Source organism: Streptomyces sp. NBC_00252, assembly GCF_036187565.1.
In the GTDB taxonomy this organism is placed as follows: domain Bacteria; phylum Actinomycetota; class Actinomycetes; order Streptomycetales; family Streptomycetaceae; genus Streptomyces.
In genome coordinates this window covers 6750340-7208201 of the sequence record NZ_CP108087.1, presented here as the reverse complement: position 1 = coordinate 7208201, position 457862 = coordinate 6750340, and the positions used below count along the sequence as shown (strand labels likewise).

Annotated in this window: 410 protein-coding genes, 4 tRNA genes, 1 other RNA gene, 1 pseudogene and 1 riboswitch (2 of these 417 only partly in view); of the genes and pseudogenes, 230 read left to right on the top strand and 186 right to left on the bottom strand. The window is 70.8% G+C overall.

Annotated elements, in window-relative coordinates; genetic code table 11:
• Both OHT77_RS31950 and OHT77_RS31945 read right to left on the bottom strand, forming a co-directional pair.
• A protein-coding gene (locus OHT77_RS31950; protein ID WP_328831881.1) for an acyl-CoA dehydrogenase family protein crosses the window boundary here: on the bottom strand, positions 1-969 show its 5' portion. The gene continues 201 nt to the left of window position 1, outside the view; the window shows 969 of its 1170 coding nt (coding positions 1-969); it begins with the start codon at positions 967-969; its stop codon lies off the left edge, out of view.
• 244 nt (positions 970-1213) lie between these two features.
• Entirely contained in the window at positions 1214-1684 is a 471-nt protein-coding gene (locus tag OHT77_RS31945) for an RDD family protein (protein ID WP_328831880.1), read from the bottom strand.
• A 197-nt stretch (positions 1685-1881) separates the two neighbouring features.
• On the opposite strand from OHT77_RS31945, the gene glnA (OHT77_RS31940) reads away from it, so the two are divergent.
• From glnA (OHT77_RS31940) to pspAB, 5 genes are all read left to right on the top strand, one after another.
• The gene (gene glnA / locus OHT77_RS31940; protein WP_266767917.1) at positions 1882-3291 is read left to right on the top strand and encodes a type I glutamate--ammonia ligase; all 1410 of its coding nucleotides are present in this window, start codon (positions 1882-1884) and stop codon (positions 3289-3291) included.
• 110 nt (positions 3292-3401) lie between these two features.
• Positions 3402-3662 (top strand): SCO2583/SCO2584 N-terminal domain-containing protein, encoded by a 261-nt coding sequence (locus OHT77_RS31935; protein ID WP_328831878.1) that lies wholly within the window; start codon positions 3402-3404, stop codon positions 3660-3662.
• A 2-nt stretch (positions 3663-3664) separates the two neighbouring features.
• Complete coding sequence (locus OHT77_RS31930) at positions 3665-5017, top strand: hypothetical protein (RefSeq protein WP_328831877.1); 1353 nt, start codon at positions 3665-3667, stop codon at positions 5015-5017.
• Between the two features lie 101 nt (positions 5018-5118).
• Positions 5119-6042 carry a zinc metalloprotease HtpX gene (htpX, locus tag OHT77_RS31925; protein ID WP_328831876.1) on the top strand — a complete coding sequence of 308 codons (924 nt, stop codon included), beginning with the start codon at positions 5119-5121 and terminating at the stop codon, positions 6040-6042.
• 2 nt (positions 6043-6044) lie between these two features.
• Entirely contained in the window at positions 6045-6629 is a 585-nt protein-coding gene (gene pspAB / locus OHT77_RS31920) for a PspA-associated protein PspAB (RefSeq protein WP_328831874.1), read from the top strand.
• A 34-nt stretch (positions 6630-6663) separates the two neighbouring features.
• Here the strand turns inward: pspAB and OHT77_RS31915 are convergent, their stop codons facing one another.
• Complete coding sequence (locus OHT77_RS31915; protein ID WP_328831873.1) at positions 6664-6960, bottom strand: hypothetical protein; 297 nt, start codon at positions 6958-6960, stop codon at positions 6664-6666.
• A 229-nt stretch (positions 6961-7189) separates the two neighbouring features.
• Positions 7190-8530: a DUF2252 domain-containing protein gene (locus OHT77_RS31910; protein ID WP_328831872.1), complete on the bottom strand. Its 1341-nt coding sequence runs from the start codon at positions 8528-8530 to the stop codon at positions 7190-7192.
• 153 nt (positions 8531-8683) lie between these two features.
• Between OHT77_RS31910 and OHT77_RS31905 the strand changes: the two genes are divergently transcribed.
• Complete coding sequence (locus OHT77_RS31905) at positions 8684-9868, top strand: winged helix DNA-binding domain-containing protein (protein WP_328831871.1); 1185 nt, start codon at positions 8684-8686, stop codon at positions 9866-9868.
• 107 nt (positions 9869-9975) lie between these two features.
• Here OHT77_RS31905 and OHT77_RS31900 read toward each other — a convergent pair whose 3' ends face one another.
• Positions 9976-10290, bottom strand: a complete 315-nt coding sequence (locus OHT77_RS31900; RefSeq protein ID WP_266767926.1) for a hypothetical protein — start codon at positions 10288-10290, stop codon at positions 9976-9978.
• Positions 10291-10643: 353 nt separating this feature from the next.
• Here OHT77_RS31900 and OHT77_RS31895 point away from each other — a divergent pair, with 353 nt between their 5' ends.
• The gene (locus OHT77_RS31895) at positions 10644-11360 is read left to right on the top strand and encodes a hypothetical protein (protein WP_328831870.1); all 717 of its coding nucleotides are present in this window, start codon (positions 10644-10646) and stop codon (positions 11358-11360) included.
• A 4-nt stretch (positions 11361-11364) separates the two neighbouring features.
• On the opposite strand, the gene OHT77_RS31890 is transcribed toward OHT77_RS31895, so the two are convergent.
• Entirely contained in the window at positions 11365-12228 is an 864-nt protein-coding gene (locus OHT77_RS31890; protein ID WP_328831869.1) for an alpha/beta fold hydrolase, read from the bottom strand.
• Positions 12229-12331: 103 nt separating this feature from the next.
• Here OHT77_RS31890 and OHT77_RS31885 point away from each other — a divergent pair, with 103 nt between their 5' ends.
• The 8 genes from OHT77_RS31885 to OHT77_RS31850 all read left to right on the top strand — a co-directional run bounded on the left by OHT77_RS31885 (position 12332) and on the right by OHT77_RS31850 (position 20783).
• Positions 12332-12757, top strand: coding sequence for a MarR family winged helix-turn-helix transcriptional regulator (locus tag OHT77_RS31885; RefSeq protein WP_328834407.1), 426 nt, complete (start codon positions 12332-12334; stop codon positions 12755-12757).
• A gap of 257 nt (positions 12758-13014) precedes the next feature.
• Positions 13015-14043 carry a glutamine synthetase gene (gene glnII, locus OHT77_RS31880; protein ID WP_328831868.1) on the top strand — a complete coding sequence of 343 codons (1029 nt, stop codon included), beginning with the start codon at positions 13015-13017 and terminating at the stop codon, positions 14041-14043.
• A 108-nt stretch (positions 14044-14151) separates the two neighbouring features.
• Entirely contained in the window at positions 14152-15072 is a 921-nt protein-coding gene (locus tag OHT77_RS31875; protein WP_328831867.1) for a DUF6891 domain-containing protein, read from the top strand.
• Positions 15073-15365: 293 nt separating this feature from the next.
• Positions 15366-15938, top strand: coding sequence for a winged helix-turn-helix domain-containing protein (locus tag OHT77_RS31870; protein ID WP_328831865.1), 573 nt, complete (start codon positions 15366-15368; stop codon positions 15936-15938).
• Between the two features lie 60 nt (positions 15939-15998).
• Complete coding sequence (locus OHT77_RS31865) at positions 15999-17006, top strand: NAD-dependent epimerase/dehydratase family protein (RefSeq protein ID WP_328831864.1); 1008 nt, start codon at positions 15999-16001, stop codon at positions 17004-17006.
• 133 nt (positions 17007-17139) lie between these two features.
• The gene (locus tag OHT77_RS31860; RefSeq protein WP_328831863.1) at positions 17140-18402 is read left to right on the top strand and encodes a sensor histidine kinase; all 1263 of its coding nucleotides are present in this window, start codon (positions 17140-17142) and stop codon (positions 18400-18402) included.
• Entirely contained in the window at positions 18387-19040 is a 654-nt protein-coding gene (locus OHT77_RS31855; protein ID WP_328831862.1) for a response regulator transcription factor, read from the top strand. The genes OHT77_RS31860 and OHT77_RS31855 overlap by 16 nt, the downstream gene beginning before the upstream one ends.
• 183 nt (positions 19041-19223) lie before the next feature.
• Positions 19224-20783, top strand: a complete 1560-nt coding sequence (locus OHT77_RS31850) for a DUF1996 domain-containing protein (RefSeq protein ID WP_328831861.1) — start codon at positions 19224-19226, stop codon at positions 20781-20783.
• A 74-nt stretch (positions 20784-20857) separates the two neighbouring features.
• Here the strand turns inward: OHT77_RS31850 and OHT77_RS31845 are convergent, their stop codons facing one another.
• Entirely contained in the window at positions 20858-21259 is a 402-nt protein-coding gene (locus OHT77_RS31845; protein ID WP_328831860.1) for a hypothetical protein, read from the bottom strand.
• A 142-nt stretch (positions 21260-21401) separates the two neighbouring features.
• Here OHT77_RS31845 and OHT77_RS31840 point away from each other — a divergent pair, with 142 nt between their 5' ends.
• The 5 genes from OHT77_RS31840 to OHT77_RS31820 all read left to right on the top strand — a co-directional run bounded on the left by OHT77_RS31840 (position 21402) and on the right by OHT77_RS31820 (position 26764).
• On the top strand, positions 21402-21923 hold the full coding sequence (locus tag OHT77_RS31840) for a tetratricopeptide repeat protein (protein WP_328831856.1): 522 nt from the start codon (positions 21402-21404) through the stop codon (positions 21921-21923).
• A 49-nt stretch (positions 21924-21972) separates the two neighbouring features.
• A complete protein-coding gene (locus tag OHT77_RS31835; RefSeq protein WP_328831854.1) occupies positions 21973-23928 on the top strand; it encodes a hypothetical protein in 1956 nt (651 codons plus the stop codon).
• 180 nt (positions 23929-24108) lie between these two features.
• Positions 24109-24975 (top strand): metal-dependent hydrolase, encoded by an 867-nt coding sequence (locus OHT77_RS31830; RefSeq protein WP_266767945.1) that lies wholly within the window; start codon positions 24109-24111, stop codon positions 24973-24975.
• The gene (locus OHT77_RS31825) at positions 24975-26018 is read left to right on the top strand and encodes a PDR/VanB family oxidoreductase (RefSeq protein WP_328831853.1); all 1044 of its coding nucleotides are present in this window, start codon (positions 24975-24977) and stop codon (positions 26016-26018) included. Before OHT77_RS31830 ends, OHT77_RS31825 begins: the two co-directional genes overlap by 1 nt.
• Positions 26019-26074: 56 nt before the next feature.
• Complete coding sequence (locus OHT77_RS31820; protein ID WP_328831852.1) at positions 26075-26764, top strand: TetR/AcrR family transcriptional regulator; 690 nt, start codon at positions 26075-26077, stop codon at positions 26762-26764.
• A gap of 17 nt (positions 26765-26781) precedes the next feature.
• On the opposite strand, the gene OHT77_RS31815 is transcribed toward OHT77_RS31820, so the two are convergent.
• From OHT77_RS31815 to pulA, 3 genes are all read right to left on the bottom strand, one after another.
• Positions 26782-27138, bottom strand: coding sequence for a 5-carboxymethyl-2-hydroxymuconate Delta-isomerase (locus tag OHT77_RS31815; protein WP_328831851.1), 357 nt, complete (start codon positions 27136-27138; stop codon positions 26782-26784).
• 53 nt (positions 27139-27191) lie between these two features.
• Entirely contained in the window at positions 27192-28811 is a 1620-nt protein-coding gene (locus OHT77_RS31810; RefSeq protein WP_328831850.1) for a fused response regulator/phosphatase, read from the bottom strand.
• A 76-nt stretch (positions 28812-28887) separates the two neighbouring features.
• The gene (gene pulA / locus OHT77_RS31805; protein ID WP_328831849.1) at positions 28888-34293 is read right to left on the bottom strand and encodes a pullulanase-type alpha-1,6-glucosidase; all 5406 of its coding nucleotides are present in this window, start codon (positions 34291-34293) and stop codon (positions 28888-28890) included.
• A gap of 243 nt (positions 34294-34536) precedes the next feature.
• On the opposite strand from pulA, the gene OHT77_RS31800 reads away from it, so the two are divergent.
• The gene (locus OHT77_RS31800) at positions 34537-35151 is read left to right on the top strand and encodes a DUF4232 domain-containing protein (protein WP_328831848.1); all 615 of its coding nucleotides are present in this window, start codon (positions 34537-34539) and stop codon (positions 35149-35151) included.
• Positions 35152-35212: 61 nt separating this feature from the next.
• Here OHT77_RS31800 and OHT77_RS31795 read toward each other — a convergent pair whose 3' ends face one another.
• From OHT77_RS31795 to OHT77_RS31775, 5 genes are all read right to left on the bottom strand, one after another.
• A complete protein-coding gene (locus OHT77_RS31795; protein ID WP_328831847.1) occupies positions 35213-36589 on the bottom strand; it encodes an alpha-amylase in 1377 nt (458 codons plus the stop codon).
• Between the two features lie 151 nt (positions 36590-36740).
• The gene (locus OHT77_RS31790; protein ID WP_328831846.1) at positions 36741-38432 is read right to left on the bottom strand and encodes a glycoside hydrolase family 13 protein; all 1692 of its coding nucleotides are present in this window, start codon (positions 38430-38432) and stop codon (positions 36741-36743) included.
• A 174-nt stretch (positions 38433-38606) separates the two neighbouring features.
• Positions 38607-39473, bottom strand: coding sequence for a sugar ABC transporter permease (locus tag OHT77_RS31785; protein ID WP_328831845.1), 867 nt, complete (start codon positions 39471-39473; stop codon positions 38607-38609).
• A 13-nt stretch (positions 39474-39486) separates the two neighbouring features.
• Entirely contained in the window at positions 39487-40491 is a 1005-nt protein-coding gene (locus OHT77_RS31780; RefSeq protein ID WP_266767958.1) for a carbohydrate ABC transporter permease, read from the bottom strand.
• A 125-nt stretch (positions 40492-40616) separates the two neighbouring features.
• The gene (locus tag OHT77_RS31775) at positions 40617-41891 is read right to left on the bottom strand and encodes an extracellular solute-binding protein (RefSeq protein ID WP_328831844.1); all 1275 of its coding nucleotides are present in this window, start codon (positions 41889-41891) and stop codon (positions 40617-40619) included.
• Between the two features lie 350 nt (positions 41892-42241).
• Between OHT77_RS31775 and OHT77_RS31770 the strand changes: the two genes are divergently transcribed.
• Together OHT77_RS31770 and OHT77_RS31765 are read left to right on the top strand one after the other, a co-directional pair.
• On the top strand, positions 42242-43276 hold the full coding sequence (locus OHT77_RS31770; protein WP_328831843.1) for a LacI family DNA-binding transcriptional regulator: 1035 nt from the start codon (positions 42242-42244) through the stop codon (positions 43274-43276).
• 132 nt (positions 43277-43408) lie between these two features.
• On the top strand, positions 43409-44269 hold the full coding sequence (locus OHT77_RS31765; RefSeq protein ID WP_328831842.1) for a phosphatase PAP2 family protein: 861 nt from the start codon (positions 43409-43411) through the stop codon (positions 44267-44269).
• 306 nt (positions 44270-44575) lie between these two features.
• On the opposite strand, the gene OHT77_RS31760 is transcribed toward OHT77_RS31765, so the two are convergent.
• The gene (locus OHT77_RS31760; RefSeq protein WP_328831841.1) at positions 44576-47575 is read right to left on the bottom strand and encodes a bifunctional [glutamine synthetase] adenylyltransferase/[glutamine synthetase]-adenylyl-L-tyrosine phosphorylase; all 3000 of its coding nucleotides are present in this window, start codon (positions 47573-47575) and stop codon (positions 44576-44578) included.
• A gap of 224 nt (positions 47576-47799) precedes the next feature.
• On the opposite strand from OHT77_RS31760, the gene OHT77_RS31755 reads away from it, so the two are divergent.
• The 5 genes from OHT77_RS31755 (at position 47800) to OHT77_RS31735 (ending at position 52304) form a co-directional block, all read left to right on the top strand.
• Entirely contained in the window at positions 47800-48312 is a 513-nt protein-coding gene (locus OHT77_RS31755) for a pyridoxamine 5'-phosphate oxidase family protein (RefSeq protein WP_328831840.1), read from the top strand.
• Positions 48313-48336: 24 nt separating this feature from the next.
• Complete coding sequence (locus OHT77_RS31750; protein WP_266767967.1) at positions 48337-48777, top strand: VOC family protein; 441 nt, start codon at positions 48337-48339, stop codon at positions 48775-48777.
• A 218-nt stretch (positions 48778-48995) separates the two neighbouring features.
• On the top strand, positions 48996-49913 hold the full coding sequence (locus OHT77_RS31745; RefSeq protein ID WP_407078118.1) for an alkaline phosphatase family protein: 918 nt from the start codon (positions 48996-48998) through the stop codon (positions 49911-49913).
• A 1-nt stretch (position 49914) separates the two neighbouring features.
• Positions 49915-51288 (top strand): MFS transporter, encoded by a 1374-nt coding sequence (locus OHT77_RS31740; protein WP_328831839.1) that lies wholly within the window; start codon positions 49915-49917, stop codon positions 51286-51288.
• Positions 51285-52304, top strand: coding sequence for a TolB family protein (locus OHT77_RS31735; protein ID WP_328831838.1), 1020 nt, complete (start codon positions 51285-51287; stop codon positions 52302-52304). The genes OHT77_RS31740 and OHT77_RS31735 overlap by 4 nt, the downstream gene beginning before the upstream one ends.
• Positions 52305-52385: 81 nt before the next feature.
• Here the strand turns inward: OHT77_RS31735 and glnA (OHT77_RS31730) are convergent, their stop codons facing one another.
• Positions 52386-53747, bottom strand: a complete 1362-nt coding sequence (gene glnA, locus OHT77_RS31730) for a type I glutamate--ammonia ligase (protein ID WP_266767987.1) — start codon at positions 53745-53747, stop codon at positions 52386-52388.
• A 342-nt stretch (positions 53748-54089) separates the two neighbouring features.
• On the opposite strand from glnA (OHT77_RS31730), the gene OHT77_RS31725 reads away from it, so the two are divergent.
• From OHT77_RS31725 to OHT77_RS31705, 5 genes are all read left to right on the top strand, one after another.
• Entirely contained in the window at positions 54090-54761 is a 672-nt protein-coding gene (locus OHT77_RS31725; RefSeq protein WP_328831837.1) for a DUF3105 domain-containing protein, read from the top strand.
• Between the two features lies 1 nt (position 54762).
• Positions 54763-55401 carry a DUF305 domain-containing protein gene (locus OHT77_RS31720; protein WP_328831836.1) on the top strand — a complete coding sequence of 213 codons (639 nt, stop codon included), beginning with the start codon at positions 54763-54765 and terminating at the stop codon, positions 55399-55401.
• Between the two features lie 229 nt (positions 55402-55630).
• A complete protein-coding gene (locus OHT77_RS31715) occupies positions 55631-57583 on the top strand; it encodes a S53 family peptidase (protein ID WP_328831835.1) in 1953 nt (650 codons plus the stop codon).
• Positions 57584-57683: 100 nt separating this feature from the next.
• On the top strand, positions 57684-59720 hold the full coding sequence (locus OHT77_RS31710; RefSeq protein ID WP_328831834.1) for an NAD(+) synthase: 2037 nt from the start codon (positions 57684-57686) through the stop codon (positions 59718-59720).
• Positions 59721-60016: 296 nt separating this feature from the next.
• Complete coding sequence (locus tag OHT77_RS31705; protein ID WP_328831833.1) at positions 60017-60178, top strand: hypothetical protein; 162 nt, start codon at positions 60017-60019, stop codon at positions 60176-60178.
• A 112-nt stretch (positions 60179-60290) separates the two neighbouring features.
• Here OHT77_RS31705 and OHT77_RS31700 read toward each other — a convergent pair whose 3' ends face one another.
• From OHT77_RS31700 to OHT77_RS31685, 4 genes are all read right to left on the bottom strand, one after another.
• Positions 60291-61505 (bottom strand): MFS transporter, encoded by a 1215-nt coding sequence (locus tag OHT77_RS31700; protein WP_328831832.1) that lies wholly within the window; start codon positions 61503-61505, stop codon positions 60291-60293.
• A gap of 95 nt (positions 61506-61600) precedes the next feature.
• Entirely contained in the window at positions 61601-62653 is a 1053-nt protein-coding gene (locus OHT77_RS31695; protein ID WP_328831831.1) for an endonuclease/exonuclease/phosphatase family protein, read from the bottom strand.
• A gap of 196 nt (positions 62654-62849) precedes the next feature.
• Entirely contained in the window at positions 62850-63506 is a 657-nt protein-coding gene (locus OHT77_RS31690) for a TetR/AcrR family transcriptional regulator (protein ID WP_328831830.1), read from the bottom strand.
• 54 nt (positions 63507-63560) lie between these two features.
• Complete coding sequence (locus tag OHT77_RS31685; protein WP_328831829.1) at positions 63561-65150, bottom strand: MFS transporter; 1590 nt, start codon at positions 65148-65150, stop codon at positions 63561-63563.
• Between the two features lie 203 nt (positions 65151-65353).
• Between OHT77_RS31685 and panB the strand changes: the two genes are divergently transcribed.
• The 3 genes from panB to OHT77_RS31670 all read left to right on the top strand — a co-directional run bounded on the left by panB (position 65354) and on the right by OHT77_RS31670 (position 68353).
• Positions 65354-66229: a 3-methyl-2-oxobutanoate hydroxymethyltransferase gene (panB, locus tag OHT77_RS31680; RefSeq protein WP_328831828.1), complete on the top strand. Its 876-nt coding sequence runs from the start codon at positions 65354-65356 to the stop codon at positions 66227-66229.
• 286 nt (positions 66230-66515) lie between these two features.
• Positions 66516-67535 (top strand): ATP-binding cassette domain-containing protein, encoded by a 1020-nt coding sequence (locus tag OHT77_RS31675; RefSeq protein ID WP_328831827.1) that lies wholly within the window; start codon positions 66516-66518, stop codon positions 67533-67535.
• Positions 67532-68353, top strand: a complete 822-nt coding sequence (locus OHT77_RS31670; protein ID WP_266768009.1) for an ABC transporter permease — start codon at positions 67532-67534, stop codon at positions 68351-68353. Before OHT77_RS31675 ends, OHT77_RS31670 begins: the two co-directional genes overlap by 4 nt.
• 46 nt (positions 68354-68399) lie before the next feature.
• Here the strand turns inward: OHT77_RS31670 and OHT77_RS31665 are convergent, their stop codons facing one another.
• The gene (locus tag OHT77_RS31665) at positions 68400-71738 is read right to left on the bottom strand and encodes an AfsR/SARP family transcriptional regulator (RefSeq protein WP_328831826.1); all 3339 of its coding nucleotides are present in this window, start codon (positions 71736-71738) and stop codon (positions 68400-68402) included.
• Positions 71739-72632: 894 nt separating this feature from the next.
• Between OHT77_RS31665 and OHT77_RS31660 the strand changes: the two genes are divergently transcribed.
• Positions 72633-73433, top strand: coding sequence for a site-2 protease family protein (locus OHT77_RS31660; protein WP_328831825.1), 801 nt, complete (start codon positions 72633-72635; stop codon positions 73431-73433).
• Here the strand turns inward: OHT77_RS31660 and OHT77_RS31655 are convergent.
• From OHT77_RS31655 to OHT77_RS31645, 3 genes are all read right to left on the bottom strand, one after another.
• Positions 73423-73593: a hypothetical protein gene (locus OHT77_RS31655; protein ID WP_266768013.1), complete on the bottom strand. Its 171-nt coding sequence runs from the start codon at positions 73591-73593 to the stop codon at positions 73423-73425. The genes OHT77_RS31660 and OHT77_RS31655 overlap by 11 nt on opposite strands.
• A 69-nt stretch (positions 73594-73662) precedes the next feature.
• Positions 73663-74403 (bottom strand): NADPH-dependent F420 reductase, encoded by a 741-nt coding sequence (gene npdG / locus OHT77_RS31650; protein WP_328831824.1) that lies wholly within the window; start codon positions 74401-74403, stop codon positions 73663-73665.
• Positions 74404-74440: 37 nt separating this feature from the next.
• Positions 74441-75514 (bottom strand): sialidase family protein, encoded by a 1074-nt coding sequence (locus tag OHT77_RS31645; RefSeq protein WP_328831823.1) that lies wholly within the window; start codon positions 75512-75514, stop codon positions 74441-74443.
• 124 nt (positions 75515-75638) lie between these two features.
• On the opposite strand from OHT77_RS31645, the gene OHT77_RS31640 reads away from it, so the two are divergent.
• Complete coding sequence (locus tag OHT77_RS31640; RefSeq protein ID WP_328831821.1) at positions 75639-76241, top strand: hypothetical protein; 603 nt, start codon at positions 75639-75641, stop codon at positions 76239-76241.
• A 94-nt stretch (positions 76242-76335) separates the two neighbouring features.
• On the top strand, positions 76336-77694 hold the full coding sequence (locus OHT77_RS31635; RefSeq protein ID WP_328831820.1) for an MFS transporter: 1359 nt from the start codon (positions 76336-76338) through the stop codon (positions 77692-77694).
• A 90-nt stretch (positions 77695-77784) separates the two neighbouring features.
• Here the strand turns inward: OHT77_RS31635 and OHT77_RS31630 are convergent, their stop codons facing one another.
• Positions 77785-78012 carry a hypothetical protein gene (locus OHT77_RS31630; protein ID WP_328831819.1) on the bottom strand — a complete coding sequence of 76 codons (228 nt, stop codon included), beginning with the start codon at positions 78010-78012 and terminating at the stop codon, positions 77785-77787.
• Positions 78013-78070: 58 nt separating this feature from the next.
• Between OHT77_RS31630 and map the strand changes: the two genes are divergently transcribed.
• Both map and OHT77_RS31620 read left to right on the top strand, forming a co-directional pair.
• Positions 78071-78928, top strand: a complete 858-nt coding sequence (gene map, locus OHT77_RS31625; RefSeq protein WP_328831818.1) for a type I methionyl aminopeptidase — start codon at positions 78071-78073, stop codon at positions 78926-78928.
• 132 nt (positions 78929-79060) lie between these two features.
• Complete coding sequence (locus OHT77_RS31620; protein WP_328831817.1) at positions 79061-79708, top strand: biliverdin-producing heme oxygenase; 648 nt, start codon at positions 79061-79063, stop codon at positions 79706-79708.
• Positions 79709-79804: 96 nt separating this feature from the next.
• Here the strand turns inward: OHT77_RS31620 and OHT77_RS31615 are convergent, their stop codons facing one another.
• The 3 genes from OHT77_RS31615 to OHT77_RS31605 all read right to left on the bottom strand — a co-directional run bounded on the left by OHT77_RS31615 (position 79805) and on the right by OHT77_RS31605 (position 83692).
• Entirely contained in the window at positions 79805-80449 is a 645-nt protein-coding gene (locus tag OHT77_RS31615; protein ID WP_328831816.1) for a PhzF family phenazine biosynthesis protein, read from the bottom strand.
• Between the two features lie 238 nt (positions 80450-80687).
• Positions 80688-82184: an HtaA domain-containing protein gene (locus OHT77_RS31610; RefSeq protein WP_328831815.1), complete on the bottom strand. Its 1497-nt coding sequence runs from the start codon at positions 82182-82184 to the stop codon at positions 80688-80690.
• 62 nt (positions 82185-82246) lie between these two features.
• On the bottom strand, positions 82247-83692 hold the full coding sequence (locus OHT77_RS31605) for an HtaA domain-containing protein (protein WP_328831814.1): 1446 nt from the start codon (positions 83690-83692) through the stop codon (positions 82247-82249).
• Positions 83693-83789: 97 nt separating this feature from the next.
• Between OHT77_RS31605 and OHT77_RS31600 the strand changes: the two genes are divergently transcribed.
• The 7 genes from OHT77_RS31600 to OHT77_RS31570 all read left to right on the top strand — a co-directional run bounded on the left by OHT77_RS31600 (position 83790) and on the right by OHT77_RS31570 (position 91391).
• Positions 83790-84818, top strand: a complete 1029-nt coding sequence (locus tag OHT77_RS31600; RefSeq protein WP_328831813.1) for a heme/hemin ABC transporter substrate-binding protein — start codon at positions 83790-83792, stop codon at positions 84816-84818.
• Entirely contained in the window at positions 84815-85900 is a 1086-nt protein-coding gene (locus tag OHT77_RS31595; RefSeq protein ID WP_328831812.1) for a FecCD family ABC transporter permease, read from the top strand. Before OHT77_RS31600 ends, OHT77_RS31595 begins: the two co-directional genes overlap by 4 nt.
• 258 nt (positions 85901-86158) lie before the next feature.
• The gene (locus tag OHT77_RS31590; RefSeq protein WP_328831810.1) at positions 86159-86977 is read left to right on the top strand and encodes a heme ABC transporter ATP-binding protein; all 819 of its coding nucleotides are present in this window, start codon (positions 86159-86161) and stop codon (positions 86975-86977) included.
• A 171-nt stretch (positions 86978-87148) separates the two neighbouring features.
• Positions 87149-88285 carry an iron uptake system protein EfeO gene (gene efeO / locus OHT77_RS31585; RefSeq protein WP_266768029.1) on the top strand — a complete coding sequence of 379 codons (1137 nt, stop codon included), beginning with the start codon at positions 87149-87151 and terminating at the stop codon, positions 88283-88285.
• 9 nt (positions 88286-88294) lie between these two features.
• Entirely contained in the window at positions 88295-89566 is a 1272-nt protein-coding gene (gene efeB, locus OHT77_RS31580) for an iron uptake transporter deferrochelatase/peroxidase subunit (RefSeq protein WP_328831809.1), read from the top strand.
• Positions 89567-89569: 3 nt separating this feature from the next.
• Positions 89570-90442 carry an iron uptake transporter permease EfeU gene (gene efeU, locus OHT77_RS31575; RefSeq protein ID WP_328831808.1) on the top strand — a complete coding sequence of 291 codons (873 nt, stop codon included), beginning with the start codon at positions 89570-89572 and terminating at the stop codon, positions 90440-90442.
• Positions 90402-91391: a hypothetical protein gene (locus OHT77_RS31570; protein ID WP_328831807.1), complete on the top strand. Its 990-nt coding sequence runs from the start codon at positions 90402-90404 to the stop codon at positions 91389-91391. The genes efeU and OHT77_RS31570 overlap by 41 nt, the downstream gene beginning before the upstream one ends.
• Positions 91392-91401: 10 nt before the next feature.
• Here the strand turns inward: OHT77_RS31570 and OHT77_RS31565 are convergent, their stop codons facing one another.
• The 4 genes from OHT77_RS31565 to OHT77_RS31550 all read right to left on the bottom strand — a co-directional run bounded on the left by OHT77_RS31565 (position 91402) and on the right by OHT77_RS31550 (position 95873).
• Positions 91402-92136, bottom strand: a complete 735-nt coding sequence (locus OHT77_RS31565; RefSeq protein ID WP_266768036.1) for a bifunctional DNA primase/polymerase — start codon at positions 92134-92136, stop codon at positions 91402-91404.
• 175 nt (positions 92137-92311) lie between these two features.
• A complete protein-coding gene (locus OHT77_RS31560; RefSeq protein WP_328831806.1) occupies positions 92312-93298 on the bottom strand; it encodes a small ribosomal subunit Rsm22 family protein in 987 nt (328 codons plus the stop codon).
• Between the two features lie 155 nt (positions 93299-93453).
• Positions 93454-94626, bottom strand: a complete 1173-nt coding sequence (locus tag OHT77_RS31555) for a serine hydrolase domain-containing protein (protein ID WP_328831804.1) — start codon at positions 94624-94626, stop codon at positions 93454-93456.
• Positions 94578-95873: a multidrug effflux MFS transporter gene (locus OHT77_RS31550; protein WP_328831802.1), complete on the bottom strand. Its 1296-nt coding sequence runs from the start codon at positions 95871-95873 to the stop codon at positions 94578-94580. Before OHT77_RS31550 ends, OHT77_RS31555 begins: the two co-directional genes overlap by 49 nt.
• 87 nt (positions 95874-95960) lie before the next feature.
• On the opposite strand from OHT77_RS31550, the gene OHT77_RS31545 reads away from it, so the two are divergent.
• The gene (locus OHT77_RS31545; protein WP_328831801.1) at positions 95961-96959 is read left to right on the top strand and encodes a Gfo/Idh/MocA family protein; all 999 of its coding nucleotides are present in this window, start codon (positions 95961-95963) and stop codon (positions 96957-96959) included.
• Between the two features lie 17 nt (positions 96960-96976).
• A complete protein-coding gene (locus OHT77_RS31540; RefSeq protein ID WP_328831800.1) occupies positions 96977-97738 on the top strand; it encodes an SDR family oxidoreductase in 762 nt (253 codons plus the stop codon).
• A 242-nt stretch (positions 97739-97980) separates the two neighbouring features.
• Here the strand turns inward: OHT77_RS31540 and OHT77_RS31535 are convergent, their stop codons facing one another.
• Positions 97981-99156 (bottom strand): D-alanyl-D-alanine carboxypeptidase family protein, encoded by a 1176-nt coding sequence (locus OHT77_RS31535; protein WP_328831799.1) that lies wholly within the window; start codon positions 99154-99156, stop codon positions 97981-97983.
• A 274-nt stretch (positions 99157-99430) separates the two neighbouring features.
• On the opposite strand from OHT77_RS31535, the gene OHT77_RS31530 reads away from it, so the two are divergent.
• Entirely contained in the window at positions 99431-100906 is a 1476-nt protein-coding gene (locus tag OHT77_RS31530) for an ABC transporter permease (protein WP_328831797.1), read from the top strand.
• 96 nt (positions 100907-101002) lie between these two features.
• On the top strand, positions 101003-101737 hold the full coding sequence (locus OHT77_RS31525; RefSeq protein ID WP_266768049.1) for an ABC transporter ATP-binding protein: 735 nt from the start codon (positions 101003-101005) through the stop codon (positions 101735-101737).
• Positions 101738-101999: 262 nt separating this feature from the next.
• On the opposite strand, the gene OHT77_RS31520 is transcribed toward OHT77_RS31525, so the two are convergent.
• Positions 102000-102326: a nuclear transport factor 2 family protein gene (locus OHT77_RS31520; protein ID WP_328831796.1), complete on the bottom strand. Its 327-nt coding sequence runs from the start codon at positions 102324-102326 to the stop codon at positions 102000-102002.
• Positions 102327-102448: 122 nt separating this feature from the next.
• On the opposite strand from OHT77_RS31520, the gene OHT77_RS31515 reads away from it, so the two are divergent.
• The 5 genes from OHT77_RS31515 to OHT77_RS31495 all read left to right on the top strand — a co-directional run bounded on the left by OHT77_RS31515 (position 102449) and on the right by OHT77_RS31495 (position 106662).
• A complete protein-coding gene (locus OHT77_RS31515) occupies positions 102449-102994 on the top strand; it encodes a DoxX family protein (protein WP_328831795.1) in 546 nt (181 codons plus the stop codon).
• Positions 102995-103030: 36 nt separating this feature from the next.
• Complete coding sequence (locus OHT77_RS31510) at positions 103031-103423, top strand: MazG-like family protein (RefSeq protein ID WP_328831794.1); 393 nt, start codon at positions 103031-103033, stop codon at positions 103421-103423.
• Between the two features lie 142 nt (positions 103424-103565).
• Positions 103566-104921 carry a hypothetical protein gene (locus OHT77_RS31505; RefSeq protein WP_328834405.1) on the top strand — a complete coding sequence of 452 codons (1356 nt, stop codon included), beginning with the start codon at positions 103566-103568 and terminating at the stop codon, positions 104919-104921.
• 50 nt (positions 104922-104971) lie between these two features.
• Complete coding sequence (locus tag OHT77_RS31500) at positions 104972-105889, top strand: NAD(P)-dependent oxidoreductase (protein WP_420313482.1); 918 nt, start codon at positions 104972-104974, stop codon at positions 105887-105889.
• Between the two features lie 116 nt (positions 105890-106005).
• Positions 106006-106662 carry a DUF4232 domain-containing protein gene (locus OHT77_RS31495; protein ID WP_328831791.1) on the top strand — a complete coding sequence of 219 codons (657 nt, stop codon included), beginning with the start codon at positions 106006-106008 and terminating at the stop codon, positions 106660-106662.
• Between the two features lie 8 nt (positions 106663-106670).
• On the opposite strand, the gene OHT77_RS31490 is transcribed toward OHT77_RS31495, so the two are convergent.
• The 6 genes and pseudogenes from OHT77_RS31490 to OHT77_RS31465 form a co-directional block, all read right to left on the bottom strand.
• Positions 106671-107303: a GTP-binding protein gene (locus tag OHT77_RS31490; RefSeq protein ID WP_328831789.1), complete on the bottom strand. Its 633-nt coding sequence runs from the start codon at positions 107301-107303 to the stop codon at positions 106671-106673.
• Positions 107284-107658, bottom strand: a complete 375-nt coding sequence (locus OHT77_RS31485) for a DUF742 domain-containing protein (RefSeq protein WP_328831788.1) — start codon at positions 107656-107658, stop codon at positions 107284-107286. The genes OHT77_RS31490 and OHT77_RS31485 overlap by 20 nt, the downstream gene beginning before the upstream one ends.
• Positions 107655-108092, bottom strand: a complete 438-nt coding sequence (locus tag OHT77_RS31480) for a roadblock/LC7 domain-containing protein (protein ID WP_266768058.1) — start codon at positions 108090-108092, stop codon at positions 107655-107657. The genes OHT77_RS31485 and OHT77_RS31480 overlap by 4 nt, the downstream gene beginning before the upstream one ends.
• Positions 108089-110926, bottom strand: a complete 2838-nt coding sequence (locus tag OHT77_RS31475) for a sensor histidine kinase (RefSeq protein WP_328831787.1) — start codon at positions 110924-110926, stop codon at positions 108089-108091. Before OHT77_RS31475 ends, OHT77_RS31480 begins: the two co-directional genes overlap by 4 nt.
• A 728-nt stretch (positions 110927-111654) precedes the next feature.
• Positions 111655-113418: a helix-turn-helix transcriptional regulator gene (locus OHT77_RS31470; protein ID WP_328831786.1), complete on the bottom strand. Its 1764-nt coding sequence runs from the start codon at positions 113416-113418 to the stop codon at positions 111655-111657.
• Between the two features lie 432 nt (positions 113419-113850).
• A pseudogene (locus OHT77_RS31465) lies at positions 113851-113988 on the bottom strand (aminoglycoside phosphotransferase family protein); the annotation flags it as partial.
• A gap of 214 nt (positions 113989-114202) precedes the next feature.
• On the opposite strand from OHT77_RS31465, the gene OHT77_RS31460 reads away from it, so the two are divergent.
• Positions 114203-114844, top strand: coding sequence for a hypothetical protein (locus OHT77_RS31460; protein ID WP_328831785.1), 642 nt, complete (start codon positions 114203-114205; stop codon positions 114842-114844).
• 119 nt (positions 114845-114963) lie between these two features.
• Here the strand turns inward: OHT77_RS31460 and OHT77_RS31455 are convergent, their stop codons facing one another.
• From OHT77_RS31455 to OHT77_RS31445, 3 genes are all read right to left on the bottom strand, one after another.
• Complete coding sequence (locus OHT77_RS31455; protein ID WP_328831784.1) at positions 114964-115218, bottom strand: hypothetical protein; 255 nt, start codon at positions 115216-115218, stop codon at positions 114964-114966.
• A gap of 399 nt (positions 115219-115617) precedes the next feature.
• On the bottom strand, positions 115618-116442 hold the full coding sequence (locus OHT77_RS31450; RefSeq protein ID WP_328834404.1) for a helix-turn-helix domain-containing protein: 825 nt from the start codon (positions 116440-116442) through the stop codon (positions 115618-115620).
• Between the two features lie 121 nt (positions 116443-116563).
• Positions 116564-117409 carry a hypothetical protein gene (locus tag OHT77_RS31445; protein ID WP_328831783.1) on the bottom strand — a complete coding sequence of 282 codons (846 nt, stop codon included), beginning with the start codon at positions 117407-117409 and terminating at the stop codon, positions 116564-116566.
• Positions 117410-117551: 142 nt separating this feature from the next.
• Here OHT77_RS31445 and OHT77_RS31440 point away from each other — a divergent pair, with 142 nt between their 5' ends.
• Complete coding sequence (locus OHT77_RS31440) at positions 117552-117830, top strand: hypothetical protein (RefSeq protein WP_328831782.1); 279 nt, start codon at positions 117552-117554, stop codon at positions 117828-117830.
• A gap of 23 nt (positions 117831-117853) precedes the next feature.
• On the opposite strand, the gene OHT77_RS31435 is transcribed toward OHT77_RS31440, so the two are convergent.
• The 6 genes from OHT77_RS31435 to OHT77_RS31410 all read right to left on the bottom strand — a co-directional run bounded on the left by OHT77_RS31435 (position 117854) and on the right by OHT77_RS31410 (position 122071).
• A complete protein-coding gene (locus tag OHT77_RS31435; RefSeq protein WP_328831781.1) occupies positions 117854-118222 on the bottom strand; it encodes a hypothetical protein in 369 nt (122 codons plus the stop codon).
• Positions 118223-118295: 73 nt separating this feature from the next.
• Positions 118296-118427, bottom strand: a complete 132-nt coding sequence (locus tag OHT77_RS31430; protein ID WP_328831780.1) for a hypothetical protein — start codon at positions 118425-118427, stop codon at positions 118296-118298.
• Positions 118428-119037: 610 nt separating this feature from the next.
• An RNA gene (rnpB, locus tag OHT77_RS31425) (RNase P RNA component class A) lies at positions 119038-119442 on the bottom strand.
• Positions 119443-119528: 86 nt separating this feature from the next.
• Positions 119529-120524, bottom strand: coding sequence for a DMT family transporter (locus OHT77_RS31420; RefSeq protein ID WP_328831779.1), 996 nt, complete (start codon positions 120522-120524; stop codon positions 119529-119531).
• A 22-nt stretch (positions 120525-120546) separates the two neighbouring features.
• Positions 120547-121374 (bottom strand): helix-turn-helix domain-containing protein, encoded by an 828-nt coding sequence (locus tag OHT77_RS31415; protein WP_328831778.1) that lies wholly within the window; start codon positions 121372-121374, stop codon positions 120547-120549.
• Between the two features lie 49 nt (positions 121375-121423).
• Complete coding sequence (locus OHT77_RS31410) at positions 121424-122071, bottom strand: TetR/AcrR family transcriptional regulator (protein WP_328831777.1); 648 nt, start codon at positions 122069-122071, stop codon at positions 121424-121426.
• Between the two features lie 46 nt (positions 122072-122117).
• Between OHT77_RS31410 and OHT77_RS31405 the strand changes: the two genes are divergently transcribed.
• Genes OHT77_RS31405 through OHT77_RS31395 form a run of 3 tightly spaced genes read left to right on the top strand, consistent with a single transcriptional unit; the run spans position 122118 to position 125104 of the window.
• The gene (locus OHT77_RS31405) at positions 122118-123677 is read left to right on the top strand and encodes an FAD-dependent monooxygenase (RefSeq protein ID WP_328831776.1); all 1560 of its coding nucleotides are present in this window, start codon (positions 122118-122120) and stop codon (positions 123675-123677) included.
• Between the two features lie 33 nt (positions 123678-123710).
• A complete protein-coding gene (locus tag OHT77_RS31400; protein ID WP_328831775.1) occupies positions 123711-124487 on the top strand; it encodes a MerR family transcriptional regulator in 777 nt (258 codons plus the stop codon).
• Entirely contained in the window at positions 124484-125104 is a 621-nt protein-coding gene (locus OHT77_RS31395; protein WP_328831774.1) for a hypothetical protein, read from the top strand. Before OHT77_RS31400 ends, OHT77_RS31395 begins: the two co-directional genes overlap by 4 nt.
• Here OHT77_RS31395 and OHT77_RS31390 read toward each other — a convergent pair.
• On the bottom strand, positions 125055-126485 hold the full coding sequence (locus OHT77_RS31390; RefSeq protein ID WP_328831773.1) for an RNB domain-containing ribonuclease: 1431 nt from the start codon (positions 126483-126485) through the stop codon (positions 125055-125057). The genes OHT77_RS31395 and OHT77_RS31390 overlap by 50 nt on opposite strands.
• A 93-nt stretch (positions 126486-126578) precedes the next feature.
• Between OHT77_RS31390 and yaaA the strand changes: the two genes are divergently transcribed.
• Together yaaA and OHT77_RS31380 are read left to right on the top strand one after the other, a co-directional pair.
• Positions 126579-127361, top strand: coding sequence for a peroxide stress protein YaaA (gene yaaA, locus OHT77_RS31385; protein ID WP_328831772.1), 783 nt, complete (start codon positions 126579-126581; stop codon positions 127359-127361).
• 88 nt (positions 127362-127449) lie between these two features.
• On the top strand, positions 127450-128100 hold the full coding sequence (locus tag OHT77_RS31380) for a bifunctional 4-hydroxy-2-oxoglutarate aldolase/2-dehydro-3-deoxy-phosphogluconate aldolase (protein WP_328831771.1): 651 nt from the start codon (positions 127450-127452) through the stop codon (positions 128098-128100).
• On the opposite strand, the gene OHT77_RS31375 is transcribed toward OHT77_RS31380, so the two are convergent.
• The 3 genes from OHT77_RS31375 to OHT77_RS31365 are packed head-to-tail and all read right to left on the bottom strand — an operon-like array spanning position 128092 to position 130946.
• Positions 128092-129321, bottom strand: a complete 1230-nt coding sequence (locus OHT77_RS31375; protein ID WP_328831770.1) for a bifunctional RNase H/acid phosphatase — start codon at positions 129319-129321, stop codon at positions 128092-128094. The two genes, OHT77_RS31380 and OHT77_RS31375, sit on opposite strands and share 9 nt — an antisense overlap.
• A 12-nt stretch (positions 129322-129333) precedes the next feature.
• The gene (locus OHT77_RS31370) at positions 129334-130077 is read right to left on the bottom strand and encodes a zinc ribbon domain-containing protein (protein ID WP_328834403.1); all 744 of its coding nucleotides are present in this window, start codon (positions 130075-130077) and stop codon (positions 129334-129336) included.
• A complete protein-coding gene (locus tag OHT77_RS31365) occupies positions 130074-130946 on the bottom strand; it encodes a Nif3-like dinuclear metal center hexameric protein (protein WP_328831769.1) in 873 nt (290 codons plus the stop codon). The genes OHT77_RS31370 and OHT77_RS31365 overlap by 4 nt, the downstream gene beginning before the upstream one ends.
• Before the next feature lie 198 nt (positions 130947-131144).
• On the opposite strand from OHT77_RS31365, the gene OHT77_RS31360 reads away from it, so the two are divergent.
• Positions 131145-132416 (top strand): hypothetical protein, encoded by a 1272-nt coding sequence (locus tag OHT77_RS31360; RefSeq protein ID WP_328831768.1) that lies wholly within the window; start codon positions 131145-131147, stop codon positions 132414-132416.
• 125 nt (positions 132417-132541) lie between these two features.
• Positions 132542-132709, top strand: coding sequence for a hypothetical protein (locus tag OHT77_RS31355; protein ID WP_266768132.1), 168 nt, complete (start codon positions 132542-132544; stop codon positions 132707-132709).
• Positions 132710-132792: 83 nt separating this feature from the next.
• Here the strand turns inward: OHT77_RS31355 and OHT77_RS31350 are convergent, their stop codons facing one another.
• From OHT77_RS31350 to OHT77_RS31340, 3 genes are read right to left on the bottom strand one after another with little or no spacing between them, the layout of a single operon-like run.
• Complete coding sequence (locus OHT77_RS31350; protein ID WP_328831767.1) at positions 132793-133740, bottom strand: 3-oxoacyl-ACP reductase; 948 nt, start codon at positions 133738-133740, stop codon at positions 132793-132795.
• Between the two features lie 54 nt (positions 133741-133794).
• Positions 133795-134871, bottom strand: a complete 1077-nt coding sequence (locus tag OHT77_RS31345) for a Zn-dependent alcohol dehydrogenase (RefSeq protein WP_328831766.1) — start codon at positions 134869-134871, stop codon at positions 133795-133797.
• A gap of 29 nt (positions 134872-134900) precedes the next feature.
• On the bottom strand, positions 134901-135761 hold the full coding sequence (locus OHT77_RS31340; RefSeq protein WP_328831764.1) for a MaoC/PaaZ C-terminal domain-containing protein: 861 nt from the start codon (positions 135759-135761) through the stop codon (positions 134901-134903).
• A 321-nt stretch (positions 135762-136082) separates the two neighbouring features.
• Here OHT77_RS31340 and OHT77_RS31335 point away from each other — a divergent pair, with 321 nt between their 5' ends.
• The 3 genes from OHT77_RS31335 to OHT77_RS31325 all read left to right on the top strand — a co-directional run bounded on the left by OHT77_RS31335 (position 136083) and on the right by OHT77_RS31325 (position 139175).
• Positions 136083-136988: an ABC transporter ATP-binding protein gene (locus OHT77_RS31335; protein WP_328834402.1), complete on the top strand. Its 906-nt coding sequence runs from the start codon at positions 136083-136085 to the stop codon at positions 136986-136988.
• A 136-nt stretch (positions 136989-137124) separates the two neighbouring features.
• Entirely contained in the window at positions 137125-137841 is a 717-nt protein-coding gene (locus OHT77_RS31330; protein ID WP_328831763.1) for an ABC transporter permease, read from the top strand.
• 17 nt (positions 137842-137858) lie between these two features.
• On the top strand, positions 137859-139175 hold the full coding sequence (locus OHT77_RS31325; protein ID WP_328831761.1) for a sensor histidine kinase: 1317 nt from the start codon (positions 137859-137861) through the stop codon (positions 139173-139175).
• Here the strand turns inward: OHT77_RS31325 and OHT77_RS31320 are convergent.
• Entirely contained in the window at positions 139153-140727 is a 1575-nt protein-coding gene (locus OHT77_RS31320) for an alpha-L-arabinofuranosidase B (protein ID WP_443048165.1), read from the bottom strand. The genes OHT77_RS31325 and OHT77_RS31320 overlap by 23 nt on opposite strands.
• Positions 140728-141048: 321 nt before the next feature.
• Here OHT77_RS31320 and OHT77_RS31315 point away from each other — a divergent pair, with 321 nt between their 5' ends.
• A complete protein-coding gene (locus OHT77_RS31315) occupies positions 141049-141681 on the top strand; it encodes a response regulator transcription factor (protein WP_266776328.1) in 633 nt (210 codons plus the stop codon).
• A 120-nt stretch (positions 141682-141801) separates the two neighbouring features.
• Here the strand turns inward: OHT77_RS31315 and OHT77_RS31310 are convergent, their stop codons facing one another.
• Together OHT77_RS31310 and OHT77_RS31305 are read right to left on the bottom strand one after the other, a co-directional pair.
• Positions 141802-142752: a GNAT family N-acetyltransferase gene (locus OHT77_RS31310; RefSeq protein ID WP_328831759.1), complete on the bottom strand. Its 951-nt coding sequence runs from the start codon at positions 142750-142752 to the stop codon at positions 141802-141804.
• 295 nt (positions 142753-143047) lie between these two features.
• Positions 143048-144253, bottom strand: coding sequence for a lipid-transfer protein (locus OHT77_RS31305; RefSeq protein WP_328831758.1), 1206 nt, complete (start codon positions 144251-144253; stop codon positions 143048-143050).
• A 215-nt stretch (positions 144254-144468) separates the two neighbouring features.
• On the opposite strand from OHT77_RS31305, the gene OHT77_RS31300 reads away from it, so the two are divergent.
• Positions 144469-146202, top strand: a complete 1734-nt coding sequence (locus OHT77_RS31300) for an MFS transporter (RefSeq protein ID WP_328831757.1) — start codon at positions 144469-144471, stop codon at positions 146200-146202.
• 117 nt (positions 146203-146319) lie between these two features.
• Positions 146320-146970: a class I SAM-dependent methyltransferase gene (locus OHT77_RS31295; protein ID WP_328831756.1), complete on the top strand. Its 651-nt coding sequence runs from the start codon at positions 146320-146322 to the stop codon at positions 146968-146970.
• A gap of 2 nt (positions 146971-146972) precedes the next feature.
• Here the strand turns inward: OHT77_RS31295 and OHT77_RS31290 are convergent, their stop codons facing one another.
• The gene (locus OHT77_RS31290) at positions 146973-147947 is read right to left on the bottom strand and encodes an alpha/beta fold hydrolase (RefSeq protein WP_328831755.1); all 975 of its coding nucleotides are present in this window, start codon (positions 147945-147947) and stop codon (positions 146973-146975) included.
• A gap of 118 nt (positions 147948-148065) precedes the next feature.
• On the opposite strand from OHT77_RS31290, the gene OHT77_RS31285 reads away from it, so the two are divergent.
• The 3 genes from OHT77_RS31285 to OHT77_RS31275 all read left to right on the top strand — a co-directional run bounded on the left by OHT77_RS31285 (position 148066) and on the right by OHT77_RS31275 (position 150988).
• Complete coding sequence (locus OHT77_RS31285; protein ID WP_328831754.1) at positions 148066-148983, top strand: N-acetylmuramoyl-L-alanine amidase; 918 nt, start codon at positions 148066-148068, stop codon at positions 148981-148983.
• 119 nt (positions 148984-149102) lie between these two features.
• Complete coding sequence (locus OHT77_RS31280) at positions 149103-149867, top strand: hypothetical protein (RefSeq protein ID WP_328831753.1); 765 nt, start codon at positions 149103-149105, stop codon at positions 149865-149867.
• Positions 149868-149983: 116 nt separating this feature from the next.
• On the top strand, positions 149984-150988 hold the full coding sequence (locus OHT77_RS31275; protein WP_328831752.1) for an LLM class F420-dependent oxidoreductase: 1005 nt from the start codon (positions 149984-149986) through the stop codon (positions 150986-150988).
• A gap of 18 nt (positions 150989-151006) precedes the next feature.
• Here the strand turns inward: OHT77_RS31275 and OHT77_RS31270 are convergent, their stop codons facing one another.
• On the bottom strand, positions 151007-151573 hold the full coding sequence (locus tag OHT77_RS31270; RefSeq protein ID WP_328831750.1) for a hypothetical protein: 567 nt from the start codon (positions 151571-151573) through the stop codon (positions 151007-151009).
• A 128-nt stretch (positions 151574-151701) separates the two neighbouring features.
• Between OHT77_RS31270 and OHT77_RS31265 the strand changes: the two genes are divergently transcribed.
• Positions 151702-151992: a hypothetical protein gene (locus tag OHT77_RS31265; protein WP_266768160.1), complete on the top strand. Its 291-nt coding sequence runs from the start codon at positions 151702-151704 to the stop codon at positions 151990-151992.
• Positions 151993-152092: 100 nt separating this feature from the next.
• Here OHT77_RS31265 and OHT77_RS31260 read toward each other — a convergent pair whose 3' ends face one another.
• Genes OHT77_RS31260 through OHT77_RS31250 form a run of 3 tightly spaced genes read right to left on the bottom strand, consistent with a single transcriptional unit; the run spans position 152093 to position 155252 of the window.
• Positions 152093-153160 (bottom strand): prenyltransferase/squalene oxidase repeat-containing protein, encoded by a 1068-nt coding sequence (locus OHT77_RS31260; RefSeq protein WP_328831749.1) that lies wholly within the window; start codon positions 153158-153160, stop codon positions 152093-152095.
• Complete coding sequence (locus tag OHT77_RS31255) at positions 153157-153891, bottom strand: class I SAM-dependent methyltransferase (protein WP_328831748.1); 735 nt, start codon at positions 153889-153891, stop codon at positions 153157-153159. The genes OHT77_RS31260 and OHT77_RS31255 overlap by 4 nt, the downstream gene beginning before the upstream one ends.
• Positions 153885-155252, bottom strand: coding sequence for a glycosyltransferase family 4 protein (locus OHT77_RS31250; protein WP_328831746.1), 1368 nt, complete (start codon positions 155250-155252; stop codon positions 153885-153887). The genes OHT77_RS31255 and OHT77_RS31250 overlap by 7 nt, the downstream gene beginning before the upstream one ends.
• A gap of 210 nt (positions 155253-155462) precedes the next feature.
• Between OHT77_RS31250 and OHT77_RS31245 the strand changes: the two genes are divergently transcribed.
• Positions 155463-156110 (top strand): TetR family transcriptional regulator, encoded by a 648-nt coding sequence (locus OHT77_RS31245; protein ID WP_328831745.1) that lies wholly within the window; start codon positions 155463-155465, stop codon positions 156108-156110.
• 28 nt (positions 156111-156138) lie between these two features.
• On the opposite strand, the gene OHT77_RS31240 is transcribed toward OHT77_RS31245, so the two are convergent.
• Positions 156139-156348, bottom strand: coding sequence for a hypothetical protein (locus OHT77_RS31240; RefSeq protein ID WP_328831744.1), 210 nt, complete (start codon positions 156346-156348; stop codon positions 156139-156141).
• A gap of 192 nt (positions 156349-156540) precedes the next feature.
• On the opposite strand from OHT77_RS31240, the gene OHT77_RS31235 reads away from it, so the two are divergent.
• Positions 156541-159711 (top strand): AfsR/SARP family transcriptional regulator, encoded by a 3171-nt coding sequence (locus OHT77_RS31235; protein ID WP_328831743.1) that lies wholly within the window; start codon positions 156541-156543, stop codon positions 159709-159711.
• A 4-nt stretch (positions 159712-159715) separates the two neighbouring features.
• On the opposite strand, the gene OHT77_RS31230 is transcribed toward OHT77_RS31235, so the two are convergent.
• The gene (locus tag OHT77_RS31230; protein WP_328831742.1) at positions 159716-159988 is read right to left on the bottom strand and encodes a ferredoxin; all 273 of its coding nucleotides are present in this window, start codon (positions 159986-159988) and stop codon (positions 159716-159718) included.
• A gap of 5 nt (positions 159989-159993) precedes the next feature.
• The gene (locus tag OHT77_RS31225) at positions 159994-161451 is read right to left on the bottom strand and encodes an aldehyde dehydrogenase (RefSeq protein ID WP_328831741.1); all 1458 of its coding nucleotides are present in this window, start codon (positions 161449-161451) and stop codon (positions 159994-159996) included.
• Positions 161452-161576: 125 nt separating this feature from the next.
• Between OHT77_RS31225 and OHT77_RS31220 the strand changes: the two genes are divergently transcribed.
• Positions 161577-162602, top strand: a complete 1026-nt coding sequence (locus OHT77_RS31220; protein WP_328834401.1) for an MBL fold metallo-hydrolase — start codon at positions 161577-161579, stop codon at positions 162600-162602.
• Positions 162603-162674: 72 nt separating this feature from the next.
• Entirely contained in the window at positions 162675-163160 is a 486-nt protein-coding gene (locus OHT77_RS31215; RefSeq protein ID WP_328831740.1) for a nuclear transport factor 2 family protein, read from the top strand.
• Here OHT77_RS31215 and OHT77_RS31210 read toward each other — a convergent pair.
• Positions 163154-165397, bottom strand: a complete 2244-nt coding sequence (locus tag OHT77_RS31210; protein WP_328831739.1) for an ATP-binding protein — start codon at positions 165395-165397, stop codon at positions 163154-163156. The genes OHT77_RS31215 and OHT77_RS31210 overlap by 7 nt on opposite strands.
• A 211-nt stretch (positions 165398-165608) precedes the next feature.
• On the opposite strand from OHT77_RS31210, the gene OHT77_RS31205 reads away from it, so the two are divergent.
• Complete coding sequence (locus OHT77_RS31205; protein ID WP_328834400.1) at positions 165609-166781, top strand: PP2C family protein-serine/threonine phosphatase; 1173 nt, start codon at positions 165609-165611, stop codon at positions 166779-166781.
• 52 nt (positions 166782-166833) lie between these two features.
• On the opposite strand, the gene OHT77_RS31200 is transcribed toward OHT77_RS31205, so the two are convergent.
• Positions 166834-167559, bottom strand: coding sequence for an alpha/beta hydrolase (locus tag OHT77_RS31200; RefSeq protein WP_328831738.1), 726 nt, complete (start codon positions 167557-167559; stop codon positions 166834-166836).
• Between the two features lie 147 nt (positions 167560-167706).
• On the opposite strand from OHT77_RS31200, the gene OHT77_RS31195 reads away from it, so the two are divergent.
• On the top strand, positions 167707-168576 hold the full coding sequence (locus OHT77_RS31195; RefSeq protein ID WP_328831737.1) for a helix-turn-helix domain-containing protein: 870 nt from the start codon (positions 167707-167709) through the stop codon (positions 168574-168576).
• Here OHT77_RS31195 and OHT77_RS31190 read toward each other — a convergent pair.
• Entirely contained in the window at positions 168556-169230 is a 675-nt protein-coding gene (locus OHT77_RS31190) for a phosphotransferase (RefSeq protein WP_328831736.1), read from the bottom strand. The two genes, OHT77_RS31195 and OHT77_RS31190, sit on opposite strands and share 21 nt — an antisense overlap.
• A 99-nt stretch (positions 169231-169329) precedes the next feature.
• Positions 169330-169406: riboswitch (cobalamin riboswitch) on the top strand.
• Positions 169407-169512: 106 nt separating this feature from the next.
• Between OHT77_RS31190 and OHT77_RS31185 the strand changes: the two genes are divergently transcribed.
• The 8 genes from OHT77_RS31185 to OHT77_RS31150 all read left to right on the top strand — a co-directional run bounded on the left by OHT77_RS31185 (position 169513) and on the right by OHT77_RS31150 (position 177211).
• Positions 169513-170754 carry a prenyltransferase/squalene oxidase repeat-containing protein gene (locus OHT77_RS31185; protein ID WP_328831735.1) on the top strand — a complete coding sequence of 414 codons (1242 nt, stop codon included), beginning with the start codon at positions 169513-169515 and terminating at the stop codon, positions 170752-170754.
• Positions 170751-171353, top strand: coding sequence for an SCO2322 family protein (locus OHT77_RS31180; protein WP_328831734.1), 603 nt, complete (start codon positions 170751-170753; stop codon positions 171351-171353). Before OHT77_RS31185 ends, OHT77_RS31180 begins: the two co-directional genes overlap by 4 nt.
• Positions 171346-172536 carry a CbiQ family ECF transporter T component gene (locus OHT77_RS31175; RefSeq protein ID WP_328831733.1) on the top strand — a complete coding sequence of 397 codons (1191 nt, stop codon included), beginning with the start codon at positions 171346-171348 and terminating at the stop codon, positions 172534-172536. The genes OHT77_RS31180 and OHT77_RS31175 overlap by 8 nt, the downstream gene beginning before the upstream one ends.
• Positions 172533-174206, top strand: coding sequence for an ABC transporter ATP-binding protein (locus OHT77_RS31170; protein ID WP_328831732.1), 1674 nt, complete (start codon positions 172533-172535; stop codon positions 174204-174206). Before OHT77_RS31175 ends, OHT77_RS31170 begins: the two co-directional genes overlap by 4 nt.
• Positions 174203-175039 carry an ECF transporter S component gene (locus tag OHT77_RS31165; protein WP_328831731.1) on the top strand — a complete coding sequence of 279 codons (837 nt, stop codon included), beginning with the start codon at positions 174203-174205 and terminating at the stop codon, positions 175037-175039. The genes OHT77_RS31170 and OHT77_RS31165 overlap by 4 nt, the downstream gene beginning before the upstream one ends.
• Before the next feature lie 339 nt (positions 175040-175378).
• The gene (locus tag OHT77_RS31160) at positions 175379-175795 is read left to right on the top strand and encodes a transglycosylase SLT domain-containing protein (protein WP_328831730.1); all 417 of its coding nucleotides are present in this window, start codon (positions 175379-175381) and stop codon (positions 175793-175795) included.
• Between the two features lie 71 nt (positions 175796-175866).
• On the top strand, positions 175867-176559 hold the full coding sequence (locus OHT77_RS31155) for a YoaK family protein (RefSeq protein ID WP_328831729.1): 693 nt from the start codon (positions 175867-175869) through the stop codon (positions 176557-176559).
• Positions 176560-176626: 67 nt separating this feature from the next.
• Positions 176627-177211 carry a TerD family protein gene (locus tag OHT77_RS31150; RefSeq protein ID WP_328831728.1) on the top strand — a complete coding sequence of 195 codons (585 nt, stop codon included), beginning with the start codon at positions 176627-176629 and terminating at the stop codon, positions 177209-177211.
• 67 nt (positions 177212-177278) lie between these two features.
• Here OHT77_RS31150 and OHT77_RS31145 read toward each other — a convergent pair whose 3' ends face one another.
• Complete coding sequence (locus OHT77_RS31145; RefSeq protein ID WP_328831727.1) at positions 177279-178514, bottom strand: cytochrome P450; 1236 nt, start codon at positions 178512-178514, stop codon at positions 177279-177281.
• A 225-nt stretch (positions 178515-178739) separates the two neighbouring features.
• Here OHT77_RS31145 and OHT77_RS31140 point away from each other — a divergent pair, with 225 nt between their 5' ends.
• On the top strand, positions 178740-179909 hold the full coding sequence (locus OHT77_RS31140) for a steroid 3-ketoacyl-CoA thiolase (protein ID WP_266768196.1): 1170 nt from the start codon (positions 178740-178742) through the stop codon (positions 179907-179909).
• On the opposite strand, the gene OHT77_RS31135 is transcribed toward OHT77_RS31140, so the two are convergent.
• Positions 179893-180792, bottom strand: coding sequence for a LysR family transcriptional regulator (locus OHT77_RS31135; protein ID WP_328831726.1), 900 nt, complete (start codon positions 180790-180792; stop codon positions 179893-179895). The two genes, OHT77_RS31140 and OHT77_RS31135, sit on opposite strands and share 17 nt — an antisense overlap.
• A 139-nt stretch (positions 180793-180931) precedes the next feature.
• Between OHT77_RS31135 and OHT77_RS31130 the strand changes: the two genes are divergently transcribed.
• Complete coding sequence (locus OHT77_RS31130; protein WP_328831725.1) at positions 180932-181825, top strand: SDR family oxidoreductase; 894 nt, start codon at positions 180932-180934, stop codon at positions 181823-181825.
• Here the strand turns inward: OHT77_RS31130 and OHT77_RS31125 are convergent.
• The gene (locus tag OHT77_RS31125) at positions 181809-182018 is read right to left on the bottom strand and encodes a DUF397 domain-containing protein (RefSeq protein ID WP_328831724.1); all 210 of its coding nucleotides are present in this window, start codon (positions 182016-182018) and stop codon (positions 181809-181811) included. The genes OHT77_RS31130 and OHT77_RS31125 overlap by 17 nt on opposite strands.
• Positions 181975-182838: a helix-turn-helix domain-containing protein gene (locus OHT77_RS31120; RefSeq protein WP_328831723.1), complete on the bottom strand. Its 864-nt coding sequence runs from the start codon at positions 182836-182838 to the stop codon at positions 181975-181977. The genes OHT77_RS31125 and OHT77_RS31120 overlap by 44 nt, the downstream gene beginning before the upstream one ends.
• Positions 182839-182930: 92 nt before the next feature.
• On the opposite strand from OHT77_RS31120, the gene OHT77_RS31115 reads away from it, so the two are divergent.
• On the top strand, positions 182931-183365 hold the full coding sequence (locus OHT77_RS31115; protein ID WP_401319793.1) for an ATP-binding protein: 435 nt from the start codon (positions 182931-182933) through the stop codon (positions 183363-183365).
• A 101-nt stretch (positions 183366-183466) separates the two neighbouring features.
• Positions 183467-184318: an alpha/beta fold hydrolase gene (locus tag OHT77_RS31110; protein WP_328831722.1), complete on the top strand. Its 852-nt coding sequence runs from the start codon at positions 183467-183469 to the stop codon at positions 184316-184318.
• 73 nt (positions 184319-184391) lie between these two features.
• On the opposite strand, the gene OHT77_RS31105 is transcribed toward OHT77_RS31110, so the two are convergent.
• The gene (locus tag OHT77_RS31105) at positions 184392-186461 is read right to left on the bottom strand and encodes a bifunctional glycosyltransferase 87/phosphatase PAP2 family protein (RefSeq protein ID WP_328831721.1); all 2070 of its coding nucleotides are present in this window, start codon (positions 186459-186461) and stop codon (positions 184392-184394) included.
• A 218-nt stretch (positions 186462-186679) separates the two neighbouring features.
• On the opposite strand from OHT77_RS31105, the gene OHT77_RS31100 reads away from it, so the two are divergent.
• Positions 186680-187819, top strand: coding sequence for a DUF2330 domain-containing protein (locus OHT77_RS31100; protein WP_328831720.1), 1140 nt, complete (start codon positions 186680-186682; stop codon positions 187817-187819).
• Positions 187820-187905: 86 nt separating this feature from the next.
• Positions 187906-188577 carry an O-methyltransferase gene (locus OHT77_RS31095; protein WP_328831719.1) on the top strand — a complete coding sequence of 224 codons (672 nt, stop codon included), beginning with the start codon at positions 187906-187908 and terminating at the stop codon, positions 188575-188577.
• Between the two features lies 1 nt (position 188578).
• Here the strand turns inward: OHT77_RS31095 and OHT77_RS31090 are convergent, their stop codons facing one another.
• The gene (locus OHT77_RS31090) at positions 188579-188971 is read right to left on the bottom strand and encodes a hypothetical protein (RefSeq protein ID WP_328831718.1); all 393 of its coding nucleotides are present in this window, start codon (positions 188969-188971) and stop codon (positions 188579-188581) included.
• A gap of 172 nt (positions 188972-189143) precedes the next feature.
• On the opposite strand from OHT77_RS31090, the gene OHT77_RS31085 reads away from it, so the two are divergent.
• Entirely contained in the window at positions 189144-189506 is a 363-nt protein-coding gene (locus OHT77_RS31085) for a J-domain-containing protein (protein WP_328834398.1), read from the top strand.
• 18 nt (positions 189507-189524) lie between these two features.
• Here OHT77_RS31085 and OHT77_RS45070 read toward each other — a convergent pair whose 3' ends face one another.
• Positions 189525-190403, bottom strand: coding sequence for a hypothetical protein (locus OHT77_RS45070; protein WP_443048164.1), 879 nt, complete (start codon positions 190401-190403; stop codon positions 189525-189527).
• A 5-nt stretch (positions 190404-190408) separates the two neighbouring features.
• Positions 190409-191047, bottom strand: a complete 639-nt coding sequence (locus OHT77_RS31075; RefSeq protein ID WP_328831717.1) for a hypothetical protein — start codon at positions 191045-191047, stop codon at positions 190409-190411.
• A gap of 177 nt (positions 191048-191224) precedes the next feature.
• On the opposite strand from OHT77_RS31075, the gene OHT77_RS31070 reads away from it, so the two are divergent.
• Both OHT77_RS31070 and OHT77_RS31065 read left to right on the top strand, forming a co-directional pair.
• Positions 191225-191851 carry a dihydrofolate reductase family protein gene (locus tag OHT77_RS31070; RefSeq protein ID WP_328831715.1) on the top strand — a complete coding sequence of 209 codons (627 nt, stop codon included), beginning with the start codon at positions 191225-191227 and terminating at the stop codon, positions 191849-191851.
• Positions 191852-191861: 10 nt separating this feature from the next.
• Complete coding sequence (locus tag OHT77_RS31065) at positions 191862-192353, top strand: GNAT family N-acetyltransferase (RefSeq protein ID WP_328831713.1); 492 nt, start codon at positions 191862-191864, stop codon at positions 192351-192353.
• Here the strand turns inward: OHT77_RS31065 and OHT77_RS31060 are convergent.
• Positions 192346-194427, bottom strand: coding sequence for an MDR family MFS transporter (locus tag OHT77_RS31060; RefSeq protein WP_328831711.1), 2082 nt, complete (start codon positions 194425-194427; stop codon positions 192346-192348). The two genes, OHT77_RS31065 and OHT77_RS31060, sit on opposite strands and share 8 nt — an antisense overlap.
• Before the next feature lie 157 nt (positions 194428-194584).
• Between OHT77_RS31060 and OHT77_RS31055 the strand changes: the two genes are divergently transcribed.
• Positions 194585-195664 (top strand): peptidoglycan-binding domain-containing protein, encoded by a 1080-nt coding sequence (locus OHT77_RS31055; RefSeq protein ID WP_328831710.1) that lies wholly within the window; start codon positions 194585-194587, stop codon positions 195662-195664.
• Positions 195665-195829: 165 nt separating this feature from the next.
• On the opposite strand, the gene OHT77_RS31050 is transcribed toward OHT77_RS31055, so the two are convergent.
• Both OHT77_RS31050 and OHT77_RS31045 read right to left on the bottom strand, forming a co-directional pair.
• The gene (locus OHT77_RS31050; RefSeq protein WP_328831709.1) at positions 195830-196489 is read right to left on the bottom strand and encodes an HAD family hydrolase; all 660 of its coding nucleotides are present in this window, start codon (positions 196487-196489) and stop codon (positions 195830-195832) included.
• A gap of 220 nt (positions 196490-196709) precedes the next feature.
• Entirely contained in the window at positions 196710-197291 is a 582-nt protein-coding gene (locus tag OHT77_RS31045) for a TMEM165/GDT1 family protein (RefSeq protein ID WP_328831707.1), read from the bottom strand.
• 400 nt (positions 197292-197691) lie between these two features.
• Between OHT77_RS31045 and OHT77_RS31040 the strand changes: the two genes are divergently transcribed.
• From OHT77_RS31040 to OHT77_RS31030, 3 genes are all read left to right on the top strand, one after another.
• On the top strand, positions 197692-198336 hold the full coding sequence (locus OHT77_RS31040) for an HNH endonuclease family protein (RefSeq protein WP_328831706.1): 645 nt from the start codon (positions 197692-197694) through the stop codon (positions 198334-198336).
• An 86-nt stretch (positions 198337-198422) separates the two neighbouring features.
• Complete coding sequence (locus OHT77_RS31035) at positions 198423-200075, top strand: alkaline phosphatase D family protein (RefSeq protein ID WP_328831705.1); 1653 nt, start codon at positions 198423-198425, stop codon at positions 200073-200075.
• 88 nt (positions 200076-200163) lie between these two features.
• Positions 200164-202125 (top strand): FAD/NAD(P)-binding protein, encoded by a 1962-nt coding sequence (locus tag OHT77_RS31030; protein WP_328831704.1) that lies wholly within the window; start codon positions 200164-200166, stop codon positions 202123-202125.
• On the opposite strand, the gene OHT77_RS31025 is transcribed toward OHT77_RS31030, so the two are convergent.
• Complete coding sequence (locus tag OHT77_RS31025; RefSeq protein WP_328831703.1) at positions 202097-202639, bottom strand: superoxide dismutase family protein; 543 nt, start codon at positions 202637-202639, stop codon at positions 202097-202099. The two genes, OHT77_RS31030 and OHT77_RS31025, sit on opposite strands and share 29 nt — an antisense overlap.
• A gap of 296 nt (positions 202640-202935) precedes the next feature.
• Here OHT77_RS31025 and OHT77_RS31020 point away from each other — a divergent pair, with 296 nt between their 5' ends.
• Positions 202936-203529: a DedA family protein gene (locus OHT77_RS31020; RefSeq protein ID WP_328834397.1), complete on the top strand. Its 594-nt coding sequence runs from the start codon at positions 202936-202938 to the stop codon at positions 203527-203529.
• Between the two features lie 245 nt (positions 203530-203774).
• Here OHT77_RS31020 and OHT77_RS31015 read toward each other — a convergent pair whose 3' ends face one another.
• Positions 203775-204002, bottom strand: coding sequence for a DUF2277 domain-containing protein (locus OHT77_RS31015; protein ID WP_328831702.1), 228 nt, complete (start codon positions 204000-204002; stop codon positions 203775-203777).
• Positions 204003-204117: 115 nt separating this feature from the next.
• Between OHT77_RS31015 and OHT77_RS31010 the strand changes: the two genes are divergently transcribed.
• Positions 204118-205023 (top strand): ketopantoate reductase family protein, encoded by a 906-nt coding sequence (locus OHT77_RS31010; RefSeq protein WP_328831701.1) that lies wholly within the window; start codon positions 204118-204120, stop codon positions 205021-205023.
• 8 nt (positions 205024-205031) lie between these two features.
• On the opposite strand, the gene OHT77_RS31005 is transcribed toward OHT77_RS31010, so the two are convergent.
• The gene (locus OHT77_RS31005; protein WP_328831700.1) at positions 205032-205532 is read right to left on the bottom strand and encodes a GNAT family N-acetyltransferase; all 501 of its coding nucleotides are present in this window, start codon (positions 205530-205532) and stop codon (positions 205032-205034) included.
• Positions 205533-205793: 261 nt separating this feature from the next.
• On the opposite strand from OHT77_RS31005, the gene OHT77_RS31000 reads away from it, so the two are divergent.
• Positions 205794-206138 carry a hypothetical protein gene (locus OHT77_RS31000; protein ID WP_266768233.1) on the top strand — a complete coding sequence of 115 codons (345 nt, stop codon included), beginning with the start codon at positions 205794-205796 and terminating at the stop codon, positions 206136-206138.
• 42 nt (positions 206139-206180) lie between these two features.
• Here the strand turns inward: OHT77_RS31000 and OHT77_RS30995 are convergent, their stop codons facing one another.
• The 3 genes from OHT77_RS30995 to OHT77_RS30985 form a co-directional block, all read right to left on the bottom strand.
• Positions 206181-206576: a hypothetical protein gene (locus OHT77_RS30995; RefSeq protein ID WP_266768234.1), complete on the bottom strand. Its 396-nt coding sequence runs from the start codon at positions 206574-206576 to the stop codon at positions 206181-206183.
• 363 nt (positions 206577-206939) lie between these two features.
• Entirely contained in the window at positions 206940-207176 is a 237-nt protein-coding gene (locus OHT77_RS30990) for a hypothetical protein (RefSeq protein WP_266768235.1), read from the bottom strand.
• A 159-nt stretch (positions 207177-207335) separates the two neighbouring features.
• A complete protein-coding gene (locus OHT77_RS30985) occupies positions 207336-207758 on the bottom strand; it encodes a helix-turn-helix domain-containing protein (protein ID WP_266768237.1) in 423 nt (140 codons plus the stop codon).
• Between the two features lie 468 nt (positions 207759-208226).
• Between OHT77_RS30985 and OHT77_RS30980 the strand changes: the two genes are divergently transcribed.
• The 4 genes from OHT77_RS30980 to OHT77_RS30965 all read left to right on the top strand — a co-directional run bounded on the left by OHT77_RS30980 (position 208227) and on the right by OHT77_RS30965 (position 211064).
• Positions 208227-208844, top strand: coding sequence for an RNA polymerase sigma factor (locus tag OHT77_RS30980; protein ID WP_266768239.1), 618 nt, complete (start codon positions 208227-208229; stop codon positions 208842-208844).
• Positions 208841-209869, top strand: a complete 1029-nt coding sequence (locus tag OHT77_RS30975; RefSeq protein ID WP_328831699.1) for a BN159_2729 family protein — start codon at positions 208841-208843, stop codon at positions 209867-209869. Before OHT77_RS30980 ends, OHT77_RS30975 begins: the two co-directional genes overlap by 4 nt.
• A 37-nt stretch (positions 209870-209906) precedes the next feature.
• The gene (locus OHT77_RS30970; RefSeq protein ID WP_266768241.1) at positions 209907-210401 is read left to right on the top strand and encodes a WhiB family transcriptional regulator; all 495 of its coding nucleotides are present in this window, start codon (positions 209907-209909) and stop codon (positions 210399-210401) included.
• An 81-nt stretch (positions 210402-210482) separates the two neighbouring features.
• Entirely contained in the window at positions 210483-211064 is a 582-nt protein-coding gene (locus OHT77_RS30965; RefSeq protein ID WP_328831698.1) for a hypothetical protein, read from the top strand.
• 220 nt (positions 211065-211284) lie between these two features.
• On the opposite strand, the gene OHT77_RS30960 is transcribed toward OHT77_RS30965, so the two are convergent.
• Positions 211285-211359: transfer RNA gene (locus tag OHT77_RS30960), tRNA-Val, on the bottom strand.
• Positions 211360-211656: 297 nt separating this feature from the next.
• Between OHT77_RS30960 and OHT77_RS30955 the strand changes: the two genes are divergently transcribed.
• Together OHT77_RS30955 and OHT77_RS30950 are read left to right on the top strand one after the other, a co-directional pair.
• Positions 211657-212385, top strand: coding sequence for a DUF4097 family beta strand repeat-containing protein (locus tag OHT77_RS30955; protein ID WP_328834396.1), 729 nt, complete (start codon positions 211657-211659; stop codon positions 212383-212385).
• 71 nt (positions 212386-212456) lie between these two features.
• Positions 212457-213968: a hypothetical protein gene (locus tag OHT77_RS30950; RefSeq protein WP_401319743.1), complete on the top strand. Its 1512-nt coding sequence runs from the start codon at positions 212457-212459 to the stop codon at positions 213966-213968.
• Positions 213969-214087: 119 nt separating this feature from the next.
• Here the strand turns inward: OHT77_RS30950 and OHT77_RS30945 are convergent, their stop codons facing one another.
• Positions 214088-214945, bottom strand: coding sequence for an SDR family oxidoreductase (locus OHT77_RS30945; protein ID WP_328834394.1), 858 nt, complete (start codon positions 214943-214945; stop codon positions 214088-214090).
• Between the two features lie 104 nt (positions 214946-215049).
• On the opposite strand from OHT77_RS30945, the gene OHT77_RS30940 reads away from it, so the two are divergent.
• Entirely contained in the window at positions 215050-215754 is a 705-nt protein-coding gene (locus tag OHT77_RS30940) for a TetR/AcrR family transcriptional regulator (RefSeq protein WP_328831697.1), read from the top strand.
• Positions 215755-215825: 71 nt separating this feature from the next.
• Here the strand turns inward: OHT77_RS30940 and OHT77_RS30935 are convergent, their stop codons facing one another.
• The 3 genes from OHT77_RS30935 to OHT77_RS30925 all read right to left on the bottom strand — a co-directional run bounded on the left by OHT77_RS30935 (position 215826) and on the right by OHT77_RS30925 (position 220608).
• Positions 215826-216995: an amidase domain-containing protein gene (locus OHT77_RS30935; RefSeq protein WP_328831695.1), complete on the bottom strand. Its 1170-nt coding sequence runs from the start codon at positions 216993-216995 to the stop codon at positions 215826-215828.
• Between the two features lie 109 nt (positions 216996-217104).
• The gene (locus OHT77_RS30930; protein WP_328831694.1) at positions 217105-218385 is read right to left on the bottom strand and encodes a hypothetical protein; all 1281 of its coding nucleotides are present in this window, start codon (positions 218383-218385) and stop codon (positions 217105-217107) included.
• A gap of 42 nt (positions 218386-218427) precedes the next feature.
• Complete coding sequence (locus OHT77_RS30925) at positions 218428-220608, bottom strand: transglycosylase domain-containing protein (RefSeq protein WP_328834393.1); 2181 nt, start codon at positions 220606-220608, stop codon at positions 218428-218430.
• Between the two features lie 301 nt (positions 220609-220909).
• Here OHT77_RS30925 and OHT77_RS30920 point away from each other — a divergent pair, with 301 nt between their 5' ends.
• Positions 220910-221125: an FmdB family zinc ribbon protein gene (locus OHT77_RS30920; protein WP_266768249.1), complete on the top strand. Its 216-nt coding sequence runs from the start codon at positions 220910-220912 to the stop codon at positions 221123-221125.
• Positions 221126-221138: 13 nt separating this feature from the next.
• Here OHT77_RS30920 and OHT77_RS30915 read toward each other — a convergent pair whose 3' ends face one another.
• Genes OHT77_RS30915 through OHT77_RS30905 form a run of 3 tightly spaced genes read right to left on the bottom strand, consistent with a single transcriptional unit; the run spans position 221139 to position 225810 of the window.
• Positions 221139-221954 carry an HAD family hydrolase gene (locus OHT77_RS30915; protein WP_328831693.1) on the bottom strand — a complete coding sequence of 272 codons (816 nt, stop codon included), beginning with the start codon at positions 221952-221954 and terminating at the stop codon, positions 221139-221141.
• Positions 221954-224629, bottom strand: coding sequence for a phosphoribosyltransferase (locus OHT77_RS30910; protein ID WP_328831692.1), 2676 nt, complete (start codon positions 224627-224629; stop codon positions 221954-221956). The genes OHT77_RS30915 and OHT77_RS30910 overlap by 1 nt, the downstream gene beginning before the upstream one ends.
• 14 nt (positions 224630-224643) lie before the next feature.
• Positions 224644-225810: an HpcH/HpaI aldolase/citrate lyase family protein gene (locus tag OHT77_RS30905; protein ID WP_328831691.1), complete on the bottom strand. Its 1167-nt coding sequence runs from the start codon at positions 225808-225810 to the stop codon at positions 224644-224646.
• A 176-nt stretch (positions 225811-225986) separates the two neighbouring features.
• Here OHT77_RS30905 and OHT77_RS30900 point away from each other — a divergent pair, with 176 nt between their 5' ends.
• Positions 225987-226754, top strand: a complete 768-nt coding sequence (locus tag OHT77_RS30900) for a TerD family protein (RefSeq protein ID WP_328831690.1) — start codon at positions 225987-225989, stop codon at positions 226752-226754.
• A 99-nt stretch (positions 226755-226853) separates the two neighbouring features.
• Here OHT77_RS30900 and OHT77_RS30895 read toward each other — a convergent pair whose 3' ends face one another.
• The 6 genes from OHT77_RS30895 to OHT77_RS30870 all read right to left on the bottom strand — a co-directional run bounded on the left by OHT77_RS30895 (position 226854) and on the right by OHT77_RS30870 (position 231404).
• On the bottom strand, positions 226854-227588 hold the full coding sequence (locus tag OHT77_RS30895) for a TerD family protein (RefSeq protein WP_033286889.1): 735 nt from the start codon (positions 227586-227588) through the stop codon (positions 226854-226856).
• Positions 227589-227703: 115 nt separating this feature from the next.
• Positions 227704-228849: a DUF475 domain-containing protein gene (locus OHT77_RS30890; protein ID WP_328831689.1), complete on the bottom strand. Its 1146-nt coding sequence runs from the start codon at positions 228847-228849 to the stop codon at positions 227704-227706.
• Between the two features lie 154 nt (positions 228850-229003).
• Positions 229004-229579, bottom strand: coding sequence for a TerD family protein (locus OHT77_RS30885; protein ID WP_266768259.1), 576 nt, complete (start codon positions 229577-229579; stop codon positions 229004-229006).
• A 112-nt stretch (positions 229580-229691) separates the two neighbouring features.
• Positions 229692-230267: a TerD family protein gene (locus OHT77_RS30880; protein WP_019060360.1), complete on the bottom strand. Its 576-nt coding sequence runs from the start codon at positions 230265-230267 to the stop codon at positions 229692-229694.
• Positions 230268-230380: 113 nt separating this feature from the next.
• Complete coding sequence (locus tag OHT77_RS30875; RefSeq protein ID WP_328831687.1) at positions 230381-230839, bottom strand: peroxiredoxin; 459 nt, start codon at positions 230837-230839, stop codon at positions 230381-230383.
• A 127-nt stretch (positions 230840-230966) separates the two neighbouring features.
• Complete coding sequence (locus tag OHT77_RS30870) at positions 230967-231404, bottom strand: DUF3052 domain-containing protein (protein ID WP_019060358.1); 438 nt, start codon at positions 231402-231404, stop codon at positions 230967-230969.
• 369 nt (positions 231405-231773) lie between these two features.
• Here OHT77_RS30870 and aceE point away from each other — a divergent pair, with 369 nt between their 5' ends.
• Entirely contained in the window at positions 231774-234521 is a 2748-nt protein-coding gene (gene aceE, locus OHT77_RS30865; RefSeq protein WP_328831686.1) for a pyruvate dehydrogenase (acetyl-transferring), homodimeric type, read from the top strand.
• Between the two features lie 135 nt (positions 234522-234656).
• Positions 234657-235418, top strand: a complete 762-nt coding sequence (locus tag OHT77_RS30860) for a potassium channel family protein (RefSeq protein ID WP_328831685.1) — start codon at positions 234657-234659, stop codon at positions 235416-235418.
• A 955-nt stretch (positions 235419-236373) separates the two neighbouring features.
• Here the strand turns inward: OHT77_RS30860 and OHT77_RS30855 are convergent.
• Positions 236374-236652, bottom strand: a complete 279-nt coding sequence (locus OHT77_RS30855) for a small hydrophobic protein (RefSeq protein WP_328831684.1) — start codon at positions 236650-236652, stop codon at positions 236374-236376.
• Between the two features lie 234 nt (positions 236653-236886).
• Positions 236887-238506, bottom strand: coding sequence for an MFS transporter (locus tag OHT77_RS30850; protein WP_266768268.1), 1620 nt, complete (start codon positions 238504-238506; stop codon positions 236887-236889).
• A gap of 83 nt (positions 238507-238589) precedes the next feature.
• Between OHT77_RS30850 and OHT77_RS30845 the strand changes: the two genes are divergently transcribed.
• The 3 genes from OHT77_RS30845 to OHT77_RS30835 all read left to right on the top strand — a co-directional run bounded on the left by OHT77_RS30845 (position 238590) and on the right by OHT77_RS30835 (position 241458).
• Positions 238590-239225 (top strand): TetR family transcriptional regulator, encoded by a 636-nt coding sequence (locus OHT77_RS30845; RefSeq protein WP_328831683.1) that lies wholly within the window; start codon positions 238590-238592, stop codon positions 239223-239225.
• 93 nt (positions 239226-239318) lie between these two features.
• Positions 239319-240551 (top strand): alpha/beta hydrolase, encoded by a 1233-nt coding sequence (locus OHT77_RS30840; protein WP_328831682.1) that lies wholly within the window; start codon positions 239319-239321, stop codon positions 240549-240551.
• A 58-nt stretch (positions 240552-240609) separates the two neighbouring features.
• Complete coding sequence (locus tag OHT77_RS30835; RefSeq protein ID WP_328831681.1) at positions 240610-241458, top strand: DUF4429 domain-containing protein; 849 nt, start codon at positions 240610-240612, stop codon at positions 241456-241458.
• A gap of 30 nt (positions 241459-241488) precedes the next feature.
• Here the strand turns inward: OHT77_RS30835 and OHT77_RS30830 are convergent, their stop codons facing one another.
• Both OHT77_RS30830 and OHT77_RS30825 read right to left on the bottom strand, forming a co-directional pair.
• A complete protein-coding gene (locus tag OHT77_RS30830; protein ID WP_328831680.1) occupies positions 241489-242505 on the bottom strand; it encodes an aldo/keto reductase in 1017 nt (338 codons plus the stop codon).
• Positions 242502-242966 (bottom strand): MerR family transcriptional regulator, encoded by a 465-nt coding sequence (locus OHT77_RS30825; RefSeq protein WP_266768276.1) that lies wholly within the window; start codon positions 242964-242966, stop codon positions 242502-242504. Before OHT77_RS30825 ends, OHT77_RS30830 begins: the two co-directional genes overlap by 4 nt.
• Positions 242967-243063: 97 nt before the next feature.
• On the opposite strand from OHT77_RS30825, the gene OHT77_RS30820 reads away from it, so the two are divergent.
• From OHT77_RS30820 to OHT77_RS30800, 5 genes are all read left to right on the top strand, one after another.
• Complete coding sequence (locus OHT77_RS30820; RefSeq protein WP_328831679.1) at positions 243064-243531, top strand: GNAT family N-acetyltransferase; 468 nt, start codon at positions 243064-243066, stop codon at positions 243529-243531.
• Between the two features lie 19 nt (positions 243532-243550).
• Positions 243551-244366, top strand: a complete 816-nt coding sequence (locus tag OHT77_RS30815; RefSeq protein WP_328831678.1) for a serine hydrolase domain-containing protein — start codon at positions 243551-243553, stop codon at positions 244364-244366.
• 91 nt (positions 244367-244457) lie between these two features.
• Entirely contained in the window at positions 244458-246149 is a 1692-nt protein-coding gene (locus OHT77_RS30810) for a phosphorylase family protein (protein ID WP_328831677.1), read from the top strand.
• Positions 246146-249145, top strand: coding sequence for a DEAD/DEAH box helicase (locus OHT77_RS30805; protein WP_328831676.1), 3000 nt, complete (start codon positions 246146-246148; stop codon positions 249143-249145). Before OHT77_RS30810 ends, OHT77_RS30805 begins: the two co-directional genes overlap by 4 nt.
• Positions 249142-250383, top strand: coding sequence for a hypothetical protein (locus OHT77_RS30800; RefSeq protein WP_328831675.1), 1242 nt, complete (start codon positions 249142-249144; stop codon positions 250381-250383). The genes OHT77_RS30805 and OHT77_RS30800 overlap by 4 nt, the downstream gene beginning before the upstream one ends.
• A 12-nt stretch (positions 250384-250395) precedes the next feature.
• On the opposite strand, the gene OHT77_RS30795 is transcribed toward OHT77_RS30800, so the two are convergent.
• Complete coding sequence (locus tag OHT77_RS30795; protein ID WP_328834392.1) at positions 250396-251049, bottom strand: pirin family protein; 654 nt, start codon at positions 251047-251049, stop codon at positions 250396-250398.
• 74 nt (positions 251050-251123) lie between these two features.
• On the opposite strand from OHT77_RS30795, the gene fasR reads away from it, so the two are divergent.
• The 5 genes from fasR to fabF all read left to right on the top strand — a co-directional run bounded on the left by fasR (position 251124) and on the right by fabF (position 256096).
• Entirely contained in the window at positions 251124-252329 is a 1206-nt protein-coding gene (gene fasR / locus OHT77_RS30790; RefSeq protein ID WP_266768281.1) for a fatty acid biosynthesis transcriptional regulator FasR, read from the top strand.
• Positions 252330-252418: 89 nt separating this feature from the next.
• Entirely contained in the window at positions 252419-253336 is a 918-nt protein-coding gene (locus tag OHT77_RS30785; protein ID WP_328834391.1) for an ACP S-malonyltransferase, read from the top strand.
• A gap of 18 nt (positions 253337-253354) precedes the next feature.
• Positions 253355-254353 (top strand): ketoacyl-ACP synthase III, encoded by a 999-nt coding sequence (locus OHT77_RS30780; RefSeq protein ID WP_328831674.1) that lies wholly within the window; start codon positions 253355-253357, stop codon positions 254351-254353.
• 107 nt (positions 254354-254460) lie between these two features.
• Positions 254461-254709, top strand: a complete 249-nt coding sequence (locus tag OHT77_RS30775) for an acyl carrier protein (protein WP_033286874.1) — start codon at positions 254461-254463, stop codon at positions 254707-254709.
• Positions 254710-254824: 115 nt separating this feature from the next.
• A complete protein-coding gene (gene fabF, locus OHT77_RS30770) occupies positions 254825-256096 on the top strand; it encodes a beta-ketoacyl-ACP synthase II (RefSeq protein WP_328831673.1) in 1272 nt (423 codons plus the stop codon).
• 117 nt (positions 256097-256213) lie between these two features.
• Here the strand turns inward: fabF and OHT77_RS30765 are convergent, their stop codons facing one another.
• Positions 256214-256708 carry a DUF3145 domain-containing protein gene (locus tag OHT77_RS30765; protein ID WP_266768288.1) on the bottom strand — a complete coding sequence of 165 codons (495 nt, stop codon included), beginning with the start codon at positions 256706-256708 and terminating at the stop codon, positions 256214-256216.
• Positions 256709-256961: 253 nt separating this feature from the next.
• On the opposite strand from OHT77_RS30765, the gene OHT77_RS30760 reads away from it, so the two are divergent.
• Positions 256962-257864 (top strand): SGNH/GDSL hydrolase family protein, encoded by a 903-nt coding sequence (locus tag OHT77_RS30760; protein WP_328831672.1) that lies wholly within the window; start codon positions 256962-256964, stop codon positions 257862-257864.
• A 10-nt stretch (positions 257865-257874) separates the two neighbouring features.
• Positions 257875-258852 carry an aldose epimerase family protein gene (locus OHT77_RS30755; RefSeq protein WP_328831670.1) on the top strand — a complete coding sequence of 326 codons (978 nt, stop codon included), beginning with the start codon at positions 257875-257877 and terminating at the stop codon, positions 258850-258852.
• Positions 258853-258959: 107 nt separating this feature from the next.
• Here OHT77_RS30755 and OHT77_RS30750 read toward each other — a convergent pair whose 3' ends face one another.
• Complete coding sequence (locus OHT77_RS30750; RefSeq protein ID WP_328831669.1) at positions 258960-261401, bottom strand: glycoside hydrolase family 3 protein; 2442 nt, start codon at positions 261399-261401, stop codon at positions 258960-258962.
• A 124-nt stretch (positions 261402-261525) separates the two neighbouring features.
• Here OHT77_RS30750 and OHT77_RS30745 point away from each other — a divergent pair, with 124 nt between their 5' ends.
• Positions 261526-262110 (top strand): TetR/AcrR family transcriptional regulator, encoded by a 585-nt coding sequence (locus OHT77_RS30745; protein ID WP_328831668.1) that lies wholly within the window; start codon positions 261526-261528, stop codon positions 262108-262110.
• 29 nt (positions 262111-262139) lie between these two features.
• On the opposite strand, the gene OHT77_RS30740 is transcribed toward OHT77_RS30745, so the two are convergent.
• Together OHT77_RS30740 and OHT77_RS30735 are read right to left on the bottom strand one after the other, a co-directional pair.
• Positions 262140-262478 carry a YrdB family protein gene (locus tag OHT77_RS30740; RefSeq protein ID WP_328831667.1) on the bottom strand — a complete coding sequence of 113 codons (339 nt, stop codon included), beginning with the start codon at positions 262476-262478 and terminating at the stop codon, positions 262140-262142.
• Between the two features lie 25 nt (positions 262479-262503).
• Positions 262504-262893 carry a RidA family protein gene (locus OHT77_RS30735; protein WP_328831666.1) on the bottom strand — a complete coding sequence of 130 codons (390 nt, stop codon included), beginning with the start codon at positions 262891-262893 and terminating at the stop codon, positions 262504-262506.
• A gap of 49 nt (positions 262894-262942) precedes the next feature.
• On the opposite strand from OHT77_RS30735, the gene OHT77_RS30730 reads away from it, so the two are divergent.
• Both OHT77_RS30730 and OHT77_RS30725 read left to right on the top strand, forming a co-directional pair.
• On the top strand, positions 262943-263911 hold the full coding sequence (locus OHT77_RS30730; protein ID WP_328831665.1) for a LysR family transcriptional regulator: 969 nt from the start codon (positions 262943-262945) through the stop codon (positions 263909-263911).
• Between the two features lie 70 nt (positions 263912-263981).
• The gene (locus OHT77_RS30725) at positions 263982-265238 is read left to right on the top strand and encodes a pyroglutamyl peptidase (RefSeq protein ID WP_328831664.1); all 1257 of its coding nucleotides are present in this window, start codon (positions 263982-263984) and stop codon (positions 265236-265238) included.
• On the opposite strand, the gene OHT77_RS30720 is transcribed toward OHT77_RS30725, so the two are convergent.
• Together OHT77_RS30720 and OHT77_RS30715 are read right to left on the bottom strand one after the other, a co-directional pair.
• Complete coding sequence (locus OHT77_RS30720; RefSeq protein ID WP_328831663.1) at positions 265224-266030, bottom strand: EI24 domain-containing protein; 807 nt, start codon at positions 266028-266030, stop codon at positions 265224-265226. The genes OHT77_RS30725 and OHT77_RS30720 overlap by 15 nt on opposite strands.
• A gap of 102 nt (positions 266031-266132) precedes the next feature.
• Positions 266133-266996: a hypothetical protein gene (locus OHT77_RS30715; RefSeq protein WP_328831662.1), complete on the bottom strand. Its 864-nt coding sequence runs from the start codon at positions 266994-266996 to the stop codon at positions 266133-266135.
• Between the two features lie 261 nt (positions 266997-267257).
• Here OHT77_RS30715 and OHT77_RS30710 point away from each other — a divergent pair, with 261 nt between their 5' ends.
• Both OHT77_RS30710 and OHT77_RS30705 read left to right on the top strand, forming a co-directional pair.
• Positions 267258-269957, top strand: coding sequence for a M14 family zinc carboxypeptidase (locus tag OHT77_RS30710; RefSeq protein WP_328831661.1), 2700 nt, complete (start codon positions 267258-267260; stop codon positions 269955-269957).
• A complete protein-coding gene (locus OHT77_RS30705; protein ID WP_328831660.1) occupies positions 269954-271108 on the top strand; it encodes a serine hydrolase domain-containing protein in 1155 nt (384 codons plus the stop codon). Before OHT77_RS30710 ends, OHT77_RS30705 begins: the two co-directional genes overlap by 4 nt.
• Before the next feature lie 60 nt (positions 271109-271168).
• Here the strand turns inward: OHT77_RS30705 and OHT77_RS30700 are convergent, their stop codons facing one another.
• On the bottom strand, positions 271169-272167 hold the full coding sequence (locus OHT77_RS30700) for an NADP-dependent oxidoreductase (RefSeq protein ID WP_328831659.1): 999 nt from the start codon (positions 272165-272167) through the stop codon (positions 271169-271171).
• Between the two features lie 127 nt (positions 272168-272294).
• Between OHT77_RS30700 and OHT77_RS30695 the strand changes: the two genes are divergently transcribed.
• Positions 272295-272732, top strand: coding sequence for a MarR family winged helix-turn-helix transcriptional regulator (locus OHT77_RS30695; RefSeq protein ID WP_328831658.1), 438 nt, complete (start codon positions 272295-272297; stop codon positions 272730-272732).
• 43 nt (positions 272733-272775) lie between these two features.
• On the opposite strand, the gene OHT77_RS30690 is transcribed toward OHT77_RS30695, so the two are convergent.
• Positions 272776-273573, bottom strand: coding sequence for an SCO2400 family protein (locus OHT77_RS30690; protein ID WP_328831656.1), 798 nt, complete (start codon positions 273571-273573; stop codon positions 272776-272778).
• A 255-nt stretch (positions 273574-273828) separates the two neighbouring features.
• On the opposite strand from OHT77_RS30690, the gene OHT77_RS30685 reads away from it, so the two are divergent.
• From OHT77_RS30685 to OHT77_RS30650, 8 genes are all read left to right on the top strand, one after another.
• A complete protein-coding gene (locus OHT77_RS30685) occupies positions 273829-274986 on the top strand; it encodes a mandelate racemase/muconate lactonizing enzyme family protein (protein ID WP_328831655.1) in 1158 nt (385 codons plus the stop codon).
• Positions 274983-275987, top strand: coding sequence for a zinc-dependent alcohol dehydrogenase (locus OHT77_RS30680; protein ID WP_328831654.1), 1005 nt, complete (start codon positions 274983-274985; stop codon positions 275985-275987). The genes OHT77_RS30685 and OHT77_RS30680 overlap by 4 nt, the downstream gene beginning before the upstream one ends.
• A 121-nt stretch (positions 275988-276108) precedes the next feature.
• Positions 276109-277083, top strand: a complete 975-nt coding sequence (locus OHT77_RS30675) for a hypothetical protein (RefSeq protein ID WP_328831653.1) — start codon at positions 276109-276111, stop codon at positions 277081-277083.
• A gap of 227 nt (positions 277084-277310) precedes the next feature.
• Positions 277311-278423, top strand: coding sequence for a multiple monosaccharide ABC transporter substrate-binding protein (gene chvE, locus OHT77_RS30670; RefSeq protein WP_328831652.1), 1113 nt, complete (start codon positions 277311-277313; stop codon positions 278421-278423).
• A gap of 49 nt (positions 278424-278472) precedes the next feature.
• Positions 278473-280023, top strand: coding sequence for a multiple monosaccharide ABC transporter ATP-binding protein (gene mmsA, locus OHT77_RS30665; protein ID WP_328831651.1), 1551 nt, complete (start codon positions 278473-278475; stop codon positions 280021-280023).
• Positions 280020-281264 (top strand): multiple monosaccharide ABC transporter permease, encoded by a 1245-nt coding sequence (gene mmsB / locus OHT77_RS30660; protein ID WP_328831650.1) that lies wholly within the window; start codon positions 280020-280022, stop codon positions 281262-281264. Before mmsA ends, mmsB begins: the two co-directional genes overlap by 4 nt.
• 126 nt (positions 281265-281390) lie before the next feature.
• Complete coding sequence (locus tag OHT77_RS30655) at positions 281391-282545, top strand: aldose epimerase family protein (protein ID WP_328831648.1); 1155 nt, start codon at positions 281391-281393, stop codon at positions 282543-282545.
• A gap of 160 nt (positions 282546-282705) precedes the next feature.
• Positions 282706-284412 carry a pyridoxal phosphate-dependent aminotransferase gene (locus OHT77_RS30650; protein ID WP_328831646.1) on the top strand — a complete coding sequence of 569 codons (1707 nt, stop codon included), beginning with the start codon at positions 282706-282708 and terminating at the stop codon, positions 284410-284412.
• A gap of 73 nt (positions 284413-284485) precedes the next feature.
• Here the strand turns inward: OHT77_RS30650 and OHT77_RS30645 are convergent, their stop codons facing one another.
• The 3 genes from OHT77_RS30645 to OHT77_RS30635 form a co-directional block, all read right to left on the bottom strand.
• On the bottom strand, positions 284486-286090 hold the full coding sequence (locus OHT77_RS30645; RefSeq protein ID WP_328831645.1) for a methyltransferase: 1605 nt from the start codon (positions 286088-286090) through the stop codon (positions 284486-284488).
• A 52-nt stretch (positions 286091-286142) separates the two neighbouring features.
• A complete protein-coding gene (locus tag OHT77_RS30640; RefSeq protein ID WP_328831644.1) occupies positions 286143-287336 on the bottom strand; it encodes a 4-hydroxybenzoate 3-monooxygenase in 1194 nt (397 codons plus the stop codon).
• 131 nt (positions 287337-287467) lie between these two features.
• Positions 287468-287758, bottom strand: a complete 291-nt coding sequence (locus tag OHT77_RS30635) for a hypothetical protein (RefSeq protein WP_328831642.1) — start codon at positions 287756-287758, stop codon at positions 287468-287470.
• A gap of 120 nt (positions 287759-287878) precedes the next feature.
• Here OHT77_RS30635 and OHT77_RS30630 point away from each other — a divergent pair, with 120 nt between their 5' ends.
• Positions 287879-288883: a catalase gene (locus OHT77_RS30630; RefSeq protein ID WP_328831641.1), complete on the top strand. Its 1005-nt coding sequence runs from the start codon at positions 287879-287881 to the stop codon at positions 288881-288883.
• 23 nt (positions 288884-288906) lie between these two features.
• On the opposite strand, the gene OHT77_RS30625 is transcribed toward OHT77_RS30630, so the two are convergent.
• Entirely contained in the window at positions 288907-290034 is a 1128-nt protein-coding gene (locus OHT77_RS30625) for an alpha/beta fold hydrolase (protein ID WP_328831640.1), read from the bottom strand.
• A gap of 61 nt (positions 290035-290095) precedes the next feature.
• Between OHT77_RS30625 and OHT77_RS30620 the strand changes: the two genes are divergently transcribed.
• The gene (locus OHT77_RS30620) at positions 290096-290713 is read left to right on the top strand and encodes a TetR/AcrR family transcriptional regulator (protein WP_328831639.1); all 618 of its coding nucleotides are present in this window, start codon (positions 290096-290098) and stop codon (positions 290711-290713) included.
• Positions 290714-290720: 7 nt separating this feature from the next.
• Here OHT77_RS30620 and OHT77_RS30615 read toward each other — a convergent pair whose 3' ends face one another.
• The 3 genes from OHT77_RS30615 to OHT77_RS30605 all read right to left on the bottom strand — a co-directional run bounded on the left by OHT77_RS30615 (position 290721) and on the right by OHT77_RS30605 (position 292896).
• On the bottom strand, positions 290721-291182 hold the full coding sequence (locus OHT77_RS30615) for a hypothetical protein (RefSeq protein ID WP_328831638.1): 462 nt from the start codon (positions 291180-291182) through the stop codon (positions 290721-290723).
• A gap of 261 nt (positions 291183-291443) precedes the next feature.
• Positions 291444-292097 carry a DUF4360 domain-containing protein gene (locus tag OHT77_RS30610; protein WP_328831637.1) on the bottom strand — a complete coding sequence of 218 codons (654 nt, stop codon included), beginning with the start codon at positions 292095-292097 and terminating at the stop codon, positions 291444-291446.
• 340 nt (positions 292098-292437) lie between these two features.
• Positions 292438-292896, bottom strand: a complete 459-nt coding sequence (locus OHT77_RS30605) for an RrF2 family transcriptional regulator (protein WP_328831636.1) — start codon at positions 292894-292896, stop codon at positions 292438-292440.
• Positions 292897-293014: 118 nt separating this feature from the next.
• On the opposite strand from OHT77_RS30605, the gene OHT77_RS30600 reads away from it, so the two are divergent.
• Positions 293015-295990, top strand: coding sequence for a glycoside hydrolase family 35 protein (locus tag OHT77_RS30600; RefSeq protein WP_328831635.1), 2976 nt, complete (start codon positions 293015-293017; stop codon positions 295988-295990).
• Between the two features lie 12 nt (positions 295991-296002).
• Here OHT77_RS30600 and arfA read toward each other — a convergent pair whose 3' ends face one another.
• On the bottom strand, positions 296003-297517 hold the full coding sequence (gene arfA / locus OHT77_RS30595) for an arabinosylfuranosidase ArfA (protein WP_328831634.1): 1515 nt from the start codon (positions 297515-297517) through the stop codon (positions 296003-296005).
• 466 nt (positions 297518-297983) lie between these two features.
• On the opposite strand from arfA, the gene OHT77_RS30590 reads away from it, so the two are divergent.
• Genes OHT77_RS30590 through OHT77_RS30570 form a run of 5 tightly spaced genes read left to right on the top strand, consistent with a single transcriptional unit; the run spans position 297984 to position 303622 of the window.
• A complete protein-coding gene (locus OHT77_RS30590; protein WP_328831633.1) occupies positions 297984-299261 on the top strand; it encodes a DUF6545 domain-containing protein in 1278 nt (425 codons plus the stop codon).
• A gap of 38 nt (positions 299262-299299) precedes the next feature.
• Positions 299300-299830: a toxin gene (locus OHT77_RS30585; protein WP_328831632.1), complete on the top strand. Its 531-nt coding sequence runs from the start codon at positions 299300-299302 to the stop codon at positions 299828-299830.
• Positions 299827-301011 (top strand): MAB_1171c family putative transporter, encoded by a 1185-nt coding sequence (locus tag OHT77_RS30580; protein ID WP_328831631.1) that lies wholly within the window; start codon positions 299827-299829, stop codon positions 301009-301011. Before OHT77_RS30585 ends, OHT77_RS30580 begins: the two co-directional genes overlap by 4 nt.
• On the top strand, positions 301008-302183 hold the full coding sequence (locus tag OHT77_RS30575) for an MAB_1171c family putative transporter (protein ID WP_328831630.1): 1176 nt from the start codon (positions 301008-301010) through the stop codon (positions 302181-302183). The genes OHT77_RS30580 and OHT77_RS30575 overlap by 4 nt, the downstream gene beginning before the upstream one ends.
• Positions 302184-302230: 47 nt before the next feature.
• Positions 302231-303622, top strand: a complete 1392-nt coding sequence (locus OHT77_RS30570; RefSeq protein WP_328831629.1) for an NAD(P)/FAD-dependent oxidoreductase — start codon at positions 302231-302233, stop codon at positions 303620-303622.
• A 23-nt stretch (positions 303623-303645) separates the two neighbouring features.
• On the opposite strand, the gene OHT77_RS30565 is transcribed toward OHT77_RS30570, so the two are convergent.
• From OHT77_RS30565 to OHT77_RS30550, 4 genes are all read right to left on the bottom strand, one after another.
• Positions 303646-304488 carry an SMP-30/gluconolactonase/LRE family protein gene (locus tag OHT77_RS30565; protein WP_328831627.1) on the bottom strand — a complete coding sequence of 281 codons (843 nt, stop codon included), beginning with the start codon at positions 304486-304488 and terminating at the stop codon, positions 303646-303648.
• Positions 304485-305258: an IclR family transcriptional regulator gene (locus tag OHT77_RS30560; protein ID WP_266768358.1), complete on the bottom strand. Its 774-nt coding sequence runs from the start codon at positions 305256-305258 to the stop codon at positions 304485-304487. The genes OHT77_RS30565 and OHT77_RS30560 overlap by 4 nt, the downstream gene beginning before the upstream one ends.
• Positions 305259-305411: 153 nt before the next feature.
• The gene (locus tag OHT77_RS30555) at positions 305412-306632 is read right to left on the bottom strand and encodes a helix-turn-helix domain-containing protein (RefSeq protein WP_328831625.1); all 1221 of its coding nucleotides are present in this window, start codon (positions 306630-306632) and stop codon (positions 305412-305414) included.
• 115 nt (positions 306633-306747) lie between these two features.
• Positions 306748-306900, bottom strand: a complete 153-nt coding sequence (locus OHT77_RS30550) for a hypothetical protein (RefSeq protein ID WP_266768360.1) — start codon at positions 306898-306900, stop codon at positions 306748-306750.
• A gap of 154 nt (positions 306901-307054) precedes the next feature.
• Between OHT77_RS30550 and OHT77_RS30545 the strand changes: the two genes are divergently transcribed.
• From OHT77_RS30545 to OHT77_RS30500, 10 genes are all read left to right on the top strand, one after another.
• On the top strand, positions 307055-308032 hold the full coding sequence (locus OHT77_RS30545) for a DUF3068 domain-containing protein (RefSeq protein ID WP_328831624.1): 978 nt from the start codon (positions 307055-307057) through the stop codon (positions 308030-308032).
• A gap of 203 nt (positions 308033-308235) precedes the next feature.
• Positions 308236-309423, top strand: a complete 1188-nt coding sequence (locus tag OHT77_RS30540) for a glycosyltransferase family 4 protein (protein ID WP_328831623.1) — start codon at positions 308236-308238, stop codon at positions 309421-309423.
• An 11-nt stretch (positions 309424-309434) separates the two neighbouring features.
• Positions 309435-310214, top strand: a complete 780-nt coding sequence (locus tag OHT77_RS30535; RefSeq protein WP_328834390.1) for a class I SAM-dependent methyltransferase — start codon at positions 309435-309437, stop codon at positions 310212-310214.
• Positions 310211-314530, top strand: a complete 4320-nt coding sequence (locus tag OHT77_RS30530; protein ID WP_328834389.1) for an alpha-(1->3)-arabinofuranosyltransferase — start codon at positions 310211-310213, stop codon at positions 314528-314530. The genes OHT77_RS30535 and OHT77_RS30530 overlap by 4 nt, the downstream gene beginning before the upstream one ends.
• Complete coding sequence (locus tag OHT77_RS30525; RefSeq protein ID WP_328831622.1) at positions 314527-315834, top strand: condensation protein; 1308 nt, start codon at positions 314527-314529, stop codon at positions 315832-315834. The genes OHT77_RS30530 and OHT77_RS30525 overlap by 4 nt, the downstream gene beginning before the upstream one ends.
• Positions 315831-316568 (top strand): class I SAM-dependent methyltransferase, encoded by a 738-nt coding sequence (locus tag OHT77_RS30520; protein WP_328831621.1) that lies wholly within the window; start codon positions 315831-315833, stop codon positions 316566-316568. The genes OHT77_RS30525 and OHT77_RS30520 overlap by 4 nt, the downstream gene beginning before the upstream one ends.
• 23 nt (positions 316569-316591) lie before the next feature.
• Positions 316592-317491 (top strand): hypothetical protein, encoded by a 900-nt coding sequence (locus OHT77_RS30515; RefSeq protein ID WP_328831620.1) that lies wholly within the window; start codon positions 316592-316594, stop codon positions 317489-317491.
• Complete coding sequence (locus tag OHT77_RS30510; protein ID WP_266768370.1) at positions 317488-317697, top strand: Trm112 family protein; 210 nt, start codon at positions 317488-317490, stop codon at positions 317695-317697. The genes OHT77_RS30515 and OHT77_RS30510 overlap by 4 nt, the downstream gene beginning before the upstream one ends.
• Entirely contained in the window at positions 317694-318638 is a 945-nt protein-coding gene (locus OHT77_RS30505) for an FkbM family methyltransferase (protein ID WP_328831619.1), read from the top strand. The genes OHT77_RS30510 and OHT77_RS30505 overlap by 4 nt, the downstream gene beginning before the upstream one ends.
• The gene (locus OHT77_RS30500) at positions 318526-319116 is read left to right on the top strand and encodes a hypothetical protein (RefSeq protein ID WP_328831618.1); all 591 of its coding nucleotides are present in this window, start codon (positions 318526-318528) and stop codon (positions 319114-319116) included. The genes OHT77_RS30505 and OHT77_RS30500 overlap by 113 nt, the downstream gene beginning before the upstream one ends.
• Here the strand turns inward: OHT77_RS30500 and OHT77_RS30495 are convergent.
• On the bottom strand, positions 319106-319984 hold the full coding sequence (locus OHT77_RS30495; RefSeq protein ID WP_328831617.1) for an ATP-grasp domain-containing protein: 879 nt from the start codon (positions 319982-319984) through the stop codon (positions 319106-319108). The genes OHT77_RS30500 and OHT77_RS30495 overlap by 11 nt on opposite strands.
• 160 nt (positions 319985-320144) lie before the next feature.
• Here OHT77_RS30495 and OHT77_RS30490 point away from each other — a divergent pair, with 160 nt between their 5' ends.
• From OHT77_RS30490 to OHT77_RS30480, 3 genes are read left to right on the top strand one after another with little or no spacing between them, the layout of a single operon-like run.
• Positions 320145-321200 (top strand): MerR family transcriptional regulator, encoded by a 1056-nt coding sequence (locus OHT77_RS30490; protein WP_328834388.1) that lies wholly within the window; start codon positions 320145-320147, stop codon positions 321198-321200.
• A 60-nt stretch (positions 321201-321260) separates the two neighbouring features.
• Positions 321261-322706 (top strand): acyl-CoA synthetase, encoded by a 1446-nt coding sequence (locus OHT77_RS30485; RefSeq protein ID WP_328831616.1) that lies wholly within the window; start codon positions 321261-321263, stop codon positions 322704-322706.
• The gene (locus tag OHT77_RS30480; protein ID WP_328831615.1) at positions 322699-324069 is read left to right on the top strand and encodes a carboxyl transferase domain-containing protein; all 1371 of its coding nucleotides are present in this window, start codon (positions 322699-322701) and stop codon (positions 324067-324069) included. Before OHT77_RS30485 ends, OHT77_RS30480 begins: the two co-directional genes overlap by 8 nt.
• A gap of 48 nt (positions 324070-324117) precedes the next feature.
• Here the strand turns inward: OHT77_RS30480 and OHT77_RS30475 are convergent, their stop codons facing one another.
• Positions 324118-327762 (bottom strand): S8 family serine peptidase, encoded by a 3645-nt coding sequence (locus OHT77_RS30475; RefSeq protein ID WP_328831614.1) that lies wholly within the window; start codon positions 327760-327762, stop codon positions 324118-324120.
• 309 nt (positions 327763-328071) lie between these two features.
• Between OHT77_RS30475 and OHT77_RS30470 the strand changes: the two genes are divergently transcribed.
• The 3 genes from OHT77_RS30470 (at position 328072) to OHT77_RS30460 (ending at position 331587) form a co-directional block, all read left to right on the top strand.
• Positions 328072-329112, top strand: a complete 1041-nt coding sequence (locus OHT77_RS30470) for a rod shape-determining protein (RefSeq protein WP_033281820.1) — start codon at positions 328072-328074, stop codon at positions 329110-329112.
• Positions 329109-330533 (top strand): GAF domain-containing protein, encoded by a 1425-nt coding sequence (locus OHT77_RS30465; RefSeq protein ID WP_443048221.1) that lies wholly within the window; start codon positions 329109-329111, stop codon positions 330531-330533. Before OHT77_RS30470 ends, OHT77_RS30465 begins: the two co-directional genes overlap by 4 nt.
• A gap of 211 nt (positions 330534-330744) precedes the next feature.
• The gene (locus OHT77_RS30460) at positions 330745-331587 is read left to right on the top strand and encodes an NAD(P)-dependent oxidoreductase (RefSeq protein WP_328831612.1); all 843 of its coding nucleotides are present in this window, start codon (positions 330745-330747) and stop codon (positions 331585-331587) included.
• Here OHT77_RS30460 and OHT77_RS30455 read toward each other — a convergent pair whose 3' ends face one another.
• Positions 331588-332073 (bottom strand): hypothetical protein, encoded by a 486-nt coding sequence (locus OHT77_RS30455; protein ID WP_328831610.1) that lies wholly within the window; start codon positions 332071-332073, stop codon positions 331588-331590.
• A 234-nt stretch (positions 332074-332307) separates the two neighbouring features.
• Between OHT77_RS30455 and OHT77_RS30450 the strand changes: the two genes are divergently transcribed.
• Positions 332308-333246 carry a hypothetical protein gene (locus tag OHT77_RS30450; RefSeq protein ID WP_328831609.1) on the top strand — a complete coding sequence of 313 codons (939 nt, stop codon included), beginning with the start codon at positions 332308-332310 and terminating at the stop codon, positions 333244-333246.
• 50 nt (positions 333247-333296) lie between these two features.
• Here OHT77_RS30450 and OHT77_RS30445 read toward each other — a convergent pair whose 3' ends face one another.
• Positions 333297-334076: a hypothetical protein gene (locus tag OHT77_RS30445; RefSeq protein WP_328831608.1), complete on the bottom strand. Its 780-nt coding sequence runs from the start codon at positions 334074-334076 to the stop codon at positions 333297-333299.
• 834 nt (positions 334077-334910) lie between these two features.
• On the opposite strand from OHT77_RS30445, the gene OHT77_RS30440 reads away from it, so the two are divergent.
• From OHT77_RS30440 to OHT77_RS30405, 8 genes are all read left to right on the top strand, one after another.
• Positions 334911-336017 carry an ATP-binding protein gene (locus OHT77_RS30440; protein ID WP_266768385.1) on the top strand — a complete coding sequence of 369 codons (1107 nt, stop codon included), beginning with the start codon at positions 334911-334913 and terminating at the stop codon, positions 336015-336017.
• A 20-nt stretch (positions 336018-336037) separates the two neighbouring features.
• Positions 336038-336865 carry a roadblock/LC7 domain-containing protein gene (locus OHT77_RS30435; RefSeq protein WP_328834387.1) on the top strand — a complete coding sequence of 276 codons (828 nt, stop codon included), beginning with the start codon at positions 336038-336040 and terminating at the stop codon, positions 336863-336865.
• A complete protein-coding gene (locus OHT77_RS30430; RefSeq protein WP_266768386.1) occupies positions 336858-337244 on the top strand; it encodes a DUF742 domain-containing protein in 387 nt (128 codons plus the stop codon). The genes OHT77_RS30435 and OHT77_RS30430 overlap by 8 nt, the downstream gene beginning before the upstream one ends.
• A gap of 4 nt (positions 337245-337248) precedes the next feature.
• Positions 337249-337809 carry a GTP-binding protein gene (locus OHT77_RS30425; protein WP_266768387.1) on the top strand — a complete coding sequence of 187 codons (561 nt, stop codon included), beginning with the start codon at positions 337249-337251 and terminating at the stop codon, positions 337807-337809.
• Positions 337810-337817: 8 nt separating this feature from the next.
• A complete protein-coding gene (locus tag OHT77_RS30420; protein ID WP_328831607.1) occupies positions 337818-339197 on the top strand; it encodes a cytochrome P450 in 1380 nt (459 codons plus the stop codon).
• Positions 339198-339302: 105 nt separating this feature from the next.
• The gene (locus OHT77_RS30415; RefSeq protein ID WP_328831606.1) at positions 339303-340550 is read left to right on the top strand and encodes a cytochrome P450; all 1248 of its coding nucleotides are present in this window, start codon (positions 339303-339305) and stop codon (positions 340548-340550) included.
• A 26-nt stretch (positions 340551-340576) separates the two neighbouring features.
• The gene (locus OHT77_RS30410) at positions 340577-341368 is read left to right on the top strand and encodes an enoyl-CoA hydratase/isomerase family protein (RefSeq protein WP_328831605.1); all 792 of its coding nucleotides are present in this window, start codon (positions 340577-340579) and stop codon (positions 341366-341368) included.
• A 229-nt stretch (positions 341369-341597) separates the two neighbouring features.
• Complete coding sequence (locus OHT77_RS30405) at positions 341598-342365, top strand: LamG-like jellyroll fold domain-containing protein (RefSeq protein ID WP_328831604.1); 768 nt, start codon at positions 341598-341600, stop codon at positions 342363-342365.
• A 153-nt stretch (positions 342366-342518) separates the two neighbouring features.
• On the opposite strand, the gene OHT77_RS30400 is transcribed toward OHT77_RS30405, so the two are convergent.
• The 3 genes from OHT77_RS30400 to OHT77_RS30390 all read right to left on the bottom strand — a co-directional run bounded on the left by OHT77_RS30400 (position 342519) and on the right by OHT77_RS30390 (position 342922).
• A tRNA-Ile gene (locus OHT77_RS30400) sits at positions 342519-342592 on the bottom strand.
• 178 nt (positions 342593-342770) lie between these two features.
• Positions 342771-342843 (bottom strand) — tRNA-Asn (locus OHT77_RS30395).
• Positions 342844-342849: 6 nt separating this feature from the next.
• Positions 342850-342922: transfer RNA gene (locus OHT77_RS30390), tRNA-Asn, on the bottom strand.
• A gap of 156 nt (positions 342923-343078) precedes the next feature.
• On the opposite strand from OHT77_RS30390, the gene OHT77_RS30385 reads away from it, so the two are divergent.
• The 4 genes from OHT77_RS30385 to OHT77_RS30370 all read left to right on the top strand — a co-directional run bounded on the left by OHT77_RS30385 (position 343079) and on the right by OHT77_RS30370 (position 348718).
• Positions 343079-343384: a YtxH domain-containing protein gene (locus tag OHT77_RS30385; protein ID WP_266768396.1), complete on the top strand. Its 306-nt coding sequence runs from the start codon at positions 343079-343081 to the stop codon at positions 343382-343384.
• A gap of 51 nt (positions 343385-343435) precedes the next feature.
• On the top strand, positions 343436-344893 hold the full coding sequence (locus OHT77_RS30380) for a xylulokinase (protein ID WP_328831603.1): 1458 nt from the start codon (positions 343436-343438) through the stop codon (positions 344891-344893).
• A 163-nt stretch (positions 344894-345056) separates the two neighbouring features.
• A complete protein-coding gene (locus OHT77_RS30375) occupies positions 345057-346790 on the top strand; it encodes an ABC transporter ATP-binding protein (RefSeq protein ID WP_266768398.1) in 1734 nt (577 codons plus the stop codon).
• Complete coding sequence (locus OHT77_RS30370; protein WP_328831601.1) at positions 346790-348718, top strand: ABC transporter ATP-binding protein; 1929 nt, start codon at positions 346790-346792, stop codon at positions 348716-348718. Before OHT77_RS30375 ends, OHT77_RS30370 begins: the two co-directional genes overlap by 1 nt.
• Before the next feature lie 137 nt (positions 348719-348855).
• Here the strand turns inward: OHT77_RS30370 and OHT77_RS30365 are convergent, their stop codons facing one another.
• The 5 genes from OHT77_RS30365 to OHT77_RS30345 form a co-directional block, all read right to left on the bottom strand.
• The gene (locus tag OHT77_RS30365; RefSeq protein WP_328831600.1) at positions 348856-350166 is read right to left on the bottom strand and encodes an RNA polymerase sigma factor; all 1311 of its coding nucleotides are present in this window, start codon (positions 350164-350166) and stop codon (positions 348856-348858) included.
• 81 nt (positions 350167-350247) lie between these two features.
• The gene (gene dnaG / locus OHT77_RS30360) at positions 350248-352152 is read right to left on the bottom strand and encodes a DNA primase (RefSeq protein ID WP_328831599.1); all 1905 of its coding nucleotides are present in this window, start codon (positions 352150-352152) and stop codon (positions 350248-350250) included.
• Positions 352153-352187: 35 nt separating this feature from the next.
• A complete protein-coding gene (locus tag OHT77_RS30355) occupies positions 352188-353465 on the bottom strand; it encodes an NAD(P)/FAD-dependent oxidoreductase (RefSeq protein ID WP_328831598.1) in 1278 nt (425 codons plus the stop codon).
• 93 nt (positions 353466-353558) lie between these two features.
• Positions 353559-354893 (bottom strand): deoxyguanosinetriphosphate triphosphohydrolase, encoded by a 1335-nt coding sequence (locus OHT77_RS30350; RefSeq protein ID WP_328831597.1) that lies wholly within the window; start codon positions 354891-354893, stop codon positions 353559-353561.
• Between the two features lie 48 nt (positions 354894-354941).
• On the bottom strand, positions 354942-355769 hold the full coding sequence (locus OHT77_RS30345) for a sirohydrochlorin chelatase (protein ID WP_328831596.1): 828 nt from the start codon (positions 355767-355769) through the stop codon (positions 354942-354944).
• A 154-nt stretch (positions 355770-355923) separates the two neighbouring features.
• On the opposite strand from OHT77_RS30345, the gene OHT77_RS30340 reads away from it, so the two are divergent.
• Positions 355924-356610 carry a SanA/YdcF family protein gene (locus tag OHT77_RS30340; RefSeq protein ID WP_328831595.1) on the top strand — a complete coding sequence of 229 codons (687 nt, stop codon included), beginning with the start codon at positions 355924-355926 and terminating at the stop codon, positions 356608-356610.
• Positions 356611-356617: 7 nt separating this feature from the next.
• Here OHT77_RS30340 and OHT77_RS30335 read toward each other — a convergent pair whose 3' ends face one another.
• Positions 356618-357040, bottom strand: a complete 423-nt coding sequence (locus tag OHT77_RS30335; protein ID WP_328831594.1) for a gamma-glutamylcyclotransferase family protein — start codon at positions 357038-357040, stop codon at positions 356618-356620.
• A 158-nt stretch (positions 357041-357198) separates the two neighbouring features.
• On the opposite strand from OHT77_RS30335, the gene OHT77_RS30330 reads away from it, so the two are divergent.
• The 3 genes from OHT77_RS30330 to OHT77_RS30320 all read left to right on the top strand — a co-directional run bounded on the left by OHT77_RS30330 (position 357199) and on the right by OHT77_RS30320 (position 360363).
• A complete protein-coding gene (locus OHT77_RS30330; RefSeq protein WP_328831593.1) occupies positions 357199-358842 on the top strand; it encodes a M4 family metallopeptidase in 1644 nt (547 codons plus the stop codon).
• A 94-nt stretch (positions 358843-358936) separates the two neighbouring features.
• Complete coding sequence (locus OHT77_RS30325) at positions 358937-359851, top strand: aminoglycoside phosphotransferase family protein (protein WP_328831592.1); 915 nt, start codon at positions 358937-358939, stop codon at positions 359849-359851.
• An 11-nt stretch (positions 359852-359862) separates the two neighbouring features.
• Positions 359863-360363, top strand: coding sequence for a GNAT family N-acetyltransferase (locus OHT77_RS30320; RefSeq protein WP_328831591.1), 501 nt, complete (start codon positions 359863-359865; stop codon positions 360361-360363).
• Between the two features lie 35 nt (positions 360364-360398).
• Here the strand turns inward: OHT77_RS30320 and OHT77_RS30315 are convergent, their stop codons facing one another.
• On the bottom strand, positions 360399-361178 hold the full coding sequence (locus OHT77_RS30315; protein ID WP_328831590.1) for an SDR family NAD(P)-dependent oxidoreductase: 780 nt from the start codon (positions 361176-361178) through the stop codon (positions 360399-360401).
• 153 nt (positions 361179-361331) lie between these two features.
• Positions 361332-362840 carry an MFS transporter gene (locus OHT77_RS30310; protein ID WP_328831589.1) on the bottom strand — a complete coding sequence of 503 codons (1509 nt, stop codon included), beginning with the start codon at positions 362838-362840 and terminating at the stop codon, positions 361332-361334.
• Between the two features lie 201 nt (positions 362841-363041).
• Between OHT77_RS30310 and OHT77_RS30305 the strand changes: the two genes are divergently transcribed.
• Complete coding sequence (locus tag OHT77_RS30305; protein WP_328831588.1) at positions 363042-363767, top strand: TetR/AcrR family transcriptional regulator; 726 nt, start codon at positions 363042-363044, stop codon at positions 363765-363767.
• Positions 363768-363952: 185 nt separating this feature from the next.
• Entirely contained in the window at positions 363953-364198 is a 246-nt protein-coding gene (locus OHT77_RS30300) for a hypothetical protein (RefSeq protein ID WP_328831587.1), read from the top strand.
• A 127-nt stretch (positions 364199-364325) separates the two neighbouring features.
• Here OHT77_RS30300 and OHT77_RS30295 read toward each other — a convergent pair whose 3' ends face one another.
• Complete coding sequence (locus tag OHT77_RS30295; protein WP_328831586.1) at positions 364326-364922, bottom strand: NADPH-dependent FMN reductase; 597 nt, start codon at positions 364920-364922, stop codon at positions 364326-364328.
• Between the two features lie 325 nt (positions 364923-365247).
• Here OHT77_RS30295 and OHT77_RS30290 point away from each other — a divergent pair, with 325 nt between their 5' ends.
• Positions 365248-365766 carry a hypothetical protein gene (locus tag OHT77_RS30290; protein ID WP_328831585.1) on the top strand — a complete coding sequence of 173 codons (519 nt, stop codon included), beginning with the start codon at positions 365248-365250 and terminating at the stop codon, positions 365764-365766.
• Positions 365767-365878: 112 nt separating this feature from the next.
• Positions 365879-366496 carry a class F sortase gene (locus OHT77_RS30285; RefSeq protein WP_328831584.1) on the top strand — a complete coding sequence of 206 codons (618 nt, stop codon included), beginning with the start codon at positions 365879-365881 and terminating at the stop codon, positions 366494-366496.
• Between the two features lie 117 nt (positions 366497-366613).
• Here the strand turns inward: OHT77_RS30285 and OHT77_RS30280 are convergent, their stop codons facing one another.
• The 3 genes from OHT77_RS30280 to OHT77_RS30270 are packed head-to-tail and all read right to left on the bottom strand — an operon-like array spanning position 366614 to position 369179.
• Complete coding sequence (locus OHT77_RS30280; RefSeq protein ID WP_328831583.1) at positions 366614-367261, bottom strand: response regulator transcription factor; 648 nt, start codon at positions 367259-367261, stop codon at positions 366614-366616.
• Between the two features lie 30 nt (positions 367262-367291).
• The gene (locus OHT77_RS30275) at positions 367292-368662 is read right to left on the bottom strand and encodes a sensor histidine kinase (RefSeq protein ID WP_328831582.1); all 1371 of its coding nucleotides are present in this window, start codon (positions 368660-368662) and stop codon (positions 367292-367294) included.
• A 10-nt stretch (positions 368663-368672) separates the two neighbouring features.
• Positions 368673-369179: a hypothetical protein gene (locus OHT77_RS30270; protein ID WP_328831580.1), complete on the bottom strand. Its 507-nt coding sequence runs from the start codon at positions 369177-369179 to the stop codon at positions 368673-368675.
• Between the two features lie 308 nt (positions 369180-369487).
• On the opposite strand from OHT77_RS30270, the gene nirB reads away from it, so the two are divergent.
• The 5 genes from nirB to OHT77_RS30245 all read left to right on the top strand — a co-directional run bounded on the left by nirB (position 369488) and on the right by OHT77_RS30245 (position 374092).
• The gene (nirB, locus tag OHT77_RS30265; protein ID WP_328831579.1) at positions 369488-372100 is read left to right on the top strand and encodes a nitrite reductase large subunit NirB; all 2613 of its coding nucleotides are present in this window, start codon (positions 369488-369490) and stop codon (positions 372098-372100) included.
• A complete protein-coding gene (gene nirD / locus OHT77_RS30260; RefSeq protein ID WP_328831577.1) occupies positions 372097-372465 on the top strand; it encodes a nitrite reductase small subunit NirD in 369 nt (122 codons plus the stop codon). Before nirB ends, nirD begins: the two co-directional genes overlap by 4 nt.
• Complete coding sequence (locus OHT77_RS30255; protein ID WP_328831576.1) at positions 372462-372620, top strand: hypothetical protein; 159 nt, start codon at positions 372462-372464, stop codon at positions 372618-372620. Before nirD ends, OHT77_RS30255 begins: the two co-directional genes overlap by 4 nt.
• Before the next feature lie 29 nt (positions 372621-372649).
• Complete coding sequence (locus OHT77_RS30250; protein ID WP_328831575.1) at positions 372650-373234, top strand: TetR/AcrR family transcriptional regulator; 585 nt, start codon at positions 372650-372652, stop codon at positions 373232-373234.
• A gap of 90 nt (positions 373235-373324) precedes the next feature.
• Entirely contained in the window at positions 373325-374092 is a 768-nt protein-coding gene (locus OHT77_RS30245) for an SDR family NAD(P)-dependent oxidoreductase (protein WP_328831574.1), read from the top strand.
• 19 nt (positions 374093-374111) lie between these two features.
• Here the strand turns inward: OHT77_RS30245 and OHT77_RS30240 are convergent, their stop codons facing one another.
• Complete coding sequence (locus OHT77_RS30240) at positions 374112-375038, bottom strand: oxidoreductase (protein ID WP_328831573.1); 927 nt, start codon at positions 375036-375038, stop codon at positions 374112-374114.
• A 174-nt stretch (positions 375039-375212) separates the two neighbouring features.
• Between OHT77_RS30240 and OHT77_RS30235 the strand changes: the two genes are divergently transcribed.
• Positions 375213-375710: an excalibur calcium-binding domain-containing protein gene (locus OHT77_RS30235; RefSeq protein ID WP_328831572.1), complete on the top strand. Its 498-nt coding sequence runs from the start codon at positions 375213-375215 to the stop codon at positions 375708-375710.
• Between the two features lie 128 nt (positions 375711-375838).
• On the opposite strand, the gene ppdK is transcribed toward OHT77_RS30235, so the two are convergent.
• Together ppdK and OHT77_RS30225 are read right to left on the bottom strand one after the other, a co-directional pair.
• Positions 375839-378559 (bottom strand): pyruvate, phosphate dikinase, encoded by a 2721-nt coding sequence (gene ppdK / locus OHT77_RS30230; protein ID WP_443048158.1) that lies wholly within the window; start codon positions 378557-378559, stop codon positions 375839-375841.
• Positions 378560-378964: 405 nt separating this feature from the next.
• Positions 378965-380167: an ROK family protein gene (locus OHT77_RS30225; protein WP_328831570.1), complete on the bottom strand. Its 1203-nt coding sequence runs from the start codon at positions 380165-380167 to the stop codon at positions 378965-378967.
• A gap of 120 nt (positions 380168-380287) precedes the next feature.
• Between OHT77_RS30225 and OHT77_RS30220 the strand changes: the two genes are divergently transcribed.
• The 3 genes from OHT77_RS30220 (at position 380288) to OHT77_RS30210 (ending at position 386073) form a co-directional block, all read left to right on the top strand.
• Positions 380288-381709 carry an MGH1-like glycoside hydrolase domain-containing protein gene (locus OHT77_RS30220; RefSeq protein WP_328831569.1) on the top strand — a complete coding sequence of 474 codons (1422 nt, stop codon included), beginning with the start codon at positions 380288-380290 and terminating at the stop codon, positions 381707-381709.
• Between the two features lie 60 nt (positions 381710-381769).
• Positions 381770-383707: an amylo-alpha-1,6-glucosidase gene (locus OHT77_RS30215; protein ID WP_328831568.1), complete on the top strand. Its 1938-nt coding sequence runs from the start codon at positions 381770-381772 to the stop codon at positions 383705-383707.
• A gap of 797 nt (positions 383708-384504) precedes the next feature.
• A complete protein-coding gene (locus OHT77_RS30210; protein ID WP_328834386.1) occupies positions 384505-386073 on the top strand; it encodes a sulfatase-like hydrolase/transferase in 1569 nt (522 codons plus the stop codon).
• Positions 386074-386091: 18 nt separating this feature from the next.
• Here the strand turns inward: OHT77_RS30210 and dusB are convergent, their stop codons facing one another.
• A complete protein-coding gene (gene dusB / locus OHT77_RS30205) occupies positions 386092-387282 on the bottom strand; it encodes a tRNA dihydrouridine synthase DusB (RefSeq protein WP_328831566.1) in 1191 nt (396 codons plus the stop codon).
• A gap of 97 nt (positions 387283-387379) precedes the next feature.
• Here dusB and OHT77_RS30200 point away from each other — a divergent pair, with 97 nt between their 5' ends.
• Entirely contained in the window at positions 387380-388825 is a 1446-nt protein-coding gene (locus tag OHT77_RS30200) for an MFS transporter (protein ID WP_328831565.1), read from the top strand.
• A 58-nt stretch (positions 388826-388883) separates the two neighbouring features.
• On the opposite strand, the gene OHT77_RS30195 is transcribed toward OHT77_RS30200, so the two are convergent.
• Positions 388884-389804, bottom strand: coding sequence for a helix-turn-helix transcriptional regulator (locus OHT77_RS30195; protein ID WP_328831564.1), 921 nt, complete (start codon positions 389802-389804; stop codon positions 388884-388886).
• A 101-nt stretch (positions 389805-389905) separates the two neighbouring features.
• Between OHT77_RS30195 and OHT77_RS30190 the strand changes: the two genes are divergently transcribed.
• From OHT77_RS30190 to OHT77_RS30180, 3 genes are all read left to right on the top strand, one after another.
• Positions 389906-391333 (top strand): MFS transporter, encoded by a 1428-nt coding sequence (locus OHT77_RS30190; protein ID WP_328831563.1) that lies wholly within the window; start codon positions 389906-389908, stop codon positions 391331-391333.
• A gap of 135 nt (positions 391334-391468) precedes the next feature.
• Positions 391469-391675 (top strand): hypothetical protein, encoded by a 207-nt coding sequence (locus tag OHT77_RS30185; RefSeq protein ID WP_328831562.1) that lies wholly within the window; start codon positions 391469-391471, stop codon positions 391673-391675.
• Between the two features lie 72 nt (positions 391676-391747).
• Positions 391748-392896, top strand: coding sequence for a serine hydrolase domain-containing protein (locus OHT77_RS30180; protein ID WP_328831561.1), 1149 nt, complete (start codon positions 391748-391750; stop codon positions 392894-392896).
• Positions 392897-393314: 418 nt separating this feature from the next.
• Here the strand turns inward: OHT77_RS30180 and OHT77_RS30175 are convergent, their stop codons facing one another.
• Both OHT77_RS30175 and OHT77_RS30170 read right to left on the bottom strand, forming a co-directional pair.
• Positions 393315-393902: a TetR/AcrR family transcriptional regulator gene (locus tag OHT77_RS30175; protein ID WP_328831560.1), complete on the bottom strand. Its 588-nt coding sequence runs from the start codon at positions 393900-393902 to the stop codon at positions 393315-393317.
• Between the two features lie 26 nt (positions 393903-393928).
• Complete coding sequence (locus OHT77_RS30170) at positions 393929-394939, bottom strand: aldo/keto reductase (RefSeq protein WP_328831559.1); 1011 nt, start codon at positions 394937-394939, stop codon at positions 393929-393931.
• A 169-nt stretch (positions 394940-395108) separates the two neighbouring features.
• Between OHT77_RS30170 and OHT77_RS30165 the strand changes: the two genes are divergently transcribed.
• Complete coding sequence (locus OHT77_RS30165; protein WP_328831558.1) at positions 395109-396155, top strand: chitinase; 1047 nt, start codon at positions 395109-395111, stop codon at positions 396153-396155.
• Between the two features lie 65 nt (positions 396156-396220).
• Here the strand turns inward: OHT77_RS30165 and OHT77_RS30160 are convergent, their stop codons facing one another.
• Positions 396221-397603, bottom strand: a complete 1383-nt coding sequence (locus tag OHT77_RS30160; protein ID WP_328831557.1) for a glycine--tRNA ligase — start codon at positions 397601-397603, stop codon at positions 396221-396223.
• Positions 397604-397735: 132 nt separating this feature from the next.
• Between OHT77_RS30160 and OHT77_RS30155 the strand changes: the two genes are divergently transcribed.
• Genes OHT77_RS30155 through OHT77_RS30140 form a run of 4 tightly spaced genes read left to right on the top strand, consistent with a single transcriptional unit; the run spans position 397736 to position 400861 of the window.
• On the top strand, positions 397736-398692 hold the full coding sequence (locus tag OHT77_RS30155) for a metal ABC transporter substrate-binding protein (protein ID WP_328831555.1): 957 nt from the start codon (positions 397736-397738) through the stop codon (positions 398690-398692).
• The gene (locus tag OHT77_RS30150) at positions 398689-399489 is read left to right on the top strand and encodes a metal ABC transporter ATP-binding protein (RefSeq protein WP_402417358.1); all 801 of its coding nucleotides are present in this window, start codon (positions 398689-398691) and stop codon (positions 399487-399489) included. Before OHT77_RS30155 ends, OHT77_RS30150 begins: the two co-directional genes overlap by 4 nt.
• Positions 399489-400391, top strand: a complete 903-nt coding sequence (locus OHT77_RS30145; protein ID WP_328831554.1) for a metal ABC transporter permease — start codon at positions 399489-399491, stop codon at positions 400389-400391. The genes OHT77_RS30150 and OHT77_RS30145 overlap by 1 nt, the downstream gene beginning before the upstream one ends.
• A gap of 59 nt (positions 400392-400450) precedes the next feature.
• Positions 400451-400861, top strand: coding sequence for a Fur family transcriptional regulator (locus OHT77_RS30140; protein ID WP_200686659.1), 411 nt, complete (start codon positions 400451-400453; stop codon positions 400859-400861).
• A 103-nt stretch (positions 400862-400964) separates the two neighbouring features.
• Here OHT77_RS30140 and OHT77_RS30135 read toward each other — a convergent pair whose 3' ends face one another.
• The 9 genes from OHT77_RS30135 to OHT77_RS30090 form a co-directional block, all read right to left on the bottom strand.
• Positions 400965-401810, bottom strand: coding sequence for an isoprenyl transferase (locus tag OHT77_RS30135; RefSeq protein WP_328831553.1), 846 nt, complete (start codon positions 401808-401810; stop codon positions 400965-400967).
• Between the two features lie 43 nt (positions 401811-401853).
• Positions 401854-402603, bottom strand: coding sequence for a DNA repair protein RecO (gene recO, locus OHT77_RS30130; RefSeq protein WP_328831552.1), 750 nt, complete (start codon positions 402601-402603; stop codon positions 401854-401856).
• Between the two features lie 71 nt (positions 402604-402674).
• A complete protein-coding gene (locus tag OHT77_RS30125; protein ID WP_266768467.1) occupies positions 402675-402890 on the bottom strand; it encodes a hypothetical protein in 216 nt (71 codons plus the stop codon).
• 475 nt (positions 402891-403365) lie between these two features.
• Positions 403366-404310 (bottom strand): hypothetical protein, encoded by a 945-nt coding sequence (locus tag OHT77_RS30115; protein ID WP_328831551.1) that lies wholly within the window; start codon positions 404308-404310, stop codon positions 403366-403368.
• Between the two features lie 171 nt (positions 404311-404481).
• Positions 404482-405450: an SCO2521 family protein gene (locus tag OHT77_RS30110; RefSeq protein WP_328831550.1), complete on the bottom strand. Its 969-nt coding sequence runs from the start codon at positions 405448-405450 to the stop codon at positions 404482-404484.
• A gap of 1 nt (position 405451) precedes the next feature.
• Positions 405452-406435 (bottom strand): SCO2522 family protein, encoded by a 984-nt coding sequence (locus OHT77_RS30105; protein ID WP_328831549.1) that lies wholly within the window; start codon positions 406433-406435, stop codon positions 405452-405454.
• Positions 406432-407349 carry an SCO2523 family variant P-loop protein gene (locus OHT77_RS30100; RefSeq protein ID WP_266768473.1) on the bottom strand — a complete coding sequence of 306 codons (918 nt, stop codon included), beginning with the start codon at positions 407347-407349 and terminating at the stop codon, positions 406432-406434. The genes OHT77_RS30105 and OHT77_RS30100 overlap by 4 nt, the downstream gene beginning before the upstream one ends.
• 3 nt (positions 407350-407352) lie before the next feature.
• Positions 407353-409194: an SCO2524 family protein gene (locus tag OHT77_RS30095; RefSeq protein WP_328831548.1), complete on the bottom strand. Its 1842-nt coding sequence runs from the start codon at positions 409192-409194 to the stop codon at positions 407353-407355.
• An 84-nt stretch (positions 409195-409278) separates the two neighbouring features.
• Complete coding sequence (locus tag OHT77_RS30090; protein WP_328831547.1) at positions 409279-410043, bottom strand: SCO2525 family SAM-dependent methyltransferase; 765 nt, start codon at positions 410041-410043, stop codon at positions 409279-409281.
• 275 nt (positions 410044-410318) lie between these two features.
• Here OHT77_RS30090 and OHT77_RS30085 point away from each other — a divergent pair, with 275 nt between their 5' ends.
• Positions 410319-410846: a GNAT family N-acetyltransferase gene (locus OHT77_RS30085; RefSeq protein WP_328831546.1), complete on the top strand. Its 528-nt coding sequence runs from the start codon at positions 410319-410321 to the stop codon at positions 410844-410846.
• 21 nt (positions 410847-410867) lie between these two features.
• Here the strand turns inward: OHT77_RS30085 and OHT77_RS30080 are convergent, their stop codons facing one another.
• The gene (locus tag OHT77_RS30080) at positions 410868-412010 is read right to left on the bottom strand and encodes an abortive phage infection protein (RefSeq protein WP_328831545.1); all 1143 of its coding nucleotides are present in this window, start codon (positions 412008-412010) and stop codon (positions 410868-410870) included.
• 195 nt (positions 412011-412205) lie between these two features.
• Between OHT77_RS30080 and bla the strand changes: the two genes are divergently transcribed.
• Together bla and OHT77_RS30070 are read left to right on the top strand one after the other, a co-directional pair.
• Positions 412206-413135 (top strand): class A beta-lactamase, encoded by a 930-nt coding sequence (bla, locus tag OHT77_RS30075; protein ID WP_328834384.1) that lies wholly within the window; start codon positions 412206-412208, stop codon positions 413133-413135.
• A 180-nt stretch (positions 413136-413315) separates the two neighbouring features.
• Entirely contained in the window at positions 413316-413888 is a 573-nt protein-coding gene (locus tag OHT77_RS30070) for a class I SAM-dependent methyltransferase (protein WP_328831544.1), read from the top strand.
• A 39-nt stretch (positions 413889-413927) separates the two neighbouring features.
• On the opposite strand, the gene OHT77_RS30065 is transcribed toward OHT77_RS30070, so the two are convergent.
• Both OHT77_RS30065 and OHT77_RS30060 read right to left on the bottom strand, forming a co-directional pair.
• Positions 413928-414368, bottom strand: a complete 441-nt coding sequence (locus OHT77_RS30065) for a protein-tyrosine phosphatase family protein (RefSeq protein WP_328831543.1) — start codon at positions 414366-414368, stop codon at positions 413928-413930.
• Between the two features lie 55 nt (positions 414369-414423).
• Positions 414424-415137 (bottom strand): FadR/GntR family transcriptional regulator, encoded by a 714-nt coding sequence (locus OHT77_RS30060; protein WP_328831542.1) that lies wholly within the window; start codon positions 415135-415137, stop codon positions 414424-414426.
• Between the two features lie 201 nt (positions 415138-415338).
• Here OHT77_RS30060 and OHT77_RS30055 point away from each other — a divergent pair, with 201 nt between their 5' ends.
• The 5 genes from OHT77_RS30055 to OHT77_RS30035 all read left to right on the top strand — a co-directional run bounded on the left by OHT77_RS30055 (position 415339) and on the right by OHT77_RS30035 (position 422057).
• Entirely contained in the window at positions 415339-416973 is a 1635-nt protein-coding gene (locus OHT77_RS30055; protein WP_328831541.1) for an ABC transporter substrate-binding protein, read from the top strand.
• 18 nt (positions 416974-416991) lie between these two features.
• Positions 416992-417951 carry an ABC transporter permease gene (locus OHT77_RS30050; protein WP_328831540.1) on the top strand — a complete coding sequence of 320 codons (960 nt, stop codon included), beginning with the start codon at positions 416992-416994 and terminating at the stop codon, positions 417949-417951.
• The gene (locus tag OHT77_RS30045) at positions 417951-419945 is read left to right on the top strand and encodes a dipeptide/oligopeptide/nickel ABC transporter permease/ATP-binding protein (protein ID WP_328831539.1); all 1995 of its coding nucleotides are present in this window, start codon (positions 417951-417953) and stop codon (positions 419943-419945) included. The genes OHT77_RS30050 and OHT77_RS30045 overlap by 1 nt, the downstream gene beginning before the upstream one ends.
• 157 nt (positions 419946-420102) lie before the next feature.
• Complete coding sequence (locus tag OHT77_RS30040; RefSeq protein WP_328831538.1) at positions 420103-421125, top strand: ABC transporter ATP-binding protein; 1023 nt, start codon at positions 420103-420105, stop codon at positions 421123-421125.
• Positions 421122-422057 carry a dihydrodipicolinate synthase family protein gene (locus OHT77_RS30035; RefSeq protein ID WP_328831537.1) on the top strand — a complete coding sequence of 312 codons (936 nt, stop codon included), beginning with the start codon at positions 421122-421124 and terminating at the stop codon, positions 422055-422057. Before OHT77_RS30040 ends, OHT77_RS30035 begins: the two co-directional genes overlap by 4 nt.
• A 91-nt stretch (positions 422058-422148) precedes the next feature.
• Here the strand turns inward: OHT77_RS30035 and OHT77_RS30030 are convergent, their stop codons facing one another.
• From OHT77_RS30030 to leuA, 6 genes are all read right to left on the bottom strand, one after another.
• A complete protein-coding gene (locus OHT77_RS30030; RefSeq protein ID WP_328831536.1) occupies positions 422149-423342 on the bottom strand; it encodes a sialidase family protein in 1194 nt (397 codons plus the stop codon).
• 75 nt (positions 423343-423417) lie between these two features.
• Positions 423418-424083 (bottom strand): response regulator transcription factor, encoded by a 666-nt coding sequence (locus tag OHT77_RS30025; RefSeq protein ID WP_328831535.1) that lies wholly within the window; start codon positions 424081-424083, stop codon positions 423418-423420.
• Positions 424080-425267 carry a sensor histidine kinase gene (locus OHT77_RS30020; RefSeq protein WP_328831534.1) on the bottom strand — a complete coding sequence of 396 codons (1188 nt, stop codon included), beginning with the start codon at positions 425265-425267 and terminating at the stop codon, positions 424080-424082. Before OHT77_RS30020 ends, OHT77_RS30025 begins: the two co-directional genes overlap by 4 nt.
• 33 nt (positions 425268-425300) lie before the next feature.
• Positions 425301-427373 carry an MMPL family transporter gene (locus tag OHT77_RS30015; protein WP_328831533.1) on the bottom strand — a complete coding sequence of 691 codons (2073 nt, stop codon included), beginning with the start codon at positions 427371-427373 and terminating at the stop codon, positions 425301-425303.
• A gap of 151 nt (positions 427374-427524) precedes the next feature.
• Positions 427525-428229, bottom strand: a complete 705-nt coding sequence (locus OHT77_RS30010; RefSeq protein WP_266768498.1) for a TerB family tellurite resistance protein — start codon at positions 428227-428229, stop codon at positions 427525-427527.
• Between the two features lie 196 nt (positions 428230-428425).
• Positions 428426-430156, bottom strand: coding sequence for a 2-isopropylmalate synthase (leuA, locus tag OHT77_RS30005; protein ID WP_328831532.1), 1731 nt, complete (start codon positions 430154-430156; stop codon positions 428426-428428).
• 301 nt (positions 430157-430457) lie between these two features.
• Here leuA and OHT77_RS30000 point away from each other — a divergent pair, with 301 nt between their 5' ends.
• The 4 genes from OHT77_RS30000 (at position 430458) to OHT77_RS29985 (ending at position 434525) form a co-directional block, all read left to right on the top strand.
• A complete protein-coding gene (locus OHT77_RS30000; RefSeq protein ID WP_328831531.1) occupies positions 430458-431525 on the top strand; it encodes a M4 family metallopeptidase in 1068 nt (355 codons plus the stop codon).
• 45 nt (positions 431526-431570) lie between these two features.
• Positions 431571-431837 carry a protealysin inhibitor emfourin gene (locus OHT77_RS29995; RefSeq protein ID WP_266768502.1) on the top strand — a complete coding sequence of 89 codons (267 nt, stop codon included), beginning with the start codon at positions 431571-431573 and terminating at the stop codon, positions 431835-431837.
• Positions 431838-431907: 70 nt separating this feature from the next.
• The gene (locus tag OHT77_RS29990; protein ID WP_328831530.1) at positions 431908-433233 is read left to right on the top strand and encodes a GH1 family beta-glucosidase; all 1326 of its coding nucleotides are present in this window, start codon (positions 431908-431910) and stop codon (positions 433231-433233) included.
• Entirely contained in the window at positions 433230-434525 is a 1296-nt protein-coding gene (locus tag OHT77_RS29985) for an MFS transporter (protein ID WP_328831529.1), read from the top strand. The genes OHT77_RS29990 and OHT77_RS29985 overlap by 4 nt, the downstream gene beginning before the upstream one ends.
• Before the next feature lie 15 nt (positions 434526-434540).
• Here OHT77_RS29985 and OHT77_RS29980 read toward each other — a convergent pair whose 3' ends face one another.
• A complete protein-coding gene (locus OHT77_RS29980) occupies positions 434541-435395 on the bottom strand; it encodes an NAD-dependent epimerase/dehydratase family protein (RefSeq protein ID WP_328831527.1) in 855 nt (284 codons plus the stop codon).
• A gap of 119 nt (positions 435396-435514) precedes the next feature.
• On the opposite strand from OHT77_RS29980, the gene OHT77_RS29975 reads away from it, so the two are divergent.
• The 4 genes from OHT77_RS29975 (at position 435515) to OHT77_RS29960 (ending at position 439651) form a co-directional block, all read left to right on the top strand.
• Complete coding sequence (locus OHT77_RS29975; protein WP_328831525.1) at positions 435515-436366, top strand: helix-turn-helix transcriptional regulator; 852 nt, start codon at positions 435515-435517, stop codon at positions 436364-436366.
• Positions 436367-436584: 218 nt separating this feature from the next.
• Positions 436585-437070 carry a hypothetical protein gene (locus tag OHT77_RS29970; protein ID WP_328831524.1) on the top strand — a complete coding sequence of 162 codons (486 nt, stop codon included), beginning with the start codon at positions 436585-436587 and terminating at the stop codon, positions 437068-437070.
• A 174-nt stretch (positions 437071-437244) separates the two neighbouring features.
• Positions 437245-438561, top strand: coding sequence for a beta-xylosidase (locus OHT77_RS29965; RefSeq protein WP_328831523.1), 1317 nt, complete (start codon positions 437245-437247; stop codon positions 438559-438561).
• 76 nt (positions 438562-438637) lie between these two features.
• On the top strand, positions 438638-439651 hold the full coding sequence (locus OHT77_RS29960) for a WxL protein peptidoglycan domain-containing protein (protein WP_328831522.1): 1014 nt from the start codon (positions 438638-438640) through the stop codon (positions 439649-439651).
• Here the strand turns inward: OHT77_RS29960 and OHT77_RS29955 are convergent.
• A complete protein-coding gene (locus tag OHT77_RS29955) occupies positions 439545-439883 on the bottom strand; it encodes a P-II family nitrogen regulator (RefSeq protein ID WP_328831521.1) in 339 nt (112 codons plus the stop codon). The genes OHT77_RS29960 and OHT77_RS29955 overlap by 107 nt on opposite strands.
• The gene (locus tag OHT77_RS29950) at positions 439880-441199 is read right to left on the bottom strand and encodes an ammonium transporter (protein WP_328831520.1); all 1320 of its coding nucleotides are present in this window, start codon (positions 441197-441199) and stop codon (positions 439880-439882) included. Before OHT77_RS29950 ends, OHT77_RS29955 begins: the two co-directional genes overlap by 4 nt.
• Positions 441200-441364: 165 nt before the next feature.
• Here OHT77_RS29950 and era point away from each other — a divergent pair, with 165 nt between their 5' ends.
• Positions 441365-442333, top strand: coding sequence for a GTPase Era (gene era, locus OHT77_RS29945; protein ID WP_266768517.1), 969 nt, complete (start codon positions 441365-441367; stop codon positions 442331-442333).
• 383 nt (positions 442334-442716) lie between these two features.
• Here the strand turns inward: era and OHT77_RS29940 are convergent, their stop codons facing one another.
• A complete protein-coding gene (locus OHT77_RS29940) occupies positions 442717-443070 on the bottom strand; it encodes a cytidine deaminase (protein ID WP_328831519.1) in 354 nt (117 codons plus the stop codon).
• A gap of 28 nt (positions 443071-443098) precedes the next feature.
• On the bottom strand, positions 443099-443914 hold the full coding sequence (locus OHT77_RS29935) for a helix-turn-helix transcriptional regulator (protein ID WP_328834382.1): 816 nt from the start codon (positions 443912-443914) through the stop codon (positions 443099-443101).
• Positions 443915-444058: 144 nt separating this feature from the next.
• Between OHT77_RS29935 and OHT77_RS29930 the strand changes: the two genes are divergently transcribed.
• Positions 444059-445501 carry an MFS transporter gene (locus OHT77_RS29930; RefSeq protein WP_328831518.1) on the top strand — a complete coding sequence of 481 codons (1443 nt, stop codon included), beginning with the start codon at positions 444059-444061 and terminating at the stop codon, positions 445499-445501.
• Here OHT77_RS29930 and OHT77_RS29925 read toward each other — a convergent pair.
• From OHT77_RS29925 to OHT77_RS29910, 4 genes are read right to left on the bottom strand one after another with little or no spacing between them, the layout of a single operon-like run.
• Positions 445463-445822, bottom strand: coding sequence for an MmcQ/YjbR family DNA-binding protein (locus tag OHT77_RS29925; protein WP_328831516.1), 360 nt, complete (start codon positions 445820-445822; stop codon positions 445463-445465). The two genes, OHT77_RS29930 and OHT77_RS29925, sit on opposite strands and share 39 nt — an antisense overlap.
• The gene (locus tag OHT77_RS29920; protein WP_328831515.1) at positions 445819-447126 is read right to left on the bottom strand and encodes a hemolysin family protein; all 1308 of its coding nucleotides are present in this window, start codon (positions 447124-447126) and stop codon (positions 445819-445821) included. Before OHT77_RS29920 ends, OHT77_RS29925 begins: the two co-directional genes overlap by 4 nt.
• Before the next feature lie 21 nt (positions 447127-447147).
• Positions 447148-447645: an rRNA maturation RNase YbeY gene (gene ybeY / locus OHT77_RS29915; protein WP_266768526.1), complete on the bottom strand. Its 498-nt coding sequence runs from the start codon at positions 447643-447645 to the stop codon at positions 447148-447150.
• 12 nt (positions 447646-447657) lie between these two features.
• Positions 447658-448713 (bottom strand): PhoH family protein, encoded by a 1056-nt coding sequence (locus tag OHT77_RS29910; protein ID WP_328831513.1) that lies wholly within the window; start codon positions 448711-448713, stop codon positions 447658-447660.
• Between the two features lie 303 nt (positions 448714-449016).
• On the opposite strand from OHT77_RS29910, the gene OHT77_RS29905 reads away from it, so the two are divergent.
• On the top strand, positions 449017-449742 hold the full coding sequence (locus OHT77_RS29905) for an FAD binding domain-containing protein (protein WP_328831512.1): 726 nt from the start codon (positions 449017-449019) through the stop codon (positions 449740-449742).
• A gap of 72 nt (positions 449743-449814) precedes the next feature.
• Here the strand turns inward: OHT77_RS29905 and OHT77_RS29900 are convergent, their stop codons facing one another.
• The 3 genes from OHT77_RS29900 to OHT77_RS29890 all read right to left on the bottom strand — a co-directional run bounded on the left by OHT77_RS29900 (position 449815) and on the right by OHT77_RS29890 (position 453362).
• On the bottom strand, positions 449815-450969 hold the full coding sequence (locus OHT77_RS29900; RefSeq protein ID WP_328831511.1) for a carbohydrate kinase family protein: 1155 nt from the start codon (positions 450967-450969) through the stop codon (positions 449815-449817).
• A gap of 210 nt (positions 450970-451179) precedes the next feature.
• A complete protein-coding gene (locus OHT77_RS29895) occupies positions 451180-452469 on the bottom strand; it encodes a glucarate dehydratase family protein (protein WP_328831510.1) in 1290 nt (429 codons plus the stop codon).
• Positions 452466-453362: a 5-dehydro-4-deoxyglucarate dehydratase gene (locus OHT77_RS29890; protein ID WP_328834381.1), complete on the bottom strand. Its 897-nt coding sequence runs from the start codon at positions 453360-453362 to the stop codon at positions 452466-452468. Before OHT77_RS29890 ends, OHT77_RS29895 begins: the two co-directional genes overlap by 4 nt.
• A 181-nt stretch (positions 453363-453543) precedes the next feature.
• Between OHT77_RS29890 and OHT77_RS29885 the strand changes: the two genes are divergently transcribed.
• Positions 453544-454326: an IclR family transcriptional regulator gene (locus OHT77_RS29885; protein WP_328831509.1), complete on the top strand. Its 783-nt coding sequence runs from the start codon at positions 453544-453546 to the stop codon at positions 454324-454326.
• Between the two features lie 401 nt (positions 454327-454727).
• Positions 454728-456059, top strand: a complete 1332-nt coding sequence (locus OHT77_RS29880) for an MFS transporter (RefSeq protein ID WP_328831508.1) — start codon at positions 454728-454730, stop codon at positions 456057-456059.
• An 89-nt stretch (positions 456060-456148) separates the two neighbouring features.
• On the opposite strand, the gene OHT77_RS29875 is transcribed toward OHT77_RS29880, so the two are convergent.
• Both OHT77_RS29875 and OHT77_RS29870 read right to left on the bottom strand, forming a co-directional pair.
• On the bottom strand, positions 456149-457141 hold the full coding sequence (locus tag OHT77_RS29875) for an adenosine deaminase (protein ID WP_328831507.1): 993 nt from the start codon (positions 457139-457141) through the stop codon (positions 456149-456151).
• Positions 457142-457161: 20 nt separating this feature from the next.
• A protein-coding gene (locus OHT77_RS29870) for a ribonuclease Z (protein WP_328831506.1) crosses the window boundary here: on the bottom strand, positions 457162-457862 show its 3' portion. It continues 205 nt past the right edge of the window; only the last 701 of its 906 coding nucleotides appear in the window; its start codon lies beyond the right edge, outside the window; its stop codon occupies positions 457162-457164.

Genomic DNA, 457862 nt, shown 5'->3' with positions numbered 1-457862 from the left:
GGCGAGGGCGAGGTCCCGGGCGCCGCGGACCGCCTCCTCGCCCCCGGGTGGGCGTTCCGTGCCGTCGGCGACCGCTGCCGTACGGAGGATCAGGAGTTCGGCGGCGTCGACCTCCGCCGCCGAGCGGGCGAGGGCGACCTGGGTCGAGGGCTGTTCGCCGACGGCACGGCCCCGGCGGTCGACGCGGGCGCCGGTGCGCGCGATCCAGGCCCGCAGCGCACCCCGGGCCGCGCCGACGAGCGGGGCGGCGAACGGCAGCGCGTTCACGGCGTGCATCGGCACGATGTGGCAGCGGGCGTCCGAGGCGGGTGCGCGGCCCGCGTGCACCACCGAGCGGGCCAGGGTGCGGTGTTCGGGCACGAAGGCGTCGGCGAGGACCAGCGTGTCGCTGCCGGTCCCCCGCATCCCCACGGTGAACCAGCTGTCCTCGATGGTGAAGTCGGCCCGCGGCACGGCGAAGAACCGCACCTCGGGGCGTACGTCGGGATCCTGCGGGCCCTCCGCCGGCACCGCCGCGCAGGCCAGCGCCCAGTCGGCGAAGTGCACCCCGCTGATGTACTTCCACTCCCCGCTCAGCAGCCAGCCCCCGGCCACCGGCTCCGCCTTGCCGGACGGCATGAGCGCACCGGCCAGCAGCGCGTCCGGCCCGTCCGCCCAGATCTCCGCCTGCCCCTCCTCGGGGAGGAACGCCGCGTACCGCCCGGCGTACGCGGCCAGCGAGGCCGCCCACCCCGCCGACGTGCAGCCCTCGCCCACCAGGCCGACCGCGGCGGTCAGTTCGGCGAACCCACCGGCCTCGCCGCCATGGGCCACCGGTACGAAGTGCCGCGCGAACCCGGCGTCCAGCACCGCCCGCACCACCTCGGGCGAGAGCCGCCGCGCGGTCTCCGCCTCCTCCGTGTGCCGGGCCGCTACCTCCGCGACCACCGGCGCCCGGGACACGATCGTCGACTTCTCGCCCTGCGGCATCCTGCCCACCACCTCCGTCGGGAACGGCGAGAGTGTCCCCGTCCGCACCCGCCCCCGACCGCACCCCGGTCCGAGACCACCCGACCGGCACGGAAATGGGCCACCCCGAGCGGAAAACGGGCACCCGGCACGTCGAAGGGGGCGTCCGGATCACTCCGGGCGCCCCCTCGGTCGTACGACTGAAGGCACCGACAACTGCGCCGACTTCTTCTACGGCCCTCAGATCCGACTTCTTCTACGGCTCTCAGATCCGGACTTCGACCGTGCGCGCCAGCCGGTCGTGCAGCCCCCGCCCGTCCCGGTCCCAGACGAGCGCCGGGATCGCGATGCAGAGGAGGGCGGTGCGGAGCAGGGTGCGCAGGAAGGCGGGGCGGCCGGTGTCGAGGGCGAGGACGCGGAGGCCGAAGAGGCGCTTGCCCGGGGTGAAGCCGATCGTGCCGACGGTGAGGACGCTCAGCACGAAGAAGACGAGGAGGGCCCAGTTGCCGGTCGCGCCCGGCTTGTAGCCGTGGGTGAGCAGGCCGTATGCGATCAGCAGGCACAGCGCCCAGTCGACGACGAGGGCTCCGAGGCGGCGGCCGGGGCGGGCGATCGAACCGGGGCCCTGCTCGGGCAGACCGAGCTGCTCGCCGCGGTAACCGAAGTCGACACCTGCTCGCTCCGCGGCCTCGCGGGGCCCGGAGAGCCATGAGCCGATTGCATCCCTGTTGTCCACCCGTCCACGGTACTGCCCCCGTTCTGCCATGCGGACAGGAGGGGCCAGGGGGCGCGGGACCGGTTAACTTGGGCGAAACAAATGGGTCACGCCAGAGAAATCCCCCGTCCCTAAGGTCGGGTCCAGCGTGTGCCACCGCACTGGCCGCACGAACGAACTACCACCCCGGCACGGACGGTCGGGAGTAGGAGGAGTGGATGTTCCAGAACGCCGACGAGGCCAAGAAGTTCATCGCGGACGAGGACGTCAAGTTCGTCGACGTCCGATTCTGCGATCTGCCGGGTGTGATGCAGCACTTCACGCTGCCGGCGAAGGCCTTCGACCCGGACGAGGAACTCGCCTTCGACGGCTCCTCGATCCGTGGCTTCCAGGCCATCCACGAGTCCGACATGGCGCTCCGCGCCGACCTGTCGACCGCGCGCGTGGACCCCTTCCGCCGCGACAAGACGGTCAACATCAACTTCTTCATCCACGACCCGATCACGGGCGAGCAGTACTCCCGTGACCCGCGCAACGTGGCGAAGAAGGCCGAGGCGTACCTCGCCTCCACCGGCATCGCCGACACCGCGTACTTCGGTCCCGAGGCCGAGTTCTACGTCTTCGACAGCGTGCGCTTCGAGACCAAGGCGAACGAGAGCTTTTACCACATCGACTCCGAGGCCGGCGCCTGGAACACCGGTGCGGTCGAGGACAACCGCGGTTACAAGGTCCGCTACAAGGGCGGCTACTTCCCGACCCCGCCGGTCGACCACTTCGCCGACCTGCGTGCGGAGATCTCCCTGGAGCTGGAGGCGTCCGGTCTCCAGGTCGAGCGCCAGCACCACGAGGTGGGCACCGCCGGCCAGGCCGAGATCAACTACAAGTTCAACACGCTGCTCGCCGCGGCCGACGACCTCCAGCTCTTCAAGTACATCGTGAAGAACGTGGCCTGGCGCAACGGCAAGACCGCGACCTTCATGCCGAAGCCGATCTTCGGTGACAACGGCTCGGGCATGCACGTCCACTCGTCGCTGTGGGCGGGCGGCTCCCCGCTCTTCTACGACGAGGCCGGCTACGCGGGTCTCTCGGACCTCGCCCGCTACTACATCGGCGGCATCCTCAAGCACGCCCCGTCGCTGCTCGCGTTCACCAACCCGACGGTGAACTCGTACCACCGCCTGGTGCCGGGCTTCGAGGCGCCGGTCAACCTGGTGTACTCGCAGCGCAACCGCTCCGCCGCGATGCGTATCCCGATCACGGGCTCCAACCCGAAGGCCAAGCGCGTCGAGTTCCGCGCGCCCGACTCCTCCGGCAACCCGTACCTCGCCTTCTCCGCCCTGCTCCTCGCGGGCCTGGACGGCATCAAGAACAAGATCGAGCCGGCCGAGCCGATCGACAAGGACCTCTACGAGCTGGCCCCCGAGGAGCACGCGGGCGTCGCCCAGGTCCCGACCTCCCTCCCGGCCGTCCTCGACCGCCTCGAGGCCGACCACGAGTTCCTCCTCGCGGGCGACGTCTTCACGTCCGACCTGATCGAGACGTGGATCGACTTCAAGCGCACGAACGAGATCGCCCCGCTGCAGCTGCGTCCGCACCCGCACGAGTTCGAGCTCTACTTCGACGTGTGATCGAACCGGTCGAACCGATCGTCGGATGCCCCCGTCTCTCTTCGGAGAGGCGGGGGCACCGTCGTGCACGGACTGTTTGCGGAATGCGGGATTCAGGAGGGGTAACGGGGATGGGGCAGCAACAAGACGACGAGGAGCGCGAGTTCGACCTCAAGTGGGCGGACGGAGCGGAATTCAAGGAGCCTTCCGCGCGGGCCCGGATGCTGGCGGCCCGCTGGAAGGAGAACCCCCCGGAGCCGACACCGTTCCGGGGCGAGCCCGAGGGGGTGGGACCTCGGCGGTCGTCCTGGATATCCACGGCGGTCGTGCTGGGGAGCGTCGTCGCGGTCATCGTGTTGTTGGGGTACGTCAACTTCCGGGCGCCGTACTAGAGATGGACCAGGAGATCGGTTTCGGAGATCCTCGCGCGTGGATCCGGCTGGACGAGGCCTTGCGGCGCGAGCCGTATGCGCCTGCCGGGCTCGCTGAGCCTCAGCTCGCTGTCGCGCTGTGTCATCGTGACGGGCGCATCCGGGAGGCCGCGCTTCAACAGGCCGTCGGATACCGGGCGTTGCTGCCGTTGGTCGTCGTGCGGTGTGCCGACTGGGTCGGGCAAGTGCGCGAGCGGGCGCGGGAGTTGCTCCGTGAGGCAGTCGACACGGACACCGCTGTCGCACTCGCGCCGCTGGTCCTGCTCTTCGGGCGGCGGGGGCGAGGCGCCTTCGCCATCGAGTTGGTCGGCGGGGTTCTGCGGTCGGCGTCCCCCGAGCAGTTTGACCCTCTTTTCGTCCACCCCGACCGTGCCGTACGCCGCTTTGCCCATCGTCTTGCCGTCGAGGAGGGCCTCCTCTCCCCCGCCCAACTCGCCCGCGCCGCCGCCCGGGACGCCGACACCGTCGTACAGAACCTGTGTGCGGAGGCCGCGCTGGCCGCCGTGGCGAAGACGGGTGGCTACGACGAGGTGCTCGAACCGCTGCTCGGGGCGCGGAATCCGCGGGCCCGGGCGAGTGGGGTCACCGCGTTGCGGGCGGCGGGGCAGGTGGAGCGGGCCGAGAAGTTCCTCGGGGACCGGTCAGGGGTCGTGCGGGCCTGTGCTCGGTATGTCGTGCGGCAGGGTGGGGGTGATCCGCTGGCGTTGTACCGGGCCTGGTGCCTTGCGGTGGATCCCGTGCCGGGGGCCGTGAGCGGGCTTGCCGAGTGCGGGGAGCGGGGGGACGCCGCTTTGTTGTGGCCGCTCGTCTCGCATGCGAGTGCCTCCGTGCGGGCGCGGGCCCTGGGTGGGTTGCGGGTGCTCGACGTCGTGGACGTACGGCGGATGCTGCCGTTGCTCGATGATCCGGCGCCCGGGGTCGTGCGGGAGGCGACGCTCGCGCTGTTGCCCTCGGCCGGGCTGGTGCCGGACGGGCCGCTCATGGAACGGCTCGTGGGCGGGTGGCCCAAGGGGTGGCCCCGCCATGTACGCGTCGGCGCGTTCCGGCTGTTGGACGCGCGGGGCGGGATCGTACGGCTGCGGGCCGCCGTGACCGTGCTCGACGATCCCGATGAGCGGTTGCGGGTCTGGGGTGCGCAGGTGGTGCAGCGGTGGCACCCGGAGGAGGGGATGACGCCCGGGGATGCCGAGGTGGGTGAGCTGCTCGGGCGGGCTCGGCATCTGTTCAGTGACTACGTGCTGACGCGGCGACTGTGGGAAGCCGGGCTTCCCGGCTGGCCTGCGGGACCGTCCTCATCCGATTCTCACCCGTCCTGAGGAGCCTTTGCCCCGCCTAGGGCCGATCGGGACCGCTTCATGGGAAAGGGCGGGTGCACACTGGGCGGTGGGACGAGTGCCTGACTGCGGGGTGATGGCAGATGCAGAGCCGCTTCCGGAGCGACCGGCGGTTGACCATGCGTATGGGTCTGACGCTGTTCCTGCTCGGGCTGTTGTACGTGGCGTTCGTGGCCGCGCTGATCGTGTTGCTGAAGTCCTGGGTGCTGGTCGTGGTGCTGGCGGGCGGGCTGCTCGTCGCGCAGTACTGGTTCTCCGACCGGATCGCGCTGTACGCGATGCACGGGCGGATCGTGGAGCGGGAGGAGTATCCCGAGCTGCACGGTGTGATCGACCGGCTGTGTGCCGTGGCCGACATGCCGAAGCCTGTCGTCGCCGTGTCGGACATCGACATGCCGAACGCCTTCGCCACCGGGCGGAACCCCGATCACGCCGTCGTCTGCGTGACCACCGGGCTGCTGCGGCGGCTGGAGCCGGCCGAGCTGGAGGGCGTGCTCGCGCACGAGCTGTCGCACGTGGCGCACAAGGACGTCGCGGTGATCACGGTGGCGTCGTTCCTCGGGGTGCTCGCCGGGCTGATGGTCCGGTTCGCGTTCTACTCGCAGATCTTCCGGGGGCGGAAGGACCAGAACACCCTCGCCGTGTTCGCGGGGATCATGGGGATCTCGGCGGCCGTCTACGCGATCAGCTTCCTGCTGATCAGGGCGCTGTCCCGGTACCGGGAGCTGGCGGCGGACCGGGCGGCGGCCCTGCTCACCGGCAAGCCCTCGGCGCTGGCCTCCGCGCTCACCAAGGTCGACGGGGACATCGCCCGCATCCCGACGAAGGACCTGCGGACCGCGCAGGCCTTCAACGCCTTCTACTTCAGCCCGGCGACCGGCGCCGAGCCCGGTATCTCGCGGTTCTTCTCGACCCACCCGAGCCTGGAGCAGCGGCTCGACCAACTGGGGCGGATCTCCGCCGAGTTGGGTGAGGCGGCGGTGCCCGGCATCGGGAAGGCGGACTGAGGATGGGGTTGCTGGACATCCTGCTCGGCCGTACGAAACCGGTCGCTCCCGATCTCGACCAGCTGTTCGCGCTGCCCTCGGCGGCGGTGACGCTGGAGGCGGCGGCCGGGTTCCGGGCGACCGGGCGCGGTGCGGTGTGCTTCGCGACGGTGGAGGGCGGGGCGTTCGAGCAGACGCACCGCGAGGTGCAGGCGCTGCTGGACGCGGACGCCGAACGCACCGGCCCGCCCGTGGAGTTGACCCAGGACTCCTACGGCTACTCGTGGCTCGTGTCGCGACGCTCGCCCGACCAGCTGTCGGCCCTGGTCAACGACCTGCACGCAGTGAACAGCGCGATGGAGGCCAACGGCTTCGGGCCCCAACTGCTGTGCTCGCTGGCCGGGTTCGAGGACGACACCGGGCGACGGCTGGCGCTGGTCTATCTGTACAAACGCGGGACCTTCTTCCCGTTCGCGCCGCTGGCCGGTGACGGTCAGCGGCGCGACAGCGCACTGGAACTCCAGGTCAAGTCGATGCTCGGCAATGACCTGCGGATCGAGCAGGACCTGAGCCGGTGGTTCCCGGTGTGGGGCGCCCCCGGGCTGTGACGGGCGCCCCGGTCCCTTGCCCGCGCTTCTTCTCCTACTTGCTCTTCTCACGCGCCTGACGGCGCGACTCCAGGGGGCGCTCGCGCTGGTAACGGCGCTCCCACTTGGCCTGCTTGTCACGACGGTCGCGGTACGCGCGGTAGCTCGACGGGGTGCTCCCCGAGGAGGAACCGCCGCCCGAGGTGGACGAGGTCGACGAGGTGGACGACGTCGAGTCCCTGACGTACCGGACGTAGAGGAAGAGCACGGCGACGGCGGCGAGCCACCAGACGTGGTTTCCGAATCCCAGGACGACCAGGACGACGGTCCCGGAAATGACGATGGTGCCCATGACGGGCCTCCGTGGGCGTGGGTGTGGTGTCCGAGCGGTGTGAACTGCGTCCCGACAGGGCGCTGGGGTGGGCGGCCGACCGTCGGTGGGTTGGGTGCGTCCGAGACTAGCGCCGACTCCGCAGGGTGACGCCGGTCCTGCGTGAAGCAGTGGTGACCTGCTCCGCAATGCGTCTCCAGCGTAGGGAGTCGGTCACTCGGTGTGCATCTTCTTTTTCGCGCGGGGTCCGTCAGATGCCCGGCGAGGCCGTGACCACGCCCGCGGCGACCGCCGCGCCGAGGGCCGCGTGGTCGGCGGTGGTCTGAGAGGCGTAGGCGAGGGCGAAGTCCGCGACGGCGCGTTCGAAGGTGTCCGTGCCGCCCAGGTACGCGGCGATCGCGACGCGGTCGCCGGAGCGGGCGTGGGCGCGGGCCAGGGCGGTGCCGCAGAGGCGGGCGTACGCCGTGAGCGCCGCCGGGCCCATGCCGACGACGTCCGCGGAGCCCTTCATGTCGCGCAGCTGGCGCCAGTAGAAGGCCCGGCCCTGCGGGCCTGTCATCCAGCCGAGGAAGATGTCACTGGCCGCCTGGAGGAGGCGCTGGCCCGCCACGACCCGGTGGCCGGGGTGGACGTACGGGCCGTTCGGCAGGTGCTCTTCCAGTACGGACTTCCGCGCCTCCTTGATCTGCAGGAACAGCGGGTCGTCCTGGTCGCGGCCGGCGAGCAGCACGATGAAGCAGCGGGTGCCCACACTGCCGACGCCGACGACCTTGCGGGCCGCGTCGACGAAGCGGTAGCGGTCCAGGAGGAGGCGGCGTTCCTCGGAGAGCGTGGATCGGTAGTCGCTGAAGATCTTGCGCAGGGAGGCCGTGTCGGCGGCGCCGGCCGGTTCGAGGAGAGGCGGGTCGTGGACGATACGGCGGCGGCCGTCGACGATCTCGGTCAGCTTGCCCACGGCGTGCAGGCTGGTGCGGCGGCGGGCCCGGGTGAGACTGGACTCCACCCGGCGCCGGTGGCGGGCCGAACGCACCAGCGGCAGCAGGCTGTCGGCGTCGATCCGCTCGTACCAGACGGCGAGTTCGCCCTTGCGGGCCAGCTCGCGAAGCGCCGTACGGTACGCGGCTGTCGCCTCCAGCGCGGCGCGGTGGGCCTTCGTGTCGCTGTGGCCGTTCTCGCGGGCGGCGACCGCGACGCTCGCGGCGAGGCGCTTGACGTCCCACTCGAACGGGCCGGGGAACGTCTCGTCGAAGTCGTTCAGGTCGAAGAGCTGGGTGCGTTCCGGGGAGGCGTACAGGCCGAAGTTGAGGAGGTGGGCGTCGCCGCAGAGCTGGACCGTGAGGCCGGTGTGCGGCTGGGACGCCAGGTCGCCGGCCATCACGGCGGCCGAGCCGCGCAGGAACGCGAAGGGGGAGGCGGCCATGCGGCCGTACCGGATCGGGAGGAGTTCCGGGAGTCGGTCCCGGCCCTGCCGTTCGAGTACGGCGACGGGGTCCGGGCGGTCCACGGCGGGGTTCCAGCCGGCGTGGGCCGAGCGGGCCACGCGTTTGCGCGCGGCGCGGCCTCGATCGGCCCGGTCCGCCGGGGTGGTCATGTGCCGTGTCTTTGCATGCCGCCGCCTTCTGGGATGGCACCGCCTGTTGCTTCGCAGTGAAGCCGGGTCGGCGTGGGGGTGCATTTCGGGGACGTCGATCGGGTGAACGTTTACTGTCGGTCGACAAGTGGACGTCATCGAGGCGAGGTCGGCATGGCTCACACCCCCCGTCACATCACCACCCCCGAACGCCGGGCCCGCCTCGCCCTCCGCCACCGCCTCACCCCCCGCACCCGGGCCACCACCCCCGAGGAGGTCGCCGCCTCCCTCGTCGCCCTGCACGGCAGCGACCCCGCGACGGTCTACCTCGCCGTGGGCGCCCGCCTCGCCGACGCGTCCGTCACCGTCACGGAGACCGCCCGCGCCCTGTACGAGGACCGCACCCTGATCCGCGCGCACGGCATGCGCCACACGGTGTTCGTGTACCCGGCCGACCTGACCGCCGTGGTGCACGCGTCCACCGGACTGGCCGTCGCCGCCCGTGAACGGGCCAACCTGGTCAAGGACATGGCGAAGGCGGGGGCACCGGACGCGACCTGGCTGAAGGCCGTCGAGGAGGCCACCCTGTCCGCGCTGACCCGGCGCGGCCAGGCGACGGCATCCGAACTCGCCCTGGACGAACCGAGGTTGAAGGAACAGTTCGCATACGCGGCCGGAAAGTCCTACGAGGGCGTGCACACCGTCTCGACGCGTCTGCTCAGGGTGCTGGGCGTCGAGGGCAAGGTCGTACGGGGGCGCCCGCTCGGCGGCTGGACGTCGAGCCAGTTCCGCTGGGCCGTGGCCCCCGCGCACCCCGAACTGGACACCGCCGAGGCCCAGGCCGCCCTCCTCGGCCACTGGCTCACGACATGCGGCCCCGCCACGGAGGCCGACCTGAAGTGGTGGACGGGCTGGCGGGTCACGGACGTCCGCCGAGCCCTGGCGACGATCGGCGCGGAACCGGTGACCCTGGACGAGGGCACGGGCTACGTCACCGCCGGCGACCTCGCCCCCGTGGCCGGCCCCACCGCCCCCTGGGCCGCCCTCCTCCCGGCCCTCGACCCGACGGCGATGGGCTGGCAAGAACGCGACTGGTACCTCGCCCCGGAACTACGCCCCGCCCTCTTCGACCGAAGCGGCAACATCGGCCCGACCGTGTGGTGGAACGGCCGCGTGGTGGGGGGCTGGGCCCAACGCCCCGACGGCGAGATCTCCTGGCGCGTCCTTGCCCGTGACGGCATCGGCCGAGAGGCGGAGGCCGCGATCGGCGCGGAGGCGGAACGGCTGCGGGGCTGGGTGGGCGACACCCGGGTGACACCGCGGTTCCGGACGCCGGTGGAGCGGGAGTTGTCGGCGTAGGGGGAGCAGGGGTGGGGGCGCACCATTCGAGCACGGACCGCGCAGCCCCTGGAGACGCGAGCACCAACGCCGGGCACCCGAAAACACAGGGCGCCCGGCGTCACGGTTCAGCGCGAGTACCGCATCAGCGCCCGCACCATGTGACACGTCGTGTCCGACGGCGCATGAACACCGATCAACTCCGCGGTACTACGGATCGTCTCGTTCCGCGCCTGGTTCGGAACGAACACCCCCGAATCAAGCAGGGCGATGGCCAGCCGCATCGCCTTGAGACGCCGGTTGTGCGTGACGTACCACTCCCGCGGACGTCCGGGCGGCAACGGACGCTTCTCCACGGGCACATACGGCAGATCGAGCTGGACGGAACGCTTCGCGGTGGACTGGGTGGGCAACGGCTTCTGCTTCAGTGCGGCAGCGGGCACGGGCATCCTCCTGTCGCGATCAGGGCACCGCCGGACCCCCCGGCGACACCCTCGAACACTTCTTCCATTCTACTGCCCGCCACTGACAATCGCCCCTGGCCACAAGGCCTTTAGGGGGTGCTGTGACGCAGGTGGAAGACGGGTTCCCGCGCACCGTGAGTGGCATGGGATCCGGCTCGGCCCGCTCTCCCGAAGCCGACCCGGAACCCGCACCCCCGGGCACCGACCCACCACCCACACCCCCAACCCCCTTGTGACGCACGTCACTTATGTGACTCCTGTGTCCAATGAGTTACATCGTTCGGCCCGCCGTACATAGCGGCGTACGCTCCCCTACCCCACAGGAGACGCGCATGTCGCGCAGGAGAACCGCCAGCACCAAGAAGAAGCTCGCGCTGCTGGTCACCGCCGCCGCGGTCGCCGGCGGCGGGGCCTTCGCCCTGGCCACCACGTCGAACGCGTCGCAGTCGACCACGCAGAACGCCAAGACGCTGTCGGCCGCCGACTCGACGGTCTGCCAGGGGCTCGCGACCGCGCTGGGCAACAACCAGAAGTTCATCGACGGCCAGCGCGCGGCCCCCGACGCCCAGTCGAGCGCGCGGATCGCCAACCGCGAGGCGGTCATCGCGCAGATCAAGGTGCAGCAGAAGGCGTCGGGTTGTGCGGTTGGGGAGTCGGCTCAGGACTCCCAGGCCACGCAGCCGGCGCAGTCGGCTCCCGCGGGCTCCCCCGCCACCTCGGTCGCGACCCCTCCGGCCGCGACCCCGCCGGCCGCGACCCCTCCGGCGGCGGGCAACAACGGGGCCGGCAACGCCGCCGCGGGCAGCCAGGTCTGCAACGGCTCGACCGTCACGCTCTCCGGCGAGGCCGGTGCGCCCGCCGCGTCCAGCAACCAGTTCCCGGCCGGCACCACGCTGAAGGTCACCAACCTGGACAACAACAAGTCCACGACGGTGAAGGTCACTTCGGTCTCCGGAAGCTGCGTCCTGCTGAACAACGCGGCTTTCGAACAGGTCCGTGAGCCCGGCAAGTTCCTCATCCGCCGTGCGCTGATCCAGAAGGTGGGGTGACGCTTCACGATCCGAGAAAACCGGTGAGGTGTCGGCCCAGTCGCTCCGGCGCGGCATGCGGCAGCGCGTGATGCGAGACGTCCGGGAGGATGTCCGTCTCGACGCGCGGCAGCAGTCCGCCCGCCCGGGCCGCCACCAGGTGCGTGTCATGGGTCCTGCTGCTTCCGGCCAGAAGCAGCAGGACCGACGCGTTCAGCCCGCGCAGTGCCTCGGGCGCCGGGCGCGGTCCGGTCACCGGCCGCGCGGACGGGAACCCCGCGCCCGCCTCCTGGAGGCGCAGCCAGTCGGGGTCGAGCGCCGCTCCCCCGGTCTCCCACTCCAGGAACGTACGGACGCGGCGCGGAGTGGGCCGCAGCAGCATCGGCAGTGCGTGCAGCAGGTACGCCGTCTCGAACCCGGCGAAGCACTGGGTCGGGTCGAGGAGGAACAGACGGCGTACCCGGCCGGGCGCGCGCAGTGCGTAGTGCAGCGCGATCCAGCCGCCGTACGAGTGCCCGCCGAGGTCCACGACCGGTGCCCGGAGTCCGTCGAGCACCGCGTCCAGCCAGGTCACCAGGTCGGCCACCGTGCGCGGGCGGCGGCCGGCCGCGGGGACGCTGCGGCCCGGGGCGCCGATCAGGTCGGGGGCGTAGAGGCGGTGGGTGCGGGCGAGTTGAGCGGTCTGGGCGTACCAGGACGCGGAGGTCGCTCCCCCGCCGCCGGGCAGCAGCACGAGCGGGCGGCCGTCGACGGGCCCGCAGACGTTCACGTAGGTCTCCCCGAACGGGGTCGGGACGAGCACCGCTTCCCGCCCGGCCGGCCACTTCGTCATGACCTTGTCGTACGCGGACTCGAAGCGGTCCCTGTCGTACGGGCTGCGGATTCCCATGGTCACCCACTCCCCTTATTATCTCGCTGAACGAGATACTCGGTGAGCGAGATGATAGTCGGAGGCGGCCGTGCCGAACCAGAAGGCGGACCCCGGGCCGGAGATGGAGATCGTCCATCTGCTGCGTGCCGTGGCGGTCGAACTCGGCCTGCACAGCGCCCGGTTCGCGAACCAGAACGGTATGCACCCCACCGACGTACGCGCCCTGATCGCCCTCATGGACGCGGCCCGGGCCGGTACGGAGATGACAGCCGGGCGGCTCGGCGGCGCCCTCGGGCTCAACTCGGCGGGGACCACCGCCCTGGTCGACCGGCTGGAGCGGGCCGGGCAGGTGCGCCGGGTGCGGAGCGAGGGGGACCGGCGCAAGGTCGTCGTCGAGGTGGACCAACGGGCGGTCGCCCTCGGGCAGGCCTTCTTCGGTCCGCTCATCGAGAGTGCCGTAGGACTGCTCCAGGGCTACGACGAACGGGAGTTGGCCGCGATCCGGGGTTTCCTTGGCGGGGTGCGCGAGGCCGCCGCCGAGGGCTAACCCCATCGCATACGAGCCGGTCGGCCGCGTCCGTCTGCGAGTGCGAACAGCGGGTTCACGGCGGTCTCCCGGGGGTGCCGTGCGCGGGTCGCGTGAATCGCGCCACAGCACCACCAGGTAACACGGGGTTCACACTCGGGCAATGATCGGGAAATCGCCTGTTGACAGGCTGCCCGGCATGAATCGTGGCGCCCCAGTGCCGCTGCGCCGCAGCACCGCGAGTGCGACCGAAAGACCCACCCCGAAGGATGTGGCCCGTGACCTTCAAGGCTGAGTACATCTGGATCGACGGCACCCAGCCGACGGCCAAGCTGCGTTCGAAGACGAAGATTCTCGCGGACGACGCGAAGGGCGCCGAGCTGCCGATCTGGGGCTTCGACGGGTCGTCCACGAACCAGGCCGAGGGGCACTCCTCGGACCGCGTGCTCAAGCCGGTCGCCAGCTTCCCGGACCCGATCCGCGGCGGCGACGACATCCTCGTCATGTGCGAGGTCCTCGAGATCGACATGACGCCGCACGAGTCCAACACGCGTGCCGCGCTCGCCGAGGTCTCCGAGAAGTTCGCCGCGCAGGAGCCGATCTTCGGCATCGAGCAGGAGTACACCTTCTTCGACGGCGCCCGTCCGCTGGGCTTCCCCGAGGGCGGCTTCCCCGCGCCCCAGGGCGGCTACTACTGCGGTGTCGGCGCCGACGAGATCTTCGGCCGCGAGATCGTCGAGGCCCACCTGGACAACTGCCTCAAGGCCGGTCTCGCGATCTCCGGCATCAACGCCGAGGTCATGCCCGGCCAGTGGGAGTTCCAGGTCGGCCCGGTCTCCCCGCTGGAGGTCTCCGACCACCTGTGGATCGCCCGCTGGCTGCTCTACCGCACCGCCGAGGACTTCGGCATCTCCGCGACCCTCGACCCCAAGCCGGTCAAGGGCGACTGGAACGGCGCGGGCGCGCACACCAACTTCTCCACCAAGGCCATGCGCGAGGGCTACGACGCGATCATCACCGCGTGCGAGTCCCTCGGCGAGGGCTCCAAGCCCCTCGACCACGTCAAGCACTACGGCGCCGGCATCGACGACCGCCTGACGGGCCTGCACGAGACCGCCCCGTGGAACGAGTACTCCTACGGCGTCTCCAACCGCGGCGCCTCGGTCCGTATCCCGTGGCAGGTCGAGAAGGACGGCAAGGGCTACATCGAGGACCGCCGTCCGAACGCCAACGTGGACCCGTACCTCGTGACGCGCCTCATCGTCGACACCTGCTGCTCCGCCCTGGAGAAGGCCGGCCAGGTCTGATCCACCCCGCACTCGCGAGCAGGGCGCCCACCGTGACGGTGGGCGCCCTTCGGCGTTGCCGCAGGCGGTGTCGGTGGCGTTGTCAGTGGCGCGTGCCATCGTGGGGGCATGAAGATCGACGGGGGTCTCGGCATCAAGGTCGAGACGGAGAACAGGCAGACGCACAGCCGCATTTCGGCGGCCGGGCTGCGGGAGCTGGTGGCACGGATCGGCGGCGCGGGCGACCGTTTCCTGGTCGTGCAGCGGATACCGGACCTCCCGGACGTGTTCGCGCAGGTGTGGCACGAGGAGGGCGGGGACTTCCGGCTCGAACACCGGCTGAGCGAGGCCGAGTTCTACGGTACGAACGTCGACGGCGCGGACAGGGCGGCCGAGTTGCTGACCGGCTGGGCGCGGGAGACGGCCGGGTGGGACGCGGGGGTCGCGTGGGAGCCGGTGGACCTGGGCCCCCGGGAGGAGGTTCCCGAGCTGCCGGACGAGGTGCGCGAGAGGGTCGAGGAGCGGATCCGGGTCCGGCTGCGCTGCGGCTACGACGACCGGCGGACGCTGACCGAGATCGCCGAGGACTATCTGGTGAAGGGCGACGAGCGGCCGGTGTCGCGTGCGCAGGCCGCACGGCTGGTGGACCGGCTGTGGGTGGAGCGGGTGGCCGAGCAGGCGGAGTGGGAGGGCGTCACCGAGCCCGAGCTGCTCAGCGAAGCCTTCGAGGCGCTGGACGCGAGCGGCATCACCGCCCGGGAGAACTTCGGCTGCTGCCGGGGCTGCGGCCTCGCGGAGATAGGCGCCGAGCGGGAAGGCGCCCGCGGGTTCGTCTTCTTCCACGACCAGGTCACCGAGCAGGCCGCCGAGGGACACGGCCTGGCGCTGCACTACGGCGGGTTCGACGGCTCGGCCGAGACCACCGCCGCCGTCGGGCACGAGGTGCTGGCCGCGCTCCGGAGTGCCGGGCTGTCCGCGGACTGGGACGGCGATCCGGACAGGGCGATCGACGTCGGACCGCTGACCTGGCGCCGACGGCTGGTGGGCTGAGGGTCCGGGCGTCCACTTCACGCCAAGGAAGCGTCCAAGCTGTGAGAGGAGGGTCCTGTCCCGGGGCTGTGTCTGCTTCAATGGGCTCATGGCCGGCTACCAGAAATGCAGCGCGACGGGTCGCCATGACCTCGAGCCGTTCTGGCCTTCCCGTCAGCACCATGACTTCGACCGGGTGTGTTGTCGCGCGATGAACGCGCCGGCCCTCTAAAGCCGAACCACCCTCGGCCTCCGGCCTGCGCGACTCGACGTACGTCCCCTTGACGAACCTCTCGCGCGAAAGCTGACCTCTCATGGCGATCATCCGTTCTCTGTCCTCCGCCACGCTCGACACCCACACCCCGACCGCTCCGAACGCGCCACGGCATCATCTGCGCGCCGTGGACCGGGACGAGGTGATCGACGTCGCGGAGTTCCTGCCCCCGGGGGCCACCTGGCTGCCCGCGCCGCCGCACACGCTGCCCACGCTTCCGGGGCAGCCGCCGATGGTCGGGTACCTCGTCCTCATCCCGGCCGACAGCCCGCACCTCGTGCGGAGCGCCCCGGTCGCCCCGGTCCTCCCCGCCGAGGCCGAGCCCCTCGTCCGGATCGACACCGTGCAGCGCACCGCGCAGCTGAACGGCGAGGAACTCGACCTGACCTACCTGGAGTTCGAGCTCCTCGCGCATCTCGTCGCGCATCCCAACCGGGTGCACACCCGCGACCAGCTGGTCACCACGGTGTGGGGCTACGGGCATGTGGGCGACGGCCGTACCGTCGACGTCCACATCGCGCGGCTGCGCCGCAAGCTGGGCGTCGAGCACCGCAAGGCGATCCAGACCGTGCGCCGGGTGGGGTACAAGTACACGCCGCCGACCGCGCGCTGACCGTCTGCTGACGGCAGATCGGCGTTCCCTTCCGGAGGCCCCGCGGGCAGAGTCGTCGGTATGAGACTTCTGGTGCTGGGCGGGACGGAGTTCGTGGGGCGGGCCGTCGTGGAGGCGGCCCTCGGGCGGGGCTGGGAGGTGACCGTCCTCAACCGGGGGCGGCACGAACCCCCGGCCGGGGTAAGGGCGTTGCGGGGTGACCGCACCGCGCCCGGCGGGCTCGCCGCGTTGGCCTCCGGGGAGTGGGATGCGGTCGTCGACACCTGGTCGGCGGCGCCGCGGGCCGTCGACGACGCGGCGCGGCTGCTCGCCGACCGGGTGGGGCGGTACGTGTACGTGTCGAGCTGCTCCGTGTACGCGTGGGCTCCGCCCCCGGGGTACGGCGAGGACGCGCCCGTCGTCGAGGGTGCCTCCCCCGACGCCGACAGGACCGACTACGCGCGGGACAAGCGGGGCGGGGAGCTGGCCGCGCTCGGGGCGTTCGGGGCGGAGCGGTCCGTGTTCGCTCGGGCCGGGCTCATCCTCGGGCCGTACGAGAACATCGGGCGGCTGCCGTGGTGGCTGGGGCGGGTTGCCCGGGGTGGGCCCGTGTTGGCGCCGGGGCCGCGGGAGTTGGCGCTGCAGTACGTGGATGTGCGGGATCTCGCGGAGTGGTTGCTCGGTGCTGTGGAGCGGGAGTTGAGCGGGGCGTACAACGTCATCTCGCCTCAGGGGCACGCGACGATGGGGTCTTTGCTGGACGCGTGTGTGCGGGTTGCGGGTGGGGCGGGGGTTTCGCTGCGGTGGACCTCGGCGGAGGTTGTGCTCGGGGCCGGGATCGAGCCGTGGACCCAGTTGCCGGTGTGGGTGCCGGCGGGGAGTGACGAGTATGACGCGTTGCACTCGGCGGATGTTTCTTCGGCGGTGGGGGCGGGGTTGAGGTGTCGGGCTGTCGAGGACACCGTCCGTGATACGTGGGAGTGGCTGCAGGGGGTGGGTGGGGTGGCGCCGCAGCGGGCCGATCGGCCGGTGGTGGGGCTTGACCCTGCTGTGGAGGCGAAGGTGCTCGGGGTTTCCGTGGAGTCGTAGTTCGTCGTCCGCGGGTGCGTGGGGGCTGGTCGCGCAGTTCCCCGCGCCCCCAAAAACAGGTGGGGACAGCAACACCCCCTTCATGGGGGCCCGGCCCCGTGCCCCAGGTACTTCGCTCGGTGAGACTGGGGTCATGGAGATGAACCGTGAGCGGGTCCGGAGTGTGGTGGTCGACGGGGCGCGGGGGCTTGGGCTCGCGGTTGTCTCGCTCGGGGGGTCGCTCGCGCTCTTCGTGCTCGTGGTGGTGTCTCTCGCGTTGATTCCGGCGGGGGTCGGGCTGATCACCACGCCCTGGGTGCTGGCCGGTGTGCGGGTGCAAGCGGACCGGCGGCGGGTGTTCGCGGCGGAGTGGTGCGGGGTGCGGATTCCGGCCGCCTATCGGGCGGTGCCGGACGGGGCGATGCCCTGGACGCGGACTCTCCGGATGCTCGGCGACCCCGCCACCTGGCGGGATCTGCGGTGGCTGCCGGTCGACATGATCGCCGGGTTCGTGACCGCGTTGCTGCCCGCCGTCCTGGTCTTCTACCCGCTGGAGGGCTTCGCGTTGGCGTTCGGGCTGTGGCGGGTGTTCACGGACGGGACGTATGTCGGGTGGTGGTACGGGTTCGTGCCGGTGAGCGGGCAGGGCAGTGCGCTGCTCGCGGGGCTCCTGGGAGTCGGGATTCTTGTCGCCTCCTACTTCCTCACGCCTGCGCTGCTGCGCTTCCACTTTCTGCTGACGCGTGCCGTGCTCGCTCCGGGATCGGGTGAACTCGCCGAGCGGGTAAGGGTCTTGACCGAGACGCGGCGGGACGCGGTGGACTCCTCGGCTGCCGAGCTGCGGCGCATCGAGCGGGATCTGCATGACGGGGCACAGGCCCGGCTGGTCGCCATGGGGATGGATCTCGGGACGATCGAGGCGCTGATGGAGAAGAACCCCGCGAAGGCGAGGGAGCTGCTGGCCCGGGCCCGGCAGTCGTCCGCCGAGGCGTTGGGCGAGTTGCGGGATCTGGTGCGCGGGATTCATCCGCCGGTGCTGGCGGAGCGCGGACTCGCCGATGCCGTACGGGCGTTGGCGCTGCGGATGCCGGTGCCGACGGAGGTGGGTGCGGAGCTGGGAGGTGGGCGGGCGGACGCGCCGGTCGAGTCGGCCGCCTATTTCGCCGTCAGTGAGGTGCTCACCAATGCCGTCAAGCACTCCGGTGCCGATCGGATCTGGGTCGATCTGCGGTACGCGGAGGGGGCGTTGCGGATCTCCGTGACCGACAACGGCACAGGTGGTGCCGTGATCGGGGCGGGGTCGGGGCTCTCCGGGGTCGAGCGGCGACTGGGTACATTCGACGGCGTCCTGGCCGTCAGCAGCCCCGCGGGCGGTCCCACCATGGTGACCATGGAGATTCCGTGCGTGTTGTCCTAGCCGAAGACCTGTTCCTGCTGCGCGACGGACTGGTGCGGCTGTTGGAGGCCTACGACTTCGAGATCGCCGCCGCGGTGGAGACCGGGCCCGAACTCACCAGGGCGCTGGCCGAGTTGGCGCCCGACGTGGCCGTCGTCGACGTACGGCTGCCGCCCACGCACACCGACGAGGGGCTGCAGTGCGCGTTGCGGGCGCGGCGGGAGCGGCCGGGGCTGCCGGTGCTGGTGCTGTCGCAGCACGTGGAGCAGTTGTACGCACGGGAGTTGCTCGCCGACGGGACCGGCGGGGTGGGCTATCTGCTGAAGGACCGGGTGTTCGACGCCGAGCAGTTCGTGGATGCCGTGAAGAGGGTGGCAGGGGGTGGGACGGTGATGGATCCGCAGGTCATCCAGCAGTTGCTGGCGCGGCGGGCGGCCGACGACCGGCCGCTGGGGCGGTTGACGCCACGGGAGGTCGAAGTGCTGGAACTGATGGCGCAGGGACGGTCGAACGCGGCGATCGCCGGACAACTCGTCGTCACGGAGCGGGCGATCGGGAAGCACACGTCCAATATTTTCGCCAAACTGGGACTAGAAGTCTCGGACGACGACAATCGCCGCGTGCTGGCGGTATTGGCCTATTTGGATCAGGGCCGCTGAGCACTACCTGTGAGTCGATCACAACTGCTGGTGTTTAAAGGGCAGTTGGGAGGGGACGTACCCAAGAATCTCTCATCAGTTTCTGAGCTTGCTGAACACTCCTGGGACCTCCTGCGTATCAATGGGCGCCGCTTCACTCCTGTCGGGCGCCTCGCTGCCCCGCAAGGAAGTCAGAGGAGTTCCATGGGACGCAATGATCGTAAACGCCGTACGCCGCTGGCCACCAAGGCCATTGCCGCATCGGCTGCCCTAGTGCTCGGTGGGGGCGGGCTGCTCTGGGCGCAGATGAACGCTTCGGCGCACGAGTCCAACTCGTCGGGCCAGAACGAGACCAAGGCCGCGGCCGCCTCGGCTCAGGTCGCGACGATCGCCTGCCCGGACGTCGGCCAGCAGCTGACGAACGTGCCGCAGAAGGCTCGTCGGGGTGTCGCCCTCGAACTGGCGAACCTCGACAAGCAGATCACCGAGGCCTACGCCCGGCTCGCGTCGACGCGTCAGGCCCAGGCGAATGACGCGAGCTTCGTGCAGAACGCGATCGTCGGCCCCCTCAAGGAGAAGCGGGCCGCGACGATCGACCGCATTCGCATCGACATCCAGCGAGTGGGCGGCTCCGTCAACGCGACCGCGCTGAAGCAGCTCGCCGCCTGCACCACGCAGAACGCCTCCAACACCACCACGGCTGGTCGCGGCGGCGGTCGGGGCAACGGGGGCGGCAAGAACAACGGCGGCGGTCAGAACAACGGCGGCGGCCAGAACACCGCCGCTCCGAGCGCCAGTGCCAGTGCTTCCGCGCCGCCCGCCAACAACGGCGGCCAGGGCGGCAACGGCCCGACGGCGGCAGACTTCGTGGACATCACGAAGGTGGCGAACAACGTGCTGGCGAAGCCGCAGAACAGCGGCCAGGCTTCGACCGGTTCGTTCACCACCAGGTGCGGTGTCAACGCGAACAAGAACCACAACACCGACAACGTGATCGTGGCGCCCGGCGTGAACAACGGCGCGCACCACACCCACGACTACGTCGGCAACCAGAAGGTCAACGCGTTCTCCACGAACGACTCGCTGCTGGCCGCCCCCTCCAGCTGCCAGAACCAGAGTGACCTCTCGTCGTACTACTGGCCGGTCGTGCGTGTGCAGGACGGCACGAAGGAGTTCGACCAGAACGCGCTCGGCGGTGGCCAGGAAGGCAACGTCGGCAAGATCCTGACCGCGCAGTCCGCGCAGATCAAGTACGTCGGTTCGCCGGCCAGCAAGGTCGTCGCGATGCCGCAGTTCCTGCGCATCATCACCGGTGACGCCAAGACGCTCACCAACGGTCTGGCGAACGCCAACGCGCACTGGAGCTGCACCGGCTTCGAGAACAAGGTCCAGCTGACGGAGCAGTACCCGATCTGCCCGAAGGGCAGCAACGTGGTCCGCACCTTCGCGTTCCAGAGCTGCTGGGACGGCGTCAACATCGACAGCGCCAACCACCGTACGCACGTGGCCTTCGCGGACCCGGCGAGCGGTGTCTGCGGGAACGGCTTCAAGGCCATCCCGCAGCTGACGATGCGCCTGGTCTACAAGATCACGCCTCCCACCATCCAGGCGGACGGCACCGTGAAGAACGCCTACGCGGTGGACGGATTCCCGGAGCAGCTGCACAAGCCGTCGACCGACCACGACGACTTCATCAGCGTCACCAAGAACAACCTGGCGGCGAAGATCGCCAACTGCGTCAACTCCGGCAAGAACTGCCAGTAGGACCCAGTAATACGAAGCGGGCGGTGGGTTTCTCCCACCGCCCGCTTTCGTGTCCTTCCTGGTCCGCGGCCGCTTCAGCTGGTGTGCTTGGAGTGGTCGGTGCCGATCTCCTCGTTGCCCCCGAGCGTCTTCTGCAGCTTCTTGACGATCGCGTCGGTGCCCACGACGACCCACTTGCGGCCCACGAGGTAGAAACCGCCGTAGTCCTTCGCGTCGTTGATCCACTCGCGCTGACCGCGGTCGGTGGCGAAGGTCGCGAGGACGAACTTGCCGTAGCTCATCTTGCAGATGGCCTGGCGGAGTTCGTCGGCGTCGGTCTGGATGTCGGGTGTGCACTTCACCTTGGCGGCCAGGCTCTCCAGGCTGCCGGAGGCCTCCGGCGGCACGGTCGCGGCCTTGGTGTCGGCACCGCACCCCACCAGCGCCAGCGCCGCCGCGGCGCCGGCCACCGCGAGCATCGGTCGGGTCAACCTCATCTGTCGTTCCTCCGGTCGTCCGGTCAACAAAAGCATGCCGCGACGCGCCCCGGCGAGGGGCCGTCTCATCCGATACGGGCCGGAGGCTCCCCGCGCTCAAATCCATGGTCATCGTCCGGACCCGTGTGCGAAGGTGACGCCCATGGATCACGACGTGGATCAGGACTGGGAAGACCGGGTGACCGCCGCCTGGGCGACCTTCGACGACTATCCGGAGGAGCGGGCCGCGGAGTTCCGGGCCGTGATCGACGCCCTCGTCGCCGAACTCCCGGACGGCAGCCCGCTACGACCGTTCGAGCAGGCCTGCGCCTGGGACTCGACCGGGCATTCCGACCAGGCCGCCCCGTTGTACCGGGAGGCCCTCGGCGGCGGGCTCAGCGACGTCAGCGGCTACAAGGGACGCCGGGCGAAGATCCAACTCTCCAGCTCCCTGCGGAACATCGGGCGGGCGGAGGAGGGCGTCAAGCTGCTCACGCCCGAACTCGACGGCCCCTCGGACGAGTTGGACGACGCGGTCCGCGCGTGCCTCGCCCTGTGTCTGTCCAGCCTCGGCCGCGACCGCGAGGGCCTCTCCCTCGTGCTGGGCGCCCTCGCGCCCCATCTGCCGCGCTACCAGCGGTCGATGGCGAACTACGCACGCGCGCTGGTCGACCCCGAGGCCTGAGTCGTCCGGGCGGCGGTGACCAACTCACCATTCGCTCGTTTTGCTGAACGTGCAGTCACAGGATGTCGCCAAGCGCCCCGCAGCTTCACCCACCGACCCGGTCGTCGATGTCGAACAGGCCGAGGCCGCGCTCGTCGAGCACTATCCACGGCTCGTCCGGCTCGCCTATCTGGTGCTCCCCCCGAGCCTCGGCCGCAACCGGCGCGTCCTGACCGCGCACGCCCTCACCCAGCGCGCCCTGCCCCGGGGCCGCGCGTCCGCGTCCGTGATCCCGGCCCAGAATGGGGGTCCCCCCGCCCGAGCGAATTCGAGGGTGGGGGAGGGCCGCGACGGCGACCCGGGCTACGCCTTCGTCCGCCTCCAGGTGGTGCGTACGGCCCTGGAGGCGGGCCTGCCGCTGTCGTTCCGCGCACTGCCCAAGCGCTCCCAACTCCCGCCGCTGCTCCCCCAGGTGCGGGGTCTGCGGCTCTTCCCGCGCTCGGGCGGCGCCGACGAACTCGCCCTGGACCAGCGGCTGTCGGCGCTCTCCGGCCCGGCCCGCGCGGCGTACGTGCTGCGCGGTCTCGAGCAGCTGCCCGACGGTGACGTCCGCAGGGTGCTCGCGGCGGCCGGGGTCGACAGGGTGGACGCGGCGCTGCGCGAGGCCGACGAGGCGCCCGCGCGGTACGACCTCCTCGACTCCCCCGAGTTCGACCCCTGTTCGCTGCACGCCCGGCCCACCGACCTGATGCGCCGCCGCCAGCACGGCAAGGCCGCCCTCGCCGCCGCCGCGGCCGTCGCCGTGTGCGGCGCGCTGCTCGCGCTGCCCGGCGGCGGCTGGGGCCCGGACGGCGCCGCCGCACCCGCGTACGCGGAGAACCCGGCGGCCGAAGCGGCCCTGAACCCAGGCAAGTTGACGAGAATCGCGCCCACCGCGTGGGAGTCCTCCGCGCGCGAGGACTTCTCCGTCTGGCCCGCCCGCGGCGACCTCACCGGCAACACCGCGCTGCTGCGCCGCGCCCTCGCCGTCTGGGCCCGCCCCGGCGAGTCCGTCCAGGTCTCGGCCACCCCCGGCACCCCCTCCGGCGGCCCGGCCGGACCACCCCAGCTCCTGTACGCGGGGACGGTGGACAACGCGCGCGTGGTGATCCTCTACGACGGTCTGCGCATCGCCCGCTACGCCGAGCCGAAGGACGGCACCAAGGGCGCCGCGCTGGACTTCGCGCGGGTCGACGGCGCGACCGGGGCCGAGGCGGACGCGGTGGTCCTGGACCGCGCCGACGGCAACGTCCGCTATCTGACGGCCCCTTGGGTGAAGAAGGCGGCCGAGCGGGACCTGCAGAAGCCGAACGCCGGCGCGCTGCCGATGACGATCACCGACGGGATCACCTCGCCGCTGGCCAGCCCCGCGACGGCGACCGGCGCGTGCACGTCGTGGAACGTGCTCCAGCTGACCGACGACACCGGCACCCGGCTGGTGAGCGACCTCGGCGAACTCGTCCCGGCGCACCTCACCTCGGGCCGCCCCGGCTCGGTCCACGAGGTGTCGGGCTCGGCGGCGCAGCACGCCTGGGCGCCGTACGCCTGCTCCCTCGGCGCGATGCGCTCGCTGGGCGTGCGGTCGGTGAACTCCTGGCAGTACGCCCAGCAGCCGCTGCCCGACGCGAGCGGCGCGGCGGAGTGGGTGTGCACGCGGGCGGAGACCTGGCGGGGTGACGGCGAGCGGGTGCTGGCGCAGTTCCGCACGCCGGGCGGGACGTACGGCGCGGTCGCGGCGAAGGCGCAGGACGTCTCGGCGTGCGGCGCGCGTGACCCGCATGTGCTGGCCGGGGTCCTGTGGAAGTCGGCGGCGGGCAACTGGTTCCTGCTGGCGGCGGGCAGCAAGGGCACGGAGGCGGTCAGCGCGACGGGCGGGGTCAACGGCTCGGCGCGGGGTGGTCTGCTGGCGGTGAGGACCGAGCAAGGTGTCCAGGCCGAGCTGAAGGGCACCCTGGACGACGGCAGCACCATCACCGGCCTGCGCTGAGCGGTTCTCGGGAGGGCGGATTGAGTGCCGGGCGAGGTCCCGCGCCCAAAGGGGCGCGGGGAACTGCGCGACCAGCCACGACGGACCCGCACCCAAAGAAACCGGCCCTAGCTGACATTCACGTCAACAAGTCCCCGCACAAGGCTTCCCCAGGGACTTACCCGTCAGTACATTGACGCCATGTCTAACACGCCGCTCAAGGCCCGAAAGGTGTCCTTCTCCTGGGAGGGCACCCCACTGCACTGGGTGCCCGGCGACCCCTTCACCACGCACACGATCAACGTGCTGCACCTGCTGCTGCCCGCCGGTGAGCGGTGGTTCGTGCACGTCTACAAGCAGGTGCTGCCCCTCATCCGGGACGACCGGCTGCGCGAGGACGTGATCGGGTTCATCGGCCAGGAGGCGATGCACTCCCAGGCCCACGACGAGGTCCTCCCCCACCTCAGGGAGCTGGGCCTCGACCCGACGCCGTACACCGCGCAGGTCGACTGGTTCTTCGAGAAGCTGCTCGGCGACCGCACCCTGCCGCCGGGCAGGGCCCGCAGGTGGTGGCTGCTGGAGCGGGTCGCGATCATCGCGGCGATCGAGCACTACACCGCGTTCCTCGGCAACTGGGTGCTGAACGCCGAGGAGCTGGACCGGCGCGGCGCCGATCCGACCATGCTGGACCTGCTGCGCTGGCACGGCGCCGAGGAGGTCGAGCACCGCTCCGTCGCCTTCGACCTCTTCATGCACGTCGACGGCGGCTACCGGCGGCGCGCCCGCACCTGGGCGACCGCGTTCGCCGCCCTGATGTTCCTGTGGCAGCGCGGCTCCCGCTTCTTCATGGCGAACGACCCGACCCTCGTCGACGCCCATGTGAGCTTCAAGGACTTCTACGTCGCCGGGAAGCGCGGCACCCTGCCCGCCACCGGCGACATGCTCAGGTCCATACCCCGCTACCTGAGCCGCGCCTACCACCCCTCCCAGGAGGGCAGCACCGAGCAGGCCGTCGCCTACCTCGCGTCCTCGCCCGCGGCGGTGGCCGCCGAGAAGAGGGCGGAGTAGTGCCGAAGCCGCTCACCGTCGCCGTCCTGGCCGGTGCCGCCCTGCTGACCCGCCGCGCGCTGCGGCGCCGGGTGCGGGCCTCGCCGCTGTGGCCGCTGCCCGCGCTCGACCCGCCGATCTCCGGCCGGCCGCGCACCCGGGCACTGCGGCTCCGGGTCGCCGCGCGGGAGACGGTCGCCGAGGGCGTCGTACAACTGCGCCTGGAAGGTGCGGACTTGCCGCGCTGGGAGCCCGGGGCGCACATTGATCTGGTGCTGCCCTCGGGGCTGGTGCGGCAGTACTCGCTGTGCGGGGACCCGGCGGACACCTCGTCGTACACGGTCGCCACGCGGCTGGTGGAGGACGGCCGGGGCGGGTCGCGCGAGGTGCATGAACAGGTCTGGGAGGGCGCGGAGTTGGAGGTCCGGGGGCCGCGCAATCGGTTCCCGCTGATCGAGGCGCCGTCGTACGTCTTCGTCGTCGGCGGGATCGGGATCACCCCGGTGCTGCCGATGCTGCGGGCGCTGCCCGAGGGCGCCGACTGGCGGCTGGTGTACGCGGGCCGTACGTCCGACTCCATGCCGTTCCTCGACGAGTTGGCGGAGTTCGGCGCGGACCGGGTCACCGTCGTGAGCGGACGGCGGCCCGAACTGGACGCGTTGCTGGCGGAGTTGCCCGAGGGTGCCGTCGTCTACTGCTGCGGGCCCGAGGGATTGATGGCGGCCGTGGCGGAGCGGTTCCCGGACGTGCGGCTCGAACGGTTCGCGCCCCGGACCCAGTTGGGCGGCGGAACGCGCGGGGACACGGCCTTCGAGGTCGAACTCCGGCGCAGCGGGCGGACGTTGACCGTGCCCGCCGACTCCACGGTGCTGGCCGCCGTCCGGGCGGAGCTGCCCGACACGCTCTACTCCTGCGAACAGGGGTTCTGCGGAACCTGCCAACAGCGCGTCGTGGAAGGGGAGGTGGAGCACCGGGACGAGCTGCTGACGGACGCGGAGCGTGATGACTCGATGCTGATCTGTGTATCCAGGGCCCGCGGTGAGCGCATCGTGCTGGACATGTGAACGACCTTGGGCGGACCGGGCCGTTGAGGTCCGGTTCCGATCGGTAAGGTGTTCGCATGAGTACCGGGGTTCGCCGCAGGATGGGAGTCGAGGAACGGCGGCAGCAGTTGATCGGCGTCGCTCTCGACCTCTTCAGCCATCGCTCGCCCGACGAGGTCTCCATCGACGAGATAGCCGCGGCCGCGGGCATTTCCCGGCCGCTGGTCTACCACTACTTTCCCGGCAAACTCAGCTTGTACGAGGCCGCGTTGCAGCGCGCCTCGGACGATCTGGCCGGGCGGTTCGTGGTCGCCGAGGAGGGCTCGCTGGGATCACGGCTGCTGCGGGTGATGGCCCGGTTCTTCGACTTCGTGGACGACCACGGGCCGGGTTTCGCGGCACTGATGCGCGGCGGTCCCGCGGTGGGTTCGTCCACCACCAACGCGTTGGTCGACGGGGTGCGGCAGGCCGCGTATCTCCAGATCCTGTCCCATATGAAGGTCCAGGACCCGCCCGCGCGGCTGGAGCTGATGATCCGGTCGTGGATCTCGCTCGTCGAGTCGACGGCCCTGATCTGGCTGGACGGCCGGCGCATCCCGCGTGCCGAGCTGGAACGCCAACTCGTGCACGACTTCGGGGCGTTGGCGGCGGTCAGCGCGGCCTACGACGAGGAACTCAGCGGGCTGCTGCGTGAGTCGCTCCGGCACGAGCCGGGCGACGGGCCGTTCAGCGACCTCGTCGTCCGGCTGATCGCGCTCGCGTCCTAGCAGCCGCAGGACAGGGTCTAGCGCTCGAACTTCCGGTAGGACGCGTCCAGTTCGCGTACCTCGGCCGAGGCGTGCAGCACGGAGCCGTCCTCGTCGATGTACTCGCGGAGCAGTTCAAGGACCTTCTCGGTCAGCTTGGCCTTGGTCTCCTCGCTGCGCCCGGCGAGCAGTCCGAGGGTGACGTGGACGACGGTGTGGCCCAGCTCGTCGAGACCCTCGTACCCGAAGGCGGTGTACTCGCTCGGGCGGAACTGCGTCTTGCACGCCTCCGGCTTCGCCGCGGCGATCTCGACCACCGCCTGGTGCAGCGCACGGGCGAAACCGTCCTGGTCGAAGGAGATCGTGTGGGAGTGGTCGACGGTGATCTGCGGCATCAGGCGCTCCTGTTTCTCAGCCAACAACGGGCTCACCCTAGCCGCCCGCGGGCTCACCCCAGCCGTAGCGCCAGCATCGCGATGTCGTCGTCCCGGTCGACGCCGAAGCAGTCGAGCAGGGTGTCGCACAGCGCGTCCAGGCCGGGCAGGGCGCCGGAGGCCGCCGCGCGGAGCTGGTCCATCGAGGCGGACAGGTCGGTGCCGCGGGTCTCGATGAGGCCGTCGGTGATCATCAGCAGCCGGTCGGAGGGTTCGAGGAACAGCTCGGTGGGCGGCGGATGGGGCAGGCCCACGCCGAGCAGCGGGCCCGACGCCTTGGCGTAGTCCGCGCTGCCGCTGTCCCGGATGATCAGCGGCGGGATGTGCCCCGCGTTGGAGATGAGGGTGCGCCCGGTGTCCGGGTCGACGAGGACCAGGCAGACGGTGGCCGTGGTCTCCAGGTGGTAGTGCTGGAGCATCCGGTCCAGCCGCTCGGCGAGGACGCTCGGGTCGCTCTCGTCGACACAGTAGGCGCGCAGGGCGTGCCGTATCTCGACCATCACGGTGGCCGCCTCCAGCGAGTGCCCGACGACGTCACCGACGGCGAAGAGCACACGCGAGCCGACCTTCAGGACGGCGTAGAAGTCGCCGCCGATCTCGGTGTCCAGGGACGCGGGCACGTACCGCACCACGACGCTCACGCCCGGGAGTTCGGGCAGCCGGTCCGGCTTGGGCAGGAAGCTGCGCTGGAGGGTGAGGGCGACGTGCCGCTCGACCTGGTACATGAGGAGCGGCTCGGCGGCGAGCGCGGTGGCCTGGGCGAGCTGGGCGAGCAGCGCGCCGGCCTCGGGGCCGACCCGGCGCAGTCCGCGGGTGGGGGCGGCGAGGCAGACGGGGGCCCGGCCCTCCTGGGTGAGGACGAGCGCGAGCCGGGCGTCGTGCTCCACACCGGGCCGGAAGAACCCGGTGGGCCACAGCGGCGCGGGCACGGTGGTGATCTGCACCCCGGACTGGCCCTGGGAGAGCCTGCGCAGCAGCCGGGCGACGGCCCGGTCGGCGTCCTCGCCCGGCAGTGCCACGGCGGTGCGGTCGCGGGGCAGGCCGCGGTAGAGCTGGTCGTCCCGGTCGAGGACGAACACGGCGGCCGGGGTGCCGGTGAGCCGTGCGGTGCCGTCGGCGGCGACGTCGACGAGTTCCTGGAGGGAGCGCGCCGCCTGGATGGTGACGATCATCTCGGACAGCAGGGTCAGCCGTTTGACGAGCGCCTGGTCGTCGGCCCGCAGCTGGGCGGCGCGCACCGCGGACCGGACGGCCGCCTCGATCTCCTCGGGCTCCGCGGGCACGGTCAGGAAGGCCTCGTCGCCCGCGTCGAGCGCCTGGCAGCGGTTGCTCGGCGGTGCGGCGAGCGCGGAGACGTGCACGACCGGCAGGCCCGCCATCCGCGGCCGCTCCTTGAGCAGCCCGCACAGTTCGAAGCCGCTCATGTCCGGCAGGTGCACGTCGATCAGCGCCACGTCCGGGAGGTTTCCCTTACGCAGCCGCACATCGACTTCGGCGAGCGCCTCGGCGCCGCTGCCGACCGCCAGGACCCGATGCCCGGCACGGCTCAGCACGCTCTCGACCGCGAACCGGCTCGCCGGCTCGTCGTCGACGACCAGCACGGTCGCGTGCGTCAGTTTGCCGTTGACGTCCATTATTCAGACCTGGCCCTTTGACACACCGGTGGGGCAGGCCGGTGACCACAGCCTGCCCCACTACGGTAATGCGCTTTCAGGGTGTCCGGGTGAATACCGCCACAGTGCGACCCGGAACGGCGAAGGTACCCGTCCCCTTCGTGTACGAGGCCGCCTTCACGGTGGCGTCGGCACCTCCCGCCTGCACCGGGTGCAGACGGTAGCCGGTTCCGGCCAGCGCTCCGACGCGCTGGTCCTGTTCGGTCGGCGTCGCGTTGAACACGACCACGAGATTCCCGAGTTCCATGGTGATCACCCCGGGCGTCTCGTCCTTACCGGACAGCGGGAAGGACATCTCCGACTGCACCTGCGCGGCCGTACCGAGCGAGAAGACGGGCTCGGTCGTACGGATCCTCAGCAGCTCCTGGTACGCGGCCGAGGCCCCGTCGATCTGCCCGCAGCCGACCTTCACGGACGTCAACAGACCCTTCGCGTACGGCCACTTGGACGCGTTGTCGGCGGCCGTCGGCAGGCCACGGCCGAAGCCGTTGCCGTCGGCGCAGTTCCAGTGGATCGCGTTGAACCAGTCCCCGCTGTCGAAGGAGTTGCGGTCCAGGGACTTGGAGCGCAGCAGGTCGGTCCCGGCCTGCGAGAGCGACGGCCCCTGCGACAGGGTGGCCGTGGCCATCGCGAGGACCTGCATCCGGGCCCGGTCGGCGGCACTCGTCGTCGCGGGCAGCTTGTAGGTGAGGGCGTCGAACAGCGACTCGTTGTCGTGCGCGTCGGCGTAGGCGAGGGCGTCGCCCGGCGCGTCCGCGTAGCCGGCGGGGGCGCCGTTGTAGTCGATCTCGGCGCCGGTGACGTCCTTCCCGTCGGTGTCGGTGAAGCGGTACTTCGCGAGGTTGCCGCTCAGGCCGACCTTGATGAGGTCCTGGTAGTGCAGGAGGCGGGCCTTCTGCTCGGCCGAAGTGCCGTTCGCGGTGGACGAGTTGGGGTCGGTGTAGAGCCCGGAGGCGAAGCCCTGGATGCCCGGGTCGTCGTCGAAGGGGCTGCCGCCGCGTACGGCGTCACGGGCCCGGTCGGAGAAGGTCGCGATGCCCGTGCCGGCCATGTTCTTCTGGGTGGCCTGCACGAAGCGGGCGTCGTCGGCGACCTCGCCGAAGTTCCAGCCCTCGCCGTACATGATGATCTTCTTGCCGTCGACGCCGTCCTTCGCGAGGGTCAGCGCGTCGAGCGCCTTGCGCACGGCGAGGATGTTGGCCTTCGGCTGGTGCCCCATGAGGTCGAAGCGGAAGCCGTCGACCTTGTACTCCTTGGCCCAGGTGACCACGGAGTCGACGACGAGCTTGCCCATCATGGCGTTCTCGGTGGCCGTGTTGGCACAGCAGGTGGAGTTCGCGACGCTGCCGTCGGCCAACAGCCGCTGGTAGTAGCCCGGCACGATCCGGTCGAGCACCGAGGTGTCCGCTTGACCGCTGGCCGCCGTGTGGTTGTAGACCACGTCCATGACGACCCGCAGGCCGTCCTCGTTCAGCGACTTGACCATCTTGCGGAACTCGACGGTACGACCGGTGCCGTCCGGGTCGGTCGCGTACGAACCCTCCGGAACCGTGAAGTGGTAGGGGTCATAACCCCAGTTGTAGGCGTCCTTCGCGGCTGTGGCCGCCACGCACGCCTGCTGCTGCTCCGAGTCGGCGGCGTAGGAGGCGAGGTCGCAGTCGGTGGTGGACTGATCGGACTTCTTCTCGGGGATGGTCGCGATGTCGAAGGCGGGCAGCAGATGCACGTACGACGTCCCGGACCCGGCCAACTGCCGCAGGTGCTTGGAGCCGTCGCTGTTCCTGTCCGTGAAGGCGAGGTAGGTCCCCCGGTCCTTCACGGGGACCGTGGTGTCCGCGACGGAGAAGTCGCGGATGTGCAGCTCCTGGATCTCCGCGTCCTTCAGCGGCACCGCCTTCGGCTTCTTCAGGCCCGACCAGCCGCTCGGGGCAAGGGACTTGTCCGCGAGGTCGACGACGAGGCTCTGCTTCGAGTCGGTGGTGAGGGCGACCGAGTAGGGGTCGGTGACCTCGTTGGTGACGACCTTCCGCACGGTCGGCGCCCACACCTTCACGACGTACCGGTACGGCTTGTTCTTCCAGGAGGCGGGACCGGTGACGGACCAGACGCCGGTGCTGGCGTTCCGGGTCATCTTCTTGAGCGAGCCGTCGAGGTCGAGGGACACGCTCTGCGCGGTCGGCGCCCAGACGGCCAGCGTGGGACGGCCGTTGTGGAAGGTCGGGCCGAGGTCGGCCTTGGTCGCGGAGCCGTAGACGTCGTCGAGTACGCCGGCGATCTGCACGCCAGTCGCGGCCAACACAGCCCCGTTCACGGCCCGTTGGGAGGCGACGAGCTGACCCTCCAGGGCCTCCTTCACCCGGCCCCGGTCACGCGGGTCGACGGACCAGGCCGCGTAGTCCTTCAGGTAAGGGAACTTGGCCTTCTGGGCGTCGGTGAGCGTGGTCCTGGACAGCCGCAGCCAGCGCTCGTCGTCGCTCGTCAGCGTGCCGTCCTTCGCGGCGATCGAGCCGTCGTGGGAGTACACGAGCTGGGTGGAGGCGGCGGCGTCGGAGCCGTTCCAGGCGACCGTGTTCCGGTCGATCCAGACCGCCTTGGAGGTGGTCAGGTCGAGGGCGGCCGCACTCCCGGCGGGCTGCGGCAGGAGGTACTTCTCCTGGCCGCTCAACAGCCACACCTCGTTGCCGTTGGTCTTGAGGTCGAGCGACTGGTCGGTGGGGAGGTCCTTCTCGTCGCCCTTGTGCAGGATGTAACTGAGGCTGGTGGCATCGGAGCTGAGCGGTACCTCGAAGACGGCGCCGTACGCGTCGGTCTTCACCGGCTGGAGCGGGCTCGACCAGTCCGTGGGGTTCGCGGCACCCGTCCAGACGTGCAGCCCCCAGCCGGAGTAGTCGCCGTCGGTGCGGTGGTAGTGGATGACGGCCTTGGTGGTGTCCTGCGCCGGGTAGTCGGGCCGCTGCGTCTGTACGGCCTCCTTGCCCTGCTCGATCCAGACCTCGCCGGTCTGCGTGACGTCGATCGAACGGTCGGCGGAGACGTCCTTGTCTCCGTCCTTGTCGATCACCAGGAAGCTGACGTTCGTCGCCCCGGGCTTCAACTTGACGTAGGCGAAGGCGCCGTAGGCGTCCCGGCCGACGAAGGGATGGCTCGCGGGCCAGGTCGTCGCCTCGCCGTCGGCGAGGTCGCCCCAGGCGTACAGGCCCCAGTCGGCGTAGTCGCCGTCGGCGCGCTTGTAGTGGACGATCGCGTAGTCGCGCGAGGAGGCGGTGGGGACCGCTTCGGCGGGCGGGGTGCCGGTGGTGGAGGCGGCCGTTGCGCTCGCGGTGCGGCCGGTCGAGTCGACCACAACCGCCTTGTAGCGCAGGGCTGTTCCGGCCGGTACGTCCTTGCCGATCGCCTGCGTGACCTTGTACGGGGCGTGGTCGGCCGACCCCAGGGTCTGCCATCTGCCGTTGCCGGTCTGGGCGGCGAAGACGACCCGGTCGAGCTGACCGCCGGTGACGTCGGCGCTCAGTTCGACGGTGCCGGTGGCGCCCGTGTCCGGGGCCTTGAGGGTGATCGTGGGCTTGGTGACGGGCTTGGCGAGGGCACCGGCCGCCTTGAGGACCATCGCGGCACCGGCGGGCACGGTGACGGTCACCTTGTTGTCGGCGCCGCTCGTCGCGGTGGCCGAAGTGCCGTAGATCCCCCGGTACTTCATGTCCGGCGAACCGGTCGCGAAGGTCACCGTCCTCGCCGTGTCGGCGTTGTTGAGGGCCACGACGTACTCGTCGTTCCTGGCGGTGCGGGTGAAGGCGTAGACACCGGCGCCGTCGGCCGCGTAGCGCTCGGTCTGCACGCCGTCGGTGAGGGCCGGGTTGTCCTTGCGAAGCTTCGAGAGAGCGGCAATCTGCTTGTAGAGCGGGGCTGTCGAGTCGTAGGAGTCGCTCGCGGCCGTGCGGTCGGTGCCGATCTCGTCGTCGTCGAGATAGTCGGCGATCTTCGACGCGAACATCGGCTGGCGGGCGTCCTTGTCGCCGCCGGAGCCGGTGAAGCCCTGTTCGTCGCCGTAGTAGACGACGGGGTTGCCGCGGCTGAGGAACATCAGCTCGTTGGCGAGCCGGTCCTTGGCGAGGAGTTGGGCGTCGGTGGCCTTCGGGTTGTCCTGATCGAGGAAGTAGCCGATGCGGCCCATGTCGTGGTTGCCGAGGAAGGTGACCTGCTCGTAGGCGTTCGCCTTGTCGGTCGTGTACTTGTAGTCGTCGCCGAAGACGCTCGCGAGCTTCTGCGCGCTGCCGCCCTGGGAGGCGTAGGCGCGGGCCGCGTCCTGGAAGGGGAAGTCGAGGGTGGCGTGCAGGCGGCCCTGGGTGACGTACGGCGAGGTGACGGACGTGTCGGCGGAGTAGACCTCGCCGAACATGAAGAAGTTCTTCCGGCCGTGCTGCGCCGCGTAGGTGTCGAGGGCGGTGGCCCACTGGGTCCAGAAGTCCATGTCGACGTGTTTCACGGTGTCGATGCGGAAGCCGTCGACGTCGAAGTCGCGGACCCACTTCTCGTAGATCTTCTCCATGCCGCTGACGACCTCGGGACGTTCGGTCCACAGGTCGTCCAGGCCGGAGAAGTCGCCGTAGGTGGCGTTCTCGCCGACGTAGGTCGAGTCGCCCCGATTGTGGTACATCGTCGGGTCGTTGAGCCAGGCCGGGACCTTCGCGTTCGCCTTGCCGGCGGGGACGGTCGGGGTCTTCGGGAACGAGGACGTGGTGACCTTGGGGGACGTCTTCCTGCCGTCCGCGTAGTCGGCGTCGTCGAAGGGCTGCCCGTCCTTGGTGAGGTACGGGAAGGCGCCCTTGGAGAGGTAGTCGTAGGACTTGCCCTCGTAGTCGACGACGTCGGCGGTGTGGTTGGTGATGACGTCGAAGAAGACCTTCATGCCCTTGGCGTGGGCCTTGGAGATGAGGGTCGCGAGGTCCTTGTTGGTGCCGAAGTGCGGGTCGACCTGGGTGAAGTCCGTGATCCAGTAACCGTGGTAGCCGGCGGACGCTTCGGCACCGGTCCCCTGCACGGGCTGGTTCTTGAAGATCGGGGCCATCCAGATGGCGGTGGTGCCGAGGCCCTTGATGTAGTCGAGCTTCTTCGTCAGGCCCTTGAGGTCGCCGCCCTGGTAGAAGCCCTTGTCGGTGGGGTCGTAGCCGGTGCTGAGGCGTGAACCGGTCAGCCCTCCCTGGTCGTTGGAGGTGTCGCCGTTCGCGAACCGGTCCGGCATCACGAAGTAGAACTGCTCGCGGGTGTCGTCGTGCCGGGCGGGCGTCGCGGCCAGCTTGGCATCCGACGGGGGTGCGGGCGGGGCGGCCGCGTGGGCGGCGAGGGGTTGGACGAAGGCCGCGAGGAGCGCTGCGACGATGACGCCCGTGGCCCTTCTCCGTCGCTCGGTGCGGCGCGTGCGGGGCGCCGGCCATCTCGGTATCACAGGCGTGAACTCCTTGCGATTACGGCTCAGTTCGGGTCCGACCCCGGCGAGACCGTATCGCCGACGCAAGGGTTGCAGCAAGAGTCGTGAAAGGCGCGGAAAGAACTTTCAGCAGACGATGGCGGGAAAATTCTTCCGCCTCTTCCGCGAACAAAACCGCTGTGGCATGCATCGAACCTTGTGTACGGCACAGAAGGACGGTGCGGGCCGCAGACCACGGCCCGCGGAGCAGGAGTGGGGATCATGACCGTGAACGAAGTCCAGAACACCACCGACCAGGCCGCCACCACCAAGCAGGGGCGCCGCGCGGACCGCAGGGTGGGGCGCACGATCATCGGCCTGGGGGCCGTCGTCGGCCTCGGGCTCGCGGGCCTGGCGGGGACCGCGAACGCCGCGACCTCCAGCGGTACGGCCACCGCGAAGGCGACGCCGACCTGCTCGGCCGCCGCACTGAAGGCCACCTACGGTCAGCAGCTCGCCGGGGGGATGAACCACGAGGGTGTCGTCATCCGGCTGCGCAACCTCAGCGGCAAGACCTGCGCGCTGCGCGGCTACCCGGGCCTGGGCCTGGAGAACTCCGCGCACAAGAAGCTGACGACCCACACCACGTGGGGCAACACCTGGTACGCGCACGACCCGGGCAAGAAGACCCTCACCCTCAAGGACGGCGAGAGCGCCGAGGCCGTCGTCGCCTGGACCCACGCCAACACCGGCACCTCGGGCGCGGTCCACGCCGGCTACCTGGAGATCACCCCGCCCGCCTCCACCCAGCACAAGACGCTGGCCCTCCCCCAGTGGGTCGACCACGGCGACCTCTCCGTGACGGCCATGGCGAAGCACATCACCGTCACCCCCTGACCTCTTGGGGGCCGGGCGGCGGCGGTGCGTCCCCTCGCACCGCCGCCGCCCAACTCGCCGATCAGCAGCTCGACTTGCCCGCGTAGATCGCCAGCGCCGTGTTCGAGCCCAGGGTCGCCGTGAACTGGCCGCTGGAGTTCACGGTCACCGAGGTGTTGTTCTGGACGTTGCAGTACGTGCCCGCCGACATCGAGGTCTGGTACGTCTGCGTCAGCGACGACGTCTCGTGGTTGATGGCGACGTAGCCCTTGCTGCCGCGGCCGAAGGCGATCGCGTCGTTGCCGTCGTCCCACCAGTTGGTGAGGGACTGGCCGCGGGTCGCGTTGCGGAAGGCGACCATGGACTTGATCTCGGGCCAGGCGTGCTGGCACTTCCAGCCGTCCTGCCAACAGGCCGTCACCGCACCGTTGTTGGGCGGTCCCGCGTCCGCGTCCGACCACTCGTAGCCGGAGTTGATGTCCGGGGCGCCGTACGGGTAGGCGAGCATGAAGACGTTGGCCAGCGTGTAGTTCGCGCCGTCCTTGTAGTTGAGGGTCGAGCCGTTGCGCTCGGTGTCGTGGTTGTCCACGAAGACCGCCGCGACCGAGCTGCTCATGTACCCCCAGCCCTCGCCGTAGTTCTTCAGGTAGGCGAGGTTCTCGTTGTTGAAGACCCGCTTGAGGTCGTAGGCGTAGCGGAACTCCTGGACGTCGCCGTTGCCGGTGTACTCGGTGGGCTGGACGGCCTCGCCCGCGCCGTAGATGACCTCCTGCTTCCAGTACGCGGAGGGGTTCGTCAGGCGGGACTTGATGTTCGCGAGGTCGGTCGCCGGGATGTGCTTGGCCGCGTCGATGCGGAAGCCGTCGGCGCCGTAGCCGAGGAGGCTGTTCATGTAGCCGGCGATCGTGGCGCGGACGTACTCCTCGCCGGTGTCCAGGTCGGCGAGCCCGACCAGTTCGCAGTTCTGGACGTTGGCGCGGTTGGTGTAGTCGCTGACCGTCGCCGTGCAGTCGTCCATGTCGTACGAGGAGTACAGGCCGGGGTAGTTGTACTTCGTGTACGACGAGCCGCCGGTGCCGGTGCCGCTGCCCGCCGACATGTGGTTGATGACCGTGTCGACGACGACCTTCACACCGGCCGCGTGACACGTACTGATCATGTTCTTGAACGCGGTCGCGTCGCCGAGCCGCCCGGCGATCTTGTAGCTCACCGGCTGGTACGACGTCCACCACTGCGAGCCCTGTATGTGCTCGGCGGGCGGGGAGACCTGGACGTAGCCGTAGCCTGCCGGGCCGAGGGTGTTGGTGCACTCCTTCGCGACCGAGGCGAAGTTCCACTCGAAGAGGACGGCGGTGACGTCCTTGGAGCCGGGCGGGGAGGCGTGCGCGGTGCCGGGCACCAGGAGGGCCGTCGCGGCGGCGAGGGCGAAGGCACCTGCAAGTGATCTGCTGTTGGCCATGTGGGGGTTCCTTCTCCGTTGAAGGTCCTTGAAGGTTCTTGCTGAAAGACCGTGGAAACCTTGCGGTCGCCCAGATGTTAAGGGCCCGCCGCCCAAAAGGGCAGCGGGCCGTGTGAAGTTGCTGCAAGAACTTCCCGTGGCGGAGCGGCAGTTACGGGGTGGTGGTCCACCACACCGTCGTGTCGGCGGGCAGCTTCGCCTCGCCGTCCGCCTCGGTCACCTCACCGCTGGCGAGCAGGAGACGGCCGTACGCCGAGGTCGTCACCGACTCCCCGCTCGTGTTCGCGACACACACGAACTCCCCGCGCCGGAAGGCGAGTACGCCCTCGGGCGCCCGCAGCCACTCCACGGAGTCGCCCGCGCCGAGGTCCGGCTGCGTGCGGCGGGCGGCGAGCGCGGACCGGTACAGCTCCAGCGTCGAACCGGGCGTCCCGGTCTGCGCCTCGATGCTCAGCTCACCCCAGCCGTCCGGCTGCGGCAGCCAACTGCCCGCGCTGCCGAAGCCGTATGACGATCCGTCACGCGTCCACGGGATCGGCACCCGGCACCCGTCCCGGAAGCCGTCCTGGCCGGCGCCCCTGAAGTAGGCGGGGTCCTGGCGGACTTCGTCCGGGAGGTCGACGACGTCGGGCAGGCCGAGCTCCTCGCCCTGGTAGACGTACGCCGAGCCGGGCAGCGCCAGCATCAGCAGGGTCGCGGCGCGGGCCCGGCGCAGGCCCAGCTCGCGGTCTCCGGCGGTGCGGATCTGGGTGCCGAGGCCGGGCGGGTTGGCGAAGCGGGTGGCGTGCCGGGTGACGTCGTGGTTGGAGAGGACCCAGGTGGCGGGGGCGCCGACCGGGCGCATGGCCTCCAGGGTGCGGTCGACGACCGTACGCAGCTCCTCGGCGTCCCAATCCGTCGACAAGTACTGGAAGTTGAAGGCCTGGTGGAGTTCGTCCGGGCGGACGTAGTTGGCCGTCCGCTCCACCGTCGGCGTCCATGCCTCCGCCACGAAGATGCGCTCGCCCGCGTACTCGTCGAGGACCGTGCGCCACTGGCGGTAGACGTCGTGGACGCCGTCCTGGTCGAAGAACGGCATGACATCGTTGCCCAGCAGTTTGAGCTGGTCGTGCGAGCCGAGGTCGGGCAGGCCCTCCGCCTTCACCAGGCCGTGGGCCACGTCGATGCGGAAGCCGTCGACGCCGATGTCCAGCCAGAAGCGGAGGATCGAGCGGAACTCGTCGCCGACCGCGGGGTGTTCCCAGTTGAAGTCGGGCTGCTCGGGGGCGAAGAGGTGCAGATACCACTCCCCCGCCGAGCCGTCCGGTTCGGTGACCCGGGTCCAGGCCGGGCCGCCGAAGATGGACTCCCAGTCGTTGGGCGGGAGTTCGCCGTGCTCGCCCTTGCCGGGGCGGAAGTGGTAGCGCTCCCGCAGCGGTGAGCCGGGGCCCTCCCTCAACGCCCGCTTGAACCACTCGTGCTGGTCCGAGGAGTGGTTGGGGACCAGGTCCACGATGATGCGCAGGCCGAGGCCGTGGGCGTCGCGGATCAGCGCGTCGGCGTCGAGCAGGTTGCCGAACATCGGGTCCACGGCGCGGTAGTCGGCGACGTCGTAGCCGGCGTCCGCCTGCGGGGAGGCGTAGAACGGGCTGAGCCAGACGGCGTCGATGCCGAGGTCGCGCAGGTACGGGAGTCGGGCGCGTACGCCTTCCAGGTCGCCCATGCCGTCGCCGTTGCTGTCGGCGAAGCTGCGGGGGTAGACCTGGTAGATCACGGCGTCTCTCCACCAGTCGCCGCGCCGGTCGCTGCGCTGGGCCTTGGCGGGGGTCTGTGCCGGGGCGATGACGGAGTGCTGCTGGGTCATGGCGTCCTTGGTGCGTGACGGGGTTCTGGGCGGGGGTGGTTGGAGACGAGGCGGCCATGGCGTCAGCGGGGTCGGATGGACGTCATGGCCGCCTCGAGATTGTGGTGCGGCTGAGTGGGGGCTGGGCGCGCAGTTCCCCGCGCCCCTTTGGGGGCGCCACAGTCATGGGCGCTTCTAGCCCTTGGTGCCGCCTGCTGTCAGGCCGGTGACCAGGTTTTTCTGTACCAGGTAGAAGAACGCGGCCACGGGTATCGCGATCAGTACCGCTGTCGCCGCCATCAGGTTGCGTTGCGCGTCGTGTTCGCTGACGAAGGTCTGCAGTCCGACCGCGAAGGTGTACTTGGTGTCGGACAGCATGAACGTCGAGGCGAAGGCGACCTCGCCGAAGGCCGTGAGGAAGCTGTAGAACGCGGCGACCGCGAGGCCCGGCTTGGCGAGCGGCAGGATCAGGCGCGCGAACGTGCCGAACGGGTTGAGCCCGTCGACGCGTCCCGCCTCGTCGATCTCGAACGGGATCGTGTCGAAGTAGCCCTTGAGCAGCCAGGCGCAATACGGCACCGCCGTTGAGCAGTAGACGAGGATGAGACCAAGGTAGCTGTCGATGAGCTGCAGATCGGCCAGAATCTGGTACATCGGCACGATGAGTACCGCTATCGGGAACATCTGGGTGACCAGCAGCACCCACATGAACTTCCGGTACCCGGGGAACCGCATGCGCGAGACGGCGTATCCGGTGGTCGCGGCGATCGTGACACCGATGACCGTGGTGCCCAGCGAGACGATCAGCGAACTCTTCAACCAGTCGAAGAACTCGGTGTGCTGGAGCACGAACGAGTAGTTGCCGAACGTCATCTTCTTCCAGATGCCGGCCGGGTGGAGATAGTCGTCCGAGTCCGGGCCGAGCGAGAGGAAGACCAGCCAGGCGATCGGGAAGAGCGCGATCAGGCTCGCGACGATCAGGACGCCGTGCGAGGCGAGGGTGCCGGAGCGGCTCAACTCGCCCCGTCGGCGGGTCCGTTGCGGTGGTGTCGTGGTGCTCATGGGGACTCCTGCCTCAGATCGCGAGCTGTTGGTCATTGCGGTTCAGCCAGCGGCGGTAGAAGGAGGTGAAGACGATCAGGATGGCCAGCAGCAGGATGCCGTAGGCGGCCGACTGGGCGAATTCGCGCGGCTGTTGGCCGAAGCCGAGGAAGTACGACCAGGTGACGAGGATCTGCGCGTCGGGTGCGGTGTTGCCGAACAGCAGGAAGATCACGGCGAACTGGTTGAAGGTCCAGATCACGCCGAGAAGGACGACGGTGGAGCTGACCGACCTCAGGCCCGGCAGGGTGACGTAGCGGAAGCGCTGCCAGGGGGTCGCGCCGTCCATCTCGGCGGCCTCGTAGAGCGAGGTGTCGATGGACTGCAGGCCGCCGAGCAGGGAGACCATCATGAACGGCACACCGCACCAGGTGTTGACCATGATGGCGGCGAACCGCTGCCAGAACGTGCTCTCCAGCCAGTCGGGCTGGGGCAGATGCAGGCTGTGCAGCGCGGAGTTGATGATGCCGCCGTCGGCGAGCATGAAGCGCCAGCCGAAGACCGTCACGAAGGTGGGGACGGCCCACGGCAGGATCAGGATCAGCCGGTAGAAGGTGCGGGCGCGCAGCTTCTGGTTGAGCAGGAGGGCGAGCGCGAGGCCCACCGTGTAGTGGAGGGCGACGCAGAGCGCGGTCCAGACGATCGTCCAGATGAAGTGCGACCAGAAGCGGTCGTACGACGTCGGGCCGAACAGGATGTCCTTGTAGTTGTCGAGCCCGATGAACTTGTAGGTGGCGTCGATGTGGTTGACGCCGATCGTGCGCGCGGTGTTGAGGCTGTTGGCGTCGGTGAGCGTCAGGTAGAGGCCGTACACCAGGGGGTAGAGCACGAGGACGCCGAGCACGACGACCACGGGGATGATCATCGCGTACGCGTACCAGTGCTTCTGGTAGCCGTACTTGAGTCGTTGGCCCGGTCCGGGCCGGGGTGCGCGGTCACCGTGGCGCTTGCCGGTCGCGCGGTCGATGGCGACTGTCATGGTTCGTTCGACACCTTCTGGAAGTTCAAGCGGGCACGGCGGGTTCGAGGACTACGGCAGCGCGGGCCGATGGCCGTCGGATCCGTCCCCCAGGCTGTTACTGCGGATCCGACGGCCGTGCGGGGCTACTTGCTGAAGTCCGGGACCAGCTTGGCGATCGCCAGCTCGGCGTTGCTCAGACCCTTGTCGAGGGACTCCTTGCCCCCGGCGACCTTGGGCAGCTCGGTGTCCAACGGGCCCCACAGGGAGCTGTATTCGGCGAGCGCCGGGCGCGGCTGGGCAGCGCCGAGGACGCCCTGGAAGCCGGCGATGCCCGGGTCGGACTTCACGGCGGCGGTGTAGGCGTCGTCGCGGGTCGGCAGGGTCGAGTTCTTCAGCGCGATCGTCGACTGGGAGGCCGCGGAGGTCATGAAGTTGACGAACTTCAGGGCCGCCTTCTGGTGCGCGGAGTCCGAGCCGGCGTAGACCGAGAGGTTGTGACCGCCGGTCGGGGCACCGGACTTGCCGGTGGAGCCGGCCGGGATCGTGGCGATGCCGAGGTTCGACTTGTCCGTGAACGCCGAGCCCTTGTAGAAGTTCGTGATCTCCCACGGGCCCTGGATGATCGCGGCGACCTTGCCGTTGACGAACGCGTCCTGGATGTGGGCGTAGGCGTCCGCGGTGGTGTCGGCCTTGTGCAGGCCGGTGCCGGAGAAGAGGCTCAGCCAGGTGCCGTAGGCCTTCTTCGCGGCGGCGGAGTCCACGGTGATCTTCTTCGCGGAGGCGTCGACGGTGTCGGTGCCCTCGCCGTAGAGGAAGGTCTGCGCGTAGTAGGCCTGGGTGGAGCCCCAGTAGCCGTCGACCTTCGCCTTGGCCTTGACCTTCGCCGCGTCGGCCTTCAACTCGTCCCAGGTGGCGGGCGGTTGGGTGATGCCGGCCTGCTTGAAGAGGGCCTTGTTGTAGACGAGCGCGAGGGTGTCGGTGACCAGCGGCACGCCGTAGGTCTTGCCCTCGTACTGGGCCTGCGTGATCAGGTTCGACTTGAACTTCGCCTGGTCCGCGAGGGCTTCGGTGCCGTCGAGCGGCAGGAAGTAGCCCTTCTTCGCGAAGGCGGGGGTCCAGCCGACCTCCGAACGCAGCACGTCCGGGGCGCCCTTGGAGCCGGCGGCGGTGTCGAACTTGTTCTGCGCCTGGTCGAAGGGCACGTTGACGTACTTGACCTTGATGTTCTTGTTGGCCGCCTGGAACTTGGCGACCAGGGCCTTGTACGTGGGCGCCTCATTGGTGGCGTTGGAGGTGTCCCACCAGGTGATGGTGACCGGCCCGTCCGACTTGCCGCTGTCACTGTCACTGCCGCCGCAGGCCGTCGCCGCGAGGGCGAGGGACGCCACCAGCGCGGTGGCCGCTATGCCACGCCGCATGAGTTCTCCTTGAGGGTGAAAGCCCGTGTGATGCAGGGGGCGGGCCCGTCCGCCGCCCCTGCGACTCACCGGCTGCGCCTTCGCGGCCGCCGGGCGTCGCCGAACGTAACAGCGATGTAAGCGTTGCGAAAGTCCTTGCTGCAAAAAACTGCAAGACGGACCGAGAGTTACTGTCCCGTGACCTCTCCTCGATCCCCCTGAAACCCATGGCTGGTGCGGCTGAGCGGGCAAGGGGACACTTGTGCAAGACTCTGCAAGCTCTTGCCGCATGCCGTACGCCGACCAGAACACGAGGGATCGCGATGACGCAGCAACCCGCAGCGCGCCGACGGCCGGTACAGTCCACTCCCGTGACCACACGGCTTGCCGACATCGCCGCCCAGGCGGGGGTGAGCGAAGCGACCGTCAGCCGCGTCCTCAACGGCAAGCCTGGCGTCGCCGCCACCACCCGTCAGTCCGTCCTCGCCGCCCTCGACGTACTCGGCTACGAACGTCCGGTACGGCTGCGGCAGCGCAGCGAGGGCCTGGTGGGCCTGATAACACCGGAGTTGGAGAACCCGATATTCCCCGCCCTGGCGCAGGTCATCGGGCAGGCGCTGACCCGGCAGGGCTACACCCCGGTGCTCGCCACCCAGACCCCGGGCGGTTCCACCGAGGACGAGTTGACCGAGATGCTCGTCGACCGCGGGGTGGCCGGCATCATCTTCGTCTCCGGTCTGCACGCGGACACCTCCGCGGACATGCAGCGCTACGAGCAACTCCGGGCGCAGGGCGTGCCGTTCGTGCTCGTGGACGGCTTCTCGCCGAAGGTGCAGGCGCCGTTCATCTCCCCCGACGACCGCGCCGCGATGACCCTCGCGGTCACCCACCTCGTCTCGCTCGGGCACACGAACATCGGACTGGCCCTGGGGCCGAAGCGGTTCGTACCCGTACAACGCAAGATCGAGGGCTTCGTCCGCGCGATGCAGGACCAACTGGCCCTGACCGCCGAGGACGTGGAGACCCGGCTCGTGCAGCACTCGCTGTACACGCTGGAGGGCGGACAGGCCGCGGCGGCCGCGCTGATCGACCGCGACTGCACGGCCGTGGTGTGCGCGAGCGACATGATGGCGCTCGGTGCGATACGCGCGGCCCGGCAGCGGGGGCTCGACGTGCCCAAGGACGTGTCGGTGGTCGGCTTCGACGACTCGCCGCTGATCGCGTTCACCGACCCGCCGCTGACGACGATCCGCAAGCCGGTGCCCGCGATGGGTCAGGCCGCGGTGCGTACGTTGCTGGAGGAGATCGGCGGGACGCCTGCCCCGCACAGCGAGTTCGTGTTCATGCCGGAACTGGTGGTGCGCGGGTCGACGGCTTCGGCCCCTGGGGACCGGAATCGTCCCTGAGGGGGAGAAAAACATGGCGGTGTCCCGTGCGCTGGTAGGAGTCCGGGGACTCTTCCCGTCGTAGAACATGCGAGCCGGACCCGACCAAGGGATGATCGGTCGCGGAAGCCTTTTCTGGCAGACTTTGTGTCTATGGGTGAGACCACCGTGACGACATTGGAAGGCCGTGAAGACGCCGTTCCGAGCCCCGTCGCGGACGCCGCGGGGCAGGGTTTTCTGCGCCGGTTGCGGACTCCGCGCCGGCCCCGGCTGTGGTTCGAGATCCTGCTGATCGCGGTGAGTTACTGGACGTACTCACAGATCCGCAACGCGGTGCCGGAGCAGCGCTCCGAGGCGCTGCGCAACGCCGACTGGATCTGGCGCGTCGAGAACGATCTCGGCATCGCCGTCGAGCAGTCGGTCAACCACGCCGTGAACTCGGTGACTTGGCTGATCGTCGGGATGAACTACTACTACGCCACACTGCACTTCGTGGTGACGCTCGGTGTCCTGGTGTGGCTGTACCGCAGCCATCCGGGGCGGTACGCGGCGACCCGGCTCGTCCTCTTCGCCACGACGGCCGTGGCCCTGGTCGGGTACTACTTCTTCCCGCTGGCGCCGCCGCGGCTCATGAACGGCAGCCACTTCGTCGACACGGTCATGGTCCACCAGACCTGGGGGTCGATGGCGTCCGGCGATCTGAAGCACATGTCGAACCAGTACGCCGCGATGCCGTCCATGCACATCGGGTGGTCCCTGTGGTGCGGGCTGACGATCTTCGCGCTGGCGAAACTTCCCTGGGTGCGGATCCTGGGGCTGCTGTACCCGACCCTGACCCTGATGGTGATCGTCTCCACGGCCAACCACTTCTGGCTCGACGCGGTGGGGGGCATGCTGTGCCTGACGTTCGGCTTCCTGGTCTCACGGCTCTGGTACGGCGCGTTTCCGTATGCCTTGCCGCGGACGGTGGCGGTACGGGGTGCGGACGGCTCCTGGTTGCCCACGAAGGCCTGACTGCTCGGTCGGGTCGTTTTTCGGGTGCTGCGCCGTTGTGGCTGGTCGCGCAGTTCCCCGCGCCCCTAGGGGGTGCTGCCGGTCCCCGCGTTCCTCAGGGCCCTCAGGAACGCCTCCAGGGGCGGTTGTGGTGGGGCGGCCTTGCGGACGGCCCGCGGATCGTTCGCAGCGGCTTCGGGGGGCGTACGGGGCGTACGAGCGCATCGGGGGTCACGGCCTCCGCGGTCGGCACAGGGTCCGGGACCCACGGACGTGACCTCTTACTCCAGGTCGTCGAGATGGGCTGCGCCGCCCACTTCCCGCCCGTCAAGCCCCGTAGAACAGAACATCCACGACACCCCGAGCCAGCCGAGTAGTCCGCCGATAGTCGTCCAGCATGTCTCCCACGTGCCCAGGTCCATACCCCAAGTACCGCCCCACGGCGGCCAGTTCGCGTGGGTCGGAAGGGAACGTGTCTCCCGCTCGCCCCCGGACCAGCATCACCGCGTTACGGACTCGCGTGGCCAGCACCCACGCCTCGTCCAAGGTCTCCGCGTCCTCGGCGGAGATGAGCTCGGCCGCGCAAGCCGCCGCGAGGGCCGCTCGCGTACGGGTGGTACGCAACCCCGGCTCGGCCCACCCGTGTTGAAGCTGCATCAGCTGCACGGTCCACTCGACGTCGGAGAGCCCTCCACGCCCCAGCTTGGTGTGCAGGGTCGGGTCGGCCCCGCGGGGCAGCCGCTCGGACTCCATACGGGCCTTGAGCCGCCGGATCTCCCGTACGGCGTCGTCGCCGAGGCCCTCCGCCGGGTACCGGAGTGGGTCGATCAGCTCGATGAACCGCCGGCCCAGATCGCCGTCCCCGGCGACGGGTTCGGCCCGCAGCAGCGCCTGGGACTCCCACACCAAGGACCACCGGCGGTAGTACGCCTCGTAGGACTTCAACGACCGTACGAGCGGCCCCGATTTGCCCTCCGGCCGGAGATCCGCGTCGATGAGCAGCGGCGGATCCGAGCTGGCGACCTGGAGCAGCCGCCGCATCTCGGAGACGACCTTGTTGGCGGCCTCGGAGGCCTCCCGCTCGGCGACGCCCTCGCGGGGTTCGTGCACGAACAGGACGTCCGCGTCGGAGCCGTAGCCCAGTTCGTGGCCGCCGAAGCGGCCCATGCCGATGACGGCGAAGCGGGTGGGCAGGGTGTCGCCCCAGCCTTCGCGGACGACGGCGCGCAGCGTGCCGGCGAGGGTCGCGGCGGTGAGGTCGGAGATGGCGCCGCCGACCCGGTCGACGAGAGCGCCCTGGTCCGCCTCGACGGGCTGGGTCTCGGTGCCGTAGGAGCCGACGATGTCGAAGGCGGCCGTACGGAAGAGTTCGCGGCGGCGGACGCCGCGGGCGAAGGTGACCGCCTGGACGGCGCCGTCGGCGCGGCCGACCGCGGCGAGTATCTCCTGGTCCAGGTGCGCGCGATTGCGGGGTTCGAGGCCACTGCCGCCGTCGCCGTCACCGAGCAGGGCGACCGCTTCGGGGGCGCGCATGAGCAGGTCGGGGGCGAGCCGGCCGGCCGACAGGACGCGGGCGAGGTTCTCGGCGGCGGCGCCCTCGTCCCTCAACAGCCGTAGATACCAAGGGGTCTTGCCGAGCGCGTCGGACACCTTGCGGAAGTTGAGGAGGCCCGCGTCCGGGTCGGCGGAGTCCGCGAACCAGCCCAACAGGACGGGCAGCAGGGTGCGTTGGATGGCGGCCTTGCGGGTGACGCCGGAGGCGAGGGCCTCCAGGTGGCGCAGGGCGGCGGCCGGGTCGACGTAGCCGAGGGCGACCAGCCGTTCGCGGGCCGCCTCGGGGCTCAACCTGGTCTCGCCGGGGGCGAGTTGGGCGACCGCATCGAGCAGCGGGCGGTAGAAGAGCTTCTCGTGCAGGCGTCGTACGACGGTGGCGTGCCGCTTCCACTCGCGGTTCAGCTCGGTCACCGGGTCGGTGCGCAGGCCCATCGAGCGGCCGAGGCGGCGCTGGTCGGCCTGTTCGACGGGGACGAGGTGGGTGCGGCGCAACCGGTAGAGCTGGATGCGGTGTTCCATCGTGCGCAGGAAGCGGTAGGCGTCGTCGAGGCGGCCGGCGTCCTCGCGGCCGACGTAGCCGCCGGCGGCGAGGGCCTCCAGGGCGACGAGGGTGGTGCCGCTGCGCAGCGAGGTGTCGGCGCGGCCGTGCACCAACTGCAGGAGCTGGACGGCGAATTCGACGTCCCGCAGGCCTCCGGGGGCGAGCTTGAGTTCGCGGTCGATCTCGGCGGCGGGGATGTTCTCGATGACGCGGCGGCGCATCTTCTGCACGTCGGTGACGAAGTTCTCGCGCTCGGCGGCCTTCCACACGAGGGGTTCGAGCGCGTCGACGTACTCGCGGCCGAGCGCGAGGTCGCCGGCCACCGGCCGGGCCTTCAGCAGGGCCTGGAACTCCCAGGTCTTCGCCCAGCGTTGGTAGTACGCGAGGTGGCTGGCGAGGGTGCGGACCAGCGGGCCGTTGCGGCCCTCGGGGCGCAGGTTGGCGTCGACGGGCCAGATCGAGCCCTCGACGGTGGTCTCGGAGCAGATCCGCATCATGTGCGCGGCGAGCTTGGTGGCCGCGCGGAGCGCCTTGCCCTCGTCGGCGCCGTCGACGGCCTCGCCGACGAAGATGACGTCGACGTCGGAGATGTAGTTCAGCTCGTGGCCACCGCACTTGCCCATCGCGATCACCGCGAGCCGGCACAGCGCGGCGTCGTCGGGTGCGTCGGCGCTCGCGATGGCGAGGGCGGCGCGCAGGGTGGCGGTGGCGAGGTCCGCGAGTTCGGCGGCGGTCTGCGCGAGGTCGGTGGTGCCGCACACGTCACGGGCGGCGATGGAGAGCAGGCAGCGGCGGTAGGCGACGCGCAGGGCGACCGGGTCGGTGGCGTCGTCGAGCCCGCGCTCGAACTCCTCCACCCCGGGGTGGAGGTCGCGCGGCTCGTACATCACGAGGGCGTGCCAGTCGAGCGGGTGCCGGGCGAGATGGTCGCCCAGGGCGGCGGAGGCGCCGAGCACCCCGAGCAGCCGGTCGCGCAGCGGCTTCGCGGCGATCAGGGTGTCCAGCAGCTCGCGGCGGGGGGTGTCCTCGGACTGCGCCTCCAGCAGCCGTACCAGACCTTGAAGGGCCAGGTCGGGGTCGGCGGTGGCGCCGAGGGCCTCCAGCAGGACCGGGTCGTTCCTTATCGGCGCGAGCTCCGCGCTCTCCAGAAGCCGCTCGGCCGCCGAGGGATCGGTGAAGCCGTGCCGCAGCAGTCGCGTGAAGGTGCTGCTTCTGCGCCCCGGCGCCGTCATCCTCGGCCTCCCTCGGATCTGGGTCGTGTGGATCATGGTCGTACGGATCAGGGTCGTACGGATCTGGCTCTCATGGAGGTCGTACGGAAGTCGTACGGGATCTAGGTCGTCACGTCCCGAGCCTAACCGCAGGTGCGGGCGGTGGCGCCGGGGTGTACGGCGATGAGTTCTCGAGGAGTACGGGGTCTACCCAGGGGGAGCACCTAGGACTCAGGGAGCAGCCGATGACCGACAAGGAACCTCGGACCCGTCTCGACCCCCGCTACAGCGACCCGGCGGCCACCGCGACCGACTGGGCCACGGCCGAGGCGCGGCTCGCGGCGGCGGAGCAGTTCTGGATCTCGACGGTACGGCCGGACGGGCGCCCGCATGTGACGCCGCTGCCCGCGGTCTGGTCGGCCGGGGCGCTGCACTTCTGCACCGGGCCCGAGGAGCGCAAGGCCCGCAACCTCGACGGCAACCCGCAGGTCGTGCTGACGACCGGCACGAGCACCTGGGACCAGGGGTACGACCTGGTCGTCGAGGGCGCGGCGGCGCGGGTCACGGACGAGGACCGGCTGCGGGAGCTGGCCGCCGCGTGGGAGGCGAAGTACGGCAGTTTCTGGCGATTCGACGTGCGGGACGGGGCGTTTCACCACGGTTCCGGGTACGCGTACGTCTTCGCTGTGGCGCCCCGGACCGTTTTCGGCTTCGGTAAGGGGGAGCCGTTCAGCCAGACGCGGTGGCGGTTCGGGTGACGCGCCTGACAAAGGAGTCAAGCCATGGACATGACCCTCGAAGTGATCGTCCTGCCGGTCTCGGACGTGGACCGGGCCAAGGAGTTCTACCGGGACAAGGTCGGCTTCCACGTGGATCTGGACGGCGAGGTGATGGAGGGCGTGCGGATCGTGCAGCTGACGCCGCCGGGCTCGGGCTGTTCGATCGCGCTGGTCGACGGGCTCCGGATCCCGACCGGGACACCCCAGCCGGGGACGTACCACGGCATGCAGCTGTGCGTGCAGGACGCGAAGGCGGCCTACGACGAACTGACCGCGCGCGGCCTGGAGGTCAGCGAGCCGGTGCAGTTCGCGCCGCAGGACGGGGCGACGTTCATGTACTTCAAGGACCCTGACGGGAACGGCTGGGCGATCCAGGAGTACCGGAAGCGGGCCGCGGAGCCGCTGCACCAGGTGCTGGCCCAAGTGGCGGCGCTGCAGGAGTAGTTCACGACCGTAGTTCGCGACCGCGGGAGCGGTTCGCCGTGAGCGGTTCGCCGCGAGGGGTTCGCCGTGAGGGGTTCGCCGTGAGGGGTTCGCCGTGAGCGGGATGAGTTCACCACTTCTTCATCCGCCGGGTTGGGAGCGGTGGGACGCGGGCATCTTGGCGTGTGCATGCTCGGTTCGCACCGCCACCCCCGTCGTCCCCCACCCCGGAGGCAGAAGTGTCCGGCAGTGAAGAAGTGTCCGGCGGCTCAGGCCGTACCGCGTACCGCCGCAGCCGCGCCGTCGTCGCGTCCGCGCTCGCCTTCTCGGCCGCCGCCGTCGGGGTCTGGACCGGCTTCGGCGACGCCTCGACCGCGCATGCCGCGACCGGGGTGCCGACCCCGGACCACGTCGTCGTGGTCGTGATGGAGAACCACGCCTACAGCCAGGTCATCGGCTCCTCCAGTGCCCCCTACGTCAACTCGCTGGCGACCGGGGGTGCCGCCCTCACCCAGTCCTACGGGATCACCCACCCGAGCCAGCCGAACTACTTCGCGCTGTTCTCCGGCTCCACCCAGGGGATCACCAGCGACAGTTGCTACACGGCCGGCTTCTCCTCGGCCGCGAACCTCGCCTCCGAGGTGACGGCGGCGGGCGGCACGTGGGCGAGCTACAACGAGACGCTGCCGAGCCAGGGTTCGACGACGTGCAGCAGCGGCAACTACGCGCGCAAGCACAACCCGTGGTTCGGCTTCAGCAACGTCGCCACCTCCACGGCGAAGACGTTCGCGCAGTTCCCGACGGACTACACGACGCTCCCCGACATCTCCTTCGTCACCCCCAACCTGTGCAGCGACATGCACGACTGCTCGGTGGCGACGGGTGACACCTGGCTGAAGAACAACCTCGGCGCGTACGCCACTTGGGCCAAGACCCACAACAGCCTGCTCGTCGTCACCTTCGACGAGGACAACCTGCTCAGCGGCAACCGCATCCCGACGGTCCTCTACGGCCAGCCGGTGAAGGCGGGTTCGACGTCCGCGACCAAGTACAACCACTACAACCTGCTGCGGACCCTCGAGGACTCCCAGGGCCTCTCCGCCCACGCGGGCAACGCCGCCTCGGCCGCCGACATCACCGGCGTCTGGGCGTCCTGAGATGTACGTGGCGGACAGCCGCGCCAACGCCGATCCGAGTGCCGTAAGCACTAGGGATGGTGCGGGTACTACGGGTACTACGGCCCGGGTGTCCGCCACCATCGCTCCCACGGTCTTCGCTCTCGGCGCGGTCAGCCTGATCACCGACGTGTCGTCCGAGGTGGTGACCGCGGTCCTCCCGCTGTACCTGGTGACGGGCCTCGGCCTGTCACCGCTCGGCTTCGGCCTCCTGGACGGCATCTACAACGGCTTCTCCGCGCTCGTCCGGCTGGCCGGCGGCCACCTCGCCGACCGGGGCGGCGGCCGGCACAAGTGGATCGCGGGCCTCGGCTACGGCGTCTCGGCCCTCTGCAAACCGCTCCTCCTGCTCGCCCACACCCTCACCCCCATCGGCCTGATCCTCGCCGCCGACCGCACGGGCAAGGGCCTGCGCACCGCCCCGCGCGACGCGCTGATCTCCCTGTCCTCCACCCCGGAGAACCGGGGTCGTGCCTTCGGCGTACACCGCGCGATGGACACGGCGGGCGCGCTGCTCGGCCCGCTGGTCGCGTTCCTGATCCTCCGGGCGACGGTGGACGGGTACGACGCGGTGTTCACGGTGAGCTTCTGCGTGGCGGTGGTCGGGGTCCTGGTGCTGGTGCTGTTCGTGCCGGGATCGTCGTCAACTGCCGCGCCCCGCACGGAGAAAGCCGTACGGGGGAAGGCCGTGGAGGACGGGAGGGCCGTAGACGAGAGGGCCGCGGACGGGAGGGCCGTAGGCGAGAAGGCCGTGCGCCCGACCCTCCGTGCCGCGTTCGCCCTCCTCGGCCGGCGCGACCTGCGCCGTGTCACCGTCTGCGCGCTCCTCCTCGGCCTGGCGACGGTCAGCGACTCCTTCGTGTACCTGCTGCTGCAACGGCGGCTCGGTGTCCCCGACCGGTGGTTCGCGCTGCTGCCGCTGGGCACGGCGGCGGCGTTCCTGCTGCTGGCGGTGCCGCTGGGCCGGCTCGCTGACCGGGTCGGCCGCTGGCGGGTGTTCCTCGGCGGCCACGGCGCCCTCCTCACGGCGTACGCCTTGTTGCTGACGTCGTGGCACGGCACGGCCCTCCCCTACGCCGTCCTCCTCCTGCACGGCGCCTTCTACGCGGCGACCGACGGCGTGCTGATGGCGGTGGCCTCGGACAGCGTGCCGGAGCAACTGCGGTCGTCGGGGCTCGCGTTGGTGCAGACGGGACAGGCGGCGGCGCGGTTCGTGTGCTCGCTGGGGTTCGGTGCGGCGTGGACGCTGTGGGGCGACCGTACGGCGCTGACGGCGTCGGCGGTGGCGCTCGCGGTCTGCGCGGTGTTCGCCTTCACACTCCGCCCGGGCCGACCGCTTCTGGAGCCTGCCTCATGACCGTCCGCAACCGTCTCCTGGTCCTCCTCGCCGCCGTGGCCGCACTCGCCGTGGTGGCCACGGCGTCGGTCCTGCACGCGTCGGCCCGGGCCGAGCGCCGGAACGAGACGCAGCCCGGCGGCCCGCGCATCACTGCCGGCCGGGTCACCCTGACGACCCCCGGCACGATGGTGTTCCGCAACATGGCCTGGGGCCCGCACCGCGACGAACTCACCACCGTCCCGGCCGCGACCCCGGCCGGCCCCCGCACCGCCTCCGGCCTCAAGTGCCTTCGTTTCTACGCCGCTTCGGGCACCGGGGTCTGCCTCCAGGCGGTCCACGGCACGGTCACGGACACGTACCGCGCGCTGATCCTGGACGCCCACCTCAAGGAGACGGCCCGTTACGACGTCCCCGGCATCCCCTCCCGTGCCCGGGTGTCCCCTACGGGTCACCTCGCCGCGTGGACGGCGTTCGTGGGCGGTGACTCGTACGCCGGGACGAACTTCTCGACGCGGGCGGCGATCGTGGACACGCGGACGGGGACGCTGATCCCGACGCTGGAGTCGTTCCGGATCGTCAAGGACGGCCACGTCTACCACGCGGCGGACGTCAACTTCTGGGGCGTGACCTTCGCCGCGGACGACCGCACGTTCTACGCGACGCTGGCGACGAAGGGCAGCACCTACCTGGTGAAGGGCGACCTGCGCACCCGTACGGTCACCACGCTGCACACCAACGTCGAGTGCCCGTCCCTCTCCCCCGACGGCACCCGCATCGCGTACAAGAAGCGCGTCAAGGGCCTCCCGAAGGACGCGCCCTGGCATCTGTACGTCCTCGACCTGCGCACGATGCGCGAGACACCGCTGGCGGAGTCGAGAAGCGTGGACGACCAGGCCGTATGGCGCGACGACCGGACGATCGTCTACGCCCTGCCCGGGGACTACGGCGCGGACCTCTACAGCGTCCCGGCGGACGGCACGGGCAGGGCCCGGCTGCTCAGCGACGCGGCGGTGTCCCCGGCGTACGTGGGGTAGGCGAACCGATACCGGGGCCGACGGTCCGCGACCGTCGGCCCCCACATGTCTAATCTGCGGAAAACCCGCTCTGACCTGCCCCTACAGCACCGGCAAGTTCTTCCGCAGCTCGAACGCCGTCACCTCGCTGCGGTACTCCTCCCACTCGCTCTTCTTGTTGCGCAGGAAGAAGTCGAAGACGTGCTCGCCCAGGGTCTCGGCGACGAGGTCGCTGCGTTCCATGAGGGTGAGGGCCTCGCCCAGGTTCTGGGGCAGGGGCTCGATGCCCATCGCGCGGCGCTCGGCGTCGGAGAGGGCCCAGACGTCGTCCTCGGCGCCCGGGGGGAGTTCGTAGCCCTCCTCGATGCCCTTGAGGCCGGAGGCGAGGAGGAGGGCGTAGGCCAGGTACGGGTTCGCGCCCGAGTCCAGGGAGCGGACCTCGACGCGTGCGGAGCCGGTCTTGCCGGGCTTGTACATCGGGACGCGGACCAGGGCGCTGCGGTTGTTGTGGCCCCAGCAGATGTACGAGGGGGCCTCGCCGCCGGCGCCCGCGGTGCGCTCGGAGCCGCCCCAGATGCGCTTGTAGGAGTTGACCCACTGGTTGGTGACCGCGGAGATCTCCGCCGCGTGCTTGAGCAGGCCCGCGATGAAGGAGCGGCCGACCTTGGAGAGCTGGTACTCGGAGCCGGACTCGTAGAACGCGTTCCGGTCGCCCTCGAAGAGGGAGAGGTGGGTGTGCATGCCGGAGCCGGGGTGTTCCGAGAACGGCTTCGGCATGAACGTCGCCTGGACGCCCTGCTCCAGCGCCACCTGCTTCATGACCAGGCGGAACGTCATGATGTTGTCCGCCGTGGAGAGCGCGTCGGCGTAGCGGAGGTCGATCTCCTGCTGGCCGGGGGCGCCCTCGTGGTGGGAGAACTCGACCGAGATGCCCATCGACTCCAGCATGGTGATCGCCTGGCGGCGGAAGTCCATGCCCACGTTCTGCGGGGTGTGGTCGAAGTAGCCGGAGTTGTCGGCGGGCGTCGGGCGGGAGCCGTCCAGGGGGCGGTCCTTCAGGAGGAAGAACTCGATCTCCGGGTGGGTGTAGAAGGTGAAGCCCAGGTCGGAGGTCTTGGCGAGGGCGCGCTTGAGGACGTAGCGCGGGTCCGCGAAGGACGGGGAGCCGTCCGGCATGAGGATGTCGCAGAACATGCGGGCCGTGCCGGGGGCCTCGGCGCGCCAGGGCAGGACCTGGAAGGTGGAGGGGTCCGGCTTGGCGATCATGTCGGACTCGTAGACCCGGGCGAAGCCCTCGATCGCGGAGCCGTCGAAGCCGATGCCCTCGTCGAAGGCCTGTTCCAGCTCGGCGGGGGCCACGGCGACGGACTTGAGGAAGCCCAGCACGTCCGTGAACCACAGCCGTACGAACCGGATGTCGCGCTCCTCCAACGTCCGGAGCACGAACTCCTGCTGCTTGTCCATCTTCCGCTTCCCCATCCTTGCTGGTCAGGCCGCCTGTCCTCGTACCGCAGGAGGCGGTCGGGCACCTGAGCATCCCACCACAACACCATTTCGTGCGCGTTGCCGACCATGATCGACCGGCTGTCCTCGGGCTGAACGGCTCGCGTACGGCAGGTGTCCCGCGCTGTTGCCCATCTTCTGACCATCTTGCCTGCTCGGACTGACATTCGTAATGCCTGGTCCGGGGGTGACCCGGGTCTTCCCCGGACTTTGCTGTGGACCCCCTACGGGATCCCTTTGCTCACCACTACGATCAGCAGGGCCCGACCTTCCTGTCCCTTCCCCCAAAAGGACACATACCTCATGGGTTCCGCCAAGAACACCGGCAACGCGGCGCGCAAGGCCCGCATCGAGGAGATGCGGCGTGCCGAGCAGGCCCGCGAGCGGCGCGGCCGGATCGTGAAGATCGCGGCGAGCACGGTGGTCGCCGCCGGTCTCGTCGTCGGCGGTGTCGCCGTCGTGCACGCGCAGTCCGGCAAGGACAAGGACAGTTCCGCGAGCGACTCCAAGAGCGGCGGTTCGGGCCACTTCGTCGCCGGCGCGGACGGTGTGAGCACGTGGAAGGGGACGCTGGGCCGCACCCACGTCACCGGCACGGTGAACTACCCGATGCACCCGCCGGTGGGCGGCAACCACAACCCGGTCTGGCTGAACTGCAACGGGAACGTCTACACGAAGGCCGTCAAGGACGAGAACGCGGTGCACGCGCTGGAGCACGGCGCGGTGTGGGTGACGTACACCTCGAAGGCCCCGGCGGCCGACGTGAAGGCGCTGGCGGCGAAGGTGAAGCAGACGCCGTACTCGCTGATGAGTCCGTACGAGAACCAGAAGGCGCCGATCATGCTGTCGGCGTGGGGGCACCAGCGGACGGTGAAGAGCGCGAGCGACCCGGACGTGGCGAAGTTCTTCTCGCAGTTCGTGCAGGGCAGCCAGACGCCCGAGCCGGGTGCCTCGTGCACCGGCGGGACGATGTGACGTGAGGGCGTACATCGGGTGGGTCGCGGGTGCCGCGGCCGCCGTGCTGGTCGCGGCCGGCGCGATCACGTACGCCGTCGCCGAGGACGGCAGCGGCGGCGGGTCGGGCAACTCCGCCGTCCCGGCGGTGAATTCGGCGGACGCCGGGTTCGCGCGGGACATGGCGGTCCACCACCAGCAGGCCGTCGAGATGTCGTACATCGTGCGGGACCGTACGAAGAACGTGGAGGTACGGCGCCTCGCGTACGACATCGCGCAGACGCAGGCCAACCAACGGGGCATGCTGCTGGGCTGGTTGGACCTGTGGGGGCTGCCGAAGGTGTCGGCCGATCCGCCGATGACCTGGATGGGCATGGGTGACATGGCCTCCGGGAAGGACGGCGCGCTGATGCCCGGGATGGCGACCAACTCCGAGCTGAAGAAGCTGGGTTCGCTGAGCGGCAAACCCGCCGAGGTGCTCTTCCTCCAGCTCATGACGGACCATCACAAGGGCGGCATCCACATGGCGCAGGGCTGTGTGGACAAGTGCCAGGTGGGTGTGGAGAAGCGGCTCGCGCAGGGGATGGTCGACGCGCAGCAGTCGGAGATCCAGTTGATGGCCGACATGCTCAAGGAGCGTGGCGCAAAAGCGCGTTCGTAAAGCATCCCCGGGTGTTCGTTACCTGCCCGTAAGGAAAAAAGCCCCCAATTCGCCCCGGATGAAGGTTCCTTGGGTTTCTCTTGACTTTTGCGTTCCCCTGGCATGAACGGTTCATCGAAAGAGTGGCCCCCATCGCGTGATCCCTTCACGGAACCTCCCCGCCGCAGGTTGCGTACGGATCGCCGACGACCGACCACTCCATGCGTCGAACCGCATAGCAGGGGGTTTTATGAGATCCAATCGCGCCACCATGCGCGCCGGCGTGAGCATGGCAGCGACACTGCCCATGATCGCCGGTGCCCTGGCGCTCGGCATACCCGCGGCGCACGCCGCGGGCAACCCGGGCCGGGACACACTCGCGGGCACCAAGCCCGCGTGGGCCACGGCCAAGGCGGACAAGGGAGCGACCTCCGACAGCTCCCAGGTCTCCGCGCGGGTCTATCTCGCCGGCCGGGACGCATCCGGCCTCGCGGCGTACGCCAAGTCCGTCTCGGACCCGAGCTCCGCCCTGTACGGCAAGTACCTGAGCGCCGCTCAGGTGCAGCAGCGCTTCGGCGCCACGCCGGCCCAGGTGACCGCCGTGAAGTCCTGGCTGAAGTCCGCCGGGCTGAAGGTCACCGGCACCACCCAGCACTACGTCACGGTCTCCGGTGACGTGGCCGCGGTCGAGAAGGCGTTCAGCACCTCGCTGCACAACTACTCGAAGGGCTCGAAGACCTACCGCGCCCCGTCGAAGACGGCCTCCGCGCCGAACAGCCTCAACGGTGCCGTCCTGACCGTCACCGGTCTCGACAACGCGCCGCACACGGCGAGCCACGACGACACGCTGCCGCCGCCGGACGCCGTGTTCAAGAACGCGGGCCCCTTCTCGTCGTACTACGGCTCGAAGACGGCGACCACCCTGCCGTCCGCCTACGGCAAGAAGATCCCGTACGCGGTCGAGGGCTACACCGGCAAGCAGCTGCGTGCGGCCTACGGCGCGGGCAAGTACACGGGCAAGGGGGTGCGGGTCGCGATCACCGACGCGTACGCCTCCCCGACGATCGCCTTCGACGGGGCCACGTACGCCAAGGCCCACGGCGACGCGAAGTACACCACCAGCACGCTGAAGCAGGTGCTGCCGGCGGAGTACACCAAGACCGAAGAGTGCGGTGCTGCGGGCTGGTACGGCGAGGAGACCCTCGACGTCGAGGCCGTGCACGCGGTGGCGCCGGACGCGAACATCACGTACGTGGGTGCCGCGTCCTGCTACGACGACGATCTGCTCGACTCGCTCAGCAAGGTCGTCGACAACCACCTGGCCGACATCGTCTCCAACTCGTGGGGCGACATCGAGGCCAACCAGACCCCGGACCTCGCGGCCGCCTACGACCAGGTGTTCCAGCTGGGCGCGGTCGAGGGCATCGGCTTCTACTTCTCCTCCGGTGACAACGGCGACGAGGTCGCCAACACCGGTACGAAGCAGGTCGACACCCCGGCCAACTCGGCGTGGGTGACGGCGGTCGGCGGTACCTCCCTCGCGGTCGGCAAGGGCGACAAGTACCTGTGGGAGACCGGCTGGGGCACCGAGAAGGCCTCGCTGTCGGCCGACGGCAAGAGCTGGACCGGCTTCCCCGGCGCCTTCACCTCGGGCGCGGGCGGCGGCACCAGCAAGACCGTGAACGAGCCCTTCTACCAGAAGGGTGTCGTCCCGGACTCGCTCGCCAAGGCCAACAGCGCCACCGGCAACCGCGTCGTCCCGGACATCTCGGCGATCGCCGACCCGAACACCGGATTCAAGGTCGGCCAGACGCAGACCTTCCCCGACGGTTCGGAGAAGTACAGCGAGTACCGGATCGGCGGCACCTCGCTCGCCTCCCCGGTGATCGCGGCGGTCCAGGCCCTGGCCCAGGAAGCCAACGGCGGCAAGGCGATCGGCTTCGCCAACCCGTCGATCTACGCCAAGTTCGGCACGAAGGTCTACCACGACGTGACGGACAACCCGACGGGCTCCGGCCTGGCAGTGGCGCGCATCGACTTCGCCAACAGCGTCGACGCCACCGACGGCCTGCTGACCTCGGTCCGCAGCCTCGGCAAGGACAGCTCGCTGTCCGCGGTGAAGGGCTACGACGACGTCACCGGCGTGGGCACGCCCGCCAACGGCTACGTCCAGTCGTACAGCCGCCCGCAGGGTCACCACTGATCCGGCAGCGGTAGCACGTAGTCACCTGTGATGGGGTGGCGTGGGGTCTACGACACCCCGCGCCACCCCATCGTGTCGCTCTGACGATTACACTGGCCGCGTGCCTCCACTGAACTTCTGGTCGATCTATCAGCACGGCTTTGCCCGCGTCGCCGCCTGCACGGGCCACACCGTGATCGCGGACCCGCACGCCAACGCCGAGGCCGTCCTGCGCCACGCCCGCCGCTGCGACGAGGAGGGGGTCGCGGTCGCCGTCTTCGCGGAGATGGGCCTGTGCGGCTACTCCATCGAGGACCTGCTCCTCCAGGACGTCCTCCTGGACCAGGTCGAGGAAGCGCTCCGGGACGTGGTCACCGGCTCGGCCGACCTCCTCCCCGTCCTGGTCGTCGGCGCCCCGCTGCGCCACCGCAACCGGATCTACAACTGCGCGGTCCTCGTCCACCGGGGCCGCGTCCTGGGCGTCGTACCGAAGTCGTATCCCCCGAACTACCGCGAGTTCTACGAGCGCCGCCAGATCGCCGACGGCGCGGACGAGCGCGGCGGTTCGATCCGGGTCGGCGGGGAGACGGTGCCCTTCGGCGTGGACCTGCTGTTCGCGGCGCAGGACGTCCCCTCGCTCGTGCTGCACGCGGAGATCTGCGAGGACATGTGGGTGCCGGTGCCGCCCAGCGCGGAGGCGGCCCTCGCGGGCGCGACGGTCCTCGTCAACCTCTCCGGCAGCCCGATCACCGTCGGCCGCGCCGAGGACCGCAAACTGCTGTGCCGCTCGGCGTCCGCCCGCTGCCTCGCCGCGTACGTCTACGCGGCGGCCGGCCTCGGCGAGTCGACCACCGACCTGTCGTGGGACGGCCAGGCGATGATCTACGAGAACGGCGCGCTGCTGGCCGAGACGGACCGCTTCCCGCTGAGCGACGAGTACGCGGTGGCCGACGTCGACCTCGACCTGCTGCGGCAGGAGCGGCAGCGGATGGGCACGTTCGACGACAACCGCCGTACGCACCGGGCGCGGACGGCCGACTTCCGCACGGTGTCCTTCGAACTCACCCCGCCGCTCACCGACTTGGGTCTGCGCCGGCGCCTGGAGCGCTTCCCGTTCGTGCCGGCCGACGCGGAGCGCCTCGCGCAGGACTGCTACGAGGCGTACAACATCCAGGTCGAGGGCCTCCAGCAGCGGCTCGCCGCCATCGGCGGCCCGAAGGTGGTCATCGGGGTCTCCGGCGGCCTCGACTCCACGCACGCGCTGATCGTCGCGGCCCGCGCGATGGACCGCGCGGGGCGGCCGCGCAGCGACATCCTCGCGTGGACGCTGCCCGGTTTCGCGACCAGCGACCACACCAAGGACAACGCGCACGCGCTCATGCGGGCGATCGGGGTCACGGCGGCGGAGCTGGACATCACGCCGACCGCACGTCTGATGCTCAAGGAGATGAACCACCCCTTCGCCTCCGGCGAGCCGGTCTACGACGTCACCTTCGAGAACGTCCAAGCAGGCCTGCGCACCGACTACTTGTTCCGCCTCGCCAACCAGCACAACGGCATCGTCCTCGGCACCGGCGACCTCTCCGAGCTGGCGCTCGGCTGGTCCACGTACGGCGTCGGCGACCAGATGAGCCACTACAACGTCAACTCCGGCGTCCCCAAGACCCTCATCCAGCACCTCATCCGCTGGGTCGTCAGCAGCGACCAGTTCGACGAGGAGACCGGCAAGATCCTCACCGCGATCCTCGACACGGAGATCAGCCCCGAGCTGGTACCGGGCGAGGAGATGCAGTCGACCGAGTCGAAGATCGGCCCCTACGCCCTCCACGACTTCACCCTGTTCCACGTCCTCCGCTACGGCTTCCGCCCGTCGAAGATCGCGTTCCTGGCGTGGCACGCGTGGCACGAGGCGGAGGCGGGCGCCTGGCCACCGGGCTTCCCGGAAGCCAAGCGGGTGGCGTACGACCTCCCCGAGATCCGCCGCTGGCTGGAGGTCTTCTGCCGCCGCTTCTTCGGCTTCGCCCAGTTCAAGCGCTCAGCCATGCCCAACGGGCCGAAGGTCTCGGCGGGAGGTTCGTTGTCACCTCGGGGGGATTGGCGAGCACCGTCCGACGGCTCGGCTACGGCTTGGCTGGCTGAACTGGGGCGGTTCGACTAGGACTTGGTCGCCGACGGGGGCGGTGGCTCGGTGCGGCGGGACCGGCCCTGCCTCGGCTGAGCCGGATCGGGTGAGCCCTTCGGGTCGGGGGGCCGGGACCGAAGAACGCCGCTGCATGCCAGGAGTTCGGTCCCGGTCGCGTCGAAGTACAGGGTGAAGAACCAGGACCGGTCCGGTGTGTCGATGATCCGGTACGCAGTTGCTCGTCGCGGTGTCCGGCGAGGATCGCGACGCTCTCGTCGAGGCCCAGGGTCGTCAGGCCGCGCTTCAACGACCGTCTCAGCCGCGTCGAAGCGATGCCGGCGACCATCGACTGGGGCACCGCCCTGTCCCCGACCACCACCTCGCCGCCCCCGGCGATCGCCTCGCGTGCCGCCGCGCAGGCGTTCGTCCGGTCGGTGAGCATCGCCGCGATGTCGGCGGGGCTCGGCTGCTTGTCCTCGGTCGCCATGCGGTGACTGTAGGGACTGGGTGCGGGTGGTGCCACGGGGTTCGGGTCGGTCGAGAGGCGCATCTCTCAACCGACCCTGGCGGGTGGGCAGATGGGCCCGTGGGCCGTTGGGTGAAACGTCAGTGCTGCAGTGCCTCCGCCTCGTGCGGAACGTGCGTTGCCACCACCCGCTCGCGGCCCGGTACCGACCTGCGGCGGTCCACCGTCGCCGCCGTGGCCGCGACGCCCAGGCCCAGTACCGCCAGTGCCGCGCCGGCCAGCGCAGGGGACGTGGCGCCGAAGCCGGCTGCCAGGGCGAGGCCGCCGATCCAGGCGCCGCCCGCGTTGGCCAGGTTGAAGGCCGCCTGGTTGGCCGAGGAGGCCAACGACGGGCCTGCCGACGCCTTTTCCATGACCATCAGCTGGAGCGGGGAGCCCGTCACGAACGCCGCCACGCCCAGGAGGACCACCGCGAGGGCCGCCGTCCACTCCGTCGACATCAGGAGCGGGAACAGGGCCAGGACCGCCGCCAGGGACGTCAGGCCGCCGAACAGGGTGCCCCGGAGGGAGTGGTCCGCGAGGCGGCCGCCCACCAGGTTGCCCACCGTCGCGCCGACGCCGAACAGCGCCAGCAGCAGCGTCACGCTGCCGTCGGCGAAGCCCGCCGCGTCCGTGAGCATCGGGGTGATGTAGCTGTAGGCCGAGAAGAGCGCGCCGAAGCCCGCCACCGTCGTGCCCAGGGCCAGCCATACCGGGAGGGAGCGAAGTGCCGCCAGTTCGCGGCGCAGGCCCACCACCGGGGCGTGCGCGTGGTCGTGCGGGATCAGCAGGGCCAGCGACGCTATCGCCACCAGGCCGATCGCGCTCACGCCGAGGAACGTGGCCCGCCAGCCCAGGTGTTGGCCCATCAGCGTGGCCGCCGGTACGCCGACGACGTTGGCGACCGTGAGGCCCAGGAACATCAGGGAGACGGAGCGGGCCTTGCGTTCCGGCGCGACCATCGTCGTGGCGACGACCGCCCCCATGCCGAAGAACGCTCCGTGCGGCAGGCCGCTGAGGAAGCGGGCCGCCATGAGGGAGTCGTAGCCCGGCGCGAACGCCGACAGCGCGTTGCCCGCAACGAACAGGGCCATCAGGCCGATCAGGACCGTGCGGCGGGACATCCGGGAGGTCAGCGCCGCGAGCAGCGGGGCGCCGATGACCACGCCCAGCGCGTACGCCGAGACCAGGTGTCCCGCCGTGGGGATCGAGACGTGCAGGTCGTCCGCGACCTCGGGCAGGAGGCCCATGATCACGAACTCGGTGGTGCCGATACCGAAAGCGCCGACGGCCAGGGCGAGCAGGGCCAGGGGCATGGAGGTGCCTGTGCCTTTCAAGGGAGAGCGGAGTTCCGTGACGAGGTTAAGTTCAGTTACGGAACAAAGACTCCCAGGCGCCCTATTCCACGAGGTTAAGAGCTCGTGTCGAGGTTCACACGGGCCGCGATCGGGAGGTGGTCGCTGCCGGTCCTGGGAAGCGTCCACGAGGTGACCGGCTCGACGCCCTGGACCATGATCTGGTCGATCCGCGCCATCGGGAACGACGCCGGCCAGCTGAACCCGAAGCCGCTGCCCGCCGCGCCCTGCGTGGAGCGCATCTGGGCGGTGACGGCGTTCAGGGAGCGGTCGTTCATCGTGCCGTTCAGGTCACCGAGGAGGATCTTCCGCTTGAGCGGCTCGGCGGCGATGGCCTCACCCAGCGCGTCGGCGCTCGTGTCCCGCTGCCGGGCCGTGAAGCCCGCCTCGAGCTTCACCCGCACCGACGGGAGGTGGGCGACGTAGACCGCGATCTGGCCCTCGGGGGTCGCGACCGTGGCGCGCATGGCGCGCGTCCAGCCCAGCTTTATGTCGACGGCCTTGATGCCGCTCATCGGGTACTTGCTCCACAGCCCGACCGTGCCCTCGACCGAGTGGTACTTGTACGTCGACGCGAGTGCCTTCGCGTACGTCGGGACCGCCGAGGCCGTCAGCTCCTCCAGGGCGACGACGTCCGCGCCCGACGCGGCCACGTCACGGGCCGTGCCGGCCGGGTCGGGGTTCTCCGCGTTGACATTGTGCGTGGCCACCGTGAGGTCGCCGCCGGTACCGGTCTTGTCGCTGAGCAGCAGGCCGCCGAAGAGGTTCAGCCAGACGGCCGTCGGCAGGATGATCGCGATGAGCGCGGTCGCCGACCTGCGGACCAGGGCGAGGACCAGCAGGACCGGGATCAGCAGCCCGAACCAGGGCAGGAACGTCTCTGTGAGGCTGCCGAGGTTGCCGATCCGGTTCGGGATGCGGGAGTGCAGGAACATGACGAGGGCGAGGACGATCGCCAGCGCGGCGAGGATCAGGCCCCGGCGCCAGATCCTCGGGTCGCCGCGCCAGCCGCCGGCCAGTCTGTTCCACAGGCGCCGAAGCCGGGATCCGCGCGGCTCGTCCCCCGAGCCGCCGTCGTCCGTCTCCGTCACATACGCCTGCTGTGCCATACCGTCGCCTCACTACCTGCCGTGCACACCATCGTCCCCCGCGCCTACGACCCTAGGGGATGATCGGTTCCGATCCGCCGTCCCATGACGGCCGTACGGGCACGAGGACGAACAAGTCGGCGTCCGGAGTTCCGAACATGCGCGACTCCAGCGGCTTCTGTGACGGAACGCGCACATTCGCGCGATCCGAAAACGGCTAGGAATCGACGGGCCGCAGCGCCACCAGCACGGTGTCCACGAGGAGTTCGGACAGTCCCTCGGGGAGATCGGCGTCGAAACGCATGACGGTCCGCAGGAGCATCGGGCCGACGATCATGTCGTTCATGAGCTCGGCGTCGATGTCGGTGCGGAGTTCACCGGTCTCCTGGCCCCGGCGCAGGAGCTCCACCTGCCTGCGGCGGCGCGGCTCGACGACGGTCGCGTGGTAGGCGTCCCACAGCTTCGGGGTGCTCTTCATCTGCGCGTACACGTTGTGCAGGAGCGCCGAGGACCGGGTCATCAGGCCGCGCTGGCGCAGCTGTTCGGTCATGGCCACGAGGTCGTCGCGCAGGGAGATGCCGGGCAGTTCCGGGTCCTGCGGCTCGGCCTCGCGGACGACGTCGACGAACAGTTCCTCCTTGCCCGGCCAGCGGCGGTAGATGGTGGCCTTGCCGACCCCGGCGGTACGGGCGATGCGCTCGATGGAGAGTTCGGCCAGTGGCACGCCGTCCTCCAGGAGCTTCATCACGCCCTCCGTGATGGCACGTTCGACGGCCTCGCTGCGCGGGCGTCCCCTGGTCGGGGCGCACGCGCGAGTCCGGCTCTCGGTGCCGGTGTCCGTGCCGGTGTCGGTGCCGTGGTCGGCAAGGCTCACTTCACTCCGTCCCTTCGGTGTACCCCCCGTTCGCGTCCGCGGTGATTGTCGTCGCTACTCCCCGACGACGACCAACTCCTGCTCCTCCTTGCCCTCCTGAGGGACCGGAGGCTTGCCGGGCAGGAACACGAACGCCACTACGGCACCGATGACCGCGACGCCCGCACCGCACAGGGCGGTGACGTGCATGGCGTGCAGGAAGGCGTCGTTGGCCGGGGTGACCAGGGCCCTGCCCTGCGGGCCGAGCTTCGCGGCGACACCGAGGGTGGCCTCGATGGACTCGCCGGCGGTGTCCCGCAGCGCGGCCGGGACGGAGCCGAGCTTGCCCTCGATGCCGTTGCGGTAGGCCGTGGACAGCACCGAGCCGAGGACGGCGATGCCGAGGGCGCCGCCGACCTGCCGGAAGGTGTTGCTCAGCGCGGACGCGGAGCCCGCCTTCTCGCGCGGCAGGGCCTGCATGATGACGACGCTGGTCGGGGTCATGACGTGGGCCATGCCCGCGCCCATGAGGAAGAAGATGACCTCCAGGATCCAGATCGGCGTGTCCGCCTTCAGGGTCGCGAAGGCGGCCAGCATGCCGGCGAGCACCACCAGGCCGACACCGGTCGTGACCTTGTTGCCGAACCGGTTGACGACCAGCCGGGCACGCGGCGCGAAGATCATCTGTGCGGCGGCCAGCGGCAGCATCAACAGACCGGTCTGCAGCGGCGAGTAGCCGCGCACGCTCTGGGTGTAGAAGACCGAGAAGAAGGTCACGCCCATCAGCGCGAAGAAGACCAGCGCGATGGCGGCGATCGCGGCCGAGAACACCTTGTTCTTGAAGTACGTGACGTCGATCGACGGGTGGTCGCTGCGCTTCTCGAACCACACGAACCCGGCGAGCACGACGACACCGGCGATGATCGTCGACAGCACCTTGGGCGCCGTGAAGTCGGCCAGTTCGCCGCCCTCGATGATGCCGTAGACCAGCAGGACGAGGCCTACGACGGAGAGGATGACGCCGACCGGGTCGAGGCGGCCGGGCTTCGGGTCGCGGGAGTCGGGGACCAGCCAGATCATCAGGGCCAGGGCGACCAGCACGATGGGCACGTTGATCAGGAAGACCGAGCCCCACCAGAAGTGGTCGAGGAGCACGCCGCCGGTGATCGGGCCGATCGCGATGGCGAGGCCGACGCCGCCGGCCCAGATGCCGATGGCCTTGGGCTGCTCGTCGCGCTCGAAGACGTTCATGAGGACGGCGAGGGTGGCGGGCATCACGAAGGCGGCGCCGAGCGCCATCAGGGCGCGGTAGCCGATGAGCTGGTCGGGCGAGCCGGACTCGGCGGCGAGGGCGGAGCCGATGCCGAACACGAGGAGACCGCCGAGCAGGACCTTCTTGCGGCCGATCCGGTCGCCGAGGAGGCCGGCGGTGAACAGCAGGCCCGCGAAGACGAGGGTGTAGGCGTTGATCGCCCACTCCAGCTCGCTCTGTGTCGCGCCCAGGCCGGTCGGGGCCGGGGTGGAGATGGTCTTGATGGCGACGTTGAGGATCGAGTTGTCGAGCACCACGATGAGCAGGCTCAGCATCAGCACGCCGAGGATCGCCCAGCGGCGGCGGTGCACCGCTTCGGGTATCCGGGTGCCAGGGACGGGTGGAGTGGTCATGTGGTCCAGCCTAGGGAGCTGCTGGAGATTTACGATACGGGACCGTGCCGTATCGTAATTTTTTTACTCAGGCCTTACGTACCGGCCGGGACGTGACCGGGGCTATAGGGGTCCCTCTGGCCCTCCGTGGCACGAGGTGCCACCATGGAGGGGATCCGGGGACGCCGTGAGGGCGCCTCGAGATGACTGAAGGAGCCGTTGCAATGACGCAGCTTTCGGCTGCCCAGGCTGGCAGGAACAGCTCCTCCGACGGCAGCAAGGCGCTGTACGGAGGCAAGGGCACACGACGCATCACCGTCCGCGACATCGGCCTCGCCAAGGAGCGCGGCGAGAAGTGGCCCATGCTCACCGCCTACGACGCGATGACCGCGTCCGTCTTCGACGAGGCCGGCATCCCGGTCATGCTCGTCGGGGACTCGGCGGGCAACTGCCACCTCGGGTACGAGTCGACCGTGCCCGTCACCCTCGACGAGATGGCCATGCTGTCCGCCGCCGTCGTCCGGGGCACGAGCCGCGCCCTCATCGTCGCCGACCTGCCGTTCGGGTCCTACCAGGAGGGTCCGGTGCAGGCGCTGCGCTCGGCGACCCGGCTGGTGAAGGAGGCGGGCGTGGGTGCCGTGAAGCTGGAGGGCGGTGAGCGGTCCCATGAGCAGATCCGGCTGCTCGTCGAGTCCGGGATTCCGGTGATGGCGCACATCGGGCTCACTCCGCAGTCCGTGAACTCGATGGGGTACCGGGTGCAGGGGCGGGGCGAGGAGGCGGCCCAGCAGTTGCTGCGGGACGCGAAGTCCGTGCAGGACGCGGGGGCGTTCGCGGTCGTACTCGAGCTGGTTCCGGCGGAGTTGGCGGCCGAGGTGACTCGGGTGCTGCACATTCCTACCGTCGGGATCGGGGCCGGGGTCGAGACCGATGCCCAAGTCCTGGTGTGGACGGACATGTTGGGGCTGACCGGTGGGAAGATGCCGAAGTTCGTGAAGCAGTACGCGGATCTCCGTGGGGTCATGGGGGACGCGGCGAGGGCGTTCGCCGAGGATGTCGTGGGCGGGACGTTCCCTGGTGAGGAGCACTCGGTCCACTGACCGGTCTGGCCCATCTGAGCCATTGCGGCACCATGCAGCCCCGCCGATCTTCCCCCGTCGGCGGGGCTGCCCCGTTGTCGCCTGCCGCCCGCCCCTGGGGGCTCCGCCCCCAGACCCCCGTCGGCCCTGAACGGGCCTCGTCCTCAAACGCCGGACGGGCTGGATAGTGGCGGCCTGCGTTTCAAGGTGCCGGACGGGCTGGGTAGTAGCGGCCTGCATGTCAGCTGTCGGTGGCTGTCGGTGGGATGTCGGTGGTTTGTCGGCGGGGCCTGGCAGTGTCATCTGCATGACGCGAATCGACAAGAACTCCGGCGGCACGGCAGTGTCCGTGCGGGGGCTGGTCAAGCACTACGGCGAGACCAAGGCGCTGGACGGCGTCGACCTGGACGTCCGGGAGGGCACCGTGATGGGTGTGCTCGGGCCGAACGGTGCCGGTAAGACCACCCTCGTACGCATCCTGTCCACGCTGCTCGCCCCGACCTCCGGCGAGGCAACCGTCGCCGGCTACGACGTCCTGCGCCAGCCCCGCCAGCTGCGCCGGGTGATAGGCCTCACCGGCCAGTACGCCTCGGTGGACGAAAAGCTCCCCGGCTGGGAGAACCTGTACATGATCGGGCGGCTGCTCGACCTGTCCCGCAAGGACTCCCGGGCCCGCGCCGACGAACTGCTGGAGCGGTTCTCGCTGACGGACGCGGCCAGGCGTCCGGCGAGCACCTACTCCGGCGGCATGCGGCGCCGGCTCGACCTGGCCGCCTCGATGATCGGGCACCCGCAGGTGCTGTTCCTCGACGAGCCGACCACCGGCCTCGACCCCCGCACCCGCAACGAGGTGTGGACCGAGGTGAAGTCCATGGTCGGCGGCGGCGTGACCGTGCTGCTCACCACCCAGTACATGGAAGAGGCCGAGGCGCTCGCCTCCGAGTTGACCGTCGTCGACCACGGCAAGGTCGTGGCGCAGGGCGCCATCAATGAGTTGAAGGCCAAGGTCGGTGGGCGTGCGCTGCGCATCCGGCCCACCGATCCCCTGCAACTGCGGCCGCTCGCGCGGGCGTTGGACGAGCTGGGGATCACCGGCCTGGCCACCGTCACCGTCGACGTGGAGAGCGGGACCGTGCTGGTGCCGATCCTCAGCGACGAGCAACTGACCGCCGTGGTGGGCGCGGTGAGCGCCCGTGGCCTCACCATCGCCTCCATCACCACCGAACTGCCCAGCCTGGACGAGGTGTTCCTGTCCCTTACCGGCCACCGCGCCAGTGCCCCGCAGGACTCCGTGCCCACCCAAGACCGCGAGGAGGTCGCCGTATGAGCGCCGTCGCCGTGAATTCCGCCGGTGCCGCGGCGGATCCCCGTATCCCGCTGCGCAACCATCTGCGCCACACCGGCGCGCTGATCCGCCGCAACCTGCTGTGGATCCGGCAGGACCCGGAGTCGATGTTCGACGCCATCCTGTTCCCGGTCATCTTCACGCTGCTGTTCGTGTACGTCTTCGGCGGCTCGATCGGGCAGTCGCTGGGCGGCGGGCAGGAGGCGTACGTGCAGTACGTCGTGCCCGGACTGCTCGCCATGATGGGCATGAACATGGCCCAAGGGGTGGGAACCGGCTTCAACACCGACTTCCACACCGGGGTCATGGACCGGTTCCGGTCGCTGCCCATCGGGCGCGCCTCGGTGCTGATCGCGAAGATCGCGGTCGAGATGATGCGCATGCTCGTGGCGTCCGCGGTGCTGATGGTCGTGGGTGTCCTGGTCGGCTTCCACATCCACCACTGGGTCGGCATGTTCGCCGCGATCGGGCTGTCCGCGGTGTTCGGCTCGGCCCTGATGTGGGTGTTCCTCACCCTCGGCGTGACCATGAAGAGCGCGCAGTCCGTGCAGGCCATGGGCTTCCTGGTGCTGATGCCGCTGCAGTTCGGCTCGTCGATCTTCGCGCCGACCCAGTCGATGCCGGGCTGGCTGCAGAACTTCACCGAGTACAACCCGCTCTCCGCCCTGGCGGACGCGGCCCGCGGGCTGATGGTGGGCGGCCCGGTCGCCCATGGCGCGCTGCTGACCCTCGCCTGGTCGGTGGGGCTTACCGCGGTGATGGCGCCGATCTCGATCTACAAGTTCCGCACCAAGACCTGACCGGGCCGGACCGGCACGTTCCCCAGTGGCGTCCCGCCGGTACGCGTCAGCGTCGCACCAGGGCGGCGGCCTCCTCCACGGAGAGGCCGCCGCCTTCGGCGTACTCGGCCTCGCGGGTCTCGTAGGCCTCGTCGCCGAGCGCGGCCCGCGCGCACCGCTCGGCCCGGAGGTAGACCTCGCGCTCCATCGACGTCGCGACGTGCCCGGACGGCAGCAGCGCCCTGGCCGTGACGAGGCAGCGGACACCGTCACGGGCCCGGCTGCCGCCGTCGATCTCGGCGAGGGCGATCGCGGCCACTCCCAGGTACAGCGGGGTCATGTGCGGGGCGATGGCCTCGGACAACGGGTCGCCCGCCCGGCTCAGCGCCCCCCTGATCTTGTCCAGGGCCTCGTCGTGGTGGCCGTCGACCGTCGCCACCCAGGCCTCAAGGCCGAGGATGTACGCGTCGAAGACGACGAAGTGCGAGATGGAGAACTGCTCGCGCAGCAGGCGTAGTTGCTCTCGTGCCTCCGCGGGCCGTCCGGTCATGGCGAGGTAGCCGGCGAGGAACATCCGGGCGGCGGGCATCGCCTCGTTGCCCGTGCGGTACGCCTGCTGCTCGATCACGTCGCGCAGGATGCGCTCGCCCCGCTCCGTCTCGCCGCCCTCGACGAGCGCGCTGCCGAGCCGGGCGCCGAGGACGGCGGTCTGGCCGTGGGCGCCGAGCCGTTCGGCGTGTTCGATCGCCGCCTCGTAGTCGGCGGCGGCGAGCTGGTACTCGCCGACGCGTTCGCGGGCCTCGGCGCGGGCGGAGAGCGCTTCGGCGGTGCCCCAGACGTCGCCGAGGCGGCGGAAGATCTCCAGCGACTCGTCGGCGTCGCGGGCCGCGTCGCCCGCCCAGTCGCTGCGGTTGGCGAGCATGTTGGCGCGCATCTGGAGGGTGGTGGCCAGCTCCCACTCCATGCCGGGGGTGGCACGGCAGGTGCGGACCCCGGCCTCGAGGATGCCGGGCAGCCGCTCGACGCTGCCGGTCATGAGCACGGCGTAGAACCAGAGCATGCCGGGGGTACGGCAGGTCTGGGGCTGGCCGGGTTCGTAGACCTCGGTGATCAGCCGCAGTTTCTCCTTGGCCGCCGGGGCCTCCCAGGCCTCCAACTCGGTGTCCATCCAGCTGAGATGGGCGAGATGGACCCCGCGGCGGGCCTCGTCGAGGAGTTCGCCGGTGAGCGGGGGCGGGACGTCGGTGCAGCGCTGCCAGACCGGGGTGGCGCGCTGGACGGGGGCGGCGAAGGGGTCGGGGCCCAGTGCCATCACCTCGACGCACCAGTTGCGGGCCTCGATGCGGACGTCGCGCATCTGCCAGTACCAGACCAGCGAGAGGACGAGGCAGATCGCCTCCTGCTCGTCGCGTTCGGCGACGGCGTGCCGCAGGGCGGTGCGGAGGTTCTCGTACTCGCGCTCCAGCCGTTCCACGGCGGCGAGTTGGCCGGGGCCGCGCAGCAACGGGTCGGTGGTGCGGGCGAGTTCGCGGTAGTACGTCAGGTGGGCGCGCTCGGCGCGGGGGCGCAGCCCGGCCTCGTCGAGGCGTTCGCCCGCGTACTCGGCGACGGTCTCCAGGAGCCGGTAGCGCATCTCGCCGTCGCCCGAAGGGGCCGCCACCACAAGGGACTTGTCGACGAGGGAGCCGAGCGTCTCGAGGGCGACGGGGCCGCAGACGGCCTCGGCGGCGGCGAGTTCGCAGCCGCCGGCGAAGACGGACAGGGTGCTCAGGACGGCCCGTTCGTCGGCGTCGAGCAGGTCCCAGGACCAGTCGACGACGGCGCGCAGGGTCTGCTGACGGGGCAGGAGCGTACGGCTGCCGGAGGTGAGGAGGCGGAAGCGGTCGTCGAGGCGGTCCGCGATCTGACGTGGTGTCAACATCCTCAGCCGGGCTGCCGCGAGCTCGATGGCGAGGGGCAGTCCGTCGAGCCTGCGGCAGATCTCCGCGCAGGCCTCGGGGTCGTCCTCGACCCTGAACCCCGGCCGGGCGGCGGCGCCCCGGTCGGCGAGCAGCCGGAGCGCGACGGGGGCCGGCAGCGGCTCCACCGGGCGCAGCAACTCGCCCGGTACGCCGAGGGGTTCGCGGCTGGTGGCGAGGACGGTGAGGCCGGGGCAGTGTTCCAGCAGGGTCTCCACGAGGCGGGCGGCGGCGTCCACGACGTGTTCGCAGTTGTCGAGGATCAGCAGCATCCGGCGTCTGCCGCAGTGCTCGGCGAGCCGCTCGACGGGGTCGTCGTGCCGCTCGCCCCCGGCGGCCCTGATCGCCTCGGCACCGGCGCCGTACATCACGGTCTCGCGCGCGCCGACGGCGGTGAGCACGGCTTCCGGTACGGCCTCGGGGTCGTCCACGGGGGCGAGTTCGGCCAGCCACACCCCGTCCCGTGCCGCGTCCCGCATCCCCTCGGCGGCCTCCTGCGACAGCCGGGTCTTTCCGGCGCCGCCGGGTCCGAGCAGGGTCACCAGGCGGGCGGCGGCGAGGTCGTTCCGGATGACACCGATGTCGGCTTCGCGGCCGACGAAGGAGGTGAGGCGGGCGCGGAGGTTGCCGGGGAGGGGGGTGGCGGGGGCGCGGTCGACGGGGGCGCGGGTGTCGGGCCAGGGTCCGCCGCCGTCGGCGTCGCCGACGGGCTCGGGGTCCTCCGGGTTGAGCAACTCCCCGTGCAGCGAACGCAGTTCGGGACCCGGGTCGGAGCCGAGGCGGTCCGCGAGCAAATGGCGTACGTCCTCGTAGGAGGCCAGGGCCTCCGCCGTACGGCCGGTCGCGCGGAGGGCGCGCAGGCGCAGGGCCTGGAGGGGTTCGTCGAGGGGGTGGGTGTCGCAGAGGGCGGTCAGTTCGGGCAGGGCGGTGTCCGCCTCGCCGAGGGCCAGCGCGGCGGTGAAGCGGGCGCGGCGGGCGTCCAGGTGGCGGGTCTCCCGGCGGGCCGCCTCCGCGGTGCGGTCGGGGAGGTCGGCCAGGGCCGGGCCGTGCCACAGGGCCAGCGCGTCGTCCAGGACCTCCGCCGCCTTCGCGGGGTTGCCGTCGGCCAGCGCCCGCAGCCCCTCCCCCGTCAGCCGCTCGAAACGGTGCAGGTCGATGTCGTCGGGGGCGGCGGCGAGCCGGTACCCGCTCTCCACCGAGGTGATCGCGTCGGCGCCGAGCGTCCGGCGCAGCCTGCCCACCAGCGCCTGGAGCGCGCCGGTCGCGTCGGCGGGCGGGTCACCGGCCCACACCTCGTCCACCAGCAGGCTCGCGGGGACGGCCTTGCCGGGCCGCAGGGCGAGCACGGTGAGCAGGGCACGCAACCGCGCCCCGCCGACCGGGACGGCCGAACCGTCGGGGCGGAGTGCCTGGGTGGTGCCGAGAATGCGATAGCGCACGGGGTCCATTGTCTCTGCTGGCGACGGAGGCGGTCACGGGGTTGGGTCGGCACGGCGCGGGCTGTGTCCGAAGGCGGCGGAAGCGGTCACCGGGACGGGACGGTGCCGTACGGCGCGGAACAGTCTGCCGACGACGGAGGCGGCACCGGGCTCGGGCCGGGCCCCCGAGGCTTCTCGGGGTCTGCGCCGCACCGGGCTCGGACGGGCCCCCGAAGGCTGCCGAGATCGGGGCGGCACCGCAACCGGCCCTCCCTGCCGGCGGCGGCGCGGCACCGACTCGGGTTGGGCCCCCGAGGGTTGTCGAGGTCTGCGCGGTAGCGGGCTCGGGACGGTCCCCCGAGAGTTGTCGGGGTCTGCGCCGCACCGGGCTCGGGTGGGCCCCCGAAGGCTGCCGGGATCGGGGCGACACCGCAACCGGCCCTCCCCGCCGACGGCGACGCGGCACCGGGGCTCGGGACGGGCCCCCGAGAGCTGTCGAGGTCTGCGCCGCACCGGGCTCGGGTGGGCCCCCGAAGGCTGCCGGGATCGGGGCGGCACCGCAACCGGCCCTCCCCGCCGACGGCGGCGCGGCACCGGGGCTCGGGATGGGCCCCCGAGGGTTGTCGAGGTCTGCGCGGTAACGGGCTCGGGACGGGCCCCCGAAGGCTGCCGGGATCGGGGCGGCACCGCGACCGGCCCTCCCTGCCGGCGGCGGTGCGGCAGCGGGCGCGGGTTCCCGGGGCAGGGTCGGCGTGGTTCCGGGTGTTGTCGGGGCGTCGACGCCTGACGGGGTCGTAGAACGCGTGCCGGAGTCCCATGTCCCCACCTTCCCCGGAACCGACTGCCGCTCGCGAGACGTTTTCCCCCTGGGCCCGGTACCGTCGGGCTTCGCGTCCACCGACCCAGCAGGGAGCCCACCCACCCATGACCGCCACCACCACCCGCCCCAGCGACCGGCGGATCAGTCCCGTCTTCGTCGGGATCCTGGCCGTCACGGCGGTGACCGGCTGGGCCACCTGGACCGGGTTCGCCGAGCAGCCGGGCGTCGCCGTGTTCCTGTTCGTGACGGCGGCCTGGATCGTCTCCCTGTGCCTGCACGAGTACGCGCACGCCCGCACCGCCCTGCACAGCGGTGACATCTCGGTCGGCGAGAAGGGCTACCTCACCCTCAACCCGCTGAAGTACACGCACGCGCTGCTCAGCATCGTGCTCCCGGTGATCTTCGTCATCATGGGCGGCATCGGCCTCCCCGGCGGCGCGGTGTTCATCGAGCGCAACCGCATCCGGGGCCGGTGGAAGCACAGCCTGATCTCGGCGGCCGGTCCGCTGACGAACGTGCTGTTCGCCGCCGTCTGCACCGCGCCGTTCTGGCTGCACGCGCTGGACGGGGTGCCGCGGGACTTCCGGTTCGCGCTGGCGTTCCTCGCGCTGCTCCAGGTCACGGCCGCGCTGCTGAACTTCCTGCCGGTGCCGGGCCTCGACGGCTACGGCGTGATCGAGCCGTGGCTGTCGTACAACATCAAGCGGCAGGTGGAGCCGTTCGCGCCGTTCGGCCTGCTGTTCGTGTTCGCGCTGCTGTGGGTGCCGTCGATCAACACGTACTTCTTCGACGTGATCGACGCGATCCTGCGCGGGCTCGGCATCAGCGACTTCGAGACCTACTGCGGTCAGAACCTCTACCGCTTCTGGCAGGGCAGCAACGAGTTCTGCTCGATCAGCCAGTGACGGACCTGCCGCGCTTCAGGTAGTACCAGCACATGTTGGACGAGAGGCCCGCGAGCAGGACCCACACGATCCCGATCCAGCTGCCCTGTACGAACGAGACGACCGCGGCGGCCACGGCGAGCAGGCAGACGACGAGGGCGTAGAGGGCGAGGCGGGGCATGGGATCGGCTCCTGTCGGCAGAACAAAGGGGACACCGGTGGTCGGTTGCCACCAGTGTCCCCCACCCGCTCAGACGTCCGTGACGCGCAGTCCCGCGTGGGCCTTGTAGCGGCGGTTCACGGAGATCAGGTTCGCGACCAGGGACTCCACCTGGTGGGCGTTGCGCAGCCGGCCGGCGAAGACGCCGCGCATGCCGGGGATACGGCCGGCCAGCGCCTGCACGATCTCGACGTCGGCGCGCTCCTCGCCCAGGACCATCACGTCCGTGTCGATCTCGGCGATCCCGGTGTCCATCAGCAGCACCGCCGACAGGTGGTGGAAGGCGGCGGCGACCCGCGAGTCGGGCAGCAGGGCGGCGGCCTGCTCGGCGGCGCTGCCCTCCTCCGGCTTCAGCGCGTACGCGCCCTTCTTGTCGAAGCCGAGCGGGTTGACGCAGTCGACGACGAGCTTGCCGGCCAGTTCCTCGCGCAGCGACTCCAGGGTCTTGCCGTGGCCTTCCCAGGGCACGGCGACGATCACGATGTCGCTGCGGCGCGCGGTCTCGGCGTTGTCGGCGCCCTCGACCCCGTGACCGAGCTCCCCGGCGGCCGCCTGCGCGCGGTCGGCGGCGCGGGAACCGATGATCACCTTCTGGCCGGCCTTGGCGAGCCGGTACGCGAGGCCCTTGCCCTGCGGCCCGGTCCCGCCGAGCACGCCGACGACCAGTCCGGAGACGTCGGGGAGGTCCCACGGGTCCTTGGCGGGGGCCTTCGCGGGAGCGGTCCCCGAGGGCGTCGCGGGGGTCTGTGCAGCACTGTCGGTAGAGGTCATGGGCCGACTTTACGTCCGCCCCGACACCCGTACCGGCTCAGGTGAGGTCCGTCACGGGCACCCGCCGGAAGGTGATCGTCTCGTACGCCCCGAAGTCGCCCGTCTCGTAGAGGAGTCCGACCGTGTCGTCGTCGATCCGGACCAGGTCGGAGTAGGCGGCGGGCAGTCCGTCGACCGTGTGCACGGGGCGCCAGGTGGTGCCGTCGTCGGTGGAGGCGCGCAAGGTCATCAGGGCGCGGGCGGCCGGGTCGCCGGGGCCGGAGTACAACAGCACGTCGGGGTCGCGGAGTTGGAGGACGCTGGCCTCGCAGACGGGGGCGGTGAGGCCGGCCTGCGGGCGGAAGGGCTTCACCAGGGTGGTGCCGCCGTCGGCCGAGTACGCGTCGGCTCGGTGGCCGGGGGCGGTCGCGTCGTTGCGGGTGTTGAAGTAGACGCGCCCGTCGGGGAGTTCGGCCGCGGTGGTCTCGTTGCAGTTGACGTAGCCGTTCGGGTTCTCGTCGAGGTAGCCGATCGACCAGGTCTCGCCCTTGTCGTCGCTGAGCAGGCAGTGCCCGCTGTTGTACTTCCCCTCGTTGCCCACGTCCGTGCCGGTGGGCGGGATCGTGTGGTTGCCCGGGACGACCACCCGGCCGGTGCTCAACTGGATCGCGTGTCCGGGCGTGGTGGCGTACCAGCGCCACTCGGGCTTCTTCACCTGCGCGGTGATCTCCTTCGGGGCCGACCAGGTGACTCCGTCGTCGTCGCTGTACCGCACCCACACCCTGCGCCCGTCGGCCGCCGTGACCTTGCCGCGCAGGATGGCGTCCTCGGTGGCGGTCGCGGCGGCGCGGACGTGGACGAGCAGGATGCGGCCGGTGTCGAGGACGACGGGGGCCGGGTTGCCCGCGAGGTTGGCGCCGTTGTCGGCGGCGACGGTCTGCGGGCCCCAGGTGAGGCCGCCGTCCGTGGAGCGGCGCAGGACGATCTCGATGTGGCCGTGGTCGCTCGCGGAGTCGACCCGGCCCTCGCAGAACGCGAGGAGGGTGCCGGCGGCGGTCACCACGACCGCCGGGATGCGGTAACTCGCGTGGCCTCCCTGACCGGCGGTGAAGGGCACGGATACTTCTGTCATGGCTTGACTCCTTGTGTGACCGTTGATTCCTTGTGGGGCCTATGCGCCCGCCCCCTCCCCAAGTTGGGCGAATTCGTGGTGAACTCCACGTCACGAACGGCCGGTTGGGGCAGGATGCGCGGACATGGATGCCGTACGGGTCGCGCTGTTGCGTGAAGTGCTCGCCGGGACCGAGTGGTTGGGGGCCACGCGGCGGTTCGCGGGGGTGTTGCGCGGGTCGGTGGTGTCGCACGGGGGCGGGCTGCTGCTGGTGGGTACGCCCGGGTACGAGCCGTGGCATCTCGCGGCGCACCTCGTGGACGAGGCCGCGTGGTCGGGTACGCCCGAGCTGGCACCGACTCTCGTACGACATGACGCGCGTCCTTCCGACCCCGCGCACCTGGCCGTCGGGCTCGGGCGGATCGAGGCGGCCCGGCGGGGTGAGACGCTGCTGATCGTGTCGCCGGAGGGGCCGGGTGACCCGCTCCTGGAACGGGTCCACGACGCCCGCCGGGCCGGGGCGACCGTCCTCTCCCTGGGCTCCGGGAACCGCGAACTCGCCTCCCTGGCCCACGAGTCGCTCCCCGTACCCCCGGGCACCGACCTGGACCTCGACACCGTGCAGCACCTGGTGAGCGCGGCGGCCGGGGAGAACGTACTGCCGGCGACGCGGGGGCGCCGCCGGTTCCGCGACCGGGTGTCCCGCCTGACGGACCACTTGACGGCCCCGCCGCCCGCGCCCTGGTAGGACGTTTCCCATCCACCCACCTGTTTCGGGGAGTTGAGAGGTGGACGAGAAAAGCGGTTGCCACACCCCCGCCACCACGTGATCGTGGCCCGTTGTGACCGCCGACTCCCCCACCCCCGCCTCCCCACCCTCAACCCCCCTCCGCGCCCTCCTCCCCGACCTCTCCCCCTGGCACGCGTCCGCCGACTTCCGCAGGCTCTGGCTCGCCGGGCTGATCTCCAACTTCGGGAGCTTCCTGACGTTCGTCGCCGTCCCGGTGCAGATCAAGGAGCTCACGAACTCCGCGGCGGCGGTGGGGGCGGTCGGAGCCGTGGAGCTGGTGCCGCTCATCGTGTTCGGGCTCTACGGCGGGGCGCTCGCCGACGCGTGGGACAAGCGGAAGTTGATCGTGTGGACCGAGGTGGGGCTCGGGGTGCTGTGCGGGGCGCTGCTGGTCAACTCGCTGTTGCCGCACCCCGCCGTGTGGCCGCTCTATGTGATCGCCGCCCTGACCTCCGTCCTCGGCGCGATCCAGCGGCCCGCGCTGGACTCCCTGTGGCCGCGGATCGTGGCGCACGAGCACATGACGGCCGCCTCCGCGCTCAACTCCCTGCGCTGGACGGTCGGCGGGGTCACGGGACCGGCGGTGGCGGGGGTGGTCGTGGCGTACGCGGGGCTGCCGTACGCGTACGCCGCGGACACGGTGACGTACGTGGTCTCCGTGGTCCTGATCGTCCGTATCGCAGCGTCCCCCGGCGCCCACGAGGCGCAGAAGCCGTCGCTCCGGTCGATCGCCGAAGGCGCCCGGTACGCGTGGAGCCGCAAGGAACTCCTCGGGACGTACGCGATCGACCTCGCGGCGATGTTCTTCGCGATGCCGCTCGCGGTGCTGCCGTTCCTCGCGGACGATCTGCACGCGCCGTGGGCGCTGGGGCTGATGTACTCGACGATCCCGGCCGGCGCCCTGGTGGTGAGCGTGACCAGCGGCTGGACCTCGCGGATCCACCGGCACGGGCGGATGGTGGTGCTGGCGGCGGCACTGTGGGGCGCGGCGATCGCCTGCGCGGGCGCGGTCGGCAACGTGTGGCTGGTGCTGCTGTTCCTCACCGTCGCGGGCGGCTGCGACATGGTCAGCGGCATCTTCCGCGGGGCGATGTGGAACCAGACGATCCCGGACGAGCTGCGCGGCCGGCTCGCCGGGATCGAGCTGCTGTCCTACTCGGTGGGCCCCCAGCTGGGCCAGGTCAGATCCGGTGGCATGGCCGCCCTGTCCGGGGTACGGACCTCGGTGTGGGCGGGCGGCCTGCTGTGCGTCGGCGCGGTCGGCCTGCTGGCCGCGGGCCTCCCGAAGCTGATGTCGTACGACGCGAGGACGGACGAGCACGCGCTACGGCTGAAGGCGCAGCGGGCGACGACGAAGCCGACGGAGGCGGAGACGGCTCCTACGACCCCCGCGGCCCCGGCCGACGCCTGAGCGGCCCGGCGCCGGAGCCCGTCGTGGCGCGGCGTGATCAGGTGACCGCCCGATCAGGCCACCGCCGACCCCCACCCCGGCGCGAGCCGGTCAGTCGTCGTCGGCTCCCTTGGCCGCGTCGTGCCACTTGGGGTCGTTCTCCCACTCGAGGTTCCGCTCGCGGGCCGTCTCCATCGCGTGTTCGGCCTCGGCGCGGGTGGTGTACGGCCCGAACCGGTCCTTGGCGGGGCAGTCCGGCCCCTCCTCGACCTTCTTGTGCTCGAGGCAGTAGTACCACTCGCCGGGCTTCCCGACCGTGCGCTTCTTGAACAGGGCCATCAACGGCTCCTTTCCCTACGGCCATGTTCCCCCATGTCCGCTGGTTAGACTCGCTGGCATGTCTGGCCAGTCGCTGCTCGTACCAGGGGAGCTCTCCCCCACCCGTCCCGTGCCCGGAAACATCCGTCGCCCCGAGTACGTCGGCAAGCCCGCGCCGACCCCGTACACCGGGCCGGAGGTGCAGACCCCCGAGACGATCGAGGCGATGCGCGTCGCCGGGCGGATCGCCGCGCGGGCGATGGCGGAGGCCGCGAAGATCATCTCGCCGGGGGTGACCACGGACGAGATCGACAAGGTCGCGCACGAGTACATGTGCGACCACGGCGCCTACCCGTCCACACTCGGCTACCGCGGCTTCCCCAAGTCCCTGTGCACGTCCCTCAACGAGGTGATCTGCCACGGCATTCCGGACTCCACGGTGCTGCGCGACGGCGACATCATCAACCTCGACGTGACGGCGTACATCGGCGGCGTGCACGGCGACAACAACGCGACCTACCTGGTCGGTGACGTCGACGAGGAGTCCCGGCTGCTGGTCGAGCGCACCCGTGAGTCCCTGGACCGGGCGATCAAGGCGGTCAAGCCCGGCCGCCAGATCAACATCATCGGCCGGGTCATCGAGTCGTACGCCAAGCGCTTCGGCTACGGCGTGGTCCGGGACTTCACCGGCCACGGCATCAACTCGTCGTTCCACTCCGGCCTGATCGTCCCGCACTACGACAGCCCGCACGCGACGACGGTCATCCAGCCCGGGATGACGTTCACGATCGAGCCGATGCTGACGCTGGGGACGTACGAGTACGACATGTGGGACGACGGGTGGACGGTCGTCACCAAGGACCGGAAGCGGACGGCCCAGTTCGAGCACACGCTGGTGGTGACGGAGACGGGGGCGGAGGTCCTCACCCTGCCGTAGCGCCCTGCGCAGCGCCCCGGGACCCGTTCTCAGCCGACTCTGCCGAGGGCGGGTCTCTTCTTGTACGCTTTTGCCGACAGGGTGTCGGTAACCTGTTGACTTAGGTAAGGCTTGCCTTAGAGGATAGGGCTCATGGACTCCTTCTCAACAGTCATCCGCACCGCCTCCCACGAACAGCACGTGGAGGCCGAGACCTCCACCTTCATGAGCGATCTGCTCGGCGGCCGGCTGGGCGTGGACGCGTACGCCCGTTACACCGAGCAACTGTGGTTCGTCTACGAGGCGTTGGAGGCCGGGGCCGAGCGGCTGGCGGCGGATCCGGTGGCCGGGGCGTTCATACAGGCCGAGTTGTTCCGGCTGCCCGCGCTGGAGCGGGACCTCGCGCATCTGCGGGGTGCGGACTGGCGGTCCGGGCTGACCGCGCTGCCCGCGACGCAGGCCTACGCGGACCGGGTGCGGGAGTGCGCGGAGGAGTGGCCTGCCGGGTACATCGCCCACCACTACACGCGCTACCTCGGGGATCTCTCCGGCGGGCAGATCATCCGGGACAAGGCGGAGCGGACCTGGGGGTTTTCCCGCAAGGGGGACGGGGTGCGGTTCTATGTGTTCGAGGGGATCGGGAACCCGGCGGCCTTCAAGCGGGGGTATCGGGAGCTGCTGGACGGGGTTCAGGTCGACGACCTGGAGAAGCAGCGGGTCGTGGCCGAGTGCAAGCGGGCGTTCGCGCTGAACACCGGGGTGTTCCGTGCCCTGGGCGAGGAGTTCCCGCTCTCGGCCTGAGTGTTGTCCGCGGGTGCGTTGCTGGGGGCTCCGCCCCCAGACCCCCGATCGGCCCTGAAGATGCCCGCCCGCCTGAAAGCCAGCGCTACCGAACCCTCAGCGTTCCAGGAACACCCGGCCGCCGACCTCCACCCAACCGCCCGGCTGCGGCGCCGTGAGGATCTGCGACCCCGCGCCCTGCGTGATGTTGAGAGCCCTGCCCAGCTGGTCCGTCAGCAGGAGGGCCGCCGCGCCCGTCGCCTCGTCCTCGTGGATGCCGTCGTCGCGGCCGGGGAAGGCGCGGGCGCGGACCCGGCCCGCCGACTCGTCCTCCCAGGCCCAGGCGTAGATCCACTCGCCGGGCGGGGGGACGGGGAGGGCGTCGACCTCGCGGGCGGTGGCGTACTGGCGGAGGGTGCGGGGTGGCGCCCACTCCGGAAGGGCCTCGATCCAGCTGAACTCGCCGTCGAGGCGGGCGCCCACGATGCCTGCGGGGGTGACCAGTTCGGGGATGTCCAGGAGCCAGGCCGTGCCCACACAGGGGTGGCCGGCGAAGGGCAGGCGGGTGGTCGGGGTGTAGATGTCGATGACTCCGCGCTCGGGGTCGTCGACGAACACGGTCTCGCTGAAGCCGAGTTTCCCGGCGAACACCTGCCGCTCGTCCGGGTCCGGCATGACGGAACCCTCGCGGACGACGCAGAGTTCGTTGCCGTATCCGCCGCTGGGTCCGCAGAAGACACGCAGTACGTCGTAGTCAGTCACGGGGGCATTCAAACACCGCATGGGTAGCCAGTTCATCCCAGGCCGGCGCTCCGCCGGTGACGGGCCAGGTCAGAGTGGGCGCGGGGGCGTAGGGCAGCGAGGCCATGGTGTCGCCGAATGCCCGCTCCAGGGTGGCCGGTTGGCGGCCGGGGCGGACCGGGCCGGCCTGTCAGGGTCAGCGCCAGTCCGCTCTCCGGCGGTGGTTCTCTGTGTCCCCTGGTCTTCATGGGGCACAGTCTTACGCCTGCGTACGCCGCCTGCGTATCGCGAGGACCACGCCCGCGCCCGCCGCCGCGGTCACTGCGGCCGCCGTGCCCAGGGCCGCGACCGGGACGTCGGAGCCGGTCGAGGCCAGGGCGCCGGTCACGTCGCCCGTCGTGGAGCCGGTGATGCCGCCCGAAGTCGAGCCCGTCGTACCGGAGTTGTCGGTGCCGCCCGAGGTTCCGGACGAGCCGCTGCCGGTCGTCGACGAGGCGCCGTCCGTGGGGAGGGTCGCGTCCGCCGTGAGGGCCACCGACAGGTTCAGCGGGTCGAGTTCGGCGCCCGTCTGGTAGAAGCCGCCGAAGGCCTTCGCGCCGGCCGCGGTGAGGGTGGTGGTGACGTCGTCGAGGGTGATGACGTCGTCCTTCGCGGTGACGTCGGTGGAGGCCGCCTTGAGGTCGGCGAGGACGACGTCCTCGGACTTCTCGCCCAGGCTCGTGACGTCCGCCGTCAGGGTGCCGGTACCGCCGTCGAGCGTGGCCTTGAGGTTGGTGAAGGTGAGGTCGAGGCCGTACGTCCCGTTGTCCTCATGGCCCTTGAAGGTCACCGCGCCGTCGAAGGCGGCGGTGAGGGTGTCGGCGTCCGTGTCGTAGCCGCCGGTCGCGCCGGTGAAGGTGAAGACGCCGTTGCCCGCCGCCTGGGTCGCGCCGCCCGACGTGGTTATTTTGCCCTTGGCGACGCTGCCGACGACGTAGGAGCGGAACGACTCCTTCACGCCCCAGGTGAGCCTCCCGTCGGCGATGTCGCCCTTGGTGGCCGGTTCGGAGGCCGTGTCCGAGGGGCTTGCGGAGGGCGAGGAGGAGGACGTGGCGCTCGGCGTGGCCGACTGCGTGGGCGTGGCCGACGGGGTCGAGGACTGCGTCGGGGTGGTGGACGGGGTCGGCGTCGGGGACGGGGACGTCGTCGAGGCCGGCTTGAGCGCCGAGAGCGGGTCGCCCGCCGCGTTCGCGTACGAGTCGCTGCCGAGGAAGGTGCCCGCCGCCGCGGTGAGCGTGGTGCCGAGGTCCTTCAGGTCCTGGCTGGTGGGCGCGGCGACCTTGGCGAGCGTCACGTCCTGCTGCTTGGTGCCGCCGTCCGAGACGAGGTCGGCGGTGAGGGTGCCGGCCGCGCTGTCGTACTGGAAGTCGGACATCTCCCGCACGAAGCCGTGCAGCGTCGACTTGGCGGTGAGAGTGCCCTTGAAGGTGAGGTGCAGGGCGTGGCTGGTGGTGTCGTAGGTGCCCGTGCCGTCGGTGAAGGTGAACACGCCGTTGTTCGCGGCCTGCGAGGCGCCGTCGGTGGCGGTGAAGGTGCCCTGCGCGTAGGTGCTCACATAGGTGCGGTACGACTGCTTGATGCCCCAGGTCAACTCGTAGCCGCTGAGCGGGACTTCGGCCGCCGACGCGGTGGTCGTGGCGAGCGCGGTGGCGCCGAGCGCGGCGGCGGTCGCGACGGCCGCGGCGAGGGCGAAGGAACGTCGAGGTCTGACGGGCATGGCCGTGGTACTCCTTGCGTTTCGGGGGTGTGGTCCGCCAACCGGCGGGCCTGGTACGGGGGTTAGTGGTCTTCCGAGTCGCCGGACCCTGAGGCCTCGGCGGGTGTGCGGCGCCTGCGGACCAGCAGCACGGACACCGCCGCCACCAGCGCCAGCGCGCCGGCCGCGAGGCCGATCGGCAGGGCGGCCGAACTGCCGCTGCCGCCGGTGGAGTCGTCGGCGACCGGCTCGGCGGAGACCGAGGGGTGGGCCGTCTGCTCCTCCGGGGTCCCGCTCGCCGTGGGGGTGGTGCCGAGGTCGGGCAGCGCGGGGAGTTTCGCGTCGTCGGTGAGGGCGACGGCCAGGGACACCGGGTCCATGGCGGTGCCCGCCGGGTACATTCCGCCGAAGGCCTTCACGCCCTGCGCGGTGAGTTGCGCGGGCGCCTCGGTGACCTTCACCAGGCCCTTGGCGGCCTTCAACCCCTTGGCGGTGAAGGTGACCAGCGGGACCTTCTTGCCGGTGAAGTCGGCGCCCGTGCCGTCGGTTCCGGTGACGTCGGCGTAGAGCGTGCCCTTGCCGTCGTCGACCGTCGCCCGGACCCCGCTCAGCTTCAGATCGAGGCCCTCGGCACCGGTGAAGCGCACCGCGCCCTTGAACGAGGCCGTCAACTCCCCGCTCCTGTACGTCCCTTCGCCGCCCGGGAAGCGGAAGAGGGCGCCGCCGTCCTGCGCTCCGGACGAGAGGGTCCACCTGCCCTTGGCGATGTCGCCGGTGACGTACTCACGGAAGGTGCGGCGCACTCCCCAGTCGACGGCGCCGTCCGCGATCGCCCCGGCTGAAGTCCTCTTCTTCGCAGCGGACTTGGTGGGGGTGGGCGTGGGCGTGGAGGTCTTCCTGGCCGTGGCCGCGGGCTTCACGTCCGCCGAGAGACTCACCGGATCCAGCGCCGTGCCCGCCGTGTAGTACCCGGCGAACGACTTGGCGCCCTGTGCGGTGAGCGTCGCGGGCAGGTTGTCGAGGACGACCGCGTTGCCGCCGCCCCGCATGTCGATGCCGCCCAACGAGAGGGAGGCGAAGGGCACTTGCGAGGACGTCGTTACCGTCCCGGTGCCCTTCGCCTTGCTGGTGACGTCCAGGTAGAGGGTGCCGGTCGAGCCCGAGATCCAGACCATGGGGCGGCTCAAGGTGAGGTCGAGTTCGTAGCTGCCGTCGGTCTTCTTGTGGCCGACGAAGTGCACCCCGCCCGCGAACGACGAGCGGAACGCGCCGGTCGAGCCGTCGTAGGAACCCGTCGCCGAGGGGAAGCGGAACTGGCTGCTGCCCACGGTCGCCGCGCCGCCCGTGAGGGAGTAACTCCCGTTCGCGATGGGCCCGGTGACATAGCTCTGGAACGAGGACTTGATGCCCCAGTCGAGCCGGCCGCCCTGCACGGTACGGCTCTCGGCATGGGCGAGGGCCGCCGGGAGGAGGGCGCCCAGGATCGCCGTGAGCAACACGGTGACCAGGGCTCTTAGGCGCGCGGGCATGGGTGGGTCCTCCGGGTGACGACTGCCGGTAGCGAACAAAGGTAAGGCTAACCTAAGCTCTCCTCACCGGAAACGACAGTGCCCGAGAGATACCGAGATGCCGAGAGAGACGGACGGGACCGTGCCACGCTTGCGCACACGACTGGCGGGAGCACTGTTGACCGTGCTCGCGCTCACGCTCACCGGATGCGGGGGCGCGGCCACGTCCGCGGACACCGCGTCGGCGAAGGCCGGCGCCCCGGCCAACCGCGTGGAGCCGCTGACCGACACCCCCGACCCGCAGCTGCCGGTCACCGTCAGCTCCGCCGACGGCAAGAAGGTCACCGTCGAGGACGCGCGGCGCATCGTGCCGCTCTCCGGCAGCCTCAGCGAGATCGTGTTCACGCTCGGGCTCGGCGACCGGGTGGTGGCGCGGGACATCACCGCCACGTTCCAACAGGCCGCGGAACTCCCGCTGGTGACCCGGAACCACGATGTCTCCGCCGAGAGCGTGCTGTCCCTCAAGCCCGATCTCGTCCTCGCGGAGAAGACCACCGGACCGTCCGAGGCGATGGGGCAGATCCGCGCCGCCGGTGTCCCCGTGCTGGTCGTCGACCCGGCGCAGGGTCTCGCCGACGTCGGTCCGCGTATCCAGGCGGTGGCCGACGCGCTCGGGGTACCGGGCGCGGGCGAGGAGCTGACCAAGCGCTCGGAGGACCGGATCGCCGCCGTACGCAAGGCGATTCCGGAGCACAAGGACAAGCCGCGGGTCGCGTTCCTGTATCTGCGGGGGTCCGCCTCCGTGTATCTCATCGGCGGCAAGGGGTCGGGCGCGACCTCGCTCCTGGAGGCGGCCGGGGCGGTCGACGCGGGGGCCGAGTCGGGGCTGACGAAGGACTTCACCGCCATCACCACCGAGGCGCTCGCGCAGGCCGCGCCGGACGCGATTCTCGTCATGACCAAGGGACTTGAGTCCGTCGGCGGGATCGACGGGCTGGTGAAGATTCCCGGTGTCGCGCAGACCCCGGCCGGCATGAACCGGCGGGTCGTCTCGATCGAGGACGGGGTGCTCCTCAACTACGGGCCGCGTACCGACCAGGTGCTCACGTCGATGGTGGAGCAGTTGTACGGGGGTGAGGGTGAATGACCGTGCTGGATAAGGGGGTTGAGGCGAGCACTGTCTCGACTCTCCCGCGTCGGAAGCGCGGTACGGGCTGGATGCTCACCGTCGGGTTGGCGGTCGCTCTGGTCGTGCTGGTGCCGGTGGCCGCCGGGTTGGGTGCGTATCCGATCCCCACGGGGGATGTCCTGGCGTCCGTGCAGCATCAACTCGGTCTCGGGGGGCGGACGTTGGGCCGCGTACCGGAATCCGTGCTGTGGAACGTACGGTTTCCGCGGATCGTGCTCGCGCTGCTCGTCGGGGCGTCGTTGGGGTGTGCGGGGGCGTTGATGCAGGGCGTGTTCGGGAATCCGCTCGCCGAGCCCGGGGTCATCGGGGTGTCCTCGGGGGCTGCGGTGGGGGCGGTCGCGGTCATCGCGTTCGGGCTGGACTTCCTCGGGACGTGGACGGTGTCGGCGGTGGCGTTCGTGTCCGGGCTGGCCACCGTGCTGCTCGTCTACGCGATGTCGCGTTCGGGCGGTCGTACGGAGGTGGTGACGCTGATCCTCACCGGGATCGCGGTGAACGCGTTCGCGGGGGCGTTGATCGGGCTGTTCCTGTTCTTCGCGGACACGGCCGCCGTCAACCAGATCACCTTCTGGCAGCTCGGCTCGCTGTCGCAGGCGACCTGGCCGAAGGTCCTCGCGATCCTGCCGTGCGCCGCGCTGGGCCTTGCCCTCGCGCCGCTGTACGCCGCGCGGCTGGACCTGCTCGCCCTCGGTGAACGGCCCGCCCGTCACCTGGGAGTTGACGTCGAACGGCTCCGGATCGTCCTGGTGCTGGTCATCGCGCTGCTCACGGCGGCGGCGGTCAGCGTGTCGGGGATCATCAGCTTCGTGGGGCTGGTCGTCCCGCACCTGCTGCGTATGGCGGCGGGGCCCGGTCATCGGTTCCTGATCCCGGCCAGTGCGTTGCTGGGGGCGTTGGTGTTGTTGGCCGCGGATCTCACCGCCCGTACGGTGGCCGCGCCGGCGGAGCTTCCGTTGGGCGTGCTGACCGCGTTGCTCGGCAGCCCGTTCTTCTTCTGGCTGCTGCGGAGGACGCGGCGCAGGCAGGGGGGTTGGGCGTGAGCCCGGGTTCCGCTGCCTCCCGGTCGAGAGTGCCACTGCATGTACGTCGGGGAGTGCGGGCCGCCTGTGGCTGGTCGCGCAGTTCCCCGCGCCCCTTTGACGCCGGGCCAGTCTCCTCCGGCGGCCTGTTCCGCCTCCGTCACCTCTCCAGCCCCCGCCCCCCTGCCAACCCTTCTCCGCCGCAACGGCGTTCAGCCCCCACCCACCATCCCGGCGGTGCCGAACAACCCCCGCCCCTCCCGTTCAAGGAAGCCGCGCATGAGACTTCTTCGTAGCCGCCCGGTGCTCCCCTCTCCCGCTGAACCGGGGGACGTCCTTGCCGAGGCCGAGGGGGTGCATGTCCAGCTCGGCGGGCGCAAAGTGCTGCACGGTGTTTCCGTGTCCGTTCGTGCTGGGGAGGTGCTCGCGCTTGTTGGGCCCAATGGGGCGGGGAAATCGACGCTGTTGGGGGCCCTCGCCGCTGACGTTCAGCCCGTCGCCGGGGTCGTGCGGATCAACGGGCGGGCCGTCGGCGGGTGGTCCGCGCGTGAGCTTGCGTTGCGGCGGGCCGTGCTTCCGCAGGCGGCCGGCTTGTCCTTTCCGTTCACGGTTGAGGATGTCGTGCGGATGGGGCGGGCGCCGCATGGCGGCGATGCCGGTGAGGACGAGGTCGCCGTGGCGGAGGCGATGGCCCGGGCCGAGGTGACGGGGTTCGCGTCGCGGCCGTTCTCGGCGCTCAGTGGTGGGGAGCGGGCCCGGGTCGCGCTCGCGCGGGTGCTGGCCCAGCGGGCGCCGTTGCTGTTGCTGGACGAGCCGACCGCCGCACTTGATCTACGGCATCAGGAACTCGTGCTGCGGCTGTGCCGGGAAAGGGCGCGCGCGGGGGACGCGGTGGTCGTGGTGCTGCACGATCTCGCGCTGGCCGCCGCCTACGCGCACCGGGTCGCGATCCTGCGCGCCGGTCGCGTCGCCGCCGACGGTCCGCCCGAAGTCGTCTTCACCGAGGAGTTGTTGTCGGACGTCTACGACCAGGCGGTCGAGGTGTTCCCGCATCCGCGCACGGGGGCGGTCGTCGTGACCCCGCACCGGCCCGCTTGACCATTTCTTGACCGTCCCTTGCCATCCGTTTTTCGCCACCGAGATCAAGCCGTGTCTGTGATTTTTCTGTGGGCGGTGAATGCCGGACCGGACGGGTATCACTGAGGTAAGCCTCAGGTAAGTTAGGGCAGCCTCACCACACCGCGTCCCACCTTCTCGCTTGGAGCCTGCATGCGTGCCGTCCGACTTCCCGTCGCCACCGCCGTCGCCGCCGCGGCCGCACTGACCGCCGTCACGGCGTGCACCGCGAAGAGCGACGCCAAGGACGGGGACGCGATCCAGGTGACCGCGGCCGACTCCAAGTGCACGACGTCCACCACGTCGATCCCGGCCGGCCAGGTCACGCTGAAGATAGAGAACACCGGCTCCAAGGCCACCGAGGTCGAGATCCTCTTCCCGGACGACCGGATCGTCTCCGAGAAGGAGAACATCGGTCCCGGCACCAAGTACACGCTGACCGCCGAGGTGAAGGCGGGGTCGTACGAGATCGCCTGCCGCCCGGGCATGAAGGGGCACGGTGTGCGGCAGAAGCTCACCGTCACCGGTGGCTCGGCCGCCAAGCGGGACCCGAAGCTGGACGCCGCCGTCGCCGCCTACCGCGAGTACGCGCAGGAGCAGGCCGACGCGACGATCCCGAAGGTGGAGACCTTCGCCAACGCCATCAAGGCCGGGAACCTCGAGGCCGCCAAGAACGCCTACGCGCCCTCCCGTTACGGCTGGGAGGCCACCGAGCCGATCGCCGAGTCGTTCGGGGACATCGACCCCAAGACCGACACCCGCGTCAACGACCTGGAGAAGGGCCAGAAGTGGACCGGGTGGCACGCGCTGGAGAAGGCGCTGTGGGTCGACAAGAAGACCGGTGCCGAACAGAAGGCGCTCGCCGACGAGTTGGTCACCGACCTCAAGGACTGGCAGAAGCGCGTCGGCAAGGCCGAGATCACCCCGACCTCCATGGCCAACGGCGCCAAGGAACTCCTCGACGAGGTCGCCACCGGCAAGGTCACCGGTGAGGAGGACCGCTACTCGCACACCGACCTGAGCGACTTCAAGGGCAACGTCGAGGGCGCGCAGAAGGCGTACGAGCTGCTGAAGCCGGTCGCGCAGAAGAACGATGCGGCCCTCACCACCGAGCTGGACAAGCAGTTCGCGGCGCTCGACACCCTGCTCGACAAGTACCGCTCGACCTCGACCTCGGACGGCTTCGTGTCGTACGACAAGGTCACCAAGGACCAGCGCAAGGAACTGTCGGACGCGGTCAACGCCCTCGCGGAGCCGCTGTCGAAGCTCGCCGCCGCCGTCGTGAAGTAGGGCGAGGTCATGACCGAGACCCCGAAATCGGACTCCCCCTCCCGCCGTTCGCTCATCGGCTGGGGCGGTGCCGGGCTCGCGCTCGGTGCCGTCGCGGCCGGTGGCGCGGTGGCGATGACCCGCACCGGTGACGACGTCGATCCGGCCGGTGCCGACACCGGTGCCGCGGTCGCCTTCCACGGCGCCAACCAGGCCGGCATCGCCACGCCCGTGCAGGACCGGCTGCACTTCGCCGCGTTCGACGTGAAGACCGACGACCGCGCCGAGTTCGTCCAGCTGCTGAAGGACTGGACGGCCGCCGCCCGCCGGATGACCGGTGGGCACGCGGTCGGTGACGGGGCCTACGGCGGTCTCGCCGAGGCGCCGCCGGACGACACCGGTGAGGCGCTGGGGCTGAAGCCCTCGCGGCTGACCCTCACCATCGGCTTCGGGCCGTCGTTCTTCGACCGCTTCGGGCTGAGCGGCAGTCGTCCCGACGCCCTCGTCGATCTGCCGCAGTTTCCCGGCGACAACTTCGACAAGTCCCGTACGGGCGGCGACCTCTGCGTCCAGGCCTGCGCCGACGATCCGCAGGTCGCCGTGCACGCGATCCGCAACCTGGCGCGCATCGGGTTCGGCAAGGTGGCCATCCGCTGGTCCCAACTGGGCTTCGGGAAGACGTCGTCGACGACTCCGGGGGCCCAGACCCCGCGCAATCTCATGGGGTTCAAGGACGGCACCCGCAACATCGCGGGGACCGAGACGGACCGGCTGAAGAAGTTCGTGTGGGTCGGTGACGGCGACGGCGGGGCCGACTCGGCCTGGATGACCGGGGGTTCGTATCTCGTCGCCCGGCGCATCCGCATGAACATCGAGACCTGGGACCGGACCTCGCTCCAGGAGCAGGAGGACGTCTTCGGGCGGGACAAGGGCGAGGGCGCGCCGGTCGGCAAGGCGAAGGAGCACGACCCGCCGTTCCTGAAGGCGATGAAGCCCGACGCGCATGTCCGGCTCGCGCACCCCGACTCCAACAGCGGGATCACGATCCTGCGCCGGGGCTACTCCTTCACCGACGGCACCGACGGCCTCGGCCGTCTCGAAGCGGGCCTGTTCTTCCTGGCCTACCAGCGTGACGTACGCAAGGGATTCATCCCGCTGCAGCGCAAGCTGTCGGCGTCCGACGCGCTCAACGAGTACATCCAGCACGTGGGTTCGGCGGTCTTCGCCGTCCCGCCGGGCGTCCGTGACAAGGACGACTGGTGGGGCAGCACGCTGTTCTCCAAGGACGCGAAGGAGTCGTAGACCGTGTTCTCGAACTATCTGATCGGTCTGCGCGAGGGCCTGGAAGCCAGTCTCGTCGTCTGCATCCTGATCGCCTACCTCGTCAAGACGGACCGGCGCGACGCGCTGAAGCCGATCTGGATCGGCATCGTCGTCGCCGTCCTCATCGCGATGGGCTTCGGCTGCGCGCTCGAGTTCGGCTCGCAGGAGATGACGTTCGAGGCGCAGGAGGCGCTCGGCGGCTCGCTGTCGATCCTCGCGGTCGGTCTCGTGACGTGGATGGTGTTCTGGATGCGGCGCACCGCCCGGCATCTGAAGGCCGAACTGCACGGCAAGCTGGACGCGGCGCTCGCGATGGGCACGGGCGCGCTGGTCGCCACCGCGTTCCTCGCCGTCGGCCGCGAGGGCCTGGAGACCGCCCTGTTCGTGTGGGCGTCGGTGCACGCGGCGAGCGACGGCACCCCGCGTCCGCTGGTCGGCGTAGGACTGGGTCTGGCCACGGCGGTGTTCCTCGGCTGGCTGTTCTACCGGGGCGCGCTGAAGATCAACCTCGCGAAGTTCTTCACGTGGACCGGCGCGATGCTGGTCGTCGTGGCGGCGGGTGTGCTGGCGTACGGCTTCCATGACCTGCAGGAGGCCGACTGGCTGCCGGGGCTGACGAAGCTGGCGTTCGACATCAGTGACACGATCCCGCCGGACAGCTGGTACGGCACCCTCCTCAAGGGCGTCTTCAACTTCCAGCCGGACCCGACCGTCCTGCAGATCACGGTGTGGCTGCTGTACCTGGTCCCCACGCTCGCCCTGTTCTTCGCCCCGGTAGGGTTCGCCTCCGGGAAGGGGAAGGTGAAGACACCTGATGAGCAGGGATCGCGGCCCTCGAAGGCTCCGCAGGCTTGACCGGCGCGTACTGATAGCGGCCTCGGTGACCGCTTTGTCGCTGACGGCGAGCGGTTGTGTGGTGGTGCACGGCGAGCGCGAGGTGCTTCCCGCGACCACCCGCGCCGAGGCCGCCACGGCGCTCCAGCAGTTCACGACCGCGTACAACGCGGCGGACAAGGCGTACGACAGCTCCCTGGACGCCGCTCATGTCACCGGCGCGCTCGGTGACATCGACGCGGCGCGGCTGAAGGCGGGGCACGCCAACTCGCCGTCAGGGAACGCGAGTCACACGCCGCTGGAGCTGACGGACGCGAAGTTCACCATCCCGAAGAAGGCCGGCTGGCCGCGCTGGTTCGTGGCGGACGCCGCCGCCAACAAGGGTGGCAGCGCTCGGTGGTTGCTGGTCTTCACCCGCAACGACCTGGGCGAGCCGTGGCAGGTGGCGTATCTGACGCTGCTCGCGCCCACCGCCGTACCGAAGTTCAAGACCGACAAGGACGGCTGGGCCGAGGCCGTGCCCGCGAACTCGGCCGAACTGGCCGTCGCGCCGGGCGAGTTGAGCGAGCGCTACGCGACGTATCTGAAGAGCGGCGGGTCGGAGTTCGCGGACGGCGCGCACACCAGCGGGTGGCGGGCGGACCGGGAGAAGGCCACCAAGCCGGGGCTCGCCGTCCAGTTCCTCGACCAGCCGCTGACGAGCGGCGACTACGCGCCGCTGGCACTGCGCACGGCGGACGGCGGGGCGCTGGTGTTCTTCACCACGCGGTACTACCAGAAGGAGACCGCGGCGGCGGGCACCTCGGTGCCGACCCAGAACAAGGACGTCCAGGCGCTGACGACGGGTGAGGTGCAGCAAACCCTCACCCTTCAACTCGTCTCCAACGAGGTCGCGTTGGACCCGAAGCGGGGCGGGAAGGTGTCGGTGCTCGGGCGGATCGAGGGGCTGACCTCGGCGCAGGGCGGCTGACCTCAGGAGGTCAACGACCCAGCGGCCAGGCCGAGTTCGCGTGGTCCGGCTCGGCACCCGCGTGCCGGGCGCAGGCGTCCGTGAGGGTTTCGAGGAGGGTCAGCGGGTCCGGCAGGGGGTGCTCGGGGCCGCGTACCCAGTGAACGGACTGGTTCTCACCGGGGAGTTGGGCCGGGGGGACCAGGACGTAGGAGCCGCGGCAGTGCCAGCGCAGGCCGGGGTGTTCGTCCATCGTCTCGGGGTGGCAGTCCAGTTCGCACGGCCACCACTCGTCCTCGTCCTCGGGGGTGCCGCGGGTGAGGGTGAAGAAGAGCAGCCGTCCGTCGTCGCTCGCGGCGACCGGGCCGACCTCGACACCGGCGGCCAGCAGGCGCTCCAGCGCCTCGTGCCCGGCTTCCAGGGGGACGTCCAGGACGTCGTTGACCATGCCGGTCGCGGTGATGAAGTTGGCCTGCGGCTGGTGGCGGGCCCAGCGCTCGATCTGGGCGCGGTCGGTCGTGGACTGCGTCTGCCAGGCGAACGACACGGGGTGCCGGGCCGGTGTGGGGCACCCCACACGGTCGCACGAACATCGGTAGCCCGGGGCCGGGTGCGCGGCGGGCGCCAGCGGCAGCCCCGCCTCGGCGGCGGCCAGCAGCAGCGCCTCACGCCCGCTGCCGTCGGGGGCCTCCTGCGGGCGGCGTCCACGCAGCCACGAGGAGAGTTTGCCCTGCCGACCGCTCCGGCCACCGAACGTCGCGCTCATCTATCTCCTCGCCCTGCTGTTGTCGCCGTGCTGTGCTTGCCCTGCCGTTGTGCGGAGCCCTGCCGTTGTGCGGAGAACTTCCCCTATGGTCCCACCATCCTGCGCTCCGAGAGGCGGGACCTCGTATCCGGGGTGGGTGGGACGAGACACACGTGTGACGGTTTCGGCGGACGTGTCATGGTTTTTCCGGCCAGGGGTCTCCCCAGCTCACGTTCCGTGCCGCTTTGTACAGGTCGCCGTGGCGTTTGGTGACGGTCGTGCGGCGCAGCTGTTCGTCGGTCTCGCAGAGGTCGAGGAGGACCTGGCCCTTGCGGATCTGGGGGCGGCGTACGACGCGGGCGGGGGCGGGGTCCACGGGGAAGCGGGCGGCGGCGACGTAGCTGAACTTCTCGTCCTCGTACGGCAGGGAGCCGCCCTTGACCTGGCGGTGCAGGGAGGAACGGCTGACCCGTGCCGAGAAGTGGCACCAGTCCTCGCCGGGGGTGATCGGGCAGGCGGCGCTGTGCGGGCAGGGGGCGGCGATGTGGAAACCGGCGGCGACGAGCCTGTCCCTGGCCTCGATCACCCGGGCGTAACCGGCGGGGGTGCCGGCCTCGACGATCACGACGGCCTGGGCGGCGGAGGCGGCGGTGTCCACGAGGGCGGCTCTGTCGGGGGCGGTGAGTTCGTTGAGGACGTAGGAGACGGTGACGAGGTCGGTCGGGGTGAGGGTGAGCGCGGGGCCGATCCGTTCGCGTCGCCAACTGGCCTTGCGCAGGCTCGGGTTGGCGGTGGCGATCTCCTTGCCGAGGGCGAGGGCGGGTTCGGCCCAGTCGAGGACGGTCACCGGGCGGTCGCCGGCCCAGGTCGCGGCGACGGCCCAGGTCGCGGAACCGGTCCCGCCGCCGACGTCCACGTGGCTCTCCGGGGTCCACCCGGGTACGGCGTCCGCGAACGCGTCCAGTGCGGACCGTACGGCTTCGAAGGTCGCCGGCATCCGATACGCCGCGTAGGCCGCGACATCCGCACGGTCCCGGAGGATCGGGGCGTCGGTGGGAGTGGCCCCCCTGTAATTGGCGATCAGCCGCTCCACGGCACCGGAAGCCTGCCGGGGCGGGAGGCCTTCGAGGAGGCGGGCCAGAGCGGTACGGAGGGTTTCGGCCGGGGCCACGGGGTCGTTCACCCGCCGATTCTAAGTGGCCCGGGGTCCCTGCCGAGGTCCCTGGGGCTCCGCCCCCGGACCCCCGGGCCCTGTGCCCACCCACCGCCCGTGCGGGGCAACGGAAGGGCTCGGCTCAAAAACCCCGGCCCGCCCCCGTCACACCCTCACCGCCCCCGTCACCCCCGCACCGCCCGAGCCACCCTCGTCCCCGCCGCCGCCCGGGGCCCGCTGTCCGCCGGGCGCCTCCGCGGATGCACCGTGTTCGCCAGCAACACCAAGAACGTGTCCGTAGCCGGATCGAGCACCACCGAAGTCCCCGTGAACCCGGTGTGCCCCACCGCTCCCCGACCCGCCAACTCCCCCATGAACCACGCCTGATCGACCCCGAAGCCGAGTCCTGGCGGGGTCAGCAGCAGCTCCACGTAGTCGGAGCCCAGGATGCGCGCGGGGCCGTAGGAGCCGCCCGCCAGCAGGGTGCGGCAGAAGATCGCCAGGTCCCGGGCCGTCGAGAAGAGGCCCGCGTGACCGGCCACCCCGCCCAGCGCCCAGGCGTTCTCGTCGTGGACGACTCCCCGGAGCATGCCGCGGTCGGCCTTGGCCCAGGGGCGGCGTTCGTCCTCTGTCGCCGCCGCGCCGGGGCTGGGGCCGAAGTCCGTCGAGGTCATCCCCAGCGGGCGGGTGATGCCGTCGTGGACGAGGACGTCGAGCGTGCGGCCGGTGATGCGTTCCAGGACGAACTGGAGCAGGAGGAGGTTCAGGTCCGAGTAGACGTACTCGCCCTGCTCACCGACCGGCGCCTCCGTTCGGAGCATCGACAGGCGTTCGGTGTCGTCGGCGCAGTCGTAGAGCGGGAGTTCGGGGCGCAACCCCGAGGTGTGGGTGAGGAGTTGGCGGACGGTGATGCCGTGGCGGGCGGCGGCTCGGAAGTCGGGAAGGTACGCGCCCACCTTCGCGTCTATGCCCAGCGTGCCGCGTTCGATCTGCTGCATCGCCGCGACCGATGTGAAGAGTTTCGTCACGGAGGCCAGGTCGAAGGGGGTGTCCACCCGCGTCGGGACGCGGGACGCCGGGGGCAGTTCGACGCCCCGGTCGGTCTCGGGGTCGTAGGCGGAATACCGTACGGCCCAGCCCGCGGCCTCCTCCACCGCGATCACCGGGCCGCGGCCGGCGACCACGACGGCGCCCGCGGCCCAGGGGCGGTCGCCGGTGGTGAGGTCGTGGACCTCCCGGACCAGGTGGCGGAGTTCCTCGGGGTCGAGGCCCGCCCGTTCCGGGGTGTCGTGGCGCAGTCTCGGGGCGCTCAGCTCCCCACTCCCTCCGCGGTCGTACGTGTGTTCCAGGGACGGCACATTCCCACGAAGCAGGCCACCGCCACCAGTCCGGCCACCAGTTGGACGACCGCCATGGGTACGGCGGTGTGCTCGCCCGCGATGCCGACCAGGGGGGAAGCCACCGCGCCTATCAGGAAGGACGAGGTGCCGAGGAGGGCCGAGGCCGAGCCCGCCGAGTGGCGGGTGCGCATCAGGGCGAGGGTCTGGGCGTTGGGCATCGTCACGCCCATCGCGGACATCAGGACGAAGAGCGCCGTGGCGACCGGGACCAGACCCACTTCGCCGAACGCTCCCGTCGCCATCAGCAGCAGTGCCGTCGAGGCCAGCACGACCACCGCGAGGCCCGCGGCCAGGACCTTGTCCATGGAGACCCGGCCCACCAGCAGCTTGCCGTTGATCTGGCCCACCACGACCAGCCCGACCGAGTTGACGCCGAACAGCAGGCTGAAGGTCTGCGGGGAGGCGCCGTAGATCTCCTGGATGACGAACGGGGACGCCGAGATGTAGGCGAAGAGCGCGGCGAAGGCGAAGCCGCCGGTGAGCATGTAGCCGGTGAAGGGGAGGTCCGTGAGGAGGGCGCGCATCGAGCGCAGGGCCTCCGCCGTGCCGCCCGCGTGGCGGTCGGCCGGGGCGAGGGTCTCGGGGAGGCGGCGCCAGACCAGTGCGGTGAGCAGGATGCCCACGGCCGTGAGGACGACGAACACGCCCCGCCAGTCCGTCACGCGGAGGATCTGGCCGCCGACCAGGGGCGCGACGATCGGGGCCACCCCTGAGACGAGCATCAGGGTCGAGAAGAAGCGGGCCATCGCCACGCCGTCGTAGAGGTCGCGGACGACCGCCCTCGCGATCACTATGCCGGCCGCGCCCGCGAGGCCCTGCGCCAGTCGGAAGGCGATCAGGGACTCGACGTTCGGGGCGATCGCGCAGAGGGCGGTCGCCACGATGTAGATCGCGAGGCCGGTCAGCAGCGGGCGCCTGCGGCCCCACTTGTCGCTCATCGGGCCGACCGCGAGCTGACCGAGGGCCATGCCCGCGAGGCAGGCGGTGAGGGTGAGCTGGACGGTCGCGGCGGGCGCGTGCAGGGAGCGGGTGACCTCCGGGAGCGAGGGGAGGTACATGTCCATCGCGAGCGGCGGGGTCGCGGTGAGGCCGCCGAGCACGAGCACGACGAGGAGTCCCGCGCGCCGGGTCGCCCCGGGCGACGGCACGGCGGACGGTACGACGGACTGCGGCACGCTCGGTGCCTGCGCCCCCTGCTCGGACATGTGCCCCTCCCTCTCCGGGTGATCCGCCACCTATGCTCTCAGCTCGTACAGGGTGCCGAGGGTCTGGTGAGCGAGGGTGGGTCAGCGATGACGGAGCAGAAGGTGCGCTGGGGGGTCCTGGCGACCGGTGGGATCGCCGCCGCGTTCACGGCGGAGCTCGTCGATCTGCCGGACGCCGAGGTGGTCGCGGTGGCCTCCCGCACGGAGGCCTCGGCGAAGGCCTTCGCCGAGCGCTTCGGCATCGAGCGGGCCTACGGCGACTGGGACGCGCTGGCGAACGACGCGGACATCGATGTCGTCTACGTCGCCACCCCGCACGCGGCCCACCGCACGGCGGCCGGTCTCTGCCTGGAGGCGGGGCGCAACGTCCTCGTCGAGAAGGCTTTCACCCTGAACTCCCGCGAGGCCACCGAACTGGTCGCGCTGGCGGCCGACCGCGGCAGCTTCCTGATGGAGGCCATGTGGATGTACTGCAATCCGCTGGTACGGCGGGTCAAGGCCCTCGTCGACGACGGGGCCGTCGGTGAAGTCCGCACCGTCCAGGCCGACTTCGGGCTCGCGGGCCCCTTCCCGCCCTCGCACCGGCTGCGCGACCCGGCACAGGGCGGCGGCGCGCTCCTCGACCTCGGGGTGTACCCGGTGTCGTTCGCGCACCTGCTGCTCGGTGAGCCCGACGACATCAAGGCGTCGGCCGTGCTCTCCCCCGAGGGCGCGGACCTCCAGACGGCGGCCCTGTTCTCCTGGGACAGCGGCGCGCTGGCCGCGCTGCACTGCTCGATCGTCGGCGGTACGGGGACCTCGGCGTCGGTGACCGGTTCGCTGGGCCGGATCGACATCCCGGACGGCTTCTTCCACCCCGAGCGGTTCGTGCTGCACCGGGACGGCCGTGACCCCGAGGAGTTCGTCCTCGACCCGGCGGACGGGCCCCGGAACACCCTGCGGCACGAGGCGTCCGAGGTGATGCGGGCGGTGCGGGCCGGGGAGACGGAGTCGCCGTGGGTGCCGCTGGAGGGCACGCTCGCGGTGATGCGGACGCTGGACGCGGTGCGGGAGCGGATCGGGGTGCGGTACCCGCAGGAGGGGTGACTCGTAGGCTGCGGCCCATGAACGCACAGAACTCGTCGAAGATCGCCGTGGTGACCGGCGCCGGTTCCGGGATCGGCCGCTCGGTGGCCGTGGAACTCCTGCGCGCGGGCTGGTCGGTGGCGCTGGCCGGCCGCCGCACCGGGACTTTGGAGGAGACGGCCGCGCTGGTGCCCGAGGGCGCCTCCCTCGTCGTGGCGACGGATGTGGCGCGGCCGGAGGACGTGGACGCGCTGTTCGACGCGACGGTGGAGCGGTTCGGGCGGGTGGACCTGCTGTTCAACAACGCGGGGACGTTCGGGCCCGGCGGGGTGCCGGTGGAGGAGCTGCCGTACGACGCGTGGCGGCATGTGGTGGACGCCAACCTCAACGGGGCGTTCCTGTGCGCGCAGGCGGCGTACCGGCGGATGAAGGAGCAGGTGCCGCAGGGCGGGCGGATCATCAACAACGGGTCCATTTCCGCCCATACACCCCGTCCGCATTCCGTGGCCTACACCGCGACCAAGCACGCGTTGACCGGGCTCACCAAGTCGCTGTCGCTGGACGGGCGGCCGTACTCGATCGCGGTCGGGCAGATCGACATCGGGAACGCGGCGACCGACATGACGGCGCGGATGGAGACCGGGGCGCTGCAGGCCAACGGGGTGGTGGCCCCGGAACCGGTGATGGATGTGGCCGATGTGGCGCGCACCGTGCGGCACATGGCGGAGCTGCCGTTGGGGGCGAACGTGCAGTTCGCGACGGTGCTGGCGACCGCGATGCCGTATGTCGGGCGCGGCTAGGGCAAGTTGCACAAACGGAATTTGACCGTCCGGACCATTGCGGCCGGTTGCTGACTTATGCTCAACTCTCTCCATCAAAGCTTCACACTTGGAGCACAGGGCTTCCGCACTGCCGGAACCCCGTGTTCCGCAAGCCAATCCGAGGGGGGAGAGGCGACAGTCGTTCCACGGCCCGGGTGGGGGTGGAGCCCGCGTGGGACCGCGGGTTGTGCACCGGACCGTGGAGCGGCTGTCGCGTCACATCAACTCCCGTCGAGATCCCGGGACTTGGCCGCCGCCACGGCCGCCCGCCGCCGGCGCAGCGCGAACGCGCCGCCCGCGAGCACCGCGACCGCGCCCGCCGCACCGCCCAGCATCGGCCAGGGCGAGGAACCGTCCGACGAGGACGAGGCGGAGCTCCCGGAGGCTCCCGGCGCCCCCTTGGCACCCGAAGGTGTCGGGCTCGCGGTGGCCCCGCCCTCGCTCAGCGGATCGACCAGCGTGCCCACGGCGCGGGCCGAACTCCCTTTGCCGAAGCCCCAGTCGAGCAGTGCGGCGGTCTCCTTGTAGACCTCGTTGCCGCCGTTCGCGGGGTGCATCACGGTGACCAGGAGGGTACGGCCGCCGCGGGTGGCGGCGCCGGTGAAGGTGTTGCCCGCGTGACTGGTGTAGCCGTTCTTCACGCCGATGATGCCCGGGTACGGGCGCAGGCCGTAGGCGCCGCTGAGCAGGCGGTCGGTGTTCTGGATCTGGAAGGTCTTCTTGCCGCCGGCCGGGAAGTTCGCGACCCGGGTCGAGCAGTAGGAGCTGAAGTCCTCGTCGTGCAGCCCGTGCCGGGCGAAGAGCGTGAGGTCGTACGCCGACGAGACCTGCCCGGGGTGGTCGAAGCCGTCCGGGCTCACCACATGCGTGTCCAGGGCCTGGAGGTCCTTCGCCTTGGCCTGCATCTCGGCGACGGTCGCGGCGATCCCGCCGTTCATGTGGGCCAGCACGTGCACGGCGTCGTTGCCCGAGCGCAGGAAGACGCCCTGCCACAACTGGTGGACCGTGTACAGGATTCCGGGCTTCACGCCGACGAGGCTGGAGCCGGAGGGGACGTCGGCGAGGTCGGCGTCGGTCACCCGGTAGGTGCGGGTCCGCTCGAACTTGCCCAGCACGGTGTCGGCGAACAGCATCTTCAGCGTGGACGCGGGCGCGAGCCGCTGGTGCGCGCGGTACGAGGCGAGCACTTCGCCGGTCTTGTGGTCGGCGATCAGCCAGGAGCGGGCGGTGAGCTTCTTGGGCAGGGCGGAGGCATCGCCCGCCTGGATCCCGTCCCGGGCCAGGCGCTCACCGCCTATCGCGGTCGCCGCGGACGCGGGAGTCGCCGCCGCCAGGGGAAGAGCGGCGGCGGTCAGGCCGAGAGCGGCACGCCGGGTGAGCCGAGAGGAATCGCGCATCCCGGGACCGTACAAAACGGGGGCGCGGCCGTACGCGGCGGGGTGGCCGCCCGGGGGTCGAATGGGTGATCGACATCCCATGTCAGCAGGCCATTGAACAGGGGTTTCCTGGCAGGAAGCCCTCGGCAGCTTAGGAATGAGCTGTCTGACGCAATTCTGATGTCGGGTCCTTTTTTCTCAGGCCTGACACATCCTTTACTCAGGTCGACTCAAAGGTTTCTCCATAGCTTGTGGCCGCGCCCACAGCGGGCGCCAAGAACCTTTGGGGAATGGGATGTTTGGCATCTATCTCAAGCGCGAGCTGGGCCGTCGCAAGAAGGCGGCCCTGGTCATCGCGATGGGTCTGGCGCTCGGTATCGCGCTGGTCATCACCGTCAACTCGGTGTCGGCCGGCATGAATCAGGCTCAGGACAAGGTCCTCAAGTCTCTTTACGGTCTCGGAACTGACATGACCGTGACCAAAGCACAGTCGGCTCCCAAGGCGGGCAGTTCGCAGGGTCCCAGCTTCAAGTTCGGCGCCACCTCCTCCAGCAGCAGCTCGCAGAGCTCGGACCGGGTGAACACGCAGGGTGGTCAGGCCCTCGCGTCCTCACTGGTCACCAAGGTCGCCGACCAGAAGGGCGTCGCCGACGCGGTCGGCGCGCTCACGCTGAACGTCACCAAGGTCGACGGCTCCTTCACCCAGGGCAAGGCGAAGTCCTCCACCACGTCGGGTTCCTCCTCCGGCGGGCAGCAGGGCGGCCCCGGCGGCGGCACGGGCAACAGCGGCAGCGGTCAGCCCCAAGTCCAGGGCGGCGGCGCCAACTTCAACGTGAACTCGTACTCGGTCGCGGGCATCGACGTCACCGACCAAGCCCTCGGCCCGCTGTCCACCTCGAAGATCACCACCGGCAAGACGTTCACGACCACTCAGACCAACGCGAAGGTCGCGGTCATCAGCGCGTCGTACGCCAAGTCGAAAAAGTACAAGGTCGGTTCGACCTTCTCGATCTCCGGCACCAAGTTCACCGTCATCGGCATCGCGACGCCCAACAGCAGCGAGTCCACGGTCGACGTGTACCTGCCGCTGCAGCAGGCGCAGACGCTGGGCGACTCGAAGAACAAGGTCACCACGATCTACGTCAAGGCGACCGACTCCCAGCAGATCTCGGCCGTCAAGTCGACCATCCAGAAGAACATCTCGGGTACGACGGTCACCACCTCGGCCGACCTCGCGTCCACCGTGTCCGGCTCGCTGTCCACCGCCTCGAACCTGGCGACCAGCGTCGGCAAGTGGCTGTCAATCGCGGTGCTGATCGCCGCGTTCCTCGTGGCCGCGCTGCTCACCTCCTCCGCGGTGTCGCGCCGGGTGCGTGAGTTCGGCACGCTGAAGGCGCTCGGCTGGCCGAGCCGCAAAGTGACCCGGCAGGTCGTCGGCGAGTCCATGGTCAACGGTCTGATCGGCGGCGCGCTCGGTATCGCGCTGGGCCTCGTCGCGGCCTACACGGTCACCGCGATCAGCCCCAAGCTGACCGCGCAGCTCGGCTCCACCGGCGGTGGCGGCATGGGCGGCGGTCCCGGCGGCCAGGGCGGTCCCGGCCGGCAGGCCGCGTCCAACACCCTGGAGATCGCCCTGAACGCGCCGGTCTCGCTGACCACGATCGCCCTCGCGGTGGGTCTCGCCGTCACCGGCGGCCTGATCGCCGGCGCGATGGGCGGCTGGCGTGCCTCCCGGATGCGGCCCGCGGACGCGCTGCGCAGCGTCTCCTAGTCGCCGCCCCCCTGATCCGGGGCGCCGCCTCCACTCCCCCCGAGAGGCGGCGCCCCGACCCTCTGCTTCTTCACTGACGTATCCGACGGAGATCCCATGTACAAGCTCACCGGCGTCACCAAGCGCTACACGCGGGGCAAGGAGACGGTCGAGGCGCTGCGGGGCGTCGACCTCACCATCGAGGACGGCGACCAGCTCGTCATCCAGGGCCCGACCGGCGGCGGCAAGTCGACGCTGCTGCAGATGATCGGCGGCCTTGACCGGCCCTCCGAGGGCAGTGTCGAGCTGGACGGCGTGAACCTCGCCGCGATCAGCGAGGCCAAGCTGACCCGGCTGCGCGCCGAGAAGATCGGCATCATCTTCCAGTCCTTCAACCTCATCCCGACGCTCACCGCGCAGGAGAACGTCGAGACGGCCCTCGTCCCGCTCGGCGTCAAGCCCGCCGAGCGCCGCGAGCGGGCGGCCGAGGCGCTCACGTCGGTGGGCCTCGGCGACCGGCTCCGGCACGCCCCGTCCGAGCTCTCCGGCGGCCAGCAGCAGCGCGTCGCGATCGCCCGCGCGCTGGTCAAGAAGCCCAAGGTGCTCCTCGCCGACGAGCCCACCGGCAACCTCGACGAGGGCACCCGCGACGACATCATGGGCCTGCTCGAAGGCCTCTGGCACGAGTACGGGCTGACGTTCATCATGGTCACCCACGACTCGTCGATCGCCCGCCGCGCACCCCGCCTGGCCACGATCAAGGCCGGCCGGATCACGCTGACCGAACAGGGCCGCGGCGGTCAGTTCACCTCGCAGCAGCAGTACGCGCAGCAGGGCAACCAGGGGTACTGAGCCGGACCCGCCCCAACTGGGCACTCCTGCCCGCCTGTTGGTCCCCGCAGGGGCCGTTCACCTACCGAGCACGTGGTCGACCTCGGCCACCTGCCCGGGAGTGGACGGCCCCTGCGGCGAACACGGCGGCGCGGCCCGGGTCGTCGGTGCTCCAGGCGTGGGCGCGGATCAGCCCCTCGCGTCAGGAGTTGGAGCGCACTTCAGGGCAAGGTGCTTTCGACGTTCGGCCCTTCACGGAGGCCCGCCGGGATTTCTACGGCGGTCAGGCCTGCCCGGTCTCGAAGCGGGCGATCCTGCCGTCGTCGCCGACCATGAAGGTCCACCGGGTGCGCATCTCGCCCCACGCGTCGTTCGAGTAGCGGGCGACGAGGGCCCGGCCGCCGTCCGACTCGCGGTCGACCTGCATGTGGCCGTGCGAGGAGAAGATCTCCCGGTCGATCCACTCGGCGAGGTCACGGTCGGAGCCGTCGTCCGCCATCGTGGCGCCCGGCGCGAGCAACGCCAGGAAGGCGTCCCGGTCATGGGCGTTGACGGCGCTGACGAACGCCCGGACGGCCGGATCGCTGAGCTTGGCTGTCTGAATCGTCATGCCGGTCAGACTCACACCGTTCCCCGCACCCCGCCACCCGAACGGCCGCGCGAACCCGCCCGCCCCGCGCCCGGGATGCGACGGTGGAGGGACCGTCCCCGCCGTCTGTCCAGGGAGTCACCGTGACCTGTTACGACCGAAACGATCTGGGCCTGCTGCTGCTCCGGCTGGGTACCGGCGGCGTGCTGGCGGCGCACGGCGCGCAGAAGCTGTTCGGCTGGTTCGGCGGGGGCGGCATCGAGGGCACCGGCGCGGCCATGGAGGCGATGGGGTACTCCCCCGGCAAGCAGAGCGCCGTCATGGCGGGCCTCTCCGAAGCGGGCGGCGGCGCGCTGCTCGCGCTGGGCCTCGCGACCCCGGCGGCGGGCGCGGCGGCGGCCGGCGCGATGGCGGGCGCGACCGCCGTGCACGCGCCCAACGGCTTCTTCGCGGCGGGCGGCGGCTACGAGTACGCGGCCTCCCTCGCCCTGACCGCGGCCGGCCTCGCGGTCACCGGACCCGGCCGTATCTCCCTGGACCACGCGCTCGGCCACGCGGTGAACCGGGGCTGGATGGTCCCGGCCGCGCTCGCGGTGACCGGCGCGGCGACGGCCGTGGTGATCGGCCTGCGGAACCGGCGGGTGCGGGAAGCCGCGGAGTTCGGTCAGGAGACCTTGTTCGACGAGTAGGGCGGACGTGTCGGCGGGTGCTGGCAGGCTGGGCGCATGAGCGATCAGAACGACCGGGCCGCCGACCTCTGGTCCGGCATCGACGACCTGTGGACCTGGCTGGACCGCATCGACCCCCTCGACGGCAAGGAGGGCATGCTGCTGTGCATGCTGAAACTGTCCGAGGAGGTCGGCGAGGTCGCCCAGGCGGTGATCGGCGTGACCGGCCAGAACCCGCGCAAGGGGGTCACCCACACCTGGGAGGACGTGCAGGCCGAGTTGTGCGACGTGGTGATCTCCGCGCTGGTGGCGCTGCGCACGCTGACCCCCGACACACGGGAGGTCTTCACCCGTCATCTGACCCGGGTGATGGAGCGCTCCCTCGGCCCGTCCGCAGTTGTTCACCCGCAGGACCTGCCCACACCCCGTGGAGTTGGTGAAGCCCGCTGAACCTTCTCGTCGACACCGAGCCGACGAAGGGGTCCCCGTGCAGCAGGACTACGCAATCTCCGACGGAGCGTTCTCCAAGGGAGCGCGCTCCGAGGGAGTTTCCGCCAGTGGAGTCTTCTCCAGCGGGCGCAGGGCGGTCGCCGTGGCGGGCACCTGCCTCGCCCTCGCCGCCCTGGGCCTGGGCAACGGCCAGGCGCACGCGGCGAGTTACGGCACACCGACCATCTCCCTCTCGGCGGCCTACCTGTCCGGCGCGGTGGGCGCGGCCGGTGACCCGACGGTCCAGGTGACGGTCGCCCAGAGCGGGGCGGACGTCAGCGCGTTGACGGTCGCGGCGAGCAAGAGCAGCAAGACGTCCGTGGCGCCGACGAGCGCGGTGACCGTCACCGGCACCGGCGCGACCCGCCGGCTCGCCGTCGCGGCGGCCGCGCAGGGCTACACCGACCTGACGGTGAAGGTCACGGGCCTCGGCGGCAAGACGGCCACGAAGACCCTGCACTACGCGGCCTCGGCGGCGGCCCAACTGCCTGCCGACACCCGCTACTTCACCGGCTCCAGCGACGCCTCCGCCGCCGTCGACGTGGGCGGCGGCTATGTCGTCGTGGCGGACGACGAGTCCAACGTCCTGCGTCTGTACGACCGTTCGGCGTCCGGTGCGCCCGTGAAGACGTGGGACTTCAGCGACGACATCGACGTGTCCAAGGAGATCGACATCGAGGGCGCGGCCCGCGTCGGCGACACGATCTACTGGACCGGCTCGCTGGGCAACAACAAGGACGGCGAGTACAAGTCGGACCGCAACACGGTCTTCACCACCAAGGTGACCGGCACCGGCGCCAACACGGCGCTGTCCTACGGCAGTTCGTACGGCAAGCTGCGCGACAACCTGGTGGCGTGGGACAAGGCGAACGGCAACAAGTACGGCTTCGCGGCGGGTACGGCCGACGGTGAGATCCCCAAGGAGATCGACGGGTTCAACGTGGAGGGGCTGGAGTTCGCGCCCGGCTCGACAACCACCGCGTACCTCGGTTTCCGCGCACCGCTCGCCCCGGCGGTCGCGGGCGGCAAGGCGCTGCTGGTGCCGGTCACCAACATCGACAAGGTGGTCGCGGGCGGCACCGCGGCGACGTTCGGCACGCCGATCGAGCTGGACCTCGGCGGCCTCTCGGTGCGGGACATCCGCAAGAACGCGGCGAACCAGTATCTGATCGTGGCCGGTTCCTGGGCCGCCGACGACAACTCCGACGCGTACGCCCTCTACTCCTGGACCGGCAAGGCGGCCGACAAGCCGGTCAAGCTGCGGGACCTGCCGACCACGGACCCGGGCGCGTGGGAGGCCGTCGTCGACGTACCGGACCTGACGGCCTCGGGTGCCCGCGCCCAGCTGATCACCGACGACGGCGCGGCCGACCTGTACGGCGACGGCACCGAGGCGAAGGACCTCTCGCACCCGGAGTGGCAGAAGTCGCGCGCGACCTGGTTCACGGTCACCGGCTGACGGGCGGCGCGCGCCCCGCCGGGAGGCCGGGCGCGCGTCACCCTGGCACCCTGGTCCTCGACAACACCGTCGAGGACGAAAGCCGAGACATGACCACCGAGAAGCTGACCGTAGGCGTCCTGGGCACCGGCATCATGGGCGCCGCGATGGCCCGCAACCTCGCCCGCGCCGGACACACCGTCCACGCCTGGAACCGCACCCGTGCCAAGGCCGATCCCCTGTCCGCCGACGGCGCGCACGTCACCGACACGATCGCGGACGCCGTACGCGACGCGGACGTCGTCCTCACGATGCTCTACGACGGCGACACCGTCCTCGACGTCATCCGCGAGGCGGCACCGGCCCTGCGTCCCGGCGCCGCGTGGGTCCAGTCGACGACGTCCAGCCTCGAATCGGTGGGCGAACTGGCCGAGTTCGCGGCCCGGCACGACCTCGTCTTCTACGACGCCCCCGTCCTCGGCACCCGCCAGCCCGCCGAGGCCGGTCAGCTCACCGTCCTGGCGGCGGGCCCGGAGTCCGGCCGTGAGACGGTGACCCCGGTCTTCGACGCGGTCGGTGCCCGCACGATGTGGGTGGGCGAGGACGGCGCGGCGGCGACGGCGACCCGGCTGAAGCTGGTCGCCAACAGCTGGGTGCTGGCGGTGACGAACGCGGCGGGCGAGGCGCTGGCCCTGTCCAAGGGGCTGGACGTGAACCCGCAGGACTTCCTCGACCTCATCGCGGGCGGCCCGCTCGACATGGGCTATCTGCACGCCAAGTCGGCGGCGATCCTCGACGACCAGCTGACACCGGCGAGTTTCGCGGTCACCACGGCGGAGAAGGACGCCCGGCTGATCGTGCAGGCGGGCGCGGCGAACGGTGTGCGGCTGGATGTCGCCGCCGCCGGGGCGGAGCGGTTCGCGCGGGCCGCCGCGCAGGGGCACGGCGACGAGGACATGGCGGCGGCGTATTTCGCCAGCTTCGACTGAGCGTCACCATTGCGTCACAGGTGGTGCACGGGCGGAACTCCTTGCACGGGTGGACCTGTCTCCCCCCGCGAGCGCCGGGGAAGTCCGGCCCGTGCACAGCCAGTTCGGGGGACGTCATGCAGAAGAGCAGCATTCGCAGGAGCGCGTCGGTCGTGGCCGCGGTGTCGGTGGCGGCGGTGGTGATGACGGGGTGTCAGCCGGGCGACACCCCGGCAGACGGTGGCGGCACGTCGTCGAGGACGCCGACCGCGACCGCTTCCTCCCCCACCTCGTCCGCCTCCCCCACTTCGCCCTCCTCTCCCGCCGGGTCCGGGTCCAACGGCGGGGCGGCGAAGGCCTGTTCGCCGGACTCCCTGAAGGCGAGCGCGTACCAGGCCGCCGATCGCCCGGTCGGCACCGGGACCGGAGCGGCGATCGTCCGGTTCACCAACGCGGGCGCCAAGTCCTGTGTCCTCCAGGGCCATCCGACGGTCGCCGGCGCCGCGAACGGCTCCCCGGAACTCAATGTGCCGCTGACGGTCACCCCCGTCGGCCCCGCCTCCCCCGTGAAGCTCGCCCCCGGCGCGCAGGCCTGGCTGAAGCTGACCTTCGTGCAGGTCCAGGGCGAGGGCGACGGCTACTGCGAGTCCGGTTCGGCGCCCGTCCTCTACCCGACGATGGTGATCGGCCTGCCGGACTCCGGGGCCCACCAAGTCGCCCTGGACGACGGTCAGTTCGCGGAGTGCGACGGCACCCTGACCGCGACGGCCGTCACAGCGACGAAGCCTTCCTGACCGCGGGGCTAGACGGGCTGGCGGTCGTCCGACGCCTCCGCCGCCAGCCCCCGCATGACGTGTTCGAGCAGGGCGAGCAGCACCGACTTCACCGACTCCTTGTCGCGGGCGTCGCACAGCACGAGCGGGATGTCGGGGGCGAGGTCGAGTGCGGCGCGGATCTCCTCGGGGTCCTCGTCGCACCGGCCGTCGAAGCAGTTGACGCCGACGGCGAAGGGGATGCCGCGGTGCTCGAAGAAGTCGACGGACGGGAAGCAGCTCTCCAGCCGCCGGGTGTCCGCGAGGACGACCGCGCCGAGCGCGCCGCGCGACAGGTCGTCCCACATGAACCAGAACCGGTCCTGCCCCGGCGCCCCGAAGAGATAGACCACGAGGGCCGGACTGAGCGTGATCCGGCCGAAGTCCATGGCGACCGTCGTGGTGGTCTTGAGCTCCACCCCGGCGAGGCTGTCGACGCCGACGCTGGCCTCGGTGATGAGTTCCTCGGTCCGCAGCGGCGCGGTCTCGCTGATCGCGCCGACGAGGGTGGTCTTGCCGACACCGAACCCGCCCGCGACCAGGATCTTGGCCGTGGCGGCGTCGGGCGCGACGGCGGTGGCCCGGGTGCGGGCCGCGCGGCGGTCAGATTCTGCGAATGCCATCGATCACTGCCTGGAGGAAACGGGCGTCGGGGATACCGGCCGCGGTGGGCGGGGAGACGGAGACGAGGTCGTTGTCCAGCAGGTCATCGAGGAGGACCCGGATGACCGCGACGGGCAGATCGAGCCGGGCGGCGACCTCCACCAGCGCGGTCGGTGTACGGCAGAGCGCCAGCAGCCGGTTCTGCTCGGGCTGGAGCCGCTGGTCGCGGGTGGGCGGCCGGACGGTGCTGATCAGGGTGATCAGCTCGACGCCGGGGCGCACGGACGGGGTCCGGCCGCCGGTCACCGTGTAGGGGCGGACGAGCAGCGCGGGCTCTTCGTTCTCCCACGGGTCTTCCTCGGACCAATGTCTCATTCATGCTCACCCGCGAAGGGCGCTCCGCTGTATTCCGGGAACCGCGGGGGCGCGCTGAGGAACTGCCCCACCTGTCGTACGACCATGGTCATCTCGTAGCCGACGGTGCCGACGTCCACCTGCGCGGTCGCGAGCACGGCGAGCCGGGCGCCGCCGCCCGCGGTGGTGACGAAGAGGAAGAGCTCGTCCATCTCGATGACGGTCTGCTGCACCCGGCCGCCGCCGAAGTGCCGGCTGGTGCCCAGCGCGAGCGAGTGAACTCCCGAGGAAATGGCGGCGAGTTGCTCGGCGTCGTCCCGTGCGAGCCGTTCGGAGGCGCCGACGAGGAGACCGTCCTCGGACAGCACGATGGCGTGCAGGGTCTCCGGGATCCGCTCGATCAGGTTGTCCAGCAGCCAGGCCAGTCCGCCGTGCGTGGTGTTGGGCGCGGTCATGGGGTGTTCCTTGTCGGACGGGGACGGGTGGGCAACTGACGCCGGTCGGACGGAGCCGTGTTCCGGTCGGCTACGGGGGCTTCGTCTCGGGGCGACCCGGACCAGGAGGTCTTCTCCTGGGGTGACGCGGACCGGGGGACGTCTTGCCGCCGGGCGTTTCCCCGTGCCGCCGACGGCCAGGCGGGCATGGGCACTTCCTCCTGCGCGCGGGCCCGCCGCGTGCCGTCCCGCAGCGCGGCCAGCATCGACCGCGCCTGCTCGGGCCGCCGCTCGGTCTCCCGCGCCGCCCCGTACTCCCCGTCCGCGTCCCCCACCCGATCCCGCAACTGCGGCGCGAGATGAGCCTGCCGGACGCGCCGCGGGAGGTGACTGGAACCGGGGGCGGTGGGAGCGGCGGAGGCTGAGGGGTGGGTGTTCGAGGGAGAACCGGGGGTGGCGTAGGTGCCGGTGCCGGTGGGCTGGGAGGAGGTGGCGGCCTGAGCTGAAGGTGCTGGCCGGCCGGAAGTGGCGGGATGCGCGGGCGTGTTGGCTTGAGCCGAAGTGACCGGATGCGCGGGCGTGTTGGCCTGGGCCGAAGTGGCGGGCCGGGCAAGGGTGTTGGGCTGAGCCGAAGTGGCGGGCCGGGCAGGGGTGTTGGGCTGGGCGGCGGACGCGGTGCGCGTGCGGGTGCGCATCGGCATGCCTCCGGCCGTCACCCTGCCCCGCCCGAGTCCGGCGACCGGACCGGTGGGAGACCCCGCGACCGGACCGGTCGCCGCGCCCGGGATCGAGCCCCTGCCCGAGCCGATACGTGAGCCACCGCCCGAGCCGCTGCCCGCCCCCGACCCGGCATCCGTCCCCGAACCGGCCCACGCCCCGGAACCCGCCCCCGCCCCGGAACCCGATCCGGCCATCGCCCCCGTCGCCGCCCCGCTCGTGGCCGCCTCCGCGACCGACGCCAGATGCCGTTCCGCCCGGGCGTCCAGCGTCGGCGGTACCGCGTCGGCCGCCGGCTCGGTCAGGGCGTGCGGGAGGACTACGACGGCCAGCGAGCCGCCGTAGGACGAGGCCTGGAGGCTCGCGGTGACGCCGTGGCGCTGGGCGAGGTGGCCGACGGTGAAGAGGCCGAGGCGCGGGTCCTCGCCGAGGGTGGTGAAGCTGAAGTCCTTGGGGTGGTGCAGGAGTTCGTTGGCCGCCGCGTACTCGTCGGCCGACAGCCCGAGCCCCCGGTCCTCGACCTCCACGGCGTACCCCTGCGTCACCGGCAGGGCCCGTACCCGGACTTCGGTGTGCGGGGGCGAGAACGTCACGCCGTTCTCGATCAGTTCGGCCATGAGGTGGATCGTGTCGCCGACGGCGGGGCCCAACACCGCGATGGGCGGCAGGGGTTCGACCACGACCCGGGTGTACCCCTCGATCTCGGACACCGCGCTGCGCAGCAGATCCGCGAGCGGCACCGCCTGCTTCCAGCGCCGCCGGGGAGCCGCGCCCGACAGCACGGTCAGGCTCTCCGCGTTGCGGCGCATCCGGGTGGCGAGGTGGTCGACGCGGTAGAGATCGGAGAGGAGTTGGGGGTCCTGCTCCTTGCGTTCCATGGAGTCGATCACCGTGAGCTGCCGGTGCACGAGGAGCTGGATACGGCGCGACATGTTGTGGAAGACCAGCCGCGCCCCCTCCCGCAGCGCGGCCTGCTCCAGCGCGACGCTGACCGCGGTCCGCTGGGCGGTGTTGAAGGCGTCGGCGACCTTGCCCAACTCGTCGGTGCCGTAGTCGAGTTCGGGCAGGTCGTCGGCGTCGGCCCGTTTCCCCTCGGTGCGCAGCCGGGCGATCAGCTCCGGCAGGCGCTCCTCGGCGAGTTCGAGCGTCGCCGTACGCAGCCCGGACATGCGGCCGATGAGGGACCGGGTGATGCGCAAGGAGAGGACGGCCACGGCGAGGACGGCCACCAGCGCGAGGGCGCTGCCGAGCAGTGCCTTGACGAGCACCTGGTGGGTCCGGTGCGCGGAGTCCTGGGTGACCTTGCCCAGGAACTGGCCCTCGACGGCCTGCACCGCGCCGGACACGCGTCCCGGGGCGGCGGCGCGGGCGGCGGGGACAGCGGGCACGCCGATCGTGCCGTCGTGCGCGGCGGGCGCCGCGGCGACGGTCTTCTCGAAGGCGGTCATGGCGGCCCAGTCCTGACCGCCCATGGTCCTGCCCAGTTCGGCGCCCAGCGCGGCGGGCAGATACGGCTCGACCTCGTTCGTCAGCACGGAGACCCGGACGGCCTGGGCGGCGGCCAGCGCGGACCGCTCCTGGACGCTCAACTCCCTTGACCCGGCTACCCCGTTGAGGATCGCCTCCTCCTGCGAGAGCGCCTCCGCCCCGCGCAGGAACGCCAGGGCGTGACCGGCGTCGGCGGCGGTGGCCGCGTCGCCGCTGTCGGTGCTGAGCATCCCGAAGAGGTTGAGCGCCGAGGAGACGGCGTCGGAGTAGACGGTGTAGGCCTGCTGCCTGCTGGTCCTCCCGTCGTCGACCGCGGTCCGTTCGGCGGTCAGCGCGGTGAGCCGTTTCCGTACGGTGGCCAACTGAGCCTGGTACTGCGCCGATCCGGCGCCGCGGGAGGCGGCGTCCGCCTTCCGGAAACCGGCTAGCACGGCGTCCGTCCGGCGCCGCTGGGCCGCCAGGGCGGCGGGGCTGCCGTGCGAGGCCAACATGCTGACCGTCAGCTGCCGTTCCTTCTGGAACTCGCCGACCGCCGGCTGCAGGGCGTAGGTGGTCTTCGCCGCCTGGCCGACGTCGTTGGAGTCGTTCCACTGGTCGAAGAGCGCGTAGGAACCACTGACCCAGAGCAGCACCAGCGCTGTCGCGGGCACCACCGCGAGCGTGATGAGCGAGGTCCGGATACTGCGCCCCCGCCCGCCCTTCGCTCCCGCTTCGGCCGATGTCGCCGCTGCGGCTGCCGCGACCGGTGCGGCCGTACCCCGATGCCGGCTCACCTCGCCCACCGGCTTCCGACGGCACGGCAGAGAGGCGGAGTTGCGGTGAGGAACTGCGACACCGGCGCTTTCCTTTCCGGGGTGGCGCACGACGCGCCGAACCAGCCCGGCAGACACGTCAACACGCCTGCGATCACTGGGGAATTGACGGCGCGACACGCCAGGAACGCCAAGGACACCCTGCGGATTTCACGACGGGCGCCCGAGCCCCCCGCGCAGTTGGTTAGGTATGAAACCCAGCCATCCCACCCGGGTCAAGGGACCCCACAGACCCACCGGACACACGGGTTCAGACCACTCGGCTCACTATGCGCGTAGACGATCCGGAACCCCTCGCCCCCAACTCCGCGGCCACGAAGACGTTTTGGCTGACTACCCACGGTGAGGTGTGGGGCAGAGGGGGGTTCGGGGGGTGCCTGGGGCGGTGGGCGTGCGGTGTCGCGAGGTGACGGGCACCGAGGATCGTGTGACCTAGTTCACAGCATGAACACGGTCCACACACGTCAACTCCACGGATCTCCGGCGGCGTTGAGGGCGCCGTGGAGCACGCGTCTCCGAACGCCGTAGGGAACACGCCTGCCGGTGTCGTAGGGAACGCCTTGGACTCAAGCCCGCCCCGGCTCCCCCAACAACCCCTCGCACTGCCCCCCGAGCCACGTCATCCCGTACGACTCCGCTCCCCGGGACGCCTCCCGCAGCAACCGCACCGCGTTCGGTTCGCTCCCCGGGCCGCCCACACGGCGTACCGCGCGGGCCTGGGCCAGGCGGAGGCGGGCGAGTTCGGGCTGGGAGGAGCGGGCCGGGACCGCGGCGCGGCGGAAGTGTTCGAGGGCGGTCTCCGGTTCGCCCGCGGCCAGGGCGAGGACCCCGCAGGCGCGGGCGGTCGGGCCGAGAAGGACGGTGGGCCAGCCGCCGAGGGCGATCTGCTCGCCGTCGTGCGGCGCGAGGCGGGCGCGGAGCGTGGGCAGCACCGGTGCCAGTTCCGCGTCGAATCCGCCCTCTAGGTCCAGCGCCGCGCAGACCTCCGCCAACAGGACGAGCGCGGGGACGGCCCAGCCGGACGGCGGGAAGCGGTCCACGTCGGCGACGCAGCCGAGGAAGAGGTCCGCGCCCTCGGCGTGCTGCCCGGTCTCGCACAGGGCGAGGGCCAGTCCGGCCCGCCAGACCGGGAAGTAGGCGTGCCGCTCGACGTCGCCGGCCAGGTCGGAGGTGAACAGCTCGGCCAGCCTGCCCTGTTGTCTCAGCAGCCAGTAGGCCTGGCCCAGGCGTGTCTGGGTGAGGTTGTCCGCGGGCACCGCGTAGTCGGCGCGGAGGAGTTCGATGAACTTCAGCGACTCCACGAAGATCCACTCGGCGGCCGCGTCGAACCGGCCGTGCCAGAGGTCGAGGAGGGCGTCGAGGGTGTGCCGCTGCCAGCGGGCGAGGACGCTGTGGGTGTCGGCGGCGTGCTTGCGGTACTGGTTCGCGGTGGCGAGGGCGCTGAAGATCCGGCCGTTGCGCAACTGGTCGATGGCCACCGCCATCAGTGCCTCGCCCCGGAAGTACGGGGAGTCCTGCCGGGCCGCGGCCTCGCGCAGCCGCTCGGAGAGCGTCAACGAGTCGGGGGCCGGCATGAAGTCGTAGCGTGCCCACCGGCATTCGGTGAGGACCTCGCAGCGGACCTCGTCGTCACCGTCGTCGGGTAATCGGCGCAGGGTCTCCTCGGCGAGCCGGGCGCCCTCGGCCGGTCCCGCGAGCCCCGCCGCGGTGTCCTGGCTGACCGCCAGCGCCATCTTCTTCGCGAGATGCGCTTCGAGCCGCAGCCGCAGCCCCGCCGCCTCCGCGCTGCCGTCGCCGTCCAGCGCGGCAAGGCACCCTCTGATCGCCTGCAGCAGCTCGCGGTCGACCTGTCCCGGATCGGACCAGCGGCGCGCCATCCTGATCACGGCCTCGGCCTGCGCGTGCGGATCGCCCTCGGCGCCGCGATAGGCGGCCGTGTAGTGCCGTTCGGCCTCGCGCATCTCGCCGGCGGCGTGGCTGAGGTCACCGCGCCGCAGCAGCCGGCGGAACTCGACGTGGTCGTACCGCCCGTCCTTCTTCTCCGGCGACCTGACCGTCCCGGCGGCCCGCTCCCCCGCCCCGCCCCGGACCGCCTTCGGTACGGCGTCGGTGCCGGGCAGCGGTGCCAGTCCGACCAGTGCGCCCTTGGCGTCCAGCACCTCGTCGCACAGCTGGGCCAGTTCCAGGGACGCCCTGCGGCGCCCGTTCTCCACGCGGCTCAGGAAGCTGCGGCTGCAGTAGACCTTGCCGGCCAGCTCACTCAACGACATGCCGGCCGCGACGCGGCGCCGGCGTAACTCGGCGCCGAATCCGTCGTGCTCGATGACCATCCCCCCAACAACGCACCGCCCGAACGGTGTTGCCAAATACCCGCTGGCAACACCGGACCCCTCCGGACCGGCCCGCGGACCGGGGAAGCTGTCTGTGCCGGAGCCTACGGGCACGGGGGCGCGCCCCATGGGGGAACGGGCGCACTGATCATGCCTTCGGACGAACCCGAGGCGCGTGCTGCGGTCGATATGCCGGGGGCATTCGACCGCAGCACATCCGGCCCTGGTTCCACCCGAGCAGCGCCATCGACGAGCCGAAGGACGACGGGGGGATGGGGGGTCCACGGTCCGGGGCGCGCGGGGGGCGCTCCGGGCCTGCGATCCGAAGCCAGGGCCTCGGGAAAGTCGCGGCGCCAGGTCGGCCAGGGCGCGTCGGGCGTCCTTAGGCATCTCCCCAGGCCTTCTCGCGAGCCAGCCACCTATTGCCGGTCAGAGCAGACGCCGGTAGGGGTGGGCAGCGCGATCTTCGACCAGCGTCCCTCCTGCCGCCACGTAGCGGTCGGCGATGCACACGTGCAGCAGAGCCAAGGCCGTCGAGCAGTGGGCCATGTCCAGGTTCACCGGTGCCCATAGAGATCAGACAGCGTGCCCCTGCCGTCCACGCCGGACAACGGACGCCGCTTGAGAGAAACAACTGGTTCCACCTGTCCGTAGTATCTCTACGACAAGGCAGTGTGCGGCAGCTACAACGGCTGCATCGCCAGCACAGCACAGAGGCAGCGTTGCACCGGCTCGAAGCCAGGAAACCTCGACCACTGCCGCACACCGAGGAAAGGCCAGCACCATGTCCGAGAGCGCAGTTGTCGCCACGGGACTGACATCTCAGTACATCGCCCAGGTGGCCGGAGACCTCGAAAGCAATTTCAAGGAGCAGGAACGTATCGGCGCGGAAATCGCCGCCCTGCAGGAACAGCTGACTGCCCTGCAGCAGGACCACAGTGTGCTGGTCAACATCCAGCAGGCCCTCGGCGTCACGCACGAACCTGACGGGCCGTCGGCCGCGGCTGAGAGCGCCGCAGTACCCTCGCCGCAGCAGAAGACCGAGGCTGCGTCTCCCGGCAAGCGAAGGGCGCGCAAGACCACAGCCGTGCGGGAAACGACGGCCAAGAAGCCGGCCGCCCACAAGCCCACGCACACGACCGGTACGGCGAAGGCGCGGCCCACCCTGGTGGAACTCATCCGCCGCCACCTCGCCGAGCAGAACGAGCCGCGCTCTGCCGCGGAAATCTCCACCGCCCTGAGCCAGGCCCACCCCGAGCGCGGAATCAAGACCAAGGTCGTCCGCGTCACCACCGAGGGCCTCGTGGCCAAGAGCCAGGCCCAGCGCACCAAGCAGGGCGCCTCCGTCTTCTACACCGCCCCCGCCGCACCGGAGCCGACAACCGCACCCCCGGCCGAGAAGAAGCCCGACGACACCGGCCGCTGAAACCACAGGGCGGCAACGACAGACCACCAGACACCACGGCCTGGATCAACACGTCCGGGAAGTACTGGCCGTCGCCCGCGCCCTTCCGCGGCAGAGAGTCCGACATCGGCAAAGCTGTGTCAGGGCATGCCCAGCCTGGTCAACTCCGTCGTGCAGAGACCTGTCCGTGACGCCGTGAGCGCAGTGCGCGGCGGCAAGGGTGCTGGGCCATTGCAGACGGCGGTGTGCAGCTTCGTCTCGAGCGGGTCCTTCGCGTTGTTGACCCCGGAGCTCTTCTTGTGACCGGGCAGGGGGCTCGCCCACAAGGTGCGGTGATCGTTCGGGTCACCGCCCAGCTTCAGGCTGATCAGGTGGTCGTACGCCGCATCGCCCATGCGGCCGGTGAACCCGTAAGAAGCGGCCTTCAGCCTCTTCTCCCTGCCGGTGACGGATATGGAGGATGTGTCGGGGTGACCGCCGGAGACATCCCGCCAGGCGTGCGCTTCGGGTCCTTCTGCGGCTCGCCCTTGAAATACGGGTAGTGGCAGGTGCCCGCAGCCGGCTGCTGCTGCACCGTGTACATCCTCTGCGGCCCCGCCCCCACCCCGATCGCCCGCCCGGCCTCACCTGCGCCCTACGGACCCGCCGAAGGAGTCCCGCGCCCTCACGGCTCGAGCCATCCAGCGCCGTGGGAGAGCAGTCCGCGAGCGTCATCCCCCGCAACTACCTCGCACTTCTTGACCTCGCGGCCGTTCCCTGTTGTTCTTCGTCCGCCTCGCCACGTGGGTCACGGTCTAACGAAGGTGCACATGCTCGCGCAGCAGGTCCCGGCTCCCGTCCGGTCCCAGGCTCTCCTGCTGAAGTTCTTTCAGCGCCCGCTCATACCGGGCGACGTCTTCGCGTCTGTCCAGGTAGAGCGCGCTGGTGAGCTGCTCGACGTAGACGACGTCCGGAAGGTCGAATTCCAGGAAACTGAGGATGGTGAAGGCGCCGCTCTCCCCGGCATGGCCGCCGAAGCTGAACGGCATGATCTGCAAAAGGACGTTGGGGTTCTCGGAGAGCTCGATCAGGTGCCGGAGCTGGCCGCGCATGACGTCACGGCCGCCGTACGCGCGGTGCAGGACAGCTTCGTCCAGGACGATGTGGAGGGAGGGAGCGTTTGCCGACAGCAGGATCTTCTGGCGTTCCATGCGCAGTGCCACATGCCGGTCGATGTCGGTGGCGCTCACGCCTTTCATGCTGCGGCTGATGACAGCACGGGCGTATGCCTCGGTCTGCAACAGCCCGTGTACGAAATGCACTTCGAACGTCCGGACCAGCGAAGCGGCGCTCTCCAGGCCGACATAGGTGGCGAACCAGTTGGGCAGTACGTCGGAGTAACGGTGCCACCAGCCGGCCAGATTGGCGTCGCGGGCGAGATCGACGAGCGCGCCACGCGCGGCGTTGTCCGTGATGCCGTACAGCGTCAGCAGGTCTTCCACATCACGGATCTTGAAGCTCACCCGGCCCATTTCCATCCGGCTGATCCTCGACTCGGACGCGCGAATCACATAGCCCGCCGCATCCCGTGTGATTCCACGGGCCTCCCGCAGCCTTCGCAATTGGGAGCCCAGCAGCATGCGCTGCGCCACCGAGCCGGTCACACGGGCCTGGTCACGAGTAGTACGTGCGCGCAGTCGCTGGGCGCCCGGGCTACCGAGCGAGGAACCTTCCAGCAGAGCGTCGAAGTCCTGACCCTGGTCAGTCATGCTGTCCACCGCCCTGGTGCCTCTGCTCCTTCTTCCTCCATCTGTACAGCAGCCCCTCGATGACGCGGACCGACTTCTCGTCGAGCATCTGCTGGATCTCTTCCTGCGTGTAGTCGTCCAGCGTCAGTGCCACAACGGTCCGTGTCCGCGGGTCGGTGATGTTCTCCAGCTCTTCGCGAACCCACATTTTTCCCAGGACCTCGTCGGCGGTGCTGCGTGGGCCGGCCGGGTTCTCGTACATCGTTTGCTGCCCTTGCAGTGCCCGGCGCTGTCGTTCTGCGGCGGCTCGGTGTCTGCGGAACTCGTTGGGGAAGCGGTAGATGCAAGCGCCCATGAAGTACGTGGTGATGCTGGCGCCGCCCTCGAAGGTCCAGCCGCCTTCGACGAGGGCTGTCTGCCGGAAACGGGGTAAGGCGCGGGCGACGGTCATGGTTGCCAGTTCTTCCCGCACCTCGCTCTGTGTGGCCAGTTCCTCCAGGTCGAGCTCATGAGGCTGGAGACCGAAGCCACGTTGGGCAACGAGTTGGAAGATGAATCCGGAGTGCATCCATCCGCGCAGCACCGAGATGCCGTAGCGGACCAGTTCCTCCACGAAGAGGTCGTAGCGCGATCCCTGGAAGCCGTCCTGGGCAAGCAGGAGGAGGATCTGTCGGTCTTTCAGCCTTCGGTCGACGCTCTGCTGCAGTCGCCGGGCCTGTCGTCCGTGCCTGGCGCTCATCCGGCGCAAGTCGTCTTGGGACACTGGCGCATCCAGATCGCCGCTCTCAAGCCGGCCCGAAGGTTGTAAGTCCCGGGCGTTCGCGGCAGCGGACTGGCCGCCCGCGACGTCGCCCTGCATTCCCTCTCCCCTTCGGTTGTCTCCTGCCAACCCTCACGGTGTGTGGGGTCGCCTACGTCGCCCCCTTCTATGTGGCCCGTTCCGCCGCACCCCACGGATATTTTCAAGATTTTCTCCGGGCCGTAAGACATGAAAGAACTCCGTGGGATACCGGGCCGAAGGGCACGTACGAGCGGGCATCTGCCGCATCAACGACCCGGAGAAGAACGTGAGTCCAGCCCGCACCACCCGACCGGGGCCGCCCGAGCCCCACCCGTTCATGACCCTGCACACCGCCGTCGTGCTCCTGACCGCGGTCGTCATCGGTCTGGTGGTCGGAGGCCTGTCCTTCCTCAGCGGCACGCCCCTGGCCGGTGCAGTCCTCGCAGGCCTGCTCAGTGCCGGCGGCAGCGTCCCGGTGCTCCACCACCTCATCCGGTGACACCAAGGCGCTCGCGACACGCCCTAGTGTCCCGGCGGGACTGCCGTGAAACGCCGGTTCCGCTCCTGCCTGCTCAGACAGCCGGATTGCTCGGACCAGGTGCACACCCAGACCCGGACGCGGGCGTGCTCGTCGTTCGTGGGCTCGCTGTACAGGCCCTCGGGCTGATTGGCCTGCCGGACATGCGGTTTCAGCGTGTCCTTGATCGATCGGACGACGAGACGGAAGTCCCATGTGGTTTCGACGCCTGCGAAGCGTGGTTCGTTCAGGACAGCCTGCCTGTAGTCGTCGACTTGGTTGGCCTGCTCGCGGTCTGTATCGACGGAAGGGGCTTTGAGTGCGATGACGAGGTGCCGTACGCGGTCGTGTTCGTGGCTTTCGGCGGTGAGCATGAGGTCGACTCGCCTGACCCCGCCGTCGACAGCCCGACGGGCCCGTCGGCTGGTCTGCTGGTCTGCTGGTCTGCTAGAGGAGACCGTGCAGGTGACTGACGTCGTCTCCGCTCAGGCTCAGCACCTTCTCCGGGATCTGGACCATCTCGTCGGGGTAGTGCCGGGGCGCTCCGGTGCGGGTGCCGGCTGCGTGTCGATGCGCCACGTCGTGTGCTGGCGGATTCCGCCTCGATGGTGGTGTGCATCATGCGGCGGTCCACGGCACGGGCCGTACTCGTCCAGCGCGTGGAGTTGCCCAGGGCGAACACCCGCCGACGGCCACGGTCGACTTTCCCGTGCGGCGGCCGCTTCAGCCGGCTGGTCGTGCCGCCCACTCGCTTGTCTGAGTTGCCAACCTGCTTGAACGCGGTGCGCGCCGCCTCCGGGGTGATGCCATCACCGTCGTCGCTGATGCTGATCTTGTCTACGCTTCTGCGAGAGTTGCCGCGCCAGGTCGTCACGATGAAATTGGATACCTACGCGCACCCACCGGTGGCTGTGCAGGGCGTGAAGGTGAGGACGTTCGGTCGCCTCTTCGGCCCTGAGCAGGCGGCGTAGCGGACCCGGCCCCCGGGCCGGGTGATCCCCGGTTTGGGGACTTGACCCCATCCGCCCCTGCTGCGCAGGACTCATTGACGCAACAAGGCAAACCATCGCCGCGCGAAGGGCGAGTTGGACCCGTGGAACGGCCAACACGCCTGATTCGAACCCGATTCGACCCCGGAGGCACCGGGAAGAGGGCACACCCCCTCCGACCTGGGCCGGAGGGGTGCGACAGGACGAGCCGGGCCGTACGCCGGGTTCTGTTTCCGGGAGGACCTCACGATCCCCCCGGCGACGGCCATCCATCTAGGACCGGTGTTGCCACCGGCCTCGTGCGGTCTACCCGGGAACTCGGGCGGGCAGCCCTCGAACGTTCCCGCAGGAGCGCCGAAGCGCTCCCTTTTGACCTTGCTCCGGGTGGGGTTTACCTAGCTGCCCAGGTCACCCTGGGCACTGGTGGTCTCTTACACCACCGTTTCACCCTTACCGGAGACCGAAGTCTCCGGCGGTCTGTTTTCTGTGGCACTGTCCCGCGGGTCACCCCGGGTGGCCGTTAGCCATCACCCTGCCCTGTGGAGCCCGGACGTTCCTCGGGAAGTCCCCCTAGGGGCACTCCACGCGACCGTCCGCCCGGCTCGTCTGCCGTGTCGACCATGCTACCGGGCGGGCACAGGCCCCTCGACCGTCACCTGATCCCGCCCCCCTCCCCCCTTGCTGCCCCGCCTCAGCCCTCCGCACCCCGGCAACCCTGCCCAGCCCCAACCGATCCCCCCGTCTCACCCGGCTCCGCCACCCCCAGCGCACCCGCCTCAGTCACCGGCACCGGCACCGCCACCGCCGCCACCCGCTCCCCCCTCCGAACCCCCGCTCCCGCCGTCGCCAGCACCGACCCCGCCAGGATCAGCGTGAAGGCCACCCCGATGCCGACCGTCAGGTCCTCGCACAGGAACAGCGCGCCCGCCGCCACGGCCACCGCCGGATTGACATACGTGATCACCGTCGAGCGGGTCGGGCCGACCTCCTTGATCAGCTCCAGGAAGGCCACGAACGCCACCGCCGTGCAGATCACGCCCAGGCCGGCGAGGGACGCCAGGACGTGGGCGGAGGGGACCGAGGAGGGCCAGGTCACCGCTGCCGCGGGGGCGTAGACGAGCGCCGCCAACGCCAGGCAGGGCGCCGTCAGTTGGAGGGTCGGGACGTCCTTCAGGTAGCGGGCCGCGATCAGCGGGGCCGTCGCGTAGCCGAGCACCGTCAGCAGTACCTCCGCCAGCGAGCGCGCGTCGCCGCCCGTCAGGTGCGGGACGGTGAGGACGGTGACCCCGCCCAGGCCCAGGGTCAGGCCGGCCACCCGACGTACGCCCAGCCGTTCCGTGTCGCCGAAGAAGCGCGCCATCAGCACGCCGACGATCGGCACGCCCGCGATGAGCAGTCCCGCCGTAGAACTGGACAGGTGCCGTTCCGCGTCGGTGAGCGTGAACCACGGGCCGATGATCTCGATGCACGCGAAGGCCAGCATCGGGCGCCAGTGCGCGCGGACCGTGCGGGTCAGGCCGCCCTGTCCTAGCGCGAAGGGCAGGAGGAGTACGGCGCCCAGGGCGCAGCGCGTGAAGACGACCATGGACGGGGAGAGGGGGGCGTCCACCGCCACCTTGATCATCAGGTAGGGGATGCCCCAGACCACTCCCATCAGGGAGAACAGGAACCAGCCGCGTGCAGTCATACGGCGAGGATGCGCCGCCCGCTCACCGGGAGTCTTGAACGCTGTTGCGGTAGGCCGCCGGCGTCACCCCCAGCACCCGCCGGAACCACCGCGTCAGATGCGCCTGGTCCGCGAAGCCCACCTGCGCGGCCACCTCGGCGGGCCGCCCGCCCGCGTCCAGGAGTCCGCGGGCCCGGTTCACCCGGTACTGGGCGAGCCAGGCGTACGGCGGTATCCCCATCGTCGTGCGGAAGGCGCGCAGGAGCTGGTAGCGGGAGAGGCCGAAGTCCGCGGCCAGGGAGGAGAGGGAGGGCGGGGTCAGCAGCTCGTCCGCCAGGCGGTCCCTCACCGCGTGGGCGACCCGGGCCGCGCCCGGGATCTCGTCCGGTGCCGGGCCGGACGTGGAGTGGCGGCGGGCGAGTGCCGTCAGCAGCCACGGGAGGCGGGACTCGGCCTCCAACGGGTCGGGGCAGGCGCTGAGTTCGGTGTGCGCGAGGCGCAGGGCCAGGGCGAGTTCGGCGTCGTCGAGGAGGGGTTCACGGAAGTGCGGGAGGCCGCCGAGGGTGCCGTCGGTCAGGAGGGCCGGGTCGGCGTAGAGGGCGCGGTAGGCGTAGCCGTCGGTGGCGCTGCCCGGGCCGCCGGTGTGCATCTCGCCGGGGGCGAGGACGACGATGGAGCCCGGGCCTGTGCGGATGTGGCCGCCTCGGTAGTCGATGAGTTCGGAGCCGCCGACGCAGACGCCGATCGTGAACTCCTCGTGGGCGTGCGGGGCGTAGACATGGCGGTCGAACCGGGCGGTCAGCAGGTCGAGCGGCGGGCCGCAGCGGCCCAGTCTCGCCCTCGTCCACAGTGCCTGTTCACGTGCGCTCACCGGCCGCACCCCCTCTCCTCCACAGGGTGCAACGCCCGGGGGCCGGATGTCATGCCGGGCCGAGCGCCCGTTCCAACGCGTCGAAGGCCGCGCACAGCCGTGCCCGATGGTCTTCTACGAGTCCTTCCGCGGCCTCTCCCGCGAAGACGCGGCGCGCGGTGGTGACGTAGACCGTGCGGTACGCGGCGACGGTCAGGGCCGCGGCCAGGGCGGGGTCGGGGGTGTCCGGGGCGGTCTCGGTGAGGGCGGCGGCCAGTGCGTTCTCCATCTCCTCCAGGGCCTCGCGGCCGCGGGCGCGCAGGGCGGGCGAGTCGGCGACGACCTCCCAGAAGTCGGGGAATCCGCTGTCGGGGCCGCCCAACGGGTGCCGCTGGGCGAGGAGTTCGAGGGCGAGGCGGCGGAGCGCGGCGAGCGGGGTCTCGCCGGGGGCACGGTCGCGTACCGCCGCGCTGAATACCTCGACCGCCTCGGGAATGCGGTCGAGGAACAGGTCCTCCTTGCGCGGGAAGTAGTTGAAGACGGTCATCGTCGACACCTCGGCGGCGCGCGCGACCTCCGCCACCGACACCTGGTCGAAGCCGCGCTCCCGGAACAGCGCGGAGGCGACGTTCGAGATCCGCTGCCGCGTCGCCCGCTTCTTGCGCTCTCTCAGCGGCAGCTCGGCCGCGTCCTTGCTCTCTCTCACTCGCTCGCTCACGAGAACAGTGTAGCCAACATAATTTTTTAGTGACTACACTTACGGCATGAACACTGACACGGACTACGACGTCGTCATCGCCGGAGCCGGGCCCATCGGGCTGCTGCTCGCCTGTGAGCTGCGGCTCGGCGGGGCCCGCGTGCTGGTCGCGGAGCGGCTGGCCGGGGTGGACGAGACCATCAAGGCGGGCGGGATCAACACCCTCACCGCCGTCTCCCTCTACCGGCGGGGGCTGCTGCCCGCGCTCACCGAGGTGCAGACCGAGACGGCGAACAGCATGAAGGAGTTCCTGCGGGCCCAGAGCCGTGAGGGCGCCGCCCCGCCGCCGAAGTCCGCCGGGCACTTCGCCGGGATCACCCTGCGGGCCGATCTCCTCGACACGTCCGACCCGGCCTTCGCCGAGGTCGGCCCGCCCGGCGAGGTCGGCCGGTTCGTCCCGCAGGCCCCGCTGGAGCGGCTGCTCGGCCGGCGCGCGGACGAACTCGGCGTCGAGGTGCGCAGGCAGGTCGAGCTGGCCGGCTTCGACGCCGACGACGACGACGTGACCGTCCATCTCGCTCCTACGGACGGCTCGGCACCGCAGGCCGTTCGCGCGGGCTGGCTGGTCGGCTGCGACGGCGGGCGCAGCCGCGTGCGCAAGCTCGCCGGCATCCCGTTCCCGGGCACCGCACCGGAGATCACCGGCTACCAGGCGCTCGCCGACCTGACCGGCACCGAGGGGCTGAAGCACGGCTGGAACGCCACCGCCACCGGGATGTACACCTACGGCCCGATGCCGGGACGGATGGTCTCCATCGAGTTCGACGGGCCGCCCGCCGACCGTCAATCCCCGGTCACCACCGAGGAGTTGCAGGCCAGCGTGCGCCGGGTGACCGGCGTCGACGTCACCGTGCACGCCCTGCGCACGGCGACCCGGTTCACCGACAACTGCCGTCAGGCGGACACCTATCGCGCGGGCCGGGTGCTGCTCGCGGGCGACGCGGCGCATGTCCACTCGCCGTTCGGCGGACAGGGTCTCAACCTCGGCGTCGGCGACGCGATGAACCTCGGCTGGAAGCTCGCCCTGGTCGTCAGCGGGCGGGCGCCCGTCGGACTCCTCGACACCTACACCGCCGAACGGCATCCGATCGGCGCCTGGGTGCTCGACTGGACCCGCTCCCAGATCGCGGTGATGCGCCCCGACGCGCACGCCCGTGCCCTGCGCGGGGTGATCTCCGACCTCGCGAACACGTCCGACGGCACGACGTACTTCGTCAAGCGGATCTCCGGCGCCTGGCAGCGCTACGACCTCCCCGGCGACCACCCCCTGACCGGCCGCAGCGCCCCCGACCTCGAACTCGCCGACGGCACCCGCCTGGGCGACCACCTCCACACCGGCCGCGCCCTGCTCCTCGACCTCACCGACGACCCGAAGCTCCGCGCCCGCGCGGCCGGTTACGAGGGTCTGGTGGACGTCCTGACCACCACCTGCGCCCACCACCCGGAACTCGCAGGGCTGTTGGTCCGCCCGGACGGGATCACCGCGTGGGCGGCGGACACGGACGGCACCGAGGACGACCCCTCGGACGCGCTGCACCTGTGGTTCGGCGCGCCGGCCAGCGCTTGACCCTGCCGTAACGTCAGCGTCTGTACTGGTCCCATGCGGATCGGAGAACTCGCCGCGACCGTCGGCGTCACCACGCGGACCGTCCGGCACTACCACCACCTGGGCCTGCTGCCGGAACCCGAGCGACTCGGCAACGGCTATCGCGACTACGGCCTGCGCCATGCCGTCGTCCTCGCCCGGATCCGGCGGCTCACCGAGCTGGGCCTCGGCCTGCCCGAGGTGCGGGACGTGCTCGCGGACGACGCGGGCCGGGACCTCGTCGAGGTGCTCACCGAACTCGACGAGGACCTCGCCCGGCAGGAGTCCGCGATCCGCGAGCGCCGGGCCCGGCTGCGCACCCTGCTGGACGCGGGCGAGCTGACCGGCGAAGCACCCCACTCCCCCGAACTCACCGCGCTGTTCGCGGAGTTGACCCATGTCTCGGCCCCCGCTCCGGACTCACCGATGGCCGCCAAGGACCGCCAGATGCTCGCCCTGCTCGACACCGTGGCGGCCCCGGAGGAGCGGGCGCGGATCATGGACGTGATGGGCAGTGCCCTCGCGACACCGGACGCGGTGGTCCGGGCGCACGAGGCGTACGCGCTGCTCGACGCCCTCGCCGACCCCGAGCACCCCGTCGACCCGGCCGACCCGCGGGTGGACGCGGCGGCCCGCGCCCTCGCCGCCTGCATCCCCGCCGCGCTGCTCGCCGAGGCGGAACCCGTCGACCACAACACCGGCTTCCTGCGCGCTTTCTACGCGGACTTCGCCCCGGCCCAGGCCGCGGCGATCCGCCGGGCGCTGCGGATCGCCACCCGGGGGCGGCCGTGAGAACCGCGGGCGCACTCCTGCGGCACGAGCTGCGGCTGCTGGCGAGCCTGGCGCTGTGGCTCACCCGGGCCCAACTGACCGACGGCGGGCGGGCGTTCGGGTATGCGCGGGGGCAGGGGGCGATGACGGCCGGGCTGGTGTTCGTGTGCGTCATCGAGTCGCTGTGCATGTCCGTACTGCTGCGGGACTGGCCGCGGACCCACCATGTGGTGCTCGCCCTGGACGTCTACACCGTCGTGTTCCTGCTCGGCCTGCACGCCGCGACCGTGGTCCGCCCGCACGTCCTGGAACCGGACGCGCTCCGCGTCCGCCGGGGCGCCCAGGTCGACCTGCGCATACCGCTGGCCCAAGTGGCGTCCGTAGGGCGGGAGTTGCGCATGACCCACACCCCGGCCGCGGGTGAACTCGCCCTCCCCGTGGGCTCGCAGACCACCATCACCCTCCAACTGTCCGAGCCCGTCACGCACTTCACGTTCCTCGGCCGACAGCGGGAGGTGAGCACCGTGCGCTTCCACGCGGACGACGCCGACGCCCTCGTCACGACCCTTCGGCCGCTGGTGGAGGAGGTCAGGCGGGCGCGAACCGTACCTTCGACGTCCCCGGGTCCGCCTGGGTGAGACGGACGCGCAGCCGTTCGCCCAGGGGCAGCGGAGTCGTGCCGCCCTCGAGCCGGGCGACCACGGCCGGGGTGTCCAACTGGACCTTTCCCACGGTGGGTTGGCGTTCCTCGACGTCCACCACGTAGCCGTCGAAGAGGTCGCCGACGCGGTCCTTCAGGAGGGCCGCCTCGACGATGTCGAGGCACTCGCGCTCGACGGTGCCCGCGAGGCGGTTGCCGTCGGCCATCTGCTTGGGGAGCGCGTCGAGTCCGGCGAGGACCCAGGCGGGTGGCGCGCCGGGAGCGAGGCAGAGTTCGGCGGCGTAGCGGTCGACCAGCCGCCGTAGGGGCGCCGTGCAGTGGGTGTAGGGGGCGGCGACCGCCGCGTGGGTGGTGACGGGCGGGAGGTTGCCGTCGCGGAAGACCGTGTAGCCGGCGCCGCGCAGCAGGGTCGTGCACTCCTGGAGGAAGGCCGCGTGGTGCGGGAGGTGCGGGTCGAGGGAGCGGATGAGTTCGGCGTACGACATGTGGTGCGGCCAGTCGATGTGCAGCGCGTGCACGGTGCGGTGGAGGCGGCCCACCGCACCGTCCGGGGCCGTGGGGAGGGTGCGCAGGACACCGGTGCCGTGCGCGAGCATCAGATCGGCGGCGGCCATGCCGGTGAGGAGGGAGATCTGCGCGTTCCAGCCGTCGGCGGGGAGCGGGGCCCGGTAGCCGAGTTCGTAGGTGTGGTCGCGCTCGACGATCTCCTGCTCGGGCACGTTGAGCGAGATGCCGCCGCGCTCGACCTCCAGGCGTTCGCGCGCCTCGCCGATGTCCTTGAGCAGCGCGAGGGGTTCCTCGGCGGTGCCGGTGTCGATCCGCCGCTGCACGGTCGCGTAGTCGAGCTTGGCCCGGCTGCGGACCAGCGCCCGTCGGACGTCGACGGCGACCGTACGGCCGTCCGCGTCCAGGTCGAGCGTCCACAGCACCGCGGGCCGCGTCACGTCCGGCAGCAGACTCGCGGCGCCCTCGCTCAGCAGCGGCGGGTGCAGCGGGGTCTTCTCGTCGGGGAAGTAGAGGGTGGTGACCCGCCGGTGGGCCTCCGCGTCCAGCGCGCCGCCCGGGACCACGAAGGCGGCGACGTCCGCGATGGCGTACCGGACCCGGAAACCGCTCCCCCTACGGGACAGGTGCATCGCCTGGTCCAGGTCCATCGACGTGGGCGGGTCGACGGTGAAGAAGGGGATGCCGGTGGCGTCCTCGGCGGCCGGCGGCGGGGCCTTGGCGGCGGCTTCCGCCTCCGCGAGCACCTCCGGCGGGAAGCTCTCGGGCACGCCCAGTTCGGTACGGAGCGCGGTGAGGGCGGCGCGGAGCGGGGCTTCGGGGGTGCCGGTCACCCGGATACGGCGGCTGGGCATGACACGAGCGTAGGCACAATCCGCCCGCCCGCACCCTTTACGCTGGCGCAGGCCCCCCACGTAAGCCAGAAGTTCCCTAAGGAGAAACCCGCCGTGCTCGTCCTGCTGCCTCCTTCCGAAGGCAAGGCCTCCTCCGGCCGCGGTGCCCCCCTCAAGCCGGAGTCGCTGTCGCTGCCGGGACTCACCGGGGCCCGCGCGGCCGTACTCGACGAACTCGTCGACCTGTGCGCCGCCGACGAGGACAAGGCACGTGAGGTCCTCGGCCTCAGCGAGGGACTGCGCGGCGAGATCGCGAAGAACGTCGACCTGCGCACGGCCGGCGCGCGGCCCGCCGGGGAGATCTACACGGGCGTCCTCTACGACGCCCTCGACCTGGCCTCGCTGGACACCGCTGCGAAGAGGCGTGCCGCGCGCTCGCTGCTCGTGTTCTCCGGGCTGTGGGGCGCGGTGCGGGTGACGGACCGGATTCCGTCGTACCGCTGCTCGATGGGGGTACGGCTGCCCGGGCTCGGCGCGTTGGGCACGCACTGGCGGGCCCCGATGGCGGCGGTGCTGCCGGAGATCGCCGGGGACGGGCTGGTCCTCGACCTGCGGTCGGCGGCGTACGCGGCGGCGTGGAAGCCGAAGGGCGAGGTCGCGGGGCGGACGGCGACCGTACGGGTGCTGCACGCGCCGACGCGGAAGGTCGTCAGCCACTTCAACAAGGCGACGAAGGGGCGGATCGTACGGAGTCTGCTGACGTCGGCGGGAGCGCCGGGGACGCCTGCGGAGCTGGTGGAGGCGTTGCGGGACCTGGGGTACGTGGTGGAGGCGGAGGCACCCTCGCAGGCCGGGCGGGCCTGGGCGCTGGATGTGCTGGTGGACGAGATTCACTGAGCGGGGGGGTGCCTCGACACCGGGAGCGCGCGTTGCAGCATGCGCAATGGGCTTTGCGTGTGGTGCATCGGGTCGGCAGGATGAGGCCATGTCTTCCTCGTCTTCCCCGGCGTCGCCCTCCTTCTCCCTGCTCGGTCTCGCTCCCGTGCTGCCCGTCGTCGTCATCGAGGACGTCGCCGACGCGGTGCCGCTCGCGCGGGCGCTGGTGGCGGGCGGGTTGCCCGCCATCGAGGTGACCCTGCGGACGCCGGTCGCGCTGGACGCCCTGCGGGCCATCGCGGGTGAGGTGCCGGAGGCCGTGGTCGGGGCCGGGACCGTGGTGACTCCGGGGCAGGTGAAGGAGTGCGTGGCGGCGGGGGCGCGGTTCCTGGTGAGTCCCGGGTGGACCGAACTGCTGCTGGAGGCGATGCAGGGGTCCGGGGTGCCGTTCCTGCCGGGGGTGTCGACCACGTCCGAAGTCGTCGCGCTGTTGGAGCGCGGGGTGCGGGAGATGAAGTTCTTCCCGGCGCAGGCCGCGGGCGGTACGGCGTATCTCAGGTCGCTGGCCGGGCCGTTGCCGCAGGCGCGGTTCTGTCCCACCGGCGGGATAGGGGTCGACTCCGCGCCCGACTATCTGGCGTTGCCCAACGTCGGCTGTGTGGGCGGAAGTTGGATGATCCCCGCGGATGCGGTGGCCGCGCGGGACTGGGCGCGGGTCGAGGGGCTGGCCCGCGAGGCGGCCGCGCTGCGCTCAGCGTAGGTGGGACGTGTCGTTGAAGAGTCGTACGCTCGCGTTGCCGTCGGTGTAGTACGCCACCGCGGAGATCGAGGCGGCGGAGAGTTCCATGCGGAACAGGGACTCCGGCGGGGCGCCCAGGGCGAGTTGGACGAACGTCTTGATCGGGGTGACGTGGGTGACGAGGAGAACGGTGCGGCCCGCGTAGGCCGCCGTCAGCTTGTCCCGCGTGGCGGCGATTCGGGTTGCCGTGTCCGCGAAACTCTCGCCTCCGCCGGTGGGTCGGGCGGTGGGGTCGGCCAGCCAGGTGGTCAGGTCCTCGGGGTAACGCTCGCGTACCTCGCCGAAGGTGAGGCCTTCCCAGGCGCCGAAGTCCGTTTCGCGCAGGCCCTCTTCGATCGTCACGTCCAGGCCGAGGCGCTCCGCTACGGCCGCGGCGGTTTCCCTTGTGCGGGTGAGGGGGGAGGCGATGATGTGCTGGATCGTGCCACGGGCTGCCAGCGCGGTTGCGGCTCGCTGCGCCTGGTCTTTTCCTGCGGTGGAGAGGGAGGGGTTGGTGCCGCCGCTGCCTGAGAAGCGTTTCTGGGGGGTCAGGGGGGTTTCGCCGTGGCGGAGGAGGACGAAGGTTGCGGGGGCGCCCATGTCCGCGGGGGCCCAACCCGCGCTGGGGGTCGCCACGTTGCGGGCTGCGCGGGTGTCGGCTGTGGCTTTTGCGGTAGTCGTCACCGTTGCGGTCGGTGGGGGCTGGTCGCGCAGTTCCCCGCGCCCCTTAAATGCCTCGCCTGAGCCTGCACTCAGAAGTTCCGCTTTTGACTCCGACGCCGACCACTGTTCGCCGCGTTTGCCCGCGTCCATCGCCTCGTTGGCCAGGCGGTCCGCGTGTTTGTTCTTCTCTCGGGGGATCCACTCGTAGGTCACCCGGTCCGGGGGGAAGATCGTGGACGCCTCTGCTGCCAGGGGCTTCATGTCGGGGTGTTTGATCTTCCAGCGGCCCGACATCTGCTCCACGACCAGCTTGGAGTCCATGCGGACGTGGACGGACGCGGCGGGGTCCAGGGCGTGGGCCGTGCGGAGGCCGGCGACCAGGCCCCGGTACTCGGCGACGTTGTTCGTGGCGATGCCGATGTACTCGGCCGCCTCCGCCAGGGTCTCCCCCGTCGTCGCGTCGATGACCACGGAGCCGTAGCCCGCGGGACCCGGGTTGCCCCGGGAACCGCCGTCCGCCTCGACGATGAACTCCCGCACGGCGAACGCTCCTTACAGGCCGGACTCGGACGTGCGCACCAGGATGCGGCGGCAGTTCTCGCAGCGGACCACCGTATCGGGGGCCGCCGCGCGGATCTCGTTGATGTCGGTGATGGCCAGCTCCTGGCGGCAGCCCTGGCAGGTGCGCTGGTAGAGCTTGGCCGCGCCGATGCCGCCCTGCTGCTGGCGGAGCTTGTCGTAGAGCTTGAGGAGGTCCGCGGGGATCGTCGCCGAGACGACCTCGCGCTCCTTCTCGGCGGTGGCCTCCTCCGCGTCGAGGGTCTCGTAGGCGGCCTCGCGGCGGGCGGTCGCGTCGTCGATCTTGCCCTGCACGGAACCGACCCGCTCGGTCAGTTCGGCGGTGCGCTCCTGCGCGGACTCACGGCGCTCCATGACCTCCAGGACGATGTCCTCCAGGTCGCCCTGGCGCTTGGCGAGGGAGACGATCTCGCGCTGGAGGTTCTCCAGGTCCTTGGGCGAGGTGACGGCGCCGGAGTCGAGGCGCTGCTGGTCGCGGGTGGCGCGCTGGCGCACCTGGTCCACGTCCTGCTCGGCCTTGGTCTGCTCGCGGGCGCAGTCGCTCTCCTCGGTCTGCACGGCCACGAGCAGGTCGCGCAGCTGGGTGAGGTCCTTGGTCAGCGAGTCGATCTCGGCGTGCTCCGGCAGGGAGTTGCGCTTGTGCGCGAGCTGCGAGAGGCGTACGTCGAGGGCCTGGACGTCGAGAAGTCGGATCTGGTCGGCGGGCGCGGCGTTCAGTTGGGGGCTCCCATTGAGTCTGGTGTGGTGGCGGACGCCGCGTGGGCGGTCCAGGGGTCGGTGACCGTCTTGGAGACATGGACCCTGAGGTCCCATCCCTCGCGGTCGGAGATCTCGTCGAGCTGGGCGGCGGCCAGCTCGCACCAGGGCCACTCGGTGGCCCAGTGCGCCGCGTCGAGCAGCGCGAGAGGACTGTGGGCGCGGGCCTCCGACACCGGGTGGTGGCGGAGGTCCGCGGTGAGGAAGGCGTCTGCGCCTGCCGCTCGTACGTCGTCGAAGAGGCTGTCGCCGGAGCCGCCGCTGACCACGATCCGGCGGACCAGGGCGTCAGGGTCGCCGGCGACGCGGATGCCCTGCGCGGTCGCGGGCAGCCGCTCGGCGGCGCGGGCCGCGAGGTCGCGGACGGTCAGCGGGTGGTCCAGCTCGCAGATCCGGCCCAGGCCCCGGCGGCCCTCCGGATCGGTCGGGTCGGGTACGAGCGGTCCTACGACCCTGAGGTCCAGCGCGCCCGCGAGCGCGTCGGAGACTCCCGGGTCGGCGCGGTCGGCGTTGGTGTGGGCGACGTGCAGGGCGATGTCGTGCTTGATCAGGGTGTGCACCACGCGGCCCTTGAACGTGGAGGCCGCGACCGTGGTCGTACCGCGCAGATAGAGCGGGTGGTGGGTGACCAGCAGGTCGGCGCCCAGCTTCACCGCCTCGTCGACGATCTCCTGGACCGGGTCGACGGCGAACAGCACGCGTGTGACGTCCTGGTCCGGGTCGCCCACGACGGTGCCGACCGCGTCCCAGGACTCGGCCCGCTCGGCGGGCCACAGGTTCTCCAGCGCGGCAATGACTTCGGACAGGCGGGGTACGGACTGACGGGGCACGGGGAAAGGCTACCTGGCCGGGCTGGGCGGCTGAACCGCTGAAGCGGTCGTATGAGGGCCTACGCCACCGTTCAGCACACCCGCCCCGGTTTCCTCAGGCGAATCGTTACTTGGCCACCCTTATGGATGATGAGGCTGCTCATCGGTCCCACGCCCGTACGTGCGAAAACTAGTTTCGTCGCCGGAGGTGACCGAACCATGACGGCCTGTGCGATCGAGCCCACGGCGGCGGACGAGAACGGCGACGAGTGCGGGGACCCGCGGATCGATGGCACCCAGTGTGCGATCACCGCGGACGGGTCGTACGCCGCCCGTCTCGCCCCGGCCGGCGACTGTCTGTTCCCGGAGCGGTGGACGCTGGACGGCCCCGAGCCGTACGCCGTGCCGCTGCCCGGCAACCAGCCGGAGGAGCCCGGCACCGAGGTGCAGCCGATGGGCGACGGGCGGGTGCTCATCCGGCGGCTGGTCGACGGGCGGCACGCGTTCTCGCTGCTCTACCCGACCGGCCCGGGCACCGGTGAGCTGCCGCTCGGCGCGGTCGAGTGCCCGGACCCGGACACCCGGCTGCGGCTGCTGCCGCCGGCGCCGGGGGGCGAGAAGGCGTACGCCCTCGCCGTGGGCCGGCGCTCCACGGCGGTGTGGCTGGTGGCGGGCGGGGCGTTCGGGCCGGAGCATCTCGCGATGGTCCCGGGGCGCTGTTCGGGCGGGGTCTGGCTGGACCGGGCCGGGCGGATGCTGGCGCTGGACCGGGAGGTCGGGGGGCGGACCAAGGCGATCGTGGTCGACCTGGAGCGGGACGGGGAGGTGTCGCCGCTGCTGCAGATCGCCGCGGACAGCGACGACCGGCTGCTCGCGGCCGACCCCGACAGCGGGCTGCTGCTGATCGGCTCGGACGCGCCGGCACCCGGGCGGGGGGAACGGCTCGGGTGGGGGGTCGTCGGGTCCACGCTGCCGGTGCGGTTCCCGGAGTGCCTGCGGCTGCCGGACTGCACGGTGACGCCGTTCGCGATCCAGCCGGGGCAGGTGCTGATGCCGGAGAACTGCGGGGTGGCGCTGCGCGTCGACGGACCGGCCGGCACCTGGTTCGCCGTCTGGCGGCCCGCCGACCGGCAGCTGCTCCAACTCCCGGCGCCCGAGGGCTGGTTGACGGGCACCGGGCTGTGGACCGAGGACGGGGTGCTGCGACTGCCGTACACCACACGGGAGGTGCCGTGCGGGGTGGCGCGGTTCGCGGTGCCCAGGGGGGCGGGGGAGAACGGGGGCCCGGGGTCCGGGGGGATCCCCGGGGCACTGGGGGGAACGGGGGAAACACGCCCGGGGGATCCGGTCGGGGACGGGACGGGGGGTGCGCCTGGGGAGGCCGCACCCGCTCCGTCGCGGCCGTCACCGCCGGATCCTCCGGTGCCGGCGGCCCCGCGTCCGGTGCCGTTGCGGGAGGCACCGCTCAAAGGCCGGGTGGCGGTCGGGTAACGAAGTGGCGCGGCTCGGTAACGAAGTCGTTCCGGACGGCGATCCGCCTCGCGTCACCCCGGGAACGGCTGGATAAGATCGCCGGGCTGTATGAAGGATCATGTTTCTACGGGGTGAAGTATCCGATGAGCGACACGAACAGCGCGCAGACCATGTCTGCCGACACGCAGGAGGCCTCCGGCCACGGCAAGCACCGGGGTCCGGTCTCGGTCCAGGAGAGCGAGTCGGCCGCCCACGGCCGGCACCGCAAGCCGTCCGAGCAGGCCGAACAGTCCCGGTACGCGGCTGTCTGACGCCACGTCAGGCGCCATGCGCCGCTTCGCACGACCCGGCCCCGCCCGTCAACCGACGGGCGGGGCCGCCGCGTTCCCGTGTCCTACCGGTCGTGGTCCCGCTTGAGCCCGAGCACCTCCGCCGCCGCGAACGTCTCACCGTCCGGCCGCTCCGCGTAGTGCGGAGTGAGTACGGCGTCCAGCTCGTCGTAGCTGAAGAGGCCCTGCTTGCTGTCGAACTTGGCCTGGACGTGCGGGCGTTCGACGATCGCGACCATGCCGCCGTGGACGACGAGGAGCTGGCCGTTGATGCGGGCGGCGGCGGGTGAGGCCAAGTAGCCGACGAGCGGGGCGACATGCTCGGGCGCGAGCGGGTCGAGGCCGTCGCCGTCCTCCCCGAACCCGGCGAAGACGTCCTCGGTCATCCGGGTGCGGGCACGCGGGCAGATGGCGTTCGCGGTCACGCCGTACTTGGCCAGGGCGAGGGCGGTGGAGGTGGTGAGGCCGACGATCCCGCCTTTCGCCGCCGCGTAGTTGGGCTGTCCGGCCGAGCCCGCGAGGTAGGCCTCGGACGAGGTGTTCACGATCCGCCCGTACACCGGCGCGCCGCTCGCCTTGGACCGCTCGCGCCAGTGCCGGGCTGCGAAATGGGTCGTGTTGAAGTGGCCCTTGAGGTGGACCCGGATCACCGCGTCCCACTCGCCCTCGGTCATGGAGAAGACCATGCGGTCGCGCAGGATGCCCGCGTTGTTGACGAGGATGTCGAGCCTTCCGAACTCAGCCACCGCCAACTCGACCAGTTCCGAGGCCTGTTGGAAGTCGGCGACGTCCCCGGTGTGGGCGGTGGCCCGGCCGCCCGCATCCCGGATCTCGGCGGCGACCTCCTCGGCGGGACCGGCGGAGGCCGCCCCCGAGCCGTCCCGGCCCGGCTGCCCGTAGTCGTTGACGACGACGGCCGCGCCGAGCCGGCCGAGCTCCAGTGCCTCGGCCCGGCCGAGCCCGCGTCCGGCGCCGGTGACGATCGCGGAGAGGCCCTCAAGTGGCAGTGACATCAAGGTCCTTTCGGTGGAAGGGCGCCCTCGGATCCCGGTCTCGGATCCCGGGGCTCAGATCTCGATGCACGTGCGCAGGGCCGTCCCCTGGCGCATCTGGTCGAGGGCCTCGTTGATGTCGGCCAGCGGGACGCGGTGGGTGATCAGGCTCTCCAGGTCGACCCGGCCCGCGCGCCACAGGGCGATGGTGCGCTCGTAGGAACGCAGCACGTCTCCCCCGCCGTACATCGAGGGCAGGATGCGCTTCTCGTCGAAGAACAGCTCGAACATGCTGAGTTGGAGGTAGTCGTCGAGGGCGCCCGCGCCGACGACGACGAGCGTGCCGCCGCGGCGGGTGTTCTCGTAGGCGGTGCGGGCGGTGGCGGAGCGGCCGACGACCTCGAAGACGTAGTCGAACCCCTCGCCGCCGGTGACCTGTTGCTTGGCGTCGGGCAGCTCGTCCGGCGAAATGGCCCGCGTGGCACCGAACTTGAGCGCGGACTCGCGGCGCGAGGCGACCGGGTCGACGGCGACGATCTCGGCGGCACCCTTGAGCCGGGCGCCCTGGATCGCGGAGATGCCGACGCCCCCGCAGCCGATCACCGCGACCGACGAACCGGCCGCCACATCAGCGGTGTTGAGGGCGGCGCCGAGTCCGGTGGTGACGCCGCAGCCGATGAGGGCGGCGATGTCGAAGGGCACGTCGTCGGGGATGGGGACGGCGCAGCCCGCGTCGACGACGACCTCCTCGGCGAAGGTGCCGGTGCCCGCGAAGCCGAACACGTCGCCGCCGGGGCGCTTGAAGTTGGGGGTGCCCGCGTTCATGAACCCGGCCAGGCACAGCTGGGTCTGGCCGCGCTTGCACGCCGGACACGCGCCGCAGGCGGGCAGCCAGCAGACGACGACCCGGTCACCTGCCTTCAAGTGGCTTACGCCGTCGCCGACTTCGAGGATCTCGCCGGCGCCCTCGTGCCCGGGTACGAAGGGGGCGGGCTGTGGCAGTACGCCCGCCATCGCGGACAGGTCCGAGTGGCACAGCCCCGTGGCGCGCACCCGGATCCTGACCCTGCCCGGTCCGAACCCCGTCGACTCGATGTCGTCGAGGACTTCCAGCTTGTCCTGGCCTATCTCGTGCAGTACGGCTGCGCGCATGGTGCGGCTCCCCTCAAGTCCGGCCTGGTTCAGGAGTGTTCGACGATCGTGTCGGCGAGTACGGGAGCGTCGTCCCGCTCCACCGCGCTCACCGCGACCCGCACGTCGGCCTCGCCCTGCCGCCACATGCGGATCCGCAGCGTCTCGCCGGGGAACACCACTCCGGCGAACCGTGTGTCGTAGGAGCGCACCCGGGTCACGTCGCCGTCGAGCAGGGTGTCGACGACGGCCTTGAGCGTCATGCCGTAGGTGCACAGGCCGTGCAGGATGGGCCGGTCGAAGCCGGCGAGCTTGGCGAACTCGGGGTCGGCGTGCAGGGGGTTCCAGTCGCCGGAGAGGCGGTAGAGGAGGGCCTGGTCCTCGCGGACGGCTCGCTCGACCACCTTGTGGGGCTCGCCCGTCGGGGGTTCGAGGCGGGCTGAGGGGCCGCGGTCGCCGCCCCAGCCGCCCTCTCCCCGTACGAAGATCTGCGCGTCGTTGGTCCACAACGGGCCGTCGGCGTCGGCGACTTCGGTGCGCATGACGAGGACGGCCGCCTTGCCCTTGTCGTACACGGCGGCGATGCGGCCGGTGCTGGTCGCGGTGCCCTGGGCCGGGATCGGGCGGTGCAGGCGCAGGGACTGGCCGCCGTGCAGGACGCGGGCGAGGTCGACCTCGACGCCGGGCATGGACAGGCCGCTGATGACGCCGGGCGAGCCATTGCCCGCGACGGTGGCGAAGCTCGGCAGGACGTGCAGCCGGGACTCCAGGGTGTAACGCAGCTCGTCGGGGTCGGTGGCGGGGATGCCCGCGCCGAGGCCGAGGTGGTAGAGCTGCACGTCCTTGGTGTTCCAGGAGATCTCTCCCGAGCGGGGTTCGGCGGCGAGTGCCTTGGCGGCGTCGATCGGCATGGGGCTCCTGTCCAGTGGTGGCGGAAGACCTCGGTGCGGCCGTCCGCACCGTCGGCCGCACCGAGGTCGTCACGGGCCGACCTAGAACGCGTTCCAGTCCGGCGCCCTTCTGTATAGCCGAGCGCCCCGTACTTGTGAAGGCTCCTGACGGTGCGTCAGGTGGGTGTCGGCGTCGTCGCCCGGGACATTTGTCATGCCCGAGTCCGTACATGCGCATCTGCCGGGCGAGGGGGCCTGATCCGTAGCGTCGTAGCCATGACACAGACAGGTGGGGCAGGGGTCAGGACGGCGGGCGGGACGGCGGACCGGACCGGGTGTGCCGTGTCCTTCACGGGGGCGGTCAAGACCTTCGGCGCGGTGCGGGCCGTGGACGGGGTGGACCTGGAGATCGGGCGCGGCGAGACGGTCGCGCTGCTGGGCCGCAACGGCGCGGGCAAGTCGACGACGATCTCGCTGCTGCTCGGGCTGAACGCGCCCGACGCCGGCACGGTCGAACTCTTCGGCTCCGCCCCGGAGTCGGCCGTAAGGAAAGGCCTGGTCGGGGCGATGCTCCAGGAGGCGCGGGCGGTGCCCCGGGTCACCGTGGGCGAGCTGGTCGGCTTCGTCGCGCGGCGCTACCCGGCGCCGATGCCGGTGGCGCAGGCGCTGGAGCTGGCCGGGATCGGCGACCTGGCGGGGCGGCGGGTGGACCGGCTGTCGGGCGGCCAGACACAGCGGGTGCGGTTCGCCGTGGCGCTGGCCGGGAACCCGTCGCTGATCGTGCTCGACGAGCCGACCGCGGCGCTGGACGTGGAGGCGCGGCACGCGTTCTGGCAGTCGATGCGGGCGTATGCCCGGCGCGGGCACACCGTGCTGTTCTCCACGCACTACCTGGAGGAGGCGGACGCGCACGCCGACCGGATCGTCGTCATCGACCGCGGCCGGATCGTCGCGGACGGCACCGGCGAGCAGCTCAAGCGGGCGGCCGGCGGCAGCCTCGTCTCCTTCGACCTGGCCGGCCGCGCCACCGACGACCTGGCCCTGCTGCCCGGCGTACGGTCCCTCGAAGTGCGCGGCGACCGCGCGCTGCTGCGCACCGACGACTCGGACGCGACCGTGATCGCCCTCGCCGCCCGCGACGCGATCCGCGGCCTGGAGGTCAGCCCGGCCTCCCTCGACGACGCGTTCCTCACCCTGACGTCCCACGAACTCGAACCCGAGCCCGAACCCGAACTGGAGACCGTGTGATGTGCGGTCGCCCACGGCTCACAGGCAGCCGGACCGCACACGGGCTCGGCCCGGTGACCGGCCGCGCGGCCGCCCTTGCGGCCCCTTCCTCCCCGAAGTGCACCTTCCCCACCTCCCCCGAGACGGAGACCGTCCGATGATCGACTACCTGCGCCTCGAAGTACGCCGGACCCTGCGCGACGTCGGCTTCGTCATCGGCGGGATCGCGATGCCCGTGATGATGTACCTGCTGTTCACGAACCTCAGCGGCGACGACAGCGGCTACAAGGCCACGGCGATGGTCGGCATGGCCGCCTACGGCGCCGTCGGCTCCGCCCTCAACACCGGCGGCGGGGTCGCCGAGGACCGGGCGATCGGCTGGCTGCGGCAGCTGCGGGTGACCCCGATGACCCCGCGGCAGGTCGTCGTCGGCCGGGCGCTGACCGGTTCGGTGACCGTGCTGCCCGCGATCGTCGCGGTGCTCGCGGCGGGCGGTCTGGTGAACGGCGTACGGCTGGACGCCTGGCAGTGGGCGGCCATCGCGCTGCTGCTGTGGCTCGGCTCGATCCCCTTCACCCTGCTCGGCCTCGGCAACGGCTACGGACTCACCTCCCAGACCACCGGCGTCGCGAACATGGCCTGCACGATGGGGCTCGCGGTGGTCGGCGGCCTGTGGTTCCCGATCAGCCTGTTCCCCGGCTGGCTGCGCTCGATCTCCCACTACACCCCGACCAACCGCTTCGCCGAGATCGGCACCTCCGTCGCCGACGGGCACGCCCCGGCACTCGGCGCGATCGCGGTACTGACGGCTTGGCTGCTCGCGTTCGGTTCGTACGCTGTTCTGGCGTACCGCCGGACGGGGCGGACCGTGTGACCGGGGGAGCGAGAGAGATGCACTGGACGCGAGGGATCACCTGCCAGCTACGCGCCTGGCGGGCGGCGCGGGCCGACTGGAAGACCGACATGGAGCGGTACAAGGCCGCCGAGAAGGAGGCCCGCAGGACCGGCGGGAAGATGCCCGACCAGCCCGGTCCGCCGCCCACCGGCTTCGCGCTGCTGCCGTGGCTGCTGATGGGAATGGGCTCCTTCTCCAACCTCCTCCAGGGCAAGACCGCCAACCCCTGGATCGGCGCCCTGGGCCTGTTCCTCTTCAACTCCCTCTACATCTACGTCGTCTTCCGCGCCTTCGTGAAGGACAAGCGCGAGGCGGTCTCGACCCGCGTGGCGCTCGGCGTGATGTGCGTGATCACCTGCGGTCTCGCCGTGGGCTACGGCGGCAGCTGGCTGTACTTCTTCCCGCTGCTCGGCCTCGCCACCGGCGCCGTGCTGCGCGGCCCGTGGCTCGGCAAGACCGGCATCGCACTGGCCGTGCTGGCGGGTGTCGTCTCCGGTGTCCGGGCGGGCACGGACGCCATCAACATCGCGTACGGCACGTTCCTGTCCACGATGGTGACCGCGGCGATCCTCTCCCTCTCCGAGGCCGTGCGCGAACTGCGCGCCGCCCGCGAGGAGTTGGCCCGCCGGGCGGTCGAGAAGGAACGGATGCGGTTCTCCCGCGACCTGCACGACCTGCTCGGGCACACCCTGTCGGTGATCGTGGTGAAGTCGGAGGCGGCCCGGCGGCTCGCACCCCGGGACATGGACGCCGCACTCGGCCAGATCACCGACATCGAGGCCGTCGGCCGGCAGGCGCTCACCGAGATCCGCGAGGCGGTCACCGGCTACCGCGAGGGCAGTCTCGCCACCGAACTCGACCGCGCCCGCTCGGCCCTGACCGCCGCCGACATCGACCCGGTGGTCCGCCAGTCGGGGCCGCCGCTGACCCCGCAGAACGAGGCCCTGCTCGGCTGGGTGGTCCGCGAGGCGGTCACCAACGCCGTACGGCACAGCGGGGCGACGCGCTGCGAGATCACCGTCGACGGCATCCTGGACCGGGTCCGGCTGACGGTCGCGGACGACGGACCCGGCACCGGGGACTCCCCGGCGACCGCCCCCACCGAGGGCATCGGCGGAACCGGCTTGAAGGGCTTGACCGAACGCCTCGCGACGGCGGGCGGCTCCTTGCGGGCCGGCCCGTCGCCGCGCGGCGGCTTCACGGTCACCGCCGAACTCCCGGTGGAGGCAACGGAGTTGACGTCGCCCTTCGTGACCACGACGGCAGCTGCGGCTGGAGCATCGGCCCTCGCTACGGCGCCCAGGGAGCCGTGACGGCCCAACTCACGTCGTCCGTCCACGAGGTGGCGCTGTCGAAGGCATTCGAGCCGCCGTCGCTCGCGATGTAGACGTTGTAGTTGTAGTGCCGGAGATATCTGGTCGGGTAGTTGTACGACGCGAACGAGGTGCCCGTGCCGCTCTTCCCGGTCGAGGCGCAGAACGTGGCGTCCTGTCTGAACTGGGCGGTGCCGACCATGGGTTGGCGGTAGAGCTGGTAGTTGTAGTGGCGCAGGAAGTCACCGGGATAGTTCCGCGACTCGAACGAGTAGCAGGAGCTGTTGGCGAGGCCCCGGCGGACGATCCAGGTGGCGTCGCCCTTGTCGAGCGCCGCGCTGCTCGACGTGATCGCCGAGAGGACCGCCGCGTTGTTCTGGTGGCGGATGTAGTCGGCGGTGCAGCACGAGGTGGTCGCCCGCAGCGAGATCTCCGAACCGGCCGCGAGCGTCCCGGTGGTGCCGGTCGAGCCGCCGTAGCCGACGGACACGATGTTCGCCTGTACGGAGTTGTCGGCCGCGTCGGTCGGGATGCCGGCGGTCATGACGCCCTCGAAGAACGAGCCGATGGAGCCGTTGCTGTTGTCCCCGCCGGTGCCGAGGACGATCGCGCCCTCCTGGTGCATGGGCGAGTAACCGCTCGTGGTGGGTTCGCCCCCGGAATAGCTGGTCGTGAGACTCCCCGACTGCGCGTTTCCGTATTTCAGCGCGAAATGGTCCTGACCGTTGTTTTTCAGCAAAGCGGTGACGAACGGTATCGCTCCGGTGCCGGTGTTCGCGGTGTTCTTGCTGTACCCGGAGTCCGACTGGAACAGCCCGTTCTCCAGGTCGGCCTGCACCCAGGGGCCGCCGCCGTAGCAGGGCGAGAACCAGCACTCCGTACCGAAGTTGATCGCGTCCATGTGGCCGTTGCCGGTGTCCTTGTTGTTCGTCTCCGCGTTGCCGTAGTCGAAGCAGCAGCTGCCGTTGACGTGCGTGCCCGAGGTCACCATGTACATCCCCTCGGCGGCGCCGTTCGTGGCCACGCCCGAGGTCGAGTTGTCGCGGTAGCCCATACCGGCCGAGATCTCCAGGCCGTAGACCTGATGCCCGCCGACCGTCACCGGCAGCGCGTCGGCGGGCGCCCCGACATCGGCCGCGCCGGCCCCGCCCGCACCCTCGACCGTGAGGTCGTTGTGGCGCGCGGACTGGTCGTAGATCTTCGTGATGATGCACGTCGTACCCGAACAGAACGAGTCCTGCGCCGCCGCGTTGGCATACCCCCCGGCCGTCAGCAGGCCGATGTTCGCGGTGGCGCCGTCGGAGGCCCGCTGCACCTGGTAGAGCGAGCCGTTGTACGACGAGTAGAGCGCCCGGACGAGACTGTGCGCGGCGACGCAGGGGGTGCCGGCGGTGGCGTAGATGTCGCACGGCAGCGACCCGGCGGCCGACGCCTGCGGCACGCCGACGGCCAGCGCGAGGACGGTGACGAGCGCGGACAGGGCGGCGAGGGTGACGTTTCTCAGCCGGCGCGGCCGGGTGCGGAGGAATCGCGGTAACACGGTGCACCTCATTCTGTTGTGGGTGGGCGGTGCGGGTGGGTGGTACGGGCAGGTGGTGCGGGTGGGTGATGCGGGCAGGCCGTCAGGGACGGTTGGTCGAAATACCAGACGCTGTTCGATCGAAATACCGAACCCATTCGCGATCGAAATGTCGAACTGCCGAAAGATTGTCGAAAGGTTTCCGGAAACGGCTCGGTACGGGAATTCCAGGGGTGATTGCGGAATGCCGAGGCGATTGTTTGCCCGCGGCCGGGGACCGTCAAGACTCACGGACGCGAACAATGAAGAGTTTTTGACAACCGCCCTGGGCCTTAGTCTTGCCCCGTGGATGAGATGCCCCGGGACCACCGGCCCGCCAAGTCCGTCAGAGTGCTGCTCGCCGAGGACCAGGGCATGATGCGCGGCGCGCTCGCCCTGCTGCTCGGGATGGAGGCGGATCTCGAGGTCGTCGCGCAGGTCGGACGGGGTGACACGATCGTCGACGCCGCCCTGACCCACCGCCCCGACGTCGCCCTCCTCGACATCGAACTCCCCGGCATGAGCGGCCTCGACGCCGCCGCCGAACTCCGCGAACAGGCCCCGGACTGCCGGGTGTTGATCCTCACGACGTTCGGCCGCCCCGGTTATCTGCGCCGGGCGATGGAGGCGGGCGCGGCGGGCTTCCTGGTGAAGGACGGCCCCGTGGAGGACCTGGCCGCCGCGATCCGCCGCGTCCTGACCGGCGAGACGGTCATCGACCCGGCGCTGGCCGCCGCCGCACTGAGCGCCGGCCCGAACCCGCTCACCGCCCGCGAGTGCGACGTCCTCAAGGCCTCGGTGGACGGCGCGACGGTCTCCGACATCGCGACGCAACTCCACCTGTCCGAGTCGACGGTCCGCAACTACCTCTCGTCAGCGATCGGCAAGACAGGCACCCGCAACCGCATGGAGGCCATGCGAGAGGCCCGCCAACAGGGCTGGCTGTAGGCCCCCTCTTCTGGCGGTCAGCCCGAAGTAACCACCGGGGGCGAGGACTTGGTCCACCAGGGCGAGGTGGCTGATCTGCCGATGCGGAGGCAGGTGAGCCACAGACCCGGACGGCCACCCTCAGCCCGCACCCCCGGACTTGATGAGCGGCGCGTCCCGTGACAGCTCTCGGAAGCCGAGGCCGTAGTACAGAGCGCGGGCCTTGGGGTGGCCCGGGGCGCCCAGGCAGGCGACTGTTGCCTGGGTGGCGCCGGATGCTCGGGCCTGGTTCATTCCATGGAGGAGCATCGACCTTGTCAGGCCCAGGCGTCGGTATGCCGGGTGCGCGCCGACCGGTTCGAACTCGACGGTGTTGTTCGCCTCGTCGAGCCACATGATGGTCGAGGCCGCCATCGTGCCGTCCGGGGCCTCCACCAGGAAGTGCAGGTCGGCTCGGTAGCCCGGGGTTCCGCGGACGCCCTCGTAGTTCTCGGCCGTGTAGGCCGAGGGGGCCCAGGCGTCCAAGTGGGCCTGGACCGCGGCCTCCGGGCCGGCCTCGGCGGCGGTACGGAAGCGGAAGCCTTCCGGCAGTACCGCGGGCTCCACGTCGGTGAGGTCCCGTTCGTTGAGCTGGGTCCAGAAACCCATGTCCCCGAGCGAGGCCGGGTCGGGCTCGTAACCGTGTGCCGCCCAGCGGGTCAGGGCGAACTCGTCGGCGGCATTCGCAACCACCGTGTGGTCGATGCCCGGCGCGGTGGCGTCGTACCAGTCGATCACCTCGTCGATCAGTTCGGCGTGGTCGGGGTGAACCTGGTAGGTGACGCAGGCGTCGGTGAGGTCCTTCACCGAACCGTCGTTCCGCCGCACCTGCCGCGGAAGCCGGGCCCAGCCCCAAGCCACCAACTCCCCACCCGCGAACCACAGCCGACACGGCCTCCCCTTGCCGTCGCCCTGCCCCTTGCCCCAGGTCCACGCCAGCTCGCCGAACGTCGCATCGGCGTTCACCAGCACGGGACGGGTCGCGGTGACGCGCTGCGCCAGCCCCTGCATGAGCCGCAACTCCGCGGCGGTCACCAACTCGACGTTCGTCATAGTGCGCCACCGTGCCAGAGCGCCACGCGGGCAGCGAACCGTTTTCCGGGGCTCCGCCTTGCGCGGTTATCGCTACGTCGTTGGCGGGGGGGGGGAGGTCAGGTCGGGCAGCGCCGCGCCCATCGACCGGCGAGCAGCATCCCTGCAGACGCTCGCACCCTCAACTGCCCGCCACAGGATCGCGCCGACCGACCAACCGCCACCCGCACACCACACGCAGCGCAGCTCCCCTTACTCCTCCGTAACCACCCTCACCGAATCAAACGACGCCCCCGCCGCCCCCACCCGCCAACCGCTATCCGCCTCGCACCGCCCGCAACATCGTCACCACAGCCGCCCCGCCCAACCCGATGTTGTGCGCAAGCCCCACCTCGGCCCCGGGCACCTGCCGCTCCTCCGCCGTCCCCCTCAACTGCCACACCAGCTCGGCGACTTGAGCGATTCCGGTGGCCCCCAGCGGATGCCCCTTGGAGATCAGCCCGCCGGACGGGTTCACGACCCACCGCCCGCCGTACGTCGTCGCCCCGGACTCGACGAGCTTCCCGGACTCCCCCGGCGCGCACATGCCGAGCGCCTCGTACGTCAGCAGCTCGTTGACCGAGAAGCAGTCGTGGAGTTCCACGACGTCCACGTCCTCGATGCCGAGCCCTGACCGTTCGTAGACCTGGCGGGCGGCGGCCCGGGACATCGGCTGCCCGACGACGTCGATGCAGGAACCGGCCGCGAAGGACTCCTCCGTGTCGGTGGTCATCGCCTGGGCAACGATCTCGACAAGCGAAGCCGCCCCCAACCCCCGCTCCTCCGCGAACCGCTCCGACACCACGACCGCCGCAGCCGCCCCGTCCGACGTCGGCGAGCACTGCAGCTTCGTCAGCGGCCGATGCACCACCCGTGCCGCCAGGATGTCGTCGACGTCGTACACGTCACGGAACTGGGCGTACGGATTGTGCGCGGAGTGCCGGTGGTTCTTCGCGGCGACGGCAGCGAGCTGCGCCTCCGTCGTGCCGTACTTCTCCATGTGCTCGCGGGCCGCGTCGCCGAAGATCTGGGCGGTGGGCGGGGTCATCTCGAAGCCGTGGCGGGCGGCCATGACGCCGTAGTGCCGGGCGACGGGGGACGTGGCGAAGTCGCCGCCCTCCGCTCCGCCGCCGCCGAGCGAGCCCCTCTTCATCTTCTCGAAGCCCAGCGCGAGGACGCAGTCGGCGGCCCCGCCCTCCACCAGCTGCCGGGCCAGCATCAGCGCGGTCGAGCCGGTGGCGCAGTTGTTGTTGACGTTGTAGACGGGGATGCCGGTGAGACCTAGCTCATACGCGGCGCGCTGGCCGGCGGTGGAGGGCTGGAAGCAGTAGCCGACAGGAACCTGTTCTACGTCGTCGTAGGAGATCCCGGCGTCCGCGAGGGCGGCGGTCCCGGCCTCCCGGACCATGTCCCAGTACTGCCACTCCCGGGTCTCCGGCTTCTCGAACCTGGTCATCCCGACGCCTGCGACATAGGCCTTCATGGCGGGCGAGATTAGAACACGTTCCAGTGGATGGCCAGACCTGATGTCACGTCAGATATTCATGGGACGGTCAAGGATTCGTTAGTACGCCGAAGCATCGGAATAGTTGCCCGTGCATACGAGGTTTACCGTGCACTTATCCCGCACGGATCAGTCCACCTCGTACGGATCCACCCCGCACGGATCACCCCCTTACGGCCTGGAGGCCCCACTCCATGACGCACACGTCGACCGACCAGCCCGCACGGAGGCCGTCCGGCGCCGTCGTGCCGGTGCTCGCCTTCGCGGGCATCGTTGTCGCGGTGATGCAGACCCTGCTCGTCCCGGTCATCAAGGACCTGCCGCAGCTGCTGGGCACCGAGCCCAGCAACGCCACCTGGGTCCTGACCTCGACTCTCCTCTCCGGAGCCGTCGCCACGCCGATCATGGGCCGCCTCGGCGACCTCTACGGCAAGCGCCGGATGCTGATCACCAGCCTGGCCGTGATGGTCGTAGGAGCTCTGGTCAGCGCCCTCACCAGCGATCTGCTCACGATGATCGCCGGCCGTACGCTGCAGGGCTTCGCGATGGGCGCGATACCCCTCGGCATCGGCCTGATGCGCGACATGCTGCCCCGCGAGAAGCTCGGCTCGGCGATGGCGCTGATGAGTTCCTCGATCGGCGTCGGCGGTGGCCTCGCGCTGCCCGCCGCGGCCCTGGTCGCGCAGCACGCCGACTGGCACGCCCTCTTCTACGGCGCCGCCGGCCTCGGTGTTCTCGCGATCGGCCTCACCCTCCTCGTCGTACCGGAGTCCCCGATGCGCGCCGAGGGCACCTTCGACGTGCTCGGCGCGATCGGTCTCTCCGTGGGCCTGGTCCTCTTCCTCCTGCCGATCACCAAGGGCAGCGACTGGGGCTGGACCTCCGGCACCACGCTCGGGCTGTTCGCCGCGGCCGTCGTCGTCCTGCTGCTGTGGGGCGTGATGGAGCTGCGTCTGAAGGCCCCGCTGGTCGACCTGCGCACCACCGCCCGCCCGGCGGTCCTGTTCACCAACCTCGCCTCGATCATGGTCGGTGTCTCCTTCTACGTCGTCTCCCTCGTCCTGCCCCAGCTCCTCCAGCTGCCGAAGTCCACGGGCTACGGTCTCGGGCAGTCGATGGTCAGCGCCGGTCTGCTGGTGGCGCCGCTCGGTCTGACGATGATGTTCACGGCCCCCGTCTACGCCCGCCTTTCGGCGAAGTACGGGCCGAAGGTCACCCTGATCCTCGGCATGCTGATCATCGGTATCGGCTACGGCGCGGGGCTCGGCCTCATGAGTGCGGCCTGGCAGTCGCTGGTCATCGCCGTCGTGCTCGGTGCGGGCATCGGGCTCGCGTACTCCTCGTTGCCCGCGTTGATCGTGGGTGCGGTGCCCGCCTCCGAGACCGGTGCGGCCAACGGACTCAACACCCTGATGCGGTCCATCGGTACGTCCGTCTCCAGCGCGGTGATCGGGATGGTGCTGGCGAACACCGCGAACCATGTGGGCGGGGTCGCCATCCCGACGATGCACGGGTTCCACGTGTCGTTCCTGATCGCCACGGGTGCGGTTGCCGTCGGTCTGCTGATGGCGCTGTTCCTGCCGAAGCCGAACCGGGCGCCGCAGTTGAACTTCAGCAGTGAGGAAGAGGCGAACCTCGAGCGGGCCGAGGAGGTCCTTCGGGGGTTCCGGGGACGGGTGCTGAGTGCGGACGGGGTTCCTGTCGCTCGGGCCAAGGTCACGTTGATCGATCGGCGGGGGCGGCAGGCGGGGGCCACGTTGTCCTCCGAGGACGGGAGTTACGTTCTCGCTGTGCCGTCTCAGGGGGCGTATGTGCTGGCGGCGCGGGCTTCGGGGCACGGTCCGCTGGCCTCGTCCGCGACGCACGCGGGGGACTCCGTCGCGGTTGACCTGGATCTGTCGTTGCCCGGCGAGACCGTCAGCGCGTAGTCGGTAGTTCGTTGTCTGCAGGTGCGCGGGGGGCTGGTCGCGCAGTTCCCCGCGCCCCTGAAGGGACGTAGCCTGGCCTGCGCCCACCAGCTCGCCCCGTACCGAAGGGACCGTCCCATGTCACCGGCACCCAAGCCCGAGATCCTCGCCGCGTTCGAGGCGGCCAAGGGATTCATGCCGGTCGACGAGGGGCTCGCCCTGCACGCCGCCGCCGTGGAAGCCGGACGCCTCGGTCTCCCCCTCCTCGAAGTCGGGACGTACTGCGGTCGTTCAACGATCCTCCTCGCCGACGCCGCCCGTGAGGCCGGTGTCACCGCGATCACCCTCGATCATCACCGGGGCAGTGAGGAGCAGCAGCCGGGGTGGGAGTACCACGATCCGGAGACCGTGGACCCGGAGATCGGGTTGATGGACACGTTGCCGACGTTCCGGCGGACCCTGCACAAGGCGGGGCTGGAGGAGCACGTGGTCGCTCTCGTCGGGCGGTCGCCGCAGGTGTCGCGGATCTGGGGCACCCCCCTCGCCCTCGTCTTCATCGACGGCGGGCACACCGACGAGCACGCGAACGGGGACTACGAGGGCTGGGCGCCCCATGTCGCCGAGGGCGGGCTGCTGGTCATCCATGACGTGTTCCCCGACCCGGAGGACGAGTTCACCGGGCAGGCGCCGTACCGGGTGTATCTGCGGGCACTGGAGTCCGGCGCGTTCACGGAGGTGTCGGTGAGCGGCTCGCTGCGGGTCCTACGGCGTACCGGCAGCGGTTTCTGAGGTCAACTGGGCAGCCCGGCCAGCCAGTTGGTCAGGTGCTGGTTGACCTCCGCCGGGCGTTCCTGCTGGATCCAGTGGCCGCAGCCCTCCAGGATGTGCGAGCCGCGCAGACCGGGCAGGGTCGTGGGATACGCGGCGATCGCGTCGGACAGCCAGGTGGTGGAGGCGTCCAGGGAGCCGCCGAGGAACAGGGACGGCTGGGTGATGGGCGCGCCGTCGTAGGCCGCCAGGTCCTCCCAGTCGCGGTCCATATTGCGGTAGCGGTTGAGGGCGGTGGTCAGGCCCGTGCGCTCGAACTCGCCCGCGTAGACGTCGAGTTCGTCCGCGCCCAGCCACGCCGGTGTCTTCGCCGGGAAGCGGTCGCGGAGGGTGCCGTCGCCGTCCCTGATCACGAAGTGCGGGTCGGGGGCGCCGGGTGCGGGCATCGTGTCGGCGGAGAAGGCGGCGTAGAAACCCGCAAGCCAGCCCCGTACGTCCGGTTCGATCTCCGTCTCCGCCCGGCCCGGCTCCTGGAAGTAGGAGACGTAGAACTCCTCGTCCCCGCCCATCCCCGCGAAGATCTCGCTGGGGCGCGGGCCGCCGCGCGGGGCGTAGGGGACGCTGAGCAGTCCTACGGCGTGGAAGACGTCCGGGCGCAGGAGGGCGGAGTGGGCGGCGATGCCCGCGCCCCAGTCGTGGCCGACGATCGCCGCGGACCGCTCGCCCAGGGCCTGTACGACCGCCACGGCGTCCTCCACCAGGTCGAGCATGCGGTACGCCGACACGTCGTCCGGCTTCGACGAGCGGCCGTAGCCGCGCACGTCGACGGCGACCGCGCGGTAGCCGGCCGCGGCGAGGGCGGGCAGCTGGTGGCGCCATGAGTACCAGGACTCCGGGAAGCCGTGCACCAGCAGGACCAGGGGGCCGGTGCCCTGTTCGGCGAGGTGGATGCGGCCGGCGGGGGCGGGCACGAGCCGGTGTGTGACGTCCTTGACCATGGTCTTGAGTCCTCCTGGACGGGGGCTGGTCCCTCGATCGTCGGTCGTCGGCGGGGACGCGCGCGACTCCTGTTGCCGGTTCGGCAAACCCGCCCGGCGAGGCGGCTAGGGTGGCTGCGTGTCGTACGTAGGTCCGGACTTCGATCCCCCACAGCCCCGCCGTCCCCGCCGGGGGCCCCTGACCGTGGCGCTGGCCGCGCTGGTCCCGGGGGCCCTGATCGGATGGTTCGTGTACGAGGCCGTCGGCGCCCCGGGCGACAGCTCGGGCAGCGCGGCGGGCAGCACGTCCTCCGCGTCGGCCGGTGCGCCCCTCTCCCCGTCGGGCACCGCGTCCAACGACGACAAGCCGCCGGGGCCGAGTTCCCTCAAGGGCAAGGTCGTCGTCATCGACCCGGGGCACAACGCCACCAACTTCCAGCACACCGCCGAGATCAACCGCAAGGTGAACATCGGCACGAACTGGAAGGAGTGCGACACCACCGGGACGTCGACCAACGCGGGTTACGCGGAAGCCCAGTTCACGATGGACGTCTCGCACCGGCTGAAGGCGCTGCTCGAACGGCAGGGCGTCACGGTGAAGTTGACGCACGACGGCGACTCCCCCGCCTGGGGGCCGTGCGTGGACCAGCGGGCCCGGATCGGGAACGACGCGCACGCGGACGCCGCGATCTCCATCCACGCGGACGGCGCACCGGTCGGCGACCGCGGCTTCCATGTGATCCTGCCGGGCTCCGTGCACGCGGGCTCCGCCGACACCCGCGCCATCGTCGCCCCCTCCGCCACGCTCGGCCGGGGCATCGCGGGCGACTACCGTCGCGCGACGGGCGAACCGTTCTCCAATTACATCGGCGAAGGCACCGGTCTCGTCACGCGTAAGGACCTGGGCGGTCTCAATCTGTCAACGGTTCCCAAGGTGTTCATCGAGTGCGGCAACATGCGCGATAGCAAGGATGCCGCACTACTGACGAACAGCGCCTGGCGACAGAAGGCGGCGCAGGGAATCTCTGAGGGAATCGTGAGTTTCCTGCGCGGGTAACGATCAGTGGGCTGATCCGGGCGGACACCCAGACAGGGTGGACGATAGGGTCTACCGACGACGAGACGACCTACGAAGGACCTGAAGTGAATATCCGCTCCCTCACACGAGGCGACGGCGTGGTGATCGGAGCAGCGGTATTGCTCTTCATCGCGTCGTTTCTCAGCTTCTACACAGCCACCGGTTACAGCGACGCTCCGACCGCCTGGGACTATCTCGGCGACGGTCTGGGCCTCTACATCGGTGGGGTCATCGGCGCTGCCCTGATCGTCGTCAACCGCCTGCTGCCGCAGCCGCGCAAGATCGCGGGTCTCGAACTGGGCCAGGCGGGCGTCGCGTTCTCGGTCCTGGTGGTCTGGGCCCTGTTCTGGACCCTGGTGGATGTCCCGGACGGCCTCAGCGCGGGTGCCGGTCTCATCCTCGGCTTCATCGCCTCCCTCGTCCTGGCCGGCGGCGCCATCGCCACCCCGCTGCTCCCGCCGCTCCAGGCCGCTCTCGTCCCGGCCCCCAAGCCGGCCGCCCCGCAGCCCTATGGCGCCCAGCCGCCCGGTGGTTACGGCTACCCCGGCGCCGGTCCCGCCGGTCCGGGTGCGCCGCAGTCCTCGTACGGCACTCCGCCGCAGCAGGCGCAGGCCGCGCAGCCGTTCGGGCAGCCGCAGCCGGCCCCCGCACCGGCTCCGGCCGGGGACTTCTCGCCGTTCTGGTTCGCCGTGCCGGTGGCCCGGCCGCTGTTCGCGGAGGACGGATCGCCGTCGCCGATCGCCGAACTCGCGCCGGGCACCTGGTACTTGGCCGTCGAGCAGCGCGGTCCGGCCCTTGTCGCGCAGACGCAGGACGGCCGTCGTGGCGTCCTTCAGGACACCTCGGGGATCCAGCGCGGCTGAGCCCCGCACCGTCTCCCACGGCCCCTCGCCCTTCCGGGCGGGGGGCCGTTGTCGTACAGTCGCAGCCGTCGATCTGTCGACTGACGCACCGTCAGATCAGTTGCTCTGGAGGCGATATGCGGCTCGGTCTCGCACTCGGGTACTGGGGGCGCGGGCCCTCCGCCGACCATCTGCCGCTGGCGCTGGAGGCCGAGCGGCTCGGGTACGACTCCGTGTGGACGGCCGAGTCGTGGGGGTCCGACGCCTTCACTCCCCTGACCTGGATCGCGGCGCAGACCACAACGATCAAGCTGGGTACGGCCGTTGCGCAGATGGCGGCCCGGTCGCCGACCACCACCGCGATGCACGCGCTCACGCTCGACCATCTCTCCGGCGGACGCGTGCTGCTCGGGCTCGGGCTGTCGGGGCCGCAGGTGGTGGAGGGGTGGTACGGGCGGCCGTTCCCCAAGTCGCCGCTGACCGCGACCCGGGAGTACGTCGAGGTCGTACGGCAGGTGTTGCGGCGGGAGGCGCCGGTCGAGATGGACGGGCGGTTCCACGCGCACCCGTATCGCGGCGCGGACGGCACGGGGCTCGGCAAGGCCCTCAAGTCCATCACGCACCCGCTCCGTTCGGACCTGCCGGTGCTGCTCGGCGCGGAGGGGCCGAAGAACGTGGCGCAGACGGCGGCGATCGCGGACGGGTGGCTGCCGCTGTACTGGTCGCCGAGCCGCCCCGAGGTCTACGGCACGACCACCTTCCGGGACGACTTCGTCGTCGCGCCCATGGCACAGGTGAAGGTCTGCGACGACGTCGCCGAAGGCCTGCTGCCCGTGAAGATGATGCTCGGCTTCTACATCGGCGGGATGGGGCACGCGGCCCGGAACTTCCACGCCGACCTGATGGCACGCATGGGGTACGAGCAAGAGGCCCGGCGGATACAGGAGTTGTTCCTCGCCGGGCGTCGTGAAGAGGCCGTGCTCGCCGTGCCGGACGCGTTCGCCGACGAGATCTCGCTCGTCGGCCCGCGTGAACGCATCGCGGAACGGCTGGAGTTGTGGCGCAAGGGCCCGGTGACGGATCTCCTGGCCCTTGCGCCCGACCCGCACACGCTACGGGTACTGGCCGAGCTGAACTCCTAGGAGCAGCTCAACTCCACCTCAGCCGCCCGTCAGTTGGCCCGCCGACGGCACCTTGTCGGTCACCTCGGCGCCGGCGTTCTTGCCCGCTTCCTTGACCTTGTTGATGATGTCGTCGAAGGAACTGGCCGTCGCGTCGGTCGAGTCGCCCTTGCGGAGCTTGGACGGCAGGTCCTTGAGGGAGTCGATCCCGGCGGTCAGTGGAGCGAGCGCCTTGGACAGCGTGGGGTCGCCCTGGGCGTTGCGCTTGGCGGCCTTGAGCCGGTTGTACGCGAAGGCGCCCGCGAGGCCCGCCTTGACGAGGGCGAACCTGCGTCCGCTCGCGCCCTTCTTGAACTTGCCCGCCTTCCAGGGCTTCACGATCCACTGGTAGGTGGCGCCCGCGGCGAGGCTCGCGTTGGCGACGAAGCGGGTCTTGGCCAGCTTCTGCCGCTGGGCGGAGGTGCTGGGACTCGGCGTGGCGGCAGCCACGACGGCCGCGGTGTCCTGGGTGGCGTCCGTGGTCGCGCTGCCGCAGGCGGTGCCGCCGGCGAGCAGGGCGCAGCACAGGGTGAGCGCCACGAAGAGGCGCCGTATCGGTACGGGCACGGGGTCCTCCGGGGTGTTCTCCCCGAGTGGGTGTCCTTACCCCGGCAGCCTCACCCGGTTCGGCCCGCCGCGCCACCCGGGGGAAGCCGTTCGGGTTTCATCCGGTCGGAAGCGGCAATCCGCTTGGCATGTCCCCCTACTACAGACGCGGTTCGAATTCAGTCGGCAACGTCATAGTGATCATCGCCGACATCATGGCCCTCATTCTGGCCCTCTGGATTCTGATGTACCTGTTGGACGCCAACCGCGCGAACGACCTCGTGCAGTTCGTCCACCGTTCGGCCAACTGGCTCGCCGGCTGGTCCCGCGACCTGTTCACCTTCGACGAGGCGTGGGCAAGGGTTGTCTGCGGCTACGGCCTGGCAGCGGTGGTGTACCTGTTCATCGGCCACGCGATAGCCAACCGGGTCTCCCGCTGAGCAAGGCTGGTCACACAGTTCCCCGCACCCTTAAAAGCAGGGCTCGCTGCCCCTTTTAGGGGCGCGGGGAACTGCGCGACCAGCCCCCACCGGCCCGCGCTCAACAACAGTCCGGATCCAGCCCCAACGGCAAGTGCTCCGCACCGAACACCGCACAGGTCGCGTCATGCCCGCCCAGCGCGGCCACGGCCAGCAGCAACGACCCCGCGGTCCACGTGGTCAACTCCCGCGGCCACACCGCGTCGTCGTCGAAGACATACCCGGTCCAGTACAGCCCGCTCTCGGCATCACGCAGATGCTGAATGGACTGAAGGATCTCCAACGCCCGATCGGACTCCCCCAACGCCCAGAGCGCGAGGGCGAGTTCGGCCGACTCCCCACCCGTCACCCACGGATTGGGGACGACACACCGCACCCCGAGCCCGGGCACGACGAACCGGCTCCAGCCCTCCTCCACCCGGGACTTGGCCTCCACACCGGTCAACGCCCCGGCCAGGACCGGGTAGTACCAGTCCATCGAGTACCGGTCCTTGTCCAGGAACCGTTCGGGATGCCGCCGGATCGCGTGCCGGAGCGCCCCGACCGCCAACTCCCAGTCCGGCTGTGGCTCTTCACGCTGCTCGGCGATGGCGAGGGCACACCGCAACGCCTGGTGGATGGACGAGGACCCGGTCAACAGCGCGTCCGCCGTGTCCGTACCGTCGTCCTCCCGCTTCCATCCGATCTGCCCGCCCGGCTGCTGGAGCCGCAGCACGAACTCGACCGCGGCGAAGACATGCGGCCACAGCCGGTCGAGGAACGTGTCGTCGCCGGTGGCGAGGTAGTGGTGCCACACGCCGACCGCGATGTAGGCGACGAAGTTGGTCTCGCGCCCCCGGTCCGTGACGTCACCCGGATCGCCGTCGGCGTAGGCCGCGAACCACGACCCGTCCTCGTTCTGGTGCCGCGCGAGCCAGTTGTACGCCCGCTCCGCCGCCGCGTGTTCACCGGCCGCGTCGAGCGCCATCGCCGCCTCGGTGTGGTCCCACGGGTCGAGGTGGTGCCCTCGGAACCACGGAATCGCCCCGTCCTCCCGCTGCACGGCGAGGATGCCCGCGACGGTCGCGGCGGCCTGCTCCGCGGTGAGGACCCCGGGCAGGACGAGGTGTTCTGTCCGGGGAGTGGTCACTTGGCTTCCGCCAGGGGGAGGTGCGGCTTGGTCGCGTAGGCCACGAAGCTCTTGCCGATCAGCGGGTTCAGCGCCTGTTCGGCGACCCGGGTGGCGAGGGGTTTCTTCATGATGTCCCAGACCAGGAGCTTGTGGTACGCCTGCACCGGCAGCGCCTTGTCGTTGTCCACGCCGAACGCGCACTTCAGCCACCAGTACGGCGAGTGCAGCCCGTGCGCGTGGTGGGTGCCGTACGGCCGGAGGCCCGCCTCGCGGATCTTGGCGAGGAGTTCGTCCGCCTTGTAGATGCGGATGTGGCCGCCCTCGACCTCGTGGTAGGCGTCGGACAGGGCCCAGCAGACCTTCTCGGGGCCGTAGCGCGGGACGGTGATGGCGATGCGGCCGCCGGGCTTGAGCACCCGGACCATCTCGGCGAGGACGCCCTTGTCGTCCGGGATGTGCTCCATCACCTCGGAGATGATCACGACGTCGAACGACTCGTCGGGGAAGGGGAGTTGGAGCGCGTCGCCCTCCATCGCGGTGGCGGTGGCGCCGGCGGGGGCCTCGCCGGCCTCCTTCATCGCCGCGAACCACTTGGCGACCTCGCGGATCTCCTCGGCGTTCTGGTCGAGGGCGACGACCTGTGCCCCTCGCCGGTAGCACTCGAACGCGTGCCGCCCGGCACCGCATCCGAGGTCCAGGACACGGTCGCCAGGGGCGAGCGGGAACCGGGAGAAGTCGACGGTCAGCACGTGGCCCTGCTTTCGGGATAGACACCGGTGAGGCTGTTCGGAGTGGAGGAGGGGGAGGTCGTACGGCCGGGCATCGCCGCGCGGTAGCGGGCCACCGTGCCTTCGGCCGCCTTGGCCCAGGTGAAGCGGGCCAGGACGCGTTCGCGGCCCGCCGCGCCGAGGCGGGCCCGGAGCACCGGGTCGGCCAGCAGACGGCTCAGGGCGGTCGCCAGCGCGCCGGGGTCACCGGGCGGCACCGCCAGGCAGGTCTCGCCGTCGCGCCCGGCGACCTCCGGGATCGCCCCGCCCGTCGTCGCGACGAGCGGTGTCCCCGTGGCCATCGCCTCCGCCGCCGGGAGCGAGAAGCCCTCGTACAGCGACGGCACGCAGGCGACCTCCGCCGAGCGGACCAGGTCGACCAGTTCGGCGTCGGTGATGCCCTTGACGAAGTCGACGGCGCCTTCGAGGCCGTAGCGCTCGACGGCCTGGGCGACCGGGCCCTCCGTCGGACGCTTTCCCACGACGATCAGGTGCGCGTCGGGGTGTTCCGTGCGGACCTTCGCCAGGGCCTCGACGAGGAACACGAGGCCCTTGAGGGGGACGTCCGCGCTGGACGTGGTGACGATCCGGCCCGGCACCTGCGGGACGGACGGGTCCGGGGCGAACAGGTCGGTGTCGGCGCCGATGTGGACGACGTGGATGCGGTCGTCGCGGACGCCGAGGTGGTCGATGATCTCCTGGCGCGAGGTGCCGGAGACGGTGAGCACGGAGGGCAGCCGGCGGGCGACGCGCTTCTGCATCTGTGTGAAGGCGTACCAGCGGCGCTTGGACATCCGCTGCCGCCAGTTCTCGGCCGCGTCCAGCTCCAACTGCCGGTCCACGGTGATGGGGTGGTGGATCGTGGTGACGAGCGGCGCGCCGACGTCCCCCAACAGGCCGTAGCCCAGCGTCTGGTTGTCGTGCACGATGTCGAACTCGCCGCGCCTGGACCGGAGATGGCGGCGGGCGCGGAGCGAGAACGTGAGGGGCTCGGGGAAGCCGCCGGTCCACATCGTGCCGACTTCGAGGGCGTCGATCCAGTCGCGGTACTCGTCGCGCTTCGGGGTGCGGAAGGGGTCCGGTGAGCGGTAGAGGTCGAGCGAGGGCAGCTCCGTGAGGGAGATGCCGTCGTAGCCCTCGTCGAGGACCGGATAGGGCTGCGAGCCGATGACCTCGACGCGGTGGCCGAGGCGGGCCAACTCGCGGGAGAGATGGCGGACGTAGACGCCCTGCCCGCCGCAGAACGGGTTCCCCTTATAGGTGAGGAGTGCGATACGGAGCGGTCGCTCGCCGTCGGCTGCCAGGTCCTCCTGGGGACCCGCCTGACTGGCCTCAGCGGTCACTCTGAGCCCCCTTCTCCCTGCACTGTCCCGCGAGATTACGCCGGGACGCTAATCTAGAACAAGTTTCAGACTTGATCGTCCAGGAGGTTCTGAATCTACCGGCCGGTACGGGCGCTGTGAGAAGTGGATCAGGTGATTCACACCACGGCCGACGCCCTGCCATGATCGGTCCGATCACCCGCCCTCACCGACAGTCACGGAACGGGAGCCATGCCAGCGCAAGCCAAGCCCGAAGCCACCGTGCGGACCTCGCCGCCCCTCACCGAGCGGCAGGAGGCCCGTCGGCGCCGCATCCTGCACGCGAGCGCGCAGCTGGCGAGCCGGGGCGGTTTCGACGCGGTGCAGATGCGGGAGGTCGCGGAGTCCTCGCAGGTGGCGCTCGGCACGCTCTACCGGTACTTCCCGTCCAAGGTGCATCTCCTGGTGGCCACGATGCAGGACCAGTTGGAGCACATGCACGGCACGCTGCGGAAGAAGCCGCCGGGCGGCGACAGCGCGGCGGAGCGGGTCGCGGAGACCCTGATGCGGGCGTTCCGGGCGCTCCAGCGCGAGCCGCATCTCGCCGACGCGATGGTCCGCGCCCTGACCTTCGCCGACCGCAGCGTCTCCCCCGAGGTCGACCAGGTGTCCCGGCAGACCACGGTGATCATCCTGGACGCGATGGGCCTGGACGACCCGACCCCGGAGCAGCTGTCGGCGGTCCGCGTCATCGAGCACACCTGGCACTCGGCGCTGATCACCTGGCTCTCGGGCCGTGCGTCCATCGCCCAGGTGAAGATCGACATCGAGACGGTGTGCCGGCTGATCGACCTGACGGACCCGGACCGCGAGGAGCAGGCCGCCCGCGGGGGTGCGTGAACGACCGGCTGCGGGGGCAACCGGCCGTTCACGCCGTGGCGGTTGCCGGCGTCCGGTTCCGGTCGGCCGCACAGCGCGCCACGGTCTTGCGGTCGGACACCGTCAACAGCCGCTCCTGGGCGGCCCGTTGGGCGTCCCGTCGGCGTACGGCGGGGTTTTCCGGCCCGCCGGCCGACTGCTCTCCCCCGTGGGAGCAGCCGGCCGCGGACAGCACCGGGAGCCGTGTCCGCCGCGCCATGGGTGTTGCTCACACGCACCGGTCGCGGGAGGCGAGGAGATAACTGGAACCTGTGCGCGCGAGTTGCTGCCCTCAAGGTGGCGGAGGGAGGTGGCCGGCGACCTTGCGTAAACCTTGTCCCGCAGGTGGGCAGGTGGTTGGGTGCGCGGTGGAGAGTCCGTGAAGCGCGTGGGGCGGGACGGTGGAGGCTGCGTGACGGGATTTCGGCTGCTGGGACCCGTGGAGTTATGGGTGGCGGGCCGTCCGGTGGAGCTGGGCCCCGCCAAGCGGCGCACGGTCCTGGCGGCACTGCTGGTGGACGCGGGCCGCTGGGTACCGGCGGAGACGCTGATCGACCGGGTGTGGGGGGAGGATCCACCGGCGCAGGTGCGGGCCACGCTGTACGCGCATGTCGCCCGGATACGGCGGGTGCTCGGCGAGGTGGGGGCGGGACTTGCCGGGGAGTTCGAGGGCTCCGAACACGCCCCGGACGCCGGGGACTTCGGGGACCCGGTGAGCTCCCCTGACTCTCACCGTGCCGAAGTCCCCTCCCCCGCACCGGTATTGGTCCGCGGACCCGCCGGTTACCGCCTCGACATCACCCCGGACCTGGTCGACGCGCACCGCTTCCGCGACCTGGTCGCGCGGGCGCGCCGGGCCGAAGTCTCCGACGCCGTACGGGTGTCGACGCTGCGGGAGGCGATGGGCCTGTGGCGGGGTACGCCGCTGGCCGGGCTGACCGGGGAGTGGGCGGCGCGTACCCGGGAGAGCTGGCTGCACCAGTACGTCGACGCCGTGCTCGCCTGGGCGGACGCCGAACTCCGGGTCGGCGGGCACCTCGTGGTGATCGACACGCTGTCCGGACTCGTCGCCGAACACCCGCTCGTCGAACCGCTCACGGTGGCGCTGATGCGGGCCCTGCACGCCGCCGGACGCACCCCGGAGGCACTCACGTGCTACGCCGGTCTCCGCAAGCGGCTGGCCGACGAACTCGGCACCACCCCGGGCGCGGAGGCCCGCCAGGAACACCAGGACCTGCTGACCGGGAAGGCGGCGCCGCGCCCGCCGTACGGCACCGGGAACGGGATCGGGAACGGCACCGAGCGCGCCCGGGTCGTCCCCGCCCAACTCCCGCTGGACGCGGTCGGTTTCACCGGGCGTGAGGACGAACTGGCCCGGCTGGAGAAGGTGTTGGGGGCGAGCGGGCCGCGGCCGTCCGCCGTGGTGGTGTCGGCGGTGTCCGGGACGGCGGGCGTGGGCAAGACGGCGCTGGCGGTGCACTGGGCGCACCGGGCCCGGGACCGTTTCCCGGACGGCCAGTTGTACGTCAACCTGCGCGGCTACGACCTCGACCGCCCGATGAGCGCCCCGGACGCGCTGGTCCGCTTCCTGACCGCGCTCGGGGTGCCCGGGCAGGACATCCCGCTGGAGCCGGACGACCGGGCGGCGCGCTACCGCACGGAGGTCGCGGGGCGCCGGATGCTGATCGTGCTCGACAACGCGGCGACCGTGGAGCAGGTCCGTCCGCTGCTGCCCGGCACCGGTTCGTGCGCGGTGCTGGTGACCAGCCGCGACAGCCTGGCCGGGCTGGTCGTGCGGGAGGGCGCCCAGCGGCTCGACCTCGACCTGCTGCCGGCCGACGCGGCCCGTACCCTGCTGCGCCGGCTCATCGGTCCGCGCGCAGAGGCCGAGCCCGACGCGGTCGGTACCCTCGCCGCGCAGTGCGCCCGGCTGCCGCTGGCGCTCCGGGTCGCCGCGGAACTGGCCGCCGCCCGCCCCACCACTCCGCTGGCCGACCTGGTGGCCGAACTCGCCGACCAGCAGCGGCGATTATTCCTGCTGAACGCGGACGGCGACCCACGGGCCGCCGTGGTCACGGTGTTCTCCTGGTCGCTGCGGTACCTCCCTGCGGACGCGGCACGGACGTTCCGGCTGCTCGGCCTGCAGCCCGGCCCCGACCTGGACGCGCACGCCACCGCCGCGCTCACCGGCACCACTCCGGCCGAAGCCCAGCGATCGCTCGACGTCCTCGCCCGCGCCCACCTGGTCCAGCGCGTGGACGCCGCCCGCTACGGCATGCACGACCTGCTGCGCGCCTACGCGGCCGGGCTGGCGAGCGCCCAGGACGCACCGGAGGCCCGCGAGGCGGCGCTGGACGGACTCTTCGACCACTACCTCGCGACCGCCGCCGCCGCGATGGACCAACTCCACCCGGCCGAGGCCCACTTACGCCCCACCGCGCCCGAGACGTCGACGCCCGTACCCGACCTGTCGGACCCGGACGCGGCCCGCGCCTGGCTGACCACCGAGCGCGCGTGTCTGACGGCGATGGCGGCCCACACCGCCGCGCACGGCCGTCCCACCCACGCGATCCGTCTCTCGCAGACCCTGTACCGGCACCTCGTCAGCGGCCGGCACACCGACGGCCTGACGATCCACGGCCACGCCCGCGACGCGGCCCGCCTGCTCGACGACCCGGCGAGCGAGGCCCGCGCGCTCCTGGGCATCGGCACGGCCCACTACCAGCTGGCCCGTCACGAACCGGCCCGCCACCACCTCCAGGAGGCCCTGGCCCTGTTCCGCCGGGCCGACGACCCGACGGGCCAGGCCCGCGCCCTGACCAACCTCGGCCTGGTCGACGAACGCCTGGGCCGATTCAGCACGGCGGTCGCCTACTTGGAGCAGGCGCTGACGCTCTACCGAAGCACCGGCGACACGGCCGGCGAATCGATCGCACTGAAGAACCTCGCCCATGTCGAGGGCCAGTTGGGCCGCTACGACGAGTCCGCCGACCACCTCCACCAGTGCCTGACCCTGCTGCGCCGCACCGGCAACCGCTACCTGGAGGCGCACGCGCTGATGGACCTCGGCACGGTCGAGACCCGCCTCGACCGCCTGGACGAGGCAGCCGTCCACCAGGAACAGGCCCTGGCCCTCCTGAGAGAGGTCGGCGACGCCTACGGCGAGGCGGGCGCCCTGCACGGCCTGGGTGTCGTCCACTCCCTCCGCAACCGCCCGGCGGAGGCCGCCGCCTGCCACCGCGAGGCCCTCGCCCTCTACTCCCGCAACGGCGACCGCGACGGCGAGGCCCGAGCCCTCAACGGCCTCGGCGAAGCAGCCCGAGCCACCGCCCAACCGACCGAATCCCTCACCCACCACACCCAGGCCCTCACCATCGCCGAGGACATCAGCAACCCGGGCCAACAGGCCCGAGCCCACGCGGGCCTGGCCGAAACCCACGCATCCCTGGCGAACACCCCCGCCGCGACCCACCACTACGAACGCGCACTCGCCCTCTACCAGGAACACGGCATGCCGGAAGCGACCACGATCAGAAAACACCTCGACGGACTGACCGGGACCACGACCGACAAGCCGAACTAGCCGCCTACTCCTCCGGCGGAAACACCGGCTCCCCGCTGCCCAGTAGCGTGATCATGATGGCCTCCACCGGGCAGCCCTCCGCCGCCGCGAGGATCTTCTCGTTGGCGTCGGACTCGGGGGCGGTCGGGTGGGACTGCATGGCCGTGTCGAGGTGGAAGCGGTCGGGGGCCTGGTGGGTGCACTGTGCCGAGCCGATGCAGATGGAGCGGTCGACCTCTATCTGCCAGCGGTCGCCCGCCCCCACGCTCGAATACGCTCGCGCGGGAGGTACCCCCATCGCGCTCACCCCTCCCAGCCGGCGGGCAGGTGGATCATCTTGTGTTCGAGGAACTCGGAGTAGCCCTCGGGTCCGAACTCCCGTCCCAGGCCGCTGTTCTTGTAGCCGCCGAAGGGGCCGAGCATGTCGAGGCTGAAGGTGTTGACGGAGTAGGTGCCGGTGCGGACCTGGCGGGCGATGTCGATGCCGTGGGCGACGTCGCCGGTCCAGACGCTGCCGCTGAGGCCGTAGTCGGAGTCGTTGGCGATCTTCACGGCGTCGGTCTCGTCGCCGTACGGGAGGAGGCAGATGACCGGGCCGAAGATCTCCTCGCGGGCGATGCGCATGGAGTTGTCGACGTCGCCGAAGAGGGTGGGTTCGACGTACCAGCCGTGGTCGAGGCCGGGTGGACGGCCGCCGCCCGTGAGGATCTTGGCGCCCTCCTCCTGGCCGATGCGGATGTAGTCGAGGTTGCGCTGTTGCTGGCGCTTGGCGACCAGCGGGCCCACCTGGGTGGCCGGGTCGAGCGGGTCGCCGACGACGAGGGCGCTCGCCGCCGCCGCGAACGCGTCCGCGAACTCGTCGTAGCGGGAGCGCGGTACGAGGATGCGGGTCTGGGCGACGCAGGCCTGGCCGTTGTTCATCCAGGCGGCGGAGACGATGCCGGGGACGGAGGTGGTGAGGTCCGCGTCGGGCAGGACGATCGCCGCCGACTTTCCGCCCAACTCCAGTGTCACGCGCGTGAGATGGCGGGCGGCGACCTCCATCACGCGCCTGCCGGCCGCGACGGAGCCGGTGAAGGAGACCTTGTCGATGCCGGGGTGTCCGACGAGGTACTCGCTGACCTCGCGGTCGGCGGGGAGGATCGACAGGACGCCCTCCGGCAGCCCCGCCTCCTTCGCTATCTCGCCCAACAGGTAGGCGTCCAGGGGCGATTCGGGCGACGGCTTGAGGATCGCCGTGCAGCCGGTGAGCAGCGCGGGCGCGAGCTTGGCGGCGGCGACGAACTGCGGGACGTTCCACGGGACTACGGCGGCCACGACCCCGACCGGCTCCCGGCGTACGAGGATCTTGCCGAGGACGCCGTCGCGCCGCTCCTCGTAGGTGAAGTCCTTCGCGACGGTGATCGCCGCGTCCCACACCATCATCGCGCCGAGGGCCTGTCCGAGGATGCTCCAGGAGTACGGCGACCCGTTCTCGGAGGAGATGACGCGGCCGATCTCCTCGTACCGGGCGGCGATCGCGTCCTTGATGCGGGTGACGACCGCGATCCGCTCGTCGAGGGTCATGCGCGGCCAGGGCCCCTCGTCGAAGGCCTTGCGCGCGACGGCGACCGCGCGGTCCACGTCCTGGGTCGACGCGTGCGGGACGCGTCCGATGACCTCCTCGGTGTGCGGGGAGATCACCTCGATGACGTCCGTGCCCAGCGGATCGGTCAACTCCCCGCCGATGAACAGCTGTCGGTGTTCCACGAGCTCCGTCATGGCCGATTGCCTCCCCGGTACCGCAGTCTGACGATCCATCAGATACGAAGACTGAATACCAGTTCCGGTCGATGGAGTCCACGTATAGTGGCCGGAAGGCGGCGATTGGGGAGTCGATGACGTCCATGAGTCAGGTCCACGACCACGGCGGCGGTGTCCGCTCCGTCGAAGTCCCCATCCCGGACAACCCACTGGGGACCACTCTCGTCTACGTCGTCGACACCGACCGCGGTCCGGTCCTGGTCGACACGGGGTGGGACGACCCGGGGTCGTGGGACGTCCTGGTCCAGGGCCTGCTGGCCTGCGGGACCTCCGTCGGCGAGGTCCACGGCGTGATCATCACCCACCATCACCCCGACCACCACGGCCTGTCCGGGCGGGTGCGCGAGGCGTCCGGGGCGTGGCTGGCGATGCACGCGGCGGACACGGCGATCGTGCGGCGGGCCCGTTCGACCCAACCGGGGCGCTGGTTGACGTACATGACGGCGAAGCTCGCGGCGGCCGGTGCCCCCGAGGAACACCTCGCGCCCCTGCGCGCCGCCCGCCCGCGCAGTGTGCCGGGACTGGCCCCCGCCCTCCCCGACCGGGAGATCGTCCCCGGTGAACTCCTCGACCTGGCGGGCCGCCGCCTGCGCGCGATCTGGACCCCGGGCCACACGCCGGGTCACGTCTGCCTGCACCTGGAGGAGCGGCACCCCGCCCAACTCCCGGGCCACGGCCGCCTGTTCTCCGGCGACCACCTGCTCCCCGAGATCACCCCGCACATCGGCCTGTACGAGGACCCGGACGACACCACGATCGCCGACCCCCTCGGCGACTACCTCGACTCCCTGGAGCGCATCGGCCGCCTCGCGCCCGCCGAGGTCCTCCCGGCCCACCAGCACACCTTCACCGACGCGACGGGCCGCGTAGGGGAGTTGCTCACGCACCACGAGGACCGGCTGACGGGGTTGCTGACCCTCCTCTCCGAACCGCTCACGGCATGGCAGGTCGCGGAGCGCATGGAGTGGAACCGCCCCTGGTCCCAAATCCCCTACCAGTCACGGAACATCGCGGTCTCCGAGGCCGAGGCGCATCTACGACGGCTGGTGAAACTGGGGCAGGCGGAGTCGGTGACGGGGAGCGAGCCGGTGACGTACGTGGCGGTGTAGTCGGGCCGTGGACGTACCGCGGCCGGGGTAATTCGGTCGTGGCCCGGGGTGCCCGGCTGGTACCAACTCCCCATGGACCCCCTGGACTCCCTGGACCCCCCGGACCCCCTGGATCACCTGGACCCCCTGGCCCGCCTCCTCGCCGAGCGCGCCTGCGAGCGCGTCGTCCTGGACTTCGTCCGCCGGCTCGATCTCGGTGAACCCTCCTCCGTGGCCGAGCTGTTCACCGCCGACGGCACCTGGGAGTGGCCGGACGGCGACCGGCTGGTCGAGGGGCGGGCGGCGCTGCGGACGTACTTCGGTTCCCGGCCCGCCGACCGGCTCTCGCGACGCCTGATGTCGAACGTCCTCGTCACCCTCACCTCCCCCGGGACGGCGATCTCGACGGCGTACTTCACGACGTACCGCGTCGACGGCTACCACGGCGGCCAGGTCCCCGCCGGTCCCCCGGTCCAGGTCGGGCACTACGAGGACATCTTCCGCAAGGTGGAAGGGAGTTGGCTGATCGCGAGTCGGACCCTGTTCCTGCCGTTCGGTGGGGACACCCCGCGTCAGTGAAGGTCCGACCGGCTCGTCGCGAACGCGATTCCCTCGTCGTACGACATGGCCAGGCCCGCCCGGTATTCCGTCTCGTAGGCGGTGTCGCCGAGGTGTTCGCGGACGCGGAGTTCGCAGGTGCGGCGGGTGGCGATGAGGTCGGGTGAGTCCATCTGGGCGCGGCCGGTGAGCTCCCAGAGGCGGGTGCCGATGCCGAGGAGGCGGGCGGCCCGGCGGGCGTCGCCGGTGGTGACGACGGCGGCGGCCAGGAGGTCGAGGGACATCGCGGCGCCGGCGGTGTTGTGCAGCAGGGCATGGCCCGCGATGGAGGTCCGGGCGCCGTCCACCGCGGCCGGTACGTCGCCGTGCGCCAGGTCCGCCTGGGCGATGAGGTAGTCGGCGAAGGCCCCGCACCAGTACTCGCCCTGTTTCCGGCTGGCCGTCCGCACCTCGTCGGCGACCTCGCGGCCCCGCTCGTACTCGCCCCGCAGGATGTGCGCGAGGGAGAGCGCGAGCCTGACCTGGAGCTGGGCGGCCCCGAACGCGTCGTCCTGTATGGGGAGTTGGGGCGCCGCGGCGAGGACCTCGATCGCCTCCGACTGGCGGCTGGTGAGGGCGAGTTGGCCGCCCCGGAGGTAGACGGCGGCGACCTGCGCGACCGGGGAGCCCTGTGCGCGGGCCGCGTCGGCGCACCGCACCGCCCAGTTGGCCGCCGCCTCCTGGTCGCCCTGGAGGATCGCGACCGCCCCGCGCGACCACAGGGCGAGGGTGCGGCCGTGCCCGGACGCCGGAGCGGCGGCGAAGTGCCGGTCGCGGCGGGGCAGCGCGGCGAGCACCTCGGCGGCGAACGCCTGGTCCGGCGGAGGTGGCGGGGCTGCGGCCAGGGCCTGGTCCAGGCAGTGGGCCGCCTCCCGGAGGTAGCCGCAGTGCCGCCAGAGGAAGCCGACATGGCCCGTCATCTCGACCGCCGCCGCCCGGTCCGGCTCGGCCAGCGCGTTCTCGACCGCCGAGCGGAGGTTGGCGTGTTCGCTCAGCACCCGCTCGCACCAGGCGACCTGCCGCCCGGTGTTCCACTCGGCGCACCCCTGGTGGGCGAGGCGGGCGTAGTACTCGCGGTGCCGGCGGCGTACGGCACGGTCCTCGCCGAGCGCGTGCAGCCAGTCGGTGCCGTACTCGCGGACGGTGTCGAGCATCCGGTAGCGGGCGGAGATCACCGGGTCGGGCAGCACGATGGACTGTGCGACGAGCCGGGAGAGCAGCCCGGCGATCCGTTCCGGGGCCAACGGGCCGCCCGCGCACACCTGTTGGACCGTCTCCGCGCAGAACCCGCCGGTGAAGACGGACAGCCGCGCCCACAGCAGGCGTTCGAGGGGCGCGCAGAGTTCGTGGCTCCAGCCGATGGCGGTGCGCAGGGTCTGGTGGCGGGGCGGGCGTTCACCGGGGGTGGAAGTGAGCATGTCCAGGGGTGAGGGCAGGCGTTCACCCAACCGTGCGTGGAGTTGGTCGAGGGTGAGGTCGGCCAGGCGGGCCGCGGCGAGTTCGAGGGCGAGGGGGATGCCGTCGAGGCGGCGGCACACGGCGGCGGCGACGGCGCGGGCGGCCCGGTCGTCGTCGGCCAGCGGGCGCCCGGCGGCGGCGGCACGCTCGGCGAACAGCGCCACGGCGTCACCGGCCGCCGCCATGTCGTCCGCGTCGGCGCCTTCCACCGGCAGCGGTCCGAGGTGCAGGACCTCCTCCCCGGGCAGCGCGAGGCGTTCGCGGCTGGTGACGAGGATGCGCAGGCCGGGCGCGCGGGTGAGCAGGGCGGCGGCGACCTTGGCGCAGTCGGCTAGGAGGTGCTCGCAGGAGTCGAGGACGAGCAACAGCCGTTTGCCGTAGGCCCATTCGGCGATGACGTCGAGGACCGGGCGGGTCGACTGGTCGGCGAGCCGGAGGGTCTCCATGACGGCGAGGTCGACGATTCCCGCGGTGTGGAGCGGGGAGAGTTCGGTCAGCCAGACCCCGTCCGGGTAGGCGTTCCGGGCCTCCGCCGCCGCGCGCAGGGCGAGCCGGGTCTTGCCGACCCCGCCGGCCCCGACGACGCTCACCAGCCGGGCCGCCCCCGCGGCCGACTGTCGGCCCGTTGCGGCCGGATCTCCGGCCGCCGGGTCCAACGCGGCCCGGAGCCACGCAAGTTCGGCGCGCCGCCCGACGAAACTGTGCGTCTCGGGCGGCAGATTCCCGAGGTTCCCGGGGTTCGGGTGAGTCGTGTCCGGCACGAGGCCCAGTGTGTCCGTACGTCACCGGCTCCACGCCCGGGTCCCGGAACGCGGTCCACGGCTGCCCGGAAAAGCCACAACACTCCCTGAACAGGCCCCCTTTCCGATCGCTCGCGGAGTCATTCGGACACATCGTGATCGAGAGCCGATCAACTACCCAGTGCCATGGGTGGGGAGGCGGAAATTCCGCGATCGTCGTGGCGTGAACGCGATGGGTGGGGGACGCCGATCCCGGACGGCGCGGACGGGTGGCGGCACGGCGGGGACAGATGGCGGCACGGCGGGGACGGGTGGCGGTACGGCGGGGACGGATCGCCGCGCGGCGCGGACAGGCAGCCGGGCCGTCACCGCGCCCGTGAGTTTCCTCCTCGCGCCCGTCGGCTGTCTGCTCGCGGCCACGCCGGGGCTGCTGATCGGCCGGGTGCAGCCGATCCTGCCCTTACTGGCGATCGGCCCGCTGATGGCCGCGACGTTCCTGAGCGCCCGCCGTACGTTCCTGGTCTGCTGCTGGACCGTCCTGCTCGCGCTCGCGGCGGGCCTCGGCGCGAGCCCGCACGTCACCGCCGGGTTCGCGGTCCGCTGGGCCGGGCTGCTGCTGGGCTGCGTGTGCAGCGTGTACGCGGCGTGGCAGCGCGGCCGGCTGCGGGGGCGGCTCGCGGAGGCGCGGGAGGTGGCCCGGATCACCCAGGAGGCGATCCTGCGGCCCCTCTCCCGCACCCTCTCCGGCACCCATGTCTCCACCCGCTACCACTGCGCGAGTCGCGAGTCGTCGGTCGGCGGCGACCTCTACGACGTGGCGGTGACGCCGTACGGCCTGCGGGTGCTGGTCGGTGACGCGCGCGGGCACGGGCTCGACGCGCTGCGGACGGCGGCCGACACGGTCACCGCGTTCCGTGAACTGGCGTACACCGCACCGGACTTGACGACGATCGCGAGGGCACTGGACGCCCGCCTCTCACCCCACCTGGCCCCCGAGGACTTCGTCACCGCGGTGCTGGTGGAGTTCGGCCCGGGTGAGGTGCGGCTGGTCAACTGCGGGCACCCGGCGCCCCTGCGCTCCGGCCAGCGGCTGGAACTCCTCGAACCCCGGGTACCCGCGCTGCCGTTGGGCCTGCACCCGGACCCGCGCCAGTACCGGGTCCGGCTCCAGCCCGGTGACCGTCTGCTGCTCTACACGGACGGCCTCACCGATTCCCGCGCCCCCGACGGCACCCCCTTCGCCCTCCTCGCCGAGTCCGCGCTCGCGCTCAGCGAACCGATGCCGGACGCGGCGCTGCACGCCCTGTACGAGGGGCTGCTCGCCCACACCGGCGGTCCGCCCACCGACGATCTGGCCCTCGTGCTGTGCCAGCCGACGGGGGTGACGGCGCCGGTGCGGGTCTAGAGACGCGGAACCCGCAGAACCCGCAGCCCGCTCCCGGGCCCAGCAAACGGGTTCAACCCAACTTGGCCAGCAGTTGGGTCAGTTCGGCGGGCTTGGTGATCATGCAGTCGTGGCCGGTCTCCAGCTCCCACACCTGTGCCGGGCTGCCGTTGGGCTGGACCGCGGGGACGGGCCGCCGCTCGAAGCCCTCCGGTTCGCTGCCCACGCAGTGGATGTGGGTGCGCGGGACGGCCTTCGCGGCGGGGTTGTCCAGCTGGACGGGCTGCTGGAGGCAGCGCGCCGGCTGGTCCGAGACCATCGTGCGCAGCCAGGCCACGTCGTCCGGGTCGGTGACCCCGAACAGGCCGCCGGGCGGCGGGAGTTCGGGCAGCGGCGGAATCCGCCAGGGGGCGTCGGACCGCGCGGCCAGGTCGATCAGTACCTGGGTGACGGGCATGATGTCGGTCGCGGCCTCGCCGTCCACCGGGACCATCGCGTCGAGGTAGACGAGCTGGGCGATCCGGTCCGGGACCCGGTTGACCACACCCGAGACGACCAGCCCCGCGTAGCTGTGCCCCACGAGGACGACATCGGTGAGGTCCTCGTCAGTGATCAGCCCGACGACGTCGTCGACGTGGGTGTCGAGCCCCACCTCGGGCCCGAGCAGCCGCGCCTTGTCGCCGTACCCGGTGAGGGACGGCGCGAACACCCGGTGCCCGGCCGCCGTCAGCAGCGGGACCACCCGGTCCCAGGCCCGCCCGCTGTGCCAGGCACCGTGTACCAGCAGATATGTGGACATCTCAGTACTCCCTGTCGTAGGCGGCCGGGGGTTGCCGCCCGGCCACCGCCGACGGTCCCGCCCGCTCCCCGCGCCAGCCAGGGCCCCCGCGCCCCTGGGGGTGACAGGACCAGGCAGGCGTCCTGCCTGCCGATTTACAGTGGGCGGATGGCCGACGAACCGAATCTGCTGGGCGAGTACGTGCGCGCCCGCCGCGAACTCGTCACGCCCGAGCAGGCCGGAATCCCGGTCTTCGGGGTGCGGCGGGTGCCGGGCCTGCGCCGCGAGGAGGTCGCGCTGCTGGCCGGGATCAGCGCCGACTACTACCTGCGCCTGGAGCAGGGCCGCGACCGCAACCCCTCCGTGCAGGTCCTCGAGGCCATCGCCCGCGTGCTCCGGCTCGACGACACCGCGACGGCCCACCTGCTGCGGCTCGGCGCCGACGGCCCGCGCCGCCACCGCGGCCGCCCGCACCGCCGGAAGGAGACGGTCCCGCCGAGCATCACCAAACTCCTCACGACCCTCCCCCTCCCGGCGATGGTCGAGGGCCGCTACTTCGACGTCCTGGCCGCGAACCCCCTCGCGACCGCCCTGTCACCGCGCTTCACGCCGGGCGCCAACCGTCTGCGGTCCCTCTTCCTCGATCCGGCCGAGCAGGCGCTGCACCCGCAGTGGGAGAAGTCCAGCGGAGGCATAGTCGCCGCGTTCCGCGAGGCCGTCGGCACCGACACCGACGACCCCCGGTTCATCGAGCTGGTCGGCGAACTCTCCCTCGCCAGCCCCCTGTTCAGCCGACTCTGGGCCCGCCACGACGTCCAGTCCTGCGAGGCCGCGCCCAAGTACCTGGACCACCCCCAGGTCGGCGCCCTCCATCTCAACCGCGAGCGCCTGAGCATCGACGGTGCCCCCGGCCAGACCCTCGTGATCTACCACCCGGACCCCGACACGGACGCGGCCGACAAGCTGACCCTCCTGGCCGCAGCCGTCCAGCGCCCGGCACACACCGACAAAGGGCCGCTACACCAGACCCGCCACTGACCGCACCAACTCCTCCGCGACACCGAGCAGTTGCACCTCTCCCACGCTCATGGTCGGATTCGCCGCCCGCCTCCGCCGGGCCTCGGCCAGCGCCTCCCGGGTGAGGCCGGACGGGTCGGCGAGCAGGGAGCGGAGCATCGCGCGGGCCGGTTCGGCGACGGGCAGGTCGTCCACGGCGACCTGGGCGAGGATGATCGCGGAGAGCGCCCAGTCGAGCGCCGGTTCGCCGTCCTCCGCCGTGGCCCAGTCGATGACCCGGGGTCCGTCCGGGGTGAGCAGGACATTCTCCGGGTGGAGGTCGAGATGCAGCACCCGGGTACCGGGGAGCCGACCCGGCACGGCGTGCAACTGCCGTAGCAGCGAGGCGAGTACGGTGCCGGCCTCGCGTGCGTCGAGCGCGCCGGCGACGAAGGCCTCCAGCATGGTCGGGCCGGTGAGGCGTTCCATGATCAGGTCGGTGCGCGAGTCGCCCGGTCGGACGCGGGGGACGGGATAGCCGTGGGCCCGCACGTGTTCCATCACCGCGCCCTCGGCCGCCGCGTCGCCCCAGTCCTCGCGATTGCGGCGCAGCACCCAGGTCTCGTCGAGCTCGTAGACGTCGGCGGTACGGCCGGAGCCGATGAGTCTCCCCGGCGCTTTCCCCGTGGCTGGCATGGCCAGAACCTACCGGGGACGGTGGGCCGGGCAACCCCTGCTCACAGCGAGGGCCCAGGTTCCCCGTACAGTGGCCGGGTCGTCATCACACCCGTACGGGGGGAAGCCGGTGCAATTCCGGCGCTGACCCGCAGCCGTGATCCGGTCCCGCAAGGGTCCGGTGAGCCGGACCGCCCCGCACGGCACGTGACCGGTTCACACGCACCGTCGAGGAATACGGAGCCGAGCCGCCCGGGTGTCCCCGTGCTGCCGTGCTCCCCGCAGGGAAGGCACCCGCCGATCATGAACGTCCGCCGCAGCGCCGCGGTCCTGGCCACCGTCGTCACCGTGATGGCGGCGACCCCGGCCGTCGCCGCCGGTCCGTCGCCCTCGCCGTCCACGGCGATACCCGACGGCCTCTACGGCACCGCCGACCCCACCTACGACGGCGTCTGGCGCCAGTCCCTCGCGCTGCTCGCGCAGGACGCGGCGGGCGTGGAGCCCGCCGCGAAGGCGGTGACCTGGCTGGTCGGCCAGCAGTGCGCCGACGGCGCCTTCGCCGCGTTCCGCGCCGACCCCGCCAAGGCCTGCGACGCCAAGGTCATGGTCGACACGAACAGCACGGCAGCCGCCGTACAGGCCCTCGCGAACGACGGCCGCGGGGACGCCGCCGTCACCAAGGCCGTCACCTGGCTGAAGTCGATCCAGAACCCCGACGGCGGCTGGGGCTACTCCCCCGGCGGGGCCAGCGACGCGAACTCCACCTCCGTCGTCATCGGCGCCCTCGCGGACGCAGGCGTGACCGTGCCGAACCTCCACAAGGACGGCAAGTCCCCCTACGACGCCCTGCGGAAGCTCGCGCTGCCCTGCGACGGCGGCGCGGACGCGGGCGCCTTCGCCTACCAGCCCGACAAGAAGGGCAGGCTCGCGGCCAACGCGGACGCGACGGCGGCGGCCGTGCTGGGCCTGTCCGGCCAGTCGCTGCCCGGCAGCCGGCAGGACGACGCCGACGCGCCCGCGACCTGTGAGAAGCCCGGCGCCGACCCCTTGCAGGTGGCGGACAACGGCGCCGCGTGGCTCGCCCACGCCATGGCGAAGACCGGCCACCTCACCACCGCCCTCCCCGGAGCCAAGCCCCAGCCCGACTACGGCAACACGGCCGACGCGATCGTCGCCCTGTCGTCCCTCGGCCTGCACGACCAGGCCGCGAAGCCGCTGCACTGGCTGGAGACCCACTCCAAGTCCTGGGCCGCGCAGGCCGGTCCGGCCGCCTACGCCCAGCTCGTCTTCGTGGCGACCACCGCGAAGGGCGCCGACGTCCACGACTTCGGCGGCCAGAACCTCGTCACCCTCCTCAACGCGACGGGCCCGACCCCCAAGGAGATCGACGAGCCGCAGACCGCGGGCCCGAGCGAGAAGGCGGCCTCCGACGACAACGACGGTTCCCTGAACGTCGCTTGGACGGTGGGCGGCATCCTCCTCCTGGCCGCGATCGTCGGCGCCGTCCTGATCACCCGCAGCCGGAAGCACGGCCGCCGACAGTGACCCGCCGCCTCGCCCTCCTCCTCCCGGCCCTGCTCCTCGTCCTCGGCACTGCGGGCCACGCCCAGGCGGCGGGCTACCGCTACTGGTCCTTCTGGGACCGCACCGGCACCCACTGGACCTACGCCACGCAGGGCCCCTCCACCAGCCGCCCGGACGACGGCGATGTCCAGGGCTTCCGCTTCGCGGTGAGCGAGGACTCGGCGAACGCGAAGCAACCCCGCCTCCAGGCACCGGACTTCGCGAAGATCTGCGCCGACTCCCCCGCCGTACAGGGCAAGAAGCGCGTTGCCCTGGTCATCGACTTCGGCACAGACCCCGACGCCCCCGCCCCCCGCACGGCCTGCGCGACGGTCGCCCCCGACGCGTCGACGGCCGAGGCCCTGGCCACGGTCGCCAAACCCCTGCGCTACAACACGGCCGCCCTGCTCTGCGCGATCGCCGACTACCCCAAACAGGGCTGCGCCGACCAGGTAACAGACCAGAAGAAAACCCCAACCCCCCACCACGGCCCCTCAGTAGGCCTCCTGGCAGGAGCAACAGCCATCGTCCTCCTGGCCGCAGCAGCAATATGGCGAGCCCGACGGCAAAACCATGACTAGTCACCCCGGTGCCGACAGCGTCCCTAAGGGGCGCGGGGAACTGCGCGACCAGCCACGACGGCGCAGCAGCCAAAACTCAACCAACACCGCTAACAACAACACCCTGCACCCAGGAGCCTGGTGGCTCTGGTCCCTGGGCCTGGCCACAGCCGCCACCCGCACCACCAACCCCCTCCTCCTGACCCTCCTGATCACCGTCACGGCCTACGTAGTAGCAACCCACCGCACAGCCGCCCCCTGGTCCCGCTCCTACACCGCCTTCGCCAAACTCGCCCTGGCCGTCCTCCTCATCCGCCTCCTCTTCGCAACAATCCTCGGCTCCCCCATCCCCGGCACCCACCCACTCCTCACCCTCCCCGAACTCCCCCTCCCCCACTGGGCCCAGGGCATCCGCCTCGGCGGCGAGGTGACCACCGAGGCTCTGCTCTTCGCGTTCTACGACGGCCTGAGACTGGCCACCCTCCTGATCTGCGTAGGCGCGGCGAACGCCCTGGCGAACCCCGCCCGCCTCCTCAAGTCCCTCCCCGGTGCCCTGTACGAGACCGGCGTGGCGGTGGTCGTGGCCCTCACCTTCGCCCCGAACCTCATCGCCGACGCCCAACGCCTCCGCGCCGCCCGCCGCCTCCGGGGCCGCCCGGACCGGGGCCTGCGCGGCCTGCTCCAAGTCGGACTCCCGGTCCTGGAAGGCGCGTTGGAGCGCTCGGTCGCCCTGGCCGCGGCCATGGACGCGCGAGGCTACGGCCGTACCGCCGACGTCCCCGCCTCCATCCGCCGAACGACCACCGCCCTCACCCTCGGCGGCCTGCTGGGCGTCTGCGCCGGAACGTACGGCCTGCTCACCGCCGAAGGCGCCGCGTACGGGCTGCCGTTGCTGCTCGCCGGGGTCGTCGCCGCCCTCGCGGGCCTGCGCCTGGGTGGCCGCCGCACGCTCCGCACCCGGTACCGCCCCGACCCCTGGGACCTGCGCGCCTGGCTGGTCACCGCGTCCGGCGTGGCGGTCGCCGCGCTGCTCACCCTCGCCGCGACCCGCGACCCCGCGGCGCTCACCCCCGGCGTGATCCCCCTGACCGCGCCCACCCTCCCCCTCTGGCCGGCCGCCGCCGTCCTGCTCGGCCTGGCCCCCGCACTCGTCCCCGCCTCCAAACCCTCCAAGCCCTCCAAGCCCTCCAAGGAACCGTCGTGATCCGCTTCGAGGACGTCTCCGTGACCTACGACGGCGCGCCCCGACCCGCCGTCCAGGACGTCGACTTCGAGGTGCCGGAAGGCGAACTCGTGCTGCTCGTCGGCCCGTCCGGCGTCGGCAAGTCGACGGTGCTGGGCGCGGTGAGCGGACTGGTCCCGCACTTCACCGGCGGCACCCTGCGCGGCCGGGTCACGGTGGCGGGCCGCGACACCCGCACCCACGCGCCGCGCGAACTCGCCGATGTGGTCGGCACGGTGGGCCAGGACCCGCTGTCGCACTTCGTGACGGACACGGTCGAGGACGAACTCGCCTACGGCATGGAGTCGTTGGGCCTCGCCCCGGAGGTGATGCGCCGCCGGGTGGAGGAGACCCTCGACCTGCTGGGCCTCGCCGATCTCCGCGACCGCCCGATCACCACCCTCTCCGGCGGCCAGCAGCAGCGTGTCGCGATCGGCTCGGTCCTCACCCCGCACCCCAGGGTCCTGGTCCTCGACGAACCCACCTCGGCCCTCGATCCGGCGGCGGCGGAGGAAGTGCTCGCGGTCCTCCAACGCCTCGTCCACGACCTCGGCACGACCGTCCTCCTCGCCGAACACCGCCTGGAACGCGTCATCCAGTACGCCGACCAGGTCGCCCTGCTCCCGGCCCCGGGCGCGGCCCCGGTCCTCGGCACCCCGGCGGAGATCATGGCCGTGTCCCCCGTGTTCCCACCGGTGGTCGACCTGGGCCGGCTCGCCGAGTGGACCCCGCTCCCCCTCACGGTGCGGGACGCGCGGCGCCGGGCGGGAGCACTGCGGGAGCGCCTCACCGACCGCGAACCGACGCGCGGCACCCCCGCGCCCGTCTCCGGTTCGGTCCCCAACAGCCGCCCGAGCAGCTCCCGTTGGCGCACACGTAAAAGCACCGCCCCAACTCCCGCCACCACGGCGGAAGTCCGTGCCCTCGCCGTCCGTCGCGCCCAGGTCGACGCACTCCGTCGTCTCGATCTCACCATCGCCCCCGGCGAGACGATCGCCCTCATGGGCCGCAACGGCGCCGGCAAGTCCACGCTCCTCAACTCCCTTGTCGGGCTGGTCACTCCGACCTCCGGGAGGGTCCGGGTCGGCGGTCTCACCCCGCATCGCACGGCACCCCGCGACCTCGTCCGCCGGGTGGGTCTGGTCCCGCAGGAGCCGCGTGATCTGCTCTACGCCGACACGGTCGCCGCGGAGTGCACGGCCGCGGACGCGGACGCGGGCGCCGAGGCGGGGACGTGCCGTGCGCTGGTCTCCGAGCTGCTCCCCGGGGTGACGGACGACGTCCATCCCCGTGACCTGTCCGAAGGGCAGCGTCTCGCGCTCGCCCTCGCGATCGTGCTGACGGCCCGCCCGCCGCTGCTCCTGCTGGACGAGCCGACCCGGGGTCTCGACTACGCGGCCAAGTCCCGGCTGGTCACGGTGTTGCGGGCGCTCGCCGCCGAGGGGCACGCGATCGTCCTGGCCACGCATGACGTCGAGCTGGCCGCCGAACTGGCCCACCGGGTCGTGCTGTTGGCCGACGGAGAGGTGATCGCCGACGGGCCGACGGCGGAGGTGGTCGTGGCGTCCCCGTCGTTCGCGCCGCAGACGACGAAGATCCTGGCCCCGCAGCAGTGGCTCACGGTCGCCGAGGTCAGGGCGGCCCTGGCATGAGCACGAATCCGCCCGGGCGCAGGCGTCACCGCCCCGTCCCCCTCACTCCCCGCTCCACCGCCGCCCTGGCCCTCGTCACGGCGACCGGCTTCGCCGCCTTCACCTGGCCCTTCCTCGCGCCGCCCACCTCCCAGGTCGCCGCCCACTCCCAGGACGCGCCGTGGCTGTTCGCGGGGCTGCTGGTGCTCCTCGTCGCCGTGGCGGCCGCGGCGATCGCGGAGTCCGGGCTCGGGCCGAAGGCCGTCGCGATGCTCGGTGTGCTCGCCGCGACCGGTGCCGCGCTGCGGCCCATCGGCGCCGGTACGGCCGGTATCGAGCCGATGTTCTTCCTGATGGTGCTGAGCGGGCGCGTCCTCGGCCCCGGTTTCGGGTTCGTGCTGGGCAACGTCACGATGTTCGCGTCGGCGCTGCTCACCGGCGGGGTCGGGCCGTGGCTGCCGTTCCAGATGCTGGCGATGGGCTGGTTCACGATGGGCGCGGGGCTGCTGCCGGGCCGGGAGCGGCTGCGCGGTCGTGGCGAGGTCGTGGTGCTGGCCTGCTACGGATTCCTTGCCGCCTTCGGGTACGGGACCGCGATGAATCTGGCGGGGTGGCCGTTCATGGGGGCGCTGGCCTCGTCCGTGGCGTTCGATCCGCAGGCCGCCGTTCCCGCGAATGTGGCGCGGTTCGTGGCCTACTGCCTGGCGACCTCGCTGGGGTGGGATCTGGGGCGGGCGATCGTGACGGTCGTGCTGACGCTGACGCTCGGGCCCGCGCTCCTCAAGGCGCTGCGGCGGGCCACGCGGAGGGCGGCGTTCGAGACGCCGGTCACGTTCGACGGACCCCCTGCGTGAGGCGGTGTGCGCCGACCGTGACGGAGGGGGTGAAGCGGCCCACATGACCCATGTCACGAACTACTGGGATTAGTAGTGTTTAGGGATGTCATGTACGCGACCCAAACACCCTCTGACCTGCGGTTTGAGAGCCACGTCACACAGTTCATCTTTCACCCACATGCGACCACAACTAGTAAAAGGGGTCTTTGCGGACACGGATCGAGAGTGTTTCTCTGGAGCAGTCGCACGGCGCCGACGAGTCCTCACGGGCCTCGGCGCCGACGCATTGCCCCCGCCGCGCACCGCGTGACACCGGCAGGCGTACGACACCTCTGTCCCCGAAGAAACAGGTTCTCCGTGTCCGTCTCCCGCATCGTCGCTCGCATCGCCTCCCCGAAGAAGGCCCTGACCGCCGCCGCGCTCGCCGCCGCCACCACCGGCATGGTGCTGACGTCGGCCCCCGCTCAGGCCGCGACGACGTCGTCCTCCTCCGCGCAGGCGATCGCGCACAAGATGATCCCGAGCGCCGCGCAGTACAACGCGTTCAGCAAGATCGTCGAGCACGAGAGCGGCTGGAACGTCACCGCCACGAACTCCTCCTCCGGCGCCTACGGCCTGGTCCAGGCCCTCCCGGGCTCGAAGATGTCCTCGGCCGGCTCCGACTGGAAGACCAACGCCGCCACGCAGATCAAGTGGGGCCTGGACTACATGAACTCCCGCTACGGCAGCCCCGCTGCCGCCTGGAACTTCTGGCAGTCCAACGGCTGGTACTGATCACCGGCTCCCCACACGCACCACACAGCGGCGGCCCCCGGTACACCGGGGGCCGCCGCTACATTGCGTTCATGGCCGAGAACACACCATCACCGTCCCACGACCGTGAAGCGCGCGGAGTCCGGCTGGTGGCCGTGCTGCTCGGGCTGACCGTGGTCAGCGGGCTCATCGACGCCGTCAGTTATCTGGGCCTCGGCCATGTCTTCGTCGCGAACATGACCGGCAATGTGGTGGTGCTGGGCTTCGCCGCCGCCGGGGCGCCCGGGTTCACGGTGCTCCACAACCTCACCTCGCTCGGCGCCTTCCTCGTGGGCGTGGTGGCCGGTGGCCGGATCTCGGTCCGGATGGACACCGGGTCGCGGCGCACCTGGGCCCGGGTGAGTCTCGGCGCGGAGGCGGTGCTGGTGGGCGTGGCGACCGTCATCGCCTTCGCCGCACCGGGCGACCACGCCACCACCTACCCCCTCATCGCCCTCACCGCCTTCGCGATGGGGCTGCGCAACGCGGCGGTCCGCACGCTCAAGGTCGCCGACATCTCGACCACCACGGTCCTGACGTCGACCCTGACCGCGCTGGTCGCCGACTCGGTCGCGGGCAACGGCTGGGGCCCCGGTTCGCTCCGCCGCGGCCTGGCGGTGGTGGGCATGATGTCGGGCGCGGTGCTCGGCGCGTGGCTCACGCTGCACCACGGTCTGCGCTACCCGCTCCTGCTCGCGGCGCTGGCCGCCGGTGTGTTCGCATTGACCGCATCTGGCCGGGAGTAGCCCAAAGCCCGGCGAAGAAGGCAGAATTCAGCCGTCTGTGTCCCACGATCAAAAGGATCGATCACGCATGATCACGCTCACGAAGGAAGACGGTCCGGCGGATCTGGACGGAGTGACCCATCTGGAGATCGGGGCGTCCTGGGACCCGACCGTCGGCAGCAGCGGCGGCATCATCGGGAAGCTGCGCCAGAAGGCCGGTACGGACCTCGACCTGATCGCCATCGCGATGCAGGGCCAGGACCCGGTACGGCTCGCCGGCCTCGACTCCGTGGACCCGCTGGGCAACGGCTCGCTGGTGCACAGCGGTGACAACCAGACCGGCAAGGGCGACGGAGACGACGAGACGGTGACCGTCGACCTCGCGCGGATACCCGGCAACATCACGTCGATCGTGTTCGTCGCCGCCGCCTACAAGAAGGGCAGTTCCTTCCGGAAGGCCCGCAACATCGCCTTCAAGGTCTACGACGCGACGGGCGGCAGCACCCAGCAGGTCGCCGAGATCTGGCCCAACCTGCTCAGCGACCACAACGGCTGCGCGGTCGCCAAGGCGGTCCGCGAGGGCGGGAGCTGGAAGCTCCAGGTCATCAACGAGACCGGGAACATCAAGCAGGGCGACGAGCGGGAACTGATGAAGTTCGCCGTACGGAAGTAAGCCGGGCACAGGTGCCCGAGACGGGCCGGCGGCGCCGGGATGCCGCCGGCCCGAGCTGTGCGCACGGTCAACCGGCGGTCACCTGAAGCTCCTTGACCCCGTTGATCCACGCGGAGCGCAGCCGGCGCGGGTCGCCGGTCAGGGTCAGGTTCGGCATCGCGTCCGCTATCGCGTTGAAGATCAGGTCGATCTCCAGGACCGCGAGGGACTTGCCGAGGCAGTAGTGCGGGCCTCCGCCGCCGAAGCCGAGGTGCGGGTTCGGGTCGCGCATGACGTCGAACCGGTCCGGGTTCTCGAAGACCTCGGGGTCGTGGTTGGCCGAGGCGTAGAAGATGCCGACCCGGTCGCCCTGCTTGATCACCTTGCCGCCCAGCTCGGTGTCCTGGGTGGCCGTGCGCTGGAAGGCGTTGACCGGGGTCGCCCAGCGGACGATCTCCTCGGCGGCGGTCGACGGGCGTTCCCGCTTGTACAGCTCCCACTGGTCGGGGTGAGTCAGGAACGCGTGCATGCCGTGGGTGATGGCGTTGCGGGTGGTCTCGTTCCCGGCCACCGAGAGCATCAGCACGAAGAAGCCGAACTCGTCGGAGTTCAGGTTGCCCTCGTCCTCGGCGGCGACCAGGGTGCTGACGATGTCGTGGGCCGGGCACTGCTTGCGCTCGGCGGCCATCCCCATGGCGTAGGCGATGAGTTCGGCGGCGGACTCGGCGCCGACCTGCTCGGTGATGGCGTACTCGGGATCGTCGTACGCGATCATCTTGTTGGACCACTCGAAGATCTTGACGCGGTCGTCCTGCGGGACGCCGATGAGTTCGGCGATGGCCTGGAGGGGCAGTTCGCAGGCGACCTCGGTGACGAAGTCGAAGGGGCCCGAGTGGGCGCGGGCGCCCGCGACGATCGAGTGGGCGCGGTCGCGGAGGCGTTCCTCCAGGGCGCGGATCGCCCGTGGGGTGAAGCCGCGCTGGACGATCTGGCGGACGCGGGTGTGCTCGGGCGGGTCCATGTTGAGCAGGATGAGCCGCTGGACGTCGATCGACTCGCGTGTCATGTGCTCGCCGAAGCGGATGATCGCCGTGTTGAGGGTCGAGGAGAAGAGCTCCGGGTGCGTGGAGACGTACCGGACGTCGGCGTGCCGGGTCACGGCCCAGTAGCCCTCGTCCTGGAACCCCGCGATGTTCAGGGGCTGTTGGATCCAGCGCACCGGTTCGGCCGCGCGCAGTTCGGCGAACTCCGGGAGCGGGACGCGGTGGTGGAGCAGGTCCGGGTCGGTGAGGTCGAACCCCTCGGGGAGAGCTGGACAGGGCATGGGTACTCCAGCCTGATTCTGACGGCCCATCAGGAATGTGTCGTGAAGGTAATAACGGGTTCTAGAACTCGCAAGAGGTATGGCGACCCGAATTCCCTGCACGCCCCTTGCGGTTGTGGACAGCCTGTCAGCAGACTGCACACAGAACTAGAACGCGTACTAGTTCTGCGTGGCGGGTGGCCGGGACGCCCGCGCCGCGCGGTGTACGAGGAGAGGACGTGTCCCATGGTCGCGGAACCCGTCATCGTGGAAGCCGTACGCACCCCCATCGGCAAGCGCGGCGGAGCGCTCGCCAACCTCCATCCCGCCTATCTCCTGGGCGAGACCTACCGTGAACTGCTGGGCCGCACCGGCATCCACGCCGACTGCGTCGAGCAGATCGTCGGCGGCACGGTGACCCACGCCGGCGAGCAGTCCATGAACCCCGCGCGCACGGCCTGGCTGACGATGGGCCTGCCCTACGAGACCGCGGCGACGACCGTCGACTGTCAGTGCGGCTCCTCGCAGCAGGCCTCGCACATGACCGCCAACATGATCGCGGCCGGTGTCATCGACGTCGGGATCAGCTGCGGTGTCGAGGCGATGTCGCGGGTGCCGCTGGGGTCGGGGTCGAAGCACGGGCCGGGGAAACCGTTCCCGGACGAGTGGAACGTGGATCTGCCGAACCAGTTCGAGGCCGCCGAACGGATCGCGCGGAACCGGGAGTTGACCCGCGAGAACGTCGACTCGCTCGGCTTGATCTCGCAGGAGCGGGCGGCGATCGCCTGGTCCGAGGAGCGGTTCAAGAAGGAGACGTTCGCCGTCCAGGTGCCGACGACGGAGGACGAGCAGCGCGCGGGCCACGGCATGTGGCGGCTCGTCGACCGGGACGAGGGCCTGCGCGACACGTCCATGGACGCGCTGGCGCGGCTGAAGCCGGTCATGCCGACCGCCGTGCACACGGCGGGCAACTCCTCGCAGATCAGCGACGGCGCCTCGGCGATCATGTGGGCGTCGAAGCGGATGGCGCGGGCGCTGAAACTGCGGCCCCGGGCCCGGATCGTCGCTCAGGCGCTGGTCGGATCGGACCCGCACTACCACCTGGACGGGCCGATCGACGCGACGCGGGCCGTGCTCGGCAAGGCGGGCATGACGCTCAAGGACATCGACATCGTCGAGATCAACGAGGCGTTCGCGTCAGTGGTGTTGAGCTGGGCGCAGGTCTTCGGCCAGGACCTGGAGAAGGTCAACGTGAACGGCGGTGCGATCGCGCTCGGCCATCCGGTCGGGGCGACGGGAGCGCGGCTGATCACCACGGCGCTTCATGAACTGGAGCGCTCCGACAAGGAGTTCGCGCTGATCACGATGTGCGCGGGCGGGGCGCTGGCGACGGGCACGATCATCCAGCGTCTGTAGCGAGCCAGTTGTCGGGGTGCAGATGCTCCTCGGCGCAGGCACGGAAGTCCGCGAGGAGCGGGCGGCTCTCCTCGCCCGCACGGGCGGCCAGCACGACCGGGACGGGGGCCACGCCCTCGATCGGGACCGTCGTCAGATCGAGCCGCAGGCCCTTTCTGACGGCGCCCGCCGGAACCATCGCCACCGCCTCGCCCGCCGCGATGGCCTCGAGCTTGTCCTCCAGCTCGCGGACGAACGGCCCGTCCGGCGCGGGGCGGCCGTCCGGGCGGGGGTCCACGCGCCAGAACGCGTTGAACTCCTCGTCGGGGAAACGGGGTACGGGCTCGTCGGCGATGTCGTCGATACTGACGTACTCCTTGCCGGCCAGCCGGTGGCCGACCGGCATCAGCAGCATCCGGGGCTCCTCGCAGAGGACGCTGACGCTCAACCCCTCGGTGGCGAAGGGGAGTCGGCCCACCACCACGTCGACCCGGTGCTCCAGCAGGGCGGACGGCAGCTCGCCCCAGCCGAGGAAGCGGCTGTGCACGTCGGCCTCCGGGTGGCGGACGCGCAGGGCACGCACCGCCGGGGTGATGATGAGCCCGGTCATGAACCCGATGACGATCCGGCTGGGCCGCCCGACCGCCCGCGCCACGGCGGTCGCCTCCTCCGCCGACCGCAGCAGCTCCTGAGCCCGGGGCAGGAACGCCCGCCCCGCTTCGGTGAGTTGGGTGCCCTGCGCGGTCCGGTCGAAGAGCCGCACTCCCAACTCCCCCTCCAGCCGCCGCACATGACGGCTCAGCGAGGGCTGGGCGAGGTGGAGCACGGCCGCCGCCCGGCCGAAGTGCAGTTCCTCGGCGACGACGGTGAAGCAGCGCACCAGGCGCAGGTCCATGTCGGTCATCTTTCGACTGTACGACGGCGCGAGCTGCATTGATACCGGAAATGAATCACGTCTTCCGGAGTCCGTCTTGGACGGGCGGGGTCCCAGGGGCGCACGCTGGAGGCACACCACTTCCGAACCCACCTGGGGTGATTTCGTCATGCGTGTTTTCGTCACCGGAGCGACCGGATTCGTCGGCAGCGCGGTCGTCCGCGAGCTGCTCGCCAACGGCCACGAAGTGCTGGGCCTGGCTCGTTCCGATGCATCAGCCGATCGGCTCGCCGCGACCGGGGCGGAGGTGCACCGGGGTTCGCTGGAGGACCTCGACGCCCTCCGCGCGGGCGCGGCGGCGTCCGACGGGGTGATCCACACCGGTTTCATCCACGACTTCTCGAACTACGCCGCGTGCGTCGCGATCGACCTGAGCGCGGTGAAGGCCCTCACCGAGACCCTCGCGGGCTCGGACCGTCCCCTCGTCATCAGCTCGGTCATGAGCCACGGCAAGACCGAGGACGACGTCCCCGACCCCGCCGAGCGTCCCGACCTGGTCCGCCTCCCCGCCGAGGTGACCACCCTGTCGGCGGCGGCGCGGGGCGTCCGTTCGTCGGTGATACGGCTGCCGCAGGTGCACGGCGAGGGCGATCACGCGTTCGTCCCCGGCGTGATCGACATCGCCCGCGCCAAGGGCGTCTCCGCGTACCCCGGCGAGGGCACGAACCGCTGGGCCGCCGTCCACCGCGACGACGCGGCGGTCCTCTTCCGGCTGGCCCTGGAGAACGCCCCCGCGGGCACGGTCCTGCACGCGGTGGACGACGAGGGCGTGCCCGTACGGGAGATCGCCGAGGTCATCGGCAGGCGTCTCGACCTGCCGGTGAAGAGCGTGCCGGTCGAGGAGGCCGGGGCCCACTTCGGCTGGCTGGGCCACTTCTACTCGTCCGACCTGGTCGGCACGAGCGTCCTGACCCGCGAGCGGTTCGGCTGGGCGCCGAGCCGGATCGGTCTGCTCGCCGACCTCGACCACGACTACTACTTCGAGGTCAACCAGCAGTCGTAGCAGCCCAGTCGACGAAGCTCGTGAACGCGGCGGGGCCGAGAGTGAGGATCGGCCCCGCCGGGGTCTTGGAGTCCCGGATGGCGAGGGCGGGGGTGAGGGGGGCGGTGGGGCAAGGGAGTTCGGCGATCTCTATGCACTCGCCACCCTGGTCACTGCTGTAGCTCGACTTCCGCCACTGAGTCGCCTTCGGCATCGCGTTGTTCCCCATAACGTTCCTCCATCACGCGCCGGATCAGCTCCGCCGAGTCCTTAATGGAGAGAGCGGCAGCCTGCAGATGATCGTAACGGAGCAAGCAGTCCTTGACGGTGTCCGGGTTGGCGGTTGGATGCCCGCTTCCGTAGCCCTCGGTGTAGCTGATGGTGGGATCGTTGTCGAAGCGGAAGAGGGTGAATGAGCCTGTCAGCCCGGCGTGCGCCCCTGCCGCGAACGGCAAGATCTGAATGTTGATCCGAGGGTTGTTCTCGAACGACAACAGATGAGCCAGTTGACCGTGCATGACCTTGGGTCCGCCGATCTCCTGGTACAGCGCGGACTCGCTGAGGATCATCCACGCGACCGGCGGATGCTCCTTCTTCAGGATGCGCTGACGCGCCAGTCGTACGGCGGTGCGGTCTTCCAGGTCGGTCTCGTCCATCGTGGCGAGGGTGGCGCTGGCGTAGGCCTCGGTCTGGAAGAGACCGTGCACCATCTGCGTCTGGAAGGTGCAGATCTCTGCCGCCCTTGCCTCCATCTCGGCCACCTGCTGGAACCACGAGGGCAGTTGACTGCGCAGCACGAGATCCAGCAACCGGGTCAGCAACCCACCCGTGTTCAGCGCAGCGTCAACCGCTCTGCTGAACTCCAGCGTCGGCAACTTCTTCGCCGTCTCGATCTGGCCGATCATCGACCCGGTGTAGTTGATGGCGACGCCGAGTTGGCGTTGGGTGAGGCCGGCCGCCTCCCGATAGCGGCGGAGTTCGTAGCCGTAGTAGTCCAGCGCCGAAGCCCCCGGATCAAGGGTGGTGATGTGCATGCGGTGCCCCCTGCCTCCCGACGTTGTCCACCCGTGAACGGGTTGTATTCGTACTGTTGCCGAGGGTAGTCGCGGAACATCACGCTCGTAATGTGAACGAACCAATTCCCCCCGCCATGCTGGCCTTTCCGCACCGCCAGCAGTACGTCATGCACATCGCCGTGGGTGACCACTCGGCCCGGCACATCCGCCGCATCGTCCGCTCGTTCCTGCTGGAGTGGGGGATGCCGGAGCTGTCCGATGCCGTCGAGCTCGCCATCACGGAGCTGATCGCCAATGTCGTACGGCACGTTCCGGACCGGCGCTGCGGACTGTTCCTGCTGCGCCAGCCGGCCGGCGTACGCGTCGAGGTGAGCGACAGCTCCTGCCAACTCCCGGACCTGCACGAGGAGTTCGACGCCGAGTCGGAGACCGGGCGCGGACTGGTGCTGCTGGACGCGGTGACGGACAAGTGGGGGGTCACCCGGGCGGCCGGGGGCGGGAAGGCCGTGTGGTTCGAGTGCTCGCGAACTCCGGCTCGGAACTGAGGAGTTCGGAACCGAGGAGTTAGGTCACTTGAACGATGCCGCCGCCCGGCGCTCCTCCTAGGGTCCGAGTCATCCCGCACCGCCCTTACCTGAGGAGTCCCATGAGTACCGATGTTTCCCGCCGCCGGGTCCTGGCCGCCGGAGCCGCCCTGGCCGGGTCCGCGGCGCTGGTCGCCGGGGCCGAGGGCGGCGCGAGCGCGGCGACGGCCCCGGCCGGTGCCGGTGAGGAGAGGTCGAAGGTGAAGCCCACGATCGTGCTGGTGCACGGCGGTTACGCCGACTCGTCCTGCTGGAACGCCACCATCGGCGAGCTGCAGGACAAGGGCTACACGACCGTCGCCGGGTCGAACCCGCTGAGAGGCATCCCGACCGACGCCCCGTACATCGCGAGCCTGCTGGACTCCATCAGCGGCCCGGTCGTCCTGGTCGCCCACTCCATGGGCGGCACGGTCATCACGAACGCCGCCGCCGGGAAGGCCAACGTCAAGGCGCTCGTCTACATCGCCGCCTTCGTGCCCGAAGTCGGCGAGACCCAGGGCGAGTTGATCACCAAGTTCCCCGGCAGCGAGGTCCAGCCGGTCAGCGTGCCCGTGCCGTACACGAAGGCCGACGGCACCACCGGAACCGACCTGTATCTGAGCAAGGACGGCCAGGCCGCGTTCGCCGCGGACATCTCCACCGCCGACTTCCGCGTCCTCCAGGCCACCCAACGGCCCTTCGACGCCGACTCGTTCGTCTTCCCGACCACCGCCGCCGCCTGGAAGACCATCCCGGTCTGGGGCCTGGTCGCCGGCCGCGACAAGGCGATCCCGCCGGCCTGCGAGCGCTGGATGTACCAGCGCGCGAACGCCCGCAAGATCGTCGAGGTCCCCCGCTCCTCCCACGTGGCGATGCTCAGCCACCCGAAGATCGTCGCCGACCTCATCCTGGACGCGGCGAGGGCGGTCGCCTGAGCCGCATCCCGGAAACGGCGAGCGCCCCGGTCCAGTGTCACGGACCGGGGCGCTTCGTCTGCCGGGACGGAACTCAGCTCCGGACGGGACTTCCCGTCGTATCGGATGCCGGTTCCGACTCCGTCCTGTTCTCCGCCGGTCGGGCCAGCGATCTGGCCCGCGGTCCCTGGAAGAGGTACGCCAGGCCGAAGCCCGCCGTCACGACCGCGGCGCCGCCCACCGCGTCCAGGACCCAGTGGTTGCCCGTCGCGACGATCGCGGTGACGGTGAAGAACGGGTGCAGGAGGCCGAGGGCCTTCATCCACCACTTGGGAGCCAGGGCGAAGATCACGACACCGCACCACAGGGACCAGCCGAAGTGCAGGGACGGCATCGCCGCGTACTGGTTGGTGAGGGCCGTGAGCGTGCCGTAGTCCGGCTTGGAGAAGTCCTGGACGCCGTGCACCGTGTCGATGATGCCGAGGCCGGGGAGCAGACGCGGCGGGGCCAGCGGGTAGAGCCAGAAGCCGACCAGGGCCAGCAGCGTGGCGAAGCCGAGCGCCGAGCGGGCCCAGCGGTAGTCGACCGGGCGGCGCCAGTACAGGACCGCCATCACCGTCAGCGGGACCACGAAGTGGAACGACTCGTAGTAGAAGTTGAAGAAGTTCTTGAGGAAGTCGACCTTCACGACCCAGTGGTTGACCGCGTGCTCGATGTCGATGTGCAGGAACCGCTCGATCGACAGGATCTCGTGCCCGTGGTGCTCCGCCGTGGCCCGGCCGCCCGAGTTGGTGCCGCCCGTCGCCGCGAGGCGGACCTGCTGGTAGGCCGCGTACGTGACGCGGATCAGGAGGAGTTCGAGGAGGAGGTTCGGGCGGGTCAGGACGCGGCGCAGGAACGGCAGCAGCGGCACGTGCTTCCAGCGCGTCGGGACCGGCTCGGCGTACTCCGTGGGGATCGGGCGGCGGTAGTACTCCGACGTGCGCGACAGGAACGGGACCGCCGTCGCTGCGGCGAGGGCCGCGAGCAGGACGACGTTGTCCCGGATCGGGTACATCGCCGGCATGTTCGGCAGCATCATCTTCGCGGGCAGCGTGACCACGAGGATCACCGCGACCGGCCACACGAACCGGTCCGAGGCCCGCCTGCCGACCCGGCCGACCACCGCGAGCAGCACCCACAGGAGCTGGTGCTGCCAGGTCGTCGGCGACACGGCGATCGCCGCGCAGCCCGTGATCGCGACCGCGAGCAGCAGCTGCCCGTCGCGGGCGTACCGCACGGCCCGGCGCAGGCCCAGGTACGTGACGGCCGCGCCCAGCGCGAGGAACACGCCGATCTCCAGCGGGCCGGTGAGTCCGAGCCGCAGCAGCGCGCCGTGCAGCGACTGGTTGCCGAGCCCGTCGGCCGCGCCGCCGAGGCCCGCGCCCGCCATGTGGTGCACCCAGTACGTGTACGAGTCGTGCGGCATCGCGGCCCACGCGACCGCCACGCTCGCGGCGAACGTGACCGCGGAGGTGACGGCGGCCCGGCGGCGGCCGGTGAACCACAGCAGCGGCGCGAACAGCAGCACCGTGGGCTGGAGCGCGGCGGCGAGCCCGATCAGCACGCCGCTGGCCCGCTCACCGCGCACGGTGAAGCAGCCGAGCAGCACGAGCAGGACCGGGATGATGCTGGTCTGGCCGAGCCACAGCGTGTTGCGCACCGGCAGCGACAGCATGAGCAGGCTGATCGCGACGGGCGCGGCGAGCAGCGAGGCACGGCGGGTGACGGGCTGCGGCAGGGCGCGCGAGACGACCAGGCCGAGCGCGACGACCAGCAGCAGCGTGCCGAAGGTCCAGCCCCAGCCGAGGGCCTGCTCGGCGGATCTGGTGAGCGGTTTGAGGACGAGCCCGGCGAAGGGGGTGCCGGTGAACTGCGTCGAGTCGTACAACGAGCCCTTCACATGCAGCACGCCATTGGGTCCGACCCAGGTCTCCAGGTCCGTCAGCCGGTCCCCCTGCGGGGTGCTGAGGACGACGGCCACCTGCCGTACGGCGAGGACCGCGGCGACCAGCCACAGGCCCAGGCGCGCCACGCGCAGCCGTGCCCTGGCCGTGCCGGCGGCCGTAGCCCCGAACGGTCCTGCGGCTCCCGCCGGTCGCCCGCTGTGCTCCACGTTCGCCACGCCTCGTAGGCCTCCCGCCCCGTCGTCCCACGCGTGTGCCGCGTGGATGTCCCTCTGCGAACCCTATGAGGTTCGCACCCCCTGCGGGAGAGACGCAGGCAACCCCCCCTTCACCTGACGGCCGCCCTCCTTTTGTCCGGATGACGATAGTCGGCGTGAGGTTGCCTGGGCACGGCAAACAACTGCGCGCTTCCGACCGGCCCCGATAGCTTGTCGACATGATCGGTTCACCGCGGAGGCGGGCCCGGGCACGCGTAGTGGCCGTCGTGCTGGCCTTGTTCGCCCTGCAGCTCGGATCCCTGGTGGCACCGGCGTGGGCGTGCGGCTGCGGCGCCCTGGTGCCGGGCGGCGCGCAGCAGGTGGCGGTGGGGCGCGAGGTGTCCGTGGTGCGCTGGGACGGGCGCCAGGAGCAGATCGTGATGCGGCTCACCGTCTCCGGTGACGCGCGGCGGGCCGCGTGGATCATGCCGGTCCCGCACCGGGCGACGGTCACGCTCGGCGATCCGGCGCTCTTCGACGCGCTGAACGCGGTCACCGCGCCCGTGCACCGCGTCCGGCACCACTTCTGGCCCCAGGACGGCGACTGGCCGCTCGTCTCCGGCCGTACGGGCGGCGGCGCCCCGCCCGGCGCCGCCGCGGCCCCCGGAGTCGGTGTGATCGGCCGTGAGCGCCTCGGCCCGTTCGACGTGGCCCGGCTGACGGCCACCGATCCGAACGCACTGGGTGACTGGTTGCACACGAACGGGTTCGTTCTGCCGTCCCGCCTTGACCAGTCCCTCCAGCCGTACGTCTCCCAGCGCTGGGAGTACGTCGCGGTCCGCCTCGCCCCCGCGGCCGCCGGCACCCCGCTCCAGGGCGCCCTGGACCCGCTGCACCTCACCTTCGCGGCCGAGTCCCCCGTCTACCCGATGCGTCTTTCCCGCCTGGCCCGCACCCCGCAGTCCCTCGGCCTGTACATCCTCGCCGCGCACCGCATGGAACCGAGCGGCAGCCTCGGCGGCGAACCGCCACGGGTCGCCTACGCGGGCCGCGTCCCCTCCGCCTCCGGTCCGCTGTCCGCGCTCGCCAAGGGCACCCCGTTCCTCACCGCCGTCAACCAGGAGTTCCCCGACCCGTCCCGCGTCACCGGCGACCACCTGCTGCGCCGCACGGCGACCGACGCCATGTTCCAACAGGTCATCTACGACGACCGGTTGACGAAGATCGCGGGCGTCCCGGCCTGGCTGCTGACGGTCGCGGGAGGCCTCGCGGTGCTCGTCACGGCCGCCGTCCTGCTCGCCGTACGACGCACCCGGCGGCCGGAGATCCCGCCGCCACCGGCGTTTCCCCCGCCTCCGACGCGCGCGCCGGGTAGTTAACTCGGGTGGCCGACGCGGGTAGTCGGCCCACGTCACCGGACGCGGTCATCGGACGCGGTCATCGGACGCACGAAAGGCACCAGCACATGAGCGAGACACAGCTGTGGGACGACGTCGACGACTACTTCATCGGCCAACTCGCCCCCGAGGACGAGGTGCTGACCGCGGCCCTGCGGGACAGCGAGGCCGCCGGGCTCCCGGAGATCGCCGTGAGCGCCGCCGAGGGCAAGCTGCTCCACCTGCTCGCCCAGATCCAGGGCGCCACCCGCGTCCTGGAGATCGGCACCCTCGGCGGCTACAGCACGATCTGGCTGGCCCGTGCCCTGCCCGCCGACGGCCGGGTCGTCACGCTGGAGTACAGCGCGCAGCACGCCGAGGTCGCCACCCGCAACATCGCCCGCGCGGGCCTCGACAAGATCGTCGAGGTGCGGGTGGGCCCGGCCCTGGAGTCGCTGCCCGTCCTCGTCGACGAACACCAGGACCCCTTCGACCTGGTGTTCATCGACGCCGACAAGAGCAACAACCCGCACTACGTCGAGTGGGCCCTCAAGCTCACCCGCCCCGGCAGCCTGATCATCGTCGACAACGTGGTGCGCGGCGGCCGGGTCGCCGACCCGGACAACGCCTCGCCCGACGTCCAGGGCACCCGCACCGCGATCGAACTGATCGGCTCGCACGCGCGCCTCTCGGGCACGGCGATCCAGACGGTGGGCCGGAAGGGTTACGACGGGTTCGCGCTGGCCCGCGTGCTGGCCTAGCTCAACTCTCGTGATAGAAGCCGACGTTGACGCTGCGCGGCCCGGTGCGGTCCTGGATGACGATCTCGCCGCTGCCGCCCCGGGGCAACGGCACGCTTCCGCCGTAGCCGACCGTCTGGGCGTACTCCCCGACGATCAGGCGTACTTCGGAGGACGGGTCGGGCTGGGAGCCGCGCAGCCAGCTCACCTGCCAGACGCCCTCGGGTCCGCACAAGAACTCCAGATGGACCCGCGAGATGAACAGCCAGTCGTCCGGTGTCACCAGCCGGCACACCGACTCGTCCCGGCCCACCCGCAGCACCGCGCCCGGGTCACTGGGCGCGTCGGCCATCAGCATGCCGGCGGTCGCGCCCGCGTCCGTCCCGGAGACCGAGGCCATGGTGAGTTCGAGCACGTGCGCTCCCCCTTGAAGTGTCCTTACAGCAGCGGGCGCATGATAAATCGCCCGGCGCCACCGCGTCCGGCACAATGAAGTCATGACCGAGCGAAAGCCACCGGGTGTGTCCTTCGAGATGGGGGTCCCCCCGCTCGAACGCAGTTGAGAGTGGGGGAGGGTCGACAAGCAGATCCGGGATGCCGAGCAGGCCGGAGAGTTCGCCCATCTCCCGGGCGCGGGCAAGCCGTTGCCGTCCGGCGCCGACACGACGTACGACGAACTGTGGTGGATCAAGCAGAAGATGGCCCGCGAGGGCATCTCCGTGCTGCCGCCGACGCTGGCACTGCGCAAAGAGGCCGAGGACGCCCTTGCTGCGGCGTACTCGGCCTCTTCGGAGCGGATCGCCCGGCAGATCATCACCGAAGTGAACGTGAAGATCCGCGAGATGATGTTCAAGCCGCCGCCCGGACCCCCGCTCGGGATGAAGCCGTACGACGTCGAAGAGGTCGCGCGGGAGTGGCGGGAGCGCCGGGCGGTCGACGGACGGGGCTGAACTGGCGGCCCCGGCAGGTCACATGTGGAGAAGCCGCTCCGTCAGTTCGCGGTAGTCCCGCAGGGCCAGGCGGAGTTGCTCGGTGTCGTCCGCGCCGTCCGAGCCCTTGGACTCCCAGGAGCCGTGCAGGGTGGCGCGACGCTTGGTGACGGCCTCCGTGAAGCGGGCGGCGACCTCTTCCAGGACGTGGTCGGCCTCCTCGACGGCGGAGCGGGGCTCGTCCACGAACCCGGTGACCGCGTGCTGGAGCCGCAGGCTGAACTTGTCGCTCTCGTCGTGCGGCAGCAGGCTGCCGTTCTCGGCGTCCTGCGGGACACGGCGTCCGTTGCCCGAGCCGACCGCGGGGGCGGCCTCGGGGGCGTGGACGGTCGGGGTGGACTGCTCGGTGCGGGTCCGCTCGCGGGACGGCGTCGTCGGGTCGCCCTCACGCGGGGACGGGATCGCCCGGTCGGACGTCGCGGTCGCCGCGGCGGCGCGGTCCGAACGGTCCGTGCGGTCCGAGCGGTCCGAACGGTCCGTGCGGTCCGTGCGGTCCGTGCGGTCCGAGCGGTCGGTGCGGTCCGAGCCCAGGGGGGTCGCCTTCTCCTTGTCGGAGCCGGTGCCCCTCAGCGCGGACTTGTCGTCGGCGGTCCTGCTGTCACCGGACCTGTCACCGGACTTGGTGTCGAAGGGCCTGGTACTGGCGGTGCCGGCCGTGCCGGTACCCGTGGTTCCCGTGCCGGTGGTGGTCCCCGTGCCGGTAGTCCCAGTGCCGGTGGTGCCGGTGGCGGACTCGCGCGAGGCCTTCTCGGCGTCCCGCTGCTCGGTGGTCTTGTCGGCGCTCGCGTCGGTTGCCCTGCGCTCATTCTCCTTGCGCTCGGTGTTCGAGTCGCCGGTCGGCCGTATCGCATCGGACATGTAGCTCAACTCCCCTTCACTGCCTGCTTGTTGAATGCGCCGAACGAATGGCGGCCGCTGCCTCCGTGGCCACTGCCGTTGCGGTTGTCGTCGTTCATCAGGTCGTCGAAGAGGTCGCGGGCTTCGAGCATGGCCTCACGCATCTCCTCGGTCCCGGCCTGGCTCTCCGGTGTGCCGTTCTCACGCGTGGTCACGACGCGGTGGACGCGTCGGTAGCCGTGGACGTGGTCCGCGTGGTGCACGGAGAGCGCGTCGAACTGCTTCTCGTACTCCTGGACGTCGGGGAAGCCCCGGGCTCCGGCGACCTCGCCGAGCAGCTGGTCGACGTCGGACATGGCCTCGCGGGGCGAATCGACGAACCGCTCCTGGGCGGCGGCCCAGCGAGCCTGGTACTGCTCGCGGGCCGCGGGCTCCAGCGGCTTCTCCTGCAGCGAACCGTGCTCCTGGACGCGCGCGCCGAGCTCCTGCTCGGCGGCCTTCGCGTCGCCGTTGTGCCGGGCAACGGTCCGCTCGTACTCCGGCCCGAAGCGGCGCTTCAGGCCCGAGCCGCCGGTAGCGCCTCGGGCACGCAGCGCCAGGGCGGCCGCGGCAGCGACCACGCCGACCACGATCACGATCAAAACGATGATCACGCCTGTGGACATGAGTGCCTTCCGGGTTCTCGCCCAACCGGCTCTCGTAGTCGGTCGGTTCCCCTACCGGGTTGCCGTAAAGGCCCCCTTCAAACGGCTGCCACACCTTCGGGGAATTCGTGGCGCCGGTGTGTCGATTCCGTCCCGCCCCGTTCGACGCAGGGGTAGGAACCGATCGAGGAGGTTGTCATGACCGAGGTCATCGCACGGCTGGGCATGTCGCTGGACGGATACATCGCGGGCCCTGAGTCGGGGCCGGAGCATCCGCTGGGCATCGGCGGGGAGCGGCTGCACTCCTGGGTGTTCGGGCTGCGGAGCTTCCGCCGGATGCAGGGCGTGGAGGGCGGCGCGGGCGGCCCGGACGACGAGCTGCTCGCCGAGTGGATCGACCGGCTGGGGCCGGTGGTCATGGGGCACGGCATGTTCGTCACCGGGGAGGTCCCGTGGGGCGACGAGCCGCCGTTCCACGCGCCGGTGTTCGTCGTCACCCACCACGCACGCGAGTCGGTGGTGAAGAAGGGCGGCACGACCTACCACTTCGTCACCGAGGGCCCCGCCCGCGCACTGGAGCTGGCCCGGGAGGCGGCCGGCGACAAGGACATCTCGCTGGCCGGAGGCGCCGACCTGGCCCAGCAGTTCATCCGCGCGGGGTGGCTGGACGAACTCATGCTGCATGTCGTGCCGGTCCTCGCGTGCGGCGGGCGACGGCTGTTCGACGACCTCGGCGACGCGCAGATCGAGTGGCACAAGGCCCAGGTCCTCGACTCCCCCGAGGTCACCCATATTCGCTTGCGCCGCATCCCCACCGTCTCCTGACAATGCCCGCATGAACTGGACGATCGCCCCGGAACCCGTCGACTCCCCGGCCGCCGCCGCACTCTGGCGGGCCTACTACACGGAGGTCAGCGACCGCTGGTACCTCCTGCACGAGGACCGGCGGACGGACCCCGAGGAACTGGAACGCGGGATCGCCGCCGCCACCGGCAGCGAACTCACCCCGCCCGACGGGCTGTTGCTCGTCGCCCGGTACGACGGGGAAGCGGCCGGGAGCGCGGGTCTACGGCTGCTCGGGGACGGGGTCGCCGAGCTGACGCGGGTCTTCGTCCACGAGGGGATGCGCGGCCGGGGCGGCGCGCCGAGGCTGGTGAAGGCCGCCGAGGACGCCGCCCGCGCGCGGGGCGCCGAGGTGATGATCCTCGACACCCGCACCGACCTGGTGGAGGCACGCGCGCTGTACGCCCGGCTCGGCTACACGGAGACCGAGCGGCACAACGACGACCAGTACGCGGAGCACTGGTTCCGCAAAAGCCTCAACTGAGGGCCGTGGACGCCCCGTTGTGCGGCTGCTCCCGGTCCGAGCCGCACAGCTCCCCGTTCAGCTCCTTCACGAGCTGGATCAGGTCGGTGGGCCGCTCCGGACCCCACCAGTCGCCCAGGGTCTCCGCGAGAGATTCCTCACGGGCCAGTGACAGCTTCTCGGCCACTTCCCGCCCCTGGTCGGTCAGTTGGAGATCGAGGCCCTCGCGTACGGCCAGCCGGCGCTCCTCGACCTGGCGGACGGCGGCGAGGATCACGGGCAGCGGGACGGTGCTGCGTTCGGCGAGGACACCCGGCTCCGCCCAGCCGTCCCGCTTGATGCGCAGCAGCAGCCAACTCGCCGCCGGCTGAAGGTCGTAGCCCGCCTTGGTGGTGATGGTGCGGTAGATCTCGCGGCGGCCCTCCCGGGTGCCGAGCACGGACAGCGCGCGGCACACCTCGTCGTACGAGGAGCGCTGGACGGGGTTGCTCGCGAGGGTCTCGCTGACGTCGGGTGCCGTGACCGAGCCGCGCAGCTTGTCCTCCTTGAGGAACCACGCCAGGACGAAGCCGACGAGGGCGACGGGGGCGGCGTAGAGGAAGACGTCGGTGATGGACGAGGCGTAGGCGTGCAGGGCCTCCGGGCGTACCGCGGGCGGGAGTTGGGAGATTCCGCGCGGGTCCGACTCCAGCCCGTCCGGGGTGACGCCGGGCGGGAGGGAGGTGCCCTTGAGGGCGTCGGTGAGCTTGTCGCCGAGGCGGCTCGCGAAGATCGTGCCGAAGATGGCGACGCCGAACGAGGCCCCGATGGAGCGGAAGAAGGTCGCGCCGGAGGTGGCGACGCCGAGGTCCTCGTAGGAGACGGCGTTCTGCACGATCAGCACCAACACCTGCATGACCAGGCCGAGTCCGAGCCCGAAGACGAAGAAGTACGCGCTCATCTCGGCGGTGGAACTGCCCTCGTCGAGCCGGTGGAGCAGCAGCAGGCCGAGCGCGGTGACGCCGGTGCCCGCGATGGGGAACACCTTCCAGCGGCCGGTGCGGCTGACGATCTGGCCGGACGTGGTGGACGAGATCAGCATGCCGAACACCATCGGCAGCATGTGCACACCGGACATGGTCGGAGTGATGCCCTGCACGACCTGGAGGAACGTCGGCAGGTAGGTCATCGCGCCGAACATCGCGAAGCCGACGATGAAGCTGATGACGGCGGCGAGCGTGAAGGTGCGGACCCGGAACAGCTTGAGCGGCAGGACGGGCTCGGCTGCCCGGCGCTCCACGGCGACGAACGCCACGATCAGCACGACGCCCAGCACCGCGAGCCCGATGATCTGCGGCGAGCTCCAGCCCCAGGTCGTACCGCCCAGCGAGGCGACGAGGACCAGGCAGGTCGCGACGGCGGCGATGAGGAAGGTGCCGAGGTAGTCGATGACGTGCCGGGTCGACTTGCGCGGGATGTGCAGCGCGGTCGCGATGACGGCGAGGGCGACGACACCGACGGGGAGGTTGATGTAGAAGACCCAGCGCCAGCTCAGATGCTCGGTGAACAGCCCGCCGAGCAGCGGCCCGAGGACGCTCGTCGCGCCGAACACGGCCCCGAACAGGCCCTGGTAGCGCCCGCGTTCACGGGGTGCGACGACATCGCCGACGATCGCCATCGACAGCACGATCAGCCCGCCGCCGCCGAGGCCCTGCAGCGCCCGGAAGCCGATCAGCTGGGGCATGTTCTGCGCCGCGCCGCACAGCGCGGACCCGATCAGGAAGATGACGATCGCGATCTGGAAGAGCCGCTTCCGTCCGTACTGGTCGCCGAGCTTGCCCCACAGCGGGGTCGCGGCGGTCGAGGCGAGCAGATACGCGGTGACGACCCAGGAGAGGTGTTCCAGCCCGCCGAGGTCGCTGACGATCGTCGGCAGCGCGGTCGACACGATGGTCTGGTCGAGGGCGGCGAGGAGCAGCCCGAGGAGCAGCGCCCCGATGGAGACGAGGACGTTGCCGGACACGTGTTCCTGAGCGGAACCGCCCCGTTGCGGGGGCTCCTCCGGTGGCTGCGCGTCGTGCACATTCCCCGTCATACCGTGCGCATCGCCGGCCATGAAGACCTCCTGCGGCTCTCGTTACACATCCATGGTGATCGGTATGGCCGGTTACGGCCTGTCGAGTCCGGCCGGAAGCTCTCATTCCGGGGGTCCGAGGAGACGGCGTGAAGGAGATCCGCATAACCTCTGGAGATCCACGGGGAGGGACGAACACGTGAACGAGGCGAAGGGCCACATATGCCCGCAGTGCGGTGCACCCCGGGCAGCCGACGGCTCCCCGTCGTGCACCTGCACCCAGCAGGCGGCCGACGCGCTCCGCGACACGCGCACGGCGGAGGCGGCAGCGGCGGAGGACTTCGACCCGCTGCGGATCAGGCCGTACGTGGAGCTGGACGGGAAGGCGGGACCTTCGGGGGCGGGGACACCGGGGGCGCCCGAGGGCGCGGCCGGCACAGGGGGTGACGCGGGTGAGACCCAGCGGCTGCCCGCGGTCGAGGAGACCATGCTGCTGCGCGCGGTGCCGCCCGTATCCGCCCCTCAGCAGGAGACGTCAGTCCTGCCCACCCTGCGGCCCCCCTCCGACACCACCCCGAACGCGACCGACCTGAGCCTGTTCGAGGACGGCGGGAGCGGCGAGGGCGGCCAGGGCGGCGATTGGACCCCGGGCGCGCCCATGGGCGAGGGCGACCAGAACACCCCGCGTCGCCGCCGTACCAAGCTGCTCGCCGTCGCGGGAGCGGTCGTGGCGGTGACAGCGGTGGCCGGCTTCGCCAGCGGCCTCTTCTCGTACGAACCCCCGTCCCGGGACGACGCGGCCCCTCAGGACGTACGGGCGAGCGTTCCGACGGAGCCGGAGGACACGACGTCGGCGACACCGTCCGCAAGCGGCTCCACGTCCGCGGAGCCGACGACGGCGTCCCCGACCCCGTCACTCAGCGAGACCCCGTCACCGACGGCGTCCGCGACCCCCTCGGCCACACCCTCGAAGTCCGCGAACCCGAGCCGGACCCCGACCCCCACGGCCACCGCCTCCACAGCGGCGGCCAACAACCACCAGAGCAGCGCCCCCGCCCCGGTCCTCCAACGCGGCGACGAGGGCCCCGAGGTGACCGAACTCCAGCTCCGCCTCACCCAGTTGAGGCTCTACACCGGCCCCGACAACGGCATCTTCGACAAACAGGTCCAGACGTCGGTCCGCACCTACCAACTGGCCCGAGGCATCACCTCCGACGGCCTCGGCGTCTACGGCCCGACAACCCGCTCAAGGCTGGAAGCGGAAACGACCCAGCCGTGACGCGGCGCCAACTGGAGGGTTTGGGGGCTGCGGCCCCGGGGACCCAGGCCGCAGGCGAAACCCCGCCGAGGGCAACCCCCTAAAGGGGCGCGGGGAACTGCGCGACCAGCCCCCCACACCGCAGCACCCGCAACACAACCCAAGGCCCCCCACAACCGCCGCCCGTCACCCAACGTGCAGCCGAATCCCCCCACCCGCCAACCCCTCAACCCGCACCTCACGCAAATCCCGCACCACCACATCCGCCCGATGGAACCCGGCCTGCGGCCCAACCCCCACCACCCGCATCCCCGCGGAGCGCCCCGCCGCGATCCCCGCCCCCGAGTCCTCGAAGACAACACAGTCCGAGGGCTCGACACCCAGTTCAGCGGCGCCCTTCAGGAAACCCTCAGGATCCGGCTTGCTCGCCCCCACGGACTCGGCGGTGACACGAACCGACGGCAGCTCAAGCCCGGCCGCCCCCATCCGCGCCGTGGAGAGAGCGACATCCGCCGACGTGACGAGCGCATGCGGCAACCCCCGCAACGAGGCGAGAAACTCCACCGCACCCGGAACAGGGACGACACCCTCGACGTCGGCGGTCTCCTCGGCCAGCATCCGCGCGTTCTCCGCGTAGTTCTGCTCCATGGGCCGGTTGGGCAGCAGCAGCGCCATCGACGCGTACCCCTGCCGCCCGTGCACGACCTTCATGACCTCGTCCGCGTCCAGCCCGTGCCGGTCGGCCCAGTTCCGCCAGATCCGCTCGACCACGGCATGCGAGTCGACGAGGGTGCCGTCCATGTCCAGCAGCAGGGCACGGGCGGTGAGCACGGTGGTGGCCGTCATCGGCAGGCTCCAAGGAACGTACGGAAGGGGGCGCGGCGGATGACCCCCGGAGGGACAAGGCGGCCCCGTCCGCCGGTCAGGGAGAACGGACGGGAGCCACTTTGTTTCTCTACGGTACAAAACCGGACCGCCCTCGCGCCACCACCCCGGGAACAGTTCACTCACCGTTCAGCTCATCCCGCCGGGCGAGAGTCCCGTCACGCAACGGTGCGCGACGGCGTCACCCGGCGATGGCCTCCCACAGACTCCACGCGCCCAGCGCCAGCATCAGCACCGCCGCGATCTGCGTGATCAGCTTCAGCGGCACCCGCTTCATCAGCGCCTTTCCGCCCACGATGCCCAGCCCCGCGACCGCCCACAGCGCCAGCACCGCACCGAGGCCGACGGAGAACGGGTCGTCGTAACGGGCCGCGAGGTTCGCCGTCATGATCTGCGTCAGGTCACCGAACTCGGCGATCAGGATGAGCATGAATCCGGCACCGGACACCCGCCAGAAGGACTGGTCCTTCGGCGCGCGGACCTCCTCGTCGTCATCACCCTTCTTGAAGAGCAGCACCGCGGCCCCGCCCAGGAAGAGCACACCGGTCACCGCGGCCACCAACTGCTGCGGCAGCAGCGTCAGTACGCTGCCCGCGGCCACCGCGAGCACGACATGCAGAAGGAACGCGGCGGCGACGCCGGCGAAGACGTACGAGGCGCGGTAACGGGTGCCGAGGACGAGCCCGGCGAGCGCGGTCTTGTCGGGGAGTTCGGCGAGAAAGACGACGCCGAAAACGAGCGCCGTCACGCTGATGCTGATCAAAATTCCTCAATCGGTCGGAGTCGCCGCCCCACCGAGAGAATCGTCGCTGTCCGCGGACACCTCGGCACGGCAGCGCACACGAAAAACGACTAGTGCACTGCTTACCGAAGGTCTCGCTGGCCGGTCCGCCCACCTGTGTGGAACGAACCTGCCTCCGGGCGCCGGCTCAGAACGAGCTGAGCAGTATGTCGACGGTCCGGCGAAGAGCTACTCCCCTTCTGCGCCGTCCACTGTACGCGAGATCCGGGCGGCCCCGCCCGTGAGGAAAGTCTCGCCGCACCCCTTGTTGTGTCATGAACACGTCACTAGCTTCTTACCCGACGCACACCTCCCCGCAACACGGCACCGCGAGCATTCCCTCGCTCGCACTCCAACACCCCCACACCACAAGGGAGTTCGTATGCCGAAGTTCTACGCGCGTCGACGGCTGAGCATACTCGCGGCGTTCACCGGACTCATAGCCTCCGTCGCCCTGTTCAACAGCCCGACCGCGTCCGCCGCTCTCCCCACGCCCGTCAGCGCGGCCACCGCCCGTACCTACCTCGCGTCCCTCACCGTGGCGACCGAGGTCAGGACCGGGTACGCGCGCGACCTGTTCCCGACCTGGGACACCATCAGCGGCACCTGCAACACCCGCGAGTGGATCCTCAAGCGCGACGGTACGAACGTCGTCACCAACTCCGCCTGCACCGCGACCAGCGGCAGCTGGTACTCCCCCTACGACGGCGCCACCTGGACCGCCGCCTCCGACGTCGACATCGACCACCTCGTGCCGCTGGCCGAGGCCTGGGACTCCGGCGCCCGCAACTGGACCACCGCCCAGCGCGAGTCCTTCGCCAACGACGTGACCCGCCCGCAGCTCCTCGCGGTCACCGACAACGTCAACCAGTCCAAGGGCGACCAGGACCCGGCCACCTGGATGCCGTCGCTGACCTCGTACCGCTGCACGTACGTCCGCGCCTGGGTGCAGGTGAAGTACTACTACAACCTGTCGGTCGACTCCGCCGAGAAGAGCGCGCTGACGAACTACCTCGCCAGTTGCTGATCGCCGCCAACCGGTGATCCGCGGAGCCTGGCCACTGACCTCCGTCGTTCCGTACCGTACGGGGCGACGGAGGAGGGTGATCACCTGTGGCCGGACTGAGTCTTGGACCACTGCTTCGCTACGCCGACGGGTCGTCCGCGACGGTCTGGGTCGAGGCGAGCCGTCCCTGCACGGCCGAGGTGCGCTGCGCGGACGGCGCGGGCGGCACCGCCCGTACCTTCCAAGTGGCGGGCCACCACTACGCGTTGGTGCCGGTGGAGGGCCTCACGGCCGGGACGTCGACGCCGTACGACGTGTTCCTGGACGGCGCGCACGTGTGGCCGCTGCCCGACTCGTCGTTCCCGCCGTCGATGATCCACACCCCGGACGCCGACGGTACGGTCCGCGTCGCGTTCGGCTCCTGCCGCTGGGCCGCGCCGGCCGCCGACTCCCACGACCCGGTCGGCCCGGACGCCCTGGACACGCTGGCCTCGCGCATCGCCGGCCGGCCTGAGTCCGAACGGCCGGACGTACTCGTCCTGTTGGGCGACCAGGTGTACGCCGACGAGGTCTCCGAGGCGACCCGCCGCTGGCTCTCCGCCCGCCGCGACCTGAGCGAGCCACCGGGCAGCGAGGTCGCGGACTACGAGGAGTACACGCGCCTCTACTACGAGTCCTGGCTCGACCCGGAGATCCGCTGGCTGCTCTCCACCGTGCCGTCGTGCATGATCTTCGACGACCACGACGTGATCGACGACTGGAACACCTCCGCCGCCTGGGTCGCGGACATGCGGGACACCCCGTGGTGGCGCGAGCGGCTGCTGAGCGGGCTGATGTCGTACTGGGTGTACCAGCACCTCGGGAACCTCTCCCCCGCCGAACTCGCCGACGACCCCCTCTACTCGGCGGTCCGCGACGCCCCCGACGGCACCGACGAACTCCGCGCCTTCGCCTCCCGCGCCGACGCCGACCCGGCCTCCGTCCGCTGGAGCTACCGCCGCGACTTCGGCCGCGTCCGGCTGCTGATGGTGGACAGCAGGGCGGCCCGCGTCCTCGACGAGCAGCACCGCGCGATGCTCGACCCCGGCGAGGCCGAGTGGCTGCGCACCGAGGCACTCAAGGACCGCGCCTCCTACGACCACCTCCTCATCGGCACCTCCCTGCCCTGGCTGCTGCCCCACCTCGTCCACGACGCCGAGGCCTGGGACGCGGCCCTGAGCCGGGGCGAACGGGGCGCCCGCTGGGCCCGGTTCGGCGAGAAGCTGCGCCGGGCGGCCGACCTCGAACACTGGGCGGCGTTCCCGGAGTCCTTCGAACAGCTGGCGGACCTGATCGCCGAGGTCGGGACCGGCGACGGGGCTCCGGCGTCGGTGCTCGTGCTGTCGGGAGACGTGCATCACGCGTATGTGGCGGAGCCCAAGTGGCGTGACCGTCAAGGGACTTCAGGTTCGGCCGGGCCTCCGGACTCGCGGATCCTCCAGCTCACCTGCTCCCCGGTCCACAACTCCATACCCTCCTACATGCGCGTCGGCTTCCGCTTCGGCTGGAGCGCGGTCGCGCGCGGCCTCGGCCGCCGCCTGACCCGGCACGGCCGCTGCCCGGACCCGTCGGTGAAGTGGCGCAAAACGGGCGGGCCCTGGTTCGGCAACCAGCTCATGACCCTCACACTGCGCGGCCGTTCGGCCCGGCTGCGGCTGGAGCAGGCACGGCCGGACGGGACGCTGCGGACCGTGGAGGACTCCCCCCTGACACCCTCGTGATCCCGTTGCGGGCATGATGAGGCGGACCGTCCGCTTCCGAGCGGACGGTCTGCTCCATTGCGCCCCCACACGCCCGGGAGTCACCCCTTTGTCTGCAGTGAACGCGTTCGACGGCGAACCGGCCTCCGTCTCCGTCGCCGTGGTCGGCGCCGGTCCGCGCGGCACCAGCGTCCTGGAACGCCTCTGCGCCTCCGCGCCGGAGCTCCTCCCGCCCGGCACCCGGCTCACCGTGCACGTCGTCGACCCGGCGCCCCCGGGCCCCGGCCGCGTGTGGCGCTCCGCGCAGTCGCCCGAGCTGCTGATGAACACCGTGGCCTCCCAGGTGACCCTCTTCACCGACGCCAGCGTCGACTGCTCGGGCCCGATCCGCCCCGGCCCGAGCCTGCACGAGTGGGCGCCCGCCGAACTCGGCCCGGACGACTACCCCACCCGCGCGCACTACGGCCGCTATCTGGAGTGGGTGTTCGCCCGCACCGTCCGCGAGGCCCCCGACTCCGTCCACGTGCAGCCGCACACGGCCCGCGCGGTCCGCCTCGACGATACGGCCGACGGTCACCAGTCCCTCACCCTCGACAACGGCCGTACCCTGTCCGCCCTTTCGGCCGTGGTCCTGGCGCAGGGCCACCTCCCGACGACCCCGGACCCCGCCCACCGCCGCCTCACCGCCTACGCCGACCGCCACGGCCTGCGCCACATCCCGCCCGCCAACCCGGCCGACGTCGACCTGTCCGTCGTACGCCCCGGCGAACCCGTCCTGTTGCGCGGCCTGGGCCTCAACTTCTTCGACCACACAGCCCTGTTGACGACGGGCAGAGGCGGCCGTTTCGTCCGCACGCGGAACGGGACCCTGCGCTACGTCCCCTCGGGCAACGAGCCCCGCCTGTACGCCGGTTCACGCCGGGGCATCCCGTACCAGGCCCGCGGCGACAACGCGAAGGGCCCCTACGGCCGCCACACCCCGCAAGTCCTCACCCCCGAGGCGATATCCGCCTTCCGCAAACGCGCCGACTCGGCCGAGCCGCCCGAATTCCTCACGGAGATATGGCCGTTGGTGGCGAAGGAGGTCGAGACGGTCTACTACACCGCGCTCCTGCGCCCCTCCCGGCACCCCGCGTCGGCGGACTTCGCCGAGCGCTTCCTCGGCGTCCCGCACCGGGACCCCCAAGAGGCCCTGATCCTGGACGAGTTCGGGGTCCCGGCGGCCGAGCGCTGGTGCTGGGACCGGCTGTCCCGGCCGTACGGAGAACCCGATCTCGCCCACCGGGCGGCCTGGCGGGAGTGGCTGCTGTCGTATCTGCGCGAGGACGCGGAGCACGCGGCGCGCGGCAATGTGGACGGCCCGCTCAAGGCGGCCCTGGACGTGCTGCGCGATCTGCGCAACGAACTCCGGCTGGTCGTCGACCACGGCGGCCTGGCCGGCGCCTCCCGCCGCGACCACCTGGACCGCTGGTACACCCCGCTCAACGCGTTCCTGTCCATCGGCCCGCCCCGCCGCCGTATCGAGGAACTGGCCGCGCTGGTCGAGGCGGGCGTGGTGGAGGTGCTCGGGCCGCGGCTCGACGTGCGGGAGGCGGACGGCACCTGGGTGGCGTCCTCGCCCGAGATACCCGGCTCGGCGGTCCGCGTGACCACCCTCGTCGAGGCCCGCCTCCCCGAACCGGACCTGCGCCGCACCGCCGACGAACTCCTCGGCCGGCTGCTCCGGACCGGCCGGTGCCGGCCGCACACGGTGGACGGCTACGAGACGGGCGGACTGGATGTGACACCGCGCCCATACCGCCTGATAGACCGTCAAGGAGCCGTCCACGAACGGCGGTTCGCGTTCGGGGTGCCCACGGAGGGCGTGCACTGGGTGACCGCTGCGGGCGCCCGGCCCGGTGTGGACTCGGTGACGCTGTCGGACGCGGACGCGGTGGCACGGGCGGTGCTGCGCGCGGCGACGACAGCACCGGCGGCCACAGCACAGGCGGCCGACGGGCGGGCGCCGGAAACCGGCGCCCACTCGTGGACGTGTCAGCAGGTCAGGGAGCCCAGCCGAACGGCACCGTGAAGCAGGCGGCGCGGGTGTGACTGCCCGGCATGTCGTGGATCACGACCGAGGACGCCTCGCCCTGCCGGAAACCCCACGCGTGGCGGGCGCTCGCCTCGGCGGCACCGTGCTCGTCGGCCGTGAAGTCGAGCCAGACCTCGTTGTCGGGGTTGGCGGCGGCCGGGTCGGTGGACGGCTTGTGCTGGAAGTGCCCGCCCGCGGCGGCCGGGTCGGTGCCGCACGGCTTCTGGTGCACATGGACGCCGTACGCGTGCCCCGGCACCATCCCGTCGACCCGCAGCTTCACCGTCGTGGCGCCGCTCACGGTCGTCTGCTGACTCACCTGGATCCACGCGGCGGCGGGCACCAGCTTGCTGTCGTACGTCACCGCCGCCGACGGCACGAGGGCGCCGACCGGCGCGAACCGCGCGTCCGTCCGCATCCAGAAACCGTCCGGAGCACCGGCCCCGGCACCGCCGGTACCGCTCGCCAGTACGGCCGCGACGACGGCGCCCGCGCATATCCCTGCCACCATGATGTGTACCGTTCCTCACGTGTTGTCCCGCTTACTTCCCCTTTACCTACGTTGCTACGGGATGGGGGCGCGGGCCGCCCCCTGGGACGGGGCAGCCGGGTGAACACACTGTGCCGATCACACGCGCCCCCCGTGAATCTCCTGTCCGTACCCGGGCGTACGCTGTATGGCTGTCACTGGCCGCCCCTGCCGCTCCCTCGCGACACCGCGGCAGGTATGGCCCACGGGGGAGTTCACGGGGAGATGCGTTGTTCGAGAGTGTGGGGTCGCTGACCGGCAGCCCATGGATCTACGCCATGGTCGCCCTGTCCGTACTCCTTGATGTGTTCCTGCCGGTCCTGCCGAGCGGTGTGCTGGTCATCGCGGCCGCGACGGCGGCGGCAGCGGGCACCGGTGCGGCGACCGACGCGGTTCCCGTGCCCCATGAGGTCCCCAGCATCCTGGCGCTGATCGCGTCCGCGGCGACCGCGTCCCTCCTGGGCGACCTGGTGGCGTACCGGCTCGCCTGGCGCGGCGGCGAACGCCTGGACCGCGCGATCTCCCGCTCCCGCCGCCTCACCACCGCGCAGGAACGTCTCGGCCAGGCCCTCGCCCGAGGCGGCGGCGCCCTCGTCATCCTGGCCCGCTTCGCCCCCGCCGGCCGCTCGGTCGTCTCCCTCGGCGCAGGCGCCGCCCACCGCCGAGCCCGGGACTTCCTCCCCTGGTCAGCCCTCGCGGGCCTCTCCTGGGCGGGGTACAGCGTCGCCCTCGGCTACTACGGCGCCCAGTGGCTGGGCGCCACCTGGCTCGCAACGGGCGTCTCCTTGCTGGCCCTGTTCGGCGCGGGAGCGGCAGCGGCGTACGTGATGCGCCGCCGGCCCACAACAGAGGCAGAGGTCAGCACACCTTAGGAGCACGCGGCCCCTTTCGATCGGGGGCGCGCGTCCGCTTTTAGGGGCGCGGGGAACTGCGCGACCAGCCCCCACCGACCGGCACCTTCACAACGACCCGAAGACGCACGTCCGCTTTCAGGGGCGCGAGGAACTGCGCGACAAGCCCCCACCGGCCCGCACCTTCACGACCGACCCGAAGACGCACGTCCGCTTTCAGGGGCGCGAGGAACTGCGCGACCAGCCCCCACCGGCCCGCACTCTGATCACGACCCCACCCGCGACGCCCCCCTCACCTCAAGCCCCGCCAACAACTCGGCGGTAGCCGCGGCAATCACATCCACCGCATGGTCAAAGACCTCACGGTTATGCGCAGCCGGCGCCCGGAACCCGGAGACTTTGCGGACGTACTGCAACGCGGCAGCCCGCACCTCCTCCTCCGTGGCCTCATCGGGCAGAGCAGGCGGTCGAAGCGTCTTGATACTGCGGCACATACCCCCAGTCTCCCGCGCCGCAGCCGATCCCGCCGCCCCTCTCCCGAACACACCTGCGATGATCTCCCCCGAGGCGGCCACCGTTCACGGGGCCGACCGACGAGAGGACAAGAACATGGCGAACGACGAACTCACCGTGGCGATCCTGGGCCCGGGCGGAGTGGGCGGCCTGCTCGCGGCACTTCTCTCCCGCGCCGGACACCGAGTGATCTGCCTGGCCGGAGAAGAAACCGCCGACACCCTCCGCACCGACGGAATCCGCGTCCACAGCACCACCTTCGGCGACTTCACCGCCCCCGTCGAAGCCGACACGGAGCTGCGCGAACCGGTGGACGCCTGCCTGATCACCGTCAAGGCAACGACCCTGGACCAGGCCCTGACCCGCGTCCCGGCAAAGGCACTGGCCGACGGCCTCCTCGTACCGTTCCTGAACGGCGTCGAACACCCGGCCCACCTCCGCGCCCGCCACACCCCCGCCCAGGTCGCCCCCGCGATCATCCGCGTCGAGTCAACTCGCACCGCACCGGGGGTGATTGAGCACGGCAGCCCCTTCGCGGAGATCGACCTGACCGGCGACCCGGTCCCCCGCCCCCGCCTGGACACTCTCGCCGCCGCCCTGAACGCGGCCGGCCCCACCACCCAGGTCCTCCCCGACGAGACGGCCGCACTCTGGGCCAAGATGACCTTCCTCGCCCCGCTCGCCCTCCTCACCACCCGCTACGCCCTCCCCCTGGGCGACGTACGGACGCGCCACCGCGGGGAGTTGACGTCCCTGCTGGAGGAGACGGCGGCGGTGAGCCGGTCCTACGGCGGCCCGTCCGACCCCGGCGGGGCGCTCGCCCGGTACGACGCGTTCCCGCCGGGGACCAAGTCGTCGATGCAGCGTGACGCGGAGGCGGGCCGCCCGCTCGAACTGGACGCGATCGGCGGGGCGTTGCTGCGCGCGGCGGAGCGGCACGGCATCGCGGTGCCGGTGGCGGCAAGGCTCGTAAGGGAGTTGGGGGCGCCCGGCGCCAACTGACGCCCCGCTCAGGCCTGGAGGTCGATCCGCCAGTCGTTCGAGGTCATCCAGCTGCCCTTCGGATACTCGAACTCCACGGGGCCGATCAGGGTGAACCCGGCTTTCCTGCACACCGAGTTGGACGCGGGATGGTCAACGCCCGGAAAGGCGTGCAGATACCGGTGCCACCCGGCGACCCGTGCCGCCACCACGACGGCGCGGGCCGCCTGGGCGGCCAGCCCGCGCCCCTGGAACTCGGGCAGCACCCCCCACCCGGTCTCCCACACCGACTCGCCCCGCCACTCCCGCTCCCAGAACCCGATCGAGCCCACGGTCTCCCCGCTCACCGCCGACTCCACCCGGAACATCCCCCCGCGGTCCAGCCGGACGTACCGCAGCTGCCGGTCGGCAAGCCGCTCCTCGCTCTCGGGACCCCCCAAGTGGGCAGTCATCTCAGGGCTGTTGAGCCGCTCCAACAACCAGAAGTCCCCCGCACCCCAGGGCTGAAGCCGCACCTGTTCCACATTCATGCGGAGCACATTAGGCGCCCGCACTGACAGCTACGGTCCGGAACGCCCTACCGCCGTCCCCGACGATCCACCCCATACCGATGGGCTCGCCCCATAAGGTCCATTCGCCACATCCATGCCTGACAAGCTAAAGGGCGCGCTGTGAAGATTGCCACAGCGGCACCTCCCCGACCAGCGGTCGAAGCGCTGCCTCCGCACCCGTTCGCGTGAAGTCCCTGAAGGAACTCGCGACCCAAAATCGAACAGGCGTAGCATTACCGTGTGGCTACGACCTATGACTTCCCGAGTGACCTCCTCGCCGGTCAGGAGGAGCTGCATCAGGTCCGGGCCGAGCTGTCGGCCCTGCTGAAGCGGCTGCCCTGGTCGGTCGAGCCCCTGGACGGGTTCAGCGACATGGGGGGCTGGCGCAAGGTGGAGCGCCCGGCCTCCCCGGGCTGGACACCCGATGAACAGGCCGAGGTGGAGAAGCTCCGGCAGCGCGAACACGAGCTGGCGGTCTTCGTCAGCGGCCACCGTTTCTGGACGGAGGTCGTGGCGGCGGAGCGGGTGGAGACGCGGATGCGGCTGAAGCACGCGCACGAGGTGACGGTGGCGGACGGTGGCTGAGAGATACGAGGGCTCGGACGCGGCGCGCCGCCGGCCTCGCAACTAGGGCTTGCGCGGCCCCCGTTGGACCAGCAACAGAGCCGTCGCAACCCCGGCGACCACCGCGACGCCCCCCACAGCCCCCACGGTTCCTGCGGTCCCGACCGCCCGGAAGCCGCGCGTCGACCGCCAGGACAGCACAGACCACCGCGACTGCGCGGACAGGACGGACCCCGTGCTCAGCCATGACCCGGCCGAGACGAACGACAGGGCCGAGCCGATCGACCCGACCGACAGCGCGCTCCCGATCGACCCGACCGACAGGCTCGACCCGACGGACCCGATGGACAGCACCGAGCCCACCGAACCGATCGACAGCACCGAGTCCTTCGACCACAGGGACAGGACGGAGCCCGAGGAAGTGATGTGGTGCGCCGCCCGTACGGAGGGTTCGCTCATGACCCCATCCTGCCCAGCGCTCCCGGAAACCGCGACACCTCTTGCAGACTGCTTCAACCGCCCCTGCCCGAAAGGAAAGCGTCAGGAGCGGAGGGGCGGAGAGTGGGGAGTGGGGAGTCGCTCCGGCGCCAGGCACCGCTCGGGTCGCGGTTACGGCACGTATCGGCTTCTTCGGCCGGCTCCGGTCCTGGCCGGCGTCGGCACGGCGGCTCGGGGACGACCGCGCATTCACGATATCGCCAACGGCATATGCCTGACATTCCTGTCGCGCGGCCCTCCACCCAAGGACGCCGCACCGGATCGACCACTCTCCGACCGGCCGACGTCCGAGGTGCCCGCGCCGCGACGACGCAGGAGGGACGGTCAGACCGGCCCACAGGAGGAGTCGACGGCGACCAGGGTCGCCAGTTCGCCCGGCAGCTCCACCAGCGTGCCGCAGAAGCAGACGAGCCGATCCCCCGCGGAGGCCGGCGCACCGAGGTCGATCGTCAGGATCGCCTCGACCTCGCGGAGCAGTTCACCGGTGGCCGTGCCACGCGCCACCAGGATGCTCATTTCATCCGGGTCCCAGACGGCGATCTTCGGAAGGTCGTCCGCCATAGAAATCACGATGCACACAGGAGTCTCCCCAGGGATGCATGAGGGCATGCAGATATCCCGCTCCGGGAGGTCAGCGGCACACCGATCGTACCCGCGCGTGTTCGCCGGGTGAGGGCCGTTGGGATATTCCACAGAAAAGTGCCCGCCAGGAAGGCGCCCTCAGTTGACGCGGCTGAGCTGGAGCATCGCTTCGGCGTTCTTGACCAGAGCGCGCTGCCTCGACTCGGGCAACTGCCGGTAGAGCTTGAGCAGTTGGGCCTCACGCTCATCCCCGCTGGGCCCGGGTACCGGCCGGCCGACGGCGGCGAAGAACTCCCGCGGCGTGGTTCTCACACCCCAGCGACGGAACACCTCGACCATCGCACGCAACCGCTCCGGATCGATGCGGGACGTCCCGCGCGTCCGGTTCATCCAGGCATTGAGCGTCGGATAGGAGATACCGGCTTCCGCAGCCAGATCCTTCTGGGTTCTGCCCTGCGACTCACCGAGGAGGCGCTCAAGCAGCAGAGGAAGGTCCTCGCCCTCGGAGGCGAAGTCTCCGCCCAGGCCCGGGTCGCCGCTCGACTGAAAGTTCCTGGTCACGCGATCAAGCATCGACCATCGGCATCTACATGTGCAAGTAGATCGAAGATCGACCAGGCGACTTTCTGTGAACAGGGGGCACCCCGGCGCACCCAAGTGCTACTACACGCCCCTCGTCTGCACCTACAGCCCCATTGACACCGCCACTTGACGTATCTACATCTACACGCATATCGTAGATAGTAGAGTCAACAGTTCAACCGCTCGTCCTCCGACGCCCCACATCGCCCGCACCGCGGAGCACCCACGGGCGACACCGGGCGAACCGAGCGCACATCCGCACTTCGGGAGCCTCCCCATGGTCCGCGTCGACCACCAAAGGCCCTGCCCCCACCTGCCGAATCTACATCTACACGAATATTGAATATTACAGGTGGGGGAACACCTCCGACAGCGCCCCGCGACCCCGGGCCCCGGAGACACCTTCCGCAAGTCATCACAAGCCCACACACAAGGAGTATTTCGCCCGTGTCTGAACAGATCAGACGAGAGACCGGCTTACCCCGGCAGAGGACCGAGAACGACATGGTCGGTGTGATCGACGTCATCGACCGGGCTCGGGCCGGCGACCGCGAGGCGTTCGCGGCCCTCTACGTCGATCACCACCGCTGCGTGTACCGCTATCTTCTTCTCCGCACGCGGAACCGGCACCTGGCCGAGGACCTCACCCAGGAGGTCTTCGTCAGGGCGCTGCGTCATATCGACGGCTTCACCTGGCAGGGCGTGGCGTTCACGGCATGGCTGTTCACCATCGCCAGGAACCTGCACCTGGACGAGGTGAAGACCAAGCGCTCCCGAGTGGAGACCCTGGTCTCCGAGCTGAGTGACAGCGACACACGCGACCGCAGCGCCGAGTTCGCCGCGCTGCGCGCGCTGGAGGCGATCGAGAACCACGAAGCTGTCCGGACCGCCCTGCACACGCTGAACATCCATGAGCGTCAGTGCATGGAAATGCGGTTCATCGGCGAGATGTCGCCCGAGGAGACCGCCTGCGCCATGGGACGAACCGTCGGCGCGGTCAAGGCACTCACCTTCCGGGCCATGCAGAAACTCCGTACGGCGTCGGAGAGCGAGGCCGCCGCATGAACAGGAACCTCCCCCACGCCGAATACCTGATCCGTACGGCACTCTCCCTGGACACCCCGAACCAAGCCGGGGCCGTCGCCCACGCCCTCGACGCGGCGCGCCTCCTGGTGGACCCGGAGCGGACGTTCGGCCTCGTCCTGCGCCGTACACCGAGCGGAGGCTGGGCCCGCGTCGCCGAACAGCTGACGGACCTGGAGCACCAGGCCGTCGCCTGGGACCACGCCTGCGAGCGGGCCGGGCTGGTCGCGGCCACCGTCCGCCGGCACATCGGCGCGCATCCCGACGTCCACGACATCCGGGCCGACGGCGACTGCGTACGCATCGAACTCCACGTCGCCGACCTGGAGCAGTGGCGCCGGTGGCGTGCCCACTTCGGCATCAGGCACGACGCCGAGACGCCGTCACGCCACGCGGTCGCCGGCGAGAGCCGCCATGCCGGGGTGCGCGTATCGGTCCTGGCGTTCACGCGACAGCAGCCCCCCTCCCCTCCGTCTCCAACCGCTCCCGCGGCGCCCGCCGCGCCCGATTCCGACCCGCGGATGTACGAGTACGAGGGCATCGTCTACGACCTGACGGTGCCGCAGCGGGACGTACACGGGGACGTCTGGCGCTTCCACGGCTCCCGGACGCCGGACGGCATGCCCCTGGTCTCCCTGGACGGGCGTTCCGAACGGTGCACGCTCCTCAACGTGGTGAACCTGCTGGGGCCTTTGACGGCACTGACCCCACAGACCGCCTCCGCCCCCACGCCCCTGGCTGCTGCACCCATGGCCGCGGTACGCCGTCCCCAGGCCGTCCGGCTCGCGTCGGCCCGCCTCACGGTCGTCCCGACGACGGCACCTGAACCGGCATCGGCAGTCGTCCCGCCGCCCGTCGCACCGGCACCCGAGCCCTCCTCCTCAGCGGCCCCGGCGTCCGCGTCGAACGGACCGCACGAGTCGAACACCCGGCACCCAGGTCTCGTGCGCACGGGACCGGCCACGTGGGAGGCCGCGGAACGGGCTGCGGCACGGAGCGAGAAATGAACGAGGTCCCGAGCAGCAGTAGCAGGCGAAGTCGACGATGACGATGGGGACAACGACAGGAACGAGTACGCCGGTCACCCCCGGTAGTACCCGGGCGTGGGAGCTGAACGCCCTGTGCCGGAACGAGGATCCCGAACTGTGGTTCTCCGACAGGACCCGCGCCATCGCCATGGCGCTGTGCCACGCCTGCGAGGTCCTCCAGGAGTGCCGGACGGCCGTGCTGCGACGCGAGGACGGCCTGCCGAAGTGCGACCGAGGGGGAATCGTCGCGGGCCTGACCGGCAATCAGCGTCACGCACTCGAGAACCGGCTGAGGACCGTCCCCGCACTGCCGCCCGAAGAGCCGTCCCGGGCGGTACGGACGCAGCCGGTCCGACCGCCCGGCGAACCCGCGCCGTGCGGTACTCGTTCGGCGTACCAGCGACACGTCCGCAGGGGTGAGCCCGTGGACGACGCCTGCCGGGCCGCCAACGCCAGGAGCGCCAGTCAGTACCGGCGAACGGGCACCACGCTCCCGCGCCCGTCGATGTAGGCCTCGTCGGCGCTCGCCCCGGCCCCACTTCGCCCGCTCCCACCCTCATCACCGTCACCGTCACCGTCCCTGGAGCCCTCCATGGCCATTCCCCCGCTCTTCAGCACCCTTCTCCGTACTCCCTCCGTCTTCAGGTTCTCCGGCTCACCGAGGCATTCCGGCTCCGACTCCCCGCCCGAGGCACCTCCGGTCGCCGCGGAAGCCGACCCGACGGACCAGCCGACGGACCGCCTCCACCGCCTCGGCAAGGACCTGGCCACGTCCAGGGCCCAGACGGCACGCTGGCAGCGGCACGCCGACGCGTACGCACGCGAGCGCGACAGCGTGGAGCGCGAACGGGCGCACCTCCTCGCTTGGCTGGCCGCACTGCATCCGTCGTCAGCCGTCGTGTCACAGGCACCGGCTCCGGCACCCGACGGCGCGGCAGGCGGCCAGCACTTCCTGAGCCTCATGGCCGGGGGCCGGACGCTGTCCTGGGCGCTGGCACCCCGCGATGCCCCTCTGTTCCAGCACGTACGCCGTGCCAGGGACGCCGACACGCGCGCGTGGAGGGACGCCGGGGAGATCGAGGCGCAGTACGCCCACATCCATCGCCACACACGCATGTTGGCGCTGGAGGACGACGTGGCCCGTGTCGTGGAGGAACTCCGAGGCAACCACTGACCGGATTCAACCCCCGGCTCCCGCCCCGACCTCCGGCCGACAAGCTCGGGAGGCACGTCGACCGGACTGTGAGCGCCCCCCTGCGCATCGGCGGCAGGGGGGCGCCGCGCCCTCGGGGGCCTTCCGCCGAAGCAGCCATCGAAAAAGCCGTCGAAAAAGACCAAGGCCCGGGTCACCGGAATCACACCGGCCGACCTGGGCCTTGATCATGTCCTGAACCTGGTGGGCGCGGACGGTTTCGAACCGCCGACATTCGCCTTGTAAGGGCGACGCTCTACCCCTGAGCTACGCGCCCAGGACGAGTCGACAGCCTACATTGCCGGGGGGCCTGTCCCGCAAACCCGTATCGGGGAAGGAGCGGGTCGAGGGGGAGGTCAGGGGCGTCCCGGGGGTTTACCCCACCCCCGGTCCGGGAGTGCGCCGGATACCCCCGCCGGTCGCCGCTCTCTACGGTCGTAGAGCGCCGTAGGAGCCACCAGGGCTCCGCGTCCGTCCCAGGGGGAGAACAACCGTGACCAGCACCGGCACCCGTAGCCGCACCCACACCCGTCGCCGCGCCACCCGCGCCCTCACCGGCACCACCGCCGTCGCCCTGCTGCTCCTCGGGGCCACCGCCTGCGGCGCGTCCGCCGGGGACGACAAGCATCCCGACCACCGCACCTTCGCGCTGCCCGGCCGTACGCTCACCATCGACTCCGACGACTCCGCGCTGGAGATCGTCGCCGCGGACGCGAACCCGGCCGGGAAGATCGAGGTCACCCGGTGGTGGCAGGGCAGCGTGACGATCGGGTCGGACCCGAAGGTGAGCTGGGCAATGGACGGTGACCGGCTGAAGCTGCGGATGAAGTGCTCCGGGGTGATCGCCGACTGCTCCGCCAAGCACCGGATCGAGGTGCCGCGCGGGGTCACCGTCAAGGTGGAGGACGGGGACGGGAGCGTGCGGGCCCAGGGGTTCGCGGACGCGCTCAGCATCCGTACGCGCGACGGGTCCGTGCATGTCACCGACACCACCGGACCGCTGACGCTGCACAGCGGGGACGGCTCCCTGCACGCCGAGGTGTCCTCCCGGCAGGTGCGCACGACCACCGGCGACGGGTCCGTGCACCTCGAACTCGGCGCCGTACCCGACCTGGTGGAGTCCACCAGCGGCGACGGATCGGTGACGATCGCGCTGCCCAAGGACGGGGGCGCGAAGTACCGCGTGACGACCAAGACCGGGGACGGCTCGGTGGATGTGTCGGTGCCCCGGGACTCGTCGAGTTCTCATGTGGTGACCGCCCACACCGGCGACGGGAAGGTCACGGTGCGGAACGCGAACTGACCGGCCCGTGTGTTCGTCCTCTACCGGTGGGAGAATGACAGCGGTCAGGATGGAAGACACGGGAGAGGGATGTGACGGCGACACCAGCGCAGCCGTATTCGCCGCTCACACTGCTCCGGCGCGTGCCGAGGCTCAGGCCCCGGCGCGGTTCCGCGGCAGGCCGCGCCCCACAGCCCGACGCGGCGCCGCGTGAGGCGCACCAGAACATCCCCGGCCATGATCCGCGCCCGGGTGTCCCCGCCCCCACCGGCCGTACCACCCGCGCGGCCCTCGACACCCTCACCCTCGTCGGTCTCCCCCTGCTCGTGGCGCTCGCCCTCCCCGTCTCCTTCGCCGGTGGCGGCACCCGGCGCTGGTTCGGCGGGCGGGCGGAGAGCCAGCGGGCCGAGGCGCAGGCGGCGAAGGACGCCGCGGCGGCCGCGTTCTACGAGCTGGACACCGCCCAGCGGGATCTGCGGATCTCGATAGAGACCATCACCGCGGTCGACGACTCGCCGGCCGCCCGCCGCGCGGTCACCGACTTCGAAGCACTGGGCCGGCGCATCGACGAGGCGAGCGGCCGGTACATCAACGCCGTCGACGCGCACGACCTCGACCGCGACGACCTGGAAGCCGCCGCCGCGAACCGCGCCCGTACCGAACTGTCCGCCGCGAAGGACCAGTTGGGGCAGGTGAAGCAGGAGCTGGACCGGTTCGAGAGCGGGCTCGGTCCGCTGCTCGGCAAGGCCGAGACCCAGCTCGCGCGGCTGGCACCCGCCGTCGAGCGGGCCCGGCAGGCACTGCTCGCCGCCTCCAACGCCCTGGACGCCGTACGGAGTTCGGGGCTGCGGGCCGACGATCTCGCCGCCCGGCTGGCCGCGCTCGGGCCGGAGCTGACCAAGCTGAACCAGGGTGCCGGGCAGCACGGGGTGCCGCAGACCCTGGAGCGGGCCACGCAGGTGGCCCGGGAGGCGGAAGCCATCCGGGCCCAGGCCGATCAACTGCCCGAGCGGGCCGCCGAGATCGACCACCGGCTGGTCTCCCTCCGCACCCGCGCCCAGGCGCTCACCACCCGCGCGGGCCAAGTCGACCCGGTGCTCAGCGAGTTGCGGCGACGCTTCTCCGCCGCGTGCTGGCAGGACCTCCAGCAGGTGCCGCAGCAGGCCGGGGAGAACGTACGGCAGGCCGAGCTGAAGCTGAAGGAGGCGCAGGCCGCGCGGGACGCCCAGCGCTGGCCGGACGCCACGTCCCTGCTCTCGACCGTGCGGGCCCTCCTGAACACCACCGACGAGGCCGTCTCCGCCGCCGGCGACCGGCTGCGCCGCCTCAACGCCGTGCAGAAGGACCCCCAACAGGAGATCGACCGCACCCGCTTCGCCATCCGCGACGCCCAACGCCTCGCGATGACAGGTCGCACCACCCCCGACCCCCGCCACGCCCGCCCCCTCGACGAGGCGGTGGCCCGCCTTGACCAGGCGATCACCACGCTGGAGGGCCGCCACCCCGACTACTGGCACTTCCTGACAGAGACGGAAGCGGTACGCCAGTCAGTCGCCAGGGTGGTCACCCAGATCCGCGAGGAACGCGGCACAGCAAGCCACTGACACCGGGGAAGCTGTCGCGCCCTATAGCTGCAGCGCCCTGTGGCTGCGCGCCCTATAGGGGCGCGGGGAACTGCGCGACCAGCCCCCACCGGCCGTCACCTTCAAAACAACCGAACCAGTCACGCCAGCGCAGCCCCGAGCACCTCCCGCAACGACGTAGGCGCCCTCCCGATCAACTCCCCCAGCAGCGGCCCAACCTCCGCGAACTCTCCCTGCCTGCTCGCCCGGAACAACCCAACAAGCAGCTCAGCCTGCCCCTCCGGCACCCCATGCGAGACCAACCCCGCCCGATACTCCTCATCCGACACCGTCACCCGCTTGACCGTCCGCCCCGAGACCGACGAGGCCAAAGCAGCGACATCCGCAAGGTCAAGCGCCTCCGCCCCGGTGAGCGGCGGAGTCACCCCGTCGAACCGCCCCTCCTCCGCCAGCACAATCGCCGCAGCCTCGGCCAAGTCCGCGTGCGCCGTCCAAGACACGGGCCCGTCCTCAGGCGCGACCAACTCCCCCGTCTGAAGCGCCGAGCCGAGAAGCATCACGGTCGTAGCCGCATAGAACCCGTTCCGCAACGACGTGAACGGCACCCCCGCCACCCCCAACACGGCCTCCGTCTCCGCATGGTCCGGCATCGGGGCGAACGGCGACGCCGGGTTCGCGCCCATGTGGCTGGTGTAGAGGACACGGCGGGCACCGGAGTCACGCGCAGCGGCGATCGCGGCACGGTGCTGCCGTAGCGCCGTGTCGCCCGTGCTCGCGGCGGAGACGAGAAGGATCTGGTCCGCCCCCTCGAAGGCGTCGGCCAGGGTCGCGGGGTCGTCGAAGTCGCCCCGGCGGACGCGAACCCCCCGCTCCGCCAACTCCTTCGCTCCCTCCGGGTCGCGGACGCTCACCGCTATCCGCTCCGCGGGGACGCGGGTGAGCAGCTGGTCCACCACTCCCTTGCCGAGTTGCCCATTGGCTCCGGTGACGACGATCACGGCTACTACCTCCACGAAGAACACGCACACATCAACCGCTAACACTCACGACATTAGCACCGCTACCGAACAAGCGCTAACGCGTTTCTGTTAGCGTTTGACGCATGCCTGCCGACGACGACTCCACCCCCCGCGACCGCATCCTCGCCGCCACCGCCCGCCTCCTCACCGAAGGCGGCAGGGAGGCCGTGTCGACGCGGGCCGTCGGAAGCGCGGCCGGGGTGCAGGCGCCGACCATCTACCGGCTCTTCGGGGACAAGCAGGGGCTCCTCGACGCGGTGGCCACAGAGGGCTTCGCCGCCTATCTCGCCACCAAGACCGAGCTGGCGCCCACCGCCGACCCGGTCGCCGACCTGCGCGCCGGCTGGGACCTGCACATCGACTTCGGTCTCACCAACCCGGCGCTGTACCTGCTCATGTACGCAGAGCCCCGCCACGGCGCGACCCCGCCGAAGGCCGCCGTCGCGGGCGCCGAGATCCTCGCCGGGCACATCCACCGCATCGCCGAGGCGGGCCGGCTCCGGGTGAGCGAGGAGCGGGCCGTGCAGCTGGTGCACGCGGCCGGCAGCGGTACGGCGATCAGTCTCATCTCCCTGCCCGAGGACCGCCGCGACCTCGAACTGTCCACGCTGGCAAGGGAGTCCGTGATCGCCGCGATCACCACCGAGGCCCCGGTGACCGAGTCCCCCGGCCCGGTCCCGGCCGCCGTCGCCCTGCGCGCCGTGCTCCAGCGGACCGACGTCCTCACCGACGGCGAGCTGAGCCTCCTGCGGGAGTGGCTCGACCGGATCGCGCGCGGCACGCCGTAGACGCGCATCGGCCCCCCGTCGCTACCGAAGCGACGGGGGGCCGATGAAGCCGTGCGGGCCTACTGCCGATCTCAGGTGCGGTAGGCGTAGTAGTACGCGTTCGGATACGACGCGATGAGGCTCGCCACCGACCTGCGCAGGGTGTTGTTCGAGTGGTACGTGACGTACGGGACGCCGTTGCTCTTGGCCGTCACGATCATCGTGTGGTCCTTGGCGCCGTCGCGGTCGAAGTCCATCTGAAGGACGTCGCCGACCTCCAGCTGGTACACGTTCGCGAGCGGGGTGGTGCGCTTGGAGTTCTGCGCGAACCAGGACCACTCGTTGACGCCGACGAACGAGTCCGACTGGATGTCGGCGGTGCCGAACCACTTCGTGTAGTCGTAGACGTAGCCCGGGACGTGCTTCCAGCCGCCGGCCTTCAGGGACTGGCTGACGAAGTTGGTGCAGTCGCCGCCGTCCGCGTGGCCGTTGAAGTCCGGGTAGGCCGTGTTGTAGACGTTCCAGTACTTCTCGGCGTAGGTCGCCATCGCCTTGTAGTCGTACGCCGTGCTCGTCTTCGGAACCGCCACCGGGTTGCGGGTGATGGCCGCGCGCGGCGCGTCCGGCATGGTGTTGCCGTCGTCGGCCGGGGCGGGCGACGCCTTCACCGCGGGCTTGGACAGCGTGTTGACGGCGAGGCCGCCCTCGTCGGTGTCCTTGATGGTCGACAGCTGCCAGGTGCCCCGCTGGTCGGCCTTGAAGGTCAACTCGTGGTGGGACTGGAAACCCGTGGTCTTCGGCTGGTTGCCCACGGCCTTCGCGTACGTCAGCGTGGTCGTCTCGGTGACATCGGCCTTGGCGGTACGGCCGGTCACCCGGGTCGCGTCCAGCGTGACCTTCGTGTTGCCCGCGCTGTACGTCTCGCCGAGCTTGGCGATGCTGTTCTGGCGGCCGCGCAGCTGGCTCAGCGCCGACTTCTCGTCGCGCGACTGGGTGCTGGAGAGACGGACGTCGCCGGAGAAGCGCGAGGTGGTCTGCTTGGTGCCGGCCCCGCGGACGAGGGCCTGCGTGCGGTCGGTGAAGACCGCGTCGGCGAGCTTCTGGAAGGTCGCCTTGGTCGCGGCGTTCACAGTCGGGTCGTCCACGACTGCCGCGCCCGCGCTCCAGTTGGGCACGAGGGCGACGCCGGCGACGACCGAGGCGGCCGCCGCCGAGATTATGGCCGTACGGCTCCGCTTACGGCTCAGTTTTCTGGATTTCAATGGTGTTCCCCTCTACGCCGGTACGCCTACCGGGCGAGGGCATCTTCGCACGCCATGTGTGGCCCCTGTGAAGAGGGTTGCACTTGGTCAGTTCACCAGTCGCGAGAGGTCACTTGACCACCGTGGACCAGTCGGGCGACTGCGCGGGGTCCAGGCTGCGCAACTGCTGCAAAGTCTGGGGCGACTGCACATCCATCCAGTCCGAAAGTTCCTTGAAGGAGACGCACTTGACGCCCTTCTTCGTGCAGATCTTCGGGATGATCTGGTCGATGGCCTTCATGTAGATGCTGCCGTTCCAGTTCTCGAAGTGGTTCCCGATGAACAGGGGCGCCCGGCTGCCGTAGTAGACCCGGTTGAAGCCGGCCATGTACGAGTCGACCGTCTTCTTCTCCCAGTCGGCGAACTTCGTGGGGTCGCCCTGGGTGGCGCCGCCCGACTGGTTGTAGAGGAAGTTGAAGTCCATCGACAGGGCCTGGATGTTGTTCCCGTAGGGGAGCAGTTCGAGCGGGAAGTCCCAGAGGCCGTCCTTCTTGGTGGGCCATATCTGGAAGTCGCCCGGGGAGCTGGCGTCGTAGCGCCACCCGTAACCCTTCAGCGCCTTCAGGAGGTTGGGCTGTCCCTCGAGGCAGGGGGCACGGCCGCCGGCGACCTCCTTCTTGAAGTCGAAGGGCAGCGCCGGGATGTCGGTGTAGCCGGTGTTGGTCTTCCAGTTCTCGACGAAGGAGAAGAACTGGTCGATCTCGCTCTTCCACTGCGCGACGCTCCAGTCACCGCCGCCCTTGGCCTCGCAGAAGTGGCCGTTGAAGTGGGTGCCGATGTCGTTGCCCTGCTCGTAGGCGAGGCGGAGCTGCTCCAGCGTGTCCCGGATGTGCTGGTCGGTGGGGAAGTCGATTGCGGCCGAGCCCACCGGGTGCATCGGCGGGTGGTACAGGTCCCTCTTGCTCTTGGGCAGCAGGTAGATGCCCGTGAGGAAGAAGGTCATGTGCGCGTTGTACTCCTTCGCCATCTCCCGGTAGTGCGAGAAGAGTTTGTCGTCCCCCTGCAGCGCGCCGTCCCAGGAGAAGACCACGAACTGGGGTGGTTTCTCACCGGGCTTGAGCGGCACGGCCTTCAACTGGTCCTTCTGCGGCCCCGTGTACGAGGTCGAACCGTCCCCCAGCACCTGCGTCTTGCCGTCCCAGGCGGGATCCTTCGACGACTTGGGCTCGGCGTTCTTGCCGGCCGACGCGGTGGGCGCCGTGTTGTCCCGGTTCAGCGCCAGGTACCCGGTCACCAGCGAGGCGACGACAAGGAACACGGCCAGGGTGAGGAACCCGGGCTTCGGGGTACGGCGGCGCGGTTCTGGGGCTCGTCGGCGGCGGCCGGACGGTGCCTTCGTCCGAGGCTTCATGGGCGGCTCATTCTGCGAGGAGTTGGCGGGGTCGCTGCGTGGTCAGCCCAGCGGGGTCATGGCGCTCGACCAGATGCCGTAGGGGACGTCGGTGACTGGAGTGCCGGAGATTCCTTTCAGCGGCAGGGGTTCGAGGCTCTTGTTCAGGTCGATGCGGTAGACGACGACGGCCGTGGACACGGACTTGGCCGTGCCGACGTACCAGGCGGCCGTGTCGTCCTGCGTGGTGCCGGTCTTGCCCGCCACCCCCGCCCCGGCCTTCGCGTCCTCGGGGTGCGCGGTGGCGAAGGAGGCCGTGAGCGCGTCCTTCACCTCGTCCGCCGTGGTCTTGCTCATCGCCCGGTTGGGCCGCGGTCGTTCGAGAGGGACCCCGGCGCCGTTACGGGTGATGCGGCGGACCGAGTACGGCTCCGTGTGCACACCCCCGGCGTCGAACGTGCCGTACGCGCTCGCCATGCGCAAGGCGCTGGGCGTGGCGTTGCCCATCGACAGCGCGGGCACCTGCGCCCCGAAACTGGACGAGAGCAGCCCGGCCTTCTCCGCGGTCTGCCGGACGGTCGTCAGGCCGGTGTCCATCCCGAGCTGCATGAACGGCGTGTTCACGGACTGGGCGAGCGCCTGGCGCAGACTGATCTGGCCGTACGACTTGTTGCCGTCGTTGTGCGCGGCGACCTTCTTGCCGCTGCGGTCCCAGTACGGCCCCTCCGGTGTGGTGACCGGCACGGCGTCGTCCCCGTCGTACAGCGTGTCCGGGGTGACCGGGGTCGGGGGTCTGCCACGGGTCTTGGTGACCCCGTGCTCCAGCGCGGCCGCGTAGACGAACGGCTCGAAGGCCGAACCGGCGGGCACCGTCGTCGCGTTGGACTCGTTGAAGCCCTGCGTTCGGTGGTCGGGGCCGCCGTAGACGGCGAGGATGCGGCCGTCGGAGGCGACCGAGGAGGCGCCGTAGTGGGCGGTCTTGGCGCCCGTCGGGTCGTCCTTCTGCGCGTCCTTGCGGGCCTTGGTGACGGCGTCGGTCAGCTCGGTCTCGCGGTCGCGGTCGAAGGTCGTGTAGATCTGGTAGCCGCCGAGGTCGAAGTCCTTGTCCGAGATGTGCGCCGTCTTCTTCACGTACTGGGTGGCGAGTTCGACCAGGTAGTCGCTCTGCTTGCCGGTGTCGTAGGTCTTCGACTGCTTGAGCGGCTCGGGGAACGTCTTGTACTTGGCGCGCTCGGCCGGGGACAGCTTGCCGATCTTCACCATGCGGTCCAGGATCCAGGACCAACGGGCCACCGCCCGGTCGTGGTTGGCCTTGCTGAGCGTCGGGTCGTAGAGGCCCGCGCCCTTCAGCAGTGAGGCGAGGAAGGCGCCCTGGCTGGCGTTGAGCTGGCTGACGTCCTTGCCGTAGTACGCCTGTGAGGCGCGCTGCAGTCCGTAGGTGCCGCGGCCGAACCAGCTGGTGTTGAGATAGCCCTCGAGGATCTTGTCCTTGCTCATCTTGTTGTCGAGCTTGAGGGAGATCATCGCCTCGGTGAACTTGCGGCTGACCGTCTGGTTCTGGGTCAGGTAGACGTTCTTCACGTACTGCTGGGTGATCGTCGAGCCGCCCTCGGTGTCACCCTCGCCGACCGTGCGGTAGAGGGCGCGGGCGATGCCCTTCATGGAGATGCCGGGGTCGCTGTAGAAGCTCTCGTTCTCGGCGGCGAGGACCGCCCAGCGGACGTCGGTCGGGATGTCCTTCAGCGGCATCGCCTGCCGCTGCACCCAGCCGGTCCGGGCCATGGGCGTCCCGTCGGACCAGAAGTACACGTTGTCCTGCTGGGTCGCGTACGTGTTGAGGTTCGAGGGGATGTCGGTGGCCGCGTACGAGACGACGAGGAACAGTCCGCTGAGGCCGATGGCGGCGGCGACGCCCCCGAGCCACTGCCGCCAGGAGGGCATCCAGTGACGCCAGCCGGTGCGGCCGGGGCGGGGGTACTGCGGGCGGAGCTTGCGGACGTACGGAGTGAGGAATATCACGGCCGGTGCGAGCCGTGCGGCGACCGGGGCGAAGCGGGTGCGGAGGATTGCGGCGAGGCGGGAGAGACGGGTGCGGAGGGACGGCCGGGGGGCCTTGCGTCCCCGGTGCCGTACCGGTTTCGTCTCCCCCTCGGGTATCTCGGGGCCGTCGGGTATCTCCAGATCGGAGACCCTCAGCTGCATGGTCTCGTCCGGACGGAATCCGTCGGGGAGCTTCAACTGCATGGTCTCGTCCGGTGCCTGGCGCTCCTCCCCGTCCCCCTCGTGGGTCACGACGCGACTCCCCTCCGCACTCCGTATTACTCGCACAGGCAGACGCATTGACGTACGAGGGTCCTGAATGGTTGCCGCGGACGCGACTGCAAATCCCGGTTCCCCCCGGCCTCACAGATCACGCGGCGCCCTCAAATTACCAGTGGTCTTCGCAAGTTCTCCATATAAGAAAACGACAGAACAGGACACAGCCGAAACCTTCATGAAAAAACAAGGTGCCGTACTCATGTGGATGTGGGGCTAGCCTGCTGCCATGCCTCGCTATGAGTACCGCTGCCGTACCTGTGGGTCCACGTTCGAAGTCAGCCGCCCCATGGCGGAGTCCTCCGCTCCGGCGGACTGTCCCTCCGGACACGACGACACCGTGAAGCTGCTGTCCGCCGTGGCTGTGGGGGGTACGTCCGCTGCCCCCTCGCCCGCGGCGGGCGGAGGGGGCGGTGGGTGCTGTGGCGGGGGCTGCTGCGGCTAGGTGGGGGCTGCCCCTACGGGGTTGACGGGTGCGCCGCTCTCCGGAACTCCCGCAGGATGCGCTCGCCCGCCAGCACTCCCCGCTCCGGTAGGGCTGTGACGTTGGGGGCCGTCCAGGCCTCGTCCGCCAGCTCGCCGTGGCCCGGGCGCCAGGACCTGTCCGCTGCCAGCAGGAGGTCGGCGTCCAGCAGGGAGTCGCCGGCTGCGAGGGTCAGGGTGGCGTTGGTGCGGTGGGCCACCTCGCGCATCGCGGCGCTCTTGGTGAGGGGCTTGGGGACCGCGTAGATCTTGCGGCCCTGGAGGGAGACCGTCCAGCCTCGGTTCTCCGCCCAGACCGCCAGGTCCTTCACCCACTCCTCGGGGAGCAGCTCCCGCTCGACCACCAGGTAGGCGAAGAGGTCCTCCGCGATGCGGTGCTTGCGGACCCAGGCGGGGTCGGCGGTGGTCGCGAGATGCTCGCGCACCTCCTCCAGCGGGGCGCACTCGGCGGCCAGCTTCGCCTGGACCCGGGTGTGCCAGTCCTCGTCGGTCACCCCGTCGACGAGGAGGTGGCCGCCGTTGGCGCAGATCGCGAACTTCGGCTCGGGGCCCGGCAGGTTGATGCGCTGGTACTGCTTGCGGGTGCGGGTGGTGGTGGGCACGAAGACGGCCGCGTCACCGAGTTCGGTGAGCAGGGCGGCCGACGTCTCCGTCATGAAGGACAGCGGCCTGCTCTCGTGCACCTCGACGCAGAGCAGCCGGGGCGCCCGCGCGTCCGGCATCGTGAGGGCGAGGGCGGCGGCGGAGTAGATGAGCGTACGGTCGAGGTCGCTCGCGACGAGTACCGGCATCAGACCGCCACCGCCTTGCCGTCGGCACCGGTCGCACCGCGCGTGTACTTGGGGTGGATCAACCCCACGCAGGTGTACGGCAGTTCGGCCACCTCCTCGACGGGTACGCCCCGCTGCTCGGCGAGCAGTCTGACGTGGTCGAGGTCGGCACCCGCACCGGCCCGCGCGAGGATCTTCCAGGGCACCCGGCGCAGCAGCACCCGGGTGGTCTCGCCGACGCCGGGCTTGACGAGGTTCACGTCGTGGATGCCGTACTCCTCGCTGATCCGCTCGACCGCCGCCCAGCCCTCCCAGGTCGGGGTGCGGTCGGCGGCGAGCAGTTCCTTGGCGAGGACGGTCACCGCGTCCGACACCTCCGGGAACCGGGCGGCCACGGCGTCCAGGAAGTCCACCGAGACGTCCGCGCCGGCGAGTTCGCGATAGAACTTCGCGCCGTGGAAATCGTGCGGGCCGACCAGGTCCGAGCGCAACACCGTACGTGAAATCAGGCCCGACACGGTCGAGTTGAGGCAGGCGGAGGGAATGAGGAAGTCCTCACGGGTGCCGTACGTCTTCACACAGGAACCGGGGTCGGCGAGGACCGCGATCTCCGGGTCGAAACCGGTGATGCCGTCGGACTCCTCGAACTCCCTGATCGCCTCGGTGAGTTCGCGGGTGATGGCGCCCTTGCCGGTCCAGCCGTCGACGAACACGACGTCGGCGGGGTCGTGGTGGGCGGCGAGCCAGCGGAGCGCGTTGGCGTCGATGCCGCGGCCGCGCACGATCGACACGGCGTAGTGCGGGAGGTCGAGACCGTGGCGGTGCTGGGCCCAGCGGCGCATCAACACGCCTACGGGGGTGCCGGCGCGGGCGAGCGAGACGAGGACGGGGTGCGGGGAGCGTTCGGCGAGGACCAGTTCGGTGACCGCGCCCACCGCCAGGGCGAGGCGGTCGGCGGCCTCGTCCAGGGCGGTGTGGAACAGCTGCTGGTACTGCTCGCTGGGCTGGTACTCCACCGGGAGCGACTCCGCGTAGTGGGCTCCGCCGCTCTGGATGGCCTCCTCGCGCTCCTCGGTCGGCGCCTCCAGGGTCACGTCCGAGAGGTCCTGGAGCAGCCAGCCGACCTCTTCCGGGGCGTACGAGGAGAAGGCGGGGCCGCGGAGGGGGTCGGGGAGCATGGCGGGCCTTTCGGGGACGTACGAGGGGATCACCGCGAGGACTACGTGCGGGGTGTGTTCGGCGAGCCTCGCCAACAGGCCGCCCGGGGCGTGGAGTTCGGGGGTGTCGGCGGTGTCGTCGAGCACGGCCACCACGGCGTCGAAGCCGGCGCCGGCGATGTTGTAGGCGTAGCGGTCGCCCGGGCCGTCCGCGGGGGTGTCGTGGGCGGGGAAGGTGAGGCGGGTTCTTATCGCGTACCCCGGGTCGTCCACGGCGAGGACGGGTGAGCGGGTGGTGGTGGAGTACGTGACGCCGGCATCGACGATCTGTTCCAGTTCGCGGGCCAGGCAGAGGGGGGCGTACATCAGCTCTTCGAAGCCGAGGATGTGTATACGGGTGGCGTCTTCCGGCAAAGCCTCTGCGAGACGGGCGGCCATTGCGGGGAGGGCGCGGTCGAGCCGTATTCGGTGACCCGGGGTGAAGCCGTGCCTTCCGCCGTCGGGGAGGTTTTTGGGCCAGCGGATGTCGACTTGGGTGACGCGGTTGTTTTTCGGGTGCGGGTCGGTGGGGGCTGGTCGCGCAGTTCCCCGCGCCCCTGAAGGGTTGTCGGTCGGGTGCGGGGCCGTGGGGGCTGGTCGCGCAGTTCCTCGCGCCCCTGGGGGGTTGGGGGTGGGGGTGGGCTGGAAGGGTGGGGTGGCTTCTGTCGTCGTGGGCGCGCCGGCGGCGCCGTCCTGGTCTTTGTCTTTTAGGGGCGCGGGGAACTGCGCGACCAGCCCGGACGGCGCTGCAGACGACCGACTACCTGACCCGGCACTCTCCGACTCGTACCTCGCCACCAGCTCCTGGCCCTTTTCGAGGACCCCGGCGGGCAGGCTCACCGTGCCCGACGCCGCTGCGACGAGGTCCACCCTCGCGCCGATCTCCGCCGCGAACTCGTCCAGCCGCCCCGCGTCCGCCGCCGAGCGCATGTCCACGAGGGCGACGACCACGTACCGGCCCCGGGGGTACCGCTCGTGCAGGTCGCGGATGGTGTTGAGGACCGTGTTGCCGGTGGAGAACTCGTCGTCCACCAGGACCAACGGGCCCTCGCCGGCGAGGAGGGCCGGGTTCTCGGGGAGGAGGAGGTGGGACGTGGCGTGGGAGTGGGACTCCTCGAAGCCCCCTGCCGTGGCGACGCCGGGAACGGGGCGGCGCGTGGAGTGGAGGTAGGGAGCGAGCGCGATGCCGTCGGCGACCGCGTGGCCGAGCCCCGTCGCGGTCTCCGCGTAGCCGAGGACCACCGCCCGCCGCGACTCCTCCGTGCCGAGGAGCTCGCGGACCCGGCGGCCCAGGGTGAAGCCGTAGCCGTAGACCACCGTCGGGGACTGCGGGACGTGCTTGCCGAGCACGTTCGACACGAGGAGGTGGGCCCGCTTGGGGTTGCGGCGGAGGGCCAGGCCCAGGAGGTCGGTCAGCTCGGGATCGCCGAGCAGTTCGACACCGAGCCGCTCCGCGACCCAACTGCCCGACCAGACACCGTCGTTCACTGCCTTGTTCATACGTCCCTTGCGATTCAGCCGGGGATTCCGGCGGCGAGCAGCTCCACGAAGCCGACGTCCTCGCGTGCGACCCCGAAGATCTCGGCGCGCAGCATCGTCCGCTCGGCCCAGGCGCGGTGCGGCTTCACCTCGTTCATCTTGTTCGTGTACGCCGAGCGCAGCACTCCCCCGCCGCCCCGCTCCGGCCGCAGGATGTCCTGCGCGTCGCAGAACTCCTCGTGGCTGACCACGGACAGCGCGTGCACGGGCAGCACGTGGGTGGGGTGGATGCAGGTCTTGCCCAGCAGGCCGTTGGCCTGGTCGAGGGCGATCTCGCGGAGCAGGCCGTCCATGGCGTGCTCGATCAGCGCCTCGCGCAGCTCCTCGGCCTGCCCCTCCAGGAAGGGGCTGCGGCGCAGCTGCGGCTTGAACATGCGCTCCTGGACCCGGAAGTACTCCCACACCGGACCGGTCACCGTGAAGCCGGTGCCGTCGGCGCGGCCCAGCATGTTCACCACGTCACCGATCACGTTGGCGACGATCTGGACGTCGTAGGCCGTCATGTCGGAGGCGCGGCGCAGGCCGTACGACGAGCAGAAGTCCGTCACGCCGAGGCGCAGGGCGAGGACGCGGTCGCGGTACTTGTCGACGGCGCGGGAGATGCCCTCCAGGGTCTCGACGCGCGACTCGCGGTACAGCAGCTCGGGCGACTCGAGGACCGGCATGCCGAACAGCCGGTGCCCGCTCGCCGCCTCCGCGGCGGCCAGCGCCTCCAGGAACGGGGTGCCGCTCTCCTCGGTGAACTTCGGCATCACGAAGCCGGAGAGGAGTCGTACGGCCGGGCCCATGCGGCGCACGAGATCGGGGATCTGCTCGGGCACGCGGACGCGGATGAACAGCAGCGGAAGCCCGACGTCCGGGCGGGCGGCCAGGTCGGTGAACTGCCGGACCAGGTTCTCCTCGGCGGCGGGCACGTCCTCGTCGCCGATCGAGTCCTCCAGGCACAGCACCATCGACACCACTCCGTGCGCCGCCAGCTTGACGATGTCGTCGGCGAGGCGGGGGCGGGTGGCCGGGCTGTAGAGCGTGGCGCCCAGGCCCGCGGCGAGCAGCCGGGCCGGGGAGTCCGCGTCGAACTCGCAGGGCTCCTGGAAGAAGAGACGCTGCCGTACCTCAGGGGCAATGTGCCCGAAATGACGCATAAAGCTCCCCCGTGGTGCCGATGTGACTCGTGAACGTTTTCGATAGGTGGCCGGTAATAGTACGTACAAACCCATGTCGGGGGTTCCCGCCGGGCATGAACTTCAGGTAACTCGGCCGTGTCGGTGTCCGAACCCCCACGTTGTCGTGACCAGGACCGAGAGGGCAGGATGACCGCATGACGCACGCGATGCTGAAGGGGTCGAACGTCCCGCTGGAGGCCACCACGGTACGTGCCGTGCTGCGCTGGACTCCCGGACAGGGGGTCCCTGACGTGGATGCCTCGGCGCTGCTCCTCGGCCCCGCCGGTCAGGTGCGTTCCGACGAGGATTTCGTCTTCTACAACCAGCCCCGGCACCCCTCCGGGAAGGTCTGGTGGCTCGGCAAGAAGCGGGTCTCGGAGGGTCCCACCGACACGATCCAGACAGATCTGGCCGGTGTCGAGTCCGAAGTGAGCCGGATTCTGGTGGTCGCTTCGGCCGAGGACAACACCTTCGACCGCGTACAGGGGCTGCGCATCCTGCTGTACGACGCGGCGGTCGCCGAGGGTGAGCCCCTGCTGTATTTCGACATCAAGCCGGAGACCGGCGAGGAGACCGCGCTGATCTGCGGGGAGCTGTACCGGCGGGGGGACGGGTGGAAGTTCCGGGCGCTGGGCGAGGGGTACGCCAACGGGCTGCGCGGGCTCGCGATGGACTTCGGGATCACGGTGGACGAGTCGGAGGGGGCGGGGGTCGTTCCCGAGGCCTCCCAGCCGTTGCCTCCGGCGGTTCCGACGCAGCCGGCCTACGGGTATCCGCAGGCCGAGGAGCCGGTGACTCAGCCGGCGTACGGGTATCCGCAGACCGCTCCCGCGGGGACGTACGGGTATCCGCAGCCGGTGCCCTCGGCGATGGCACCGGATCCTGACTTCCGGATGCCGCCGCAGGGGCCGCAGTTCATCTGAGGGTGAGTGCGTGGTGCTCCGGGTGCGGGCCGGTGGGGGCTGGTCGCGCCCACGCGGTGGAGCCGCGAATCCACGCTGCCCCGCGCCCCTGAAGGGGAGCTATCGCTCCACCTTTGTCTTGTAACCCCTGCCCCACTGCAGGCCCCACCCGTAGAGCCGGTCCAGTTCCGCCTGGAAGCCGTAGACGAATTTCACTTCTCGGCGGACCACCAGCTCGCCCTTGACGTTCTCGATCATCACCACCGCGCAGGAGCGGGCCTGGGGGTGGCGTTCGTCGAGGCCTATCTCGATGCGGGGGCCGTTGCTGGGGTAGAGGGTGACGATCGCGTGGGTGCGGTCGAAGGCGGGGGTCTGGTCGTAGATGTAGACGAAGACCAGGAGCCGCTTGATCTGGTCGCGGTGGTCGAGGTTGACGTACATCGTCTCGCCGGACGCGGAGCCGAAGCGGTCGTCGCCGCTGAGCTTCACGTACGGCGGTGAGTTGACGTCTCCGAGGAGGCCGCCCAGGGGTTGCACCACGCCCTTGGTGCCGTCCATCAGTTCGTAGAGGCAGCCGAGGTCCAGGTCGACGTTGACCATGCTCTGGCTGTGGCCCATGACCTCCGGGGGCTTGAGCGCCTTGAAGGGGTGGCGCAGCAGGCTGTCGCGCTGGAGGCCGCCGATGTCGGAGGTCCGCATCCGCCAGGTGAGGTTGACGCGGAGGTTGCCGGTGGCCGCGCCCTGCTTGGTGAGCGAGACCTGGTGGTGCCGTTTGGTCAGTTCGATCGCGTTGCTGGCCGCGCTGCCCGAGTCGAAGTCGGCCTCGCGCCGCCAGATCCCGTCGAAGAAGCCCATTCCCGCCCCCACGCTCGCATCCACGTCCCGCATGACAAAGCTGTCGGGGCGGCCGGACAGAGGACATGTCCTCGACGGCCGCCCCGACAGAAGCGTTCCCTCACCAGGGAGCTTGTCACACCCCGGACGAGACCTCAGTCTTCTCGTCCGAGCCTGCTTTTCCCTCGGCTTCCGCCAGGGCCTTGTTCCTGCGGACCGAGGACCAGAAGGACCAGCCGATCAGAACCACGCCGACCAGGCCGGTGATGACCTCGTTGATCTGGTACTGGATGGTCACCATCAGGATCACGGCCAGGGCGCCGATCGCGTAGTGCGCGCCGTGCTCCAGGTAGACGTAGTCGTCGAGGGTGCCCTGGCGGACCAGGTAGACCGTCAGCGAGCGGACGTACATCGCGCCGATGCCGAGGCCGAGAGCCATGAGCACGATGTCGTTCGTGATCGCGAAGGCGCCGATCACGCCGTCGAACGAGAAGGACGCGTCCAGGACTTCGAGGTACAGGAACATGAAGAACGCGGCCTGGCCGGCCAGGACGACCGCCGAGCGCTGCTTGCCGGTGCGCGCGGCCTCTTCCTCCTCCTCGTGCTCCCGCTCCTCCTCTTCCTCGAGCTTGTCCTCGAAGTAGCCGGAGAGCCCGCCGACGATCATGTACGTGATCAGACCGGAGATACCGGCGATCAGGACCGTCTGCGCCTTGTCGGCGTGGGCGCCGCCGTGCTGGTGGGCGTGGGCCGCGAAGGTGAAGGAGGTGATCAGCAGGACGATCAGGGCGATGCAGACCGACAGCATGTCGACCTTGCCGAGCTTGGCCAGCGGGCGCTCGATCCAGCGCAGCCACTGGATGTCCCGCTCCTCGAAGATGAAGTCGAGGAAGATCATCAGCAGGAACATGCCGCCGAAGGCCGCGATCGCCGGGTGGGCGTCGGTGACCAACTGCTGGTAGTGGTCCTTGTTGTTGAGCGCGAGGTCGACCGCGTCGATCGGGCCGATCTTCGCGGTGACGGCGACGATGACGACGGGGAACACCAGCCGCATGCCGAAGACGGCGATCAGGACGCCGACCGTGAGGAAGATCTTCTGCCAGAAGGCCGACATCTTCTTCAGGATCCCGGCGTTGACCACCGCGTTGTCGAAGGACAGCGAGATCTCCAGGACGGCCAGGATCGCCACGATGCCGAAGGCTTCCCACCCCCCGTAGAACGCCGCTGCGACGAGGCCGAGCGCGGTGACCGCGAACGACCAGCCGAAGGTTTTCAGAAGCACTGGCTACCCAATCGTGTGTTGGGGGTCCCCCCAGACGGAGTCTGGGGGAAGGTCTCCCCCCGCGCCGCACTCGGCTTTACTTAAAATTTGACGTCGAGCACTGAGTCTAGAGGGAGACTCCGCCGACCGGGACAGCCGGTGTGGACAACGGCCTTTACGAGACGTTGACCCCGAAGTCCATGGCGATCCCCCGCAAGCCCGACGCATACCCCTGGCCGACCGCCCTGAACTTCCACTCGCCCTGGTAGCGGTAGAGCTCGCCGAAGATCATGGCCGTTTCGGTGGAGGCGTCCTCGGAGAGGTCGTAGCGCGCGAGCTCCTGGCCGTCCGCCTGGTTGACGACGCGGATGAAGGCGTTGCTGACCTGGCCGAAGGTCTGGCCGCGCTCGTCGGCCATGTGGATGGAGACCGGGAAGATGATCTTGTCGCAGGTGGCCGGCACCTTCGGGAGGTCGACCAGGATCGACTCGTCGTCGCCCTCGCCCTCACCGGTGAGGTTGTCGCCGGTGTGCTCCACGGAGCCGTCGGGGCTCGTGAGCTGGTTGTAGAAGATGAACCACTCGTCCCCGAGGACCCGCCCGCCGCCGCACAGCAGTGCGCTGGCATCCAGGTCGAAGTCGGCTCCGGTGGTGGAGCGCGCGTCCCAGCCGAGGCCGATCAGGACGTTCGTGAGGTTCGGTGCGGCCTTGGACAGGGAGACATTGCCCCCCTTGGCGAGCGTGACGCCCATAGTGCTGGTCCTCCCCGAGGTGATGCTTCTTTGGTTGTCCTGCACTCCCCCAGAGGGGGACCCCCGGCGCCGCACGGGGACCGCGCGGCGCCGGGGGTGAGGCCTCCGGACGTCAGACGTTGACGCCGAAGTCCTGGGCGATGCCGCGCAGGCCCGAGGCGTAGCCCTGGCCGATGGCGCGGAACTTCCACTCCGCGCCGTTGCGGTACAGCTCGCCGAAGACCATGGCCGTCTCGGTCGAGGCGTCCTCGGAGAGGTCGTAGCGCGCGATCTCGGCGCCGCCCGCCTGGTTCACCACGCGGATGAACGCGTTGCGGACCTGGCCGAAGGACTGCTGGCGGTTCTCGGCGTCGTAGATCGAGACCGGGAAGGTGATCTTGTCGACGTCGGCCGGGACCGCCGCCAGGTTCACCTTGATCGCCTCGTCGTCGCCCTCGCCCTCACCGGTGGTGTTGTCGCCGGTGTGCTCGACGGAGCCGTCGGGGCTCTTGAGGTTGTTGAAGAAGACGAAGTTCGCGTCACTGGCGACCTTGCCCGCGCTGTTCAGCAGCAGTGCGCTGGCGTCGAGGTCGAAGTCGGTGCCGGTGGTGGTGCGGACGTCCCACCCCAGACCGACGATGACCGCGGTCAGGCCCGGGGCCTCCTTGGTCAGTGATACGTTGCCGCCCTTGCTGAGGCTGACTCCCACGAGTCCTCCATTGGTGTCCAGGGGCGGGGATGCCCCGTAGTGCGTCGGTATCGGATCAACGTCTCGATCCTAGTGACGGGTTCCCGACCCTCGCAGGCCCTGGAACCTAACAATCACAGGGTGTCGAGCGCCTTCACGTACTCGTTGAGGTCGCGGGCGTCCGGCAGGCCGTTGACGACGGTCCAGCGGACGACGCCCTCCTTGTCGATGATGAAGGTGCCGCGCACGGCGCACCCCTTGTCCTCGTCGAAGACGCCGTAGGCCCGCGAAGTGTTGCCGTGCGGCCAGAAGTCGGAGAGCAGCGGGTACTCCAGGCCCTCCTGCTCGGCGAAGACGCGCAGGGTGTGGATGGAGTCGTTCGAGACCGCGAGGAGCTGGGTGTCGCGGTCGGTGAACTGCGGCAGGTTGTCGCGCAGGGAGCACAGTTCGCCGGTGCACACGCCGGTGAAGGCGAAGGGGTAGAAGAGCAGCACCACGTTCTTCTCGCCCCGGAAGTCGGACAGCTTCACGGTCGCGCCGTGGTTGTCCTTGAGCTCGAAATCGGGGGCCTTGTCGCCGACCTGGATCGCCATGTCGTCCTGCATCCCTTCGGTGGGGCTGTTCGGGTGAGTCCACCCTACGCAGCGATCACGGCATGCGGACGGACGGGCTGGCGTGGCCAGCCCGTCCGGGATTCAACGATCGAGGTACCTCCGTGGACTACCTCTTGGACTTGGCCGCCTTGGGCGTCACCAGCCGGCTGCCGCTCCAGTCCTTGCCCACGCTGACGCTCTTGGCCGCGGAAAGGCCCGCGGTCGTGGCGGCTTCCGAGATGTCGCTGGGCTCGACGTAGCCGTCACGGCCGGTCTTCGGCGTCAGCAGCAGGATCGAGCCGCCCTCCTCGACGTACGAGATGGCGTCCACCAGCACGTCGGTCAGGTCGCCGTCCTCGTCGCGGAACCACAGCACCACGGCATCGGCGACGTCGTCGTAGTCCTCGTCCACCAGGTCGCTGCCGATGACTTCTTCAATGGCCTCGCGGAGTTCCTGGTCTACGTCGTCGTCGTAGCCGATCTCCTGGACCACCTGCTCGGGCTGGAACCCCAGCCTGACGGCAGGGTTCGTCCGCTCCTCCGCGTGGTCCGCGGTCGCGCTCACGGGTTGCCTCCTGATCATGTCTTGATGAATGTCCAGCCACGCGCGTGCGCGAAGCATTGGCCGTAGTCCACACGGACGGGCCGGATCGCGCAAGTACCCGGCGATTCGGAACGCCGAAACGGTGACGATCCTGGCCGTGTCGCCGCAACTCCAGGCACGCTATCGCGGCCGCCGGTGACGTACACCACAGCGTTCTGCCCGGTTTGCACGTTTGAGAACCCTCCGAGGGTACGCGACTCGAATGACTTTGCTAAACGAGTCACGGTTACCTCACGGTAGAGATGACGATTGCCGCCCTGCGGTAGACCATGGGGAACGGTGCAGCTCCCCCCTCTGACACGTTTCCCCCTCTGACACGTAAGGAACAGCGTGGCTTCCGGATCCGATCGCAATCCGATCATCATTGGCGGCCTTCCGAGTCAGGTTCCTGACTTCGATCCCGAAGAGACCCAGGAGTGGCTCGACTCGCTCGACGCCGCCGTGGACCAGCGCGGCCGTGAGCGGGCCCGCTACCTGATGCTCCGGCTGATCGAGCGGGCCCGCGAGAAGCGCGTGGCCGTGCCCGAGATGCGCAGCACGGACTACGTCAACACGATCGCCACCAAGGACGAGCCGTTCTTCCCCGGCAACGAGGAGATCGAGCGCCGCATCCTGAACGCCACCCGCTGGAACGCGGCCGTGATGGTGTCCAGGGCACAGCGCCCCGGCATCGGCGTCGGCGGCCACATCGCCACCTTCGCGTCCTCCGCCTCGCTCTACGACGTGGGCTTCAACCACTTCTTCCGGGGCAAGGACCAGGGCGACGGCGGCGACCAGATCTTCTTCCAGGGGCACGCCTCGCCGGGCATCTACGCCCGCGCGTTCCTCCTGGACCGGCTCAGCGAGCAGCAGCTCGACGCGTTCCGCCAGGAGAAGTCGAAGGCGCCGTACGGACTGTCCTCGTACCCGCACCCGCGGTCGATGCCGGACTTCTGGGAGTTCCCGACCGTGTCGATGGGCCTCGGCCCGCTCGGCGCGATCTTCCAGGCGCGGATGAACCGCTACATGGCGGCGCGCGGGATCGCGGACACGTCGAAGTCGCATGTGTGGGCGTTCCTCGGCGACGGCGAGATGGACGAGCCGGAGTCGCTCGGCCAGCTGTCGATCGCGGCGCGCGAGGGCCTGGACAACCTGACCTTCGTCGTCAACTGCAACCTCCAGCGGCTCGACGGCCCGGTGCGCGGCAACGGCAAGATCATCCAGGAGCTGGAGTCGCAGTTCCGGGGCGCCGGCTGGAACGTCATCAAGCTGGTCTGGGACCGCACCTGGGACCCGCTGCTCGCCCAGGACCGCGACGGCGTGCTGGTCAACCAGCTCAACACCACGCCGGACGGCCAGTTCCAGACGTACGCCACGGAGACCGGCGCGTACATCCGCGAGCACTTCTTCGGGCACGACCACCGGCTGCGCGCGATGGTCGAGAACATGACCGACGACCAGATCCTGCACCTGGGGCGCGGCGGGCACGACCACCAGAAGGTCTACGCGGCCTTCGCGGCGGCCAAGGAGCACAAGGGCCAGCCGACCGTCGTCCTCGCGCAGACGGTCAAGGGCTGGACGCTGGGCCCCAACTTCGAGGGCCGCAACGCCACGCACCAGATGAAGAAGCTGACGGTCGCCGACCTCAAGGGCTTCCGCGACCGGCTGCACCTGCCGATCACCGACCAGGAGCTGGAGTCCGGCGCGCCGCCGTACTTCCACCCGGGCCGGAACTCGGAGGAGATCCAGTACATGCACGACCGGCGCAACGCGCTGGGCGGCTACGTCCCGACGCGTGTCGTCCGCTCGAAGCCACTGGCGCTGCCCGAGGACAAGACGTACGCGAGTGTGAAGAAGGGTTCGGGCCAGCAGTCGATCGCCACCACCATGGCGTTCGTACGGCTGCTCAAGGACCTCATGCGGGACAAGGAGATCGGCAAGCGGTTCGTGCTGATCGCGCCGGACGAGTACCGCACGTTCGGCATGGACTCGTTCTTCCCGAGCGCGAAGATCTACAACCCGCTGGGCCAGCAGTACGAGTCGGTGGACCGTGAACTCCTGCTCGCCTACAAGGAGTCGCCGACCGGGCAGATGCTGCACGACGGCATCTCCGAGGCGGGCTGTACGGCCTCGCTGATCGCGGCGGGTTCGGCATACGCGACGCACGGCGAGCCGCTCATCCCGGTCTACGTCTTCTACTCGATGTTCGGTTTCCAGCGCACCGGTGACCAGTTCTGGCAGATGGCGGACCAGTTGGCGCGCGGTTTTGTGCTGGGCGCGACCGCGGGGCGTACGACGCTGACCGGTGAGGGTCTGCAACACGCGGACGGGCACTCGCAGTTGCTGGCGTCGACCAACCCGGGGTGTGTCGCCTACGATCCGGCGTACGCGTACGAGATCGCGTACATCGTGCAGGACGGGTTGCGGCGGATGTACGGCTCGGACGCGGAACACCCGCACGGCGAGGACGTCTTCTACTACCTCACCGTCTACAACGAGCCGATCCAGCACCCGGCCGAGCCGTCCGACGTGGACGTGGAGGGCATCCTCAAGGGTGTTCACCGGATCAGCCAGGGGGCTTCGGGGACCGTGCCGGCGCAGATCATGGCGTCCGGGGTCGCGGTGCCGTGGGCGATCGAGGCGCAGCGGATCCTCGCCGAGGAGTGGAACGTGCGGGCCGACGTGTGGTCCGCGACCTCCTGGAACGAACTGCGGCGCGAGGCGGTCGAGGTCGAGCGGCACAATCTCCTCCACCCCGAGGAGGAACAGCGGGTTCCTTATGTCACGCGGAAGTTGAGCGGGGCGGAGGGGCCGTTCGTGGCTGTTTCCGACTGGATGCGGTCTGTTCCTGACCAGATTTCTCGCTGGGTGCCCGGGACGTATCAGTCCCTGGGGGCTGACGGGTTCGGGTTCGCCGACACTCGCGGGGCGGCTCGGCGGTTCTTCCACATCGACGCGCAGTCGATCGTGGTGGCCGTACTGACGGAGCTGGCCCGGGAGGGGAAGGTCGACCGGTCCGTGTTGAAGCAGGCGGTCGATCGGTATCAGCTGCTGGATGTCGCTTCGGCTGATCCGGGGGCGGCGGGCGGGGACGCGTAGTCGTTTTTGTCTGCGGGGGCGTGGGGGCTGGTCGCGCCCCCGCGGCGGAGCCGCACATCGATACAGCCCCGCGCCCCTGACAGGCTGCCCCTTCGGGGCGCCTGTCAGGGGTCCCCCTCGCCCTAACATGCGGGCATGAACGAACCATCGGCACAAGCTCGTTGGGAGCAGCTCACTCAGCGGCCTCTGTTAGGGCTCGCGGTCGGCTTTGCCGTTGCCTATGCCGTGCCGATCGTGGACTCGACCGCCGGGCATCGGCTGACGATCGTGTGCACGGTGGTCGAGTGGGTGGTGTGGGGGGCGTTCGCCGCCGACTATCTGATGCGGCTGGCGATGTCCCGGGACCGGCGACGGTTCGTGCGGACGCACTGGATGGACCTGTGCGCCGTGGTGGTGCCGATACTCCAGCCGCTGCGGCTGCTGCGCATGGTGTCGACGCTGATACTCGTCGGGCGCCGAGCGCGCATGGCCTCACAGATCCAGCTGACGACCTATGTCGCGGGCTCGGTGATCGGGCTGCTGATGTTCGGTTCGCTCGCGGTGCTCTCCGTGGAACGGGACTCCCCCAACGGGAACATCCGGACGCTGGGTGACGCCGTGTGGTGGTCCTTCACCACGATGACGACAGTGGGCTACGGCGACCACGCCCCGACCACCGGCCTCGGCCGCATGATCGCCGTCGGCCTCATGCTCTCCGGCATCGCCCTGCTCGGTGTCGTCACCGCGAACATCGCCACATGGTTCATCGCCCGCTTCGAGAAGGACGACGTGGAGGAACGCCGCCAGACCCAGGCGATCGAGGAACTGACGGAGGAGGTACGGGCGCTACGGGCGGAGGTGGCGGCGTTGTCGGGGGCGGGGGTCCCGGGGGCGATGGGGGACGAGGTGGCGCGGTAGGCGGGGGGGGCGGGGCGGCTATGACTTGGGGAGGCGTGGGCTTGGGGGCGGTTGCGGCTCGGGGAGGCATGGGCTCGGGGGCGGCTGCGGCTCGGGCGCGGCTGCGGCTCAGGGAGGCGCCGGTGCGCAGGGCGTGGGCTGGGGCCTGGTACCGCAGGGTGTGGGCTCGGGGTTGTTCCGCAGGGCCTCGGTTCGGGTCCAGTGCCGCAGGCCGTCGGCGCGGGTGCCGCTGCGCAGACCTTCCCCTCGGGCCTAATTCCGCAGGCCATCGGCCGGGGCCAGTTCGCCGGCCGTCGGGTCAGGCTGAGCTTCGCAGGGCGTCGGTCCAGCCCGACTGCAGGTCGTCCGCTCGGTCCTAGGTCCGCAGGGCGTCCGCTCGCTTCCAATTCCGCAGGCTGTCGGCTTGGGTGCGCTTCGCGGACAGTCGGCTCGGGCCCAGGTCCGCAGGTCGTCCGCTCGCGTTCAATTCCGCAGGCCGTTGGCTCGTGTACCGCTGCAAAGACCGTCCGCTCGGGCCGAATTCCGCAGGCCGTCAGCTCAGGCTCAGTGCCGCAGGGCGTCGGTCGGGCCCAACTGCTCAGGCCGTCCGCTCGGCTGGGGCTCTGCGGACGGCCTGCCTGGTCTCCGGTCGGGGGAACATCTGGTGCGCCTCGGCTCAGAAACGCCCGCTGGGCCGGGAGTTCGGAAGACCGTGCCCTACCGGGGTCGGAAGACATCCGCTCCCGCTCACCCTCCGCTCGGAGAGCGGCCGCCCGGCGTCAGCGTGGATGAACGTCCATCCGCGCTCCGCTCAGACACCCGCCGCCCGACCTCCACCCAGGTGAACATCCACCCACGCTCCACTCAGGGAGCGGCCGCGCGGTCGGCGCCCAGTTGGACATTCGCCCGCGCCCACTCAGACACCCACCGCCCGACCCCCGCCCAGTTGGACATCCACCCGCGCCCCACTCAGCTCTCAGAAGAACGTCCACATGATCGCCGCCAGTGTGTCGATCGCGCCCAGGATCAGGGCGATCAGGGCGGGGAGTGAGCGGGAGCCTGTCCAGCGGCGGCCCATGGAGAGCCAGCCGCAGATCAGGGCGACGGGGCCCAGGAGGAGGCCCAGGGTGAAGAAGCCGGCGATGGCGCAGATGAGTCCGATGATGCCCAGGGTCGCGCGGTCCGGCCCGGTCCCTGACCTCATACGGCCACGTGAGCGGGGGTATTTGCGCGTTCCGTTGCCGAGACCCGTCATCGTCAACTCCCTGGGCGTGCATGCCAGTTCGGCCGATCTGCCTACGCCCTCCGGATACCCCGCCCGACGCGAAAAAAGCCTGCTTGCGCGCTGCCCCCCTCCGGCAGCGCGCCGCAGACCACCCCGTCCCCCTGCCCTGCGGAGGACTTGACCCACTGTGACCTGCGGCGCGTACCGGGTGCCAGGAATCTTTAGCGGAGTCACCCTGATAGGCGAACTCCCCCCGCATCAGGGTTAGATGTGGGCCGCCCCCGCGCCCGCCTCCGCGTTCTCGCCGCGCTTGGTGAGGAGCGCGACGAACACCGCGACCACCGCGACGCCGGCGGCGACGAGGCAGGCCAGGCTCATGCCGGAGATGAACGTGTCGTGGGCGACCTGCGTGATCTTCGCGGCGATCGCCTCCGGCGTGTTCGGAGCGACCGGGGCGACACCGACCTGCACCGCCTCGGCGGCCGCGTCCTGCTGCGGCTGGGTGAGCTTGGGCAGACCCGCGTCCGCCCAGTTGCCGGCGAGGTCGCTGTCGACGCGGGAGGCCATCACCGCGCCGAGGACGGCCGTACCGAGGCTGCCGCCGATCTGCATCGCGGCCTGCTGGAGACCACCGGCGACACCGGACAGCTCCATGGGCGCGTTGCCCACGATGACCTCGGTCGCGCCGACCATCACCGGGGCGAGGCCGAAGCCCAGCAGGGCGAACCAGATCGACATGACACCGCTGCCGGTGTCCGAGGTGAGGGTGGACATGCCGTACATCGCGATCGCGGTCGCCGCCATGCCGCCCGCCAGCGGGATGCGCGGGCCGAGCTTGGTGATCGCGGCGCCGGCGAGCGGGGAGCCGACGATCATCATCCCGGTGAGCGGGAGGAGGTGGAGACCGGCGTCGATGGGGCTCATTCCGTGCACGTTCTGCAGATAGAACGTCACGAAGAACAGGCCGCCCATGAAGGCGATCGCCATCAGGACCATGAGGACGACGCCCGCGGACAGCGGGACCGAACGGAACAGGCCGAGCGGGATCAGCGGTTCCTTGACGCGCTGCTCCCAGAACGCGAACAACGCGAAGCCCAGCACCGACACGGCGAGGAACGTCCAGGTCGTGGCGGAACCCCAGCCCCAGGTCGGCGCCTTGATGAGGGCCCAGACGAGACAGAACATCGCGCCGGAGAGGAGCACGATGCCGAGGATGTCGAAGGAGCGCGGCGCGTTCTCCGCGCGGTGGTCGCGCAGGATCAGCAGGCCGAGGATCAGCGCGATGGCGCCGACCGGCACGTTGATGAAGAACACCGACTGCCAGTTGACGTGCTCGACGAGGACGCCGCCGAGGATCGGGCCGCCCGCGGTGGAGGCGCCGATGACCATGCCCCACAGGCCGATGGCCATGTTGAGCTTCTCGGCCGGGAAGGTGGCCCGCAGCAGGCCGAGCGCGGCCGGCATCAGCAGCGCCCCGAACAGCCCCTGGAGCACGCGGAACGTGACGACGAACGCGATGCTGTGCGAGAGCCCGATCGCGCCGGACGCGAGGGCGAAGCCGGTCACGCCGATCAGGAAGGTCTGGCGGTGGCCGAAGCGGTCACCGAGCTTGCCCGCGGTGATGAGGGAGACCGCGAGGGCGAGGAAGTAGCCGTTGGTGATCCACTGGACGTCGGCGAAGCTGGCGCCGAGGTCCTTCTGGATGGCCGGGTTGGCGATCGCGACGATGGTGCCGTCGAGGGCCACCATCATGACGCCGACGGCGACGGTTATGAGGGTGAACCACGGGTGCCCGCGCAGCCCCGTGGACGGCGTCGGGTCGGACGGGGCGGCTGGTGCCTTGTCCCCCGGCCCCGTCGCGCTGATGGTGGTCTGACTAGTCATACGCGCGAGGCTAATGTCAGCCACTGACAGTTGACAAACAGATTCAGATGTCGCCGACTGTCAACAATCGCGAGGAGAACAGCATGGACACGTTGCGCGAGCGCAAGAAGGCGCGCACGCGGGACGCGCTGCTGCGCGCGGCCCTGGAGCTGTTCACGACCAAGGGGTACGAGCGGACCACGGTCGACGAGATCGCCGAGGCGGTCGACGTCTCGCAGCGCACCTTCTTCCGTTACTTCGCGAGCAAGGAGGAGGCCGCGTTCTTCGTGCCCCGGCTCACCGAGACGCACTTCGTGAGCGCGGTCCGCGCCCGCCCGCCGCAGGAGGCCCCGCTGGAGGCGCTGCGCCGGGCCGTGCTGGAGAGTTGGGACACCATCAACGAGGCGATCCAGCAGGTCGTACCGCTGGAGCTGCACCTGCGGACCTACCGGGTGATCGAGTCGACGCCCGCGCTGCTCGCCGTGCATCTGCGGCGCTCGCTGGAGCTGGAGGAGGAGCTCGCGCAGATCATCGCCCGGCGCGAGGGGCTCGACCCGGACACGGATCCCCGGCCCCGGCTGGCGGTGGCGGTGTTCGGCGGGGTGATGCGGGTGGTGGAGCGGATGTGGATCGCGGGGGACGACCTCAGCATCGACGCGATGCGCGAGCTGACCGCGGCGTATCTGGACGGGGTGGGACCGGCGCTCGCCGGGAACTGGCGCGCGATCCGTGTCGAGTGAGTCGTACTGAGTTTCTCGTCACGTGCCGCTGAAACGTGATCCCCGTCACTCGGTTAACGCGAGACCCTCTCGTTCTCCTAGTGTGTCCTCCCAGTGACTTCCTTCGACTCCTCCCCCACGCTGAACGCCTGGCGCGCACTGCTCGCGCTGGCCGTGGTGTTCGTGATGCTGGCGACCACCGGTTGGACCGCGGTCCGCAGCCACCCGGGGAAAACGGCGCTCCAGACCTCGCTCTCCGCGTGGGAGCACGGCCATGTGAACGGCCGCGAGCTGCCCGACCCGGACGCCTCCCCGACCCGGCTGGCCCGGTTCTTCGCCTCGCTCACCACGCAGCAGCGGACGCGCCTCGCGCACCGCTACCCGCTCGCGGTCGGCAACATGAACGGCGCCCCGGTCTCGCTGCGCTACCGCGCCAACCGCATCGCCCTCGACCAGCAGCGCAAGGTCGAGAAGAAGCGCATGCACGACCCGCGTCTGACGCCCGTCGGCAAGCAGGAGGCGGGCCGGCTCATGCACCGCTTCGAAGCGCTGATGACCGGGAACCGTCACATCCTGTCCTTCGACCCCGAGGGCTCGGGCCGCATCGCCGAGGTCTTCGGCGACCTGGACACCGCGCAGCGCGTGTCGGTGATCGTCCCCGGAGTCGACACCGATCTGCTGACCTTCCAGAAGACGTACAAGAACTACACGGCACCGGTCGGCATGGCGCAGAACCTGTACGCGGCCGAGAACACGGCGAAGTCCGCGACGGACACCCTCGGCACGCGGACCGCCGTCATCGCCTGGGCCGACTACACCGCCCCCGGCGGCCTCGGCATCGACTCCGCCACCGCGGGACGCGCCGAGGCCGGCGCCGTACGGCTGAACGCCTTGGTGCGGGCCCTCCCCGGGACCGCGCAGATCGCCCTGTTCTGCCACAGCTACGGCTCGGTGGTGTGCGGGGTCGCCGCGCACGAGCTGCCCGCCCGGGTGACCGACATCGCGGTGGCCGGCAGCCCCGGAATGCGTACCTCCAGCGCCGCCCACCTGCACACACGTGCCCGGGTGTGGGCGATGCGGGACGCGAACGACTGGATCCAGGACGTGCCGTACATGGAGCTCGGCGGTCTGGGACACGGCGAGGACCCGGTGTCGAACGCGTTCGGCGCGCGGGTGCTGGCCGCGAAGGACGCGCAGGGCCACACCGGGTACTTCGCGCCCGGCACCGACAGTCTCGCCAACTTCGCCGACATCGGGGTTGGCGCGTACCGCTCGGTGACGTGCGCGCACGAAGGTGACACCTGTCGAGAGGGTTTGTCCGGCGCCTCGGCGGCCGGACGCGCGTAGAAACAGCAGGAAGTGCGGTCTGCGCGGGGATGGGACGGAGGAGCATGTGCCGCCTACGATGAGCCGCATGGGTGACGTACTGGCCGGATTTCATGCCGCCTGGGAGTTCGAGTCCGACTCCGTGCTCATCCGCTACGAACGGGGCATCCGGACACCCAAGCTGTTCCAGGCGCTCGGCGAGCGCCGGATCCCCTTCGAGGCGATCGAGACGGTGACGCTCGCGCCGGGCCGGCGCGGCACGGTCGTGCTGCGCGTGGAGCCGCGGGCGGGGGCGGACCCGTTGATGGAGGCGGCCGCGGGGCAGCTCAAGGAGAGCTGCGATCCGTATCGGCTGGTGCTGCCCGCCGAGCGGGAGACTCTCGCCGAGTACTACGCCGACGAGTTGCGGGCGCAGCTGAAGCCGCACGACGGGGACGCGGAGCGGTTCCTTGTGGCCGCGCCCGAGGTGCCGCTTCGGTTCAAGGCGTACGACGGGAAGGCGTCCTTCGACGGGAAGACGGTGTCGTTCCGGTGGTTCTGGACCGGCGCGTCGTCCGCGAAGTGGAAGGCCGGCGACCAGAGTTTCCCGGTCGCCGACCTGAACGGGGTCGAGTGGCGCTCCCCCGAGGTTTTCGAAGGGCATCTACGGCTGTTGCGTGGGGCCGCGCCGCTGCTGCCTGTTGATCAGGATCCGGCGGCTGTGGTGTTCGGGCTGGGGTATGGGCCCGTGCACGAGTCGTTGCCCTTCGCCGCAGCGGTCCTCTCCGCCGTTCGCACCGCCCGCCCCAGTGCCGTGGTGCCGGCCATGCGGCGCGACCCTGCGGACATCGCCGAGCGGATTCGGCATCTTGGGGAGTTGCATCAGTCGGGGCTGGTGACTGATGAGGAGTTCGCCGTGAAGAAGGCTGAGTTGTTGGCGGAGTTGTAGCGGGGGCTGCTCGTCGTTTTCGGGGCGTTTCTACTCCCTGTTGGACGACGTGAACGTCATGTCCGCGTAGCGGTCGCCCGCCACCTTGCCGGCGATCGGCTCCAGGAGGGACAGTTCGTCGTCCGTCAGGACGATCCTCGTGGCGGCCGTGTTCTCCTCCACCCGGCCCGGCTTGGTGGTGCCGGGGATGGGGATGACCGGGAGGCCGTGGACCTGCGCCCGCTGCTGCACCCAGGCGAGGGCGATCTGGCCCAGGGACGCCTCGTGGGCCTCGGCGACGGTGCGGACCGGGTCGAGGAGGGTGGCGTTGGCGGCCGCGTTCTCGCCGGTGAAGCGGGGTTGGGTGCGGCGGAAGTCGCCCTCGGTGAGGTCCTGGTCGGCGTTGGCGAAGGAACCGGTGAGGAAGCCCCGGCCCAGCGGTGAGTACGGTACGACCGCCACGCCCAGCTCGGCGGCGGCGCCGACCAGGCTGATCTCGACGTCGCGGCTGAACAGCGACCACTCCGACTGCACGGCGGCGATGGGGTGGACGGCGTGCGCCGCCCGCAGTTCCGCGCCGGTGACCTCGCTCAGGCCCAGGTGCTTGACCTTGCCCTCGGCCACCAGTTCCGCCATCGCGCCGACGGTGTCCTCGATGGGGACGGCCGGGTCGCGGCGGTGCATGTAGTAGAGGTCGATGACGTCGATGTCGAGCCGCTGGAGGCTGGCCTCGACCGCCTGGCGGATGTACGGGCGGTCGTTGCGGATGACGCGCCGGGTGGGCTCGCCGGGCGGGATCGACAGGGCGAACTTGGTGGCGATGACGAGCTGGTCGCGGTGGGCCTTGAAGAACGGCGACAGGAACCGTTCGTTCTCGCCGCCGCCGTACGCGTCCGCCGTGTCGTACAGGGTGACGCCGAGTTCGAAGGCGCGGTCCAGGGCGGCCTGGGACTGCTTGGCGTCCGAGGGGCCGTAGGCGAAGCTCATGCCCATGCAGCCGAGGCCCTGGACGCCGACCTCGGGGCCGGCCGCGCCGAGCCGTGCGGTCGGGATCGTGGTGTCGGTCATCCTGCCTTCTCCTTTTCGTAGGCGCGGCCGGCCGTGGCGTAGAAGTTGATCTTCCGGTCGAGGACGGCCAGGGTGTCCTGCAGTTCGGCGATCCTGGCGATGACGTCCCTGCGGGTCGCCTCCAGGAGTTCGAAGCGGTCACCGTAGGTGTGCTCGCCCTCGCGCATCAGCTCGGCGTAGCGGACCATGTCGGCGACCGGCATCCCGGTCAGGCGGAGCTTGCCGACGAGGTCGAGCCAGTCGAGGTCGCGGTTGCTGTAGCGGCGCTGGCCGGTGTGCGAGCGGTCGATGTGCGGCATCAGCCCGATGCGCTCGTACCAGCGCAGGGTGTGCGCGGTCAGCCCGGTGAAGGCCACGACCTCGCTGATCGTGTAGCTGTCCGCGCCGTCCGGACGCCGCTCGGCCTGTGGCGGGCCCGCGCAGCTGTCGGTACTGGTACCCGTGGTCTCCATCACCGTCATGACCACCACGCTATGGCCTTGGAGTGCACTCGAAGCAAGCGGAACCGGTAAGAAATCGGCGGGACGGGCGAGGGGTGCGCTGGATAGCGTACGGACCATGAGTCTCGTACGACGGGCAACTCCCGAGGATGCCGCCGAGCTGCTGCGACTGCGCCAGGTGATGATCGACGCGCTGCCCGGGTCGGACCCCGGCACGGACTGGCACGCGGAGTCCCTGCCGACGCTGCGGGAGCGGCTGGCGTCGGACGAGGACTTCGGGGCGTTCGTCGTGGACCATCCGGAGCGACCGGGGGCGCTGGCCACGCTGGTCGTGGGCACGGTGGACTACCGGATCGGGAAGGCGGGGAACCCGCGCGGGAAGGCCGGGTTCGTCTTCAGCGTGGCCACCGATCCGGACGCGCGGCGCCGTGGGTACGCCCGCGCGTGCATGGAGGAGCTGCTCCAGTGGTTCCGTGAGCGCGGTGCCGGCCAGGTCCTCCTGACCGCCTCCGCCGATGCCGAGCCGCTCTACGCGTCCCTCGGTTTCACGCGCAAGCCCGACCCCATGATGGGGCTCATGCTCTGAACCACTTAGGCTCGATGGCATGTCCTTGCAGAGCCTCGCGCTGATCGAGAACTGGCCGGTGCCGACCGCGGCGGCGGCTGTCGTACGAGCCGGTGGAACCGTCCTCGGGACCCACGGCCCGACCGACCACCGCTTCCCGCTCGCCTCGGTCACCAAGCCGCTCGCGGCGTACGCCGCCCTGGTGGCGTACGAGGAGGGCGCGATCGAGCTGGACGAACCGGCGGGCCCGCCCGGCGCCACGGTCCGCCACCTCCTCGCCCACACCTCGGGCCTGGCCTTCGACGAACACCGCGTGACGGCCCCGCCCGGCCAGCGCCGCCTGTACTCGAACGCGGGCTTCGAGCAGCTCGGCGACCACGTGGCGAAGGCGACGGAGATCCCGTTCGCGGAGTACCTGCGCCAGGCGGTCCTCGACCCCCTCGGCATGACGTCCACCTCGCTGGACGGCTCCCCCGCGAAGGACGGCGTCTCGACGGTCGACGACCTCGTCCGCTTCGCCGCCGAACTCCAGGCGCCCCGGCTCCTCGACCCCCGCACGGTCGCCGAGGCGATGACGGTCCAGTACCCCGGCACCAAGGGCGTCCTCCCCGGCTACGGCCACCAGAACCCCAACGACTGGGGCCTCGGCCTGGAGATCCGCGACTCCAAGTCCCCCCACTGGACGGGCAGTTCGTCCTCTCCACGCACCTTCGGCCACTTCGGCCAGTCCGGCACGTTCCTGTGGGTCGACCCGGTGGCGGGCGCGGCCTGCGTCGCCCTGACGGACCGGGCGTTCGGGCCGTGGGCGGTCGAGGCGTGGCCGCCGTTCACGGACGCGGTGCTGGCCGAGATCTGAGCACTCCTCACCCGTGACGTGCCGCGCTCGCTAAAGTGAACTCCCTTGCGGCCCCGGCCATTTGTCTCACGAGGAACGGCGAGGTGTCCCGTTGGAGGGAACGTCTCACGCGACCCCCACGGTCGTCGTCCTGACGGCATTACCGCTCGAATCCCTGGCTGTACGTGAGCAGTTGACGGACGTCCAGGTGGAAGTGCACCCGCAGGAAACCCTGTTCGACGTCGGCCGGGTGCCCGGGCTGCCGTGGCGCGTGGCGGTCGTCGAGATCGGGGAGGGCAACAGCGGCTCGGCGGCGCACACCGAGCGGGCGATCGCGTACTTCCAGCCGACCGCGGTGTTCTTCGTCGGGGTCGCCGGCTCCCTCCGCGCCGAAGTCGCCCTGGGGGACGTGGTCGTGGCCAGCAAGATCTACCTGTACCACGGCGGCAAGGAGAGCGACGACGCCTTCCGCGCCCGCCCCCGTGCCTGGGAGATGCGGCACGGCGTGGAACAGCGGGTCCGCCGAGCCCTGCGCGACAGCCCGGGCACCCACTTCAAGCCCTTGGTCTCCGGGGACGTCGTACTGAACTCACGGACCTCCCCGCTGGCGGACCTGATCGACCGGAGCTACAACGACGCGGTGGCCATCGACATGGAGAGCGCCGGGATGGCGCAGGCCGCGCAGCTCAGCGACATACCCGTGCTCGCCGTCCGCGGGATCAGCGACTTCGCGGACGGCCGCAAAGCGGTCGCGGACGCGAAGGGCACCCAGCCGGTGGCCGCCCGGAACGCGGCCGCCGTCGCCGTGCGGATCCTTCGGGAACTGCCCGTCCCCCGGCCCCGTCCCGAGCCGCCCGCGCCGCCGCGGACACCCGCCGTCCTGCTCGTGTCCCGAGAGGCCGTCGCGCCCCGCGACACCGCCGGCTGGCGCGACGGAGCCGTCGTCACGGTGGACGGAACGAAGTGTCTGCTCCACCACGGCCCGGGCGCCCCGCCCACCGAGACCGTGTCGCCCGACCACACCGTCACCCGGCGCCAGGCGCTCGCCCGGGTGCTCGGGCCCGATCGGCCCGCGCGCTTCGTGTGGCTCAGACAGATCGTGACGCCGTACGGCGGTCCGGTGGCCGAAGCGGCGCTGCGCGCGCTGTCGGACGAGCGCGACCTGCTGCGGCGGTTGAAGCGGGGGCCGGGCGTCGTCCACCACGTCCGGCAGGGCGATACGGCGACCCTCGCCCTGGCGTGGCCGCTGACCCGGCGGTCCCGGACCCCGTGCGACACCCTCGCCGAGGTCCTGCCGGAGGGCGTCGAGAGGCTCGGCGCGTGGGAGTCGTACCGCGTGCTGCGCGGTCTGGAGGCCTCGTGCGGGATTCTCGGCAGGCTCCATGAACTGGGGTCGGCCCACCGCATGCTGGAGCCGACCGCGCTGATTCAGGACGACGACGGCCGCCTGCTCCCGCGCGATCTCGGCCTGGCCACGACCGCACCCGTGCCCGGCGAGGCACCCGGCCCGTACCAGGCCCCGGAGCAGCGGCGCGGCCACCGCGGACGGGCCGGCGAACACGGCGCGGCCACGGACGTCTACCGATTGGGTGCGCTCGTCCACCATGTGCTCACCGGGTCCCCGCCGGTGCCGGGGATGCCCTCCGCGCTCCCCCGGCTCACCGGGTGTCCCTCCCCCGGTGTCGAGACCGTCGACGCCGCGCTCTCCCCCGATCCTCGGGCCCGTCCCGGTCTGCCCGAGCTGGTCAAGGCGCTGCGTTCCCTGAGCGAGAGCCTCGCCGATCCGGCCCGAGAGGAGCGGTGAGCGCCCACGTGACGTTCTCCACCCTTCGCCTGGCGAGTCCCCTGGTGCTCGTGCCCGGCAACTCCCTGGACAAGCAGCTGCGCGACAAGTCCCGGATCCACCCCGTGCTGCCCGCCGTCGAACAGCTCGCCCGGGACCTGAACGCCCTCGGCAACGGTGTGCCGGCCCGGATCGACGACGGCGGCGGCAGACGCGACGCGAGCCTGCTGGTGCACACGTCCACCTACCGGCTGCGGCTGTATCCGACGGACCGCAGGACGGGGTACTTCATCAGTGCCGTCGATCCGGTTCGGCTGCGCGACCACAACGAACTCGCCAAGTCCAGCCTGCTGGTCCGGCCGCCCGGATGGCAGGTGGTGTTCGGCGTCCGCGCCATACCGCAGGGCGCCGACGCGGGCTGGGAGCAGCTGCGAAAAGCCTGGCGGCGCCTCGGCACCGTGAGCACCGAGCACCGGGAGAGCTCCGCGCCCGACCCCGCCCAGACCGCGTTCCTCGACTCGGTCGGTCGACTCGTCGACGCCACCCAGCGGATCACCACCCGGGAGGAGCGGCGCGGCGGCCCGTACCCGTACGCCGAGGTCACCTCGACCGGCGGCCAGCGCCACGGCCGCCACGCGATGTACGAGTTCCGGCTCGCCGAGTCCGAGCTGCCCAGGGAAGGCACCTTCGTCGAAGTGCGCGGCGAGGAGGAGATGCGGGGCCAGGTGACACGCGGGGACGGCCGCTCCGTGACCGTCCGTTTCGACCAGCCGGTGTCGTGGGACCACATCCCCCGGCAGGGCGAGCTGGCCGAGACGCCGAGTTCCGTCGTGTTCGACAAGCAGCGGGAGGCCCTGACGCTGCTCGGATCCGGCCGGGCGGGCAACCCCCTGCTGCTGCCCGCGATGGTCGAGCACCGGGTGCGGCCCCTGCGCCCCGCGCCCGTGACCCCCGGCGAAGCCCTGGACCCCGACCAGCTGACGGCGTTCCGCAAGGCCCTGGCCACCGAGGACGTCCTGGTCGTCCTGGGGCCGCCCGGCACCGGCAAGACCCGCACCATCACGCAGATCGCCCACGCCTGCGCGACCGGTCGCGCGGGCGGCCGGACCGACGACGACGCGAGCGGCCGGGTGCTGGTCACCTCGCACACCAACCGGGCCGTGGACAACGTCCTGGCGAAACTGCCGCGCGACCTGGTGGTGATACGCGTGGGCAACGACGGCAAGGTGTCCCAGGACGGTCGCCCCTACCTGCTGGAGCAGCAGATCGGCGACCTGACCGGGGAGATATCCCAGGTCATGGCCCAGCGTGTGACGGCATACGCGCAGGTGGAACCCGCGCAGGCCTGGACCGACGAGCTGGCGCGGGTGCTCGAGCGGCTCGACCGGCTGATGACGGAGGAGATGGCGGCGGCGGCAGGAGTGACCTCCGCCCGAGCCATGGCCGGCGGCCCCGTGCAGGAGCGGCTGAACGCCCTGACCACCCAACGGGAGCACGACCAGGACGCGCGGAACGAGGTCGTACGGCGCATCGAGCGGGCGGAGCCCAAGTACCAGCGTGCGCACGAGCGTTCAGAAGGCCGGATGGCCGGGTGGTTCTTCCGCCCGCTGGCACAGCGATGGCATCGGCAGCTCGACGGACTGCGCGCTCGGGACGAGGAACTGCGTGCCGCGCTCACCGCCCTGGACACGGACCTGGCCGCGACCCACCGGGAGCTGGAGCGGGTCACGCACGACGCCCCCGCCGTGCGCTCGGCCCGGGACGCCTGGCAGAAGGCGATCGCGCACCGCGCCGACTGTCAGCACAAGGCGTACGACGCCGCGGACCTGGCCACCGCGGCCATCGCCGCCTTGGAGCCGCTGCCTCCACTGGAGCGGACCGACGACGTCAGGGCCGCGCACAGTCACCTACGGGCGCGGAGAAGCTGGTTGGGCGAGCGGCTCCCCCTGCTCGCCGAGCGGCGGCGGCTGCTGACGGAGTGGAAGGCCGCGGTCGCCGCCGAGTCGGAGCAGCTGCTCCCCGAACTCATCCGCTACGCGCACGTCGTGGGCGCGACCTGCATCGGCACCGCGTCCCGCCCGGAGCTGTCCGGCATCGACTTCGACCTGGCGATCGTCGACGAGGCGGGGCAGATCGGCATCGCCGACGCTCTCGTCCCCCTCGTCCGCGCACGGCGGGGAGTGCTGGTCGGCGACCACAAGCAGTTGCCGCCCTTCCTCGACACCGAAGTGGCCGACTGGGGCAAGGACATCACCTCGCCGGAGGTGAGGTCGCTGATGACGAAGAGCGCCCTGGAACGGCTGGTCGACGGGCTGCCGGGCTCGCACGTCGTGCAGCTGAACCTGCAGCGCCGCATGCCGGTGGAGATCGCCGGCTTCGTCTCGACGGCCTTCTACGGCGGCCGGCTGCGCACCGAGCACGACCACCCGCACCACGACCCGCTGTTCAGCAGCCCGATCGCCTTCGTGGACACCGGAGAACTGCCGGCCCGGGAGCGGCAGGAGTCGTCGGGCCGCCGGGCCGGCGAGTCCTTCGGCCGCACCGGCGTCCTCAACCGCTGCGAGGCCCGCCTGCTCGCCCGGCTCGCCGCGTTCTACCACCGGCGCGGCGGCGACTGGGCGGTCATCGTGCCCTATCGCGCGCAGGTCTCGGCGGTGGTCACCGAGCTGACCCGGCTCATCGGCGACGCCCAGCGCGCCAGGGAGGGGGTCGGCACGGTCGACTCCTTCCAGGGCGGTGAACGCGAAGTCGTCCTCTACGGCTTCACCCGCAGCAACCCCCAGGGCCGCATCGGCTTCCTGAAGGAACTCCGCCGCGCCAACGTCGCGTTCACCCGCGCCCAACGGCAGCTCGTCCTCGTCGGCGACCTGGGCACCCTGCTGCGCGCCGACGACCCCGACTTCCGCGCTCTCGCCCAGGACCTGCACATCCATCTGCGGCAGTACGGCGACATCCGGAGCCACGAGGACGTCATGGCGCTGCTGGCGAAGGCGGCGACGGAAGGAGACGGGGTGTGAACGGCGTCCAGCGGCTGATGCCCTTCCCGCCGGAACGGGTGCTGGAGGACGCCGCCGTCGAGCGGGGTCTGGCGCCGACCAGGCTGCACGCGCTGTTGCTGCCGGTGTGGCAGGTGGAGATCCGGGCCACGGTGACCGAGGGCGAGGACTTCCATCTCATCGACCGCCATCTGGAGCGCGGTCTGGCGTACGGCGGTCTGACGACCGTGGCCGAACTGGCCGTGTTCTTCGCCCTGGAGGAATCGCTGGTCGCCCAGGCGGTGCGTTTCCTGACCCGCACCGGTCACATCGCGGAGCACGGCGGCAGGATCGCCCTCACCGCGCTCGGCCTGCGTTCCGTCCAGGACGACCGGCGCTATGTGGTCACCCGTGAGGACCGTCGCAAGCTGTACTTCGAGGCGCTCTCCTGCACTCCCCTGCCCCGGACCCACTACGACGAACGCAAGGTGACCCCGCTCGCGGGCGAGGCCGTCCAGAAGCTGCTGAACAGCAAGCAGTTCCCGCGGTTCACGATGGTGTCCGTCATGACCGGCTTCGACCACGGGGCGCTCACCCGGCTCGCGGCGCAGACCGACCGGGAGCAGCGCGACCGGCTCAATCTGCCCGTCGCGCTGGACCAGGTGCAGAGCATGGGCGGCGAGGACCTCGTCCACCTGCCGGTCCACGTCGTGCGCGGGCTGCGCGAGGACGGGCGGTCCGGGCTGCTCGTCTACAGCCAGGTGGGCTCCGAGCCCGACCGTGATCTCACCGCCGTGATCGAGCGGGCCGACGGCATCATGGCGGCGATCGAGGCCGAGGAACGGGAGGCCGAACACCATGAGGCGAGCCTCCGTGCCGCCGAGACCTGGCTGGCCCAGCAGGGCCTGGAAGCCCACCGCCCGGAGCGCCGCGGAGACGGCACGTACTCGGTCCCGCTGCCGCCGTCCGCGTACGGCGCGGACGGCATCCCGCTCACCAGGGTCGGTTCGTACACCGTGCGGGGCAGCAGCTTCTTCCATCTGTGGTGCCCGGACGAGAATCTCCGCAAGCGCGCGCTGCTGGCGCGTCTTGACCTGCGGCTGGGTGGCGGTCGGCGTGCCACCCGTGCCGACGTCGAGGCATACGTCGACCGGCTCGCACGACAGCTCGACCTCGCCGTGCCCGATCTCCGACGGCTGCGCCGAGGCGCGGAGAACACCGGCTACCAGGGCCTCGCCGCCCAGCTGGCCCGCCTGGCCGGCGACCAGGAACCCCGGTGACCGTTCCCGGATTCAGCCGGTCATCTCCCACATCAGCAACTCGGCCCCGCTGTCCGCCTCCACCACCAGCTCCCGCGCATCCGTGACCCGCGCCGCGTCCCCCGGCCCCAACTTCCCCCCGCCCAGCCGCACTTCACCGCGCACGACATGGACGTACACCTGCACCGCGTCCGGTACGGCCGTGCGTTCGCCGGGGATCAGGCGGCGGACGTGGAGCATCGCGCCGGCCTCCGGTACCGCGTAGGGCGTGGAGTCGGCGATGCCACGGACGATCTCGTACGACGGTTCGCCGCCGGGTTCCAGGGGGGCCAGCCACATCTGCACGAAGGTCAGGGGGGTGTCGCTGTCGTTGCGTTCGACGTGCCGGACGCCGGCGGCCGAGCTGAGGCGCTGGACGTCGCCGGGGCGGACCCGGGTCAGCTCGCCGGTGGAGTCGCGGTGGCTCAGCTCGCCCTCCACGACCCAGGTGATGATCTCCGTGTGGCTGTGCGGGTGTTCGTCGAACCCGGCGCCGGGTGCGAGCCGCTCCTCGTTGCAGGCGATGACCGCGCCGAATCGGAGGTTGTCGGGGTCGTAGTGCGGGCCGAAGGAGAAGGCGTGCCACGACTCGATCCCGGCCTGCGGGTCACCCCCTGGGTAGCGCTCGGCGGAGCGCCGTACGTCCATCACACGGACCACGGTAGACCTCGGTCGAGACCCGCCACCGCACGCTCCCGTCCGGATAAGGCAGTCTTGTCCCCGTGCCCGAACCCGAAACCAGCAAACCCGCAGGCCCTGTACCCCGTGCCCATTCGCACCCGGCGACTCTGAAGCGGCTGGAGCAGTCGTCCGGGAGTCTCGCCGCCCAGGCCATCGCGCGCATGGACGAGACGCTGCCGTGGTACCGGGCGATGCCACCGGAGAACCGTTCCTGGATCGGGCTGGTCGCGCAGGCCGGTATCGCCGCGTTCACCGAGTGGTTCCGGCATCCCGACGCCCCGCAGGCCATCTCCACCGATGTGTTCGGCACCGCCCCGCGCGAGCTGACCCGGGCCATCACGCTGCGCCAGACCGTCGAGATGGTGCGGACGACGATCGAGGTCATGGAGTCCGCCATCGACGAGGTGGCCGCCCCGGGCGACGAGTCCGTACTGCGCGAGGCGCTCCTCGTCTACGCCCGCGAGATCGCCTTCGCGACCGCCCAGGTGTACGCGCAGGCCGCCGAGGCACGCGGCGCGTGGGACGCCCGGCTGGAGTCGCTCGTCGTGAACGCCGTGCTGAGCGGGGAGGCCGACGAGGGTGCCGTGTCCCGGGCCGCCGCGCTGGGGTGGAACTCGCCCGAGCACGTGTGTGTGGTGCTGGGGACCGCGCCCGACGGGGACAGTGAGCTGACCGTGGAGGCGATCCGGCGGGCCGCCCGGCACGCCAAGCTCCAGGTGCTCACCGGGGTGCTCGGGGACCGGCTCGTCGTCATCGCCGGCGGGAGCGACAACCCGCTCGCCGTCGCCAAGTCGCTGATCGGGCCGTACGCGGCGGGACCCGTCGTGGCCGGGCCCATCGTGCCCGACCTGCTCGCCGCCACCCGCTCCGCGCAGGCCGCCGCCGCCGGGCTCAAAGCGTGTTCCGCCTGGCAGGACGCCCCGCGCCCGGTACTGGCGGACGACCTGCTTCCGGAACGCGCGATGGCCGGAGACCCCAGCGCCCGGGACCAGTTGGTGGAGGAGATCTACAGACCGCTGGAGGAGGCCGGGTCCGCGCTCCTCGAGACACTGAGTGTCTATCTGGAGCAGGCGAGTAGCCTCGAAGGTGCCGCGCGCATGCTGTTCGTGCATCCCAACACCGTGCGCTACCGGCTTCGACGTGTGACTGACGTCACCGGCTGGTCGCCGTCGGATGTACGCTCCGCGTTCACGTTGCGGATCGCGCTGATCCTGGGGCGTCTGGCTGATGGAGATCCCCAGAACTAACCTTTTGTCGGGGCCCCACAAAACCCCTTCCCGTTCTTCGTCCCTGTCCCCACGGGCGGCCGTGCCCGTCCCCAAGAGAGAGTGTGAGAGTGCTCGTACTCGTCGCTCCCGGCCAGGGCGCCCAGACGCCCGGCTTCCTGACCCCCTGGCTCGACCTCCCCGGTGTCGAGGACCGTCTGCGTGCCCTCTCGGCCGCCGTCGACCTCGACCTGGTGCACTACGGCACGGACGCCGACGCGGACGAGATCCGTGACACCGCCGTCGCCCAGCCGCTGCTCGTCGCCGCCGGACTGGTCTCCGCCGCGGCCCTCGGTGACGTGACCCCGGGTGCCGTCGCCGGTCACAGCGTCGGCGAGATCACCGCCGCCGTCCTCGCGGGCGTCCTGGACGACACGGCCGCCCTGACCCTCGTGCGCAAGCGCGGTCTGGCGATGGCCGAGGCCGCCGCGATCACCGCGACCGGCATGTCCGCGCTGCTCGGCGGCGACCCGGACACCACGGTCGCGCACCTGGAGAAGCTCGGTCTGACCCCGGCCAATGTGAACGGCGCGGGCCAGATCGTGGCCGCCGGCACGATGGAGCAGCTCGCCGCCCTGGAGGCCGACAAGCCCGAGGGCGTCCGACGGGTCGTGGCCCTGAAGGTGGCCGGCGCGTTCCACACCCGGCACATGGCCCCGGCGGTCGACACGCTCGCCAAGGCCGCGCTGGAGCTGACGCCCGCCGACCCGACGATCACGTACGTCTCGAACAAGGACGGCCGGGCCGTCGCCACCGGTGCCGAGGTGCTGGACCGGCTGGTCGGCCAGGTCGCCAACCCGGTCCGCTGGGACCTGTGCATGGAGACCTTCAAGGAGCTGGGCGTCACCGCCCTCCTGGAGGTGTGCCCCGGCGGCACCCTGACCGGCCTCGCCAAGCGCGCCCTGCCGGGCGTCAAGACGCTGGCCCTGAAGACCCCCGACGACCTCGACGCGGCCCGCGAGCTCATCGCAGAGCACGCCAACGCCTGAAGAAGGAGCCGTAGGAACATGTCGACGAAGATCAAGCCGAGCAAGGGCGCACCGTACGCGCGCATCCTCGGCGTGGGCGGTTACCGTCCGGTCCGGGTCGTCCCGAACGAGGTGATCCTGGAGACGATCGACTCGTCTGACGAATGGATCCGCTCCCGTTCGGGCATCGAGACCCGGCACTGGGCGAACGACGAGGAGACCGTCGCCGCGATGTCCCTTGAGGCGTCCGGCAAGGCCATCGCGGACGCGGGCATCTCCGCCGAGCAGATCGGCGGCGTGATCGTCTCCACGGTCTCGCACTTCAAGCAGACCCCGGCCGTGGCGACGGAGATCGCCGACAAGCTGGGCACGGACAAGGCCGCCGCGTTCGACATCTCGGCGGGTTGCGCGGGCTTCGGCTACGGCCTGACGCTCGCGAAGGGCATGATCGTCGAGGGCAGCGCGGAGTACGTGCTCGTCATCGGCGTGGAGCGGCTGTCCGACCTGACCGACCTGGAGGACCGCGCGACGGCCTTCCTGTTCGGTGACGGCGCGGGCGCGGTCGTCGTCGGACCCGCGAAGGAACCGCACATCGGTCCGACCGTGTGGGGCTCGGAGGGCGACAAGTCCGAGACCATCAAGCAGACCGTGCCGTGGACCGAGTACGACAGCACGGGCAAGTTCCCTGCGATCACGCAGGAGGGCCAAGCGGTCTTCCGCTGGGCCGTGTTCGAGATGGCGAAGGTCGCCCAGCAGGCGCTGGACGCGGCCGGGATCACCCCGGACGACCTGGATGTCTTCATTCCTCACCAGGCCAACGAGCGGATCATCGACTCGATGGTGAAGACGCTGAAACTGCCGGAGCACGTCACGGTCGCGCGTGACGTACGCACCACCGGCAACACCTCGGCCGCCTCGATTCCGCTCGCTATGGAGCGGCTTCTGGCGACCGGCGAGGCCAAGAGCGGCGACACCGCGCTCGTCATCGGCTTCGGGGCGGGTCTCGTGTACGCCGCGACGGTCGTTACCCTCCCCTAGGCACTCCGTGCCGGATCATCATCGGATCCGGCATGGTCGCACCTACCTGCCGCTGCCGCGGCGGGGCACCGCCACACCCTCTGGATCACAAAGAAGGAGCGCCTGACATGGCCGCCACTCAGGAAGAGATCGTCGCCGGTCTCGCCGACATCGTGAACGAGATCGCCGGCATCCCGGTTGAGGACGTCCAGCTGGACAAGTCCTTCACCGACGACCTGGACGTCGACTCGCTGTCCATGGTCGAGGTCGTCGTCGCCGCCGAAGAGCGCTTCGACGTCAAGATCCCCGACGAGGACGTCAAGAACCTCAAGACGGTCGGCGACGCGACCACCTACATCCTCGAGCACCAGGCCTGAGCCACGTCTCGGGCCCGGACCACCGGGCCCTAGCCACCTCATAGGCCCGGCTGCATGGCCCCGCCACCCGGCGGTGGCGCCGCTTAATCCTCGTACCGTTGGAGAAAGATTTCCCGTGAGCCCGACCAATCGCACCGTGGTCGTCACCGGTATCGGCGCAACCACACCGCTGGGTGGCGACGCAGCCTCTACCTGGGAGGGTCTGGTCGCCGGCAAGTCCGGCGTCAAGCCCCTGGAGCAGGAGTGGGCCGCCGAGCAGGCGGTCCGTATCGCCGCGCAGATCGCCGTGGAGCCCTCGGAGGTCATCCCGCGTCCGCAGGCCCGCCGGCTGGACCGCTCGGCGCAGTTCGCGCTGATCGCGGCTCAGGAGGCGTGGGCCGACGCCGGTTTCACCGACAAGGCCGGTGAGGACACGTCCGTCGACCCCGACCGGCTCGGCACCGTCATCGCCTCCGGCATCGGCGGTGTGACGACCCTGCTCGACCAGTACGACGTGCTGAAGGAGAAGGGCGTCCGCCGCGTCTCCCCGCACACCGTCCCCATGCTGATGCCGAACGGCCCGTCCGCCAACGTGGGGCTGCTCGTGGGCGCCCGCGCGGGCGTGCACACGCCGGTCTCCGCGTGCGCCTCCGGCGCCGAGGCCATCGGCTACGCCATCGAGATGATCCGCACCGGCCGCGCCGACGTCGTCGTCGCGGGTGGCACGGAGGCGGCGATCCACCCGCTGCCCATCGCCGCGTTCGGCAACATGATGGCGATGTCCAAGAACAACGACGACCCGCAGGGCGCCTCGCGTCCCTACGACACCGGCCGCGACGGCTTCGTCCTCGGTGAGGGCGCGGGCGTCCTCGTCCTGGAGTCCGCCGAGCACGCCGCGAAGCGCGGTGCCCGGGTGTACGCCGAGGCGGTCGGCCAGGGCATCTCGGCCGACGGCCACGACATCGTGCAGCCGGAGCCGGAGGGGCGTGGCATCTCCCACGCCCTGCAGAACCTGCTCGACAACACCGATCTCGACCCGGCGGAGATCGTGCACGTGAACGCGCACGCCACGTCGACGCCCGCGGGTGACGTGGCCGAGCTCAAGGCGTTGCGCAAGGTGTTCGGTGACGACGCGGACCACATGGCCGTCTCGGCCACGAAGTCCATGACCGGGCATCTGCTGGGTGGGGCGGGTGGTGTCGAGTCCGTCGCGACCGTGCTCGCGCTGTACAACCGGATCGCGCCGCCGACCATCAACGTCGAGAACCTCGACCCCGAGGCGGAGGCCAACGCGGATGTCGTCCGCGGGGAGGCTCGTAAGCTGCCGGTCGAGGGGCGTATCGCCGCGCTGAACGACTCGTTCGGGTTCGGTGGGCACAACGTGGTGCTGGCGTTCCGGACGGTCTGAGACATTCGCTGAACGGCGTGTGGCCCGCTCCCTGGGTTTGGGGGGCGGGCCACACGTTGTTTTTCGGCTATCGGCCGGTGGGGGCTGGTCGCGCAGTTCCCCGCGCCCCTAAAAACATCACACCACCTGGTGCAGCCAGCGCACCGGAGCTCCCTCGCCCGCGTAGCGGAACGGCTCCAGCTCGTCGTCCCACGGCTTGCCCAGGAGTTTGGCGATCTCTGCTTCCAGGTCTGTTTCGCCCTGTTGAGACCTCGTCAGGGCCGCACGGAGGCGGTCCTCCGGGATGAGGATGTCGCCGTGGATGCCGGTGACGGCGTGGTAGATGCCGAGGTCGGGGGTGCAGCTGTAGCGCTCGCCCTCGGCGGTGGGGCAGGGTTCGGCGGTCACCTCGAAGCGGAGGAGGTGCCAGCCGCGGAGGGCCGAGGCCAGCTTGGAGGCCGTGCCCACTTCCGCCTGCCAGGAGAATTCGGAGCGCCAGGTTCCGGGGGCCGCGGGCTGTCGGATCCAGTCGAGGCTGACGCGTGTGCCGAGCACCCCGGCGACGGCCCACTCGACGTGCGGGCACAGCGCGCGCGGCGCGGAGTGCACGTACAGAACTCCACGTGTCGTCACCGGGACCTCCGGACAGAGCGGGGCATCTTGCGGGCTGGCAAACGGCGGCGGCAGCGCAGCCATGTTGAGGGCGAGGCTACCGTGCGGCGGGGCGCGGAGTGTGACGTACCGTCCGTCCCACTGCCAGGAAACCCCGCCATTCACCCATGGGGACGCTTGTACGGGGGTGAGGCGTTGCATCGCACACGTTCGGGAACCCTCGCGCGTTGTTATGGGTTGAGATGTGACACGACACCAAGGGGCTGGGCCAGGCATGCGATTCCGACGCCACCGTTCACGAGCCGTGCTCGCCGTCACGGCGGCGGCCGTCCTGGGCGCCGCCGGCTGTGACGCCGGCGGCGGTTCGACGGGCCCGCACAGCAAGAGCGGTACGGCGGCGAAGGCGAAGCCCTCCCCCACCCCGCTGTGGGACCGCAGCCCGTCCTCGGTCGCGGCGGTCGGCGACTCCATCACCCGCGGTTTCGACGCCTGTACGGTCCTGTCCGACTGCCCGGAGGTCTCGTGGGCGACGGGCAGTTCGGCCTCGGTCGACAGCCTCGCCGTACGGCTGCTGGGCAGGACGGGCGCGCAGCAGCGCAGTTGGAACTACGCGGAGACCGGCGCGCGGATGGCCGACCTGCCCGCGCAGATCGGGCAAGCGGTCACGCGCAAGCCGCAGTTGGTCACGGTGATGGTGGGGGCCAACGACGCCTGCGCGGCCTCGACGGCGGCGATGACCTCCGTCGCCGACTTCCGCACCGGCTTCGAGACCTCGCTGAAGACCCTGCGCAGGTCACTGCCGAAGACGCAGGTCTACGTCTCCAGCGTGCCGAATCTCAAGCGGCTCTGGTCACAGGGGCGGACCAACCCGCTGGGCAAGCAGATCTGGAAGCTGGGCATCTGCCCCTCGATGCTGGCCGACGCGGACGCCCTGGACTCGGCGGCGACCGAGCGGCGGGACACGGTGCAGGACCGGGTGGAGGCGTACAACACGGTGCTGAAGGAGGTGTGCGCGACGGACGACCGGTGCCGTTTCGACGGGGGCGCGGTCTACGACTACCGCTTCGGGACGGACCAGTTGAGCCACTGGGACTGGTTCCACCCGAGCACGGACGGCCAGGCGCGGCTCGCCGAGATCGCCTACCGCCACGTCACCGCACGCACACCCGTGACCTAGGGTTTCCCTCATGAGCGAACTTTTCGGCACACTCCCCGACGGCACGCCGGTGCACCGCTGGACGCTGGAGCGGGCGGGCGTGCGGGTGCGGGTGCTGTCGTACGGCGGGATCGTGCAGTCGGTGGAGGTGCCGGACCGGGCGGGCCAGGTGGCCGACGTGGTGCTCGGGTTCGCGGACCTGGACGGCTATCTCGCCCATCCCGAGCCGTATCTCGGGGCATTGGTGGGCCGGTACGCGAACCGGATCGCGGGCGGCCGTTTCCCGCTGGACGGGGTCACCTACTCGCTGGCGCAGAACAACGCGCCGAACTCCCTGCACGGCGGCGAGCGCGGCTTCGACAAGCGTGTGTGGGATGTCGAGCCGGTCGAGCACGGGCTGCGGCTCAGCCGGGTCAGCGCGCACGGCGAGGAGGGCTTCCCGGGGCGGCTCGTCGTCTCGGCGACCTACACGCTGGACGCGGCGGGCGCGCTGCGGTTCGTCTACGAGGCGACGACGGACGCGCCGACGATCGTGAACCTCACGAACCACAGCTACTTCAACCTCGGCGGCACCGGCAGCGGCACCGCGGGCGGTCATGAACTGCGGCTCGCCGCCTCGCGGTTCACGCCGGTCGACGCCGATCTGATCCCGACCGGCGCGCTGGACGACGTCACGGGCACGCGCTTCGACTTCCGTGAGGCGCGGAAGGTCGGCGCGGACTACGACCACAACTTCGTGCTCGACAAGGGCCTCACCGAAGCCCCCGTCGAGATCGCCGAGCTCCACGACCCGGCATCCGGGCGGGTGTTGACGGTGGCGACGACCGAGCCGGGCATCCAGCTCTACACGGCGGACTACCTGGAGGACCCCTTCACCCCGGGCGCCGGGATCGCCCTGGAGACCCAGCACTTCCCGGACTCCCCGAACCGGCCGGAGTTCCCGAGCACCCAGCTGCGCCCGGGGCGGACGTACCGGTCGGAGACGGTGTACGGCTTCTCGGCACGCTGAGCGGGTCGGGTGTGCGCGGGTCCGGGCGGCGGGCGCGGGTATGAAATGAGCCCCGGTCCAGGGGTCAGGTCCCGGACCGGGGCTGTCTGAGGGGACGGCGTCCCGGATCAGACGTTAATCGTCGTCGCGACCCTGCGGTCGGTGATCGAGCGCCCGGCCTGGATCTCGTACGAACCCTTTACAAATGCCCACGCGTTCGCCGTCTCATCCCACATCTCGAAAGATCGGCGCGGAAGTTCGAGCACCACGTCGACGCTCTCGCCGGGGCCGGCCTCGACCCCGGCGAAGCCGGCCAGCCAGCGGGCGGGACGCTCCGGGTCGGTCTCGACGGGGGCCAGATAGACCTGGACGACCTCACGGCCGTGCCGGGCACCGGAGTTGGTGATCCGCACGGTGACGGACGTACCGTCCGCCTCGACGGCGTCGTAGCTCCAGTCGGTGTAGCCGAGGCCGTGTCCGAAGGGGTACGACGGGGTGCGGCCCTCCTTCTCCCAGGCGCGGTAGCCGATGAACACGCCCTCGGTGTACGGGAGTTCGCCGTTCTCCGGGGTGACCTGGGTGACCGGGGCGTCGGTCAGGGAGCCCCAGGTGGTGGGGAGGCGGCCGCCGGGTTCATGGGCGCCGGTGAGGACGTCGGCGAGGGCGGCGCCGCCCTCCTGGCCGGGGAACCAGCCGAGCAGCACGGCGGCGACCTCGTCGCGCCAGGGCAGTTCGACCGGGGAGCCGGCGTTGACGATCACCACGGTGTTCGGGTTGGCGGCGGCGACGGCGTGCACCAAGTCGTCCTGGCGGCCCGGGAGTCGCAGGTCCGTGCGGTCGTAGCCCTCGGACTCGACGCGTTCGGTGGTGGCGACCACGACGACGGCGGTGTCGGCGGCGCGGGCCGACTCGACGGCTTCGGCGATCAGTTCGTCGGGGTCGCGCTGCGGTTCCTGGTGGACGAGGGTGAAGCCGACGACCTTGAGGTCGCGGTTCTCGGCGAAGCTCACGACGTAGGTCAGGGACACCTCGACCGGGGTGCCGGCGGTGAGTTCGACGCGGGCGCGGGGTTCGGGCGAGCCGAAGAAGGAGCCGAACGGGTCCTCCTTGATGGGGCGTTGGACGTCGTCGTAGTACGTCGTGCCGCCGACGGCGAGGGTGAAGGCGCCGAGTCCCTTGATGCCGAAGGTGTGTTCACCGGTGTCGCGCGGGGTGAAGGTGCCGACGAGTTCGACGGTGTGGAGGGTGTCGTGGGTGACGCCCTCGGGGAGGTCGTCACCCATCCACCGGAGCTGTCCGCTGGGTGCGTCGGCGCTGCCGATGACCTGGCCCGCCGCATCGCGGCAGACGGCGCGCAGCGCGAACCCCTTGTCGGCGTCGGCGAGTTCGGTGTTCGGATCGGCGCCGACCGCGTAGGTGAGGGCGCCTTCGGGGAGGGCGGCGGTGAGGCCGTCGAGCGGGGAGACGACGTGCGGCGGGAAGACGATGGCGGAACCGCCGCCGAGGACGCGGGCGTCGCGGGCGGCGGCGCCGAGGAGCGCGACGGTGCCGCCGGGCCGTAGCGGCAGGGCGTCGTTCTCGTTCCGGACGAGGACGAAGGAGCGGCGGGCGATCTCGCGGGCGAGTGCCTCTCCGTCGACGGGGGACGGGAGCCGGTCCTCCGCGACAACCGGCTCGGTGCCGTCCAGGATGCCGACACGGGCGGCGAGCCGCAGCACGTTCCGTACGGCGGCGTCGACGGCGGCCTCCTCGACCTCGCCGTCGCGCACGGCCTGCGCGAGGGCCTCGCCGTAGACGGTCTTCGGGCCGGGCATGGCGACGTCGAGGCCGCCCTCGATGGTGCCGACGGTGGAGCGGGCGGCGGTCCAGTCGGAGACGTTGAAGCCGTCGAAGCCCCATTCGCCGCGCAGGACCTCGTTCACCAGATAGCGGTGCTCGCTCATCGTGGTGCCGTTGACCGTGTTGTACGCGGTCATGATGCCCCAGGGGTGGGCGTTCTCGACGATGTGCTCGAAGGGGGCCAAGTACAGCTCGCGCAGGGCGCGTTGGGAGATCAGGTTGTTCACGGTGAAGCGGTCGGTCTCGGCGTCGTTGGCGACGAAGTGCTTGACGGTGGTGCCGACTCCGCCCGCCTGTACGCCGGTTACATACCCGGCGCCGATCCGCCCGGTGAGGTACGGGTCCTCGCTGTACGCCTCGAAGTGCCGGCCGCCGAGCGGGGAGCGGTGCAGGTTGACGGTCGGCGCGAGGAGCACGTGGACGCCCTTGCGACGGGCCTCCTGAGCGAGCAACACGCCCGCCCGGTGGGCGAGTTCGGGGTCCCAGCTGGCAGCCAGGGCGGTCGGGGACGGCAAGGCGACGGACGGGTCGGCGGCGGTCCAGCGCACGCCGCGGACGCCGATCGGGCCGTCCGACATGACGAGGGACTTCAGGCCGATCTCCGGGAGCGCGGGCAGGGACCACATGTCCTGTCCGGCGAGCAGCCGCGTCTTGGCGTCGAGGCCAAGCCTGCCGAGTGCCGCCTCGACGACCGCGTCAACCGCTCCGACCGCTTCACGGGTTCCCGCCATCCCGGTGCCTCCTCGTTGAGTCCGTGGTGAGCCCACGGTGAGTCCGTGTGGTGCCTCCATCGTGCATCGGTTACCTGTAGAGCGGTAGGTTTCGTAACCTTGCTGTTATGTGAACGGTCGCCGGGTGTCGTACGGTGACGCCATGAACGCCACGAACTCCAGGACCCGGCGCGAGGAGCGGCGCGCCGAGATCGTCCGGGCGGCGCTGGAGGTGATCGCCGAGCGCGGCTACCGGGGCACGAGCCTGGCGGCGGTGGCGGAGCGCGTCGGCCTGACCCAGCAGGGCCTGCTGCACTACTTCCCGACGAAGGACGCGCTGCTCGTGGCCGTCCTGGAGGAGCGCGACCAGTGGGACGCGGTGCCGGACAGCCGCTGGCGCGTCGACCTCCTGGCCTCGCTGGTCGAGTACAACGCGATGCGCCCCGGGATCATCCAGACCTTCTCCGCCCTCCTCGGCGAGAGCGTCACGGAGGGCCATCCGGCCCGGGACTACTTCACCGAGCGCTACACCCGCGTGCGGGGGAGCATGGCGGGCGTCCTGCGCGCCGAGTACGGCGACCACCTGCCGAACGGCCTCACGCCCGAGCGGGCGGCCCCGCTGCTGGTGGCGGTGATGGACGGCCTGCAGTACCAGTGGCTGCTGGACCCGGAGTCGGTGGACATGCCGGGTGCGTTCAGGGACTTCCTGGCCCTGCTGGGCGAGAGCTGACGGCCGGTCAACTCACCGCATCAGCTTGGCTATTGATGCCAGACCACGGCGAGCGTCTTGCTCACCACGCACACGAGGGCGAGGACGAGGGCCCAGTCGTAGGCCCCGGCGAGGACGAGGGCGGCCACCCCGGCCCCGAACCACACCACCTCGAACGCGACCCGCCCGGCCCCCCGCACCTTGTACCTGGCCTTCGGCGAGCCGCACAGCCCCCACACCACGGCCAGCACGACCGGGCCGCCGATCCCGAGCAGCCAGGCCGACGGCGTGGCGACGTCCCGCGTGAACCCCCAGTACCCGACGGCGACCAGGGCGCCCAGCTCGATGGCGAAGAGGACGCCGAGGTTCGCTGTCTTCGCTGTCTTCATGGGCGGCAGTATCACCCGGAGGCGATCACTCCGTCCCGGGGACGGCGGCCACGACTTCCACCTCGATGAGCGCCTCCGCCCGGAACAGCCGCGACACCTCGAAGGTCATGCTGGTGGGCGGGGTCCCGGTGAGGAACTCCCTTCGTACGGCGCCGTATTCGGCGAGGGCGTTGATGTCGGTCAGGTAGGTGCGGATGTTGATGATGTCGGCGAGCGTCGCGCCGTGGGCCCCGAGGAGGGCGTCGATGGTCTCGAAGACGCCGCGGCTCTGCTCGGCGAGGGTGGCACCCTCCGCGATCTGGCCCGAGAGGAACAACAGGGCGCTCCCGTCGGCGTGTTCGACACGGGCGACCTGGGAGTAGTAGGGGCTCAGGGGCCGGGGCGCGGAAGCCGGGTCGTCCAGGGTGATCTGCATGGCGCCGACGCTAGGTCCGGCCCCGCGGTGCGACAAGCGAATGTCTAGCATGGGTGACATGCCCAACCAGCATGGCAGTTCGGCGAACGGCTCCCTCCCCGACCTCTCCACCGTCTGGCTGCGGGTGTTCCTCGCGGTCGCCGGGACCGGCTCGTTCACGGTGACCGCGCGGGCGCTCGGCTGGACCCAGTCGGCGGTGTCCCGGCAGATCTCCTCGCTGGAACTGGCCCTCGGCGGGGCGCCGTTGTTCGACCGGCTGCCGAGGGGGGTGCGGCTCACGGAGGCGGGGCGGGTGCTCGTACCGTACGCCGAGGCGGTGGCCGAGTCCCTGCACGGGGCGGTCCGTGAGCTGATGGCGTTGCGTGAAGTGGCCGGTGGGCGGGTCCGGTTCGGGGCGTTCGCGACGGCGGACTCGGCGCTGGTGCCGCGCGCCCTGGCGACCTTCCGGACCCGGCATCCGGGGGTACGGCTCTCCCGCGAGGAGGGCCTCACCCCGCGCCTCCTGGACCGGCTGACGTCCGGACACCTGGACCTGGCGATCGTCTCCACGACGGGACGGGCACCGCTCGACACCTACGAACTCCACCACCTCCTCGACGAGTCGCTCTACGTCGCCGTACCGGCCGACCACCCCCTGGCGGGCCAGGGCCCCGTCCGCCTCTCCCAACTCGCCGACGCCGACTGGATATCGGGCAGCCCCCGCCCCGAGGGCACCCTCCTCGACGCGGCCCTGCGGCAGGGGTTCCGGCCGCGCATCGCGCATGTCGTCGCCGAGTGGACCGCGAAGGAGGGCTACGTCGCCGCCGGCCTCGGCGTCACCCTGGTGCCGTCCCTCGCGGCCGACGCCGTCCGCCCGGACCTCGCACTGCTGCCGGTCCTTGACGAGGGCGCTCCGGCGCGGGCGGTGTACGCGGCGACGGTGCGGGGGCGGGCGCTGTCGGCGGCGACGGAGGCGTTCCTCGGGGTGCTGGCGGAGGAGGCCGGGCGGTACGGATCGTCGGTCCCACCCGTGGCGTAGACCACACCCGTCAGGCGATACTGCCGCCGACCCGCACCGCACCCCACTGCGACGGAAGGCATCAACGACCTTGAACGTCATACGCGTTCGGACCAGCATCCTCGGACTTGCCCTGTTGGCCGGTTTCTCCGCGCCCGGTACCGGGGCGGCGGCGGCCGACACCGCCCTGTCCCCCACCGTCGAGGAGCAGCGGCTCGACAAGGAGGTCCCCCAGGAGATCCTCGAGCACTCCGGATTCGACACCGTGGCACCGGAGTTCGGCCGGGCACTGGAAGGCGCGCACAGCTACGCGCAGGCCCGGCGGATCGTCGTACGCGAGGGGACCGCGCTGTGGCAGCGGGCCGTGGCGCGGGCGCAGGGGCGCGGACCGGCCGGCGGGGATCTGAGCCGGGACGACGACCGGCCGTTGTACTGGGCCCGGTTGGGGATGACCCGCGAAGTGCGGGGGTGGGAGCCCGGGTTCGGGATCAGTGAGCGGCAACGGGCCTCTCTGCTGTCCGAGTTGGAGGTGACCTCGCGCGGGCAGAGCAGCATCCGCTATCCGCACGAGAAGGGGGTCAAGCGGATACTCGTGACCGGGTTCGACCCGTTCACCCTCGACGCGGACATCCGGATCTCCAATCCGTCCGGGGCGACCGCGCTGGCGCTCGACGGCACGGTGATCCGGACCGCGGACGGGCCCGCGCGGATCGAGACGGCCCTGTTCCCCGTGCGGTGGGCCGACTTCGCGGACGGGAGCGTGGAGCGGGCGCTGCGGCCGTATCTGCCGAAGGTGGATCTGTTCACCACCGTGAGCCAGGGGCGGGTCGGCCGGTTCGACGTCGAGCGGACCAACGGGGCCTGGCGGGGCGGGTATCCGGACAACGACAACGTGTCGAGGACCGAGACCGTGCCGGTCGCCGATCCGGCCTCGCAGCCGCAGTGGACGTCAACCACCTTGCCGTACAAGGCGATCGTGGCCGCCGACACCGGGCGGTTCCCGGTGTACGACCACACCGAGGTGACCGAGATACCGGCCGGCGGCACCGATCCCGTCGTACGGCCCGACGGGCCCACCGAGGGGTCCACGGCGCGTGCCGGGGGCGGTGGGAACTACCTCTCCAACGAGATCGCCTACCGGGCGACGCTGCTACGGGACCGGCTCGGGCTGCACGACTCGTTGCCGGGCGGTCATATCCACACGCCGGTCCTGCAGTTCGGGGCGGGGAACACGGACCCGGCGACGGGGACGATCACCGATCCGGAGTTCGTGCGGAACCGGGTGGACATCATCGCGCAGGTCAGGGCGATGGTGACGGTGGCGATGGACGCGTCACAGGCCGACTGACGCGGGCCCGGTCTCCGGGCCGCCCGCTTCCCTGTCGCCCTCCTCGGTCTCCTCCCCCAACAGCTCCCGCGCCATCATCGTCGCCCCGGCCACCGCGCCCGGCATCAGGAACACCGCGACGAACGGGACCAGGAAGGAGAGGCCGAGGGGGGTGCCGAAGCCCCAGATGAGGGTCTTGCGGGAGCGGAGGAGGGTGAGGCGGGCGCGGAGGTCGACGCCCCGGCGCTGGAGGGCGACCGCCGTCAGTTCCTCGGTGAGGAAGAAGCCGGTGACGAAGAAGCCGATCACCGGGATGACCGTCTGGCCGATGAAGGGGACGAAGCCCAGGGCGAAGAGGAGGACGCCCCACAGGAGCGCGCGGACCAGGATGCGGAGGCTGTCGCGGGCGGAGATCCACAGTTCGCGCCAGAGCGGGAGGCCCGACTCCGGGGCGGTGCCGTCGGGCGAGATGTCCTCGTCGACCTTCTCGGAGATCGTCTCGTAGAAGGGCTGGCCTATCAGCAGCGTGACCGCCGTGAAGGTCAACACCGAGAGCAGCAGGGCGAGTACGAACAGGACCGCGGTGAGGAAACCGCGGAACAGGCCCTGCCACGGGCTCGACCAGTCGTCCGCGAACGGCGTGGTCCAGGTGACGAAGTCGTCGCCCCAGAGCGCCAGCGCGACCAGTGCCGCCACATACAGGACGAGCGTGATCAGACCGGGGACCAGCCCGAAACCGTACTGCCTCCCGTGCCGCGCGACCCAGCGCTGGCCCTTCAGGAGATAGCCGAACCCCGCTCCAAGATCATGCATGGGGCGAACTTTACTCAGCCGTACCGCACCCCGCATCGGCCCGGGTCAACTTCGGTCATTCGTACCGGTTTCCATCGAGTTCCAGGCCTCCTTGTCCCGGCCCTACGCCGTGCTCACCCCCACCACGACGGCCCCCTCCGCCGTCGGCGCCACCGCCGCCGTCACGCGGACCGCCGTCGCCCGTGCCACCCGGCCCGCGCGGGAGGTCGCCGCGAGGAGGGCCGGCTGGAGGTGTTCCAGGGCGGAGACGACAAGTTCCTCGCCCGCGACGAGAACCGGGCCCGCGACCTTCGTGGTGGCCGCTGCCGCCTCGGTGAGGTCGGCGAGCGGGGGCAGCGCGGCCCGGACCACGTTCACGCCCGCGGTCGCCGCCCGCTGTGCCAGGGCGACCTGGAACGGGAGCAGCGGGGCCAGTGCCGCCGTCAACGCCTCGGCGACGCGCCGGAGTTCGGGTGAGGAGTCGGCCAGTACGTCGGCCGCCGCCCTGATGAGCGGGGTCAGGGCCAGCAGCAGGCCCGCGGCCACGCCCGCCGCCGCGGGGAGCAGCGGCGAGGCCGCCTCGACCAGGTCGCCGAGCGCCGCCGCGAACTCCTCGACCGCCGGTTCCACCGCGTCCAGCACGGGCAGCAGGCTGTCCCCGAGCACGGTCAGCAGCGCCTGCGCCGGTGCGCTCACCGGGTGCACGGCCAGCGGGGCGCCGCTCGTGCCGAGCCGGGTCAGGGTGTCGACGACGCGGTAGAACGCCTCCTGGGCCTGCGGCGACGCGCTCGCCTCGGCCAGCCCCGCGGTGGTCTCGCGCAGCACCCTGATCGCCTCCGCGCCGGAACCGTCGCGTGGATCAAGGGTGTTGATCGCGATCCTGGTGATGTTCCCGGCCGTGTCGAGGAGTTGGCCGGTGATGTCGGTGGTGCTGCGCGCCATGCGCAGCATGTCGTCCCTGCTGGGGAGCGAAGGAAGCGTTGCCATGGGAACTCCTCGCCGTACGCGGACGTGCGCAGCCGGACACATGGAAGGACCCGGCCGCGCACCACCCACGGCACCCGCCGTATGCGTGTCGCCCGCCGCACCCGCTGCCCGGAACCGGTGACCTGTGCTCAGCATGCCCGCTCCCCGGCCCCGCGAATGCGCCATCCGGGGCATCGACGACACCGACAACTTCCTGTTCACCGTTGAGTCGAACAGGTGCGGCCCGCCGTACCGATCTCTGGAACCAAAGAGGAGGTACGCGTGCGCACCATTGCCCGAGCCGTCCCCCCGAGACCCGTTCTGATCACCGCCGTCGCCCTGACCACCGCCGCCGGCTCGCTCCTGCTCCAGCCCCGCCCGGCCGACGCCACGCCCCGGCCCGTCCCCCGCCGGGGTCCCGCACCCGATCCCGTCACGCGTGCAGGCTCCGATCCCGCCGGCCGCGAGGGCTCCGGCACCGTCGTCCGCGAGGGCTCCGGCCCCGTCGTCCGCGAGGGCTCCGGCCCCGTCGTCCGTGAAGGTTCAGGACCCGACCGTCACGTCGGTCTCGCCCCGGCCGCCGTCGCCCAGCGCGCCCTCACCGCCACCGTCCCGCGCACCGACCCCCGCCTCGGCTACCCGCGCCGCCACCTCCTCTCCGCCGACCCGGCGAACCCCGCCGACGCCTCCCGCAAGCTCGGGCTGACCCCGTACGACGGCCTCGCCCCGCGGCTGAACTCCCTCCAGCAGCTGGGTGACCGGGTGAGTGTCGAGGTCGCGGGCGTCTCGGCCGGCGGGCACCGGCTCTACCTCGTCACGGTCACCGCCCCGGAGACCGCCGACCAGGCCACCGCCCAGGAACGGATGCGCGACCTCATCGAGAACGCGCCCGTCACCGCCGCCAAGTCCACCGAGATCAGGACGAGTTACAAGATCCCGGTCCTCGTCGACGACAACATCCACGGCGACGAACGCGAGGGCACCGACGCCTCCCTCGACCTCATCCAGCAGCTCGCCACCGCCAACGACGCCCGGACCAAGGACCTGTTGGCGCACAGCCGCCTCTACTTCGACATCACCGCGAACCCCGACGGCCGCATCGCGAACACCCGCGCCAACGCCAACGGCTTCGATCTGAACCGGGACTTGATCACCGCGTCCCAGCCCGAGACCCGTACGATCCGCCGGCTCACGATCGACAAACAGCCCGCCGTCCTGCTCGACCTGCACGGGTACGTCAACGGCACCCTCATCGAGCCGACCACTCCCCCGCACGGCGAGAACTACGAGTACGACCTCTTCCTCAAGAACACCTACGCCAACGCCCTCGGCATGGAGAGCGCCGTCAACGCCCTCGGCCACACCCCGGCCAAGGACGGGGTCTCGCCCGCCCGGATCCCGTTCCGGGACCAGACGGAGGGCTGGGACGACTGGCCCCCGGTCTTCACCCCGCAGTACGCCGCCTTCCAGGGCGCGGTCGCCGCCCACACGGTCGAGATCCCGCTCCAGGTGAACAACGAGGCCTACGACACCCTCCCCGCCACCGAGCTGCGCCGCCGCGCCGCGATCAACGTGGCCGTCGCGGGCGCGGCCCTGCGCGCGACCCTCGACTTCGCCCGCTCCCACCGCAGTTCACTCATCGCCGACCAGATCGAGCTGTTCCGGCGGGGAGCCGCGGGCGCCGAGCAGGTGCCGGTGTCGGCCCGGACCGTGCCGGGGGTCCCGGGCATCGGCCCCGAGGACGTGTACACGACCGCATTCCCCCGCGCCTACACCATTGCCGCCGACACCGCGGGCGCCCGCCTCGTCGCGCACCTCCTCGCCAACGACGTCCGCGTGCTACGCGCGGCGACCGGCGCATACGTCGTCGACATGCACCAGCCCAAACGGGGCCTGGCGAACGCCCTGTTGGCCGACGGCCGGGACATCAGCGGCAAGGTGTCGGCGATGTACGACATCTCGGCGTGGAGCCTGGGCCGCCTGTGGGGCGCCACGGTCGAGCCGGTGACCGCCCTCCCCGGCACCCCCCTCACCGCCGTCACCGCGCCCTCCCCGGTCGCGTACGTCGCCCCGCACGGCGACCTCCGCCTGCGCCTCACCGACCCGGCGGAGTTCGCGGCCCTCAACTCCCTTCTCCGGCAGGGGATTCCGGTGCGCCGGGCGGCGGACGGCAGCGCGATCGTGCCGGAGCCGAAGACGGCGCCGGAGGCGGAGGCGTCCCGGGCGAAGGTGACCGAGGCCGCCAAGGCCTACGACGTGGCGTTCGAGGCCACATCCCGCACCGGCACCGCGCCGCTGCGCGCCACCCGCGTCGCCGCCGCCGTCACCCCGGGCGAGCTGTTCGCCCTGCGGGAGATGGGCTTCGACGTCACACCGGTGACGACGGACATCCTGAACGCCGGGTTCGACTGGTCGAAGGCCGATGTCCTGTTCGTCTCCACGGAGTTGGCGTACGACGGCCTGACCCCCGGCGCCCGCACCGCCCTCGGCGCCTTCCTCTCGGCCGGGCACGGACTCGTCGGCCGGGGCGTCACCGGCGCCGCCTTCGCCTCGGCGACCGGGCTGCTGACGGCGACACCCGTCGAGGGCACCGAGGAGGCCAACGGCGTTGTACGGGTGGCCGATTCCGGCCCCCTCACGAACGGCGCCCCGCGCTACGGCTTCGTCTACGCGCCGGTGTGGTTCACCGGACTCGGTGCCGGAGTGCGCGTGGAGCAGTCGTACGCGACCGGGAATCCTCTTCTCGCCGGGCACTGGCGGACGCGGGCCGACGGCTCGGGCGGTCCGGCGGACGCGGCGGGGCGCCCCTCGGTCGTCAGTGGGCGACACGCCGTCCTGTTCGGCACGGAGCCCCTCTTCCGGGATCATCCCAAGGGGGAACTCCCGCAGGTCGGGCGGGCGTTGTTCACCATGGCACAGACGAGCGACGGCACCCGAGCGACGGCTCACGCGAGCAGCGGATCAGTGGAGGAGAGCGGATGACCCAGGAGATCCACGGCACCGTGGCCGACGGCTTCGAGTCGGTGCGGACGGAGTTCGCCGCGTTCGTGGCGACGGAACGCGACGACTACGAGGGCCAGTTGTGTGCATACGTACACGGTCGGCGGGTCGTCGACCTGTGGGCGGGGCCGCCTGGTGCCGACGGCGACTCGCTCTATGGCGTGTTCTCGTCCACGAAGGGCGCCGCGCATCTGGTCGTGGCGCTGCTCGTGCAGGACGGCACGCTGGAGCTGGACCGCAAAGTGACCTACTACTGGCCGGAGTTCGCGTCCGAGGGCAAGGGCGCGCTGACGCTGCGCGAGCTGCTCGCGCACCGGGCGGGGCTGGTCGGGACCGACACCGGGTTCACGCTCGACGAGCTGGCCGACGACCGGGCGGTGGCCGAACGCCTCGCCGACCAGCGGCCGTTCTGGCGCCCGGGCACGGCCTTCGGCTATCACGCCCTGGTGATCGGCGCGTTGACCGGCGAGATCGTCCGGCGGGCCACGGGCCGTTCGCTCCAGGAGGTGCACGAGGAGCGAGTCCGCGCGCCGTACGGGCTGGATTTCTTCCTCGGGCTGCCGATGGCGCACGAGCCCCGATTCCGTACCGTCCAGCCCCTGTTGCTGTCCCCGGAGCAGGAGGCCGCGCGGGCCGCGGAGCCGTCGGGGCCGCACAGTCTCGGCTCGATCGCGTTCAACGAGCACGCGGCGCAGCCGACCGACCTCATGTCCCTGCCGAACGAGCGGTTGATCCGGGCCAAGGGCCCCGCGTCGGTCGGCGGGGTGGCGTCGGCGCGTGGACTCGCCGGGCTGTACGCGGCGGCGACCAGTGAAGTCGACGACAGGGCCGCGCTGTTGAAGCCGGACACGGTGGCCGAGTTCGGGCAGCTGCACTCCGTCGGGTACGACGTGGTGACCGGCACGCACCGGTCGTTCGGCCTGGGGTTCCAGGCGACGGCGGACGCCTGGTACCCGTTCCTCGGCGCGGGCACGATCGGCCACAGCGGCGCGGCGGGCTCCCAGGCCTTCGCGGACCCGCGCAGCGGGCTGGCCTACGGCTACACCCGGCGCCGGTTCGCGTTCCCGGGCGGGGCGGCGCCGGAGAACGTGGGACTGGTGCGGGCGGTGCACGGCGCGGCGCTGGCGCAGTGACGTCGACGAAGGCCGCACCCCGCATCAAGGGGTGCGGCCTCGTCGTGGAAGCGTCTCGCGTCAGAGCTTGACGATCATCTTCCCGGTGTTGTCCCCGCGCAGCTGGCCGAGGAACGCCTCCAGGTTGTTCTCGATGCCCTCGACGACCGTCTCGCGGTACTTCAACTCACCGGAGGCCACCCACGCGCCGACCTCCTGGACGAACTGCGGCTGCAGGTCGTAGTGGTCGCCGACGAGGAAGCCCTCGATGCGGCCGCGGGTCTGGATGAGGCGGCCGAGGTTCTTCGGGCCGGGTACGGGCTCGGTGCTGTTGTAGACCGAGATCATGCCGCAGATCGCGATGCGGCCGCGCTCGTTCAGGGAGCCGATCGCGGCTTCGAGGTGGTCGCCGCCGACGTTGTCGAAGTAGACGTCGACACCGTCCGGGGCGGCCTCGCGGAGCTGCCGGCTGACCGGGCCGTTCTTGTAGTTGAAGGCCGCGTCGAAGCCGTACTCCTCGACGAGGAGCTTGACCTTCTCGTCGGAACCGGCGGAGCCGATGACGCGGGAGGCGCCCTTGAGCTTGGCGATCTGGCCGACCTGGCTGCCGACGGCACCGGCGGCGCCGGAGACGAAGACCGAGTCGCCCTCCTTGAAGGACGCGGTGCGCAGCAGGCCCGCGTAGGCGGTGAGGCCGGTCATGCCGAGGACGCCGAGGTAGGTGGAGAGCGGGGCGAGGTCGGGGTCGACCTTGACGGCGCCCTTGGCGTCGATGGTCGCGTACTCGCGCCAGCCGCCGAAGTGCAGCACGTGGTCGCCGACCGCGAAGCCCTCGGCGTTCGACTCGACGATCTCGCCGACCGCGCCGCCCTGCATGACCTTGCCCAGCTCGAAGGGGGCGACGTAGGACTTCGCGGCGCTCATGCGGCCGCGCATGTACGGGTCGACCGACAGGTACTTGTTCCGCACCAGCACCTGGCCCTCGGCCGGGGCCCGGGTCTCGGTCTCCACCAGGGCGAAGTCCTCGGGCTTCGGCCAGCCGACCGGGCGGCTGAGCAGGTGCCATTCGCGGTTGATCATCACAAGCGCCTTTCGTTGTGCAGGGGGCCGTGCGGGGTGTCTCGCATACCACCAAATACTTCAGTACCTGAAACAACCATGCCTCTGAATATTTCATGATGTCAAGTAACGGGGTACGCTTGAGTCCATGGCCACACCCGAAAAGACGCGCCGCTCCGACCCCGTGACCATGGAGGTCGTCGAGCTGATCGGCGATGTCGTGGCGCGGTTCTACCAGGACTACGAGGAAGCGGCCGGCGACCACAGGCTCACCGGAGCCCAGGCCAGGCTGCTCAGCCTGCTCTCCCTGGAGCCCCTGCCCATGCGCAAACTGGCCCGCAGGCTGAAGTGCGAGCCGTCGAACGTCACGGGCATCGTGGACCGCCTGGAGACCCGCGGCCTGGTCGAACGCCGCCCGGACCCGGCCGACCGCCGCGTGAAGCTGGCGGCGGCCACGGAGGAGGGACGCCAGGTGGCCCGCAGCCTGCGCGAATCCCTGCGCTTCGCCCGCGAGCCCCTGGCCGGGCTGTCGGACGAGGAGCGGCTGGCGTTGCGGGGGTTGCTGCGGCGGATGCTGGAGGACTGAGCGCCGGCGCCGCGGCGGATGCCGTCGATCTGAGCCGCGTGGCTCAGGAACACCACCACAGGATCTGCTTGCACGTCTCCGACGCGGACGGCGTCGGGCTCGGGTCCGACGAGGTCGGTTCCGAGGTCGGGGTGGTGGCCGGCGGGGTCGTCGACGACGTGGACGCGGGGGACGTGGTGTCGTCGCCGGTGTCTGCCGTCGGGGTGGCCGTCGCCTTGGGGTCCTTCGTGGCCTTCGGGGACTTCGACGGGGACGCGGAGGGGGATGCCGAGGCGTCCGGGGACGCCGTGCCCGCGCTGGTCCCCACGGTCTTCGTCGCGTCCAGGGGCTCGGCCGTCGGGCTGGCCTCCTTGTCCGCGCCGCCCTCGGCGGAGGCGCCCGGTGCGGCGGATCCCGGGAGCGAGAAGGGCGCGTCCGTGCCGAGTTCCGCCAGGCTCAGGCCGGCCGCCGCCAGTACGAAACCGGCCGTTATGAGCAGGACCCGGCGGCGGCGCCTGCGGTGTGCCGCGGCCTTGCGGTCGCGGCGGCTCGCGCCCGGCGCGTCCGCGTCCTCGGGGTCGCCGTCGTCGTCGGGCTCGGTCGCGGCGAGGGTGCTCTCGACGCGGACGCGGCCTCGGTTCTTCCGCCGCGCGGCCCGCCCCTGGGGCTCGCCGTCCGCTTCGCCCTCCTCGCGCCCGGCGTCGGGCGCGCCCTCGTGCGACGCGTCACCCGTGTCAGGGCGCGCGTCAACTACGGGTGTGTGGGCCTGAGTTGAGTCGGCCGGCGGTACGGCCGGCGCGCCGCACCCCGGGCACGCGAGGGCGCCGTTCAGGTGCCGGCCGCAGGGGTGGCAGTAGTCCATGACGCGGGAAGACTAGGTTCCGCACAGCTACCGTTCATAGTCACGCCTGTGAAAGTTGTGTGGGGACGTGGCGGGAAACGACAAGAATCGACACGAACCGACGCCTCCAGACGGTACGTCGATCGTCTCTCTTGCCGAAACCGTTACGCGTTCGACCCATTGACACCCCCGCCTCGCCGTCCTTACTGTCTGCCCAGCATTTCGAACGTGAGCCGAAATTTCGAACAGCACTGAAGAGCACAGGGGGCAACTGCCGTGCGCATCACGGGAATCAGCACGCACGTGGTCGGGACGCCATGGCGCAATCTGACGTACGTCCAGGTGCACACCGACGAGGGCGTCACCGGCGTCGGAGAGACCCGGATGCTGGGCCACACCGACGCGCTGATCGGTTACCTGCGCGAGGCCCAGGCAAACCACATTCTCGGTTCGGACCCGTTCGCAGTGGAAGACCTCGTACGCCGGATGAAGTACGGCGACTACGGGCGCGCGGGTGAGATCGTCATGTCCGGCATCGCCGTGATCGAGATGGCCTGCTGGGACATCAAGGGCAAGGCCCTCGGCGTGCCGGTGTGGCAGCTGCTCGGCGGCAAGGTCACCGACAAGGTGAAGGCGTACGCCAACGGCTGGTACACCACCGAGCGGACCCCGGAGGCCTATCACAAGGCCGCCCAGGGGGTCGTCGAGCGCGGCTACAAGGCCCTGAAGATCGACCCGTTCGGCACCGGGCACTTCGAACTCGACCACGAGCAGACCCTGTACGCGGTCTCCCTCATCGAGGCCGTGCGGGACGCGATCGGCCCGGACGCCGAGCTGATGCTGGAGATGCACGGCCGGTTCTCGCCGTCGACCGCGGTACGGCTCGCGCACGAACTCGCGCCGTTCAAGCCCGCGTGGCTGGAGGAGCCGGTCCCGCCGGAGAACCTGAAGGCGCTGGAGAAGGTCGCCGCCAAGGTCGACATCCCGGTCGCCACCGGTGAACGCATCCACGACCGGATCGAGTTCCGCGAACTGTTCGAGAGCCAGGCCGTCGACATCATCCAGCCCGACGTCGGCCACATCGGCGGCATCTGGGAGACCCGCAAGCTGGCCGCGACCGCCGAGGCGCACTACGTCCTCGTCGCCCCGCACAACGTCGGCGGCCCGGTGCTGACCGCCGCCTCGCTCCAAGTCGGCTTCTCCTCCCCGAACTTCAAGATCCTGGAGCACTTCAACGACTTCGCGGACGCCGAGATCAAGAAGGTCGTCAAGGGCGCCCCGCAGGTGATCGACGGCTACTTCCACCTCTCGGACGCGCCCGGTCTCGGCGTCGAGCTGGACACCGACGCGGCGGCCGAATTCCCGCAGCAGCAGGCGCGGTTCGACCTCTGGGCGGACGGCTGGGAGCAGCGCAAGCCGAAGGGCACGAAGTGAGCACCGCGGTCGTCGTCGAGGCGCCGGGCGAGCACCGTCTCGCCTCGCACGAGCCGCGGCGGCCGGAGGCGGGCGAGGCGCTGGTGCGCGTCCACGCGGTCGGCATCTGCGGCAGCGACCGCGAGGTGTACCAGGGCAACAGGCCCGAGGGCTACGTCCGTTACCCGCTCACCCCGGGCCACGAGTGGTCCGGCACGGTGGAGGCCGTCGGCGCCGGGGTGCCCGCAACTCTGGTGGGCCGCAAGGTGGTTGGCGAGGGCTTCCGCAACTGCCAGGTCTGCGACCGCTGTCACGCGGGCGAGACAACGTTGTGCACGGCGGGCTACGAGGAGACCGGCTTCACCCAGCCGGGCGCGATGGCCGCCACCCTCACGCTCCCCGCGCGCCTCCTCCATGTCCTCCCGGACGAGGCCGACTTGACGGCGGCGGCGCTGCTGGAACCCGCCGCGTGCATCGCGGCCGCCGCGCTGAAGGCCAACGCCCGTCCCGGTGAACGGGTCGCGGTGGTCGGCACCGGCACGCTCGGGATGTTCGCGGTGCAGTTCCTGAAGGCGGGCTCGCCGGCCGAGCTGCTCGTGGTGGGTTCACGCCCGGACCGGGCGGCCCTCTCGGAGCAGTTCGGCGCCACCGGCTTCCGTACGAAGAACGAGCCCCTGCCGGACGACTTCGACGTGGTGATCGAGACCGCCGGCTCCGCGGACGCGGCCCGTACCGCCGCCTCCCTGCTCCGGCGGGGCGGACGCCTGGTCCTCACCGGCATCCCCGCGCCGGGCGCCGAGGGTCTCGACCCGACCGATCTCGTCGTACGGCAGCTGGAGGTGCACACCGTCTTCGGGGCGCCGCCGGACGCCTGGGCGCACACGGTCCGGGTCTTCGGCGCGGGGCTGCTCGATCCGCTCCCCCTGGTCACCCATGAGCTGCCGCTCGCCGAGTTCCCGCAGGCCATCGAGCTGGTGGGGTCCGGCGATCCCAAGGTCGGCAAGGTGCTGCTGCGGCCGTAGGACACCCCAGTGGTACGTCGGCACGGGGTGACCTGACCACCCCGTGCCGGCGTACCACCAGAGTCTTTTCGTACCTCGAGCCGCGAACCTCGTCCGAAATACCGAACGCGAAGGACAGCAAGTGACCGACATCGCCACGGCAGCCCGCAGGCCCGGGGAGCAGGCGCTCTCCGCGCTCGGCCTGGGCGCGCCCGCACTCGACCCCGCCGACGCCTCGCCGCACACCTTCCCGGGCGGTGGTCGCTGGCGCACCGAGATCCCCTCGTGCGAGGGTCCCGAGGCGCTGGCGGTCGTCCTCAAGGAGTCCTCGCGCCTGGACGTGCCGATCCACCGGATCAGCCAGGGCAGTGGCGTGTGGATGCTGACCGACGCCGAGATCACCGAGATGGTCGAGGCGACGGCCGAACGCGACATCGAGCTCTGCCTGTTCACCGGGCCGCGCGGGACGTGGGACATCGGCGCCTCGGTCCGCTCCGACTCGCGCGGCGGCGGTCTGCGTGCGCGGGGCCATGACGCGGTCGCCGGATGTGTCGAAGACGCCGTGCGGGCCACGGAGCTGGGCGTCAAGTGCCTGCTCGTCGCGGACGAGGGCGTGCTGTGGACGCTGCACCGGGCGCGGGCGGCGGGGATCATCCCCACCGACACGACGCTCAAGGTCTCGGCGCTGATCGGTCCGGTCAACCCGGCGGCGTACGCGGTCTACGAACGTCTCGGCGCGGACTCCCTGAACGTCCCCAGCGACCTGACGCTCGATCACCTCACCGAGATCCGGCGGGTGTCGGCGGCGCCGATGGACATGTACATCGAGGCGCCGGACGACCTCGGTGGCTACATCCGGATGTACGAGGTCGCCGAACTGATCCGCCGGGGCGCCCCGTTGTACCTGAAGTTCGGCCTCTCCAAGGCTCCCGGCATCTATCCGTGGGGCAACCACCTCCGCGACGTCACCCTCGACACGGCCCGCGAACGCGTCCGCCGCGGCCGCCTCGCCCTCGACCTCCTCGCCCGCCACGGCGCGGACACCGGCATGGCCCCCCTGGGTACCAGGCTCCCCGGCCCTCTCAACCGCTTCCCCACAGAGAGTGCCACCGACTGACGAACAGGGTCTGCGGGCCCGCCTGTGGCTGGTCGCGCAGTTCCCCGCGCCCCTGAACCACCGGCCCGGGTTTCTTGGGGGCGCGGGGAACTGCGCGACCAGCCCCCACCGCCCCGCACCGAACAACACAACCCGCACCACCCCGCACCCGCACAACAACCCCGCATCCTGAACCACCCTCCACACCCGCTGCCCCTCTCAACGACGAGAAGAATGAGGCCAGTTCCATGCACATCCGCAGAAGTCGAGCCCTCCCCCTGATAGCCGGCGCAGCCACCCTCGCCCTGACCCTGTCCGCCTGCGGCCAGAGCGGTTCCGGCGGCAGCAAGGAGAAGTCCACCAGCGCGAAGGGCGGCACGATCGGCATCGCGATGCCGACGAAGTCCTCCGCGCGCTGGATCTCCGACGGCAACAACATGGTCAAGGACCTGAAGGCCAAGGGCTACAAGACCAAGCTGGTCTACGGCGAGGACGACCCGGACACCCAGGTCTCGCAGATCGAGAACATGATCACCCAGGGCGTCAAGGGCCTGATCATCGCCGCGATCGACAACAAGTCCCTCAACAACGTGCTGCAGGAAGCCGCCAGCGCGAAGATCCCGGTCATCGCCTACGACCGCCTCATCCTCGGCACCAAGAACGTCGACTACTACGCGTCGTTCGACAACGAGAAGGTCGGCACCCTCCAAGGCACGTACATCGCCGAGAAGTTGGGGCTGACCAGCGGCAAGAAGGGCCCGTTCAACATCGAGCTGTTCGCCGGCTCGAACGACGACAACAACACCAAGTACTTCTTCGACGGCGCGATGAAGGTCCTGCAGCCGTACATCGACAAGAAGGAACTGGTCGTCAAGTCCGGACAGACCGCGCTCAACAAGGTCACCACCCTGCGCTGGGACGGCACCACCGCGCAGAACCGCATGGAGGACATCCTCACCGGCTCGTACAAGACCGGCCGGGTCGACGCCGTGCTGTCGCCCTACGACGGCATCTCCATCGGCATCCTGTCCGCGCTGAAGTCCGACGGCTACGGCTCGTCCAGCAAGCCGCTGCCGGTGATCACCGGCCAGGACGCCGAGCTGGCCTCGGTGAAGTCGATCATCGCCGGTGACCAGACGCAGACGGTGTACAAGGACACCCGTCAGCTCGCCAAGGTCGCGGACACGATGCTCGACGACGTGCTCAACGGCAAGACGCCGCAGACCAACGACACCAAGACCTACGACAACGGCACCAAGGTCGTCCCCGCCTACCTGCTGCAGCCGGTGAGCGTCGACAAGTCCAACTACGAGGACGTGCTGGTCAAGGGCGGGTACTACACGGACGCCCAACTCAAGTAGTTCCGGCTCCCGTCACCCGACCCCACACCACTGATTGGTAGGCACGACCATGGCGGGACCCGTCCTGGAAATGCGCTCGATCGTCAAGACCTTTCCCGGTGTCAAAGCGCTCTCGGACGTCACTTTGACGGTGCGTCAGGGCGAGGTCCACGCCATCTGCGGCGAGAACGGCGCCGGGAAGTCCACCTTGATGAAGGTGCTCTCCGGCGTCCATCCGCACGGCAGTTACGAAGGCGACATCCTCTTCGAGGGTGAGGAGTGCGCCTTCCGCGACATCCGGGCGAGCGAGCAGCGCGGCATCGTGATCATCCACCAGGAACTGGCGCTGGTGCCGTTCCTGTCGATCGCGGAGAACATATTCCTCGGCAACGAGCACGCCTCGCGCGGGCTCATCAACTGGAACGAGACCCTGCGGCACGGCACCGAACTGCTGCGCCGGGTGGGCCTCAGCGACCACCCGGAGACCCGCGTCGCCGACATCGGCGTGGGCAAGCAGCAGCTCGTGGAGATCGCGAAGGCGCTGTCGAAGAAGGTGAAACTGCTCATCCTGGATGAGCCGACGGCGGCGCTGAACGACGAGGACAGCGGCAAACTCCTGGATCTCATCCTGGAGTTGAAGAAGCAGGGCATCACCTCGATCATCATTTCCCACAAGCTCAACGAGATCCGCAGGGTCGCCGACTCGGTGACGATCCTGCGCGACGGGCGCTCCATCGAGACGCTCGACGTCAAGGCGCCGGAGACGACCGAGGAGCGGATCATCTCCGGCATGGTCGGCCGCGACCTCGACCACCGCTTCCCCGAGCGCACCCCGTACGCGGGCGAGCCCGAGGCGGCACCCGCTCTGGAGATCCGCGGCTGGACGGTGTTCCACCCGATCGACCAGCAGCGCAAGGTGGTTGACGATGTGTCAATAAATGTGCGCAGGGGCGAGATCGTCGGCATCGCCGGACTGATGGGCGCCGGCCGCACCGAACTCGCGATGAGCGTCTTCGGCCGCTCCTACGGCCGTTACGCCGGCGGCACGGTCCTCAAGGACGGCCAGGAGATCCGCACCAGGTCGGTGGCGGACGCGGTCGGCCAGGGCATCGCCTATGTCACCGAGGACCGCAAGCACTACGGCCTCAACCTCATCGACACGATCAACCGGAACATCTCGCTGACCGCTCTCAGCAAGGTCTCCAAGCGGGGTGTGGTCGACGAGCACGAGGAACGCCAGGTCGCCGAGCGGTTCCGGAAGTCCATGAACATCAAGGCACCGACCGTCTTCGAGCCGGTGGGCAAGCTGTCCGGCGGCAACCAGCAGAAGGTCGTCCTCAGCAAGTGGATCTTCGCGGGTCCCGAGGTGCTGATCCTGGACGAGCCCACCCGGGGCATCGACGTGGGCGCCAAGTACGAGATCTACACGGTCATCGACCAACTCGCCGCCGAGGGCAAGGCAGTGGTCTTCATCTCCTCCGAACTGCCGGAGCTGCTCGGCATGTGCGACCGCATCTACACGATGGCGGCGGGCCGCCTGACCGGTGAGGTGCCCCGGGCCGAGGCCACGCAGGAAGTGCTGATGCGCCAGATGACGAAGGACAAAGAGGTAACGCGATGAGCACGGACGTGACCGCCAAGAGCCCGGCCCCCGCGCCACCGGGCAAGAGCGGATCGGAGGGGGGCGGCGGCCTGTTGCAGCTGATGCTGGACGGCCTGCGGCGCAACATGCGCCAGTACGGCATGCTGATCGCCCTCGGTCTGATCGTGATCCTCTTCGAGGTCTGGACCGGCGGGGACCTGCTGCTGCCGCGCAACGTCTCCAACCTGGTGCTGCAGAACAGCTACATCCTGATCCTGGCGATCGGCATGATGCTGGTCATCATCGCCGGGCACATCGACCTGTCGGTGGGCTCGCTGACGGCGTTCGTGGGCGCCTTCGCCGCGGTCCTGATGGTCAACCACCACGTGCCGTGGCCGGTCGCGGTGGTGCTGTGCCTGCTGATGGGCGCCGTGGCGGGCTCCGTACAGGGGCTGTTGATCGCCTACGCGGGGATACCGTCCTTCATCGTCACCCTCGCCGGGATGCTGCTCTTCCGCGGCCTCACGGAGATCCTCCTCCAGGGTCAGACGCTCGGCCCGTTCCCCAACGGCCTGCAGAAGATAGGCAACGGCTTCCTGCCCGCCGTGGGACCGAACACCAACTACCACAACATCACGCTGCTGTTGGGGCTCGTGATGATCGCCGCGGTGGTGTGGCAGGAGGTGCGGGACCGCCGTAGGCAGCAGGAGTTCTCGCTCGACGTGCCGCCCACCAAGCTGTTCCTGCTCAAGCTCGCCGCGATCATCGCCGCGATCCTCTGGCTCACGCTGCTGCTGGCCAGCTACGACGGCGCGCCGATCGTGCTGATCATCCTCGGTGTCCTGGTGGCCGGTTACGGCTATGTGATGCGCAACGCGGTCTTCGGCCGCCACATCTACGCGATCGGCGGCAACCTGCCGGCCGCGAAGCTGTCCGGCGTCAAGGACAAGCGCGTCACCTTCCAGGTGTTCCTGAACATGGGCGTGCTCGCGGCCCTGGCGGGTCTTGTGGTCACCTCCCGCCTCAACGCGGCCTCGCCGAAGGCCGGTGACGGCTTCGAACTCGAGGCCATCGCCTCGTCGTTCATCGGTGGCGCGTCCATGAGCGGCGGTGTGGGTACCGTCCTCGGCGCGATCATCGGTGGGCTCGTCCTCGGCGTGCTGAACAACGGCATGAACCTCCTCAGCGTCGGCACCGACTGGCAACAGGTCATCAAGGGGCTCGCCCTGCTGGCCGCGGTCGGCTTCGATGTGTGGAACAAGCGCAAGTCCGGTTCGTAACGGAAGCTCCGCCGGGAGAGCGGGACTTGGCCGCGGATCCGTCGTGGCCGGTCGCGCGGTGCCCCGCGCCCCCTCGGGCGCGGGGTCCCGGTCGAGCCCCCTATCAACGCACTAGGGAGCCGCTCCATGGAACTGAACAGACGCACGGTCATCGCAGGCGCCGCGGCGGCAGGTCTCGCCGCGAGCGCGCTCGGCACGGGTACGGCGGAGGCTGCCTCGGGAGGCGGACGGCCCGTGAAGGAGCTCTTCGGGACACTCGCCGACGGGACGAAGGTGTACCGCTGGTCGCTGGCCAACGGCGGTACCCGGCTGAAGGTCCTCTCCTACGGCGGCATCATCCAGTCGCTCGAACTCCCCGACCGGCACGGCAAGTACGCCAACGTGTCGCTCGGCTACGACAACCTCGCGGCGTACGTCGCCGGCACCACGTTCTTCGGCGCGACCATCGGCCGGTACGGAAACCGCATCGCCAAGGGGCAGTTCACCCTCGACGGCAAGGCGTACCAGCTCTCCGTCAACGACGGCGTGAACAGCCTGCACGGCGGTGCCAAGGGCTTCAACACGAAGGTCTGGGACATCGAGCCCTTCACCAAGGGCTCCGACGTAGGCCTCTACCTCCACTACACCAGCGTGGACGGGGAGATGGGCTACCCCGGCACCCTCAGGACGAAGGTGACGTTCACCCTCACCCGGCACGGTGACTGGCGTATCGACTACGAGGCCACCACCGACAAGCCGACGGTCGTCAACCTCACCAACCACACGTACTTCAACCTCGCGGGCGAGGGCAGCGGCGGCATCTACGACCACGAACTCTCCATCGCCGCGAGCCGGTTCACACCCACCGACGCGGGGCTGATCCCCACCGGTGAGCTGGCGCCGATCGCGGGCACGCCCTTCGACTTCCGCAAGGCGAAGCCGATCGGCCGGGACATCCGCGCGGGGCATCCGCAGCAGGTGACGGCGAAGGGCTTCGACCACAACTGGGTGCTGGACAAGGGCGTCACGGCGAAGCCCGAGCACATCGCGACCCTGCGCGATCCCGCCTCCGGCCGGACCCTGAAGATCTCCACCGACCAGCCGGGGCTGCAGTTCTACTCGGGCAACTTCCTCGACGGCACGCTGATCGGCACGTCGGGGCGGACCTACCGGCAGGGTGACGGACTGGCCCTGGAGACGCAGCACTTCCCGGACTCCCCGAACGAGCCGTCCTGGCCGACGACGGTGCTGCGGCCGGGTCAGACGTACCGCACGACGACGATTCACTCGTTCGGCAACTGAGTTCGGATCCGGGGTTCCCGAACACACACCATTTTCACATCCGTTGAACAGCGCCACTCGCGTCTCCGTATTCATGGGTGGCCCGTGCTCCCCCGCGCGGGCCACCCAAGACGACGGGCCCGGTCGTCCCCGCCGGGCCCGCCTTCATACGGAGGTTCCATTGGCCGACTCCAACGTCACCTCGCTGTTCCGCAGCACGGCGGCACACAGCCCGTCGATGGCGGCGTTGGCACGTGAGAGCGACGGCACCGGGCCGGTGGACTTCTGTATCCCGTGCAATCCGTACTTCCCCACTCCCGCCATGTTCGACGAGATGGCGGCCAGGCTGCGCGAGATCATCACGTACTACCCGAGCAGCGCCGACACGATCACGGCCGAGCTCTGCAACCTTCTCCAACTCCCGCCGCAGTGCGTGGCGATGGGCAACGGTTCCACCGAACTGATCACCTGGATCGACCACTTGATGGTCCGGGAGTCCCTCGCCATCCCCGTCCCCACCTTCGGCCGCTGGACCGACCAGCCCATGGAGACCGGCAAGCGGGTCGACATGTTCCCGCTGCAGGAGTCCAACGGCTTCGCCCTCGACCTGACGCAGTACGCGGAGTTCATCCGCAAGCGCAACACCAAGGTCGCCGTCATCTGCAACCCGAACAACCCCGACGGCGGCTTCATCCACAAGCAGGCGCTGGTCCAGTTCATGGACTCCATGGCCGACCTGGACCTCATCGTCATCGACGAGTCGTTCCTGGAGTTCGCCGACGCGGAGGTGGAGCCCAGCGTCGTACAAGAGGCGATGATCCGCCCCAACGTGGTCGTCCTGCGCAGCCTCGGCAAGAACTTCGGCCTGCACGGCATACGGTTCGGCTACCTCGTCGCGAACCCCGCGCTGGCCGGCCGGATCCGCAGCATGCTCCCCAAGTGGAACCTCAACGCCTTCGCGGAACATGTGGTGTTCATCCTCAAGGAGCACGGCGCGGAGTACGCGCAGAGCCTCCAGCAGGTGCGCCGCGACCGGCTCGACATGGCGAGCCATCTCTCCGCGCTGCCCGGCCTGACGGTGTATCCGTCGCAGGGCAACTTCCTCTTCGTACGCCTCCCCGTCGGCGCCGAGGGAACCGTGGTCCGGGACCGGATGCTCACCGAGCACCGCATCCTCGTCCGCGAGTGCGGCAACAAGATCGGTTCGTCCAGCCGCTTCCTGCGGCTCGTGGTGCGCCCCCAGACGGACGTGCGTCGCCTGGTGTCCGGCTTGGAACAGGTGCTCTACGGGACCAGGAGGGGAGCCGCCGTACCCGAGTTGAGTACAGGGACCAACTACAGCTCGGGTACGGCGGCCGTGGATCGCCTGGTCGGCGCGACGAACGGCGCGGGCCTGCAGAACCTCGCGGCCCAGGCCCTCGGTACGGGGACGTCGGGCGCCCCCACGCCGATGCCCGTACCGGCGGCGGCACAGCTGCAGCCGCAGCCGCAGCCGGTGCCCATGCAGGTGCCTCCGCCCCAACAGCCGCAGCCCCAGCCGCAGTTCCAGCCGATGGTGTCCGCGGCGCAGGTCCAGCAGATGCCGATGACGGGCATGGCCGACCACCAGTCGAACGGCGTCGGCATGCCGATGCAGCTCCCCCAACAGGCCCCCCAGCAGATGCCCCCACCCCAGCAGCCCTACGGCGTCCCGGCCCCGGCTCCCGCCCCCATGCCCCCGCAGGGCCCCACCCCCACCGGCGTCCCCGCCCGCAACGGCCTCACGGCCGCCCAGGTACGCGGCGCCACCAGCCCCAACGGCATGCAGAACCTGGCCCCCGCCCCAGCCACCGGCTGGCCCAACGCCCAGAGCTGGCCGAACGCGGCGGGGATGGGACAGGCGGGCTAGCCGACCCCTTGGCAGATGTGCGATACAGGTTGGCGGAACGGGGCCCTGCTCTCCGCCTTCCTGCGCGAACCGGTCAGGGAGCCGCCCGCACCGCGCCGATCAGCGACGCCCCCAGCGGGAGGGCGTGGCTTGTCCGGACCGTGAAGCCCGCCTTTTCCAGGAGGCGGCGGTAGTGGTCCTCGTCGCGTTCCCGGCCGCCGACGTTGCACAGCATGTGGACGTCCCACGCGACCGCCGTGGGGGTCGGCAACAGGCGTTCCACCACGAGGAGTTGGGCGCCCGGGCGCATGGCAGTCGCGCAGTGCTGGAGGATCGTCAGGCAGCGTTCGTCGTCCCAGTCGTGGAGGACCCGGGACAGAAGGTAGACGTCCCCGCCCTCCGGTACGGAGCGGGTGAAGTCCCCGGCGACGAAGGAGCAGCGTTCGGTGAGCCGGGTGCGGGCGGCCTCCAGGGCGCCGGGGCGTTCGTAGAGGACGCCATCCAGGTGGGGGTGGGCGCGGAGCAACCGGCCGAGCAGCGCGCCGTTTCCGCCGCCCACGTCGACCACGCGCCGCACCTCGGAGAAGTCGACCAGTGTCGGTACCGGCGTGAACATCTCGGCGCTGGCCGCCATCGACCGGTGGAACAGGTCGCCGAGTTCGGGGTGTTCGGCGAAGTACGCGAAGTGGTGCTGCCCGTTGCGGTGGGCGAAGGCCTCCTCGCCGGTGCGGACGGAGTGGGTCAGGCCGGCGAAGGAGTCGTAGAACGGGCCCGCGTAGAGCCGAGCCAGCGGGTGGAGGCTGAACTCCGTCGCCGTGCGCAGGGGTTGGCCCGCCGCCGTGAGGTGGTAGGTGTCGTCGGCGGCCGTCAGGAGGCCCAGGGTGGTGAGGTAGCGGAGGAGGCGGCGCAGTGCGTCCGGGTGCGTCGCGGTGAGCTCCGCCAGTCGCGCCGCCGACATGCCGGGGTGCTCGGCCAGGTGGTCCGCGATGTTCAACTCGGCCATGGTGGCGACCGCTTGAGTGGCCCAGGCTCCGGTCATGACGGTGAGCAGGGCCGTCGTCGGGTCGGGGAGGGGCAAGTGGCGCCCGGGGAGCCGGAGTTCGAAGCGGCGGTGGGTGGTGGTGCGGTGGTAGAGGACGGTGACGTTCTCGTGCCCGTTGTAGCCGCCGCCGTCGGGGACCGCGCCGCCCCGCTCCTGGAGCAGCAGCCGTAGACCTGCGGGAACCACCGGGCCGGGGGCGGTGACCGCGAAGGCGTGGTGGGACTCGTGTTCCGCCTCCCGTTCGTCCGCGGCCACGGCCTCCAGCGCCGAGTCGGCGGGCACCGGGAGCGCGAAGATCTCCACGCTGCGGGTGCCGACCGCCACGTGCACGATGCCCACCGGGATGTCGGCGAGTTCCGGGCCGTAGCGGCGGGTCAGCCGGTCGCGGACCACGACGCTCGGGGTGACCGGGCCCGGTGCGAAGCCGAGGCGGCGGAGTTCCTCGCAGAGGCCGTCGAGGGAGTCGGGGAAGACCAGGACGGCGGTGTGGTCGAAGACCAAGTGCCGTGCCACGTCCGCCCGTTCGGCCGGTGTGAGGGCCGGGAGGAGTTCGGCCAAGACCTGGTCCGTGTCGTGGGTCTCGACATAGGCCGCCGCGCGCTCGATGCGGGCTGCGTCGGCTGCGGCGAGGCGTGCCTGTACGACGGGGAGGTTCATGAAGGGGTTCCCGGTGAATCGTGGGGACGGAGACGGGAGAGGGGTGACGAGGTCAGATGCCGGTGTAGTTCTCGGCGAAGAAGTCCTGGTGCGCACGGGACGTCCGCAGGCTGTCCAGGCGGGCGTACTGGAGCGCGCGGCCGTAGCGGGCGTGGGCCTCGACGGTGTGCTCGCTGTCCTCGGCGGTCGGGCCGTGCAGCAGGCCGCTCATCCAGTGCGAGAACTCGTGGGCCCGCCAGACACGCGGCAGACAGTCGGCGGCGTACCGGTCGAGGTCGTTCTCGTTGTCGTGCTTGAGGGCCAACGCCAGTGCCTGCGCGAGGCGTTCGGCCTGGAGTACGGCGAGATTGGCGCCCTTCGCGGCGGAGGGGCTGATGAGTCCGGCCGCGTCGCCCGCCAGCCAGAGCTGTCCCGCGCCCGGGGTGTCGAGCACGTCGGAGCGCAGGTCCACGACCGCCTTCTCCAGCACCGGGCCGTCCTTGAGCTGTCCGAACTCGTCGACGCGGAGGCGGATTTCGAGCTCGGTCCAGATCCGGTCCTCGCTCCAGTCGGCGGGATCGGTGCCGCGCGGGCACTGGAGGTAGTAGCGGGTGACGGTCGCCGTGCGGGCCATGTGGCCGGCGAATCCCCGCGCGTGCAGGGCGTAGCCGACGGCTTCCATGCTCGGCGGAGCCTCGGCCAGGACCGCGAGCCAGCTCACGCCGTGGTCCCAGCGGGCGGTGCGCGTGCCGTGGGCGGCCATGGTGGCGCGGGCGACGCCCCGGTGTCCGTCGCACCCGGCGACGTAGCGCCCGACGACGTCCGTGCCGCCGGCGGTACGGACCCGGCCCTCGGAGATCTCCTCGACCTCCGTGTCGAAGCGGATCGCGCCGCCGCGCCGGAGGTACTCGGCGAGGAGGTCGCGCACCAACTCCTGCTGGGGGTAGACCGTGTGGACCTCGCGGCGGCCCAACTCGCCGTAGTCGAGGGTGAATTCACCTCGTTCGCTGCGGAACAGGCAGGTGCGGTGGGTGTGGCCCCGGGCCGCCATGCCGTCCGCCAGCCCGTGTTGGGTGAGGACGCGGACGGAGTGGGCGGCCAGGAAGCCCGCTCTGGCCCGCCCTTCCACCGCCTCGCGTCCGCGCCGCTCCAGGATCACGCAGTCGATGCCCTGGTCCAGCAGCAGGTTCCCCAGGACGAGCCCCGCCGGGCCCGCCCCGACGATCACCACCCCGGTCCGTGCCCCGGAGTCGAATCGTTTCCCCACATCCACCCCTGATCTTGCTTTTTCGGCCAAGGGGTTTCATATCAGCCAGATCATGGTGATGAGGAATCGAAAGCGGCTTCTTAGCCCATAAGGGCCAACTGGGCATATGTCACTGGCTGTTGACTCCGCCCTCAGTGGTCGTTGTCAAAGTGCGGCTTGAGCAGGTCCACGCCGTAGTCGCCGCCGTTGGGGGTGCGGACGATGGTGTGGATGTGCTGCTGGGTGGGGGTGCCGCCGGGGCCGCCCGAGGGGGCGCCGTTCGGGGCGCCGGAGGACGAGGACGCGGTGGCCGTGCCGGAGACGTCCGAGGAGCAGCCGGTCATGGTCGCGACGGCAGCGACTCCGCCGGCGAGCAGCGCCCTGTTCATGAACCAGCGGCGACTGCGCTCGGCTTCGGGGGTGCGGGGGCGGTGTCCGTGCATACGGCCAACCTCCCGCACGAACCTGAGCCGAACCTGAAGCGGCGTCCGGCCGCCTGACCCGCCACCTGGACCGAGGCCCAGCGCCGGGAAGGCGACACCCGCCGGTGCGATGATGCCGCCATGGCACAGTCACCGCAGGAACCCCAGGACTCCTCGGTCACCGAGGACGGTATGACCGCGGCTCGGGCCGTCGACCGGATCGAGGCCGCCGCGCATCCGCGTCCGCACGATCGGCGCCTGCACGCCCGCGGTGCCGTGTACGACGCGCGGTTCGTGCCGACCGGGCGCATCGCGGGGTGGACGACGGCCACCTGTCTCACCGCCGAGGCCGACGCGGTGATCCGGTTCTCGAACGGTTCCGGCAACTTCGCCGCCGACGACCGGGCCCGCGGGGTACGCGGGATGGCCGTCAAGTTCCTTGAGGGGGACGGCAGTAGCGAGGACGCCAAGGCCGTCATGGACCTCGTCGCCGCGAACTTCCGGGTCTTCCCCAGCCACAACCCCGAGGGGTTCATCGAACTCGTCGAGGCGCTGGGCATGGCCGGTACGGAGGGCGGATTCACCGACCGGGCGAAGGGAAAGCTCGCGGCGGCCGGGAAGTTCGCCTCCGTCCTGGCCCAACACCCGGAAAGCCGGGGCGCGTTGAAGTCCTTCGCCGGGCAGCAGGCACCCGTCAGTTTCGCCACCACCCGCTACGACGGCCTGCACGCCTTCGTCCTGGTCGACGAGGCGGGCGTACGGCGCCCCTTCCGCTACCGTCTCGTGCCGCAGCTCGGCGAGGTCGAGATCGACCCCGGGTACGCCGCGACCCTCGCCCCGGACTTCCTCATCGGCGACCTCGACGCCCGCCTCGCCACCGGGCCCGTCACCTTCACCGTGGTGTACCAGCTCGCCGAGCCGGACGACCCGACCCACGACCCCTCACAGGCCTGGCCCGAACACCGCCCGCTGATCCCGGCCGGCCACCTGCACGTGACGGCCCGCTCACCCCGCGAGGACCACTGGCAGCAGCAGGTCTTCGACCCGACCCGCCTCGCCCCCGGCGTAGAACCCTCCGACGACCGGATGCTGGCCTTCCGCCGCCACGCGTACTCCGTCTCGGCGGAGCGCCGCCTCGCTCCCTGAGAACCGGGGAACACGAGGAACACCTAGCCGGGGAACACCGAGCCGTCGAGATACGGCCGCAGCGGCTGCCGTGCCGCGATCTCCGCCAGACGCGGCAGCGGACGGCCGGGGGCGAGGCGGGCCGACAGCCAGCCCCACAGCGCGAGGTTGACCTGCGGCGACCGTTCGGGGGCGCAATGCCCGGCGTCCTTGACCACCCACACCGTCGTGTCCGGCCGCCCCGCCAGCCCTACGGCGTCACCGGGCGGGACATACACGTCGTCGGCACCGTTGACCACCAGCAACGGCGATCCCCCGGCACCGGCCTTGTCGAGGAGCCCCTGCTCCCGCAGGGAGAAAGCGGCGAGCAGCTCGGCGATCACGGACTGGTCCGGCATCTCGTCCAGGTGCAGCGCGTTGGCGACGATCCCGGGCATGCCGTGCGGGAGGCCGAGCAGGTCGATGGGTTCGTCGGCCACGCCGGTCGGGCCGCCGAGGTCGACCGCCGCGTCGACGTGTCCGGCGAGGGCGAGCTTCGCGGCCCAGTGCGCGCCGAAGCTGATGCCGTAGAAACCGACGGGTTGGCCGTAGGCGCGCCGGAGTTGAGCGATGAGGCCGACGAGGATGTGGTCGGCGTCGGGGGAGAGCGGGACCGTGGACTCTCCGGTGCCGGGCATGTCCACGGCGGCGATGAGCAGACCGGTGGCGCGGGCGGTGGCGACGGCCAGGCGGTGCAGGTCCATTTTCCAGGTGTCGACGCCGCCGCAGAGGACGACCACACCGGGCCGGGGCGCCCGCCGTCGCTGGAAGAAGTGCACGGGAACGGGTTCGGGCACCTCCAGGACCGCGCGCTGGAACCGGACCGGGAAGCCGGGCGCGGCTTCGAGGTACGCGGTGAGCTGGCGCTCGTGCGCGGCCCGCCGTTCGCCGGTCGCCAGGCACGGGAAGCGGGCGGCGCCCCAGCACAGCGAGGCGAGCAGCGGGTCTCCGGAGGCATGCGCTCGCTCGGCCTCGGCGGACCACACCGGGACCCAACTCCCCGCCCCTGTCCCCCACATGTCGGTGATACGGGCCCGGGCGCGGTCGACGACGGGGCGCGGGATGCCGAGCGCCACGAACTGCCGGGTGCGCTCGTCGAAAAGGTCGTCCGGTTCCACGGGGAAGGTGAACATGTCCCTAGAATGCGAGTAATCCTCAGCTTCTGACAACTCGCATTGGACCCCGGATCCGGCCATGTCCGTCCCGCGCAAACGCCCACGTCAACAGCGGTCCCAGGAGACCTACGACGCGATCCTGGAAGCGGCTGCTCAGCTTTTCGAGTCCCTCGGCTACACCGCCGCGACCACCAACAAGATCGCGGACCGCGCGGGGGTGTCGATCGGCTCGCTCTACCAGTACTTCCCGAACAAGGACGCCCTGCTGTACGCGCTGGGTGAGCGCCACGTCCGGTCGTTGGCCTCGGCCATGAACGCGGCGATGGCAGAACTCCGCTCAGCCGCGCCCCCACCCGAGCAGACCATCCGCACCCTGTACTCGACCCTGGCCCAACTCCACGACACGGACCAGCACTTGCACCGGCTCCTCTACGACCAGGCTCCGCGCCCGGCCGAGGCGGCGGCCCAACTCCGCGCGTTCCAGGCGGAGATGGCTGGCGAGGTCGAACATCACCTCCGCCGTCTCGACTTGGGCGCCCCCGACCCCACCCTCACCGCCCTCCTCGTGGTCCAGGCGGCCGCGGCCCAGATACACGGCGCGATCCTCGACCCACCGGCGGGCCGCACCTCGGCCGAGTGCGTGGAGGCGGCGATCACGATGTGCTTGGCGGCGCTGGGCATCCGTCCGGCGACGTAGACCGGCCCTACGGCCGTGTCAGGGCGCCGGTGAGTTCCCCTACGGCCGCGAGGTCATGACAGTCACCCGCGGCACCGCCCCCGCACCACCACACCAGCCGCTCACTTCCGTCCTCGCCCCACCCCTCCCAGTCGGCCGTCGTCCCCTCCGGGCGAAGATGCGTACCGGTGCCGTGGGACGGACAGACCGGCCATGCCCGCCGGAGCCGGTCGGCCACCGTCTCCTGGGCCGCGTCCGCGACGAGGCCGAGGGCCAGGTCGTCGGGGGCGTCGGCGTCCGGTTCCTGGAGTCCGTCGTGGTGCCAACTCCCGTCGGACACGGCGACGTAGACCTGCTCCTCCCAGACCATCAGCGCGAGGGGCGGCTGGTCGGGGAGGGCCGCCGCGAAGTCGCGGTTGACGGTGGCGAGGGCGGCCTCAAGTCGCGGGTGGCGGCCGGGTTCCGCGCGTTGAAGGTCGAAGGGCTTCACCGGGTGATCTTCCCCCACCGGCCGGAGACCACTGCCCGAATTTCCGACCTCAGCGGCGGCGAACCACTGGGGCGGACCACAGCGGGGCCCTCCCACCTCGCCAGGGCCAGTCGTGACCGAGTCCAGGCCGGGCAACAGCTTCCCTTCATGCGGTGCCGGGTCCGTGACGGACCAGCCCGGACCCGCCCGCACCACCCCCGTCAGGGTGGCCCGCGGTGCGACACGGGCCACCCCTTTCTCAGGTCATCTCACGGCACCGCGTCAGGAGCTCGGGCAGTGCTCCCATGCCATGTGGTAGACGGTGCTGATGTCGCCGTCCGTCGAGTCCATCGTCATGAAGCTGACCGCGCCGGGCGCCGAGGTGCCGGCGTTGACGCGGAGCTCCGTGTTGATGTTGAAGTTGCGCTGAACTCCGCAGGGTGCCCAGACCAGTTGGGCCACGTCCGTGCTGTCGTTCGCCTGCCAGTTGTCGTCGTAGGGGCCGTTGAACGGGTGGTTCTTGCTCGAGGTGTTCGACGAGCCCTGGAAGTAGTACGAGGCCTTCTGCGCACCGCTCGCGCCGCGCTGGAGGGAGGCGAAGCCCCGGTAGTCGGCGCTCGCGATGGCGTAGGTGAAGCCCTGCGGGACGTGGACGACCAGGTTGAGCTGGCAGTTCTTGCGGAACGCCGTGGGGTCGGAGTTGCCGCCGACCTGGGCGAGGTAGGCGCTGTAGGTCACCGTGAAGGCGGTGTTGTCCTCGGAGACGGCGACCGCCGTCGTGCCCTGCGGGCAGCCCGAGCCGTTCACGGTGGCGACGTTGATGACGATCTTGTCCGGGGGCGGGTCGTCGAACACGGGTGAGGACGCGTGCTGCACGGGCAGCGCGGTGGTGAGGAGAGCGGCGACGGCGCCGCTCAGGAGGAGCCCACCAGGCATGGTTTCTCCTTGGGGTCGGGGGGTGGCTGCGCCCCAAGTCTTTGAAGAAACAATGAAGTTCCTGTGAAGACCGACGGCGCGCTCGCATCGTAGGAAGCGGCGCAGGGGGCGGTCAGGGCGAACTCAGGCCATTCACAGACGCGTCTTTCACACCGTCTTCACAGTGACTGAACTCTGTTGAAAAATACGGGCGTTGACACATCCGACCCCAGGTACTTCACAGCCGCACACCATGGAAGCTCTTCCACGGCCGGGCGCCGGCCCTCGTCGAAGGTCCTGGTGAGCGGAGCCCCGGGGGTGGCGTGGCTGCTCGAACCCGGGACGAGCTACGACGACCGGACTACGGGTTCTCCCAGGCCGCCGGTTCCGCCGCCAGCGCGCGTACCGGCTCCGGCAGGGCGTCCGTCGCGATGTCGGCGACGGTGACGCCCTCCAGGATGCGGCGGACGTTGGCGCGCAGGGCGATCCACAGGGGGAGGAGGGGTTCGGCGGAGCCGGTGTAGGCGAGGCCGGTGGGGCGTTCGCCGCGGACCGAGACGATCGGGCCGTCCACCGCGCGTATGACGTCGGCGACGGTGATCGCGTCCGCCGCGCGCGCCAGCCGGTAGCCGCCACCCCCGCCGCGCCGGCTGTCGACGATCCCGGCACGCCGGAGGTCGCCGAGAATCCCCTCCAGAAACTTGTGCGGGATGTCCTGCGTGGTGGCGATGGTCTCGGCCTTCACAGGGCCGTCGTCACCGTGCACGGCGAGCTCCAGAACCGCCCGTACCGCGTAATCCGCCCGTGCCGAGATCCTCATGCGTCCATTGTGGGCCGTTCCGGCATAGAGAATGACCCCGCACGACGGCCTCCTGGGATCACCACGGAAAATGGCTTCGCACGTGCCGCCGACGGACCGGACCCGGGAGGAGCTTCCAGTGGAGCTGAGCAGGCGTACCTTCAGCACCCTCGCGGGCACGGCCGCGCTCGGATTCGCGCTGGGGGGTGGCAGCGGCGGCAGCGGTGACGCGTACGCCGCGCACGTCGTGCCCACCGGGCCGCCGCCCGCACCGCCGGGCGCGGACGGCCGGCCCCACACGATCGGGTACGACCGCTACTCCCTGATCGTCGACGGAAAACGCCTGGTCCTGTGGTCGGGCGAGATGCACCCCTTCCGGCTGCCGAGCCCGTCCCTGTGGCGCGACGTCCTGCAGAAGATGCGCGCCTTCGGCTACAACGCGGTCAGCATCTACGTCTCCTGGAACTACCACTCCCCCGCCCAGGGCAGCTACGACTTCACGGGCGTCCGCGACCTCGACCTGTTCCTGCGCATGGCCGCCGAGACCGGTCTCTACGTCATCCTGCGCCCCGGCCCGTACATCAACGCGGAGATCGACGCGGGCGGCTTCCCCGGCTGGCTCGTCGCCACGAAGGGCACGGCCCGCACCTCGGACCCGACCTATCTCTCGCACGTCGACGAGTGGCTGACCCAGGTCGACTCGATCGTCTCCAAGCACCTGTTCACCCAGGGCACGGGCACGGTCCTGCTCTACCAGATCGAGAACGAGTACGACGCCCACGTCACCGAGCCCTCCGGCCGCGACTACATGTCCCACCTGTACAAGAAGGTGCGCGCCGACGGCATCGACGTCCCCCTCTTCCACAACGACAAGGGCCGCAACGGATATTGGACCCCGGGGTCCTTCGACACCGGCGCGGACACGGGTGGTTGGCTGTACGGCTTCGACGGGTATCCGACGCCTTCCCAACCCCCGCCCGACTGGGGGCACTTCGGGATCGGCGGGGCCAAGGGCGGGGCGACCGCCAGCCCCAAGACCCCTGGTTTCGTGCCCGAGTTCGGCGGCGGCTGGTTCGACCCGTGGGGCGGGTCCTGGTTCGACGGGAAGGGGTACGCGGAGTCGCGCCGGACGCGTGACGCGGCGTACGAGCGGCGCTTCTACCTCACCAACCTCGCCAACGGACTCACCCTGCACAACGTCTACATGACCTTCGGCGGCACCTCGTGGGGCTGGCTGCCCGCACCGGTCGTCTACACGTCGTACGACTACGGCGCCGCCTTCGACGAGGGCCGCAACCCGACCGCGAAGCTCGTGCCGATGCACCAACTCGGCCAGCTGCTGCGGACGGTGCCCGACTTCGCCAAGCTGGACCGCGCGGCCGACGTCAAGGCGGACGGCCTGAAGGTCTACCACCTCACCAACGCCGACACCGGCGCGCACGTCTACGTCCTGCGCAACGACAGCGCGAAGGCGGTCACTTCAACCTTGCCGACCGCGACCGACGACGTCGAGGTCACCGTCCCGGCCCAGGACGCCCGCCTCCTCGTCACCCAACTCGCCCTCGGCGGCCGCAAGTTGAGGTACTCGACGGTCACACCGATGATGTCGCTGACCACCGGCCGGCAGGACATCGCCGTGTTCGCCGGGACGCGCGGCGAGATGGCGCACGCCGTCGTCGAGTGCCCCGAGGAGCCGGTGGTGACCCGGCTCGACGCGCAGGCCGCCTGGGTCTGGGACCGCGGCCTCCTGCACGTCACCGTCCCGCTCGGCATCGGCGGCCTGACCCGGGTCCTCGTCCAGGGCGGCGGCGTCGACAACCCCCTCCTCCTGGTCTTCGCCGACGAGGCCACGTCCGTACGCCTGTGGCCGTACGAGACCGGAGCGGGCACCGCGCTCGTCTACGGCCCCGCGCTGCTCCGCGGGGCCACCATCAGCGGGACGACCGCCCACCTCACCGGCGACACGATCGGCGAGACCGGCCTCGAGGTGTGGGGGCCGCGCGGTCTCACCGAGGTCACCTGGAACGGGCGGGCGGTGCCCGCGACCGTCACCACCGCGGGCAGCCTGCGCTCGAACCCGGACGCCCTGCTGCCCGGCGTGCCCGCCGTGCCGCTCCCCGCGCTCGACGGCTGGCGCCGGAAGGTGGAGAACCAGGAGGCCGCCGTCGCCTTCGACGACTCCAAGTGGACGGCGGCGAACCGCACTTCGACGTTCAGCACGACCCCGATCCCCGCCGGGCAGCCCCTGCTCTTCGCGGACGACTACGGCTTCCACTACGGCGACGTCTGGTACCGCGGCCGGTTCACGACCAGCACGACCGACGACCTCGAATCGGTGACCCTCGCCTACAGCACCGGCACGCAGGGCCTGCTGATGGCCTGGCTCGACGGGGAGCCGCTCGGCACCCACCGGATGCCGGTGCCGACCACCAGCAGTGTGCGGCAGGGCAGTTGGGCCGCGAAGGCGACCCTCCCGGTCCCGGAGAAGGTGCGCACGGCCGGTTCACATGTCCTGTCCGTGCTGGTGCGCCGCATGCAGCACGACCAGGACGGCAAGGCCCTCGACACCCACAAGGTCGCCCGCGGCCTCACGGCGGCGACCTTCAAGGGCGCCTCCCCCAAGGTGAGTTGGCGCCTCCAGGGCGAGACGACACCCGACCCCGTGCGCGGGCCGCAGAACAACGGCGGGCTCTACGGCGAACGCGAGGGCTGGCACCTGCCGGGCTACGCCGACACCGGCTGGGATGCGGTGACCCTCCCCCGCGCCGACAAGCGGCAGGGCGTGGCCTGGTACCGGACCACCTTCAAGCTCGCCGTGGACACCGGCATCGACGCCTCGATCGGCCTCGTCCTCGACGACGACCCGGCCCGCGCCTACCGCGTCCAGATCTTCCTCAACGGCTGGAACATGGGCCAGTACATCAACGACGTGGGCCCGCAGCACACCTTCGCCCTGCCGAACGGGATCCTCCGCACCCGGGGCACCAACACCCTCGCCCTGGCCGTCCTGTCCGACGGCACCACACCGGCGGGCCCGAGGGACGTACGGCTCACGCTGCTCGGGAGCGCGGCCGGAGGAGTGCCGGTGTCGCCGGTGGCCTCCCCCGGCCGATAGGCCCGTCGGGAGCTACGCGAGCCTGATCATGTTCCAGGACAGCGGCTCCAGTACGGCGGTCAGCGTGCCGTCCTGGAGGGCGGTGCCGTCGACCGCGTGCGGGGCCACCCGCTCCGGGTCGGCCAGGGTGTTGCGGGCGTCCGGGTCGGCGTCCGCGAGCGCGCTGTGCTCGACCACCGACGTCAAGTCCAGCCCGTTCAGGCCGACTTGGAGCGGCAGCGACTCGGTGCGGCTGCGGTTGACGGCGAACACCGTGACCGAGCCGTCCTCGCCGCGCACGGCGGTCGCGTGCAGCAGGTCGGCCTCGCCGTACCGCTTCGTCCCGTGCTTCGGGGAGTCGACGCGGACGTCCAGGACCCGGCCCCGGCCGTGCCGCGACGCCTGCGCGAACGGGAAGAACGTCGTCTGCCGCCAGGCCGGGCCGCCCGGCTCGGTCATGATCGGCGCGATGACGTTGACGAGCTGGGCGAGGCAGGCGACGGTGACGCGGTCGGCGTGCCGGAGCAGGGCGATCAGGAGCGAGCCGAAGACCACCGCGTCCATGACGCTGTAGTTGTCCTCCAGCAGCCGCGGCGCCTCAGGCCAGTCGGCGGGGTCGGCGTTCTTCGTCTGCTCCTCCCAGTCCGACGTGTACCAGACGTTCCACTCGTCGAAGGAGAGGTTGATCTTCTTCTTCGACTTGAGGCGGGCGCCCACGTGGTCGGCGGTCGCGACCACGTTCTCGATGAACGACTCCATGTCGACGGCCGAGGCGATGAAGGAGTCCAGGTCGCCGTCGGTCGGCTGGTAGTAGGCGTGCAGCGAGATGTAGTCGACCAGGTCGTACGTCTCCTGGAGGACCGTCGACTCCCACTCGGCGAAGGTCGGCATCGCCTGGGAGGAGGAACCGCAGGCGACGAGTTCCACGCCGGCGTCGATCTGGCGCATCGCGCGGGCCGTCTCGGCGGCGATCCTGCCGTACTCCTCGGCGGTCTTGTGGCCCGTCTGCCAGGGGCCGTCCATCTCGTTGCCGAGGCACCAGAGGTTGATGCCGAAGGGGGTCTTGTCGCCGTGGGTGACGCGCTGGTCGGAGAGGGTCGTGCCGGAGGGGTGGTTGGCGTACTCCTGGAGTTCCAGGGCCTCCGCCACACCCCGGGTGCCGAGGTTGATCGCCATCATCGGCTCCGCCTGGGGGCCCAGCTTCTTGAGGAACGCGATGTACTCGGAGAGGCCGAAACGGTTCGTCTCCGTCGAGCGCCAGGCCAGGTCGAGGCGGCGGGGGCGGGTCTCCGCGGGGCCCACCGAGTCTTCCCACTTGTAGCCGGAGACGAAGTTGCCGCCTGGGTAGCGGATGGTCGTCACGCCCAGTTCTCTGACCAGGTCCAGGACGTCCTGGCGGAGGCCCTCCGCGTCCGCGGTGGGGTGGTCCGGTTCGAAGATGCCGGTGTAGACGCAGCGGCCCAGGTGTTCCACGAAGGAGCCGAAGAGGCGGGGGTTGACTTCGCCGATCGTGAAGGCGGGGTCGAGGGTGAAGCGGGCGGTGCGCATCGCTTCCTTCCGGGGGTCGAGTTCTGTCTGCCGGTGCGTTGTGGCTGGTCGCGCTCACGCGGCGGAGCCGCATATCGACACCCAGCTTGGATGTGCCGTTATCGTCGCCGTCGTAGTAGTGCTATGACAAGACATCCTTACCTTTGCCTTGGAAGCGCGGGCTGCCGGCGGCGAGGAGGTGCCTGTGATTCAGGTCAGGTGGTCCCCTTCCCTGCCCTTGCTGTAGAGGTCCCGTGTGTTCGACATGCCGTACGTCGCTCGCCTCATCGAACGGGACCGTAAAATCGAAGCGCTTGCGCGTCAATGGGTTGAACACTGTGCACTGTTCATTCGCGGGGGCGATTTCCGGACACAGCGGTCGTTCCCGGTCCCACAACGGCCACCGGACGACATGACGTCGCCAGTTGTGGGCGCGTAACCTCGGACCGGCCTGGCAGGCGGACGGCGGGAAGGGGGAGCGCACGACGTGGTGACGACCTTCCTCGGCGAGCTGTACACGTCCTTCGCGTGGATCCCCACCGCGGTCCTCGGCGCCGCCCTCGCGCTGAAGCTGCCGGCGATCATCCGGCTGTGGCGTGAGCCGCTGCTGCGGGCGGTCGGCGGGCTGCTGCTGCTCGCCTGCGCGGTGTTCGTGTTCGTGATGCCACCGGTGATCATCTGGACCAACCGGGTCACCGGCGTGCCCAACTTCTCGGCGCCGTGGGTGTATTCGCTGCTCACCGCGTTCAGCGGGGCCGGGCTGCTGCTCATCGTGACCTGGCGCAACGGCCTGTCCGACCGCTCCGACGCCACCCGGCGCGCGAGGCGGTGGGTCATCTCCGTCTACTCGGGCGTGATCGTGGCGCTGTGGGTGCTGTTCGCGCTGGCCGACGCGCCCGTGGAGCGGGTCCGGGACCTGGACACCTATTACGCGAACACGCCCTTCATGCGCGAGATGATCGTGCTCTATCTCCTCGGGCACACCGTGGCCGTGCTGATCACCGGACGGCTCATCTGGAACTGGGTCCGCGCGGACGGCCTGCACGGCTGGCTGCGCTGGGGACTGACGTTCCTGGGCGCGGGCTACGCGCTGAACCTCGGGTTCGATCTCGCCAAACTCACGGCGGTCGCGGCCCGTTGGACCGGACACGACTTCGACACCCTCAGCACCGACATCGCGCCCTGCGCGGCCTGCCTCGGCGCGATCCTGATCGCCGTCGGTTTCATCCTGCCGCACACCGGCCAGTATCTGCACGGCCGCCTCCGCGTCCGCCTCGCCCACCACCAACTCCGGCCGCTCTACGTCCTGATGCGCTCCGTCGACGGCGACGGCGTCCCCTTCGTGCTCTGCGCCGCGCCCGAACTCCGGCTGATCCGGCGGGAGACGTACATCCGCGACGTCCTCCTCCCGCTCGCCCGCCACCTCGACGACGACCTCCGTACCCGGGCCCACCAGGCCGCCCTCACCCTCGGCTGCACCCCGCCCCGCGCGAAGGCGCTGGCCGCGGCGGTGGCGATCCTCGGCGCCATCGACTCAGCACCCGGGCACCCCACCGGCCACCCCGACACCGCCGACCTCCTCCAGGAACTCGGCCCCGTCTCCCGCGCCCTGCGCCACCGCGACGCGATCGACGCGGTGCGCGCGGCCGTACGGAGTGCGGGGCAGGAGGCCGGCACCACGGAGCAGACCGGGCCCGCACCGGGACCTGAGCACTCCACAGACTCCGCGGAAGCCTCCCGCTTCCTGCTTCCGCGGCGACCGTGAGGTGGCTGAGTCGGCGAATGTCCTGGCATATTGCAGCGGTGCGCACGAAGAAGGAGATGCGTCGGTTCGCCGCCGCCCTCATCGACCCGATGCGCGTCCCGGTCCCGGCCGAGCCCGAGGCCCTGTTCGACGCGCTGGTCGACTCCGTGACGCGCTGGCGCGGACGTGAAGTCGTCGTCCGCCGCGAGGTGTTCCCTCCGCACACCGCCAGCGGCCTGTGGCTGGAGGGCGACACCTACGACGTCATCGTCATCGACAAGCGGGCCGCCGCCTGGCACCAGATCGTGATCTTCTGCCACGAGGTGTGGCACATGCACCAGCGGACCGCCCAGCCCACCCCCGGCGCCGACGGCAGCCCCCAACCCGTCGCCGCCCGAACCGACTTCAGCCTCGCCGACGAGCAAGAGGCCGACCGCTTCGGCATGTTGATGAGCGGACGGCTGCGGCCCTGGCTGGAGGCCGCCGCCACGGCGGACCCGGCACACGGCCCCGCCGTGGGCGACGACGGTCAGGACGGGCTCGCCGGGCGCATCGGAGCCGCCCTCAACTACCGCGGGACCAGAAAATGAGCGGTCTGATCAACTACCTCAGCTGCGGCCTGCTGTGGCTCGGCCTGCTGGTGAAAGCCCCCGATCTCCTCCGGCACTGGCGCGACCCCTATCTCCGCGTCATCTGTGTGCTCCTCGGCCTGGCCGGGGCCTGCTTCTTCCTCGGGGCCCCGCCCACCGTCGGCGCGGTCAACCAGCTCAGCGGCGTCCCGAACCTCGCCGCGCCGCTGACGTACGCGTCGATCACCGCGTACAGCGCGTCCTCCCAGGTCCTCTTCGTGTACTGGCGGGGCGGCCCGCACGTCCACCGCACCGCCCGCCGCTGGATCGTGGCGTACACCTTCGTCGTCGTCGGCATCGCCGTGATGTTCGCGCTGGGCGACACCCCGGTGGAGCGCCGCACCGACCTCGACACCTACTACGCGAAGACGCCGTTCATCTCCGAGATGATCGTGCTCTACCTGTGCGGGCACCTCGCCGCCGTCAGCGTCACCACGGTGTCCTCGCTGCGCTGGGCGCGCCAGGTCGACGGCTGGCTGCGCGCGGGACTGCTCACGCTGGGCGTCGGCTCGCTGTGCGGCGCCGGGTACAGCGTGACCAAGTTCGCGGCGGTGGTCGCCCGTTGGTGCGGACGCGACTGGACGGAGCTCGGGACGACGGTGTCGCCGGCCGCCGCGGGCCTGGGCGCGGTCCTGATCGTCGTCGGTGTGCTGATCCCGCTCGGCGGCCCCCGGCTGACCCAGTGGCGGCGGGCCCGGCGGACGTACGCCCGGCTCGAACCGCTGGAGCACGAGCTGGACGAACTCCTCACCCGCCGAGCGCTCCGGCTGCCCCGGCCCCGCTGGTCCTCCCCCGCGACCCGGCTGGTGTGGCGGCAGACCAGCATCCACAACGCGCTCGGCCACCTCGACGCGTTCTTCGACCGGGCCCTGTACGAGCGGACGCTGGAGGCCGAGGCCCACACCACGGGCGACCCTGAGCAGGCCGAGGCGACCGCGTGGGCGGCGGTCGTCGCCGCTGCCGTGGCCGAGGAACGCCACCGCGACCCGCACCTCCTGCCCGCCGACGAACCGGGCCGGCTCCCCGACCGCGCCCCCGGCACCGCCCTCCTCGTGCCGATCGCCGACGCCCTGACCCGCTCCCCGCTCGTCGCCGCCGCCCGGGTCCGCGCCGGTACGACGGAAGGGAGTTCACGGGCATGAGCCTCATCGTGTATCTCGCCGCCGCCGTCTTCGGGCTGTCCTGCACCGTGCTGCTGCGCCGCCCGCCGAGCTTCCCGCGCGACCCGCTGACCGTCACGACCTGCGTGGCGATCGTCCTCGGCGCCCTGGGCCTGGTCTGCGCCGCGCCACCGACCCTGAGCGCGGTCAACGGCCTCACCGGCGTCGCCAACTTCGGTGCCCCGCTCACCTACGGCATGATCTCCGCGTACAGCTGCTCCCTGCTGGTGCTGCTCTTCCAGTGGCGGGGCGGCTCCCCCGCCCGCATCCGGCGCCTGGTGCTGCGCAGCATGGCCGCCTACGGCGCGCTGATCATCGCCATCGTCGTGCTGTTCGCGCTCGCCGACCCGAGCACCGAGCGGCTCACCGACCTCGACACGTACTACGCCAACACGCCCTACATGCGCGAGATGATCGTGCTCTATCTGCTCGGGCACAGCGCGGCCACCCTCGCGATGTGCACGGTCTGCGTCAGCTGGGCCCGGGAGGTCACCGGTCTGCTGCGGACGGGGCTCCAACTCATCCTCGTCGGCACCCTGTTGGACGTGGTCGGCTTCCAGCTCGTCAAGTACACGGCGGTGGTGGCCCGTTGGTCCGGGCACGACCTCGACTTCCTGTCCACCGGGGTCGCCCCGCCGATGGCCTCGCTGGCGGCCCTGACCTGCTCGATGGGCTTCGTCCTGCCCCGGCTGCTGCCCACCGCCCGCGCGCACTGGCGCTACCTCGACGACCTGCGCGGGCTGGGTCCGCTGTGGTCGGAGATACGGTTCGCGTCCATCGCACCGAAGCCGCCCAGCGCGCTCTGGCAGCTGCCCCGGATGCGGCTGCACTGGCGTGAAGTGTCCATCCACGACGCCCTGTTGGCACTCGCCCCGTACTTCGACGACCGGGTCCGCGAGCGCACCCGCGAGGCCGCCCTGCACGAGGGCCGCTCCGCGCACGAGGCCCGGATGGTCGCGGAGGCGGCGATGGTGGCCGACGCCGCCCGCCGCGCCGCCGCCCGCGAGGAACCCTTCGGCACACCGAGCACCTACCGGCTCTACGCCACGGAGGTCTCCGACACCGGCGGGCTGGTCGAGCTGGCGCGGGCACTGGCCCGGTCCCGTGTCACCGCCGCCGTACCGGAGGGTACGGTGAAGGCCACCCCGCACTGATCCACTCGCCCGAACCTCCTTGTTCCCGGGCCGATTTGAGGAGCCGCATGTCGCGGAGAGCTGTCGTCATCGGCGCCGGACTGGCAGGCGTGCTGGCCGCGGCCGCGCTGTCCGCCCACGCGGACGAGGTGATCGTGCTCGACCGGGACGAGCTGCCCAGCGGGCCGGAACACCGCAGGGGTCTCCCGCAGGGGCGCCACGCCCACCTCCTGATGTCCGGCGGCCTGGCCGCGATGGAGGATCTCGTACCGGGCGTTCCGATGCGCGAGCGGCTGCTCGACGCGGGCGCCCACGAGATCCCCCTCAACTCGGGCCTCCTCGCGCTGACTCCGGAGGGCTGGCTGCGCCGCTGGCGGCACCCGGGCCCCCGCATGCTCACGTGCAGCCGGGCGCTGCTGGACTGGGTGGTCCGCGAGGCGGTCCTCGCCGAGACGAAGACCGTGATCCGCCACGCGCGGGGTCTGGCGCTCCTCGGCGACGCCCGCCGGGTCACCGGCGTCCGCATCTCGACGGAGGCCGGGGAGACGGACCTTGACGCCGACTTCGTGGTCGACGCCAGCGGCCGCGGCTCCCGAGTCGTCCACTGGCTGGAAGCCCTCGGCGTCACCGGTGTCGAGGAACGGATCGTCGACTCCGGCCTCGTCAACGCGACCAGGGTCTACCGCCGCCCCGAGGGCGCCGAGCACTTCCCCCTCACCATCCTCCAGGCCGACCCCTACGCGTCCCGCCCCGGCCGCGCCGGCATGGTCCTCCCCATCGAGGGCGACCGCTGGATGGTCAGCCTCGCGGGCACCCGCGGCGCGGAACCCCCCGCGGACCCGGACGGCTTCCTCCAGTACGTACGCGACCTCCCGCACCCGATCCTGGCCCGCCTGATCTCCGGTGCGGAACCGCTGACCGACGTACACACCAGCCGCAGCACGCAGAACACCCGCCGCTACCTGGAAAAGGTCCGCGACTGGCCCGAGGCCCTGATCGTCCTCGGCGACGCCCTCGCCACCTTCAACCCGGCCTACGGCCAAGGCATGTCGGTAGCCGCCCTGGGCGCGAAGACCCTCTCCCACGCCCTGGCCCGGAACGGCTTCACGTCCCCCGCCCTGTCCACCAAGGTCCAACACGCCCTGGCGGCTCCGGTGGAGGGCGCCTGGTCCATGGCAGTGGGCCAGGACATCTGGTATCCCGCCACCAAGGGCCCGGCCCCCACCAGGGCCGACCACGCGATCGCCCACTACTCCCGCCGCCTCCTCAAGACGGCAACGGGTTCCTACACAGCGGCGGCAGCCCTGTCCTCGGTGACCAGCATGGAGTCGACAGCGTCAGCACTCCTGCGCCCCACCGTCCTGCTCGCAGCCCTCAACGGCCCACTCCTGCCCAGGCTTTCAGCCCCACCTTTGACACCCGCGGAACAAAAAACCCTGGCCGATCTGAGCCGCCTTTAGGGGCGCGGGGCCGTATCAATACCTCACCCCGCAAATGCGACCTGCGCCAGCCCCTTGCCCGCCCCCGGCACAACCAGCAAAGACCCGGCAACAGGATGCGGCGCCTCAAGACCGACCCGAGCAGTGGTCACGTACAGGTCGGTGAGGTCCGCACCCCCGAACGCACAGGCGGTGACCAACGAGGCCGGCAACGAGACAACCCGCTCCAACTCCCCGTCCGGCGTGTACCTCCGCACCGCGCCCCCGCCCCACAAAGCCACCCACACACACCCGTCGGCATCAACGGTCAGCCCGTCAGGAAACCCCGCACCGACCTCGATCTCGGCAAACCGCCGCCGCCGACTGACCCGCCCGTCCGCGTACTCGAACACATCGATCCGACGGGTAGGCGAGTCGATGTAATACATCAGCCGGCCGTCCGGACTCCACCCGGTCCCATTGCTCACAGCGACGTCATCAAGGACAAGCTGCACGGAGCCGTCCCCGGTGATCCGGGACAACGACCCCCCGCACGCCGCCTCGTCGTACCGCATCGTCCCCGCCCACAACGCCCCGTCGGGCGCGACGGCCGCGTCGTTGGCCCGCCGCCCCGGAACGACCTCCCGGTGCAACCAGCTGAACTCCCCCTCCGCGTCGAGGAGTCCGATCCCGTCCCGCAGATTGAGGACGAGCCCCCCACCGACCCGAGGCTTCGCGGCCCCCACGTGCTGCTCGGTGACCCGCACCGTCCGCGCCCCCGAGACAGGGTCGTACGTGTGCACCCGGCACCCGAGGATGTCGATCCAGATCAACCGCCCGGTGGCCGCGTCCCACGTCGGCCCCTCGCCGAGCGTCGCCTCGGCCCGTACCGCCACCTCGTACGTCATGCCACGCTCCGATGTCCGAGCCGCTCCGACAGTTCGACCGCGCCCTTGGCCGCCAGTTGCTCCAGCTCCAGCCGCCGCTCGTCGCTCCAGCGGATCATCGGGACGGAGATGGAGAGCGCGGCGACGACCTGTCCGGTACGGTCCCGGACCGGCGCGGCGACGCAGGACACGTCCGGGTTCGACTCACGGCTCTCGACGGCGATCCCCCGCTCCCGGATCTCGGCGAGGGCCACCCGCAGGGCGTCCGGGTCGGTGATGCTGTTGGGCGTCATCGCGGTCAGCGACGCGTTCGCCGGGATGCGCGAGGTCAGCTCCGGGTCGGGCAGCGAGGCCAGCAGCATCTTGCCGACGGAGGTGCAGTGCGCGGGCAGCCGGCGGCCGGCCGCCGACACCATGCGCACCGCGTGCGTGGAGTCGACCTTGGCGATGTAGATGACGTCGGTGCCCTCGAGAATGGCCACGTGCACGGTCTCGTCGCAGGTCTCGGCGACGGACCGGGCGACCTGCTGCCCCTCGGCGGCGAGGTCGAGCTGCTCGGCGTATCGGCTCCCGAGCTGGTACGGACGCACACCCAGCCGGTAACGTCCGGGTTGTCCGGGCACGGGCACGATGTACGACCTGGCCGCGAGGGTGGTGACCAGTTCGTGCACGGTCGTGCGCGGCAGTTGCAGCTTGCGCACGATGTCGGGGGCGGAGAGGGTCCCGTCCCCGTCGAGGAAGAGCTCGAGAATGTCGAGAGCCCGGGTCACGGCAGGTACGAGGCGTCCCACAACCGGCCCCCTTCTTGGTGTCTGTGAGTGGCTGATCTTGGCGTGAGTGCGTGGCTGTGTTGCTCTGTGTTCGAAATTTCAACTGGCGATCGGCATGACGAACACAGGCTAGCCATACTGGGTTGCCCGGGCAATGGTCGGGTGACCATGTGACTACCGAACGGCCCCGATACCCCCCAGCCGACCACGCAACCGCTGTGCGCGCAGCACGAGTTCGAGCTCAAAGCGGCGGTCCGGATGATCGATCTCGTCGCCCCAGAGTTCCCGGATCTGCCGCAGCCGGTACCGCACGGTCTGCGGGTGCACACCGAGCCGCGCGGCCACCTCCGGCGCCCCGCCGCGCGTCTCCAGCCACGCGAGCAGGGTCTCCGCGAGCCGCCGTCCATGCGTCGGCCCGCAGTGCGCCAGCGGTGCGAGACACCGCAGCGCGAGATCGTCGATCAGCTCCTCGGGCTGCAACAACACCAACGCCTCGGTGTGCTCGGTGCAGTACAGAACACCCCCGCCCGGCAACAGCCCCCGCTCCATCAGCCCTACGGCGGCCTCGGCCCAGCGCGCCGACTTCACCGCGTCGGCCAGCGGCACCGGTGGCCCGATCGCCCCGGCCCAGCCGGTCAGCGCCCGGTGCAGCAGCTCGGGGCGCCCGGCGGCGTCCGGTTCGGGCACGACCATGCGCGGCTGCTCGTACTCCATGTCGAGCAGGACCTCCTGCCCCACGGCGGGGGCGACGGCCTCGCGCGCCGGGCGCAGCAGGACCCCCACGGCGACCTTGTCGGGCAGCGGCCAGCCGATCCGCGCGGCACGCTCCGAGAGGGCCTCGGCCGGGTCGCCGCGATGGTGTTCGGCGAGGAGGAGTTCCATGAGCCGCCGTTGCAGCCGCAGCCGCTCCCCCGCCTGCCGGGCCGCGGCCTCCGCGTAGCCGCGCACGGACTGGTCGACCAGCCCGTCGAGGTACTCGTAGCCCGCGTCGACGAGTTCGTACATCGCGGGCGGCGGGATCTCGACGCGCTGCCCGATCTCGGCCAGCCGCCGCCAGGCGAGTCGGACGCCCATGCGGTAGATCGCCTGGAGCGCGTCGAGGCTGCGGCCGTTGAGCCCCTCGCCGCGGCCGAACTCCTGGAAGACGCCCGGCGGTACGGTCGGCCGGCCCTCGGCGGTCTCCAGGTGCTGGACGAAGACCTCGATGGCACGCCGGATGCCGACCAGGGCCATCGGCTCGCCCGACTCGTCCAGAACCAGGGGCAGTTGGGGGTGCTCCCGGCGGATCTCGCGCAGGATCTCCTCGGCGAGCGCGGGCGCCTCGGCCATGGCGATCGCCGCGAACTCCCGTACTTTCGGGCGCGGTACGTCGTGCCACGCCGAACGGGCGGTCATGGTCGCCGGACGGGCGGTCGGCGGTTGGCCGGTCGACGGTTGGCCGGCCTCCGATGGCGCGGTCGACGGCTGAGGTTTCGCCGGCCGGGCGGTCGCCGGGCGCGCGGCCACGGCGTCAACTCCCCTGGTCCGCTTGCTCGTACGTGACCAACGGCGTGTTCGGCTGGGCGGGTCTCGCGTCGAGCAGGGCGACGATGCCGAGCGCGGCGCCCACGGCGAGGGCGGCGGCCAGGAGCACGGTGAGTGCGGCGGCGAGCAGTCTGGGCATCGCGGGGTCAGCCTCTCTGTCCTGAGGTCCGTGCGCCCCACCTCTGCCCGTCGGCCCAGTGTCGGCAGACATTGACACTCCGTCAAGGGCCGCCTACGGTTCCCGGCCCAAGAGCGGCCCGAACTCCGTCACCACATCCCACTGGAGTGCCCGGATGCGCCGTACAGCCTCTCCACTTTCCCTGATCCTGCTGGGACTCGGCACGTTTCTGCTGGTCCTGGCGCCGCTGCTGGCCTGGTACGTCGAGCCTCGGGCCGCCGTGACCCCGATCGACATCGACACGACCGCCGTCTACCGGGGCACCGGCAGCTACTTCGACACCGGCGAGCTGCGGACCGTGGACGACCAGCGGATCACCGTCACCCAGCAGGTGCGCGGCGATGTCGCGGACAGCGAGAAGAGCGGGGACGCGGTCTGGGACGTCACCACGACCGTCGACACCGACAAGTCCCTGCCGGCCGCCGATCCGCACGACGCGCTGGAGTTCTTCCCCAACCGCTGGGTCACGGACCGTAGGACCAACAAGCCGGTGCACTGCTGCCACGAGAACCCGTACTTCGAGGGCGACGCCTTCCTGAAGTTCCCGTTCGACGTGCGGAAACAGTCCTACCAGTGGTGGGACAACTCCCTTGGCGCGACGGTGACTTTGCGCTACTCGGGCACCAAGAAGGTGCAGGGCTACTCGGGTTACGTCTTCAAGGGCACCGTCCCGCCCACGAAGATCGGCACCCGCCTGGTCCCCGGCAGCCTCGTCGACCAGCCCTCCTCGCCCCAGATCCTGGCCGAGGAGTGGTACTCCAACCACGGCATCGAGCTGATCGCCGACCAGCGCACCGGCCGGGTGATCTACGCCAGGACCGGCCCCCGCCGCACCCTGCGCGCCCCCGGCCACGCCTACGACGCGGTGCTCCTCCTGGACGCCGACAAGCTCGCGTTCACCACGGCCACACAGAAGGAACAGGTGAAACTGGCGAAGCAGGAGAGCGGCCAACTGCGCCTGGTGGGGCAGACGTTGCCGATCGGTACCGCTGTGGCCGGATTCGTCCTGGCCGTGATCGGGGGCGTTTTGGTGCTACGCGGCCGTCGGCGCCCCGAATCATCCACTTCACCCGAGTATCAGCCCACGATGTGACGTGACGTCAGTTCTAATAACCCCCGAAATTGTCATGCGGGTGAGTAGCCGTCAGGAACGGCGCGGCGAAAACTGTCCAATCCACCCCCGCACAGCCCACCCACAGAACTCCGATCCGCGCCCCGCCCCGTCCGGCCCCACCCCGCAGAGTCCCCCACCGTGATCCGCCACAGTTCCGCACCCTGAGACGAGTTGGAGCACCCATGCCCCAGCACGTGCCCCACCCTCCCCCACCCTCGAATTCACTCGGGTGGGGGGACCCCCACCGCGCTCCCTTCCCCCAGGTCGCGCAGCACCCCCCGACGGCGGTGCCGTACCCGCGCCGGATCGTCTTCCTCGCCCACCGGGACCTCGCCAATCCGCAGGCCGGCGGCTCCGAGATCCTCGTGGACAGGCTCGCCGACGGCCTGACCCGACTCGGCCACCAGGTCACCCTGCTGTGCGGCGGCCCCGCGTCCTACCGCGACTACCGCGTGGTGTCGGCGGGCGGCGCCTACGGCCACTTCCTGCACGCCAGATCCGCCTTCGACCAACTCGTCGGCGACTGCGACCTGTTGGTCGAGGTGTGCAACGGGATGCCGTACTTCGCGCCCGCGTGGCATCACGGGCCGACGCTGCGGCTCGTGAACCACGTCCACACGGATCTGTGGAAGCTGCGGTTCGGCGGGCCGATGGCACCGGCGGCCCGGATCGGGCGAAGACTCGAGCACTGGGCGCTGGCGGGGGCGCGGCATCGGGGGCTGTTGGTCGCGGTGTCTCCCTCGACCGCGCAGGCGCTGCGCGGGATCGGGGTCTCGCGGGACCGGATCCGGGTGGTCCACAACGGAGTCGAGGAGCCGGGGCCTCGGGCTCCTCGTTCCGTCGAGCCGTTGTTCGTGGCGGTCGGGCGGCTCGTCGAGTACAAACGGATCGATCTGTTGCTGCGGCTGTGGGAGCGGGTGCGGCCCGTCGTCGGCGGGCGGCTGCTGATCGTCGGTGACGGTCCTGAGCGGGAGCGGCTCGAGCGGCTCGCCGGGCCCGGTGTGGAGTTCACCGGGCATGTCTCCGAGGCACGGAAGCACGAACTGCTCTGCGCGGCCTGGCTGTTGCTGCATCCCTCCGCGGTGGAGGGGTGGGGGTTGGTGGTGACCGAGGCCGCGGTTCGGGAGACTCCGGCGATTGCGTTCGACGTGCCCGGGCTGCGGGACTCGGTGGTCGACGGCGTGACGGGGGTCCTGGCTCGGGGGGAGTCCTCGTTCGCCGCGGCGTGGTGTGCGTTGGCTCTGTCCGAGCGTCGGCGTGCGGGGATGGGCAAGGCGGCGTGTGATCGGGCGGCGCGTTATCGGTGGGACCGGACTGTCAGACGGTTTCGGTCGGTGGCCGGTGAGGCGGTGAAGGGCGGGGGGTCGTGAGTCGGCTGCGGGTGCGTGGGGGCCGGTCGCGCAGTTCCCCGCGCCCCCTCGAAGCCCCCCCGGGTTTCAAGGACCCCTCTCTCCGGCGCTCCCTTGCCCTCTTTCGTGCCTTTCTGCATGAGCAGGACGACCCTGACTCCTGCTATGCGCTGCTCGCCGCCGATGCCGCCGATCAGGTCGAGGGCTACTACGGTCCCGTCGCCGGGCGCACGGTCGTGGATGTCGGTGGAGGGAGTGGGTACTTCACGTCGGAGTTTCGGCGGCGGGGTGCTCACGCCTACCTCTTCGAGCCTGACGTACGGGAGTTGGGGGAGAAGGCGGCCGACGGGACGGTCATCGCGGACGGGTATCTGCTGCCGTTGTCCGACGGGGTCGCGGATGTGACGTTCTCCTCGAATGTTCTTGAGCATGTGGCCGATCCGCAGACGTTTCTGAGTGAGCTGGCGCGGGTGACCCGGCCCGGTGGACTGATCTATGTGTCGTTCACCAACTGGCTGTCCCCGTGGGGCGGTCACGAGTGGGCGCCGTGGCACTACTTCGGTGCCGAGCGGGCCCGCGCGCGCTACCGGCGGCGTACCGGAAAGCCGGCCAAGCACACGCTCGGCGAGAACCTGTTCGCCGTGCACATCGGTGCCACCCTGCGGCAGGTCCGTGCCCGCGACGACGTGATGGTCGTCGTGGCGCGTTCCCGCTACTGGCCCTTCCTCGACCGAGCCGTCGTCAAGGCGCCCGGGATAAGGGAGTTGGCCACCTGGAACCTCCTCCTCATTCTCCGGCGGTGTCCACCATGACGGCGACCACGGTCCAGGCCCCGCCCCCGGCGGCCGACCCCTCCAGCACGGCCATCGCGGGGCCCCCGGAGGGCCCGAGGTCATGGCGCTGGCTGCTGGGGTTCTGGGCCGTGGTGTTCGTGCTGTTCCTGGCCGTGCACCCGGGCCGGCAGACCTTCGACACCAAGCTCGGTGTCACCGTGGATCCGGGTCAATTCCTGTCCGACCTGGGCCAGTTGTGGCACGACCGGGGTTCGTTCGGCGGTATCCAGGACCAGTACGCGGGCTACCTCTGGCCGATGCTCCCGTTCTACTGGCTGGCCCACGCCGTGCGGTTGCCGGTCTGGCTCGCGGAACGCCTGTGGTTGTCGCTGATCCTGTCGGTCGCCTTCTGGGGCGCGCTGCGGCTGGCCGAGCGGCTGCGTGTCGGCAGCCCCGCGTCCCGGCTGCTGGCCGCCGTGGCGTACGCGTTGTGGCCGGTGTTCACGATCGTCGTGGGGTCGACGTCCGCCGCCGCGCTCCCCGGGGCCTTCCTTCCCTGGGTGCTGCTCCCGCTCACCAACGAGCGCTATACGGCGCGGATCGCGGGTCTGCGGTCGGCGCTGGTCGTCCCGTTCATGGGCGGGGTGAACGCGGCGGCGACGCTCGCCTCGCTCCTCCCGGTGGGGCTGTATCTGCTGTCCCGCCCACCGGGGCCACGGCAGCGCAAGCTGATCGCATGGTGGGTGCCGGGGGTGATCCTGGCGACGGCGTGGTGGTGGATCCCGCTGCTCATGCTCGGTGTCTACGGCGAGAACTTCCTTCCCTACGTGGAGACTTCGCAGACCACGACGGACACCATGTCGGCGACGGAGGGCCTGCGCGGAGCCGGTGACTGGGTCGCCTATCTGCATCTCGGGGAGGCCTGGATACCGGCCGGGTGGACGGTCGCCTCGTCGGTGATCGTCATCGTCTGCTCGGCGCTCGCGGCCGGCCTCGGCCTGGCGGGCCTGGCCAGACGGGACATGCCGGAGCGGCGGTGGCTGGTGCTGACCGCCGTGACGGTCGCGCTGATCCTGTTCGCCGGGTACGGCGGCGCGTTCGGGGCGCCCTTCCACGGGCTGGTGCAGAACTGGCTGAACGGCCCGCTGGTCCCCTTCCGCAACATCTACAAGTTCCAGGCGGGCCTGGCCCTCGCGCTCGTCCTCGGCCTGGCCCACCTGGTGGGCATCGCCGCCGAGCCACACGGAGCGCGCCCGGTCCCGGGCCGCCGGCTCGTCCCGCTGATCGCGCTGATCCTCGTACTGCCCGGTCTCGCCTGGCCGTATCTCAACGGGTCGATCCTGAACCCGGGTTCGTTCCAGCAGCTCCCCAAGTACTGGCAGTCCACGGCGGACTGGCTGCACAAGTACTCCCCCGACTCCCGCGCCCTGGTCGTCCCGGCGACCGCGCACGGCATCTACACCTGGGGCTCCCCCATCGACGAGCCCCTCGACGTCCTCGCCGACTCCCGCTGGGCCGAGCGCGACTACGTCCCGATGGGCACGCCCGGCAACCGCCGCGCGATGGACGCCGTGGAACAGGCGCTGGCCAGCGGGAGCGAAGTGCCGGGCCTGGCGGACTACTTGAGCCGGGCGGGGATCTACTACGTCGTGGTCCGCAACGACCTCGACCCCGACCAGATCGGCTACGTCCCGACGACCACCGTCAAACGCACCCTGGAACAGTCCGGCTACCAACGGGTGACCGGCCTGGGCCCCGTCATGACCGGCGGCCGCATCGCCAACGACACCCCGCTCCAGGTGGAGGGCCTCTACCCGAGGCAGCGAGCGGTGGAGATCTACGAGCCGACGAGCAAGGACGTGATCCGCCCCGGCCAGGCGGGTCTGACGCCGGTGGCCGACACGGCTGTGGTCTCGGGCGGCCCGGAGTCCCTACTCCCCCTCGCGACCGAACTCCGGGGCAGAGCAACGGTATTGACGGGCGACAACCACCCGGGCCTGGGCTCCCCGGCCCTGCAGATCGTCGGCGACGGACTGCGCCGGGCGGACACCCGCTTCGGCCTGGTCGACGCCAACACGTCGTACACGTACACCCCCACCGAACGCAACGCGCCCGACGCGGTCCAGGACGCCGGGAAGAAACCGAAGCAGATCCTGCCGACGAAGGGCATCGCCCATCAGACGGTCGCGCAGCTGCGCGGAGCCCGCTCGGTGACGGCGTCGTCCAGCGGCAACTGGCTCTTCTCGCTGCCCCAGTTCGACCCGGTGAACGCCTTCGACGGCAACCCCGACACCGCGTGGGCGGAGGGCGCGCCGGGTTCGCCGGACGGGCAGTGGCTGCGCATCGGCTTCGCGGGCGGGTCGTACGACATGCCGAGTTCGTTCAAGGTCACCCCGCTCCCGCAGGAGAGCGTGCGGGCGGCGGCGACCAAGGTACGGGTGCAGACGGCGAAGGGCACAGTGACCAGCTTCCTCCAGCCGAACGGCATGACCCAGACCATCAAGTCGCCTCCGGGTGAGACGAGTTGGATGAAGCTGACGATCGTCGACTCGGTGGCCCGGCACACCGGTCTGACCGGTGCGGGCTTCTCCGAGATCGCCCTTCCCCACGTCCAGGTGACCCGGCTCCTCAAGCTCCCCACCGACGCCAACGCGACCGACGCGTCCGCCGAGGTCATCTCCCTGCACCGCACGGCCGACCCGACGGGCCTCTCCCCGACGGGCACGGAGGCGGGCCTGCACCGCACGTTCTCGACGGCGACGGCGGGAACGTACGAGATGAAGGCGAGCGCGGTCGCCGTCCCCGGCGAGGAGTTGGACAGGCTCCTCTACGAGGTGGCCCCCGCCCAGCAGCACCGCATCACCGCGACGGCGGACTCCACGGCCGCACTCGGCACCGGTCTCTCCGCCCGCAACCTCACGGACGGCGACCTGACGACGGGCTGGGTGGCGGGCGACCGCCCCACGATCCACCTCACCTGGACCGGCAAACAGGCGTTGGGAGAAGTCGTGTTGGCCCCGGCAGGCGGCCTGTCGACGCGTCCGACCGAGGTCGACATCACCTCACCGGACGGCTCGACGATCGCGGGGGTGGACGAGAACGGCGTGGCCCGCTTCGACCCGATCACGACGGACCGTCTGACCATCACCGTCACCAAGACGGCCCCGCTGACCCTCCACAACCCGATAGCGGACGACAACCTCCAACTCCCGGTGGGCCTCACCGAGGCCTACATCCCGGCCCTCGACAAATACCGCACCCCCCAGCCGGACCCGTCCCGCCCCTTCACCCTGCCCTGCGGCAAGGGCCCGGTGGTGGCGGTGGACGGCGAGCTGTACGCGACGAGCGTCCAGGGAACGGTGGGCGACCTGACAGCACGCCGAGAGGTGCAGGTGACGCCCTGTCAGCAGGGCGCGTCGGACGGGTCGTTGGAGCTGACGTCCGGCACCCACAGGGTGGAGGCGGGCGACGCGGGCCCGTTGACCCTCACGGACATCACGCTGACCCGAGGCACTCTCACCCAACCCACCGCCACCAAGCGCGAGTTGACGATCCAGGACTGGCTGGGCGACCGCCGCGAGGTGACGGCGGGAGCGGGCGCGGCGTCGTACCTCACCACGTACGAGAACTACAACACGGGCTGGAAAGCCACCCTGAACGGCAAGGAGCTGTCCGCCCTGCGCCTCGACGGCTGGCAACAGGGCTGGCGCATCCCAGCGGGCGCGGGCGGCAAGATCAAGCTGACCTATGAACCGGCCACCACCTACGAGGCCGGCCTGATCGGAAGCGGCGCAGCCCTGGCCGTCCTCCTGGCCCTGGTCATCTGGCGCCGCCGAGACCCCAACCCCGACGACCGCCAACCACCCCCACCCCTACCGGGCCTGTGGCTGGGCACGGTCGCACTGACCCTGGTAGGAGCAGTAATCGCAGGCTGGCTGGCCCTACTGGTCCCAGCTCTGGCGCTCCTCGCCTACCGCCGCCACGCCCTGCTGGTCCCCATCGCCTTCACGGCAATGACAGCCGCGGGCATAGCGGCAGCGACGGGAGCAGGCGACCCGGTGGGCGCAGCCCACGGAGCATTCGGCCACACAGCCCAACTCCTGGCACTGATCGCCCTGTTCGCAGGCCTGGTAAGCACCGACGACTGGAGCCCCCCGACAGGGGCGCGGGGAACGGCACGCCCAGCCCCCACCGACCCGGAACCAGACAACGGCGGGGCCTTCTCAGGGGCGCGGGGAACTGCGCGACAAGCCCCCACCGAACCGGAACCGAACAACGGCGCTGCCTTTCCAGGGGCGCGGGGAACTGCGCGACCAGCCCCCACAGACCCGCACCAAAAGGACGACCCCCAATGACCACACTCGACAACCCCCGCTCCCCCACCCGCATCCCCTTCCCCACAGTCGACGAAATCGCCCGCCACTGCCATCAATCCACGGAACCGGAAACCGTCCACATAGAGGTCCACCTCCCAGGCCCCCTGAACCCGGACCGCTTCCGCACCGCATTCACAGAGGCCCTCCACCACCACCCCCGCATCCTGATGCGAGAGGCCCCCCGCCCCTGGTACCGCCGCCGCTACGAATGGGAACTGACCCCCACCCCGGACATAGAGGTCGTCACCTTCCCACCCCCCACCAAGGACGCCCTCGAACACGCCCGCACCCGCTCCCTCACCCACACCCCACCCCTGACCACCTCCCCACCCATCCGCCTGGAAGCAGTCCCCCTCCCACCTCCAGGCACAGGCACCGCCCTGATCCTCACGGTCAACCACACCGCCCTGGACGGCCCCGCCTGCCTCCGCATCCTCGCCACCGCGGCGGAGCGCTACGGCGGAGCGGACAACACCCCGACCGCCCCGCCGACCCGCCCCCCGGACCGACCGGAACCCCCCGAGAACACCCCGTCCGTATGGACCCCGCCCGCCCGAGTCGCCCCCGGCACCCCCGACCGGTCCCCCGGCGGCAACGGCCTTCTCCTGACCGAACTCCCGGTCCCGCACCGCCCCAAGGGCTCCCCGTACACGGTGAACGACCAACTCATGGTCAGCACGGCCCTGATGATCGCCCACTGGAACCGGGAACACGGCGAACACCCCCGCCCGCTGCGCATCACCATGCCCGTCGACGACCGCCCCCGCGGCACGGACATGCCGATAGGCAACGGCACGAGACTCGTGGAAGTCACCTTCGCCCCGGCGGAGTTGACGCCCACTCCCACCGAGATGGCCGACCTGCTCCACCGCACGGCGAACCGCACCCGCACCCTCAAGGCCCTCCAGCGCCCCCAACTGGGCCACAGCGCAACCCTGTTGACGGCGCCGGTCGTCCCCGTGGCCTGGCGCGCGACCCTCACCCGAGGCCTGCGCAGGGCGGCGGCCCCGTGGACCTCGACCACCCTCCTCAGCAACATCGGCCGCATCCCGTACACCCTGGACTTCGGCGCCCCCGCGGGCCGAGCGCACGCGGTCTGGTTCTCCGCCCCGGCCCGCATGCCCCGCGGCTTCACGGTGACGACGGCGTCCACCGCGGGGAAGCTGCACGTCGCCCTCCGCTGGTCCCGCACCCTCCTCGGCCCCGGCGACGGGGCCCACCTCCGCGACCTGTTCGAGCACTACCTGCACACGACGGAACAGACGGAGGAGCACCCGGCATGACGACCACCACCCCGAACCAGGTGCGCCCCGACCTCCGCGACTTCTACGAGAACCCCGCCGTCCCGGTCGCCTCCGGCCCCTCCCGCACCCTCCGCCAGGCCCGTATCCTCGCCGCCGCCCTGGGCCCGGCCACCCCCGGACACCCGCGCACCGTCCTGGACATCGGCTGCGGCGACGGCACCGCGGCCGCCACCGCCGCACCCCTCCTCACCGGCCACCGGGTCGTCGGCGTCGACTGGTCCCAGGACGCCCTCACCCGCGCCCGCGCCCACCTCCCGTACACGGTCCGCGGCGAACTCACCGCGCTCCCGCTCCGCCCCGACTCCGCCGACGCTGTCCTGTTCAGCGAGGTGATCGAGCACCTCGTCGACCCGGACACGGCGCTCGCCGAGATCCGCCGCGTCCTGCGCCCGGGAGGTCATCTCATGCTGTCCACCCCGAACTTGGCCGCCTGGTACAACCGCGCGCTGCTGCTCGCCGGCGTCCAGCCCGTGTTCTCGGAGGTGAGCCTGCGCGCGATCCACGGCCGCCCGGGCAAGGAGGTCGTAGGACATCTGCGGCTCTACACCCCGCGTGCGTTACGGGAGTTCGTGGCCGCGGCGGGCTTCACGGTCGTAGGGCTGAAGGGGGCGCCCTTCCACGGCGTGCCGCGTCCGCTCCGGCCGCTGGACCGACTGGCGTGTGTCAGACCGCAGGTGGCGTCGATCCTGTTGCTGCACGCGCGGAAGACGTAGGGGCGCGGGCCGTGTGGTGGGGAGTGGCTGCGGCGCTGTTGGCGAACGTGCTGTACAGCACCGGGTTCGTGCTGGAGAAACGGGCGCTCGGCAGGATGCCCGAGGTGACGGTCCGTCAACCGGTGAGACTGCTGCGGCTGGTGGTGGGCAGTCCGCTGTGGATCGGCGGGTCGCTCGCGCTCGCGTCCGGGTTCGGTGCGCAGCTCGCCGTGTACCGGACGCTGCCGATCGCCGCCGCGCAGGGCATCTTCGTGTCGGGTCTGGTGCTGCTCGTGCTGCTGTCGACGCGGCTGCTCGGCGAGGAGACCAGCGGCCGGGAGCGGTACGCGCTCGGGGCGATCCTCGTCGCCCTGCTGATGGTGGTGCTGTCGCTCAAGGAGGGCGCGGACCACGTCAGCCGCAACGCCCCTTATCCGCTGGTCCTGTTGGTGTGCGTGCCGTCGCTCGCGGCCGGGGTCTGGCTGTACCGGCGCACCGAGCGTCGCGCGGCGCGCGGGCTGTCCACCACGGGGGTCGAGTACGGCGTGGCGGTGGGCCTGTTGTACGGGGTCAGCTCGCTCGCCATCAAAGGGGTGTCGATCTGTCTGACGACAAGTGACGTGGGCGGGGCGACAGTCGGGCTGCTGCGGTCGCCGTACCCGTATCTCCTTCTCTTCACCGGCGCGTTCGGCCTGGTCATGTCGCAGGCGGCGCTGCAGCGGTGCCGGGCCTCGCTGATCGTGCCGGTCTGCACGACGGTGACCAGTCTGTTCACGGCGGTGCTCGGCACGCTCGCGTTCGGCGAGGCGCTGCCGCACGATCCGCTGCGGCTGGCCCTGCGGATCGCGGGCACCCTCCTTGCGGTCACCGTTCTGCTGGCCATGCCGAAGCACGACGACGCGCCTCGACCACCGGCCGAGGCCAAGGAGTTGACACCCCCATGAACCCGGACGACCCGCTGCTGAAGATCCTGGCCTGCCCGCTCGACAAGGGCCCGCTGCATCTGCTTCCGACGGACGCCCTCTACAACCCGCGCCTGCGCCGCCGTTACCCCATCGTCGACGGCATCCCGCAACTCCTGCCGTCGTCGGGCGAGCAGGTCACCGACGACGCCGAACACGAGGAACTCCTCAAACGGATGGCCCCATGACCCCCACGAACCCCGGGGATTCCGCTCCCCGCACCCTCACCGCCCGGCTCGCCCCGCTCCTCCCCACCCGCCTCGTCGCCGCCACCGCGCGCGCCGTCTATCCCCGCTTCGAACCCGAACTGGCGCGCCTGGCCGACCTGTTGCCAGGTGACTGCGGTACGGCGGTCGACGTGGGCGGCTGGTACGGGCCCTGGACGCACCGGCTGTGGCGGCACGCGCGCGAGGTGGTGACCGTGGAGCCGGTCCCGCATCTGGCCCGGCTTCTCGAGGCCGCCGCGCCCGCGCACGCCCGGGTGGTCCCGGCCGCCGCCTCCGACCGTCCCGGCACCGCGCGGCTGTGGCTGCCGCCGGACGACGAGGGCGACCGGGGTGTGTCCTCGCTGGTGCGCCGGGACATCCACGCCCGCGCGGTGCACGTCCCCTGCGTCACGCTCGACGGGCTCGGTCTGCGGGACGTGGGTTTCATCAAGATCGACGTGGACGGCAGCGAACTGGCCGTCCTGCACGGCGCGACCGGCCTCCTCACCCGCGACCGCCCCGCGCTCTTCGTCGAGCTGGAGTCCCGCATCCAGCCGATCGCCCCCGTGGTGACCTATCTGTCGCTGCTCGGCTACGAGGGCTGGGTCCTCCCGGACCGGAACCGGGACTGGGTCCGGCTCGCGGCCTTTCCCCTGGAGGAGGAGCAGGCCCGCACCTCGTACGTCGTCTCGCAGGGGCTGCTGCGGCGGGTCCTGCCGTTCTCCCGGGGACCCCGTTACGTCAATTCGGTGCTGTTCCTCGCGGACGGCCGCACCCCGGGTGTCAGTGGCGTGCGCGACGATGGATCGCATGCCCGAGACGAATCGCCCCGCCGGCCCCTTCGGCCCCCTCGACTTCCAACTCGTCCTGCTGCGCCGCATGGCGGACCACAACCCGGACCTGGTCGAGGACGCCCGTCATGAGCTGGGCGTCTCGATCGCCGACATGCGCGAGGCCAACAAGCGGTGGCAGGCGATGCTGCACGCCCCGCGCGGCCGGGCCGCCGCCTCGCGCTACCGCTCGGTCCTGGGCGCCCCCGAGTCGACCGTGCGGCGCAGGATCGGCGACCTGGACTGCGAGGCCCGGCTGTGGGCGCTGCCCCTCTGGCCCGACCTCCGCTTCGAGGTGCTGACGGCTCCGAACGGCGCCGTGTGGAACGAATGGCTGGTCCGCGCCCCGGGCACCGAAGGCCCCGCCCTCCACACCCTCGACGACCTGACCCCCTGGTCCTGCACGGTCGACGAGGCGGCCCGCGCCTTCGCCCCCGCCCGCCCCCTGGAGGGCACGGCCCCCACCCGCTGGGGCCTCGCCTTCACCGCGCCGGACGCGCGGGGCGTACGCCACAAGTGCGCGGCCGAGTTCACCTGGGGCCTGCTCCAGCGGACGGCGGTCAGCGACTAGCGGCCGCCCCCAGGACCGCCTCGACCACCGCGGCCAGCGACGACTCCGGATGCAGATCCAGGAAGAGGTTCGGTTCGACGAGTTCCAGCTCCATCACGCACGGCTCGCCGTCCGGCCCGTCGACGAGGTCCACCCGCGCGTACAGCAGCTCCGGCGAGTCCGGTACGGCGGCCAACGCCCGCTCGGCGACGGCGAGTTCGGCCTCGGTCGCGGTCCACGGCTCCAGGTCCGGGTGGGACACCTTGTCGTCGTCGTAGGCCGTCCCGCGCGCCAGCACGGCGCCCTTCCGCGAGGCGTGCACGAACCGCCCCCCGAAGAACAGCAGCGCCCGCTCCCCGCTGACGTCCACGTTGGTCAGATACGGCTGCACCATCGCGGTCAGCCCCTCCGCGTGCATGCGCTCCAGCTGCCGTACGGCCGTCTCGTGCTGGTCGGGCGTGTAGCGGGCGGCGAAGCGGGCGCCCGCGCCGGAGGTCGGCTTGACCACGTACTCGTGGTCGTCCGGGAGGTCGGCCGGGTCGCCGGGGGCGAGATAGCGGGTCGGCACGACGGGCACGCCGGCCGCCGCGAGGTCGCCGACGTAGCGCTTGTCGGTGTTCCACCGCACGACCTGCACGGGGTTCGCGAGCCGGGTCGCCTTCGCGGTCCGCTCGGCCCAGGCCACGAACTCGGCGGGGCGCCAGCTGTAGTCCCAGGTGGAGCGGATGAGCACGAGGTCGTACGAACCCCAGTCGGTGCCGGCGTCGTCCCACGGCGCGGCGACCGTCTCGGCCCCGGCCGCCCGCAACGCCTCCACCAGCACCGGAAGGTCGCGGTCCTTGCTGGGCTTGCTTCCGGGGTCGTAGGTGGCGAGCGCGATTCGGGGCACGGGAGCCTCCAGCTTCGTACGGCGGTCGGTCGGCGGTCGGTCTGCGGCAGATCGTTTCCGCAGGTTAACCGCGGCCACCGCAACCGCGGCAACCGGATTGACCTTCCCCCTCGGTGAAGCCCCAGCATCGGTGGCGGAACCGAAAGAGGTCGAGGTGCGCATGAAGGGCACGGACATGCTGACGATCGGGGCCTTCGCGCGGGCGTGCAGGCTGTCGCCGAAGGCGTTGCGGCTGTACGACGAGCTGGAGCTGCTGCGGCCGGCGCGCGTGGACCCCGACAGCGGCTACCGGTACTACGCGGTGGACCAGCTGGAGCGGGCGCGGCTTGTCGCGTGGCTGCGGCGGCTGGGCATGCCGCTGGCCGGGATCCGTGACGTGTGCGCCCTCCAACCGGCCGCCGCCGCGCGGGAGATCCGTGCCTTCTGGGCGCGGGTCGAGGCGGAGACGGCGGTGCGGCGGGATCTCGCCGGGTTCCTCGTCGACCATCTCGCGGCCGTGCCGGCCGTACCGGGAAAGGACACCACCATGCTGGAACTGCGTTATGCCGCCCATTCCGACCGCGGTCTGGTCCGCCCCTCCAACCAGGACACCGCGTACGCGGGCACCCGGCTGCTGGCGGTCGCCGACGGGTTCGGCCCGGCGGGCGCGCCCGCGAGCGGGGCGGCGGTGGAGGCGCTGCGCTTCCTGGACACCGAGGAGGTGCCCGCGGGCAATGTGCTCAACCTGCTGGAGGAGGCGGTGCGGGGTGCCACCGAGGCGGTCCGTGACGTGGCCGATCCCGGGGAGACCGGCACGACCCTGACCGCGCTGCTGTGGACGGGCTCGAAGCTGGCGCTCGTGCACATCGGTGACTCGCGGGCGTATCTGCTGCGCGACGGCGGGCTGTTCCGGATCACCCACGACCACTCGGTCGTCCAGTCGCTCGTCGACGAGGGCCGGCTGACGCCGGAGGAAGCCGGCGCCCACCCCCAACGCGCCATGCTGCTCAAGGCGTTGACGCACGGCACCCCGGACCTGAAACTCCACGACACCCACCGCGGCGACCGCTACCTCCTGTGCTCGGACGGCCTGACGGCGGTCGTCCCGGAGCACCGGATCCGCGAACTCCTCACCGCGGGCCAGGACCCGGAGGAGGCGGTACGGTCCCTGGTCGACGCGGCGAACGCGGCCGGGGGTCCGGACAACGTCAGTTGTGTGGTGGCGGACGTGGTGTAGGAACGGGGGTGTCCCCGACGGTTGGGGACCCTTGTCCCCGACGACCAAGGAGTGCGCCGCGTGTCCACCCTCTTTCCCGCCCTGACGAACCCGGGCGGCCGGCCCGCGCTCAGGTTCGGTGACCGGTCCCTGACGTACGCGGAGCTGGGCGCGGCGGCGGACGCCCTCGCGGCCCGCTGCGCGGGCGCAGGACGGGTCGCCGTGTGGGCCACCAACTCGCTGGAGACGGCTGTCGCGGTCGTGGCGGCGCTGCGGGCCGGGGTGGCCGCGGTGCCGCTCAACCCGAAGTCGGGCGAGAAGGAACTCGGCCACATCCTGACGGACAGCGCACCGACCCTGCTGCTCGCCGCTCCGGGCGACGAACTGCCGTCCCCGCTACGGCACTTGGAGCGCGTCGACATCGACGTGCGGGGCGCCGGGGCGGCCGGTCCCGACGTCTCCCCCGGCGACGAGGACCCCGCCCTCGTCGTCTACACCTCCGGCACCACCGGCCCGCCCAAGGGTGCCGTCATCCCGCGCCGGGCGGTCGCCGCGACGCTGGACGCGCTCGCCGACGCCTGGGAGTGGACCGGTGACGACGTCCTCGTGCACGGGCTGCCGCTGTTCCATGTGCACGGGCTGGTCCTCGGCATCCTGGGCCCGCTGCGGCTCGGCGGCTCGGTGCGGCACCTGGGCCGCTTCAGCACCGAGGGCGTGGCACGGGAGCTGAACGACGGCGCGACGATGATGTTCGGCGTCCCGACGATGTACCACCGCATCGCCGAGTCCCTCCCCGACGACCCCGGACTCGTCAAGTCCCTCGCCCGGGCACGCCTGTTGGTCTCCGGGTCTGCCGCGCTCCCGGTCCACGACCACGAGCGGATCGCCTCGGCGACCGGCCGCCGCGTCATCGAGCGCTACGGCATGACCGAGACGCTGATGAACACCAGCGTCCGCGCGGACGGCCGGCCGCGCGCCGGCACGGTCGGCGTCCCGGTGCGCGGAGTGGAACTCCGGCTGGTCGAGGACGACGGCACACCGCTGTCGCGGTACGACGGCGAGAGCGTGGGCGAGATCCAGGTGCGCGGCCCGAACCTCTTCACCGAGTACCTCAACCGGCCCGACGCGACCGCCGCCGCCTTCACCGCCGACGGCTGGTTCCGCACCGGTGACATGGCCGTGCGCGACCCCGACGGCTATGTCAGGATCGTCGGCCGCAAGGCCACCGACCTGATCAAGAGCGGGGGTTACAAGATCGGCGCGGGCGAGATCGAGAACGCGCTCCTCGAACACCCCGGGGTCCGCGAGGCCGCCGTCACCGGCGAACCGGACCCCGACCTCGGCGAACGCGTCGTGGCCTGGATCGTCCCGACGGACCCCCAGTCCCCGCCGCAGCTGGCCGAGTTGGCCGACCATGTGGCGTCCCGCCTCGCCCCGCACAAACGCCCCCGCGTCGTCCACCACCTCGCCGAACTCCCCCGCAACGACATGGGGAAGATCCTGAAGCGCTCCCTGACCCATGACTGAACGCCTCTCGGCCCGAGAGACCCTGGCCCTCGTCACGGACGACACCACCTTCACCGAACTCCCTTACCCGGAAGGGGAGTCCAAGCCGGACGGTCCCCTCGCCTGGCAGGGCTACGACGCCTCGCGCGCCCGCGCCGCCGATCGCACCGGCGAGTCGGAGTCGGTGATCTGCGGCACGGCCACCGTGTCGGGGACCCGAGCGGTGCTGCTCGCCTTCGAGTTCGGGTTCCTCGGCGGCTCGCTCGGCGAACGCACCGGGGACCGGCTGGAGGCGGCGTACACCTACGCCCGTGAACACCGGCTGCCCGTCGTGCCGTTGGTCGCCACCGGGGGCAGCCGGATGCAGGAGGGCATGATCGCCCTCACCCAACTCCAGCGCGTGGCGCGCCAGTCGGCCCTGACCCGGGAGGCCGGACTCCCGCAGCTCGCGGTCCTGCGCGACCCGACCACGGGCGGCGGCTGGGCCACCCTCGGCGCGGGCGCCGACGTGATCCTGGCACTCCCCGGCGCCCAGATCGGCTTCGCGGGCTCCCGCGTCCGCCCGCCCGACGCGGACCCCACGGCGTACACGGCGGAGGCCCAGGTCGCGGCGGGCGCGGCCGACGCGATCGTACGACCGGAGGAGCTGAGGGAGACCCTGGGGAGGTGGCTGCGGCTGCTGACCACGCCGTGGGACGGGCAGGCGCCGGTGCCCGAAGCGCTGGGCGCGGTGGTCGGGCCGCCGGTGTCCGAGCAGCGTGCCGAGGCCGGTCTCCCGGCCACCGGCTGGGAAGCCGTGCGGCGCGCCCGGTCTCCCCAACGCCCGCGCGCGGCCCGCTACTTGGACGCCTACTTCACGCACCGGCTGGCGATCAGCGGTGACCGGTGCGGTGGTACCGACGCGGGCATGCTGTGCGGGTTCGGGGAGCGGGAGGGGCGGACGGTCGCCTATGCCGCGCAGGCCGGGACGGCGACCCGGCCCGCCGGATATCGCACCGCCGCCCGGCTGATCCGGCTCGCGGGGCGGCTCGGCATCCCGGTGCTGACGCTGGTGGACACTCCGGGCGCGGCCAACGACGCCGAGGCGGAACGGCAGGGCGCGGGTGCCGCGATCGCCGAGCTGTTCGGCGCGGTGGCCGCTGCCCGCACCCCGCTCACCACCCTGCTGATCGGTGAGGGCGGCTCCGGCGGGGCGCTGGCGCTGGCCGCGCCGGGCAACACCTGGGCCACACCGGACAGTTACTTCTCGGTGATCGCCCCGGAGTCGGCCGCCGCGATCCTGAAACGGCCGCCGGAGGAGACCGAGTCGACGGCCGACCAACTCCTCCTGCGTCCGCAGGACTTGGCGGAGCTGGGGCTGATCCGGACCTCGCGGACCGGATGAGCGGCGGTGCCGTCTCCCCTCCCAAGGAGACGGCACCGCCTGTCCTCGTTACCGGACTCCCACCGCCCGGACGATCTCCTGCCGCACCGAACCACCCTGGTCGTCGCTCGCGGACGCCCGCAGCGAGATGTACCGAGCACCCCGGGGCACGGTGAGGGTGCCGCGCCACGACGCGTGCCCGCCGCTGAGCTTCACCGAACGCCACGACTTCCCGTCGTCGTACGACACTTGGAGCGTGCCGGCGACGATCGTGCCGGTGTCCGGCGCGCCCGCCACGTACGAGGCTCCGATCCCGACGGGCACCCGGCCGCCGCTGCCTCGTACGTCGCCCGCGAGGTCGGTGTCGATGTCGAAGGCGAGGTTGAGGAGGGGCAGGAAGGTCCAGCGATCGGCGGGCGTGGCAGCCGAGTTGAACGTCCACTCGGCGTGGCCGCGGGTGGAGAGTTCCCAGCGGGCGGGGTCGAGGGCGGTGTCGGTGACGACCTTGTAGGTGTGTTCGTCGGCGGGGGCTTCCCAGTCGTAGGCGGTGGAGTCGGTGTTCCGGTCGACCAGGGTGCCGTCCTGGTAGACGGCGGTGGTCTGGGTCATGCCGCTCTCCGCGCTCCAGACGTCGCCGAATCCGGTGTGGTCGGGCCCGGAGTCGCCCCAGCCGGGAGCGTTGAACTGCAGCTGGTTTCCGGACCGTTGCTGCCCCCAGCCGAGGCCGGTGCCGAGCCATGGATGCCACACGGGCTTGAACCAGTCGAGGGTGCGCCGCTCGCCGCCGGTGTACCGCACCAGCCCGCTGCGTTCCTCCAGCGTGCCGTCGCCGACCGTCACGGACTCGGCCCAGCGCTGCCCGGGGCCGGTCGACACGTAGTCGGTGCGGGTGGCCGGGTAGTCGACGCGCTCCAGGAAGCCGAGCCCGAGGGGGAAGGTGTCGGTGATCGAGTAACGGAACTCCCCGCCGCTCACCGGCTTCACGGCGTGGAACCTGCTGCCCAGGACGGCGAGTTGGCGGCTGCTGGGCGCGTAGGTCAGATCGGCGTCCGGGATAGCGCCCGGGTGTCCGGCCGAAAGGTCGTACGTGTAGGGCGTGTTGCGTGTGCCGGTCATGTCGACCGTCCTGGTCGCCCGCAGCCGTGCCGCGTCGGCGGTGTTCACCGAGGCGATCTGGAGCGGCCGGTCGGAACCGTCGTCCGCGCCCCACCACGCGCTGAGCCGTCCGGCCATGTCGTCCGTCACGAACAGCGCCTTGGCACCCGCGTCCTGGGCGGCCTGCGCGAGGGCGACCGGATCGGCGCCGTCGGTGAGACGGGCGAGCACGGCCTTGCCCCGGACGGCGGCGGTCACGGGTCCGGCCCCGACGTCCACCAAGGGCAGCCGGCTGCGCCCCTCGATCAGCGTGCCGCCCGACTGCACGACGGCCTCACCGATCCCCTTGACCTCCAACTGCGGCTTGCCGAGCCGCCATACGGTCCGGTACTCGAAGCTGCCCTGTGTGACCTTGTCCGTCGGGGCGGCGAAGACGCTGTCGTACGTCACCGGGACCTGGACGGCGTCGAAGAGATCGGAGCCGTTCGCGTTCCGGTCGTACTCCATGACCAACTGCCGTGTCTCCGTGCGCTGTCGCACCTTCGCGGCGACCTCCCTGAGCCGTCGCCCGTCGAGGGTGACCTCGCGGTCCCGGTCGAGGGTGATCTCGGGGGCCGCGAGGAAGCCGAGGCCGAGGGAGTCGGCGCCGTGGCTGCCGTGTACGTCGAGGAAGGAGCTGAGGCTGTAATTGCCGGGCTGGAGGCGCAACTTGACCGTGCCGGAGTCGTCGACGGCCTCCGGGTAGGGGTCGTAGCCCTGGGCCAGGCGCTGCACTACCAGGTCGGCGGGTGTGGCGGCTCCCTCCCGGTCCTTCACATGGACGGTGAGGGTGTACCGCTCCTCCTCCTTGACCAGCCCGAACGCCGTGTGGGCCACGGGAGTTCCGGCGACGGAGGCGACGATCTGCCCGCTGGTGTCGCCGACCTCGGCCTTCGCTCCGTCGCCGGTCACGGTGGTGGAGGCGGTGCCGTGTGCGGGCACGGTGAGGGTGGAGTCGGCGAGGGTGGCGACCCCGGCCGGGGCGCCTTGCGCGGCAAGGCTCAACTGGACCGCCTTGTCCGAGGAGTTGGCGTAGGTGAGGGTCCTGGTGACCGGCTTGTTTCCGTCGTACGGCCAGCCGTAGAAGCCGAGGTCGGCGCTGCCGGTGGCGGTGACGTGGGCGTCCACGGCATCGGGCACGCTCACCCGCCCCGCGCCCAACTCGTAGACGGAGGCGTCGAGTTGCCTGGACGTGGACATCAGCGCGTCCTTGAGCTGGGCGCCGGTCCAGTCGGGGTGTTCCTGGGCGAGCAGCGCGGCCACCCCGGCCACGTGCGGGGTCGCCATCGACGTACCGCTCATGGAGGTGTAGTACCCGCTGCCGTCGACGAGTTGGGAGCGGGCGGCGAGGATGTCGACCCCTGGGGCGGAGAGGTCGGGCTTGAGAGCGTTGTCGCCGTGACGTGGTCCGGCGCTGGTGAAGTAGGCCGCTTGGTCGTCCGCGTCGACGGCGCCGATGGTGAGCGCGGAGTCGGCGGCGCCGGGCGAGCCGATGGAGGAGGGGGTGCCGGTGTTGCCTGCGGCGATGACGAAGAGGGCGCCCGTCTCCTGGGACAGGGTGTTCACGGCCTGGGCCATGGGGTCGGTGCCGTCGCTCGGCTCGGTCGACCCGAGGCTCATGGACACGACCTTGGCGTGCACGTCCCGGGCGGCCCACTCCATCCCGGCGATGATCTGGGACTCGCTCCCGGACCCCTGGTCGCTGAGCACCTTGCCCACGGCGAGGGTCGCGTCCGGGGCGACTCCCTTCTCCTGCCCGTCGGACGCGGCTCCGCTGCCGCCGACGGTGGAGGTGACGTGGGTGCCGTGGCCATTGCGGTCGGCCGTGTCCTCGCCGTCGATGAAGCTCTTGGTGACGGAGACGCGCTGGGCGAGGTCGGGATGCGAGAGGTCGACTCCCGTGTCCAGTACGGCGACCGTGACGCCCTTGCCGGTCAGCCCGGCCTCCCACGCGTGCGCCGTACCGATCTGCGCGTTGCTCTCGGCCATGTCGGCGGTGACCCGCCCGTCGAGCCAGACCTTGCGTACGCCGTCCTGCCGGGTGAACGCGCTCCAGAACCCGCGCCCCTTGTCCGCGTCGACGGCCGCCCCGCGCACGCTCGCCAGGGTCCGCGTCCGCCGGGCGTCGCGCGGGGTCGAGGTCGGCGCACCCTTGTCGTAGGTCACGATCAGCGGCAGCTCGTCGGTCGTCCGGTCGGCGAGGCCCTGCCGCAGCAGCTCGCTGACGTCGAAGAGCCGCCGGTCGAGGGTGCCCGCGCGGAGGTAGGGGAGGGCCTCGTCCGGTACGACGGTGATGTCGCCGTCGGCCAGCTGGGTGCGGACGGCGCCGGTGGCGCCCCGGGGGCGCTCGACGCTCACGGTCTTCCGGCCGCCCGCGAGGTCGGTGACGGTGACCTTGTCGCCGGTGACGAGGGTGACGGTGCGGATGGGGTTCGTGGTGCGGGTGGGGTTCGCCGTAGGGGTGGAGTTCGCCGTGGGGGTCGTGGTCGTCGCCTGCGCCTGTGCGGCCGTCGGCGACAGCGCGACCACGAGCCCGGCCGACAGCAGCACCGCCCCGCGTCTGACTGGTCCTCTGCTCATGCCGCCCCTCTTCGTCGTATCACCGAGTCGTCGAGTGCTGCGAAGAGTGTCACGGGGCTTGTGGCGCAAGGGAGTTGAACGGGGCTGGCGGATTGACGCCCTGGCGCTTTCCCGCCAACACGGCGTCACGAGGACAGCCCCCACTGCCCCTTACGCATTCCTTATCTCGGGCATTACGGACAAATACCCCCATTCAGCCGCACCCCACCCGGCCCACCACAAGGCGCGCCCGCCCCACCGCCCCCGCACGATGCGAAAGAGGCCCGCCGCCCGGCGAAGCCCCGGTCCGCGCTCTCGGGAGAACCTGCCATGACCGTCAGTCTGGAGCAGTTGCGACGCTGCCATTTCGCCGTCGACCTGGGTGCCGCCCGTACCCGTGTCTACGTCAAGGGCGCCGGGCTCGTCGTCGACCAGCCGTCCGCCGCCGCCGTGAACACACGGACCGGCGCGCTGATCGCCGTAGGAGAGTTCGCGGAGAAGATGACGGGCCGTACGCCCGACTACATCCGGGTGGTGCGGCCGGTGTCCGGCGGCACGGTCGTCGACATCGAGATGGCGCAGCGCATGCTGCGGCACCTGATCGGCGACAAGGTGCGCCGCGCGCTGCGCCGCAAGCCCCGGCTGCGGGCCGCCGCCTGCACCCCGCACGACGCCGATCCGCTGGCGCAGCGGGCCGCGATCGAGACGCTGGTCGGGCTCGGGGCGCGCCGGGTGGAACTGGTCGACACGCTGATCGCCGCCGCGGTCGGCTGCGGCCTGCCCGTCGAGCGGCCCGAGGCCACCATGATCATGGTGTGCGGGGCCGCCGCGACCCAGGTCGCCGTGCTCTCCCTCGGCTCGATCGTGACCGCCGAGCGCATCCCGGTGGGTGGTGAGGCCGTGGACCACGCGATCGTCCAACACCTGCGCCACGAGCACGAGTTGATGCTCCCGAGCCAGTCCGTACGACCGCTGCAGCTGGCCCTGTCCGGCAACGGACTCACCCCGCACGGCCCGACCACCACCGAGATCCACGGGCGGGACGTGGCGAGCGGCCTCGCGCGGTCCGTACGGGTCGACACCGCGGCCGTACGGGACGCGATCGAGACCCCGCTGACCGCCGTGCTCGACGGGATCGGCCGGGTGCTGCGCAACTGCCCGCCCGACCTGGTGGCCGACCTCGCGGACCGCGGGATCATGATGGTCGGCGGCAGCGCGCTGCTCCCCGGCTTCGACCAGATGCTGCGCGCGGCGACCGGGATGCCGGTGCACATCGCGGAGCGGCCGGACGTGTGTGCCGTACAGGGCCTGGGTTACATGTTGGAGGGCAAGATCGAGCCGCTGGTCCTGGACCCGCTGGCGACCACCTGAGCCCGGGCCCGGCCGGCCCGCGTGACGGCGTCCCCGACCTCTCCCGGCTGCTCGAAGCGGTGCTGAGCGTCGGCTCCGAGCTCGAACTGCGCACCACGCTCCAGCACATCGTGGACGGCGCCGCCGAGCTGACCGGCGCACGGTACGCGGCGCTCGGCACCACGGACCCCGGGCAGGACGGCCTCACCGAGATCCGCACCGGCGGGGCCGAACCGCCGGCCGCCGGGGTGCTCAGCGTGCCGATCCACGTCCACGACGAGGTGTTCGGCCACCTCCACCTCGCCGGCAAGCACCCCTCCGCCCCCTTCACCGCCGAGGACGAGCAACTCCTGCACGTCCTCGCCGCGCAGGCGGGCATCGCGATCGGCAACGCCCGCCTGTACGAGACGGCCCGGCAGCGCGAGCGCTGGATCGAGGGCGCGGCGGCCGTCACCACCGCCCTGCTCACCGGCGAGCGGGCGGCCGACGCGCTGGCCACGGTCGCGGAGGGAGCCCGGGCACTCGCCGACGCGGCTGCGGGCGTGATCCTTCAGCCCACCCCGGCGGGCGGCATGGAGATCGTCACCGCGTCCGCCCACGACGACCCGGGCGACTTCGTCGGTACGACCATCGCGCCCGGCAGCCCGGTCCTGGTCCAACTCCTGGGCGGCGAGCCGGTGTTCATCGACGACTCGGCGACCGACCCGCGCATGACGACCCATGTACGGCACCGGTTCGGGCCGAGCATGATGCTGCCGCTCCAGGCCGAGGGACGCCTCATCGGCACCCTCGCCCTCCCCCGCCACCCGGGCGACCGCCCCTACACCGCCGTGGAACGCCTGCTGGCAACGCAGTTCGCGTCCCAGGCCGCGCTCGCGCTGGTCCTGGCGGACGCGCAGCACAGCCGGGAACGCCTCGCGGTGTACGAGGACCGCGACCGGATCGCCCGTGACCTGCACGACCTGGTGGTCCAACGCCTGTTCGCCACCGGCATGATGCTGGAGTCCACGCAGCGCAGGACCGCCGATTCGGACGAGGCCCACGACCTCCTCGGCCGCGCCGTCGACGAACTCCAGTCGACGGTCCAGGAGGTCCGCACGGCGATCTTCGCCCTGCAGCAGCCTCCGGCGGAAGCCCCGACATCCCTGCGCGGCAAGGTACTTCGAGAGACGGCCACCGCGTCGGCGATCCTGGGCTTCGCCCCCTCGACGCACTTCGAGGGCGCGGTGGACACCCTGGTCCCCGACCGGGTGGCGGCCCCGCTCCTGACCGCCCTCCGCCGCGCCGTCACCGCCGCGTCCCAGCGCGCCGGCGTCTCCCGTCTGGAGATCACGATCGACGTGACGAGGCCCCTGCCGGACGGCAGGGGCGCCGTACGACTGCGGGTCCACGACGACGGAGGGACGGACGGCACGACGGTGAACTGGCAGTCGCCTCTGTAGTTTTCGGCCTGGTCAGTAGGGCAGGAGGCGCCCCGAGGGCGTCCTGCGGTCGATGGTGTCGTCGCGGGGCGTGATGGGCCGACGACTGACGCGAACGCGGACCTGTCGGTTCATGGCGCCCTCCCGAGGCTCATATCTTCTATGCCCCCCTCCTATGCCCAGCACTCGCCCTCGCGACTCCCCACAACATCAATTCCGTACGGTGAGTCCCATGACGATCACTTTCACGCTGCTGCATCCCGGCGCCATGGGCGCGAAAGCGGGCGGCGAGGCGACCCGCACGGGCACCCGGGTCCTGTACGTCCCCACCGGCCGGAGCGCCGCCAGCCTCCGACGGGCCCGCGAGGCCGGCCTGGAGCCCGCCGACTCCCTCGAATCCGCCCTCGCCGCAAGCGACTTCGTCCTGTCGGTGTGCCCGCCGCACGCGGCGGAGGACGTGGCGCACGAGGTCCTCGCGCACCCCTTCCGGGGCGTGTACGTCGAGGCCAACGCGATCAGCCCGGACCGTACGCGGCGTATCGCTGCGGCGTGCGCGGAACGCGGCGTGCGGATGCTGGACGGCTCGATCGTCGGCGGCCCGCCGGGACCGGGCAGCGCGCCGCGCCTGTACCTGAGCGGGGACGGTGAGCAAGTCACCCGCCTGGCAGGCGCGTTCGAAGGCACCCAGGTCGTGGCCCGCCCCCTGGACGCGGAGATCGGTGCCGCGTCGGCACTGAAGATGGCCTACGCGTCGTACCAGAAGTCGGCCCGCGTCCTGGCCGCCGTGTCGCACGCCCTCGCCGCCCACCACGGCGTGGCCACCGAACTCGCCCGCGAGGCAGCCTCGTTGACGTCCAACATCCTCGCCGAGACCGACCAGCTCCCCAGCGTCGCGGCCCGCGCCTGGCGCTGGGCGCCGGAGTTGGAGGAGATCGCGGCGACATTGCGTACGGCGGGGTTGCCTGCGGAGATGGCGGAGGGTGCGGCCGCGGTGCTGGGGCGGTGGGCGGACGACAAGGACGACCACGACCTGACGGTGGAGGAGGTGCTGGGCCACCTGCGGGCGGAGGGGTGACTACGGCGTCGTCGCGGACCCCGTGCCGCGCAGCTCCTGCACGGTCCCCCCGAGCCGGGACCTGAACCCCGCCAGCAGCTCGGGCTTCGCGCTCACGACCCACTGCGTGCCGACGAGGTACTTGCCGCCGTAAACGGCCGCGCTGTCCAGCCAGATCACCTTGAACCGCTCCTCGGGGAAGGTGGTGATCCGGTACTCCCCCTGCTCCGTACGGCAGACCCCCTCCCGCAGTTCGTCCGCGTCGATCCGGATCTCGGCAGTGCACCCGGTCAGCCCGGCGATGACCTCGACCTTGGCGGGGGCGACGACTCCGGCCTCGGGGGCGGCGGTGACGGCGGTCGGTGCCGGCGCCGCGCGCTTGCGGTCGGCGGTGTCTTCTCCCTCCCCTCCGCCGCAGGCCACGGCCAGAGGGAGCAGGGCGACGGCCGCGCTCCTGCGGAGGCGGGAGGCGGGGCGTCGGGCGGGGCGGTGTGTCTGGTGGGTCATGGCAGGGGGTACGGGGGTGGCGGGGCGGCCGTTCACGCGGTCGGCGGGCCGGTCGCCGGGGATCCGGGGCGGTCATGGAGACGGCGGTACGGCACCGGGCCGCCCGGAAACCGCGGTTGGCGCCGGCGCGGCCCGCTCCCTGGACGCCGGTCGGGGTGCGCGACGCGGGAGCCGTCGTCCCGCCCGTGGGTCCCCCGTGATCGTCGGCTCCGACGAGCCGCTACCCTCCCGAGCGTGCCTCAACTCCCTTTGCCCCCACGGGTCTTCACGCGGCTCGTCGACGGACGTATCTGCGCCTACGACCCCGCCGCCGACACCCGGGGCGTGCTGTCGCCCGTGACGGTCTTCCCGCCGTCACCCGATGACGTCGTCGTCGACCACGCGGTTGCCGCCGACCTTCAGCGCGCCTACTACGCGACCCTCAACGCGGTGGTGTGCGTGACGGCGGACGGGGCCGAGGTCTGGCGGTCGCCGTTGGAGCCGCGGTCGGACCGGCCGTACGGGCACCGGCCCAGCTGTGTGCTGTCGTCGGACGGGCGGGTGGTGTGGGTGTACCGGCCCGACGCCATGGCCGGACGCGAGCGCCCCGACCAGTGGGTCGCCCTGGACGCCGGGACCGGGGCGGTCGTCGCGCAGGCGGATCTGGAGACCGTGGGACACGGCGGACCGCAACTGCCGCACCCGGCGGACGGTCAGGTCCTCCTCGACGTCGGCGAGGGGCAGGACGGCTCGGTCGTCTACCGTGCGTCGCTGACCGGGGACCGGCTGGACCTCGTCAAGTACCCGTGGGACGACCGGTGCCTCATCGATCTCTCGCCGGACGGCAACGAGTTCATGACCGTCGACCACGGGCAGACCGACCTCGCCGTCCACACCTACCCCGACGGCGAGGTGAGGTTCGCGCTCTCCGTCGACGCCTTCGGACACGACCCCGACGAGATCTACGTGGAATGGAGCGGCGGCTATCTGAGCCCGGACATCCTCATCGTCTCCCTCGTCGGCGAGACGGAGGACGAGCAGGAGTGGTTCCGCCACTACAGCGTGGACGCGCGCTCCGGCCGGGTGCGGGCCGAGTTCGACGCCCATGCGGAGAACGCCTACGACGTCCAGCCCCTCGGGGACGGAACCTGGCTCACCGCGGATTCCTCCGGCCACCCCGTCCGCTGGGCCTGAGCGGCCAGGGGATCGCGGGGTGACCGGAGCGAACTCCTGCGCGGCGTCGGCTACTTCAGGTCGAGGGTGTCCCCGGTCGACGACTTCAGCGAGGTGGTCGTGGTGCCGGGGAAGTACCAGCGCCAGCTGCCTGCCGAGGTGACGGTCACCTTCGTGGAGAGCTGACCGGTGCCGTTCGTCGTCACGGTCTTGACCGTGCCGTAGTGGGCGGTGCCCTTCTTCTTGAACTGCAGCCTGACCTGCTGCCCGGGGTAACCGTGGTACTTGAGGTCCTCCCAGTTGGCCCGCGACAGCTTGCCGGTGACCGTCACCTTCGCGTTCTTCGCGACCTTCTCCGGTGCGATCACGGTGGTGAGCTGGGCGGCCCGCTTGACCTTGTAGTCGGCGATGTCGTCGGAGATCCAGTAGTCGCCGTCCTTCGCCTTGACGGTCGCGTCGAGCCGCCAGACGCCGGCGACCTTGTTGGAGTCGATGGTGTCGCTGTCGGCGATCCCGGCGGGGTCGATGGTGATCGTGGCCCGGCACACCGAGGTCGTCGCGGTCTTCTTCGTGCAGGACGAGTCGTAGTCCCAGGTCGCGAAGGTGAGGGCGCTCGACTTGTTGAAGGTGGCGACGTCCGTGAGCCCCTTCACCCCCGAGTTGTCCTTGACGGTGATGTCGACCGGGTAGCGGATCGTCTTCGCCGTCCCCACGATGACGTTGCCGCCGCCGTTGACGACGGTCTTCACCACCCGGACGTCACCCCGCCCCTCCGCGTGCGCACCGGTCGCCGTCACCAGCACCAAGGCCGCCGCCCCGCCTGCCGCGGCCCAGGCCGTTCTGCCTCTCATGGTCCTCCCCTTGTCGTCTGCGTGCCGGGGGAGCCTATGTGATCAGCGATCTTCCACGGTTTCGGGTGAGTCCGGTCCGGTTCCCGGACAACGAACAGGGGCTGTCCCGCACCGTGTGCGGAACAGCCCCTGTGATCGAGCGCCGGGCAGGCCTTGCACCTGCATTTCCCCGCGGGAAGCGGGGCGTCTTTCCTTGGACCACCAACGCAGCACCGGCCGACCGGAGTTACGGCGACGGGCTCGAGATCAAGCATAACCCGAGGGGGCGCGAGAGCCGAATCCGGGCGGGTCCCTGGCGCCGAACCGGGAGGAGCCGGGCGGGGATGTTGTGCGCAGTCCGGGTGATGAAGTGGTGGAGACAGTGGAAACACCTGGAGTCGCCGAGGCCGACGTCCCGCCACCCCGGCGTCCGATTACGACAACCCCGTTCACCCGCAGGCCACTTCGCGATTACGGACATCTCGTCGCCTTTACCAGAGCGGCGAGGACGACACCCCGCGGCGCCCGAGCCCCCGGTGCCCCGGTTCGGTCAACACCCCTTGCGCAGCAGGCATGTTAACTCCGTGAAACCCGATGGAGTGAACTCTGATGCGCCCGTTGACGGTGATAGCATTCCGCCGTCTGCGACCTTGATCCACTTTTGGTCAGACTTCGAGTCTGAACGCGGTCACCCCTCCGCGTCGATCAGTCATGCAGTCCCCTGGACGGGTTGCGGATCCCTGCAAGGCGTACTCGATGACGCCTGCACGCCACGCGCCGGGAAAGGTTTCCATGACTCAAGACGTGCTTCTTTGGTGCCTGGTTGCGATAGCGGTGATAGCCACAGCCGCGGTCGTGGCTCTCGTGCTCCGCAGCAGAGCCCTGGGGAGGAAGAAGAAGGAATCCGAGGCGGCGCTGGAGGCGCGGCTGCGGTACACGCAGGGTGAACTCGACCGCGCCCAGGCCGCCTTGGTGACGATGCGGGACGAACAGGACGGTGTCATCCGCGAGGCGGGGCAGGCCGCCGAGGAGAACACCAAGGCGGTCCTCAAGGGCGCCGCCCGTTTCCTGCAGAGCCTCGCGGCCGAGCAGACCACCCTGCTGGACGGGGTGCAGCGCGAGTACGGCGGCCACGCGGTCCTCTCCGACCTGATGGACATCACCCACGCCAACGCGCAGATGGCCCGCAAGGCACAGGGCATCGCCGTGATGTGCGGCGCTCCGCTGGGCCGCCGCAACCAGCCGGCCAGCGTCTACGACGTCGTACGCAGCGCGCAGAGCCAGATCCGCAACTTCCAGCGGGTCGAGATCATGCAGCCGAGCGGTATCGCGCTGAAGGCCTCCGCCGTCGCGCCGGTCGCCCTGGCCGTCGCCGAGCTCCTCGACAACGCTGCCAGCTTCTCGCAGGCGGACGCGCCGATCGAGGTCACGTTCCGTCAGGCCCAGAAGAACCTGTGCATCGTCATCGACGACGCGGGCGTCGGCATGGGTGACGAGGACCGGCAGCGGGCCAGCGCGCTGCTGTCAGGGGAGGGTCTTCCGCAGCTGTCCGAGCTGGGCACGCAGCCGAAGTTCGGCTTCCCGGTGATCGGTCTGATCGCCCGTCAGCACGGCTTCACGGTGGATGTCACCGGTGTCTCCCGGTACGGCGGCGTACGGGCCGTCGTCCTTCTGCCCGAGGAGCTGTGGACCATGGAGGAGACCCTGCCGCCGGCCACCGAGGCGCCCGTGAGCAGCATCCGGCCGATGGAGACCGGTCGGTCGGCGCGTACGGCGGGCGGGCTGCCGAAGCGCGGATCCCGTATGTCGCCCACCGGTGTCCCCACCAGTGGCGAGCAGTCGCCCCGCCGGAGTGCCCGGCGCGGCTCCGGCAGCCTGGCGGCCCTGCAGCGCGGTACGCAGTCCGCGCGTGACACGGCCTCCTTCGACACCCAGACGCCCGGAGGGTCCGAAAACGCATGAGTACAGCAGACCTGTCCTGGATGGTCCAGGACATCGTGGACAACGTGCCGAGAGCTCGGCACGCCGTGGTGTTGTCCGCGGACGGGATTCCGCGCGGGTCCACGGACGACCTGACCGGACAGGACGTGCGGACCATCTCCGCGGCCATGGCGGGGATGCAGTCGCTCAGCCGGGCCACCGCCCACTTCGCCGGGCTGGCCAGGGACCGGCAGTGGATCCAGACGGTCATCGAGTTCCAGCACGGCTGGGTGTTCCTGATCGGGGCCGGGCAGGGTGCCTACCTGGCCGCCGCCGCGGAGCCCGACGTGGACATGGAGCAGCTCTCGTTCCGGATGAACCGGCTGGTCTCCCGGCTGGGCAACAACCTGACGGCGCCGCCGCGGGTGACCGCGGGCGACGCGGCCCACAGCGTGGACGTCGCCTCGGCGCAGCGGGACGCGGAGGGCGGCGGGGTCTTCCTGCTCGCGGAGCTGGACAAGGCGGTGGCGTCGGTGCCGGGCGCCCTGCACGCTCTGCTGCTCGGCGCGGACGGTCTGCCGCGCGGGGCGAGCGCGGGGATCGGCAGGAACCTGGCGGACACGATCTCGGCGGCCATGACGGGCATCCACGCGTACAGCCGGGCGACCGCGCCGTTCGCGGGCGGTCAGCAGGACGACGAGTGGATGCAGACGGTCATCGAGTTCGAGCACGGCTGGGTGTTCCTGATCGCGGCGGGCGAGGGTGCCTTCCTCGCGGCGGCCGCCGAACACGGCTGTGACATCGAGGAATTCACCGTACGTCTGGGCGACACGATGCCGGCGCTCACCGCCGGGTCGGCCGCTCGCGGAGGAAGGACGGGCGATGCGTGACGACCTGGACGGCGAGCTGGAACTGACGGCCCCATTAGTCCCACTCTTCGTCATCGCGCAGGGTCGCGCGCTGCCGCGGGAGAGCGAGTACGAGCACACCACGATCATCACGGCCCAGGACGGCGCCCTGGCGGCGGCCCGCACGCTGTCCCCCGAGGCCCGTACGGTCATGGACCTGATCGCGGACGGCTTCCTCTCGGTCGCCGAGGTCGCCGCGCACACCCGGCTGCCCCTGGGCATCGTCCGCATCCTGCTGGCGCAGATGGCCGAGGACGGTCTGATCCATGTGCGTGACCCGGTGCCGCACGCCGAACGCCACGACCCCGTCCTGCTGACCGCCGTGCTCGACGGCCTGATGCGAATTCGAACCGGAGCGTAGTCCCGTGTATCTGGATCCCGACGTCTCCCGCTCCGTGAAGATCCTGGTCGTGGGCCACTTCGCGGTCGGGAAGACCACGTACATCGGAAGCGTCTCCGAGATCGAGCCGCTGCAGACCGAGGAGGAGATCACCGAGGCCAGCGAGGGGCTCGACGACCTCTCCGAGACCCCGGACAAGACGACCACGACCGTGGCGATGGACTTCGGGCGTCTCACCCTCGGCGAGGACCTGGTCCTCTACATCTTCGGAACCCCCGGTCAGGAGCGGTTCAAGCAGATGTGGGAGGGGCTGTCCCGGGGAGCGCTGGGGGCGCTCGTCCTGGCGGACCCCGAGCGGCTGGAGGAGACGTTTCCCGTCCTCGACCTGGTCGAGGCGTTCGGCCTGCCGTATGTCATCGGCGTCAACACGTTCGAGGGGAAGCACCAGTTCCCGCTGGACGAAGTGTGCGAGGCACTCAACATCGCCGAGGAGACCCCGGTCATCCACTGCGACGTCCGTGACCAGGACTCCTCGATGCAGGCACTCATCACGCTCGTGAAGCACCTCTTGTCCTCACTCGGCTAGGAGCCAGCATGCAACAGCCCTTCGACCCTTCCGGGGCACCGGCCGGCTGCCCCGCGCACGGCAACGTCCCGCTGTACGGCAGCGACTTCGGCTCCGACCCCGAGAGCACCTACGCCCGGCTGCGCACCCTGGGGCCGAGCGCCCCGGTCGACATCGCGCCGGACGTCGAGGTCGAGCTGGTGACGAGTTACGACGCCAGCCTGTACATCCTGCAGAACCCGACCCTGTTCGTGCGGGACTCGCGCCGCTGGAACGCGCTGAACGACGGGCAGGTGCCGGCGGACAGCCCGGCGCTGCCGATGATGGGCTACCGGCCCAACGCCCTGTTCAGCGACGGCGCGGCGCACGCCCGGCTGCGGCAGGCGGTCACGGACAGTCTCGCGACCGTCGACCAGAGCCGGATCGTCCGGCTGACGCAGCAGTCGGCCGACTACCTGATCAGCCAGTTCAGCTCCGAGGCCCTCGGGCAGGCGGAGTTGATGGCCGCGTACGCCCAGCCGTTGCCGCTGCTGGTCTTCGGTGAGCTGTTCGGCTGCCCGCCGGAGCTCGGTGACCGTGTGATCGCGGGCATCACCGGCATCTTCCAGGGCATCCCGGGTGCCGACGAGACGCTGGGCGGCGCGCTCGCCGAGCTGATCGCCCTCAAGCGCCGGCAGCCCGGCGAGGACCTCACCACCCAGCTGATGGTGCACTCCTCGCGGCTGACCGACGAGGAGGTCCTGCACCAGCTCGTCACCCTGCTCTCCGGCGGAACCGCACCTCTGACGGCCTCCATCGGCACCAGCGCCGCGCTGTACCTCAGCGACGACTGGCCGAGCGGTCTGCCGGTCGAGGACGCGGTCGTGAAGACGCTGTGGAACTACGCGCCGATCGCCAACTACGCGGCCCACTACCCCACGCAGGACGTCGAGTTGGGCGACCGGACGCTCCAGTCGGGCGACCCGGTCCTGATTTCGTTCGCGGCCGCCAACAACGACCCGAAGCTGACCGCGCACCGCGAACAGCTCAGCTCCAAGGCCCACTTGGCCTTCGGTGCCGGTCCGCACGCGTGCCCTGCGAAGGACCCGGCGTTCATGATCGCCGCGACTGCTGTCGAGTCCCTTCTCAACCGGCTGCCCGACGTCGAGATGCGCATCCCCTTCAAGGAGCTCGCGTGGGTTCCGGCGCCGTGGAGCCGCCAGTTGGTGACCGTGCCGATCCGGTACACCCCGCGCGCGGTGCCGTCGGCGGCCAAGGCCCGTCCGGCGCGGCCGGCCGCTCCGCACATCGGGCAGGCTCCCGCCGCGGTGCCGCAGCAGACCGCGTTCAGCCGGCCGGCCGCGCATGCCGCTCCGCGTCCCAAGGGCGGGATGTTCAGCCGCTTCCGTGCCTGGGTGAATGGTGAGTGACGTGAAGAGCGAGTGACGTAAGTAACCCTACGAAAGCACTGTGTTATTGGATGATTCAAACATCCCACGGGTACGAATGGCGGCTGGCAGAGAGGAGCCACCATCGTGGGAAGCGTCACGACTCCGACAGCGGACCGTCGGGCCACCGTCTCCCTGTTCTCCCGTCTCCGGACGGCTGACGGACAGGCCGATCCCTTCCCCATCTACGCGGAACTCAGGGCGCGCGGCACAGTCAGCCCCGCGCCCTGGGGCGGTCACCTCGTGACCGGTTACGGCACCTGCGACCAGGTACTGCGCAACGGCCTCTGGCTCGAACCGGACACCGACTGGAGGGCTCGGCAGGGCGCGCGCACCCGCTGGAGCGCCCCCTCCTCACGGGAGATCAGCCGAACCATGCCCGCCCTCAACCCGCCGGAGCACACCCGGGTGCGGCGGTCGGCGGGCACCTTCGACCGCTCCACCGTCGAGCAGATCGGCCGACGGGTGAACGACATCGTCGACCGCCTTCTCGACACCCTGCACGAGCGTCTGCGCGCAGGGGAGGCCGACTTCGCGGAACTCGTCAGCGAGGAACTCCCGGTCGCCACCATCGGCGACTGGCTCGGGATACCCAGCGCGGACTGGCCCCGGCTGCGCGAACTGACCCACGAACAGGTCTTCACCCAGGAGTTGCTCCCGAACGCCAGCCAGCTGGCCCGCTCCGACGCCGCGATGGCGGAGCTGCGGGCCTACTTCCTCGAGCTGGTGCGCGACCGGCGCGCACATCCGGGCGACGATCCCGTCTCCCGGTGGATACGCGCCTGGGACGAGCTCGAACCGGACCGGGACAAGGCCGACGAAGCCGTCTACTTCCTCGCCCTGTTCGTCCTGCTGGCCGCGCTGGAGACCACGTCGACACTGCTGTCGACCATGGTGCTCCTGCTGGTGGAGGACCCCGGCCGGTGGAGCCTGCTCGCCGAACACCCGGACCTCGTACCGGAGTTCGTGGAGGAGACCCTTCGCTACGACCCTCCCACCCACGTCATCAGCCGGGTCGCCTCCCAGGACTGCCGGCTGGAGGACACCGAGGTCCGCGCCGGCGAGATGGTCCACCTCATGGTGGGTGCCGCCCACCGCGACCCGGCCCGGTGCACCGACCCCGACTCCTTCGCCCCCCGGCGCAAGCTGACCCACCTCGCCTTCAGCGGGGGCATCCACTACTGCCTGGGCGCACCCCTGGCCCGGCTCGAGGCGCAGACCCTGCTGCGCCGCATGATCGCCCGACTGCCGAGACTCACCCTGGTACGCCGCCCCGCGCGGGCGCCCCGGGTGGCGTTCAGGCGGCTCCTGAACCTGGACGTATCACTGACATGAACTCGCCAATGCCCCCCGGTGCCACCGTGCCCGCCCCCGTTCCGGAGCCCCTGGACCACCCGGAGACGGCATCCCCCGCCGCCCCCCTCAGCCTCACCCGGACCGGGCCCGTCCTCCACGCACGGCTCAACCCCTCCGCCCAGGACGACGACGTCCTGAGCTCCGCCGTCCTGGACGCCCTCATCGCCGTCCTCGACGGCCTCCACGAACAGCCCGACGTACGCATCCTGGTGCTCTCGTCCCACGGCGAGAACTTCTGCCTGGGAGCAGACCGCCGGGAGTACCAGGACGCGCTGGCCACCGATCCGACCGGGGCCACGCTCCGGCGCATCGCCGACAAGGCCCAACGCCTGTGCCAGGCCCTGGAGAACACCCACGCCGTCACCATCGCCCGCCTCCACGGCAACGTCATCGGCGCGGGCCTCGCACTGGCCGCCCACTTCGATCTGCGCGCGGGGGCGGACACCTGCCGCTTCCGCATGCCCGAGGTCGGCCTCGGCCTCGCACCCGCGTGGGGCGGCGGCATGGGACGCCTGATCGTGGAGGCCGGCGCCGCCCGGATCCGCGAGCTCATGCTCACCTGCGAGGACTTCGACTCCCCCACCGCCCACCGCCTCGGCCTCCTCCACAAGGTCGCCCCCCTCGACGACCTGGACGACACCATCACCGCCTGGACCAGACCCCTCGCCCGACGCTCCCCCCAGTCCCTCCTCCTGACCAAACGCATGCTCACCGGCTATGTGAAGGCAGCCCGAGCATCCGACACCACCCTGCTCGACTCCCACCTCCTCGCCGCCCAACTCACCCAACCCCGCTGACCGCCACCCCCACACGACCGTGCTCGGTCCGCCGCTTACCCCCGATGCGGCGGGCCGGGTATCCGGGGGAGCTCAAGTTGAAGGGATCGGGCGGCTGCGAATAGCCAGCACTTGCGCGACCCCCGCCGAGGCGCCCGGCGCCTTCCAGATCGGGCGTGCCCTCGGGACTGCCGGCTACGGGGACCAATGGCACGGCGACATCGGTGACGTACAGGTTCACGACCGGGTCGTGGTCCCGGCCGAGGCAGCCGAACTGGCGTACCGCAAGCCGAAGTTGCTCGGCCACTGGTCGCTGGAGAACGCAACGGACGGGGTGAGCCCCGAGCAGTCGGGCGGCGCGCCGCTGCGGCTCGGCACGGGGGCTTCGATCTACCAGGGCTCCGACGACTCCTGCATCCCGGACATCGACCCGGACTGCACCTACGTACCGCCGCCGCTCGTCGGTGACGGACATCTGCGGCTGGACGGCGAGAGCGGGTACGCCGCCGCCGACGGGCCCGTCGTGGACACCGGGGACAGCTTCACGCTCGGCGTCGTCGTACGCCTCGCGGACTCCGAGCCCGCCCACCCGATGACCGTGCTCTCGCAGGCCGGCGAGCACACCGACGCCTTCAAGGTGCGCTACGAGCCGTCCACGCACACCTGGCAACTGGTGATGCCGGAGAAGGACGAGGCCGGAGCCCCCGAGAAGGTGGTGTCCCAGATCGTGGGCGCGGACGGGGGCGAGGGCCAGGGCCATCGCCTCGCCGTGGTCTACGACGACGCCACCGACACGATCAAGCTCTACCTCGACGGCTACACCAACGCCCAGGCGACCGCGACCCTCCCCGACGGCTGGCACAGCACCGGCGCTCTCCAGATCGGCCGGGCCAGGTCCGGTGACGGCTGGGGCGAGTACCTGCACGGCGACGTGGACGAGCTGCAGGCCTACTCCGGCGCGCTGAGGGACGGCGACATCATCGGCCTGGGGCAGAGTACGGACCCTTGCGTGTGCTGACACCTGTTCCCTGACGTCCCCGACGGTCCGCCAGAACCCGGGTTCCGGCGGGCCGTTGGCCTGAACAGCTGCACAGGTGTCACCCCGTTCGAGTGACGGCACCCGTTCCTACGTTTCCGCAGGTGGAAACGGTTCTCCTGGAAGAGGCGAGGGTGGGGCGGGTGGGACTCGAACCCACGGCCGACGGATTATGAGTCCGCTGCTCTAACCGGCTGAGCTACCGCCCCATTACGGCGCGTCGCGCACATTTGTACGCGCCGTCTGCCGCAGCATAGCCGCTCATACGATCTCCTGCTTCGGATGGTCGACTTCGCACGACCATGAGGACTGCCGCACGTCGCGAGCGGTTCCGGGGGACATGAAAAAGGACCCCAACGGGGTCCTCATCACTGCTTCCTCACTGCGCTCTCCCGACTGGACTCGAACCAGTAACCTGCCGGTTAACAGCCGGCTGCTCTGCCAATTGAGCTACGGAAGACCGAAGCTCCCCCGACTGGACTCGAACCAGTAACCTGCCGGTTAACAGCCGGCTGCTCTGCCAATTGAGCTACAGGGGAATGCCTCGTTGCATCGAACCTACCTCCCTGGGTATTCGCCAGGGGGCGTGCGCTCGCTGCGACACATACATTAGCGCAAGCAGGGGGGTGCTCCGCCAATCGGTTCCCCCGGCAGCGAGCCGCGCCGGAGATCTACGCAAGGGAAGGATGGCCGTCATGCGCTACAAGCTCACGTTCGTCGTCGGACTGGCTCTGGGTTACGTGCTGGGCACGCGGGCCGGACGCGAGCGCTACGAGCAGCTGAAGAAGTCGGCACGTCAGGTCGCGCAGAACCCCGCCGTCCGCAACACCGCCGAGACGGCGGCGCAGCAGGGCCGCCAGTTCGCGGGCAAGGCGTACCACGCGGTCGGCGAGAAGGTCGGCGACCGGGTCCCCGACTCGGTGGCCCAGCGCGTACGGTCCCTGCGTGAGCGCAACGCGAACGGCACGGGCGAGGACGACTGGGGCACCAGCAACACATAGGGAGTGCCGACCCGGCGTCGCCACCTCCCGCCGTACGGCAGAATTTCTGCCATGGGGATAGTCGCCGGGTTGGACAGTTCGCCCGATTTCACTCGTATCGTCGTCTGCGACACGGACACGGGGTCCGTGCTCAGGCAGGGATATGCGCCGCATCCGGTCGAAAACGAGACCGAGGGCGGCGGGCGGCCCTCCGATGTCGATCCACAGGCCTGGCTGTTGTCGCTGGGTGAAGCGGCCGGCGGGGGGCTGCTGGAGGGCGTGCAGGCCATCGGCGTCTCCGCGCAGCAGAACGCGGTCGTGCCGCTGGACGCGCAGGGCAACACCGTGCGGCCCGCGATGGTCGGCGGTGACAAGCGGGCGCAGGTCGCGGCGGCCGACCTCATCGACGCGCTCGGCGGGCGTGAGGCGTGGGCGCAGGCGGTGGGTTCCGTACCGCAGGCCGCGCACCCCGTCACCAAGCTCCGCTGGCTGAACAGGACCGAGCCCGACAACGCCCGGCGTACGGCCGCGCTGCTGCAGGCCCACGACTGGCTCGTGTGGCAGCTGCTCGGGCGGCCGGTGCGGAGAACCACCGACCGGGGTGGGGCCTCCGGGACCGGTTACTGGTCCGCCGCCAGCGGTGGCTACCGGCCCGACCTCGTCGAACTCGCCCTCGGCCACCAGGCCATGCTCCCCGAGGTGATCGGCCCGTCCGACGCGGCCGGTACGACCCCGGAGGGCCTGCTGATCTCCGCGGGCACCGGCGAGACCATGGCCGCCGCGTTCGGGCTCGGGATCGGGTTCGGGGACGCGGTCGTGTCGCTCGGGGCCTCCGGGTCCGTGATGGCCGTGCACCCCGAGGCGCTCGTCGATCAGAGCGGGATGATCACCTCGCTGGCCGACGCGACCGGGATGCATCTGCCGGTCGTCACCACCCTCAACGCCGTGCGGACCCTGCGGGGCGCCGCCGAGCTGCTCGGGCTGCCCGATCTGGAGAGTCTGTCCGAGCTGGCGATGAAGTCGACGCCGGGGGCGCACGGGCTGGTGTTCCTGCCCTATCTGGAGGGTGAGCGGACACCGAATCTGCCGCACACCGCGGGGACGCTGGCCGGGCTGCGGCGGGAGTCGATGAAGGCGGAGCATCTCGCGCGGGCCGCGTTCGAGGGCATGCTGTGCGGGCTCGCGGACGCGCTGGACGTGCTGCGCGGGCGGGGCGTGGCCGTACGGCGGCTCTTCCTGCTCGGGTCCGCCGCCGAGCTGCCCGCCGTGCAGGCCGCGGCGCCCGCGCTGTTCGGGACGCAGGTCGTCGTACCGCAGCCCGCCGACTACGCCGCGATCGGTGCCGCCCGGCAGGCCGCGTGGGCGCTCGGGGTCTCGCAGGGCACCCTGGACCCGCGCAACCCGCCGCCCTGGCAGGGACCGGTCGCCCAGGTCTTCGAGCCGGGCGACGAACTGGCCGTAGGACAGGCCGTGCGGCAGCAGTACGTGTCGGTACGGGAACAGACGCATCCGGGCGCGTTCCGCTCGTAGGTGTGTTCAGTCGTCGGCCTGAATAGCGCACTCAAGGGTGCATAACGGCGCGTGGGGCACTGCTGTTGGCTTAATCGGTTGAGGTAACGCGGGTGGAGTGTTCGACGATAGGGGCGAGGGGCACACCGCCCGCCCTCCACCCGCCGACTCCGAGAGACCCAGCGTGCTCATACGACTTCTGCGGACCTATCTCAGGCCCTACAGGAAACCCATCCTTCTTCTGGTGCTGCTGCAGTTCCTGCAGACCTGCGCCACCCTCTACCTGCCCACTCTGAACGCGCACATCATCGACAACGGTGTGGTGAAGGGTGACACCGGCTACATCCTGTCCTTCGGCGCCCTGATGATCGGGATCTCGCTGGTCCAGGTCGTGTGCAACACCGGTGCCGTCTACTTCGGCGCGCGCACCGCGTCCGCCGTCGGCCGGGACATCCGGGGTGCCATCTTCGACCGGGTGCAGTCGTTCTCGGCCCGCGAGGTCGGCCAGTTCGGCGCGCCCTCGCTGATCACCCGGACGACCAACGACGTCCAGCAGGTCCAGATGCTGACCCTGATGACGTTCACGCTGCTGGTGTCGGCGCCGATCATGTGCGTCGGCGGGATCATCCTGGCGCTCGGTCTCGACGTGCCGCTGTCCGCGGTGCTGGTCGCCGTGGTGCCGACGCTGACGATCTGCGTGACGCTGATCGTGCGCCGGCTGCGGCCGCTGTTCCGGTCGATGCAGGTGCGGCTCGACGCGGTGAACCGGGTGCTGCGCGAGCAGATCACCGGCAACCGCGTGATCCGCGCCTTCGTCCGGGACGAGTACGAGAAGGACCGGTTCCGGAAGGCCAACAGCGATCTCACCGAGATGCAGCTGAGGACCGGCAACCTGCTCGCGCTGATGTTCCCGGTGGTCATGACCACGGTGAACCTGTCGTCGATCGCCGTCGTGTGGTTCGGCGCGCACCGCATCAACAGCGGCGGGATGCAGATCGGCGATCTGACCGCGTTCCTCGCCTACCTCATGCAGATCGTGATGTCCGTGATGATGGCCACCTTCATGTTCATGATGGTGCCGCGCGCGGAGGTCTGTGCCGAGCGCATCGAGGAGGTCCTCGACACCGAGAGCAGTGTCGTGCCGCCGCTCGCGCCCGTCACCCAGCTGCGCCGGCACGGGCACCTGGAGATCCGCGGGGTCGGGTTCTGCTACCCGGGCGCCGAGGAACCCGTACTGAAGTCCATCGACCTGGTGGCCCGCCCGGGCGAGACGACGGCCGTGATCGGCTCGACCGGCAGCGGGAAGTCCACCCTTCTGAGTCTGGTCCCGCGTCTGGTTGACGCGACCGACGGGGAGGTCCTCGTCGACGGGGTCGCCGTGTCGACCATCGACCCGGTGCTGCTCGCCAAGACGGTCGGCCTGGTCCCGCAGAAGCCGTACCTCTTCGCGGGCACGGTCGCGACCAACCTTCGCTACGGCAATCCCGACGCCACCGACGAGGAGTTGTGGCACGCGCTGGAGGTGGCGCAGGCCAAGGGCTTCGTCGAGGGGCTGGAGAACGGCCTCGACTCCCCCATCGCCCAGGGCGGCACCAACGTCTCCGGCGGTCAGCGGCAGCGGCTCGCGATCGCCCGGACGCTGGTGCAGCGGCCGGAGATCTACCTCTTCGACGACTCCTTCTCCGCCCTCGACTACGCGACCGACGCGGCGCTGCGGGCGGCGCTCTCGCAGGAGACCGCCGAGGCGACCGTGGTGATCGTGGCGCAGCGGGTGGCCACCATCAGGGACGCCGACCGCATCGTCGTACTCGACGAGGGCCGGGTCGTGGGGACGGGCCGCCATCACGAACTGATGGCGGACAACGAGACTTACCGGGAGATCGTGCTCTCCCAGCTGACGGAAGCGGAGGCTGCCTGATGGCCGGGCCCATGGGGCGGATGATGGCCGGGACGGGCCCCGACGCCCGTTCGATGGACTTCAAGGTGTCCGGCAAGCGGCTGATCGGCCAGTTCAGGCCGGAGCGGGTGACCATCGGCATCCTGCTGATGTGCGTCGTGGTGAGCGTCGGGCTGAACGTGGTCGGGCCGAAGATCCTCGGCAACGCCACCGACCTGGTGTTCGCGGGCATCATCGGGCGGCAGATGCCGGCCGGGACGACCAAGGCGCAGGCTCTCCAGGCGATGCGCGACCGCGGCCAGGGTTCGGTCGCGGACATGCTCAAGAGCACGGACTTCACGCCGGGCAAGGGCATCGACTTCACCTCGGTGGGTCATGTGCTGCTGCTCGCGCTGTGCACGTTCCTGGTGGCCGGGCTGCTGATGGCGGTGGCGACCCGGATGGTCAACCGGGCGGTCAACCGGACCATGTTCCGGCTGCGCGAGAGCGTGCAGACGAAGATGTCGCGGCTCCCGCTGTCGTACTTCGACAAGCGGCAGCGCGGTGAGGTGCTGTCCCGCGCGACCAACGACATCGACAACATCGGGCAGACGCTCCAGCAGTCGATGGGCCAGCTGATCAACTCGCTGCTCACGATCATCGGCGTCCTCGCGATGATGTTCTGGGTGTCCTGGCTGCTCGCCCTGGTCGCGCTGGTGACCGTGCCGCTGTCGTTCCTCGTCGCCACCCGCATCGGCAAGCGCTCGCAGCCGCACTTCGTGCAGCAGTGGCGCTCCACCGGCAAGCTCAACGCGCACGTCGAGGAGATGTACACCGGGCACAACCTGGTCAAGGTCTTCGGCCGGCAGGACGAGTCGGCGCACCTGTTCGCCGAGCAGAACAACGCGCTGTACGAGGCGGGCTTCAAGGCGCAGTTCAACAGCGGGATCATGCAGCCGCTGATGATGTTCGTCTCGAACCTCAACTACGTGCTGGTGGCGGTGGTGGGCGGCCTGCGCGTCGCGTCCGGTTCGCTCTCCATCGGCGATGTGCAGGCGTTCGTCCAGTACTCGCGCCAGTTCTCCATGCCGCTGACCCAGGTCGCGTCGATGGCGAACCTGGTCCAGTCCGGCGTCGCCTCGGCCGAGCGGATCTTCGAACTCCTCGACGCCGAGGAGCAGGCCCCCGACCCGATGCCGAGCGAACGCCCCGCGGAACTGCGCGGCCTGGTCGCCCTGGAGCACGTCTCCTTCCGCTACGACCCCGACAAGCCGCTCATCGAGGACCTCTCGCTGACGGTGGAACCGGGCCACACGGTCGCGATCGTCGGCCCGACCGGTGCCGGCAAGACGACCCTGGTGAACCTCCTCATGCGGTTCTACGAGGTCTCCGGCGGGCGCATCACCCTCGACGGCGTGGACATCGCGCGGATGTCCCGGGACGAACTCCGGTCCGGGATCGGCATGGTGCTCCAGGACACCTGGCTGTTCGGCGGCTCCATCGCGGACAACATCGCGTACGGGGCCTCGCGCGAGGTCACCCGGGGCGAGATCGAGGAGGCGGCGCGGGCGGCGCACGCCGACCGGTTCGTCCGTACGCTGCCCGAGGGCTACGACACGGTCATCGACGACGAGGGCACGGGCGTCAGCGCCGGTGAGAAGCAGCTCATCACCATCGCGCGGGCGTTCCTGTCCGACCCGACGATCCTGGTGCTCGACGAGGCGACGTCCTCCGTGGACACCCGCACGGAGGTGTTGATCCAGAAGGCGATGGCCAAGCTCGCGCACGGCCGCACGTCGTTCGTGATCGCGCACCGGCTCTCCACGATCCGGGACGCGGACACGATCCTCGTCATGGAGAACGGCTCCATCGTCGAACAGGGCGCGCACACGGACCTGTTGGCGGCGGACGGGGCGTATGCGCGGCTGTACAAGGCGCAGTTCGCGCAGGCGGTTGCGGAGGTCGACTAGCCTCCGGGGCGGGCCGTCGTCTTTCGTCCGACGGCCCGTCGTGGCTGGTCGCGCAGTTCCCCGCGCCCCTGAAACGCGCCCGTGTTTCAGGGGCGCGGGGAACTGCGCGACCAGCCCCCACCGGTCCGCAGCCGGGATCAATCCAGATAACCCCTCAGCTGATCCGCAAAAGCGTGGTCCCGCAGCTTGTTCAGGGTCTTCGACTCGATCTGCCGAATCCGCTCCCGCGTCACACCGAAGATCCGCCCGATCTCCTCCAGCGTGCGCGGACGCCCGTCCGCCAGCCCGTACCGCAGCTGTACGACCTTCCGCTCCCGCTCCCCCAACGTCGACAGCACGACTTCAAGGTGCTGCCGCAGCAACAGGAACGCCGCGGACTCCACGGGACTCGTCGCGTCACCGTCCTCGATGAGGTCACCGAGGGCGACGTCGTCCTCCTCCCCCACCGGCGCGTGCAGCGAAACCGGCTCCTGGGCGAGCCGCAGCACCTCGCTGACGCGCTCGGGCGCGAGGTCGAGGTGGTCGGCCACCTCCTCCGGCGTCGGCTCGTAGCCGCGCTCCTGGAGCATCCGGCGCTGGACCCGGACGACCCGGTTGATCAGCTCGACGACATGCACCGGGACGCGGATCGTGCGGGCCTGGTCGGCGAGGGCGCGGGACATGGCCTGGCGGATCCACCAGGTCGCGTACGTCGAGAACTTGTACCCGCGGGCGTAGTCGAACTTCTCGACTGCCCTGATCAGCCCGAGGTTTCCCTCCTGGACGAGATCGAGCATGGTCAGCCCGCGCCCGACGTACCGCTTGGCGACGGAGACGACCAGGCGCAGGTTCGCCTCGATCAGACGGCGCTTGGCCATCCGGCCCATGACGACCAACTTGTCCAGGTCGAGGGCGAGTTGGCTGTCCAGATCGAAGGCGCCGCCGAGCTTCTCCTCGGCGAACAGACCGGCCTCGACGCGGCGCGCGAGGTCGACCTCCTCGGCCGCGGTGAGCAGCGGGATGCGGCCGATCTCGCGGAGGTACTGGCGGAACAGGTCCGAGGAGGGCGCGCCGTTGTCGGCGGCTGCCCGGCTGCGGGGCCGTACGTCGGGCTCGGGGGCCTCGGCGGTCTCCACCGCTTCGGCCGTCGGTTCTTCGAGCTCGGGCGGGCTCTCCGGGTCCGCGGTTTCGGGGTGGTGCGCGGCACGGCTCTGCGGAGGGACGGTCGCGAGGACATCGGTCTCCGCTTCCGGTTCCGCGCCGTCCGTCGTGCTGGTCTCGGTCTGGTCGAGGGTCTGGGTCTGCACGGGGGCGACCTCCAGGATGATCGCTGCCAGAGGGTACGGCAGCGGTACTTCAGGGGCGGAGTCGGCGGCCTCGCCGCTGTCCGTCCCGTACTCGATGAGCGGAACCGCGGGGGTGAAGGACCCGCTGGGGACGGATCGGCCGCGCTCCGAGGACTCAGGCACCGGAACCCAGTGTGGAGTACGACACATCGCCGCCACGAGGGGCGTGCGGTGACTTTTTGAGTCCGTTCCGTGACTACGTGCTCAGAGCGCTGTGGCGCCGTGCACCTGGAGTGCCTGGTCGTACTGCTGGAGCACCCACAACTCGTTCTGTACGGCGGCCAGTTCGGCGGAGTCGCCGAGGCTGCCGAGGCGGGTCATCGTGCCCTGGATGTCGCGGATCCGGCGGACCACGGCTCTGCGGCGGACGGTGACGAGCTGCTCGCCCGCGTAGTTCTCGTCGACCGTGCGGCGCAGGATCGCCTCGACGGCCAGCTCGGTGACCATCGCGCGGACCGCGTCGTCCGGGGCGGCCTCGCGGACCCGGACGAGATAGTCCTGGGCGTCCTGGAGGCCGTACTCGGCGCCGCCCGCCTCGATGATCGCCTCGCGCACGGCGGCGTAGGGCGGGGCGGTGAACTCGTCGACGCCGTACGCGTCGAAGGCCGGGGAGACCAGGTCGGGGCGCTGGAGGGCGAGTTTGAGTAGCTCGCGCTCGGTGGCGAAGACCGGGTTGCGCAGGGTGAGGGCGGGGCCGCCGGTGGGGGTGCGCGGGGCGGTGTCGTACTGCTGACGGTCGGTGCCCCTGGCCGGTGCGGGGCCCTTGCCGCCGCGGTCGCGGGCCCAACGGGCCAGCTGGGCAACCCTCTTGACCACGAACTGGGTGTCCAGGATGCCGAGCATGCCGGCGAGCTGGACGGCGACCTCGTGCTGCGCGCCGCTGTTCTTGATGCGGGCGACGATCGGGGCGGCCTCGTCCAGGGCGGCGGCGCGGCCCGCGGGGGTGTCGAGGTCGTAGCGGACGACGATCTGGCGGAGCGCGAACTCGAAGAGCGGGGTGCGGGGTTCGACGAGGTCGGCGACCGCCGCGTCGCCCTTGGCGAGGCGCAGCTCGCAGGGGTCCATGTTGTCCGGGGCGATCGCGATGTACGTCTCGGCGGCGAACTTCTGGTCGTCCTCGAAGGCGCGCAGGGCCGCCTTCTGGCCGGCCGCGTCGCCGTCGAAGGTGAAGATCACGCGCGCCGAGCCGTTGTCCATCAGGAGCCTGCGGAGGATCTTGATGTGGTCGCCGCCGAAGGCCGTGCCGCAGGTGGCGATGGCGGTGGTGACTCCGGCGAGGTGGCAGGCCATGACGTCGGTGTAGCCCTCGACGACGACCGCGCGGGAGGACTTGGCGATGTCCTTCTTGGCGAGGTCGATGCCGTAGAGGACCTGCGACTTCTTGTAGATCGCGGTGTCGGGCGTGTTGAGGTACTTCGGGCCGTTGTCCGACTCGTAGAGCTTTCTCGCGCCGAAGCCGACGACCTCACCGCCGATGTCGCGGATCGGCCACATCAGGCGGCCGCGGAAGCGGTCGATGGGGCCGCGGCGGCCCTCCTGGGCGAGGCCGGAGAGCAGGATCTCCTTGTCGCTGAAGCCCTTGCCGCGGAGGTACTTGGTGAGGTGGTCCCAGCCCTGCGGGCTGTAGCCGACGGAGAAGTGCTCGGCGGCGGACTGGTCGAAGCCGCGCTCGGCGAGGAACTTGCGGCCCGCGTCCGCCTCGGGGCTGACGGCGAGCTGCTCCACGTAGAAGTCGGCGGCGACCTTGTGGGCCTCGACCAGGCGGATGCGCTCGCCGCGCTGGTGGGAGGGGTTGTACCCGCCCTCTTCGTACCGCAGGGTGATGCCGGCCTGGGCGGCCAGGCGCTCGACCGACTCGGAGAACGTGAGGTGGTCGACCTTCATCACGAACGTGATGGTGTCGCCGCCCTCCTGGCAGCCGAAGCAGTGGAAGAGACCCTTGCTGGGGCTGACCTGGAAGGACGGCGACTTCTCGTCGTGGAACGGGCAGAGACCCTTGAGGTTGCCGCCGCCCGCGTTCCGCAGCTGGAGGTACTCGGACACCACGGCGTCGATCGGGACCGCGTCCCGAACCGCCTTCACGTCCTCGTCGTTGATCCGTCCTGCCACGCGTGAATTCTACGGGGCCGGACTGACAGCAGTGACTACGAGGAGCTCGTGGCACCCAGGCTGTCCAGCGGAACGTGTGGGTCCGCGAGGGCCTCGGTGTCCACCCGCGCCCGGGAGCGGATGAGCTGCTGGATGGGCTCTGTGACGTCCCACACATTCACGTTCATCCCGGCCAGCACACGGCCCTCCTTCATCCAGAAGGCGATGAACTCGCGCTTGCCCGCGTCTCCCCGGATCACCACTTCGTCGTAGGAGCCCGGGGGCGCCCAGCCGGAGTACTCCATACCCAAGTCGTACTGGTCGGAGAAGAAATAGGGCACGCGGTCGTAGGTGACGTCCTTGCCGAGCATCGCGCGGGCCGCCGCCGGACCGCCGTTCAGCGCGTTCGCCCAGTGCTCCACCCGGAGGCGGGTGTCGAACAGGGCGTGGTGGAAGGCGGCCACGTCACCGGCCGCGTAGATGTCGGGGTCGGAGGTGCGCAGCTGTTCGTCGACGGTGATGCCGCCGCCGTGCGCGCGGTCGGCCAGCTCCAGGCCCGCCGCCTCGGCGAGCCCGGTGCGCGGGGCCGCCCCGATGGCCGCGAGGACGTCGTGCGCCGGGTGCTCCTCGCCGTCGTCGGTGCGGGCGGCCAGCACCATGCCGTCCTGGCCGACGATCTCGGTGAGCCGGGCACCGAAGTGGAACCGCACGCCGTGCTCGGCGTGCAGGTCGGCGAAGATCTGGCCCAGTTCGGGGCCGAGGACGCCGTGCAGCGGCGTCGCGGACGGTTCCACGACGGTGACCTCGGCGCCGTACTCCCGGGCCGCCGCGGCGACCTCCAGGCCGATCCAGCCGCCGCCGGCGATCACCAGGTGGCCGTTGTCCCGGCCGAGGGACGCCAGCACGTTCTTCAGGCGCTCGGCGTGCGAGAGGCGGCGCAGGTGGTGGACACCGGCGAGGTCGGTGCCCGGGATGTCGAGGCGGCGGGGCTCGGAGCCGGTGGCGATGAGCAGCTTGTCGTAGTGGACCAGGGTGCCGTCGTCCCCGAAGCGGACCGTCTTCGCCGTACGGTCGACGGCGTCGACGGTCTGGCCGAGGTGCAGCTCGATGTCGTTCTGCGCGTACCAGGCGGGTTCGTGCACGAAGACGCTGTCGCGCTCCTCTTTACCGAGGAGGTAGCCCTTGGACAGCGGCGGGCGCTCGTACGGGTGGTCGCGTTCGTCGCAGATCAGTATCACGCGGCCGGTGAAGCCCTCCGCTCGGAGCGTCTCGGCCGCCTTGGCGCCGGCCAGGCCTCCTCCGATGATGACGAACGTCTGATCCGCGTCGACCACTTGATGCCTCCTCGTAATGATGCCGCCATATGCGAGCGTCCCGCACGCAGCGTGATGCGGGAAGGGGGTGTGGCCCGATCAGGCCACGGAGGGTCACATTCGGGCTTGTTTCGCGTCACTGTGCCCCAGGGATGTGAGATGAGCGTGAAGAGACCGCGCCGACGCGTCCGTCAGGGAGGCGATCTGATCCACGATCACCCGCTTGCGGGCGCGGTCGTCGGGCGCCTCGTCGAACTGCGCGCGGAACTGCGGCTCCAGCCCGTCGGGCGCGCGCGTGGTGAGCACCTCGGCGAGTTCGGCGACCACGATCCGCTCGTCGGCGCGGATCCGCTCCTGCTCCGCACGCTGCATCACATACCGGTCGGCGACGGCCTTCAGGACCGCGCATTCCAGCCGCGCCTCCCGCGGTACGACGAGTTCGGCGTCGTAGCGGGTGAGGCGGCCGGTGCCGTACGCGGCGCGTGTGGCGGTCTCGGCGGCCAGGCAGAAGCGGCCGATGAGCTGGCTGGTGGCGTCCTTGAGGCGGGCCTGCGCCACGGCCGAGCCGTCGTAGCCGTGCGGCCACCAGGGCTCGTTCTGGAGGCGGTCCAAGGCTTCGGCGAGTTCGGCGGGGTCGGTGTCCGCGGGGACGTAGCGGCCGATGGCCACCTCGAAGACCTCTTGGCGCTCCGGCTCGGCGTGCAGGTAGTTCGGGTCGAGGTGGCCGGCGTGCAGGCCGTCCTCGACGTCGTGCACCGAGTACGCCACGTCGTCCGACCAGTCCATCACCTGGGCCTCGAAGCACGTGCGCGTGCCGGGGGCGCCCTTGCGGACCCAGTCGAAGACGGGCCTGTCGTCCTCGTAGACGCCGAACTTGCCGGACGCGGGGTCGGTGGGGTGCGCTCCGCGCGGCCAGGGGTACTTGGTGGCCGCGTCCAGGGTGGCCCGGGTGAGGTTGAGGCCGACGCTCGCCATCTCGCCCGTCGTGTCGCTTCTCACGAAGCGCTTCGGTTCGATGCGGGTGAGGAGTCTCAGGGACTGCGCGTTCCCCTCGAAGCCGCCGCAGTCGTCGGCGAATTCGTTGAGGGCCTGTTCGCCGTTGTGGCCGAAGGGGGGATGGCCGAGGTCGTGGGAGAGGCAGGCCGCCTCCACGAGGTCCGGGTCGCAGCCCAGGGCCGCGCCCAGCTCCCGGCCCACCTGGGCGCACTCCAGGGAGTGGGTCAGGCGGGTGCGGGGGCTGGCGTCCCAGGCCTGGCTGCGGGTGCCGGGGGTGACCACCTGGGTCTTGCCCGCGAGGCGGCGCAGGGCGGCGGAGTGGAGTACGCGGGCGCGGTCGCGTTGGAAGGCGGTGCGGCCGGGGCGTTTGTCGGGCTCGGCTGCCCAGCGGTCGACTGACGTCGGGTCGTAGGAGTGGGGTGTTGTCGTGCGTGTATCTGCGGTGCCTTCCATGGTTCGACAGTAAGCGGCGGCAGTGACAATTCGGGAGTTGCGGGGCGCCTACGCGTTTGCCGGGTGCGGATCCTTTGCGGCTGCGGGTGCGTTGTGGCTGGTCGCGCGGTTCCTCGCGCCCCTTGGGTGGGTGACGCCGGCGTTGGTTGCCCATGTCCGGTCGTAGCGGTGGAGGATCAGCCTTGCCATCGCGGGGTGGGCTCCCAAGGGGGCCGACGCGATCCAGGGGGCCGTCTCCGCGCACTGGGTCGCGAAGCGGCCCGGGGCCGTGAAGCAGGAGGCGACCGCCACCCTGTGGTGGCCTTGGGCCGTGAGGGTGTGGATCGCCTCGGGGACCGTGGGGGTCGCCGCCGAGGCGTAGGCCGGGATCACCGGGACGCCCAGGCGGGCGGCCAGGAGGTGGGCCGTGCGGCGGGTGTCCAGCTTCGACTCCGGGTCCCGGGAGCCCGCCGCGGCCAGGACCACTGCGCTCGCCCCACCGGGCCCTGTGTGCCAACCCGCCTCCACCAGGCGGTCGTAGAGGGTCTCCACCAGGAGGGGGTGTGGGCCCAGAGGGGGTGCCACGCGCGTGTGCGCCTGTGCCTGTGCGGCCAGTTCCGGGATGTCCTGCTTCACGTGGTAGCCGCGGGTCAGGAGGAGGGGGACCAGGATCGCTTCCGGGGTGGGGAGTTGGCCGAGGGTGTCCGGGAGGCGGGGTTCGTTCAGGTCGATGTGGCCCAGGTGGACGGGGAGGTCGGGGCGGAGGGCGCGGACGCGGGACTGGAGGGCTCGTACGGTGTGCAGGGCTCTTGGGTCGCGGCTGCCGTGGGCCACCAGGACGAGGGTGGGCGTGGTGCGCGGGGTGCGGTCCTCGTGAGGTGGGGGTGGCGGCGTCATGGAGTGATGGTGCCGAGGGGAGGTTGCCGTCCCGTTGCGCTGGCGACACGGGTCTTTTCCGGGGGTTCACGGTGGGGTGCCGGGGGGTGTGAGAACCGGAGCGGGTCGCGGCGCGTCTGTGACTGTCGAACCCGAACAGGGAGGGGCCCTTTCCATGCGTCGCCTGGAAATCCGCAGACCACGGCTGCCACGCACGCGTGCCGGATGGCGGCAGCTCGTGCAGGTGGTCGCCGCCGGGTGTGTCCTCGCGCTGCTCCCGGCCACCTGGCTGTGGGTGGCGACGGCCGACCGGCTGCGGACCGTCCAGGACGCGCCGCGCACCGATGTCGCCGTGGTCTTCGGGGCGGGCCTGTGGGACGGCGAGCCGTCGCCGTATCTCGCGCACCGGCTGGACGCGGCGGCGACGCTGTACCGGGAGGGCCGGGTGAAGGTCGTCCTGGTGACCGGCGACAACAGCCGCAAGGACTACGACGAACCGGACGCGATGCGCGTCTACCTGGCGAAGCACGGGGTGCCACGCGCGCGCGTGGTGACCGATTACGCCGGTTTCGACACCTGGGACTCCTGCGTCCGCGCGAAGAAGATCTTCGGCGTCGACAGGGCCGTCCTCATCAGCCAGAACTTCCACATCCGGCGCGCGGTCGCCCTGTGCGACGCGGCGGGCGTCACGTCGTACGGCGTCGGGGTCGACGAGTCGCACAACGTGACCTGGTACTACGGCGGCACCCGCGAGGTCCTGGCGGCCGGCAAGGCGGCGCTGGACGTGGTGTTCCACCCCGATCCGCAGTTCCTCGGGCACAAGGAGACCGGGGTGACGCGGGCGCTGGCCTCGGCCCGCTGAGCCCCTGTCAGCGGCGGTCGGTCCAGTCGCCGCCCTCGATCAGCTTGCCGTGGGCGCGGAGGCGGGCGGTGACGGCGGGGGCGGCCAGGTACACCCAGGCGCGGACGGCGGCACCGTCGGTCTCGCGGGTGACCTCGCGCGCGACGCGTTCGTAGAGGTTGTGCGGGTCGCCGGGGGCGTACTCCTCAAGTCGGTCCAGTTCGCCGAGGAGTTGGGGGTGGGCCTCGGGGCGCGCGGTGATTAGTTCGCCGACGGTCACCGCGCCGGGGGTGTCCACGGCGTACGGGTAGCCGGGGCCGTCGTAGAGGGCGGCGCCGTGGAGGCGTGCCCGTTCCTCGGCGTGCGTACGGCCGCGCAGGAACAGGTCGTGGTTGGGCTCGCCGGGGCGGAGCGTGCCGTAGACGAAGAAGGGGAGGGGTGGCGGCGTCATCTCTCTCCTTGGGCCCGGGGCCTGGGGTGAGTGGTGCGGGTGCTCGGGAGTCTTTGCACGCGCTATGGACATGACATGTCATGCCCCCTTAAATCTAAGCCAACATCAACTCCCTCTCCCCTCCCCCACTTTCGTCCCCGAGGAGACCGATGAGAACGATGAGTCAAGCACGGCGTGTCCGGGGTTCGCGGCTGGCCACGGCCGGTGTCGCCGTCGGTGCCGCGACCCTGCTGGCCGCCACCCTCGCCCCCACCGCCCACGCGGCCGACCGGCCGACCCGGTCCGGCGCGATCGCGAACGCCGCCTCCGCGCTGGTGAAGCATGCAGCGAGCCTGGGGCTCACGGCCTCGGAGGACACGTCGGTCCGTGACGTGATCGTCGACGCGGACGGCACCCAGCATGTCCGCTACGACCGTACGTACCGCCAACTCCCCGTCCTCGGCGGCGACTTCGTGGTCCACCTGGCGCCCAGCGGTGCGTACCGGAGCGCCGACCGCGCGACCCGGAGCTCCATATCCCTGTCGTCCGTGACGCCGAAGGTGGCCGCCCCGAAGGCGGCGGACCTGGCGGTGAACGCGTTGCGGGCGGCGCATCTCGGCGAGGCGCTGAAGAGCGTGACCGCCAAGCCGGAGCTGATGGTCGACGCGCTGCACGGCGCTCCGAAGCTCGCCTGGCGGACGAACGCGGTCGCCAAGGACTCGCTCGGCAACCCGGTCGCCCGCACGGTCCTGACCGACGCCCGCACCGGCGCGCAGATCGACGCCTGGGACAGTGTGGAGACGGCGACCGGTGACGGGAAGTCGCTGTACAGCGGGACGGTGCCGCTGGAGACGACGCTGTCGGGGTCGACGTACCAGCTCAAGGACGCGACGCGCGGCGGGACGTACACCGGTGACGCGGCGAACAAGACCGACCTGTGCATCCTCGGCATCTGCATCAGCCGCGCCCCGGCCACGCTGTTCACGGACGCCGACAACCACTGGGGAACCGGGGCGAGTTCGGACCGTTCCACGGCCGCGGTCGACGCGCAGTACGGCACCGACAAGACCTGGGACTACTACAAGAACGTGCACGGCCGCAACGGCATCGCGGGCGACGGCAAGGGCTCGTACAACCGCGTCCACTACGGCAACAGCTACAACAACGCCTTCTGGGACGACAGTTGCTTCTGCATGACGTACGGCGACGGTGACGGGACGCAGCTCGGTCCGCTGGTGGCGCTGGATGTCGCCGGGCACGAGATGTCGCACGGCGTGACGTCCAAGACGGCGGCGCTGACGTACTCGGGCGAGTCCGGCGGGCTCAACGAGGCGACCTCGGACATCATGGGCACGCTGGTGGAGTGGTACGCCAACAGCTCCTCCGATCCTGGCGATTACCTCATCGGCGAGAAGATCGTGCGGTCGGGCTTCGGCAAGGCGGCGCTGCGGTTCATGGACCAGCCCTCCAAGGACGGCAACTCCGCGGACTGCTGGAGCTCGTCGGTCGGGAACCTGGACGTCCACTACTCGTCGGGCGTCGCCAACCACTTCGCGTACCTCCTCGCGGAGGGCAGCGGCGCGAAGACCGTCAACGGCGTGAGCTACAACTCGCCCACGTGCAACAGCTCTTCGGTGAGCGGCATCGGGCGGGACAAACTGGGGGCCATCTGGTACCGGGCGCTGACGGTCTACATGACGTCCTCGACGAACTACGCCGGGGCCCGGACGGCGACCCTCAACGCGGCCAAGGACCTTTACGGCGTGGGGAGTTCGGAGTACGCCGCGGTGGGCGCGGCGTGGAGTGCGGTGAACGTGGGGTGAGCTGAGGCCCGGAGGCGGCGGAGTTTTATGCCGTGGCGATGGCCGGGCCGCGCTGGCTACGCTCCGGTGCCGCCGCCTCACGAACCGGAGCCATATGTCCTCCAGCGCCAGGATGCACGCCGACGAGCTCGACATCGACGGGGAGCTGGTGCGCCGGCTGATCGGCGAACAGTTCCCGCACTGGGCGGGGTTGCCCGTCACCCGGGTCGCCTCGGCCGGGACCGACAACGCGATGTACCGGCTGGGCGGGGACATGGTCGTACGGCTGCCCCGACTGCCCGGCGGGGAAGGGCAGATCGAGACGGAGCAGCGCTGGTTGCCGCGCCTGGCACCGTACTTGCCGCTCACCGTGCCGGTGCCGCTGGCGCTGGGTGAGCCGGGGTGCGGGTACGGGCTGCGGTGGGGGGTGTACGGCTGGCTGGACGGGAGCAACGCGTACGACTCCCCTCCGGCCGAACCAGCCGCCACGGCAGTCGGGTTGGGGCGTTTCGTCGCCGCCCTGCGGCAGGTGGACGCGGTGGGCGGGCCGGTGTCGTTCCGGGGTGGGCCGGTCGGGGAGCAGGACGCGGAGGTCCGTAAGGCGATCGAGGACCTGGGCGCGGACGGCACCCACGACGCGGCGCTCGCGACGGCGGCCTGGGAGCACGCTCTCGCCCTCCCCCCGTGGCAGGGCGCCCCCGTCTGGCTCCACGGCGACCTCCTCCCCGGCAACCTCCTCACCGTCTCCGGCCGGCTCACCGCGGTCATCGACTTCGGCGGCCTCGGGACCGGCGACCCGGCGGCGGACGCGCTGCCCGCGTGGGCCCTGTTCTCGTCCGGGACACGTGAACTCTTCCGCGAGGCGGGTGAGTTCGAGGACGCGGTGTGGGCCCGGGGGCGGGGGTGGGCGTTGTGCTTCGGGCTGGTGGCGGAGCACCACTACCGGGGTGGGCGGAACCCGATGCTGGCGGAGGTGGGGCATCGGGCGGTGGCGGAAGCGTTGAAGGAATTCGTGGCCATGAGTTCGTAGAATCCGGGGCCATGGCTGATCAGCGCGAGGTGTCCATCGTCCGTCGACCGGGGCCGGCCCTCTCCGCCGCGGACGGGCTGGGTGCGTTGCTGGCGGCGTACCACCTGCGGACGGAGGCCGAGAAGGGGGAACCCGTCGCCGATGTGGACGGGCTGCCGGACCGGTACCGGGCGGAGATCTCGGACCCTCGGACCGCGTTCGTCGACGATGTCGTGCTGGTGGCCGTGAGCGGGGGCACCGCGGTGGGCTGTCTGGTGGTGACCGCTCCCGCCGACGGGCGGACGGAGATCAAGCGGCTCTGGACGGAACCGGCGTTCCGGGGCCGGGGCGTCGCCTCGGATCTCCTCGGTGCGGGGCTCGCGGACGCGGCGGAGAGCGGTGCGGGCACCGTGCGGTTGTCGGTGTGGAAGTGGCGGACCGGGGCCATCGCCCTCTACGAACGGTTCGGCTTCACGGTCACCGAGTCATGGGACGAGCGGGATCAACTGGTCTGCATGGAACGGGCCTTGTGAGCGGTCCTGGCCCGAGCATGTCGTCCTCGCCGGGGTCATCGTGACGCGCGGAGCGGTGTGCCGGTGAGCTCGGCGCAGTAGTCGAGCAAGGCGTCCTGGGCCTTCGTGTCGCGCGCCGCGGCGGGCACGGGGCGCTGCTCCTGGTGGTGGAAGTGCCGGCCGGTGACGTGCGCGGCCGCGTCCTCGCTGACGGCGAGCCACGCCTGGGTCACCGGGCCCAGGTCCAGGTCGTCCGGCGCGCCGGGGCCGCCCATCCCGGTCGCGACCCACCCGGGTTCCACGGAGTTCGACAGCACGTCCGGCCAGTGCCGCGCGACGCCGAGCGCGAGCAGGATGTCGAACAGCTTGCTGTCGCTGTACGCCTGCGCCCCGTTCCAGCGCCGGTCGGCCCACTGCGGGTCGGACAGGTCCGCGTCCCCACCGCGGGCCATGCCCGAACTGAGGTGGACGAGCCGGTCGGGCCGGGTCATCAACGCGGTCAGCAGGTAGGGCGCGAGCACGTTGACCGTGAACAGCTGGGACAGGCCGTCGACGGTCTCGACGCGGCGCGGCTCCCGGTAGCCGATGCCCGCGTTGTGGATGACGGCGTCGAACCGGCCCGCCGCGTCGGCCTGGGCGGCCACCGACCGGATCCCGTCGAGGGACCCCAGGTCACCCACCAGCACGTTCTCGGCAGCGGGCAGGACCGCACGCGTATGAGCGGCTCGCGCGGTGTCGCGGGCGTGCAGCGTCACCGCGTGGCCTTGACCGGCCAGCAGCCGGCCGGCCATCAGGCCGAGGCCGTCGGCGGATCCGGTGATCAGGACGTGAGCCATCGTCGTACCTTCCGAAGGGTGTCCGAGAGGTGCCTCGGGTTGTCCACTGTCGTTCCGCCGGGGTCCCCTGTCCAAGACCCTTTACGTCTCCTGCCATGCCCACAGGGCATGGCAGGGTCGGCGACCGGGCCGAGATGAGGCCGACGGCCCGAGTCAGACGGCCAACTCCCTTGCCGTGGGCTCCTCCTGGGCCTCGGGCGTCGGCTCGCTCTTCCCGTCCCGCATCACCACGGCCGCCAGCAGCGCCGCCGCCACGACCCCGACCGCGCTGACCATGAAGGTCGTCGACATGGCGCTGGTGAACGCCTCGCGAGCCGTCCGGACCAACTCCGCGTCCCCGTGCGCCGCGGCCAGCGCCCCGCCGATCGAGTGGCGGGCCGTGTCGGACGTACCGGAGGGCATCTCGTCGGCGAAGCCGCTCGACAGGAGGGAGCCGAGGATGGCGATGCCCAGGGCCGTACCGGCTTGCTGGATCGTGTCGTTGAGGGCGGAGCCGACGCCCGCCTTGTCCTCCGGGATCGTGCCCATCAGGGCGCCCACCGCCGCCGGCATCGCGAGGCCCGCGCCCAGGCCGAGGAGGCCGAGGGCGACCGCCGGGATGACGAAGCCCGTGTCGGCCGTGACCGTCGTGAGGAGTGCGAAGGAGGACGCCATCACCAGCATGCCCGCCAGGATCAGGTACCGGTGGCCGTACTTCGCCGTGAACTTGGCGCCCGCCGCGTTGCCGACCAGCGCGGTGACCGCCAGCGGGACGAAGGCCAGGCCCGCCTTCACCGGCGAGTAGCCGAGGACGAACTGCAGGTACTGGGTGAGGACCAGCAGCAGGCCGCCGTTGCCGATCTGGACCAGGGTCAGGGAGAGCGAACCGCCGCTGAAATTGCGGTGCTTGAAGAGGACCAGCGGGACCATCGGGTTCGGCGTGACGTTCTCCCAGACCACGAATCCGGCCAGGCCCACCACGGCCACGACCAGGCTGACGAGCCCCCGGCCGCCGAACGCGCCGTGCTGCGGGATCTCGATGATCCACCAGATCAGCGCCGTCATACCGACCGCCGACAGCACCGCGCCCAGCGGATCCGGCTTCTGCCAGGGCCCCTTGGACTCCGGCATCAGCGTCACACCGGCCACCAACGCGAGCGCCACGACCGGCACGTTGAGGAAGAAGATGGAGTGCCACGAGAAGTGGTCGATCAGGACGCCGCCGAGCACCGGGCTGCCGACCAGCGCGAGCATCGACACCGAACCCCACGCCGCCATCGCCTTGCCGCGTTCCTCCGCGTCGAAGACCGTGATGAGGATCGAGAGCGTCGACGGCATGATCAGCGCCCCGCCCACCCCCATCGCCACCCGTACGGCGATCACCTCGCCGGGGTTCGTGCAGAACGTCGCCGCGAGGGACGCCGCCCCGAACAGCACCAGCCCGATCAGCATCACCTTCCGGCGGCCGAAGCGGTCGCCGAGGCTGCCGGAGGTCAGCAGCAGGCCGGCGAAGACCAGGATGTAGGAGTCGAGGATCCACTGCGTGTCCTGGGCGCTCGCGCCGAGGCTCTCGGTCATCGACGGCACCGCCACGGTCAGCGCCATGCTGTCGACCACCAGCACCAGCGAGCTGAGGCACAGCACGACGAGGATCCACCAGCGTCGTGGGTTCCGGGTTTCCATAGGACTTCCTCCCCTTCGGGTCACGGCTCACCGACCGGCCGTGCGTACACCGTTCCTTCGATGCGCACACTGTACGCATGACGGAACGGTGTGCGCAATCCCTGCACTCTGTACGCTGGACGCGAACGACGTACGCACGACCGCACAGCCCGCAAAGCCCGCACAGCTCGCAGCTCGCACGGCCCGCACGAAGGAGCCCCCATGGCCGCCAGGACGAAGCCCATCCCCTCCGTGTGGGCCCGCGAGCAGCGCCCCCCCGACCAGCCCGCGCTCAGCCGGGACGTGATCGTCCGCGAGGCGATCGCGATGCTGGACGCCGACGGCATCGAGGCGCTGAGCATGCGCAAGCTCGGCGCCCGCCTCAACGCCGGCGCGACCTCCCTCTACCGGCATGTCGCGACCAAGGACGAGCTGATGGAGCTGGCCGTCGACGAGGTCGCCGCCGAGATCCACGTCCCGGCCGCGGACACCGCCGACTGGCGCGCCGCCGTCACCGAGGCCGCGGCCTCCTTCCGTACGACCGCGCTACGGCACCGCTGGCTGTCCTCGGTGCTCGGGCAGGCGGGGCTCGCCTACCTCGGCCCGAATCTCATGGCCTTCACCGAGCGGCTCGCGGCGCTGTTCACGACCGTCGGTTTCGCCGAGCCCAGTGGTGCGATCGACGCCGTGCTGTCGTACACGATCGGGATGAGCACGACCGAGGCCGCCTGGCTGACCACGGTCGCGCGGTCCGGGGAGAGCGAGGCGGAGTTCATCGCCCGCCTGATGCCGGCCGCACAGCAGGCGGCGGCCGGTCACGCCCATCTCGCCGGCACCTACGCCGAGTCGGCCGCCGCGCCCACCGACCCGGTGGCCCTGCGCGACGACAAGTTCGCCTACGGCCTCGACGTCGTCCTGGACGGGCTGTCGCTACGGCTGACCCGCTGAGTGCGTGCATATGCCCCTGTAATACCGCGCTTATGGCTCGGGGCGGGTTCCCGTTCGGGTGAATCAGGGGGTGATCCACGTGGCGGCGGCGCTCCGACCTGCCGTTCTCGGTGATCGTTTGCGGTGTTGAACCGACCGGCGTGCCTGTTTTCCGGTGCGTCGTCCAAAGATCATTGGGAGTAGTCATGCGTATGCGTTCCGCCCTGACCACGTCCGTCCTCGCCGTCGGCATCCTGCTCGGCGGCGCCGGTGCCGCCCTCGCCCACGACGACGGCGGGGTCGTCGCGGGCACCGGCTCGCAGGGCTCCGGCCACACCGACAACACCATGTTCGCCGGTGTCATCGACCACGTCGGCCCCGTCTACGCCTCGACCAGCAAGACGGACCACGACTGGGACCGCGGCACGTTCCAGGGCGTCTTCGGTTACTGACACGTCCGCCCGGCTCCGGCCGGGCAGCGCACCGAGCCATCGGTGACGGTGTGAAGGGGGCGGCCGGCTTTCGTCGGCCGCCCCCTTTTTTCGTTTCACCAGATCGCTGGAGCGCTGGAGCGCCAGCTCACCAGCTCAGCGGCCGCACCTGGCGCGCGTCCCTCAACGCCCGCCCCCACCACACCAGTTGGTCCAGCATCGCCTTCGCCGCCGCGTCCGGGGCCGCGGCGTCCTTGAGGCGGCCCTCGTCGTCGAAGGACGCGCCCGCGTTGTGGAAGGACACGGTGTCGCGGACCGTCACGGCGTGGAGTTCGGCGAAGACCTGGCGCAGGTGCTCCACCGCGCGCAGGCCGCCCGCGAGGCCGCCGTAGGAGACGAGGGCGACCGGCTTGGCGCGCCACTCCGTGAAGTGCCAGTCGATGAGGTTCTTGAGGCCGGCCGGGAAGGAGTGGTTGTACTCGGGGGTGAGGACGACGAAGGCGTCGGCCGAGGCGAGCTTCGGGGTGATCCCGGCGAGTGCAGCCGTGGCTTCCGGGGTCGGGGCGAGGGTCGTGGGGAGCCGGCCGGTGTCGGCGACGTCGACGACCTGGAGGGCGAGGTCGGGGTGGTCGCGGACGTGGGTGAGGAGCCAGTCGGCGACGACCGGGCCGAAGCGGCCGTGGCGGTTGCTGCCGATGACGACGGTGACGTTCAGAGGCTGCGCGGGGGTGATGTCGGTGTCCATGCGGGCAGCCTGGTACCTCAACCATTGTTGAGGTCAAGGGCGACGACCCCGGGTCCTCCGCCGCCCTCCGCCGTTCCCGACCGTCCTTCCCTGACTCCCGGTCACCCGTTCACACGCGCCGCTTGCGCTCTTCGGGTTCTTCTCCGCGATGGGTTCGCGCGGGATCGCCGTACCTCTATGACCTGCTGAAACGGCGGCCGGTTGGGCCGACCGGGCGGCTTCCTGACACCCATTCACCGCATTTCTGACGCCCGCTCAGGAAGCGGGCTCGGCCCGGTGCCACTTACCTCGGAAGGGCAGCCAACCACAGCTCGGAGGAGCACCGATGCGTCGTACCGCCCGTCTGCTGACCGGCACCGCGCTCGCCCTCGCCGCCGCGGGTCTCGCGACCGCGCCGGCGTACGGCGGCGAGACCGGCAGCCTGGAGGTGTTCCCGTCGAACGCCGTGCCGGGCGGCGACGTCACGGTGAACACGGCGGCGTGCGGCGACGACGGTACGGCCGCCGGTGATGCCAGCGCGGTGGGCGCCGGCACGTTCACGCTGGCGCCGAGCGCGCACGAGGGCGATGCGATCGGGCAGTTCAAGGTGCCGCCGAGTGCGCAGCCGGGGACGTACGAGATCGTCGCGAAGTGCACGGACGGCCGGGAGGTCTCCGGCGATCTGATGGTGACGCTGGCCTCGATGCGGCAGCAGGTGCAGCCGCGGGGCAGTGTGAAGACGGGGGTCGGCGGCGCGTTGGGCCCCGACCCCGTGCAGACCGCGGCCGGTGTGGCGGCTCTCGCCGTCGCCGCCGCGGGCGGTACCTGGCTCCTGCATCGCCGGGCGAGAGGCGACAGGTTCTGACGGACACCCTCCGCTGTCCGTCCACCGGTACCGCATGTCCCCTCCCCCTCCGGGTCCGACGCCCCTCGCGACCCGGAGGGGGCGCGGGGCAGTTACTGGAGAGGGGTGCGCAATGCGATTCGGCAACACCGCGATAGGGGCCGTCACCGTGGTCGCCCTGTGCACGGGCGCGTGGCTGCTGGCCAACGGCTCCGAGACGAACGCCCCGCCGCAGCCGTCCGCCGCCGAGGCCCGGCCCGATCCGGTCGCCGGGCGCACGGCGGCCCGGCCGCTGCCGCCGTCGCCGCCGGATCGCATCCGCATCCCGGCCATCCATGTGGACGCCCCCCTGATGGGCCTCAAACTGACCACCACCGGCAGCCTGGACGTGCCCCCGGCCGCGAAGAAGAACCTCGCGGGCTGGTACGAGGCGGGGACCACTCCTGGGGAGACCGGTACGGCGATCGTGGCCGGCCATGTCGACAACGCGGATGGGCCCGCCGTCTTCTACGACCTCGGTGCGCTGAAGAAGGGCAACACGGTCGAGTTGGATCGGTTGGACGGGAGTGTCGCGCTGTTCACGGTGGACGCGGTGGAGGTGTATCAGGCGAACCGCTTTCCGGATCAGAAGGTGTACGGGGCTTCTCGGCGGCCTGAGTTGAGGGTCATTACCTGTGGGGGCGGGTATTCGCGGGCTACCGGGTATCAGGGGAACGTTGTCGTCTTTGCGCACCTGAGTGGGAGTCGGTAGGGGGAAGGGGCAACGGCCTTGGGTCGTCTGCGGATTCGTCGTGGCTGGTCGCGCAGTTCCCCGCGCCCCTTTGGGGCGCGGTAGTGCGGGACGTCGACATCAAACCGGTCGGCGTCGTCAGCGGATTGTTTCCAAGTAGCGGAGTACTGCCAGCACTCGGCGGTTTCCTGTTTCCGTCGGGGGCAGGTCCAGCTTGGTGAAGATGTTGGCCACGTGCTTTTCCACGGCTCGTTCGGAGACGGTGAACGCGGTGGCGATGGCGTGGTTCGTGCGGCCCTCCGCCATGAGGGCGAGGACTTCGCGTTCGCGGGGTGTGAGGGTGTCGAGGGCGGTGGATCGGCGGGCGGCGCCGAAGAGTTGGGCCACCACCTCGGGGTCGAGCGCGGTGCCGCCGGCCGCTACGCGTTCCAGCGCGCCGACGAACTCCCCGATGTCCACGACCCGTTCCTTGAGGAGATACCCGAACCCGGCCGGGTTGCCCAGGAGTTGGGCCGCGTGGGTCGTCTCGACGTACTGCGAGAACAACAGGACGCCGGTCGCCGGGTGCCGGTCGCGCAGTTGTACGGCTGCTCGTACGCCCTCGTCGGTCTGGGTGGGCGGGAGGCGGATGTCCACGACCGCTACGTCGGGTTCGTGGGCCGCGACGGCGGTCAGCAGGGACTCCGCGTCGCCCACCGCCGCGGCCACTTCCACGTCCCGTAGCTGGAGGAGTTGGACCAGGCCGTCGCGCAGCAGGGCCGAGTCCTCGGCGATGACGACGCGCATGCCGCTCCGTTCAGGTCGGGTCCGGTCGGGTCAGGTGTGGGGCAGGTCGACCGTGACCACGGTAGGGCCTCCGGGTGGGCTGTCGCAGGTCAGTGTGCCGTCGACCGTGCGGACCCGGGCCAGCAGGCCGGTGAGTCCGGACCCGGCGCCGATCATCGCGCCGCCCTGTCCGTCGTCGGTGACGCGCAGGCGCAGGACGCCGTCGCGGGCGGTGACGTCGACGGCGGCGGCCGTGGCGCGGGCGTGTTTCGTGGCGTTGGCGAGGAGTTCGGCGGCGCAGAAGTAGGCGATGGTCTCGACGGCCGGGGTCGGGCGGGTGCCGATGTCGGTGGTGAGGGTGACGGGGAGGGCGCTGTCGGCGGCCAGGGTGGTGAGGGCGGCGTGCAGTCCCTCGTCGAGTACGGGCGGGTGGATGCCCTTGACCAGGTGGCGCAGATCGGAGATGGCCTGGGTGGCGTTGCCCTGCGCGGTGTCGACGACGGTGAGGACGCGGTCGGGTTCGGCGCCGGCGGTGACCAGTTCACGGATCAGGGTGAGGTGCATGGCGAGGGCGACGAGGCGGGCCTGGGTGCCGTCGTGCAGGTCGCGTTCGATACGGCGGAGGGTCTGCGCGGCGTCGTCGACGGCCCGGGCGCGGGTCTCCTCCAGGGTGCGGATCCGGCGGGTCGCGGCGTCGGGGCCGAGCAGCACCGTCAACAGGGCGCGGTGCGGGCCGAGGGCGTACCGCAGGATCAGGGGGGCGACGGCCAGCAACAGCAGACCGACTGTGAACGGAATCAACCAGCGCGGCCAGGAGTCGAGTTGGTGACCGAAGAACTCCAGTGACACGTGGTGCGTGGAGCCGTCGGCGCTGTGCACCGTGTTGTAGTTCCAGCGCTTGAGCAGCGGATGCAGTGTGAACAGGACGCCGTAGATGTAGCCGATGACGACGGCGGCGTACGCGAAAACGGCTGTGAACGGAGTCAACAGGGCGCAGCCGACGGCTCGCCAGCCGGTCCGGTCGAGCAGGATGCCGCGACGCCAGCCGAGGATCGCGGAGGCGCCGCCGCCGGGGCCAGTACCTGTAACCCCGGGGTCGGTCACGCTGCCGCCGTTCCCGTCGATCCCTCCGATCTTCGCGCCCGGCACGCCCGGCTGCTCGATCTCCACGCCGAGCAGCCGGTGCGCGAGCCCCCGTTGCAGCGCGCCCAGCGCCAGCGCGCCGCGCACGGTGACCGCCAGCAGCCACAGGCCGAGCGTGGTCACCGACAGCGCCCCGCCGAACACCAGCCCGACCAGCGTGCCGAAGAAGCCGACCAGGGCGAGCGGGAAGGCGATCACTCCGTAGAGCACGGCGGCCAGGGCGCGGCGGCCGAAGGTGGCGGTGACGAGGGAACGGAGGCGGGAGCGGAGGCTCGGCATGGGGATCAACCTAGGAGAGGAGCGACCGGGCGACACGGAACTGCACGGCGGTCAGGCCGCGCACCACCCACGGCATCAGCAGCAGGAAGCCGATGCCGCCCACCACCGCGTGGAAGGCCCAGGCCCCGGCGAAGGTGGGTCCGCCCCAGGCGGTGGAGTAGTCGTCGCCCGCGCGGAGCGGCCAGCCGAGGTTGAGGGGGACGATCGACCAGCCGTAGAGCGTGACGAACGCCGTGACGAGGTTGAGGGGTGTGGCGAGGAGGGCGTGGGGCAGGCCGCCGGCGCGGGGCCTGCCGGGGAGGTCGGTGGGGTCGGTGCGGTCGGGGTCGAGGAAGCGGTGGACGAGGCCGCGCTGCCAGCGGGCCGTGGGGGCGCCGAGGAGGGCGAGCGGGATGCAGGCGAGGCCCAGTGGGAGGGCGAGGAGGGCGTAGGCGGTGCGGCGCCAGGTGGTGGCGGTGAACGGTGCGTGGACGAGGTTCCAGGCGTGGACGGAGGTCGGGTCCGGGGCGGTGGTCATGGTGCATCCCCCTGCACATGAGTCGGCGTACGTGGAGTCGGTGTACGTGTGTCGGCGCAGTCCGTGTGAACTGCTGTGAACCGATGTGTCCAGCTTTCCGTCGCCGCCTGCTGTACACGATGGTGCCTGCACGGGACCTGGGGGTTCGGTTAACCGAACCGGGCGCGCACCGGCCGCGGCCTCGCACCCCTCCCCCGGCGCGCACCCCACCCCCTCACACCCCTCGCACGCTCCCGCTGAGGGCAGCGTTCCTCGCGGGAAACAGGTGTGATGCGGTCGGGTAACACCGACGTCGCAGGCTCCTCGGCATGACCTCGAATCCGCGTGTGCCCACCCTCGTGCTCGTCGGCCACGGCATGGTCGGTCAGCGCTTCCTCGAAGCGCTCGCCGAGCGCGGTCTGACCCGCACGCACCGCGTGGTCGTGCTGTGCGAGGAACCCCGTCCGGCGTACGACCGCGTCCAGCTCACCTCGTACTTCGCGGGCCGCACCCCTGAGGAACTCTCGCTCACGGACGCGGAGTTCATCAGGGACCACGGGATCGAGCTGCACGTGGGAGACCCGGCGGAGACGATCGACCGCGTGTCGAGAACCGTAACGGCCCGCTCTGGACTGTCACTTGAGTACGACACCCTCGTCCTGGCCACCGGCTCCTACCCGTTCGTGCCGCCGGTCCCCGGCAAGGACGCCGAGGGCTGTTTCGTGTACCGCACGATCGAGGACCTGCTCGCGATCGAGGCATACGCCGGGTCGCGGGCCACGACGGGTGCCGTGGTGGGCGGTGGACTGCTCGGCCTTGAGGCGGCCGGTGCGCTGAAGGGGCTCGGACTCACCTCCCACATCGTGGAGTTCGCGCCACGGCTGATGCCGGTGCAGATCGACGCGGGCGGCGGCGCCGCGCTCCTGCGCACCATCGAGGACATGGGCCTGACCGTCCACACGGGCGTCGGCACGCAGGAGATCCTGACCGGCGCGGACGGCGCGGTCACCGGCATGAGGCTGTCGGACGGTTCCGAACTGCCCACGGACATGGTCGTGTTCAGCGCCGGTGTCCGCCCCCGTGACCAACTCGCCCGCGACTGTGGCCTGTCGGTCGGTGAGCGCGGCGGCATCGCGGTCGACGAGCAGTGCCGTACGGTCGACGACCCGCACGTCTTCGCGATCGGCGAGTGCGCGCTGGCGGCGGACGGCCGGGTGTACGGGCTGGTGGCGCCCGGTTACGAGCAGGCGGAGACGGCCGCCGCGACCATCGCACGGGACGAATCCGCCTTCACCGGCGCCGACCTGTCGACCAAGCTGAAGCTGCTCGGCGTGGACGTGGCGTCCTTCGGCGACGCGCACGGCGCCACCGCGGACTGCCTCGACGTCGTCTACTCCGACGCGCGGGCGGGGACGTACAAGAAGCTGGTGATCGGCCGGGGCGGTGAGCTGCTGGGCGGGATCCTGGTCGGCGACGCGGACGCGTACGGCACGCTGCGCGCGTTCACGGGGTCCGTACCGCCCGTCTCCCCCGAGCAGTTGGTGCTCCCGGCCGGTTCCGGGGACGCCGTCCGGCTCGGCCCCTCCGCGCTCCCCGACGCGGCCGTCGTCTGCTCGTGCCACAACGTCAGCAAGGGCGCGATCCGCGGCGCGGTCACCGACCACTCCTGCACGAGCGTGCCGGAGGTGAAGAAGTGCACCAAGGCCGGTACGGGCTGCGGGAGTTGCGTCAAGGTGCTCGGTCTGCTGGTCACCGCCGAGCTGGAGGCGAGCGGCGTCGAGGTCGACAAGGGCCTGTGCGGCTGCTTCACGCAGACCCGCGAGGAGCTGTACGAGATCGTCCTCGCCCTGCGGATCACCTCCTACCAGGACCTGCTGGACCGCTACGGCCGTACGGGCGCCCGGGGCGGCGACGGCTGCGAGATCTGCAAGCCGACCGTCGCGTCGGTGATCGCGTCCCTCGCCCCGTCGATCGGCGCGAGCGGCTATGTCCTGGACGGTGAACAGGCGGCCCTGCAGGACAGCAACGACCACTTCCTCGCCAACCTGCAGAAGAACGGCTCCTATTCGGTCGTCCCGCGCATCCCCGGCGGCGAGATCACCCCCGAGAAGCTCATCGTGATCGGCGAGGTGGCCCGCGACTTCGGCCTCTACACGAAGATCACCGGCGGCCAGCGCATCGACCTCTTCGGCGCGAGGGTGGAGCAACTCCCCCTGATCTGGGCTCGGTTGGTGGACGCGGGCTTCGAGTCCGGGCACGCGTACGGAAAGGCCCTGCGGACCGTCAAGTCCTGCGTGGGACAGACCTGGTGCCGCTACGGCGTCCAGGACTCGGTCCGCATGGCGATCGAACTGGAGCTGCGCTACCGGGGGTTGCGCTCCCCGCACAAGCTCAAGTCGGCGGTGTCCGGCTGCGCCCGCGAGTGCGCCGAGGCCCAGTCGAAGGACTTCGGGATCATCGCCACCGCCACCGGCTGGAACCTGTACGTCGGCGGCAACGGCGGCGCGACCCCGCGCCACGCGGATCTCCTTGCGAAGGACCTCTCCGACGCCGAACTGGTGCGCCTGATCGACCGGTTCCTCATGTTCTACATCCGTACGGCCGACCGGCTGGAGCGCACGAGCGTGTGGCTGGAGCGGATTCCGGGCGGCCTGGACCACGTGCGCGAGGTGGTCGTGGCGGACTCGCTCGGTATCTGCGGGGAGTTGGAGGCGCTGATGGCCGCGCATGTCGCCGGGTACCGCGACGAGTGGGCCACGACCATCAACGACCCCGAGAAACTCGCCCGGTTCGTGTCCTTCGTGAACGCGCCCGACACCCCCGACCCGGTCGTCGGCTTCGTGCCCGAGCGCGACCAGATCAAGCCCGACCTGCCGCTGCTGACGATCGGCATGCGGCCCCAGCAGCCCGCAGACGTCCTGGAAGGAAGCGCCCAGCGATGACCCTGGCCCCCGAGACGACCGACCTGAAGGTCCAACTCCGGCTCGCCGAGGGCTGGTTCACGGTCTGCGACCTCAGCCTGCTCACCCCCGGCCGCGGGGTGGCGGCCCTGCTGCCCGACGGCTCCCAGGCCGCCCTGTTCCGCGACCGCTCCGGCACCCTCCACGGCATCGACAACCGCGACCCGTTCAGCGGCGCGGCGGTCCTCTCGCGCGGTCTGACCGGCACCCACCAGGGCCGCCCGTTCGTCGCGTCGCCGCTGCTCAAGCAGCGGTTCGACCTGATCTCCGGGGAGTGTCTGGACGACGCGTCGGTGCGGGTGACGGCGTACGAGGTGCGGGCGAACCCGGTGCCGCGCCTGCCGTGACGCCCCTGCGGCGCGAGGCGCACCACGACTCCCTGCGCGATGAGGCCGACACGGCCCCCGAGGCGGGCATGGACCTCCTGATGTGCTTCCAGCAGGTGGGGGCGATCCCCCCGCACGGGCGGGTCTTGTCCGCCCCGACACCGATTCTTGACTGAACGTTCTCGATAAACCTAGGCTGTCGGCCATGGCCAGGACCAAGGAGTTCGATCCCGAGGCCGCGCTGCGGGCAGCCCTTGAGCTGTTCTGGCGGCGCGGCTACGAGGCGACGTCGATGTCCGACCTGGTCGAGCACCTCGGCGTCGGGCGGGCCAGCATCTACGCGACCTTCGGCAACAAGCACGACCTGTACATGAAGGCGCTGGAGAGCTACGACCGGGCCGGACTCACGCCGATGGTGCGGGAGTTGTCCCAGCCGGGCCCCGCACTGCCGCCGGTGCGGGCGCTCGTACGGCGGTACGCGGCCAAGGCGGCGGACGAGCAACTCCGGTCACTGGGCTGCCTGGTGACCAACGCGGCGGCGGAACTCGCCCCGCACGACACGGCCGCGACCCGGCTGGTCGAGCGCAACTGGGACCAGCTGGAGACGGTGTTGCGCTCGGCGCTGGTGCGGGCGCAGGCACAGGGCGAGCTGCCGGCCGACCGCGATCCGCTCACCCTGGCGCGCATGCTGCTGGTGCTGATGCAGGGGCTGCGGGTGGTCGGCCGGGCGTCCGGGGACCCGGCACGGGTCCGGGACGCGGCGGAACAGGCGCTGGCGCTGCTCGACTGAGCCCCGCTCCACCGGGGCGCCTTCTCGCACTCTCAAGGGTGCCTTTTCGCGCCCTCATACTGAACCGATCGGTCAAGAAAAGGGGAGATCATGACCACTACTCGCTTCAACGGCAGGACAGCGCTCGTCACGGGTGCGGGCTCGGGCATCGGAAGGGCCGTCGCTCTCGCGTTCGCGGCGGAGGGGGCGAACGTCGTCGTAGCGGGGCGGCGCCGCGAACCGCTCGACGAGACCGTCACGTTGATCGAGGCCGCGGGCGGCAAGGCCCTCGCGGTAACAGCCGACGTTTCCAAGGCAGTTGACGCCCGGGCTCTGGTGCAGGCGGCCGTGGACCGGTACGGCTCGCTCGACGTCGCCGTCAACAACGCGGGCGTCTTCCGGGGCGGGCAGCCCCTCGCCGACCTCACCGAGGAGGACTGGCGCGCACAGCTCGACATCAACGTCACCGGTGTCTTCCTCGCCCTCCAGGCGGAGATCCGGCAGATGCGCGCCCAGCCGTCGGGCGGTGCGATCGTCAACGTGGCGTCCACGTTCGGGGTGCACACGAGCAGCCCCGGTGCCGCCGCCTACTCCGCGTCCAAGGCCGCCGTCGCCGTGCTGAGCAAGGGTGCCGCGGTGGACCACATCCGCGAGGGCGTCCGGATCAACGTGGTCAGCCCGGGTGCCACCGACACCCCGATGTCACTGCGCCCGGGCGAGACGGAGGCCGACCGCGCCGAACGCGTCCGGACCGCGCTCCCCCTGGGCCGTATCTCCGCCACGTCCGAAATCGCCGCCGCCGTCCTCTACTTGGCCTCGGACGACGCGGCGTCGGTGGTGGGCACAGACCTCGTGGTGGACAGCGGCGCGACGGCGTAAATGCCGACAACTCGACCGGTCACGCCTTGAGTTGGCCGTGGACGACCCCTGTCAGCTCCTCCGAGGCGGCCCAAAGGCGTTGCCCCATCGCGTCGTTGAGGGTCCAGGGTGCCCGCCAGGACGGGGCGGGCGCCCCGCGCCACATCGCGATGCGGGGGCCGAAGAAGGAGTCGGGGCGTACGTCGGGGGCGGTGGCGGCGTAGAGGGAGGGCAGCGCACCGGCCTCCGCGGGCTGGGCGAAGACGCGGTTGCCCATCTCCATGAGCCGTTCCGCGCCCTTGCGTCCCTCCGCCTGCGGCCCGGCGGTCTGGAGGTTGGTGGCCGCGTAGCCGGGGTGGGAGGCGGCCGCGACCACCCCGGAACCGGCCGCCGCGAGCCGCCGGGTCAGCTCGTGGGTGAAGAGCAGGTTGGCGGTCTTTGAGCGGGCGTACGCGGTCCAACGGCTGTACCGGCGCTCGCTGTTGAGGTCGTCGATGTCGATGTTGGCGAGCACGTGCATGAAGCTGGAGAGCGTGACGATCCGGGCGGCGGGCGCGTCGAGCAGCGCGGGCAGGAGCAGTCCGGTGAGGGCGAAGTGCCCGAGGTGGTTGACCCCGAAGTGCGTCTCGAAGCCGTCCACCGTCGTGCCGTAGGGCATCGCCATGACCCCGGCGTTGTTGACGAGCAGATCGAGCCGCTCGTACGGGAACGTGGCCGCGAACTCCCGTACGGAGGCCAGATCCCCGAGGTCCAGCCGGGCGAACTCGGCCTCGGCGCCCGGGACTTCGGCGACGATCCGGTCGGCCGCCTCGCTCCCCCGCACCTCGCTCCGGCACGCGAGCACCACTCGGGCGCCCCTGCGGGCCAGCTCGCGGGCGGTGACGTAGCCGAGCCCGCTGTTGGCCCCGGTGACGACGGCGACCCGGCCGCGCTGGTCGGGGACGTCCTTCTCGTTCCAGCCGGACATGAGCGGGCTCCCTCTACGAGCATCGGCGGGCGGTCGGGATCTCAGCGTACGAGAGCCGGCGCGGCGCCGCTCCGGTCACACCGAGCGACACCTCCATCACGAGATGGTCACTCCCCCTTCACCGCCCTCACCGGGGCAATACGGTCCATGTCTCACCGGACACAGGGGGACGAGATGACCCACCCGTACGCCACACCACCCATGCCCCAGCCCCAGCCGCCGTTCCAGCCGGTCCGCCCGGCACCCCGCTGGGCCCGCAAGCGGTATGTGCTCCCGGCCCTCGCGCTGGCCTTCCTCATCGGGATCGGCGCGGGCGGCTCGGGCCAGGACAAGAAGACCGACACGACGGTCGACGCGAAGCCCGCGGCGGCCGGCCCGCAGCCGACGGCGACCGTCACGGCGACGACGACGGAGACCGCCACCCCGGCGCCCGCCCCCACGGTCACCACGACGAAGACCGTCAGGGTCACGAAGACGGTCACCGCCGCGGCCGCCGTGGACAGCGGTTCGGGCTCGGGCTCGGGCTCCGGCGACTCCAACTCCGGTGGCGGCAGCGCCTATTACACGAACTGCACCGCGGCCCGCGCGGCCGGCGTCACGCCCCTGTACGCGGGCGAACCGGGCTACGACTCCCACCTCGACCGGGACGGGGACGGCGTCGCCTGCGAGTGACACCGGCAGCGGAGAGGGCGGCACCCCCCGCACAGGGGTGCCGCCCTCTCCCATGATCCGGAACCACCGCCGCGTCGGTGAGGGTCAGGTTGCGCGGCGGGAGTCCCGGGGTCCGAACGCCGTACGCCCTACCGGTGGTCGCTGCCCTGCGCCACCGAAGCCGCCCGCCCGGCTTCGAGCCGGGCCACCGGGATCCGGAACGGCGAGCAGGAGACGTAGTCCAGTCCGACCTCGTGGAAGAAGTGGACCGACTCGGGGTCGCCGCCGTGTTCGCCGCAGACGCCGAGCTTCAGGTCCGGGCGGGTCTCGCGGCCCGCCTTCGCCGCGAGCTCGACCAGGGAGCCGACGCCGTCGCGGTCGATCGTCTCGAAGGGGCTGACTCCGAAGATGCCCTTCTCCAGGTAAGCCGTGAAGAAGGAGGCCTCCACGTCGTCGCGGCTGAAGCCCCACACCGTCTGGGTGAGGTCGTTCGTGCCGAAGGAGAAGAACTCCGCCGCCTCCGCGATCTGGCCCGCCGTCAGCGCGGCGCGCGGGAGTTCGATCATCGTGCCGATCGACAGCTTCAGGGACGTGCCCGTCGCCGCCTCGACCTCCGCGACGACCTGGTCGGCCTCCTCGCGGACGATCTCCAGCTCCTGGACCGTGCCGACGAGCGGGATCATGATCTCGGCGCGCGGGTCGCCCTTCGCGGCCTTGCGCTCGGCGGCGGCCTCGGCGATGGCCCGTACCTGCATGGTGAACAGGCCGGGGATGACCAGGCCGAGGCGTACGCCGCGCAGGCCCAGCATCGGGTTCTGCTCGTGCAGCCGGTGGACCGCCTGGAGGAGGCGGAGGTCGTTCTCGTGGGACTCCTGGCGGGACTCCGCCAGCGCCACGCGGACCGACAACTCCGTGATGTCCGGCAGGAATTCGTGCAGCGGCGGGTCCAACAGGCGCACGGTGACCGGGAGTCCGTCCATCGCCTTGAACAGCTCGACGAAGTCGGCCTTCTGGAGCGGGAGAAGGGCCTTGAGGGACTCCTCGCGCTCGGTGTCCGTGTCGGCCAGGATCAGCCGCTCGACCAGTTCGCGGCGGTCGCCGAGGAACATGTGCTCCGTACGGCAGAGGCCGATGCCCTGGGCGCCGAAGCGGCGGGCGCGCAGCGCGTCCTCGGCGTTGTCGGCGTTGGCGCGGACCCGCAGCCGGCGGACGCGGTCGGCGTAGCCGATGATCCGGTGGACCGCCTCGACCAGTTCGTCGGCGTCGTCGGCGCCCGCGTGCATCCGGCCCTCGAAGTACTCGACGACCGGGGAGGGGACGACCGGGACCTCACCGAGGTACACCTTGCCGCTGGAGCCGTCGATGGAGATGACGTCGCCCTCCTCGACGACGTGCCCGCCCGGCACCGTCATCCGGCGCCGCTTGGTGTCGACCTCCAGCTCCTCGGCGCCGCACACACAGGTCTTGCCCATGCCGCGCGCGACGACGGCCGCGTGGGACGTCTTGCCGCCGCGCGAGGTGAGGATGCCCTCGGCCGCGATCATGCCGTCGAGGTCGTCGGGGTTGGTCTCCCGGCGGACCAGGATGACCTTCTCGCCCGAACGCGACCACTTCACCGCGGTGTACGAGTCGAAGACCGCCTTGCCGACCGCGGCGCCCGGCGAGGCCGCGATGCCCCGGCCGACCTGCTGGATCTTCGCGTCCTCGTCGAAGCGCGGGAACATCAGCTGCGCCAACTGCGCGCCGGTGACCCGCTGGAGGGCCTCGGCCTCGTCGATCAGACCCTGGTCGACGAGCTGGGTCGCGATACGGAACGCGGCACCCGCCGTCCGCTTCCCCACCCGCGTCTGCAGCATCCACAACTGGCCGCGCTCGATGGTGAATTCGATGTCGCAGAGATCCTTGTAGTGGTTCTCCAGGGTCTCCATGATCTGCATGAGCTGGTCGTACGACTTCTTGTCGATCTGCTCGAGTTCCGCCAGCGGCACGGTGTTGCGGATACCGGCGACGACGTCCTCGCCCTGCGCGTTCTGCAAGTAGTCGCCGTAGACGCCCTGGTGGCCGCTGGCGGGGTCGCGGGTGAAGGCGACGCCGGTGCCGGAGTCCGGGCCGAGGTTGCCGAAGACCATCGAGCAGACGTTGACCGCGGTGCCGAGGTCGTGCGGGATGCGTTCCTGGCGGCGGTAGAGCTTGGCGCGGTCGGTGTTCCAGGAGTCGAAGACCGCGTGGATCGCGAGGTCCATCTGCTCGCGCGGGTCCTGCGGGAAGTCGCGGCCGGCCTCGGCCTTGACGATCCGCTTGAACCGGGTGACCAGCTTCTTCAGGTCGGCCGCGTCCAGCTCGGTGTCGACGGTGACCTTCTTGGCGTCCTTGGCCTTGTCGAGCGCCTCCTCGAAGAGGTCGCCGTCGACGCCGAGGACGGTCTTGCCGAACATCTGGATCAGGCGGCGGTACGAGTCCCACGCGAAGCGCTCGTCGCCCGCCTGCTTCGCCAGGCCCTGCACGGACTTGTCGGAGAGGCCGATGTTCAGGACGGTGTCCATCATGCCGGGCATCGAGAACTTCGCCCCGGAACGGACCGATACGAGGAGGGGGTCGTCGGCCTGCCCGAGTTGCTTGCCCATCGTCGCTTCGAGGGCGTCGAGGTGTGCACTCACCTCGTCACGCAGTGCCGCGGGCTCGTCCCCGCTGTCGAGGTACGTCTTGCACGCCTCGGTGGTGATGGTGAAACCCGGAGGGACGGGAAGGCCCAGGTTCGTCATCTCGGCGAGGTTGGCACCCTTGCCGCCGAGGAGGTCCTTGAGGTCCTTGTTTCCCTCGGTGAAGTCATAGACGAACTTCACTACGTGGGGTTCTTTGTTTTCCGACACGGGTCTCGACTCCTCGGGACGCGGGTGGCTGCCCTGACGGCCAGGAACATACCCAGATCAAAGGCGTCTGGGTACGTCCACTTGCATGTCATGCGTCTGTAACCGGTAGTCCGCCAGCGGATCGAAAGTCAAAGCTCGGCAAGCGAACACCGCCGGATGTTTTCACTTCTTGAACGCGGCACTGCCCATCGGGACGCTTTTCCGCTCACATGAGCGGTTCACGGCTCGGCTGTTTTCGATCGATGAACGATCAAGGGGTGGCACGGAGTGCCACCCCTTGGAGAAGTGCAGCCGCGCAAGATCCGCTCACCTGAGCGCCACCCCTATCAAAGGTGGCGAGAATCACGCTTCCACAACCGACCGGATTTCACCATCCGGACGGGTCCCGCGACCGAAACGCGTACGTCACATACCCAGGGCGAGCAGCCGCTCCTCGACCCGCTCCGGCGCGTACAGATGCTCCACGACCATCGCCCCCGCCCCCACCAGCCCGGCCCGCTCGCCGAGCCGTGAGGTCAGTACGTGCAGATGAGCGGTCGAGCGCGGCAGCGCCCGCTGGTACAGCAGCTCGCGCACGCCGGTGAGGAAGGACGTTCCGGCCAGGTCTCCCGCGATCATCAGCACCCCGGGGTTGAGCAGCGTCACCACGGTCGCCAGGACGTCCCCGACCTGCCGTCCCGCCTCACGGGCGAACGCGGCCGCTCCGGGGTGCCCCGACGCGAGCAGGTCCCGCACATCCGAGCCGGACGCCGCCGGCACCCCGGTCTCGGCCAGCCGCCGCGCCACGGCACCACCGCTCGCCACGGCGGCGAGACAGCCGTAGGACCCGCAACGGCACAGTGCCTGCGCGCCCGCCGGGACCCGGATGTGGCCGATGTCGCCCGCGCCGCCGTCGATGCCCCGGAAGATGGAGCCTCCGACGACGACTCCCGCGCCGATACCCGTCGACACCTTGACCAGCACGAACGCCGAGCAGTCGGGGTGGCCGGTGCGCTGTTCGCCGTACGCCATGAGGTTGGCGTCGTTGTCGACCAGGACCGGGACCCGCGGGGCGCCGGTGTGTTCGGTGAAGGCGCGGGCCAGGCGTCCTCTTATGTCGTAGCCGTCCCAGCCGGGCATGATCGGCGGCTGGACCACGCGGCCGGTCTCGCTGTCGACGGGCCCCGGCACCGCGAGCCCGATCCCGCAAACCTCGGACGCCCGGTGGCCCGCCTTTTCCAGCAACTCGGCGAACCAGAGGCCGAGTTCACCCAGTACGGCGTCCGGGCCGTCCTCGATGACCAGCGTGCCGCCGTGCTCCGCGAGGATCTCGCCGGTGAGGGACAGGACGCACGCGCGCGCGTGGCGGGTGTCCAGGTCCGCCGCGAGGACGACCGCGTGGGCGTCGTCGAATTCCAGGGTGATCGACGGCCTGCCGCCCAGCGGGGAGTCCACGGGACCGCCCGCGCCCTCGCGCAGCCAGCCCGCGCGGAAGAGCCGGTCCAGGCGCTGGCCGACGGTCGCGCGGGAGAGTCCGGTCACCTGCTGGAGGGCGCCCCGGGTCGTCGCGCGCCCGGTGCGCACCAGTTCGAGCAGATCTCCGGCGCTCCCATGACCTCGTCCCGTCATGCGCACCCCCTTGTGTTTCTCAACCCTGCATTACATATTGAGTTTTGCGTGTTAAATAGACGTAACCCTACGGTAGCCATGACCGAACCGGTCGGCACGACGTGTTTCGTGGAGTCCCGAGTGGATCGCACTGCCCAGCTCACAGCCCTCCCCGAGGAACGCACCTTCGTATACGATCCGCCGCCCCTGTCAGGTTCCCTGCACCTCAGGGCGGCTGCCGTACTGGAAGGGAACTGGACGGGTGCCTCAACCGTCCCCTCCCGTGGCCTGTACCCGCACCAGTGGTCCTGGGACTCCGCGTTCATCGCGATCGGTCTGCGGCACCTCTCGCCCCTGCGGGCGCAGCGGGAACTGGAGACGCTGCTCGCCGCCCAGTGGGGCGACGGCCGTGTCCCGCACATCGTGTTCAACCCCTCCGTGCCGCTCGACGCGTACTTCCCGAGCCCCGACTTCTGGCGCTCCTCGACCGCGGGACGCACGGCGGGCGCCCCGCGCACCGTACAGACCTCCGGCATCGTGCAGCCACCGGTCCACGCGCTCGCCGCCTGGCTCGTGCACTGCGCCGACCCGGGCCTGTCCCGCGCGCGCGGCTTCCTCGCCGGTGTCTACCCCCGGCTGGCCGCCTGGCACCGCTATCTGCTGCACCGGCGCGACCTGGGCGGAGGCGGCCTCGCGTCCGTCGTGCACCCCTGGGAACAGGGTATGGACAACAGCCCTTGCTGGGATGCCCCGTTGAGCCGGATCACGCCCGCCCCGGCCCGCTCCTTCCGCCGCGCCGACCTCGACCACGGCGCCGCCGAGGACCGGCCCACGGACCTGGACTACGGCCGTTACGTGCGCCTCGCCACGGACTACCGGGACGGCCAGTACGCCGACGGGGCAACGGAGTTCGCGGTCGAGGACCCGTCCTTCAACGCCCTGCTCATCGCCTCCGAGCACGCACTCGCCCGCATCGCACGGGAGTTGGGCGCGACCGGCACCGCCCGGCACGCCCGCGCGGAGCGGCTCACCGGCGTGCTGATCGACCGGCTGTGGGACCCGGCGGAGGGCATGTTCTTCTGCCGTGACGTCCGCGGCGAGGGACTCATCGCCGAGCGCAGCGTCTCCGGCCTGATCCCGCTGCTCCTCCCCGACCTGCCCCGGGACATCGCCACCGCCCTCGTCCGTACGGCGTCCGGCCCGCACTTCGGGCTCGGCGACACCACCCGGCTGCCGCCCAGCTACGACCTGTCGGGCGAAGCGTTCGACCCGCACCGGTACTGGCGCGGCCCGGCCTGGTTCAACACGAGCTGGCTGCTGGAGCGCGGCCTGCGGCTGCACGGCGAGCGGACCCGGGCGGAGGCGCTGCGCACGGCGGTGCTGGAGACGGCCGACGCCACCGACTTCGCCGAGTACGTCGACCCGTACGACGGGGAGGCGTGCGGCGCGACCGGCTTCAGCTGGACCGCCGCACTGACCCTCGATCTGCTCCACGAGCCCCCCGGGCACGGCGTGTCCGGCGCGGACCTCGGCACGTTCGACATGAGTGACACACGTAACTGACAGGGACGTCAGTGACACCGAAGTCAAGGCCGCCAGGAGAGTCAAGGGAGGGGACCGGGGATGACGGACCGGCATCATCTGCTCGTGCACGGCGGGACGTTCGCAGCCGTGGGCGACGGCGGGGACATCAGCGGCGTACGGGGCGGCAGTTCCCCGGACGGGTTATTCGTCCGGGACGCCCGGCACCTGAGCCGCTGGCAGCTGACGGTGGACGGCGCGGTGCCGGAGGCGCTGACGCCGGTGGCCGACGGGGACATGGCGCGCTGCGTCCTCGTCCCGCGCGGCGGCCGCCAGGAGCCGCCCGCGCACACGCTCTTCCGTGAACAGGCCGTGGGCGACGGCGCGTTCGTCGAGTCGCTGAAGGTGACGAGCAACCGCCCGGTGCCGACCACGGTCCGGCTAGCGGTCACCGCCGACGCCGATTTCACGGACCAGTTCGAACTCCGCTCCGACCACCGCACCTACGCCAAGACCGGCGTCACCCGCTCCCGCCAAGTCCTGGAGGACGGCGTCGAGTTCACCTACCAGCGCGGCGAATGGCGATCCTGTACGACGGTCACGGCCGAGCCCGCGCCCGACGGCGTCGAGGAGACCGGCACCGGCGCCCGCCGCATGGTGTGGACCCTGGACCTCGCACCGCACGGCACCGCCGAGCTGGCCCTGCGCGTGATGGCCCGCCCGCACGGCGACAAGCGGGCCCTGCGGGTACCGCGCTCACCGTCCGCGCTGAACGAGCAACTCATGGCCCTGGAGGGCGAGTACGTCCAGGGCGTCTCCTTCCCCACCGGCTGGCCGGAGCTGGCCGCCGCCTGCGCGCGTGGCCTGTCGGACCTCGCCTCGCTCCAGGTCCCGGCGAAGGGCCCGGACGGCGAGGAACTGCGCGTACCGGCGGCGGGAGCCCCCTGGTTCCTCACCCTGCTGGGCCGCGACGCCCTTCTGACCTCCCTCTTCGCACTCCCCTACCGCCCCCAGCTCGCCGCCGCCACACTGCCGGCGCTCGCCGCGACCCAGGCGACGGCCGTGGGCCCCGAGTCGGTCTCCCAGCCCGGCAAGATCGTGCACGAGGTACGGCACGGCGAGCTGGCGCACTTCGGGCAGGTGCCGTACGGGCGGTACTACGGCTCGGTCGACGCGACCCCGCTGTTCCTGGTGCTGCTCGGCGCGTATGTGGAGCAGACCGGTGACTCGGCCCTGGCCCGGCGTCTGGAGCCCAACGCCCGTGCGGCGATCGGCTGGATGCTGGACCACGGCGGCCTGACCTCGCGCGGCTACCTCGTCTACCGCGCCGACCAGGGCGGCCTGGCCAACCAGAACTGGAAGGACTCCCCCGGGGCGATCTGCGGCGCCGACGGCACGCGGGCGAGCGGTGCGGTGATGGCAGCGGGGGCGCAGGGGTACGCGTACGACGCGCTGCGCCGCACGGCGTGGGTGGCGCGCACGGTGTGGGAGGACGAGACGTACGCGGCGCTCCTGGAGCAGGCCGCGTCCGACCTGCGGGACCGTTTCCAGCGGGACTTCTGGATGCGGGAGCACTCCTTCCCGGCGCTGGCGCTGGACGGCGAGGGCCGCCAGGTGGACGCGCTGGCGTCGGACGCGGGCCATCTGCTCTGGTCCGGCCTACTGGACAAGGAGTACGGCGAACTGGTCGGCCGCAGGCTCCTCGCCCCGGACTTCTTCTCGGGCTGGGGCGTCCGTACCCTCGCCTCCGGCCAGGCGGCGTACCACCCGCTGTCGTACCACCGGGGTTCGGTCTGGCCCCACGACAACGCGCTGATCACCCTCGGCCTGGCCCGCTACGGCCTGCACGACGAGGCCCGCACGGTCGCGCACGCCCTGGTCGACGCGGCGACGGCGACCGGCCACCGCCTCCCGGAGGTCCTCGCGGGCTACGGCCGCGACACCCACCCGGAGCCGGTCCCGTACCCGCACGCGTGCGTACGGGAGTCCCGTTCGGCGGCGGCTCCCCTGGCGCTGCTGACGGCGGTCGGGGGTGCGTGACACAACGGTGATAAGGCGTTTGCCGGGTGTTTGCCCAGTTCCGTGAACAGGGGCCCGAGGCGACTCGTACGGAAGAGCGGTGGTCCTGCCTCCCCAAGCGGACCGCCCCTCCACTCCGATCACGGGCCTCGCACGGAAGGACCTTCGGGTTGCCTCAGCACACGAGCACACGCCAGACAGCGAACACGGCCGGGGCAGCCGATGGCGAGGTACTGCCGCCGGACAACGACGAGGAACCGACACCGGACGACGCGATAACGACCCCGGAGGCCGACGCCTCCGCCACGACGGGGTCCAAGTCCGCGGCAGGCGACGGGAGTTCGGCGGCCGACGAGGACGAGGCCGAGGCTTCTGCCGACGCCGAGGGCGAGCAGGGCGAGCAGAAAGCCACCGCGTCCGAGGGAGTCGTAGAAGCGTCGTCCGACGCCACGGCGGAACCCGCGTCCGACACCGTTCCCGAGGGCGCGTCCGACACCCCGAAGTCCGGGACAGCCGAGGACGCCGACACCACCCTCGACTCCAGCACCCCGGAGCCCACCGACTCCGAGGTCCCCGGCCCCGAAGCCGCTGCCTCCGAAGCCACCGAGACCGCCCCGGACACCGAAGCGGAAGCCTCAGCCACCGAAGCCGAATCCGACCCGGACGCAGCCCCCGCCCCCACCCCCCGCACCTGGACCAGCCCCCTCGGGCTTCGGCGCCGTACGCGGGCCTGGCGGGGCAAGCATCCCGTCGCCGCGCGCGTGGCCTCCTGGAGTGTCACCGTCCTGGCCGCCGCGCTCGTCTACGTCTGTCTGCAGATGCCGACGACGATGAACAGCCTGAAGCTCACGGAGTTCATGCGGCTTCCGGCGGAGGCGATCATGGGGGCGGTGGTGCTGATCAGCCTGCCGCGCCGGCCGCGGATCGTGCTGGCGGCGGTCTCCGGCGTGCTCACCGCCGTCGTGGCGATCCTGAACATGCTCGACATGGGCTTCAACGAGTACCTGGGCCGCGGCTTCAACGTCATCCTGGACTGGAGCCTGTTCGCCGACGCCCAGAGCTATCTCAAGGACACCTTCGGCGGAGCGGCCACCACCGGCATCACGGTCGCCCTGATCCTCTTCGTCCTGCTGCTGATCGTCCTGGTCTCGCTGGCCACCGTCCGCCTCGCCAACCTGCTCGCCGCGCACAAGGCCCACGCGTCCCGGGGCGCGCTGATCGCCGGCACGGTCTGGATCACCTGCACGGCGTTCGGCCTCCAGGTCTCCGGGGTGCCGCTCGCCGCCGACCACACCGCCGCGATCCTCAAGCTCCGCACGGTCGCGGTCCGCAACACCCTGCGCGACGAGGCCGAGTTCAAGAAGGTCGCGAAGGTCGACGCGTTCGGCAACACCCCCGGCAGCCAGCTCGTCCCCGACCTGCGCGGCAAGGACATGATCTTCACCTTCATCGAGAGCTACGGCCGGAGCGCGATCGAGGACCCGATCATGGCGCCGGGTGTCGACGAGACCCTCGCCGCCGACACCAAGGCCCTCTCGAAGGCGGGCTTCGCGGCGAAGAGCGGCTGGCTGACCTCGGCGACGTACGGCGGCAGCAGCTGGCTCGGCCACTCCACCACCATGTCGGGCCTGTGGGTCAGCAACCAGCAGCGGTACCGCACGGTGATGGCCAGCGACCACCTCAGCCTGACCGACGCCTTCAAGAAGACCGGCGACTACGACACCGTCGGCGTGATGCCGGGCGTGCAGAAGGGCTGGCCGGAGCAGAGCTTCTACGGCCTCGACAAGGTCTACAACGCCTTCCAACTCGGCTACGAGGGACCGAAGTTCAGCTGGTCGACGATGCCGGACCAGTACGCGCTCGAGCAGTTCCAGAAGCAGGTGCACAGCAAGCCCCGCACCGACGGCAAGTCCCTGATGTCGATGATCATCCTGACGTCGAGCCACCAGCCCTGGGCGCCGATCCCGAAGCTCGTCCCGTGGGACCAGCTGGGCAACGGCTCGATCTTCGACTCGATCGAGAAGGCCGGCAACAAGGCCTCCGACGTCATCGCCGACACCACCAAGTCCCGCCAGGAGTACGGCAAGTCGATCCAGTACTCGGTGAACTCCCTCACCCAGTGGCTGGAGCGCTACGGCAACGACAACACCGTGCTCGTCTTCCTCGGCGACCACCAGCCGATCGCCCGGGTCAGCGGCAGCCACGCGAGCCGTGACGTCCCGATCTCGATCGTCGCCAAGGACCCCAAGGTCCTTGCGAAGGTCGACAGTTGGAACTGGACGGACGGCCTGCGCCCCGCGCACGACGCCCCGGTGTGGAAGATGAGCGCCTTCCGCGACAAGTTCCTCACGGCGTACGGCTCGACGCCCCACCCGAAGGAGAACTGACCGGCCACCGAAGGGGGTTCAGCCCCCGGACGTGTCCAGTTCCGCGTCCTCGCCGATCCCCGCGCAGTCGTACGGGTCCTTCAGCCAACCGTCCGGCAGCACCACCCGGTTGTTGCCGGACGTACGGCCGCGGGGCCCGTCGGCGCCCGCCGGCCAGGACTGGTCGAGGTCCAACTCGTCCAGCCCGGACCGGAGTTCGGCCAGGGACGAGGTGATCGCGAGCCGCTTGCGCATCTCGCTGCCGACCGCGAAGCCCTTCAGGTACCAGGCGACGTGCTTGCGGAAGTCGATGACCCCGCGCGCCTCGTCCCCGATCCACTCGCCGAGCAGGGTCGCGTGCCGCACCATGATGTCGGCGACCTCGCGCAACGACGGCTTCAGCACGTCCTGCCGGCGCCCCTCGAAGGCGGCCACGAGGTCGGCGAAGAGCCACGGCCGCCCCAGGCACCCGCGCCCGACCACGACCCCGTCGCACCCGGTCTCCCGCACCATCCGCACCGCGTCCTCGGCCGACCAGATGTCGCCGTTGCCGAGCACGGGGATCTCCGGCACATGCTCCTTGAGCCGCGCGATCGCGTCCCAGTCCGCCGTGCCGCCGTAGTGCTGAGCGGCAGTGCGGCCGTGCAGCGCGATGGAGGTGACCCCTTCTTCGACGGCGATGCGGCCGGCGTCGAGGAAGGTGATGTGGTCGTCGTCGATGCCCTTGCGCATCTTCATCGTGACGGGCAGGTCACCGGCCCCGCTGACGGCCTCCTTCAGGATCGCCCGCAGCAGGTTCCGCTTGTACGGCAGCGCGGAGCCGCCGCCCTTGCGGGTCACCTTCGGCACCGGGCAGCCGAAGTTCAGGTCGATGTGGTCGGCGAGGTCCTCCTCCGCGATCATGCGGACGGCCTTGCCGACGGTCGCCGGGTCCACGCCGTAGAGCTGGATCGAGCGCGGCGTCTCCGTCGCGTCGAAGTGGACCAGCTGCATCGTCTTCTCGTTGCGCTCGACCAGCGCCCGGGTCGTGATCATCTCGCTGACGAACAGGCCCTTGCCGCCGCTGAACTCCCTGCACAGGGTGCGGAAGGGCGCGTTCGTGATCCCGGCCATGGGGGCCAGGACGACGGGCGGCGAGACGACGTGCGGACCGACCCGCAGGGGCGACACGGGCGGGGCGACGGACGGGGCCGCGGAAGGGGAGGCGGACGAGGCGACGGGCGTGGACATTGCTCCATTGTCCCGTACCGCGCCGGGTGCTCGGCCGCAGGACCATGTACCGGTAATTAGTTAGCCGCACTATCGAGTTTGGCGTACGATGGTGCGCATGCCCGAGCTCAGCCATCGCCGCCGACAGCTGGTGCTCGCGATCTGCTGCATGAGTCTGCTGATCGTGAGCCTGGACGTGACCATTCTGAACGTCGCACTGCCCGCGATGCAGACCGATCTGCACGCGTCGACCTCCGGTCTGCAGTGGACGATCGACGCGTACACCCTGGTCCTGGCCTCCCTGCTGATGCTGGCGGGTTCGACGGCCGACCGGATCGGCCGCAAACGGGTCTTCGTCGTCGGCCTGGTGGTCTTCAGCCTCGGCTCCCTGCTCTGCTCCGTCGCACCCGGCCTGGACTCGCTGATCTGGTTCCGCATGATCCAGGCGGTCGGCGGCTCGATGCTCAACCCGGTCGCGATGTCGATCATCACCAACACCTTCACCGAGCCCCGCGAGCGCGCCCGCGCGATCGGCGTGTGGGGCGCGGTCGTCGGCATATCGATGGCCGCAGGACCGCTGATCGGCGGACTGCTCGTGGACTCGGTCGGCTGGCGTTCGATCTTCTGGATCAACCTGCCCGTGGGTCTGGCCGCGCTGCTGCTCACGCTGAAGTTCATCCCCGAGTCCCGCGCGCCCAAGGCCCGCCGTCCCGACCCGGTCGGCCAGCTCCTGGTGATCGCCCTGTTCGGCTCCCTGACGTACGCGATCATCGAGGCGCCGGACTCCGGGTTCACCTCGATCCTGCCGTTCGCGATCCTCGCGCTGGCCGCGCTGGCCGCTCTCCTCTGGTACGAGCCTCGGCGCGACGAGCCGCTCATCGACCTGCGGTTCTTCCGGTCGGCGCCGTTCAGCGGGGCGACGGTGATCGCGATCAGCGCGTTCTCGGCGCTCGGCGGGTTCCTGTTCCTGTCCACGCTGTACCTGCAGAACGTGGTGGGCCTGGACGCCCTGCACGCCGGGCTGTGGATGCTGCCGATGGCTGTGCCCACGTTCCTGTGCGCGCCGATATCCGGGCGGCTGGTCGGTAGTCACGGGCCGCGGATATCCCTGCTGATCGCGGGGACGGCGATGACCGCGAGTGCGGTGCTGTTCGCGGGGTTCGAGGCGGAGACGTCCGCGGTGTCGCGGTTCATCGGATACGCGCTGTTCGGGATCGGGTTCGGGTTCGTGAACGCGCCGATCACCAACACGGCGGTGTCCGGGATGCCTCGGGCTCAGGCCGGGGTTGCGGCGGCGGTCGCTTCCACGAGTCGGCAGCTGGGGCAGACGCTCGGGGTTGCGGTCGTCGGGGCGGTGCTGGCTTCCGGGGTGTCGGCCTCGTCGTACAAGGAGACGTTTGTATCTGCGGCTCGGCCCGGGTGGTGGATTCTCGTGGCGTGCGGGCTTGCGGTGCTGGTGCTGGGGGCGGTTACCAGTGGGGTGTGGGCTCGGCGGACTGCTGAGCGTACGGCCGACCAGTTGGCGTCTGTCGAGGTGCGCGAAGCGGCTGGGATCAACGCCTAGTTCTGCGGATGCGGGCGCGTGGGGGCTGGGCGCGCAGTTCCCCGCGCCCCTGACAACCTCACTTGGCCTGCGCTATGGCGTGCAGCCTCTCCATCCGCTCTCGTGACTCCTCGTCCGCCGGGGCGTACGTCACCATCCTCGGACCCCTCGACGGGCCCAGCCAGAGGTCCGTGTGGTCCACCGTGATGCGGCCCACGTGGGTGTTGCGGAACTCCTTGCGGCGGGGGCTGGCGCCCATGACCTCGTGACGGTCCCAGACCTCGCAGAACTCGGGGGACGTGCGGAGGCGCTTGAGGAGGGTCTTCCAGGCGGGGTCGGCGAGGTGGTCGGCCATCGAGCCGCGGAAGCGGGCGGCCATGAGGCGCTGGGTCTTCTCCAGGTGCACGATCGCCGACTGCCACTCCTCGTGCGTGTAGGAGAGGATCAGGCAGTTGCGGTCCTCGGGCGGTACGGCGTCCAGGTCGCAGAGCAGCATCCCGTAGGTGCGGTTGTAGGCGAGGATGTCGTACCTGCTGTTCTGCAGGCAGGCCGGGATCGGGTCCAGCTGGTCCAGCATCGCCTGGAGGGCGGGCGTGACGACCGCGCAGCTCGTGGCCGGCTGGGGGTCGATCGCACCGGCCAGCTGGAAGAGGTGGGAGCGTTCGCTGCTGTCCAGGAACAGGGTGCGGGCGAGGGCGTCGAGGACCTGGACGGAGACCTGGATGTCCCGGGCCTGTTCGAGCCACGTGTACCAGGTGACCCCGACCGCGGCGAGCTGCGCGACCTCCTCGCGGCGCAGGCCGGGTGTGCGGCGCCGGGTGCCGCGCGGGAGGCCGACCTGCTCGGGGGTGATGTGCTCCCGGCGGTGGCGCAGGAACGCGGCGAGCTCATGGCGCCGGACGGTCGACGCACTCTGCGGCGCGGCCCCCGGAGCGGCGGCCGCCCCGGTCACCGCGCCGGCCGTCGCCCCCGTCACCGTCTCCTGTGCCATCGTCGTCATCGCTCCAGTCTGCCGCCGCCCGGATCCTGTTTCCAGGTAGTCCTTCTACCAGGATAAGGACACTCTGGTACCAGTCTCCCGGAAGGCGCACGCTCGGCAGCGTGACCGAAACCATCACTTCCCGTACCGTCCGGTCCCCGGCGGCGGCACCCGTGCTCAGCGGCCTCGGACTGTTCACGGTGCTGCTGGCCGCGGCGCTTCCCCTCATCGACTTCTTCATCGTGAACGTGGCCCTGCCGACCATCGGCAAGGACCTCTCGGCGAGCGAGGCCGTCCTCGAACTCGTCGTCGCCGGGTACGGGGTCGCGTACGCCGTGCTGCTCGTCCTCGGCGGCCGGCTCGGCGACCTGTTCGGCCGGCGGCGGCTGTTCCTGGGCGGGATGGCCGCGTTCGGGCTGACCTCGCTGGCGTGCGGGCTCGCGCCCACCGCCTGGACGCTGGTCGCCGCGCGGATCGCGCAGGGTGCCGCGTCCGCCGCGATGCTCCCGCAGGTCCTCGCCACCATCCAGGCCGCCACGCAGGGCCCGCGCCGCGCCAAGGCGATGGGCCTGTACGGCGCGACCGCCGGGCTCGCCATGGTGGCGGGCCAGATCCTCGGCGGGGTCCTGGTGGCCGCCGACATCGCCGGTACCGGCTGGCGCGCGGTGTTCCTGGTGAACGTGCCGGTCGTCGTCGTGGGCCTGTTCCTGGCCGCGAAGGTGGTGCCGGAGACGCGTTCCCAGCACCCGGAGCCGGTGGACGTCCCCGGCACCTTCCTCCTCGCCGCGTCCCTGCTGGCGCTGCTGGTTCCGCTGACCGAGGGCCGGGCCGCGGGCTGGCCGCTGTGGACATGGCTGTCGCTGGCCGCCTTCCCGGGGCTCGTGTCGGCGTTCTACGCGGTGGAGCGCAGGGCGGACCGGCAGGGGCTGACACCGCTGGTGCCGCCGAGTCTGCTGGCGCTGACCTCGCTGCGGCGCGGGCTGGTGATGATCGTGCCGTTCGCGATCGGCTTCAGCGGGTTCATGTTCGTGATCGCGGTGGCGCTGCAGAGCGGCGCGGGTCTCGGCCCGGTCGCCGCGGGTCTCGCGCTGGTCCCGCTGGCGGTGACGTTCTTCCTCGCCTCGCTCGCCGGGCCGCGCCTGGTGAACCGGTACGGCACGCGGGTCGTGACCGCCGGTTCGGTCGTCCAGGCAGTGGGTCTCGCTCTGATCGTGCTGGCCGTGTGGCGCTCCTGGCCGCACCTCGGCTTCGTCGAACTGCTCCCCGGCGCGGCCGTCGCCGGTGCCGGTCAGGCGCTCCAACTCCCCATCATCTTCCGCATCATCCTGTCCGAGGTGCCGACCGCCCGGGCCGGTGTGGGCGCCGGCGTCATGGTCACCACCCAGCAGTCCGCGCTGGCGCTGGGCGTGGCCACCCTCGGCACCCTCTTCCTCTCCCTGGTCCCGGGGATGGGCATGCGGGACGCCCTGGCGATCACGCTGTCGGCGCAGCTCGCGGGGGTCGTACTGACCGGCCTGCTCAGCCTGCGGCTGCCGCGGACGATCGGCTGACCCGGCGGACGACATCCCGGACACCATCCGGGATGTCATGCTCACAGCTTGGACAACTCGGCGTGAATTGAGCCCTGTTGATGTTGATATTGCTGCACACTCCTTGCCGGACACTCCTGAACGGAGGCGAGGCGCATGTTGCAGATCAACACGAGCAAAGTGAGCCGCTGGGACCGGCAACGGCGGGAACACGTCGTCCGCGTGCAGCGCAAGGGAGCGCAGCGCATGATCGTGTGCGACACCTGCGGCTGGAGGAAGAGCGCGCAGTTCCTGCCGTGGCTGAAGGCGGAGGAGCATCTGGCCGAGGAGCACCAGGCCACGGTGGACCCGTCCGCCGACTGACCGGGAAGCGATGAGTTCGCGAGGCGAGGAGAGTCGTATCCGATACGACTCCCCGGACCGGAAGGCCGACTCATGAGCTCTCTCCACGACACCCTGCGGCGACGCGTCGACGACGGCACCGTGCCCGGCGCGGTGGGCCTGGTGGCCCGCGGTGACGACGTCGAGGTGGTCGCCGTCGGCTCCGTCGACGTCGAGGGCACCGCCCCGATGGCCCGCGACTCGATCTTCCGGATCGCCTCGGTCAGCAAGCCGGTCACGGCGGCGGCGGTGCTGGCGCTGGTCGACGACGGGCGGCTCGCGCTGGACGCCCCGGTGGAGGAGTGGCTGCCGGAGCTGGCGAAGCCGATGGTGGTCCGTACGCCGTCCTCGCCGGTCGACGACGTGGTCCCGGCGGAACGTCCGGTCACGGTCGAGGACCTGCTGAGCTTCCGGGCCGGCTGGGGCTTCCCGGACGACTTCTTCCTGTCGGCCGTGCAGGCGCTGCTCGCGTTCCAGCAGGACGGCCGCGCGCCCTACCTCCAGCCGGGCCCCGACGAGTGGCTCGCCGCGCTGGCGAAGATCCCGATGGTGCGCCAGCCGGGTGCCGCGTGGCTGTACAACACCTGCTCGGACATCCAGGGCGTCCTGGTCGCCCGCGCCTCGGGCTCGTCCTTCCCCGACTTCCTGGCGGAGCGGTTCTTCGGGCCGCTGGGCATGACGGACACCGGGTTCGCGGTGCCGGAGTCGAAGCGGTCCCGCTTCACCACCGCCTACACCCCGGGCGAGCTGGGCGCCCTGGAGCAGGCCGACACCCCGGACGGCGGCTTCAGCCGGCCCCCGGCCTTCCCCTCGGGCGCGGGCGGCCTGGTCTCGACGGCCGACGACCTGCTGGCCTTCCACCGCATGCTCGGCGCCGACGGCACCGCACCGGACGGCACCCCGGTCCTCTCCCCCACCTCGGTGAGCCGCATGACCACCAACCACCTCACCGCAGCCCAGCGCGAGGCCTCCGCCCTCTTCCTGGAGGGCCAGGGCTGGGGCTACGGCGGCCAGGTCGACGTCGATCCGATCGACCCGTGGAACGTCCCCGGGCGCTACGGCTGGGTCGGCGGCACCGGCACCGCGGCCCACGTGATCCCGCCCACGGGCACGGTGACGGTCCTGCTGACCCAGGTCGCGATGACCAGCCCGACGCCGCCCGCGCTGATGCGGGAGTTCTGGGCGTCAGCGGCCGGCCACTGATCCGCCCGCCCCGCCGACGCGGGAGCCTTCGCCGCGCTCCCGAGCCCGAGCGCCATGGGCCCGGTCAGCGTCAAGGTCAACTGACCGGCACCGGCGCTCAGTTGCGCAGCCCGCGCACCAACAGCTCGACCAGCGCCCGGAATTCCGCGTCCGCGCCCGGCTTCTGCCACTCCCGCGCAGGACGGGTCGTGGAAGCAGCTGGCGGCCTGGCACTGATCCGCCCGACCCGCCGGCGCGGGAGCCTTCGCCGCGGCGCGCGAGCTGCTGGCCGACGGCGCGAAGGTGGTCGTCACCGGGCGAAGCAGCGTGCCCAGCACCTGCTGCCCGTCGAGGTCGACGCCGACGTCCCCGAGCCCGAGCCCGAGCCCGAGCGCCATGGGCTCGGTCAGCGTCAAGGTCAACTGACCCGCACCGGCGGTCAGTTGCGCAGCCCGCGCACCAACAGCTCGACCAGCGCCCGGAATTCCGCGTCCGCGCCCGGCTTCTGCCACTCCCGCGCGTAGGACGGGTCGTGGAAGCAGCTGGCGGCCTGGAAGACGGCGCGGGCGGCGACGGCCGGGTCGGCGGCCGTGAAGACACCGGTCGCGATGCCCGCGCCGATGATCTCGGTGAGCTGGCCGGTGAGTTCGTCGAGGTGCTCGCCGACCAGTTCGCCCGCCTCCGTGACGAGCACCATGTACGCGGCGAACATGTCGGGATCGTCGCCCGCCTTGCGGCGCTTGGCGTCGAAGAGGCCCGCCAGCCAGTCGCGGAGGCGGGCCTCGGGGTCGCGGTCCTCGGCCGTGAAGCGGGACAGGCGCTCCGACGTGCGGTCGAGCCAGCGCTTGGTGACCGCCTCGCGCAGCGCCGCCTTGGTGCGGAAGTGCCGGTAGACGGTGCCATGGCTGACGCCGAGCGCGCGGGCCACGTCCACCACGGTGGCCTTCGCCGGGCCGTGGCGGCGCAGCACCTCCTCGGTCGCTTCGAGGATGCGCTCGGCGGTCAGGGCCTGGGTGGTCGGTGCCATGCCCTAGACGGTACCCGCAGGCAGGATCACTGTTCGGTGCCCAGATGTGCCATCTGCACGGCCGGGTAGCGGGTGCCGGCCGCCGCTCCCTCCGGTACCGCCTCCTCGATCGCCGCCAGGTCGGCCGCGTCCAGCGAGACGTCCAGCGCGCCCAGCGACTCGCTCAGCCGCTCCCGGGTGCGGGCGCCGACCAGGGGCACGATGTCGGTGCCGCGCGAGAGGACCCAGGCGATGGCGATCTGCGCGACCGTCACGCCCTTCTCGTCGGCGATCTTCCGCAGCGCTTCGACGAGTTCGAGGTTGCGGCGGAGGTTGTCGCCCTGGAAGCGGGGCGAGAAGGCGCGGAAGTCCTGCGCCCCGAGCTGCCGGTCCTGGGTGAAGTGGCCGGAGATCAGACCGCGGGAGAGCACGCCGTACGCGGTGATGCCGATGCCCAGCTCGCGGGTGGTCGGCAGGATCTCCCGCTCGATGTCGCGGGTGATGATCGCGTACTCGATCTGGAGGTCGGAGATCGGCGCGGTGGCGGCGGCCCGGCGGATGGCGTCGGCACTCGCCTCGCTGAGGCCGATGTGCCGGACGTACCCCTGCTCGACCAGCTCGGCGATCGCGCCGACGGTCTCCTCGATCGGTACGCCGGGGTCGACCCGGGCGATCCGGTACACGTCGATGTGGTCGACGCCGAGGCGCTGGAGGGAGTACGCGGCGAAGTTCTTCACGGCGGCGGGCCGGCCGTCGTAACCGGACCAGCCGCCGGCCGGGTCGCGCAGGGCCCCGAACTTCACGCTGGTGAGGGCCTGTTCGCGGCGGGCGGCGGGGGCGGTGCGCAGGGCCTCGCCGATCAGCATCTCGTTGTGGCCCATGGCGTAGAAGTCGCCGGTGTCGAGGAGCGTCACGCCCGCTTCGAGGGCCGCGTGGACGGTGGCGATGGACTCGGTGCGGTCGGCTTCGCCGTAGAGCGCGGACATGCCCATGCAGCCGAGGCCGAGGGCGGAGACCTGGGGGCCGGTGGTTCCGAGAGTACGCGTGGGGATCGTCATGTGTTCCACCTTGGCATGACAGCTGACAGATTTCAATATCTGTCATTCCATACTTGTCAGCGTGCCGACACCGACGCGATCGAGTGGTACAGACCTCTTGACGAAAGGTCTGGACCACGAGCACTGTCATGCCTACGACACCTCACCGCACCCCCACCGGGAGGCCCGTATGCTCCGTCGCCTTGTGACCGCCGCCCTCACCGCGGCCACGCTCCTCGTCCCCCTCTCGATCGCCACCGCCCCCACCGCGTCCGCCGCCGACACCTGCGCCGTGAAGTCCCGTCCGGCCGGCAAGGTCCTCCAGGGCTACTGGGAGAACTGGGACGGCTCCTCCAACGGCGTTCACCCGCCCTTCGGTTGGACCCCGATCACCAACTCCGCGATCGCCGCCCACGGCTACAACGTGATCAACGCGGCCTTCCCGGTGATCCGTTCGGACGGAACGGCGCTGTGGGAGGACGGCATGGACGCGGGCGTGAAGGTGGCCACGCCCGCCGAGATGTGCGCGGCGAAGGCCTCCGGCCAGACGATCCTGATGTCGATCGGCGGCGCGGCGGCCGGCATCGACCTCAACTCCACCGCCGTGGCGGACAAGTTCGTCGCGACGATCGTGCCGATCCTGAAGAAGTACAACTTCGACGGCATCGACATCGACATCGAGACGGGCCTGGTGGGCAGCGGCAGCATCAGCCAACTCTCCACGTCCCAGGCCAACTTGATCCGCATCATCGACGGCATCCTCGCCCAGATGCCGGCCGGCTTCGGCCTGACGATGGCCCCGGAGACCGCCTACGTCACCGGCGGCAGCAACACGTACGGCTCGATCTGGGGCGCGTATCTCCCGATCGTGAAGAAGTACGCGGACAACGGCCGCCTGTGGTGGCTCAACATGCAGTACTACAACGGCAGCATGTACGGCTGCTCCGGCGACTCGTACTCGGCCGGCACCGTCGCGGGCTTCACCGCCCAGACCGACTGCCTCAACAAGGGCCTGGTCGTGCAGGGCACGACGATCAAGGTGCCGTACGACAAGCAGGTCCCGGGCCTGCCCGCCCAGTCGGGCGCGGGCGGCGGCTACATGGCACCATCCCTGGTCTCCCAGGCCTGGAAGCACTACGGCACGAGTCTCAAGGGCCTGATGACCTGGTCCATCAACTGGGACGGCTCGAAGAACTGGACGTTCGGCGACAACGTGAAGGCGCTGCAAGGCCGTTGAGACCCCACGCGAAAGGCCGGACGAGCATTCCGCTCGTCCGGCCTTTCGTTTAGCGCGAGTTGACCCTAGGCGCCGACGAGACGCCCGGCGAGGTAGCCCTCGATCTGGTCGAGAGACACCCGCTCCTGCTTCATCGAGTCGCGCTCGCGCACCGTCACCGCGTTGTCCTCGAGCGTGTCGAAGTCGACGGTCACGCAGTACGGCGTACCGATCTCGTCCTGACGGCGGTAACGCCGGCCGATCGCACCCGCGTCGTCGAACTCGATGTTCCAGTTCTGCCGGAGCGCGGCGGCGAGGCCCTTGGCCTTCGGCGACAGCTCCGGGTTGCGGGACAGCGGCAGGACGGCCACCTTCACCGGGGCGAGGCGGTGGTCGAGCCGCAGCACGGTCCGCTTCTCCAGCTTGCCCTTGGCGTTGGGCGCCTCGTCCTCGACGTAGGCGTCGAGCAGGAACGCCAGCATCGCCCGGCCGACACCGGCCGCCGGCTCGATGACGTACGGCGTCCAGCGCTCCTGGGCCTCCTGGTCGAAGAAGAAGAGGTCCTGGCCGGAGGCCTTGGAGTGGGCGGTCAGGTCGTAGTCGGTGCGGTTGGCCACACCTTCCAGCTCGCCCCACTCGTTGCCGCCGAACTGGAAGCGGTACTCGATGTCAGCGGTGCGCTTGGAGTAGTGGGAGAGCTTCTCCTTGGGGTGGTCGTACCACCGCATGTTCTCCTCGCGCAGGCCCAGGCCGGTGTACCAGTTCCAGCGCTCCTGCATCCAGTACTCCTGCCACTTCTCGTCCTCGCCCGGCTTGACGAAGAACTCCATCTCCATCTGCTCGAACTCGCGGGTCCGGAAGATGAAGTTGCCGGGCGTGATCTCGTTGCGGAAGGACTTGCCCATCTGCGCGATGCCGAACGGCGGCTTCTTGCGCGAAGTGGTCTGCACCTGACCGAAGTTGGTGAAGATGCCCTGGGCGGTCTCGGGGCGCAGGTAGGCGATGGAGCCGGTGTCCTGCGTCGGGCCGAGGTGGGTGGAGAGCAGGCCGGAGAACTGCTTGGGCTCGGTGAACTGACCCTTGTTGCCGCAGTTGGGGCAGTTGATGTCGGCCAGGCCGTTCTCGGGGAGGCGGCCGTGCTTGGCCTCGTACGCCTCTTCCAGGTGGTCCGCGCGGAACCGCTTGTGGCACGCGGTGCACTCGGTGAGCGGGTCCGAGAAAGTGGCGACGTGGCCGGAGGCGACCCAGACCTCGGGGGCCAGGATGACGGACGAGTCGATACCGACCACGTCCTCGCGCGACGTCACCATGTAGCGCCACCACTGGCGCTTCAGGTTCTCCTTGAGCTCGACACCCAGCGGTCCGTAGTCCCAGGCGGCCTTCTGGCCGCCGTAGATCTCACTACAAGGGAAAACGAAGCCACGGCGCTTGCTCAGGCTGACGATGGTGTCGATCTTGTCGGCGGCCACGGTGCTCTCTTCATGACGAATGGACAGGCAGCGAATGCTTCAGGTTACCGGCGCCTCCCTCCCTCGTATCAAATCGGTTCCCTACCGAGGGCTTGTTGACAACGGTTTCCATCTCAGTTGAAAATGACTGTCATGAACGTACGACGACGCCACATATCCGGGATCGCCATCGCGGCGGCCACCGCCCTCGGTCTCGGGACCCTCTCCGCCTGCTCCGACAGCGCGTCCGCGGCCAACACGGACAAGTTCGACGTCGTCGCGGCGTTCTACCCGCTGCAGTACCTCGCCGAGCAGATCGGCGGCGACCACGTGCACGTCACCAGCCTGACGAAGCCCGGCCAGGAGCCGCACGACCTGGAGATCAGCGCGCAGCAGACCGCCGCGCTCGGGGAGTCCGACGCGGTGCTCTACCTCAAGAACCTCCAGCCCGCCGTCGACGACGCGGTGAGCCAGTCCGAGGTCAGGACGAAGATCGACGCCGCCTCCCTGACCACCCTGGAGAAGCACGGCAACGAGGTCGGCGGCCACGCGGCCTCCCACGACACCTCGAAGAACGACGAGCTGGCCGGCCTCGACCCGCACATCTGGCTCGACCCGGTGCGCTACGCCCAGGTCGCCCAGGGCGTCGGCAAGGCCTTCGAGAAGGCCGACCCGAAGAACGCGGCCGACTACAGGACGCGCACCGCGGCCCTGGTCACGAAGCTGGACGCACTCAACACCGAGTTCAAGACCGGCCTCGCGAGCACCAGGACCAAGGTGTTCATCACCACCCACGCCGCCTTCGGCTACCTCGCCGAGCGCTACGGCCTCACCGAGGAGGCCATCAACGGCCTGGACCCCGAGTCGGAGCCCAGTGCCGAGCGCGTGAAGAACCTTGAGAAGATGGCCAAGGCCGACGGCGTCACCACGGTGTTCTACGAGACGCTCGTCAGCGACAAGACCGCGAAGACCATCGCCGCCGACGCGCACCTCAAGACGGACGTCCTCGACCCGATCGAGGGCATCACCAAGAAGTCCCGCGGCAAGGACTACTTCTCGGTCCAGCAGGCCAACCTCAAGGCCCTGCAGAAGGCCCTGGGAAGTAAATGACCAGCACGGAGGACGAGTTGATGAGCGACTTGATGAGCGAGCCCGTCATATCGCTGCGCGGAGTCCGCGCCGAGCTGGGCTCGCGCCCCGTCCTGCGCGGCATCGACCTCACCGTGCGCCGCGGTGAGGTGGTCGCGCTGCTCGGCGCCAACGGCTCCGGCAAGTCGACCGCGATCCGCACGATCATCGGCCAAGTCCCGCTCAGCGGCGGCGAGATCGAGCTGTTCGGCACCCCGCGCCGCGCCTTCAAGGAGTGGCGGCGCGTGGGCTACGTACCGCAGCGCACGACGGCCGCGGGCGGCGTCCCCGCCACCGTCACCGAGATCGTCGCCTCCGGCCGCCTCTCCCGCGCCCGCTTCGGCCTGCTCCGCAAGGCGGACCACGAGGCCGTACGGCACGCCCTGGAGCTGGTCGACATGGCGGACCGCGCCAAGGACTCCGTCAACGCGCTCTCCGGCGGCCAGCACCAGCGTGTGCTGATCGCCCGCGCGCTCGCCGCCGAACCCGAACTCCTCATCATGGACGAGCCGATGGCGGGCGTGGACCTCGCCAGCCAGAAGGTGCTGGCCGACACCCTGACCCGCCAAGTCGCCGAAGGCGCGACGGTGTTGCTCGTCCTGCACGAACTCGGCCCGCTGGAACCGCTGATCGACCGCGCCGTCGTCCTGCGCGACGGCTGCGTCCAGCACGACGGCCCGCCGCCGCGCGCACTCGGCCAGCACGCGCTGCCCGGCCACGACCACGTCCACCCGCACTCGGCGGACGCCGAACCGATCCGCACGGGACTGCTGAGCTGATGGACCTCCTCGACTACGCCTTCATGCAGCGGGCGCTCATCGCCGCCGTCCTCGTCGGCATCACCGCCCCCGCGATCGGCATCTACCTCGTCCAGCGCCGCCAGCCCCTCATGGGCGACGGCATCGGCCACGTCGCGATGACCGGAGTCGGCCTCGGCTTCCTGCTGAACGCCTCCCCGGTGTGGATGGCCACCGCCGTCTCCGCCCTCGGCTCGGTCCTGATGGAACTGATCCGCTGGTACGGCAAGACCCGCGGCGACATCGCCCTCGCGATGCTCTTCTACGGCGGCATGGCGGGCGGCGTGATGTTCGTCAACCTCGCGCCGGGCGGCTCGAACGCCAACCTGAACTCGTACCTCTTCGGCTCCCTCTCCACCGTCTCGCAGTCCGACGTGACGGCGATCGGCATCCTGGCCGCCTTCGTGATCGTGGTCACCCTCGGCCTGCGGCGGCAGCTGTTCGCCGTGAACCACGACGAGGAGTTCGCCCGGGTCACCGGCCTGCCCGTGCGCGCCCTGAACCTGCTGACGGCGGTCACCGCGGCCGTCACCGTCACCGTCGCGATGCGCGTCGTGGGCCTGATCCTGGTCTCCGCGCTGATGGTGGTGCCGGTCGCCGCCGCGCAGCAGCTCACCCGCAGCTTCGGGGCGACCCTCGCCATCGCGGGCGTCATCGGCGTGACCGTGACGGTCAGCGGCACCGTCACCTCGTACTACCAGGACGTCCCGCCCGGCGCGACGATCGTGCTCCTGACGATCGCCGCGTTCATCGCGCTCACCGCGCTGGCGACCCCGCTGGCCCGGCGCCGGGCCCGGGCCGCTGCCACGGCGCGACCCGCGGGGGACCCGGTGGAGTGCGCGATTCCGGCCACCCGGGGGGCCGCCGACGAGGTCGGCGTCTGACCAGGCACAGCCCGGGCTGGCACAATGGCTCGGCAAAGTGCAGACGTGAGGAGGCAACGGTGACGACGGCCGGCCCGCCCGTAAAGGGACGATCCACCCGCCAGCGTGCCGCCGTGTCGGCGGCACTCAACGAGGTCGACGAGTTCCGCAGCGCCCAGGAACTCCACGACATGCTCAAGCACAAGGGTGACTCGGTCGGCCTCACCACGGTCTACCGCACCCTCCAGTCCCTCGCCGACGCCGGCGAGGTCGACGTCCTGCGCACGTCGGAGGGCGAGTCGGTGTACCGGCGCTGCTCCACGGGCGATCACCATCACCACCTGGTGTGCCGGGTGTGCGGCAAGGCGGTGGAGGTCGAGGGGCCCGCCGTCGAGAAGTGGGCGGAGGCCATCGCCGCGGAGCACGGGTATGTGAACGTGGCGCACACGGTGGAGATCTTCGGGACCTGTGCGGAGTGCGCCGCGGGTTGACCGGTTGTGGTGCGGGTCGGTCGGGGTGGGCGGCTCTGAGGGCTGCCGCCCCCAGGCCCCCGCTTCGGCCCCGAAAGGGCCTCGTCCTCACACGTCGGACCGGCTAAAGAGAACCGCCCCGCATGTTCTTCTCCATCTCCAGCAGCTTCTCGTTCGGGACCGCGCCGCCGAACCTCCGGTCGCGCTGGGCGAATTCGACGCAGGCTCGCCACAGGTCGCGGCGGTCGAAGTCGGGCCACAGGACGTCCTGGAAGACCATCTCGGCGTAAGCGCTCTGCCAGATCAGGTAGTTGGAGGTGCGCTGCTCGCCGCTGGGGCGCAGGAAGAGGTCGACCTCGGGCATGTCCGGGTAGTACATGTACTTGGCGAAGGTCTTCTCGTCGACCTTGGCCGGATCGAGCCGGCCGGCCTGCACGTCCTCGGCCAACGCCTTTGCCGCGTCGGCGATTTCGGCCCGGCCGCCGTAGTTCATGCAGAAGTAGAGCGTGAGCGCGTCGTTGTTCTTGGTCTGCTCCTGCGCGATCTGCAACTCCTTGGCGACCGACCGCCACAGCTTGGGCATACGGCCCACCCACCGCACCCGGATGCCGAGTTCGTCGAGGGTGTCGCGGGTCTTGCGGATGAAGTCGCGGTTGAAGTTCATGAGGAAGCGCACCTCGTCGGGCGACCGCTTCCAGTTCTCGGTGGAGAAGGCGTACAGCGAGATCGCGCCGACGCCCATCTCCACACCGCCCTGCAGCACGTCCAACACCCGCTCGGCGCCGACCTTGTGGCCCTCGGTGCGCGGCAGCCCGCGCTCCTTGGCCCACCGGCCGTTCCCGTCCATGACGATCGCCACGTGCTTGGGGATCAGCTCACCCGGCAGCTTCGGCGCGGTGGCCCCCGACGGGTGCGGCTCCGGCGCCGTGTACTCGCGCCGCTGGCGCCCCAGGATCCCGCGTACGGCCATGTGCTTCTCGCTCCTCTTGCCTCTTGCTGTCTCTTACGACGTGCTACGACTTCTCGACGTACCGCAGCGAGCGCAGTCCGCGCTCCAGATGCCAGTGCAGATAGGCGGACACCAGCCCGCTGCCCTCCCGCACATGCCGCGCCTCGCACGCGTCCGCCGTCTCCCAGTCTCCCGTAAGCAGCGCACCGAGGAGTTCCAGGGCCTGCGGTGAGGGTACGACGCTCCCGGCCACCCGGCAGTCCACGCAGACGACCCCGCCCGACGCCACGGAGAAGAACCGGTTCGGACCGGGCATCCCGCATTTCGCGCAGTCCCCGAAGCTCGGCGCGTAGCCGTTGACGGCGAGGGAACGCAGCAGGAACGCGTCGAGGATGAGATGCGGTGCGTGCTCGCCACCGGCCAGCGTCCGCAGCCCGCCCACCAGCAGCAGATACTGCTGCACGGCGGGCTCGCCCTCGTGATCGGTGAACCGCTCGGCGGTCTCGAGCATCGCGGTGCCGGCGGTGTACCGCGCGTAGTCGGCGACGATCCCGCCACCGTACGGAGCGATGGTCTCACTCTGGGTGCACAACGGCAGCCCGCGGCCGATGAGTTCGCTGCCCCGCGCGAAGAACTGGACGTCCACGTGCGAGAACGGCTCCAGCCGCGCCCCGAACTTCGACTTGGTCCGCCGCACCCCGCGCGCCACCGCGCGCACCCGCCCGTGCCCCCGGGTGAGCAGCGTGATGATCCGGTCCGCCTCACCCAGCTTCTGGGTGCGCAGCACGATGCCGTCGTCGCGGAACAGACTCATGGAGCCCATTGTCCCCTACGGCCCTGTGGCCCTACGACGCGTCCGGGGCGTCCGGGATGTCCGGAGACACGTCAAGGGACCTCACCGCGGCTCCGTGCGTTCGCATAGGCGGTCGCCGCGCTCAGCCGCTCGGCCGGGGTCGCGTCCCGCACGGCGGCCGGCTCGACGTCCCACTCCCGTCCGCCGCCGTACGGGCGGAGCTGAACATAAGGCCCCTCATGCCCCATGACGATGCCCACTCGTCCGGTACGGGTGTCCATGGCGACCGATCCGACCGACGGTTTCATCGCTCTCCTCGCACCCGAATCCGCAATTCCACCAAGGTGTCCTTCGCCTCCGATCAGTGTGCCCACAGCTGGCTCCCCTCCCTTTCCGACTTTCACGCTTCTGCACGTCACGACCCCTTGCCGGCCCTACACTCGGCAGGAGTCTGTCGACCACAAGTGCGTTATCTTTCAAGGGTGTTGGCGTTGGCCAAGGGTTCACGGCGGGCAGTCCGGAAGAGATATCGACGCCGTTCGAACAGGCCTTTCGGAAATCACGAACAATGCCGTCCAACCGGTTTGACGGGATTCCGAAATCCGACGCCACTTTCCGAGCACCACCGCAAAAGCGCACGCCGACCACCGGCCCGTTCCGGCCAGTTCGGGGCGGGGCGCAACGAAGTCCCGGATCAGGCGCCGGGTCACGCTCGGGACGATCAGGGCGTCCCCTGCGGGCATCACACGGACGGCGCCGAGGCCGTCCGAACGTCCGCCGCGGTCAGGGCTGCCGGCGTGGTCCGGCCGGGTGGGCGACCGTCCTTCCCTCGTCCGGCTCGGGGGTCGGTTCCGGGGCGTGGTCCGGTTCCGTGGCCTCCCACAGCACGGTGAAGCGGTTGATGCGTTCCTCGACGTGTTCGTGGGTCATCTTCAGGGTCGTCTTGGCGGGCATGACGCGGATGTCGGGCTCGGTCTCGTAGGAGAGTTCGCCGTCGAAGACGATGAAGTCGTTCAGCGAGTTCATCTGGGCGGTGGGTTCGAGGAGGGCACGGACCGCGATACGCGCGTCGATGCCGAACTTGCGGTGTCTTTCGCAGAGTTGGCGGAGGCTGCTGGTGACCTCCGACTCCTCGTCGACCAGGAACACGCGCCGGATCTCCACCCTGCGGGACTTGATGGCGGTCTCCTGGGCGGCGAGATAGCGCCGGGCGGGCTCGCTGGACCAGAAGTCGCGGTCGACGGACGTGCTGGTGGCGTAGAGAGTGCGCTTGACGCACTTGGTGAGGTCGATCAGCCACTCGTGGTTCTCGCCGGGGCAGTCAGCCGTGCCGTTGCCGAGGCTCTCCATCAGGAGTGCCAGGCGGCCCAGCTCCTCCTCGGCGAAGGCTTTGACGATGTCCGCGCCCTGCTCGCCCACTTTCGTGTAGCCCAGCACCAGCCGGGTCACCTCGTCGGAGCGCAGCACCGAGCCGTCGACCTTGCTGTACAGCTCCGTCGCGGCGTTGATCTTCGCGAAGCTCTCGTCGACCGCCGCGCGCATCTCGGTGTGGTGGCTGGACAGGCTGTCCTTCATGTCCCGGATGCGCCGCTTCTGGCTCTCCTGGACGGCCTCGAGCCGCTCCCCGAAGTCCACGAGCAGCTGCACGATCAGCGTCGCGCAGCCGAGGACGATGGACATCGTCCACTGCCACAGGTCGCCGTCGTTCTCGTTGAGGACGTTGGTCACGAAGAAGGCGGCCACTCCCGCTAAGACGGCGAACCCCGTCCTGATGAACAGCCTCGATCCGCGCTGGACCTGGTCCTGCTGTGGAACGGCCCCTGGTCCCGCCCCTGTTGTTGTCGTCACTCCGTTCATGTGAGCCTCTCCCCCGTCGGATATGCGGTTCGTGCCGCCCCGTCAGCGCGTGCTCAGCGCCTGGTGCAGCAACGGAATGGCCTGTATGGCCAGTTGGTCCCGGATACGCTGGCGAAGGTTCTCCCATTGGCGGCTGAAGCCCGGTTCCCGCTCCAGTACGTCCCACAGGTGTCCCAGCGTGCGGTCCACGTGTGCGCGCGGCATCCACAGATGCAGCAGGTGATCCACGGCCGGGCGCAGCGCCAGGACCGCCGCGGGCCCGTCCGCCGCACCGAGTCGGCTGTTCTCCAGCATGTGCACCACCGTCGTCAAAAGCCAGTCGTGCAACGCGAGGTCTTCGCAGAGCCCGGCGACCGCGGCCGTCTCGGTGCCCTCGGGGACTCTCAACTCGACCGTCCGCAGGCCGTCTTCGGCCAGCGTGAAGCGGTCCAGGGAGGCGTCCTCGGCCTCGGGTGCCCGACGTGCGGCCCAACGCAGGTGTGTGCGGCGGGACTTGAAGGGCGCCTTGTGGTCGAGGAGGGGGTGGCGCACCAGCTGCGCCAGCAGCCCCTCGGCGATCATCCCGAGGTCCAGCTCGCCGCGCCCACCGCCCCGCAACACGCCCTCGGCGGTGGCCTGTTCGGGCAGTTTCCCGAACGGTTCGACGACCCCGGGGCGGACGAGGTAGTGCCCCCAGGGCCGGCGTACGTCGGGTCCGGCGGCCGGGGCGCTGAAATAGGCGGTGGACTGCAGGACCCGGCCCTCGGTGAGCGCCGCGCGGGCGGCGACTGTACCGACGGCCCTGACCTTGGCGCCGTTCGCGGTGGGCAGCCGGCAGTCCACGCCCGTGAGGACCTCGGGCGAGAGGGCGTAGAGGTTGGGCCGCTCGGAGACGCGGACGTGTTCGTCGGCGCGCAGCCGCAGGAGTTGGGCGGCGGCGCGGCCGTCCAGCGCCTGGAAGGACGGCAGCAGACCGGTGCGCACCTCGCCGCAGACGAGGACCGAGCGGGTGGGCCGTCCTGGGGTCGTCATGTCACGTCCCGTCCTGCGCAGCCGGGTTGGCGGGCTCCTCGTAGAACACGTAGGTGGCGCGCTGGGCCACCGCCTCCGGTACCGCGACGCCCTCGCCCGCGGACCGCTTGGCGACCTGTTCGAGGGCGACGGAGTCCACGTCCACCTGGTCGAGGATGAGCCGTACGGCGTCCTCCACGGCGACGAAGCGGTTCGCCATCAGCGTGCAGGTGCGGTACGCGCTGAACGGGACGCGGGTGTCGCTGACCTGGAGCAGCGGCGGCAGCCGGTCCCAGTCGCGCGGGAAGTCCCCGCCGGTCCAGGGCTGCGGGACCAGCACCGGTTCGCCCAGGTGCCGCAGCAGACCGAGGCGGGCCAACTGCCATACGGCGGCGAGGAACGGGCAGGACCACAGGCGGCCCCTGTCCGTCTCCGACCACAGCTCGACGTCCATGAAGACGGAGTGGTTGCGGGCGGCGGTCTCGTGCGGGGGCTGCCAGGTGACGATCTCCGCCAGGGCGCTGCGCGTCGGGGTGGTGCGCTCGCCGTTCGCGAGCCAGCCGGTCTGGCTGACCGGCGGGCGGGAGCCGTGGCTGCCGGGCGGCGGGGACTCGACGAGGCGGTGCATGACGGACTCGGCCAGTTCGATGCGGTCGGCGACCGCGCAGCCCGACTCGCGGGCGAGGTAGTCGATGACGAGGCCGGCCTTCTCGGCCTCTTCGAGGACCAGCGGGACGAGTTCGGCGGGGGTGGAGAAGCGGCTGAAGTAGTCGTCGATGAGGAAACAGGTGCTGATCCGGGGGCGTTTGCCGCCGGTGCGGCGGGCGGCGGACGCGCGGGCGGCGTCCACCCAGATGCGGACCTCGGCGAAGTGCTCGCGCAGCCGCTCGGGGCCCGCCTCGAAATCCTCCATGTACAAGTGGCCCAGCTCCAGGGAGAGATGGGCCAACGGCACCGACTGGGTGCGCGGATCAGCGGTGGTCTCCCGGAAGACGGCGTCCGTCATGCCTCCTCCCAGTACTTGTCGTCGGTCAGCCGCGCCGCGAGGTCGCTGAGCGCCTGCCAGGTCTCCATGGTGGCGATCTGGCTGTCCAACACGTCCTCGTCGGTGATGAGTTGCTCCCGCCACTGCAGCACCGGCTCCAGCGGCACCGAGCCCAGCACCTGGCTGTAGCCGATGCCGTGGTGCGAGGCGAGGTGCTTCAGCTCGGTGTCGCACTGCTCCATCCACGCCGACTGGGTGGGCGTGGCCTGCGACCACAGCGCCGAGTCGGGATCGGGTACGGCGGCCCGCACGAAGCGGATCGCGCCGCGCAGCGCGTCCTCGTCGTGGCCGCGGGCGACCCCTCCGGCGAGGATGCCGCGCTTGCCGTAGACCAGGCTGGCCGCGGCCTCCACGTGCTGGCGGGTCCAGCGGTGGAAGACCAGCCAGCGGGCCTGGACGCCGCTCATCGCGCGCTGCGAGGTGGCCGCGAGCACCATGTCGACGGCGTAGCTGCGGCCGGCGCTGAGGTCGACGACGATCAGGTCGAACTCGCTGTTGAGGCGCAGCAGCAGGTCCACGCAGCGGCGCAGGTTGTCGCCCGAGGTGGCGAACTCGCCGCCGCTGAGGTCGCCCGGCATGAGGATCAACCGGCCCGCTCCGGGCGGCTGGTTGCGCAGGACGCGGTGTTCGGTGTCGGCCCAGACGTCGATACGGACGGGTTCGCTGATCTCGCCTATCAGGTAGGAGTGCAGTCCGCGGTCCTCGGCGGCCGTGCGGGCTTCGGGCACGTCGAAGACGGCCGAGGCGGTGGGCGAGCCGAAGTCGAAGTCCAGGTAGCAGACGTCGTCACCGGTCAGCGCCCGCTGGTAGGCGAGGTTGGCGCTGGTGACGGAGCGGCCCGTGCCTCCCTTGTCGGAGGCCGCGAAGATCAGCACGGCTCACACTCCCTGGACCGCGGCGGCTTCGCGGGCACGGGCGAGTGCGTCGAGCTGGCCCAGCACGTCGAGCGTCAACGAGTAGGCGGTGCCGGGCTGTTCGTCGATGAGGGCGCGGGCGCGGCGCAGCTTGACTTCGATGCCGCGGAGTTGCATGCCCCGTTTGCCGTCGGAGTTGGGGGCGGGCGCCATCTGTTCGTTGCCCAGGAGGTGGGTGGACTCGCTGAGCAACGCCTTGGCCAGTTCGGTGAGTTCGAGGCTGCGGATCGGTGGCTGCGCGTACATGTTGTGGACCTGGACCATCACCTCGGTGACCCGCTCGGTGATGCTCCAGGACACCGGGCCCTCGGTGAGGGAGGTCTCGGGGTAGATGGCGTGCACGTTGTCCCACAGGCCGACGCCCTCGCCCTCGCCCATCCGGCGCCGCCACACATGGCCGAAGATGTCCTCGGCCAGCCTGAGCAGCCGGTCGTGGGCGGTGAGGTTGCGGGAGAGCGTGCACAACTGGACTGTGCGCTTGAGGAGTTGGGCGGAGAAGTCGCTCATCGTCCAGTCCATCGGCGGGCCGATGGTGCCGCCGCCCTGGAGCGGCAGGGTGACGCCCGGGTTGTGGAGCTGGATCATCGGGTCGTCGCGTGTCATCCGGCTGGTGATCCGGCCGCGCTCGGCGAGGCGTTCCATGACGCGGACGGTGCGGGTGAGGTCGTCGTCGGTGGCCCGGCGGCGCATCAGGTCGTGCACGAGGATCGCGGCGACCGAGAGCGAGAAGTACTCCGACTCCAGCCGCTGTCCCGTCGTACGCCAGGGGATGTCCTCCAGGGGCCAGCGGTCGCCGTCGAAGCGGGCGATGCGCGACCAGTACTGCTGAGTGATCTCCCAGCGCAGTCGCAGCGCCTCGGCGAGCTTCTGCTGTTCGGCGTTGAGCAGGCCCAGGGTCAGGGTGCGGTCGGAGAAGAGGTCCTGGATGCCGTCGAGCGCGACCACCGTGAAGTAGAGGTACGGCACCGGGTTGGCGACGCCGCCGGGCTGCGGCCCGATGGCCTCGTCGGTCTCCACCTCGGGCGCGTCCCGCACCAGGCTCCAGGCCCAGCCGCACTCGAAGAGCTGGCTCTCGTCCTTGAGGGCCTCCTGGACGTCGACGCCGAGGATGAAGCTCTCGATGATCGCGGCGCGCAGCGGGCGGAACCGGCGCTGGAACTGCTCCAGCACCTGCCGCGTCGACAACTGCCCCTGGCCGAGCAGTTCGCAGAGCGTCTGGCCCTGGGAGGAGTCGGTGTCGTAGACGTTGACCGTGAAGGACCGCAGCAGGCTCACCATGGCGGCGGTGAGGCGGTTGCTGGTCGCGATCTTCAGCTCGCGGATCGTCTCCTGCATGTCACCGCGGCGGGTCTTGGACTCGTAGACCTTGAGGAAGCCGAGCAGGGCGAGACAGAGGGTGATGGACATCGAGAACGAGTCGGTGACGCCGAGTTGGCGCTGCTCCTCGGTGAGGTCCTGCTCCTTGTCCCGGGACTGGAAGTAGTAACCGCCCGCGAACGTGGGCCTCTTGTCGTCCGTGTGGGTGCGCATGAACTCGACGGCGGCCGTGACGAGGTTGGCCGGAATCTCCAGCCGTCCGCCCGCCCGCTTCAGCGTCTGCTGTACGTCGGTCAGCGTGGTGTCGGGGTCGTCCAGCCGGAACGAGGGCAGCTCGGTCGCCGGGTACAGCAGGCAGAGCAGCCGCTCGGCGTCGGCGACGCTGCTCTCACCGCCCCATTTCCCCCATGCCCACTGACCCCCGTCGAAGGAGTAGCGGGCGACCGCCTGCCAGATGTCCAGCAGATGCTGCCGCGGCTTGATCTCCATTCCATGCCCCTCACACAGACCGCACTGCCCTCAGCCGAGGAATATCCCTCTTCTGTTGTGAAGATTCACCGGTCGGCCGCCCTGTCAGCCGATCGGAACCTGTGCGTCCGAATTCCCGCGCCAGCCGTAGGAGAGGATCATTCCCGAATATCCGTCCCGCACCACGGCCGCGCTTTTCAGCCGCTGCACCTTGAACTCGTCCGCGAATGGTTCAAGACTCTCCCGCACCTCGCCCTCCCCCACGTCGCACGCGGGGAAGAACTGCTCACCCGTGTGATAACCCTTGGAGTGTTCCATGAATGCGGCGGCAAAGGGAGCACCGGGGGCAAGTGCACGCATGAAACGCTCCACGCCCAGGGTGAACTCCTGGTACGAGGAGGTCATCGACTCGGCGACGAAGAACATCGTGCCCATGGACCACCGGCCGCCGAAGCGTTCGAGACCGAAAATGTTGCCCTGCTCGACCTTGACGACCTCGCGGAACCGTGCGCGGGGGTCGGTTTCAAAGGCGGCGTAGTCCTCGTTCCCCCGCAGGGCGCCCCAGAACTGGTCCCAGTTCCGCGCGTAGGAGCCGACCTGGCTCTCCAGGTAGGCCACGTTCGAGGGGGAGCGCTCGAAGAGGGTGATCTCGTCGCACCACGGGAGCATGGACAGCGCGGGGTAGAGATTGGCGCCGGCGCCCACGTCGATACCGTAGACCGGGCCGACGCCCTGATTCCGGAAATGGCCCGCGAAATGATCCCTGACAATGGTCAGGATCTCGGCGTCCTCCGCCTGCAGGTCACTGTAATTGTGATCTACATATGCGATCGAATCGAACGCGCTCCAGGCGACTTCCGCGTTTTTCACCAGCCCACACTAGCAACATCACCGGCGCGACGTACACCACTCGTCAATTTCGTGGCGCAATCCACGCCAACCCGCAGCCGCCCTCGGGGCGCACGGGGGGCGCATCGTGGTGAATACATTCATGCGACCGGATTCGGCCTTGAACTGCCGGATTGCCCCACTCAAGATGGGTGGAACCCTGCTGAACACACCAGAAAGGCAGGACGCACGCGTCTCGCCCGTACCACCCGTACGAGTGTCAACGCGCAATTGACTTCCCACTCTCAGGGGGCAGCATGGCAGCTTTTCCGGAGGAACGTTTCCCTTCTGTAGGGCGCCGTGCTGACCAGGCATTCTTCGCCGACCGCGCGGACCGCCCGCTGACCCTGCGGGGCGTCACCGTGGCAGATCTCCCCGAGCTGCTCCGGGTGGACAGGGAGGCCTTCCCCGAGGAGCCGTACCCCCTGGTCGTGCTCAGACAACTGGTCGACATCCACGGCGACCGCATCCTCGTCCTGGACGACGGCGAGGGGCTGCTCGGGTACGTCGTGTTCGTCAACACCTCTGACGGCTACGTCAGTTGGATCATGAGCCTCGCCGTCACCCCTCACCTCCAGGGCCGCGGCCTCGGTCGCCGTCTGATGGCCGAGGCCCTGCGCCGGCTGCGCACGGAACACGTCCACCAGGTCCGCCTGACGGTGGAGCCGACGAACGCCGCCGCGATCATGCTGTACCGGTCGCTGGGCTTCTCGTCCGAGGAAGGCGTGGAGAAGGACTACTTCGGGCCCGGGGAGGACCGGCTGATCATGACGCTGGGGATGTGAGGCGCGGGCGACGGACCGGGGTCAGGGGCGGCACGCCCGTGCGTACCGCCCCGCCACCGCCCGGAACGCCTCCTTCGGTTCCCAGTGCCACGGTGAACTCGGGTCGTACGGGCGGTCCTTGATGGTCTTGGTGATGGCGTAGCTCGCCATGTCGAGGTCGTGGCGTGGGTCGTGGGCGCGGTGCGGGGCGTCCGGGGTGACGAACTCGAAGGCCATCGCGCCGTAGAGGTTCAGTGATGCGAAGACGTCCAACAGGTCGACGACGTACGTCGCTTGGGTGTGTTCGCTGCGGACGAGGTGGCCCTTGATCTCCTCCGGGTCCTTGTCGTAGTCGACGACGTTCCAGCCCATGCCGGCCGTCTTCTCGGCGCCCTTGTACGCGCAGGTGCCGAACTCGGTGATCGTCACGGGCTTGCCCCAGCGCTGGTAGCTCTTCAACTCCCGGACGTAATCGGCTCGTCGGGGGAAGTACGAGTAGTAGTCGATGCCCACGATGTCGAAGAGACCCCAGTCGACCTCGTCGTCCTGGGCCGCCGCGTAGCTGAGGTTGCCGTGGAAGACGGAGCGGCCCAGTGTCGCCGCCTTCTTGGTGAACGCGTTCAGTCTGCGCTGCATCCTGGCGGGGTCGAACGTGCCGTTCAGGATGTTCTGGACGCGGTCCAGGACCGTGGCGCCCGGCACGATGCCGGGGACGAAGAGCCAGAACTCGCAGCCCACGCTGAAGTCGACGCTCGCGCCCTGGCGCCGGAGGCGTTCCGCGAACCGGCCGGTCTCCGCGAGGTGTTCGAGGATGTCGCGCTCGGGTAGGTCGGCGAGGGTGGGCTGGAGCCAGATGTGCAGGCCGAGTTCGGCGGCCTCGGCGGCGGTGGCGGTGAGGCGGTCCACGCCGTCGCCGGTGACGTCGACCGTGTCGGCGTGCAGTCCGTCACGGATGGCGCGCAGGTCGGCGCGCATCCGGCGCGTGCTCCAGGCGGTCGCGGGGGTCTCGCCCTCGCCGACCGTGTAGACGACGCCGTGCCGGCGCAGGCCGGGCCGGCGGCCGTGTGCCGCGTGCGGTCGTGCCACCGCTGTCGCCTGCCCGGACGGGAGCAGCGCGCCCGCCGCTCCGAGGGCCAGCGCGCCCGTGAGGAACCGCCCCCGAGTGATCCCCTGTGTGTTCGCCATGGACCCACTGTGCCGAGCGCGGACCGGTCCCGGTGTCCGCCGATGGTCCACGGCGACGCAACCAAGGTATGAGCCCTCGCGTCGATCACTGCAGAGATCGTTGCCGGACAGCGAACAAAGGAGAGAGTGATCTCAGGCTTCGAACAGTCCCCCACGACCCCTACGGACCCCACCCCTACGACCCGTACGGCCCCCATGTCCCCTACGGCCCGCAACGCCACCCGCCGCACCCTCCTCACCGCCGGTGCCGCCACCGCCGCGACCCTCCTCGCCGGTTCCACCGCCGCGCAGGCGTCGGACAACACGGGCGCGGGGACGGGCCCGGGCACAGGTACCGACATCAGCGCCGGGTTGCGCGCCCTGGAGGAGCAACACAGCGCCCGTGTCGGTGTGTTCGCGCATCACCTCGGTACGAAGAAGACCGTCGTGCACCGTGCCGACGAACTCTTCCCGATGTGCTCGGCGTTCAAGACCCTCGCCGCCGCGGCCGTCCTGCGGGACCTGGACCGGCACGGCGAGGTCCTCTACCGGGTGGTGCACTACACGGAGGCCGATCTGGTCGACGGTTCCGACCAGACCCGGGCGCACCTGGCCGAGGGCATGACGATCGAGCAGCTCGCCGACGTGGCCATCCGCTACAGCGACAACGGCGCGGGCAACCTGCTCCTGCGCGAACTCGGCGGCCCCACCGCGATCACCCGCTTCGCCCGCTCCCTCGGCGACCGGGTCACCCGGCTCGACCGCTGGGAGACCGAGCTCAACTCGGCCGAGCCGGACCGGATCACGGACACCACCAGCCCGCGCGCGATCGCCGGCACCTACGGCAAGCTCGTCCTCGGCGACGCCCTGCGCCGCCCCGACCGCGACCGGCTCACCGCCTGGCTGCTCAACAACACGACCAGCGCCGCCCGTTTCCGCGCCGGGCTCCCCGCGACCTGGACGATCGCCGACAAGACCGGCAGCGGCGACTACGGCACCGCCAACGACGTCGGCATCGCCTGGACGGAGGCCGGTGACCCGGTCGTCCTCGCGGTCCTGACCACGAAGCCGACGCTGCCCGACGGGCCGTACGACAACCAACTCGTCGCCGACACGGCCAAGTTGGTGGCGGCGGCGGTCAGCTAGCACGGCACCTGCCGCCGCGAGCGCGGGAAGTACTGCCTCGGCGTGACCCCGATCGCCCGGTGGAACGCCGTCGTGAAGGAACTCGCCGAGGCACACCCCGCGCGGCGCTGTCCGTTCCGCGACAGGACACGGCAGCCCCGCCCGTGGCGGACAACCGCCCGCCCGGCCTAGCGTCGTCGTATGCCGATGAACCGAGCCCACCGCAGGCTGTGCAGCTCCGAGGGATGGGCGCAGACGACCAAGGACCGCATCCTGCCCTGGGCCCTCGAACACGTCGAACTCGGCGCGGACGTACTGGAGATCGGCCCCGGCTACGGCGCCAACCTCCGCGTCCTCGTCGACCAGGTGGAGCGTCTCACCGCCGCCGAGATCGACGCCGAGACCGCGCGGCTGCTCCGGTCGCAGTGGGGCGGGCGGGCCACCGTGCTGCACGCGGACGGGGCCGAACTGCCGCTGCCCGAGGCCGCGTTCGACTCCGTCGTGTGTTTCACGATGCTGCACCATGTGCCGACGGCCGCCCACCAGGACCGGATTTTCGCCGAGGCGTTCCGGGTGCTGCGTCCCGGCGGGGTGTTCGCGGGCAGTGACAGCCAACCCGGCTTCCGTTTCCGGGTGTTGCACTTCCGGGACACGATGAACACCCTCGATCCGGCGACCCTCCCGGCCAGGCTGGAGCGGGCGGGTTTCACGGACCCGGTGGCCGACCTGCATCCGGAGAGCGGCGGCCTGCGCTTCCGGGCCCGCAAGGTGTAGCGCCCGCACCCGCCCGGACCGCTACACCCGCCCGGACCGCTACACCTGCCCGAACCGCCGTACGTACCGCCGCTGCCACGGCGTCTCCACCGCGTGCCGGTCGTAGTGGGCGCGGACGTAGCCGACCGCTTCCTCCGGCGGTACGCCGTCGAGGACCGCGAGGCAGGCAAGTGCCGTGCCGGTGCGGCCCCGGCCGCCGGCGCAGGCCAGCTCGACGCGCTCGGTACGCGCCCGCTGCCACACCTCGGTGAGGACCGTGCGGGCCTCCGCGCGGTCGGCGGGCAGCCGGAAGTCCGGCCAACGCAACCAGCGTGTCTCCCACGGGACTTGGGGCGGCGGCTTGCCGAGGAGATACACGCCGTACGTCGGTGCCGGGCCGTCGGCGGGGAGGGGCCTGCGCAGACCGCGCCCCCGGACCAGACGGCCGGAGGGGAGGCGCAGGACGCCGGTGGTGGTGGTCGGGTTCCAGGGCTCGGTCACGCGGCCAGCGTAGAGACCTGGACGCACCGGGGGCCCGCTGTCCGGAAACAGCCGCTCAGCCCACTCCCCGCGACTCCTGCGCCGCCCGTGCCTCGATCCCCCGGAAGTGGTCCGCCATCGCCCGCTGGGCCCCTTCCACATCGCGGGCGCGCAGCGCGGTGACGATGTCGCGGTGGCGGTGGACGGTGAGGGCGGGGTCAGGGTCCTCGGTCCAGCCTCGGGCGCCCGCGACCCGGCGGAAGACCGTCCAGAAGGCGCCGAGGAGCTGGGGGACGAGTTCGTTGCCGAGCGAGGCGTAGAGCAACTCGTGGAACTCGCGGTCGAGTTCGGGGAAGGGGCGGCCGGCGCGGCCCGCGTCCTCCATGCGGGTCACCACCGCTTCGAGTCCGTCCAGTTCGGGCTCGGTGACGGTGGCAACGACCCGATGAATCAGGCCTTCCTCCAGCACCTCCCGTACCTGGAGGATCTCGGCCAGTGCGTCCGCGTCGTCCTCGTGCCGAGTGAGGGTGCGGAAGGTGAGGCCGTCGACGAGCGGGGTCAGCGAGGCGCGGCCCACGTAGGTGCCGTAGCCGTGTCTGATCTCGACGATGTCGAGGGCCTGGAGTGCCTTGAGGGCCTCGCGGACGGAGTTTCTGCTGATACCGAGGTCTTCCATCAGCTCGGCCTCGGTGGGCAGGGGCGCACCGGGCTGGAGCTTGCGGTCGAGGATCAGCTGGACGACCTCGCGCTGTATCCGACTGTTCCTTGGCTCCCCGGACATGCGCCGCATCGTAGCCGCACGAGACGTCCCACGTCCCATGTCCGACGCCGACCCGTGCTGACGGGGTGTCAACTTGCGCCATTTCAAACCGCCATTGGTCCGACCTCTGACGGCTACGCCATTCGTGTGCGATGCCTTGACCGCCCCCACGGCCGCTCTTATGGTCGCGCTGACCGCAGGACGTAGGACGTCGTACCTCCTGGAGTAACCATGCGCGAAGACGTGACCCAGAACGTGCCCGCGCTGCACCGCCGGGCGTTCCTGAAGTACTCCGGCGCGCTGGGCGCGGCGGCGGCGATCTCCACGTCCCTGACGGCCTGTTCGTCGGGGCCGCAGTCGACGAACGACACCGGGGGCGGGGGCACCGGCAAGAGCCGGACGCTGACCGCGGTGATCGGCTATGGAAACGACGGCAGTTGGGACCCGACGCAGACGGCGTCCGCGTTCTCGATGGCCGCCAACAACCACATCTACGAGGGCCTGATCGACACCGACCCGATCACCCGCGCGCCCTATCCCGCGCTGGCGACGGCGGTGCCGAAGGACACGAGCGGCACCTCATGGAAGTTCACGCTGCGGGCGGGCGCCACATTCCACGACGGGCAGCCGGTCACCGCAGACGACGTGGTGTTCGTCTTCGACCGCATCCTCGACCCGAAGACGACGACACTCGCGCAGGGCTTCTTCGCCAGCTGGCTGAAGGAGGCGCGGAAGATCGACGCGCAGAACGTCGAGCTGGTCCTCAAGTTCCCCTTCCCCGAAGGGGTTTCGCGGCTCACGCTGGCGAAGATCATGCCGAAGCACATCTTCTCCCAGCCGGGCGCCTGGGACGACGCGATCAAGGGGAAGGCGGTCGGCTCGGGGCCGTACCGGCAGACCGCGCACCACCCGAAGTCCAACACGACCTTCGCCGCGTTCGCCGGCTACAACGGCCCGCGCCCGGCCGCCTTCAAGACGATGAACTGGCTGACGATCGTCGACGCGGCACCGCGCGTCGCCAAGATCTCCGGGTCGAGCGCCGGCGCGCAGATCGCCGACAACATCCCCTACGCCAACATCCAGCAGCTGCGGAGCGGCGGGATGACGGTCGCGGGCGGGGCCGGGATGAACAACCTGTTCCTGATGTTCAACACCCGGCACAAGCCCTTCGACGACGTACGCGTGCGCCAGGCGCTGCACTACGCCATCGACACCGGGAAGATGGTCCAGCTGGCGCTGCGGGGGCACGGCAAGCCGTCCTCGTCGTTCCTCGACACCGGCAACCCCACGTACCGGCGCGCGAAGACGGTCTACGACTACGACCCCGACAAGGCGAAGGCGCTGCTGAAGGCCGCCGGGGTCAGCGGGCTGAAGATCAACATCCTTGCGGTGAACGTGAGTTGGATCGTCGACTGCCTGCCGACCATCAAGGCGTCCTGGGACGCGATCGGTGTGAGGACGACCCTCGCCCCGCAGGAGACCACGGCCGTGTTCACCAAGATGGACCAGAAGCAGGACTACCAGGTGGTCGCCGCCGCCTCGAACCCCAACCAGTTCGGCGTCGACGCGGACCTGATCATGCACTACAACTACGGCCCACGGAACCTCTGGATGGGGTACGCCCGTTGGGCCGGGAACCCGGTCGCCAAGCAGCTCTTCAGGGACATGGACCAGGCCACGCGCGAGCCGGACGCAGCGAAGAAGAAGGCGATGATCCAGGACTACGTCGACATCGTCGCCGAACAGGCCGTGCTCTACCCGGTCGTCCACAACGAGCTGATGACCGCCTGGGATCCGAAGAAGCTGACCGGGATAAGGGCCCAGCCCTACCCCGGCATCAACGTCCTTCAGGCCAAGTGGGTCTAGCCACCCGGGAGTTGGACCATGGTCACCGTCCTCAGGATTCTGGCCCGCCGTATCGTCCTGCTCGTTCCGCTGATGCTCGGCATCGTGCTGTTCGTGTTCCTGGTGATGCGCTTCTCGGACGTCGACCCGGCGTCCGCGTTCTTCCAGGGCGCCAATCCGACACCGCGGCAACTGCACGACTTCCGCGTCCAGAACGGCCTGCTGGATCCGCTGCCCGTCCGCTACGTCCATTTCGTGGGCGCCCTGCTCCACGGTGACATGGGCACCAGCGCGCTGACCCGCGCGCCGGTCCTGCAACAGGTCACCACCGCGCTGCCGCTCACCCTCCAACTCACCTTCCTGGGGCTGGGGATCGCGATCGTGCTGTCGCTGCTCGGCGGGGTGACGGCGGCGATCTACCGGGACCGGCTGCCCGACCAGATCATCCGGATCGTGTCGCTCACCGGGGTCGCAGCACCCGGCTTCTGGCTGGCGCTGCTGATGATCCAGTACCTCGCGGTCGACCTGGGCTGGTTCCCGACCGGCGGCTACATCAACCCGGCGGACTCCCTCACCGGCTGGCTCAGGACGATGGCCCTCCCGGCGCTCGCCCTGTCGCTCCCGGTGGCGGCCCAACTCACCCGTATTGTCCGGACGTCGGTGGTCGAGGAGCTGGACAAGGACTACGTCCGGACGGCCATCGGCAGCGGTCTGCCGCCCAGGGTGGTGGTGGGCCGCAACGTCCTGCGCAACGCGTTGATCAACCCGCTGACCGTACTGGGCCTGCGGGTCGGCTACCTGCTCGGCGGCGCGGTGGTCATCGAGACCATCTTCTCGCTGCCCGGGATGGGCAAGCTGATGATCGACGCGGTGCAGAACGGCGACCCGGCCGTCGTCCAGGGCGTGGTGCTGACCACGGCGACCGGCTTCGTCGTCGTGAACCTCGTCATCGACATCCTCTATCTGCTGGTCAACCCCCGCCTGAGGGATGCCTCCTGATGTTCACTCAGTTCACCCGCAAGGGCCTCGCCGAGACCCTGTCCCGGCCCGGCATCCGGCTGCGGGGCTGGCGCCGGCTGCCGCTGCTGTCGAAGGTCGCGGTGTGCTTCGTGGCGGTCGTCGTCCTCGTCGCGCTGTTCGCCCCGCTCCTCGCACCGCACGACCCGCTCGACCAGCAGCTCCCCGTCGACGGCACCGGACACCCCTCCGCCGACCACTGGATGGGCCAGGACAGCCTGGGCCGGGACATCCTCAGCAGGCTGATGTACGGCGCCCGTTGGTCCCTCGCGATCGGGCTCGGGGCGACCGCGCTGGCCCTCGTCGTCGGCGCGCTGATCGGCGCGGTCGCCGCGACCTCTCGCAAGGGCGTCGACGAGACGCTGATGCGCTGCCTCGACGTGGTGATGGCGTTCCCCGGCATCGCGCTGGCGGCCGTGCTGGTCGCGGTGTTCGGCGGCGGCATCACCGTACTGATCTGCGCCATCGCGTTCCTGTTCACCCCGCCCGTCGCAAGGGTCGTACGGGCCAACGTGCTTGACCAGTACGGCGAGGACTACGTCACCGCCGAGCGGGTGATCGGCGCCCGCACCCCGCACATCGTCGCGCGGCACGTGGCCGTCAACTGCGCTGCTCCGGTGCTGGTGTTCTGCACGGTGCAGGTGGCCGAGGCGATCGTCTTCGAGGCGTCGCTGTCGTTCATCGGCGCGGGCGTCCGGCCCCCGGACCCGTCCTGGGGCAGTGTCATCGCCGACGGCAAGAACATGGTGCTGACCGGGGGTTGGTGGGCGACGGTCTTCCCCGGACTCCTGATGCTGATCACCGTCCTGTCGCTGAACATACTGTCCGAGGGAGTCTCCGACGCGTGGGCGGCCCCGGCCCCGCGCGAGGTGGACGTACGGCAGGACGACGACAACGACCCGTTCGACGCGCCCGAACCCGGAAGCGGCGAGGTGCTCCCACTCCCCGGGCTGACCGAGGCGGCGCTACGACTCCGGTCGCGCGCACGGCCATTGCCCGATCAGGACGGCCAACCGGTCCTGGCGGTGGAGAACTTGGCGATCGGTTTCGAGGGACGGCACCGCGGTGTGGACATCGTCGACGGCATCAGCTTCGAGGTGCGGCCGGGTGAAGTCCTCGGACTGGTGGGCGAGTCGGGCTGCGGGAAGTCGCTGACCGCGCTCGCGGTGATGGGCCTGGAGCCGAAGGGTGCCCGGGTGCGCGGCCATGTCCGGTTCAACCAGCGGCAGTTGGTGGGCGAGCCGATGCGGGCCCGGCGCAAGCTGCTGGGCCACGAGATGGCGATGATCTATCAGGACGCCCTGTCGTCGCTGAACCCGGCGATGACGATCCGCGCCCAGCTCAAGCAGGTCATACGGCGCGGCGGGCACCGCGGGGCGGGCGAGTTGCTGACGATGGTCGGCCTCGACCCGGACCGCACCCTGCGCAGCTACCCGCACGAACTCTCCGGCGGGCAGCGCCAGCGGGTGCTGATCGCCATGGCGTTGTCCCGCGACCCGAAGCTGATCGTCGCCGACGAGCCGACCACGGCCCTCGATGTCACCGTGCAGGCGCAGGTCATAGAGCTGCTGCTGGGCCTGCGCGAGGAGTTGGGGTTCGCGCTGATCCTCGTCTCGCACGACCTCGCGCTGATCGCCGATGTCACCGACCGGGTGGTGGTGATGTACGGCGGACAGATCGTCGAGACGGGGGTGACCGCCGACCTGGTGGAGTCGCCGGCGCATCACTACACACGCGGGTTGCTCGGCAGCGTGCTGTCGCTGGAGTCGGCGGCTGAGCGGATGACCCAGATCAAGGGGGTCGTCCCCTCTCCGGCCGACTTTCCGGCGGGGTGTCGGTTCGCCGATCGGTGTCCGTTGGCGAGTGATGTCTGCCGTGCGACGGCGCCGGGTCTGGTGGGGCCGCGGTTGCACGCGGTGGCTTGCCATCATCCGGCGATCGATCTGGCGGCGTCCGAGAGCGAGGCGGTCACGTGAGCGGGGTGGGGGTGCTGTGGGGCGGGTCGGGGGTGGGGGGTTTGGGTTGTGTGCGGGGTGCGGGTGAGTGGGGGCTGGTCGCGCAGTTCCCCGCGCCCCTGAGGGGATTGGGGTGGGCGGGGTGAGTAGTGCGGGTTATGAGGCTGAAGGTGGGCACGTGAGTGGTGGGTTGGTTGAGTTGGCCGGTGCTCATGTCGTGCACAAGGCGCGTAGCGGGGGATTGTTCAGCCGGGATCGGGTCTACGCGCTGACCGGGGCCGATCTCAGCATCGCGGCCGGGGAGACCGTGGGCGTGGTGGGTGAGTCCGGGTGTGGGAAGTCCACGCTGGCCAAGGTGTTGGTGGGTGTCCAGCGGCCGACGTCCGGCACGGTGTCGTTCCGGGGCCGGGACCTGTGGTCGATGCCGGCCGGTGAACGCCGGGCCGCGGTGGGCACCGGGATCGGCATGATCTTCCAGGACCCGTCGACCGCGTTGAACCGACGCCTGACGATCCGGCAGATACTGCGGGACCCGCTGGACGTGCACGGTCGCGGCACCCGGGCCGAACGTGAGGACCGGGTACGGGAATTGATGTCCCTGGTCGGTCTTCCTCGCGCCCTCGCCGACGGCCTCCCCGGACAGCTCTCCGGCGGTCAGCGCCAACGCGTCGCGATCGCACGGGCGTTGGCGCTCGACCCCGACCTGGTGGTGGCCGACGAACCGACCAGCGCGCTGGACGTGTCGGTCCGCGCCCAGATCCTCAACCTGCTCCTCGACCTGAAGGAACGCCTGGGCTTGGCCCTGGTGTTCGTGTCGCACGACATCCAGACGGTACGGCGGATGAGCGACCGCGTGATCACCATGTACCTGGGCCGGATCGTCGAGGAGACCCCGGCCGACCAGGTCACCGACCGGGCCCGGCACCCGTACACCCGCGCCCTGTTCTCGGCGACCCCCGGACTGCTCCACCCCATCGACCCGATCCCGCTGATCGGACCGGTGCCGTCGGCCACCCGGCCGCCGAGCGGGTGCCCGTTCCGTACCCGGTGCTGGAAGGCCGACGACGTGTGCGCCGCCGCCATGCCGGATTTCTCGGCCGCGTCGACACCGGGACATTTCTACCGCTGCCACCATCCTGTGGAGGAGGATCTGTCCACCCGCGACCTCGTTCGCCAAAGCCGCCCCATGGAGCCTTCATGACCTTCCCCGCCCCGCTCACCGGTGTCGTACCGCCCGTCTGCACCCCCCTGACACCGGAACGCGAGGTGGACGTCCGTTCGCTCCTCAAGCTCGTCGACCATCTGGTCGAGGCGGGGGTGCACGGGCTGTTTTTGCTCGGCTCGACGTCCGAGGCGGCGTATCTGACCGACCGTCAACGGAGGTATGTGGTCGAGGCGGTGGTGGCTCATGTCGGGGGTCAACTGCCGGTGCTGGCAGGGGCGATCGACATGACGACGCCTCGGGTGCTGGATCATGTGGCCGCGGTGACGGAGGCGGGGGCGGATGCGGTCGTCGTGACCGCGCCCTTCTACACGCGTACCCATCCCGCCGAGATCGCCCGCCACTATCGGCTGGTCGCCGCCGCGTCCTCGGTTCCCGTGGTGGCCTACGACCTGCCCGCGTCCGTCCATACGAAGCTGCCGTCCGGCCTCGTTCTCGAACTCGCCGCCGAGGGTGTGCTCGCCGGGCTCAAGGACTCCAGCGGGGATCTCGGGGGCTTTCGGCAGGTGGTGACCGGTGCGCGGGTCCATCCGGACATCAGCGGGTTCAGCGTGCTCACCGGGTCCGAGGTGGTCGTCGACTCGGCGCTGGCGATGGGGGCGGACGGGGCGGTGCCGGGGCTGGCCAACGTGGATCCGCTGGGGTACGTGCGGCTTGACGCGTTGTGCCGGGCTGGGGACTGGGAGCGGGCTCGGGCCGAGCAGGAGCGGCTGTGTGTGCTGTTCGGGCTGGTGGGGGTCGGGGATCCGGGACGGATGGGGGGCAGTTCGTCGGCGATCGGCGCGTTCAAGGCGGCGTTGCAGTTGCGGGGGGTCATCGACTGTGCGGCGACCGCGGAGCCGCAGGTGGCGTTGTCCGCGGACGAGGTGGGGAGGGTGGGGAAGTTTCTGGCGGGGGCCGGGTTGCTGTAACTACGTTTCCCGCCCACCCACCCGTCTCGGGCGTTTTAGAGGTTCACCTTTAAAGAGACGGCGAACGGGCGGGCGGGTGGGAAACACGGCGTCAGCTGGGGCTCAGGGCCACCGTTGGCAGGCGCCGGAACACGATCGTGTCGTAGGCACTCGTCGCCCCCGTCTCGTACAACACCCCCACCGTGTCCGACCCGACCCGCACGAGATCCGAGTACCCCGCCCACTCCCCTGACAGGGTGACCGCCTTCACGAAGCCGGCGCCGGCATCCACGCTCCGCCACACCGCCATGCCCTGCCGCACGTTGGGCACGGAAGGCGCCGAGAACAGCAACGGAGCGCCCGCACCGGGGAGTTGAAGGACGCTGCCCTCGACCACCGGCACGTCGTCCAGGGTGTGCTGCACCTCGTAGGGCCGGTCGAGGGTGGCGCCCCCGTCGCTGGAGTACGTGTCGAGCCGGTTCCCCGTACTCGTGCCCAACTGGTCCCGCGAGCTGAAGTACAGCCGCCCGTCGGGGAGTTCGGCCGCGGAGGACTCGTTCGCGTTGTTCACGCCGGTGTACGTCGCGTCCACGAACCCCAGCCACCACGTCTCGCCCCCGTCGTCGCTGTAGAGGTCGTGGCCGCCGTAGTACCTGGCCTCCTGGCCGGTGTCGGTCGACCCGACGGGCGGGGCCGCGGAGTGGTTCGCCGGGATCACCAGCCGTCCCGTGTGCGGTCCCCGGGTGAGCGCGACCGCGTGCCCGGGGCCGGTGGCGTACCAGCGCCAACTGGGCAGCTTCACCTGGCCCGTGATGTCGCGCGGAGCGGTGAAGTTCCGCCCGTCGTCCCAGCTGCGCTGCACGAACACGCGCCGGCTCTGCCGCGGCGTGACCTCGCCCCGCATGATCTGGCCCTCGGTCACGGTCCCGCTGTTGTAGGAGGTGACCAGCACGACGGCGCCGGTGCGGGGGTCGACGACGGGGGCGGGGTTGCCCCGGGTGTCCCCGTCCCCGGCGGCCACCACCGCCGTCGGGCCCCAGGTGCAGCCGCCGTCGGTGGAGCGTCTGAGGACGACGTCGATGTTGCCGGTGTCGCCCGTGCTGTTGTGCCGCCCCTCGGCGAAGGCGAGGACCGTGCCCCGGCCGGTGACGACGGTCGCCGGGATGCGGTAGGTGTCGTAGCCGCCGTCTCCGGAGAGGTACGGCACGGACGACGTGCAGCCGGAGTGCGCGGAGGCCGTCTGTGCGGCGGCGAGCGGGGTGAGGAGCACGGTGCCGGCCAGGAGGATGCGGCTCAAGAGGATCACGCGGACATACTTCCCGGAGTCGTTGCCCCCTGCTCCTCGGAGAGCCCCCTCACCGGGCCATGTCACGGGCGCTCGTCACGTGGTGCCCGGAACGATCAGTCCGGACTCGTACGCGACGATCACCAGTTGCGCCCGGTCGCGCGCCCCCAGCTTGCCCATGATGCGGCTGACATGCGTCTTCGCGGTGAGCGGACTCAGGCCCAACGCTTCGGCCACCTCGGTGTTGTTGAGGCCGCGCGCGACCAGGGCGAGGACTCCGCGTTCGCGTTCGGAGAGGCATGCGGGGCCGCCGGTGACGGGCGCGACGGGGGTGCGCAGGAAACGGGCGATCAGCCGGGACGTCGGGCCCGGCGACAGCAGCGCCTCGCCGGCCGCCACCGTACGGATCGCGTCGAGGAGTTCGGCCGGACGGGTGTCCTTGACCAGGAATCCGGACGCTCCGGCGCGCAGCGCGTCCACGACGTTCTCGTCCGTGTCGTAGGTCGTGAGGACGAGGATCCGCACCCCGGCGAGGTCCTCGTCGGCCGCGATCAGACGGGTCGCCTCGATGCCGTCGAGGTCCGGCATGCGGATGTCCATCAGGACGAGGTCCGCGCGAGTCGTCCGCGCGAGCTCGACCGCCTCGCGTCCGGTCGCGGCCTGTCCCACGACCTCCATGTCCGGCGCCGACTCGACGAGCATCGCGAACGCGGCCCGTACGAGGGTCTGGTCGTCGGCGAGCAGTACCCGGACGGCGGTCATCGTGCCCCCGCCCGCAGCGGCAGTACGGCGCTCACGGCGAAGCCCGCCCGCTCGCCCAACGGCCCGGCGTCCAGGGTGCCTCCGACACTGCGAACACGTTCCCGCATGCCGACGAGCCCGAAGCCGGGGGTGCCGTCACCACTGCCCGCGCCGTCGTCCGTGACGTCCACCCACAGGGCCCCCTCCCGTTCGTGCACACCGACCCGCACCGTGAGGTCGGCGCGCCCGCCATGTCGTACGGCATTGGTGAGCGCCTCCTGGACTATCCGGTAGGCAGCCGCGCCCACGGCCGCGGGTACCGTGTCGGCCGCCACGGACAGGTCGACCTCCGCCCCCGCCGCACGGGCCGTGGCGGCGAGGTCGGGCAGTCCGTCGAGGCCGGGCAGCGGACCGCGCTCGTCGAGCGGACCGTCCCCGCCGTCCGGTGCACCGTGGTCGCGGAGCACCTCCAGGGTGGTGCGCAGTTCGCCGCGTGCGCTGCGGCAGGTGTCGGCGATGTCGTCGAGGGCCTTGGCCACGGCCGCGCGGTCCAGGCGGTCGGGGTCCTCGGCCAGGACGTGCGCGGCCACCGACGTCTGGACGCCGATGAGGGTGATGCTGTGTGCGAGCAGGTCGTGCAGGTCGCGGGCGATGCGCAGGCGTTCCTCGGCGACGCGGCGGCGGGCCTCCTCCTCGCGGGTGCGTTCGGCACGCTCGGCGCGGTCCAGGGCCGCCGCCGTCAACTGGCGGTGGACACGCAGGTAGCCGCCCAGGACGAGCATCGACACGATCCACCCGGTGATCTGGAAGCTCTCGGCGACCCCCGCCATGCCGTGGCCCGCCTTCAGCACCAGCATCAGCGCGACCACCGCACAGCCGATGGTCACCGTCCGCCGGGTGCTGCCGGTGACGGCCACCGTGTAGAGGAGAACCATCGAGGCGGCGGTCGGCGCCGAGTGGTCGTACTCCTGCTGGTGGTAGAACGCGATCAGCGGGATCATCACGCACAGCACCGTCACCGGGGCCCGTCGCCGCCACGCCAGCGGGACGTGCAGCGCGAGCAGCAACGCCCAGCCGAGCGCGTCCGGCCGTCGTCCGCTCCCGAAGCTGACGGCGACGACGGACGCGAGCAGGGCGAGCCCGACGGCGAGGAACGCGTCCTGCCGTCGGACACTCAGCCTCGTCGGCTGCAAGGACTTCCGCATGGGTTCATCCTCCGCCGGCCGGTCGGGAGGTCCTCACACCGGCTCCGGCTGGCGCCGCGGACGTACGGTCTCGGGCTCCCTCGACAGCCGCCCCGGCCACCACACCTTCCGCCGCAGCAGCACACTCGCGCTGGTCACCAGGTACGTCCGCACGAGGAAGGTGTCCAGCAGCACGCCCACCGCGATCACGAAGCCCAGCTCGACGAGTTGCACGAGCCCCATGTTCGTCAGCACCGCGAAGGTCGCCGCGAGGACCAGCCCGGCGGAGGCGATGACCCCGCCCGTCGTCCGCAGGGCGGTCAGCGCGGCGGCGACCGGTTCGGCGCCCCGGATCGCCTCCTCCCTCATCCGGTGCATGAGGAAGATGCCGTAGTCGACGCCCAGGGCCACCAGGAAGACAAAGGACAGCAGCCCCGTCCCCGGATCGGTCCCGGCGAAGCCGAACACCGGCCCGAACACCAGCCCCCCGATGCCGAGCGCCGCACCCCACACCGCGATCACGGCGGCCACCAGCATCAACGGCGCGACCAGCGACCGCAGCAGCACGATCAGGATCAGCAGCACGGACACGAGCACGATCGGCACGACGACCGTCCGGTCCCGCGCGTTGGTGTCCCGGAGGTCCAGCTGCTGGGCGCTCGGGCCGCCGACGTAGGACCCCGTGAGCGTGTGCCGCAGTTCGGTGATGGTGCGGGTCTCGGCCGCCGACTGCGGGGCACCCGCGGCGGTCACGGAGATCTCCGTCCAGCCGTTTCCGCTACGGCCCCGCTGGGCGCCGGTGACACCGTGCGTGGCCCGGACGGTGGCGAGGGTCGCGTCGGCTCGGGCGGCCGGGGTGATGACGTCGATGGGCTGTGCGGAGCGTTCGGGGTAGGCCGCGGCGAGGGTGCGCATCGCGGTGACGGAGTCGGGGCGGTCGACGAAGGAGTCGTCCTGTTTGAGGGAGCCGGGGAGGTTCAGGGTGCCCAGGGCGAGTGCGCCCAGCACCGCGGCTCCGGCCACGAGGACGAGCAGCGGGCGGCGTCCGGCGGAGCTGCCCATCGCGGTGAACAGGGACCGGCGCGCCGTGGCCGTGGAGCCGTGGGCCGGGACGAGCGGCCAGAAGACGCGGCGGCCCAGGAGGACGAGGAGTGCGGGGAGCAGCGTGAGCATCGCGGCAAGTGCGCACAGGACGCCGACTGTTCCCAACGGGCCCATTCCGCGGCTGGAGTTGAGGTCGGCGGCGAGCAGGCAGAGCAGCCCTGCGGCGACCGTGCCGGAGGAGGCGAGCACGGCGGGGCCGCAGCCGCGCAGGGCGGCGCGCATCGCGTCGTAGGGGCGCTCGACGCGGCGCAGTTCCTCGCGGTAGCGGGAGATGAGCAGGAGCGCGTAGTCGGTGCCCGCGCCGAAGACGAGGATGGTCATCACGCCCGTGCTCTGGCCCGAAATGGTCGTCCCGAAGGCGTGGTTGAGGCCGTAGGAGACGCCTGTGGAGAGGAAGTCGCCGGCTCCGGCGGCGACGAGCGGGACCAGCCAGAGGACGGGGCTGCGGTAGATGACGATCAGCAGGACGGCCACGACGGCGACCGTCGTGTAGAGCAGGGGGCCGCCGAGCGATTCGAAGACCTTGCCGGAGTCGGTGGCCAGGGCGCCGGGACCGCCGACGTCGACCGTCAACCCGCCGGTGTCGTGGGCGACTTGGCGGATGTCGTCGACGAGGGTGGTGCGCTTCTTCTCGTCGGTGCCGGGCCAGTTGCTGGTGACCGGGTACATGAGGGTGGTGCCGTCGGCGGACGGGACGCCTCGCGGGGTGGCGGCCAGCGGGTGCAACGTGCCTATCTTCGCGAGCTGTTGGACCGCCGTGGCTCTGTCGGCGGCCGTGAGTCCGGTGTCGCGGTGATAGACGAGGACCAGTTCGGTGGTCTGGCCGCCCGGCAACTCCTGCTGGATCTTGGCCACTTGGGTGGAGTCCGCGCTCGCGGGCAGATAGTCGGTCACCCGGTCGTGGGTGACGTCGCCGAGCTTGGACGCGAACGGCGAGGCGAGCGCGAGCACCCCGATCCAGAGTGCGAGCATCACCCACGGGATGGCTCGTCGGCGTGTGCTGTTCCTCTGTTCGGCCCCCATGGAACGGGCCCCCCTCCGGCGCGGACGTCTGGTTGCGCTCTCCAGACTTCCGGAGCGGGAGGGGTGAATCGTCGCGCGGGAGGGCGAGTTCGGGACTACTGCCGGGGGTGTCCGTGCGGCCGTATTACTCCCTGGGGAGTACCGGCCGTGGTCATGACGGCGTACGCGCCGCCGCCAGCAGCCGGGTCACGTCGTCCCCGCAGATGGTGAGCGCCGCGCCCACGGTCGCGAGGGCGTCGCGTTCGGCCGGTGTGTAGGGGCCGTCGGCGAGGGCGATGCGGGCGCCCTGCAGAAGGATGGACTCGCGTCCGGCGGGGGCGAGATGGGGGGCGAGCGGGTCGAGGGCCTCGTGCAGCTCTATGGCGAGTCCGGCACCGCTGGGTTCGCCGAAGACGCGGCCGGTGTCGGCGGCCAGGGCCTCGACGAGGGCGCCGAGCTGTTCCTCCGTGCAGTCCTGGAAGCCTGCGGCGCGCACGGTGCCCGCGGCGGCCTCCAGGGACGTACGGGCGCAGGTGCCGCCGGCCGCGAGGACGGCGAGGGCGACCGTGTGGACGGCGTCGCGGAGCATCGCGGAGAAGCGGGTGGTGGTGGGGTGGTCGAGGACGTCGGTGCCGTAGTGGCCCTGGCAGGCGGCGCACTCGACGACCGGACCGGTGTCACCGCGTGGCAGCACCGGCATGCCGAGCAGGGTGAAGCGGCGGCGTCCGGTGAGCCGCTGGTAGTTGCGGTCGCCCCCGCAGCCGGGGCAGAAGAACTCGCCGTCTCCGACGCTGGTCCACGCGGTACGGATGCCCAGCACGCGCGCTGCACGGCCCTCATGGACAACTCGGCCGTCTCGTCCCCGTTCTGGCAGCACGTCGCACCTCCGTAACGCCGCGGCAACATCGCCGCGCTGGCGTGATGTTAGCCACATTGTCGAGCCGGAGTCAGTACCCCGGACGAGACCTCTCCGTGACCTGCACACGGATTGGCCGGGAAACGACGGGGCCCCGCCCGCCGGAGACCGGCGTACGGGGCCCTTCGACGACGGGTAAACCGCCGGTCAGGATGGTTCAGCGGGTGGCGCGGTTGACGGCCGAGACGACCGCCTTCAGGGACGCACGTGTCGTATTCGCGTCAATGCCGATTCCCCACAGGATCTTGTCGTCGATCGCACATTCGATGTACGACGCGGCCTGCGCGGAGGCTCCCTCGCTCATCGTGTGCTCCTGGTAGTCCAGGAGCCGTACGTCGATGCCGACGGAGCCCAGGGCGTCGAAGAACGCGGAGATCGGGCCGTTGCCGGAGCCGGTGAGGACGGTGTCGACGCCGTCGACGGTGGCCTCCACCTTGAGCGTGTCCACGCCGTCGGTGTCGGTGGTCGACTGGCCGGTCTTCACCTGGATCCGGCCCCAGGCGTTCTCCGGGTTCGGCAGGTACTCGTCCTCGAAGGTCGCCCAGATCTGCTTCGGGGTGACCTCGCCTCCCTCGGCGTCCGTCTTGGCCTGAATCAGCTTGGAGAACTCGATCTGCATCCGGCGCGGCAGGTCCAGCTTGTGGTCGTTCTTCAGGACGTACGCGATTCCGCCCTTGCCCGACTGCGAGTTGACCCGGATGACGGCCTCGTAGGAGCGGCCGACGTCCTTCGGGTCGATCGGCAGGTACGGGACGGCCCACTCGATGTCGTCGACGGTGACGCCCTTGGCGGCGGCGTCGGCCTCCATGGCGTCGAAGCCCTTCTTGATGGCGTCCTGGTGGGAGCCGGAGAAGGACGTGTAGACCAGGTCGCCCACGTACGGGTGGCGCGGGTGGACCTCCATCTGGTTGCAGTACTCCCACGTACGACGGATCTCGTCGATGTCGGAGAAGTCGATCTGCGGGTCGACGCCCTGCGAGAACAGGTTCATGCCCAGGGTGACCAGGTCGACGTTGCCGGTGCGCTCGCCCTGGCCGAACAGGCAGCCCTCGACGCGGTCGGCGCCGGCCATCAGCGCCAGCTCGGCGGCGGCGACGGCCGTACCGCGGTCGTTGTGCGGGTGGATGGAGAGCACCACATGCTCGCGGCGGGACAGGTGGCGGCCCATCCACTCGAAGCGGTCCGCGTGCGTCGACGGGGTCGAACGCTCCACCGTGGCGGGCAGGTTGAGGATGATCTCGCGGCCCGGGCCGGGCTGCCAGACGTCCATGACCGCCTCGCAGACCTCCAGCGCGAAGTCCAGCTCGGTGTCCGTGAAGATCTCGGGGCTGTACTGGTACCCGAACTCGGTCTCGGGGCCCAGCAGCTTCTCGGCGTACTCGATCACCAGACGGGTGCCGTCGACGGCGATCTGCTTGATGTCGTCCTTGGAGCCGCGGAAGACCACGCGGCGGAAGACGGGCGCGGTCGCGTTATAGAGGTGCAGGGTCGCGCGCTTGGCGCCCTTCAGGGACTCCACGGTCCGCTCGATCAGGTCCTCGCGGGCCTGGGTCAGCACGGAGATCGTGACGTCGTCCGGGATCGCGCCCTCGTCCTCGATGATCGAGCGCACGAAGTCGAAGTCGGTCTGGCCGGAGGCCGGGAAGCCGACCTCGATCTCCTTGTAGCCCATCTTGACCAGCAGGTCGAACATCGCGCGCTTGCGCGCCGGTGACATGGGGTCGATCAGGGCCTGGTTGCCGTCGCGCAGGTCGGTGGAGAGCCAGCGGGGGGCGACCGTGATCCGCTGCTGGGGCCAGGTGCGGTCGGGGATGTCGACCTGGTCGTACTGGCCGTACTTGTGGATCGGCATGGAACTGGGCTGCTGGCGATTGGCGCTCTGGGCCATGATGCGTGGGCTCCTCGTGGTGTCCTGAAGGACGGCCGACGGCGCAACGCCAGACTCCGCGGGGAGGGGGTCGGCCTCGACTACAGGCCCTCGCCGCGGCAGCTAAGGAGAAGCAGCCCGATACGCATGATGTTCAGCAGAGTAGCCGAGACGTGCGCCGTGCGAGGGGCCGTATCACTATGCGGGACATCCGCCGTCGTATACCACTCTGAGCTACGAGCCTGTGATGAATGTCCGCGTTTTCCACCAATCATGGTTGCCGGTAGTGACATCTCCATCACTCGGTGCCAGGGTGCCGACCATGACGACTCACGGGGGCTTCGAGCCCGTCTTCTGCACGATCGTCCCGCCGCATGTCCTCGACAAGCTCGCCCAGCACGAGGACCCCGCCCTCTCCGGTCCCGCCCGCCAGACCCTGGAGCGCGACGCCTGGGAGCGCACCCACCGCCGGCTGACCACCGTCATCGGCGCCCCGTCGATCGCCGCGCCGGTCGCGTCCGACAAGCCGCAGCGCACGATCTACGACGCCCGGCACAAGCAGGACCTGCCGGGGAAGAAGGTGCGCGCCGAGAGCTCCGACCCGGGCAAGGACGCCACCGTCAACCGCGCCTTCGCCGGACTCGGGGCCACCTTCGAGCTGTACCTCAACGCCTTCAACCGGCACTCCATCGACGGCCAGGGCCTGCCGCTCAACGCGTCCGTCCACTACGACGTGAAGTACGACAACGCGTTCTGGAACGGCGAGCAGATGGTGTTCGGCGACGGTGACGGCGAGCTGTTCCTCGACTTCACCATCCCGGTCGACGTCATCGGCCACGAACTCACCCACGGCGTCACGCAGTACAGCGCGAACCTCACCTACTACGGCCAGTCCGGCGCCCTGAACGAGTCGGTCTCCGACGTCTTCGGCTCGCTCATCAAGCAGTACACGCTCGGCCAGACCGCCGCCGACGCCGACTGGCTGATCGGCGCGGGCCTGCTCGCCCCGCGCGTCTCGGGCGTCGCCCTGCGCTCCATGAAGGCGCCGGGCACGGCCTACGACGACGACGCCCTCGGCAAGGACCCGCAGCCCGCGACGATGGACGACTTCGTCAACACGGGCAGCGACAACGGCGGCGTGCACATCAACTCCGGCATCCCCAACCACGCCTTCTACCTGGTCGCCGACGCCATCGGCGGCCATGCCTGGGAGAAGGCGGGCCAGATCTGGTACGACGTCCTCACCGGCGGCGAGCTGAAGAAGGACGCCCTGTTCGCGGACTTCGCGAAGCTCACGGTGGCCGCGGCGAAGGCGCGGTTCGGGGACGCCGGCGAGGAGTTGCAGGCCGTGACGAAGGCGTGGGAACAGGTCGGAGTGCCGACCTCGTAGGCGGGGCGGTCGCGCCGGACCCGTATCCGTACTAGACAGGGGCCCATGCGTATTCAGGTACGGCGCACGGGTGGTTTCGGCGGTATCCAGCGCCGCGGCGAGGTCGACACCTCGACGCGGCCCGACGCCCACGAGTGGCACACGCTGGCCGAACGGGCGGTCGCCGCCGGGCACAGCGCGCCCACGACAGGCGTCCCGGACGGCTTCCACTACGAGATCACGGTGGACGGGAAAACGGTGCACACGGCCGACCCTCGGCTCACCGACGATCAACGGGAGCTGATCTCAAGGGTGTTGAAGGAAGGCGCCTGAGCGGATGTCCTCGGGCGGGCGTAACTGCTTGTTCACGCCCGCCCGTTGACACCCGTTACCGCCGGTACCGATGATCCGGCGCATGGCGATTGATGCAGGCAACCCGACACCTCGGTTCCCGGCCGGATTCCTCTGGGGCGTCTCGACGTCGGCCCATCAGATCGAGGGCGCGGCGGACGAACGCGAGCCGTCCGTCTGGGACCGGTTCGAGGCCGAGCCGGGCCGGATCAAGGACGGCTCGACAGCGGCGGTGGCCTGCGACCACTACCACCGCCACCGTGAGGACGTGACCCTCCTGGCCGACCTGGGCGTCGACGCGTACCGCTTCTCGATCTCCTGGCCGCGGGTGAACTCCCCCGGCGGCCTCGACTTCTACGACCGCCTCGTCGACGACCTGTGCGCGGCGGGCGTACGGCCGGTCCCGACCCTGTTCCACTGGGATCTCCCGGTCACCCAGGACTGGTTGCGGCGGGACACGGCGTCCCGCTTCGCGGAGTACGTGGCCGTCGTCGCCGAGCGTCTCGGTGACCGGGTGAAGAAGTGGATCACCCTCAACGAGCCCGCGGAACACACGTTGTTGGGGCACGCGCTGGGCGCGCACGCCCCCGGTAAGGCCCTGCTCTTCGACGCGCTGCCGGTCGCCCATCACCAACTCCTGGCGCACGGCCTGGCGGTACGGGCCCTGCGCGCGGCCGGTGCCACCGACATCGGGATCGCCAACTCGCACGGCCCGACCTGGCCGGCCTCGCAGGAGCCGGAGGACATCGAGGCGGCGAACTTCTACGACCTGCTCCTGAACCGCCTCTTCGCCGACCCCCTGCTGCTGGGTGAATACCCGTCGGGGCTCGGCGAGTTGATGCCGGGCGACGTCGAGTCCGACCTGAAGGTGATCGCCGAGCCGATCGACTGGTACGGCGTCAACTACTACGCGCCGAGCCGGGTCGGGGCGCCCCAGGGCGCGGAGATCGAGTTCGGCGGCCTCACGCTCCCCGCCGAACTCCCCTTCTCCGTAAGGGAGATCGAGGACGTCCCGGTCACGGACTTCGGCTGGCCGGTGGTCCCCGAGGGCCTGACCGAACTCCTCACCACCTTCCGCGACCGCTACGGCGACCGCCTCCCGCCCGTCGTCATCACCGAGAACGGCTGCTCCTACGACGGCATCGACGACCAGGACCGGATCGCCTACCTCGACGGCCATGTCCGGGCGCTGCACCGGGCGTTGGAAGCCGGCGTGGACGTACGCGGGTACTTCGTCTGGTCGCTGCTGGACAACTTCGAGTGGGCGGAGGGCTACGAGCGCCGCTTCGGCCTCGTGCACGTCGACTACGAGACGCAAGAGCGCACCCCGAAGGCGTCGTACGGCTGGTTCCAGGGCATGCTGCGGGCGCAGAGATGACGACGACGGGGAGTTCGGTGGACGACGGCAACCCAGCTCCCGCCACGGCCGCTTCGGGGCTCGCGCTCGCCGAGCCCGTCGAACGGGTGGGCCGGGGCTGGACGTCCACGCTCTCCCTCGCCAACGGGGCGATCTGGGTGGGCTGGTACGGCCCGCTGCAGATCCTGCTCGCCTCCCAGGCCAAGGACTTCGCGCCCGGCACCGGCATGTCCAAGGAGACGATGCTCGCCTGGGTGACCGGCGCGGGCGCGCTGGTGTCGCTGGTCGCCAATCCGCTCTTCGGCGCGCTGTCCGACCGGACGACGGCGCGGTGGGGGCGCCGGACGCCGTGGATCGTCGGCGGGGCCGCGGGCGGGGCGCTGTCGTTGCTGCTGCTCGCGGGTGCGGGCGGGGTGTGGACGATGGCGGCGGGCTGGTGTCTGGTCCAGCTCACCCTGAACGCGGCCTTCGCGGCGATCACGGCGGCCGTGCCGGACCGGGTGCCGCGACTCCAACGGGGCTCTGTGGGCGGCTGGTTGGGTGCCGCGCAGATCCTGGGCGTGGTCGGCGGGACGGGTCTCGCGACGGCGGCCGGGGGCATCGGCGCGGGTTATGTGGCGTGCGCGGTGTTCACGGCGGTGGGTGTGCTGCCGTACGTGCTGCGGTACAAGGATCTCCACCTGCCGCCCGCCGCACGGCCGGTGTGGTCCTGGCCGGGTTTCGTGCGGGGGTTCTGGCTGAGCCCGCGCCGCTACCCGGACCTGGGCTGGGCGTGGTTGACCCGCTTCCTGATCAACCTGAGCAACGCGCTGGTGCTGCTGTACCTGCTGTATTACCTGCGTGACCGGCTGCACTACCACGACCCCGACCAGGGCGTCCTGATCCTCACGGCGGTGAACGGTCTGACGCTGCTGGCCACGGTCGTGGTCGGCGGGGTGTGGTCCGACCGGGTCGGCCGCCGCAAGCCGTTCGTGATCTGGTCCGGCGTGCTGATGGCGGTCGCGACGGCGGTCCTCGCGGGCTGGCAGACCTGGCCGGGCGCGATCACCGCTGCGGCGGTCCTGGGCATCGGGTTCGGCGTCTTCACGTCGGTCGACTTCGCCCTGATGACGGACGTGCTCCCGAAGGCCCTGGACCGCGGCAAGGACCTCGGCGTCATCAACGTCGCCAACGCCCTCCCCCAGGTCGCCGCCCCCGCCCTCGCCGCGCCGATCGTGACGTATCTGGGCGGGTACCGGGTGCTGTATCTGGTGTCCGCGGTGATCGGGATGGCGGGGGCGTTGCTGGTGCGGCGGATTCGGGGGGTGGACTGAGGCCGTGGGCCTGCGTCAGAGCACTCCGGCGTCCCGTGCCGACCACGCCGTCGGGAACATCGGGCGGTAGCCCAGTTCGCGGCGGATGCGGTCCGTGGACATGATGCCGAACCAGGGGTCCGGGTCCGTGTTCTGTGCGAGTTCGGCGGGGATCTCGACGCCGTTGAGCAGGTGGACGTCGACCGCGGTGACCGGGGCGTCGTCGGCGATGTTGTAGACGCGGCCGGCGATCCCCGGGGCGTGCAGGATGCGCAGGAGGCCCTGGGCGACATCCGCGTGGTGGCCCATGTGGAGGCGCTGGTTCGAGGCCCAGTGCGCCGCCCACTGGAGGGCGTTGGCCAGGTGGGGGTCGCCCTCGCCGTAGACGAACGGAAGCCGGGCGACGCGGACGTCCATGTCGGTGAGCGCGAGGAGTTCCCGCTCCGCCGCCACCTTCGACTCGTTGTACGCGCCCCACATCTGGCCGCCGGGGCGGCTCTCGTCCTCCTCGGTCAGGGGGCGGCCGCGCCCCGAGCCGTAGATCATCCCGGTGCTGACCTGGACGAAGCGGCCAACGCCCGAGGTCAGTGCCGCGTGGCCGAGGGCGACCGCGGCGGTGTGGTTGACGGCCCAGGCCTCGTCGTCCGGTACGCCCCGGAAGGACGCGGCGACGTTCACCACCGCGTCGACGCCGGAGACCGCCTTGCCGAGGGCGTCCTCGTCGCGCAGATCACCGAGTACGACCTCGGCGCCCAGCTCCGCGAACCGTTCGCCGCGGGCCGCGTCCCGGACCAGTACCCGTACCCGCTCCCCCGGCCTGGTCTGCGCCAGCAGCCTCGGTACGAAGCGGCGTCCGACCTGTCCTGTCGAGCCTGTCACCAGTGTCAGCATGTCGTGCTCCTCTCGTCTCCGACCAGCTTTGGACAGCTCGGCCCGTACCGGGAGAGCCCTTCCGATCAGGGGATCGGCGGTCCCTGGATAAGCCGGGCGGACGGGCGCACCCTGGAAGGGTGAACCGAGCCGAACTCGCCGACTTCCTGCGCCGGGGCCGGGCCCGCCTGGACCCCGCCGACGTGGGCCTCACGGCCGGCGCCCGCCGCCGTACGCCCGGGCTGCGCCGCGAGGAGGTGGCCCAGCTGGCCGGTATGTCCGTGGACTACTACACGCGGCTGGAGCAGTCACGTGGCCCGCGGCCGTCCCGCCAGATGCTGACGGCGCTCGCGCGGGCGCTGCGCCTGACGGACGACGAACGCGACCACCTGTTCCACCTGACCGGTGAGGAGCCGCCGCGCCGGGGCGCCCCGTCCGGGCATCTGCGCCCGGGCCTGCTCCTGGTGCTGGACCGGCTGCACGACACCCCGGCACACGTGTCGAGCGACTGCGGCGAGATGATCGCGCAGAACGCGATGTCGCGGGCGCTGTCGGGTGACGCGCTGGCGAGGCCGCCCCGGGAGCGCAACCTGCTCCGGCGGTTCTTCCTGGACCCGGCCGCCCGGGAGATGTTCCCGCCGGAGGACGTGCCCGAGCACGCCCGTCTCCATGTGGCGAACCTGCGGGCGGTGGCCGCGGCCCGCCCCGACGATCCCGAGCCGGCCGCGCTGGTGGCCGAACTCCTTTCGTCCAGCGAGGAGTTCGCCCGTCTGTGGGAGGAGCACGAGGTGGCCGTCCGCCGCCAGTCCACCAAGCGCTTCCGTCACCCGCTGGTGGGTCTCCTGGAGCTGGACTGCGAGATCCTCCTGAACCAGGACGCCCACCACCTTCTGATCATCCACACGGCCCGCCCCGGCACGGAGTCGCACGAACGCCTGCAACTGCTGAGGGTGATCGGCCTCCAGGACATGTCCCCCGCGCCGACGCCCTGATCGCGAAGAAGAACGCCGACGGCGCGTGTCCGGAAGTTTCCCGTCCGGATTTCGCCCTTGCCCTCCCCCGTCCCCCGCGCATCAATGGAACCGTAAGTTCCGACGGACCGTCAGATTCTGGCTCGTGTGGCGTACCGCACCGCGCTCGCGGGCGTTTCTGAGGTGTTCTCCGTCCGTCCCCACATGGCATTCCCAGACACGGGAAGGGAACCAGACCCATGAAAGGCAAGCTCGGAAGCAAGCGGATCGGCACCGGTGCGGCACTGGTGACGGGGGTCCTCGCGGCCGCCTCGCTGGCGTTCGCGCCCAGTGCGCTCGCCGTCACTCCCCAGACGGCGACGATCACCGCGGACTGCGGCATCTTCGGCGGCGGCGCGGCCACGATCACGGCCACGCAGGACGGTACGGCGGCGACGGTCACCGTCACGTCGTCCATCACCGCCCCGCTCCCCCTGTCGCAGGACTCCATCTCCTCCACCTTCACCTTCGTGAACGCGAGCGGTGGCACCACCGTCTTCAGCGGGACGAAGAACCCGGCCATGGCCACCGGCGACCCCGTCACCGTCGGCCCGCTCAGTGGCACCGTCGCCTCCGGTGACAGCCTGGAGTCGTACGGCGGCTCGCTGCAGATGACCATCTTCGGCGTCGCCGTGACCTGCACGGCCACCGCGCCGCAGTCGCCGGGCCCGTTCGTGTTCGACTGAGAATTTCCCCCCACGGCCCCAACTGGGCCGTCGGTTCCCGCCGTTGAGCAGGAACTGACGGCCCATCAGTTTGTTTGCCCGTCTCCATTGACTTCTCACGCGATCCCCACATCAATGCCCCCTGTGGGCGCGGACGAGCCGCTGTGCCCACCGTCCTCAGGAGGGGGCACAGTCATGGCTACGACATCCCGAAGACGCCGTTGGGCGTCACTGCTGGGGGTGACCGCGCTCGCGGTCGCCACCGGCGGTGCGCTGGCCTGTCCGGCCGGTGCGTCCACGAACGTGGACTTCCCGACGCACTGCATCCCGCCGGCGGTCGCGGGCATCCCGCCGATCGACGGCACCACGACCGCCGCGATCACGGTGGACAACACCGCGCCGAAGGTCGGCGACACCGTCACCGTGACGTACACGGTGGTCAAGCCCGCCGCCAGCAACCCGACCGCGATCGCGCTGCCGGCCGACATCATGACGCCCACCGGGAAGGTCACCCTCGGCGGTGCCCAGACCGGCAGTGTCACGGTGGCCGGGCCCAAGAAGAACGACCCGGTGCCGGGCAACGGCGCCTTCCCGTCGTTCTCCATGACCGGCACCTTCACGGTCACCACCCCGGGCGCGATCACCCTCTCGCCCGGCGACTACAACATCCACACCAGCTACATCCTGGAGCTGGACACCCCCTGCACGGTGACGAACCCGCCGGCGCCGGTCTCCGAGACCGTCACCGCGACCGCCACCACCCCGGTCAACACCCGTGCGATCAGCCTGGGTTCGGCCTCCGGGAACGCCGGTGACAGCGTCACCGTGACCGGCAGCAACTTCACCCCGGGTGCCACCGTGACCCTGGCCGGGCGGTCCGGTACCGCGCAGACCGCGGACACGGCGACCGTCACGGCCAGTGCGAGCGGTGCCATCAGCGGTTCGCTGGTCGTCAACGACAAGACGACCACCGGGATCGTGGCGTACGAGGGCAACGCGTGGAGCGACGACCTCGGTGCCGGGCCCGCCGCCTACGTCGTCAACGACACCACGCCCGTTCCGCCCGGGAGTCAGAAGCTGACGACGACCGTCAAGGCGGGCACGCTGTCCATGGCGCAGGCCGGGGACGCCGTGGGTCTGTCCGCGGTCGACTTCGGCAAGGGCGGTGCCTCCACGGGCGCCCTCAACACGGTGACGGTCCAGGACTTCCGCGGCGGACCCGCGGGCTGGTCCCTGACCGGCAAGGTCACCGACTTCACCGGTCCCGGCGCCAAGATCGATGCCGGGAAGCTGAGTTGGACCCCCGCCTGTGCCACCAAGGCGGGCAGCCCGAGCACGTGTGCCGCCGGTTCGGCGGGCACGGTGGGCACCTCGGGAGCGACGCTCGCGTCCACGCCCGACGGCACGCTCACCGGCGGTCAGTTCACCGTCGACGCCGGACTCTCCCTGGACGTACCGGCGTTCACGCCTCCGGGCTCGTACTCCGGCGTTCTGACGCTCACGCTCACCTGACCGTCCTTCTCACCTCCGGTGGCCGGGCGCCCGCACCCGCCCGACCGCCATACCTCGTCCGTGGGGGTCCGCACCCATGCGCAAGCTGTACGTCCTCCTCCTGAGCCTCTGTTTCGGCGTGCTCGCCGCGCCCTCCACCCACGCGGCGGACAACGGCAGTTGGTCCGTCTACCCGGCCGCCTCGCAGATCGCCGCGCGGCCGTACTTCTATCTCTCCGCCGACCCCGGCCAGACCATCCGGGACAAGGTGGTCGTCGCCAACAAGACGGCGAAGCCGCTCACCTTCCGGCTGTACGCGGCCGACGCCTACAACACCGCGCGTGACGGCGGGTTCGCCGTGCGGACGATGACGGAGAGGATGCGCGGGGTGGGCGCCTGGGCGAAGCCCGCCAGGTCCCGGGTGACCGTCCCCGCCCACAAGGCGGTTGCCGTGCCGTTCACCCTGCACGTGCCCGAAGGGGCCGAACCGGGCGACCACCCGGGCGCGTTGGTCGCCCTCGACGAGCGCGTCGACAAGGGCGACGGCTCCCTGGCCCTCGGCGTGCAGCGGGCCGTCGGCGCCCGCGTCTACCTCCGGGTCAGCGGACCCACCCTCCCCGCCCTCGCCGTGGAACACGTGCGGGTGTCCCATCACCAGCCGCTGGTACCGGGGTTGGGGGACAGCGACGCCACGATCTCCTACACGCTGCACAACACCGGGAACGTCACCCTCGACCCGAAGGTGACCCTGAAGGCGCAGGGCCTGTTCGGCCGTACCCTGCTGTCGCGCGGACTGACCCGTATCCCGGCCGAGTTGCTGCCCGGGCAGCGCGTGAAGCTGACCGAGCCGTGGAAGGGGTCGCCCCAACTCGACTGGGGGGACGTCACGTTGACCGCGAGCGCGCCGGGCACGAAGCAGTCGGCGAGCGCGTCGTTCTTCGCGCTGCCGTGGCTCGCGGCGGCGCTGCTGCTCGCGGTCGGGTTCGTCGGGGGCGCGCTGGCGGTCAGAGCGCGTCGGGGCCGCGTTCGCCCGTCCGAACCCGTACGACCGTCTCGACCGGGATCGACCACACCTTCCCGTCCCCGATCTTCCCCGTCTGCGCGGCCTTGACGATCGCGTCGATCACGGCGTCCGCGTCCGCGTCGTCGACGACGACCTCGATCCGCACCTTGGGGACGAGGTCGACGCGGTACTCGGCGCCGCGGTACACCTCGGTGTGGCCGCGCTGCCGGCCGTAGCCGCTGGCCTCGGTGACGGTCAGGCCCTGCACGCCGAGCTCCTGGAGCGCCGTCTTGACCTCGTCGAGGCGGTACGGCTTGACGATCGCGGTGATGAGCTTCATGCCTGGTTGCTGACCTTCTGAGCGGAGGGGAGGGTGGCGCCGACCGGGGCTCCGTGGCCCAGGACGCCGTGATCGTATGCGCTCTCGGCGTGCACCGTAAGGTCGAGCCCGGTCCGCTCCTCCTCCTCGCTCGCCCGCAGCCCCATCGCCCGGTCGAGCAGCTTCCCGATGCCGTACGTCACGAGGAACGCGTACGCCCCCACGGCGGCCACGGCCACCAGCTGCTTGCCGAGCTGGGCGAGCCCGCCGCCGTAGAGGAGGCCCTCGGGGCCGGTGGTCATGGAGGTGACGGCGAAGACGCCGATCAGGAGGGTGCCGATGACGCCGCCGACCAGGTGGACGCCGACGACGTCGAGCGAGTCGTCGTAGTTCAGCTTGAACTTCCAGCCGACCGCGTACGAGCAGACGGCACCGGCGGCCAGGCCGACGACCAGTGCGCCGAGCAGGGAGACCGAGCCGCAGGACGGGGTGATCGCGACCAGGCCCGCGACCGCGCCGGACGCGGCGCCCAGGGTGGTGGGGTGGCCGTCGCGCTTCTGCTCGACGAAGAGCCAGCCGAGGAGGCCGGTGCAGCCCGCGGTGAGGGTGTTGAGGAAGGCAGCGGCGGCGAGGCCGTTGGCGCCGAGCGCGGAACCGGCGTTGAAGCCGAACCAGCCGAACCAGAGCAGACCCGCGCCCAGCATCACCATGGGGAGGTTGTGCGGTCGCATCGCGTCCTTCTTGAAGCCGAGACGCGGGCCGATCACCAGGCACAGGGCCAGGCCCGAGGCGCCCGAGGTGATCTCGACCGGCAGACCGCCCGCGAAATCGAGGGCGCCGAGGTGCGCCGCGATCCAGCCACCCGGACCCCACACCCAGTGCGCGACGGGAACGTATACGAGGAGCGCCCAGACCGGCACGAACACCAGCCACGCCCCGAACCGCACCCGGTCCGCGACCGCGCCGCTGATCAGCGCGGCCGTGATGATCGCGAAGGTCAGCTGGAAGGTGGCGAAGAGGAGCGTGGGGACCGTGCCGTGCACGCTGTCCGGGCCGAGGCCCGCCATGCCGGCGTGCTGCAGACCGCCGATCAGGCCGCCGCCGACGTCGTCGCCGAACGCGAGCGAGTAACCGGCGGCCAGCCACACCACCGTGACCAGCGCGATCGACACGAAGCTCATCATCAGCATGTTCAGGACGCTCTTCGTGCGGACCATGCCGCCGTAGAACAGGGCCAGGCCCGGGGTCATCAGCAGGACGAGGGCGGTCGCGGCGAGCAGCCAGGCGGTGTCGCCGGTGTCGACATGCGCGGCGGCTTCGGTGACGGAGAGGGTCACGGTCGTCTCCAACGGTGTGGGGGCTCGTCAGAGGGTCACCGGCTCGGGTTTCCGGTTGTGCACGGGGGTGTTTCCGTGACGTTTCATTGCGGCAGGGTTTCTGAAAGCTCACCGTGAGGGGCACGGGTGGACTGTTGTGCGGCGGGGGCTTGTGGATCAGGGACAATGGGCGCCATGAGCGTTCGTACCCCGTCATCCAAGCCGTCCGCGTCGTCGGAGGCCCCTCACCGCGCCGGCTTCGCCTGCTTCGTGGGCCGCCCCAACGCGGGCAAGTCCACCCTTACGAATGCTCTGGTCGGCCAGAAGGTGGCGATCACCGCCAACCAGCCGCAGACCACGCGGCACACGGTCCGCGGCATCGTCCACCGGCCGGACGCGCAGCTGATCCTCGTGGACACCCCGGGGCTCCACAAGCCGCGCACGCTGCTCGGTCAGCGGCTCAACGACATCGTCCGCACCACGTGGGCCGAGGTCGACGTCATCGGCTTCTGCCTCCCGGCGAACGAGAAGCTCGGTCCCGGTGACCGGTTCATCGCCAAGGAACTCGCGTCCATCAAGAAGACGCCGAAGATCGCGATCGTCACGAAGACCGACCTCGTGGACTCGAAGACGCTTGCCGAGCAGCTGATCGCCATCGATCAGCTCGGCAAGGAGCTGGGGTTCGAGTGGGCGGAGATCGTGCCGGTCTCGGCGGTCGCGGACCAGCAGGTGGATCTGCTGGCGGATCTGCTGATCCCGCTGCTCCCGGAGGGCCCCGCCCTCTACCCCGAGGGCGATCTCACCGATGAGCCCGAGCAGGTCATGATCGCGGAGCTGATTCGCGAGGCCGCGCTGGAGGGGGTGCGGGACGAGCTGCCGCACTCCATCGCCGTCGTGGTCGAGGAGATGCTGCCTCGCGAGGACCGGCCCGCCGACAAGCCGCTTCTCGACATCCACGCGTTCGTCTACATCGAGCGGCCCAGCCAGAAGGGCATCATCATCGGGCCGAAGGGTGCGCGGCTGAAGCAGGTCGGTATCAAGTCGCGTAAGCAGATCGAGGCGTTGCTCGGTACGCCGGTGTTTCTCGACCTTCATGTGAAGGTGGCGAAGGACTGGCAGCGGGACCCTCGGCAGTTGCGGAAGCTGGGCTTCTAAGGGGGGGTGGTCTGGGGTTCCGCGAGCTTTTCTCGCCCCCGCCGCCCCTACCCGTCCCATCCCTCTGGGGCTCCGCCCCAGACCCCGCTCCTCAAACGCCGGAGGGGCTGAGTTTTGCGCGGCGGGGCTTGATCTTGAGCGCGTCGATCTCCGTGGGCAACGCGTCCAGCCTTGCAGCGCAGGTCGGTAATACTCAGCCCCGTCCAGCCCTCCAGCACACGTCGGCAATACTCAGCCTCGTCCAGCCTTTCAGCACAGGCCAGCATCACTCAGCCTCGTCCAGCCTTTCAGCACAGGCCGGCAATACTCAGCCCGTCCGGCGTTTGAGGACGAGGCCCCTTCAGGGCCGATGGGGGTCTGGGGGCGTAGCCCCCAGTGTCACCTCAGCCGGCGGGGACGGTTAGCCGGACTACACCGTCCGGCGAAGCCACCAGCACCGGGGTCTCCGGGCCGCCCAGGTCCCGTACGGCCGCCAGATCCTCTGCCGGGACGGACTCCGCCTCTGTCACCACCGCCGCCGCCTCCAGCGACTTCGCCCCGGACGCCACCGCCATCGCCACGGCCGTCCGCAGCGCGCTCAGGGACAGGGAGTCGAGGGCTACCGTCCCCGCGACATACGTACGTCCCGTCTCGTCCCGTACGGCCGCGCCCTCCGGCACACCGTTGCGGGCCCGCGCGGAGCGGGCCAGGGTGACGATCTTGCGGTCCTCGGGGTCAAGCGCGCTGCTGTCGGTCATGGACAGAGCATACGAAGGGCCGGGGAACTCATCCCGCCACGGGGTACATCGACCCGCGCCGCCCCTCGGGGGACGCCAGCCACTCCAGCTTGCCCACCGTGTTCGCCTCGTCCAACGGCGTGTGCAGCACGATCGTGAGATCCGGCCGCGCCGGCACCCGCAACGCCGTCGACTCCACGCACAGCAGCCCCACCAGCTCATGGTCGAGTTCCTTGCGGACCACGCCCGCGTCCAGGATGTCCCGACGCGCCCACAGCTCGGTGAACTCCGGGCTGACGGCGGCCACTTCGGCCAGCACCTCCTGCAGCCCCTCGTCGTCGGGCCGGTCCGCGCACGCCGCCCGGAACTGCGCGACGACCATGCGAGCGTTCTGCTCCCAGCTCTGCGAACGGGCCCGGTAGAGCGGGTCGGTGAAGAAGTCGACAAGGCAGTTCTGGGTGTTCTCGGGCCGCATGCCGAGCACCCAGCCGGCCGCCTCGTTGTACATCACGCAGTTGTAGTAGCGGTCCATGATGTGCGCCGGGAACGGCATCCACGCGTCGATCAGCCGCCGTATCCCCTCGCACCCGTGATCGGCCGCGGGCTCCGGCGCGGGCGGGTTCAGCCCGGCCAGGACGTACAGATGGCGGCGCTCGACGTTGCTCAGCCGCAGCACCCGGGCGACGGAGTCGAGGACCTGCGGCGACACCGAGATGTCCCGCCCCTGCTCCAGCCACTGGTACCAGGAGGCGCCCACGCCCGCGAGCACGGCGACCTCCTCCCGGCGCAGCCCCGGCGTGCGGCGCCGCGCCCCGCCGTCCGGCAGCCCCGCCTCGGCCGGGGAGACCCGGGCCCGGCGGCTCATCAGGAACTCGCGCAGTTCGCTCAGCCGACGGCTCTTCAGGGCGTCCTCAGTCACGTACACATCCCCCTCGCGCTGACTGGTGGTGCCACCACCAGCACAACTTGCGGCTCCCCACGGCTATTCCGGCGCCGGGAAGCTCGACACATGGCGACCGACACCACCACTCCCGTCCACGAACCCCTCGGCGAACCCCGCCTCTCGACCCGCGACAAACTCGTCCTCTTCGTCCTCTGCGCGGCCCAGTTCATGGTCGCCCTGGACTTCTCCGTCCTCAACGTGGCGCTGCCCACGCTCGGCGCCGACCTCGGCATGAGCCAGTCCGGTCTCCAGTGGGCGGTCACCGCGTTCGCGCTGCCGTCCGGCGGCTTCCTGCTGCTGTTCGGCCGTATCGGCGACCTCTACGGCCGTCGCCGGCTGTTCCTCACCGGCCTGGCCCTGTTCGGCGCGGCCTCACTGCTGGCGACCTTCGCCTGGGACCCGGCGTCGTTCCTGACGGGCCGGGCGCTGCAGGGTCTGGGCGCGGCGGCGATCGTACCGACCGGGATGAGCCTGCTCACCACCACGTTCCCCGAGGGCCCGGCCCGCGACCGCGCGCTCGGCATCTCCGGCACCCTGCTCTCGCTCGGCTTCACCGTCGGCATGGTGGCGGGCGGTGTCCTGACCGACGCGTTCGGCTGGCGCTCGACGATGGCCCTGCTGACCCTGTTCGCGGTGCTGGTCCTCCCGCTGGCCCCCACCCTGCTCCCCGAGTCCCGCACCCCGGACCGCCCGCGCCTGGACGTCCCCGGCGCGATCACGGTCACGGCAGGACTCCTGTCCCTGATCTACGCCCTCTCGACGGCGGCGGACCACGGCTTCGCCCGCACCGACGTCGTCGTCACCCTGATCGCGGGCGTCCTGCTCCTGGCGGCCTTCGTGTCCATCGAGTCCCGGACGCCCCAGCCGCTGGTCTCGCTCCCGATGCTGCGCCGCCGCACGGTGGCGTGGGGCAACCTGGGCGGCCTGGTCACCTTCTCGATGATGTCGACGGTGGTCTTCGTCCTGACCCTGTACCTCCAGGAGATCCTGCACCTGTCGTCCTTCGAGACGGGCCTGGTCTTCGGCGTCCAGGGCATCCTCTCGGCGGTCGCGGGCGTCTGCGCCCCGAAGGTCATCGGCCGCGTCGGCGCCCGCCGCACCCTGGTCGCCTCGCTCACCGGCCAGGCGGTCCTGACCGGCGCCCTGCTGACCCTGAACGCCCACACCTGGTCGGTCTGGGTGGCCACGGCCGCCGTCTCCCTGGCGAGCATGTGCCACCTGGGCGCGATCATCTCCTACGGCCTCACGGTCACCTCGGGCGTCCCCGACGAGGAACAGGGCCTGGCCACCGGCCTGGTGACCTCCACCCAGCAGGTCGGCATCACCGTCGGCATCCCCCTCCTGGGCGTCCTCGCCACCACGTCCGGCGATCTGATGGCGGGGGTCCACACCGTGGTGGGCATCGACGCGGCGATCCTGCTGGGGGCGGCGGTGCTGGTGGCCGTAGGACTGCGGTCGCGGCGGGCCGGGTCAGGGGCGGTCGAGGCGGAGCCGTTCGGCGCGCGGTAGACCGGCGACGACGAGGTCGTACGAGTCCTCCACCAGCTCCCGGACCAACCGGTCCGGGAGCTGTCCGTCCACCGTCACCGTGTTCCAGTGCCGCTTGTTCATGTGGTAGCCGGGGATGATCAGCCCCTCGTACTCCTCGCGGAGCCGGATCGCGTCCTCCGGGTCGCACTTGAGGTTGACCGTGAGGGGGGTCGCGTCCAGGCGGGTGAGGGCGAAGAGTTTGCCCAGGACCTTGAAGACGGAGGTGTCCGGGTTGAAGGGGAACTCCTCGACCGTCGCGTTGAACGACAGGCAGAACGCGCGCAGTTGCTCGGGACTCACTCCGGTTTCGTCTCCTCCTCGGGCGGCTCGGCCGGGTCCACCGGCTCCACCAGCACCGTGACGATCTTGTTCCTGCGGCCCGCCGATGCCTCCGCCGTGAGGCGCAGTTCCCGTCCGTCGGGCAGTTCCACGACCGAGGAGGCGCCGGCGATGGGGACCCGGCCCAGGGCCTTCGCGAGGAGGCCGCCGACCGTCTCGACGTCCTCGTCGTCGTAGGCCTCGAAGCCGTACAGCTCGCCGAGGTCTCCGATGTCGAGGCGGGCGGTGACGCGGTAGCGGTCGTCGCCCAGCTCCTCCACCGGGGGGAGTTCGCGGTCGTACTCGTCGGTGATCTCGCCGACGATCTCCTCGAGGATGTCCTCGATGGTGACGATGCCGGCCGTGCCGCCGTACTCGTCGATGACGACGGCGACGTGGTTGCGCTCCTGCTGCATCTCGCGCAGCAGGTCACCGGCGTTCTTCGTGTCCGGGACGAAGGTCGCGGGGCGCATGGCCGTCGAGACCAGCTCGGACTCGGCGTCGCGGCTGATGTGCGTCTTGCGGACCAGGTCCTTCAGATACACGATCCCGACGATGTCGTCCTCGCTCTCGCCCGTCACCGGGATGCGCGAGAAGCCGGAGCGGAGCGCGAGGGTGAGGGCCTGGCGGATCGTCTTGTAGCGCTCGATGACGACGAGGTCGGTGCGCGGGACCATCACCTCGCGCACGAGGGTGTCGCCCAGCTCGAAGACGGAGTGCACCATGCGGCGCTCCTCGTCCTCGATCAGCGATTCCTTCTCGGCGAGGTCCACCAGCGCCCGCAGCTCGGCCTCGGACGCGAACGGGCCGCGCCTGAAACCCTTTCCGGGCGTGAGCGCGTTGCCGATGAGGATCAGGAGGTACGGGATCGGGCCCATGATCCGCGCGAGCGGCAGCAGCACGTACGCCGCCGCCGTGGCCGTGTTCAGCGGGTGCTGGCGGCCGATCGTGCGCGGGGAGACCCCCACCGCGACGTACGACACGAGGACCATGACGCCGATCGCGGCGAGCAGCGCGGGCGCTGTGCCGTGGATGACGTGCAGGCACTCGTAGGTGACGAGCGCGGCGGCGGCCATCTCGCAGGCCACCCGCACCAGCAGCGCGACGTTGAGATAGCGGGTCGGGTCGGCGGCGACCTGCGCGAGTTTCGCGCTGCCGCGCCGGCCGGACCGTACGGCCTCCTCGGCGCGGAAGCTGGAGACGCGCGCGAGGCCCGCCTCCGCGCAGGCGGCGAGCCAGGCGACAACGACAAGGGCGATGGCCCCGACGACGATCTGAGGACTCATGGGATGAGGTGACCCGGTGCCCTAGGAGACCGTCGGCGCCGGGGAGGGGCCGGTGTGGCCCTTCTCCGCGCGCCAGCCGTCCACGATGGCGGCCTGCAGGCCGAACATCTCGGCCTTCTCGTCCGGCTCCTCGTGGTCGTAGCCGAGGAGGTGCAACACACCGTGGACGGTGAGGAGTTGGAGCTCCTCGTCCATGGTGTGCTGCGTCTCGGCCTCGGCGCCCTGCTTCGCGGCGACCTCCGGGCACAGGACGATGTCACCGAGCAGCCCCTGCGGGGGCTCCTCGTCGTCCTTGCTCGGCGGACGCAGCTCGTCCATCGGGAAGGACATGACATCGGTCGGCCCGGTCAGGTCCATCCACTGGATGTGGAGCTGCTCCATGGCGTTCTCGTCCACGACGATCACCGAGAGCTCGGAGAGCGGGTGGATGCGCATCCGCGCGAGGGCATAGCGGGCGATGTCGAGGATCGCCTGCTCGTCGACCTCGGTTCCGGACTCGTTGTTGACGTCGATCGACATGGTCGTGCTGATCTACTTCCGCTTGTCACGGGCACCCTTGTGGGTGCCGTTCTCCGTACCGTTCTCGCTGTCGTACTTCTCGTACGCGTCGACGATACGGCCGACCAGCTTGTGCCGGACGACGTCCGCCGACGACAGGCGGGAGAAGTGCACGTCGTCGAGCCCCTCCAGGATGTCCTGCACCTGCCGCAGCCCCGACTTCGTGCCGCTCGGCAGGTCGACCTGCGTCACGTCACCGGTGATCACGATCTTCGACTCGAAGCCGAGCCGGGTGAGGAACATCTTCATCTGCTCGGGGCTCGTGTTCTGGGCCTCGTCCAGGATGATGAAGGCGTCGTTGAGCGTGCGACCGCGCATGTACGCCAGCGGCGCGACCTCGATCGTGCCCGCCGCCATCAGCTTCGGGATGGACTCCGGGTCGAGCATGTCGTGCAGCGCGTCGTACAGGGGGCGCAGGTACGGGTCGATCTTCTCGTACAGGGTGCCGGGGAGGAAGCCGAGGCGCTCGCCCGCCTCCACCGCCGGGCGGGTGAGGATGATGCGGTTGACCTGCTTGGCCTGGAGGGCCTGGACGGCCTTGGCCATGGCGAGGTAGGTCTTGCCGGTGCCCGCGGGACCGATGCCGAAGACGATCGTGTGCTTGTCGATCGCGTCGACGTACCGCTTCTGGTTGAGGGTCTTGGGGCGGATCGTGCGGCCTCGCGAGGACAGGATGTTCTGGGTGAGCACCTCGGCCGGTGTCTCCTCAGGGCCATCCCCGTTCTCGCTCGCCCTGAGCATGGCGATCGAGCGTTCCACTGCGTCCTCCGTCATCGGCTGCCCGGTGCGGAGCACCAGCATCATCTCGTCGAACAGGCGCTGGACGAGGGCGACTTCACGGGCGTCGCCGGCCGCGCTGATCTCATTGCCCCGGACGTGGATGTCGGCCGCCGGGAAGGCCCTTTCGATCACGCGCAGGAGGGCGTCCCCTGACCCCAGGACGGTGACCATCGGGTGCTGGGCGGGGACCGTGAACTGTGCTCTCGCCTGCTCCCGCGCGGGGGTGTGAGCTGTGGGTGTCTGAGTCATGGGCCGGCTCTGTGGCCTTGCTCGTCCTCCTGGATCGACTCGCCCGCCACAAGGGCGGCCTGGTGGTTTCCAGGGTACGCCGGGCCACTGACAACGCCGTAGGGCTTTTCGGTGACCGTCGGGCCACGAAATCCGGGCGTGGCGCGGGGGCGGAGCGGGGTGGTGGTCCTTGTTCCGGCCGCGTGTCGGGCGCAGGGGAGGCGCGCGGGGTGCCGCCGTGAGCCCTGTTCGCGCCCCCTCGCTTGTCAGGACAATGCGCTGTGTCCGCCAACTGAGCCTTGCAGGGAAAGCAGGTCGGCCGCTGTGCACGTGCGTCTGCCCAGGTCCGTGTCCGAAGCACAGTCGTGCCTGGCCGAGGGGGCGGTGCCCGTCGGTGGGGCGACCCTGGTCTGGGCGGACTGGCAACGGGACGGTTTCCCCGAGCAGGCGATGTCCTTGCGTGAGGTGCCCGAGGCGAAGGTGATCGGGGACGGGACGCTGGGCTCGGCCGTGCTGCTGCACCAGATCGACGAGCGGGTGCCCGAGGTGCTGCGCGGGGCCGCGGGCGGGGTGGGCACCGGTGCGGTGCGCAGGGCCGCGACGGTCGGCGGCAACATAGTCGGCAGCACGCTGCGCTGTCTGCTCCCGGCCGCGCTGGTGCTGGACGCCCGTGCGCTGGTCCTGGAGCAGGACGGCCCCGTCGAGACCGACCTCGCCGAACTCCTCGCGAAGAAGCCGCTGCTGCTGAGCCTGCGCTGGCCCGAGCCGGTGGCCACCGGCTACCGCAAGCTGACCGATCAGCTGCGGGGCGGGGTCCCCTTCGTGGTCGCGGCGGCCGTGGGCCCGGCGGAGGGCACGGACACACCGGTCCTACGGGTCGCCGTCCGCGACGGCTACGACGTGCTCAGCGAGACCGTCCCCTACGACCCGGACACCGGCCGAATCCTGCGCGCTCTGGCGCTGACTCCGCTCGGCACACTGCCCGAGGCGGTCTTCGAGGCTGTACGGGACGTGGTCGGCGGTGTGGTGGAGCGGGCGGAGGCCCGCTGAGAGGTGCGCTGCGGCGGCTGAGCAGGAACGTTCACCCGGACCGGCCGCGTACCGGGCGCGCGGCCCGCACCCCTAGGTGGACCTGCCGAACCCGATCGTCGGCACCGCCCGGCGCAGCGGCCAGGGGCTGCCGCCGCCCGGCTCCTCCTCCGGTACCAGTCCGGCGAGGAACGCGTACCGGTCGAGGGCGGTCGGGTCCTGGCCCGCGACGGAGTGGACCTTGCGCCACCAGGCGCCGATCTCGGACCAGCCCGGCGCGGAGAGGGAGCCGCCGAACTCCTGGACGGAGAGGGCGGCGGTGAGGCCGGCGAAGGCGAGCCGGTCGGCGAGCGGCCAGCCGGCCAGGGTGCCGGTGACGAAACCGGCGACGAAGACGTCACCCGCGCCGGTGGGGTCGAGGGCCTCGACGGCGATCGCCGGGACCTCGGCGGACTCCCCCGTACGACGGTCCACGGCGTACGCGCCGTCCGCGCCGAGGGTGACCACGGCGAGCGGCACGTGTTCGGTGAGCGCGTGGGCGGCGGCGCGGGGGCAGTCGGCGCCGGTGTAGCGCATGGCCTCCTCCGCGTTCGGCAGGAACGCCTCGCAGTGCGCGAGGTCGGGGAGCCCGGCGAGGTCCCAGGCGCCGGTGTCGTCCCAGCCGACGTCGGCGAAGATCCGGGTGCCCTCGCTCGCGGCCTGCGCGACCCAGGGGGCCTGCTTGCCGGGGGTGAGGGAGGCGACGGCGGCACGTGCGCGTGGCGGGCAGTCAGGGGCGCCGCCCTGCCCGAACACGACCTCGGGGGGCGGCTCGTGGCCGTGCGACACCATCGTGCGTTCGCCCTCGTAGGCCATCGACACGGTGACCGGTGAGTGCCAGCCCGGCACCGTGCGGGAGGCGGAGAGGTCGATACCCTCGCCCTGCGCGAGCGCGTCCCAGCAGTACTCGCCGTAGTGGTCGTCACCGAAGGCCGCGGCGAGCGAGGTACGCAGGCCGAGGCGGGCCAGCGCGGTCGCCATGTTGGCCACACCGCCGGGGCTCGAACCCATCCCCCGCGCCCAGGACTCGGTGCCGCGCACCGGCGCGGACTCGAGCCCGGTGAAGATGATGTCGAGGAAGACGGTGCCGGTGAGGTACACGTCCCAGGGCGGATCGCCCGCCGCGCGCAGCCCGGCCAGGGGGTCGACCTCGGTGGCCCGGCAGGACGGCCCTGCGCCGTCGGAGGTGGACGCGTTGGACGCGGTCACGGTGCGCTCCCTGACGTGATACGGATCAGGCCAGTGTGCACCACCCCGCAACCGTGCCGCCGACTCCCGCTCCGGGACCACCCGTCGCGCCGGTCCCGGCCGTCCGCAGGTCCGGGCCCTACGGCGGCTGCCGCGCCCGGCGCCCGGTCGGTCCCCGGGGACCGCGCGGGCGCGTCCGGATCCGGCCGCGCCCGGGGTCGTCGTACGCCGCTACCAGCGCGGCATCGAGGGGGTGACCCACTCCGGGTCGGTGATCCGCATCGCCGCCGCGTCGTCGCGTTCGCGCAGCGTGCCGTCGTCGTCGAGCCACCGCCGGTGCAGGAACTCCAGCTTGGCGCGGTCGAGTTCGACGCCGAGGCCGGGGGCGTCGGAGACGGTGACCTTGGCGTCGGCGAAGGTGAGGCGTTCGGTGAGGACGTCCTCCGACTGCCAGGGGTAGTGGGAGTCGCAGGCGTGGTGGAGGTTGGGGACGGTCGACGCGACGTGGGTCATCGCGGCGAGGCTGATGCCGAGGTGGGTGTTGGAGTGCATGGAGATGCCGACGCCGAACGTGCGGCAGATGGCGGCCAGTTGCTGGGTGTTGCGCAGTCCGCCCCAGTAGTGGTGGTCGGAGAGCACCACCTGTACGGCGTCCTTCCTGAACGCCTCCTCGATCTCGGCGAACGTCGTCACGCACATGTTGGTGGCGAGCGGCACGTCGGTCCCGGCGGACACCTCGGCCATGGCGGGGGTGCCGAGCGCCGGGTCCTCCAGGTACTCGAGGACGTCCCCGAGCTCGTTGGCGACCTTCAGCGAAGTCTCCACGGACCAGGCGCCGTTGGGGTCGAGGCGGAGGGGGTGGTCGGGGAAGGCCTCGGCCAACGCCCGTACGGCGGCGATCTCCTCGTCCGGCGGGAAGACTCCGCCCTTGAGCTTGAAGGAGGTGAAGCCGTACCGCTCCTTGAACTTCCGTGCCTGCTCGACGACTCCGGCCGGGTCGATCGCGGCACCCCAGTCGTCCTTCTCGCCCACCACGCCCTCGGGGTGGTCGGCCCACTTGTAGAACAGGTACGCGCTGTACTCGACGGCGTCCCTCACCTTGCCGCCGAGCAGCGCGTGCACGGGCAGCCCGAGTGCCTTGCCGAGGGCGTCGAGGCAGGCGACCTCGAAGGCGGAGACGACGGACAGCCGCAGCTTGTCGGCGGTCTGGACCCCGCGCAGCCCGCCGACGTCGACCTGCCCGGAGACCCGCGAACTGTCCACGGCCAGCTCGTCGGCGACCGTGAACAGGCCGTTCAGGTCGGTGATCTGACGACCGATCAGTTTCTCGGCGAAGGGGCGGGCCAGCTCCAGGTACTTGGTGTCGCCGTAGGTCTCGCCGAGGCCGGTGACGCCGTCGGCCGTCTCGATCTCGACGATCAGGCGCGGGGTGTAGGGCTGGTGGACGCCCTGGGTGTTCAGCAGGGGCGGGTCGGCCACCAGGATCGGGGTCAGCCGGACGTCGGCGATGGTGAGGTTCACAGCGCGGCTCCTACGAGGTCGAGTCCGGTGGCGAGCAGGACGGTGAGGTCGGCCAGGTCGGCGGCCGAGGGGTCGGTGAGCGGGGCGCGCACGGGGCCCACCGGACGGCCGCGCAGCCGGGCCGCCGCCTTGACCAGGGAGACGGCGTATCCCGGTACGCGGTCGCGGAGTTCGACGAACGGGACGTAGAAGTCGCGCAGCAGCCGCTCCACCGTCTTGTCGTCGCCGTCCCGCAGGGCGGCGAAGAAGGCGTTCGCGATCTCGGGGGCGAAGGCGTGGACGGCGGAGGAGTAGGCGGGGACGCCGACGGTGGCGTAGGCGCGGGCCTGGATCTCGGCGGTGGAGGCGCCGTTGAAGAAGAGGAAGCCCTCGGGGGCGGCCAGGGTGAGGCGTTGCAGACGGTCGAGGTCGCTGTGGCCGTCCTTGAGGCCGATGACTCCGGGGATCGCCGCGATCCGCCTCAACGAGCTTGCGGTGAAGGCGACTTGGCCGCGCTGGTAGGCGATGAGCGGGAGCCGGGTGCGGGCGGCGAGCTGTTCCAGCTGGGCCACCAGGCCGTCCTGCGGGGCGGCGACGAGGTAGTGCGGCAGGACGAGCAGCGCGTCGGCGCCGGCCTCCTCGGCGATGCGGGCGAAGCGGGCGGCCTGTGCCCAGCCGTAGCCGACGCCGGCGACGACGGGGACGCGGCCGGCCGCCTCCTCGACGGCGAGGGTGACGACCGTGCGGTACTCGTCCTCGTCCAGCGAGAAGAACTCACCGGTGCCGCAGGCGGGGAACACGGCGCCGGGGGCGGTGGCGATCTGGGCCGCGACATGGGTGCGGAAGCCGGCGGGGTCGAGGGAGCCGTCGTCGTGGAAGGAGGTCAGCGGGAAGGAGAGGACGCCGCCCGCCATCCCGTCCCGGAGCCTGCGCACCACGGTCTCCGTGTCGGCGTTCACTGTGCCATCTCCCTATGTAGACGCTATCCACGTATGCAAACCGAGATTAGATACGCGAACCGCGACCGTCAATGGGGCCTGCCGCCGATCGCCGCCGGGCCGTCGCCTCCCCGGCCGCTCTCGCTACCATCGGCGCATGTCAGAGCCCGGTGGCGTCCGCGAGGTGAAATCGGCCGCCCGCACGGTCGAGCTGCTCGAACTGCTCGCCGCGCGCGGTGACCGGCCCGCGCGGCTCCAGGAACTCGCCGACGAGCTGGGCGTGCCGCGCAGCTCCATGTACGCCCTCCTCCAGACCCTGATCGCGCACGGCTGGGTCCGTACGGACATCACCGGGTCGCTCTACGGGATCGGCATCCACGCGCTGCTCACCGGCACGACCTATCTGGACTCCGACCCTCGCGTGCGGACCGTACGGCCGTATCTCGACGAGGCGTCCGAGGCGCTCGGGGAGACGATCCATCTGGGGCGGCTGGACGGGTGGGACGTGGCGTATCTGGCGACGAGGGAGTCCCACGAGTATCTGCGGACCATCAGTCGGGTGGGGCGGCGGTTGCCCGCGCATGTCGGCGCTCTGGGGAAGGCGTTGCTCGCGGAGCGGTCGGACGGGGAGGTGCCGGAGGGGCCGTACGTGGCGGCCACGCCCAACACCCATACCGACCGGGGGGCCTTGGTGGCCGATCTCGCGGCGGTCCGGGCGCGGGGGTACTCGATCGACCGTGAGGAGGGTGTGCTCGGGATCGTCGGGTTCGGGTTCGCGTTGCGGTACGACCGGCCCGCGTTGGATGCGATCAGTTGCTCGGTGCCGGTGGCTCGGCTGACGGCGGGGCATGAGGGGGAGATCGTGGCTGTCATGCGGGAGGTGCGGGCGAAGATCGAGGGGGCGGCGCCGGTGGGTGGTGGGGCGGTTCAATGGCGGTAGTCGTGGGTGCGGCGCGGGTGGTCGGTGGCGGTGGTCGTGGGCGCGCCTTCCGGGGGCTGCGCCCCCAGACCCCCGCTTCGGCCCTGAAGGGGCCTCGTCCTCAAACGCCGGACGGGCTGAGTTGTACCGGCCTGTGTTGAGAGGTTGCCGGACGGGCTGGGTTTTGACGGCCTGTGCTGAGAGGTTGCCGTAGGGGCTGAATGCACCACCCGGCACCGCGAATTGGGCGCTCGTTTACCCGGTCTCCCCGACTCCAAACTGGACGTGCCCCAGATCACACCCCCCGCCCTTCTTTCGTGAAGCGCGTGCTTGATACAAATTGCCCGCGCGTTCCTGTCTGTCGACGGTCGTCGCCCAATCCCCCTTTTGAGCCGCTTCTTTCGCATGCCCTGGGAACGCCCGTGTTCGCCCGCACCACCACGCCCTGGCCCCTCGTCGCCCTTTTCACGGCCGGGTACCTCGCCCCCTATCTCCTCCCCACCACCGTCGGCAGGCTCGACTCGGGGCTGCCGCTCTCCGCCACGCAGGCCGGTGCCGTCGGCAGTGCGCTGCTGCTGAGTTCGGCGGCGGCCGGGTTTCTGCTCGCGTCGCGGGTCGACCGGGTCGGGCCGCGCACGCTCGCGCGGATCGGCCTCGTCCTCGCCGTGCTGGGGTACGGCTCGGCCGCCCTCACCCACGCCGTCCCCGCGGTCATCGCGGGCGCGGTCGTCGGCGGGTTCGGCTCGGGTACGGCCACCACGGTCGCCGCGTCCGGCATCGCCGCCGAACGGGACCCCCACCGCGCGTCCACGCTCGGCCTGTTGTGCGTGTCCGCGCTCGCGGGAGCCGTCTACCTCACGGTCCCGCACCTCGGCCCCGGCCACGGCCAGCCGCTCGCCGCGATCGCCCTCACGGCACTCGCCGTATGGCCTCTGACCGGCCGCCTCCCGGTCCGTACGGTGACCGCGCACACGCGCGTGGAGACCGCAGGACTCCCCCACCGCCGCGCCGGACTCGTCCTCGCCGGCACCCTGCTGTGCTGGTCCCTCGCGCAGAACTCCCTCTGGGGCGTCAGCGGCCGTATCGGCATCCACCAGGCGCACCTCTCCGAGGTCACCGTCGGCGCGGTCTTCGCCATCGCGCTCGGCACCGGTCTGGTCGGCGTGATCGGCGCGGGGGCGCTCGGCTCCCGGCTGGGGCGCGCGGTGCCGATCGGCGCGGGCACGGCGCTCATCGCGGGCTGCATCGCGCTCAGCGCGTCCGCGCACGACCTGCGGACGTTCGCGACCGGCGAGATCGTCTGGAACACCCTCTACCCGATCGTCCTGTCCTACGTCCTCGGTCTCGCCGCCTCCCTTGATCCGCGCGGGCGTTGGGCCGTCCTCGTCGGCTCGGCCTCGTCCCTCGGCACGGCGGCGGGACCCCTCGCGGGCAGCGTGCTGTCGGCGCGGGCCGGGTTCCCCGCGATGGGCGCGATCCTCGCGGTCGGGCTGGTCGTGATCGCCGTACCGATGACCGGGGTCGCCCTCCACACCGGCGGCCGACTGCTGGTGCCGGGCACCGTCCGGCGGCGCGGGGGCACCCCGGCCGCCGTGGTCGCCGCGTCGACCGGCTCACCCTGCGGCACGGTCCCGCAGATCGGCGCCCCCGAGCAGCCGGTCGTCGAGATCGATCTGGACACCGCGGCCGTCCCGGCCCAAGGTGACTACTACACGGCGGGACCCCAGCAGACGGCAGCGGCCACCGGCAGCTGAGCGGCTCGTCGACATGGGCGCGGCCGACAAACTGATCCTCCTGGCCGGCGCGCGATCAGCCCCCACCGGCCCGCGGCCTCAGCACCCGCCTACCGGAACTCGTACGCCTCGACCTCCGCGAGATACCCCGACCGCCGCTCCTCGTCGTCCTCGAGGAAGGACGCGACGAAGGAGTTCCGGGCCAGTTCCCGCAGCCTCTCCTCGGTCAGGCCGAGCGCCGAGCGGACCGCGTCGAAGTTGTCGCCGGCGTACCCGCCGAAGTACGCCGGGTCGTCGGAGTTGACCGTGCAGAGCAGGCCCGCTTCCAGCATCGCCGGGAGCGGGTGCTCGGCGAGGACGTCCACGGCGCGCAGCCGGACGTTCGAGAGGGGGCAGAGGGTGAGCGGGACGCGGTCCCTGACCAGCCTCGCCACCAGTTCCGCGTCCTCCATGCAGCGCAGACCGTGGTCGATGCGCTCGACGCCGAGGACGTCCAGCGCCTCGGTGATGTAGGCCGGCGGGCCCTCCTCACCGGCGTGCGCGACGCGTCGTAGACCCAGCGCGGCGGCGGCCTCGTAGACCTCGCGGAACTTCACCGGCGGGTGGCCGACCTCGGCCGAGTCGAGGCCGATGCCGGTGATCCTGTCGAGGTACGGCCTGGCCGCGTCCAGGGTCGCCATCGCCGAGTCGGCGGACTCGTCGCGCAGGAAGCACAGGATGAGCCGGGTCGAGATGCCGTGGTCGGTCTCGCTGCTGCCCAGGGCCCGCCACAGGCCCTCCACGACCGTGCCCATGTCCACGCCCCGAGCGATGTGCGCCTGCGGGTCGAAGAAGATCTCCGCGTGCCGTACGCCCTGCGCGGCGGCGCGGGCGAGATAGCCGTTGGCGAGGTCCTCGAAGTCCTGCTCGGTGCGCAGGACGGCCATCAGCTCGTAGTAGAGGTTCAGGAAGGTCTGGAGGTCGTCGAAGAGGTACGCCTTGCGGAGTTCCTCGGTGTCCGCGTACGGCAGCTCGACGCCGTTGCGGGCCGCGAGCGCGAAAGCCAGCTCGGGTTCCAGGGTGCCTTCGATGTGCAGGTGCAGTTCGGCTTTGGGAATGGGCATCGAAGTATCGTACGGGTGTTTTATCGCCGTTTCGGAACCGGCACCCTGAGCAGATCGCGCGCCACGGTCAGCTCCCCCTCGAACCCCGCCGCCCGTGCCTGCCGCTCGAACTCCTCCGGTTCGGAGTAGCGCTGGCTGAAGTGGGTGAGGACCAGGTGCCGTACGCCTGCTTCCTGCGCCACCCTCGCCGCCTGCCCCGCGGTCAAGTGGCCGTGGTCCACGGCCAATTGCTCGTCCTCGTCCAGGAACGTCGACTCGATCGCCAGGAGGTCGCAGCCTTCCGCGAGGACCTGTACTCCGTCACAGAGCCCGGTGTCCATGATGAACGCGAAACGCTGGCCTCGGCGTACCTCGCTGACATCGTCCAGCGAGACTCCGTCCACCGTCCCCTCGCGCTGGATGCGGCCCACGTCCGGGCCCTTGATGCCGTGCGCGGCCAGGCGGTCGGGGAGCATGCGGCGGCCGTCGGGTTCGGTGAGGCGGTAGCCGTAGGACTCGACGGGGTGGGAGAGCTTGTGCGTCTCCAGGGTGTAGGCGGGAGTGGTGGCGAGTACGCCGTCCTCCGACACCGGGGACTCCGTGATGCCCACCGTCTCCCGGTACGCCGTCGCATAGCGCAGGCGGTCGAAGAAACGCTGGCCCGACTTCGGGTAGTGCGCGGTGACCGGGTGCGGGACGCGGTCCAGGTTGATGCGCTGGATGACGCCCGCGAGGCCGAGGG

Bases quoted from the DNA above. Each gene is read 5' to 3' on its own strand.
- OHT77_RS30605 (WP_328831636.1), bottom strand. From the start codon at position 292,896: ATGAGGATCTCGGCACGGGCGGATTACGCGGTACGGGCGGTTCTGGAG.
- OHT77_RS30270 (WP_328831580.1), bottom strand. From the start codon at position 369,179: ATGACCACCGCCCCGGACCCGACCTCCGTCCACGCCTGGAACCTCGTC.
- OHT77_RS31935 (WP_328831878.1), top strand. From the start codon at position 3,402: ATGGGGCAGCAACAAGACGACGAGGAGCGCGAGTTCGACCTCAAGTGG.
- OHT77_RS30475 (WP_328831614.1), bottom strand. From the start codon at position 327,762: ATGAGCAGAGGACCAGTCAGACGCGGGGCGGTGCTGCTGTCGGCCGGG.
- OHT77_RS31100 (WP_328831720.1), top strand. From the start codon at position 186,680: ATGATCGGTTCACCGCGGAGGCGGGCCCGGGCACGCGTAGTGGCCGTC.
- OHT77_RS31200 (WP_328831738.1), bottom strand. From the start codon at position 167,559: ATGTCCACATATCTGCTGGTACACGGTGCCTGGCACAGCGGGCGGGCC.
- OHT77_RS31840 (WP_328831856.1), top strand. From the start codon at position 21,402: ATGGATCACGACGTGGATCAGGACTGGGAAGACCGGGTGACCGCCGCC.
- OHT77_RS31455 (WP_328831784.1), bottom strand. From the start codon at position 115,218: ATGGGCGATGCGGCGTACGACCACCTGATCAGCCTGAAGCTGGGCGGT.
- OHT77_RS30565 (WP_328831627.1), bottom strand. From the start codon at position 304,488: ATGACGTACGAGGTGGCGGTACGGGCCGAGGCGACGCTCGGCGAGGGG.
- OHT77_RS30995 (WP_266768234.1), bottom strand. From the start codon at position 206,576: ATGAGCGAACCCTCCGTACGGGCGGCGCACCACATCACTTCCTCGGGC.
- OHT77_RS29980 (WP_328831527.1), bottom strand. From the start codon at position 435,395: ATGCTGACACTGGTGACAGGCTCGACAGGACAGGTCGGACGCCGCTTC.
- OHT77_RS30050 (WP_328831540.1), top strand. From the start codon at position 416,992: ATGGTCACCGTCCTCAGGATTCTGGCCCGCCGTATCGTCCTGCTCGTT.
- OHT77_RS30835 (WP_328831681.1), top strand. From the start codon at position 240,610: ATGAGCCGCATGGGTGACGTACTGGCCGGATTTCATGCCGCCTGGGAG.
- OHT77_RS30385 (WP_266768396.1), top strand. From the start codon at position 343,079: ATGCGCTACAAGCTCACGTTCGTCGTCGGACTGGCTCTGGGTTACGTG.
- pspAB (WP_328831874.1), top strand. From the start codon at position 6,045: ATGGGGTTGCTGGACATCCTGCTCGGCCGTACGAAACCGGTCGCTCCC.
- map (WP_328831818.1), top strand. From the start codon at position 78,071: ATGTCTGGCCAGTCGCTGCTCGTACCAGGGGAGCTCTCCCCCACCCGT.
- OHT77_RS31220 (WP_328834401.1), top strand. From the start codon at position 161,577: ATGAGTCAGGTCCACGACCACGGCGGCGGTGTCCGCTCCGTCGAAGTC.
- OHT77_RS31780 (WP_266767958.1), bottom strand. From the start codon at position 40,491: ATGACAGTCGCCATCGACCGCGCGACCGGCAAGCGCCACGGTGACCGC.
- OHT77_RS31540 (WP_328831800.1), top strand. From the start codon at position 96,977: ATGAACGCACAGAACTCGTCGAAGATCGCCGTGGTGACCGGCGCCGGT.
- OHT77_RS30775 (WP_033286874.1), top strand. From the start codon at position 254,461: ATGGCCGCCACTCAGGAAGAGATCGTCGCCGGTCTCGCCGACATCGTG.
- OHT77_RS31510 (WP_328831794.1), top strand. From the start codon at position 103,031: ATGAGCGATCAGAACGACCGGGCCGCCGACCTCTGGTCCGGCATCGAC.
- OHT77_RS31705 (WP_328831833.1), top strand. From the start codon at position 60,017: ATGCCGGCGACCATCGACTGGGGCACCGCCCTGTCCCCGACCACCACC.
- OHT77_RS31225 (WP_328831741.1), bottom strand. From the start codon at position 161,451: ATGACGGAGCTCGTGGAACACCGACAGCTGTTCATCGGCGGGGAGTTG.
- OHT77_RS31630 (WP_328831819.1), bottom strand. From the start codon at position 78,012: ATGGCCCTGTTCAAGAAGCGCACGGTCGGGAAGCCCGGCGAGTGGTAC.
- OHT77_RS31890 (WP_328831869.1), bottom strand. From the start codon at position 12,228: ATGGGAATCCGCAGCCCGTACGACAGGGACCGCTTCGAGTCCGCGTAC.
- OHT77_RS30095 (WP_328831548.1), bottom strand. From the start codon at position 409,194: ATGGAGATCAAGCCGCGGCAGCATCTGCTGGACATCTGGCAGGCGGTC.
- OHT77_RS30000 (WP_328831531.1), top strand. From the start codon at position 430,458: ATGACGACTCACGGGGGCTTCGAGCCCGTCTTCTGCACGATCGTCCCG.
- OHT77_RS29970 (WP_328831524.1), top strand. From the start codon at position 436,585: ATGAAAGGCAAGCTCGGAAGCAAGCGGATCGGCACCGGTGCGGCACTG.
- OHT77_RS30575 (WP_328831630.1), top strand. From the start codon at position 301,008: ATGAGCCTCATCGTGTATCTCGCCGCCGCCGTCTTCGGGCTGTCCTGC.
- OHT77_RS30630 (WP_328831641.1), top strand. From the start codon at position 287,879: ATGGCACAGTCACCGCAGGAACCCCAGGACTCCTCGGTCACCGAGGAC.
- OHT77_RS31795 (WP_328831847.1), bottom strand. From the start codon at position 36,589: ATGGCCAACAGCAGATCACTTGCAGGTGCCTTCGCCCTCGCCGCCGCG.
- OHT77_RS30655 (WP_328831648.1), top strand. From the start codon at position 281,391: ATGGAACTGAACAGACGCACGGTCATCGCAGGCGCCGCGGCGGCAGGT.
- OHT77_RS30875 (WP_328831687.1), bottom strand. From the start codon at position 230,839: ATGGCGATCCAGGTCGGCGACAAGGCCCCCGATTTCGAGCTCAAGGAC.
- OHT77_RS30975 (WP_328831699.1), top strand. From the start codon at position 208,841: ATGAACAGGAACCTCCCCCACGCCGAATACCTGATCCGTACGGCACTC.
- OHT77_RS30795 (WP_328834392.1), bottom strand. From the start codon at position 251,049: ATGGACGTACGGCGCTCCGCCGAGCGCTACCCAGGGGGTGACCCGCAG.
- OHT77_RS31420 (WP_328831779.1), bottom strand. From the start codon at position 120,524: ATGACTGCACGCGGCTGGTTCCTGTTCTCCCTGATGGGAGTGGTCTGG.
- OHT77_RS30290 (WP_328831585.1), top strand. From the start codon at position 365,248: ATGCGTCGTACCGCCCGTCTGCTGACCGGCACCGCGCTCGCCCTCGCC.
- OHT77_RS29935 (WP_328834382.1), bottom strand. From the start codon at position 443,914: ATGAGCCGCCGGGCCCGGGTCTCCCCGGCCGAGGCGGGGCTGCCGGAC.
- OHT77_RS30235 (WP_328831572.1), top strand. From the start codon at position 375,213: ATGACCCACCCGTACGCCACACCACCCATGCCCCAGCCCCAGCCGCCG.
- OHT77_RS30700 (WP_328831659.1), bottom strand. From the start codon at position 272,167: ATGATCAACCGCGAATGGCACCTGCTCAGCCGCCCGGTCGGCTGGCCG.
- OHT77_RS30455 (WP_328831610.1), bottom strand. From the start codon at position 332,073: ATGACCCACCAGACACACCGCCCCGCCCGACGCCCCGCCTCCCGCCTC.
- OHT77_RS31875 (WP_328831867.1), top strand. From the start codon at position 14,152: ATGAAGATCGACGGGGGTCTCGGCATCAAGGTCGAGACGGAGAACAGG.
- OHT77_RS31005 (WP_328831700.1), bottom strand. From the start codon at position 205,532: ATGAATGTGGAACAGGTGCGGCTTCAGCCCTGGGGTGCGGGGGACTTC.
- OHT77_RS31645 (WP_328831823.1), bottom strand. From the start codon at position 75,514: ATGACAGAAGTATCCGTGCCCTTCACCGCCGGTCAGGGAGGCCACGCG.
- OHT77_RS31830 (WP_266767945.1), top strand. From the start codon at position 24,109: ATGTCTAACACGCCGCTCAAGGCCCGAAAGGTGTCCTTCTCCTGGGAG.
- OHT77_RS31595 (WP_328831812.1), top strand. From the start codon at position 84,815: ATGACCGTGCTGGATAAGGGGGTTGAGGCGAGCACTGTCTCGACTCTC.
- OHT77_RS30165 (WP_328831558.1), top strand. From the start codon at position 395,109: ATGCTCCGTCGCCTTGTGACCGCCGCCCTCACCGCGGCCACGCTCCTC.
- OHT77_RS31565 (WP_266768036.1), bottom strand. From the start codon at position 92,136: ATGAGCGCGACGTTCGGTGGCCGGAGCGGTCGGCAGGGCAAACTCTCC.
- OHT77_RS30170 (WP_328831559.1), bottom strand. From the start codon at position 394,939: ATGACGATCCCCACGCGTACTCTCGGAACCACCGGCCCCCAGGTCTCC.
- ybeY (WP_266768526.1), bottom strand. From the start codon at position 447,645: ATGTCGATCGACGTCAACAACGAGTCCGGAACCGAGGTCGACGAGCAG.
- OHT77_RS31700 (WP_328831832.1), bottom strand. From the start codon at position 61,505: ATGCCCCTGGCCCTGCTCGCCCTGGCCGTCGGCGCTTTCGGTATCGGC.
- OHT77_RS30045 (WP_328831539.1), top strand. From the start codon at position 417,951: ATGTTCACTCAGTTCACCCGCAAGGGCCTCGCCGAGACCCTGTCCCGG.
- OHT77_RS31535 (WP_328831799.1), bottom strand. From the start codon at position 99,156: ATGCGCGATTCCTCTCGGCTCACCCGGCGTGCCGCTCTCGGCCTGACC.
- OHT77_RS30925 (WP_328834393.1), bottom strand. From the start codon at position 220,608: ATGCAGTTGAAGCTCCCCGACGGATTCCGTCCGGACGAGACCATGCAG.
- OHT77_RS30125 (WP_266768467.1), bottom strand. From the start codon at position 402,890: ATGAAACCGTCGGTCGGATCGGTCGCCATGGACACCCGTACCGGACGA.
- OHT77_RS31640 (WP_328831821.1), top strand. From the start codon at position 75,639: ATGGATGCCGTACGGGTCGCGCTGTTGCGTGAAGTGCTCGCCGGGACC.
- OHT77_RS31130 (WP_328831725.1), top strand. From the start codon at position 180,932: ATGCGTGTTTTCGTCACCGGAGCGACCGGATTCGTCGGCAGCGCGGTC.
- OHT77_RS31095 (WP_328831719.1), top strand. From the start codon at position 187,906: ATGAGCGAGACACAGCTGTGGGACGACGTCGACGACTACTTCATCGGC.
- OHT77_RS31025 (WP_328831703.1), bottom strand. From the start codon at position 202,639: ATGGTGGCAGGGATATGCGCGGGCGCCGTCGTCGCGGCCGTACTGGCG.
- OHT77_RS31800 (WP_328831848.1), top strand. From the start codon at position 34,537: ATGACCGTGAACGAAGTCCAGAACACCACCGACCAGGCCGCCACCACC.
- recO (WP_328831552.1), bottom strand. From the start codon at position 402,603: ATGAGTCTGTTCCGCGACGACGGCATCGTGCTGCGCACCCAGAAGCTG.
- OHT77_RS30370 (WP_328831601.1), top strand. From the start codon at position 346,790: ATGGCCGGGCCCATGGGGCGGATGATGGCCGGGACGGGCCCCGACGCC.
- OHT77_RS31065 (WP_328831713.1), top strand. From the start codon at position 191,862: ATGAACTGGACGATCGCCCCGGAACCCGTCGACTCCCCGGCCGCCGCC.
- OHT77_RS31525 (WP_266768049.1), top strand. From the start codon at position 101,003: ATGTACAAGCTCACCGGCGTCACCAAGCGCTACACGCGGGGCAAGGAG.
- OHT77_RS30350 (WP_328831597.1), bottom strand. From the start codon at position 354,893: ATGGAAGGCACCGCAGATACACGCACGACAACACCCCACTCCTACGAC.
- OHT77_RS31470 (WP_328831786.1), bottom strand. From the start codon at position 113,418: ATGGTCATCGAGCACGACGGATTCGGCGCCGAGTTACGCCGGCGCCGC.
- OHT77_RS31870 (WP_328831865.1), top strand. From the start codon at position 15,366: ATGGCGATCATCCGTTCTCTGTCCTCCGCCACGCTCGACACCCACACC.
- OHT77_RS30550 (WP_266768360.1), bottom strand. From the start codon at position 306,900: ATGCCCAGACTGCTCGCCGCCGCACTCACCGTGCTCCTGGCCGCCGCC.
- OHT77_RS30015 (WP_328831533.1), bottom strand. From the start codon at position 427,373: ATGGGGGCCGAACAGAGGAACAGCACACGCCGACGAGCCATCCCGTGG.
- OHT77_RS31295 (WP_328831756.1), top strand. From the start codon at position 146,320: ATGTCACCGGCACCCAAGCCCGAGATCCTCGCCGCGTTCGAGGCGGCC.
- OHT77_RS31750 (WP_266767967.1), top strand. From the start codon at position 48,337: ATGGACATGACCCTCGAAGTGATCGTCCTGCCGGTCTCGGACGTGGAC.
- OHT77_RS31885 (WP_328834407.1), top strand. From the start codon at position 12,332: ATGGAGATCGTCCATCTGCTGCGTGCCGTGGCGGTCGAACTCGGCCTG.
- OHT77_RS30505 (WP_328831619.1), top strand. From the start codon at position 317,694: ATGACCCCCACGAACCCCGGGGATTCCGCTCCCCGCACCCTCACCGCC.
- OHT77_RS31190 (WP_328831736.1), bottom strand. From the start codon at position 169,230: ATGCCAGCCACGGGGAAAGCGCCGGGGAGACTCATCGGCTCCGGCCGT.
- OHT77_RS31570 (WP_328831807.1), top strand. From the start codon at position 90,402: ATGAGCAGGGATCGCGGCCCTCGAAGGCTCCGCAGGCTTGACCGGCGC.
- OHT77_RS30850 (WP_266768268.1), bottom strand. From the start codon at position 238,506: ATGACTAGTCAGACCACCATCAGCGCGACGGGGCCGGGGGACAAGGCA.
- OHT77_RS31325 (WP_328831761.1), top strand. From the start codon at position 137,859: ATGCACTGGACGCGAGGGATCACCTGCCAGCTACGCGCCTGGCGGGCG.
- efeB (WP_328831809.1), top strand. From the start codon at position 88,295: ATGACCGAGACCCCGAAATCGGACTCCCCCTCCCGCCGTTCGCTCATC.
- OHT77_RS31660 (WP_328831825.1), top strand. From the start codon at position 72,633: ATGACCGCCACCACCACCCGCCCCAGCGACCGGCGGATCAGTCCCGTC.
- OHT77_RS30155 (WP_328831555.1), top strand. From the start codon at position 397,736: ATGAACGTACGACGACGCCACATATCCGGGATCGCCATCGCGGCGGCC.
- OHT77_RS31215 (WP_328831740.1), top strand. From the start codon at position 162,675: ATGGACCCCCTGGACTCCCTGGACCCCCCGGACCCCCTGGATCACCTG.
- OHT77_RS29885 (WP_328831509.1), top strand. From the start codon at position 453,544: ATGTCAGAGCCCGGTGGCGTCCGCGAGGTGAAATCGGCCGCCCGCACG.
- OHT77_RS30105 (WP_328831549.1), bottom strand. From the start codon at position 406,435: ATGACGGACGCCGTCTTCCGGGAGACCACCGCTGATCCGCGCACCCAG.
- OHT77_RS29955 (WP_328831521.1), bottom strand. From the start codon at position 439,883: ATGAAGCTCATCACCGCGATCGTCAAGCCGTACCGCCTCGACGAGGTC.
- OHT77_RS31715 (WP_328831835.1), top strand. From the start codon at position 55,631: ATGAGATCCAATCGCGCCACCATGCGCGCCGGCGTGAGCATGGCAGCG.
- OHT77_RS31760 (WP_328831841.1), bottom strand. From the start codon at position 47,575: ATGACGGCGCCGGGGCGCAGAAGCAGCACCTTCACGCGACTGCTGCGG.
- OHT77_RS30740 (WP_328831667.1), bottom strand. From the start codon at position 262,478: ATGAAGACAGCGAAGACAGCGAACCTCGGCGTCCTCTTCGCCATCGAG.
- OHT77_RS30380 (WP_328831603.1), top strand. From the start codon at position 343,436: ATGGGGATAGTCGCCGGGTTGGACAGTTCGCCCGATTTCACTCGTATC.
- OHT77_RS30110 (WP_328831550.1), bottom strand. From the start codon at position 405,450: ATGACGACCCCAGGACGGCCCACCCGCTCGGTCCTCGTCTGCGGCGAG.
- OHT77_RS31755 (WP_328831840.1), top strand. From the start codon at position 47,800: ATGACCGACAAGGAACCTCGGACCCGTCTCGACCCCCGCTACAGCGAC.
- OHT77_RS30195 (WP_328831564.1), bottom strand. From the start codon at position 389,804: ATGACGACGATGGCACAGGAGACGGTGACGGGGGCGACGGCCGGCGCG.
- OHT77_RS30445 (WP_328831608.1), bottom strand. From the start codon at position 334,076: ATGAGAGGCAGAACGGCCTGGGCCGCGGCAGGCGGGGCGGCGGCCTTG.
- OHT77_RS30420 (WP_328831607.1), top strand. From the start codon at position 337,818: ATGCAACAGCCCTTCGACCCTTCCGGGGCACCGGCCGGCTGCCCCGCG.
- OHT77_RS30225 (WP_328831570.1), bottom strand. From the start codon at position 380,167: ATGACGGGACGAGGTCATGGGAGCGCCGGAGATCTGCTCGAACTGGTG.
- OHT77_RS30310 (WP_328831589.1), bottom strand. From the start codon at position 362,840: ATGGAAACCCGGAACCCACGACGCTGGTGGATCCTCGTCGTGCTGTGC.
- OHT77_RS30760 (WP_328831672.1), top strand. From the start codon at position 256,962: ATGCGATTCCGACGCCACCGTTCACGAGCCGTGCTCGCCGTCACGGCG.
- OHT77_RS31485 (WP_328831788.1), bottom strand. From the start codon at position 107,658: ATGAGACATTGGTCCGAGGAAGACCCGTGGGAGAACGAAGAGCCCGCG.
- OHT77_RS31360 (WP_328831768.1), top strand. From the start codon at position 131,145: ATGACGGCCTGTGCGATCGAGCCCACGGCGGCGGACGAGAACGGCGAC.
- OHT77_RS31135 (WP_328831726.1), bottom strand. From the start codon at position 180,792: ATGACCGACATGGACCTGCGCCTGGTGCGCTGCTTCACCGTCGTCGCC.
- OHT77_RS30240 (WP_328831573.1), bottom strand. From the start codon at position 375,038: ATGTCCGGCTGGAACGAGAAGGACGTCCCCGACCAGCGCGGCCGGGTC.
- OHT77_RS30215 (WP_328831568.1), top strand. From the start codon at position 381,770: ATGACGGACCGGCATCATCTGCTCGTGCACGGCGGGACGTTCGCAGCC.
- OHT77_RS31015 (WP_328831702.1), bottom strand. From the start codon at position 204,002: ATGTGCCGCAGTATCAAGACGCTTCGACCGCCTGCTCTGCCCGATGAG.
- OHT77_RS31140 (WP_266768196.1), top strand. From the start codon at position 178,740: ATGGTCGCGGAACCCGTCATCGTGGAAGCCGTACGCACCCCCATCGGC.
- OHT77_RS31850 (WP_328831861.1), top strand. From the start codon at position 19,224: ATGGGACGCAATGATCGTAAACGCCGTACGCCGCTGGCCACCAAGGCC.
- OHT77_RS30055 (WP_328831541.1), top strand. From the start codon at position 415,339: ATGCGCGAAGACGTGACCCAGAACGTGCCCGCGCTGCACCGCCGGGCG.
- OHT77_RS30340 (WP_328831595.1), top strand. From the start codon at position 355,924: ATGCGTCGCCTGGAAATCCGCAGACCACGGCTGCCACGCACGCGTGCC.
- leuA (WP_328831532.1), bottom strand. From the start codon at position 430,156: ATGGCCCAGAGCGCCAATCGCCAGCAGCCCAGTTCCATGCCGATCCAC.
- OHT77_RS31290 (WP_328831755.1), bottom strand. From the start codon at position 147,947: ATGGTCAAGGACGTCACACACCGGCTCGTGCCCGCCCCCGCCGGCCGC.
- OHT77_RS30690 (WP_328831656.1), bottom strand. From the start codon at position 273,573: ATGGACTACTGCCACCCCTGCGGCCGGCACCTGAACGGCGCCCTCGCG.
- OHT77_RS30705 (WP_328831660.1), top strand. From the start codon at position 269,954: ATGACCCAGGAGATCCACGGCACCGTGGCCGACGGCTTCGAGTCGGTG.
- panB (WP_328831828.1), top strand. From the start codon at position 65,354: ATGACGCAGCTTTCGGCTGCCCAGGCTGGCAGGAACAGCTCCTCCGAC.
- OHT77_RS29875 (WP_328831507.1), bottom strand. From the start codon at position 457,141: ATGCCCATTCCCAAAGCCGAACTGCACCTGCACATCGAAGGCACCCTG.
- OHT77_RS30245 (WP_328831574.1), top strand. From the start codon at position 373,325: ATGACCACTACTCGCTTCAACGGCAGGACAGCGCTCGTCACGGGTGCG.
- OHT77_RS29960 (WP_328831522.1), top strand. From the start codon at position 438,638: ATGCGCAAGCTGTACGTCCTCCTCCTGAGCCTCTGTTTCGGCGTGCTC.
- OHT77_RS30920 (WP_266768249.1), top strand. From the start codon at position 220,910: ATGCCTCGCTATGAGTACCGCTGCCGTACCTGTGGGTCCACGTTCGAA.
- OHT77_RS31480 (WP_266768058.1), bottom strand. From the start codon at position 108,092: ATGACCGCGCCCAACACCACGCACGGCGGACTGGCCTGGCTGCTGGAC.
- OHT77_RS30080 (WP_328831545.1), bottom strand. From the start codon at position 412,010: ATGGCGAACACACAGGGGATCACTCGGGGGCGGTTCCTCACGGGCGCG.
- OHT77_RS30820 (WP_328831679.1), top strand. From the start codon at position 243,064: ATGAGTCTCGTACGACGGGCAACTCCCGAGGATGCCGCCGAGCTGCTG.
- OHT77_RS30580 (WP_328831631.1), top strand. From the start codon at position 299,827: ATGAGCGGTCTGATCAACTACCTCAGCTGCGGCCTGCTGTGGCTCGGC.
- OHT77_RS29990 (WP_328831530.1), top strand. From the start codon at position 431,908: ATGATCCGGCGCATGGCGATTGATGCAGGCAACCCGACACCTCGGTTC.
- OHT77_RS31845 (WP_328831860.1), bottom strand. From the start codon at position 21,259: ATGAGGTTGACCCGACCGATGCTCGCGGTGGCCGGCGCCGCGGCGGCG.
- OHT77_RS31020 (WP_328834397.1), top strand. From the start codon at position 202,936: ATGGTCGCCCTGTCCGTACTCCTTGATGTGTTCCTGCCGGTCCTGCCG.
- OHT77_RS31605 (WP_328831814.1), bottom strand. From the start codon at position 83,692: ATGCCCGCGCGCCTAAGAGCCCTGGTCACCGTGTTGCTCACGGCGATC.
- OHT77_RS31685 (WP_328831829.1), bottom strand. From the start codon at position 65,150: ATGACCACTCCACCCGTCCCTGGCACCCGGATACCCGAAGCGGTGCAC.
- OHT77_RS29930 (WP_328831518.1), top strand. From the start codon at position 444,059: ATGGCGACCGACACCACCACTCCCGTCCACGAACCCCTCGGCGAACCC.
- OHT77_RS31785 (WP_328831845.1), bottom strand. From the start codon at position 39,473: ATGAGCACCACGACACCACCGCAACGGACCCGCCGACGGGGCGAGTTG.
- OHT77_RS29985 (WP_328831529.1), top strand. From the start codon at position 433,230: ATGACGACGACGGGGAGTTCGGTGGACGACGGCAACCCAGCTCCCGCC.
- OHT77_RS30620 (WP_328831639.1), top strand. From the start codon at position 290,096: ATGTCCGTCCCGCGCAAACGCCCACGTCAACAGCGGTCCCAGGAGACC.
- OHT77_RS30025 (WP_328831535.1), bottom strand. From the start codon at position 424,083: ATGACCGCCGTCCGGGTACTGCTCGCCGACGACCAGACCCTCGTACGG.
- OHT77_RS30070 (WP_328831544.1), top strand. From the start codon at position 413,316: ATGCCGATGAACCGAGCCCACCGCAGGCTGTGCAGCTCCGAGGGATGG.
- OHT77_RS31310 (WP_328831759.1), bottom strand. From the start codon at position 142,752: ATGACGAACGTCGAGTTGGTGACCGCCGCGGAGTTGCGGCTCATGCAG.
- OHT77_RS30625 (WP_328831640.1), bottom strand. From the start codon at position 290,034: ATGTTCACCTTCCCCGTGGAACCGGACGACCTTTTCGACGAGCGCACC.
- era (WP_266768517.1), top strand. From the start codon at position 441,365: ATGGGCGCCATGAGCGTTCGTACCCCGTCATCCAAGCCGTCCGCGTCG.
- OHT77_RS31655 (WP_266768013.1), bottom strand. From the start codon at position 73,593: ATGCCCCGCCTCGCCCTCTACGCCCTCGTCGTCTGCCTGCTCGCCGTG.
- OHT77_RS31815 (WP_328831851.1), bottom strand. From the start codon at position 27,138: ATGCCGCAGATCACCGTCGACCACTCCCACACGATCTCCTTCGACCAG.
- OHT77_RS30175 (WP_328831560.1), bottom strand. From the start codon at position 393,902: ATGGCACCGACCACCCAGGCCCTGACCGCCGAGCGCATCCTCGAAGCG.
- OHT77_RS30345 (WP_328831596.1), bottom strand. From the start codon at position 355,769: ATGACGCCGCCACCCCCACCTCACGAGGACCGCACCCCGCGCACCACG.
- OHT77_RS30500 (WP_328831618.1), top strand. From the start codon at position 318,526: ATGCCCGAGACGAATCGCCCCGCCGGCCCCTTCGGCCCCCTCGACTTC.
- OHT77_RS30885 (WP_266768259.1), bottom strand. From the start codon at position 229,579: ATGGGCGTCACGCTCGCCAAGGGGGGCAATGTCTCCCTGTCCAAGGCC.
- OHT77_RS30730 (WP_328831665.1), top strand. From the start codon at position 262,943: ATGGGTGACATGCCCAACCAGCATGGCAGTTCGGCGAACGGCTCCCTC.
- OHT77_RS31050 (WP_328831709.1), bottom strand. From the start codon at position 196,489: ATGACGGCCACCACCGTGCTCACCGCCCGTGCCCTGCTGCTGGACATG.
- OHT77_RS30145 (WP_328831554.1), top strand. From the start codon at position 399,489: ATGGACCTCCTCGACTACGCCTTCATGCAGCGGGCGCTCATCGCCGCC.
- OHT77_RS31195 (WP_328831737.1), top strand. From the start codon at position 167,707: ATGGCCGACGAACCGAATCTGCTGGGCGAGTACGTGCGCGCCCGCCGC.
- OHT77_RS30305 (WP_328831588.1), top strand. From the start codon at position 363,042: ATGGCCGCCAGGACGAAGCCCATCCCCTCCGTGTGGGCCCGCGAGCAG.
- OHT77_RS31530 (WP_328831797.1), top strand. From the start codon at position 99,431: ATGTTTGGCATCTATCTCAAGCGCGAGCTGGGCCGTCGCAAGAAGGCG.
- OHT77_RS30315 (WP_328831590.1), bottom strand. From the start codon at position 361,178: ATGGCTCACGTCCTGATCACCGGATCCGCCGACGGCCTCGGCCTGATG.
- OHT77_RS30285 (WP_328831584.1), top strand. From the start codon at position 365,879: ATGCGATTCGGCAACACCGCGATAGGGGCCGTCACCGTGGTCGCCCTG.
- OHT77_RS29965 (WP_328831523.1), top strand. From the start codon at position 437,245: ATGGCTACGACATCCCGAAGACGCCGTTGGGCGTCACTGCTGGGGGTG.
- OHT77_RS30520 (WP_328831621.1), top strand. From the start codon at position 315,831: ATGACGACCACCACCCCGAACCAGGTGCGCCCCGACCTCCGCGACTTC.
- OHT77_RS31790 (WP_328831846.1), bottom strand. From the start codon at position 38,432: ATGACCCAGCAGCACTCCGTCATCGCCCCGGCACAGACCCCCGCCAAG.
- OHT77_RS30300 (WP_328831587.1), top strand. From the start codon at position 363,953: ATGCGTATGCGTTCCGCCCTGACCACGTCCGTCCTCGCCGTCGGCATC.
- OHT77_RS30490 (WP_328834388.1), top strand. From the start codon at position 320,145: ATGAAGGGCACGGACATGCTGACGATCGGGGCCTTCGCGCGGGCGTGC.
- OHT77_RS30135 (WP_328831553.1), bottom strand. From the start codon at position 401,810: ATGGCCGTACGCGGGATCCTGGGGCGCCAGCGGCGCGAGTACACGGCG.
- nirD (WP_328831577.1), top strand. From the start codon at position 372,097: ATGACCCTGGCCCCCGAGACGACCGACCTGAAGGTCCAACTCCGGCTC.
- OHT77_RS30780 (WP_328831674.1), top strand. From the start codon at position 253,355: ATGTCGACGAAGATCAAGCCGAGCAAGGGCGCACCGTACGCGCGCATC.
- OHT77_RS31675 (WP_328831827.1), top strand. From the start codon at position 66,516: ATGACGCGAATCGACAAGAACTCCGGCGGCACGGCAGTGTCCGTGCGG.
- OHT77_RS31320 (WP_443048165.1), bottom strand. From the start codon at position 140,727: ATGAGGTGCACCGTGTTACCGCGATTCCTCCGCACCCGGCCGCGCCGG.
- OHT77_RS31545 (WP_328831801.1), top strand. From the start codon at position 95,961: ATGACGGAGCAGAAGGTGCGCTGGGGGGTCCTGGCGACCGGTGGGATC.
- OHT77_RS31735 (WP_328831838.1), top strand. From the start codon at position 51,285: ATGACCGTCCGCAACCGTCTCCTGGTCCTCCTCGCCGCCGTGGCCGCA.
- OHT77_RS30510 (WP_266768370.1), top strand. From the start codon at position 317,488: ATGAACCCGGACGACCCGCTGCTGAAGATCCTGGCCTGCCCGCTCGAC.
- OHT77_RS31205 (WP_328834400.1), top strand. From the start codon at position 165,609: ATGGGTGGGGGACGCCGATCCCGGACGGCGCGGACGGGTGGCGGCACG.
- OHT77_RS31460 (WP_328831785.1), top strand. From the start codon at position 114,203: ATGTCCGAGAGCGCAGTTGTCGCCACGGGACTGACATCTCAGTACATC.
- OHT77_RS31405 (WP_328831776.1), top strand. From the start codon at position 122,118: ATGAACACTGACACGGACTACGACGTCGTCATCGCCGGAGCCGGGCCC.
- OHT77_RS30330 (WP_328831593.1), top strand. From the start codon at position 357,199: ATGAGTCAAGCACGGCGTGTCCGGGGTTCGCGGCTGGCCACGGCCGGT.
- OHT77_RS30825 (WP_266768276.1), bottom strand. From the start codon at position 242,966: ATGACGGTGATGGAGACCACGGGTACCAGTACCGACAGCTGCGCGGGC.
- OHT77_RS30735 (WP_328831666.1), bottom strand. From the start codon at position 262,893: ATGCAGATCACCCTGGACGACCCGGCTTCCGCGCCCCGGCCCCTGAGC.
- OHT77_RS31740 (WP_328831839.1), top strand. From the start codon at position 49,915: ATGTACGTGGCGGACAGCCGCGCCAACGCCGATCCGAGTGCCGTAAGC.
- OHT77_RS30250 (WP_328831575.1), top strand. From the start codon at position 372,650: ATGGCCAGGACCAAGGAGTTCGATCCCGAGGCCGCGCTGCGGGCAGCC.
- OHT77_RS29890 (WP_328834381.1), bottom strand. From the start codon at position 453,362: ATGGCGGGCGGCGTCCTCTCCTTCCCGCTGACCTCCTTCCACGACGAC.
- OHT77_RS30910 (WP_328831692.1), bottom strand. From the start codon at position 224,629: ATGAACAAGGCAGTGAACGACGGTGTCTGGTCGGGCAGTTGGGTCGCG.
- OHT77_RS31860 (WP_328831863.1), top strand. From the start codon at position 17,140: ATGGAGATGAACCGTGAGCGGGTCCGGAGTGTGGTGGTCGACGGGGCG.
- OHT77_RS31245 (WP_328831745.1), top strand. From the start codon at position 155,463: ATGCCAGCGCAAGCCAAGCCCGAAGCCACCGTGCGGACCTCGCCGCCC.
- OHT77_RS30275 (WP_328831582.1), bottom strand. From the start codon at position 368,662: ATGCCGAGCCTCCGCTCCCGCCTCCGTTCCCTCGTCACCGCCACCTTC.
- OHT77_RS30210 (WP_328834386.1), top strand. From the start codon at position 384,505: ATGCCGACGACGATGAACAGCCTGAAGCTCACGGAGTTCATGCGGCTT.
- OHT77_RS30610 (WP_328831637.1), bottom strand. From the start codon at position 292,097: ATGCCTGGTGGGCTCCTCCTGAGCGGCGCCGTCGCCGCTCTCCTCACC.
- efeO (WP_266768029.1), top strand. From the start codon at position 87,149: ATGCGTGCCGTCCGACTTCCCGTCGCCACCGCCGTCGCCGCCGCGGCC.
- OHT77_RS31275 (WP_328831752.1), top strand. From the start codon at position 149,984: ATGCGGCTCGGTCTCGCACTCGGGTACTGGGGGCGCGGGCCCTCCGCC.
- OHT77_RS29920 (WP_328831515.1), bottom strand. From the start codon at position 447,126: ATGAGTCCTCAGATCGTCGTCGGGGCCATCGCCCTTGTCGTTGTCGCC.
- OHT77_RS31300 (WP_328831757.1), top strand. From the start codon at position 144,469: ATGACGCACACGTCGACCGACCAGCCCGCACGGAGGCCGTCCGGCGCC.
- OHT77_RS30060 (WP_328831542.1), bottom strand. From the start codon at position 415,137: ATGCGGCGCATGTCCGGGGAGCCAAGGAACAGTCGGATACAGCGCGAG.
- dusB (WP_328831566.1), bottom strand. From the start codon at position 387,282: ATGTCCACGCCCGTCGCCTCGTCCGCCTCCCCTTCCGCGGCCCCGTCC.
- OHT77_RS31315 (WP_266776328.1), top strand. From the start codon at position 141,049: ATGCCCCGGGACCACCGGCCCGCCAAGTCCGTCAGAGTGCTGCTCGCC.
- OHT77_RS30430 (WP_266768386.1), top strand. From the start codon at position 336,858: ATGCGTGACGACCTGGACGGCGAGCTGGAACTGACGGCCCCATTAGTC.
- OHT77_RS31340 (WP_328831764.1), bottom strand. From the start codon at position 135,761: ATGCCGATCGACGCCGCCAAGGCACTCGCCGCCGAACCCCGCTCGGGA.
- OHT77_RS31165 (WP_328831731.1), top strand. From the start codon at position 174,203: ATGAGCACGAATCCGCCCGGGCGCAGGCGTCACCGCCCCGTCCCCCTC.
- OHT77_RS31765 (WP_328831842.1), top strand. From the start codon at position 43,409: ATGGGTGAGACCACCGTGACGACATTGGAAGGCCGTGAAGACGCCGTT.
- OHT77_RS31060 (WP_328831711.1), bottom strand. From the start codon at position 194,427: ATGGCCGGCGATGCGCACGGTATGACGGGGAATGTGCACGACGCGCAG.
- OHT77_RS31520 (WP_328831796.1), bottom strand. From the start codon at position 102,326: ATGACGATTCAGACAGCCAAGCTCAGCGATCCGGCCGTCCGGGCGTTC.
- OHT77_RS30755 (WP_328831670.1), top strand. From the start codon at position 257,875: ATGAGCGAACTTTTCGGCACACTCCCCGACGGCACGCCGGTGCACCGC.
- OHT77_RS31435 (WP_328831781.1), bottom strand. From the start codon at position 118,222: ATGCTCACCGCCGAAAGCCACGAACACGACCGCGTACGGCACCTCGTC.
- OHT77_RS30335 (WP_328831594.1), bottom strand. From the start codon at position 357,040: ATGACGCCGCCACCCCTCCCCTTCTTCGTCTACGGCACGCTCCGCCCC.
- OHT77_RS31265 (WP_266768160.1), top strand. From the start codon at position 151,702: ATGTCCCCCTACTACAGACGCGGTTCGAATTCAGTCGGCAACGTCATA.
- OHT77_RS30695 (WP_328831658.1), top strand. From the start codon at position 272,295: ATGGCCACACCCGAAAAGACGCGCCGCTCCGACCCCGTGACCATGGAG.
- bla (WP_328834384.1), top strand. From the start codon at position 412,206: ATGTCCCCTACGGCCCGCAACGCCACCCGCCGCACCCTCCTCACCGCC.
- OHT77_RS31390 (WP_328831773.1), bottom strand. From the start codon at position 126,485: ATGCCCAGCCGCCGTATCCGGGTGACCGGCACCCCCGAAGCCCCGCTC.
- OHT77_RS30085 (WP_328831546.1), top strand. From the start codon at position 410,319: ATGGCAGCTTTTCCGGAGGAACGTTTCCCTTCTGTAGGGCGCCGTGCT.
- OHT77_RS31550 (WP_328831802.1), bottom strand. From the start codon at position 95,873: ATGTCCGAGCAGGGGGCGCAGGCACCGAGCGTGCCGCAGTCCGTCGTA.
- OHT77_RS31110 (WP_328831722.1), top strand. From the start codon at position 183,467: ATGAGTACCGATGTTTCCCGCCGCCGGGTCCTGGCCGCCGGAGCCGCC.
- OHT77_RS29995 (WP_266768502.1), top strand. From the start codon at position 431,571: ATGCGTATTCAGGTACGGCGCACGGGTGGTTTCGGCGGTATCCAGCGC.
- OHT77_RS30540 (WP_328831623.1), top strand. From the start codon at position 308,236: ATGCCCCAGCACGTGCCCCACCCTCCCCCACCCTCGAATTCACTCGGG.
- OHT77_RS31895 (WP_328831870.1), top strand. From the start codon at position 10,644: ATGTCGCGCAGGAGAACCGCCAGCACCAAGAAGAAGCTCGCGCTGCTG.
- OHT77_RS30185 (WP_328831562.1), top strand. From the start codon at position 391,469: ATGTTGCAGATCAACACGAGCAAAGTGAGCCGCTGGGACCGGCAACGG.
- OHT77_RS30905 (WP_328831691.1), bottom strand. From the start codon at position 225,810: ATGCGTCATTTCGGGCACATTGCCCCTGAGGTACGGCAGCGTCTCTTC.
- npdG (WP_328831824.1), bottom strand. From the start codon at position 74,403: ATGACCTCTACCGACAGTGCTGCACAGACCCCCGCGACGCCCTCGGGG.
- OHT77_RS31670 (WP_266768009.1), top strand. From the start codon at position 67,532: ATGAGCGCCGTCGCCGTGAATTCCGCCGGTGCCGCGGCGGATCCCCGT.
- OHT77_RS30280 (WP_328831583.1), bottom strand. From the start codon at position 367,261: ATGCGCGTCGTCATCGCCGAGGACTCGGCCCTGCTGCGCGACGGCCTG.
- OHT77_RS31230 (WP_328831742.1), bottom strand. From the start codon at position 159,988: ATGGGGGTACCTCCCGCGCGAGCGTATTCGAGCGTGGGGGCGGGCGAC.
- OHT77_RS31610 (WP_328831815.1), bottom strand. From the start codon at position 82,184: ATGCCCGTCAGACCTCGACGTTCCTTCGCCCTCGCCGCGGCCGTCGCG.
- OHT77_RS30570 (WP_328831629.1), top strand. From the start codon at position 302,231: ATGTCGCGGAGAGCTGTCGTCATCGGCGCCGGACTGGCAGGCGTGCTG.
- arfA (WP_328831634.1), bottom strand. From the start codon at position 297,517: ATGCGCACCGCCCGCTTCACCCTCGACCCCGCCTTCACGATCGGCGAA.
- OHT77_RS30830 (WP_328831680.1), bottom strand. From the start codon at position 242,505: ATGACCGACACCACGATCCCGACCGCACGGCTCGGCGCGGCCGGCCCC.
- OHT77_RS30320 (WP_328831591.1), top strand. From the start codon at position 359,863: ATGGCTGATCAGCGCGAGGTGTCCATCGTCCGTCGACCGGGGCCGGCC.
- OHT77_RS31665 (WP_328831826.1), bottom strand. From the start codon at position 71,738: ATGGACCCCGTGCGCTATCGCATTCTCGGCACCACCCAGGCACTCCGC.
- OHT77_RS31400 (WP_328831775.1), top strand. From the start codon at position 123,711: ATGCGGATCGGAGAACTCGCCGCGACCGTCGGCGTCACCACGCGGACC.
- OHT77_RS31355 (WP_266768132.1), top strand. From the start codon at position 132,542: ATGAGCGACACGAACAGCGCGCAGACCATGTCTGCCGACACGCAGGAG.
- OHT77_RS30435 (WP_328834387.1), top strand. From the start codon at position 336,038: ATGGTCCAGGACATCGTGGACAACGTGCCGAGAGCTCGGCACGCCGTG.
- OHT77_RS30635 (WP_328831642.1), bottom strand. From the start codon at position 287,758: ATGCACGGACACCGCCCCCGCACCCCCGAAGCCGAGCGCAGTCGCCGC.
- mmsA (WP_328831651.1), top strand. From the start codon at position 278,473: ATGGCGGGACCCGTCCTGGAAATGCGCTCGATCGTCAAGACCTTTCCC.
- OHT77_RS31725 (WP_328831837.1), top strand. From the start codon at position 54,090: ATGGGTTCCGCCAAGAACACCGGCAACGCGGCGCGCAAGGCCCGCATC.
- glnA (WP_266767987.1), bottom strand. From the start codon at position 53,747: ATGGACAAGCAGCAGGAGTTCGTGCTCCGGACGTTGGAGGAGCGCGAC.
- OHT77_RS31910 (WP_328831872.1), bottom strand. From the start codon at position 8,530: ATGACCACCCCGGCGGACCGGGCCGATCGAGGCCGCGCCGCGCGCAAA.
- OHT77_RS31175 (WP_328831733.1), top strand. From the start codon at position 171,346: ATGACTAGTCACCCCGGTGCCGACAGCGTCCCTAAGGGGCGCGGGGAA.
- OHT77_RS31495 (WP_328831791.1), top strand. From the start codon at position 106,006: ATGCAGAAGAGCAGCATTCGCAGGAGCGCGTCGGTCGTGGCCGCGGTG.
- OHT77_RS30180 (WP_328831561.1), top strand. From the start codon at position 391,748: ATGAGCTCTCTCCACGACACCCTGCGGCGACGCGTCGACGACGGCACC.
- OHT77_RS31930 (WP_328831877.1), top strand. From the start codon at position 3,665: ATGGACCAGGAGATCGGTTTCGGAGATCCTCGCGCGTGGATCCGGCTG.
- OHT77_RS30325 (WP_328831592.1), top strand. From the start codon at position 358,937: ATGTCCTCCAGCGCCAGGATGCACGCCGACGAGCTCGACATCGACGGG.
- OHT77_RS31150 (WP_328831728.1), top strand. From the start codon at position 176,627: ATGATCACGCTCACGAAGGAAGACGGTCCGGCGGATCTGGACGGAGTG.
- OHT77_RS30895 (WP_033286889.1), bottom strand. From the start codon at position 227,588: ATGGGCTTCTTCGACGGGATCTGGCGGCGCGAGGCCGACTTCGACTCG.
- OHT77_RS30970 (WP_266768241.1), top strand. From the start codon at position 209,907: ATGACGATGGGGACAACGACAGGAACGAGTACGCCGGTCACCCCCGGT.
- OHT77_RS30990 (WP_266768235.1), bottom strand. From the start codon at position 207,176: ATGGCGGACGACCTTCCGAAGATCGCCGTCTGGGACCCGGATGAAATG.
- OHT77_RS30930 (WP_328831694.1), bottom strand. From the start codon at position 218,385: ATGAAGCCTCGGACGAAGGCACCGTCCGGCCGCCGCCGACGAGCCCCA.
- mmsB (WP_328831650.1), top strand. From the start codon at position 280,020: ATGAGCACGGACGTGACCGCCAAGAGCCCGGCCCCCGCGCCACCGGGC.
- OHT77_RS31075 (WP_328831717.1), bottom strand. From the start codon at position 191,047: ATGTCCACAGGCGTGATCATCGTTTTGATCGTGATCGTGGTCGGCGTG.
- OHT77_RS30470 (WP_033281820.1), top strand. From the start codon at position 328,072: ATGACCGTCAGTCTGGAGCAGTTGCGACGCTGCCATTTCGCCGTCGAC.
- OHT77_RS29910 (WP_328831513.1), bottom strand. From the start codon at position 448,713: ATGACTCAGACACCCACAGCTCACACCCCCGCGCGGGAGCAGGCGAGA.
- OHT77_RS31445 (WP_328831783.1), bottom strand. From the start codon at position 117,409: ATGCAGGGCGACGTCGCGGGCGGCCAGTCCGCTGCCGCGAACGCCCGG.
- OHT77_RS29940 (WP_328831519.1), bottom strand. From the start codon at position 443,070: ATGACCGACAGCAGCGCGCTTGACCCCGAGGACCGCAAGATCGTCACC.
- OHT77_RS30645 (WP_328831645.1), bottom strand. From the start codon at position 286,090: ATGAACCTCCCCGTCGTACAGGCACGCCTCGCCGCAGCCGACGCAGCC.
- OHT77_RS31380 (WP_328831771.1), top strand. From the start codon at position 127,450: ATGTCTTCCTCGTCTTCCCCGGCGTCGCCCTCCTTCTCCCTGCTCGGT.
- OHT77_RS30150 (WP_402417358.1), top strand. From the start codon at position 398,689: ATGACCAGCACGGAGGACGAGTTGATGAGCGACTTGATGAGCGAGCCC.
- OHT77_RS30035 (WP_328831537.1), top strand. From the start codon at position 421,122: ATGACCTTCCCCGCCCCGCTCACCGGTGTCGTACCGCCCGTCTGCACC.
- OHT77_RS31125 (WP_328831724.1), bottom strand. From the start codon at position 182,018: ATGCCGAAGGCGACTCAGTGGCGGAAGTCGAGCTACAGCAGTGACCAG.
- OHT77_RS31040 (WP_328831706.1), top strand. From the start codon at position 197,692: ATGCCGAAGTTCTACGCGCGTCGACGGCTGAGCATACTCGCGGCGTTC.
- OHT77_RS30480 (WP_328831615.1), top strand. From the start codon at position 322,699: ATGACTGAACGCCTCTCGGCCCGAGAGACCCTGGCCCTCGTCACGGAC.
- OHT77_RS31915 (WP_328831873.1), bottom strand. From the start codon at position 6,960: ATGGGCACCATCGTCATTTCCGGGACCGTCGTCCTGGTCGTCCTGGGA.
- OHT77_RS30855 (WP_328831684.1), bottom strand. From the start codon at position 236,652: ATGACGGGTCTCGGCAACGGAACGCGCAAATACCCCCGCTCACGTGGC.
- OHT77_RS31590 (WP_328831810.1), top strand. From the start codon at position 86,159: ATGAGACTTCTTCGTAGCCGCCCGGTGCTCCCCTCTCCCGCTGAACCG.
- OHT77_RS31010 (WP_328831701.1), top strand. From the start codon at position 204,118: ATGGCGAACGACGAACTCACCGTGGCGATCCTGGGCCCGGGCGGAGTG.
- OHT77_RS30965 (WP_328831698.1), top strand. From the start codon at position 210,483: ATGGCCATTCCCCCGCTCTTCAGCACCCTTCTCCGTACTCCCTCCGTC.
- glnA (WP_266767917.1), top strand. From the start codon at position 1,882: ATGTTCCAGAACGCCGACGAGGCCAAGAAGTTCATCGCGGACGAGGAC.
- OHT77_RS31350 (WP_328831767.1), bottom strand. From the start codon at position 133,740: ATGTCACTGCCACTTGAGGGCCTCTCCGCGATCGTCACCGGCGCCGGA.
- OHT77_RS30860 (WP_328831685.1), top strand. From the start codon at position 234,657: ATGAACGAACCATCGGCACAAGCTCGTTGGGAGCAGCTCACTCAGCGG.
- OHT77_RS30715 (WP_328831662.1), bottom strand. From the start codon at position 266,996: ATGGCAACGCTTCCTTCGCTCCCCAGCAGGGACGACATGCTGCGCATG.
- OHT77_RS31695 (WP_328831831.1), bottom strand. From the start codon at position 62,653: ATGGCACAGCAGGCGTATGTGACGGAGACGGACGACGGCGGCTCGGGG.
- htpX (WP_328831876.1), top strand. From the start codon at position 5,119: ATGCAGAGCCGCTTCCGGAGCGACCGGCGGTTGACCATGCGTATGGGT.
- OHT77_RS31865 (WP_328831864.1), top strand. From the start codon at position 15,999: ATGAGACTTCTGGTGCTGGGCGGGACGGAGTTCGTGGGGCGGGCCGTC.
- OHT77_RS31810 (WP_328831850.1), bottom strand. From the start codon at position 28,811: ATGGACGTCAACGGCAAACTGACGCACGCGACCGTGCTGGTCGTCGAC.
- OHT77_RS30530 (WP_328834389.1), top strand. From the start codon at position 310,211: ATGACGGCGACCACGGTCCAGGCCCCGCCCCCGGCGGCCGACCCCTCC.
- OHT77_RS31240 (WP_328831744.1), bottom strand. From the start codon at position 156,348: ATGGCGCGGCGGACACGGCTCCCGGTGCTGTCCGCGGCCGGCTGCTCC.
- chvE (WP_328831652.1), top strand. From the start codon at position 277,311: ATGCACATCCGCAGAAGTCGAGCCCTCCCCCTGATAGCCGGCGCAGCC.
- OHT77_RS30460 (WP_328831612.1), top strand. From the start codon at position 330,745: ATGACGATCACTTTCACGCTGCTGCATCCCGGCGCCATGGGCGCGAAA.
- OHT77_RS30020 (WP_328831534.1), bottom strand. From the start codon at position 425,267: ATGCGGAAGTCCTTGCAGCCGACGAGGCTGAGTGTCCGACGGCAGGAC.
- OHT77_RS30845 (WP_328831683.1), top strand. From the start codon at position 238,590: ATGGACACGTTGCGCGAGCGCAAGAAGGCGCGCACGCGGGACGCGCTG.
- OHT77_RS30940 (WP_328831697.1), top strand. From the start codon at position 215,050: ATGCCTGCCGACGACGACTCCACCCCCCGCGACCGCATCCTCGCCGCC.
- OHT77_RS45070 (WP_443048164.1), bottom strand. From the start codon at position 190,403: ATGTCCGATGCGATACGGCCGACCGGCGACTCGAACACCGAGCGCAAG.
- OHT77_RS31620 (WP_328831817.1), top strand. From the start codon at position 79,061: ATGGACTCCTTCTCAACAGTCATCCGCACCGCCTCCCACGAACAGCAC.
- OHT77_RS31330 (WP_328831763.1), top strand. From the start codon at position 137,125: ATGATCGACTACCTGCGCCTCGAAGTACGCCGGACCCTGCGCGACGTC.
- OHT77_RS31070 (WP_328831715.1), top strand. From the start codon at position 191,225: ATGACCGAGGTCATCGCACGGCTGGGCATGTCGCTGGACGGATACATC.
- OHT77_RS30900 (WP_328831690.1), top strand. From the start codon at position 225,987: ATGACGCACGCGATGCTGAAGGGGTCGAACGTCCCGCTGGAGGCCACC.
- OHT77_RS30555 (WP_328831625.1), bottom strand. From the start codon at position 306,632: ATGACCGCCCGTTCGGCGTGGCACGACGTACCGCGCCCGAAAGTACGG.
- OHT77_RS31490 (WP_328831789.1), bottom strand. From the start codon at position 107,303: ATGGCATTCGCAGAATCTGACCGCCGCGCGGCCCGCACCCGGGCCACC.
- OHT77_RS30720 (WP_328831663.1), bottom strand. From the start codon at position 266,030: ATGCATGATCTTGGAGCGGGGTTCGGCTATCTCCTGAAGGGCCAGCGC.
- OHT77_RS31600 (WP_328831813.1), top strand. From the start codon at position 83,790: ATGCCGAGAGAGACGGACGGGACCGTGCCACGCTTGCGCACACGACTG.
- OHT77_RS31120 (WP_328831723.1), bottom strand. From the start codon at position 182,838: ATGCACATCACCACCCTTGATCCGGGGGCTTCGGCGCTGGACTACTAC.
- OHT77_RS31905 (WP_328831871.1), top strand. From the start codon at position 8,684: ATGGCTCACACCCCCCGTCACATCACCACCCCCGAACGCCGGGCCCGC.
- OHT77_RS30750 (WP_328831669.1), bottom strand. From the start codon at position 261,401: ATGGCGGGAACCCGTGAAGCGGTCGGAGCGGTTGACGCGGTCGTCGAG.
- OHT77_RS31820 (WP_328831852.1), top strand. From the start codon at position 26,075: ATGAGTACCGGGGTTCGCCGCAGGATGGGAGTCGAGGAACGGCGGCAG.
- OHT77_RS31155 (WP_328831729.1), top strand. From the start codon at position 175,867: ATGGCCGAGAACACACCATCACCGTCCCACGACCGTGAAGCGCGCGGA.
- OHT77_RS30525 (WP_328831622.1), top strand. From the start codon at position 314,527: ATGACCACACTCGACAACCCCCGCTCCCCCACCCGCATCCCCTTCCCC.
- OHT77_RS31185 (WP_328831735.1), top strand. From the start codon at position 169,513: ATGAACGTCCGCCGCAGCGCCGCGGTCCTGGCCACCGTCGTCACCGTG.
- OHT77_RS30545 (WP_328831624.1), top strand. From the start codon at position 307,055: ATGCGCCGTACAGCCTCTCCACTTTCCCTGATCCTGCTGGGACTCGGC.
- OHT77_RS31450 (WP_328834404.1), bottom strand. From the start codon at position 116,442: ATGCTGCTGGGCTCCCAATTGCGAAGGCTGCGGGAGGCCCGTGGAATC.
- OHT77_RS31345 (WP_328831766.1), bottom strand. From the start codon at position 134,871: ATGCGCGCAGCCGTACTGCACGAGATAGGCCAGGACAAGCTGGAAGTC.
- OHT77_RS30295 (WP_328831586.1), bottom strand. From the start codon at position 364,922: ATGGACACCGACATCACCCCCGCGCAGCCTCTGAACGTCACCGTCGTC.
- OHT77_RS30915 (WP_328831693.1), bottom strand. From the start codon at position 221,954: ATGCCGGTACTCGTCGCGAGCGACCTCGACCGTACGCTCATCTACTCC.
- OHT77_RS31145 (WP_328831727.1), bottom strand. From the start codon at position 178,514: ATGCCCTGTCCAGCTCTCCCCGAGGGGTTCGACCTCACCGACCCGGAC.
- OHT77_RS30200 (WP_328831565.1), top strand. From the start codon at position 387,380: ATGCCCGAGCTCAGCCATCGCCGCCGACAGCTGGTGCTCGCGATCTGC.
- OHT77_RS31775 (WP_328831844.1), bottom strand. From the start codon at position 41,891: ATGCGGCGTGGCATAGCGGCCACCGCGCTGGTGGCGTCCCTCGCCCTC.
- OHT77_RS30815 (WP_328831678.1), top strand. From the start codon at position 243,551: ATGTCCTTGCAGAGCCTCGCGCTGATCGAGAACTGGCCGGTGCCGACC.
- nirB (WP_328831579.1), top strand. From the start codon at position 369,488: ATGACCTCGAATCCGCGTGTGCCCACCCTCGTGCTCGTCGGCCACGGC.
- OHT77_RS31305 (WP_328831758.1), bottom strand. From the start codon at position 144,253: ATGAAGGCCTATGTCGCAGGCGTCGGGATGACCAGGTTCGAGAAGCCG.